This window comes from Variovorax sp. V116, from assembly GCF_041154435.1.
GTDB lineage: Bacteria > Pseudomonadota > Gammaproteobacteria > Burkholderiales > Burkholderiaceae_C > Variovorax > Variovorax paradoxus.
The window spans coordinates 669013-1114434 of sequence record NZ_AP028662.1; the positions used below are offsets into that span (position 1 = coordinate 669013).

Here is a 445422-nt window from a genome sequence, read left to right on the forward strand (position 1 = left end):
GCGGATGCGAGATCTGGTACTCCGATTTTTCGTAGTCGAAGGTGCCGACGGCGCTCGGATCGAAATCATCTGCCAGTTGGGGCAGCGGATGGTCGGAGCACTCGAGCAGCCGCATGTCGGAGCCGTCCGGATTCATGGTGATGAGCCGGTGCAGGAAGCAGGTTTCATCGGCCACGCGTTCAGTCCAGCGATGCAAGAACAGGATGCGGCTCGACGCCGGATTGATCTCGATATGGCTTACCCAATGCAGTGCTTTCTCCATTGACTGGCGCAACTGAAAGTCACGAAGTGCCTGATAGCTCACGACGAGCTCGGCGGCACCGGTGGCCAAATCCATGCGGTAGATGCCGTCATCAGCCGGATGCTTCGCCAGGTCGTCCCCTGTAGGGGTGTCATGCGCCGCGCTATAGCCGATGGTCTGGTGCGTGACCCAAAGGCGCCGGTAGTTGATGCACAGGGCCCACTTGCTGTTGGGTGCGGTGACATACACAGGCATGGGTAGGCTGCGTTTTTCACCGGTCTCGATGTCGCAGATTTCGCTGCCAAAACCGGGGTAGCGCAATCCCGTTGCGGCGGTGCGCACGTTGTAGATGATTCTCTGCCCCGGAGCGTTGTCGAGCCACTGGAGTTGCGCGCCCATCTGCCAGTTCCAAGCGCCTGTTTCGGCGACGCGCACGAAACGATCCCCGTCTTGCGTGTCGAAATAACCAACACCGGCCACCAGGTCGGGCGTGAGTTCGCGGTCGGCCCACGGCACTTGAAGCGCGAGCACCAGCCGGTTGGTGTGGTCCCAGTTGGACTTGTTGTAGTACCCGAAGAAGTAATGCCGATCATCGCGCCCGACACGTCTGCAGGAAGGCGGATTGAAGATGGTGGTCATGTGCGAAGGGAAATGGGAGTGTCTGTCCTAGTGAGTCTAGAAGCCGACTTCCGAGAGCGCCAATGGCGATTTCTGGCAGAGCTATACAGCGGTGGTATAGGTCAACGCGCAGTCGGGCTGGGTAATCATCCAAGCTCGACCGGCGATAGCTCTCTCTCGCGTCGCTGCGGGACGCGATGTGGCATTAGCCAGGGGAGTGCATAACAATCTCGCCAGGTTCTTGCGGTTGAAGTCGCGGGTGCGCAGCACCAGCTGACGCGACTAGTCCCCAGCGCCGTTGAGGAGCCGCGAACCCTGCGAACGGGAGCACGGCTGACCTCGTAGTTGCGCGGCCGACGTGATGCCGCGGCGCCAGCAGTTCTCGGTGTCGTGCATGACCCAGTGTTCTTCGTGCAAGGGACACTTCGGCAAGGCGCTAGCCCTGGCTTCCAACAACGTGGCACATTGACTATCTCCAGTGATTGTTTGGACCAAGCGATGCATTTGAGACATGCACAATTCAGCTATGCCAAACATCACAAACATCCTCAAAGCTGAAATCTCGCGCGTCGCCCGAAAAGAAGTCCGCGCAGAAATTGAAACGCTCAAGAAGGCAACTACTGGCACTGAAAGGATTTCGCGCAACTCCAACACGCCTGGATCACCGAACGCAGCGACCACTACAGCATCGTGATTGGCCCCGTCTTGCGCAGCAATCTCCGCCACGGCATAGGCACCCAGCATAGCTTCGAAGCGGGTTTCGATGTAGGCAACGCCGCTATGGGCGGTCCGCATAGTGAGCTGTGTGTCAGCGCGGCAGCATCGACGGGCTTCGGCCTCGATAAGGTCGGTGACGCTCGTTGAGATATTTGGATTTATGACAAGAAGACGAGGCGGCATTATTTGCACCTCCGAGGCAGCAGGGTCGGCAAGCCGCGTTTAAGAAACTGACCCGCACCTGGCTTGCCGGTGAAAGTCATTCCATCCCAGACCACTTCTCCCCGGGACAGTGTGAGACCAGGCCAGGCACTTAGGCGCATCCCCTCGTAGGGGGTGTAGTCGACGTTGTGATGCAGCATTGAATTGGTCAGTACAAACTCGCGTTCGTCCCAGATGACAAGGTCGGCGTCCGCGCCAATCGACAAGCTGCCCTTCCGAGGGTGCAGCCCGTAGGTCTTGGCTGGATTGGTCGCTGTCAGTTCGACGAACTTCTGCGGTGTGATCAGTCCGGCCATTACGCCTTCCGACCAGAGCAGCGCCATCCGGGTTTCAAGGCCGGGGATGCCATTGGGGATATGGCGGAACGGCTGCTCCTTATTGCCAGGTTTCTTGCCATCTTCGCCCTCAAAGCGAAAAGGAGCGTGGTCGGAGGAAAACACCGTGAAAAGCCCGTCGGCTAATCCTTGCCAGATCACCTGCTGGTTAGCCTTGCTCCGGGGTGGCGGACTGCATACGCAACGTGCGCCGCCATAGCTGTCGTCCAAGCCGAGATCCTCGGCGCTGAGAAACAGATACTGAGGGCAGGTTTCCGCGAATACGTTAAGGCCGTGAGCTCGCGCCCATCGGATCTGTTCCACCGCATCGCTGCCGGACACATGGACGATGAGGATCGGTACATCCACGAGTTCGCCGAGAGCGATGGCGCGGTGCGTCGCTTCGCGCTCCACCAGCATAGGGCGGGCATGTGCGTGGTACCGCGGGGCGGTCTTGCCGGAGGCTTCTAGGCGCTGAGTCAGCCACTCAATGCAATCTGCGTTTTCGGCGTGAATCATTACCATGGCGCCGTGCTCCCGAGCCACAGAAAGCACATCCAAGATCTGTCCGTCATTCAGCTTAAGGCTGTCATAGGTCATGTATATCTTGAAGGAGGTGTAGCCCTCGCGTATCAGCGCTGGCAGTTCTTCGCCTAGCACCGTCGGTGTCGGGTCGCTGACGATCAGGTGAAATGCGTAGTCGATATGGGCCTGGTTGCCAGCACGGCGGTGATAGTCCTCAACAGCGGCCCGCAAGGATTGACCCTTCTGTTGTGCGGCGAAAGGAATCACGGTGGTGCTGCCGCCACAAGCTGCCGACAGTGTGCCGGTGAAGAAGTCATCGGCCATCTTGATTGGCGGCGCTTCCGGTTGATCGAGGTGACAGTGCGCATCGACACCACCAGGAGTGACGTATCGCCCCGCCGCATCGATTTCCATTGCGGCGGATGGCAAGTCGCGCCCCAATTGCACGATCTGCCCATCCTTGACGGCGATGTCGCAATAAAAAATGTCACTTGCGGTGACGGCACGGGCGTTCCGGATCAAAAGGTCGAAGGCGGGCATGTTTTTGCAGGGAGGACGTCAGCGAGTAGCAATGGGGGAAGCTCAAAAGTAAGTGGCTGGCACCACAAAACTGTAAGCAATATGCATGCCGCGTTGTATCCAAAGTGAAGTCCTGTTTGCTTTTTTGGAACGCGAACTCATCGTTCGTCTGATCTGCGAGACCACTGGGATAACAAGAGGCTGCGAGGGACACGCGGTGCAGATGCCCGAGCGTGAGCTCGCGGGCGGGCGTAGGTGCGCCAACCCTTCGGTCCAGGCGAACAGCGCTAGAGAACAGTGGGACCGGGTTTAGCCCAACAGAACTTCGGCAAGATCGACCTGCTGCTCCTCTTCCTCGCGAAGATTGAGGGAGCGCTCTATGTGGTGTAAGTGTTCGACCGCCAGCGCAACAGCAGCAGCATCGTCGCCGCTTTCGATGGCATCGAGGAGAAGTACATGCTCATGGTCGAGGCAGGCGGCACCTGTCGGTACCTCGTAGGTGAGGATCGCGAGACAGGTGAGTGGGGTCAGCTCGCGCATCATGCGAGTAAGGATGCTGCTGCCTGAAAGCTGAGCGAGCATGACGTGAAATTCCCCGGACAAGCGCACGGCTGCACGTCGGTCGCCGGAAACGTGTGCTTGTTTCTCCCGCTTGACTATGCTGCGCAGTTCCTTCAGCGCTCCGGCCGCTTTGCCATCGCGGATTTTTTGGATCAGCCGGGTAACGATGGCCGGTTCGAGGGTTCGCCGGACTGCAAGCACGTCGCGCGCCTCCTCCACGGTCGGCCGAGTGACGAACGCTCCGCGATTGGGAACCAGGGTCACGAGCTGTTCTACCGCTAGGCGCTGCAGGACACCCCGTACCTGGGTGCGGCTCACGGAGAATAGTTCGGCAACGCGCTCTTCGGCAAGCTTGGTGCCGGGAGCCAGTCGATGTTCGACGATTGCGTCGTAGATGCGTTCGTAGATGTCCGCTTTCGATGCGCTTTGCTTGGTGACGGACTCAGTAAGGGTGCTGGAGGATGTTGTCGCCATGACGCTGGGTTGGAATTCGGGCACTAATATAAGCAAACTGCCTGCCCGACAATTGTTAGAGCTTGAAGAGGCTACCCCAGCCCTTGACACGGCGGGTATCCACGCCGGCGATACGTAGCGATTTCCAGACGGCGGTCGCCACAGTGTCGTAGACCGGCAGGCCGAGCGATTCCTCCAATGCCGGCACCAGAGCCGCGGCTCGCAGGTTGGTACAGAAGGTGGTGAGACATTCGGGCTCGCCCGAGGCGGCTGCTTGGCGGGCCATGCTTTCGATCTGATCCGCCGTGACCTCAGAGAACTCAAAGTTGACGCTGAGCCCGAGATGCCGTTCAGTAGTGCATGCGAACGCTGACCTCCGATAATTTTCCACGATGAACTGCTGCACTTCCGACGAGTAGGGTGAAAGCAGACCGAAGCGCGTGTGGCCCGCCAACCGCATGGCTTCGTTAAGCGCCAGCACGGAGGTGCAGGCCGGAATTCCGGTTTCGTGCGTGATGCGTACGCACAGGGCCTCGTCCCGTTCGAAGCCGAGCCACCCCGACGAGGTGCCGTTCCACGCAATCACGTCCACACGGGCATCCGCCAGCAGGCGGGCGGCCTCCAAAATAGGCGTCTCGTCAAACTGGTCCAGGGCCTGGTCGCGCAGCGAAATTTCCGTCACTCGGAACCGCGCGAAATGCGCCGACACCTCCGGCAGGCCTGCCAGCATGGTCGAAGTGATGGGCTCGAGTGCCGTGTTAGATGACGGCGTCAGCATTCCAAGTAGCACGCGCTTGGGTTCTGCCTGAATGCTCACACTTTCACCTCGCGGTTGAATCGCTCGATGTACTCGCCACGGCGTGGATTGAGCTTGGCCCAATCGACACGGCTCATCTTCTCGATTTCCTCTACGGTCTTAGCGTATGCCTGAAGGCCAGGGCTGAGTACGGCCTTCTTACTGACTGGAACGACGAAATACGGCTCTGCCGCCATCTTGGTCTGTACTTCCGGGCTGAGCGCGGCGTTGATATAAGCGGCGGCCAAGTCCGGGTTGCGGCTGTTCTTTACGATATGCATCGAGCTCTTGATGTGGATCCATCCCGTGTCGGGACGAGTCAGGGCAATCGGTACACCCTTGGCTTGCAGATCGCCGACGTTGTTGTTGTAGTGGACGGCGATGTCGATTTGCCCCTGCTGGAAAAGCGTCGCGAGCGCACCGGGGCTACTGGCGATGGCCCCTACGTTGGGCAGCAGCTTTTTCACAAATTGGAAAGCCGGCTCCATGTTCTCTTCGCTACCGCCGTTGAGTCGGGCGATCTCGACCATCCAGGCCGACACTAGGGTCGAGCCCATGCTGGCGAGGCCGACACGGCCTTTGAATTCCGGTTTCAACAGGTCACTCCAGGACTTGGGCGGTGTCTTGATCTTGTCCGTGTTATAGGCAATTCCGATAATTTGACCTGAGACGAACACGCCAAGGCCGCGCGGGTCGACAAGCCGTGAAGGCACTTCCGCCAGGTTCGGCACCTTGTCGACAGGTATCTTCTCGAAGATGTCCTGCGACAACGCGGCGAGGTAGGGGCCCTCGTCCAACATGATCACGTCAAAGGGAGGGTTCGCTTTGGAAGCAATTACCTTTGAAAGCGTATCAAGGGGCTGTGAGGCGACAAGGCTTACCGACCCGCCCGTCGCGCGCGAAAAAGCTGGCAGAAGGATGCTGCGATGGGCTGCCTCCCACGCTCCCGGGGGGGTGGTCGATGCAATGTTTTTGCCCTGGACCTGCGCAATGCACAACGGTGATGCGAGGTAGGCCGCACCGAGGCCCGCACTTCTCAGGAGGCTGCGGCGGGAGAGAAAAGAGGCATGCATTGAGAATCCTTTTTAACTAGAGTAGATCGGCATCGTGGGCCAAAGGCGCAAAGTTTGTGCCAGGCTCGTATCCAATCAATCTCGGGTCGTGCACCACCTCATCCGCCCTATTTTGGTACATCAATCCCCATTTGTGTGCGCACAATTCCATTGTGGTGTATCCAATTTGATTAAAAATTGTGTTCGATAACGAGAAAGCTTGTATTTTCTGGCATGAATCTTGAGTCACTACTTGACTGCCGCGACTCTGTGCGGTGTCTGGAGTTCTCTGCATGCTTTTCTCAACCGGTGGATCCGGCGTCTCGATCGAGCTCGACCACATACATCATCAGTACGGCGGCGCGGTCGCCGTTGAGTCGGTTTCCCTCGATATACAAGCCGGGGAACTGGTAGCACTGCTGGGGCCCAGCGGCTGCGGCAAAACAACTTTGCTGCGGGTTGTGGCGGGGCTGACGCGCCAAACAGGCGGATCCGTCTTGATTGGCGGTGAAAAGGTCGATGGTCTGCCGACCAATGAACGCGGCGCCGGCATCGTGTTCCAGAACTACGCCTTATTCCCGCACATGACTGTGGCGGCCAATGTCGCCTATGGACTGCGCGCCCGGCGCATCAACGCCGGAGCGGCACGCGAGACGGCCGCGCAGATGTTGGATCTCGTGCAAATGGCTCGCTACGCCAGTCGCTTCCCGCGCGAATTGTCCGGCGGACAGCAGCAGCGCGTTGCGCTTGCGCGAACGCTGGCGGTGAAGCCCAAGGTCTTGCTATTGGACGAGCCCTTCGCTGCACTCGACAAAAATCTCCGATTGGACATGCAGATCGAGATCAAGCGCATTCAGCGCGAGCTCGGCATCACAACTGTTCTGGTCACTCACGATCAGGAGGAAGCCATGTCAATGGCCGACCGTATTGCGGTGATGAATGCCGGACGGGTCGAACAGTTCGATACGCCGGAGGCGATCTACGATCGTCCTTCCTCCCTGTTCGTCGCTAATTTCGTTGGCACGGCGAACTTGGTGGCCGGCCAGCTGTTGCGGGACGGCTCCGGATACGCGGTCGATTCGCGGGACGGGGGGCGACTGTCGATTGGCTCAGCTGCACCGTGCTCTCGTGTAGGGGCAGTAATGCTGGCGACACGACCTGAACACCTGGCCATGGGCACACCGGGCGACGATGCGCTGTCGGCAAAAGTGGAAATGGTGCTTCCTCTTGGACCGTCGCTGGTCTACGAGCTGCGCCTAGCGTCCGGTGACGCGGTGAAGGTGACGCAACCCCGAACAGTGGGATCGACCCGCTATGTCGCAGGCGAGGTGGTCGGACTGCGCCTGCGTCCCGGCTCGCCGACCAGCGTCTTTGCCGCCTGAGCCCGTCATGAGTGCTGCATCCAATTCCCGTCTTGCTGCGCCTTTGGCGCTCGGCGCGCCACTGGCCCTATTTTTCGTGGCATTCGTCCTCGCGCCGCTCCTCCTGCTGGCGTTCGTCAGCTTCCACAACGATACCGATCTGCGAGATGCCGGTGTCGGCCAATACCTGAAGTTCCTCAGCGACGGCTTCAACCTGGCGGTGCTGGGCAACACCATGTGGCTGGGCTTGCGAGCCACGCTTCTGGCGCTGGTGCTGGGCTTTCCGCTGGCCCTGCTGTACAGCCAAACGCCGCGGCGCTGGCAGGGCGCGCTGCTGTTGGTGGTATTGCTGCCGCTGCTCACCAGCTCTGTTGTGCGTACCTTCGCTTGGGTGGTGATCCTCGGTCGCCAGGGGATCGTCAACAGTGCGCTCTTGGAGTTGGGCTGGATCGCCGAGCCACTGAAGCTGCTTTATACGCCGAGCGCCGTCGTCGTCGCCCTGGCCCAGATCGAGCTGCCGCTGATGGTGCTGCCGCTCGTCACCACGCTCGCCAACCTGGATGGGAACCTGACCCAGGCCTCCCGTGCGCTGGGTGCCGGCTACTGGCGCACCTTCTGGCAGATCACCTTGCCGCTTTCTGTGCCAGGGCTGCTTGCAGGTGGGCTGTTGGTCTTCGCCGCGAGCGTAAGCGCCTTCGTGACGCAGGCGCTGGTAGGCGGCGGCCAGCAGGTCTACATGCCCTCGTTCATGTATCAGCAGGCGATCGAGGCCGGCAACTACCCCTTCGCCGCGGCCATCGCGATGCTCCTGCTGGTCAGTGTGATGACGGTGGTTTGCCTCGTGAATACGTTTGGCCGCCGAAGCAAAGGATTCGTCCATGTCTGACCCCGCAAAGCTGAAATCCGCCGGCTCCGCGCCGGCCACCTCCGTGGCTCGGGCTAATCGGGGTCGCGCGCTGGAACGCCTGTCCTTCCAGACGCTGATCGGACTTCTCGGCGCTATCGCCGCGATCCTGTTGGTGGCACCGACGGCGATCGTCGTCGTGACCTCGTTCACCAGTGGTTATTCGCTCAAGTTCCCGCCGCCTGGCTATTCCTCGCGCTGGTACGAAGCGCTGTGGAATGACTCTCCCGAGCTGATAGAGGCCTTCCTGCTGTCTCTCAAGCTCGCCGGTACAGCCACCGTGCTTTCGATTGTGCTGGCGGTCGCGGCGGCGCTTGCACTGGCACGCCGTCGCGAGGCGTGGGCGCGCACGGTGGAGGCAGTGTTCCTGTCGCCGCTCATGCTGCCCACGCTGGCGATAGGGCTGTCCTTGCTGATGCTGTTCAACTTGGCGGGCAGCGGTCTGTCCTTCGGAACTCTAGTGATCGGCCATATGGCTATCACCGCGCCTTACATCCTGCGTACCACGTCGGCTAGCCTGAGTCAGCTCGATGCCGCCCTGCTCGAATGCGCCAGCGCGCTCGGGGCTTCACCGTTGCACGCCTTCCGTACCGTTACCCTGCCCCTAATCGCGCCGGGCATTGCAGCGGGGGCCTTCATCGGCTTCATGTATTCGTTCGATAACGTGACCGTGTCGCTCTTTCTCTCGGACGCCCGCAGCGAGGTGTTGCCCCTCCGTATGTGGCACATCATCGAAGGCAGCCTCGATGTGCGCGCTGCGGCCGTGTCGGGCGTGCTGGTGGCCGCCACGGTAGTGCTGATGGTGGTGATGGAGCGGCTGGCGGGGATTTCGCGCCACGTGAAGTAGGCGCCATGGCCTTACCCTTGTTTGTGTCAAGGCCCTCGGCGGACAGTCGAGCCTTCGACCGCTCCGCGTCAGGTCTTCGGTGCCACCTGGTCACCACCCCAACGCAGTCGCAGGGCGAGATAGTCAGATTCAAGGACACCATCGCGCAACTCGATGTCAAAGCCAGTCATGTCGCAGAAGTCCTCGATGCTGTAGCGGCCCAGGTCGGTCCGCCGCAGAGTGGCGTGACGAAGGGCCAAGACCACGGTACGGACGCCCGCCAACTTCAGCGCACCTGCGCACATTGGACAGGGCTCCATCGTGCAATAGAGCGTGGAGCCAATGGTCGCGCTTGGGCCGTGCGCGCGGTAGGCCGACTTCACGGCGTCGGTCTCCGCATGTGCCGTCACGTCCCCCTGGGTGTTCTGCCGGTTTTGGCCCGCCGACAGCCATTGGCCGTCCTTGACGATTACGGCGCCTGTGGGCCAATCGCCGCGGTCATAGGCTTCTGAGGCCTGCTCGATGGCCGCACGCATCCAGTGGATGTCGACCGTGCTCTGGTCCTGCGTTGCTGGCGAAGAGGGCGGGCAAACGTTCATGTCATTCACTTTCAACTTGGTCAAAACAACTTCATGAGCAAGAAACGCACCCTTCTGACAAATGCGCGAGTGCTTGTGGGATCGCGTCATGAACTCGATCCGCGTACGCTCGACATTCTCGTGGACAACGGCCTCATCGAAGCGATCGAACCGGCGGGAACTCTGGCCTGCGAGGCCACAGTCATTGACCTAAAGAAGCGCCTACTGGTGCCCGGACTGGTCAATGGGCATCAACACTCGCATGAGCACTTCCAGCGCGGCCGCGCGGAGAACCTTCCGCTGGAGCTGTGGATGCACCTGGTGCGCACGCGGCTGCCCGTGGCCCTGACGCCTCGGCAGGCCTATCTGCGAACGATGCTCGGCGCGATCGAGTCGCTTCGCACCGGTTGCACCACGCTTGTTGACGACATGGCGCTGGGCGGCGCCATCGACCGCGAGCGTATCGACGCCTGCATGCAGGCGTATGACGACAGCGGCATACGCGCACTTGTCGGTTTCGCCATGATGGACAAACCGGTCATCGACAACTTTCCCTATGTCGAGAGTCTTGTGCCGCCGAAATTGGCGCAGGAGTTACGCAACGCAGCCCGTCCGCGACCCGACGATTGCGTAGCGCTGGTCGAGGACATGGTGCGTCGCCGCCATCCCCATGAGGCGCGGGTCGGTGTGCTTGTGTCGGCTTCGGCGCCGCAACGTTGCACAGAAAGCTTCTTGTTGCGACTGAGGGCGCTAGCGGACCGGCTCGCACTGCCCGTCATTACTCATGTCCAGGAGACCCGGCTGCAGGTAGTGACAGGTCAGCATTTCTATGGCTGCACGATGATGGAGTACCTAGACCGCATCGGTTTCCTCAAGCCGACGACGAGCCTCATTCACGCGGTCTGGCTCAATCCTCGCGAGATCGAGATCCTGGCCAACACGGGAGCAACCGCCCAACACAATCCCTGGAGCAACCTGATGCTGGGTTCTGGCGTGCAGCCGGTGCGGCAGTTACTGAACGCCGGCGTGAACGTCAGCCTCGGCTCCGACGGATCTGCTCAACCGTGACTGTCAACATGCTCAACGTGCTCGGCTCGGCAGCGGCACTCTCGAAGATACGTGGCAACGATCATTCGCGCTGGCTGAGCGCGCATGAAGCCCTCCATGCGGGCACCGTTGCCGGCGCCCGCGCGCTGGGTTTCGGTGATCGGCTCGGCGCGCTGCATGTCGGCGCCTGCGCCGACATGGTGGCTTACCGCACCGACAGTGTGACGTTCACGCCTTTTATTGACCCGGTGCGCCAGTTGGTCTATGGGGAGCGGGGCGCCGGCCTTGACTTTTCGATGGTCGACGGCGAGGTGGTGATCTGCGACGGGCGACTGACGCGCATCGACGAAGCCTCGTTGCTCGCCGAAATCGAAAGCGAATTCAAGGACTTGCTTCCTCGCTATGCAGCCGCCGAGGCCGACATGGCGCCCATCCTGGCCGCGATGGAGCGCATCCATTTGCGGGCGCTTCAGGAGCCGATCGCCCCCGATACGCACGCTGCTCGCATAACCACGCCGTAGCTTCCCGTTTCCCCTTCACCTATCTACCTCAGATCCCCACCATGACCAATATTTCGCGTCGCCTCGTGCTTGCCGGCAGTGCCGCAAGCCTCATCCCCCGCCTCGCCTTCGCTGCCACAGGCACCACGCTTGCCCAGATTAAGGCATCTGGCGAATTGCGCATTGGCTGTGAAGCCGCCTACGTGCCGTTCACCTATCGACAGGAAGGCCGCATCGTCGGGTACGACGTCGAGCTGGCCGACATGTTGTGCGCACCGCTTGGCGTCAAGCCGAACTTCATTGATACCGCTTGGGCGGGCGTGATTCCCTCGCTCTATGCCAAGAAATTCGATGTCGTCATGAGCTCCATGAGCTACACCAAAGAGCGCCTCGAGCGAGTCGGGTTCTCGGTGCCGTACGCTGAAGCCTCTCAGGCCCTGCTGATCCGCGCAGAAGACTCCGGAAAGATCAAGGTCGTTGGCGACCTCAACAACCGCGTGTTGGCGGTCAAGCTGGGCTCGCCGGGCCAAATCCTGCAAGACAAGATAAATGCCGGACTCAAGACGGCCGGCGGCGCTGGCTTCAAGGAGGTGCGGACCTTCGACGATCATCCTGCCGCCTATGTTTCCTTAGCCCAACATCGAGTGGACGGCGTACTCAACACACTCGCCACCCTGGCCATGGTCATGAGAGACGTACCGGGCAAGTACGCACTGGTGCGCAACGTTGGCGCCGACAACTGGGCAGGTATCGCCGCGCGCAAGGAAGATTCGGAAATTCTGCAGTACCTCAACACCCAATTGGCCGCGCTCAAGGCGGACGGTCGCATCTACAAGTTGCAGGAAAAGTGGTTCGGTTTCCGTATGCAGCTGGGCGACAGCATCCCGACCTTCGGCTGATTCACGATGACGCTCGACTGGAACCTGATTGAGAGTTCCGTGCCCTTGCTGGCGGCCGGACTGCTCACCACCCTGAGAATTTCCTCGATCGCAATGCTGTTGGGCCTAGCGCTGGGTGCAGTGCTCGGCTTGTGCTCGCTTTCGCGGAGTGCCACGGTGCGCTTCTGTGTGCGCGCTTATGTGGACTTCATACGCGGAACGCCGCTGCTGATCCAAATATTCCTGGTCTATTTCGCCCTTCCTGAGATTGGAATCAACCTTCCCGAGTTCTGGGCTGGAGTCATCGCGCTGGGCCTCAATGCGGCCGGTTTTCTGTCCGAGATTTTTCGGGCTGGGCTGACTTCCATTGAGAAAGGCCAAGCCGAGGCCGCGCGTTCTGTCGGCATGCGGCACCACCAGATCCTGCTGCACGTGCTGCTGCCGCAGTCCCTGCGTACGGTCTTGCCGCCGGCGACAAACGAGCTGATCTCGCTCGTCAAAGGCTCGGCCTTGCTCTCGGTGATCTCGGTCTACGAACTCACCCGGGCCGGGCAGGCCGTTATCGCAGTGCATTTCGCACCCTTCGAGATCTTCATCCTCATCGCCCTCTACTACTACCTCACCGTATCTGCCCTCGCTTGGCTCTCCCGGTGGCTCGAAAGGAAATTGCCGGCATGGTGACCAACGTACTGCAAGCGCGCGACCTAAAGAAGCATTTCGGAGCACGACAGGTTTTGCACGGCGCATCGATGGATGTGGCCGAAGGCGAGACGGTCGTCATCATTGGCCCGTCCGGCTCGGGTAAGACAACGCTTTTGCGCTGCCTCAATTGGCTGGAAGCTCCCGACAGTGGAAGCATCCTGCTGCGCGGCGAACATCTCGGCCGCGATGCCGCAGGGCGGGCCCTCGGTGAGGCGGACCTGTGCCGCCAGCGCAGTCGAATTGGTTTCGTTTTCCAGCGATTCAATCTCTTCTCGCACTTGTCGGCGCTCGCCAACGTCGCGATGGGCCCGCACCGTGTGCTTGGAATTCCGCTCGCTGAGGCACAAGACAGAGCCCGCACAGAACTGGCGCGCGTCCACCTCTCCCAGCACATGGACAAGCGCCCCTCCCAACTCTCCGGCGGGCAGCAGCAACGCGTGGCGATTGCACGGGCGCTGGCCATGCGACCAGAGCTGATCCTGTTTGACGAGCCGACTTCCGCGCTTGATCCCGAACTGGTCACGGAGGTGGTGGATGTAATGCGTGAGTTGGCTGATGCCGGCATGACCATGGTCGCGGTCACCCACGAAATGCGTTTCGCCCGCCAGGCGGCTGACCGCGTGGTGTTCGTGGATGAGGGAACTGTCGTCGAACAGGGTCCTCCCGCACAGATTTTCGACGCGCCCACCGCAGAGCGCACCCGCCGATTTCTGGGCCACCTGCATGTCTGAACAACCTCCAACCATTCCCTCCCACTCGATGATCGCTTCCGGCACTTCTTCACTTCACTGCGATTTCCTGCTGACGGACGCGACCGTCGTCACCGTTGACCGGGAGCGACGTATCCTGACGGATGCCGCCGTGGCCGCGCGCGACGGATCCATCGCCTGGGTGGGCCGCATGTCCGACCTACCAGCCGACCTCCAGGCTAAGCAGCGCATCTCCCTGAAAGGTCGGGTGCTGACGCCGGGATTCATCAACGTGCACACCCATGCGATCCTGTCGATGGTGCGTGGCGTCGCGGAAGATCTCGGCTTCGCGCCGGCCTATACGCCCGGCATTCCCCACGGTCATGATGTGCTGCCGCACGAAGCCGTCGCGTTGGCGCGGCTAGGTGCCGTCGAAGCATTGCTGTTCGGTTCAACCCTCATCAACGACACCTACGTCCACGCCGACATCACTTTGCCGGCGATGGCCGGGCTCGGTGGCCGCGTCTACAGCTGCGGACGGATTCACGACGCGGACTTCTCGCTCATCGGCGACGGCCGGTGGGAGTACCACCGAGAGATCGGGGAGCGCACGTTGTCTGAAGCCATTGACCTGGCCGAGCGCTGGCACGGCAAGTTCGACGGCCGGGTCGGCGTTCAACTGTCTGCACACGCACCAGACACCTGCTCAGACGATTTGCTGCGCGACATCGCCGACATGTCACAACGATTGGGCCTGCGGGTGAACACCCATCTTGCACAGAGCCGCAAGGAAGTTGCTCAGGTGCTGCGCCGCTCCGGGCTTACGCCGGCTCAACTGCTGCACGAAACCGGCCTGCTCAACGATCGCCTGTTGGCCGCGCACTGCCTGTACCTTGACGAAGCTGACATCGCGCTGTGCGGGGCTGCGAGTATTCATGTAGCACATATTCCTAAAGGCAATGCCACGGGTGCTACGTTGGCTCCGACGGGGGCGTTGCGGCGCCAGGGAGCATCAATTACCTTGGGCACCGACAACATGCATGCCGATATGGTCGAAGTGCTTCGCTGGGCGCTCGCGGTCGGTCGCATCCAAGAGGGAAGCGTCAACGACTTTTGGCAACCCCACGACGTCCTTTGGATGGCAACGCAGGGAGGGGCAAACGCCATGGGCCTGGGCGACCGGCTCGGTTCCCTGGAGGTGGGCAAGCGCGCTGACATCGTCGCTTTCGATTTTCGTAGGCCGCATCTTGTGCCGTGCATTAGTGCTGTCGGGAATCTCGTGCACACCGCACAGGGGCGGGACGTCGAACATGTTTGGGTGGACGGTCGCCAGGTCGTTCAGTCCGGCCGGCCAACCGAGGTGGACGTCAACGCTTTACTCATCGAAGCGCAACAGGCTTCCGATGCCTTGTGGTTACGCGCCCGCAGCAGAGCCTCTGCGAAGTCCGACACTAATATTTGAACAATCAGTGAATGGGTTGGGTGCAATATGCACCATGAGCGAATACATAAATCGACCTGATGTTCGTATTTGGTGCTCTTTTTTCCTATGAGATCGCGCATCGCATTGCCCCCGTAGATAGGCGTTAAGGCAAGCCCCCGAATGATAATAAGTGCTCACAAAACCTAGGTTTTATGTGAACAAAGAGATTGGATTTTGTTGGCATGATTTTTGTGTGTTGTGTGCATGGACACCAGGAATCAGCCACGCCGTGAGAGTGAAGGCAAAACGTTTTGCGGAAGACGATGGTGGCGGGCCCTGCCGCATGACCGCCCCGCATCAATGGACTGCTCAGGAATGCGCCGTTAGGGTGGGGCAGCGTTCGACCCAGGCGACAGAGGTCGCGGTGCACTTCATCGAACGTGTCACCAGGATCAATCCGTCAATCAACGCGCTGGTGCAGTTCCGGCCGGACGACGTTCTTCGGCAAGCCCGGGAGGTCGATGCGCGTATCGACGCTGGGGAGCATCTGCCGATGGCCGGCGTCGCTGTGACCGTAAAAGACAACCTCTGGGTGGAGGCATACACCGTGACTCAGGGGTCGCGGTTGTTCAAGGACTTCGTCGCTCCGCGCGATGCCTGGGTTGTGCAACGCTTGAGGGCGCTAGGCGCCGTGGTTCTCGGAATCACCAACTGCTCGGAGTTCGCGTGCAAAGGCGCAACTGACAACCTCGTATACGGTACGACGCGCCATCCAGAGGACCTGAAAAGGACGCCCGGGGGGTCTTCTGGGGGAGCGGTCGCGGCGCTCGCGTCGGGGCTTGGGCTCCTCGCGCTTGGGACCGATGCCGGCGGTTCCGTACGCCGCCCGGCTGCCCATACGGCCCTGGTCGGTCACAAACCGTCCCAAGGGCTCGTGCCAAATCCTTGGGGCTTCGGTGAACCGAACTATGGTGTTTCGGTGGTGGGCTTGCTGGCAAAGAATGTGGCGGACTGCGCTTGGTTCTTTGACCAAGTAGGGGATTTTGATGGGTCGGATGCCAGCGCGCCGCCACTGCCCGTCGATTGGCAAGCGCTGCAGTGCTCGCTCCGCGCACCATCGAAGGATGTGCGCATCGCATGGAGCCCGAGGCTCGGCTGCGGCTTCGCTATCGACGCCGACATTCGCCTGGCGATCGAACAGGTGGTCGACCGGCTTGCAAGCGCTGGCTGGAATGTCGCGCAGGCGGATCCGCCCTGGGGCGAGTCGGTGTCGACGTATCCCATGGATGCGCTGCAGCATGCGGGGCTGCATGCGCTGCATGGCCGGGCTCTGCAGGCGGCCACGACCGAGATCGATCCGCACCTGAAGGCACAGATCGAAAGCGGAGCGCTGAAGAGCGCCTCAGACAGGGCCTCCGTACTCCGGGCGCGTGATCGCATCCAACGGGATCTCGGAACCTTCTTTTCCAACTTCGACTTGCTGCTGTGTCCGACCGTCCCCGTGATTCCCTGGGACAACACTTCCATAGCTCCCACCCATGTCGAAGGTCGAACCGCGGGCTTGCGAGACCACGCCGTCTTTACTCCGCTATTCAATCTCTGCGGGGTACCCGCCTGCTCGGTCCCTGTGGCCACGGTGCGCGGTTTCCCCGTGGGCCTGCAGATAGTGGCACCCCGTTTTCAAGACCCGCTCGTTTTCGCTTTCGCCGGTCTGACGGAGCGCCTGCTCGCCCGGTCCTCCACTGTCTAGCACTTCAACTGAGCGCCATCGCGACGCATTACCGATTTTTTCAACCCCGCCGCTTAGGCGCATTTACTGGAGAGAGTCTTATGTGTTTCCGTCACTGCAACCTCGATGAAGACAGCGGCAGGCCTTCGCGCCGCGACTTTGTAAAGGGCGCTACCGCCGCCGGCGCCTCGCTGGCGCTTTCATTGGGCGCAGCAGCTTCGCTCATGCCAAGCGTTGCCTCGGCAGCGACTACCACCCTGAAGGCAACACACGGCACAGGGCTTTGCAATCTCGCATTTTTCCTGGTTGAGCGCAGGGGACTAGCCAAGCCGGACGGAGTCGACTTGAAGTTCGTCGTTACGCCGACGCTAGCGGACATCTCGACGCTATTCGGATCCGGGCAGGTCGACATGTCAGTCATTCCTTATTCAAACTTTCTGACGTTGGTCGATGCCGGCGCGCCGGTGAAGATTGTCGCGGGTGCCGGCGCTGAAGGCCTGATGCTGATTGCTCGAGAAGGAATCAACAGCGCGGCGGACCTGCGTGGTAAGACGATCGGCACTTTCCAGGCGGATACGCAGGAACTGGTGCCCTACGACTACCTCAAGAAGAGCGGCATGTCGTTCAAAGACGTCAAGGTGCGCTATTTCAATACTTCGCCTGAAATGGCTCAGGCTTACATCGCGGGCGCTGTGGATGCGATTTGCCACGTTGAACCGTACGCCACCAAATGCATGCAAGAGCGCAAGGGCTCGACCATTCTTACCGATGGAAAAGACCTTTACGGCGATCTGTACTCCGATTGTGTCCTGGCAGTCCGCACTCCGTTGATTGAAAAAAATCCCAAGGCAGTGAAGGCCATCATCAAGGCGATGCTTATGGCCCAGCGCGAGGTCGAAACGGACATCGACTCCGCGCTTCGCCAGACCGTCGGCACCTTCTACAAGACCTCATTCGATGCCGCGAAGCTGGCCGCCAGCAAGCAACCGGTGATGATTGACCAGCGCCGCAACACCCAGTTCATCTTGGACCGGTCGCAGTCGATGCGTGAGTTGGGCTATATCCGCAAGCCGACGACTCGCGACGCCTTCGACTGGAGCCTGATGGAGCAGGTCATCGCAGAGAACAAGGCGCTGTTCGATAGCCTTAAATTCAAGTCGGCCTGACATGGTCACGGGTCCTCACACGCAGGCCCCAGGCGCGCTGCCGGTGGCCGCCGCGCACTGCGCCAAGCCGATTTCCGCTAACCAAACCTCCAAGGCTCTCCGCCGACGCCTCATGGCTGGCGTTCAGCGCAGCTTATGGTGGCTCGCGTCCGTGGGGTCCTTGATTGGCGCCTGGGAACTTTGTTGGTATGCGGGGCTGGCAGATCCCCTGCTGTTGCCACCGCCGCACATATTTCTTGCCAAGCTCACCGAACAGTTCCGCTTCTTCTCGCCGGCAGGTTCCAGTGAGGACGGTGAATCGGGCGGTATATGGCCGGTCCTCGCCGTGATGGCGTGGACATCAATGCGGGTTGTCGTCGGGTTGGCGCTGGGCTTCGTCGGCGCGGTGGCGTTCGGCATCGCCATTCGCTACTACAGGATTTTCGGGTTGTTGACGCTGCCGACCGTGACGCTGCTGACGCCGATATCACCTGTCGCGTGGCTGCCTATCGCCATCTTCGTGTTCGGCATCGGCGATGTGCCCGCGATCTTCCTTGTCTTCATCTCTGTTTTCTTCGTCATTGTGCTCTCGACGCTCTCACAGATCGATAACGTCCCGGCGTCATACATCCACGTGGCACGAATCATGGGCGCGACGAAACATCAGCTGTTCCGCCACGTCATCCTGCCGACGGTTCTTCCTGGCCTGTTCGTGACGCTTCGACTGAACCTGTTCGCCGCCTGGATGGTCGTGCTAATCGCTGAGGCAGTCGGCGTGGGGTCCGGCCTGGGGCAGATCGTGATGATGGCCCGCAACACGTTCAACTCAAGCCTCGTGTTCTTCACCATGACCTTGATCGGGCTGCTCGGCTATGCCTTCGACAGGGCATTGCTGACGGTCCAGAACAAAGTGCTTTGGTGGGTCGGGCCCGCCGCGACTGGAGGTAGATGACCATGAAGCCACGCATTACTGTCAACAAGGTCCGCAAGGTATGGAACGCGGACACGCCCAAGGCAACGACCGCCATCGACGGCCTGAGCTTCGATGTTGCGCCGGGCGAATTCGTCGTGCTCTTAGGTCCATCTGGATGTGGCAAGAGCAGCCTGCTCTTCATGGTCGCGGGCCTTGAGACCCAAACCGAAGGTGAATTGCTGTGCGATGGCATGCCCATCACAGGCCCCGATACGGAACGAGGCATGATTTTCCAGGAAGCATCACTTTTTCCATGGCTCACCATCGCAGAGAACGTCACCTTCGGACTCAAACTGCGAGGGGAGTTCCCCGAGAAGCGGGATCGGGTTGCCCAAGACCTTTTGATGAAGGTCGGGCTGGCTGATGCGGGCCATAAGCGGCCCGACGAGCTTTCGGGAGGCATGCGGCAGCGTGCGGCCCTCGCACGCGCCTTGGCTATGCAGCCCAAGGTGCTGATGATGGATGAGCCCTTCGCTGCACTGGACATCCAGACGCGCGCCAAGATGCAAGACCATCTGCTGCAAATCTGGCGTGTCAGCGGGGCCAGCGTCCTGATGGTGACGCACTCGATAGAAGAGGCTGTGGCACTGGCTGACCGCATCGTCGTGTGGACTTCGCGCCCCGGCCGCGTGAAGGAAATCGTGTCGGTCGACCTGCCACGCCCGCGGAAGCCGCGCGATCCGGAGTTCATCGAGCTGCAACTCAGGCTCGGCGATCTGCTCGCTGACGAAGTCGACCGGGCTTTCCGTGAGATGGAAGCGGCCGTCTAGGATCTGCTTGGCAAGTTTCCCCGGACATCTCTACCTGTCACTATTCAAAGGAGAACTCATGGGAGTAGCGTTAGTTCGTGCGAAATGGCTTGTTACCGGCATTCAGGATCGGGACACTCCGCAGGTCATCGGCGATGGTGCCGTGGCCCATCAGGATGGCAAGGTCGTGGCCTTAGGCGAGTATGAGGAAATCCGACAGCGGTATCTGGAGGCGCCAGTTACCCACCACGGCAGGCATGCCTTGTTGCCGGGCTTCGTCAACAGCCATCACCATGTCGGGCTGACGCCGTTGCAACTGGGCTCCCCGGACTATGCACTGGAGCTCTGGTTCGCTTCTCGACTTTCCGCGCGCGACGTCGACAGTTATCTCGACACGCTTTACTCTGCTTTCGAGATGATCGCCTCCGGCATCACCACGGTGCAGCACATCCACGGTTGGCTGAGGGGCTCCTACGAACAAGTGCATGGTGCCGCGAGCGCGGTGCTCAAGGCCTACCAGGGCATCGGCATGCGTGCGTCCTATTGTTATGCGGTGCGCGAGCAGAATCGTTTCGTCTACGAGGACGATGCCAGATTCTGCGCCGGCCTGCCGGCTGAGATCGGGGCGCCGCTGCTGGAGAACCTCCGGCAGGCCACGATGAGTTTCGATCAGCACGTTCAGCTCTATCGGCAGCTACGGGCCGAGAACCAGCACCCGCTGACGCGCGTGCAGCTCGCGCCCGCCAACCTGCACTGGATCACCGACGACGGGCTGATGAAACTCGTGGCGTTGGCCAAAGCCGATAACGTGCCCATGCACATGCATCTGCTGGAGACCGCTTACCAAAAGGAGTACGCCACGCGCCGCACCGGCACCACTGCGGTCCGACACCTTGAGGACCTGGGCGCACTCGGCCCGTGGCTGACCCTCGGCCACGCAGTCTGGTTGACCGCTGAGGACGTCGAGCGGGTCGCGCACAGCGGTACCTGTGTTTGCCACAACTGCAGCAGTAACTTCAGGCTTCGTAGCGGTGTCGCGCCCATCAATGACCTGTCGAGGCGGGGTGTCACCATTGGCCTGGGGCTTGACGAGGCCGGAATCAATGAAGACCGGGACATGCTGCAGGAGATGAAGCTGGCCCTGCGTGTCCACCGCGTGCCCGGCATGGACGAGGGCGAGGTCCCCAGCGTGCCGCAGATACTCCAGATGGCGACCGAGCACGGCGCCCGGACCACTGCTTTCCGAGGTGAGATTGGGCGCCTTGACGTCGGGTTGAATTTTGATGCAGTCGTCATCGACTACGAGAGCGCGACCTATCCATACCAGGACGAGGACGTGCCGATGCTGGACGTGCTGATCCAGCGCGCGCAGCAGAAGCATGTGGAGGCCGTCTACGTTGGCGGTGACCCAATCTATTCGAACGGCGTCTTCAAGTACATCGATCGAGACAAGGCCCTGGCAGACCTAGCGGCTCAGCTGGCACGACCGAAGACCGCCGAGGAACAGGCGCGGCGACGCCTGTCTAAGGCAGTGTTCCCGCACGTCAAAGCGTTCTATGACAACTATCTCGGCACGGAGCAGGTGCGCCAGCCCTTCTACCGCGCGTCTTCGCGTAGCTGATCGCTGGCCCTGGGCCTACCTGCGCGACGTGCTGCAGCGCCTGCCGACGCAGCGCAGCAGCCAAATCGAGGACTTGCTGCCCGCACGATGGCAGCCAGCGTCCGACGCGGCACCATGACCTTGTTCACGCAGGCCGTGATGGTCCGGGCGAACATCGACGTCGACCGCATGAGCGCGCAGCAGAAGGTTGAGCTGGCTGACGAAATCTACGTCCAGCAGCCGAACCTGCTGGCCTCCATCCTCGTGTTCCCTCGCTACGGGGTCGACATGCTGCAGCTTGAGGTGCCGATCCACGTTCTGCTGGTCGCTTTCAAGGCCACGAAGCACTGCGGGCACGCGTTGCCAACGATCTCTGAAGACGTCCAGGAAATCTGCGTGCAGCGGCTGACGGCGACGATGAAGTTCACCGAGGGCGTGCCGCCAGACCTCGTCGAGCAGATAATCACAAGGTTCTGCGTCGACCACCCCGAGCGCTACCTGCTGGCGTTTGTGTACGGCTACCTCGGCGAGCACGACCTGCTGCGCGTGCGAACTGGCGCCGAGAAGTTCTTGCTGCTGGCTGCCCTCAACCTTGTGGAGTGCGTTGCCTACGTCGGAGCACAGCTGCAGTCCAAGTGACGCATGCCCTAGTGGTGCCCTAAAACGTTGAGTTGCCGTCCGTCAAGGATACGTGTGATCCGCCCAGCGGCCCGATGCTCAAGAGGTTGACGCCGTTGCGGCCATCGTCTTCGCCCTGCGATCTTTGTATGAACCAGTTGGATTGAAGTACTCCAACTTCACGTATACAGATGCACTGCCCTCCGGTACCACCCTCCGAAGTCTTACGACGGGTGTATTTCCAATTGCTCAGAGCTGATTCCGATGAAAGAGGGGGCTGGATCATAGGCATTCGTTGTTGCATCGATAAGGATAAGGACGTCCACAACGGCTATCGCGCACCTGATGGGTCCCGCGCGCTGGAGTTCGCCTCGGTTACCGAAAGTCAGCCGACACCTGTGCGGCTGTGGTGGCGAACTTCATGAGAATCGCGTGAGCATCGGGCGTAGGCGCAAGGTTAAGGAGCAGCCGTTCGACGCCTGCGCCTTCTTGTTCGAGGATGGTTCTGCGTCGCTGGATGCACATCGACATGATCGCCGGCGTGAACTCCGGATGAAACTGAATGGAAAAGGCATTCGGGCCGTAGCGAAGAATCTGATTTTCGTCATGGTCCGAGGCACCTAGGACCACAGCGCCGGGTGGTTTGACCAGAACCGTCTGTGCGTGCGTCAGTAGCGCCGGAAACTCGCCGGGGATGTGTGCCAGGAGGGGGTCGTTGATGCTCTCCTGCAACAGTCGGATGGTCTGGAGGCCCAGTTCCCGACCTCGCGGGTGGTAGCCCACAAGCCCGCCAAGGGCATGGGCCATAAGCTGATGTCCGTAGCAGACGCCGAGCAGTGGCACATCCGCAGCGTGAGCGTCCAGTCCAACCATCTTGAAAGCCTGCTCGGAGCATAGGAGCCTAGTCCCCATCAACAACTCTTGGTGGACACGTGAGCACTATCCCCGATCAACAAGCCGGCACACGTCGGCGACGTCGCATTCACAGCGACGAATTCAAGGCAAACGCAGTGGCCAGCTGCATGCAGCCGGGCATGTCGATGGCGGCCGTGGCAATGGCCCAAGGCGTCAACGCGAATCTGCTGCGCCGATGGGTTCGAGACGCAGAGATGAACTCGGGAACCACCGTCGTCAGCGCGACCACCGCCGAGAGCCCCAAGGCGCAAGAAGCCAAGACAGTGTTCGTCCCCGTCAGCTTGCCGCCACCAGTCCAGCCGGCTCATGTCCCGGACGTTCGCATCGAGCTGCGGCGTGGGTCGATAGCGGTTACCGTGACTTGGCCGGCGAGTGCCGCCAGCGACTGCGCGGTCTGGATGCGCGAGCTGCTTCGATGATCCGCATCGACGCGATGTGGCTGGCCGCAGACCCTATCGACATGCGCGCCGGCGCCGAGCGCCTGTTGGCGCGCGTTGTGCAAGTCTTCGGCGCAGCGCAGGCGCACCATGGCTACCTGTTCGCGAACGCCCGCGGCACGCGCGTCAAGCTGCTGGTGCACGACGGCTTCGGCGTGTGGTGCGCGGCGCGCCGGCTCAACGCGGGGCGCTTCGTCTGGCCGGGCATGACCAACACGACGCCCTTGCTGTCGCTCACACCTGCGCAGTTCGACGCCTTGGTCCTGGGCCTGCCGTGGCAGCGGCTTCCCGAGCTGAGCGTCATCACGCGAGCCTGAGGAGCCGGCGCCAACGCCATCTGCCCATGCGTTGACAGTGGATGTGCCGAGGTTGGCATTGCCGTGCACTGGCATCATTCAACGCATGCTTGGTGCGCGTGATCTTCCTGCAGCGAATCCTTCGGGACTGTCCGCCGAGACAGCTGCGCTGGTTGGTCAGTTGCTCCAGCGGGTGCAAGACCAGGAGCAACAGCTGGCCGAGCGCGACGCGCTGCTGCAGCGCAAGGACCGCGAGATCGCATTGCGCGAGGCCAAGATCGAGAAGATCACCTTCGAGCTGGCCAGGCTCAAGCGCTGGAAGTTCGGCGCCAAGTCCGAGGCCATGAACGCCGAGCAGCGCCGCCTGTTCGAGGAGACGCTGGCCGAGGACGAGGCGGGCCTGCGCGAGCAGCTGGAGCGGCTTCGGCGTGAAGCCGCCGCGGCCGCAGCCGGCGCAGCCGCCTCGGACACAACGACCAAGGCGCCCCCGCGCCGGCCGCGCCGCAACCCGTTCCCCGATCACTTGCGCCGTGTCGAACACCACCACGAGCCCGAGCGCACCGACTGCCTGGAGCCCGGCTGCGGGCGCCCGATGACGCGCATCGGCCAGGAGGTCAGCGAGCGCCTGGACATCGTGCCGGCCGAGTTCTTCGTGCACCGCCACATCTATGGCAAGTGGGCTTGCCGCTGCTGCCAGGTGCTGCGCCAGGCGCCCAGCGTGGCAGAAGTCATCGAAGGCGGTATCGCTGCCAGCGGCTTCGTCGCGCACACGCTGATCAGCCGCTTCGTGGACCACATGCCGTACTACCGGCAAGCGACCATCAACGCCCGCAGCGGCGTGCACACACCGCGCTCGACGCTGGCGTCCATCACCGGCCAGGCCGGTGCGGCGCTGGAGCCGCTGCACGAGGCGCACAGGCGCTTCATCCTCAGCTGCGCGGTGCTGCACGCCGATGAGACCCCAGTGGCCCTGCTGGACCCGGGCGCGGGCAAGACGCGCCGAGCCTACGTCTGGGCCTACGCCAGAAGCTGGCACGACAAGGTGCCTGGTGTGATTTACGAGTTCTGCCCGGGACGCGGGGCGCAGTACCCGCTGGCATTCCTGGGAGGCCGGGATCGACACGGCAGGCGATGGTCGGGCACGTTGCTGACCGACCGCTACGGCGCCTACGAGACCGTGGTCGATCCGCGGCTGTATCCGGACCGCTTGGGCGCAGCCTGCGCCGCGCACGCGCGCCGCAACTTCGAAGAGCTGACGCACGACGGCACCAGCGTGGTGGGCCTGGAAGCGGTGCGTCGCTTCGCGCGCATCTACGGGGTCGAGGCGCAGCTCAAAGAGCTCAGCGATGGCGAGCGCCGGGCGCAACGCCAGCGGTTCGCCAAGCCACTGTGGGAAGAGCTGCGGCAGTGGCTTCAACTGGAGCGCCGGCTGGTAGCCGACGGCGGCCCGACGGCCAAGGCCATCGACTACACGCTGGGGCACTGGACTGCACTGACGCGGCACCTGGACGACGGCGCGGTCGCGCTGGACAACAACCACCTGGAGCGCCAAATCAAGCCGTGGGCCATGGGGCGCCGGGCATGGATGTTCGTGGGCAGTGAACTGGCCGGCCAGCGCGCCGCCATCGTGATGAGCCTGGTGCAGTCGGCGCGCCTGAACGGCCACGACCCCTGGGCCTACCTGCGCGACGTGCTGCAGCGCCTGCCGACGCAGCGCGCCAGCCAGATCGAGGACTTGCTGCCGCACCGATGGCAGCCAGCGTCCGACGCGGCACCATGACCTTGCTCACGCAGGCCGTGATGGTCCGGGCGAACATCGACGTCGACCGCATGAGCGCGCAGCAGAAGGTTGAGCTGGCTGACGAAATCTACGTCCAGCAGCCGAACCTGCTGGCCTCCATCCTTGTGTTGCCTCGCTACGGGGTCGACATGCTGCAGCTTGAGGTGCCGATCCACGTTCTGCTGGTCGCGTTCCAGGCCATGAAGCACTGCGGGCACGCCGTGCCGACGATCTCTGAAGACGTCCAGGAAACCTGCTTGCAGCGGCTGACGGCGACGATGCAGTTCACCGAGGGTGTGCCGCCAGATCTCGTCGAGCAGATGATCACAAAGTTCTGCGTTGACCACCCCGAGCGCTACCTGCTGGCGTTTGTGTATGGCCACCTTGGCCAGCACGACATGCTGCGCGTGCGGACTGACGCCGAGAAGTTCTTGCTGCTGGCTGCCCTCAACCTTGTGGAGTGCGTTGCCTACGTCGGAGCACAGCTGCAGTCCAAGTGACGCTCGTGCGGCCGGTCAAGATGGGATGACTGGACGCTCACTCCGCAGCAACCAGCTGGCGGATCCACTCGGCCGTGCGTTCACTCCAGTCATGGAGATCGGTCACCATGTGCCATGAGCCAGTAACGACCGCGCCAGCAAAGCTGCCCGGTTGCGGCAACGGCTCGCCCATGTGCGGGCGTACCACTAGCACGTCGAGGTTCGCGGGAGCGAGCGCGGCGAGAAACCAGTCCGGTTGTTCGCCCAGCACTTCACTTACGTCATGCGGCGGGCGTCCCATCTGGACGATCAACATCGGCAACTGTGCGCTCATTGCCGCAGGCTCAGTTGAATTCGACCGGGCGCTTCTGCCTCGTGTCCACGCTCAATGTGAAAATGTCCGGTCGTGCGTAGTGCCCCACCACGTCGAAGTCGTAGCGCGCGCGCACTAGTTCCTCAGTATCGATCTCGGCCACGACCAGCCCGACCTCGTTGAAGAGGGGACCAGCCAATACATCGCCGTACGGTCCGACGATCAGGCTGCCTCCGCGAATAAGGGGGCGGGATGGCTCCCAATTCGGCACCTCGATTCCAAGCTGGGACGGGGACTGCTGCACTTGGCACGCACTGATCACGAAGGAGCGTCCCTCGTGCGCGATGTGGCGCATGGAACATTGCCAGACATCGCGCTCGTCCACCGTCGGTGCACACCAGATCTGCACCCCCTTCGCATACATCGCTGTCCGCAGCAGCGGCATGTGGTTCTCCCAGCAGATGGCGGCACCTAGGCGACCTGCGGCTGAATCAACGATCGGAAGCGTCGAGCCGTCGCCTTGGCCCCAGATCAGGCGTTCGGTGCCGGTCGGCATCAGCTTGCGATGCTTGGCCATCAGCCCGCTCTCAGGCTCGAAGAACAGGGCGGAGCAATAGAGGGTGTTGCCGCCGCGCTCGATCACGCCGACCACCAGACTCGCCTTTGCCCGGCGCGAGAGATCCGCGAGCGCATCTGTTTCCGGCCCGGGAACGTCGATGGCATTGGCGTAGTAGCGACCATAGGCCTCACGCCCCTCCGGAAGCCGATAGCCCAGGCGCGTGCCGAAGATTTCGCCCTTCGGGTAGCCCCCCAGCAGTGCTTCCGGCATAACCACCACGGACGCGCCGGATTCAATGATCTTTTCCTCGAAGCCCAGCACGAGGTCCAGGGTAGCTTTTTTGCCATTGGGAAGAGCGCCGATTTGAAGCGCGGCTACTTTGGTTTTGGCCATGGGTGATCGAAGGTGTGAGGGAATACTGCGAGTATTGAATCCACGGCAAAATCAATCAACTCCGTTCTGCTTGTGATTGATATGACCATGATTGATATCAGCGCTGTTGATCTGAACATTCTGAAGGTCTTCGAAGCCTTGTACGAAGAGGGCGGTGCTACGCGAGCGGGGGTGAGGTTGGGGCTGACTCAATCGGCTGTGAGCGCGGCACTTGCGCGGCTGCGCAAGACCTATGGCGATCAACTCTTTACTCGCACCGGCCGCGGGCTGGTGCCGACGCTAAGGGCGCAAGAACTTAAACCTCTGATCAGCGAGGGGCTCAACAAGTGTCGCCAAAGCTTGTCCATGAGCGGCAGCGGTGGCAATGACTTCCACGGCCGCTCGATCGTTGTCGGCTTGTCAGACGACTTCGAGGTTGCGTTCGGACGACTGTTCATCGATGCGGTGGCGGCCCGGGCACCCGGATTGCGGTTGGCGTTCCGCCAGACGCACAGCCTGGTGGTAGGCAACATGCTGCAAGCGCGGCTCGCCGACGTCGCTGTGGTGTCGGGCGGCCTATCCTCGCGTCTGCTTGGCCACGAGGCGATTGGCCAAGGCCGCTACGCGTGCCTCATGGATCCTGCGTATGCACCGTCCACACGGGGACTGACCTTGCCGGAGTACGTCCGCAGAGGCCACTTGCTAGTTTCCTCCGGCGGCTTCATCGGCGTGGTGGACGAGGTGCTTGCGGCCATCGGGCGACCGCGCCGAGTCGTCGCCTCGACGACGCACTTCGCCGCGCTTCCTCACCTTCTGTTTGGCAGCGACGCCATCGCGACGATCCCCAAACATGCCGCCTCGGCGATCGCGGCGCGAACGGGACTGCAGATGTTTGCCTGTCCATTGACAATGCCGCGCTATGCGGTGGAAGTCGGGTGGCGAACCGATGCGCTGCGCGATGCAGCCATCGCAGAAGTGCGACGCGTACTGCTTGAGGTCCTCCAAGCCGCTCATTGGTCCTAGGCGCTGTGACATGGACTGTCGACAGTGAGGCAACTTCTACTCAATAAGGGGCGTAGCAGGGGTGACCGCGCATAACGCGTGAACATCGCGCTCAATACGTGGATTGCGCCCCGCTCGGCGGCCGACTTCGGAGCAGTAGGTAGAACACACTGCGCCAGCGGTGATTGACCTAGCCAATCTTCGACCCTCGCCGCAGCAACACCCTCGTGCCCGTGGTTGCGGCGTTGTGATCATGCCGCTACGCCTCAGTGTGGTTCCTGAGTGGGAGACGCAGCCGTGCGTGGCAGACCGCAATACCCCGTCGCCTAGTTGCCCTTGGTTGCGGCGTGCCGTCCAGGAAGAGAGCGCTTCTCTTTGTTCGCACAAAATTAGGTCATCTGTCAAGCCGCTGTTTTCCCCCTGCCGTTGAAAACGATAAACTTTATAGTAATGTGCGTGGCAAGACGAATACCTCCCGTTTGCCAGCGCATTTGCACTCCGCTTCCCGAGGGCAACCACCATCGAGAGATTCCGCATGAACACCCTTGTTGCTGCGAACCGTCGCGACTTCCTCGGGGCTGCAGCCTCGTTGGCTGCGCTGTCCTTCCCCATGTCATCGGCCTTTGCTGCCGGCCCGCAAAAACGCGGCGGTACGCTGCGCGTCAGCATCAATCAGGCAGTCAACAAGCTGAACCCCTTGGTGGCGCGCGTGACGCCGGAGTACTTGGTTGCCGAACTCTTGTACTCTGGGCTCACGCGGATTGGCCCGACCATGGCCCCCGAGGCCGATCTCGCCCAGTCCTGGACCAGTTCTCCCGATCTGACCCAATGGACCTTCAAGCTGCGCCCAGGACTAGTTTTCCATGACGGCTCGGCATGCACTTCTGCTGATGTTGTCGCGAGCTTCCAGGCCATCCTGGATGCAAAGACCGCCTCGCCGGGCCGCCAGAACATCGGCCCGATCGCGAGCGTCAGCGCTCCTGACAAGAGCACCGTGGTGTTCGTCCTGGCGTCCCCCTACGCGGATCTGCCTGTTGCCCTCGCATTCCCGAGCGCCAAGATCGTTCCGGCTTCCGTGCTGCAGAAGGGGCTGGACCGACTTAATCGCGAAGCCATTGGCACAGGGCCTTTCAAGCTCGTGACCTTTGAGCCAGAGCGTATCGTGGTTGTCGCACGCAACGAGGCTTACTACGACAAGGCGCGTCCCTACCTCGATCGCATTGAAGTCCGGGTATATCCAGACGCGACGGCCGAGGGCTCCGCGTTGATCGCCGGCGATACCGATCTGATGGCGCTGGTGCAGCCTGCTGAGTTTGCGCGTTTAAAGGCTGCGTCCGGTGTGAACGCCCTGAAGCTGCCGTCGGGCGTGTTCTGCAACATCAATCTCGGCTGCAACCAGAAGCCATTCAACGACGTGCGGGTCCGCAAGGCGCTCGCATTGACCGTCGACCGCCCCGCAATGGTGGACTTCGTTGCCGAAGGCTACGGCACCGTTGCGAACGACAACCCCGTCAGCGCGTCCTATCCCTTCTACAAGGAACTGCCGCAGCGCAAGCGGGACATTGCGCAGGCGAAGAAGCTGCTGGCAGAAGCGGGCCACGACAAGGGCCTCACCCTCACACTGATCGCTTCCGACAATCCGTCGATCCGCACGCAAATGGCCGTCGCCCTGCGCGAGATGGCCAAGCCCGCTGGATTCAACATCAATGTGCAGACGATGCCGCATGCCACTTATCTGGAGCAGGTCTGGAAGAAGGGCAACTTCTATGTCGGCTTCTACAACATGCAGCCGACGGTCGATTCGATCTTCTCCCTGCTGTACACCTCGAACGCTTCCTGGAACGAAACGCACTGGAACAATGCGACCTTTGACAAGCTGGTGGCCGACGCTCGCGCAACGGCTGACGTGAAGAAGCGCAACGAGCTGTACGCCGAAGCGCAAAGACTCATGACGGAGGAAGTGCCCTCCATCATCCCGGTGTACTTCGACCTGCTTCGCGCCAAGCGCAGCTATGTTGACGGCTACCAGGTCAATCCGCGCGGCCTGGTCTACCGTCTGGACTACGTTTCGCTGGGCGACGGCGCCCCGAAGCGCGCCTGAAGCGCGCCCTCGCTTGGAGCAACCATGTCGCTAAGCTACTTCCTCAAACGGATCGGACTGAGCGTTTACACGCTTCTCGTCGTGTCAATCCTTGTCTTCGTCATTACGCAGGTGTTGCCCGCCGATCCTGCGGTGATGATGCTGGGTGAGAATGCCACACCTGATGCGCTGCAGGCGTTGCGAGATCAGTTGGGCCTCGATGCCCCGCTCTGGCAGCAATACCTGCACTGGTTCACCGGAGCGATCCGCGGTGACTTCGGTGAGTCGATGCGCACCGGGCAATCCGTCGCGCCGGTGATGGTGGAGGCGTTGGGGCGTTCGCTGACCCTGGCCTTCCTGTCGATCAGCTTCATGCTGATGATCGCCGTCCCGCTGGGCATCATCGCGGCCGTGCGCCGCGGCAAGATTGCCGACGTACTTGTGAGCGTCGTGTCGTACGTCGGCGTGTCGCTTCCAGAGTTCGTGACGGCGACGCTGCTGGTGCTGCTCTTCGCCGACTTCTGGCAGATCCTTCCCGCGACCGGCTACATCCCGCTTTCGGAGAGCTTTTCCGGCGGACTTCGGCATCTGGCGCTGCCTGTGATCACGGTCTCGGTCATCTTGATTGCGCACGTGTCGCGGATGGTCCGCTCCGAGCTGGTTGATGTGCTGCACATGGACTACATCCGGTCGGCCCGTCTCAAGGGCCTGTCGAAACATGCGGTCCTCTTCAAGCACGGCTTGCGCAACTCGCTTCTACCCACGATCACGATCGTTGCCCTTGATGTGGGTTACCTCCTGGGTGGTGTCATCGTCGTTGAAGAAATATTTGCCCTCCCTGGCATCGGACGCCAACTGATCGTTGCCATCCAGAACCGTGATCTGCCCGCCATCCAGGCCGGCGCCCTCATCATGGCCGCGACCTATTGCGTCGTGAACTTCGTCGCTGATATGGCCTACGCGGCGCTCGACAAGAGGATTCAATATGAGTGATATCGCCACACCGCTCCAGAGCGAAAAGCGCAGCGCCGCGTCGGCTTCGGCGGGAAAGCTCGGATCCAACCATTTCTTCGCGCGCCTCATGCGCTCGCCGCAAGGCAAGCTGGGGATGCTGATCATCGGGATCGTCATGGTGATGGTGCTATTCGGCCCCTATCTGGCGCCTCACAGTCCCGACGACATGGCGCCGTTGTCGCGCTACAAGGGACCCAGCGCAGCAAACTGGCTAGGCACCGACCAGTATGGACGGGATCTGCTGAGCCGGATTCTCTACGGCGCTCGCTCCACGGTCGTTCTGGCGTTCATGGCTACTGCCATCGGCAGCTTGATCGGCGCCTTCATCGGAACCTTGTGCGCCTTCCTCGGCGGTCGATTCGACGAGATCGTGATGCGTACGATCGACGCTGTCATGGCCATCCCGAGCCTGCTGTTCGCGCTACTCATCGTCAACCTGATGGGCAAGGGCGAGATCAACGCAGTGCTGGCCATTGCCGTCGCGTTCGTGCCGAGCATGACCCGCGTCACGCGCTCCGTGGCGCTGGCGATCCGCAAGCAAGACTTCGTCAGTGCCGCGATTGCACGCGGCGAATCAAGCCTGTACGTCGTACTGTGCGAGATGCTGCCGAACGTCGTGGCGCCCGTCGTGGTCGAGATGACGATCCGCGTGGCCTTCGCGGTCATGCTTTTCGCGACGTTGAGCTTCCTCGGCTTAGGCGCACAACCTCCCGCGTCCGAGTGGGGCCTGATGGCCGCCGAGGCTCGCAAGTTCATGCACTTGAGCCCTTGGATGATCCTCTGGCCGAGCGCCGCCGTGGCGATGGTCGCCATCGGCTTCAACCTTCTGGGCGACGGTCTTCGTGATGCCCTCAACCCCAAAACCTGAGGCCTGTCATGGATCACGTCCTTGAAGTCAAAGGCTACTCGCTCGACTACGCGACGCCGAACGGTCGCTTCCATGCACTGACCAATCTCAACCTGACGATCGATCGCGGCGAAGTGCTCGGCCTGGTTGGCGAGTCCGGCTCCGGAAAGACCTCGCTCGCCTGGTCGATCATGCGCTACCTCGCGGGTAACGCCATCGAGACGAGCGGGAGCATCAAGCTGGTCGGCGAAGACCTGTTGAAGGTCGCTCCGAAGCAAATCGATTCCATTCGCGGGCGCCGCATCAGCATGGTGTTCCAGGATCCGAGTACCTCTCTGAATCCAACCCTGTCGCTCGGGGAGCAGCTGACGGAAGTGCTGGTCCGGCATCGCAACCTGACCCGCAAGCAGGCAGCCATGGAGGGCATTGCCATGCTCGACCGCGTCGGCCTCAAGGACCCAGCGGGGATGATGCGCCGTTACCCACACGAAGCGTCCGGTGGGGAAAAGCAGCGCGTCGTGATCGCCACAGCCTTCGCTTGCAGGCCGGAATGCATCATCTTCGACGAGCCGACCACCGCATTGGATGTCATCACTGGACGGCAGATCCTTGATCTTTTCGCCGAGCTCCAGGCCGAGACGCACGTGGCCTCGCTGTACATCTCGCACGACCTTGCACTGGTTTCCCAGGTGGCCGACCGGGTGGCAGTGATCCACAAGGGCGTCATCGTCGAACAAGGCGACGTGGAGCAGGTGTTCACCCATCCCGCCGATCCCTATACGAAGCGGCTGATCGGCGCCGTGCCCCGGCCCGATCACCGTCTCGTCGACGCCCCCGCGAAGACAAACGGCCAAGCGTTGGTCGAAGCCAAAACGCTGAGCGTGACCTACGGCGGCGTTTCGGCATTCGCCAGGTTGCTCGGCAAGCGCAAAGCCAGCATCGTCGGCAACCGTGCTATCAGCATTGCCATCAAGCCCGGTGAGATTCTCGGCGTGGTGGGTGAGTCCGGTTCTGGCAAGTCGACGCTGGCCAAGGCCCTGACCGGTCTCAATCCCTTCGAGGGCCAGCTCTTCTTTGCAGGCAAACAGATCGACGGCGCGAAGGACATGGGGAAGCACTACCGGCGGGATGTGCAGATGATCTTCCAGCACCCCGACGCCTCGCTCAATCCGCGCCAACGCGTCCGTGACATCCTGTCGCGCCCGTTGAAGCTGTACACCGACACGCCGTCAGGCCAATACACACAGATCATCGGCGACCTCCTGGAACAGGTACGCCTGCCGCGTGAGTACATGAACCGCTTCCCGCATCAGCTCTCGGGCGGTGAGAAGCAACGGGTCGCCATTGCCCGCGCATTTGCCTCCCGTCCCAAGCTGGTTATTTGCGACGAGATTACGTCGGCACTCGACGTTTCCGTTCAGGCGTCGGTTGTCGAGCTTCTCATCGAGTTGCAAAAGCAGTTCGGCACCGCCTACCTGTTCATCACGCATGACCTGAACCTCGTGCGCCAGATTGCCCATCGCATCGCCGTCATGTACCGGGGCGACCTGGTCGATCTCCTCGAAACCGCCGAGGTGGATTCTCCATCGCGGCATGCCTACACGCGCTCCTTGCTCGACGCTGTACCCACTCCGGTTGGCGACTACGCCAGCCTTGCTCTTGAATTGGAAGTTGCCCCATGAATGTTGATCAGTTGCTGGACCGCGTTGACGAGTCCGCTGCCCTCGAGTTTCTCTCCAAGATGGTGCAGCACAAGAGCTATCCCGAAACCGATGATGAGCGCGTGCTAGCGAGATACATGGTCGAGCAGATGCGTGCCATCGGCTTGGAGGCGGCGCTCACCCCTGTCAACGAGACCCGCGTGAACGCAATCGGAAGCTGGAAGGGCACCGGCGGCGGAAAGAGCCTGCTTTTCAACGGTCATCTCGACACGAACCCCGTCTCGGAGGGGTGGACGGTCGATCCATGGGCCGGCAAGGTGGACGACAAGTTCATCTATGGCATCGGTGTATCGAACATGAAGGCCGGCGATGCTGCGTACTTCTGCGCGGTGAAGACGCTGATCGATGCAGGCGTCAGGGTCAAGGGCGATGTCGTGCTCACCTTCGTGGTCGGCGAGCTCCAGGGCGGCGTCGGGACACTGGCGGCCATTCAGCAGGGCCTAAGTGCAGACTACTTCATCAACAGCGAGCCGACCGACCTGTCCGCGGTAACGATGCACGCAGCTTCGCTGTCGTACACGATCGAGTTGACGGGTGTGACTCGCCATCTGTCCAAGCGCGAGGAAGCAGTGGATGCCATTGCAGCAGCGTGCGTGCTGATCCCGCGAATCAATGCCATGACCTTCAGCAACGCAAAGAGCGAGGAGCATCGATCTATCAACCGCGGCCATGTCGGTATCGTCAATGGCGCACTGGGCAAGGACTTGCACGGATGGCGTCCGCCGCAGGTGTCGGACTTTGTTCGCTTGCGTGGCGTGTGTCGCTACGCACCGGGCCAAACCGAAGCCGATGCCTTGGGTGACCTGCGGCGATTGCTGGACACGCTCGAAAAAGAACACCCTGGCCTGAAAGCCACCGTCGTCGCCGAGAAGCACACGGGACGCCCGACCATGCCGCCCTTCGAGGTCGACAAGAACTCTCGCATCGTCAAGGTTATCAACGAAGCGTTCAGGAAAGTGCGCGGCATGGAGCAACCGACTGGCGCCATCAAGCCCGCTGGCTTCTTCGGGACTGACGCGGGTCATTTGTATGCGGCAGCCGGAATGGAAGGCGTGGTCTGCGGTCCCGGCGGCCGCTATAACACGATGCCTGACGAACGTGTCGACATCGCCGATTACCTGGACATGATCCGAATCTACATGATCGCAATCCTCGAGATCTGCGGAACCGAGTAATTCACGATTTCCGATCGATCCCGATGACTTCACCGGAAAAAAGCTCTCCAAGGCGGAATCGCGACCAAAAAATGGCAGTTCTGGATTGACCGCGGAAGCACCCAAACAGGCCCCACGCCCGAGTCGGCCCCCGAGGGGCTAGGCCATCGACCGGGCACAAACGTGCGACCTATTCCTGGCAAAATATAAACATTACAGTTGAGCCACCGGACGGGAACAGATGCTCGAAGTCGAAGAACGATCCGCGCAGGCGGCAGGCGACAACTCGCCTGTGCAGCGCATCACTGAACTGTCGAGTTCGCCGCTGCACGAAGTCGTCAAGCGCCAGATTTCCGAGGCCATCGACCTGGGGGCTTGGCCACCAGGTCATGTGTTGCCCAGCGAGATCTCGCTGGCCAACACCATGGGCGTCGCAGTCGGAACGGTGAGGCGCGCTCTGCTCGATCTCGCAGCAGAGGGTCTGTTGAGCCGTCGACGCAAGACGGGAACGGTCGTTACCGGGCGCACTGCACATCGAGGACTGAGGTACTTCTTCAAGTACTTCCGACTGCACAGACGAGACGGCTCGCTGGTCCATTCCGAAGCTCGGGTGCTTGCTGTAGTGCGTGAAAAGGCGAACTCCGTGGTGCAGGAAAAGCTTGGACTCGACGCCGGTGCGGACGTTATTCGACTCGAGCGTCTTCGCTTGGTGAACGCGCAACCGGTAATGCTCGACACTTTCATTCTGGCGGCTGAACGCGTGCCGGATTTTCCCCTTAAAAACGAAGACGTTCCTCAACTCGTCTATACCTTTCTTGTCGAGCGGTATGGGATCAAAATTTCGGCAGTGAGAGAAGAGCTCAGCGCCGAACTCGCCTCGGCTGACGATGCTCGGCTTCTTGGTATACAAACACCTGCTGCCATCATGATGATCGAGGAAGTTGCTTTCGATCAGTCCAACGTTCCCACTATCGTCGGCGTGCGGCGTGCGTTAACCAAGGACCACGTCTACATCAACGAAGTGCGTTAGGTACCATGCGCGACTTGCATCGTTGCACCTCTTCGCGCTTGGCGCCGGGCAGAGCGCTCTCTGTTGATCGCCGCCGAAAATTGACCCCCCTAGGGTCAGAGATCGGCGGAATCCAACAATCGCGAGGATCCTTGGCTGACATCTCAAGCGTACGCCCAACCACGCCTCAAGGTCTGTGATGGCGTCTCGCCAAATTGCCGTCGATACGCCCCGGCAAAGTCGCCGACATGGGCGAAGCCGTACTCGAGAGCGATGTCGGCCACGCGAATTCCGCCGCGACTCGGTTTTTGCAGCGCGCCCCGCACCGCTTCCATCCGCCTTTCCCGTAGCCAGGTCATCGGACCTGTGCCGTGGCAAGCCTGAAAGGCGGCGAACAGCGTGCGGCGAGACACGCCGCATTCGATGCAAAGGTCGTTCACCGAGACGTGGGCTCGCAGCCGCCGCAGCATGAACTCCTCGGCCTGCCTGACGATCCGCGGCGAGGCCATGCAGGTTGCACCTGCGTCGAGCGTGGACTGCTGGTTGTGGGCATGCTGGGTCAGCAGAAGCGATGCCAATGCGTCTGCCAGCGATGCTTGTGCGAATTGACGCGCCTTGCCGGCTGGCGCGAGCGCCGACGCCATACCGGCAAGGGCGACGATGCCGTGCCACGCCTGGGTCAGCTGCGGGCGCGCGGACAGGGAGGTTTCGAAGATTAAAGGTGCTATCAGCGGTCGGCCGGTCAGCCCCTGCCAAGCATCCGCAATCAATGAGCTATCAACGCGGATCAGCAGTTGGTCATATCCCTCATGCACTTCCATCGAGAAAGTGCGAACTGGACTGAAGACGCCTGGACTCTGTGCAACCAGTTGGTGCAATTCGTCGCCCTGGCGTACTTGCGCTGCTCCTCGAGTCGGCAGGCTGATCAGGTAGTAGCCCTGCAAGGCCTCTGAAACGGGTTGGAGCGAAACACGCGCGCCCCAGCGTGTGCGATTGAATGACACCGGCCCCATGGGAACGCAATCGAGCGTGCCATGGAACACGTCGTCACGCCGCAGCCGCTGAAGCCGGCATTCACCAAAGAAGGGCGCGGTTTGTTGGGGTGATTCATCAACATCATGGCTGTCCGCCACACGGAGGCCGCGTAGGCTTGTGCCCCCGTGATCGAACTCGATGGGAGGGAAGGGTGTTATGGAGTTCACTGGAAACGACGATGATCCGGCAGTAGTCGACTCACAAGAGGGAAAATCCCGGGTCGACGATTTGCACGCAAACCGCCGAATTGCACTGAGGCAGTAGGGCCAATGCCGCACACCACCGATGCTCCGGAACCAAATCCCACGGAGACATCGCGATGCTTCCTTCTCGACGCGCCATCATCTCTTCAGCCCTTGCGGTCTCGGGCGCGGCCCTGGCCGGGTGCGGGGGAACGCAGGCAGCACCGACGCCAGCACTCTTGCCCAAAAGCCCATACCTGCTGGTTCACGGGGCTTGGCATGGCACCTGGTGCTGGGGCAAGATCAGCCCAATGCTGGCCGCCGCCGGCCACCTCGTGCTGGCGATCGACTTGCCGGGGCATGGCCTGAATGCGGCATTCCCGGCGGCGTTCGACGTTCAGCCCCGAACGGCAGCCCTGGCGACCGAACTCTCACCGATCGCGGGTATCACGTTGGCCGACTATGCTCGGGCCGTGGCTGATGCCGTCGAATCCCTGCTCGCCGCCGGCTTCCCGGCGCCGATCGTCGTGGGCCACAGCATGGGAGGCGGTGCAATCCATGCTGCCGCTGAACTGCTGGGCCCCGGCAAGATTGCGCGCCTGGTCTACCTCGCGGCATTCATGCCCAAGGACGGCCAGCCGATGGTGGCATTCCCCCCTGATGAACAGGCACCCCCATCGCTTTTGACACCGCTGCTGCGCAGCGATCCTGGAGTTACTGGCGCCCTGCGACTCGACCCGGCATCCACGGACGCGAACTATCGCGCGGGGCTTATCAACCTGTTCTACGGGAAAGTGGACGCCGTAACCGCACGCGCTGCTCTCAATCTGCTATCGCCAGATATTCCAATCGGTGCAATGGTCACACCAATCGTGACATCGGTGCAGCGCTGGGGAGCCATCCCACGTACTTATATCCGGACCAGCGCAGACAACACCATTCCGCCGGCGGCCCAGGGCCTGATGGTGGCGCAGGCAGACACCGCGACACCTGCCAACAAGACGCAGGTGCTGCAACTGGACTCGGATCACAGCCCATTCCTATCCATGCCGCAGCAGTTGGTTCGAGCGCTGCTCTCGCTGGCTTGAAGCGGAGGCGCAAGCGATGCGCCAGGGCCGAATGCATCTCCGATCATCAATGCCTACAATGGGATGTCGACCGTCATCCAGACGGTCGGATTGCATAGGGGCATTTGCCTTGGGACATTCGCAGGCCGAGAAGGCGCAAAGTCGAGAGCGGATCCTGAAAGAGGCCGCCGACCAGATTCGAGACGGCGGACTCGAGTCGGTGAGTGTGGGCAAGCTCATGAAGAGCGTGAATCTCACGCATGGCGGTTTCTACGGCCATTTTGCATCTCGTGCGGACTTGCTCGCCCAGGCCCTCAGGCGAGCCCTAGTTGATGGTGTACGTCGGTCGGCGGCGAGGGAGAAATCAGTGCGCACTACCGGCTTCGCCGGCTTCGTTAGCGACTATCTGAGCTCCAGCCATCGGGACTCGCGCAGCACTGGGTGCGCGGTCTCAGCATTGATCTCCGATGTCGGACGCGCCGACGCCCAGTCCAAGTCGATCATGGCTGGCTCCATCGAAGACTATATTGCCGCCGCTCGGCGGCACCTTGGCGACGACGACGATTCCAGAGCGATGTTGGCCGTCAGCGCCATGGTGGGTGCTCTGGCCCTGTCGCGGGCAATGACAGACTCCGCCCGTTCGGACGACCTGCTCCGCAGCGTACGCGAGCAGCTGATAGCGCTCAACGAGCCCAATGAGCGGGCGCTCTCAGGCAACTAGGACGAAACCTGAGTTGCAGCCTTGGCCTTTCGCCGTGCCGCGTTCCCTTGGCGCGCTCAGCAACTGCGGAACATGTCATGTCCTCGCGCCCTACGGCGAGCGCTGGTGGGCTCTCGCCGCAGGTGACGCAATTCAAACTGCGTGAGTGCTGAGTGCTGAGTGCTGAGTGCTGAGTGCGAGGTGCTGAGTGCGCGGTGCTGACCGGCACGCCTGTCCAGCTTACATAGCGCTTCCCTGTACGGTCGACGCTCCAGCAACGCGCCCAGCTGGGACCGTGCGTTCGCATCCTGCTGGATGAATCCCGTCTCCGGGTAAACCAGTGCAGTTGAAACATCTTCTGGTGAACCAATGCGACAGTCAGGATGATGGTTGTCATGCAGAATGGGGCATGAAACAGTGGACGGTGTCGGCAGTCGCCGACCCCAGCCCGCTGGACGAACAACTGTGCCGCCTGCTTGACGGCGCACCATGGAGTCAGCGCAATGGCCGAGGTGCGGATCTTTTCCTACTTGCCCAATCCTCGCGTGTGGAAGGCAGTCATCGCCGCGCGCATCGGCGGCGTCGAGTTGGAGGTGCGGGGCGCTGCGGGCAGCGACCTCGTGGACTGGCTCTGGGATTTCGACGCCCGTCCGTTGAGCGAGGTGTCCGCCGAAGAACGCGCTGCCGCTGAGCGTATGGGCCGCATCGGGTTCAAGGGCCGCAAGCTCTACAAGACCGACGCCTTTCTTATTGCGCAGCCGTTCGGAACGGTCCCCACGGCTTTCAGCGGAGACGGGCAGGTCGGCATCTTTGAATCCAACAGCATCATGCGTGCGGTCGCACGCCAGGCGGAACGGAGCGGGCTATACGGCCACGATCCGTTCGAGGCTTCGCGGATCGACAGCTTTCTGGATGTCAGCCTGGTGTTCGGTCGCGACGCGCAGATTTACCTCCTCGCCCTGCAAGGTTCCGAACTCGCAGCGGACGTCCACGCTCGCGCCGACGAGGCGTTCACGACCTACATGGCCGGAATCGACGGGGCCTTGGAGCCGGCCCGCCATACGCTTGTCGGCGAGGGGGTGAGTTTGGCCGACATCTGCTTCGCCTGTGAACTCGCCCTTTTCCACAATGAACTGGGCCGTAGCGAAGCGCTGATTGCGCTCGGCAAGGCGCCGTTCCTGAACAACGCCCGTGAGCGGTTCCCACGGGCCATGGCGCACTTCGACCGCCTTGCGAACGATCCGGCCTTCGCGCCGGAGTTCGGCCCCTATCTCGCAAAGTTCACAACCGACCGCGGAGTCGGCCGCGAACGATCAACAACATCCACAACAACGGACTCTCAAAGGAACCCTCAATGAAAACGATCGACTTCTACTTCGACTATCGCAGCCCCTACAGCTTCCTGGCACTGTCTCAGGTCCGGAAGATGGATGTCGAGATCGCCTTCCGTCCATTCGAGATCGGGGCGCTGATGAAAGCGGTGGGGAACGTGCCGACGAGCATCACCTGCGCAGCCAAGGGCCGCTACGTGATGACCGACATGGGGCGATGGGCGGCCCACTATGGGGTTCCGCTCAACCGGCATCCCCAGGGATCGGAGATCGACGCCAGCCGCCTGTTGCGCGCCACGCTCGTGGCCGGGCAGATGGGTGCCATGCCCGCAGCCGTGGACGCGATCTTCAACGCGTTTTGGGCGACTCCGGCGCCGCTGGCGACAGCGGCCGAGGTCGCAGCCCTGCTGGGTGCCGCGGGATTCGACGCTGAGGCGCTTGAAACGCAGATGGACTTGCCGGCCGCGCAGGCCCTCTTGGACGAGGCAACCGCCGGGGCGGCATCGCGTGGCGTGTTTGGCGCGCCGACCCTGTTCGTCGGAGACGACATGTTCTTCGGCAATGACCGCCTGCACTTCGTGCAAGCTCGCCTGGAGCAGGCCGCATGAAGCCGCTTGTCATCATCACCGGCGTAGGCCCAGGCACCGGCTCGGCAATGGCCCGGCGGTTCCACGATGGCGGCTACCAAGTGGCCATGCTCGCGCGCACGGCCGAGCGCTTGACCGATCTCGAGCGCGAACTTCCAAACGCCTTTGCGGTCCCCTGCGATGTGGCCGACCCTGCGGCACTAACGGCCGCCCTCGATGCCATCGAGCAGCGTGCCGGCGTCCCCAAGGTGGTGATCCACAACGCCGTGGGTGGGGCCTTCGGCAACTTCCTCGACATCGACCCTCAAGTCCTTCAGCAGAATTTCCAGATCAACGTCATGGCCCTGCTGCACCTGGCCCGGTGGGCGGCGCCGCGGATGGAGGCAGCAGGGGGCGGCGCCTTGCTGGTCACAGGCAACACCTCGGCCGTCCGTGGCAAGGCCGCTTTTGCCGGCTTTGCGCCGAGCAAGGCTGCGCAGCGCATCCTGGCCGAGTCCATCGCTCGCGAGATGGGGCCCAGGGGCGTGCACGTGTCCTTCATGATGATCGATGCGGTCATCGACGTGCCTTGGGCCCGCGCGCGAATGGCCGACAAGCCGGATGACTTTTTCATCAAGCCATCCGACATCGCCGAAGAGGTCTGGCACGTCACCCACCAGCCGCGTTCGGCCTGGTCGTTCCTGACCGAAGTGCGGCCGTTCCGCGAGTCCTGGTGATCGGAGGCGTTCAGCTTCCATGAACCCGCTTTCGTCCAACTCACGAGACACCCCCATGCCACTGCAACTCCGCTCCATCGTCCGTACGGGCGGCGAGCTTGAACTCTCGCTCGCCGAGATGCCGATGCCCGAACCGAAAGCCGACGAGGTGCTCGTGCGCATCGACGCGGCCCCGATGAATCCGTCGGACCTGATGGTGCTATTCGGCATGGCCGACATGTCGACCGCGAACGCCGCCGGCACGGCCGACCGGCCGATCGTCACCGCCACCGTGCCGCCGCGCATGCTGCCGGCCGTGGCGGCCCGCCTGGACGAGTCGGTGCCGGTCGGCTACGAAGGCGCCGGCGTCGTGGTCGGCGCCGGGCGTTCACCGGCCGCGCAGGCCTTGCTCGGCAAGACTGTGGGCGTGATCGGCGGCGCGATGTATTCGCAGTACTGCGCGGTCAACGTCGCGCAGTGCCTGCCGCTGCCCGAGGGCACGACAGCCGCCGAGGGTGCCTCGTGGTTCGTCAATCCGGTCACCTCCCTCGGCATGATCGAGACGATGAAGCGGGAAGGCCACACCGCGCTGGTCCACACCGCGGCGGCGTCGAACCTGGGGCAGATGCTCAACAAGGTCTGCCTGAAAGACGGCATCGACCTCGTCAACATCGTGCGCAAGCCCGAGCACGAGACGCTGCTGCGCGAACTCGGCGCGAAGCATGTCTGCAACAGCACGTCGCCGACGTTCATGGCCGACCTGACGAATGCGCTGACCGAGACGGGAGCGACGTTGGCCTTCGACGCCATCGGCGGCGGCAAGCTGGCCGGCCAGATCCTCATGGCGATGGAAACCGCCGCGAACCGCGGCGCGAAGGAATACAACCGCTACGGCTCGACCGTGCACAAGCAGGTCTACATCTACGGCAGCCTGGATCGGGGGGCGACGGAATTCACCCGCGGCTTCGGCATGACGTGGGGCATGGGCGGCTGGTTGCTGTTCCCGTTCCTGCAGAAGGTCGGTGCGGACACGGTCGAGCGGCTGAAGCAACGCGTGGCATCCGAACTCAAGACAACCTTTGCAAGCCACTACACGCGCGAGGTGTCGATGGCTGAAGCGCTGCAGCTCGACGCCATCGCGGTTTACGGCAAGGCGGCAACAGGCGAGAAATACCTGGTCAACCCGAACAAGGATCTGGGCTGACCAAGACTGCAACCATCTGGTGCCAGCAGCCGGGGGCTTGGAGCGTGATTCCGAGCCACCGCAGGAACTGCAGGAACTGCAGGAACTGCAGGCTGTCCATGGCAGGGGGAAGAAGGGCAAAGAAGAGGCCGCAAGCGCGGGTCAACAACAGCCCCGAGCATGAATGGCGGCGAGCGGCGAGCGGCGAGGCAGCCGCTAAGTGATGCGGACGAGCGTGATAGGTTCTCAGCCGCCGAACTCGTCACCCAGTTCGGTGGCGCGCTGTTCCGCCGCTCGCATCGCCGCAATGAAATGAGCCGCCACACCGCTGGCGTGCATGCTTTCCAACGCCGCATGGGTGGTGCCGCCTTTGCTGGTGACGCGCTCGCGCAGCACGCCCGGCGGCTCGTTGGCATGCGCGGCAAGGTGCGATGCGCCGACGAAAGTCGCGACAGCCAACTGGTACGCCTGATCGGAAGCCAGGCCCATGTCCGCACCTGCTTGCGCCATGGCTTCCAGAAAGTAGAAGACATACGCCGGACCGGAGCCGGACAGTGCAGTGACCGCGTCCAGTTGCGCTTCACGCTGCACCCACAAGAACTGGCCAGTGGCGCCGATGACCTGCTCGACGAGCAGCTTCTGCGCATCGCTCACGCCAGCACGGGCAAAGAGCCCGGTCATGCCCGACCCGACCAAGGCAGGTGTGTTCGGCATCGCTCGCACGATGTGCTCCGTGCCCAGCCACTGCGCCATGCTGCCGGTTCGGATGCCTGCGGCCACGCTCAGGTGCAGGGCATGGGGGGTGAACGGCGCAACGGCAGCCGCGGCGTCATGGAACGCTTGCGGCTTGATGGCCCAGACCACCATGGCAACGCCGGCCAGCGCGCGGCTGGCCGATGCCAGCAGCCATACGTCGAACTACTCGCGCAATCGCTGGCGAGCTGCTTCGAAGGGCTCGACCACCGTGATCCGGTCGACCGGTATGCCCTGGCGGACCAATCCGCCGACGATGGCGCTGCTCATGTTGCCGCCGCCGATGAAGGCGATGGAAGGGAAAGCGCCTGGGCTGGGTTGTGAAGAGGGGGTCATCATGGGATGCAGGCTTCGTGACGGGTGGCTGGCGCTGCCCCAAGGCTTTCGACTCCGGGACTCGACCCAGCGCGCAGACAGCTTTTATCGTCCTCTGAAGACCGGTGCCCGCTTCTGCGCGAAGGCTTGCGCCGCCTCGCGGAAATCTTCACTGCGGTCGGCGCGCAGGACCATGGCGTCGAGGCGCTCGCGCTCCTGATCGACCCGGCCGGCCAGCACGGCATTGAGCTGCGCCTTGGAGCCCGCGATGGACAGCGGCGCGGCCCGGGCCATGCCCGCACCGAAGGTGAAAGCGGCCTGCGTTACGTCGCCTTCGGCGAGCGCGTCGAGGTAGCCGACACGGTGCGATTCGGCGGCGTCGTACAGCGCGGCCTCGTACACCCAGCGCCGCGCATTCGACGCGCCGATCAGCCACGACAGTCGCTGCAGCTGGATGGTGGGATACACCAGGCCGAGCTTGGCCACGGGCACGCCCACGCGCGCCGTGGCGTCGCCCACGCGGAAGTCGCAGCACATAGCCAGGCTGCAGCCTCCGCCCACGCACACGCCGGAGATCGCTGCGATGACCGGCTTGGGCGCCGACTGCACCGCGGCGTAGCACGCCTGAATGCGCGCGCGCCAGACGTCTTTCTCGGCCTCGTCAATGACGGCCGAGAAGGCCACCACATCGTCGCCCGCGCAGAAGTGCCCGCCCGCGCCGGTGAGCACGATGAGCTTGACCGCCGGATCGGCTCCCAACGTCTCGAAGGCGTCTTTCAGGTCGGTCCAGGCCGCGAAGTCGCAGGCGTTGCGTCGCAGCGGCCGGGAGATGGTGACGAGGGCGTGGCCCTCGCCGCGATGTTCGACATGGATGTCGGAGGAAGAAGAAAAGGAAGAGGAAAGGGAAGGCATGCTGTCAATCGACCTTGATGGAACTGTCCTTGATCGCCTTGCCCCACTTGGTCAGCTCCTGGCCGAGGCGCTGCGTGGCTTCTTCGGGCGTGGAGCCGGCGCGCTCGATGCCCAGAACCTGAAAGCGCGCCTGCACGTCAGGCATTTGCAGGATCTTGGCGATTTCCTGGTTCAGGCGCTGAACGACGGGCCGGGGTGTGGCTGCCGGGGCAAGGATGGCGTAGGTGGAACCGGCCTCGAAACCGGGGTAGCCGGCTTCGCGCGCCGTGGGCACGTCGCGCAGCGCGCCGATGCGCTCGGGCGTCGTCACGGCCAGGGCGCGCAGCTTGCCGCTCTTCAGGTTGGCCACGGCCGTGGGCACGGTGGCGAACATCAGGCTCAGTTGGCCAGCCATCAGGTCGGTGATGGCGAGCGCCGCGCCGCGGTAGGGAATATGGACCATGCTCACGCCCGCCTGTTGCTTGAACATCTCGCCCGCCACGTGCTCGATGGAGCCGTTGCCCGCCGAGCCGTAGTCCAGTCCGCCGGGTTTGGCCTTGGCCGCTTTCACCAGGTCGGCCACCGAACGGGCGGGCAGCGCATCGTTGACCACGAGCACCAGTGGCAGGTAGCCTACGACCGAGACGCCTGCGAAGTCCTTGTCGAGCTGGTAGCCCGCCGTGGCGGGGTAGAGCAGCGAGTTCATCGCATAGGTGGTGACGGGCGCCATCAGCAGCGTGTGGCCGTCCGGCTGGGCCTTGGCGACGAACTGTGCGCCGATGTTGCCCGAGGCTCCCGCCTTGTTGTCCACCACCACGGGCTTGCCCAGCGCCTCGCCGAGCTTCTGCGACAGCAGGCGCGCCACGGCGTCCACCGCGCCACCGGCCGAGTAGCCCACGACCATCGTCACCTGGCGGGCCGGGTAGTCCTGCGCGGATGCCGACACGCCGGTCAGGGCCACTGCGCAGGCGGCCACGCAGGGCTTGATGTACTTCTTCATCATCATCAGGGTTGTCATGGTCAGCTCCTGGGTTGCTCGGCGTCCCATGCGCCTGAGAGATTGCGGGGCAGCTCGTTCTTGCGGATGCGCTGCGTCGGGGTCTTGGGGAACTCTTCGATGAAAGCGATGAAGCGGGGCACCTGAAAAGCCGGCATGCGCGGCTTGCACCAGTCCACCAGCGTTTGCGGCGCAAGGTGCGCGCCCTCGGCCAGCCGCACGAAGACCTTGAGCTCTTCATCGCCCAACTCGCTTGGCACGCCGACCACCGCGCACTCGGCGATGGCGGCGTGCTCGCCAATCACACGCTCGACTTCCCAGGCCGAGATGTTGATGCCGCGTCGGCGCACCGTGTCCTTCTTGCGGCCGGCGAAGTAGTAGTAGCCGTCACTGTCGCGCCGTGCCAGGTCGCCACTGCAGAACCACTCGCCACGCTGCGCGGCCTGCGTGGCCTGCTCGTTGCGGAAGTAGCCGAGGAACTGAAGCCCCGGTACGCGCGAGCGCACGCAGATTTCGCCGGGCTGGCCGACGGGGACCTCGTTGCCGGCTTCATCGGTGAGCTGGAGCTCGAAGTACGACAGCGGCTGGCCAATCGAAAACTTCGGTCCCTGCGGGTTCACCGTCACGAAGGTGATCATTTCCGACAGGCCATAGCCCTCGCGAATCTCCACGCCGAAGCGCTCGGCGAACACGTCCCAGACTTCGGGCGGGCAACCGCCACCCCAGGCGATCTGCACCTGGTGATTGCGGTCGTCGTCCCTGGGCGGCTGTTTGAGCAGCATGGGCAGTACGCCGCCCAGGTAGTGAACGTGCGTGACGCCGTACAGGCGGCACTGGTCCCAGAACCGCGAGGCGCTGAACTTCTCGACCATCGCCAGCGTCAGCTTCTGCAGGATGGCGGCAATGCACACCGCCACGCCCGCGCCGTGGTGCAGCGACTCCCACAGCAGGAACACGTCGCCCGGCTGCGCGCCAGTGAGGCGCAGCGTGCCCATGGGGCCCGCGCGCAGCGTGCGGTCGGACTTGTTCACGCCCTTGGGAGCGCCGGTGGTGCCCGAACTGGGGGTGAGGGCGATGATGTCGTCCGGCCCCGGCTCCACCGAGGGCGGCGAGCTGTCGGCGTGCGTCAGCAGGGCGGCGAGATCGTCGGCCGCGCCGCCGCGCCACAGCGTCATCTCGACCGCGTCCGCGGGCAGTGCCTCGGCCAGCACTTCGGCGTGCGCGGCGTCGGCGATCAGCGCGCGCGGCGCGAAGGCTTCGAACGGATAGGCAAGCGACGCGCCCTTGAAGCCGGTGTTGACCGGCACCCGGACCAGCCCGACCTTGGCGAGCGCCAGAATCGCCACCAGATGGTCCGGATGGCTGGGCAGCATCAGCGCCACCCGGTCGCCGGGCACCAGGCCCCGGGCCAGCAGGGCGTTGGCCACGCGGTTGACCTGGGCGTCTATCTCGCCGAACGTGTAGTCGCGTTCCTGGAACTTCAGCAACACGTGGCCCGGATCTTCCAGGGCCCTGCGGTCCATGATGCGGCGCAGCGTCTCGTCGCCCACGGGCGGCATCTCGATCATCGCTGGGCTCCTTCCAGCGCGTGGCCGCGCGCAGCCATGAAGGCTTCCATCTTGCGCGCCGGTTCGCCGGATGCGTAGGACTCACGGTGCGCGCGAATCGCTGCGTTGATGGTCTCGCGGAAGCCCGCCTCGGTCATGTCTGCGAACCACGCGCGGTCGAGGCGCATGGCCAACGGCGCCTTGGCTGCAAGTTGCCCGGCAATCTCCAGCGCCTTCGCCAGCACCTGTTCGCGTGGTACGAGGTGATGGATCAAGCCGATCTCGCGACACTCCTGCGCGGGCATCATGCGGCCGCTCAGTGTGAGTTCGATGGTGCGTGACATGCCGAGGATCTCTTTCATGATCCACGGCCCCGTGATGCTGGCAATGCCCGAGTTGATCTCGGGCTGGCCCATCGTGACCTGATCGTGGCCCACGCGTATGTCGCACAGCAGCGCCACCTGGAAAGCCGACCCCGCGGCCACGCCATTGAGCGCGGCCACGATGGGCTTGGTCAGGCGCCGCAGCGTGCCGTAGAAGGTCTCCCACTCGCGGATCCATGCCTCCGCCCGGTCGGCATCGAAGTCGTGCGCCTCGGCGAAGTCCTGGCCCGCAGAGAAGGCGCGCTCGCCGGCGCCGGTCAACACCACGGCACCGATGGCTGCGTCGGTGTCGAACGCACGAAGCGCGGCCACGATGGCGTCGCGCATGGGTTGGTCCCAGGCATTGAGCTTGGACGGTTTGTTGAGCGTGATCAGCCCCACGGGGCCACGGTGCTCGATAAGGATGTCTGAAGATGTCATTGGATGGCTCGTCTGGATCGAAAGGTAGTTGCGCTTCATCGAAGAATAGGAGCCGCCCGACATATCGGCAAATGAGAGTTTCTGGCATGTGGATATCCATTTAGATATGCTCGCCCTCACAAGCAAGGAGCAACGGACATGCGCTGGAAACTGATCGAAACCTTCCGGGCGGTGATGCTGACGCGGTCAATGACGCTGGCTGCGCATGAACTGCACACCTCGCAATCCAATGTGAGCCGGGCCATCGCACAACTGGAAGCAGCGGTTGGTTTTCGGCTGTTCGTGCGGCTCAGCGGTCGTCTGGCGCCCACGCCCGAGGCCGAGGCGTTTTTCCAGTCGGTGCAACGCTGGTTCCTCGGCATGGAGGCACTGACCGACAGCGCCAAGCAGATTCGCGAAGTCGGGGCCGGCACGCTGCGCATCGGTGCTGTTGCTTCGCTGGCGATGACCGTCATGCCAGAGGTCATGCGCGCCTTTCGCCGCCGGTACCCGGACACGCCCGTCTCGATTCACACCGGCGACTCGCCTACCGTGGCGAAGTGGACGGCAAACCGCTACGTCGACCTCGGTTTGGTGACCAATTTGGACGATACGCCAGGCCTGCAGTCCACGCTGTGGGCAGAGGAAAACGGCGTGTGCATCGTTCCGTCAGGTCACCGGCTGGCGCGCAAGCGCGTGGTCTTGAGTTCGGATCTTGACGACGAGTCGTTCATCTCGCTCACCAGGGGTGACGGCACGCGCGTTCCGATCGACGCTGCGTTCAACCCAGATAGAAGACGTCAGACGATCGATGCCCCCTATTCAGCGGTCATCTGTCGCATGGTGAGCTTCGGACTGGGCGTGAGCGTGGTCAATCCACTGGTGGTGCGGCACCTGGACCTGGCTGGCGTCAAGGTTCTGCCTTTCAAGCCAGAAGTGAAATTTGCTCGCTACATCATCTCGGCGCAGCAGCAGGCGCAGTCCGCGTTGATGAGCGAATTCGTGGCGTGCTTGGACGGGATATAAGGCAACAATCGGGCCAGAAGGAGTCGCTGGAGTAGGCTCATGCTCGTTCAAGCGCATTGCGCAAGTGCCCAGCCCATCTGCGCAAGCGGCCGCGCACCGGCGCTCGCTTGCTTTGCCTGTGCGCTCGATGCCGTCCCCGTCTCCACACGTTTGGCAATTCCTTGCAGGATGCCGGCGAGGCGGAACATGTTGTAGGCGAGATAGAAGTTCCAATCGGCCATCACTGCGTCGGGGTCGGCGCGGCCGGTCCGCTCGCAGTAGCGGCGCACATAGCTCTTCTCGTCGGGTATGCCGAGAGCGGCGAGGTCCAGGCCCCGAATACCGAGGGTAGGGCCCGGCTGGACGTGCCACGACATGCAGTGGTAGCTCAGGTCGGCCAGCGGATGGCCGATGGTCGAGAGCTCCCAATCGAGCACCGCGATCGCGCGGGGCTCGGTGGCGTGGAACATCAGATTGTCGAGCCGGTAGTCGCCATGCACGATCGACACCTGACTCTCGTCGCGCGCGCTGGCCGGTATGTGCGCAGGGAGCCACTCCATCAACTTGTCCATCTCGGGAATCGGCTGCGTGATCGAAGCCTGGTACTGCTTCGTCCAGCGGCCAATCTGGCGCTCGAAATAGTTGCCCGGCTTGCCATAGTTCTGGAGACCCGCTGCCTTGACGTCGACGTTGTGCAGCGCGGCAATCACGCGGTTCATCTCGTCGTAGATTCGGCTGCGTCGCGTGCTGTCGGCATCGGGGATCGATTGGTCCCACATCACGCGGCCCGACATGTACTCCATCACGTAGAAGGCGCAGCCGATCACGGATTCATCTTCGCACAGCAGGTACATGTCCGGGACCGGCACGTCGGTTGCGCGCAGCGCCCGCATCACGGTGAATTCACGATCGATCGCATGCGCCGAGGCCAGCAGCTTCGCCGCCGGGCCGGGCTTGCAGCGCATCACGTAAGAGCGCTCCGGCGTGTTGAGCTTGTAGGTTGGGTTCGATTGCCCGCCCTTGAACTGCTCGACCGTGACCGGCCCCTGAAAGCCGTCGACCCGCGCCTCGAGATACGCCCGCAGGGCGGCCACGTCGAACGGATGAGACCCGGAGATGGGCCTGGTGCCGGTTTGAGCTTCTGTCATGACTATGGTTTCGTGTTGCCGTTCAATCGGGTAGGTGCCGGGCAGTGGCTTGCCGGAAAGCAGTTCAGCCTTAGGTCGTCTGAAGGTAGACGCCCGGCTCGGCCGACAAGCCTTGTTTGACCTGCCGGGTGATCTCGTCGGCCAGCACCTCCTCGGCCCCGGCTTGGAGGGCGTCGAGGCTGCGGCGCACCACCTCGTCCGGGCTGGACTTGGGCTGATCGTTGCCGCGTGCCATGTCAGTGTCGACGAACCCCATGTGCAGGCCCAGCACTTGGGTGCCCTGGGCGCGCAACTCGTGACGCAGACTGTTGGTCAGTGACCAGGCGGCCGATTTGGTGGCGGCATAGGTTGCGAGACGGGGCGCCGTTATCCAGCTCGCGAGCGACAGGACGTTCAGGATCGCACCGCCACCGTGTCCGGCGAGCACTGGCGCGAAGGCAAGCGCCATACGCAGCGGGCCAAAAAAATTGGTCTCGAACTGGGCGCGGGCGGCCTCGACGCTGCCCTCGGCGAGGAATCCCCCGAGCGTCGCGATACCGGCGTTGTTGATCAGCAGCGTGACGTCGCCGCAATCGCGTACCGCCGCGGCAATGTCTTCGGGCCGAGTGACGTCGAGTCGAATCGGTTCGACGCCGGCCAACTTGACATTGGCGGGGTCGCGCGCTCCAGCGTAGACCTTGCGCGCGCCGCGGGCCAGAGCAGCGCGGGCGAAAGCGAGACCGATGCCGCGGTTAGCACCGGTGATGAGGACGGTGGCGTTGTCGAGTTTCATGGTCGGGTCCTTCGAGGAAGTGGAAGAGGCTGGGGTGCAGCGGTGAAGCGCCGCGTGAATACGACGTTCGTAAGCTTCGTCGCTAGATCTGCGCAATGCCACCGTCGACGAATAGCTCGATGCCGGTGACGAAGCTCGAGGCGTCCGAAGCCAGGAAGACTGCGGCCTTGCCGATTTCATCGGGTTCTCCAACCCGGCCCATCGGGATCTGGCCTGCAAAACCGTCGAGCAGTCCCTGCTGGTGTTCGAGCGGCACCAGGCCCACCAGTCCAGGCGTCTTCGTCGGTCCGGGACTGAGGACATTGATCCGAATGTTGCGACCTTTGAGATCCAGAATCCAACTGCGAGCGAAGTTCCGAATTGCCGCCTTGGATGCGCTGTAGACACTGAATGCAGGTACGCCATGTATCGAACTGGTAGAACCAACCAAGATGACTGTCGCGCCATCCGTCAACAGGGGAAGTGCCTTTTGAACTGTGAAGAGCACCCCCTTCACGTTGGTGCTGAACGTCTGGTCAAACAACTCTTCCGTGATCGCGCCAAGCGGAGCCATGCTGCCGCCTCCCGCATTCGCGACCAAGACGTCGATGCGTCCATGGTGTTGCTTGACGGTCTGGAAGAGGGCGTCGAGATCCTGCAGACTGGAGACATCCGCGCGAATGGCGGAGGCTTGATCCCCGACGTCAGCGACCGCGACGTCAAGTTCTTTCTGGCGCCGGCCGGTGATTACGACGTTCGCGCCTTCGGCTGCAAACCGTTTGGCAATGGCCAAACCGATGCCGGTGCTTGCGCCGGTCACGACAGCGACTTTGCCTTGGAGGGAGAGGGTCATTGATGGGCCTTTGGAATGGTCAGACATGGGGATGCACGGCACGGGGCTTTACTCAACAGCCTTCCCCATGTCCTCAACGACCTTCTTGGCATCCCCAAAGACCATCATGGTCTTGTCCATGTAGAAGAGCTCGTTGTCCAGGCCCGCATAGCCCGCTGCCATGGAGCGCTTGTTCACGATCACCGTCTTGGCCTTGTAGGCTTCCAGGATCGGCATGCCGTAGATCGGGCTGCCCTTTTGCAGCGCCGCCGGGTTCACCACGTCGTTGGCGCCCAGGATGATCGCCACGTCGGCCTGGCCGAACTCGCCGTTGATGTCCTCCATCTCGAACACCTGGTCGTAGGGTACCTCGGCCTCGGCCAAGAGCACATTCATGTGGCCCGGCATGCGGCCAGCCACCGGGTGGATCGCGTACTTCACCGTGATGCCCTTGTGCGTGAGCTTCTCGGCGAGTTCCTTCACCGCATGCTGGGCGCGCGCCACCGCCAGGCCGTAGCCCGGCACGATCACCACCGTCTCGGCGTTGCCCAGCACGAAGGCCGCGTCGTCGGCGCTGCCGCTCTTGACCGGCCGCTGCTCCTTGGCCGCGCCGCCGGCCGTGACCGCCTCGCCGCCGAAGCCACCCAGGATCACGTTGAAGAACGAGCGGTTCATGGCCTTGCACATGATGTAGCTCAGGATCGCGCCCGACGAGCCCACCAGCGAGCCGGCCACGATCAGCATCGCGTTGTTCAGGCTGAAGCCGATGCCCGCGGCCGCCCAGCCCGAGTAGCTGTTGAGCATGGACACCACCACCGGCATGTCGGCCCCGCCGATCGGGATGATGATGAGCACGCCCATCACGAAGGCCAGCGCCAGCATCGCGAAGAACGCCGGCCAGCTTTCGGTGGCCATGAACACCAGCCCCAGGCCGATCATGGCCAGGCCGAGCACCAGGTTCAGCATGTGCTGGCCCTTGAACTGCACCGGCGCGCCCTGGAACAGGCGGAACTTGTAGGTGCCCGAGAGCTTGCCGAAGGCAATCACCGAGCCGCTGAAGGTGATGGCGCCGATGGCCGCGCCCAGGAACAGCTCGAGCCGGTTGCCGGCGGGAATGGGCGCGCCCTTGGCGATGCCTTCGAGCATGGCCGCGGGTTCGACCACGGCTGCCACCGCGATGAACACCGCCGCCAGGCCGATCATGCTGTGGAAGAAGGCCACCAGCTCGGGCATCTTGGTCATCTCGACCGTCTTGGCGCGGTAGGCGCCGTAGCCGCCGCCGGCCGCCAGCCCCAGCAGCACCCAGGCCAGGCCCGTGAGCTGGCCGCCGGCCAGCTTGTAGATCAGCGCGCCGGTGGTGACCACCGCGATGGCCATGCCGGCCATGCCGAAGAGGTTGCCGCGGATCGAGGTGGTGGGGTGCGACAGGCCCTTCAGGGCCTGGATGAAGCAGACGCTGGCAACCAGGTACAGCAGCGTGACGACGTTCATGCTCATTGCGAGGCTCCCGCTTCGGCCTTGGGTGCGGCCTTCTTCTCTTTCTTCTTGAACATCTCGAGCATGCGCCGCGTGACCAGGAAGCCGCCGAAGATGTTCACCGCCGCCAGCGCCACCGCGAGCACGCCCATGGTCTTGCCCAGCGGGGTTTCGGTGAGCGCGGCCGCCAGCATGGCGCCCACGACCACGATGGCCGAGATCGCGTTGGTCACGGCCATCAGCGGCGTGTGCAGCGCGGGCGTGACGGTCCACACCACGTGGTAGCCCACGTAGATGGCCAGCACGAAGATGATGAGATTGATGACGGTGTGGGAAACGGGATCCATGGATTCTTCTCCTCGCGGGGGTGCCGGGGTGGCTTATTTCTTCGTGACCTGGCCGTCGTGCGCGACGCGGCAGGCGGCGACGATGTCGTCTTCGAGGTCGATCTTCAGGCCGCCCTCCTTGGTGACGATCAGCTTGAGGAAGTCGAGCACGTTGCGCGCATAAAGCGCCGACGCATCGGCCGCCACCAGCGCCGGCAGGTTGGTCTCGCCGACGATGGTCACGCCGTGCTTGATCACCGTCTTGTCGGCTTCCGACAGCGGGCAGTTGCCGCCCACGCCACCCGGGCCCTTGCCGGCCGCGATGTCGACGATCACCGAGCCGGGCTTCATGGCCTTGACCATGTCCTCGGTGATGAGCGTGGGCGCCGCGCGTCCGGGAATGAGCGCGGTGCTGATGACGATGTCGGCCAGCGCCACGCGCTTGGCCACCTCGACCTGCTGGCGCGCGAGCCAACTGGGGGGCATGGGCTTGGCGTAGCCGCCGACGCCGACCGCGGCTTCCTTTTCTTCGTCGGTGTCGTAGGACACCTCGATGAACTTGCCGCCGAGCGACTCGATCTGCTCCTTGACGCTCGGTCGCACGTCGGAAGCCTCGATGACGGCCCCCAGGCGCTTGGCGGTGGCAATGGCCTGCAGGCCCGCTACGCCGACGCCCAGGATGACCACGCGCGCGGCCTTCACGGTGCCGGCGGCGGTCATGAGCATCGGGAAGAAGCGCTGGTACTTGTCGGCCGCGATGATCACGGCCTTGTAGCCCGCGATGTTGGCCTGCGAGGAGAGCACGTCCATGCTCTGGGCGCGGGTGGTGCGCGGTGCGGCTTCGAGCGCGAAGGCGGTGAGGCCGGCCGTGGCCAGGCGCTGCAGGCCGGCCGCATCGAAGGGGTTGAGCATGCCGATGACCACGGTGCCGGGCTTCATGAGCGCGGTTTCGGCATCGCTGGGGGTGCGCACCTTGAGCACCATGTCGGCCGCGAAGGCGGCGTTCATGTTGACGATCTCGGCACCGGCGGCCTCGTAGGCGGCATCGGTGACGCTGGCTGCAATGCCAGCCCCGGACTGCACGCGCACGGTGTGCCCGGAGGCGACAAGTTTCTTCACCGTCTCGGGTGTCACGGCCACACGGGTTTCGCCGGCCATCGTCTCGGCAGGCACGCCTATATTCAACGTCACAGCGCGGCACCCAGTGAGGCGCGCAGCAACTTCCCGACGGCTGACCGGGGGAGCTTTGTCCGAAACTCGATGATCTTCGGCCGCTTGTACGCAGTCAGGTTTGCCTTCATGTGTTGTCTTATCGACTCTTCAGTAAGCGCGTCACTTCGAGGGACCACAACCAATTTCACGGCTTCTCCCGTGAGCTCATCAGGAACGCCAACAGCCGCGCACTCAAGCACTTGGTCCATTTCAATGGCCACGGCTTCTATCTCGCTGGGATAGACGTTGAAACCGCTCACGAGCATCATTTCTTTCTCTCGACCGGAAATGCACAGATAGCCGTGTTCATCAATGCAGCCGAGATCGCCTGTCAGGAAAAAGCCGTCTTTCGTCATGAATCGAGCGGTTTCTGCTTCGCGCTGCCAATAACCCTTGAACAACTGCGGGCCTCGGACTGCAATTTGTCCAATTTCTCCCAGCGGCAGGGTCTCGAATCTTTCGTCAAGGATCAGCACTTCAGTTGAGGGGGCCGGCGGACCGACCGTTCCTTGGCGAATGTCGCCGTGAGGCGGGTTGCAGCTCACCGTCCCGGATGTCTCGGAAAGCCCGTATCCCTCGCTGATGGCGCAACCCGTTCTTTTGAGCCACCGGGCGGCGATGGGACGCTGCGTGGCCATTCCCCCAGCTGTTGTCACCTTGAGATGTTGCCAATCGACTGTGTCGAACTCGGGGTCATTCATCAAGTTGCTGAACAGCGTGTTGATGCCGGGCAGCATGTGAAAGGGGGCTTCACGCAGTTTCGCCAGCATCTTTGCCGAATCACGAGGATCGGTAATCAGGAGCATGGTTCCGCCCAGTTTGATGCTCGCCAGAAGTGTTATGAAGGAAACGATGTGATATAGCGGCAATGCGCATGCGAACACGGGGACTGGTATGTCCGCCAATGCGGGCTGGAACCAGGCGGAGTTCTGAGCTGTGTTGGCCAGTAGACCTTCATGCGAGAGCATGGCTCCCTTGGAAACCCCCGTGGTCCCGCCGGTATATTGCAGAACCACGGTGTCATTCTTGTCCAGCTTGGGCATTGAGTAGGTCGCGGACATCCCAAGCGAGAGCGCTTGAGGCATATCGATGACCGATTTGGCGCCGGCAGGGTCTGCGCGAAGGCTTTCTCGTGTGGGTTCCAAGGCAACGCGCAGATTGCACAGAATTGAGTGGGCAACCTGCGTCCGAGGGAGGCCGTCTCTCACTGCATCGAACTGACTCTCGAGCAGTATGGCCGCCTCGGCTTGAGCGTCCGAGACTTGCAGCAGGAACTCCCGAGCGGTGTAGACGGGATTGACGTTGACCAATACCATCCCCGCTCGAATCACACCGATTGCCGCTATCACGTACTGAGGCGAGTTGGGAAGAGCGACGGCTACTTTTGCGCCCGCCTCGAGTCCCAGCGTCTGCAGATACGCTGCGATTCCCAGGCTCAATGAATCCAGATTTGAATAGCTGAGCTCACTGCTTTCGTGACGAATGGCAATGCGATCGCCCCAGCGGTAAAACGAAGCATTGAAGAAATCGACAAGAGTCTGGTGCTCCTTCAAAGGTTCAATGGTGTGTGGGACTTGAGGCGGGTACCGTTTCAGCCACGGGCGATTGTTCATAAGCTACCTCACAACGCAGCAAGGCCAGTCGGTGCTGGGAGCTTGATGAGCATTTTTCCGGTGTTCCCACCCTCGAACATGCGCTGGAGGGCGGTGGGAAAAGTCTCGATTCCTTCGAGCACATCTTCGTAAGACTTGAGCCAGCCGGCGGCCAGCCAACTGCGCAACGCATGCAGTGCCTCGGGATAACGCTTTTCATAATCGAAAATGACGAATCCCTCCATCGTGGCTCTGTTCATGAGCAAAGACATGTAGTTCTTTGGCCCACTGCCACGGGCTACATTGTTGTACTGCGAGACGGCGCCGCAAACCACAATACGCGCACCGCGGCGAATGCGACCGAGAGCCAGATCAAGTACTTCGCCGCCGACGTTGTCGAAATAAACGTCGACACCTTCCGGGCATGCTTTTGACAACTGAGCACGTGCGTCAGACTGTTTGTAGTCGACGGCAGCATCAAACCCCAGGTTGTTGACAAGGTGAGCGCATTTCTCTGCCCCGCCCGCAATACCGACGACGCGACATCCCTTGATCTTGGCGATCTGGCCGACCACCGAACCCACGGCCCCTGCGGCGCCAGATACCAGGACCGTGTCGCCGAATTTGAGTTTTCCTATTTCGAGAAGACCGAAGTAGGCCGTGAAACCAGGCGTGCCAAGGGCGCCCATGTAAGCCGTTGCCGGCACATTCGAAATATCGATCTTCGTGAGATCGTTGGCATCCATGGTCGCGAACTCTTGAACACCGAAAGCCCCTAGCACAGCATCACCGACACTGAATCTCGCGTCCTCGGACTGCAGGACCAGACCTGCCCCTGCGGCCCGCATGACATCACCGATGGCGATGGCCTCCATGTAGGACTTGCCTTCATTCATCCACGACCGCATGGCGGGGTCCACAGAAATGAAGGTGACCGCCACAAGCACCTTTCCTTTCTCTGGCGCCTTGATTGCCGTTTTTACCTGCTGCCAGTCGCTTTCTTTGGGCAGCCCACTGGGACGCTGCCTGAGAACGAACTGCTTGTTGGAAAGTTGCGAAAGGTCGGTCATGGGATATCTCCAGGGTTCGAGTGTTTAAAGTTGCCGATGGGTCGAAAGATTTGCAAATTCAACAACCTGGCTTGCCATGAGTTGAATTTGCTGTACCACGGAAATCGATTGGCAGGTGCCCTCGGAATCGAGCGGAGCTTCAGCGATGTTGATGGCGACGCCCATCGGGGTGGGCCACCCTCTCAGGGCATGCACGATCTCCCTCAAGGAAGCCATCGTTCCGACGGCCGCCTGCCATCCGCCCGCTACGGCCATGCACCCGACCGCTCGCTCGCTGAAATAGGGGCGCTTGTCGCTTCTGGTCTCCTCGGCGTAATCCAGCGCGTTCTTCATGAACCCGGACACGGTGCCGTGATAGCCAGGCGATGCGATGATGATTCCGTCGGCTCTGCGCAATTCTTCAACCAGCTGCTGTGCCGCACCGTCTGCGGCGGCGCTGGGTTCATAAAGCGGTAGACGAAGCGAATGGGCACCGAGGAAGGTTGTGGTCGCTCCCGCCTTCTCAGCGGCGCTCAGTGCAAGCTGCAGATAGCGCTCGGCACTTGAACCGGGTCTGGTCCCGCCCCCAATGCCAAGGATGCGTGGCGAGGAATTGGTCATCATGCGGCCTCGAAATACTGCAGTTGAGACCCGCTTTCAACGGCGGACCAGTACTCGCGGATCAGCCTGTCCACCAAAGTGGCGGTCGGCTCAATCGCATTGAGCGATCCCACTCCATGGCCGGCTGACCACACCTTCGTCCAACGCTCGATGTCCGCGTTGTGCACCGGCTCAGCAGAGGCGAGTTCGTCCGCATTGATGCCGACCGCGGCGAGACTCTTGCGCAACCAATATGCCGGCACGCCAGAAACAGCTTTGGTCAGGATCAGGTCGTCAATGTCCGAATCCAGCAACATTCGACGGTATGCGTCGCTGGCCATGGATTCCGGGCAAGCGATGAATGCCGTACCCATGGACGCGAGGTCCGCGCCGAGCGTTTCCGCAGCCCGGATGCCCGACCCATTGATGATTCCCCCACCCAAGACGATCGTCCCACCGAAAAACTCTCGGATGGCGGGGACCATTGCAAAGGCGCTCATCATCCCGGTGTGTCCCCCCGCGCCAGCAGCGACCAGGACGAGCCCATCGACCCCGAGCGAGACGGCTTTCCGGGCATGCTGAACAGAGTTCACATCGGCAAACACCCGTCCGCCATATGAATGCACGCATTCGATGACCTCTTTCGGACTTCCGAGGGCCGTAATGATCAGTGGTGGCCGATAGCGCGCCACTACCTCAAGGTCTTGGTTGAGCCGCTGATAGCTTTTATGCACCAGCAGGTTCACGCCCCACGGCGCATCGGCCGGTCCGAGCTGGGTTGAAATTCGATCAAACCATTCGTCCAGGATTTCAACGGTCCTGGCATTCGCCGCGGGAACGGTCCCAATGGCACCTTTGCGGCTTGCAGCCACTACCAGCTCGACGGTAGATACCAGAAACATCGGCGCGATCAGGAGCGGCAGTTTCAACCGGCTGAGCCAGTCTTCAGGCATTGTCATTTGCGTCCTCAGAGCATTGCGGCGTTTGTCGGAAGGCCGAGATACAGCCGGCCCGTGAGCTCATACGTGGACTCGCTGACCATCATGTGCTGGGACGCAGTCAAGACATCGCGCAGGCAGCGCTGTAGTTGAGAGTCGTCAAAGATCGCGCTGCCGCCCGCGCAGGAATACACCCGGGTGACGACTTGGACCGCCTCTTCGCTTGCGTGGGTCGTCGCCAGTCGAAGGTCTCGGCGTAGCGCTACAGAAATCTCCCCCGAGTCGGCGGACGCCGACCATGCACGGTCCACTGCGTCAATCAAGAAAGCCCGTGCGGAGCGAAGCTGGGCTTCCGCCCTTGCGACATGCTGCTGAGTTGAGGCGCGCTCTGCCAGAAGACGAGCGCTGCCTTGGGGCGTCTTTTTTGTTGCGAGCTCAATCAGGCTGTCGATGGCCAGACGCGCAATGCCAAGCGCCACCGCCGCAATGCCGACGCCCAGAATGCAAAACACCGGAAACTTGAACAACGCACCTGGGATCGGCACGTCGGTCAGGATGGATGCCGACAGGCCGGCAGGGACGAATGCATCTTTGACGCTGTATTCATTGCTTCCTGTTCCGCGCAAACCGAGCGTGTGCCACGTGTCGGCTATCGATACTTGCTCCGCCCGAAAAACCATGGAACGATTTTCAAGTGTTCCGTCTGCCAATTTTTCTGGTTTTCCATCCTCGCCCAGAATCACGCATCCGCCAGTAATGAAATCGGCGTTGTACGATGCGGAGCCCCACATCCAACTGCCGTTCACCAGGAAGCCGGGTACCCCATCGACCACCGTGCGGACCGCAGTCCCTCGCGGCGCGAATACGCCTGCCATTTTGATGTTTGGATTCTCGAACAGTAATTTTGCTTCGGGACCGGGAAGATAGCCCCCGATGATGGTCGACGTGTTCGAGATAAACGTGCACCATGCCGCCGCAGCATTGGCTTGCGCCAGCTTTTCAACGACGGCGACGAATGTATGCACATCCGCTTCCAGACCGCCGAGTGTACGTGGAACGAACATTCGATAGAGGCCGGCCTGAGCCAGTCTTTCGGCAAGTTCGTTTGGCAGATGTCGCTCTTTTTCTACGGTGTCGTTTGCCGCTTGCAAGATGGGGGTCAACTCTTGGCATGCGTAAAGCAGTTCATCACGCTGCGTCAACTCGGATGGTTCGTAATCAAAGGTCATGGGTGATCTTTCGTTCATTGGCGAATAGAGATGTCTGCATTCACGCGCCGATCACCGAACTGGTGCCGCCATCGACGACAATGGCATGCCCGGTCATGTGTTTTCCGGCTGCAGAAGCCAGCAAAAGAGCAGCGCCTTTCAGGTCGTCTGGATCGCCCAGCCGGCCAAGAGGCGTGGTGCTGATGATTCTTTCCTCACCGAACGCCGCAATCACCCCATCGGCCATCTTGCTTGGGAACAGCCCGGGAGAGATCGCATTGACGTTGATTCCATGCTTGCCCCATTCGGCGGCAAGTGCACGGGTGAACGTGATGACGGCTCCTTTGCTGGTGTTGTAAGCGACGCATTCCATTGGCGCCGGATTTCCGCCGAGCCCGGCAATTGAGGCGATGTTGATGATGCGGCCCCGCTTGCGCGGAATCATGCTTCCCACGGCAGCCTGTTGGCTGAAAAGAAAAAGACTTCTGATATTCAGGTTCATGACGCGGTCCCATGCCTGAAGCGTGTGGGTCTCAGCCGAGGCACCCCAGGAAGTCCCCGCGTTGTTGACCAAGATGTCCAGATGACCGAGCGTGTCGAAAGTTTTGCTGCAAACGCGTTGAACTTCGGACGGGTCGCTGGAGTCGGCCGCAATCCAGGAAGCCTCGATGCCAAGCTTTCCCAGATGGGCGGCTGCAGCCTCGAGTTCGGCCTCTTTTCTCGCCGTCAGCATGAGCCGCGCACCGGCACTGCCGAGCGCTTCGGCAATTTGAAGTCCGATGCCTCGGGACCCACCGGTAATGAGAGCGGTGGAACCTTCAAGATCAAAAAGCGTGTTGGAATAGTGATTCATGCTTCGCGCTAGTGCTCCAAGTGGAGTAATTGAGGGTAAAATTTTTTGACTTGACGATGTCGAGCGTCGCTCAGGGGCGAGCCATTCGACAGGTTGAAGGTCGTGAAACCTCGTCAGCGGTGAACTCGCGAACGGGAGCGAATGTCTTGCCCGTGCCTTCGGCGCTGTAGGGAACTTGAGCGCTGACGCTCGTCCAGACGGTTACAAACAACGGCTGCTGGAGTTGGTGGTCCGATTTTCGCATTTCGACCACGCCATTGAAGCCCTTGAATTTGGCTCCTTCCATTTGCTCTGCAACGCGAATCACTTCCGCAGATTGGGCCTGCTGGATGGATTTGCTTAGCAGCTCGAAGACGAGCGCAACACCATGCGTGTAGAAATCCTCGTTGAACCGTTTCTGGAATTCTTTCATCCAGACGTTCATTTGTCCGCCCATGTTGTAGTGGCTGTAGGCCACCTGAAACACGCGATTGTCATCAACTTGGCGCAGTGCTGTTGGGGTGCCTGCGACGACGGCGTAGTAGGTGTAGAAAGTGCCTTTCCAGCCACTTTCTTCAGCGGCCTTGATAAGCAGTGAAAGGTCCGTACCCCAGCTCCCTGTAATGATCGTATCCGCTCCGGATGCGCGAACTTTTGTCATGTAAGGTGAGAAGTCACGTATCTGCGCAAGCGGATGGCGATCATCACCCACAATTTCGATATCAGGCCGCTTCTCCCGTAATCGGGTCTTCGCGGCCTCTGCAATTTGGATGCCGGAGGAGTAATTCTGGTTGATCAGGTAAACTTTTTTGGCCTTGGGCTGGTCTTTAATGAAGCTTGTCAACGCCTCCATTTTCATTGCGGTGTCGGCCTCAAAGCGGAAGTGCCAATAGCTGCAGTTGGCGCCAGTCAGTTCAGGATCGGTCGCGGCGTGATTCAGGTAAAGGACTTCTTTTCCTGGATTGCGTTGATTGTGCTTTTCGATTGCGTTGATAAGCGCCAGCGCCGGCGCAGAACCAGTGCCTTGCGCAATGAATCGAATACCCTGATCAATTGCACTCTTAAGCGCTCCGAGGGTTTCGGTGGGGCTCAATTTGTTATCGAAGCCGACGATTTCGAATTTCACGCCCGCTGGATTGGAGTCGCTGAATTGTTCCGCCAAGTATTGATAGGACTTGAGCAGGCTTGTGCCTACGGAACCCATCAGCCCCGACAAGGGTTCGATCACTGCGATCTTCACCACTTGGCCCTTCAGCACCGGCTTCTGGTTTTGCGCGAGTGCTTGTCCCAAAAGACCCAACCCAGCCACTGCCCAGGTCGCGATGCGGGCAAAGTGCCTCCGCGTGAAGGTTGTTGGTGTCATCTGGAAAGTACTCCAAGTGGATAAGTTTCGGTCTGGCTAATCTAGCTGCCGAGGAGGCGGGCGGAACTAGTACTTACCCGAGAACAGTCGCGCAGGTGATCAAGGCAGGGCTCCACGTGATCCACAACGCAGTGCCCTGATGCAGCCTTCGAACACAAAAGCTCTGGCCGAGGATGCGAATCCCGAAGTTTCAGTAGCCGGCATCGAGGTGACTCGAGGGCGACGCGACGGCCTAGTGCGCTGGGTGCGGAGGGCCGTGGCCTCAGCAGCGCGCAAGACTCGTGAGAGCCGTGCGCACTCTCCATCTCATCGTGCAGCGTTGAACTTTTGGGCTGTGTGGCTCGCGAGGCGGAACTGCACGCTGTCACCGCGACGGCGAGGGCTTCATCGCGCCTGACCTCACGGCATCCGAAGACGTGGGCGAGAAGCTCGAGTACATGCCAGATTGGTCCGCGGTTCTACCACTCGAGGCCCGATGATCGAACGTCCTCTTCTGCTAAGCTGAGGATCCAGACGACTTTTAAGAGCCTTCCGTGAGCGCCTTTGCTGAACCCGATTTGCCACTGAGCGCGCGTGGAAGTCAGCGTCACAAAGACTTGATCGCAGCGGCGCTTCGCGTACTGGTTCGCGACGGCCATCATGCTGTAACTTTGCGAGCGGTTTCAGTCGAAGCCAATGCAAGTCATGGGGCGATCAACTATTACTTCGGCTCCCGAAGCGCCCTGATGTGCGCACTCGCCGAAGATGTTTGCCGTCGAATTGCAAACAACATTACCCTCGTCACACCTAAACTTGCGAAGTGCGCGGACGACGCTGATAGGTTCGCCACCGTCCTTGCGGAGCACAACATCAAGTACATGGTCAATGATCATGCGATGGGCATGGCGATCACCGAACTTACGCTCGCGGGATCGCGCGACTTAGAGTTAGGTAGCGTGCTGGTGAAGTGGGGAAAGATACATGCCCGTCTGATGCGGGACAGCTTTCTGAAACTTGGGTCCAGTGATCCAGATCTGGACTATGCGTTTGTGTTGAATTGTGTTAACGGACTTATCATGGCGCAGCTCGCGATACCGCGCCGCGATTTCGAAGCACGTATCCTGCAGCCCTCATTGCTCCGGCTTGTTCGCGCCATCGCGAATGAAAAATCGGCTGATCGTTCCAGCGACATTTCTTAATTTGCGAGATCGTCAGCTGCCAACAAAGTAGTTACCTTGCAAAGGCATGCATGCTCTTGGGTGCGGCTCTTCGGTGCCGCTTTGTCGGATTCTCCTAACTTCCCCCCGCCACGGAAGAAAAAAACAGTCAAGTCTCCGATGGTGACCTGCTCCGGTTAATCGAGACCGTTTTCCTCAACGTCGTGGCCGGTGTGGCGGGTCAATTGACCTCAGCCACAGATAGTCGGCTTACTCAGGCCGGGTGCCCTCGAAGGCCCTTTGCAGGAGTTCCCTGATTCCGCGTCGCTGAGCTACGCCGACCTCTCGTGGGTTCCAGTAAGGGTTGTTCACTACGAGATCCGTAGCGCGGTCGAGGTCGGCCTCCTTCATGCCGAGGTCCCGCAGCGCCACCGGCGCTCCGTTGTTTCGTGCCAGGTCGAAAAGGCCCACCGCGGCGCTGCGTGGCTCTGCCGACCCGAGTGCGCGTTCGATGCGGGACATGGCCTCAGGCACTGCCGGCGCGTTGAAAGCGATGGCCTGAGGCAGCACCACCGTGTGCACCTCGGCATGCGGCAGGTTGAAGCTGCCGCCCAGGGTGTGGCACAGTTTGTGGTGCAGCGCCATGCCCACGCTGCCAAGGACCGTACCGCACAGCCATGCACCGTACAGCGCGTCTGCGCGGGCATCGATGTCGTCGCTGCGCTGACGAATGGCTGGCAGCGCCCTGGCCAAGGCGCGAATGCCTTCCTCGGCCATCAGGCTCATCACGGGATTGCCGTCGCGCGCGTACAGACCTTCGGCTGCGTGCGCAATTGCATTCATGCCGCTCGCGACGCTCATGGCCACGGGCAGCGTCAGCGTCAATTCCGGGTCGTAGATCACGGTGCGGGGCAGCACGCGCGCGTCCTTGCCGGTCTTCTTCAAGCCGCCTTCGGTGATGCCGTAGATCGGCGTCATCTCGCTACCCGCATAGGTCGTGGGGATGGCAAGGATCGGCAGGCCGGATTCCAGTGCGATGGCCTTGCCCAGGCCGGTGGTCGAGCCACCTCCGATGGCGATGGCGCAGTCTGCGCCCAGGCGCCGCGCTTCATCGCGGGCCTCACGTGCCGTCTCGATGGGCACATGCATGGCGGCGCGCGCAAAGACACCCGCGGCGCGACCGCCAAGTCGCTCGGCAACCATCTGCGCCTGACCCTGCTGCTCGGGCGTGCACAGCACCAGCGCGCGGCGTGCCCCGAGAATCTCGATCTCGCGTTCGAGATGCGCCAAGCTCCCGGCGCCGAACACCACCCGCGACGGCTGGCCGTTGTAGACGAAATCCCTCATGCGATCCCCGCTGTGCCGTGCTCAGCCCCGACCTTGCCGGCCCGGACTTCGTAGTCCACCTGATGTCGTGCAATGCGGATGCCAGCGAGTTCGTCGCGTACCCGCAGATGTTCCGGATGCACCGCATACGCGGCCAATGCCTCCCAGGATTCGAACTCGCTGTACAACACGACGTCGCAGGCATAGTCGATCTTGCTGACATCCACACCAACTTCCAGGTGGAGCAAGCCAGGAATGCGGCCGCGCAGACCATGGAAGCACTTTTGGAGGTTTTCGACGTTTCGCTGCTTCTCCTCGGCCGTGCCGCCATGCACGTCCCACATGACGATGTGCCGGATCATTGTGCGTCCTTTGCAGATTGCGGTTGAAGAAGGACGCTCAGGCATCCGCGGTGTCTTGCTTGGTGGGGTTCAGTACGAAGTCGTACTCGACAAGATAGGAGCCATCGGCCTGCGGCTTCCAATCGGCGATCAGCGACTGGCGCACACCGAACACGGCATCCGAATCCAGGTAGCGATCGTCGCTGCGGAAGACGTGCGTGATCAGCTTCTCGTAGCCATCGGCCTCGATCAGGAAGTGCAGGTGCGCGGGACGCCACGGATGCCGGCCAGTGGCCTTCAAGAGATCGCCCACCGGGCCATCGTGCGGAATGGCGTAGGGAACGGCGAGGATCGAGCGGAAGTGGTAGCGGCCCTCACTGTCGGCGCGCACGATGCCGCGTGCCTGCGCATGGTCGATCTCCGGATGCTGCACGTCATACAGGCCGTCTTCGTCCGATTGCCACACGTCCATGCGGGCGTTGGCGACCGGCTCGCCGCCGATGCCGCGCACCGTGCCGCGTACGAGGCACGGGATGCCGTGCGCACCGTTGGAGATGTCCGCACCGAGCTCGTAGTGAGGTGCCCCTTCCACATGGAACGGGCCGAAGACGGTCGCCTCGGTGCAGCCGGCGGGTTTGTCGTTGTTCTGCGCCACCGTCAGCATCGACAGGCCCAGCACGTCCGACAGCAGGATGAACTCCTGGCGCTTGTCGTCCGTGATGTGGCCGCAGCGGGTCAGGAACTCGATGCCCTTGAACCACTCCTCTTCGGTCAGCTCCACCTCGCGTGCAAAGGCATGCAGGTGCTGCACGAGACTGTCCATGATGCGCTTGAGCCGCGGGTCTGCCGTCTGCGCCTGCCGCGCGAGCACGGCGTCGGTGATGGTGTGATGGTTCAGATTGCGCATGATGGCTCTCCTTCAGTCCAGCTGCAGTTGGGTCCGCTGCGCGACCGTGCCCCACTTGGCAAAGTCCTCCTGGCTGCGCCGCTCTGCCTCCTGCGTGCTGTAGCCCTCGACACGCAGGTCCATCTCTGCCAGACGCGTCTTCACGGCCGGCGCCAGGAGCGCGGCACGCACGTCACGCTGGATTTTCTCGACCGTGGCAGCCGGCAGGCTGGACGGTGCCATCAGGGTCTCGAAGAAAGTGGCATCGAACCCCGGATGTCCGCTCTGCGCGATCGTCGGAACCTCGGGCAGCAGGCCCGATCGTTCCTTGCCGGACACGGCGATCGCGCGCAGCCGCCCGCTCTGGACATGCGGCAGGACGACGGAGGAGACGATGAAGCCGCAGTCCACATGGCCGCCCATCACGTCCTGCGCGGCCGGGCCGGGGCCTTTGTAGGGCACATGGGTGAGCCGGGTTCCGGTCGTGGCCAGCAGCATCTCCATGGCCATGTGGCTCGGTGTCCCGGCGCCGCCGGAGGCGTACAGCCGCGTCGAGGGCAACTGGACGAACTTCGCGAGGGACGGAACATCGGCCGCGGGATTGCAGACCAGCATCTGGTTGAAGCTCGCGAAATAGGTCACCGGCTTGAGTGAAGCCCTCGGATCGAAGCCCAGCTTCTTGTACAGATGGGGGTTGATGGTGAGGATCGTGTCGGGCCCGACGAGCAGCGTGTGGCCATCCCTGGCATGCGCGACTTCCCCGGCGGCCAGGTTGCCTCCCGCGCCTGTCTTGTTCTCGATAACAACTGGCTGATTCCAGGCCGCCTGGAGCGCGGGCTGTATCAGCCTGGCGATCACGTCGCCCGGCGTGCCCGGCGGAAATGCCGCCACCAGGCGGACCGGCTTGGTCGGCCAGGCCTGCGCGAAGGCCGAAGGCGGCACCGCCAGGGCCATCGCAAGGGCGGCGAGACGAAGAAGCGGGGTGCTGACTTTCATGCCGGGTCTCCTCTCGTCGCATCGACGGAGCTTGTTGAAGGGGTTGAAGTGACGCGAGACAGCACACGTGCCGCTTCGTCCGCGTCCGCGTCCGCGCCGCGCCATGCGACGATCTGGTCCGGGCGGATCAGCGCGAGCGGCGCTTCGTAGAGCTCGCGCAGGGCCGGCTGCGCCAGCCGGACGACGCGCAGGTCCATTGCCAGTTCGCGTGCCGCGGCTTCGAAGGCCTTGGTCGCGGGCGCATCGGGCCCCAGCGCGAGCAGGGTCCATTCGGTGTGGAAAAGGTCGAACAGCGAGCGCCCGTCGTCGAGCCATGCATGCGGCGGCCGGCCGCCCGGACTGGCGGTGGGTGTGTAGGCATTCGGCTCGTCCGGCGGCAGCACGGCGCCGTCGCCGACGATGATCGGCGAGGCGTCGTAGCGGCCGCCGAAGGTCACGCCCGGGATATTGAATTCGAGCCGGGCATGCGCGTCGAAGTGCAGGCCCGCGAGCTTGCGCTCGGCATCGCCCCGCGGGGAGGCTTCTTCCAGTTCGGGCTTTGCCGCGAAGAGCCCCACCGAGTCGGCGAACTTGCGCGCATAGCCGGTGTTGCGTTCGGCCAGCGGCCTGCGCTCGGCCTCGTAGCTGTCGAGCAGCGCCGGCGGTGCCTGGCCGCGGATCACGCTCGCGAGCTTCCAGCCCAGGTTCACCGCGTCTTCGACCGCCGTGTTGTAGCCCAGCCCGCCGGTGGGCGTGAACAGGTGGGCCGCATCCCCCGCGATGAAGACCCGGCCCTTCTGGAAGCGCTGCGCCACCAGCGCATGCCCGGCGAGCCAGGTGCCCATCGAGAGGATCTCGATCGGCACGTCGGCGCCTACCGCCTCGGAAAAGACACGGCGCGCATCGGCCTCGGTCCAGCCGTCGGCATCTTCGCCGGGGCGCAGCGCCGCATGGAAGGCGTATTCGGACACGCCGTCCACCGAGGCCATGAAGGCGCGCCTTTCGTGGTTGACGGCCACGTACATCCAGGCCTTGGGGTGGCGCAGCACGTCGACGAACTGCGGCGCGCGCAGGTAGATGGCGAACATCTTGCCGCCCATGAACTCGCGCTGGATGCCGCTCACGCCGCCCCATTCGATGCCCAGCTGTTGGCGGACCAGGCTGCGCGCGCCGTCGGCGCCGATCAGGAATTTCGCGGCCACCTCCTGCGCAGGTCCGTCTTCGCTCGGCCGCACCGTGGCGCTCACCGATCCACCGTCGTCACTGAAGCGCTCCAGCCGCCAGCCATAGCGCACGTCGGCCGAAGGCCAAGCCTGCGCATGGCGGCGCAGCGCCTGCTCGACGAATTTCTGCGACACGCGATGCGGCAGCTCGGCGGCGCTCCAGGACCCGGTCATCGTCCTGACCCTCACCGCGGCCTCCGCGGCCGTGGGCAGGCTGATGCGGGCCAGCTCATGCCCCGCCAGGCGCGTGAAGTAGGCGATGTCCGTCGGGTGGTCGGCTGGCAGCCCGAGCGCACGGATCTCGTGCGCGAAGCCGAGCCGGCGGAAGTGCTCCATCGTGCGGGCCTGCGTCGCGTTGGCCTGCGGATTGAAGGCCGTGCCCGGCTTGGCATCGATCAGCAGGCAGCGGATGCCGCGGCGGCCGAGTTCGTTGGCGAGCATCAGGCCGCAGGGGCCACCGCCGGCGATCAGCACGTCCGTGGCGATGAGGGGAGGGGGGCCGGCTGCAGGCCGGGGCGTGGCGGTCATCGGCTGTCTTTCTTCTTCATGCATCAATCGGCGCGGATGCCGCGCTCCCGGATCACGGCGCCCAAACGCTTGAAGTCGGCCGCGCCCTTGTCGCCAAAGGCTGCAGGCGTCAGCGACTCCGGCACGTTGCCGAGGGTTTCGATGGTTGTCCTGACAGCTGGCAGTGCGAGCGCGCGGTTGACCTCGGCATTGATCCGCTGGATCACGGCTGGCCTCGTGCCAGCCGGCGCGTAGAGGCCGAACACGGCATCGGCGTCGAATCCCTTAAGGCCGAGTTCGTCGAGCGTGGGCACCTCGGGCATCTGGGGCGCGCGCTTGAGGCTTGCGACCGCCAGCATGCGCAGCTTGCCTGTCTTGACGTGCTGGATGCTGATTCCCGGATCGAAGAGGAAGTCGATCTGGCCGCCCAGCAGGTCCGTCAGCGCGGGCGCCGCGCCGCGGTAGGGCACGTGGATGGCCGTTGTTCCTGTCTGGCCCGTCATCATCTCCGCCGCGAGGTGAGGCGAGCTCCCGTTGCCGGGCGATCCGAACGAGCGCTTGCCGGGGTGGGCCTTGAGGTCGGCGACCAGGCCCTTGAAGTCCTTGACCGGGCTGTCGGCGCGCACCACCAGGTAGAACGGCACGCGTGCAACGGACGCGACCGGCACGAGATCCTTCGCGGGGTCGAACGACATCTTCGCGTAGATGTGCGGATTGATCGACACCATGCCGCCGGAACTCATCAGGAAGGTATAGCCGTCGGCCGGCGACTTGGCGACGAAATCGCCGCCCAGGTTGCCGCCCGCGCCGCCCCTGTTCTCCACGAGCACCGGCTGCCCGAGTGCTTCGTGCAAGGGCGCGCTGATCACGCGGGCCAGCTGGTCGGCCGCGCCGCCGGGCGCGAAGTTGGCGACGATCTTGATGGGCTGCCGGGGCCAGTCCTGGGCGCGGGCGATGCCGCACGGTCCGAGGCCGAGCGCCAGCGCCGCGGTGGCGAGCAGGGATTTCATGGGCTGTCTCCTGCGCTTCATCAGAACGGATAGTGGCGGTCGGTGGTCTGCACCGTGAGCCACCGCAGCTCGGTGAAGGCGTCGATGCCGGCCTTGCCGCCGAAGCGGCCGTAGCCCGAGTCCTTCACGCCGCCGAAGGGCATCTGCGCCTCGTCGTGCACGGTCGGGCCGTTCACGTGGCAGATGCCGGAGTCGATGCGGTTGGCCACATCCCAGGCACGCGCGATGTCGCGCCCGAACACGGCGGAGGACAGCCCGTAGGGGTTGTCGTTGGCCACGCGCACCGCTTCGTCGACGCCGTCCACGCGCACCACCGGCTTCACGGGGCCGAAGCTCTCCTCATGGTAGATGCGCATCTGCGGCGTGACATGGTCGAGCAGCGTTGCGGGCATCAGCGTGCTCTCGGCCTTGCCGCCGCACACGAGTTTCGCGCCCTTGGCGAGCGCATCGTCGATCAGCGCATTGCAACGCTCGACGGTGCTTGCATCGACCACCGAACCCAGCACCACCGGCCCCTTGCGCGGGTCGCCCAGCGGCAGCTGCACGGCCTTGGCGGCGAGCTTCGCGACGAAGGCGTCCGCGATCTTGCGGTCCACGATGATGCGCTCGGTGCTCATGCAGATCTGGCCGCTGTTGGCGAAGGCGCCGAAGGCGGCGCCGCTGACGGCGGCGTCGAGGTCGGCATCGTCCAGCACGACCAGCGGAGCCTTGCCGCCCAACTCGAGCACCGCCGGCTTCAGGTACTTCGCGCAGGTCTGCGCGATCAGCCGGCCGACGCGGGTGGAGCCGGTGAAGTTCACACGGCGCAGCGCCGGGTGGGACACGATCGCTTCGACCACCTCAGACGCATCGGCCGGCGCATTGGTCACGAAGTTGACGACGCCCGGCGGGAAGCCCGCATCCTTGAAGGCCTCGACGATCAGGCCGTGCGTGGCCGGGCTGAGCTCCGAGCCCTTGAACACCACCGTGTTGCCGCAGGCCAGCGGCGTGGCGATCGCACGCACGCCGAGGATCACCGGTGCATTCCATGGCGCAATGCCCAGCACGACGCCAGCCGGTCGGCGCAGGCCCATGGCCAGGCTGCCGGGCACGTCGGAGGGGATGACCTCGCCGCTGATCTGGGTGGTCATGCCGGCCGCTTCCTGCAGCATGCCGGCGGCCAGGTGCACGTTGAATCCGGCCCACGGGGCGCCGGCGCCGGTCTCGGAGGCCATGGCCTCCGTCAGGGCCTGGGCCTTCGCCTCGATGGCCTGTGCCGCCTTCAGCAGCAGCGCCCTGCGTTCACCCGGGCCGGTGCGGGACCAGGCCGGAAAGGCGGCAGCGGCGGCTTCGACCGCCGCCACCGCGTCGGCCTTCGTGGCGGCTGGCGCAATGGTCGCTACCGCGCCATCGAGCGGATTGCGGCGCTCGAAGGTGGCCCCGTCCGAGGCCTGCCGGCTCTCGCCATTGATCAACATCGATATCGTGCCCATCGTCTTGTCTCCTTGTAGATATGGAAATGCGAAAAACCGTCAGGCCACTTCGATCTCGACCAGCATCGGTGCGGTCGATTGCAGGGCCTGGTGCAATGCGGGGCGCAGCTGCTCCGCGGCCTCGACGCGCAGCCCCTTCATGCCTTGCGCGCCGGCCAGCGCGACAAAATCGAGATCGGGCAGGTCGGTGCCCGGAACATGCGCGTCGGGCCGGTAGCCGAAGATGCGGGCGAACTCGTACAGCGCGGCATAGCGGCGGTTCTTCAGGATCAGCACCGTGACCGGCAGCGCCAGCTGGGCTGCGCTCCACAGCGCCTGGATGGCATACATCGCCGAACCATCGCCCACCAATGCAATGACCCGTGCGCCCGGCTTGCCCAGTGCCACCCCCACCGCGGCCGGTAGGCCGAAGCCCAGGCCGCCGCTGCACATGGTGTAGAAGGTTTCCGACTCGAAGACCGGCAGGTGGCCGTGCATCACGGGCCGTGCGCTCGGGGCTTCCTCGACCAGGATGCTGTCGCGCGCGCGAACGTCGGCCAGCGTCTGCAGGACCCAGGCGACCGGCAGGCGTTCGCCGGGCTCGGGCTCGGCGACGCGCGGCGGCCGCACGTGGGCAGGCGGTGGCGGGCGGTCCCGCGGCGTGCTGCACTCGAGCAGGTCGAGCAATCCCAGGCGGATGCTGCCGACCACGGAGGTTCCCGTCGGCGCCCAGGCTGCGACCTGCGGATCGTCCGTGAGCTGCACCAGCTCGCATCCTTCGGGCAGGTGCGGCCCTTCGCCCGGCACGTGGTAGGTGAACGCCGGCGCACCGAGCGCAAATACGAGGTCGTGGCCGGCGAGCCGCTCGACGATGCGCTCGCGCATCGGCGGCAGGAAGCCTGCCCACAGCGGATGGTCTTCCGGGAAGCTGCATCGGCCCGACATGGGCGCGACGTACACGCGGGCGTTGTGCCGCTCGGCCAATTGAACCGCTTCTTTCCAGGCCTCGTCGCGATCGACCGCGGCACCGACCACGAAGGCGGGGGACCGGGCGCCATCGAGGGCCGCGGCAATGCGCGCGAGAAGGTCGGGGTCTGCGCGCACATGGCGGCTGACCTCGCGTGCATCGACCGGCAGGGTCTGCACGTCCCAATCGTCCGACGGAATCGAGACCAGCACCGGGCCGCGCGGCGGCGTCATCGCTATGTAGTAGGCCCGCGCGATCGCCAGCGGAACGTCCTCGGCCCGCGCCGGCTCGACGCTCCACTTGACGTAGGGCCTCGGCAGCTCGGGCGCCTGCGTGGAGCCGAGGAAGGGCTCGAAGGGCAGGATCGATCGCGCCTGCTGACCGGCCGTGATCACCAGCGGCGTGCGGTTGCGAAAGGCCGTGAAGATGTTGCCCATCGCGTGGCCGACGCCGGCGGCGGAATGCAGGTTGATGAAGGCCGCGTTGTGCGTGGCCTGCGCGTAGCCGTCCGCCATGCCGACGACCACGGACTCCTGCAGACCGAGCACGTAGCGGAAGTCTTCGGGGAAGTCGATGAACATCGGCAGTTCCGTCGATCCCGGGTTGCCGAACACGCTGGTCATGCCGAACGCGCGCAGCAGCCTGAAAACCGCGTCCCGCACGGTCAGGGTGCTGCCTGCCGAGAGGGATGCTTGCGCGGGAAGTTCGACGCGTCTGTCCATGGATGCTCCTAGATGAAGTCCGCAGTTTTGCGGTTCATCCGGTATTCATCAATACAATGAAATGTCTATAGCAAAATAAGCGGTATGCATACTGAAAAGCTCGACATGAACCTGCTCCGCCTGTTCGAGGCGGTGTACCGGCTGGGCAGCGTCAGCCGCGCGGCCGATGCGCTGGGGCTGTCCCAGCCCGCGGCCAGCCAGGGGTTGACGCGGTTGCGGCTCGCGCTGGGCGATGCGCTCTTCGTGCGCGCCAACGGGCGCATGCGGCCGACCCTGCGCGCGGAGCGGCTCGCAAGCGTCGTTCAGCCGGCCGTGGCCGCTATCGAGGATGTACTGCGGGACGAAGACACCTTCGACCCTTCGCGCTCGCGAATGACTGTCCGGCTGCACATGAACGACATCGGCGAGGCCCGGCTGCTGCCGGAACTCATGGAAGCCCTGCACCGCCAGGCACCCGGCATTCGGGTGCACACGACGCCGCTGCCGCACGGCGAGATCACCGATGCGCTTGAAACCGGCGCCATCCATTTCGCGCTCGGGTTTCTGCCCTCGGTCAGCGGCACGGAGCGCGTCGACCTGCTGCGCGATCGCTACGCGGTGGTGGTGCGGGCGGGGCATCCGATGGCCAAGGCTTCGAAGGCGGCGGATGTGCGCATGACGATCCAGGACCTGCGGCGCCTGGAGTACGTGGCCGTGCGCTCGCACTCGGAGACCTTCCGCATCCTGCAGCAGCTCGGTCTCGATGAACGGCTGGTGCTCAATTCGGCGCACTTCCTTGCGCTGCCGGCGATCATCGCTCGCACCGATTTCGCCGTCGTGATGCCGCAGGCGATCGCGCGCAGGTTCATCGAGCCGAAGCGCTATGCGGTGCTTCCGGCGGAGCTTCCCCGCAGCGCCTTCACCGTGTCGCTGCATTGGAGCCGGCGCTTCGAATCGGATCCGGCGCACCACTGGATGCGGAATCTCTTCATCGGGCTTTTCACGGACGAGGCCGGCGTCGATCGGGTCAACGCAGTTGCCGCGGGGCGCTGAACCGCATTCGCCATGGACCTGGCCGAAGGTCCGCCGGTTCGACGCGTCGCACATGGCGACCCATGCACAATGCCCGCGTGCAAAACATCCTGGACCCCAAATGGCAACTGTTCGTGAAAGTTGCGGATGCCGGCAGCGTCTCCGGCGCGGCGCTTGCGCTCGACATGCAGCAGTCGGTGGTAAGCCGGCACATCACGCGCTTGGAGCAGGAGTCCGGGACGCGCCTGTTCCGCCGGACCGGCCGCGGCGTCGTTCTGACTGAATTCGGGCAGCAGGTCTACCCGCGGGTAATGATGTTGATCCGCGATGCGGAGCAACTGGCCGATGACATGCGCACGAACAGCGGAACGCCGGTGGGCGACGTGCGCTTCGGCCTGCTGCCGTCTACGGTGGCGGTGCTGGCCGGCCCCTTGTTCTCGGCCGTCCGCAAGTCCTGGCCTCAGGTCCGATTGCATCTCACCGAAGGATCGAGCGCGCAATTGGAAGAGTGGCTGGTCCAGGGCCGTCTCGACCTTGCCTTGCTGCTGCGGGAAGAAGACACCGCCGCGCCGGAGGAAACCGTGCTCACACGTCTGCCGCTGTATCTGGTGGTGCCGGCCAAGGACCCGCTGGCGGGGCGAAAGACGATCGATTTCGATGATGTCGCGGGTTTGCCGTTGGTGCTGCCGAGCGAGCCGCACCCGCTGCGCGCACGCCTCGCGATGCTCGCGCGGCAGAAGGGGCTGACGCTCACGCAGGTGCTGGAGGCCGATTCGATCCGGCTGCAGCATGAGATCACGGCCAGTGGCGGCGGATACGCGATCACGGCCGGCACGCTGACGGCCAACGAGGCGCGCCGGCTCGCGGCCGTCCGCATCGTCCGTCCAGCACTGTCGCGCGCAGTCGTGCTCGGGGTCACCCAACACCGTGCTCATACCAAGGCAACCTGGGAAGTCATGCGCCTGCTGAAGTCCATGGCACCAGTCATGCTCAAGTCGGCAAGGCAGAGCTAGCGAGCTATCCCGAATCGGGAAAGCTGCTTTGGCCTCCGATGGGTCGCCAGGGGGAGGGGCGCTGCCTACGATCGTGCCCATTACAGGAGACCTCGCCTTGGGCACCCTCAATTCCGCGGCGGCCATAGCGTTGCCGCCGACCCTTTTTCTCACAGACGCGGACGTGGCCCGGCTGACGGACTGGCAGGCCGCCTTCGACGCCCTGCACAGCGCCTACGTCAGCCCGATCGCCGCTGCCATGGTGCCGCCGCGCTCCATGGCCCGCGGCGAGGGCACCTGGCTGCGCGGGCTCACGGCCGTGTCGCCAAGCGGCAGGCACATGGGCTGCAAGCTGATCTCCGCCAGCATGAAGGCGCGCCGTGCCAGCTACCTCGTCTCACTTTTCGACCAGGAGACGATGGGCCTGGCTGCACTCATCGACGGCAACCGCATCACGGGCATCCGCACCGCAGCCACCGCCGCGGTCGCGGTAGACGCTGCAGCGCCGCACAAACCGTTGAGGGTGGCCGTGATCGGCTCCGGCTTCGAGGCGAAGGGGCTCCTCGCGGCCCTGGCCGCCGTACGGGACATCGCGCGCGTTCGCATCTTCAGCCCGACACAGGCGAACCGGGAGAAGTTTGCGTCGACGGTCCGCCAAGAGCACGGCCTCGACATCGAGGCCGCTGCATCGGCGTCCGGAGCGATCGAGGGCACGGATGTCGTGCTCTGCGCCGCGCGCAGCCGCGACGAGTCGCCCGTGATCCGCGGTGAATGGCTGGCCCCCGGCATGACCGTGGTGTCGATCGGCTCCACGCTGCCCGAACAGCGCGAGGTCGATGAAGAAACCATTGTCCGCGCGTCCCTGATCGTTGCCGACATGCCCGAAGAGGTCGCCCACGACACCGGCGACATGCTGGCAGCGACCCGAGCCGGCGTGGCCTTTGCCGGCAAGCTGGTGTCGCTCGCCGACTTCGTTGGAGGCGGGGTCGTACGCAAGCCAGAAGACATCGTTCTCTACAAGTCCGTCGGCTCCGCGCTGCAGGACGTCATCACCGCCGAGATGCTGCTGGCCCGCGCCCGGGCCATGGGGATCGGTACCGAGATGGCTCACAGCATCGTGCCGGTCGCCAAGTAAGCCAACCAATCAACTCAAGGAATACCATGCCTACCTATCAACGCAAGGACGCCCGCGCCTGGGCGCGCGAACACCTCGTCGGCTGCTCCGCCGTCACCATTCCCAGCTACTCCGCAGACCTGAGCAAGCTGAACGAAAAGGGCATCCGCCACGACATCGCGCTCGCCAAGGAATTGGGCTACAGCTACACGCTTCTTTGCGCCGAAGTGGCAATCACGCCCAACGAGAATGCGCAGCTCACGGCATGGGCGCGCGACACGGCAGGCAGCGACATGGGTCTCTTTTTCCATGCAGCTTTCGGCACACTCGCGGAAAACATCCAGGCTGTGAAACTGGCGGAGAAGGCCGGCGCGGACATCGTGCTGCTGTCCTATCCCCCGCAGTTCTGGCCCACGACCGAGCAGGAGATCTACGGCTACACCAAGCAGTTCTGCGATGCGACGCAGCTGGCCGTGATGCTGTTTCCGATTCCGTTGTGGGGCTTCGAGCGCGTTCATCCGGCGGGCATGTCGGTCGAGCTGGTGCGCCGCCTGCTGAAGGACTGTCCCAACATCGTGGCGATCAAGTCGGAGCAGGGATTCCCGCTGCCCGCGGGCCTGTGCGAGATGTACCACCACTTCCGCGACGAGGTGGTGATCAGCTGCCCCATCGAGGGCGATGCCATCCCGCTCATGAGCGTGATGAAGCTGCAGTTCTCCGGCACCAGCAACACGCAATGGATGAGCACCTACTACCCGCGCGCCTTCGATCTGGCGAGAAGCGGCGAGTGGGAGTCCGCGATGGAGCTGTATTGGAAGGTCAACCCGGCGCGCAGCGCCAACGGCGCCGCCGCACAGAGCTACGCCGGCGGCACCGGCGTGTTGAACCGGACGATGTGGAAGTACCAGGACTGGCTGGCAGGCTTTAACGGTGGCCCTCTGCGGGCGCCGGCGATGCGTGTGCCGGACCGCCACATGAAGATGCTGCGCCAGGGGTTGGTGGCATCCGGCCTGCCGGTCACCAAGGACCCGGACAGCGCCTACATGGTCGGACGCCACCCGTGCTGAAGGGCGGCACCATGCGCCATCTTCTGAAGGACCCGACGCTCTTTCGCGTGGCCGCTCACGTGGGCGGCGAGTGGATCGGCGCCACACCGCATGGCACGTACACGCTGCGCAATCCGGCCGACAACGCCGTCCTGGCCGAGCTTCCGCGCTTCAAGGAGGCGGAGACCGGCCACGCCATCGAAGTGGCCCACACGGCCTTCCTGTCCTGGCGCAGGACCACGGCCCGGCACCGATCGGAAGTGCTGCGCCGCTGGTATGAGCTGATGATCCGGCACCGCGACGACCTTGCAACGCTGATCACGCTGGAAGAAGGCAAGCCGCTCGCCGAAGCGAAGGTGGAGATCGACTACGCGGCCTCCTTCGTGCAGTGGTTTTCGGAAGAAGCCAAGCGCATCCGCGGCGATGTGATTCCCGCGCCGAAGGACACGCAGCGCCTTCTGGTGCTGAAGGAGCCGATCGGCGTGTGTGCGGCGATCACGCCGTGGAATTTCCCTGCGGCGATGATCACGCGCAAGGCCGGCCCGGCGCTGGCCGCCGGCTGCAGCATGGTCGTGAAGCCCGCCAGCCAGACGCCGCTCACGGCGCTGGCGCTCGCCGAACTGGCGCAGCGTGCCGGCGTGCCGCCCGGTGTGTTCAATGTGGTCACCGGCAATGACACGCGTGCCATCGGCCACTCGCTGACCGGCCATCCGCTCGTGCGCAAGATCACCTTCACGGGCTCGACGGAAGTCGGTCGCCTGCTGCTCGCGCAGGCCGCTGCGACGGTCAAGAAGTGCTCCATGGAGCTCGGCGGCAATGCGCCGTTCATCGTCTTCGACGACGCGGATCTCGATGCAGCCGCCGACGGCGTCGTCGCCGCGAAGTTCCGCAACACCGGCCAGGCCTGCATCAGCGCCAACCGGGTGCTGGTCCAGGCGGGCGTGTACGACGCCTTCGCTGCCAAGCTCGCGGAGCGCGTGGCCAGGCTCCGTGTGGGAAACGGCCTGGAAGCGGGCGTGCAGCTGGGCCCGCTGATCGATGACGCGGCCGTGGCCAAGGTCGAGGAGCACATCGCCGACGCGATTGCCGGCGGCGCCACCGTCCTGCACGGCGGCAAGCGCCACGCGCTGGGCGGCCGCTTCCATGAGCCCACGATCATCGTGGGAGCGACGTCAGGAATGGCCGTGGCTCGCGAGGAAACCTTCGGACCTGTTGCACCGCTGTTCCGCTTCGAGAAGGACGAGGAGGCTTTCGAACTCGCGAATGCCACCGAGTTCGGCTTGGCCGCCTATCTGTACAGCCGCGACGCGGCCCGCATCTGGCGTGCGTCCGCTGCGATCGAGTCGGGAATGATCGGCATCAACTGCGGCCTGATCTCGAACGAGGTGGCTCCGTTCGGCGGGGTAAAGCAGAGCGGCCTCGGCCGCGAGGGCTCGCACCACGGCATCGAGGAATTCCTTGAGATCAAGTACCTTTGCTGGGATGGCCTCGCGCCCGCCTTCGGTTGACGCCTTCCAGAAAAACCAGGAGACAGAAATGAAGCAACAGCGTCGCCCCGCGTGGCTTTCCTTGCTTTTGGCCGCGATCGCCATGATGACCACGACCGGGGCGGCCCACGCGCAGCCGAACGTGACCAAGATGGTCGTGCCCTTTCCGCCGGGCGGCGTCACGGACCAGGTGGCCCGCATCATGGCGGAGCACATGGGCCGGCAGCTCGGCCAGGTCATCATCATCGACAGCAGGCCCGGCGCAGGCAGCCGGCTGGGGGTCGAAGCTGTCATCAAGTCGCCCGGCGACGGCACGACGCTGCTGTTCACCAATTCGAGCTACAGCATTCTTCCGGTGGTCGATCCGAAGATTTCCTTCGACCCCGCAAAGGCGCTGGCGCCGGTCAGCATGACAGCCACCTACGGCCTGCAGATCGTCACGAAGAAGGACATCCCCGCGAACACACTGGCCGAGTTCATCGCGTATGCGAAAAAGAATCCCGGGAAGCTCAGCTACGGCAGTGCTGGCATGGGCAGCGGCGCGCATTTTGCCGGCGAGTACTTCAAGTCGCTGACCGGAACGTTTCTCGTGCACATTCCCTACCGGTCCACGGCAGGGGCGCTGAACGATGTTGCCGGTGGCCAGCTGGACATGGCGTTCGATGCGTCGGCCAAGCCGCTGGTCGACGCAGGGCACATCAAGCTCCTGGCGGTCACCAGCAGGCAGCGCGATCCGCGCTTTCCCGGCACGCCAACGGCAACCGAGGCTGGGGTCAAGTCCTTCGTGCTCGAATCCTGGGTGGGCTTGCTGGCTCCTGCAACCACCCCTCAGCCGGTACTCGAGAAGCTGAACAAGGCGGCCGCTGCGGCTTTGGCCGACCCTGCGGTGCAGAAGCGGTTCGCGGAACTCGGGCTGCGGCCCGAGGGCGGCAGCTCGGCCCGCTTTGCCGATGCGATACGCGACGACCTCGCGCTCTATCGCGGCATCGCCAAAGAGTCCAAGCTCCAATTCGAATGAGAGAAACATCATGAACTTTCCATCCATCCATCGCGTGGTCACCGGCCACGACGCGCAAGGCAATGCCGTGATCACCAGCAATGGACCGCTGCCGGTCGTGGCGGAGCTCAAGGCCATCCCGGGCACCGTCTTCCACGAGGTGTGGGCGACCACGGGCGCGCCGGTGCGTGTCGACAACGGCCCCGACCCGACCACCGGGCCGCTGACGCTGCCGCCACCGTCGCATGGCACGCGCTTCCGGTTCGTCGACATTCCGCCGGACAGCGACGAGTTGTTCAACCGCAGCGCCGAGCAGTTGCGCGCGGGTTTCAGCGAGATCGGGGACATGGCGGCTTCCACCGCGGACCGGGGCGCGCCGCACCCGCTGATGCACCGCACGGAGAGCGTCGACTACGGTGTCGTGATGGAGGGCGAGATCACGCTGGTGCTGGACCAAGGCGAGGTGCCACTGCGCGCCGGCAGCGTCGTCGTGCAGCGCGGCACCAACCATGCGTGGGCCAACCGCTCCGGTAAGCCATGTCGGATGCTCTTCGTCCTGGTTGACGGCACGTACGATCCCGCCATCGGCCAGGCGCTGGCCGGGCGGGGTTGAGGCGATGAAACTCGCGTCCTTGAAGGGTGGCAGGGACGGCCGCCTCGTCGTCGTGTCGCGCGACCTGAGGCAATCGGCGAGTGCGCAGGCGATTGCGCCGACCCTGCTCGACGCACTGGAACGCTGGGGCGAGTGCGAGCCGCGACTTGAGCAACTCTATGCCCGGCTCAATGCGGGGCAGGTGGAGGGCGCATCCGTGTTCGATCCGCGCCAGGCTGCCGCGCCGCTGCCAAGGGCGCCGCAATGGTGCGATGGCTCCGCCTTCCTGAATCACGGCCGCCTGATGGAGACGGCGTTCAACCTCGCGCCCATCCCCGACATGGAGACGATCCCGTTGATCTACCAGGGCGGTTCCGACGACTTCCTGGGACCCACCGACGACGTTCCGCTGCCGGACGAGGCGCATGGCATCGATTTCGAGGGCGAGTACGGCGCGATCGTGCGCGAGGTGCCGCTCGGCGCTTCGCCGCAACTGGCACGGGGGTGCATCGCGCTGCTGGTGCAGATCAACGACGTGAGCCTGCGTGCCTTCGGCCCGCGCGAGATGAGGACCGGCTTCGGATTCTTCCAGGCCAAGCCGTCCTCCAGTTTTGCGCCGGTGGCGGTGACCCCGGACGAGATCGGCGAGCATTGGCGAGATGCGCGCGTGCACCTGGACCTCCACGTCGAATGCAACGGCGCGTGGTTCGGCAACCCGAACGGCGGTGCGATGAACTTCGGCTTCGACGAGCTGATCGCGCATGCGGCCGCGACGCGCCGCCTGTCCGCGGGCACGATCATCGGCAGCGGCACGGTCTCCAACGCAGGCGGGCAGAAGGGCTCGGCCTGCATCGCGGAGCGCCGTGCCATCGAGGCCATCGAACACGGTGCACCGAAGACGCCATTCATGCGCTTCGGCGACCGCGTCCGCATGGAGGCGCGCCAGGACGGCGGACCGGTTTTCGGCGCCATCGACCAGCGCATCGTTCGCGCGCCCACGCCGCCGCAGGCGTGAGCGGAACCATGCGAGTCCTTATCACCGGCGGTGGCGGCTTCATCGGGGCCCACCTCGCCGACCTGCTGCGTGAGCGCGGCGAACTCGGCGGCCGGCGCATCGGAGCACTGGCGCTCGCCGACCAGGCCTTGCCGGAGATGGCAGGGGAGACTGCCATCCGCGGTGATCTCACGCAGCCTGCCGTGATGGCAAAGGTCGCAACGTTCCGGCCCGACGTGATCTTTCACCTCGCGGCAGTCCCTGGAGGTGCGTCCGAGGCCGACTACGCGCTCGGCCGACGGGTCAACCTCGACGCATCGCTTTCGTTGTTCGAGGTCCTGGCTGCGAGCGGCACCCGGCCCACGGTCGTGTATGCCAGCAGCATCGCGGTGTACGGCACCGACCTGCCGGACCTTGTCACGCCGAGGACGCCATTGCGAGCTCCGCTCACCTACGGCGCACACAAGCAGATGTGCGAGATCCTGCTGGCGGACTTCACGCGCCGCGGTCTTCTGGACGGCCGATCGGTCCGGCTCCCCGGCATCGTCGCCCGCGCGAAGAGCAGCGCGGGGCTCTCCTCCGCATTCATGAGCGACATCCTGCACGCGCTCAAGGCCGGTGAAACCTTCACCTGCCCCGTAGGCCCCGAGGCCACGGCGTGGTGGATGTCGGCGCGGCGCTGCGCCGAGAACCTGGTCCATGCGGCAGTCATGGATGCCTCGCGGGCCGACCCGGGGCGGGCTTGGCCGCTGCCCGTGCTGCGTCTCTCGATCGGGGACATCATCGATACGTGCTCGGCACGCTACGGCGAATCCCGTCGCGGTTTGGTGTCATTCCGGCCTCGCCCTGACGTGGAGACGGTGTTCGGGCGCTATCCGTGCCTCGACGATGCATCGGCCCGCGCACTAGGATTGCGAGACGATGGCTCGGCGGATGACTTGGTGCGCCGCGCACTTGGTGAGATCAACTGATCCGAAGCGCCGCTCCAACACGGGCCGAAAAGTCCGGCCCGGTTCGGATGACCTACGAGCCCAGCAGATTCCTCCGCACGTGCAATAGGTGATCCCGGACACATGCCGTCGCGCGCACCAGGTCTCGGTCTGTCAGGGCGCCCACGATTTGCCGGTGCTCGATTTGATAGGACAGGCGTCGCTCGGGGGAAAGGCTGTGGCGCTTCAGCGCCCCCCAATCGTCCTGTGCCCGTGCCTGATTGATCAACTGGAAGATGTTGGTGACGAGGGAGTTGTGTGCGGCGAGGGCGATCGTTGCGTGAAGCTGGCCATCCCAGATCTCGAATTCCTCCATGCTGGCGGCAGCCTCCGCCTTGTCGCAACACTGCGCCATCTTCGCGAAGTCGTTCTGCGAGGCATTGCGGATGATCATTTCGACAATGCTTGGTTCGATCGCGAGTCTGGCCTCCATGAGTTCCGCCGGGCTGACCGATCCCGAGATGCTTGCCAAGCCCGATGGCACTCCTTCCCCGAGGGTCGCAGGATCGAAGGCTTCGCTCACATAGGTTCCGCTTCCAACGGTCTGCGTGATGACACCTGCGACCTTGAGCTGCGCCAGGACGCGCCGAACCGTCGAGCGGCCGATCCCGAAGGACTCGCTGAGTTGGCGCTCGGTGGCGATCCTGTGGCCTTGGCGCCATTCCCCGCTCTTGAGCTTGCCGAGGATTGCGTCCCTCAATACCGCCGCGTGGTCCATCGTCGTTCCTTGAATGCCCGAAATCATAGCAAAGCGTTGTCCGAGTCGGCTCAAATTCAACCAATTTGACCCAATTCTGAATTCGCACAATAGCAACTTTTTTCTTGAAATTGACTGGAGCAAGAGAGAGTCTTCTCGCATCCAATTGGTTCTACAATGGGCTAATAGGGCCAAATTGGGTTGGCTCTGGAACCAATTGGAGCGATATGAAAATCGGACGTGTTTCTCATCAGGGTCGGGTGCGCATGGTCTTGGTCGACGAGGCGGGCAGCAAGGTCACATTCGTCGGCGGCGTTTTTTCGAATCATCTGAACCCGGTGCAGGCCGTGATCGAACGCCGGATCACAGCAGCGGAACTCGAGGCACTCAAAGATGGCGAGGCCAACTTCGTCGACGTCACCTTCCTCTCGCCGATTCCCGTGCCTGTGCGGAACATCTTCGCGGTAGGCAAGAACTACATCGAGCACGCCACCGAGTTCGACAAGAGCGGATTCAATGCCACCAGCGGCGCTGCCGCAGTCCCGGCCTTTCCGCAGATCTTCACCAAGGCCACGACCTCGCTCGCCGGTCCCACCGACGACATCCGTTTCGACCCGGCACACACCTCGTCGGTCGACTACGAAGGCGAAATCGGCGTGGTGATCGGAGCAGAGTGCCGCAACGTCGCCCCGGCCGATGCGCTCGGCAAGGTCTTTGGTTTCATCGCGCTCAACGACGTGACGGCACGTGACCTGCAGAAGAACCACGCGCAATGGTTCCTGGGCAAGTCGCTCGACACCTTTTGTCCCGTGGGGCCATGGATTGCGACATCGGACGAGTCGCCCGCCGCTTCGCTCAAGGTCCAGACATGGGTGAATGGCGAACTGCGCCAGAACGGCGTGCTGACGGACCTCATCTTCGACGTTCCGACCTTGATCGCCACGCTGTCGAAGGCAATGACATTGCTGCCAGGCGACATCATCGCGACCGGCACGCCCGTCGGTGTCGGTGTCGGCCATACGCCCCCCAAGTTCCTGCAGGACGGCGACCTCGTTCGCGTCGCGGTGACGGGACTCGGCGAACTGAACAACCGCGTTCGCACCAGGTGACTGCGGCGCAGCCCTGCGCGTCCGACAAATAGACCAACAACGGAGACAACTCGATGATCGATTCAAAGAACCCTTGGGGCTTGGCAGCCCTGGCCGCAGCTGCACTGCTTGCCGGTGCGCCGGCCGCAGCTCAGGAGGCCTATCCCTCGAAGCCGATCACCATGATCGTGCCCTTTCCGCCTGGCGGTGTGGCCGACATCGCTGCCCGGCCAGTGGCGGAAGCCATGGGGCGCTACCTGAAACAGCCCATCGTGATCGAGAACAAGGCCGGTGCGGGCGGCGGAGTGGGCATGTCGCAGGTCGCCAAGGCAAAGCCCGACGGGTACACGGTACTGATGGCGCTTGCCTCCATCGTGGTGCTGCCCGAGGCGGACACCGTTCTTCAGCGCAAGCCCATGTTCGAGCTCAAACAGCTGAAGCCCGTTGCACGCTTCACCGCGGATCCCGTTGTCCTCGTCGTCCAGGCCGACAGTCCCTGGAAGGACTTCAAGCAGTTCACGGCAGCGCTGCGGCAGAAGCCGGGTGGCTATACCTTCGGCTCCTCCGGGAACTATGGAACGATGCATGTGCCGCTCGAGCAGCTGAAAGCTGCCACGAAAACGTCCATGCTGCACATTCCCTATACCGGCGCAGGCCCGGCGGTGGTGGCACTTCTCGGCGGCCAGGTGGATGCCGTCGCGACGGGACCATCGACCGTTGCGGGGCAGATCCAGGCAGGCAAGTTGCGTGCACTCGCGCAATGGGGCGATGGCCGCATTCCAACGCTTCCCGACGTGCCGAGCCTGAAGGAGCTGGGCGTGCCCGTCACCTATTCGCAATGGACTGGCGTATTCGTCCCTGCATCGACGCCAGATGCCATCATCAACAAATTGCGCGAAGCCGCGAAGTTCGCTGCGAGCGACGCGCGCGCGGTCCAGTCGTTGCAATCCGCCGGAACCTACGTCCAGTATCTCGATGCGCCCGATTTCGAGAAATTCGTTGCGAAGGACGCTGAGTCGATGGCGAAGGTGGTCCAGCGGATCGGCAAGGTCGAGTAACTTCGCGCAGCCCGGTATTGCGCGTGGGAGTACCGCAGGAACGGCCTGTCAGGCTGCGGCTCCGGTGCTCGCCTGGAGCCGTAGAGGCTGCCAGCATCAGCGCACAGTTAGCTGCTCTGCTCCCGCGGAATTCCGGTTACTGTCACCGGCGAAGGTTCGCGTGCGGCTCGCTTGAAGATCGACGGCGAGACGCCGATGTGCTCTTTGAAGAAGCGCGAGAAGTTTTCCGGGGCGGAGAAGCCGAGGTCCAGCGCGACATCTGTCAATGCGCTGCCTTCGGCCACACGTCGCATGGCTTCTTCGACCCGCACGCCACTTCAGAAAACCTGCGGCGTCGTGTTGAGCTGCTCGCGAAAATAAGGCGAAGAAGTGGCCGCGAGACAGACCCACCTTCGCTGCTTGCCAGTCGGAGTTCAGATTTCTTGCCGTGGACTCTGTGGAGGTACGGCAAGGTATTGTTGTTGTCAGATCAACCAGCCCAAGGGCGAGCGGCCTACTCAGGCCGGATGCGGCGGACGAATTGGTGCGCCGGGCACTGGGCGAGATCCACTGATTCCAGCGAGCGGCGGCTTCAGCTCGCTCCGTTCACTGCAGGCAGCTCGACCGTGAACTCCGCGCCGCCTTCGGGGTGATTGCGGACGCGCAGGGTTCCGCCATGCTGCTCGATGATCCCGTAGCTGATCGAGAGGCCGAGCCCGGTGCCCTTGCCGACCGGCTTGGTGGTGAAGAACGGATCGAAGATCCGGGAGAGCAGCTCGGGTGCGATGCCGGGCCCGTTGTCGCGCACGGACAGCCGGTTGCGCGTGGCGCCGGCGCGGGCATGGATCCACAGATGCGGCGCGCGCGCAGGCTGGGCCGTGCTGGCCGCATCCACGGCGTTCTGGATCAGGTTCATCACGACCTGCTGCAATTGTCCGAGGCTGCCTTCGACGAGGCATGGCGAAGCCGGCTGCCAATCGACCTTCAGCGGCTGCGACGTGCCTTTGGACACCCAGAGAATGGCACGTTCGGCCACGTCGTTGAGGTCCACGCGTTTCCGTTCTTCCGGATCCATGGCCGAGAACCTCTTCAAGCCGTTCACGATGGCCGCGGTGCGCTGCGCGCCCTCCAGCGTGCCCTCGATGAGCGACGGCAGGTCATCCAGAAGATGCTCGATGCGAAGCCGGGTGCGCAGTTCGAGCAGGGCCTGCGGGTCCTTGTCCTCGTGAACGGCCGCCATGTAGGTGCGCAGCTTGTCGCTGTAGCGACTCAGCGCATGCACGTTGCCGAGCACGAAGCTGATCGGGTTGTTGAGTTCGTGCGCCACGCCCGCCACCAGCCGGCCCAGCGACGCCATCTTTTCCGAATGCAGTAGCTGCTGCTGGGTCTGCTTGAGCGCCTCGTGCGCCGAGCGCAGCTCCTGGTAGGCGCGGCGCAGTTCGGCCGTCGGCCGCGCGACGAACACCGTGCCGACACGGCGGCCCGAAGGCGTGGCGCGCGGGGTGCAGTTGGCGTCGACCGGCACGCTGCTTCCGTCGGCGGCGAACAGGTTCAGCTCGATCGTCTCGCCGCGCCGGGTGGGGCTGGCGTTCATGAGCACCGCATGCGCCCGCGCGATGCTGCCGGCGTCCGCCAGCAGGGCGAGGAGGGAGGTGCCGCGCAGGTCGGCGTCGCTGCGGCCGACCAGTTCGCACAAGGCCGCGTTCGTCTCCTCGATCTCGCCCTTTTCGGTGCAGACCAGCAGCACGTCCGACATGGCGGACAGGATGCTGAAGATGAACTGCTGCGATTGCTCGAGTTCCTCGTTCTTCTTCTCGAGCTCGACCTCGTCCTGAACCAGCTGCGAATAGACCTCGTCCATCTTCTGGATCACGTCCAGCCAGGTGGCGTCATCCACGCCATGCGGCGCTGCCCTCGGGCGTTCGGTGCGGCGCGGCGGCATCAGTGGACGGTGCAGACCATGCACGGATCGAAGGAACGCACGATGTGCTGCACCGAGACGGGCGTCGTCTCGCCCTCGTGCACCGGCGCGCCCTCGAGCGCGCTTTCGAGGGCGCCCGGCGTGCCGGCCGCGTCTCGCGGAGAGAAGTTCCAGGTGGTCGGCGCAACGATCTGGTAGTTCTCGATCTGGCCGCGCCGCACCGAGATCCAGTGCCCCAGGCTGCCGCGTGCCGCTTCGCTCAGGCCGACGCCGGTGCCCTCGTCGGGCAACGCGCCACTGGCGCAGTACGGCTCGCCGGGCTCCAGTGCGAGCATCCATTGCTCCATCAGCGGCACCACCTGCGCAAGCTCCAGCAGGCGTGCCAGCACGCGCGTGAAGACGGTGCCGCCATGGCGCCCCACCATGTTGCGCACGAGCGGATGGCCAGCGGCGAGCTGCCGCGCGATGGCACCGGTTTCGACCACCTCTCCGGCAAGGCGGGGCGCCTTGTTCCAGGTGTAAGCGCCCGGCTTGTCGCCGGCGGGCACCGTCAGGCCTTCGCGTGGATGCCGCGGACCGCCGTCGTCCGCAAGCCATGCGTGTGTCGCGTCTTCGAGGATGCCGCGCTCGTCGAGGGGGCCGAGGCTGTCGCCGTCGGCGCGCCAGACGCCGCGCGGGAACACGAACTCGGCGCCGGGCTGCGGGTAGGCGCCATAGCTCAGGTACCGGCCCGGCCCGTTGCCCAGGTCCATCAGGCCCGCGTCGCGTGCAATGGCCAGGAACATCCTGAAATCCCCTCGAAGAGGCGCGCTGGCATCCCAGTCCCACAGCTCGTCGGCGCTTGCGAGCGAGAGCACCTGCTCCAGCGGCGCGGCAAACAGCTGCTGCTCCAGAAAGCGCCGGAACTCGCGCATGCGTGCCAGCAGCCGCGTGCGCTCGGCGCCATCGACAGCCCGCGTCGAACCGCCAGGTTCGATGCTCTGCGTGTGCGGCCACTTGCCGGCCAGGAGGCCGAGCATCGTGAACCAGCGCTGCCGCGCCGCGATGGCCTGGCGCGCCTGCTCGCCGGTCGTCGGGTCGAAGCGGCGCAGGGCTTCGGCGTGCCAGGGCCGTCCGGCGTACACGGCCCGGGTGAAGTCGGGCATGAAGAACAGATAGAAATGCGTCAGGTGGTCGGCCATGTTCTCGGTGGCCAGGATCACGTTGGTCACATGCTGCCCGTTGGGCGGCATGCACAGGCCGCCCATGTCGGCGAGCGCGCGGGCCGAGGCGACCGACTGCGACACCGAGCAGATGCCGCAGATGCGCGGCACGTAGACCAGCGCGTCGTGCGGCCGCTTGCCCTGCAGGATCTGCTCGAAGCCGCGGTACATCGGCGAGTTCACGCGGGCGGACGACACGCGTCCATGCTCGATGTCGAGCGTGACCTCCAGGTCTCCCTCGACGCGGTTGAAAGGACCGACCAGCAGGCGTGTCATGGCGGCAGGCTAGCGCAGGCGGGTCTTGCGCACCGCAGGCGCCACCTGGAGGTGGTCCGCCGTGGCGTTGGCTTTCACGCGCTTGGGCGTGGCCGACTTCGACAGCGACGCCAGCGCGACGAACCAGGCCTTGGGCATGTCGGTCGGCAGGCCGATGGGAATGCCGGCGATCTTGGGCGTCTCGTGGAACGGGTGCCCCGGCTCCTGGAAGCCCGGCTCGGTGCAGGCGATGCAGGCGTAGCCGCCGCGGGTGCAGGAGCCTTCTCCGTTCCACAGCCGCGTGTTGCAGTCGGCATGCACCTGCGTGCCCTTGCAGCCCATGTGCTCCATCATGCAGCCCAGGTCCGAGGGCTTCTCGGCGCTGGCCTTGAACTCGTAATACTCGTTGCGGGTGCAGCCGTGGTGCACCAGCTGGTCGGCATAGAACCGCGGCCGGTTCAACGGGTCCAGGTCGGCGGCGGAGAACTGGCCGGCCGCCAGCGCCATGAGGCTGTCAATCACCCACCCGGGATGCGTTGGGCAGCCCGCCACGTTGATGACCGGCAGGCCGCTGCCGCAGCGGAATTCCGCGCCGAGCAGGCCGCCCGGGCGGTCGTCCTCGTACTGGAGGCCGCAGGCATCGGTCGGGTTGCTCCCTCCCGCGGTGATGCCGCCCCACGCCGCGCAGCTGCCGATCGCCACGACCTGCCGCGCCGTCGCGGCCAGCCGGCGGACCCAGTCGATCATCGGGATGCCTGTGCCGGCCAGGACATGGAAGCGGCCGGTGTTGTTCGGCCCGCGCAGCAGCGAGCCTTCGATGCACAGCGCATCGACGCGCAGGCGGCCATCGGCGGCGCGCTCGAGCAGTTCGATGAGCTCGCAGCCGCTTTCGAGCGACAGCGACGGATGCCACAGCAGGTTGATGCCGGCGTCGCGCAGCTGGCCGTGGAAGTCCGCCGTGTCGGCGCAAAGAAGCGACATGCTGCAGCCGCCGCAGCCGCCCGACTGCAGCCACAGGACGTTGAAGTTCGGCGTCGTGATGTCCATCGGTTCAGCCCTCCAGCCCGAAGCGGGCCATCTTGCCGCGCAGGCCGACCCGGGACAGCCCCAGCTCCTTGGCCACGCGGGTCTTGTTCCATCGGTTGCGCAGCAGCGTCTCGCGCAGCAGCATGGCCTCGATCGCATCGAGCCGCTCGGCCAGCGTGCCGCTGGCCGGCAGGGACGGCGATTGCGCGGTGGCGGTGCGTCCCGCCTGGCCCTGCAGGACCCGCGTGGAGAAGGCGGTGCCGTCGATCAGGTCGTCGGCGCTCAGCGCCACCGCGCGCGAGATCTCGTTGCGCAGCTCGCGTATGTTGCCGGGCCAGGGGTAGGTCATGAGGCAGGCCATCGCCTCGTCCGAGAGCGCCGCGCCGGGCCGCCCGAGCGCCTCGCCCACCTCGTTCACGAGCCGGCGCGCGATCGGCCCGATGTCTCCGCCGCGCTCGCGCAGCGGCGGCACCGTGAGCGTCACGCAGGCGATGCGGTAGAACAGATCCTCGCGGAAATGTCCCTCATGCACCCGCTGCTCGAGGTTGCGATGCGTGGCCGCGATGACGCGCACATCGACCGGCACGGTGCGCGGCGAGCCGACGGGCCGCACCTCGCCCTCCTGGAGCACCCGCAGCAGGCGCAGCTGGAACGCGGCCGAGGTTTCGCCGATCTCGTCGAGGAAGACGGTGCCGCCATTGGCGCGCTGGAACAATCCGACATGGTCTTCGAACGCACCGGTGAACGCGCCGCGCTTGTGGCCGAAAAGCTCCGACTCGAGCAGCGTGTCGGGAATGGCGGCGCAGTTCTCGACCACGAAGGGCCCGCTGGCGCGGGGGCTCGCGTAATGCACCGCGCGTGCCAGAAGCTCCTTGCCGGAGCCCGACTCTCCGAGTACCAGCAGGCTGAGGTCGTAGCGCGCGACGCGCGCCGCCAGCTCGCACACCGCGTCGAGCGGGCTGCCGTCGGCGCGCTCGATGCGATCGAAATCGAAGGCAGTGCGCGCCCGCTCCAGCTTGTTGGCGGCTCGGCGCCGCAGCACCGGCGTGCTGGTGCGCAGCTCGAGGTCGAGCCGGTTCATGTCGCGCTGGAGCATCTGGGCTTCGGCCGCATCGCGCACCGTGCGCAGCAGGTGGTCGGGGACCCACGGCTTGAGCAGGTACTGGTAGATGCCGGCGTCGTTGATGCCCGCGATGATGTCCTCGGAGTCGGTGTAGCCCGAGATCACGATGCGCACCGTGTCGGGCCAGCGCTCGCGCACCTCCTTCAGGAAGGTGACGCCGGTCTCGCCGGGCATGCGCTGGTCGCACAGGATCACGCTGACCGGTTGGCGCTCGAGCTGGCGGCGGGCCTCGTCCGCATCGCTGGCCGTCAGCACGGCGAACTCCTCGTCGAGCGTGCGGCGGATCGCGTCCTGCGAGCGCACCTCGTCGTCGACGACGAGGACAGTCGGTACCGGCGCGGCCGGCATCATCGGGCGCTCGCGGCGTTCATGCCGTCGCGGTGCCGGGCCAGGTGACGAGGCGTCCATGCCATGGGCAGCTTGTGGACGAAGTGATACCGCGCGACATGAAAGCTCGGGTCGAAGCCGTAGAAATTGCGATGCATGCGTGAAAGCTCATGAAGGCGGTAGTCGGCGAGAGGGCGCGCGGTCTCGTCGGCGCTGCGCCGCCGCGTCTTTGCGGCGATCCTTTGCTCGATATTGTGCGCCGCGGCCAGCGCCGTCGCATGGGTGATTGCCAGCGCCTCGAACGCCGTTGCCGCCACATCCATGCACCGGTCGATGAGTCCGATCGACAGGGCCTGCGGCGCGCCCAGCGGAAGGCGCCCCGCCATCAGCGCGGCCGCACCCTCGTCGCCGAGGCGGCGCGGCAGGAGGTAGGTCCAGTACTCCGAGCCGTACAGGTTCCCCATGTTCTTGTAGTGAGGGTTCAGCACCACGCCGCGGTGCGCCCAGACCTCGTCGGCGGCAAGCGCGAGAAAGGCCCCGCCGGCGCCGGCATTGCCGCGCAGCAGTGCGATGGTCAGCCGGTCGGTGGTGTGGATGACCGCCTCGGCCAGGTCGTCCATCGCCTCGATGTTGCGCATCGACTCGTCGGCGGCGCTGTCGTCCTCGCGGTACGAGGCCGCCTCGATGCAGTTCAGGTGGATGCCGTTGCTGAAGAAGTCGGCGCCGCCGGCGATGAGCAGCACGCGCGTGTCGCGGGCCGTGGCCTCGCGCCACGCGGCCAGAAGGCGTCGGCATTGCGCCGTCGACATCGCGCCGTTGTAGAACTCGAACGACAGGCAGCCGACGCGGGCGCCCGGGGCGCCGAACTCCTGGTAGCGGATCTCCCCCCACTCGCCGCTCGCGCGCTCCAGCGGCACGTTCATCGCGGGGAGCGCCTCGAAGGCCGCGCCGAAGGCAAGATCGCATGGCAGCTTGAAGGCCTTGCCGCCGCAGGGGCCGGCAAGGCTGGCGTGGCCGATCCAGACCGCGCCGTCGACCGTGCGGCGCAGCACGGCCCCGTCGCGGCGGCCGATCAGCGCGCCGGGTGGCGAGGCGTCGGGTGCATCCGGCGTGGCGGCGTGCGCGTCGAACACGCGGCATGGCTGGCCGAAGAGCTCGTCCTGCACGCCGGGATGGCCGTCGGCGCTGCGGATCTTCGCGAGCACGGTGGCCGTCTTGTCCTTCGACCAGTCGATGCAGCGCTCGGCTTGGGGCAGCGGGCCGCGCCAGGTGGAAGCCGCGGGCCGGGCCGGGCTCTCGCCGTCGGGGCCGCCGGCCTCGAAGTTCGCCACGGCACGCAGCACCGCATCGACGGCCGCCTCCGTCACTTCCCGCCGGTACAGGCTGCCTTTGGCGGCCGCCCGCATCGCGAAGCCGGCGTGCGCCCACACCGGGCCCGCATCGAAGGCCTCGTTGGCCTGCAGCACGGTCACGCCCCAGGCGGGCTCGCTTTCGCGCACGGCCCAGTCGAGCGCCGCAGGGCCGCGGTCACCGACCGGCCCGGGGTGCACGATGAGGCACGGCTGACGCTGCCACACAGAAGGCTGGATCAGCCGCTTCAGGAACGGTGCGATCACCAGGGCGGGGCGGAACAGCTCGACCGCCTCTTCGGTGACGCGGTCGGCGATGTCGAGCTCGACCGAGACCTCGTGGCCCCGCGCGCGCAGCTCGCAGAACAGGCGCTGGCTCAGACTGTTGAAGCTGTGACACAGCAGCAGGATGCGCAGCGGGGCGGGCGTCATCTCAGCCCCGCAGTCCGGCCAGCACCTGCGCGGCGCCGGCCTTGCCCAGGTACAGCGCCAGCCGCGCCTCGATCGTGCCGAGCGCGGCGTTGTAGGCCGCAGTTTGGGTGGCGGCCACGAGGGCTGCCGCGATGATCGGCGCATCGGGTCCGAAGTGCGGCCCCAGCCGGGCGATCGCCTCGCGCTTCAGTGGCTCGAGCCGATCGGACTCGTCCAACGGCGGGACGGGCGGCGCCTGTACCGGCCGGGGCGCCGGGGCCTGGATCGCCGGCCGCCGGAGCGCGACCAGGCCGCGCCGGTGCAGCTCCTGGATCAGGACGTCGGCGTCCGGCCCGAGCGTCGCGCGCAGCGCCTGCACGCTGTCCTGGCCGTTGACGAGGATCAGCGCCGTTCGCGCCCGCCCGGCCGAAGAACGTTCGGCCAGTGCCGCACGGCCGGCTTCTGTCTTGGCGAAGATGCGTTTGGAGGCCTGGTCGTCCATCTCGGTCCGCGCCAAGGCGGCCTTTCAGCAGATGCGCGGCAACTGCTCGCCGCTCAGCCAATCGACGACGCGCCGGCCGCCGAAGCTGGTCTCCATCTGCACGAAGCGGTGGGGGTCCTCGGTGACGCTGCCGATGCGCACGGCATTCGCGCCGAGCGGATGCGCGCGCATGGCCGCCAATACCGCTTCCGCGGCGTCGGGCGCGCAGATCGCGACCAGCTTGCCTTCGTTGGCGACATAGAGCGGATCGAGGCCGAGCAGCTCGCACGCCGCCTCGACCTGCGGCAGCACCGGAATGGCCGCCTCCTCGAGCAGCATGCCCACGTTCGACTGGCGCGCGATCTCGTTCAGCGTGGTCGCGAGGCCGCCGCGCGTCGGATCGCGCAGCACACGCACACCGTCCGAGGCCGCGAGCATCGCTGCCACCAGCCCATGCAGCGCCACACTGTCGGAGGCGACGGTGGTTTCGAAATCCAGCGATTCCCGTTTCGACAGCACCGCCACGCCATGCTCGCCGATCGTGCCCGAGAGCAGCACCGCGTCGCCCGGGCGCGCGTTGGCGCCCGAAATGTGGACCCCGGCGGCGACGACGCCGACGCCGGTGGTGCTGATGAACACGCCGTCGCCCTTGCCCTTCTCGACGACCTTCGTGTCGCCGGTGACCACCGGCACGCCGGCCGCGCGCGAGGCCGCGGCCATCGAGTCGACGATGCGTTTCAGGTCGGCGAGCGGAAAGCCTTCCTCGAGGATGAAGCTCGCCGCAAGGTAGAGCGGCACCGCGCCGCACATCGCAACGTCGTTGATCGTGCCGTGCACCGAGAGCGAGCCGACGTCGCCACCGGCAAAGAACAGGGGCGAGACGACGTGGCCGTCGGTGGCCATCACGAGCCTGGCACCCACCGGGATCGCCAGCGCCGCGCCGTCGTCGCCCTGGCGAAGGTACTCGTTGTCGAACGCGGCAAGGAACAGCTCCTCGATCAGCTGCGCCGCCGCCCGCCCGCCGGCCCCATGGCCCATGTCGACGCGTCCGTGGCGGATGTCGAGCGGGCGGATGTAGTCCTTCTTCATGCGGCCACCTCGACCCTGACCGCAATGTCCTTGAAGCGCCCGTACGAGTAGTGCGCGGCGCATGCGCCCTCCGACGACACCATGCAGGAGCCGACCGGGTTCTCCGGCGTGCAGACCGTACCGAAGATCTTGCAGTCGGTAGGCTTCTTGACCCCGCGCAGGATCGCGCCGCACTCGCAGGCCTTGTTGTCCGGCACCGGCTGGTAGCCCAGGCCGAAGCGGCGCTCGGCGTCGAATTCCGCGAACGCCGAGCGAATCTTCAGCGCGCTGTACGGCACTTCGCCCAGGCCGCGCCACTCGAAGCTGCTGCGCAGTTCGAACACCTGCGAGACCAGCGCCTGCGCATGCAGGTTGCCGTCGCGGTTCACCGCGCGGGTGAATTCGTTCTCGACCTCTGCGCGGCCTTCGTTGACCTGGCGCACCAACATCAGCACGGCCTGCATCACGTCGAGCGGCTCGAAGCCGGCAATCACGACCGGCTTGCGATATTCCTCGGCGAAATGTTCGTAAGGCGCCGAGCCGATCACGATGCTGACGTGGGCCGGCCCGACAAAGCCGTCGATCGGCACGGTGCCGAACTCGCGGACCTCAGGCGATTCGAGAATGTGCGTGATCGCGGAAGGGGTCAGCACATGGCAGCACAGCACGCTGAAGTTCTTCAATCCTTCCTGCTGTGCGGTGCGGATCGTCAGCGCCGTCGGCGGCGTGGTGGTCTCGAAGCCGATGGCGAAGAACACCACTTCGCGGCCGGGCTCGCGGCGCGCGATCTCGAGCGCATCGGCGCCGGAATACACCATGCGGATGTCGCCGCCGCGGGCCTTCGCGCGCACCAGCGAGAGCCCGCCGGAGGCCGGAACGCGCATCGTGTCGCCGTAGGTGCAGACGATGGCCCCGCGCTCGAGCGCGAGCTGGATCGCCAGGTCGATGCGCCCGATCGGCAGCACGCACACCGGGCATCCCGGACCATGGATCATGCGCACGTTGTGCGGCAGCAGCTCGCCGATGCCATAGCGCGAGATCGCGTGCGTGTGGCCGCCGCAGAACTCCATGAAGCTGTACAGCCGGCCGGGCTGCGCCTCCGCGTGCAGACGGGCCTGGATCTTCTTCGCGATGGCTCCGTCGCGGAATTCGTCGATGTACTTCATGGCAGGGCCGCCTCATGGGTTGCGGCGAGCTGCGCCAGCGTGCCGAACATGGCCAGCGTGCGCTGGGCCTCCTCGGGGTCGATCCGCCCGATGGCGTGGCCGACGTGCACGATCACATAGTCGCCGACCACGGCGTCAGGCACCAGTGCGACCGAGATTTCCTTGCGGATGCCGCCGAGTTCGACCAGCCCCAGCGCACCAGGGCGCAGTTCGATCAGTTGGGTGGGAATGGCTAGGCACATGGCATGGCTTCTCGTGAAATGGGGGAGGGTGCGTTGCGCAGGCCATGGGCGGCGACCCAGGCCTGGCCCAGCGCCAGGGCCGCGTCGCCGCAACCGATGGCCTCGGCCGACACGGCGCGAAGGCCATGCGCCTGGAGCGCCTGCGTCACGCGGCTGCGCAGGATCGCGTTGAAAAAGCAGCCGCCGCCGAGGCAGACGATGCGGCAGCCGGTCTGGCGCGCCGCGGCGGCGGCCCAGCCCGCCAGGCCTTGGGCCAGCAGGATGTGGAACCAGGCGGCGGCCTCGTCGCCGTTGCGCTGCGGCTCGGGCCAGGCGAACAGCTGCGCGAGCAGCGGGCGAAGATCGAGATGCCGCAGGTCGTGGGTGTCGGGCCAGATCGCCGTCTCGACGATGGCGTGCCTGGCCAGCCAGCGTGCGGCCGCCGCTTCGAGGGCCACCGCGGCCTCGGCCTCGTGGGCCTGCCGAATGCAGAGGCCCAGCGCACCGGCCGCCGCATCGAACCAGCGGCCGGCGCTGCTTGTGGTCGGGCAATTCAATCCGGTCGCGAGCATGCGCTGCACGCCGGCCGCCAGGCCAGACCCGACGTCCGGCGAAAAGCGCGCGGCAATCCGGTCGCCGGCACCGAGCGCGTGCAGGGCCGACGCGGCCATGCGCCAGGGCTCGCGTGCCGCGGCATCGCCGCCGGGCAGCGCCAGCGGCCACAGGCTTCCCAGGCGCTCCCAGCCGTCGCCGCTGACCCGCAGCAGTTCGCCGCCCCAGGCGGTGCCGTCGGTGCCGAGCCCGACACCGTCGAGCGCCAGGCCGATCACGGGTTCATCCAGGCCGTGTTCGGCCATCACCGCCGCGATGTGCGCATGGTGGTGCTGCACCGCGATGGCCGGCACGCCCCATTCCTCCGCCAGGGCAATGGCGATGCGCGTGCTGTAGAAGTCGGGATGCAGGTCATGCGCCACGGCCGCCACCGGCGCCCGCGCCCCGCCTGCGAGTGCGCGCAGCGAAGCCTCCAGCTGGCGGCAGGCCGCGGGGTCCTGCAGGTCCCCATGCAATGCAGACCAGCGCACCTGCCCATGGTCGAGCAGGCATGCGGTGTTCTTGAGCCAGGCCCCGCTGGCCAGCACGGCGGGAAGCGGCTGTTTCATCGGCCTCAGTGCGCGAGGTGGCGCGTGTCGCCATCCGCATCGGCGAGCCAGTCGAGCCAGGCGGCCATGCCTTCGCCGCTCGTGGCCGACAACTGGATGACCTCGATGGCCGGATTCACGCGGCGCGCGCCTTCGATGCAGCGGGCGACATCGAAGCGCAGGTGCGGCAGCAGGTCGGTCTTGGTGAGCACCATCAGCTGGGCGGCCGCGAACATGTCCGGATACTTGAGCGGCTTGTCCTCGCCCTCGGTCACCGAAAGCAGCACCACCTTGGCGGCCTCGCCGAGGTCCCAGAGGGCCGGACAGACGAGATTGCCGACGTTCTCGATGAACAGCAGGCTGCGCTCGTCCGCGTGCGACGGTCCGTGCGCATGGTGGTGCAACTGCGCGAAGGCCTGCTCGATCATCGGGGCGTCCAGATGGCAGCCCTTGCCGGTGTTCACCTGGATGGCCGGCACGCCGGTGGCGCGGATGCGCTCGGCATCGAAGCTCGTCTGCTGATCGCCTTCGATCACCGAGATGGCCAGGGCGGGGTGGCGCGCCCGCAGCGCATCGATGGTGGCGCACAGCAGGGTCGTCTTGCCCGATCCGGGGCTGGACAGCAGGTTGAGCGCATTCACGCGGTGCGCGGCGAAGTGGCTGCGGTTGCGCGCGGCGACACGATTGTTCTCGCCCAGGATGTCGGCTTCCAGCCGGATCGTGCGCTCCTGGCTCAGGCCCGGCACCGATACGCGCGCGGCGCCGGCACCGAAGTGCAGGTCGCCCCGGGGCGCATGAACGTGCCCGTGATCATGGCCATGATCGTGATCGTGATCGTGATCGTGATGATCGTGATCGGCCTCGGCGCATCCGCAAACGACACACATGGTGGAGTCTCCTTATGAATCTTCGACTTGCAGTTCGAGCACGCGCAGCTCGGTGCCGCCCGTGGCCTGAAGCTGATGGCTGCGGCAGCGCGGGCAGGCGTCGCCGCGCCGCGTGATCTCGACGCTGGCGCCGCAGGGCATGCACCACGCGGTGCCGGGGGGCTCGAGGATGTCGATCGACGCGCCCTCCAGGCAGGTTCGCGGTGCGATGGCCTCGAGCGCGAAGCGCAGGGCGCGCGTCTCCACGCCGGAGAGCTGTCCCGCCTCCAGCCGCAGGGCGGTCACGCGATGGAATCCCTCGCGGCGTGCCGCGTCTTCGACGAGCTTCAGGATTCCGCCGGCCAGGCTGGCTTCATGCATGGGGCAACTCCGCGGTGGCTGTGCGCGACTCGACCGCGAAGCGCACGCACGGATCGTACGCGGCCATCAGGATGCGCAGCAATGGCCCCGCTTCGCGGCCCTCGGCCGGCATGCGCTCGAGCGCATGCGCCACGGCGCCGAGGGGATGAAAGTTCCAGTCGGTCGGCGCCACGACGTCGTAGCCGGCCACGCGCGGGTCGGCGGGCCGCCCGTCGACCCGTGCGCGATGGATCAGCAGCCCGCGCGCCGTTTCGACCCAAGCCAGCCCTTCGCCGATGCCGGTCTGCAGCGCGCCCGCGGCGAGCCACCCGGCGCCGCCGCGTTCCGCTGCGTCCGGCAGCGAAAGGCGCGCCAGGTCGGCGATGCGGGCGCCCAGCCGTTCCCATGCGCTCGCCGGCGGATCGGCACGCAGGTCGTGCAGGCGGGTCCAGGTTCCGGTCTCGGCGCATCGGCCGCGCCAGGTGGGCGCGGCGGCATCGAAGGCGGTGCCCAGTCCGTCGGCGAGCGCGCGCAGGTCCGCCGGACTGCCGTGGGGGCGCAGCGGTGCCGCTGGCTGCAAGGGGCGACTCCCGAGTGCCGCAGAGGCGTGCAGCAGCGCAGGGAGCCAACCGCGCCCGCGCTCGCTCCATTGCGCGAGCCATTCCGCGGGCTCGCGTTCCCACAGCGCCAGCCAGTCGGCGGGCGAAGCGCCCAGCAGATCCGCGAGCCAGGCAATGCCTTCCGCGTCACCCTTCGATCGCGCGCCATCGGCCAGCCACGGACATCCCAGCAACGAGGTGCGGCTGCTGTCGGCCCATGCGGGCATGGCCCCGGGCACGTGCAACTCGACCGGCCAGTCCAGGCCGATGCGCAGCGCGTGGTCGCGCGCGGTCTCCCGGCGCAGTGCGCGCCGCTGCGCGGCCGATCCGAAGGCTTCCTGTCCTTGGGCCGCTGCCAGCGCCAACGTGGCGCACAGGAAATGGGCGTGGCCGCACAAGGTGAACAAGTTGGCCAGCAGGTGCGGCGCTTCGGCCGCGGACCGGCCCGCCAGCAGCAGGCCGGCGAGCGCACGGCGGTCGCTCGCCAGGTTGTGCGGGCGGCGCAGGCCCGGCCGCACCCGCAGCGTGCCGGCAAGGGTCTGGAGCGTGGTCACGGGGCCTGCCTCTGCGTGGCGCCGCGGCCGAGCAGGAAGCTGCGCCGCGCCGGCGCTGCGGCCACGGGCTCCCCGCTGGCGACGACGGGCTGGCGCAGCTGCGCCAGCAGCGCCGAGGCGGTGGCGATCGCATCGCCCTGCGTGCCGAACTCGAACACGGGCGAGAACAGCGAGCAGGCCTCGAACGACCCGAAGCTGTCTTCGTGCGCGCCGGTGAAGGTGAATTGCTCGTGTCCGACCTTGCGCACGCGCATCGTGCCGACCCGTGCCGGCATGTCGCGGCGCACGAGCGGGAACCGCACGAGGTTCATGAACCAGGGCGTCACCAGCACGCCGGCCGCATGGGCGGATTCCGGAGTGCCCTGCACCGGATCGGGCCCGCGCGAGGGTTCGAGCCTGAAGTCGACAGCCTCCACGCGCAGTGCATTGTTCATGAAGGGCAGGCCGGCCATGCGGGCGTGCGCGATGCCATCGAACAATGCTTCGAAAGCGCGCGTGCGCAGCGTCAGTTCGTCGTGTCCGGGGGCTTGGGTGTGGGTCATGGGCCGCCCACGTTGTCGAGCACCATGAACTGGTCGGCATCGCCGTCGCATTGGGGGCAGCGCCAGTAGGCCGGCAGCGCGGTGAAAGCCGTCCCGGGGGCGATCTGCCAGGTCTCGTCGCCCTCTGCCGGGTCGTACACCCACCAGCAGATCTTGCATTCGAGCCGCGCCGAAGCACCCAGCTTCGCGCGGTCGCCAAGATAGCTGCCCTCGAAGCGCACGGGGCCGGCGATGGTCACGTGCTCTCGATCCACTGGAGCACCTCGGCCAGCCGCTCATGGGAATCCTCCAGGTCTTCGCGCGCGGCCTGCGCGACTTCCGGCAGGTCGCCCACCTCGACCGTGTTCAGGATCACCACGTCCTGCGAGTTGTAGTAGACGACCCGCCAGCAGTTCGGCATGCGGGTGTTCGAGATGCGGCAGTTGCCATAGCCGCGCGACAGGATGAGCACGCGGCCGGTGCCCAGGTGGTGGTCGAGAAAGCCGATGTCCTCCACCGACATCGGCAGCAGCGTGAGGTTGATGACCTGCGCCGGGCAGCCCGGCACCCAGGCGCGCCAATGGTCCTCGATCTCGGCCAGCAGGGCGGGCGCGTTCTGCACGTTGGGCGGCAGCGGGCCAGACCACCTCGGCACCTCGGGCGCGACGTCCTCGCGCGCGACGGCCTTCAGTGCATCGGGGATGGCGCCAAGTTCGATGCTGTCGCTCGCGACGACGCCGTCGAGCGACCCGATGACGCGCCAGACGCCCGCGAAGACGGACTCCTGCACCCGCAGCTCGCGCGGCGGCGTGCCCTCGTGCCGCACCAGGGCGCTGACTTCGCCTTCGCCGAGCACCTGGTTGATGAGGGCGAGATCGCCCGGCGCGAGACCGTCCAGCGCGATGCGGCGGTTGCCGCCTTCACGGCAGACGATCACCAGCTGCGCGAGCGCATCGCGCAGCGCCGCGCGTGCCAGATGGTGGGCCGCGAGCTCCTCGGGCTCCGGCAGCGCGGGCGCGCGGAAGGTTTCCATGCCCTGCGGCATGGCCATGTAGGCAAGCTCCTCTTCCTCGGGCTGCGAGCCGGGGCCGATGGTGCGCACGGGAATGGGGAAGTCTTTCATCATGCGGTCCTCAGTGGCAGGCGCCGGCCGCGCCCGTGGCGCTCACCACCGGAATGCCGATGGTCGGCGCGCGGCCCACCGGGCTCGCCAGGGCGGCTTCGACCCGCTGCAGGAACACGTCCCAGTCGTGCATGCCCGGCACGGTGCCGACGTAGCCGCCGTCGCGCAGGAACAGCAGCGTGGGCCAGCGCTGCGAACCGAAGCGGCGCGCGACCTTGTCCTCCAGGTCGCGCGGCACCACGGCTACCGCAAAGCGGCCCGGAAAGCTGCGCATCAGTTCGGGCAGCACGGCGGCCACGTCCTGGCCTTCGGGAAAGCGCACCGGATCGCCCGCGAACAGCACCACGCGGTCGCCGCCTTGCGCGGACCAGGCGTCGATGCTCTGGTCGTCGACCCAGGTCGCGCCGAAGTCATCGACCAGGCGCGCGATGAGCGCGGAGCCCTCGCGGCGCGTTTCGGGCTGCTGGACCGGGAGGCGCACGAGCGTCTCGGTGCCGGTGGTTTCGAGTGTCATGAAGGGCTTTCGGTGGTTTCGTCGGCAAGGCGCAACGGCGGCTGGCCGCACAGCGCGAGAAGTTCCTGCGTGCTCGCGGCGGAGGGAAGCGCGAACGCAGCCGCGGTGCCTCCTGGGGCGCCGGCCTGCGCCGCCGCGAGCAGGTCGAGCGTGGCGTCGATCTCGGCAGCGCGCCGCGCATCGATGCGCTCGCGGACGCTGTCGAGGAAGACCAGCACCCAGTCGCCAACGGCGGGCTCGGCCACCAGCAAGGTCCGGACGCGGCGCTGCTCGCCCCGCCCGGTGCAGATGGCATGACCCGGCTCGATGGAGAGGATCTGCATGGGAATGCCGATGCACATGATTGGCTCAGGCCGGCTGCCGGGCAGGCGCCGGCAGGAAGCGTTCGTCGCCATGCCGGCAGGCTGCGTCCTCGGCGGGCCGTCCGGCCTCGTAGCGATCGAGATCGAGCTGTTGGAAGGTCACGGCGTCGGGCCCCGGCAGCGGGTGCCTGCGCGGACGCGGCATGGCGCCCCAGCGGCGCAGTGCGTCGATGCCAAGCGCGAGCGCGTCCTCCATCGCAAGCTTCACGGCCGGGCGCAGGCTGCCGCCGTAGTCGTCGAGTTCTTCCGGCTGGCAACCGACGAGCAGCACGCGCTGCGGATAGCGCTCGGTGAGCTGCGCCAGCATGAGGACCTCCTGGAAGCCGGTCTGGTGCAGGCTCATCTTCTTGGCTCCCATGAAGCGCGGCACCTCGTCGTCCTCGATCAGCTTGAGCGTGCCGGCAGGCAGGCCGTAGTCGATCGCGTCGAAGATCAGCAGCCGGGTGGCCTGCTGCACATGCTGGATCAGGTAAAGCCCCTGCGTGCCGCCATCGATCAGCCCCACATGCGGCGCGAACTCGTAGCGCCGCTGCAGTGCTTCGACGCAGCGCACGCCAAAGCCCTCGTCGGCCCACAGCACGTTGCCGATGCCGAGCACGCAGATTGATTCATCCGGCGGCATGTTCTCAGTCCTTGAACGTGCGGTGGCCGGAGATCATGGTGCTGACCACGCTGGAGCGGCCCATGATGTCTTCACGGATGGCGGCATACACATGCACGATCACGAAGACGATCAGCCCCCACATGCCGAGGTGGTGCCAGGTGTGCACGTCCTGCGACTGCCCGAACAGCGGGATGACCCAGCCGAACAGCCGGTCTTGCCATGAGCCGCGCTGGGCGCCTTCCGCATAAAGGGCGAAACCGGTGACGACCATGAAGATGCACAGCAGCAGGAACCCGAAGAACATCGCGAAGCGCGCCAGCGGGTTGTGGCCCACATAGCGTCCCGGCCGTGCACTGACGAATGCATACCACTTCGCCATGCCCCAGATCTCCTGCCAGTAGATGCGCTGGAAGATCGGTACCCAGAACAGCTCGCGCGCATGGTGGTTGCCAACGACGGCCCAGTAGATGCGCCCGAGCAGGCCGACCGCGAGCACGTAGCCGGCCGCAAAATGCGCGAAGCGGATGTAGCCCATCAGGAAGTTCGCGCTGGCCTCGCCGGGCTGGGTCGGCAGCGGCGAGCCGATGAAATAGCCGGTGACCGCCAGCACCGTGATCGCGAGCGCATTGATCCAGTGCCAGATCCTGACCGGTGCCTCGTACACATAGACCGATTTGATCGACTGGCCGTGCGCCACGCTGCTGTCGTCGACGCTGCGCGCCGGGACCGGGGGGGATGAAGTGGTGTTCATGGCGTGTTCCTGCGTTGGTGCGCACCGGCCTCAGACGCGCGCCGCGAGCATGAAAAGCCCGCTGCCGCCGATCAGCGCGGAGGCGGCGCGCCAGGCCCAGCCCGGCAGCCGCTGCAGCGACGCGCCGGCACACAGGCCCACGATGTGCAGCAGCGTCGAGGCGGCCATGAAGCCGGCCGCGTAGGCCATGAACGAGTGGCCCCCGGCCAGCTCGGCGCCATGGGCTTGCCCGTGGAGCACACCAGCCATCGCGACGAGGGCGAAGCCGGTGACCGGTGCGATGCGCCTGGCGTTCAGCATCAAGGCAGCGAGGGCGGTGACGCTGAGCGCGATGCCGGCCTCGACCCACGGCAGGCCGATGCCGCCCGCGGCCAATGCGGCGCCGGGCAGCAGCGCCGCAAGGAAAACCGCCGGGCCGGCGGTGCGCCACGCCTTGGGCAGAGCGACCACCGACCACATCCCTACGGCCACCATGGCAAGCAGGTGGTCGAGGCCGCCGAAGGGGTGGGCGAGGCCGGCCGCGAAGCTTTCGGCGCCGTGGCCCGGATGGGCCTGGGCCGACGAGGCCACCGCGAGCGCAGCCACGGCGGCCAGGCCCTTGGCGACCGACGTTCGAACGCGAGCGGTCGATGTGGTTTGGATCTGCATGTGCTTGTCTCCGTTGTTTTGGGGTCGATTCATCGCACCGTGACGCTGGTGAGTTCCTGGCCGTCCGGGCTCATCACGTGCGTCGAACACGCGAGGCACGGGTCGAACGAATGCAGCGTGCGCAGGATCTCGACGGGCTGCTCCGGATCGGCCATGGGCGTGTTCATCAGGCTGGCCTCGAACGCGCCGATCTGCCCCTTGGTGTCGCGCGGGCTGCCGTTCCAGGTCGTCGGCACCACGCACTGGTAGTTCTCGATGCGGCCATCCTTGATGCGGATCCAGTGGCCGAGCGCGCCGCGCGGCGCGGCGACCGTGCCGACGCCCTTGGCTTCCTTGGGCCAGGTGGCCGGGTCCCACTTCTCGACGTTGGCGGTGCTGGTGTCGCCGGCCTTGATGTTGGCAACCAGTTCCTGGAAGTCGTCCAGCATCATCTCGGCGCAGTACTGCGCTTCGAGGGCGCGCGCGAGCGTCCGGCCGATGGTCGTGGGCAGCAGCTGCTTCACCGTGTACTGGGTCTCGGGCATGCCCAGCGCCTTCGGGAACACCTTGTTGATGATCGCGGCGGACAGGTCAACCTGCTCCTTCACGCGCTGGCAGTGCGGATTGCCTTTTGCCGCGTGCGCGTAGCCGAGGATGTAGCGTGACAGCGGCCCCACCTCCATGGCATGGCCGCGCCAGCGCGGGGACTTGATCCACGAGTACTTGGCGCTTTCGTCCAGCCGCTCGATGTTGGTTCGCGTGCCCTTGGTCTTCGCGCCGAGTTCGTAGTTGGGCTCGGTCACGCCGTCCCAGGGATGCAGGCCCTTCGATTCGTCGGCGTACTTGTACCAGCTGTGGTTGACGAACTCCTGCACCTGCTCAGGGTCGCGCGGATCGACCGGCAGGATTTCGTTCCAGTTGCCGCCCAGGATCGCACCGCCGGGCAGCTGCTGGGTCTTGCGGTCGCCCATCACCTTTTCGTAGGTGCCGTAGTCCATCACGTTGGTGGCCGAGAGGCCGCCGCCGTAGAGCCATCCGGCTTGCTTGTAGATGGTGCCGATGGCGAGCACGTCGGGGATGTACACGTTGTTGTTGAACTCGATCATTTCGCGGATGCGCGCCTCGATGAAGTTCAGCCGCTCCATGTTGACCGGTGCGCCCGCCGCGCCGTCCTTGTCGATGTTGATGGCGCAGGGCACGCCGCCCACCAGGTAGTTCGGATGCGGGTTCTTTCCGCCGAAGATGGTGTGGACCTTGACCCACTCCTTCTGCAGGTCGAGTGCCTCGAGGTAGTGCGTCACCGCCATGAGGTTGGCCTCCGGCGGCAGCACGTAGGCCTTGTTGCCCCAGTAGCCGTTCATGAAGGGGCCGAGCTGCCCGCTCTCGACGAACTTCTTGAGCCGATTCTGGATGTCGCGGAAGTAGCCCGGCGACGACATCGGATGCGAAGGCGACACGGTCTGCTGCAGCTCCGACGTCTTCTTCGGGTCGGCCTTGAGCGCGGACACCACGTCGACCCAGTCGAGCGCATGCAGGTGATAGAAGTGCACGGCATGGTCATGCTCCTGCAGCGTCTTGGCCATGATTTCGCGGATCAGGTAGGCGTTCTTCGGGATGGTGATGCCGAGCGCATCCTCCACCGCGCGCACCGAGGCCAGCGCATGGCAGCCCGTGCAAACGCCGCAGATTCGCTCCACAAAGGCCCATGCGTCGCGCGGGTCGCGGCCCTTGAGGATCACTTCGAGGCCGCGCCACATCGTGCCGGTGGACACGGCGTTGCGGATCACGTTGTTGCTGTCGACGTTGACTTCGCAGCGCATGTGGCCCTCGATGCGCGTCACCGGGTCTACCACGATGCGGCGGCCCGTGTCGTCCATCCTGAAGCCTTGTGTCTCGTATGCACTCATTTGTTTTTTTCCTTGCCGTGGGAGCGTGGGGGAGTCAGCGCCCGGTGTCGGCCGGTGCCTGGGTGTCGTTCTTTTTCTGCGCGGCGCGCTTGATCGCGGATGCAGCGGCGTGCGCGACGGCGGCCGCTCCGACCACGCCGGCAGCGGTCGCGCCGACCTGGTCCGCGTTGGCCTCGACACCGAACTGGTGGATGTCGGTCAGGCGGTTGTAGAACGAGCCCTTGTCCCAGAAGCCGTCCTCCGAGCAGCCGATGCAGCCGTGGCCCGCCTTGATCGGAAAGCTGGTGCCTTCGTTCCACTGCACGGTCGAGCAGGCGTTGTAGGTGGTCGGGCCCTTGCAGCCGACCTTGTAGAGGCAGTAGCCCTTGCGCGCGGATTCGTCGTCCCAGGCCTCGACGAACTGCCCGGCGTCAAAATGCGGTCGGCGGTAGCACTTGTCGTGGATGCGCTGGCTGTAGAACATCTTCGGGCGGCCCTGGCGGTCGAGCTCGGGAATCCGGTCGAAGGTCAGCATGTAGGTGATGACGCCGGTCATGACCTCTGCGATGGGCGGACAGCCCGGCACCTTGATGATCGGCTTGTCGAAGATCACCTTGTGGATGGGGGTGGCCTGCGTCGGGTTCGGCTTGGCGGCCTGCACGCAGCCCCAGGAGGCGCACGAGCCCCACGAGATGATCGCCTTCGCGTCCTTGGCAACATGCTTGAGCTGGTCGATGAAGGGCTTGCCGCCGATGATGCAGCTCATTCCATCCTGGTTGAGCGGCGGGTTGCCCTCCACGGCCAGGATGTAGTTGCCCTTGTACTTCTTCATGATCTCTTCGAGGATCGCCTCGGCCTGGTGTCCGGCGGCGGCCATCAGCGTGTCGTCGTAGTCCAGCGAGATCATCGACAGCACCACGTCCTTGGCCAGCGGATGCGCCGAGCGGATGAACGACTCCGAGCAGCAGGTGCATTCGAGGCCGTGGAGCCAGAGCACCGGCGTGCGCGGCTTGGTTTCCATCGCGTGGGCGATCTGCGGCACGAAGGCCGGCCCGAGCCCCAGGGATGTGGCGGTCAGCGAGCAGTACTTGAGCAGGCTGCGGCGCGAGATGCCCTGGCGGCGCATCACTTCGTAGAACGTTTCCATCGTGTGCTGTCTCCTTGCCTTTGCGGCGATGTCGTGGACAGCGGACCTGCGAGGGGCCGGCGACCCCAGGCGATGCCTGCTGCCCCCTCTTCATCGCAACTTGCGGACCAGTGCGAAAGCCCCCAAGGGAATACCCTGCGGGGGCGCGGCAACTGCTTGATTTGATTGGGCAAATGCGAGCGACACGGCAAGCGCGAGTCAGCGTCCGGGCGGCATGCCGACGCAGCGCTTCCAGTCCGGCCGCCAAAGTGCAAGCACTGCTTCCACCAGCGTCCGCGGTCCGGGTGGCAGCCCGGACAGATGCGGTGTGGCCTAGCTGTCCGCCGACTGGTGCAGATGCCGGCGCAGCCGGCGCATGTTGAGCAGCACGAGCAGCGCGATCGCCGGCACGGCCACCAGCGTCACCGCGGTTTCGGGCCAGTCCATGGCCTTGGCCAAGGGCTTGAGCAGGTAGTTGGCGAGGCCGACGCCGTAGTAGGTCATGGCGATCACCGACAGGCCCTCGACCGTCTCCTGCAGCCGCAGCTGCAGGCCCTGGCGCCGGTCGAGCGAGCTGAGCAGCGCCTGGTTCTGGCGTTCGCGCTCGACCTCGGAGCGCGTCTGCAGCAGCTGCGCGGCCCGCGCGATCCGCTCGGACAATTGCGCCTGCCGCCCGGCCGTGGCCGCGCAGCTGTCCATGGCCGGACGAAACCGGCGCTCCATGAATTCGGACAGCGGCTGCAGGCCCGGCACCACCGCCTCGCGCAGATCGACCAGACGCTGGTTCACGATGCCGCTGTAGGCGCGGGTGGCAGCGAACCGCGCGCTGTTCTCGGCCATCGCGTGCTCGACCTGGGCCGCCAGCGTGACGAGCTCGTGCAGCAGGACCTCGTCGCGGTCCGCCGCATCGTGGAAGCGGGCCATCAGCGAGGCCAGCTGCGTTTCTTCGGCCGCGAGCTGGCCCATGCGGCGGGTGGCAAGCGGCAGGCTGAGCAGGGCCATCATGCGGTAGGTGTCGACTTCGATCAGCCGCTGGACGGTGCGGCCCGCGCGCCGCCGGTTCATGGCGTGGTCGAACACCAGGAAGCGCGTCACCCCGGCTTTGGAGCGAAGGTCCGACACCACGGTGGCCGCACCTTCGGCGACCCGGTTGCCTACCAGCAGATCGCTGCCGAAGAGCGGCGCCACCAGGCGCGCATGGGGCGGATCGCCGGGGCAGGGGAGCACGGCCAGCTGCGTCGCAGAGATCATGCGGCCGGGCAGCGTGGCCAGCCAACCGTGCGGCAAGGCAGCGAGCCAGCCGGTGTCAAAAGCCCCGTCCATCGCGAGCTCGCCAAGATCGGCGAACACGGTAAAGGTGTGGAACTCCGTGTGGCGCTCCCAGCGCACGCGCAGCGCGCCGCAACGCACCTGGCACTGCGTCGCGGTGCCTGCTCCGGAGGCGTCGCCGTCCAGCCGCGCCAGATGCGCAATGCAACGCGCATCGTCGTCCGGGCCCGCGCGCAGCGTCGCAATGGCCAATGCGGCGCCCGGCGTGGAAAGCGGCTCGAACGGGCGTGCGTGGATTTCGTCGGCCAGCTGCTGGCGTCCTTCGACTTCTGTCGGCAGTTTCATTTGGGGTTCCGGCAAGTGCACGTTTCTTGGATGCGTCCGAGCTCGCGCCCAGTTGCGCGTGGATCGGGATTGGGCCACATGGACCAGGAATTGCATGAAGGCGGCACCGCGCGCGGGGCTGCCAGCTCAGGAAATCGACGCGCTTGATCATGAATAGGACGAGAATTTCCATGGCCGATGACTCCAGCTCTTCCTTGCGAGCAAGGAGAGTACCTGCGGGCGCCGTCGCGCCATTGTGGCTTGCGAGGCCGACGCGATGACGTTCGAGGCGATCGCCTTCGACCTGGATGGGACGCTGGTCGACAGCGCCGGCGGCGTTGCGCTGGCACTCAACACGGCGCTGCACGAAGCCGATCTGCCTTGCTTCGATCTGCAGCGCGTGCGCGGTTGGATCGGCAACGGGCCTGACGTGCTCATCGAGCGCGCGTTGCGTGCGATCGACTTGCAGGACATCGACACAGCGTGGCTGTCGGCGCGCGTGCGCCGTAATTTCGACGCGATGGTGCTGGGCTTGCCATTTGCCGAATGCTCGATCTATGCAGGTGTCGAAGAGCTGCTGGAGCAACTCGGGCGCAAGAACGTGCCGCTGGCCGTGATCACCAACACGCCGACCGTGCTCGCCCGGGCGGTGCTGGAGGAAGCCGGGCTGCTCGGCTATTTCACCACGGTGCGCGGTGCCGACACGGCGGCGCTTCGCATGCCATCGCCGCTCTTGATCGAGCAGGCTGCAACGGTGCTCGGAACTCGTCCGGAGCACATGTTGATGATCGGGGGCTCGGCCAGTGCTCGCCAGGCGGCTTGTGCTGCCGGATGCCGTGCGGCCTGGGCCGGCTGGGGCTATGGCCTGCTCGGCAGCGAACAGGGCGACACCGTCTGGCGCCTCGACACGCCCGCGGACCTGCTGGTTCGCATGGCGCTGCCGCAGACTCGTCGCCGTGGGCGGCCGGCAGCCTGAACGCGTCGGTGACGAACGAACCGGTGCGGGAGCGACACGCCGCTGCCGCGCCAGCCAGTGGTGCGGTCACACGGCTGGCATCATGCCGCCAGAAGCGGAAGGACGCTGTCCATTCCGGTCCGCGGCAACGGGACTGGATCGCGCGCCGGCTCGTCGCCGGTGTGCGGGTCCGGCTTGCACCGCTTCATGAGAGGCCTGCGCCGAAGCCCCGAAGGGAAATTTGCAGGCATCTTCTCTCTTCAGGAAGTCGTATCCGGCGACTTCGCAGCCACGGGAGTGCCCGTGGCCTCGTTCCATCCGCCCCCCAACGTCTTGTAGAACGTCACCAGGTTGGTCAGGCGCGACAGCCGGGTGCCGATGAGGTTCTGCTGGGCGGTGTAGAGCGAGCGCTGCGAATCGAGCACGCTCAGGTAGCTGTCCACGCCGCGCTGGAAGCGCGCCTGCGACAAACGGTAGCTGTCCGCCGTTGCATTCACCAGCGACTCCTGCGCGTCGAGCTGGCGCCCGAGCGTACCGCGCTGCGCGAGAGCATCCGAGACTTCGCGGAATGCGGTCTGGATCGCTTTCTCGTACTGCGCCACCGAGATGTCGCGGCTTACCGTGGCGATCTTGAGGTTGGCGCGGTTGGCGCCGCCGTCGAAGATCGGCAGCGTGACCTGCGGCGCGAAGCTCCAGCTGCCCGAGCCGCCCTTGAACAGGCCCGAGAGCTCGCTGCTCGACGTGCCGGCCGATGCGGTGAGGCTGATGCGAGGATAGAAGGCCGCACGCGCGGCGCCGATGTAGGCATTGGCCGCCTTGAGGTCGCGCTCGGCCTGCAGGATGTCGGGGCGGCGCTGCAGCAGCTCCGAGGGCAGGCCCGGCGGAATGGTGGCCAGCGGGCTTGCGGCCAACGCCGCCGCGTCGGACAGGGCCTGTGGCAGCAGTGCGTCCGGCACCTCCGCGCCGACGAGCAGCGCCAACGCATTGCGGTCCTGCGCCACCTGCGCGGTGTAGCGCTCGACGTCCACGCGCGCGGCGTCGACGCTGGTCTGCGCCTGGCGGAGCGTGAGCGCCGAGGCTGCGCCCAGCTCGAAGCTGCGCTGGTTGAGGCGGTACGAATCGCCCTGGCTCTGGAGCGTGTCGCGCGCGAGCTTCAGCCGGTCCTGGTCGGCGGCCAGCGTGAGGTAGCTGGTCGCCACCTCGGCCACCAGGCTGATCTGCGTGCTGCGGCGCGCCTCGGCCGTGGAGAGGAACTGCTGCAGCGCCTGTGCGCTCAGGCTGCGCACGCGGCCGAACAGGTCGATCTCGTACGAACTGAATCCGAGCGATGCGCTGTACTGGCGCGCCGTGAGCGCCTCGCCCGTAGACGACAGGTCGGCCGGGGTGCGGCTGCCGCTGCCGCCGGCGCTGGCGTTCACGGTGGGGAAGAGCGCCGCATCCTGCACCCGGTACTGGGCCCGGGCCTTCTCGATGTTCAGCACCGCGACGCGCAGGTCGCGGTTGTTGGCCAGGCTCATCTCGATCACGCGCTGCAGCGAGGGATCGGTGAAGACATCGCGCCAGCCGAGCTCAGCGATTGGCGTGGCGGGCGCCGGGTCGGCGCCCGCGTCGCCGGCGAACCGACCGGGCACCGGTGCCACGGGCTGCTGGTAGGCGGGCATCAGGCTGCAGCCGGCCATCAGGGCGGCGAGCGCAAGCGGGGTGAAGCGAAGGAGTTTCATGGCGAAGACCTCAGGATGCGGCCGCAGCCGGGTGTGAATGTGAGGCCGGCTCGGCGAAATCGCCTTGGTCCTTGCCCTTGAACAGGCCGCGCACCAGCACGAAGAAAAGAGGCACGAAGAAGATCGCGAGGACAGTGCCCGACAGCATGCCGCCGATCACGGCCGTGCCCAGCGCATGCTGCGCGCCGGCCCCGGCGCCGCTTCCCAATACCAGCGGCAGCACGCCGAGGATGAAGGCCAGCGAGGTCATGAGGATGGGGCGCAGGCGAAGCCGCGCGGCTTCCAGCGCCGACTCGACCAGTCCCTTGCCCTGTGCGTGCAGGTCCTTCGCGAACTCGACAATCAGGATGGCGTTCTTCGATGCGAGGCCGATCGTGGTGAGCAGGCCCACCTGAAAGTACACGTCGTTCATCTTCCACGTGAGGATCGCACCGACCAGCGCGCCCAGCACGCCGAGCGGCACCACCATGATCACCGAGAACGGAATGGCCCAGCTCTCGTAGAGCGCCGCCAGGCAGAGGAACACGATCAGGATCGACAGCGCGTACAAGAGGCCGGTCTGGCCGCTCGAGGCCTTCTCCTGGCGCGACAGGCCGGTCCATTCGTAGCCGATGCCCGCGGGCAGCTTGGCCACCGCCTCCTCGACGATGGCCAGCGCCTCGCCGCTGGAAGCGCTGCCCGGCATGGCCATGCCCAGGATCTCGATGGAGGGAACCCCGTTGTAGCGCTCCAGGCGCGGCGAACCCGAGCTCCAACCCGCCTTGGCGAATGAAGTGAAAGGCACCATGGTTCCGGCGCTGTTGCGCACGTACCAGCGGTCGATGTCCTCGGGCAGCATGCGGTACTGCGCATCGGCCTGCAGCATCACCTTCTTCACGCGGCCCTTGTCGATGAAGTCGTTGACGTAGCTGCTGCCCCAGGCGGCCGAGAAGGTGTCGTTGATGTCGGCCATCGAAAGGCCCAGGGCCTGCGCCTTGTGCGGATCGATCTCGAGCCTGAACTCGGGCGTGTCCTCCATCCCGTTGGGACGCACGGCCACCAGGCGCTTGTCGTTGCCGAGCGTGGCGAGCAGCTGGTTGCGCGCCTGCATCAGGGCTTCGTGCCCGAGGTTGGCGCGGTCCTGCAGCATCAGGTCGAAGCCGGTCGCGTTGCCGAGCTCTGCCACGGCCGGTGGTGCGAAGGCAAACACCTTGGCGTCGCGGATGGTGTTGAAGAAAGCGCCGGCCTTCGCTGCCACGCCCGTCACGCTCAACGCTTCGCCCTTGCGCTCGTCCCAGGGCTTGAGCTTGATGAAGGCGAAACCGGTGTTCTGCCCGCTGCCCGCAAAACTGAAGCCCGCCACCGTGAAGATGCCGGAGACCGCATCCTTCTGGTCGACCAGGAAGTGCTGCTCCACCTGGCGGATCACTTCTTCCGTGCGTGCATTGGTCGCGCCCGGCGGCAACTGCACCAGCCCGAACATCGTGCCCTGGTCCTCGTCCGGCAGAAAACCCACCGGCAGCTTCATGAAGCCGAACACCACCGCCGCCAGCAGGACCGCGTACAGCACCATGTAGCGCCAACCCTTGCCCATCATGTGCCGCACGATGCCCTGGTAGCGGCCGTTGCCGCGGTCGAAGCTGCGGTTGAACCAGCCGAAGAAGCCGGTGCTCGCCATCGCATGGCCCTTGGGCACCGGCTTGAGCAGCGTGGCGCACAGCGCCGGCGTGAGCACCAGCGCCACCAGCACCGACAGCGTCATCGCCGAGACGATGGTGATCGAGAACTGCCGGTAGATCACGCCCGTGGAGCCGCCGAAGAAGGCCATCGGCACGAACACCGCCGCCAGCACCAGGGCCACGCCGACCAGCGCGCCGGTGATCTGGCCCATCGACTTGCGCGTGGCCTCCTTCGGCGAGAGGCCTTCCTCGGTCATCACGCGCTCGACGTTCTCCACCACCACGATGGCATCGTCCACCAGCAGGCCGATGGCCAGCACCATCGCGAACATGGTGAGCGTATTGATGGTGAAGCCGAAGGCCGCGAGCACGCCGAAGGTGCCGAGCAGCACCACGGGCACCGCGATGGTCGGGATCAGCGTGGCGCGGAAGTTCTGCAGGAAGAGATACATCACCAGGAACACGAGCACGATCGCCTCGACCAGCGTCTTGACGACTTCCTCGATCGAGATGCGCACGAACGGCGTGGTGTCGTAGGGCTTCTGCACCTTCATGCCCTGCGGAAAGAACTTCTCGAGCTCTGCGACGCGGGCGTCGACCGCCTTGACCGTGTCGAGCGCGTTCGCGCCAGCCGCCAGCTTGATGGCCAGGCCGGCGGCCGGCTTGCCGTTGTAGCGGCCGACCGTGTTGTACGACTCGCTGCCCAGCTCGATGCGCGCCACGTCGCGCAGACGCACCTGCGCGCCGTTGGTCTGCGTGCGCAGCAGGATGTCCTCGAACTCCTGCGCGGTCTTCAGGCGCGTCTGCGAGGTGATGGTCGCGTTGAGCTGCTGGCTGCCCGCGGCCGGCATGCCGCCGAGCTGGCCGGCCGACACCTGCGCGTTCTGCGCCTGGATCGCGCTCTTCACGTCCAGCGGCGTGAGGCTGAAGTTGGCGAGCTTGTTCGGGTCGAGCCATACGCGCATGGCGTACTGCGAACCGAAGAGGGTGGTGTCGCCCACGCCCTCGACGCGGCTGATGGCGTCCTGCACGTTGGCGGCCACGTAGTCCGACAGGTCGGAGCCGTTCATGCTGCCGTCTTCCGAGGTGAAGGCCAGCACGTTCAGGAAGTTGGTGGCCGACTTCGTGACGGTGACGCCTTGCTGCTGCACTTCCTGCGGCAGCAGCGGCGTGGCCAGCGAGAGCTTGTTCTGCACCTGCACCTGCGCGGTGTCGGGGTCGGTGCCGTTCTCGAAGGTGAGCGTGATGGTGACCGAGCCCGAGGACTCGCTGGTCGAGGCCATGTAGCTCAGCCGGTCCAGCCCCTTCATCTTCTGCTCGATGACCTGGGTGACGGTGTCTTCCAGCGTCTTGGCCGAAGCGCCGGGGTAGTTTGCCGTGATCGCGACGGCAGGCGGCGCGATGCTCGGGTACTGCGCGATCGGCAGCGTGGCGATGGACATGACGCCGCCCAGCATCACGATGATGGCGAGGACCCACGCGAAGATGGGGCGGTCGATGAAGAAACGTGCCATGGCGGTCTCTCGATCAGTTCGCCGCGCCAGCGGATGACGGCGGGGCGGCCTTGGCCGTTTGGGTGCCCGGCTTGGAGCTGGGGCTCCACTGCACCGTCTTCACCTCGACCCCCGGCGCCGCGCGCTGCTGGCCGTCCACCACCAGCTTGTCGCCGGCCGCGAGGCCGCTCTTCACCAGCCACTGGTCGCCGACGGCGCGCTCGGTCTCGAGCGCGCGCCGCTGCAGCTTGTGCTGGGCGTCCACCACGTAGGCCATCGGCTTGCCGGAGCCGTCGCGCGACACCGCCTGCTGCGGCACCATGAGCGCCTGCTCCTTCACGCCTTCCTGCAGCACCGCGCGCACGTACATGCCGGGCAGCAGGTCGGCATCAGGGTTGGGAAACACCGCGCGCAGCGTGATGGCGCCGGTGTTCTGGTCCACCGTGACATCCGAGAACTCGAGCTTGCCTTCGATGGAATACGCACTGCCGTCTTCCAGCAGCAGCCGCACCCGGGCGGCGTTGGCGCCGCTCTTTTGCAGGTCGCCGCGCGCCATTGCCTGCTTGAGTTGGAGCACTGCGGCGCTGGGCTGCGTCAGGTCCACGTAGATCGGATCGAGCTGCTGGATGGTCGCCAGCGCGGTCGACTGGCTGGCCGTGACCAGCGCGCCGGGCGTGACCGTTGACTTGCCGATGCGTCCCGAGATCGGAGCATCGATGCGCGCATAGGCGAGATTGATGCGGCTCGTCTCCGCGTTGGCCCTGGCCGCGGCAACGTCGGCCTCGCCTTGCTGCAGTGACGCGGCCGCGTCGTCGTAGTCCTGCTGGCTCACGGCCTTGATGGCGACCAGTTCCTTGTAGCGCTCGGCCTTGAGCCGCGTGGTCCTCAGGCTGGCCTCTGCCTTGGCAAGCGCGGCGACGTTGCTGTCGTAGCTCGCCTTGTACGTGGCGGGGTCGATCTGGTAGAGCGCCTCGCCGGCCTTCACGTCGCTGCCCTCGCGGAACTTGCGGGACTTCACGATGCCGCCGACCTGCGGGCGCACGTCGGCGATGAGGAAAGGCACGGTGCGCCCCGGCAGTTCGGTGGAGATGGCCACGCGCTGCGGCTGCACCGTGACGATGCCGACCTCGGGCGTGCCCGGCGCCGGCGGCGGACCGCCGGGCGGCTTGCCGCAGGCGACCAGCAGGAAGGTGGACACGATGGCCGCGGCAAAGGTCAGGCCATAGGTGAGAGGGGGACGCATCGCGATTCTCCTGGGGAAGGGGCCGGGCGGTGGGGCCGGCCATGGGTTAATTAGACAGTGCTGTACTGAAATGTATTTTGACTTCCAGCGAGTTGTCAATCAATAATGAGCACCTGTGTACAGAAATAAAGAGAAACGAGATGCGAGTCAAGACCGAAGCCAAGCGCGATGCCATCGTCCAGGTGGCGTCGGAAGTCTTCAGGGAACTGGGGTTCGAGGGCGCCTCGATGGTGGAAATTGCCGCACGCGTCGGCGGCTCGCGGGCAACGCTCTACGGCTACTTCAAATCCAAGGAGGAACTGTTCGTTGCCGTGATCCACGCCTCGGCGAAGATCCACTTCGAGCCGATCTTCACGGCGCTGGCAGAGGAGGGCGATGAAGATCTCGCGCGCGTGCTGCAGCGGTTCGGCGAGAAGGTCCTGGCCGTGGTGTGTTCGCAAGAGGTCATCCAGGCGCACAGGGCCGTGATCGCCGAATCGGGCCGCAGCGACATCGGGCGGCTTTTCTTCGAGGGAGGGCCCAAGAAGGGCCTCGCCGAGGTGGCGGGTTTCCTGGAGCGGCAGATGCGCAAGGGCCGCCTGCGAAGCGCCGATCCCACCACGGCGGCACACCACCTGATGGCGCTGCTGGACTCGGAAACCGTCAGGCCGAGTCTCCTGGGCATCCAGGGGCCGCTGACCCGCAGGGAACTGCGGGAGGCGACGCGCCGTGCCGTGCAGGTGTTCCTGGGTGGCTACGCCTCGGCCATCCAACCCGCGGGATGACGGCGGCCGGGACGCCTCCATGCACGCGGTCCGATCGGCAAGCCTCTCGCTCTCATGAAATTCGGCATCCGGGCAAAGCTCTTCCTGTTCGTTCTGCTGGCCTGCGCTGCCGTGGTCGTGGTGCAGGCCATTGCCATGCGGCTCGTGATGGAGCGCGGCTTCCTGGGCTATCTCAACCAGCAGAGCCGCACGCGGCTGGAAGAGATCGTTCCACGCCTCGCGCAAGCCTATGCCGTTCGTGGCAGCTGGGACTTCCTGCGCTCCGACTCCCGGGAGTGGGTGAATCTGGTGTTGCCTTTTCTCCAGGAAGCGAAGGGTGATCCTGCGCTCCAGGAGGCGGCTTCCAACCAGACCGGCGCACTTACGCGCGTGGGCCTGCTGGACGCGCAGATGCGCCGTGTGGTCGGCAATCCGGGCATCGACACCCATTCGATCCGCGTGCCCGTCGTGGTCGAGGGACGGACAGTAGGCTGGATCGCGACGGTGCCGTTCGAGGCGGTGCTTCCGAAGAACGACAAGCGCTTTCTCGAACACCAGTTCACCGCCTTGACGATGGTCGGACTCGGATCGCTTCTCGTGGCGGCCTTGCTCACTCTCATCCTTGCGCGCACGCTGCTGCGGCGGGTTCGGGATATGGCCCGGGCCACGCACCGCCTGGCCGCAGGAGACTTCGCGTCGCGCATTGCCGATGGCGCCCATGACGAACTCGGGGCGCTGGCACGTGACTTCAACCACATGGCCCGGACGCTGGAGCATGCCGATCGCGCGCGGCGGGGCTTCATGGCGGATATCTCCCATGAACTGCGAACGCCGCTCGCGGTGCTGCGCGCGCAACTCGAGGCAATCCAGGATGGCATCCGTTCATCCACGATCCAGTCGACCAACGCCATGCACATGGAGGTCGAGCGGCTCGGCAAGCTGGTCAACGATCTGCATGACTTGTCGCTGAGCGACGTCGGCGCCATGGCGTACCGGCGGGTTCCCGTCGATGTGGGCACGGTGCTCCAGGCGGCGGCCGAGAGCATGCGGCAGCGGCTCGACGCGGCGTCGCTGCAACTGGTACTGCAGATTGCAGAGGTGCCGCTGATCGTCAGTGGCGACGAGGTGCGCCTGCATCAGCTGTTCGGCAACCTGCTCGAGAATTCGCGCCGCTATACGGATGGCGCCGGCATGGTCCGCGTGGGCTGCGCCCGGCACGGCGCCGCCGCGCTCATCCTCATCGAGGACAGCGCGCCCGGCGTGCCCGACGACAAACTGGAGAAGCTGTTCGAGCGCTTCTACCGCGTCGAACAGTCGCGCAATCGCGCGACCGGCGGCAGCGGCCTCGGACTGGCCATCTGCCGCAACATCGTGCAGGCCCATGAAGGGCGCATCACGGCCTCGGCGTCGCAGTGGGGCGGACTTCGCATTGCGATCGAGCTGCCGCTGATCCGGTGATGCGTCTACGTTGCGGGGATCGGAGTTCCGATTCGCGTCAGCAATGCCAAAGAAGAAAGACGGATTTGCGTATGCGGATTCCGTGCTTCGCTTTTCGCACCAATGGCTGAAGAATCGCCTGTCTTGCCTTCGGGGTGAGTGTCTCCTCGTCGTACCCAAAGCGACGTTTCGCGGGCCCCCTGGGTCCGTTTTTTTTGCACGCACATGCGTGCTTCACGACGACAGGCACTGCAAATGAGTTCCTCTTCCTCCTCCAGCAATCCCGACCACGCCGCGCAGGAAGCGCTGCGCCTGCTCGGCCCCGCGCCCGCCAACTGGGTGCCCGCGCATGCCGGCATCGACCACAACGTGGTCGTCGTCGGCGGGGGCCAGACCGGCAGCGCCTTCGCTTTCGCGCTGCAGCGCGCGGGCGTCGGCGGCGTCAGCGTGATCGATGCGGCGGCCGATGCATCGCAGGCCGGCGTATGGCGCGCGCGGGCGCGCATGCACAAGCTGCGCACGCTCAAGAACCTGGTCGGCCCCGAAGGCCCGGTCACGGCGCTGGGCTTCCAGGCCTGGTACGAATCGCGGCACGGGCAGGCGGCCTATGGCGCCATCGACCGCATTGCGCGCACCGCCTGGGCCGAGTACCTGGACTGGTTCCGCAGCATCACCGGCACGGCGGTGCGCTACGGCACGCGCCTGATCCGCTTCGAGCCGGCGGAGGGTGGGGCGGTGCCGCACTTGCGGCTGCACCTCGAAGTGAACGGTGAGCCGCGCACCGAGACCGCACGCAAGCTGATCTTCGCGAACGGCGTGGCCGGCAGCGGCGCGCCTTTCATTCCCGACCTGCTGGCAACGGCGGTGAGCCACGGCCTTGCGGCCCACACCGGCCACGCGATCGACTTCGCGGCGCTCGCAGGCAAGACCGTGGCCGTGATCGGCGCCGCCGCATCGGCCTTCGACGCAGCGGCCGTGGCGCTCGAAAGCGGCGCCGCAGCGGTGCACCTGTTCGCACGCCGCAATCGGCTCGCGGCCACACCGGTCGCGCGCGTGCGCAGTTATCCGGGCTTCTACGACAACTATCTTGCGCTGCCCGATGCCACGCGCTGGCACCATGCGGCACGCTACCGCCGGCTTGGCACCACGCCGCCGCTGGATTCGGTGGAGCGCGTGCTGAAGTTTCCGAACTTCCATCTGCACCTGGCCGCGCCCTGGCAGGGCGCAGAGGTGCAGGGCGGCAAGATCGTCGCCTTGGTGCACGACGAGCGCTTCCACTTCGATTTTGCGATCGCCGCAACCGGCTACACCCACGAACTCTCGCAGCACCCCGAGCTGGCCGGCATTGCCGATCTGGTGCTGCGCTGGCGCGACCGCTTCGAGCCGCCCGCGCACGAGCGCGACGACGAACTCGGCGCCGCACCCTACCTGGGCGCAGGACTTGAGTACCTCGAGAAGACGCCCGGTACCGCGCCCTGGCTGCGCGACATCCACACCTACAACCCCGGCGGATTCGCCAGCACCGGACTGCCGCTGGGCGACGTGCCCAGCATCCGCGGCTACGTGCCCGCGGTGGTGCGCCGCATCAGCGAGGACCTGCTGTTGACCGACCTCGCGCTGCACGAGGAGCGCACGCGCGCCGAGGTGCCACCCGACTTCGACGAATCGCTCTATGCCGGTGCCATCTGGCAGGCCGATGCGCGGCGGCTCGCGGCCTGAACGGGGCCGAGTGGGCACCGGATCGGAAGGTCTGCGGAGCATCGCGGCGCCGCCATGGACCGGCGCACGCAGCACGGGCATCGGCTGGACCCTGGCCGCAACGAGCTTCGGGTTCGTCGTGGTTCAGCTCGACGTGACCATCGTGAACGTCGCGATGCCGCAGATCGGCAAGGACCTCGGCGCCGGCGCAACCGGCCTGCAATGGATCGTCGACGCCTACACGCTGGCCTTCGCCGCGCTCTTGCTCACGGCGGGCTCCTTTGCCGACCGCTTCGGAAGCCGGCGCGTCTTCAGCCTCGGGCTGGTGCTGTTCGGGCTGGCCTCGCTGTCCTGCGCGCTCGCGCCTTCCATCGGCGTGCTGATCGTGGCGCGCGCGGCACAAGGCATCGGCGCCGCGTTGATCCTGCCTACTTCGCTCTCGCTGCTCTCGCATGCCTGTGCCGGCGACGCGGCGGCCAGGACACACGCCATCGGATGGTGGAGCGCCATCGGCGGCGTGGTGAGTGCCGCGGGGCCGGTGGTCGGCGGCGCGCTCACGAGCGGCCTCGGGTGGCGCTCGATCTTCTTCGTGAACCTGCCGATCTGCGCCCTCGGTCTCTGGGCCACGCGCCGCTACGTTGCCGAAACCGTGCGCGTGGCCACGCAGCGGCTGGACATCACCGGGCAGGTGCTGGCCATCCTCGCGCTCTTCTTCCTCACGCATTCGGTGATCGAGGCCGGCGTGCATGGCTGGGCCGCGGCGTCCGTGCTGTCGGGTTTTGCCGTTGCGGCGGTGGTCATCGCGGCGTTCGTGTTCACCGAATCGCGTGTGGCGGAACCGATGATTCCGCTCGGGCTGTTCCGCAACAAGGCCTTCTCGGCCTCGATCATGCTGGGCGTTGTCATGAACCTCACCTTCTACGGGATGATCTTCGTGCTGAGCCTGTACTTCCAGAACGCCAAGGGCTACACGCCGACCCAGACCGGCTTCGCCTTGCTGCCGTTCGTGGTGATCATGCTGGCAAACCTCGCGAGCGGCCACCTGGCGCGGCGCTACTCGCCCCGGGTACCTGTGGTCGCGGGCTTGCTGCTCCTTGCGCTGAGCTCGGGGTTGCTGCACGGCATCGACGAGACCACGCCCTACCTGCGCATCCTGCCCAGCCTGCTGCTGATGGCCATCGGCGCCGGCATTGCCACGCCGGCGCTGATCTCGCGCACGCTCGCGAGCGTGGAGCCCACACGCTCGGCGACCGCCTCCGCCATCCTCGGTGCTGCGCGCCAGGTCGGCAGCGCCATCGGCATCGCGCTGTTCGGCGCACTGGTGTGGGGGCTGCCGGCGCAGCTGGCCGCGGGGGCCTCGGTTTCGTTCGACCTGTCGACGCTGTTCAGGCTCGCGGGCGTGCTGCTCGCTGTGGTGTGCCTGTGAGATCTTTTTTCGGCCAGAGCCTTCAGGCGGCCATGTAGCCAACGAAGCAAACCGCATATCCGTAGAAGAAAAACTTCCTTCGCGGCACGGGCCAGGCCCGCATACGCTGCAAGCCCATCGACCGCTTTTCACCAGGACTGCACCAACTCCCATGAACCTGCGCAGCGCAAGCCGCACGCTGGCACGCACGGCCTGGCAGGCCGTGCCGACCGTCGTCGGCGTGATCCTTCTCAATTTCGTGCTGATGCAGTGGATCCCGGGCGACGCCGCCGACGTGGTGGCCGCCGAATCCGGCTCCGCCACGGCCGAGAGCATGGCGCAGTTGCGCAGCCATTTCGGGCTCGACCTGCCCGTGCTGCACCAGCTTGGCGCCTACCTTGACAACCTCGCGCATTTCAGCCTCGGAACTTCGCCGCGCTACAACATGCCGGTGGCGTCGCTGATCGGCGCGCGGCTGGGCAACACGCTGCTGCTGATGGTCACGGCCCTGGCGTTCGCCCTGGCCATCGGCATTGCGCTGGGCACCATCATGGCCACCCGCGTGGGCCGCTGGCAGGACCGCACGCTCTCGGTGCTGGCGCTGCTGCTGTACTCCACGCCGGGCTTCTGGCTCGGCCTGATGGCCATCGTGCTGTTCTCGGTGCACCTGGGCTGGCTGCCCACCGGCGGCAGCGAGAGCATCGGCGCGGGCTACACCGGCTGGACGCACGTGTTCGACGTGGCGCGCCACCTGGTGCTGCCCGCGCTGGCCATGTCGGGTTTCTACATCGCGATCTTCTCGCGCCTCACGCGCGCCGCGATGCTCGAGGTGGCGCGGCAGGACTTCGTGCGCACCGCCGAAGCCAAGGGGCTGCACCCGTGGACCGTCAACCTGCGCCATGTGCTGCGCAACGCGCTGATTCCCGTCACCACCGTCGCAGGCATGCATTTCGGCACGCTGCTGGGCGGCGCGGTGGTGGTCGAGACGGTGTTCAGTTGGCCCGGCCTGGGGCGGCTGGCCTTCGATTCGGTAGCGGGCCGCGACTACACCGTGCTGTTGGGTGTGCTGTTGATGTCCTCGCTGCTGGTCATCCTGGCCAACATGCTGGTCGACCTGCTGCATGCCTGGCTCGATCCCCGTATTCAGGTGCGCTGAGTTCCCTCTCCAGATTTCTGACTGCGATTTCCAATGTCCACACCATTTACCCTTGATGCAGCCATTGGGCAACCGGCAGCGCCGACTCCGGTCGCCGCACGCCGTGCGCCGGCAGTGGCCGCGAAGTCCGCCGTCGACGCGAAGCCGCTGTCCAGCCGCCACGCTGCGCTGCGCGCCTTCCTGCGCAACCCGGCCGCCGTGGCGGGCATGGTGCTGCTGGCCTTCATGCTCGTGCTGGCGCTCGCCGCGCCACTGCTGTACCCCGGCGACCCCCTCGACATGGTGGCGCCGCCGCTGCTTTGGCCGGGGCAGGACGCCGCCTATCCGCTCGGCAGCGATTCGCTCGGCCGCGACGTGATTGCCGGCATCGCGCACGGCGCACGCATCTCGCTCGCGGTGGGGGTGGTGGCGGCCACGCTGAGCCTGTTGATCGGCGTGCTCGTGGGGGCCTCGGCCGGCTACTTCGGCGGCCGTGTCGACGACGTGCTGGTGCGCATCACCGAGCTGTTCCAGACCATGCCTTCGTTCCTGTTCGTGATCGTGGTGGTCGCGATCGGCCAGCCTTCGGTGCCGGTGATCGTGTTCGCCATCGGGCTCGCGTCGTGGCCGGTGATCGCCCGGCTGGTGCGCGCCGAGTTCCGCACGCTGCGCGAGACCGAGTTCGTGCTGGCCGCGCGCAGCCAGGGCTTCGGCCACGCGCGCATCATCTTCCAGGAGATATTGCCCAATGCGCTGCCCCCCGTGATCGTGACCACCTCGGTGCTGGTGGCGAGCGCCATCCTCATCGAGTCGGCGCTGTCCTTCCTTGGCATGGGCGACCCCAACGCCGTGTCGTGGGGCAGCATGATCGGGCAGGGGCGCGAACTGCTGCGCACCGCCTGGTATCTCACCGCATTGCCGGGCGCGGCCATCGTGCTCACGGTGCTGGCGCTCAACCTCGTGGGGGACGGGCTCAACGACGCGTTCAACCCACGGCTGAGGGGGCGTTGAGATGACGCTCGAACAAGTGCAGGCCACGCCGCCGCTGCTCGATGTGCGCGGCCTCGATGTCTTCTTCCACGGCTCGAACGGCCCGATCCAGGCTGTGCGCGGGCTGGACCTGGCCATGCAGCGCGGCGAAACGCTGGCGCTCGTGGGCGAATCGGGCTGCGGCAAGTCGACCACCGCGCTGGCACTGCTGCGGCTGCTGACGCCCGGCGCGGTGCTGCGCGGCAGCGTCCACTTCGATGGACGCGACATCCTCGCGCTGCCGCAGGCCCAATTGCGCGAAGTGCGCGGCCGCGAGATCGCGATGATCTTCCAGGAGCCGATGACTTCGCTGAACCCGGTGCATACCATCGGCGCGCAGATCGAGGAAACGCTTCGCCGCCACGAAAAGCTCTCCGCCGTCGCCGCGCGCAAGCGGGCCATCGAGCTGCTCGACTTCGTGCGCATTCCCGAGCCGCACCGGCGCATCGACGACCATCCGCACAACCTCTCGGGCGGCCAGCGCCAGCGCGTGATGATCGCAATGGCCGTGGCCTGCAAGCCGCGCCTGCTGGTGGCGGACGAGCCCACCACCGCGCTGGACGTCACCATCCAGGCCCAGATCCTCGCGCTGCTCGACGGCCTGCGCCGCGAACTCGACATGGCCTTGCTGCTGATCACGCACGACCTCGGCCTGGTTGCCCAGTGGGCCGATCGCGTTGCCGTGATGTATGGCGGACAGAAGGTCGAGGAGGCGCCCACCTCCAGACTCTTTGCCGCGCCATCGCACGCCTACACCCAGGGCTTGCTCGGCGCGTCGCTCCATGCCGGCAGTTCGCTGCACTACGCCGATGCGCGGCTGCCCGAAATACAGACCCGGCTGGACCCCGCGACCGGCGTGCGCGACTTCACGCTCCATGTGCCCCGACCCGCGTCGAAAGTGCGGGCCTTGCGTGTGCGCGGCCCGGCCGCCGAGCCGCTGCTGTCGGTGCAGGACCTGCGCACCGACTACCCCCAGCGCGGCGGTGGCGTGCTGCATGCGGTCGACGGCGTGTCGTTCGATATTCGCGCGGGCGAAACCATGGGCCTGGTGGGTGAGTCGGGCTGCGGCAAGTCGACGCTGTCGCGCACGCTGCTGCGGCTGGCGAACCCGGCTTCCGGCCGCATCGTGTTCGACGGCACCGACATCGCGCCGCTGCCGGAAAGAGCGCTGAAGCCCTGGCGGCGGCGCGTGCAGATGGTGTTCCAGGACCCGTACGCGTCGCTGAATCCGCGCCGCAGCGTGTTCGACATCATTGAATCGGTGCTCAAGGTGCATGGCGTGTCGGATCGCGCGGAACGGCGCAACCGGATCGCCGCCATCCTGGAGCGCGTGGGCCTGCCCGCCGATGCGGGGCGGCGCTTTCCCAACGAGTTCTCGGGCGGTCAGCGCCAGCGCATCGGCATTGCGCGCGCACTCGTGCTGCGGCCTTCGCTGGTGGTGCTCGACGAACCTGTGTCGGCGCTCGACGTCTCGGTGCAGGCGCAGATCCTGAACCTGCTGGTGGAACTGAAAGAGGATTTCGGGCTCTCGTACCTGTTCATCTCGCACGACCTTTCGGTGGTGCGCTACATCGCCGACCGCGTGATGGTGATGAACAAGGGAAAGATCGTCGAGACCGGCAGCCATCGGGACATCTGGGACCGGCCGCAGCATCCGTATACGCGCAGTTTGATTGCGGCTGTGCCAGGAATGGAGCGGCGCAAGGCGGCTTGAGGCCCCCGGTGCTCAGTGACCCGTTGGTGCGCGAAGCCAGTTGTCGAGCACGAGGCCGGGCACGCGTGCGAAGTGTCGCGTGTTGTCGGTGACGACCACGGCGCCGACTGCCAATGCGTGCGCCGCAATCATTTCGTCGAAATCGCCGATGGGCGTGCCGCTCGCCTTCAAGTGGGCGCGCAGATCGCCGTGCTTCGTTGCCGCTTGCGCGTCCCAGGGCAGGATGGGCGAGATGCGCAGGAACTCCTGCACGATCCGGTGCAGCCGCACAGCTTCGGGACGTCTCGCAATGCCGAATCGAAGTTCGGAGCAGGTCACTGCGGAAATGCACCATTGGCCCGGAGCCATGGCTTGCAAGCGGGCGTCGAAGGCCGGATTGCCACGGATCGCCTCGCTTGCCGCATTGGTGTCGAGCATGTACAGCGTCATTCCTTCCAGCCTTCGAACGGATCGCGCTGTTGTTCGCCTTGTTCGCGCGCGGGCATGAAGTCGGCAGGAATGGTGCCCAGTTGCTTGCGCAACTGCATGAACGCGTGCCAGTCCGCTGGCGCGCGGGTGGACAGGATGACGTCGCCTGTAGCCTCATCGCGTCGGATGTAGACCTCGGTGGTGTCGTCGAACCGAAATTCGGCAGGCAGGCGCACGGCTTGGCTGCCGCCGGTCGCAAAGAGCTTCGCGATGGATTGCGACATGAATGGACTCCCAGAGGGTGCAGTGTAGATATTATTGTATATACATTGACCAATGCAGTCAAGAAACACCAGCTGCGCCCGGGCGACTCCGAACCAGCGCTGCCAACGCGCGACCAGCAGTTCCGGGACCAACTTTGCGGGCGCGAAGAAAGGGCGATCAGGGCCTATTTCTTCGCCGCGTCCACCCAGACATCCGCCAGGTTCGACTCGACCCCATCGGCCGTCAGCGAGTGGTCGTGCACGCGCTGGTTGGCGATGGTGATGAACACCGGCTGGTAGAGGTTCAGGTCGGGCACGTCGCGCGCCACGGTGTCCTGGAAATCCTTGAAGAGCTTCAGGCGCCTGGACGGGTCGTTCTCGATGGCGGCGTCTTCGAGCAGCTTGTCCACCGCCGGGCTCTGGTAATGGGTGCCGTTGGAGAAGGGCACGCCCTTGATGAAGTTCTTCGACCAGTACAGGCGCTGCACGCCGACGGTCGGGTCGAACAGGTTGCTCGCGCCGTTCGTCGTGAGGGCGAAATCGCGGTCGGTGTAGATGCGCTTGATGAAGGCGCTCGGGTCCTGGGCGCGCACTGTCGCCGCGATGCCGATCCGGGCCAGTGCGGAGCGCAGGTAGTCCGCCAGGCGCGGACCGTCGGAGCCGATGGGATTGAAGTCCAGCGGCACGCTGAAGCGCACGCCGCCGGCCTTCTTCGGAAAGCCCGCCTCGTCGAGCAGCGCGTTCGCCTTCTTCAGGTCGAAGGCGTAGGGGGAGGGCGCGGGGTCGTGGAAGGCCTTCAGGCCCGGCGCGATCGGCGAGTAGCTCACCTGGCCGTAGCCGTAGTTCACCACCTTCACGATCACGCTGCGGTCGACCGCGCGGGCCACGGCCTGGCGCACCTTCTCGTTCCTGAAGTACTCGTTGTCGAGGTTGAACTCCAGCCGCGTCACGTTCGACGAGTAGCTGTTGCCCTTGGTCTCGAAGCGCAGCGCCGGCACTTTCTTCAGGCGCTCCAGGTCGGCCAGCGGGACCGGTGTGCGGTAGCCCAGGTCGACAGTGCCGGTCTCGAAAGCCACGGCGGCGGCGGCCGGGTCGGTCACGAAGCGCACGATCAGCTGGTCGACGAAAGGCTTGGGCTTGTCCCAGTACTCGGGATTGCGTTCGTACACGATGTGGCTGCCACGCACCCACTCCTTGAACCTGAACGGGCCGGTGCCGACCGGGGCGTTGTTGTTCGGATTGCTGGCGGGGTCGGTGCCTTCGTAGGCGTGTTTGGGCACGATCGGCGTCTCGGTGGCCACCAGCGCGCGGATCAGGTAGGGCGCGGGCTTCGACAGGCGCAGCACGGCCGTGTATTTGTCGGGGGTGTCGACGGCCGTGAGATTGGCGAAGGTGTTGCGCCCGCGCGGGTGGATCTTCTTGAGCAGTTCGATGGAATACGCCACGTCGGCCGAGGTGAAGTCCTTGCCGTCGTGCCACTTCACGCCCTGGCGCAGGGTGAAGGTGTAGGTCAGGCCATCGGGGCTGATCGCCCACTTGGTGGCCAGCTGCGGCTGCGGGTTGACGTCGTGGTCGTACTTGAGCAGGCCTTCGGTGACCTTGGCGCTCACGCTCAGGATGGGCGTGGCGACGTTGCCGATGGTGACGAGCGCCGTGGGCTCGCTGGTCAGGAGCAGGGTGAGCGTGCCGCTATGCGCGGGCGGAGCCGCATGAGCGGCAAGGTGTGCTGCAAGCAGGGTGGCGGCGACGGCGCTGCGAAGCCGCAGCGTCTGGATCAGGAGATGCATGGTGGGGAGAGACTGGCGACGTGAAAGAAAAAGAAGAAGGTCAGGCATCGGCCGGCTCGGCACTTTCGGCGGCCCCGTTCGCTTCGGCCGAGACCAGGCCTTCGCGCAGGTCGCGCGCCACCGCCGCCGGGTCCCGCCTGGACGGTGGGCCCAGGCCGCCGCCGCCGGGCGTCTCGACGATGAGCCGGTCGCCCGCAGGAATCAGCTGCCGCCCCTTGGCGCGCAGCCCGGCGCCCGAAGCCAGCCGCAGCCGGCCCGGTGCGCCGTCGAACCCGCCAAGCGCACCGCGCGCAGGATGGTCGACCCGGTCGAACGCGGCGGCGATCAGCATGGCCGCGTCTACGCGCGCATGCCGCACCTCGATGACCTGGCCCAGCCCGCCGCGCATGGTTCCGGCGCCGCCGGAGTCGGTGCGGAATTCCTTGCGCTCGAAGACGATCGGCGCCTGGGTTTCGAGAATCTCGAGCGACACGTTGCGCACGCCGCTCGGGTAGGCCGTCACCGACAGTCCGTCCTTGCCCGGGCGCGCGCCGGTGCCGCCGGTGGAGAAGCTGATCGCGTTGAAGCGCGGGCCGCGCCGGACCGCCTCGGCGTTGGCCGCGGAGGTGCCGGCCAGCACCTCGCCGCCGACGAGTTGCAGGTTCCACAGCGAGGAGGCCCCCTCGGCCGGCACGCGGTCCGGCCTCGCCTGGCGCAGCGCGCCGAACACCACATCGGGCAGCAGCTGGCCGACCACATGGCGCGCGGTCACCGCGGCCGGATGCAGCGCATTCAGGATGCAGCCGGCCGGCGCCTCGACGCGGATCGGTGCCAGCGAGCCGGCGTTGTTGGGCACGTCGGCACCCACCAGGCAGCGGATGCCGAAGGAGGTGTAGGCGTCGGTGTAGGCCTTGGGCACGTTGATGCCGCGCGCCACCGTGCCCGAGGTGCCGCCGAAGTCGACCACGATGCCGTCGTCGGCGATGGTGACCGACACCTGCAGCGTGATGGGCGCGTCGTAGCCGTCCGCCACCAGCGTGTTGTGCCAGGTGCCGCGCGGCCAGTCGCGCAGCGCCTCGCGCATGGCCTGGGCCGAGCGTGCGATGACGAATTCGCCCAGCGCCTGGAGATCGTCGAACCCGAACTCGCGCAGCAGCGTGCGCAGGCGCCGGCCGCCCACCTCGTTGCAGGCGACCAGCGCGTACAGGTCGCCCTCGACCTGCTCCGGGTCGCGCACGTTGGCGCGGATGATCGCGCGCACGGCCGGATCGACGGTGCCTTTGCGCACGAAGCGCAGGATCGGCAGGAACAGGCCTTCGTGGTAGATCTCCAGGCCGTCGGGGCTGGAACCGATGCCGCCGATGTCGACCACGTGCAGCGTGGAGGCAAACAGCGCCACCGCGCGCCGTGCATCGCCTTCGCCATGGAAGACAGGCTTGACCATCGTCATGTCGAACAGGTGGCCGGTGCCCTTCCACGGATCGTTGGTGAGGAACACGTCGCCGTCTTCCATCGTCTCGATGGGAAAGCGCTGCAGGAAGTGCTTGACCGACTCGGCCATCGAGTTGACGTGGCCGGGCGTGCCGGTTACGGCCTGCGCGATCATGCGGCCGTCGGGCAGAAACACGCCGGCCGAGAGGTCGCCGGCCTCGCGCGTGGAGGTGCCGAAGGCGGTGTGGATCAGCACCTGGGCCTGTTCCTCGACCACGGAGAGAAGGCGGTTCCAGGCGAGCTGGTTGCGGATGAGCTGGCGGCTGGCCAGCGCCTTGGGCGTGTTGCTCATGCGGCGGTCCCTGTGGATTCGACAAGAGGCGCGGGGGCGGCGGCTCCGACGAGCCCGGCCTTCAGGTCGCGCGCAGCCAGCGCGGGGTCGCGCCTTGCCGGGTCGCCCAGGCCCGCGCCACCGGGCGTCTCGACCACGAGCACCTCACCGGCGGGAATGACCTGGCGGCCCTTGCCGCGCAGCGCGGTGCCCGAATGCTTGAGCCGCGCGGCACCCGGCGCACCGTCGCCGCCACCGAGCGCGCCGCGCGCCGGAAAGCGCACGCGGTCCCAGGTGGCCGAGAGCACCATCGGGTCGCCGTCGGCGTTCTCGATCTCGATGACCTGGCCAAGTCCGCCGCGCGAAGCGCCGGCGCCACCCGAGCCGGGCCGGTATTCCTTGCGGCGGAACAGCAGCGGCGCCTGGGTCTCCAGGATCTCGAGCGACACGTTGCGCACGCCGCTCGGATAGGCGGTGGCCGAGAGCCCGTCCTTGCCCGGCCGCGCGCCGGTGCCACCGGTGCTGAAGCTCACGATGTTGAAGCGCCGCGCGCGCCGCAGCGCCTCGTTGGGCCCGCCCTCGATCGGCTGACCGCCGGACAGCCGGATGTTCCACAGCGACGAGGCGCCCTCGGCCGGCACGCGGTCCGGCCGTGCCTGGCGCAGCGCCCCGAACACGAGGTCGGGCAGCATCTGGCCGATGGCCGCGCGGGCTGCCACCGCGGCAGGCGGCAGCGCGTGGACGATGGAGCCTTCGGGTGCCACCACGCGGATCGGTGCCAGCGAGCCCGCGTTGTTGGGTACGTCGGCACCCACCAGGCAGCGGATGCCGAAGGAGGTGTAGGCGTCGGTGTAGGCCTTGGGCACGTTGATGCCGCGCGCGATGGCGCGCGAGGTGCCCTCGAAATCGACCAGGATGCCGTCGTCCGAGATGGTGACGGCCGCATGCAGTTCGACCGGCGTGTCGTAGCCGTCGACCGTCATCTGGTTGCGCCAGGTGCCCTTGGGCCATTCGCGCAGTGCCTCGCGCATCGCGAGCCGAGAGCGTTCGATGATGTAGTCGCCTTGCGCCTCGAGGTCGGCCAGGCCGAACTCGCGCAGCAGGCGCTGGAGTCTGGCGGCGCCGACGGCATTGCAGGCCACCAGTGCGTGGAAGTCGCCCTCGACCTGGCCGGGCTCGCGCACGTTGGCACGCACGATGTCCAGCACGGCCTCCTCGAAGACGCCTTCGCTCACGAAGCGCAGCGGCGGCAGGAACAGGCCTTCGTGGAAGATTTCCAGCGCATCGGGCCCGGCGTTGACGCCGCCGATGTCCACCACGTGCACAGTGGACGCGAACAGCGCCACGAGCTTGCCGCCGTGGAACACCGGCGTGACCATGACCACGTCGAACAGGTGGCCCGTGCCTTTCCATGGATCGTTGGTGACGAACACGTCGCCGTCGCGCATGGTGTCGGCCGGAAAGGCGCGCAAGAAATGCAGCACCGAATCGGCCATCGAGTTGACGTGGCCCGGCGTGCCGGTCACGGCCTGCGCGACCATCCGGCCGTCGGGCAGGAACACGCCGGCCGAGAGGTCGCCGGCCTCGCGCGTCGGTGTACCGAAGGCGGTGCGGATGAGCGCCTGCGCCTGTTCCTCGACCACCGCGAGCAGCCGGCTCCACACCAGTTGCTGGCGCAGCGCCTGACGGCCTGTAGCGCTCATGCAGGGACCGCTTCGGCGGCCTCGGCGTGGTCGAGCTGGACGGCGGTCGTGTCGTTGAGCACCAGCGCGCCCAGCTTGCTGATACGCGCCTCGAAGCCGGCGATGACGTGCGTGGTCGTCTCGTCTTCGACGATCAGCGCCGGGCCTTCGATCCACTCGCCCACGCCGAGCGCGGTGCGTTCATAGACCGGCACCTCGGCCCACCGGCCGGCGTCGGCGTCGTACAGGCGGCGCGTGCCCGAAGGTGCGGCGCGGCCCGTGTCGGCCGCCACCTCGTCAGGCTCCGGCGCCGCGCGGCCCCCGGCCTCCACCGCGACGGACCAGCTCACCGCCTCGGCCGCGATGTGCGGCAGGCTGCGGCCGTAGAGCGCGGCATAGCGTTCCTCGAAGCGTCGATGCAAAGCCTTGCTCGCGGTCGCATCGAACGGGCCTTCGGGCAACTCGACCGGAATCTCGTGGCCCTGGCCGGCGTAGCGCATGAAGGCCTGGCGATGGCGCACCAGCGCGGCCCCGGGCGCGGCGCGCAGCACCACGTCGTCGGCCGTGGCCGTGAGCTCGATCAACAGCTTGTCCACCGCGGCATGGTCGATGCGGTCGAGCCGCTGCGCGAGGCTGCGCACGGTCTGGTAGGCCACCGGCGCCCACAGAAAACCCAGCGCCGAGCCGACGCCGGCCGAGTTGGGAATCACGAGCCGTGCGATGCCCAGCTTGCGCGCCAGCAGGGCGGCATGCAGCGGCGCCGCACCGCCGAAGGCGATCAGCGTGCTTTCTTCCGCCGCCTTGCCGAGTTCGGAGGCATGCACGCGCGCGGCATTGGCCATGTTCTCGGTGACGATCTCGACCACGGCCTGCGCAGCAGTTTCCACATCGAGGCCGGTCTGCGCCGTGAGGCCCTGCAGCAGCGTGTCGCGTGCGCGCTGCGGGTCGAGCCGCACCTTGCCGACCGCGAAGCGCGCCGGGTCGATGGTACCGAGCGCGACGTGCGCGTCGGTCACGGTGGGTTGTTCGCCGCCCAGGCCGTAGGCGGCCGGACCGGGCGCGGAGCCTGCGCTGTCGGGACCGACCTGCACCACACCCAGGTGGTTGACGCGGGCGATGGAGCCGCCGCCCGCGCCGATCTCCACCATCTCGATCACCGGAATGCGGATCGGCAGGCCCGAGCCCTTCAGGTGCCGGTGCACCCGGCCGAACTCGAAGCTGCGGCTGATCTGCGGCTGGTAGTCGTCGATGAAGCAGATCTTGGCGGTGGTGCCGCCCATGTCGAACGAGAGTGCGCGCGTGGCGCCGATCTGCTCGGCCACCTGGCGCGCCAGCACCGCACCGCCCGCGGGGCCCGACTCGACCAGCCGCACGGGCTCGTCGATGCCGGCCTGCAGCGTGGTGATGGCGCCGCCCGATGTCATGAGGAAGGGCTCGGCACGCAGGCCGCGTGCGCTCGCGCCTTCCTGCAGGCGGCGCAGATAGCCCGCCACCTGCGGCTGCACATAGGCGTTGGCGCTGATGGTCGACAGGCGCTCGTACTCGCGGATCTCGGGGCACACGTCGGACGCCAGCGACACCCACAGGCCGGGCGCGTGCTGGCCCAACAGCTCGCGCACGCGGCGCTCGTGCGCGGGATTGGCATAGCCGTGCAGGAAGCACACGGCCACGCTCTCGATGCCGTCGGCCAGCAGTTGCTTCGCGAGCACGGCCACCTGCGCTTCGTCCAGTGGCGTGATCACGCGGCCGGCCGCATCCACGCGCTCGACCACCCCGTGGCGCCAGTGGCGCGGCACCAGCGGTGCAGGCTTGTCGAGGAACACGTCGTACTGCGCGAAGCGGTCTTCGAGACCGATCTCCACCAGGTCGCGAAAGCCGTGCGTGGTGAGCAGCGCCGTGGACGCGCCCTTGCGCTCGATCAGCGCGTTGGTGGCCAGCGTGGTGCCGAGGATCAGCAGGTCGACATCGGCCCAGCCGATGCCCGCCTGCTGCAGCACCTCTTGCACCCCGCCAAGCACGGCCTGCTCGGGGGCGGCCGGCGTGGTGAGCACCTTCAGTGTGTGCTTCTCGGCGCCGCGCAGCAGCACCACGTCGGTGAAGGTGCCGCCGACGTCGACGGCCACGCGGACGCGCGGATCGGGTGCCACGGAAAAGGAATTGGATTTCGAGGACATGGAGAAGAGATATTCGCTGGCTGGAGTCAGAGTGCCGGCACAGCGGGCGGCGGGGGCTTGCGCCAAGTGGGCGATCGGGTCCTGCGGATCCTCGAGTCCGACATGCAGCCGCAGCACGGGCGCATCGCCGGTCCATTGCCGGTGTGCCATGGCGGAATTCGAAGGAAACCCAGCAGGCGGCGATCTTGCGAGGCCGTGCTTGCCGCTGCAACGAACGCCTTCAACTATCGATATGCGGTTTTTGGTGCGCACTTTCGTGCGCAGCGGCTGGCAGGCGGAAGCTGGCCAGTTCATCGGGTGCGCATTGGGCGATCAGGCCCAGCTCCCAGTCGAGGTAGCGGCGCGCCGCGTCGAGGTTGCCGTCATGGCGGTCATGGACGAACAGCAGGTAGTCGATGGCCTCGGCGTCCGGCGGCGACGCGGGCGTGGCCTGCTGGGCCCAGCCCGCGGACTCGACCGCCTCGGCGCGGGCCCATGAGAGCTGCTGCCATCCGGCCTCGCGCAGGTCTTGTGCGGCCAGGCGAGCGATGGTTTCGTCGGCTGCGATCAGCAGCACCGGGTGCTGCAGGTTGCCGCCGGTCGCGGCCAGGGCATCGGCGGCCACGCGGGGACGGATCGACCAGGTGGCGCCGCGCGCATGGCGTGCCCTGTAGGTTCGCGAAGGGCGCAGATCCACCACGGCGGGTGGGTCGGCGCCGTCTTCGCGCAACGTGGCCAGTTCGGCGGCGTCCAGTTCCGCCACCGCCGGCGGAAGCCTCGCCGGCGCGCGAACCGGAACGCGCAGCTCGCCGGCCAGGCCGTCCTCGACCAGCGCCGCATCGAAGCCGAGCCGGCGCAGCCACAGCGCCACCACCGGGGCGCGCACGCCGTCGTCGTCGAGCACCAGGACGCGCGCGTGGCGCACGCCGATCTGCAGGTCGGTGGCCTGGAGCAACTGGCCGCCCGGCGCGTGGCGTGTGCCCTGCAGGCCGCCGGCGGCAAATTCTTCCGCCGTGCGGACGTCGAACACGAAGGTGGTGCGGGTGCCGTCGTCGAGCCATGCCTGCGCCTCGGCGGCGCTGAGCACGGGCACGCCCGCGCGCTGTGCCGCCGCAGCGGCATCGTCGCGTGCGGCCCGGCGCTGCGCGGCATTGGGTGCCGGCGGGAGCGTCCGGGCGCTGCCGCGCTCGAGTTCGAGGCCCGCGAGTGCCCAGCCCTGTGTGCCGTTCTCCAGCGCAAGCACGGGGTTCGGCACGCCAAGGTCGCGCAGGATCTGCGCGCCGACGATGCTGCGCGTGCGCCCCGCGCAGTGCACCACGATCGGCGTGGCCGGGTCCGGCACCAGCGTGCGCCAGCGCAACGCCAGTTCGCCGTTGGGCACGGGAATGGCGCCGGGCAGCGTCATCTTGCGATGCTCTTCCAGCGTGCGGCCGTCGAGCAGCACCAGCGGTTCGCCCGCGCGCTGCCGGGCAGCCAGGGTGTGCGCGTCGATGTGCGGCACTTCGAAGGCATGTTCGGCGAGTTCGCCGAAGGTCTTGGACGGCAGGTTCACGCCCTTGAACAGCGTGTGGCCGGCGCGCGACCAGGCCGGTGCGCCGCCTGCGAGCACCGACACGTCGTCATAGCCGAGTGCGACAAGGCGTCCTGCGGCCTTGCGGGCCAGGGCCGAGTCCGTGTCGCCGCCGTCGAACAGCACCGTGCGGGTGGCGCGGCAGGGCACGAGGCGGGCAACCTCGGTTTCGAGGCGGCTGTAGGCGGCATGCACCGCGAAGAAGGGATGGCCTTCGCCGTACTGGCCGTGCTCGCGAACGTCGAGCAGGGCGAGTTCGCGGCCGTCCAGCAGCCATTGGTGCAGGGTGGCCGCGGAGATGGCGGGTGCGAATGCCGATGGGGCCGCGCGGGCGGGAATGGGGATTTCGGCAGTGAGGGACATGGGTGCGCTGAAGAAGAAAGAGGTCGGCGGCACCATAGCTCCGCGGCGGATGCGCCGCTACGAAGACTTCCGCATAAGCAAACGCGGTGGATCAGGTGCCGATCCACGCACCGGCCAGGTTGCCGGCAATGCCGTCCGCGCTCACCGTGTGGCCGCGCACGCGGCGGTCGGCGATGGTGTAGCTGTCGATGGCCAGCAGCGTGATGTCGGGCAGGTCGCGCACGATGTGGTGCTGGAACTCGGTAAGAGCCTGGCGCCTGCGGCCCTCGTCCACCTCGACGGCCGCGGCTTCGAGCAGCCGGTCCACTTCGGGATTGCTGTAGCCCGATCCGTTGGAGAACGGCAGGCCCTTCTTGAAGTTCTTCGACCAGTACAGGCGCTGGATGCCGACGGTCGGGTCGAAGGTGTTGCTCATCACGCTCACGTGCAGGTCGAACGCGCGGTCGGCATAGATGCGGCGCACGTAGGTCGCGAAGTCCTGCGAGTTGATGGTGACCTCGACGCCGATGCGGGCGAGGCTCTGCTTCAGGTACTCGGCCGTGCGCTGGCCGCCTTCATTGGGGATCGGCACCAGGGCCAGTTTCAGCCGCAGGCTGGCGCCGGCCCTGCCGCGCGTGAGGCCTGCCGCGTCGAGCAGCGCCTCGGCCTGCTTCAGGTCGTAGGGCAGCACCGGAAGGTCGGGCACGTAGAACTTCTTGAGCGCCGGATGCACCGGCCCCGGAATGAGCGTGCCCTGGCCGTACCACACGGTCTTGCGCACCACCTGGCGGTTGATGGCGTGTGCGATGGCCTGGCGCACGCGCAGGTCCTGCAGGGCCGGGTTCTCGAGGTTGAACTCCACGCGCGAGACGCTGTTGATGTATTGGTAGCCGTTCGGCTCGAACACCAGGTTTGGCCTGGCGCGCAGCCGCTCGACGTCGCCCAGCGGCACCGGCGTGCCGGGGCTCAGGTGCACTTCGCCCTTCTCGATGGCGGCCGCGCGCGCCGCCGCATCGGGGATGAAGCGCACGATGAGCCGGTCGACGTAAGGGCGCGGCGCATCCCAGTAGTTCGGGTTGCGCTCGTAGGTCACGTGGCTGCCGCGCACCCATTCCTTGAAGATGAACGGGCCGGTGCCGATGGGGGCGTTGTTCGCCGGGTTGGCATCGGCCCTGCCGCTTTCGTACAGGTGCCGGGGCACGATCGGCGATTCGGAGGCCGAGAGCGCGGTGATCAGGTAGGGCACCGGCTTGGTCAGCACCAGCACGGCGGTGAATTCGTCCGGCGTGCGCACCTCGGCCACGCTGGAAAAAGTGGCGCGGCCGCGCGGGTGATATTGCTTGAGCAGCCCGATGGAATGCGCAACATCGGCCGAGGTGAAAGGCCGGCCATCGTGCCACTTCACGCCGCGGCGCAGCGTGAAGGTGTACTGCAGGCCGTCGTTGCTCACGGCCCAGGCGGTGGCCAGCTGCGGCTGTGGCGCCAAGTCGAAGTCATAGCTCAGCAGGCCTTCGGTGACCTTGGCCGAGACCAGCACCGACGAGCCCGCCGAATGCGCAATGGTGGTGAGCGTGGGCGGCTCGGGGTCGATCAGCACGGTGAGCGTGCCGCCGCGCACGGGGGCGGCCGCGGCCGCGGCGGCGGGCTGGCCCTGTGCCCACGCAGGTGCAAGGCCTGCGAGGCCGAGGCTCGCGCCGCCCTGCAGGAAGGCGCGGCGATCGATGGTGCTCCGGGTCATGGCCGCGATGCCCCGGTGGCCGGGCCTGCGCTGAATCCGGGCGGTGCGATGAAGCCCCCATAGACCTCTTCGAGCAGTTGCGCAAAGGCGATGGTCGTGCGGTCTTCGAGGTACGGGCCCACGGCTTGCGCGCTCACCGGCAGCCCGTTGTCGTCGAGCCCGACCGGAAAGCTCGTCGCCGGCAGGCCCGGCAGCACCGGCAGGCCCGCCCAATGGAAAAGATCGAAAAACGGCACCTCCCGCGTGCCATCCTCGAACTCGACGGGATAGGTGCGCGCATCCTTCGGCTCGCTGTGGTCGTGGCGGAAGGCCGGCAGCGGCGCGACCGGCGTCACCACCACGTCGAAGGTCTCGAAGAGGCGCTCCCATCGGTGGCGCAGCGCGACGCGCCGCTCGTTGTCCTGGAGCCAGTCGCTGTGGCGCAGCGTGGGCGCGCGCAGCCATGCGGCATCGGCGCTGTCGTCGTCGGCCGCCAGCGCTTCGAGCCGTTTCTGCGCCGCCTTGCTCAGCGCGGGCGGCGAGGCGAGCGACGAGCCGAGCAGGCTGCGGTAGACGCGGTGCGACGCCGTGAGATCGGGCAGCAGGCCGGACGGCAGTTCCGAAGGCCGGCTCACCTTCGCGCCCTGCGTGCGCAGCCGCTCCACCACGCGCTCGACCACCAGCGCCTCGTGCAGGCTGCGGGCGCTGCCGGGCCATTCGTCGATCACCAGCACGCGAAAGTCCTTGAGCTGCACGTGCCGCGCCGGCGGCAGCGTGGCCTTCCAGGCCTTGGCGGCCAGCGGCTCGAGGTTGACGAGCAGGTCCAGCGCGAGCTCGAGGTCGGACGCGGTGCGCGCCAGCGGACCCGCCACGCTCAGGTCGCGGTCGGCCAGCCGCCCCGAGGGCACGCCGGTGCCTCGCATGGCCACCAGCCCCGCCGTGGGCTTGTGGCCGTACACGCCGTTGAAGTGCGCAGGAATGCGGATGGAGCCGCCGATGTCGGTGCCCAGTTCGAGCGCCACATAGCCTGCCGCGAGTGCCGCGGCCGAGCCGCCCGAGGAGCCGCCCGGCGTGCGCGTGGCATCCCATGGGTTGTTGCTCACGCCGTAGATGGCGTTGTAGCTCTGCAGGTCGGCCAGCGCGAGCGGCACGTTGCTCTTGCCGACGATCACCGCGCCGGCCGCGCGCAGCGCGGCGACGGCCAGCGAGTCCTGTTCGGCCACGTTGTTCGCATGGTCGGGGTTGCCGCTCGTCGTGACGAAACCGGCGACGTCGAATGATTCCTTCACCGTGATCGGCACGCCGAGCAGCGGCCCGCGTTCGCCGCGCGCCAGGGCCGCGTCGGCTTCGCGGGCGGCCGCACGGGCGCCTTCGTCGTTGCGCACCACCACGGCGTTGAGGTCGTTGTCGAATTGGCTGATTCGCGCCAGCGCATGTTCCAGCAGGTCGACGGCCGAAACGCGGCCCGCGGCCAGCGCCTCGGCCTGCGTGCGGGCGCTCGCGAAGGTCAGCGAATCCAGAAGGGAGGAATGGAGGTCCTGGGTGGTCATGGTTGCTCTCGTGTGGTCACTTCCTGGGGTCGATCCATGCGTCGGACAGGTCGCCGGACATCAGGTCGATGCTGTTGTGGAAGTCGTGCAGGCGCGCGCTGTGCACCACGATCGAGGGCACGGTGACGATGGGCAGCACCGGCAACTCGCGCCCGACGATCTGCTGGATCTGTTTGAACTGCGCGGCGCGCCTGCCCTCGTCGACCTCCACGGCCGCCTGCCGAAACAGTTCGTCCACCTGCGGGTTGTCGTAGTGGGCCGCGTTGACCCAGATCAGCGGATTGCGCACGCCGTCGCCCCAGTAGATGCGCTGCACGCCCACCGTCGGGTCGAACAGGCGGCCGAGGCCGTTGATGTTGAGGTCGAAATCGCGCGTGCTGTAGACGCGCTTGAGGAAGGTGGGCAGGTCGCCGTCGACGATCTCTACCTTGATGCCTACCCGCGCGAGCGCGGAGCGCAGGTAGTCGGCCGTGCGCTTGAACTCCGCGCCGGGGATGTAGCTCAGCCGCAGCGAGAAGCGTTGGCCGCCGGCCCTCTTCGGCTGGCCCGCCTCGTCCAGCAGCTTGTTGGCTGCAGCCACGTCGAAGGTGTCGCGGAAGGTGCTGTCCTCGTAGTAGTCGGACAGCACGCGCGGGATCGGCGAGTTCACCACCTCCGCGCGCCTGTAGTAGATGGTGTTTCGGATGAAGTTGCGGTCGATGGCTTGCGCAATGGCATGGCGCACCTTCGCGTTCGCGAGGACCGGGTTTTCCACGTTGAACTCGAGGAAAGACGCGTTGTTGAGGAAGCCGTCGTAGCCGTCGTCCACCTTGAGCTTCGGGTTCGCCGACAGGCGTTCGAGGTCGGCCAGGCTCACGCCTTGCGCGACATCCACCTCGCCGGTCTCGACGGCGGTGGAGATCGCGGCCGGGTCGCGCACGAACTTCACGATCACGCGGTCGATGCGCGGATGGCCCTGGCGCCAGTAGCCGGGGTTCTTGCGCAGCACCAGGTGGCTGCCGCGCACCCATTGCTCGAAGACGAAGGGGCCGGTGCCCACCGGCGCGGCATTGTTCGCGCTGCCCAGCGGGTCGCCGTCGGCGTAGCGGTGCGCGGGCACGATCGGCAGCTCCGCCGACGACAGCGCCTTGATCAGGAACGGCGCCGGCTTGGCCAGCACGATCACGGCGGTGAGCGGATCGGGCGCGTCGACGCGCTCCACGTTCGCCAGCGTGATGCGCCCGCGCGGGCCTTGCTTCTTCTGGGTCAGCACCGAGTAGCGCACGTCCTCGGCGGTGAAATCGCGGCCGTCGTGGAACTTCACGCCCGCGCGCAGCTTGAAGGTGTACTTCAGGCCGTCGGCGCTCACCTGCCACGAGGTCGCCAGCAGCGGCTGGGGGTTGAACTTCGCGTCGTAGCGAAGCAGGCCCTCGGTGACCTTGGCGCTGATGTTGCGGTTGTCGGTCTTCGTGTCGAGGAAGGACACGAGCGAGGTGGGCTCCTGCGACACCGCATAGGTCAGCGTGCCGCCGTCCACCGGCACGGGCGCCTTGGCCTGCGCGAGCGCCGTGAAGGACAGCGAGGCCAGCGCCAGCTGAAGCAGCCGTTGGTCTGACCAGAGTTTCCGGAGGAGGGAAGAGAGAGCCATGGAGGAGGTCACCGTGTCCAAGATGGGTGCAAAAGGGCAGACGATGGTCCCGGAAAACGGCGCCGACACTTAGCATTTTTTCGATCTTGGAAATGCGCTGCCTGCCTGCGGGCAGTTGCGTTGCGCCACGCACGAAAACCGAGTTTTCTTATGCGAGAACCGATGAGGAAGGGCGCCTATATTCGCGGCTCTCCATCGCTTCCGGGAAACGCAATGAATGCCATCGATCGCGCCCTGTCGGGCGTGCCACTCCAGACGCTGATCGATCGATTGCCGGCCTTGTGCGCGGCCATCGCCGAAGGCGCCTCGCAGCGCGAACGCGAAGGTACGCTGCCTTTCGAGGCGTTCGCGCTGTTCCGCGCATCGGGCTTGGGCGCACTGCGCATTCCGGTCGAGCGCGGCGGCCCTGGCGGTTCGATCGAAGACCTCGTGCAGGTTGTCGCCACGCTTGCGGCGGCCGACTCCAACGTGGCGCACGCCTTGCGCACGCACTACAACGCCGTCGAGCTGTGGACCACGGCCCCGCCTCATCCGGATGCCGACCGGCAGCTCGCCCGCGTGCGCGAAGGCGCGCTGTTCGGCGGCGCCTTCACCGAGCTTGGCACGCCGCGTTCGGGCACGGTGACCACCACGCTCGAACGGCAGGGCGACCGTCGGGTGCTCAACGGCAGCAAGTACTACGCGACCGGCACCGCGTTCTCCGATTTCGCGAGCATCGCGGTGCGCGACGAGGAAGGCCGCGATGCAACGGTGATCGTGCCCACCGACCGCGCTGGCCTGCATGTGAAGGACGACTGGGACGGCATGGGCCAGCGCCTCACGGCCAGCGGCAGCCTGGAATTCGACGGACTGGAGGTGCAGCCCGACGAGATCGTTTTCACATCGCCGCGCAGCCTGCAGCGGCGTCATGCGGCGGCGCTGCGCCAGCTCTACCTGGTGGCGGTGGCCGCGGGCATCGTGCGCAATGTGTTCAGCGATGCCGTGCACTACGTGCGCCACCACGCACGGCCCGCGGCGCACAGCCCCGCATCGTCGGCGGTGGAGGACCACTTCACGCAATGGGTGGTGGGCGACCTGGCGACCGGCACCCACGCGGTGGACGCGCTCATCGCCCACAACGCGCGGCAGCTCGACCGCTCGGCCGCGGCCTTGAGGCGCGGCTCAGCGAACGGCGAGGTGGAGGAAGAGGGCTTGCAGCAGTTGGTGCTAGCCGGCGCACTCGCCACCGCGAAGACGCAGCTGGCCGTCAGCAAGATCGCGCTGCAGGCGGCCGAGCGCCTGTTCGAAGCGGGCGGCGCATCCGCCACTTCGCGGAAGCACAACTTCGACCGCCACTGGCGCAACCTGCGCACCATCTTCAACCACAACCCGCTGCTGCAGAAGGCGCGGGTGATCGGCGACTACCACCTCAACGGCACGACGAAGCATCTGGAGGAAGGCAAGGTTTTCTGAGTTTCGATATGCGAATTCCGGCCGTGCCAATTGCGCAGCTGCTGGTCAGAATTCGGGCTCTGGAAGGTAATCCAACAATGTCCCTGACCCACCAGCCCGGCGCCATCGCCGGTTTGGAGCGCTTCGCCGCACCGACCGAGTTCAGCGAGAGCCCGCTCTCCCAGGCCTTCAGGCAGCCCGTTCTGCTCGGGCTGTTCCTGCCGATCCAGGCGGGCGGCTGGAGCGCCTCGACCTTGCCGCGCAGCACCGACTGGCGCTTCGACTACAACAGGGATCTCGTGCTGCACGCCGAGCACCTCGCATTCGACCTCGTGTTCGCGCTCTCGCAGTGGCTGCCCAAGGGCGGCTACGGCGGCGTCTTCGACGGCAACGCGCTCGACTCGTTCATGACCACGGCCGCGCTCACCGCAGTCACCAGCCGGATCATGCTGATCTCGACCATCCACGTGCTCTACGGTCCGCTGCATCCGCTGCACCTGGCCAAGTACGCTGCCACGCTGGACCACATCTCGGGCGGGCGCTGGGGCATCAACGTGGTCACGGGCCATCGCGCGGTAGAGCACGAGATGTTCGGCTCGCAGCGCATCGAACACGACCGGCGCTACGAACTCGCAGCGGAGTTCCTGGAAGTGGTGCAGCGCCTGTGGGCCGATACCGAAAACTGGTCGTTCAAGGGCGAGTCGCCCTGGAAGCTCGACGGCGCGTTCGTTTCGCCGAAGCCGCGCTTCGGCCGTCCGGTGCTGGTGAACGCCACCGGCTCCGATGCGGGTATCGAGTTCGCGGCACGCTACTCCGACATCGTCTTCATCACCAGCCCGAGCGGCTCCAGCTTCGCAAGCGCCATCGAGGCGCTGCCCGCACACGCCGCGCGCGTGAAGCAGGCGGCCCGGCGCGTGGGGCGCGAGGTGCGCACGCTGCTCAACCCGATGGTCATCAGCCGAGAAACCGAACGCGAAACCTGGGACTACCACGACGCCATCGTCGACCACCTCGATGCCGACCCCCACGCCAGCTACAACCGCTTCGACAGCGACGCGCATGCCTGGCGCGGCCGCGTCGGCCACGACGCACCCAAGCGCCGCGCCATTGGCGGAAACATCGAGGTCATCGGCACGCCCGAGCAGGTGGTCGAGCAGTTCGTGCAGCTCAAGCGCGCGGGCATCGATGGCCTGCAACTGAGCTTCTTCGACTTCAAGCCCGACCTCAAATTCTTCGGCGACCGGATCCTGCCGCTGATGAAGCAGGCCGGGCTTCGTCTCTGACGCCTTTTCTTTCGCCAGACAGATACACAGGGAGCCTCTTTTCAATGAGCAGCATCGACTACCGTCCCCTCGGCCGCAGCGGCATCCTCGTGTCGCCGATCGCCCTCGGCACCATGATGTTCGGCGGCCAGGCCGACCGCGCCACCGCGCAGCGCATTGCCGAGCGCGCCTTCGAGCAGGGCATCAACTTCATCGACACCGCCAATGCCTACAACAAGGGCGAGTCCGAGAAGGTCGTGGGAGAGCTCGTGGCACCCAACCGCAACCGCTGGGTGCTCGCGACCAAGTTCGCCAACCCCGATCCGGACATCGCCGGTCCCAACAACAGGAGCACGGGGCGGCACGGCATCGTGCAATCGGTGGAGGCGAGCCTGAAGCGCCTGGGCACCGATCACATCGACCTCCTGTACCTGCACCGCGAGGACCGGGCCACGCCCGTGGCCGAGACCGTGCGCGCACTGGGCGACCTGATCCGCGCGGGCAAGCTGCGCAGCTACGGCCTGTCGAACCATCCTGCCTGGAAGATCGCGGAATTCGCCCGCACGGCCGATGCATTGAACGTGGACCGCCCCGCGGCCACGCAGCCGCTCTACAACCTGGCGAACCGGCAGATCGAGGCCGAGCACCTGCCCGCGGCCGAGTACTACGGCGTGGGCGTGGTGTCTTACAGCCCGCTCGCTCGCGGCGTGCTCACCGCCAAGTACCAACCCGGCAAGGCACCGCCTGCGGGCACGCGCGCGGGCCGCGACGACAAGCGCATCCTGCAGACCGAATGGCGTGCCGAATCGCTGGAGATCGCGCAGCGCGTGAAGGAGCACGTCGAGGGACGCGGCATCACGCCGGGCCAGTTCGCGCTGGCCTGGGTGCTGAACAACCGCCTCGTCACCTCGGCCATCGCCGGCCCGCGCACGCTGGAGCAGTGGGAAGACTACCTGCCCGCGCTGCAATACCGCTTCACCGATGAAGACGAAGCCCTGGTCGATGCGCTCGTGACCACCGGACATTCGTCGCTGCCGGGCTTCAACGATCCGAGCCATCCGTTCTTCGGGCGGTTGCCGCGGCATCACTCGGCGGCATGAATGCCGTGCCTGCGGGGCAATATCTGAAAGGAAAAGCCGTCCTGCGTAGCCAGCTCGGCGGGCGGAACACACTGCCGAAGTAGCTCGCGAGGCGATGGAACTGCGCATCGTCGTCGCATGCGCCCATTGCGCATGTGCTTATGCACAAATCTCGCTTGGATCTCGGTTGGCCGGCGCCACAGAATCCCGGTGCGTCTCTCCTTGTTCAATCTTTCCATAGGCCTCTTGTCATGACCATTGCCAATACAGACCGTCTGGTTCCGCCCGCTCTCTCGGTGCTGCGCATCGTCTCGGCCTATCTGCTGATCCAGCACGGCTCGGCGAAGCTGTTCGGTGTTCCGCACGTGGCGTTCTTCGACAACCTTCAACTGGTCTCGCTGCTCGGCGCGGCAGGCGTGCTGGAGTTCTTCGGCGGCATCCTGCTGCTGATCGGGTGGTTCACGCGGCCGGTGGCGTTCGTGCTGTCGGGTCTGCTGGCGTTCGCGTATTTCATCGGCCATGCGCCCAAGGGGTTCGTGCTTGCTCCTTCGCTCAACCAGGGAGAGGCGGCAGTGCTGTTCTCGTTCGTCTTCCTGTTCATCGCGGCAGCCGGTGCCGGCCCGTGGAGCATCGATGCCTGGCGGCACCGTGTACCCACGACAGGCGGCGGCGCTGCCGCGGCATAAGCTCAGGTCGAATCGATCGCCTCGGGCCCGCAACGGGTGCGCGACATCGCGGGCGAGCAGGCCGACGCGTTACTTGCTGGACGTGTCGCCATCATTGATGTGTGGCGTCCCGCTGCCCAACCCGCGCGCGACTGGCCGCTGGCCCTGGGCGATGCAAGCACCACCGACCTGACGACCTGATCGCCTCCGGCCTGATCTTCCCCATCGCGCGGGAAAGACCTACGGCGTGGCCTTCAACCCGGCGCGGCGCTGGCTCTACATTCCCGATCTGCAGCCCCGACGAAGCGCCGCTGATCAAGTGCTGGGATTCCGATGCGTCGGTGGCCCGATTTGCGCCGCACACCGGCTTCGAGGAAAGACGATGAAGTCGTCTTGACCGCCATGGAACCGACCACACGCTGCGCTACGAGCGCTCCTCGGCCGTCTGTTTGTACCAGTTCTTGCCGCCGCCATGGCGCGTAGCGAAACGGCTGCCCAGTGCGTTGACCAGCTTGCTGCGGCCGTACTGCGCCACGTAGTCCTCGAGCACGGGAGCGCAGTCGTTGACGTGAACATCTGTGTCGATCACGAGATGGTTGAGGCCGGCCTTCATGGCGGCGGAGCGCGATGCGTGCACGCGGTTCAAACGATTGCTCATCTGCGGGTTCCTTGGAGGGAAAAGGAACCGCAGGCTACGCGCGGCCCCTTCGCCCCAGCGCATGCAAAAAACAGATATGCAAGCGCCTATCCGTTGTTTGGGCCCGGGAATGTCGCGGCTAACCTGCGACACCCAAGCTTTCCCATCCTGAGGAAAGCATTCCGAAAAAATCACTTCTTGAGGGAGTCCCGAACATGTTGCTTTCATTCCGACGCGCCCATTTCATCGTGGCACTCGCCATCACCAGCCTCGGCGCCGCCGCGCAGGCGCAAGAGGCGCTGCGTGTGGCTGCGTCGCCCGTGCCGCACGCGGAGATCCTGGAGTTCGTCCGGCCGCAGCTGAAGGCGCAGGGTGTCGACCTGCAGGTGAAGGTGTTCAACGACTATGTGCAGCCGAACCTTGCCGTGAGCGACAAGCAGCTGGATGCCAACTTCTTCCAGAACCGCCCCTACCTCGAATCGTTCACCAAGGACCGGAAGTCGGACATCGTCGAGGTTCCGAACAGCGACGTGCACATCGAGCCCTTCGGTGCCTACTCGCAGAAGATCCGCAAGACCTCCGAGCTGCGCGAGGGCGCGGTCGTGGCGATCCCGAGCGACCCCTCCAACTCGGGCCGCGCGCTGGCGCTGCTGGCGAAGCAGGGACTGATCAAGCTGAAAGATCCGTCCAACATCAAGTCGACGGCGCGTGACATCGTTGCCAATCCGAAGAAGCTGGTGATCCGCGAACTCGAATCGGCCCAGCTGCCGCGCGCGCTGCCAGATGTCGATCTCGCGCTGATCAACACCAACTATGCGCTCGAGGCCAAGCTCGATCCGGCCAAGGATGCGCTCTTCATCGAGGACGGCCGCAAGTCGCCCTATGCCAATTTCATTGCGTCGCGCAGCGACAACGTGAGTTCGCCGGCCATCGCCAAGCTGGTGGCTGCGCTCCATACGGCCGAGGTCCGCAAGTTCATCCAGGACAAGTACAAGGGCGCCGTGATTCCGGCCTTCTGAGCGAAAAGACATGAAACGTTGGACCTACACGCGGGCCATGCCGCACTTTTTCGCGGCATGGGCCGTGGCTGCCGCTTTTGCCTTTGCCACATTGCCGGCGACTTCCCAGCCGCGCCCAGGTGGCACATTGACCTGGCTGATCAACCCCGTTCCTTCCTCGATCGTGCCGCTCACGACCACGGCCGGCGGAAACGCCGAGATCGGTCCGAAGATCGTCGAAGGCCTGCTGACCTATGACTACGACCTCAAGCCCAAGCCGCTGCTCGCCACCGCGTGGTCGCTGAGCAGGGACGGCCTGCAGTACACGTTCGAGCTGCGCAAAGGCGTGAAATGGCATGACGGTCGGGACTTCACCTCGGCAGACGTGGCCTTCTCGATCCTCACGCTCAAGCAGGTGCATCCGCGCGGGCGCGGCACCTTTGCCAATGTGGTGGACGTGAAGACGCCCGATGCGCACACCGCGATCATCGTGCTGAGCAAGCCGTCGCCGTTCCTGCTCACGGCGCTGGCCTCGACCGAGTCACCGATCGTGCCGAAGCACCTTTACGAAGGCACCGATATCGCGTCGAGCAAGTACAACAGCGCGCCGGTGGGCACCGGCCCCTTCGTGTTCAAGGAGTGGGTGCAGGGCAGCCACATCATCCTCGAGCGCAACCCGAACTACTGGGACAAGCCCAAGCCGTACCTCGACCGGGTGGTGGTGCGTTTTGTGCTCGATGCCGCGTCGCGTGCGGCGGCGCTGGAGTCGGGCACGGCCGACCTGGCGAACGGAACGGGCGGCATCCCGCTGTCGGACGTCGAGCGGTTCAAGAAGCTGGCGGGCATCGAGATCGACACGCGCATCTCGCCCTACCTCGGCAGCCATCAGCAGATCTACTTCAACCTGGACACGCCTGCGCTGCAAAAGCGCGAAGTGCGAAAGGCGATTGCTCAGGCCATCGATGTCAATGCGTTTGCCAAGACGGTGTGGTACGGCTACGGAACGCCCTCGGCATCGCCGATAGGGAAGGGCATCTCGCGCTATCACGACGCGAGCATCCAGCCGTATCCGTTCAACCCGAAGGAAGCCGAAGCGGCACTGGAGGCGGCCGGATTCAAGCGCGGCGCCGGCGGTACGCGCCTGAAGCTGCGGGTGCTCTACAACCCCTTCCAGGAGCGGCGCGCCGCGGACTTCGTGCGCCAGTCGCTGGGACGCATCGGCATCGATGCCGCGGTCGAGAGCTACGACTTTGCAACCTACGTCAATAAGACCTATACCGAACGGGCCTTCGACATCACGCTGGAAAGCCTCACGAACCTGTTCGATCCCACGGTGGGCGTGCAGCGCGTGTTCTGGTCGAAGAACTTCAAGGTCGGGCTGCCGTTCTCCAATGCGCCGCACTACGTGAATCCGGAGGTCGACCGCCTGCTGGAAGCCGCGGCAGTCGAGACCGACGAAGCCAAGCGCCGGCAGCTGTTCACCGAGTTCCAGCAGATCGTGCATCGCGACATTCCCTCCATCGAGTTGGGGGCCAATCCTGCGATCACCGTACTGGCGAAGAAGGTGCGCAACTATGCCCCTACCGGGGAGCACATCCGGGGAAGCTTCGCGGACCTGTACCTTCAGCCGTGATCGGCGGCCGTCAGCGCCTGGGCGAGGTTTTTTTCCAACAGCTCTCTCAGGAAGCGCCAGGGGAAGATGCCCCGGTCGTGGCCGTCGCCGAACACGAACTGCACGCCGTACGCGCCCACCGGCCGAATGTCCGTAAGCCGCAGGTCTGCAGCTGACGGCAACAATCTCGCTTGACCATCATGCTGGGCCGCGCGCTGGGCCTTGCAATCGGCGCAAGGGCAACTCGATCTCAGCAACTGGTATGGCGCCAGATGCTGTGTGCCATCCGCCCAACGGAACTCCAGCGCAGCGCGCGCGCGATGGTCGACGATGGATTCAGGTGCCATGTTCCGTCGCACCGATCTGCGCGATTGCCAGCCGGGCTGATTTGCGCACTTCCGGGTCCGCGTCGGCGGCGGCGATTTCGAGCGCGGGCAGCGCGGCCGCATTGCCGATCTCGCCCAGTGCAAGCGCCGCTTCCTTGCGCAGGTTGCTGATGCTGTGGCCCAGCGTCACGAGCAGCGCCGCGACGCTTCCGGTGCTGCGCAGCCGGCCCAGGCTGCGGGCCGCGCGCAGGCGTACCTGCCAATAGGCGTCGTCCAGGGCCACCAGCAGCGCTTCGGATGCGGCCGGCTGCTGCAGCTTGCCGAGCGATGTCGCGGCTTCTTCCCGCACCTGCCAGCTCGCGTCGCGCAGCGCGGTTTCCAGTGCGGCGCGCGCGTCGGCGTTGCCGATGGCAAACGCCAGCGCGCCCACCGCGGCCCGGCGCACTTCATCGACGGGGTCGGACATGGCGATGCCGGTCAGTGCAGGGAGGGCTGGGGCGTGCTTCAGGTACCCGAGCACGCCAATGGCTTCCCGGCGCAGCGCGATGGCCTCGACGCTGTCCTGCGCAGACCGCGGCTCCTGCAGGACCGCCAGGGCAGGGCCAGCGCTGGCCGGTACCCGCAGCTCGCGCAGCGCGCGCAGCACGGCGGCGCGCACCCGCGTTGCTGCAGCGCTTGCATACGGCAGCAGCCAGGCGGCTGACGCAGGCTCCTTCAGTTCGGCAAGGCTGTGGGCGGCGGCCTCGCGCACCTGGGCATCGGCGTCATCGAGCACTTGCGCAAGCCCTTCGACAGCCGCCTGGTTCTCCATGGTTTCGAGCGCCAGCGCCGCAGCGGCGCGCACGGCGGGCGCATCGTCGCGCAGCGCGGCGACCAAGAGCGGCGTGTGCGCCTCGTCGGCCAGGTCGCCAAGGTCCATCACGGCGATGCGGCGTACTTCGGCGTCGGGTGAGTCCAGCCGCGTGGCAATGGCCTGCAGTTCGGGATCGTCGAGGAGGGCGGGGTTCATTTTTCTTTCAGATGGCAAAGCGCAGCTGCGCCGCGGCGGGCGCGCCGAGCGGCGTGAGGCGATCCAGCGGTGCGCCTGCGCCCGCATGCGGATGCAGCAGTTGCAGGCAGCGGCGCTTGAGCGCGGTGAATTCGGACGACGTGACCAGCGAGGGATCGCGTGGCCGCTCGAAACCAAGCTCGAACTCGGCCACGATCCGGCCCGGCCGCGGACCCATCACGAGCACCCGGTCGCCCAGGAACAGCGCCTCGTCGATGTCGTGGGTGATGAAGACGATGGTGGTGCGCACGCGCGCCCAGGCGTCGAGCAGCTGGCGCTGCATCATGAGGCGGGTCTGGGCGTCGAGCGCACCGAAGGGTTCGTCCATCAGCATCACGCGTGGATGGTTGATGAGCACCCGCGCAATTTCCGCGCGCTGCTGCATGCCACCCGAGAGCTGCGACGGATAGAAACCGGCAAAGTCGTCCAGGCCGACGAGGCGCAGCATTTCACGCGCACGCGCGTGCCGTTCGCGGCGGCCCACGCCCTGCATCTTCAGTCCGAAAGCAACGTTGTCGAGCACCTTCTTCCACGGAAAGAGCGTGTGGTGCTGGAAGACCAGGCCTCGGTCCGGATGCGGCCCGCGCACAGGCTCGCCGTCCACGCTGATGGTGCCGCCTGCCGGTGCAAGATGGCCGGCAAGCGCACCCAGCAGCGTCGACTTGCCGCAGCCCGAAGGGCCGAGCAGGCAGACGAACTCGCCGGGCTTCACATGCAGGGTGATGTCCTGCACCGCATCGAAGGCCTGGGCACCATGGCCAAGGCGCACGCGCACGCCGTCGAGGGCGATCCGCCCAGTCTGCACGTCGGCCTTCATTTTCTTTTCTCCTGCACGGCGCGCCACGGCATCAGCGCCTGCCCGGCCCGCCGAACGAGCGCGCTGCTGCCCATGCCGAGCACGCCGATGAAGAGCATGCCCACGACGATGTCGGCGTAGTTCTGGATCGTGTACGACATCCAGGTGTAGTAGCCGATGCCGAACTGGCCCGAGATCATCTCGGCCGTGACGAGGCAGAACCATGCAGTGCCCATGCCGATGGCCAGCCCTGTGACCACGCTCGGCAGCGCGCCGGGCAGGATCACCTCGCGGAACACCGCGAGACGGCCCGCGCCCAGGCTGCGCGCCGAAGCGACGAGGCGTGCATCGACAGCCTCGACGCCGTGCACGGTGTTGAGCAGCACCGGAAACAGCGCACCGACGAAGGTGATGAACACCATCGACGCCTCCGAGGACGGAAACATCAGGATGGCCAGCGGTATCCACGCCACCGCCGGGATCGGGCGCAGCACTTCGAGCGGCGGCAGCAGCGTGTCTTCGGCCCAGCGGGCGCGGCCGATCGCAAGGCCGAGCGCCACGCCGGCAATGGCCGCCAGCCCGAAGCCGATGAACACGCGGCGCAGGCTCGCCCCCAGGTGCTGCAGCACCAGCGGCGATTGCAGGAGCGACCAGGCCGACTCAGCCACTTCACCCGGCGGAGGCACATTCTGGAAAGTGACGACGCCCAGGTTGATGCGTTCGCGCGTGGCGAGGTGCCACGCAACCACGCACAGCACCAGTGCCGCAATGCGCCAGGCCGTGCGTCGCAGGTTGCCGTTGAAGAAGCTGCCCATCGTGATGCTCGCGAACAAGAACGGCCTTAGCCGGCCAGCGCGGCACGCACGCCCGCAAAGTCGGCCACCTTGCCGCCGTGCTTTGCGGCCCAGCCTTCGGCCTGGTCCTTGAGCAGGAAGGCATCGACCTCGCCCTTGGCGCCGAGCACGAACCACGCGTCGGCCGCCAGCAGCTTGTTGCCGCTGTCGCGGTCCTGCGCATAGACCACGCGCGCCTTCTTGCCCGACTTCTCGAGCTTCTGCAGGTCGCCGAAGGCGTTCTCGGGCGAGGCGTAGTGCCGCACGAGCGGCTCGCCGGCCACCCAGACCTGGGCCACGCGGCTCACATCGGTGATCGGCTTGCCCGTGGCGGCGTCCTTGGCCACCAGCGGGGAACGGGCATAGTTTTTCAGCTGCCTGTCGTAGTCCAGGCCGGCCTCCTTGAAGGCGGCGCGAATGAAGCCGTCCTGCACGAAGGCATTGGCATCGATGTCGTTGTCGGTGCGTTTCAGCAGGCGCAGCGTGTCGAGCGATGTCTTCACGGCCTGGCGGTACTCGGGCTTCCAGCTCAGGTCGCGGGTCTGCAGGCCGAGCGGGCCATGGAACAGGTAGTTGACCTCCGCCTCGATGCCGGTGACCTTGGCGATCAGCTCGCTGTACTTTTCAGGCTCCGCAGCCACCAGGCGGTCGGCCTCCAGCGCGGCGCGCAGATAGGCGGCCACGACTTCGGGGTATTTCTTCGCATAGTCTTCGTCGACCAGGCTGCCATGGAAGGTGGGGACGTTGGCCTGCGAGCCGTCGTAGATCTTGCGCGCGAAGCCGCGGTAGGGAAACAGTTCGGCAAAGGGCACGAAGTCCGCGTGCGCCTCGACCTTGCCCGCCTGCAGCGCGGGGCCGGCCACCTCGGGCGCCTGCGTGGTGATGTTCACGTCTTTCAGCGGGTCCCAGCCCTGCGCCTGGATGGCGCGCAGCAGCATGCCGTGCGAAGTGGACGCGAAGGGCACCGAGATGGTCTTGCCCTTGAGTTCGGCGAGCGACTGCACCTTCGAATCCTTCGGCACGACGATACCGTTGCCGCTGCCGGTGGTGCTGCCCGAGAGCACGGTGATGAAGATGCTCTTGCGTCCCGCCTTCTGAAAGGCCGCGCCGTTGAAGCTGCCCGGAAGGTCGGCCATCGAGCCGAGGTCGAGCTTGCCCGCGACCATTTCGTTCGTCAGCGGCGCGCCGGAGGTGAAGTTCTTCCATTCGATCTGGTATTGCGCGTCCTTGTACTTGCCGGTGCGCGGCAGGTATTTTTCAAGCAGCTTCAACTCGCGGATCAGCAGGCCGCCTGTGGCGCAGTTGATGGTGGTGTCTTGCGTGCCGATGGCGACGCGAATGGTTTCAGCCTGGGCAGCGGGCAATGCCAGCAACAGGCCGAAGGTAGCGCCCCACAAAGACAGGGTGCGACTCAGGATTCTCTGGGTCTTCATCGTGATGCTCCGGTTTGAATGCAGTGGCTGCGGCTCAGCGCAGCAGATAAGGAATGTCGACGGTGACCGCGCCGGTGGGGCAGTCTTTCTCGCAAGGCATGCAGTACCAGCATTCGTCGAACTTCATGTAGGCCTTGCCCTTGCTGAGGTCGATGGCGAGCACGTCGAGAGGGCAGACGTCCACGCAGACGGTGCAGCCCTTGTGGGCAATGCACTTGTCCTCGTCCACGCGCACGGGCACGCTGGTGGGGTTGAAGGCGAGGGGCATGTGGGACTCTCTTCTTGTCGGGATTGGGGGTGTCACGCCGCGACCGGCTCGCGTGCCTCGGCGGGTACGCGCAGATGCTGGTAGGCCGACATCTCATGGGCTTCGAGCGGCACGATGTAGGGGTCCACCGGGCGCTTGAAGCTCACCATCGCGTCGCCCTGCTTTTGCAGCTGTGTGTGGCAGAACCAGTCGCGGTCATTGCGCTCGGGAAAATCCACACGGTGGTGGTACAGGCCCCAGCGGCTTTCGGTCCGGTAGAGCGACGCGCGTGCGGCCATCTCGGCGCAATCGCGAATGGCGTGCACTTCCATCGCGCGCATGAGTTCGTGCGGGCCGGGGGCGGCAAGCTGTTCGAGGTCTTCGTGGATCTGCTCGAAGCGCGAAAGGCCGATCTCCATCTTGCGCGTGACCTTGGGCGGCTGCAGGTAGTCGTTGACCATGCGGCGCAGCTTGTATTCGATCTGCGCCGGCGGCAGGCCGCCGGTGCGCAAGAGCGGCGCGCTGACGCGGGCATGCTCGCGCGACACCTGTTCTTCGTCGAGCGCAGGCAGCTCGACTTCCGCGCAATGCCGCGCCGCGCTTTCGCCCGCGAGCCGGCCATAGACGAAGGCGCCGAGCATGTAGTTGTGCGGCACGCAGGCCAGGTCGCCTGCGGCATGCAGGCCCGGCACCGTCGTGCGCGCGTGCTCGTCCACCCACACACCCGACGCCGAATGGCCGCTGCAAAGGCCGATCTCCGAGATGTGCATCTCCACCATCTGGTCGCGGTAATCGGTGCCGCGCCCGGCGTGGAAGCGGCCGCGGCTGGGGCGTTCGTTGGTGTGCAGGATCTGCTCGATGGTAGCGATGGTCTCCTCGGCCAGGTGGTTGAGCTTGAGGAAGACGGGGCCGTTGCCGCCCTGGAGCTCGTTGTAGAACTCCATCATCATCTGGCCGCTCCAGTAGTCGCACTCGATGAAGCGCTCGCCCTTGTTGTTGGTGGTGTGGCCACCGAAGGGGCCCGTCACGTAGGCGCAGGCGGGGCCGTTGTAATCCTTGATCAGTGGGTTGATCTGGAAGCACTCGATGCCTGAGAGCTCCGCGCCCGCGTGGTAGGCCATGCTGTAGCCATCGCCCGCATTGGTGGGATTTTCGTAGGTGCCGAAGAGATAGCCGGAGGAGGGTAGGCCCAGGCGCCCGGCCGCGCCGGTGGCCAGCACCACGGCCTTGGCACGGATCACGTGGAACTCGGCCGTGCGGCAGTCGAACGCCATGGCGCCCGCGATGCTGCCGTCGGCCGCGGTGAGAAGGCGCGTCACCACCAGGCGCTGCGACATCTCCACGCGCGTGCGCTTCAGGCGCCGGTACAGCACGTTCTTGATGTTGTGGCCCTCTGGCATCGGCAGCACGTAAGTGCCCATGTGGTGCACCTTGCGCATCGCGTACTCGCCGGTCTCGTCCTTCTCGAACTTGACACCCCACCGGTCGAGCTCCTCGATCATCGAATAGCTGTTGCGCGCATAGGCCATCACCGTCTTCTGGTTGACGATGCCGTCGTTGGCGGTGGTGATCTCCTTCACATACTGCTCGGGCGTGGCAAAGCCGGGCACCACTGCGTTGTTCAGGCCGTCCATCCCCATCGAGATGGCGCCGCTGCGCTTGACGTTGGCCTTCTCCAGCAACAGGACTTCGAGCTTCGGATTCGCTTCCTTCGCCTTGACGGCCGCCATCGGTCCGGCCGTGCCGCCGCCGATGACCAGCACGTCGACGGTGCGGGTAATGATGTTCATGGATGGGCCTTCGTCGTCGGGTTGGCGCGTGCGATGCGAAGCCGGTGCTGGAACGCATCGCCGCGGAAATAGAGGTCTTCGAAATCCAGGGGCGCGCCGTCTGCCGTGTGGGTGAGGCGCTCCACGCGCAGCACGGCCGTTCCCTCGGGCACGCTCAGCGCGCGCGAAAGCACCTCGTCCGCGAGCATTGCGTCGATCTGCAGATCGGCGTGGCCAAGGGCGATGCCGTAGTCGTTTTCCAGGATCAAGAAGATGTCGCGCCCGGCCAGGTCCGCCTGGCGAAGCCGCTCCCCGATGGCGTGGGGCAGGTAGGTCACTTCGTAGGACACCGGCGCGCGGTTCAGATGCCGCACGCGCTTGATCTGCGCCACCGGCGTGCCCTCCGCCAGACCCAGTTGCTGCGCAACGCGAGGGGAGGCGGGCACGGTCTTGTGGCTCGTCACCTGGTTGCGGATCTCGTAGCCCATGCGCACCATCGCTTCGGCAAACCCTTCGAGCTGCCCGAGGTGCTGGAACGCCTTGGGCTTTGCAACGAAGGTGCCCTTGCCTGGGATCTTGAAGATCAGGTTCTCGCGCTGCAGGTCGCTCAGCGCCTGGCGCACCGTGATGCGACTGACCTTGAACAGCGCAACCATTTCGCTTTCGGAAGGCAGTTGCGCATGCGGGGCATAGGTGCCGTCGAGGATGCGCTCGCGCAGCACCTCGCGCACCTGGGTGTAGAGCGGGACGGGAGAAAAGGCTATCGGCTCGAGAGCCCTGGCGACTTGCATGTGGCTGACCTGTTATGACCGGTTGGATGAGGTCGAATGCTAGCCAGCGAGGTCCCTGCCGTTAAATAACGAAAACGTGCTTCGATATTCGGAAAATGATTGAACTGCTGTTCGAGGGCAACCGAAGCTCGAAGCTGTTGGCCCGCGCCATCTTGTTGTGGGCCACTCTCGGTCTATTTGGTGGCCTTGCTAAACGCTGGCATCGCGTGAGCGGAGTCTGGCAGCAGGTTCGACTGGCGGTAATGGGGTGTTTGCGTGCCAATGGTTCTCGTGGGTTGATCTCCTGCCCGTGAGGGCGTGTTCCCATATTCGAATGGTGCGGTGGCGTAAGCGACCACCAGTACATCCTCGCAACGCAATTGGAAGATGGCTCCGTTGCCTTCGTGCAGCTTGGTCGGAAAGACTTTGGCGCCTTGCCGCACATCCGGCTCACCGCCTCGGGTGCCTCGCATCTTCCATTGAGATAACTCTTCTTATCACAATAGCAAGTTCATGCGGCTAAACTGGCCTACATGAAAGTACGCACCGCCAGCAGGGCAGAGGCCGGAAATGGCGATTTCCCCAGCGCTTCGCAACTGGCGGCGCTGCGCGCTTGGTACGCGGGCCTGCCGGCGCGCGCTGCCGTCGAGCAGTACCTCGGGGAGAGCAAGGCCACGGGACAGTCCTCTCGCGCCATGCTGGGCGATATCCGGCGCCAATTGGCAAGCTACGCACGGGCGCGGCACCGAGACGACCTGGCCTCGCTGATCGCGCACCCGGCGGCCGAGCGCGAGCAACGCGCCCGAGCGGTCAGGGATGCCATCGAGAAGCTGCCGCAGCTGCCCCTGCCTGCGCCGCTCGTGACGGACACCGTCGATGGGTGGCTGCCGACGCGCGCCGCGCGAGCCCTGCAAAACGCCGGCATCCAGACGCTGGCCGATCTGACGGTGCGGGTGCCACGCCGGCGCCGATGGTGGGCCGCCGTGTCCGGTCTCGGCGCACGCAGCGCGCGCCAGATCGAGGAATTCTTTGCCGCTCACCCGGCCCTGACAGAACGGGCGAGGGCGCTGGTGGTCGTTCCGAGGACCGAGACCGCGCCGTGGGAGCACCTGGTCGTGCCGCAGGCGGTCGATGGCTCGCGGGGCACCTTTCGGGCGCCGCAGGCTACCTGCACGCTGTCCGCCAGCAACGACTACGAGGCCGTCCAGGCCTGGTTGGGCCTGCAGGACGCGGCGGCGACCCAGCGCGCCTACCGCAAGGAAGCCGAACGGCTCATGCTGTGGGCGATCCTCGAGCGGGGCAAGGCCCTGTCGTCGCTGACGACCGAGGATGCCGTCGCCTACCGCGCCTTCTTGCGGCGCCCATCGCCGCGGGAGCGCTGGGTCGGCCCCGCGCGGCCGCGCACGTCCGCGGAATGGCGCCCCTTCCAGGGACCGCTGGCGCCGCGCTCCGTGGCGTATGCACTGTCCGTGATCGGTGCCCTGTATCGCTGGTTGATCGAGCAGCGCTATGTGCTGGCCAACCCCTTTGCCGGCGTGAAGGTCAAGGGAACGAGCCGTGGCGGCGCTCTGGATGCATCCCGGGTGTTCACGGAGCACGAATGGACGCTCATACGCTCCACCGCCGATGGCATCGAGTGGATCGGTGGCTGGAGCGAGGAGGGCGCCCAGCGCCTGCGCTTCGTGCTGGATTTCTGGTACGCGACGGGCCTGCGGCCCAGCGAGATGGTCGAGGCCCGGCTGGGCAGCATCGAGCACGATGCGCAAAGCGACGACTGGCTGAACGTGGTCGGCAAGGGCAGCAAGCACGGCAAGGTCGCCTTGCCATTGCTGGCGCGGGGCGCGCTCGACCAGTATCTGGCGCAACGGGGTCTGCCCGTGACGCGGTCGCGCTGGAATCCGAAGACCGCGCTGGTTCCGGGTCTGGCAGAAGACGGGACCGGGATCAGCGCGTCGCGCCTGTGGTCGGTCATGCGCCGTTTCTTCCTCCATGCCGCGCAGGCCTTGGAAAGCGTGAGTCCGTCCACCGCGGACAAGCTCAAGCGTGCCACGCCGCACTGGATGCGGCACACCCATGCCACCCATGCGCTCGCGCGCGGGGTGGAGCTGACGACCGTGCGGGACAACCTGCGGCATGCCTCCGTGGCGACCACCTCGGTCTATCTCCATACCGACGAGGTCAGGCGGGCCAGGCAGATCGGGGAGGCCTTTCCGGCGCGGTCGTCGACGAGAGCGACCTAATCTGAGGCGCTCGGCTGCGCGAGTACAGGGGAGGGGCGAAGGGCCTTTCGCAATGCAGACATCAACGACAGCCGCCGCGCGCAAGCAGGGCTCGGGTGAACCCATGGCGTCCCGTGTCATTGGCCCAACGTTCAACTTGCGCGGAAATCGCCCCTCCCTCACAATCCGCCCCACCATGAAATTCACTCAAGCTATCGAGGCGTTCATCGCCACCTGACATCGCCCTCGATCGCGTTCGGAAGGCGTTGCGCCTTCCGGTTTCAAGAACCCCGGCAGGCTCGTCCCTCCGGGGTTTTGTTTTTTCGTCGTTTCATTCCCTCTTCACACCATGCGTACCTACGACAAGCTGATCGCCACGATTCCCGCTCGCCGGAGCGTGGACACCGTGCGCCCGGGCTCCGGCCGCAGCACCCCTTTGCACGACACCGTTCGTCGCTAGCCCTCAGGCGGATCTTTGCCTGGGGCCAGCGGCAGCCCCAAGCATTCAAGAAGAAAGATTCGTCATGAACCCGAACCCCAGGAACATCCGCAACATCGGCATCATTGCCCACGTCGACGCGGGCAAGACCACCACCACCGAACGCATCCTGTTCTATGCCGGCGAGAGCCACCGCATGGGCGACGTCAGCGCGGGCACGACCCGCATGGACTTCGATCCGCAGGAACGCGCACGCGGCATCACCATCAGCAGCGCAGCCATCACGGTCCACTGGAACGGCACGCAGATCAACCTGATCGACACGCCCGGCCACATCGACTTCAATATCGAAGTGAACCGCTCCTTGCGCGTGCTCGACGGTGCCGTGGTCGTGTTCGACGGCGTGGCCGGCGTGGAACCGCAGACGGAAACCAATTGGCGCCTGGCGGACAAGTACCGCGTGCCGCGCATCGCCTTCGTCAACAAGCTCGATCGGCTGGGCGCCGACTTCCTGCGCGTGGCCGCGATGATGGAAGAGCGTCTCGGCGTGAAGGCCGTGGTGGTGCAATTGCCCATCGGTACGGAAGGCGGTTTCCGCGGCGTGGTCGACCTCGTCGGCATGCGCGCGCTCGTCTGGAACAAGGACGATGCGAGTGAGCCATACCGTGAGTGCGAAGTGCCGATTGGCATGCGCGAAGCCGCGCAGCAACATCGCGCGCGCCTCGTGGCGCTGGCGGTGGAGCACGATGAAGCCGCGACCGACGCCTATCTGGATGGCGAAGAGATCGGCGTCGACGTGCTGCACGCATGCATCCGCAAGGGCGTGCTGGCCAATGCTTTCGTGCCTGTGCTGGCCGGGTCAGCGTACAGGAATCGCGGCGTGGAGCCTCTGCTCGATGCCGTCGTGAACTGGCTGCCTAAACCGGGCGACGCGGTGAACTGCGATGCGCAGGCGCCGTTCGCAGCGCTCGCGTTCAAGGTGGCCAGCGACGATCACGGCGCGATGGTGTTCGTGCGTGTCTACAGCGGTCGGCTGCGACGCGGCGATGCCGTGCTGAACGCCACGACGGGGCGCATGGAGCGTGCGTCGCGGCTGTACGAAGTCCATGCGGACGATCGCATCGAGCGCGATGAACTCGTGGCGGGCGACATTGCCGCCATCGTCGGGCTGAAGGACACGCTGACCGGTCACACGCTGTGCGACCGTGAGCATCCGGTGCAGCTGGAGCAGATCAGCGTGCCCGAGCCTGTCATTCACGTGGCGATCGAGGCCAAGGCACGCAACGACCAGCAGGCGCTGGCGAAGGCGCTGCACGCGATGTTGCGCGAGGATCCGAGCTTGCAGCTTCGGCAGGATGCCGAGTCGGGCCAGACCATCCTTTCGGGCATGGGCGAGCTGCAGCTCGATGTCTCCATCGAGAAGTTGCGCGCGAAGTACGGCGTCGAAGTTTCGGTGGGGCGGCCGCAGGTCGCCTACCGAGAGACGATTTCAAGAGAAGTGGGGGTGAACCATGTTCACAAGAAGCAGACCGGCGGGCCCGGTCAGTTCGCAGCGCTGACGCTGCGACTCGCGCCGCTGGCGCGCGGGGAGGGCATCGTCTTCGAAAGCCAGGTGGTGGGCGGCGCGATTCCGCGGGAGTTCATTCCTGCAGTCGAAGCCGGCGTTCGCCGTGCGGCGCAAGCGGGCGTGGTGGCAGGCTATCCCTGTGTGGACTTCGTGGCCACGTTGCTGGATGGCAGCTATCACGAGAGCGATTCGTCGCCGATGGTCTTCGAACTGGCCGCAGCCGCGGCGTTTCGCGATGCAGTGGCCAAGGCTGCGCCGCAGGTGCTCGAGCCGGTGATGGCCGTGGAGGTCGTCACGCCGGCCGACTACCTCGGCGATTGCATCGGTGACCTGCACCGCCGGCGCGGCATGGTGCGCGGACAGACGATGCGCGGCAACGCGATCGCGGTCGAAGCGCATGTGCCGCTGAAGGAGATGTTTGGCTACATCGGCAGCCTGCGTGCGCTGTCGTCGGGCCGGGCACATTACGCGATGCAGTTCGACCACTACGAAGTGGCGTCCGCTCGTGAAATGGCGACGCTCTTGCAGAGCTAGTCTTGAAGGGCGCGGTCCGCGGGGATCGCGCCCTCATTTTTTTGGAGTCCGCTTTGCAGCGGTGGCTCTCGGCGGCGACCGGACGTTGAACTCACGCTCTTTGCCCCTTAATGATCATAGCGGTGCCGCGACGTCGGCGGCTCCCTTTGTACGGCGGCTTCCGCTGGCAAAGCAGGCGAGGACGAGCGAGAAAATCTCGGCACTGCTGAGATAAGTCCCTGGCATAGAGCCGTCAGTGGGCAGCAAGGGCGACTCCCTATGACAGCGCCCTGGCCGAGACGATCAACGGCCTCCGCAAGGCCGAGTTGATCCATCGCCGTGCGCCGTGGAAGACCAAGGAGGCGTGGAGTTCCAATTGCACATCTTCGATGCAGATACGGGCGAGATCCAATGGCGCCAGATCAAACGCGCGAGACTCACCGAATTCTTCGTCAAGTGCGTTCCAAGCCTGGTCGCAATGGAAGCGTGTGGCGCCTCCTGCTGGGGTAGAAAAATCGGCAACTGGGTCACAAGGTCACGAGGTCACGAGGTCACGAGGTCACGAGGTCACGAGGTCACGAGGTCACGAGGTCATCTGGGCAGCAGGATCACTGCAACATCAGCCAGAATGAAGGTCGCACGCCTTCCTGAATCTCGCAGTGCAAAAAGCCTGTTGCTCTTCTCGGGCGGACCACGTAGACGTTTCAGCTCGGCTTCCGGGTTAACTCCCTCATTCAGGGCTGCTTGTCCCTAAATGAAGTATGACTGCCCCTCGCAAAGGGATTAAAGTCCCTTAAAGCAGTAGTACACTCCTCGTTTAAGGGCCTTGGCGGGAACTTTATCCCTGAATGAGGGACATATCAGTATGAGTTCTGCCGACTTTTTATTCACTCCGACAGTTCAGCGCGTTCTGGCGGCCACCCTGGCCAACCCAGACCGGTCATTCCTGCTGAGTGAGCTCCTGGACCTGGCAGCAGGCGGCAGAGGCGGCGCTCAGCAGCAGATTGAGCGGCTTTTGCAAGCTGGAGTCCTCACTGAGGAGCCTCGGCGGGGGCGTCAGCGCAGCATCCGAGCTAACAAGGACTTCTTCCTGTTTGACGAGCTAAGAAGCATTGCGCGCAAGTCCTTCGGGGTCAAGGAGCCCCTGATGCGAGCTCTTGAACCGTTTGGCGATAGCATACGGGAGGCGTTCGTCTTTGGCTCTGTGGCCAAAGGCTCTGACAACGGCCGAAGCGACATCGACCTGGCCGTCATCGGGCGTGTGGCTTTACGTGAGGTGACCAATGCCCTTCTGGACCTCGAGCAGGAGCTCGGAAGGCCCATTCATCTGAGCTTGTATGACCCAGAGGAGTGGGAAGAACTGATTTCAAGTGACCAAGTCATGGCTCAGATTGCAAAAGGGCCAAAGTTGGAGCTGATTCGCAATGATGAGACCGTCTGAATACGACAACCTCATTAGGACTCGCGCGCTCGAAGAGGTCCCACAGACTCCTGGAGCCATCGAGGGCTTCCTGAAGGATGCGGCAGAGAGCCTCGAAGTGGCTCGGACCGTGGATGTGAAGCGGCCGAAACAGCGCTTCATCCTCGCTTACGAAGGCTTTTACTCGCTAGTCCAGGCAGTGCTCGAGTTCTATAGCGTCCGAACCAAGGAATCTGGCCGCAACCTGGCCATTCTTCGAGCCGCAGCGGACTTGAACCTCGACGCGGACGAAATTAAGCTGGTGAGCGTCGCTCATGGCCGGCGCAACGACACCACGTATCGTTCGCCTTTCCCGCCAATCTCGCGAGCGGAAGCGCAGGCGATGATTGACATCCTTGGCAAGACTCTCCCGGTTGCCCACACGCTCACCGGTGTTCCGGCTCCGGCGGCTGGCCAAGCCTGACTGCGAATGCGTCCGCGAAGGTGAGGGCTGGGCTCGAAGTCAACGGGCGCGTCGCTAACGTCTGGGAGGTGCTCTCGTATATGCCCCGATTTATTTAACATAACATACATTGCTTAAATTTGGCGTGTAGCGGTAGCGGCCGAGCGAATGGTTGTCGAAGAGTTCGCGGATGCCAGCATCGCTGGCACCCGCCCAAGTCTCATCGCGACATGAAAGGCAGCCGAAGCTTGAGCAATTCGACGAAGGCGCCAATCGCCTCCGAATCCTTCGTGCCCCGCTTCGTGATGCTGTAGAACGCGAGCTCGACCTTGGGTGAGCTCAGCAGGTCTGCGTTGACCTGATGGCGCTTGCATGCGGCCATGGCGAAGGTGGGCATCACGGCCGTGCCGAAGCCTGCTTCCACCATCGAAATCAAGGTGCCGAAGAAGCTCACCGACTGGCCTTCCGGGTTCACGATGTTCAGCTTGCCGAGCTGCGCATCGATGACCTTCTGGATGGGATTGCCGGCGGGCAAGCCGATCAGCTGCGCTGACTTCAAGGCCGACCACGGCACCCGTCCCACGGCCCTTCGCGTACCTTCGGCAGCGGTCACCCGCATGAGCTGGAAGCTGGCGACTTCGGTGCGCACCAGCCCCGGCGCGGCCTTGAAGAAGAAGCCGAGCCCCAGGTCCGCCTCGTCCGCCAGCACCGCCCTTTCCACGTCTTCCAGCGCGGCATCGAGCAAGTGCACCTGAACGTGGGGCTGCGCCTGCCTGAACATCGCCAGCAATTGCGGCAGCAGCTGGGATGAAACCAGCGGCGTGGCGGCAATGCGCAGGTTCTGGCGCGCCGCATCGCCCAGGATGCCGATCTCCTGGGTCACGCTGTCGAGCTCCGCGAGCACGCGCTCGACCACCGGGGCCAGCCGCCGCCCGGCCGCCGTCAGCTGGACCGCGCGCGTCGTGCGGTCGAACAGCCGGGCACCGAGCTGCCGCTCCACTTCGCGGATGAGGATGCTCAGCCCGGCCTGGGTCATGTGCGTCAGCTCCGCCGCCCGGGTGAAGCTGCCGGTGCGAGCCACCTGCCGGAATGCCCGCATCTGCCGCGTCGTCAGGTTCATACCAAGTTCTTATAAATGCATGTCAGATCTAAATTTCCAATATTTTTGCAGATTGCGCCTAATGACGGACTCGGCATCCGCGGGCGCCACGCCGCGGGCACTTCAAGAGAATCGAACATGAGCAGCACCCACCAAGACGTCATCATCCTGGGCGCCGGCATCGGCGGCCTCACCCTGGCCCTGAGCCTGCACCAGGCCGGGATTCCCTGCCGTGTGTACGAAGCGGTCCCCGAGCTCAAGCCGATGGGCGTAGGCATCAACCTGCTGCCGCACGCGGTGCGCGAGCTCAGCGAACTGGGCCTGCTGCCCGCGCTGGATGCGATGGCAGTGCGCACCAAGGAGGCCGTCTTCTTCACCGAGCACGGCCAGCTGGTCTTCACGGAGTCGGCCGGCACCGCGGCCGGCTACGACTGGCCCCAGTTCTCGATCCACCGTGGCGACCTGCAGGCCGTGCTGCTGGCCGCGGTGCGCGAGCGGCTGGGCGATGGCAGCGTGCTGTGCGGCCACCGGTGCGTCGATGTCGACCAGGACGAGGCGGGTGTCACCGCCCATTTCGCGGATGCCTCGGGCGAGGCCGTTGCCAGCGTACGCGGCGCGGTCGCGATCGGCTGCGATGGCATCCATTCGGTGCTGCGCAAGAAGTTCTATCCGGACGAAGGCGCTCCACGCTATTCGGGCGTCAACATGTGGCGCGGCACCACGCGCTGGAAGCCGATCCTGTCGGGCGCAAGCATGATCCGGGCAGGCTGGCTTGCCGTGGGCAAGATGGTGATCTACCCGATCCGCGACGCCATCGACGCCGATGGCAACCAGCTCGTGAACTGGGTCGCTGAGATCGAAGCCGAGCAGCCGGCCGTGCGCGACTGGAGCCGCGAAGGCCGCCTGGAGGATTTCCTCCCGGCGTTCGAGAACTGGCACTTCGACTGGCTGGACGTGCCGGCGCTGATCCGCGGCGCCGACTCGATCCTGGAATACCCGATGGTCGACCAGGATCCTTTGCCGCGCTGGACGCATGGACGCATCACGCTGCTTGGCGATGCCGCGCACCCGATGGTGCCGCGCGGCTCGAACGGTGCCGGCCAGGCCATCCTCGACGCGCGCTGCCTCGCCGGCCGCCTGAAGAAGGAAGGCGTGGGCCCCGCGGCCCTGGAAAGCTACGATCAGGAACGGGTGCCGGCCACGGCCAATGTCGTGCTCACGAACCGGCGCACGCCGCCCGACGCGATCCTGCGCGAGGTCTACGAACGCTCCGGCGGCAAGCCGTTCGCCCGGATCGACGACGTGGTGCCCCGGGCCGAACTCCAGGCGATTTCCGATGCCTACAAGCGCGTGGCGGGCTACGACCCCGCGCAGCTCAAGAATCGCCCTTCCTTCGTCTGAACCCGATCCAGAAGCAACCCTGAAAACTTGAAAACTATTGAAGGAGACCTCCCATGTTCGCCAGATGGATCAAGCCACTGCTGTCCGCAACAGCGCTGTGCATTGCCGCGTCGGCGGCGTCGGCCGCATGGCAGCCGACACAGCCGGTCACGCTCGTCGTGCCCTACACGCCCGGCACGGGCATCGACCTGATCGCGCGCCAGCTCTCCGCGCACCTGCCGGGCGCGCTCGGACAGCCTGTGATCGTGGAGAACGTCGCGGGCGCCAGCGGCAACATCGGAAGCGAACGGGTGGCACGGGCCAAGCCCGATGGCCACACGCTGCTGGTCCAGGTCAACACCCTCGTCATGAACAAGAGCCTGTACAAGACCTTGTCGTATGACCCCGTCGGCGACTTCACTCCCGTTGCCCAGACCTCCTGGGGAACCCTGCTCCTGGTGGCCAACCCGAACGTGCAGAAAACCGCGACCGTGAGCGAAGTCGTGAACGCCGCGAAGGCGAAGCCCGGGCAGCTGACCTACGCCACGCCAGGCGTCGGCACGCCCCATCACCTGTCGATGGCGCTGTTTCTCCAGCGCAGCGGTGCCGAGATGCTGCATGTCCCCTACAAAGGGACGGCAGGGGCCGTCACCGACCTGCTCGGCGGGCGGATCGACTACATGTTCCTGCCGGTGCACGTCGCGCTGCAGCACATCCAGGCCGGCAAGCTGAAGGCCATTGCAACCGGCAGCGCCAAGCGGTTGCCGCAGCTTCCCGATGTTCCGACGCTCGCGGAGGCCGGCGTCACCCCGGACAACATCGACATGTGGTACGGGGTGCTGGCGCCGAAGGGAACACCCGCGGACGTGGTGGAGCGCCTGAACCTGGAGATCGGCAAGGTCCTCAGGCAGCCTGAGGTCGCGAAGTCCTTCGAATCGCAGGGCATGGTGCCGGCGGTCTCCACGCCGGCTGCCTTCGGGGCGCTGGTTGCCAAGGACGCGCAGCGCTGGGCGGAGGTGGTGAAGAAAGGCAACATCACCGCGGATTGAGGCAGAGGACGCCGCGGGCGCTACGCAGCGCCGAACCAATCGCCCGCGGATCGACCCTGGTCCGGACCGAGCATCGAAAAGCCGCCGTCCACCGGAATGTCGGCGCCGGTGACGAAGCGCGCCGCGTCCGAGCACAGGAACAGCACCACCTGCGCCACGTCGTCGCCGTCGCCCACGCGGCCCAGCGGGTGCATCGGCGCGCCAACGCGGTCGGCCCTTGCACGGTCGCCGTCCGCCATGCGCGACAGCGCGTCCGACCAGGTCCAGCCCGGCGACACCGAGTTCACTCGTACGCCCCGGGCCGCCAGCGTGGCGGCCTGGTTGCGCGTGAGTTGCAGGATGGCCGCCTTGGCCGCCGGGTACAGCGCCCGCCCCGCCGCGCCGAACTTGCCGCCGACGCTGCCCATGTTCACGATGGCGCCGCCCTGCGCGGCCAGCGCGTCGGCGCTCTTCTGCACCAGCATCGCGCCCGAGACCAGGTTGACGTTCAGCGCGCTCAGCCAGTCGGCGCGCGCGGCGCCGAGCCCCGCGTCGCCGTAGACCACGGCGTTGTTGACGAGGCAGTCGATGCGGCCTTCGGTGCGCAGCACGCCGGCCACCAGCGCATCGAGCGCATTGTCCGAGGCGATGTCGCAGGCGACGAAGCGGCAACCCTCGCCCAACCCGGCCGCCAGCGCCTCGCCGCGCACCGCGTCGATGTCGACCGCCACCACGCGCGCGCCGGCCTGCACGAAGGCCCGCGCGATGGCGTTGCCCAGCAGCGCGGCGGCGCCGGTCACGACGGCGACCTTGCCTTGCAGCGGGGTCATGGCCGGCCTCCCCTCTCCATCTGTGCCACGGCATCGTCCACGCGGACCACGTCCGCGAGCATCGACAGGGTTTCGAGGCTGGCGGCCTGCAGGTGCGCCTGCGCGGTGCTGCAGGCGTCGGCGACCACCGCCACGTCGTAGCCCAGGTCGCTCGCGTGGCGCGCGCCGTGCTCCACCACATGGTTGGTGGCGATGCCGGCCAGGTACAAGCGGCTGGCACCGGTGGCGCGCACCACCTCCTCGAGCCCGCTGGCCCAGAAGGGGTTGTTGCGCTTGTGGGTGACGACGGCTTCGCCCGGCAGCGGCGCGAGTTCGCCGTAGAACCCGGCACCCCAGCTGCCTTCCTGCACCGCGCCGCTCTCGGCCACGCGCCGGAACAGCGCGCAGTTGCGCAGGCAATCCGAGTAGTCGGGCGCGAAGGCGATGCGCACGAAGATCACCGGCACGCCGTTCGCGCGCGCAGCGGCGATCAGCCGTGCGGCCGAGGCGATGAGGCGCGGGCGTGCGGGGTCGTCGGCGGCCACGCCCACGCGCACCTTGCCGTCGACGTGCAGCACGTCGTTCTGGTAGTGCATGGCCAGCAGCGCGGCCTTCACATGAACACCTGCAAGGCTTCGTGCGGCGCGTCGCAGTTGACAAGGTCGATGCGCTTGGTCTGGATGCGCCAGCCGTCCTCGGCGCGGCGCAGGGTGTGCAACACGCTGCCGCCGAAGCTGCGCTGTTCGGTCTTGCGCCACTCCAGCAGCAGGAAGGTCGAGCGCACGGTGCAGCCCGCGTCGTCGTCGCGCGACTCGAGCGCGATGTTGCCCAGCACGTGCACGGTGCGCGTGGGCGGCTGCTGCGAATAGGCGCGGGCCTGCTCGAGCCGCCGCGCGCGCATCGAGCGCAGCAAGGCATCCTCGCAGAACAGCGAGGCGTGGTTGAGGTGATCGGCCTGGCCGTGCACCAGCGGCACCCAGTACAGCCCGTCGGGCGTGAAGAGCTTCTGCCATTCGTCCCAGCGGTGCTCGTCGAGCAGGCGCGCCTCGTGGTGCAGGAACTGCGTGAGGTCCTGCTGCTCGTTCCAGTCGCGGAAGTTCATTCGGCGCTCCCGGCGTGTTCGTTCGCGTGTTCGTTCGTCTTGACGCCCATGTAGCCGGCCCAGGCCGCGAACATGTTGCGCGATGGCATCTCGCTGTTGCCGTTGGAGGCGCGCCCGCCCGGCAGCGGCTGGTCGCGCCCCGCCGCGCGGTGCATGCTGACCCAGTCGCCGCCATTGGAGCCCAGGCCTTCCTGCACGCGGTTGTAGGCCTCCAGGTCGTCGGGCATCACGTTCGACGAAGGCGAGTTGACGATGTTGGTGTACTTGAGCGTGCGCTGGAAGGTGGCCTCCGGCGCACCCTTCAGCCGGAAGCTGAAGATCTCGACCAGCGTGCGGTCCACCGACAGCGGCCGGATCACGCGGATCTGCTGGAACGAGGTGTGCGGCGAACAGCTCGGGTACACGATGGTGTTGTGCCGGTTCACGCGCAGGATCTCTCCGGCGCGCTCGGCACCCTTCGCCGCTTCGAGCGACGCCACATACGCCAGGCTCACCGGATCGGTCGGCGGCACGAAGATGCCTTCCATGAAGCCATGGCCGTGGTCGTAGCCCTTGAGTTCGAGCTTCTCCCAGAACTCCAGCGGCTCGCCGTTGCCGTCGACGATCACCACCTCGAAGGGCTTGGGCGTGCCGGCCGGCATGGCTTCGTACTCTTCCTTGGCCGCGCGCCACGACGATTCGTGCGTGGCCACGGCGTGGATGGTGTCGTGCAGGTTCTCGAAGAAGATCTTCCAGTTGTTGCGCTGGATCACGCGCTGCACGCCGCCCGCCACCTCCACTTCGCCCTCCGGGGCGCGGTCGCAGAAGTTGTCGAGCGACGTGGCCACGCCGCCCAGGAATTCCTTCAGTTCCGGCCCGTCCGCCGACAGGCTCGCGAACACGAAGCCGCGGTGCGTGGCCACGCGCGCCACCTTGCGCACGCCGTACTGCGGGTCTTTCAGGTCGAGCGCGGTGCATTCGTAGCCGCTGCGCAGCGGCACCGACAGCAGGCTGCCGTCGCATTTGAAGGTCCAGCCGTGGTACAGGCAGCGCAAAAACTTGCCGGCGCTGCCGCTGCCGTCGGGCACGATCCTGGCGCCCTTGTGCGGGCAGCGGTTGAACATCACGTGCACCTGGCCGTCGGTGTGCCGCACCATCACCACGGGCTCGCGGCCCAGGCGGGTGGTGAAGTAGTCGCCGGGCTTGGGCACCTGGCTTTCGTGGCCGACGTAGATCCAGGCCTGGCCGAACACGCGGTCCATCTCCAGCTCGAAGATGGCGGGGTCGGTGTAGACGCGCTTGTGCACGCGGTCGGGCTGCACGAGCCCTTGCAGGTCGATGGTCATGGGGTGGGTCTCCTGGTCAGATGTCGAGCACCAGGTGCGGCGTCTTCGCGCGCGACACGCAGGTGCACAGGGTCTTGCCGTCCGCCTTCTCGCGCGGACTGAGGTTGTGGTCGCGGTGGTCGGGCACGCCCTCGACCACGTCCACCACGCACACGCCGCAGTCGCCCTGGCGGCAGTCGTACAGCGGGTCCAGGCCCGCGGCGATGAGCACGTCGAGTAGGCTCTGGCCGGGCGGCACGCTCAGCGTCTTGCCCGAGCGCAGCGTGCGCACCTCGAAGGCCGCGTCGCCCGCCTGCGCGATGGCACCGGCGAAGAGCTCGAAGTGCACGTGGTCGCCAGGCCAGCCCAGCGCGCGGGCGGTGTCGACCACGGCCTGCACCATGCCGCGCGGGCCGCACACATGCAGGTGGCGGCCCGGCACGGGCGCGGCCAGCAGCGCGTGCAGGTCGAGGCCGCGTGCCGGGTCGCCGCCGTCGTGCACCACGGTGCCGCCCAGCGCGCGCACTTCGCCGAGGTAAGCCGTGGCTTCTGCGCTGCGCGTGGCATAGACGAATTCGAAGGGCTGCCCCTCGGCCGCGAGCGAGCGCGCCATGCACAGCAGCGGCGTGATGCCGATGCCGCCCGCAAGGAGCAGCGGCGGCGCGCTGCCGGCGTGCAGCGCGAAGTCATTGCGCGGCGGGTGCGCGGCCAGCGATGCGCCGGGTTGCAGCGCATGCATCCAGGCCGAGCCGCCCTCGCCTTGTGGCTCGCACAGCACCGCGATCTCGCAGCGGTCCGAGCCGTCGTGCGGCCGGGCGAGCGAGTAGGCGCGCTGCCCCGCGCGGCCGTTGGCCTGCACCACCCGCACGCCCAGGTGCGCGCCCGGCGCGAACGGCGGCAAGGGCTCGCCGTTCGCCGATCGCAGCACGAAGGCCTTGATGCCCGGCGTGAGCGGCGTGGCCGAGTCCACGACCAGCGCGAGCATGTCGGAGTCGCCGCTCATCCCAAGGGCAGCGCCGGATCGGCGATGGTGAGCGCGGCCGATTTTTCCCAGCGCGGCATCAGCGTGTTCGACGGCTGCGTTTCGTCGACCAGCTTGCGCGCCGTCCCGGCGCCGGCCACGGGCAGGCCCTTCGGATCGAGCAGGCCGATCTGCACCAGCACGCTGGCCTGGTCCCAGTAGATGTGCTCGTGGTAGAGCTTGTCGCCGCGGAACTTCACGATGGCCACGAGCGGAATCTCCACCGGCTTGCCGGTGGGCGCGATGCCCGGGAGCAGCCAATCGATCTCGACCGTGTGGGTGAAGCTGAACAGCATCTCGTCCACGATCTGCGTCGCACCCACCGTGCGCGAGATGGGCGTGAGCCGCGTGTCGGGCGGCGTCGTCGGAATGAAGTGGTGCTTGTAGAAGCGCGACAGCTCCCTGGCGCCGACGCCGCCGGTCATGGTCGGAATGTGGTTCACATAGGGCTCGCCCACCATCGTGGCCATGGTGGCGACCACGTCGCGCGTGGCGAACTCGTACTCGCAGTGCTTGTCCCACAGCGCCGAGAGGTCGTACACCGGGCCGATCGCTTCCTTGAACAGCGCCATCGAGCGCTGGTGCGCCATGAGCGTGGAGGGCTTGTCGAAATGCTCGCCGCCGGTGCGCGCGAACGCATGGTCGACGCCCGGGTAGACATACATGTGCGCAGCGGGCTTGCCGGCGAAGGCCGCGAGCACCTGGGCGCGGGCCTCGGGCGGGCAGAACTGGTCGAGCTCGGCAAAGTGCAGCGCAATGGGGCAATCGATCTTCGGCACCAGGTCGAGCGCGCCCTCGATGCCCACGCCGTAGTAGCCCACGGCCGCGTCCACGCCCGAGTGCGCGGCGGCCAGGTAGGCCAGCTTGCCGCCGAGGCAGAAGCCCAGCGCGCCGACCTTGCCGGTGCAGGCCGGGTGCGCACGCAGCGCCTTCACGCTCGCCGTGACGTCGGCCACGCCGGCCTCGATGTCGAACTTCTGGAAGAAGCCGAAGGCGCGCTGCCAGTCCTCGGGCGAGTAGCCCAGCTCGACGCCGGGCTCCATGCGCCAGAACAGGTCGGGCGCTAGCACCACGTAGCCCTCTTCGGCGTAGAGGTCGGCCACTTCGCGCACGTAGTCGTTGATGCCGAAGATCTCCTGGCACAGCACGATGCCGGGGCCGCGCCCCGAGGCCGGCAGGGCCAGGTAGCCGCGAAAGGTCTGGGTGCCGTCGCCGGCCGGGATGTCGATGGTGTCGCTCATCGGTTCGTCTCTCGAAGTGGTGGGGTCGGCGGCGATTCTGTGGAGCGTGCCGGGCCGTTGTCTGTCCATTTCGTGCAGCGGTTTGCGCCGCACGAAACGGATAGCGAGGCGGCGCCGCCGCACAGAGACTGCGGCCTGCATTTGCTGCCCCACCCACGTTCAATGAACCCACTCCCGAGGAGACTTTCCATGCCGCAGGCCACGCCCCGATCCGTCTTGTGCGCGCTCACCGTCCTGGTGGGCGCGCTGGCACTGCCGTCACAGGCGCAGACCGTGAAGGTCGGCCTGGCGATGGACCTGTCCGGCCCGTTTGCCGTCGGCGGTGCCGAGGCCAAGGCCGGCTTCGCCGTCGCGATGAAGCAGCTGGGCGGCAAGCTCGGCGGCGTACCGGTGGAATTTGTCGAGGCCGACACGGCAGGCAACCCCGAGATGGCGCGCCAGGTGGTCGAGCGCATGCTGCTGCGCGACAAGATCGACCTGTTCACCGGGCCCGTCGGCTCGTCGGTCGCGCTGGCGGTAGGCCCGCCGCTCTTTGCGGCCAAGGTGCCCTACCTGTCGAGCAACACCGGCCCGAGCGACTATTCGGGCGCGCGCTGCAATCCGTACTTCTTCGGCGCCTCCTACCCGAACGATGCGTACTATGAATCGGCCGGCAAGTTCGCCTCGGACAAGGGCTTCAAGAAGGTCGCGATGATCGCGCCCAGCTATCCCGGCGGCAAGGACGCCATCAACGGCTTCAAGCACACCTTCAAGGGCAGCGTGAGCGACGAGCTGTACACCAAGCTCGGGCAGCTCGACTACTCGGCGGAGCTGGCGCAGATCCGCGCGTCGAAGCCCGATGCGCTGTACTTCTTTTTGCCCGGCGCCATGGGCGTGAGCTTCATCAAGCAGTTCGTCGGCGCCGGGCTGTCGAAGGACGTGGCGCTGATCTCCACCGCGTTCTCGGCCGACGAGGACATGATCCCCGCCGTCGGCGAGCCGATGCTCGGCCTGTTCAATACCGCGCACTGGTCGTTCGACCTCGACAACGCCGCCAACCAGCGCTTCGTGGCGGCTTTCCGCCAGCAGAACAACGGGCGCAATCCGTCCTTCTATGCCGGCCAGGCCTACGACGTGCTGATGGCGATGGATGCGGCCGTGCGCGACGTCGGCGGCAAGCTGGCCGACAAGCCCGCGCTGCTCAAGGCGATCAAGGCGGCCAACTACAAGTCGGTGCGCGGCGATTTCCGCTATGGCCCGAACAACTTCCCGATCCAGAACTACTACCTGCGCGTGATCGCCAAGGACGCGAACGGGCGCATCGCCAACAAGGTGATCGGCACCGTGCTGGAGCGCTACCAGGACCGGACTGCCGCCCAGTGCGCGATGAAGTCCTGAGGATGCGTGCGCTTCAGTGCCGCGCGGCCGGCAGCGGTGCGGGATCGCGGGAGGTGTCGCGCGGCAGCTGGCCGAAGCGCTCGCGGTAGCAGGCGGCAAAGCGGCTCAGGTGCGAGAAGCCGCAGCTCAGCGCCACCTCGGTGACGCTGGCACCGTCGTGCCGCGCCAGCTGCGCGTGCGCGGCGTCCAGCCGCATGTTGCGCAGCACCTCGCCGGGCGAGAGGTCGCGATAGCGCTTGAAGAGCAAGGCGAGGCTGCGGCGCGTGACGCCCGCGGCCTGCGCCACGTCTTCGAGCGACAGCAGCGTGTCGAGCCGCTCGCGCATGAACTCCTCGGCTCGCCGCAGCTGCCGCAGGCCGGCTTCCTCGCAGCCGCGCCGCACGGCGGCATGCCGTTGCAGGGCTGAATTCGGCCGGTGGCACAGCAGGTAGAGCATCAGGTTGTCTTCGCAGTGCGCCATCCACCGCGGGTCGTAGGTTCCCAGGTCGCCCGAAGGCAGCAGCGAGGCCAGGCCGGCCACCATGCGGCACCACTGCGTGCCGGCGGCGTCGTCCAGGCAAAAGGGCATCGCGAAATCGATCTCGCCCACGTCGTCGGTGCCGCGCAAGGCGAAGGCATGGCGTGCCACCTCCTGCAGCCGGCTGAGCTCGATTTTCAATATCAGCTGTTCGCAGTCGGCATGCCAGTGCAGCCGCACCGGCTTGTGGGCGGAAATGACCGCGCCCTGCCCGGGATGGATCTGCAGGGTGTGCCCGCCGGTATGGACGTCGGCATGGCCGCGAAGCGGCATCTGCACCAGCACGAAGTTGCCGAGCGCGTCGGGCTCGATGTCGACATCGCAGCCGTAGCGCAGGATGCACAACGACAGTGCGCTCAGCTCCGCGCGGCAGAAGATGGCGTCGACGTCGCCGCGGCCCCACACGCTGCGGTGCGGCTTGAGCTCGCGGGAGACACGCGCATGCGTCTCCTCTGCATCATGCGAACGGAAGAGTTCTCTCTCGTACAAGGGGGAAAGCTGCTCGTTCGACCACGCGTCCATAGGCATTTCCTCACTCAGGTTCAACGTTGAGACAGTTTTGCTCTGCGCCGCGTTGTACCGCAATTTGTGGGCCCGTTCCAGGATTACGATCGGACATCATCCGCAGGCCCTCCATGCTCCTCCACGTCGACGAAGAGATCACCTTCCGCAAGCTCGAGATCCTGCTGGCCTTCATGGAGACCGGCAATCTTGCGCGCGCGGCCGAAAAGCTCGAGATCAGCACCGTGAGCGTGCACCGCGCGCTGCATTCGCTGGAAACCGGCCTGCGCTGCGCGCTGTTCCGGCACGAGGGCCGCAACCTGCATCCGACCGATGCGGCACAGGCGCTGGCAGACGTGGCGCGCGATGTGCTGCGCACCATGTCCGAGGGCATCCGCGCGACACGGGAAGTGGCCGGCTACTCGTCCGACCGGATCCGCATCGGATCGCTCTATTCGCTGACGAGCCGCACGGTGCCGCGGCTGATCATGGGGCTGAAGCTGCGCAGGCCCGAGCTGCACACCGAGCTCGTGCTCGGCTCCAACGCCGACCTCCTGCAGAAGCTGCGCGACGGCGCGATCGATGCCGCCCTCATGGCGGTGCCCGAGGGAACGGCGGACGTCGAGTCGGAGCCGCTGTTCGAGGACGACATCCGGTTCGCCGCCCCGGTGGGCTCCCCCTATTCGGGGCAGAAGGAGATCGACCTGGCCGCCTGCGCCGGCGAGCGCTTCGTGAGCCTGAGCGAAGGCTTCGTCACCTACAGCGGCTTCGTGGAGTCGTTTCGCGTGGCCGGCTTCACGCCCAACGTGGTGATGGAGACGGGCGACATCTTTTCGCTCATGAACCTGGTGAGCGGCGGCGTCGGCTACACGCTGCTGCCGGGCCGCGTGTGGGGGGTGATGCCGCAGAACGTGCAGCTGATTCCGCTGCAGCCCCGCTACCTGATGCGCCAGACCATCGCGCTCAACTTCCTGCGCACGCGCGAGCGCGATCCCAACCTGCTCGCGCTGCTGGCGCTGTGCCGCAGCTCGAAGGCCGAACTGGCCTAGGGTTTACCCGCGATCGTTTCACGCGCCGTAAGCGTCGCCGTCCCCCGTTAATTGATCGCGCGCAGGGGCGCCGATACCGTACGTCTCCAGAACACCGCGCATCTCGCGCGGCACACAACGGAGACGCCCATGATCATTTTCGGAACCGCCCTGCTGGCCGTATGCCATCTGCTGGGCATCTTCCTGGGCGACCTGCTCGGGCAGGCGCTGGGCGTGAAGACCAACGTCGGGGGCGTCGGCATCGCGATGCTGCTGCTGATCTTCGCGCGGCTCTACATGCAGAAGCGCGACTTCCTGCCCAAGCTCACGGAGCTCGGCGTCGAGTACTGGGGCGCGATGTACATCCCCGTGGTCGTGGCCATGGCGGCGCAGCAGGACATGGTCGCGGCGCTGCGCGGCGGACCGGTGGCGCTGCTCTCGGCCATTGCCGCCGTCGCGGTCTGCGCCTGCGTGATCGCGGTGATCAATCGCGCGGAGCGGCCGCAGGTGGAAGCGCAGGGCGCGCCCAAGCTGCACGACAACCCCCTGCTGGCCGAAGCGGAGTGAACGGCATGATCGAAATCCTCGAAAAAGCCGCGCTCCAGAACGGCCTCGTGACCGCCTTTGCGGTGGTCGGCCTGGTGATCCTGCTGTCGGGCCAGATCTCGCGCCGGCTGACCTTCGGCCGCGTGCACGGCTCGGCCATCGCGATCGTGATCGGCCTGGCGCTCGCCTACTGGGGCGGCACACAGACCGGCGGCCACAAGGGCCTGGCCGACATGTCGCTGTTCGGCGGCATCGGGCTGATGGGCGGCGCGATGCTGCGCGACTTCGCGATCGTGGCCACCGCCTTCGAAGTGCAGGCCACCGAGGCGCGCAAGGCCGGGCTGATCGGCGTGGTGTCGCTGCTGCTGGGCACGGTGCTGCCCTTCATCGTGGGCGCATGCATTGCACGCGCCTTCGGCTACTCCGACGCAGTGAGCATGACCACCATCGGCGCCGGCGCGGTCACCTACATCGTCGGCCCGGTGACGGGCGCGGCCATCGGCGCGAGCCCGGACGTGATGGCGCTGAGCATTGCGACGGGGCTGGTCAAGGCCATCATCGTGATGGTGGGCACGCCCATCGCCGCGCGCTTTCTCGCACTGAAGACGCCGCGCTCGGCAATGGTGTTCGGCGGCCTCGCAGGCACCGTGAGCGGTGTTTCCGCCGGCCTTGCCGCGACCGACCGCAAGCTGGTGCCCTACGGCGCGCTCGTCGCGACCTTTCACACCGGCCTGGGCTGCCTGATGGGGCCGTCGGTGCTGTTTTTTGCCACCAAGGCATTGGTGGGTTGAGGGATCTCCATGGACCGCATGAACTGGAACACCAAGGCCGAGAATCGCGCGGCACGCCTTGCGCGGGCGGCCAACGCGCTCGGCGCCGAACTGGCGGGCAAGCGCGTCGCCACCGAGGCCATCGGCCAGCTGCTGGAGGCCGTGCTGGAGCCGGGCGACCGGGTCTGCCTCGAAGGCAACAACCAGAAGCAGGCCGACTTTCTCGCGCGTGCGCTGGTCCAGGTCGATTCCACGAAAGTGCATGGGCTGCACATGGTGCAGTCGGTGCTGGCGTTGCCGGAGCATCTGGACCTCTTCGAGAACGGCGTGGCCGCCCGGCTGGACTTCAGCTTCTCGGGTCCGCAAGGCGCGCGGCTGGCCAAGCTGGTGTCGGCCGGACGCATCGAGATCGGCGCCATCCACACCTACCTGGAGCTGTTCGCGCGCTACTTCGTCGATCTCACGCCGCAGGTGGCGCTGGTGACGGCGCACGCGGCCGATGCCCAGGGCAACCTCTACACCGGCCCCAACACCGAGGACACGCCCGTCATCGTGGAGGCCACCGCCTTCTCGGGCGGCGTCGTGATTGCCCAGGTCAACGAGCTGGTCGACGGCCACACGACGACGCTGCCGCGCATCGACATACCGGCCGACTGGGTGAACTTCGTCGTGAAGGCGCCGCGCCCCAATTTCATCGAGCCGCTGTTCACGCGCGACCCGGCGCAGATCAGCGAGGTGCAGGTGCTGATGGCGATGATGGCCATCAAGGGCATCTATGCCGAGTACGGCGTGCAGCGGCTGAACCACGGCATCGGCTTCGACACCGCGGCCATCGAGCTGCTGCTGCCGACCTATGCCGAGTCGCTCGGTCTCAAGGGCAAGATCGGCAAGCACTGGGCGCTGAACCCGCACCCGGCATTGATACCGGCCATCGAGGCGGGCTGGGTGGAGTCGGTGCATTCCTTCGGCTCCGAGCTGGGCATGGAGGACTACATCCGCGCGCGCTCCGACGTCTTCTTCACCGGCCCCGACGGCAGCCTGCGCAGCAACCGCGCGCTGTGCCAGGCGGCCGGCCACTACGCCTGCGACATGTTCATCGGCTCGACCCTGCAGATCGACCTGGACGGCAACAGCTCCACCGCGACGCTGGGCCGCATCGCCGGCTTCGGCGGCGCCCCCAACATGGGCGCCGATGCGCGCGGCCGCCGCCATGCGAGCCCGGCCTGGCTGAAGGCCGGGCGCGAAGCGCGCGACGGCCGCAGCGGCGCGGCCGGCACGCCGCGCGGGCAGAAGCTGGTGGTGCAGATGGTCGAGACCTTCCGCGAGCACATGCAGCCGGCCTTCGTCGACCGGCTCGATGCCTGGACGCTGCAGGAGCAGGCCGGCATGGCGCTGCCGCCGATCATGATCTACGGCGACGACGTCACGCACATCCTCACCGAAGAGGGCATTGCCAACCTGCTGCTGTGCCGCAGCGACGCGGAGCGCGAGCAGGCCATCCGCGGCGTGGCGGGCTACACGGCAGTGGGCCTGGCGCGCGACCAGCGCGCGGTCGAGAACCTGCGCGACCGCGGCGTGATCCGCCGGCCGCAGGACCTGGGCATCGACCCGCGCCAGGCCACGCGCAACCTGCTGGCCGCACGCAGCATGCGCGACCTGGTGCGCGCCTCCGGCGGCTTGTACCAACCGCCCAGGCGCTTCAGAAACTGGTAGCAGGAGATCCGACGATGAGCGACGTTCCCGCAGGGCTCGAAACCCTGGACTTTTCTTTCTCCGGCGGCCGGCCGGCCGGCGCCTTTGCGCCGGTGCTGGTCGGCGTGGTCGGCTCGGGCAACCTCGAGGTCATGCTCGAGCCCGCCGGCGGCGATGGCTGCGCGGTGCGCGTCGAAACCTCGGCGCGCGGTTTCGGGCCGATCTGGCAGGCCGTGATGAACGACTTCCACGCGCGCCATCCGCTGGCCGGTGTGCGCATCTCGATCAACGACATGGGTGCCACGCCCGCCGTGGTGAGCCTGCGCCTGGATCAGGCGGTGGCCGAGATCGACGGAGGCCGGCCATGATCAGCTATGCCGAATGCTCGGCGCGCGAGCGGCTGGCGCTGCTGCTCGACGCCGGCAGTTTTCACGAATGGCTGCCGCCGAGCGAGCGGGTCATGAGCCCGCACCTCGCGCAGCTTGGCGTGCCCTCGGCCTTCGATGACGGCGTGGCGATCGGCCGCGCGATGCTGGGTGGCCGCGAGGTCTTCGCGGCTGCGCAGGAAGGCGCGTTCATGGGCGGCGGCGTGGGCGAGGTGCACGGCGCCAAGCTGGTCGGCCTGCTGCAGCGCGCGCTGCGCGACCGGCCGGCCGCGGTGCTGCTGCTGGCCGAATCGGGCGGCGTGCGGTTGCACGAGGCCAACGCCGGCCTCATCGCGGTGTCGGAAGTGATGCGCGCCGTGCTCGACGTGCGCGCCGCGGGCATACCGGTCATCGTGCTGATCGGCGGCGCCAACGGTTGCTTCGGCGGCATGGGCATCGTGGCGCGCTGCGCCGACCACATCGTGATGAGCGATGTCGGGCGGCTCGCGATGTCGGGCCCGGAAGTGATCGAGGCCTCCCACGGCGTGGATGAATTCGACTCGCGCGACCGGGCGCTGGTCTGGCGCACGACCGGTGGCAAGCACCGCTGGCTGACCGGCGATTGCGATGCGCTGGTCGAGGACGACGTCGCGGAATTCCGCGCAGCCGCCATCGCGGCGCTCGAACGGCAGCAGCCGCTGACCCAGGCGGCGCTGGAGCAGGAGCACAGCCTGCTCACGCAGCGCCTGCATGCGCTGCCGGACGGCGACGCCGGCGGCGACGAAGCGACGCTGCTCTGGCGCGCGCTCGGCATTGCCGGCGCGGAAAACGTCCCGGACCTTCCGGTGGAAGCGGTGCGCGCGCTGCGCACCCTGTGAGCAAGGAGCATCAGATGCAATGGAATTCCCTGGTCACCCAGCTCTTCGGCTCCTTCCACGGCCTGCGTGCGGATGGCGATTTTCTGCAGGGCGAAGTGATCTTCGAACGCGAGCCGCTCACGGTGATCGGCACCACGAACCACGCGCCGATCGGCGTGCGGCTCGCGCTGGCGCAGGCGCGCGCGGTGCTCGACACCGTCAGGCAGCATCCGGGCCGTCCGATCCTGCTGTTGATCGACACGCAGGGCCAGCAACTGCGCCGGCGCGACGAACTGCTCGGCATCAATCGCGCGATGGCGCACCTGGGCGCGAGCATCGACCTGGCGCGGCGCCGCGGCCATCGCGTGATCGGCCTGGTGTACGACCAGGCGCTGTCGGGCGGCTTCATCACCTCGGGGCTGATCGCCGACGCCTGCTACGCGCTGCCGGAGGCCGAGATCCGTGTGATGCGCATTCCCGCGATGGCGCGCGTGACCAAGCTGCCGGAGGACCGGCTCACCGAGCTGTCGAAATCCAACCCGGTGTTCGCGCCCGGCGTGCAGAACTATGTGGCGATGGGCGGCGTGCGTGCGCTGTGGACCGGCGACCTGCAAACCCGCCTGCGCGATGCGCTGGCCCACACGCCGACAGAAGACAGGCGCGCACGCGACGGCGCCGAACGCGGTGGACGCCGGCTCGCCGCCGCGGTCGTGCAGCGCGTGCTGGACGCTGCCTGAACGCGGGCTGAGTTCGGATGACCGCCATGGTTTCGCTGCATCGCCACCAACTCGCCTGGCTCACCCGGAGCGGGTGGGCCGCCGTGCTGGGCCGGCCCTGGGACGAACAGGCGCGCGGCTGCCTCGCGCATTGGGCCTTGCATCGATTGCCGCTGGTCGTGACGCGCCAGCCGGCCCATGCCGGCGCCGATGGATGGATCGCGCTGGGTTTGCCCGCGCCTGCGTGCTGGGGCCGGCGCCGGCTTGTGCTGCAGGTGCCGCGCGCCGCGGTGGATGGCCTCGGCGAGTTCCCGCGGCTCGCCGACGTGCAGGACCTGCTGCCGCCGCCAGCATGGGATGTGCTGCGCGAACTGCTCGGCAGGCTCAGCCAATGCCACGCGGCGGCACGCGTGTTCGGCAGCTACGGCTGGCAGGCGATCAGCGGTCTCGACCATGTGCGCGCGGGCTCCGATCTGGACCTGTCGATCGCGGTCGAAGGAGCGATCCATGCGGATGCCGTGGCGCGCGCGCTCGGCTTGTTCGAGGCACCGCAGCTCCGGCTGGACGGCGAGCTCATGTTCGGCGACGGCGCAGCGGTGGCCTGGCGTGAATGGGCCGAATGGCGCGGCGGGCGTGCGCGGGCCGTGATGGCCAAGCGGCTCGACGGCGTGCACCTGCATCGCGATGCCGCCTGGTGTGGCCACACGGAGCCGATGGAGATCGCCGCATGAGGAACTTCGCGCGCTTGCCGTCACCGGATTCGCGCCTGGCACCGGCGGCGATCGGACGCGCGGCCACGCTTGCGCTCTACGACGAACTGTCGCTGTCGCCCAAGCCCGGCCTGGTCACCTTGATCGACTGCGGCAGCCACGACGACATGGACGCACACACCTTCATGCGCAGCCTGTTCTCGCTGCGCCGCTACTTCGTCCGGATCGCCGAGGCCGGCGCCGCAGGCGCGGATTTCGCAGTGCTCGAGCGCCACGGCATTGCGGCGGAGGCGCGCATGCTGGCCGCCACCGGCGGCGTCAACACGCACCGGGGCGCGATCTTCATGCTCGGCCTGCTGTGCGCCGCGGCCGGTGCCGCGTTGCGGGCGCATGGCAGTGCATGGGATCCGGCGGCACTGCGCGATGCGCTGCGCCGGCACTGGGGCGAGGCACTGGCCGGGCGCAGCCAGCGCGCGCCCGTGCTGCCGGGCGGCATCGCGGCACGGCGCCATGGCCTGCGCAGCGCATCCGAAGAGGCGGCGCTGGCGTTTCCGGTGCTGTTCGAGACGGCGCTTCCTGCGCTGAGAAAGGCATTGGCCCGCGGCCTCGCGCCCCGCCTGGCGCGGCTCGATACCTTGTTCCACATCATTGCGGTGCTGGACGACAGCAATCTTGCGCACCGCGGCGGCCTGGCCGGCCTGCGCGGCGCCCAACGCGCGGCGCAGGGCTTTCTCGATCGGGGCGGGATCGCACGGCCCGAAGGGTTGCAAGAGGCGCAAGCCATTGCAGACGATTTCGTGCGGCGCCGCCTGTCGCCCGGCGGCGCGGCAGATACGCTGGCCGCCGCGTGCTGGCTCCAGCGCGTGTGCCCAGGCTCATGAGCTTCGCACTGCTTTTCTCCGGGCAGGGCAACCAGCATCCCGCGATGCTGCCATGGCTCGCGGACGACGCACTTGTGCATGACATGTGCGCGCAACTCGGCGTCGACGACTGGCGCCGTGCCCTCGCGGATCCGCACTGGGCCGAACGCAACGACAACGCGCAGACGCTGCTGACCGGCCTTGCCCTCGCGGCCTGGGCACAGCTTGCGCCCATGGTTTCGCCGCCCGCCGCGGTCGCCGGCTACAGCGTCGGCGAACTCGCTGCCTTCAGCGCGGCCGGCGTGATCGACGCGGGCGCGGCCGCAGCACTCGCGCCGCAGCGGGCCGCGGCGATGGACCGCTGCGCCGCACGCGCGCCCGGCGGCCTGCTGGCCGTGAGCGGTTTGCCCGAGCAGAAGTGGGAGCAGTTGCGCATCGATGCGGGGCTCGAACTCGCGATTCGCAACGGCAGCGCCAGCGTGGTCCTCGGCGGTCCGATCGCGGCATTGAACGATGCCGAGCGCATGGCAATCGCAGCCGGTGCGCAGTGCACACGCCTGCGGGTCAACGTCGCGTCCCATACGCGCTGGATGCGCGAAGCGGCGGAGAGCTTTTCACTGGTGCTGGCGCAGGTGCCGTTTCAGGCGCCCCGCGCCGTGCTGTTCAGCAATGCGGGGGACCGCATCCGCGATGCACGGTCTGCCCGCACGGCATTGGCTGCCCAGATCGCCCAGACGGTTCGCTGGGACGAATGCATTGAAAACATCATGGCGCGGCAGGTGCGCTGCGTGCTGGAAGTGGGGCCGGGCCAGGCGCTCGCGCGCATGTGGAACCAGCGCTACCCCGGCGTTCCCGCGCGCGCCTGCGACGACTTCCGCAGCGCTGCAGCGGTTGCAGCCTGGCTGAACAGCCATGCGGACCCGTGAAACAGCCACCAGATCCGCGACGCCTCGCATCAAACCATCAGGAGACCCATCGTGAGCAGCAACGAAGCAGCAAGCCCTCTCATTCCAGCCCCGGACATGAAGGACGCCCATGTGTACGGCATGGACGCCTATGAAAAACTGGTGGCCGAGGCAGAGGCCGACCACAGCGGCTACTGGTCGCGGCTCGCGCGCGAGTTCCTGGGCTGGAAAACGCCGTTCACCCGGGGGCTCGACGACAGCCAGGCGCCCTTCTTCAAGTGGTTCGAGGACGGCACGCTGAACGTGTCCTGGAACTGCCTCGATCGCCAGGTCGAGCGCGGCCTGGGCGACAAGACCGCGATCATCTTCGAGGCCGACGACGGACAGGTCACGCGGGCCAGCTACCGCGAGCTGCTCGCGCGCACCTGCCGCATGGCCAATGCGCTGAAGGCGCGCGGCGTGAAGAAGGGCGACCGCGTCGTCATCTACATGTCGATGAGCATCGAAGGCGTGGTCGCGATGCAGGCCTGCGCGCGCATCGGCGCCACGCATTCGGTGGTGTTCGGCGGCTTCTCGGCGCAGAGCCTGCGCGACCGCATCCAGGATGCCGGCGCCGTGATGGTCGTCACCGCCGACGAACAGGTGCGCGGCGGCAAGCCGCTGCCGCTCAAGGCCATCGTCGACGAAGCCATCGCGCTGGGCGGCTGCGAGAGCGTGAAGAACGTCGTCGTCTACCGCCGCACCGGCGGGCCGATCGGCTGGGTGCCCTCGCGCGACCGCTGGCTGCATGAAGAGACGCAAGGCCAGCCCGAGACCTGCGAGCCCGAATGGGTGGGCGCCGAGCATCCGCTCTTCGTGCTCTACACCTCCGGCTCGACCGGCAAGCCCAAGGGCGTGCAGCATTCCAGCGGCGGCTACCTGCTGCATGCCGCGCTGACGACGAAGTGGACCTTCGACCTGAAGCCCGCCGACGTGTTCTGGTGCACCGCCGACATCGGCTGGGTCACGGGCCATACCTACATCGCCTACGGTCCGCTCGCGCTGGGCGCCACCGAAGTGGTGTTCGAGGGCGTCCCCACCTATCCCGACGCGGGCCGCTTCTGGAAGATGATCCAGGACCACAAGGTGAGCGTGTTCTACACCGCGCCCACGGCCATCCGCTCGTTGATCAAGGCGGCCGAAGGTAACCCAGAAGTGCATCCCAGGCGCTACGACCTGTCGAGCCTGCGCATCCTGGGCTCGGTCGGCGAGCCGATCAATCCGGCGGCCTGGGAGTGGTTCCACCAGCACGTCGGCGGCGGCCGCTGTCCGATCGTCGACACTTTCTGGCAGACGGAGACCGGCGGCCACATGATCACGCCGCTGCCTGGCGCCACGCCGCTGGTGCCGGGTTCCTGCACCCTGCCCTTCCCCGGCATCGCGGCGGCCATCGTCGACGAGACCGGCGCCGACGTGCCGAACGGCCAAGGCGGCATCCTCGTGGTGAAGAAGCCCTGGCCGAGCATGATCCGCACCATCTGGGGCGACCCGGAGCGCTTCAAGGCCAGCTACTACCCGCCGGAACTCAAGGGCTTCTACCTCGCGGGCGACGGCGCCATCCGCGATGCGAAGACCGGCTATTTCACGATCACCGGCCGCATCGACGACGTGCTCAATGTCTCGGGCCACCGCATGGGCACGATGGAGATCGAATCGGCGCTGGTGTCGTGCACCGCGCTCGTGGCCGAGGCCGCGGTGGTCGGCCGCCCCGACGACACCACGGGCGAGGCGATCTGCGCCTTCGTCGTGCTCAAGCGCGCGCGCCCCACGGGAGACGAAGCGAAGAAGATCGCGAACGAGCTGCGCAACTGGGTCGCAAAAGAGATCGGTCCGATCGCCAAGCCCAAGGACATCCGCTTTGGCGACAACCTGCCCAAGACGCGCAGCGGCAAGATCATGCGCCGCCTGCTGCGCTCGGTGGCCAAGGATGAGCCGATCACGCAGGACACGTCGACGCTGGAGAACCCGGCCATCCTGGCGCAGCTGTCGGAGCGGAACTGAGGGGGCGATGCATTGGAGCATCACATCCGGTTTATGTTTTGGCGATGTAGATGCAGATATTGAGTCGAGCAGATCGCCGATGGCCATTCAGAACGACTCCCGCTCCTGGGGCGCGCTATCGGTGCGGCCACCGGCCATGAAGCCGGGAGGCATTCCGGCGAGCGCATCGAAGATCGCGGTTGCGCTCGCGGGCCGCTCACGCAAAACAATGTCGTTGCCTTGGCGAAAGATCTCCACCTGCTCGGAGGTCAATCGAAACTCCTTCGGCAAGCGCACTGCCTGGCTGTTGCCGGATTTGAAAACACGGGCGTAGATCACCGGAGCCTCCTGATGCTGCGTATGTACAAAATGTATATGCATCGACGATGGATCCGTCAACCGGCTGCCCTGCCCTCCTTGCCCGCAGGCTTGAGCCGCACCGCCAGAAAATCCAGGAACGCGCGCTGCACCGCCGTGCTGTGCCGGCGCTGCAGATAGACGGCCGAGAGCCACATGTCGCTGCGGACGAACTCCGACAGCACGGGCACCAGCCGCCCGCTCTCGATGTAGGGATCGAGCATCACCGACGGCAGGTAGACGACGCCTGCGCCCAGCAGTGCCGCCTGGATCAGCGGGCTGGCTTCCGTGGCGTCCAGCCGGCCGCGGACCGCCACCTCGATCGGCTGGCGGTCGGCCTCGAAGCGCCACTTCGGCAGCGGATTCAGTTGGGTGCTGATCAACGCGGCGTGGTGCGCAAGCTCGTCCGGGTGGGTGGGCACGCCGTGCTTGCGCCAGTACATGGGCGCGGCGCAGACGCTGAGCGCCATCGGCATCAGTTTCCGAACGATCAGGTTCTCGTTGGCCGAGGGGGCGAAGCGAAGTGCGATGTCGACGCCCTCTTCGGTGAGGTCGACCAGGCGGTTCGAGAGCACGAGGCTGATGCTGACCTCGGGGTAGTGGCCGAGGAAGTCGTTGATCAGCGCCGGCAGCTGCGTGAGGTCCATGCCGTGCGGTGCCGAGACGCGCAGGCGCCCGCTCGGGACGCGCGCGCGGTCCTGCAGCTCGGCGCGCGTCACATCGGCCAGTTCCAGTATCGGCCTGCTCCTGTCGAGCAGCAGGAGGCCTGCGTCCGTGAGGCTGACGGCGCGATTGGTCCGGTTCAGCAGCCGCACGCCGAAGCGGTGCTCGAGGGCCGCGATGTATTTGCTGACGGTTCCCCGCGACAGCGCCAGGTGCTTGGCGGTGCGGGAGAAGCTTCCGGAAGAGGCCACCTCGCTGAAGGTGCGCAGGAGATCCAGGCTGTCCATGATGTTCTCCTTCGTTGCCGGACGGGGCGAGCGTTCAGGAGGAACCGAGCCCGAGCTTTTTCCTGAGGCTCGCGTCCACCGGTCCCGCGGGCATGAAGCGGCGCAGCTTCGTCAGCAAGGACGCCTCCCCCGGCGGCGTGCAGCGCATGCGCCAGGGGCCGAGCGCCGCCTCGACGATGGTGCCCGCCACGCCGTGCGGCTCGGGCGCACTGCCCACGCTGTCGGCCACGGAGAGCGCCACCAGGTCGCGTTCGCGGTCATAGCCTGCGATCCGCGCCTTGGTGCGCGGGGCGTTGGCATCGAGGTTGGTCCGGGTGAAGGCCGGCTGCACCAAGGTCGCGCGAATGCCGAACTGGCGCACCTCGTGGTCCAGCGACTCCGACAGCCCTTCCACCGCATGCTTGGTGGCCGCATACAGGCCCATGTACGGGGCCGGGAGCACGCCGAGCACGGAGCTGACGTTGACGATCCGCCCGCGGCGTTTCTCACGCATGTACGGCAGCACCGCGCGCGTCACGCGCAGCAGGCCGAAGACGTTGGTGTCGAACAGCTCCGCGGCCTCGGCCGTCGCGGTTTCCTCGACCGCGCCGATCATCATCATTCCCGCGTTGTTGACCAGCACGTCGATGCGCATGGCCTGCTCGATGATGGAGTCGATGGCCGCCTGGACCGAGCCTTCCTCGCGGACGTCCATCTCGACGAACTCGACGCCGGGCAGCGCGGGTGCCCTGCGCAGGTCGCGCGCTGTGCCGAACACGCGGCAGCCGCGCGCCACGAACATTTCTGCAGCGGCGCGTCCGATGCCCGAGGATCCGCCCGTCACGACAACGACTGATGAACTCGACATGGCAATTCCTTCGATCTCTTGATGAATGGTGATGCGGCGCGTCAATGCGCGGGCTGGTCGGCGTTGCCGGGTTTGATCCTGAACCAGATCGAATACATCGCCGGCAGGAACACCAGCGTGAGGATCGTCCCCGCGAAAGTGCCGCCGATCAGCGTGTACGCCAGCGCGCCCCAGAACACCGAGTGCGTCAGCGGAATGAACGCGAGGATCGCCGCCAGCGCCGTCAGGATCACGGGCCGCGCACGCTGCACGGTCGCCTCGACCACCGCATGGAAGGGATCGAGCCCCTCCTGCTGGTTGTGGTGGATCTGCCCGAGCAGGATCAGCGTGTTGCGCATCAGGATGCCCGACAGCGCGATGAGCCCCACGAGCGCATTGATGCCGAAGGGCTGCTGGAACAGCAGCAAGGTCGGCACCACGCCGATCAGCCCGAGCGGGCTCGTGAGGAACACCATGACCATCGCCGAGATCGAGCGCACCTGGAAGATGATGATGAGCAGCGTGGCCGCCAGCATGATGGGGAAGAGCGGCAGCATCGCTGCGGTTGCCTTTTCCGATTCCTCGATCGAGCCGGCCTCGGCGATGCGGTAGCCGGCCGGCAGCTTCTGCACCAGGGGTTGCAGCTTCGCGGTGATCGCGTTCGATACGTCGGGCGGCTGCAGCCCCTCGGCGATGTCGCCCTGCACCGTGATCGTGGGCATGCGGTCGCGCCGCCGCATCACGGGTTCTTCCATGCGCACCTCGACCTCGCCGACCTGCGACAGCGGAATGCGCTGGCCGCCGGCACCGGCGAGCGTGAAGTCCGCGAGCTTGGCGGGATCGAGCCGGGTGCTGCCGGCCGAACGGGCCACCACCTGCACGGTGCGGATGTCCTCGCGCACGGTGGTCACCGGCGCGCCGCTCAGGAGGAACTGCAGTTGCTGCGCCACCGCGCTGGAGCTCAGCCCGACGGCCTGCAGGCGGTCCTGCTTCAGGGTGAAGTGCAGCGTGGGCGTGCGGGTGCCCCAGTCGGTGCTGACGGTGCGCATCATCGGGCTGGCATCCATCACCTGCCGCACCTCGGCCGCGATCCGGCGCAGCTCGTTCGCATCGGGTCCGCTGACGCGGTAGGCCACGGGGAACGGCGAGTACGGCCCGAACACCAGCTGCGTCACGCGCACCCGCGCCTCGGACGCGAGGCCATCGGCAATAGCCTGGCGCAGGCGGTGCTTCAGTGCCTCGCGCTCCTCCTGGCTGGCCGTGCGCACCACGATCTTGGCGAACGAGGGGTCGGGCAGTTCCGGCCCCATCGCGAAAAAGAAGCGGGGCGCGCCCTGCCCGATGTACGACGTGACGATCTGCGCCTCGGGCTGCGTGGACAGCCAGGTCTCGACCTTGGCCGTGGCATCGCTGGTCTGCGTGATCGAACTGCCGTAGGGCATCTGCACTTCGACCAGCACCTCGGGACGGTCGGAGATCGGGAAGAACTGCTTCTTGACCACGCCCATGCCGAGGATGGCCGCCACGAAGAGCCCGACGACCGCGCCCGCCACCAGCCACTTGCGCGCGATGACGCGCGCCAGCACGCCGCGCAGCCGGTTGTAGCGCGGCGTGCCGTAGATCGCGGCATGGCCGCCTTCGATCTTCTTGAAGTTCGGCAGCAGCTTGACGCCCAGGTAAGGCGTGAACACCACCGCGACCACCCAGGACGCGATCAGCGCAATGCCGACGATCCAGAACATGTTGCTCGTGTACTCGCCCGCGGTCGACGGCGCAAAGCCGTTGGGCATGAAGCCGACGGCAGTGACCAGCGTGCCCGAGAGCATCGGCGCCGCCGTGTGGCTCCAGGCGTAGGCGGACGCGGCCACATGGCTGTAGCCCTCCTCGATCTTCACCACCATCATCTCGATGGCGATGATGGCGTCGTCCACCAGGAGGCCGAGCGCGAGGATCAGCGAGCCGAGCGTGATGCGGTCGAAGTTCTTGCCGGTCGCGGCCATCACCACGAAGACCACGGCCAGCGTCAGCGGCACCGCGGCGGCCACCACGAGGCCCGCACGCCAGCCCATGCTGAGGAAGCTCACGAGCATCACGACCAGCAGCGCCGCAAAGAACTTGACCATGAACTCGTCGACCGACGCGCTGATGTTCACCGACTGGTCCGTGACCTTGGTGAGGCGGAGGCCCAGCGGCAGCTCGGCGTTGATGGCTTGAGCTTCCACCTCCAGCGCCTTGCCCAGGTCGAGCCCGTTCCAGCCCTCGCGCATCACGACGCCGATCAGCAAGGCAGGCTCGCCGCCGTTGCGGATCATGAAGGTGGCCGGGTCTTCGTAGCCGCGCCTGACCGTGGCCACGTCCGACAGCTTCAGGGTGCGGCCCTGCGCAACCAGGGGCGTGTCGCGGATCTTCTGCAGCGTGTCGAATGCGCCGTCCAGCCGGATGAACACCTGCGGGCCGCGGGTTTCCACAGAGCCGGCCGGGCTCAGCGCGTTCTGGCCGTTGAGCGCGGCGAACACGTCCTGCGGCCCGATGCCCAGGGTGGCCAGCCGGTCGTGCGCGAACTCGACGTAGATGCGCTCCGACTGCTCGCCCGCGATGTTGACCTTCTTCACGCCCGGCACATGCAAGAGGCGCTGGCGCAGCGCCTCGGCGTCGCGCACCAGCACGCGCTGCGCTTCTCCCTTGGCCTTGAGCGCGAACAGCGCGAAGGTGACGTCCGCATACTCGTCGTTGATCATCGGCCCGATCACGCCGGCCGGCAGGCTGCCCGCTTCGTCGCCGACCTTCTTGCGCGCCTGGTAGAACTCTTCCTGGACCTTGGAGGGCGGCGTGCTGTCCTGCAACGTCAGCGTGGTGAACGCGAGGCCGGGCCGCGTGTAGGTTTCGGCGCGGTCGTAGTAGCGCAGCTCCTGCAGGCGCTTCTCGAGCTTCTCGGCCACCTGGTCCTGCATCTCCTGCGCGGTGGCGCCCGGCCAGGCCGTGATGATGGTCATCACCTTGATCGTGAAGGCCGGGTCTTCCGCGCGGCCGAGCTTGAAGAACGCGACCAGCCCCGCGAGCGAGATCAGGCCGATGAGAAACAGCGTGATGGATCGCTCGCGTACCGCCAGCGCCGACAGGTTGAAGCGGCCTTCGCTCATGGGCGCGCTCCGCCCGCCGCGGCGGGCGCGGCCGAGGCCGCGACACGCACCTTCTCGCCTTCGCGCAGCAGGTGCGCGCCCAGCGCGACCACCTGGTCGCCCTGCTTGAGCTGCCCGGCCACCAGCGCGCGCTCGCCATCCAGGCGCTCGACGGCCACCGGCTGCCAGCGCACCGTCGACGGATCGCCGCCGATGACCCACACGCCCGTCGCCTTGCCTGTATCGAACAAGGCGCTGATGGGCACCTGCACGCCTCCTGCACGGGCCGGCTTGCCGTCCGAGATGTCGACGGTCACCGTGGCGCCCAGCGGCGCATTGGCGAGCGCGCCTTCGAGCACGTAGCGCGCCTCGAAGGTGCGCGTGAGCCTGTCGGCCGCATCGGAGAGCTGCCTGAGCTTGACGGGCACGGCAACGTCTTCCTTGCCGAACAGCGTGGCCTGCCCGCCGGAGCCGACGGCCGGACGCAGCGTTTCGGGCAACTGCACCACGGCCTCCCTGCGCCCGGCCTGCGCCACGCGGACCACCGGCTGCCCGGCGTTGACGACTTGGCCGGGCTCGGCCAGCGTCTCGAGCACCGTGCCATCTGCGTCGGCAACGAGTTCCGAATAGCGATTCGAATTGCGCGCGACTTCCGATTGCGCTTCTGCCGCAGCGAGCTGGGCCTGCGCGGCATCCGCCGCCGCCTTGGCCTGGTCGTACGCCGAGGCGGAAATCGCGCCGGTGCCGCGCAGGTCGCGAAAGCGTGCTTCCTCGTCGCCGGCCTGCTTCGCGCGCGCCCGTGCGGCGCTCACGGCCTCCTGCTGCGCACGCGCCGCCAGCCTCAGGTCGACCGGGTCGATGCGCATGAGCAGCTGCCCGCGCTTGACCGCCTGACCTGCGTCGACCAGGCGCTCCTGCACTTTTCCGGAGACGCGAAAGCCCAGGTCGCTCTGGACCCGCGCGGCGACGGTGCCGGTGAACGAGCGCGATGCCGGCCCGGCGGCCTGGACCGTGGCGGCGCGCACCAGCGGCGTCTGGGTGCGTGGATCGGGCGGGGCCTTGTCGTCGCAGGCGGCCAGCGCGAACGGCAAGGCGCAGACCAAGGCGGATGTGAGGAAGCGGCGCGTGTGCATGAGGGGCCCATTGACGAATCGATCAGAGCCCGATTCTGATAACAGTGACCAATTTAGTCAATAGTCACTGGGAACTTATTCGGCTAAGGCGACAAGCTGCGCAGCACCAGGCCCGACAGCTGGGCCGGCGCCTGCTCCGTGTAACTGGAGCTGAGCTGCAGGATCACGGGGTTGACGTAGGGGTGCATGACCAGGTAGATGGCCGCCGCCGTCTCGTCGATCGGCGTCTTGCGCTCGAAGTCGCCGGACTCGCGCCCCTGCTTCAGCAGCTCGAGCAGCATCTGCCGGATGCACTCTTCATGGGCGATGGCCGACGGCCAGCGCTCGCTGGCGGCCGAGATGGCGATCTCGTAGAGCTTGCGGTCCTGGAAGAACAGCCGAAGGCCCGAATCCACGATGGCCTTGAACATGCGGCGCAGCTTCTCGGGCGGGCTGCCGGCCCCGTCGACCGCGGCGCGGATCTCCAGCTGGATCTCGCGCAGGCAGTTCGCGCAGATCATTTCGCCGATCGCCTGCTTGGACTCGAAGAACTTGTAGATGTAGGCCTTGGAGAAGCCGATGGCCTTGGCCAGGTCGGAAACCGTGGTCTTCTCGTAGCCGTACTGGCTGAAGTGCTCGGTGGCCGCCACGACGATCTGCGCGCGCACGTCGTGGTCGGCCGGCCCCCGCGCGGCCGGCGGGGAAGAGGTTGCGTTGTTCATGCCGGGAGCTTAGCGCCTGGACAAACAAACAACAACAAGTGACCAAATTGAATTATAGTCACTCACTTCTTTTGCTTTTTTCGCCCGTCGCCCGGAGCACTCCCATGTCCCCACGCACGCTTGCCCTGCCCCTGCTGTTCAGCCTCCTCGCAGGCTGCGCCGTGGGGCCCGACTATGTCCGGCCGGCCCCGGCCCTGCCCGACCGCTTCATGGGCGAGGCGGCGCTCGGCCAGCGATCGGCCACCGCCAACGCCGAGCTCGCGGCATGGTGGACCGGCTTCGGCGATGCGCAGCTGGCCGGCTATGTCGAACAGGCGTTGAAGCAGAACCTCGATCTTGCGCAGGCCGCCGCGCGCGTGTCGCAGGCCCGGGCCGGGCTCGGTGCGGCGAATGCGGCGCTGCTGCCTTCGGGCAATCTGGGCGCGCAAGCGGCCAGGGCCTACCAGTCGGTGGAAACGCCGCTGGGCCAGGTGCTGAACGCGCAGCCGGGTTTCGACCGCTACGGTAGCGCCTACGAAGCGAACCTCGGCGCCAGCTGGGAGCTGGACATCTTCGGCGGGCTGCGCCGGGGACGCGAGGCCGCGCTGGCCGACTACCAGGCCTCGGAAGCCGGCGCGGCCGCCACGCGCCTGGCCGTGGCCGCGCAGACCGCCGACATCTACATCACGCTCCGCGGCCTGCAGGCCCGCCTGGACATTGCGCGCCGGCAGGTCGCCACGCAGCAGGACCTGCTCGCGAAGATCGGCCTGCTCCACGGCAAGGGGCTGGCCACCGAGCTCCAACTGCACCAGGCCGAGGGCGCACTGGCGCAGGTTCGGGCGTCGGTGCCGGCGCTCGAGGCCGGCGAGTCCGCGGCCATGAACGCGCTCGACGTGATGCTGGGCACAGCGCCGGGCGCGCACCGCGCCGAACTGGCGGCGGCCGCGGCCATTCCCGTTGCGCCCGGCATCGGCGCCACCGGCTCGCCCGCCGAGTTGCTGCGCCGCCGGCCCGACCTGATCGCCGCCGAGCGGCGCCTGGCGGCATCGAACGCACGCATCGGCGTGGCCGTGGCCGAGTACTACCCGAAGCTGTCGCTCGCGGGAACCATCGGCAGCGCCACGTCGGTGGCCAGCGGCAACCTGTTCACCGGCGGCGCGAGCCAGGCCGCGGCCCTGCTCGGGCTGCGCTGGCGGCTGTTCGACTTCGCGCGCATCGATGCGCAGATCGAGCTCGCCAAGGGGCAGGACGCGGAGCTGCTCGCGGCCTACCGGCTCGCCGCGCTGCGTGCCACCGAAGACGTGGAGAACGCCTTCTCGGCCCTGGTCAAGCGCGAAGAGCAGGCCGCGCTGCTCGCGCAGGGTGAGGCCTCATTGGGCCGTGCGCGGGGCGCGTCGTTCGCGGCCTACCAGCGCGGCGTGGTCAGCCTGATCGAAGTGCTGCAGGCCGACGAGAGCATGCTGCGCGTGGCCGATGCCAGGGCGCAGGCGCAGACGGAATCGGCACGCGCGGCGGTCGGTGCATTCAAGGCGCTGGGCGGCGGCTGGCAGGCCGAGCCCATCCGGGCGGCGGCCATCGAACCGCGTCGGGATTGACCACCGCGTTCATTCGGCCGCCGCCGACATGATCGTCAAGCATTGGCCGACGAGCGCATGCAAGGCACCGACCTGCCGGCTCCCGATCAACCGGTGCACCTTGGCCTGTGCCAGGCTCCAGCGAGGCCGGCCCTCGGCACACTTGCCGCGGCCCGCAGCGGTGATGCACACACTGCGGGTGCGTCCGTCCAACCCGGGCCCAAGATCGACCCATCCCGCCGCGATCAGCGGCTTGAGATTGCGCGTCAGCGTCGAGGGAGAGAGCGACATGCGCTCGGCCAGGTCGCAGGGGCGCACCGGCCCATGTGCGAGGATTTCCACCAGCAGCCGGTACTGCGTGGCCCTGAGACCGATGGCGCCCAGTTCCGCGTCGTAGTGCTGCCTGACGAGGCGGGCGAGCTGATGCGCCGTGGTGTAGGTGCAGGCCGGCCGCTCGGGGCCGGCGGCATCGGCCGCCTGCGCCTGCGGTGCGGGAAGCGTTGGCATCAGCGCAGGTGCTGCAGTGGCGCGCCGGGGCAGCATCGGCTGCGGCCGTCAGGAGGCCTTGGATGGCTTCGCGGGCGCCGCGTCCAGCGCGTGCGTCTGGTCGATGAAGCGCCGGCTCGAGGCCAGGATTTCCTTGCGCGTGCGCTCGGATTCGACCGCGCGGGACAGCACCAGCGCGCCCACGCACTGGGCAATCAGCGCCCATGCGGCGTCGGGGTCGCCGATGCGCGAGCTCCAGCTTTTCTGCAGGCGCTTCAGGCCTTCTTCGACCGAGGCACGCACCTCGGGCCCGGCCCTGGCGATCTCGGGTCCCAGTGCCGGCAGCACGCAGCCGGTTTCCGGATGCAGCGCGTGGTACGAGCTCAGGTAGCTGCGCAGCCGCTTGGCGACGTGGTCGGGCGGCGAGTCGCGGTCTCCGGCCAGCATGTCGGTGCTGTTGGAGATCTCGTGTTCGAGCAGTTCGGCGAACAGCGCCTCCTTGGACGGGAAGTGTCCATAGAAGGCGCCCCCGGTCAGGCCGATGCTCGCCATCAATTCATCGACGCCGGTGGTGCCGAAGCCGCCTTTCTTGGCGATGGCGCGGGCATTCGCGAGCAGCTTCTTGCGGGTTTCCTCTTTGTGGGTGGACGGATAGCGCATGAGTGGGCCTCTGCAGATCGTGGAGGTGTTCATCATAGCATGCCACTCGTTTGATAAACGGTCGTGATTCCATTGCGCTACCTGGACTCCGCATCAAGGGTTTCCCCCTGCTGCAAACCCGCTCCAGCGTGTTGACGCTGCCGTGGGCGCAAACCTATAGTTCACTATCGTTTAACAAACGATCGTTATTTAAAGGACTGCGGACGAGGCAATGGCGATGAGGAGCTCCCGCCCGCCCTGCACCTGAACCGCGCAACCGCGGCGAGCCGCTGCGCCAACAACTTGCCTAGCCAACCCCCTGGAGTCTGACCATGAGAGAAGCCGTCATCGTTTCCACCGCACGCACGGGCATCGGCCGCGCGTTTCGCGGCGCATTGAACAACATCAAGTCGCCCACGCTGATGGGCCACGCGGTCCAGCACGCCGTGCAGCGGGCGGGCATCGATCCCGGCGAGGTGGAGGACGTGGTGATCGGCAGCGCGATGGCCGCCGGCACCGCGGGCATGAACATCGGGCGCCTCGCGGCGCTCGCGGCGGGCCTGCCGCAGTCGGTGCCGGGCCAGACGATGGACCGGCAGTGCGCCTCGGGCCTGATGGCCATCGCGACGGCGGCCAAGCAGATCATCGTCGACGGCATGGATGTGACCATGGGCGGCGGGCAGGAGAACATCTCCGCCGTGCAGAACCCCTTCGTCAAGTGGGTGGGCGAAGAGGCCGATCCGCTGCTCATCGCGCGCGTGCAGCACGCCTACATCCCGATGCTCCACACGGCCGAGATCGTCGCGAAGAAGTACGGCATCTCGCGCGAGGCGCAGGACGCGTATTCGGCCGAAGCGCAGCGCCGCACCGCGCTGGCGCAGGAGCGCCATCTGTTCGACGACGAGATCGTGCCGATCACGGCGCGCATGGCCGTGGCCGACAAGCAGACGGGCGCGATCAGCTACCGCGAGGTCACGCTCGACCGCGACGAGGGCAACCGCCCCGACACCACGCTCGAAGGCCTTGCCAGTCTCAAGCCGGTCGTCGAAGGCGGTGTCATCACGGCCGGCAACTCGAGCCAGTTGTCCGATGGCGCATCGGCCTGCGTGCTGGTGGAGCGCGCGGTTGCCGAGCGCCGCGGGCTCAAGGCGCTGGGCACGTACCGCGGCATCGCGGTGGCCGGCCTCGCGCCCGAGGAGATGGGCATCGGCCCGGTGCTGGCCGTGCCCAAGCTGCTGAAGACCCACGGGCTCAAGGTGAGCGACATCGGCCTGTGGGAACTGAACGAGGCTTTCGCCTGCCAGGTGCTGTATTCGCGCGACCGGCTGGGCATCGACCCCGAGAAGCTGAACGTCAACGGCGGCGGCATCACGATCGGCCACCCCTACGGCATGACCGGCTCGCGGCTGGTGGGACATGCGCTCATCGAGGGCAAACGGCGCGGCGCGCGCTTCGTCGTCGTGACGATGTGCGTCGGCGGCGGCATGGGTGCCGCGGGCCTGTTCGAAGTGGCCTGAGGCAAGGAGCAGCACCATGACCTACCAGATCCCGATGCGCGACATCCAGTTCGTCTTGCACGAACTGCTCCAGGTGCCGGCCATGCTGCAGGACTGCGGCCAGCCCGACCTCGACGCCGAAACCATCGACCAGGTGCTCGCCGCGGCCGGCCAGTTCGCCGCCGAGGTGATTGCGCCGCTCAACGCAGCAGGGGACGAGCACGGTTGCAGCATGCCCTCGCCGGGCGTAGTGCAGACGCCGCCGGGCTTCAAGAAGGCCTACGACGAATTCACCAAGAACGGCTGGCCCGGGCTCGCCTGCAGCCCCGAGTTCGGCGGCCAGGGCTTTCCTTCGGTCGTGGCCAACGCGGTCTACGAAGTGTTCGGCGGCGCGAACATGGCGTGGTCGTCCTATCCGGGCATGTCGCATGCCACCTACGTGAACGTGTCGGCCAACGGATCGGAGGCGCAGAAGGCGCTCTACCTGCCGAAGATCGCCTCGGGCGAGTGGGCCGGCACCATGTGCCTGACCGAGCCCAATGCGGGCACCGACCTGGGCCTGATGCGCACCCGCGCCGTGGCGCAGCCCGACGGCAGCTACCGCATCACCGGCAGCAAGATCTTCATCTCGGGCGGCGAGCAGGACCTGACCGAGAACATCATGCACCTGGTGCTCGCGCGCATGCCGGATGCGCCGCCGGGCGTGAAGGGCATCTCTCTTTTCATCGTGCCGAAGTTCATCCCCGACGCGAGCGGCGCGGCCGGCGCGCGCAATGCGGTGGTCTGCGGCTCCATCGAGCACAAGCTGGGCATCCACGGCAACTCGACCTGCACCATCAACTTCGACGGTGCGACCGGCTGGCTGCTGGGCGCGCCCCACAAGGGACTCGCGGGCATGTTCGTGCAGATGAACCACATGCGTGTGCTGGTCGGCATGATCGCCATCGGCCTGATGGAAGCGGCCTACCAGAAGGCCCTGGCCTATGGGAAGGAGCGCCTGCAGGGCCGCGCGAGCGGTGCAAGACCCTCCGGCGAAGCGGCCGATCCGATCATCGGGCACGCCGACGTGCGCCGCATGCTGCTCACGCAGAAGGCGAACATCGAGGGCGCGCGCGCCCTGGCGCTGTGGACCGCGCAGCTGAGCGATCTGCAGCGCCTTCATCCCGACCCCGCCAGGCGCAACGAGACGGCCGAACTGCTGGGCCTGCTGACCCCACTCGTGAAGGCGTTGTCCAGCGACCTCGCAGTGGAATGCACGCTGCTCGCGATGCAGGTGTTCGGCGGGCACGGCTACATCCGCGAGAACGGCGTCGAGCAGCACCTGCGCGACGTGCGCATCGTGGGCCTTTATGAGGGAACGAACGGCGTGCAGGCCATGGACCTGCTCGGGCGCAAGGTGCTGGCCGACCAGGGCCGGCAGATGGGCGCCTTCCTCGACATGGCCGGCGCATTCGCCGAGACCTGCAGCCCGCGCGAGGCGATGCGCGAATTCACGCAGCCGCTCATCGAACTGGCCGCCGAGATCAGGCAGCTCACGGGCGAGCTGGTGGCCGCGTCGGCGCAGGACCCGCATGCGGCAGGCGCGGCCGCTGCGCCCTACCTGCGCCTGGTCGGGCACCTGGCGCTTGCGTGGACCTGGGCGCGCATGGCCGAGGTGGGGTTCAAGAACGCTGGATCGAGCGACCCGATCTATGCATCGAAGATTACAACGGCCCGCTTCTATTTCCAGCGGCTGCTACCGCAGGCGGCGGGGCTCTGCCAGGAGATCCGGGCCGGGTCATCCGCATTGATGGAGCCGGCCGTCGAGCTTTTCTAGGGCAGCGCCACCGCATCGCTGCCACGGAGCCTGGCTAGGCCAGCGCAGGCTCCAGGAAACCGGCGAGCCGCTGGACGATCAGCTGCTCGGCCTCTTCCATGATGCGGTCGATCAGTTCCTGCACCGTCGGAATGTCGTTGATCAGGCCGACCACCATGCCGCAGCTCCAGGCGCCGGCATCCATCTCGCCTTCGAGCATCACGCGCGGGTAGACGCCCGCGACCTGGTCGATGATGTCCTCGAACTTGAGATCGGCGCCCTTTTCCTTCTCGATCCGGATCAGCTGCTCGACCGATGCATTGGTCAGCACGCGCTCCGTGTTGCGCAGGCCGCGCATCACCAGCCGCGTGTCCAGCTCGGTGGCCGCCACGATGGCGTCCTTCACGTTCTGGTGGATCGGCGCTTCCTGCGTGGCCACGAAGCGCGTGCCCATGTTCATGCCTTCCGCGCCCAGTGCCAGCGCCGCCACCAGGCTGCGCGCATCGGCCATGCCGCCGGAGGCGACGAACGGGATCTTCAGCTCCTCGGCCGCGCGCGGCAGCAGGATCATGTTGGGCAGGTCGTCCTCGCCCGGGTGGCCGCCGCACTCGAAACCATCCACGCTCACGGCGTCGCATCCGATCGCTTCGGCCTTCAGCGCGTGCCGCACCGAGGTGCACTTGTGGATCACCTTGATGCCCGCCTTCTTGAGCGCGGGCATGTAGGCCTCGGGACTGCGCCCTGCCGTCTCGACGATGCGAACGCCGCCTTCGGCAATGGCCGCGATGTACTCGGGGTACGGCGGCGAGGACAAGGTCGGCAGGAACGTGAGGTTCACGCCGAAGGGCTGGTCCGTCATCTCTCGGCAGCGGGCGATCTCCTTGGCCAGCAGCTCGGGCGTGCGCTGCGTGAGGCCCGTGATGAGCCCGAGTCCGCCGGCGTTGGACACGGCCGCGGCGAGCTCGGCAAAGCCGACGTAGTGCATGCCCCCCTGGATGATCGGGTGGCGGATGCCGAAGAGTTCAGTGATGCGTGTTTTCATGTGTCTTCTTTCACCAGGTTTCCATGTAGGGGCGCAGGTCCATCTCGAAGGTCCAGGCGTCCCGGGGCTGGGTGTGCAGGTACCAGTAGTTCTCCGCAATGTGCTCGGGGTTCAGGATGCCGCCCTGCTCCTTCAGCGCATAGCGTTCGGGGAAGTTGCTGCGGATGAACTCCGTGTCGATCGCGCCGTCGACCACGATGTGGGCCACGTGGATGCCGCGCGGACCGAGCTCGCGCGCCATGCTCTGGGCCAGGGCGCGCAGCGCATGCTTGGCGCCGGCAAAGGCCGCGAACTTCGCCGAGCCGCGGATGCCGGCCGTCGCGCCGGTAAAAAGAATCGTGCCGCGCCCGCGCTCGACCATCCTGCGGGCGACCTCGCGCGCATTCAGGAAGGCGCTGAAGGCGGCCATCTCCCAGATCTTCATGTACTTGCGCCCGGTCTCTTCCAGGATGCTGCTGGACACGTTGGCACCGATGTTGAACACCATCACCTCGATCGGGCCGCGCTCCTTCTCGATCTGGTCGACGAGGGCCACGACCTCCTCCTCCTTGCGCGCATCGCTGCCGTAGCCGAAGGCCTGGCCGCCGGCCGCGCGGATGCGCTCGACGGCCGGCTCCAGCTTGTCGGCCGATCGCCGCGTGAGGCACGCGACATAGCCCTCGCGGGCGAAGCGCGCGCCGATCGCGCTGCCGGTGGCGTCGCCCGCGCCGACGACGAGAGCCACGCCGCGGTGGTTGGCTGATGGGTCCATACGGTCTCCTTTAAAAAACGTTCGTTAGGTCATTGCACGTTAATCAATGAACGTTCGTTTGTCAATTGAGGGCAAGGCCCAAGGAAACCCCGTTGACGAAGGCCGCTCAATCACATAGCTTCCGTTTACCAAACGTCCGTTAACTTAAAGGAGCTTGAATGAGCAAGTCAGTCGATTTCTTCTTCGATGTCGGAAGCCCGTCGTCGTACCTGGCATGGACGCAGCTGCCTGCCCTGTGCGCAAGCCACGGCGCCGAGCTCGTCTACCGGCCGATGCTGCTGGGCGGCGTCTACCAGGCCACCGGCAACGCCTCGCCGGCCACCATTCCCGTCAAGGGCCGCTATACGCAGATGGACTACGAGCGCCATGCGCGCCGCTATGGCGTGCCGTTCCAGGGCAATCCGCACTTCCCGGTCATCACGCTGTTCCTCATGCGTGCGGTCACCGGCATTCAACTGCGCCGGCCCGAACAGCTGCAGCAGCTGCTGGGCTGCGTGTTCAAGGCGCTGTGGATCGATGCGCTCAACCTGAACGATGCGCAGCTCACGGCCCGCACGCTGGCCGAAGGCGGGTTCGACCCCGCCGAGATCGAGCGCCTGGCGCAGGACGCCGAGACCAAGGCCGCATTGAAGGCAACCACGCAAGAGGCGGTCGAGCGCGGCGTGTTCGGCGCACCCACGCTCTTCGTCGGCGACCAGATGTTCTTCGGCCAGGACCGGATGGACTTCGTTCGCGAAGCGCTGTCCTGACCAGACCCCTCAAGAAAAAAGGAGACAACGTGGATCAAAGAATCTGGCATGCGTCCTACCCGGCAGGACTGCCCCGCGACCTCGTGTACGGCGAGCACGACACCCTCGCCACCCTGTTCGAAGGTGCCTTCGCTCGCAACGCCAGCCGGCCGGCCGTGACCTGCAACGGCGAATCGCTGAGCTTCGCCGAGCTCGAACAAGCATCGGCTCGCTTTGCGGCATTCCTGCAGTCGGCAGGCCTGCAGCCCGGCGACCGCGTGGCGCTGCTGCTGCCGAACCACCTTCTCTATCCGGTTGCCCTGGCCGCGATTGCACGCGCAGGCTTCGTGGGGGTGACGATGAACCCGCTCTACACAGCCCGCGAGGTGGCCTACCAGCTGGCGGATTCCGGCGCGGTGGCGCTGGTGGTTGCCGATCCGTTCGCGGGACTCGCGGCCGAAGCCATCGAGCGGACGGAAGTGCGGCACGTCGTCACCGTGCCGATGCAGGAGCTGAGGCGGTCGCTGCTCGCGCCCGCCGGCGATCGGCCGGTGCGGGCGCGCGGCTCCGACGTGCATCTCGTCCCGCTGCACGCCGCCATCGCATCGGTGCAGGCTGCCGGCTTCAGCGCCCCACAGGTGCGCCCTTCCGACCTCGCATTCCTGCAATACACGGGCGGCACGACCGGCGTGTCGAAGGGCGCCTGCCTCACGCATCGCAACGTCCTGGTGAGTGTGCTGCAGATGCAGTCCTGGCTGCGGCTGAACCTCGAGATCCAGAACTTCGAGCTGGTCACGCCGCTGCCGCTGTACCACATCTTCCCGCTCGGCATGGCGCTGATGGCGCTGGCGAGCGGCGGACACAACCGGCTCGTCATGAATCCGCGCGACATCCAGGCGCTGTGCGCCGAATTGCGGCGAGCGCCTTTCGACGTGCTGATCGGCGTCAACACCATGTTCAACGGCATGGTGAACCTGCCCGAACTGTCGTCGGTCGATTTCTCGCGTTGCGGCATGGTCATCGGCGCCGGCGCCTCGATCCAGGCGGCGGTCGCGCGCAGGTGGGAGGCGGCCGGCGGCCCGCCGATCACCGAGGCCTACGGGCTCACGGAAACGTCGCCCAGCGCCACCTTCAATGCGCCGGGCTGCAACGGCACCATCGGCGTTCCGGTGCCCTCCACCGACGTGATGATCGTCGACGACGCGGGCGGGCCGGTGGCGCAGGGCGCGCCCGGCGAGCTGCTCATCAAGGGGCCGCAGGTGTTTGCCGGCTACTGGAAGCGCGAGGAAGAAACGCGCCTGGCATTCACCAGCGATGGCTGGTTCCGCACGGGCGATGTCGTCACCATGGATGCACAGGGGCTGATGACCATCGTCGACCGCAAGAAGGACATGATCCTGGTGTCCGGATTCAACGTGTATCCGAACGAGATCGAGGGCGTGGTCGCGCTGCATCCGGACGTGCTGGAGTGCGCCTGCGTCGGCGTACCCGACGAGCGCTCCGGCGAAGTCCCCCACCTGTTCGTCGTGCGCCGCTCGCCGGGCCTGCAGGCGGACCAGGTCGAATCGCACTGCCGCGAGCTCCTGGCGCCCTACAAGGTGCCTCGGCGCATCACCTTTCTCGAGGCACTGCCCAAATCGACCGTGGGCAAGATCCTGCGCAAGGAACTGCGGGCCCCAGCGGCGGCCTGAGGGTGTGGATGGGGCTTCAGCCCGCGGCGCTGCGCAGGCGCTCCATCCCCATGTCGCGTATGCCGAGCGCCTCGAGCTTTCGAAGCGTGGCATCGAAATACTCGCGGCAGCTGCCGAGGCTGCCCGCTCCCGTGTTGATCATCCGGGCCATCTCATGCGGGGAGAGCGCCTTCGTGTAGCGGGGATGGGACCGGTCGACCGCAAAGGTGATCGCGCGCACCGGCCGGCCCTCCACATGGGCGGTCACCCACCGGGCCTGGTACACCTCGGTCAGCATCTCCCTTCGCCAGAGCACCCGCAGCTCATCGCGCACCTTGCGCGGCTCGATCTGCAGCAGCACGCCCTGGCACGCGCCGCCCCGGTCGAGGGCGAGCATCAACCCGGGGCGCTCCTGCGAGCCTCGCCCGACGACCGAGCGCAGGCAGAAGGCGCGGTGCCAACCGTGGACTTTCGCCGGATGCATGGCTGTGTGCTCCACCGCGGGGTTCCACATCAGCGATCCATATCCGAACACATGAACGGCCGCATGGCCATCGTGCCGCGACAGGATGCCTTCGATGGAGGCTTCCAGCTCCTCTGCGCTGCGCAGCCGCACGCCCGCCGGGAGCTGCGCGTAGACCTGCGCCATGAAGGCGTCGTCGAGCAGCCCTTCGCGGGTGACCCGCACGGGCTCGGCCGCTGCCTTCGATCCAGCTCGGTCGTTCTCGCGCGGGCCGGGATAACGCATGGGCGGGCCTCTCGGGATCCTGTGGGAAAGACCCGATGATAGCATTGAGATCGTTTAGTGAACGATCGTGAATTCACTGGAGAGCTTCAGCCGGGCGCACCTTCCCCGTGAAGCCGCACGATCAAGGCGCGCAGCCACGCCACGGCGGGGTCCCGGTGATAGCGGCCGTGCCAGAACAGGCTGATCGCAATCTCGGGCAGCCGGGCCGGATGGCGCACATAGGACAGGTCGAACGGCTCGGCCAGGGCCTGCGCGAGCCGTTCGGGCACCGTCGCCACCAGGTCGGAGCCATGCAGGATATGGCCGACCGCCACGTAGTGCGGCACGGTCAGCACGACCTTGCGCACGATCTTCTTGCGGCCGAGAAGCTCGTCCGCCTTGCCGTGGCCGGTTCCTTCCGACACCACGACCACATGATCGGCCTTCGAGAACTCGGCCAGCGAGATCTGCCGCTTGTCGAGCGCATGCCCGCGGCGGAACATGCAGACGTAGTGCTGCTTGAACAGCCGGCGCTGGAAGTAGCCGCTTTTCAGCTGCGGCAGCAGGCCGATGGCCAGCGCGACGTGGCCGGATTCCATCTCGTCCTGGAGATTGACCGCCGTGTTGCGGACGGTGCTGATCGACAGGCCCGGCGCCACGCGCGCCAGCTCCTGCATCAGCTTGGGCAGGAAATAGATCTCCCCGATGTCGGTCATGCCGATGGTGAAGGCGCGCGCCGAGGTGGCCGGATCGAACGAGCTGCGCTGGTTGATGGCGGCATGGATCGTCTGCAGCGCGCTCGCGGTCGGCGCGGCCAGCTGCTCGGCGAAAGGCGTGGGCTCCATGCCCTTGGGTGTTCTGAGAAACAGCGGGTCGTCGGTGAGCTTGCGAAGGCGCGCCAGCGCGTTGCTCACGCCCGGCTGCGAAAGGCCGAGATTCGCCGCCACCTTCGACACCCGCCGGTCGATCAGCAGCTGGTTGAACACCACCAGCAGGTTGAGGTCGATGTCCTTGAGCTCCACGGCATCCCCATTCGCGAAATCTATATGAACTATTCGGCACATTCTATTGAACGATAGCCTCGAACGGCCGATCATCGGGCACCACGAGACGAGCGGCCCGGGCGACGCGGCCGCACAGGAGACAAGAAATGGACGACACATCCGCCGTCTTTCCGCAGCAGATCCGCTGGGAAGACAAGGGCACGAGCCGCATCCCCTTCATGGCCTACACCGACGCCGACCAGCACCGGCGCGAGCTCGAGCGCCTCTTCTACCGGGGCCACTGGTGCTACGTGGGCCTGGAGGCCGAGATTCCGGAGGTCGGCGATTTCAAGCGCACGGTGATCGGCGAGCGCTCGGTGATCATGGTCCGCGATGCCGAGGATTCCATCAGCGTGGTGGAGAACGTGTGCGCGCACCGGGGCATGCAGTTCTGCCGCGAGCGGCACGGCAACCGCAAGGCCGGCGGCTTCACCTGCCCGTACCACCAGTGGAACTATTCGCTCGGCGGCGACCTGCAGGGCGTGCCTTTCCGCCGCGGCGTCAAGCAGGACGGCAAGGTCAACGGCGGGATGCCGGCCGACTTCAAGCCGGCCGAGCACGGCCTCAACAAGCTCAGGGTTGCGACACGCGGCGGCGTCGTGTTCGCGTCCTTCGATGCAGAGGTGGAACCGCTCGAGGACTTCATGGGCCCGGAGATCCTGGGCTACTTCGACCGGCTCTTCAACGGCCGCAAGCTCACGATCCTCGGCTACAACCGCCAGCGCATTCCCGGCAACTGGAAGCTGATGCAGGAGAACATCAAGGACCCCTACCACCCGGGCCTGCTGCACACGTGGTTCGTCACCTTCGGCCTCTGGCGCGCGGACAACAAGTCGGAGCTGAAGATGGACCGCCATCACCGCCACGCCGCCATGATCTCGACCCGCGGCGCGAGCGGCAAGGCGGACCAGGTCACCCAGGTGTCGAGCTTCAAGGAAAGCATGAAGCTCAACGACGACCGCTTCCTGGACATCGTGCCCGAGCCGTGGTGGCGCGGCCCGACGGCGGTGATGATGACGCTGTTCCCGAGCGTGATCTTCCAGCAGCAGGTCAACAGCGTCTCGACCCGGCACATCCAGCCGAGCGGCCCCGGCGCCTTCGATTTCGTCTGGACGCACTTCGGCTTCGAGGACGACGACGAGGCCATGACGCTTCGGCGGCTGCGCCAGGCCAACCTCTTCGGGCCGGCGGGCTTCGTCTCGGCCGACGATGGCGAGGTGATCGAGCTCTCGCAGAAAGGCTTCGAGCAGAAGCCTTTCCACCGCACGCTCGCCGAGCTCGGCGGCCGCGAGGTCGGCGACACGGACCATATGGTCACCGAGACCCTGATCCGCGGCATGTACGAATACTGGCGCAAGGTGATGGAGGTTTGAAATGAACTTCCAGGACTACTTCGAGCTGACCCAGCTCTACGCCCGCTACGCCCAGGCGGTGAGCTCCGGCCAATGGGAACTCTGGCCGGAATTCTTCACGGAAGACTGCAGCTACCGCCTGCAGCCGCGCGAGAACCACGAACGCGGCTTTCCGCTGGCCACGCTGTCGTTCGAGAGCAAGGGCATGCTGAAGGACCGCGTCTACGGCATCCACGAGACCCTGTTCCACGACCCCTACTACCAGCGCCACGTGGTCGGGACGCCGCTCGTGCTGAAGGCCGAGGCGGACCGCTTCGAGTGCGAGGCCAACTACGCGGTGTTCCGCACCAAGCTCTCGGAACTGTCGAGCGTGTTCAACGTGGGCCGCTACATCGACGTGGTCGTGCGCACCCCGGAGGGGCTGAAGTTCGCCTCGCGCCAGGTCATCTACGACAGCGAAATGATCCCCAACTCCGTCATCTATCCCCTCTGAGGCCAGCCATGAGCGATTCCCAATGGACCGAGGCCGCAGCGGTCGACGAAGTGCCCGCCGACGATGTCGTCGGCATGCAGGTCGGCGGGCGCGACATTGCGCTGTACAACGTGGACGGCCAGATCTACGCGACCGACAACGTGTGCACCCATGGCCATGCGCGCCTGTGCGAGGGCTTCCTCGAAGGGCACGAGATCGAATGCCCGCTGCACCAGGGCAAGTTCGACGTGCGCAACGGCAAGCCGATCTGCGCGCCGGTGACCGAGGCGATCCGCTCCTACCCCGTGAGGATCGAGGCGGGCCGCGTGTTCCTCTCGCTCGACTGAAGCCATGAGCAGCGGGACCATCGCCATCGTGGGCGCCGGCCAGGCCGGCGGCTGGGCCGCGCAAACGCTGCGCAGCGAGGGTTTCGCGGGCCGCGTGGTGCTGGTCGGCGACGAGCCCCATCGTCCCTACGAACGCCCGCCGCTGTCCAAGGCGGTGCTCGCCGGGGACGCGCCTGCGGACACCACGCATCTGCTGAAACCGGAGGCCTTCGATGCGCTCGACATCGACTGGCGGCCGAATGTCGGCGCGACCTTCATCGACCGGGCGGCGAAGCAGCTCCACCTGACGCAGGGAGAACATGTTCCGTACGACAAGCTGATCCTCTGCAGCGGCGGCCGGGCGCGCCGTCTGAATATTCCGGGTGCGGATCTGCCCGGCGTCTTCAGCCTGCGCAGCATCGAGGATGCGGCGGCGCTCGGTGCCGCGCTGTCGGCCGGCAGGCGGCTGCTCGTGGTCGGGGGCGGCTGGATCGGGCTCGAGGTGGCCGCGACGGCGCGGAAGAAGGGCCTGGGTGTGACCGTCGTCGAAGCGACGGGCCGGCTCTGCGAGCGCACCGTTCCGCCGGAAATTTCCGGCTACCTGCTGCAGCTCCACGCCGCGCATGGCGTCGATGTCCGGCTCGGCACCGGCATCGAGCGCCTGGCGCAGAGCGCGCAAGGTGGCCTCACGGCGTCATTCACCGATGGACGCGCGCTCGAATGCGACGCGGTCCTCGTCGGTGTCGGCCTGGTCCCCAACGACGAGCTCGCGCGCGAGGCGGGCCTGGCGTGCGATGGCGGCGTGCGGGTCGATTCGCAATGCCGCTCATCCGATCCCGACATCCTGGCCGCGGGCGACGTGGCCACGTGGCACTGCGAATGGGCGGGGCGGCGGATGCGGCTCGAATCGTGGCAGAACGCCCAGGAGCAAGGCATTGCCGCCGCGCGCGCCGCGCTCGGCATCGCGGTGAACCATCAGCCGCTGCCCTGGTTCTGGTCGGACCAGTACGAGGTCAACCTGCAGATCTTCGGCATGCCCACGCCGGCGCACGATGTGGTGGTGCGCGGCGACCGGAATTCCAGCAGCTTCGTGATGTTCTTCCTGGATGCCGGCAAGGTCGTTGCGGCGCTGGGCCCCAATGCCGCGCGCGACCTGCGCGTTGCGCGGCGGCTGATCGAGCGCCGCACCCGCGTCGATGCGGCGCAGCTCGCCGACCTGCAGGTGCCGCTCGCCAAGCTGTGAGTCAGCAGGTCACTGGGCCTTGAACTCCTCCGCCGCGATGCCGAGCTTGCGCAGCTTGTCGTGCAGCGTCTGCCGCGCGATGGCCAGCGCGGCGGCCGTGGCCGGCTGGTCGCCCTGGTGCTTGCGCAGCGCCTCGACGATCACCGCACGCTCGAAGGATTCGACCTGCTGCGGCAGCGCGCGCGGCAGCGCTGGCGAGCCCTCGCCGGTGCCGCGGGTCTGCGTCAGCCGCTCGCCGAGCAGGCCCAGCACGAAGCGGTCGGCCACGTTGCGCAGCTCGCGCACGTTGCCCGGCCACGCATAGGCCATCAGGTCGGCCAGCTGAGCGTTGGTGGGCAGCGGCGCCGCACGTTCGTAGCGGCTCGCGGCCAGCAGCGTGAAGTGCTCGAACAGCAGGGGAATGTCTTCGCGCCGTTCGCGCAGCGGCGGCAGCTCGATGAAGGCGACGCCGAGCCGGTAGTACAGGTCGGCCCTGAACTTCTGGCGGTCGCTCATTTCCTTCAGGTCGTCCTTGCTTGCGGCCACCACGCGGCAGTCGAAGGGAATGGCCTTGTTGGAGCCGATGCGCTCGATGCAGCGTTCCTGCAGCGCGCGCAGCAGCTTGATCTGCACCGCCACCGGCATGCTCTCGATCTCGTCGAGGAAGAGCGTGCCGCCGTTGGCATATTCGAACTTTCCCACGCGCACGCGGTTGGCGCTGGTGAAGGCGCCGGCCTCGTGGCCGAACAGCTCGCTCTCGGCCAGCGCCTCGGGCAGGCCGCCGCAATTGAGCGGAACGAAATGCTGGCGGCGGCGCTCGCTGTGGTCGTGCAGGCAGCGCGCGACCAGTTCCTTGCCGGTGCCGGTCTCGCCGTAGATCAGCACATCGGCCGAGGTTTCGGCCAGCGTCATCACGTTGCGGCGCACCAGCTGCATCTGGGCCGACCGGCCGATCAGCACCGACTGGATGCCGTTCCAGTTTTCCAATGCATCGCGCAGCGCGCGCACCTGCAGCGAGAGCTGCCGGCGCTCGACGGCATGGCGCACGATGGCCACCAGCCGCTCGGAACCGAAAGGCTTCTCGATGAAGTCGTAGGCGCCCTCGCGCATGGCCTGCACCGCCATCGCGATATGGCCGTGGCCGGTGACCAGGATCACGGGCAGCTCGGCATCGATGCCGTGCAGCTCGGGCAGCCATTCGGCGCCGCTCAGGCCCGGCAGGCGCACGTCGCAGACCACGATGGCCGGCACGCCGAAGCGGATGTGGCCGCGTGCGCGTTCGACGCTTGCAAAGGACTCGACCTCGAAACCGGCCAGGGTCAGCACCTGCGTCGTGCTGATGCGGACGTCTTCGTCGTCCTCGACCAGCATCACCCGGATGGCGGGGCTTTCGCTCACTTGTTGATCACTCCTGTAAGGGCGGGAATAGGGATGGCGTAAACGGCGGCGGGCAGGTCGGCGACAAAGCAGGCACCGCCTTCCGGCAGGTTGGCCGCACGCAGCGTGCCGTCCATGGCCCGCACCAATTGTGCCGAGATCGCGAGCCCGAGCCCGAGGCCCGCGCCCGCCGGCTTGCTGGAGACGAAGGGCTCGAACAGGCGCGGCAGGATGTCGGGTGGAATGCCCGGCCCGGTGTCGCTCACGCGCAGGATCACCCGGCCCTCCTGCGGCCGCGCCTCGAGCCGCAGCCTGCGCCGGGGCGAAGCCTGCATGGCGTCGATGGCGTTGCGCATCAGGTTGACGAGCACGCTGCCCAGCGCGGCCTCTTCGGCCATCACGCTCAGGCTCGCGGGCTGCACGTCGACCTCGATGGCGACGCCGTTCTTCTTCGTGGCCTCGGCCACGATGGCCTGCGCGTCGGCCACGGCTCGCGCCATCAGCACTGCCGCGAGCGGAAGCTCGTTCTTGTGCGCGAAGGTCTTGAGCTGCGAGGTCAGGCGCGCCAGGCGGTCGACCATGCCCCGGATGCGCTGCAGGTTGCCGCGCACGTCGTCCAGGCGGTTCTTGTCGAGCAGGATGGCGGCGCTCTCCGAGAGCGTGCGCATCGCGGTGAGCGGCTGGTTCAGCTCGTGCACCACGCCGGCCGACATCTGGCCCAGCGCCGCCATCTTGCCGGCATGCACCAGCTCGCCCTGGGCGGCGCGCAGCTGCGCGGTGCGCGCCACCACGGTCGATTCGAGCGTGTCGTGCGCCGCCTGCAGCGCAGCCTGGTTGGCCAGCTTCTGCCGCACGGCGCGGCGGCGCTGCCACAGCGTGACGGCCATCAGCAGCAGCACCGCCATTGCCAGGCTCGCGGTGATGGCCGCGTTGCGCGCGCCCACGCGCACCGGCGCCAGGTCGTCGAGCGCCATCAGCTGCCACGGCGCACCGCGCAGCGAACGCGTCGAGGCCAGCTGGTCGACGCCGTCGAGCGCGATCACCTTCACATCGCGCGCCAGCGTCTGCTTCAGCGTCCATTGCAGCGGCTGCAGGCCGGCCTCGCCGTAGGGGCGCGAGCGCTGCACCTCGGCCCGCTGCACGGCGTCGAGCGGCAGCAGCGGCCGGAACTTGAGCTCTTCGCGGGTGGCGAGGATCACCACGCCGCGCTGGTCGATCAGCGCCACGTCGCCCGGCAGCTTGCGCCAGGCGCGTTCGGTTTCTTCCAGGTTGACCTTCACGGCGACCACGCCGCGCGTGGGCTGGCCGCGGCGCAAGGCATACGAGAGGTAGTAGCCGGGCTTGCGGCTGGTGATGCCGACGCCGTAGAAGCGGCCCTTGCCCTGCCCCAGCGCATCGATCACGTAGGGCCGGAACGACAGGTCCTGGCCGACGGTGGTGCCGGGCCGGTTCCAGTCGGAAGCCGCCAGCGAGGTGCCGGCGGCATCCAGCACGTAGAGCATCTCCGCGCCGGCGGCGGCGTTGACGCCGTCGAGGTAGCGGTTGACCGCATCGCGCAGCGACGCGTCCGAGGGCGTGCCGAGCAGCCCGGGGACGATGGGCGTCATCTCCAGCAGCGCCGGCAGGTACTCGAAACGGGCCAGGTCGGCATCGAGCCCGGTGGCGAGCATGTCGAGCCGGTGGTCGGCTGCCTCGCGCAGCCGCGCGAGGCCGTTCTGCATGGCGAAGTGGTGCCCCGCAAAGGCGGCCGCGGCCACGAGCGCCAGTGCGCCGCACCAGCGCGGCAGGCCGCGCCACCGTCTCGGGCTGCGGGAAGGCAAGTCGAAGCGCCGGGCCGGCTCCCGTGGAATCATGAACCCGTTATTGCACAAGGCCGCCGCCGCCGCATCAGTGGCTGCCCGATGGCGTGCGTCCGGAAGCCGCCCCGCCCTGCTTCAGGGCTTCGGACATGCCGATCAGCACGCCGCTCGCGAGCGTGGCATAGCTGTCGAGCATTGCCTGCGTGGCGCGCAGGCTCAGCGCGCGGCCGTCGCGCAGGTTCTTGTGCGTGTCTTGCATGAGCTGCTCGAGCGCCGCGGTGGCGCGCGCGCCGGTGCCGGTGCCCTTGCCCTGCAGCGCCTGGAACACGCCGCTCCACGGGCCGTCCACCGGGGCCGCCTTTCTGACGCTGGCGAACAGCGTGTCTTCCATCTTCTCGATGTCGGCGAGCGCCTTCTTGAGCTGCGTCTCGCGCAGGCTCACGCCCTGGTCCACCAACTGCTGCAGCGCGCGCTGGTTGGCCAGCACCGCCTGCTCCAGCGCACCGTCCATGCCGGCGAAGGCCTTGGCCAGCAGCGCCTGCACGTCGGGCGCGGGCAGCTTGCTGCCTTCTGCGCCGGCCGAAGCCGCCTTGGTGACCGTGCCCAGCACCTGCCGGATGTTCGCCAGCGTGAGCTCGCGGCCCTGCAGCGCCTTGAGCGTGGCCTCGTGCACGGTCTTGCGGATGGTCTCGCCCTGCCTGGCGGAGGCGTCGGTGAACTTGGTGATCAGTGCGGCCTGATCGATGCCGTTCTTGAGGATCATGGTCGTGCGTTCATTGCATGTGCTGGCCGCCGTTGATGGCGATGTTGGCGCCCGTCACGAAGGCCGCCTCTTCCGAGGCCAGGTAGATGATCAGCCCCGCCACTTCCTCGGGCTTGCCCAGGCGCCCCACGGGAATGTGCGGCAGGATCTTGCTGTCGAGCACTTCCTTCGGAATGGCCGTGACCATCTTCGTGCCGATGTAGCCGGGCGAGATGGTGTTCACGGTCACGCCCTTCCTGGCCACCTCCAGCGCCAGCGCCTTGGTGAAGCCGTGCACCCCGGCCTTGGCGGCCGAGTAGTTGGTCTGCCCGAACGCACCCTTCGAGCCGTTCACCGACGACACGTTGATGATGCGGCCCCAGCCCCGCTCCACCATGCCGTCGGCCACCTGCTTGCTCATGTTGAACAGGCTGTCTAGGTTGGTGCGCAGCACGGCGTTCCAGTTGATCTGGTCCATTTTCTTGAAGGTCATGTCGCGCGTGATGCCGGCGTTGTTGACCAGCACGTCGACCGGGCCCAGGGCTTCCTGCACCTGGCCCACCGCCCGTGCGCAGGAGTCGTAGTCGGCCACGTCGCAGGGCACGGCCAGGATCTGGTAGCCGCGCCCGGCCATCTGCGCGACCCAGTCGGCGTGCGACTTGTTGCCGGGCGAATAGGTCACCGCGAGCTTGTAGCCCGCATCGACCATCTTGGTGGAGATCGTCTCGCCCAGGCCCCCCATGCCGCCGGTGACCAGGACCACTTGTTGCTGCTTGCTTTCGCTCATCTGCATTCTCCTTGGTGCGTTGTGTGACAAAAAATCCGTTCAAGCGCGTTCGACTGCAAGCGCCACGCCCATGCCGCCGCCGATGCACAGCGAGGCCAGGCCCTTGTTGGCGCCGCGGCGGCGCATCTCGTGCAGCAGCGTCACCAGCACGCGGCAGCCCGAGGCGCCGATGGGGTGGCCGATGGCAATGGCACCGCCGTTCACGTTGATGCGGCTGGTGTCCCAGTCCATCTCGCGGTTGACCGCGCAGGCCTGGGCCGCGAAGGCTTCGTTGATCTCCATCAGGTCGAGGTCCTGCGCCTTCCAGCCGGCCTTCTTGAGCGCGAGCTGCGAAGCGGGCACCGGGCCCATGCCCATGAGCGACGGGTCCAGGCCCGCGCTCGCATAGGCGCGGATCACCGCCAGCGGCTGCAGGCCTAGCGCGGCGGCGCGCGAGGCCGACATCACCAGCACCACAGCCGCGCCGTCGTTCAGGCCCGAAGCATTGCCGGCCGTCACCGAGCCCGTCTTGTCGAAGGCCGGGCGCAGGCCGGCGAGTGCGTCGGCGTTGGTCTTGCGGTTCACGAACTCGTCGGCCGCGAAGACGATGGGCTCGCCCTTTTTCTGCGCGATGCTGAACGGCAGGATCTCGTCGTCGAAGCGCCCGGCGTCCTGCGCAGCCGCGGCCTTCTGCTGCGAGGCGAGCGCGAGCGCGTCCTGCATCTCGCGCGTGATGCCGTACTTCTTGGCCACGTTCTCGGCCGTGGTGCCCATGTGGTACTGGTTGTAGACGTCCCACAGCCCGTCCACGATCATGGTGTCGACCAGCTTCCAGTCGCCCATGCGCTGGCCGTTGCGCGAGTTGGGCAGCACGTGCGGCGCGGCGCTCATGTTCTCCTGGCCGCCGGCCACCACGATCTCGGCATCGCCGCATTTCACGGCCTGCGCCGCCAGCATCACGGCCTTCAGGCCCGAGCCGCAGACCTTGTTGATGGTGAGGCCCGGCACGCCGATGGGCAGCCCCGCCTTGATGACCGTCTGGCGCGCCGGGTTCTGCCCCGCGCCGGCCGCGAGCACCTGGCCCATGATCACCTCGGACACCGCATCGCCCGGCACGCCGGCCTTCTCGAGCAGCCCCTTCACCACATGCGCGCCCAGTTCCGGCGCGGCCGTGCCGGCCAGCGCGCCGCCGAACTTACCGACCGCCGTGCGTTGCGCGGCCACGATCACGATATCGTCTGACATGAAAATCTCCTTGAGGTTGGTGCGAAAGAAGGATTGCGCTGGGCTGCTCAATGCAGCTTGACGTGGGGTTCGGTGCGCCGCGTGATGAGGCGGGCGAGCGTGTCGAGCGAGACCTTGACGACGCCGTGCAGCGCCAGCTCGTGCATCTTGTAGAGCGACATGTACATGAGCCGCGCGAACAGCCCCTCGACCATCAGGCTCCCGCCGATCAGGCCGCCCATCATGTTGCCCACGGTGCTGAATTCGCCGAGCGAGACCAGCGAGCCGAAGTCGCGGTAGCGGTAGGGCTCGAGCGCCTTTGCGTCCAGGCGCCGGCGGATCTGCGCCGCGACGTGCGAGGCCTGCTGGTGCGCCGCCTGCGCGCGCGGCGGCACCAGGCCGCCCTTGCCGCCGTTGGCCTCGGGCCAGTCGCAGGCCGCGCAGTCGCCGATGGCGAAGATGTGCTCATCGCGCGTGGTCTGCAGCGTGGGCAGCACCGCGAGCTGGTTGCTGCGGTTGGTCTCCAGGCCCGCGATGTCCTTCATGAAATCGGCCGCCTTCACGCCCGCGGCCCACACCACCAGCTCGGCCGGCAGCACGCGGCCGTCGGCCAGGCGCACGCCCTCGGGCAGCACCTCGGCCACCTTGGCGGAGGTATGCACATCCACGCCCAGCTTGCGAAGCAGTGCCTCGGTGGCGGCCGACATGCGCGCGGGTAATGCGGGGAGCACGCGGTCGGCCGCTTCGATCACGCTGACCTGGATGTCTTTCTCGGCATCCACGCGGTCCAGCCCGTAGGCCACCACTTCGCGCGTGGTGCGGTGCAGCTCGGCCGCCAGCTCCACGCCCGTGGCGCCTGCGCCGATGATCGCCACGTGCAGCTGCTCGGGCCGCAGCGGCGTGGCCTGCGCATGCGCGCGGATGCAGGCGTTGACCATGCGCTGGTGAAAGCGCTGCGCATCGGCCTTCGATTCGAGCCGCAGCGCGTGCTCGCGCACGCCGGGCGTGCCGAAATCGTTGCTGAGGCTGCCGACGGCGACCACCAGCGTGTCGTAGCCGAAGGCGCGCTCGGGCGTGACCAGCCGGCCTTCGTCGTCGAGGTACGGCGCCACCTGCACTTCGCGCCGCTCGCGGTCGATGCCGGTCAGCTCGCCGAGCCGGAAGCGAAAGTGGTGCCAGTGCGCCTGCGCGAGGTAGTCGACCTCGTGCGCGCTCATGTCCATGCTGCCCGAGGCGATCTCGTGCAGCTTGGGCTTCCACACGTGGGTGCGGTGCTTGTCGATCAGCGTGATCTCCGCCCGCCCCTTCTTTCCCAGCGAATCGCCCAGGCGCGTGGCCAGTTCCAGGCCGCCGGCGCCGCCGCCCACGATGACCACGCGGTGCTTCTGCACGGGGCTGTTCATGGTGGGCTGTTCCGTACAGGCATGTGGCCGCCTCAGCGCGGCTGGGCCACGGGCATGTGGGTCTCGACCTTGTCCAGCACCGCCTCGGGCGCGTCGGATTCGGCCGATGTCTCGTTGTCCAGGATGCGCTTCATGCGCACGGTGTCCAGGTCGTTGGTCCACTTGGCGACCACCACCGTGGCCACGCCGTTGCCGATCAGGTTGGTCAGCGCGCGGGCTTCCGACATGAAGCGGTCGATGCCCAGGATGAGCGCCAGGCCCGCGACCGGCACGTGGCCCACGGCCGACAGCGTGGCCGCCAGCACGATGAAGCCGCTGCCCGTGACACCCGCTGCGCCCTTCGAGGTGAGCAGCAGCACCGCCAGCAGCGTGAACTGCTGCGTGAGCGTCATGTCGGTGTTGGTGGCCTGCGCGATGAACACCGCCGCCATCGTCAGGTAGATGGAGGTGCCGTCCAGGTTGAAGGAGTAGCCCGTGGGCACCACCAGGCCGACCACCGACTTCTTGGCGCCCAGGTTCTCCAGCTTGGCCATCATGCGAGGCAGCACCGATTCGCTCGACGAGGTGCCCAGCACGATCAGCAGTTCTTCCTTGATGTACTTGATGAACTTCCAGATGCTGAAGCCGTGGAAGCGCGCGATGCTCCCCAGCACCACGAAGATGAACAGCAGGCAGGTCAGGTAGAAGGTGGCCATCAGCTGGCCCAACTGCAGCAGCGAACTCACGCCGTACTTGCCGATGGTGAAGGCCATGGCGCCGAAGGCGCCGATCGGCGCGACCTTCATGATGTAGCCCACGATCACGAAGAGCACGTGCGAGCCCTTCTCGATCACGTCGAACACCAGCGTGCCGCGGCCGCCGAACTTGTGCAGCGCAAAGCCGAACATCACCGCGACCAGCAGCACCTGCAGGATCTCGCCCTTGGCGAAGGCATCGACCACCGTGCTGGGGATCACGTTGAGCAGGAAGTCGGTGGTGCTCTGCATCTTGCCAGGGCCGGTGTAGGCCGCGATGCTCTTGGCGTCGAGCTGGCTCACGTCGACATTCATGCCGGCGCCGGGGCGCACGATGTTGATGATCACCAGGCCCACCACCAGCGCGATGGAGCTCACGATCTCGAAGTACAGGAGCGCCAGGCCGCCGGTCTTGCCGACCTTCTTCATGTCTTCCATGCCCGCGATGCCCACCACCACGGTGCAGAAGATGATCGGCGCGATGATCATCTTGATGAGCTTGATGAAGCCGTCGCCCAGCGGTTTCATCGATGCGCCGGTGTCGGGCCAGAAGTGCCCGAGCAGCACCCCGAGCACGATGGCGGTGATGACCTGGAAGTAGAGCGATCTGTAGAAGGGCTTGGGTGCGACGGATGGTTGGTCCACGGGAATCTCCTGGAAAATTTCAGACGCCGGCGGCGTCACGGTGTCGTTCATGGCCGCACCCTCCTCAGGCCGCATTGCGGTGCGAGTTGGCATCGACCACCGCCAGCGCAGTCATGTTGACGATGCGGCGCACGGTGGACGACGGCGTGAGGATGTGCACCGAGCGCGCCGCGCCCAGCAGGATGCCGCCCACCGTGATGCCGCTGCCGGCCGCCATGCGCAGCAGGTTGTACGAAATGTTGGCCGCGTCGACGTTGGGCATGACGAGCACGTTGGCCTCGGTCTCCAGCGCCGAATCCGGAAACTCGTGGTCGAGGATGGTCTTGGACAGCGCCGCGTCGCCGCGCATCTCGCCTTCCACCGCGAGCTGCGGATCGGCCGCCTTGATGAGCGCGAGCGCCTCGCGCATCTTCACGGCCGAGGCCGCGTCCGAGCCGCCGAAGTTCGAGTGCGACAGCAGCGCCACGCTCGGCGTCACGCCGAAGCGGCGCACCTCCTCGGCCGCGAGCAGCGCGATCTCGGCGATCTGCGCTGCATCGGGGTCGCGGTTCACGTGCGTGTCGCAGATGAAGAGCTGGCGCCCCGGCAGCATCAGCATCTGCATCGCGGCCATGGTGCTGGCGCCCGCGCGCAGGCCGATCGCGTCGCGCACATGGCGCAGGTGGTCGCCGTAGCTGCCGAGCGTGCCGCACAGCATGGCGTCGGCCCGGCCCTGGCGCACCAGCATGGCCGCCAGCAGCGTGCCGCGGCTGCGCATCTCGGTCTGCGCCACCAGGCGCGAGACGCCCTCGCGGCGCTTGAGCTGGTAGTAGGCCTCGGCCGCATCGCCATGCACGGCCGCATCGAGCGGATCGACGGCCTCGCAGTCGGCGCCCAGCGTGAGGCGCAGGCCGTACTGCGCGATGCGATCGGCGATCACCTCGGGGCGGCCCAGCAGCAGCGGGCGTGCCAGGCCTTCGTCGACCACCACCTGCGCGGCGCGCAGCACGCGCTCGTCTTCGCCCTCGGCGTAGACCACGCGCTTGGGCGACTGCTTGGCGGCAGCGAACAGCGGCTGCATGCTGCTGCCCGACTGGTAGACGAACTGCGACAGGCGCTGGCGGTAGGCCTTCATGTCGGCGATGGGCCGCGTTGCCACGCCGCTGTCGACCGCGGCCTGGGCCACCGCGGGCGCGACCGCCTCGATCAGCCGCGGGTCGAAGGGCTTGGGGATCAGGTAGTCGCGGCCGAAGCGCAGGCCGAGCGCGCCGTAGGCCTGCGCCACCACTTCGGGAATCTCGGCATGCGCGAGTTCGGCGATGGCCCGCACCGCGGCCAGCTTCATCTCTTCGTTGATGGCCGTCGCACCCACGTCGAGCGCGCCGCGGAAGATGAACGGAAAACACAGCACGTTGTTGACCTGGTTCGGATAGTCCGACCGGCCGGTGCCCAGGATCGCATCGGGCCGCACGGCCAGCGCGTCTTCCGGCAGGATCTCCGGCGCCGGGTTGGCCATGGCGAGGATGATCGGGTCGCGCGCCATCTCCTTGACCATCTCGGGCTTGAGCACGCCGCCGGCCGAGAGGCCGAGGAAGATGTCGGCGCCGTCGATCACGTCGGCGAGCTTGCGCGCCGAAGTCTCCTGCGCATAGCGGGCCTTGTTCGGGTCCATCTGTTCCTTGCGGGCGGTGTACACCACGCCCGCGCTGTCGGACACGTAGATGTTCTTCATCGGCAGGCCCAGGCTCACGATCAGGTCGAGGCAGGCCAGTGCCGCCGCACCGGCGCCCGAGGCCACCAGCTTCACTTCGCGGATGTCCTTCTTCACGTGCCGCAGCGCATTGAGGATGGCGGCGGCCGCGACGATGGCGGTGCCGTGCTGGTCGTCGTGGAAGACCGGGATCTTCATGCGCTCGCGCAGCTTCTTCTCGATGTAGAAGCACTCGGGCGCCTTGATGTCCTCCAGGTTGATACCGCCGAAGGTGGGCTCCATGCGCGCGATGGTGTCGATGAGCGCGTCGGGGTCGTTCTCGTCGAGCTCGATGTCGAACACGTCGATGCCGGCGAATTTCTTGAAGAGGCAGGCCTTGCCTTCCATCACCGGCTTGCCGGCCAGCGCCCCGATGTTGCCCAGCCCCAGCACCGCGGTGCCGTTGGTGATGACGGCCACGAGGTTGGCGCGCGAGGTGAGGTTCATGGCCTCGGCCGGGTCGCGGGCAATCTCCATGCAGGCCTCGGCCACGCCGGGCGAGTATGCGAGCGCAAGGTCGCGCTGCGTGGCCATCGGCTTGGTCGGGTTCACCGAGATCTTCCCTGGCGTGGGATAGCGGTGGTAGTCGAGGGCGGCTTCGCGCAGTTTGTCGTCGGACATGGTGTCTCCGTGGAATGTCATTGAGGGACGGCCGTGCCGCCGCCGGCCAGCCAATTGCGCAGCCCGCACAGCAGCGCCGCGGGCTGGTCGGCGTGTATCCAGTGGCCCGCATCGGCAATGCTCTCGGTTCCCGCACGCGGAAAAAGCGCGCGGATGCCCGCGAACGACGCGGGCCGCACGTAGTCGGACTCCGCCCCGTGGACGAAGAGCGCGGGCCCGGCATAACGCGCTTCGTGCAGCGTCTCGGGAAAGCCGCAGAGCTCGCGCATGCACAGGCCCGTGGCCAGCAGGTTCAGCCGCCAGTCGAAGCGGTCGTTCTGCCGGCGCAGGTTCTGCATCAGGAAGTCGACCGGGGCCTCCGCGTTGAGGCTGTCGGCCAGTGCCTGGTGGATTTCGCGGCGGCTGGCGGCACCCGCCACATCGAGGCTCCGCATGGCCGACACGTACGACGAGAACTGGTCGGTGTAGCTCTCCGGCGCGATGTCGATCACGGCGATGCCGCCGATGGCCTGCGGATGCGAGAGCGCGAGGGCCATTGCCGTCTTGCCGCCCATGCTGTGCCCGATCACGAAGGGCCGCTGCAATTGCTCTTGCTCGACCAGCGCGAGCACGTCGCCCGCCATCTCCACGTACGACATGGACTCGGCCCACGGCGAGGCGCCGTGGTTGCGGGCATCGGGCAGATAGACGCGGTGGTCTGCGGCCAGCGTCTCTGCAACCCGCATCCAGTTGCGCCCCGCGCCGAACAGGCCGTGCAGGATCACCACCGGAGGCCCCGATCCCAGCGCTTCGAAAGCCAGTGCGAGCGGCATCGTGGCGGCCTACTTCTTCTTCACCGGGGGCAGGTCGGTGCACACCCCTTCGAACAGCTCGGCGGCCATGCCGATGGATTCGCCGAGCGTCGGATGCGGGTGGATGGTCTTGCCGATGTCGGCGGGCTCGCAGCCCATCTCGATGGCCAGGCACAGCTCGCTGATCAGGTCGCCCGCATGCGTGCCGACGATGCCGCCGCCGACGATGCGGTGCGTGGCCTCGTCGAACAGCAGCTTGGTGAAGCCTTCGTCGCGCCCGTTGGCGATGGCGCGGCCCGATGCGGCCCAGGGGAACACCGCCTTGCCGAACTTCAGGCCTTCGGCCTTGCACTGCTCCTCGGTCTTGCCGGCCCAGGCCACCTCGGGGTCGGTGTAGGCCACCGAAGGAATCTGCCGCGCATCGAAGAACGAAGCCTCGCCGTGCGCCGCTTCCGCCGCCACATGCGCCTCGTGCACGGCCTTGTGGGCGAGCATGGGCTGGCCCACGATGTCGCCGATGGCGAAGATGTGCGGCACGTTGGTGCGCATCTGCCGGTCGACCTCGATGAAGCCGCGCTCGGTGACGGCCACGCCGGCCTTGTCGGCGGCGATCTTCTTGCCGTTGGGACTGCGGCCCACGGCGACCAGAACGAGGTCGTAGAGCTGCGGTGTGGCAGGTGCCTTCTCGCCTTCGAAGCTGACCTCGATGCCGGCCTTGGTCGCCTTGGCGCCGACGGTCTTGGTCTTGAGCATTACGTTGTCGAAGCGCGGCGCGTTGAACTTCTCCCACACCTTGACGAGGTCGCGGTCGGCGCCCTGCATGAGGCCGTCGAGCATCTCGACCACGTCGATGCGCGTGCCCAGTGTCGAGTACACCGTGGCCATCTCCAGGCCGATGATGCCGCCGCCGATCACCAGCATGCGCTTGGGAATGCCCTTGAGCAGCAGCGCGCCGGTCGAATCGACCACGCGCTCGTCCTCTGGCATGAAGGGCAGCTTCACGGCCTGCGAGCCCGCGGCGATGATGGCCTTGGCGAACTTCAGCACGCGCTTGCCGCCGCCCTCGCCCACCACCTCGACGTGATGCGCATCAAGGAAGCTGCCGACACCGGTGACCACCTCGACCTTGCGCGCCTTCGCCATGCCGGCCAGGCCGCCGGTGAGCTTCTTGATGACGCCATCCTTGAAGCCGCGCAGCGCGTCGATGTCGACTTCGGGCGCGGCGTACTTGATGCCGTGTTTGGCGAGCAGTTTCACTTCATCCATCACGCCGGCTGTGTGCAGCAGCGCCTTCGAGGGAATGCAGCCCACGTTGAGGCACACGCCGCCGAGTGTGGCGTAGCGCTCGACCAGCACGGTCTTCATGCCGAGGTCGGCGCTGCGGAATGCGGCCGAGTAGCCGCCGGGGCCGGCGCCGAGCACGAGGACCTCGCATTCGATGTCGGCCTGGCCGGTGTAGCTGCCTGCCGCAGGTGTCGGCACTGGTGCAGATGCGGGCGCGGCTTCGCTCCCTCTCCCGCTTGCGGGAGAGGGCTGGGGTGAGGGTGCCCCCGCTCCCGCCGCGGCGGTCTCGATGACCAGGATGACGGAGCCTTCACTCACCTTGTCCCCCAGCCCCACCTTCAGTTCCTTCACGGTCCCCGCATGGCTCGAAGGAATCTCCATCGAAGCCTTGTCCGACTCCACCATGATCAACCCGGTATCGACCGCGATGACTTCGCCCGGCTTGACCAGCAGTTCGATGACCGCGACATCCTTGAATTCGCCGATGTCCGGGACCTTGACTTCCACCGTGTGTGCCATTTGGGAGCTTCCTTCAGAACAGCACGCGCCGCAGGTCGGCGAGCACGTTGGCGAAATAGACGTTGAAGCGTGCGGCGGCGGCGCCGTCGATCACGCGGTGGTCCCACGACAGGGACAGCGGCAGCGTGAGGCGCGAGCTGTAGGTCTTGCCGTCCGAAGAGTGCTGCTTCCAGTAGCTCTTGCACACGCCCATGATGGCGACCTCGGGCGCGTTGATGATCGGCGTGAAGTAGATGCCGCCAATGCCGCCGAGCGAGCTGATGGTGAAGGTGCCGCCCGACATCTGGTCGGGCTTGAGCTTGCCGTCGCGCGCAAGCTTGGCGAGCTCGCCCATCTCCTTCGCGATCTCGGGCACAGTCTTTTTGTCGACGTCGCGGATCACCGGAACCATGAGCCCGTTGGGCGTATCGGCGGCGAAGCCGATGTGCCAGTAGTTCTTGAGCACCAAGGCGTCGCCGTCGAGGCTCGCGTTGAACTCCGGGAACTTCTTCAGCGCGGCGACGGCCGCCTTCATCATGAAGGGCAGCATGCTGATCTTCACGCCCGACTTTTCCAGCTCCTTGTTCATCTGCACGCGGAAGGGTTCGAGCTCGGTGATGTCGGCCTCGTCGTGCGTCGTCACATGCGGAATGACGACCCAGTTGCGGTGCAGGTTCGCGGCGCTGATCTTCTTGATGCGCGAGAGCTCCTTGCGCTCGGTCGGGCCGAACTTGGCGAAGTCGACCTTGGGCCAGGGCAGCAGGTCGATGCCACCGACGCCACCGCCTGCGGGGGCTGCTGCAGCCTTGCCGGCAGCGGGCGCGGCAGATGCACCGCCACCCTTCGCGAAGGCCTCGACGTCGGCGCGCACGATGCGGCCATGGTCGCCGGTGCCGTTGATCTTGCCCAGGTCGACGCCGAGTTCGCGTGCGAGCTTGCGCACCGCAGGGCCCGCATAGGCGAGCGCGAAGCCGGCTTCGACCTCCGCATTGCCGACAGGCGGCAACGCCGCCGCCGCTTCGCTCCCTCTCCCGCTCGCGGGAGAGGACTGGGGTGAGGGAGCGGCCGCCGCCACAGGCGCATCGCCCGTCGCCAGCGAAAGAATCACCGACCCCTCGCTGACCTTGTCCCCGATCTTGATGCCGATGGCCGTCACCACGCCCGAGAGCGGCGCCGGCACATCCATCGTCGCCTTGTCCGATTCGAGCGAGATGATCGGATCCTCGGCCTTCACCGTGTCGCCGACCTTCACGAAGATCTCGATGACGGGCACGTCCTTGAAGTCGCCGATGTCGGGCACACGCACCTCGGCCACGCCGGCCGGCGCGCTGGTGGCCGACGGCGCGGCGCTGACGCTGGGCTTGGCGGCTTCGGCCGGTGCCGGTGCGGCCGCAGCGGCACCGCTCTCTGCCTTGAACGTCATGACGACGCTGCCTTCGCTGACCTTGTCGCCGAGCTTCACGGTGATGGACTCCACCACGCCGCCGCGCGGCGCGGGCACATCCATCGTGGCCTTGTCGGATTCGAGCGAGACCAGCGGGTCCTCGGCCTTCACCGTGTCGCCCGGCTTCACGAAGATCTCGATGACGGGCACGTCGCTGAAGTCGCCGATGTCGGGCACCTTGATGTCGATTGCATTGCTCATGTCGTGCCTCAGACGGTCCAGGGGGCGGCGCGCTCGGCGTCGAGCCCGTACTTCTCGATGGCCTCGGCCACCACGGCGTGCTTGATCACCCCGTCGTCGGCCAGCGCCTTGAGCGCGGCCACGGCCACGTGCCAACGGTCGACCTCGAAGAAGCGGCGCAGCTTCTTGCGGTAGTCGCTGCGGCCGAAGCCATCGGTGCCGAGCACGGTGTAGCGCCGGCCCGCGGCCTGCACGTACTCGCGCACCTGGTCGGCGTAGTTGCGCATGTAGTCGGTGGCCGCGATGACCGGGCCTTCGTGTCCTTCGAGGCATTGCTCGACATGGCTCTTGCGCGCCGGCTCGGTCGGGTGCAACCGGCTCCAGCGCTCGGCGGCCATGCCGTCGCGGCGCAGCTCGTTGTAGCTGGTGGCGCTCCACACGTCGGCGGCAATGCCGAAGTCGTTCTTCAGCAGCTCGGCCGCGAACATCACCTCGCGCAGGATGGTGCCGCTGCCCATGAGCTGCACGCGGTGGCCCTTCTTGGGGGTCTTGCCGCCATCGCTGAGCTGGTAGAGGCCTTTGAGAATGCCTGCCTCGCTGCCCTCGGGCATGCCGGGGTGCGGGTAGTTCTCGTTCATGAGGGTGATGTAGTAATACACGTCCTCCTGCTCGGCGTACATGCGGCGCATGCCGTCGCGCACGATGGCCACCACCTCGTAGGCGAAGGTCGGGTCGTACGAGACGCAGTTGGGAATGGTGCCGGCCAGGATGTGGCTGTGGCCGTCCTCGTGCTGCAGGCCCTCGCCGTTGAGCGTGGTGCGCCCGGCAGTGCCGCCCAGCAGGAAACCGCGCGCACGCATGTCGCCGGCCAGCCAGGCCAGGTCGCCCACGCGCTGCAGGCCGAACATCGAGTAGTAGATGTAGAACGGAATCATCGGCACGTTGTTCGTGCTGTACGAGGTGGCCGCGACGATCCAGCTGGACATCGCGCCGCCCTCGTTGATGCCTTCCTGCAGCACCTGGCCGTCCTTCGACTCGCGGTAGTACATGAGCTGGTCGGCGTCCTGCGGCTTGTAGAGCTGGCCGAGCGACGACCAGATGCCGAGCTGGCGGAACATGCCTTCCATGCCGAAGGTGCGCGATTCGTCGGGCACGATGGGCACCACGTGCTTGCCGATCTGCTTGTCGCGCACCAAGGTGCCGAGCATCTGCACGAAGGCCATGGTGGTCGATATCTCGCGCTCGCCGGTGTCCTTGAGCAGGCGCTCGAAGGTGGAAAGCGGCGGAATCTCGAGCGCGGTCGACTTGCGGCGGCGCTGGGGCAGGTAGCCGCCGAGCGCGGCGCGGCGCTCGTGCAGGTACTTCATCTCGGGGCTGTCCTCGGCCAGCCGGATGAAGGGCACGTTGGGCAGCTCTTCGTCGGAAACCGGGATCTGGAAGCGGTCGCGGAAGCCGCGCAGCGCGTCCTGCGTCATCTTCTTGGCCTGGTGCGCGATCATCTGGCCCTCGCCCGATTCGCCCATGCCGTAGCCCTTCACCGTCTTGGGCAGGATCAGCGTGGGCTGGCCCTTGTGCCTGACGGCCGCGGCGTAGGCGGCGAACACCTTCTCGGGGTCGTGGCCGCCGCGCGTGAGGCCCCAGATCTCGTCGTCGCTCATCTCTGCGACCAGCGCGCGGGTCTCGTCGTACTTGCCGAAGAAGTGCTCGCGCACGTAGGCGCCGCTCTTGCTCTTGAAGTCCTGGTACTCGCCGTCCACGCACTCTTCCATGCGCTGCAAGAGCTTGCCGCTCTTGTCCTTGGCAAGCAGCGCGTCCCAGCCGCTGCCCCAGAGCACCTTGATGACGTTCCATCCGGCCCCGCGGAACACGCTCTCGAGTTCCTGCACGATCTTGCCGTTGCCGCGCACCGGGCCATCGAGGCGCTGCAGGTTGCAGTTGATGACGAACACGAGGTTGTCCAGGCTCTCGCGGCCTGCGAGCGAGATGGCGCCGAGCGACTCGGGCTCGTCCATCTCGCCGTCGCCCATGAAGGCCCAGACCTTGCGCGGCGCCGTGTCGGCGAGACCCCGGCCATGCAGGTACTTGAGGAAGCGTGCCTGGTAGATCGCCATCAATGGGCCCAGGCCCATCGACACGGTGGGAAACTGCCAGAAGTCGGGCATGAGCCAGGGGTGCGGGTACGACGGGATGCCGTTGCCTTCGGATTCCTGCCGGTAATTGAGCAGCTGCTGCTCGCTCAAGCGGCCTTCGAGAAAGGCACGCGCGTAGATGCCGGGCGAGCTGTGGCCCTGGATGAACAGCAGGTCGCCGCCGTGGGTGTCGGTGGCGGCATGCCAGAAGTGGCCGAAGCCGATGTCGTAGAGCGTGGCCGCCGACTGGAAGCTCGCGATGTGGCCGCCGAGTTCGGACGAATCCTTGTTGGCGCGCAGGATGATCGCCATCGCGTTCCAGCGGATGATCGAGCGCAGGCGGTGCTCGATCTCGCGGTTGCCGGGAGACTTTTCTTCCTTCTCGGGCGGGATGGTGTTCCTGTAGGCCGTGTTCAGCGAGCGCGGCACGTACACGCCTTCGCGGCGGCCCTCGTCGACGAGGCGGTTCAGCAGAAAGTTCGCGCGCTCGCTGCCGCGGTGCTGCTGGACCGCGCCGAGCGCGTCGACCCATTCGCCGGTTTCCGTGGGGTCAAGGTCACCCATGGTGCTCATCGGTTTGTCTCCTGTGTCATGGCCGGGACCTGCATCGGGCGATGCGGCCAGCCTTGGTACAGAGCAATCGATGTGCCACGCGATGCGTGGCGCGCAGGGCACGCTAAGTCGTTGATTTCATGGGGAACGAGGCAGGAATGAAATGGACGCCCCGCCGACGATCCGGATGCGCGGCGATGGGGCCGTCCGAATCGCCGGACCGGTGATTGGGGTGAACCCTGACGTCATGCCGGCTCTCATGCCGGGCGCGGCAAGGGCAGGAGTGCCATGCCTCCGCCGTTGCCGACCGCTGCTACTTCAAGGCGGCACCGCCGCGTGCGAGGTACAGCGCCGACAGGCGCGCGAACTGGCCGCCATCGGTGCTGATCGAGGTCTGGACGCTGCCTCCGGCACTGAAGACGATCGCGAAGGCGGAGGTGTCGCCGTACTCCTGGGCGTTGCGCAGCATGTAGTCGACATGGTTGTCGCGGTAGTGCAGGTCGGTGCCGCCCGGCGTGGCGGAGGGCACGCCCATCGGCGTTTGCCACCACAGGATCGGCAGCCCGTTGCCCAGCGCTGCGCGGTAGTCCGAGATCTGGCGCTGCGACTCGTGGAAGTTGGGGCTGGCGACGTTGCTTTCGTCCCAGTAGAACGGGCCGCTTCGCCCTGTGCATTCCGCGGGCGGCGACGCAACTTCCCGGCAACCCGCGTCGCGGTCGGTGGTCTGGGCGACGATGAAGTCCGCCTGATGCGCCCCCACCGCGCGCATTTGCGCGCCGATCTCGGCAGCGGTGCCGCTCCAGAATGCGGGCGGGAACCCGAGCAGTGCCTTGGGCGCAATCTGCCTGCCCATCTGCACCAGGCATTGGCCCAAGCCCGCGGCGGTGTTGGGCAATCCGCTGCATTCGGGCTGGCTGTTCACCAGGGCCGACAGCCGCGTTGCGTCACGGCCCGGCGCTTGCGCCGCAACGAAGCCCCAGAAGTCCGGCTCCAGGTTGACCAGGACGGGCGTCCCCAGAGCTGCGATGCGCTGGTACATCAGCCGCACCTGCGACCAGTAGCCGTTCATGAAGGCCGTGTCGTTGATGGTGCTCATGTTGCCCTCGCCGCTCGTTGCCATCTGGTAGAGCGTGAACATCGGGACGGCGCCGTAGGCTTGGGCGGCCTGCGCGGTGACGGTGACGTAGGCCCCGTCGGGGCTGTTCCAGGTGGGCCAGGCGCCTGCGCCCACGCCCACGAGGTAGGCGTCCATGATGTCCGGGTGGATGTCCTGGCTCTTCATCTGCGCGAGGGTGTTGCCCGCGCCGAGTCCGAGCAGCACGCGCGCGGGCTTGCCGAGCTTGGCCGCCAATGCGGCAGTCGCCGGGACGGTGGGCGAAGCGCCGCTGCCTGTGCCGCCGGCTCCGCCTGCATCGCCCGTGCCACCTGCAGCACCGGTGCCGCCGCCGCCTTGGCCGCCGGTAGGGCCCTGGCTGCCATTGCTGCCGGCCAGGCCCGCCAGGCCGGCGAAGCCGCCGCCACCCTGGCTACCGCCGCCTCCGCCGCCACCGCCACAGCCGAACAGGAGCACCGAAAGCATCAGCGCGAAAACGCATCGTCGAGAAAACATGGGAAATGAAAGAGAAAGGTTGATCGAGATTGAAAAGCGAATCGAATGCCGCGGCACAAGGTGCACGATCCGTACCCGCGCATGCAGGGAGGAAGGAACATGCAGATCGGACCGAAAGAGTGACACGGAGCGTCGCTTCCGGGACCGACCTGCGACAGCCCTGGCCGGCGTTCACGCTGCAGCCGACAAAAAGGGAATGTCGAAACTGCAGGCAGCTACAGCTTGAAGATCCGATCCATCTCCAACCACTTCTCCCCTTCGGGCGTCCAGGGCGTCGGCGCCTGGAACTTCCACATCAATTCTTCCCACGCGCGGATCTTCGGATCGCTGCGCGTCGCGGCCGCCATCGCCTCGGCGTCGTAGCGCGCGTCGTCGGTTTCCATCAGCATCACCATCCGCGTTCCGAGCCGGTAGATCTCCATGCCCGTCACGCCGTGCGCATGCAGATGTGCGCGCACCTCGGGCCAGATGTCGCGGTGATAGGCCTCGTACTCGGCGATCAGTGCGGGGTCGTCTTTCAGGTCGAGGGCAAGGCAGTGGCGCATGGTCGTCGGGTCTGGTGGCGGGTGAAGGGAAGCGCGAAGGATCAGGTCAGCGCCCGGTCCAGGTGCGTGTAGCCGCCGTCCACGAACACCCACTGCCCCGTCGTGTGCGAGGCCTGTTCGGAGAGCAGGAACACCACGGTGTTCGCAATCTCCTGCGGCGTGGTCATGCGGCGGCCGAGCGGGATCTTGTCGGTGATGGCCGCGAGCTTGCGGTCGGGCTCGTCGAAGGCCGAGATCCAGCGCTGGTAGAGCGGCGTCATCACCTCGGCCGGTATCACCGCGTTGACGCGCACGCCCTCCTCCAGCAAGGAGGCCGCCCACTCGCGCGTCAGCGACAGCTGCGCGCCCTTGGCCGCGGTGTAGCCGCTGGTATTGCCCTGCCCCGTGAGGGCGGTCTTCGAGGAGATGTTGACGATCGCGCCGCGGCTGGCCTTCAGGTGCGGCAGGCAGAAATGCGCCATCACATAGTAGTGGACGAGGTTCCGCTCCAGCGATGCGATGAATGCCTCGCGCCCCGCTTCGAGTCCCACGCTGTCGTTCACGCCCGCGTTGTTGACCAGCCCGTCGATGCGCCCGAACTCCGCGGCGCTGCTCTCGACGGCTTGGCCGCAGGCGGCCTCTTCCATCAGGTCGAACTGAAGGAACCGCGCCCGCGGCTGCAGCGCGTGCAGCTCCTGCTCGAACGGCGCGTCCAGCGGGTTCTTCCCGCAGATCACGGGCACCGCGCCTTCGCGCGCGAGCGTGAGCGAAATGGCCGCGCCAATGCCGCTGCCGCCGCCGGTGACCAGCACCACCTTGTCCTTCAGATTCAGGTCCATGAGCGCCCGATGCCTTTCTGTTGATCCAACTATCCGCGGAAGCGGTAGCGCTCGAGCGAGTCGGGCTTCATCGTGATCGAGAAGCCCACGGCCGTGGGCGGCATGTAGGCCGCGCCGCGGATCACGCAGGGCTCGGCGAAGTGTTCATGCAAGTGATCCACATATTCGATCACGCGCCCTTCGCGCGTTCCCGAGATGCACAGGTAATCGATCATCGACAGGTGCTGCACGTACTCGCACAGCCCCACGCCGCCGGCGTGCGGACACACGGGCAGCTGGTACTTCGCGGCCATCAGCATCACCGCGAGGATCTCGTTCACGCCGCCGAGGCGGCATGCATCGATCTGCACCACGTCGATCGCGCCGCGCATGATGAACTGCTTGAACATGATGCGGTTCTGGCACATCTCGCCCGTGGCCACCTTCACCGCCGGCGCAATGCCCTCGCGGATCTTGCGATGGCCCTCGACGTCGTCGGGGCTCGTCGGTTCCTCGATGAACCAGGGCTTGGCAAAGGCCAGCTGCCGCACCCATTCGATGGCCTGGCCGACCTCCCAGACCTGGTTGGCGTCGATCATCAGGTGGCGGTCGGGACCGAGCACTTCGCGCGCCACCGTCAACCGGCGGATGTCGTCCGCAAGGTCGCGCCCCACCTTGAGCTTGAGGTGGTTGAAGCCCGCATCCACCGCCTCCTGCGCGAGCCGCCGCAGCTTCTCGTCGGGGTAGCCGAGCCAGCCAGCCGAGGTGGTGTAGCAGGGGTAGCCATCGGCCTTCAGCGTGGCGATGCGCTCGGCCTTGCCGGCGGCCGCATCGCGCAGCAACACAAGCGCTTCCTCTGGCGTGATGCAGTCGGTGATGTAGCGAAAGTCGATGCAGCGCACCAGCGCCTCGGGGCTCATGTCCGCCACCAGCTGCCACACCGGCTTGCCTTCGGACTTGGCCCACAGGTCCCACATCGCATTGACCACCGCGCCGGTCGCGAGGTGGATGGCGCCCTTGTCGGGTCCGATCCAGCGCAGCTGGCTGTCCGAGGTGATGTGGCGCCAGAAGCGGCCCATGTCCTCGGCCACCCACTGCAGGTCGAGCCCGACCACCAAGTGGCGCATCGCCTCGATGGCCGCGCAGCAGATCTCGTTGCCGCGGCCGATGGTGAAGGTCAGGCCGTGGCCTTCGAGCCCCGGCTGGTCAGTCTCCAGCACGACGTAGGCCGCCGAATAGTCCGGGTCGGGGTTCATCGCGTCGGAGCCGTCGAGCTGCTGCGAAGTGGGAAAGCGCACGTCCAGCACGCGCATGGATCGGACGATGGTCATGAACGGGCTTTCTGCAAAAAATCAGTCGTACAGGACCGATGCGATCTTCGGGTCAGCGATGTTGGTCTTGTCGTACCAGAAGAAGCCGGTATCGACCACCTTGGGCAGCTTCTCGCCCTTGATCGCCTTCACCGCCATCTCCACCGTCTTGTAGCCCATGCCCACCGGGTTCTGCGTGATGGCGCCGGCCATGCTGCCGTCCATGATCGCGTTCTTCTGCTGCTTGCCGGAGTCGTAGCCGATGATCACGACCTTGCCGCTGCGCTTCATCTCCTTCACGCCGTTGACCACGCCGATGGCCGAGCCCTCGTTGGCGCCGAAGATGCCCTTCAGGTTGGGCGAGGCCTGCAGGATCGACTTGGTGATTTCGGTCGACTTCAGCTGGTCGCCACCGCCGTACTGCACGCTCACGATCTTGATGTTCGGGTAGGCCGACTTGATGCGGTTGACGAAGCCGTCGCGCCGGTCCACGCCGGTGCGGCTGGTCTGGTCGTGCACCACCAGCGCCACCTCGCCGGACTTGCCGATCATCTCGGCCATCTTGTCGGCAGCCAGCGCGGCGGCGGCCTTGTTGTCGGTGGTGGTGGTGGTCACGGGAATGTCGCTGTCCACGCCCGAGTCGAACGCCACCACCGGAATCTTCGCGGCCTGCGCCTTCTTCAGCAGCGGAATGGCGGCCTGGCTGTCGAGCGCGGCAAAGCCGATGGCCTGCGGCTTCTTGGCGAGCGCGGCGGCGAGCATGTCGATCTGCTTGTCGACCATCGCCTCGGTCTCGGGGCCTTCGAAGGTGACCTTCACCTTCAGGTCCTTGGCGGCCTGCTCGGCGCCGGACTTCACGGCCTGCCAGAACTGGTGCTGGAAGCCCTTGGACACGAGCGGAATGTAGATCTCCTGCTGCGGCGCCTGGGCGAAGGCCGGCAGGCCGACGAGGGCCGCGGCCAGCGCGGCGGTGGCTGCTCTTCTTTGGATCATGCGAAGTCTCCTTGGGTTGTGGAAAAGGATCAGTGCGCGCTGCTGCTGCGGCGGCGCAGGATGTCCGCGTACACGGCCAGGATGATGATCACGCCCGTGACCACCGTCTGCCATTCCTGCGCGACCGAGAGAATGCGCAGGCCGTTGGTCAGCACGCTCATGATGAAGGCGCCGATGATCGTGCCCACGATGGTGCCGGTGCCGCCGCTGAGCGAGGTGCCGCCGATGACCACCGCCGCAATCGCATCGAGTTCGTACCCCTGCCCCAGCGCCGGCTGCGCGGAGTTCAGGCGCGAGGCGATCAGGAGGCCCGCGATGCCGCAGATGCCGCCGCTCACCGTGTAGACCACGATCTTCCAGAAATCGGTGTTCACGCCCGACAGGCGCACGGCCTCCTCGTTGCTGCCGAGCGCGAAGGTGTAGCGCCCGAGGATGGTCTTGTTGAGCACGATGCTCGCGGCCACCGCCACCAGGAAGAGGATCAGCACCGCGTTGGGAATCGGCAGCGATGGAATGAAGTAGCCGATCAGCGAATCCTGCGAGATGGCCGGGAAGTCCGGCGTGTCGTTGAAGTAGATCGGCTTGGTGCCCGAGATCACGAGCGACAGGCCCTTGAGCAGCATCATCATGCCCAGCGTGGCAATGAAGGGCGGGATCTTGAGCTTGGCGATCAGCACGCCCGAGACAAACCCCGCCAGCGCACCGAAGAAGATCGCCGCCGTGATGCCCAGCGCGAGCGGCATGCCCATGTAGGTGAGCACCACGCCGGCCATGACCGCGCAGAAGGTCATCAGCGTGCCCACCGAAAGATCGATGCCCGCGGTGATGATGACGAAGGTGCAGGCAATGGCCAGCACGCCGTTCACCGCGGTCGACTGCAGGATGCTCACGAGGTTGTCGGTCTGCAGGAACTGCGGCGACGCGAAGCTGAAGAACACCAGCAGCGCGATCAGGCTGGCAAAGGCCAGGAGCTTTTGCCGCGTGGCGGGACGAAAGAGCCGCGCCTTCAGCGAGAAGCCCGGTGCGGCGGCGGCGGTGGTGGCGGTGGGGGTTGTCAAGGCGTTGTCTCCAGTCCTCAGGCGGTGGCGTCAGCAGCGGCAGCAACAGCGGTTTCACGCCGGGTGGCGAGCTGCATGATCTTTTCCTGCGAGGCTTCGCGCCCCGCGAGTTCGCCGGTGATGCGGCCTTCGCACATCACCAGCACGCGGTGGCTCACGCGCAGTATCTCGGGCAGCTCCGAAGAGATGATCACGATGGCCTTGCCCTCCGCTGCCAGCTGGTTGAGCAGGCGGTAGATCTCGGCCTTGGCGCCCACGTCGATGCCGCGCGTGGGCTCGTCGAAGAAGAGCACGCTGCAGTCGCGCAGCAGCCATTTGGCGATCACGATCTTCTGCTGGTTGCCGCCCGAGAGCAGCCGCACCTGCTGGCGCACCGAGGGCGTCTTGATGCTGAGTTGCTTCACGTAGCGCTCGCCCGCGGCCTCAATGGCCGCCTGGTCGATGAAGACGCCCATCGACAGGAACTTCTTCATGCTCGGCAGCGCGATGTTGGTTTCCACGTCCATGCCGGTGGCCAGGCCGAAGTGCTTGCGGTCTTCGGAGAGATAGCCGATGCCGTGCCGCACGGCATCTTCGGGCGACTTGATCGACACCTTCCTGCCGTGCACCAAGACCTCGCCCGCGTCGATGGCGTCGGCGCCGAACACCGCGCGCGCGAGCTCGGTGCGGCCCGCGCCCATGAGCCCCGCAAAGCCCAGGATCTCGCCCTTGCGCAGCACGAAGCTGGCGTTGCGCACCAGCGCGCCGCGCGTGATGCCGCGCGCGTCGAGCACGACCTCGTTGCCCGAGGTGTCGGGGAAGTCGTTCTCCACCTCGGTGAGCTGGCGGCCCACCATCATCGCGATCAGCGAGTCCATCGGCGTGCCGGCCATCGGCACGGTGGCGATGTACTGGCCGTCGCGCATCACGGTCACGCGGTCGGCGATGCGCTTGAGTTCGTCCATCTTGTGCGAGATGTAGACAATGGCCACGCCCTGCGACCGGAGCTGGCCGATGATGCGGAACAGGTCGGCCACCTCCTCGTTGTTGAGCGCGGCGGTGGGCTCGTCCATGATGAGCACGCGCGAATCGAACGACAGCGCCTTGGCGATCTCCACCATCTGCTGCCTGGCGACCGTGAGTTCGCCGACCGGCGTGTGCGGGTCGAGCCGCAGGTTCATGCGCGCGAAGATGCGCTCGGCCTGGGTGCGCATCGTGTCTTCGTCGATGAAGAGGCCGAAGCGCCCGCGCGGCTCGCGGCCGATGAAGATGTTCTGCGCGGCGCTCAGGTGGTTCATCAGGTTGAGTTCCTGGTGGATGATCCCGATGCCCAGCGCCTGCGCCGCGCGCGGGCTCGCGATGTCCACGGGCTGGCCGTCGATCAGCACTTCGCCGGAATCCTTGCTGTAGACGCCGGCCAGCACCTTCATGAGGGTGGACTTGCCCGCGCCGTTCTCGCCCATCAGCGCATGCACCTCGCCGGGCAGCAGGTCGAACTGCGCCTTGTCGAGCGCGCGCACGCCGGCAAAGGACTTGCAGAGGTCGCGGATGGTGACGATGGGTGCCATGCGTGTTCAGTCCGCCGAGAGGCCATAGAAGCGCTGCGCGGTGCCGCGCCAGATGTGCGACTGCTCGGCGTCCGAGAGGCGGCCGATGCAGGCTTCGCTGACGGCGATCCAGCCCGCGTAGTCGCCGGCCAGGGTGAGCACCGGCCAGTCGCTGCCCCACATGAGGCGCGCGGGGCCGAAGCTCTCGAGCAGCGGCTCCCACACCGGGCGCACGGCGTGCACCGCCACATCGACATCGTGGTGCGCCGCCTGCGGCGCCTCGCCCCAGAGCCCGGAGAACTTGCAGCACACCTGCGGCAGCGCGGCGAGCGCGGCCGTGTCCTTGCGCCAGGCCGCGAAGGCTTCGCTGCCGTGCGCGCCCACGGGCGGCTTGGCGGCGTGGTCGATCACCACGGGCAATTGCGGCCAGTCTTCCAGGAAGCGCAGCAGCGAAGGCAGGTGCCGCGGCTTCACCAGCGCATCGAAGCGCAGGCCCAGGCGGATCAGGGCCTCGATGGCATCGGCACGCGGCATGCGCGCGATCCAGTCGTCGTCGGGCAGGTCTTGCAGCATCGGCCGCACGCCCTTGAACTTGGGGTGCTGCGCCATGCGCTCGAGCGAGGCCACGGCGTCGGGGCTGCCCAGGTCGACCCAGCCAACCACGCCGCCCACCACCTCGTGCGCACTGGCCAGCTCGAGCATGAAGCCGGTCTCGGCCTGCGAATCGGCGGCCTGCACCAGCACGGTCCGCTCGACGCCATGCGCCCGCAGCAGGGGCGCGAGATGCTCGGGAAGGAAGTCGCGCACCAGCGGCGCAAGGGCGGGCACATCGGCGCGCAGCCATGTGTAGTCGCCGCGCGCGGGCCGCCAGAAATGCTGATGCGAGTCGATGCGCTGTCTCATGCTCCGTCTCTTTTGGCCTTACCAATTTGGCGAGGCCACTTTGCCATAGCGCCCAAAATGGCCCCACCGGAACAAACCCTTTGCGGGTTTTCCCGCGAAATACCGCTCATTAGTAGCAATCACTACATCGAGGGTGGCAAACTGGCATGACCAGATCGACGGCCTGCCCTTCTCATGCTTCCCCCCGCCACCACCAAACCCACCGACACCCGCCGGCTCTACCAGCAGGTTGCCGACCAGATCCGGGCTGTCATCCGCGACGGCAACCTGCCCGTCGGCGCGCGCCTGCCACCGGAGCGGGAGTTGGCCCTGCAGCTGGGTGTGTCGCGGCCTTCGCTGCGCGAAGCGCTGATTGCCCTGGAGATCGACGGGCGCATCGAGATACGGATGGGGTCGGGCGTGTATGTCTGCGCGTCGCCCGACACGCCGGAGCGCGCCACGCCGGCGGTGGGCGAGAGCCCGTCCGAAATGATCCAGGCGCGCGCGATGCTCGAAGGCTCGGTCGTCACGCTGGCCTCCGCCCGCGTGAACCCGCAGCACCTGGAGCGCGTGAAGGCCTCGCTGGAAAGCATGCGCGAGGACGGCCTGAACGGCCGCGCGCAGATCGAGAACGACCGGCGCTTCCACATCGCCATCGCCGAGATGACCGGCAACTCGGTGCTTGTGCGGCTGGTGGGGGAACTGTTCGATGGCCGGCACAGCCCGATCTCCTCGCGCATGAGCGAGCGCGCCGAGAATTCGCATGCGTGGAAGGCGGCCTTTGCCGAGCACGAGGCGATCTACCGCGCGCTCGAAGCGCGGGACCCGCAGGCCGCGGTGGCAGCCATGCTGCATCACCTGAGCGCCTCGCATGCGCGGTGGACGGAGGAATCGGCGCTGCCTGCGGCGGGCTGACAGCCCCGCAGCGCCGCATCATGGCCGACTTGCGCCAGCAGCACAGTGGAGGCGTCCTCATCGGTCGAGGTGCATTCCGGCCGGATGGCCTGCGCGCTGGCGGCGGCCTCGCTCAAGCAGGCGGGACGCGGCTGAACACCGCATCAGAATGCAGCGCATGAACAACCACAGCGACATGCAGGACACCGCCGAATACGTCCCTTTCGAGGAATTCCGCCAAGGCCTGCCGCAGGGGCGTTTTCGCGTGATCGTCAATCCCGCGCTGGCAGCGGCCTTCGTGTCTCACAGGACCTACGCCATGCCGCTGGCGATTGCCCTCATCGGCCCGGGCATCGCCCTGGCGCTGGCCGGCCTTCCATGGGCAGGCGGGCCGCTGGTGGCGGCCGGCATTCTGCTCCGATGGTCTGTCAAGAGCCACGCGCCGCGCATCCTGCTGCACCTGGCCACGCGCGTGCCATCGGTCTACGAGCAGGCCACTGTGCATGGCGTGATGGAAGTGCGCCGCGCCGATCCGGCCGCAGCATTGCGCTGAGCCGGAACTGCGCGGGCTTGTCGGGGGCGGGCCGCTAAGGCCCGTCCCTTCTTTTCAGAAGCATCCACCACCGCCCCTCTCGACGAAGGACGGTGGCCGGACCATCGATCAGCCCAGCACGCTGTCCAGGATGCCGGCCACCGGCGTTCCGCCGCCGCCAAGCCCTTGATCGACCTGGCTGGTGATCGGCGTGGTGGTCCCACCCAGGAGGTCACCGCCGAGCAGGTTGCCGACGAGGCCGTTTTCACCCAGCACACCGTCCAGCAGGTCGCCGCCGAGCAGATCACCGCCCGGGAGATCGCCGCCGAGCACGTTGCCGACGAGGCCGTCTTCGCCCAGCACGCCGTTGAGCAGGTCGCCGCCGAGCACGTCGCCACTCAGGAGGTCGCCGCCGAGCACGTTGCCGACCAAGCCGTCTTCACCCAGCACGCCATCCAGCAGATCACCGCCGAGCAGATCACCACCCAAGAGGTCGCCACCGAGCACATTGCCGACCAGGCCGTCTTCGCCGAGGACGCCATCGAGCAGATCGCCGCCGAGCAGATCACCGCCCAGGAGGTCGCCGCCGAGCAGGTTGCCGACCAGGCCGTCTTCACCCAGCACGCCGTCCAGCAAATCACCGCCGAGCAAGTCGCCACCCAAGAGATCGCCGCCAATCAGGTTGCCGACGAGGCCGTCTTCGCCCAGCACGCCACCCAGCAGATCACCGCCGAGAAGATCACCACCCAAGAGATCGCCGCCAAGCAGGTTGCCAACAAGGCCGTCCTCACCGAGTACGCCACCCAGCAGATCACCGCCGAGAAGATCACCACCCAGGAGATCGCCACCGAGCAGGTTGCCAACGAGGCCGTCCTCACCCAGCACGCCACCCAGCAGATCACCGCCGAGAAGATCACCACCCAAGAGATCGCCGCCAAGCAGGTTGCCAACAAGGCCGTCCTCACCGAGTACGCCACCCAGCAGATCACCGCCGAGAAGATCACCACCCAGGAGATCGCCACCGAGCAGGTTGCCAACGAGGCCGTCCTCACCCAGCACGCCACCCAGCAGATCACCGCCGAGCAAGTCACCACCCAGGAGATCGCCACCGAGCACGTTGCCCAGCACGCCGTCGGTCAGGCCGCCGAGCAGGCCGTCCTCGCCGCCCAGCAGGCCACCGAGCGGGCTGTCTCCGATCAGGCCGCCGGCGACGCCGTCCACGCCGAGCAGGTTGTCCACCACGCCGTCCTGGCCGAGCAGGCTGCCGGTCAGGCCTTCGCTGCCCAGCACGCCGGCCAGCGTACCGTCTCCGCCCAGCAGGCCGCCGAGTGCGCCGTCGCCGCCGAGCAGGCCGCCCAGCAGACCCTCTTGGCCCAGCGGTCCGCCGAGCAGGCCGCCCAGCACGCCGTCTTCACCCAGGAGGCCACCGACGACGCCTTCGTCGCTCAGCACGTTGCCCAGCAGGCCGCCGACGGCGCTGTCTTCACCCAGCAGGTTGCCGACCAGGCCGTCTTCGGCGAGCAGGCCCCCTACCAGGCCTTCTTCCTGGACCAGGCCGCTCAGCAGGCTGTTCTCGCCCAGCACGCCTTCGACCACGTTCTCGACGACGCCGCCGTCGCCCACGAGGTCTTCCACGACACCGTCGAGACCGAGGGCCGTGGTCGCGCCGCTCAGGATGCCGTTTTCGCCCACGAGGTTGTCCAGGCCGTTCTGAAGCGCATCGGTGACGTGGTCGACCTGGCCGACCAGCGCATCGGTAGCGCCTTCGCCCAGCAGGGGATCGATGATGGGCGCTGCCACGCCGTCCACGCTGTCGACCACGGTCTCGGTGAAATCGTCCACCGGATCGAACTGGTTCGGATCGTCCCGTGTGAACTCCTCGCCCAGGATCGGAGACACGATGTCATCGACCAGGTCGGTCGCGCCGTCGATGACGCCCGGCACCGGGGTGAGTGAACCACCCAGGCCCAGGTTGTCGTCGGTCGAGCCGATCAAGCCGCCGGTGAGGTCGTCGCCCGGATCGAGGAGGTGATCGCCGTCTGCGTCTGCATCTGCATCTGCATCTGCATCGGCATCGGCATCTGCATCTGCATCTGCATCGGCGTCGGCGTCGGCGTCGGCATCGGCGTCGGCGTCCGCATCAGCATCAGCATCAGCATCAGCATCCGCGTCAGTATCGGCATCGGCATCGGCATCGGCATCGGCATCCGCGTCAGCATCCGCGTCGGCGTCGGCGTCGGCATCGGCGTCCGCATCCGCATCCGCATCCGCATCCGCATCCGCATCCGCATCGGCGTCCGCATCCGCATCCGCATCGGCGTCCGCATCAGCATCAGCATCGGCATCAGCATCAGCATCAGCATCAGCATCAGCATCGGCATCGGCATCAGCATCAGCATCGGCATCGGCATCAGCATCAGCATCAGCATCGGCATCGGCATCGGCATCGGCATCGGCATCGGCATCGGCATCGGCATCAGCATCACTGTCGCTGTCACCATCGTCGAGGCCGCCCCCCGTACCGCCGCCGGTGCCGCTGCCAAGGAAGAACGGAACCGTTCCGCCGTCGCTGCCGCCACCGCCGCCCAAGGCCGCGCCGAGCGCGACTGCTCCGAGCGCGCCGAGGGCGAACTCGCCCAGGCCGATGCCGGCTGCACCGGTGTGCGCCTTGGTGACGGCAACTGCCGCCGCATCGGCATCGTTGTCGGGCGGCGTGATCTTGAGGTCGCCCGTGGCGACGTCGACGTTCACCTGCTCGAGGCCGCCCGGCAGCTTGGTCGATCCGAGCGTTGCGTCGGTGCCGCCGGTAAAGACGCCGGCCAGCGGCGCCTTGTTGGAAGGCGAGCCCGGAAACAACACCTCGGCCTGGCCACCTTCGGGGACCAGCACGCGGTCGCCGGTGAGAAGGGCGTGGCTGCCGTCCACGGGAATCCGGACGCCGTCGCGAATCAGCGCGGTGCCGGGTGTGGCATTGGAAAGCGATCCGATGCTGGACGGCCCGGGGGCGGCGACCGGCGGCACTGGAGACGATCCCATCGGAGCGATGGGGGTCACCGTGGCTTGGGCGATGACCACCGGTGCAACGTCGTTGTTGACGGCTCCGGAAGTGGATGGAATCGATGTCTGCGACGCGGTCATGTGAGAGGCCTCCTCGTTTATTGGATGGTCACAAGTGGCAACATGCGTGCCACTGCCCTTCCACTCCGGGGAAGCCTCGTGCGATTTATTGCAAACGGTTGATTAAAAAGGCTTTTTCTCCATTCATGCGTGCGGCGGAAGCAGCGCCGTTCGTCACAGGCACCCAAGCTTTTGGCTGTTGCTACGTTACGCGGGGGAGCGCGTACCGCGTAACACAGCCTGCAATCCGGCCGGGCCTTTGGCCTTTGGATATGCGGGACAACAAGATCCAAACCCTCGCTGCAAGCTCGGGACATCAGCCCACACCCAACGGCGGCGATTGGCACGGTGGGACCGAGCGCGATATCGAACCGCGATGGCAATGGCGCCCAGGCAGGCCGCGGCCACCGTGACAAATCTCACGCTCTTCGGCGGCAATGTCACCAGCTTTGGGGATTTTGGATTGAGATGTAATCCATTAGGCCTCTTTTTACGTTCTGGCGCCTCAACACCGAGACGGGAGCCCCGCATGACCACCACCGATCCACAAGCAGTCTTCGAGGCGAGCGGCCGCCTGGGCGCCATGGAGGTCCTGGGAACGCAGTTCAGTGCGGTGGTGTCGATGCTGCGCGCCATGTATGCGGCGCACCCAGAGCCGGCCAAGGTGCGGCACGGCTTCGACCGGCTCATCGGCCAGCTGCTGGTCAGCCCCTACATGGGCCATGACCCGGACCGCGCCGTCGTCCTGCTCGACACGGCGGCGGCATTGACGCGTCCGCTTGCGGAAGCCGATCCGCACGGATAGGTGCGGGACAGGTGCGGGCGGCCTGCGCTGCCCGGTCAGCTCCCGGCGGTTCCGGAGACGCCCGCCGCCACCTTGCCCAGCGCAGGCGCGGCCTCCGCCTTCAGCACCGAGGCCGAGCGGTCGTGCTGGATGAGCAGCACCGCGACCATGCCGATGACCGCCGGAATGGCAATCGCAATGAAGTTCTGGTGCAGCGGCAGGTTCATGCCGACCAGCATGCCGATGACGATCGGCGCCAGGATCGCGCCGCTGCGGCCCACGCCCAATGCCCAACCCAGGCCGGTGGCGCGCACGGCCATCGGGTAGTACTGGCCGGTGTAGGCGTTGGCCACGATCTGCGTGCCGATCGTCGATGCGCCGGCCAGCCCGATCAGGATGAACAGCACCGGTGTCGGCATCTTGTAGCCCAGCAGCGTGAGCGACACCGCGGCCAGCGCATACATCCCGGCGAGCACGTACTTGATGTGGAACCGGTCGGCGAGCCAGCCGCCCGCGATGGCGCCGACCATCGCACCCGCGTTCAGCACCAGCACGAAGGTCAGGGCCGAGCCCAGGCTGTAGCCCGCGCTTGCCATGAGCTTGGTGAGCCATGAGCTCAGCGCGAAGACCATGAACAGGCACATGAAGAACGCGATCCAGAACATCACGGTGCTGAAGCCGCGGCCATCGAAGAAGAGGTGCTTGATCGGCGCGCTGTCGGCCCGGTCCTTGGCCGGCACCGCGAAGCGGTCGGTCGCCTGCGGCGTGTAGCTGGGGTCGAGCCGTGAGGCGATCTTCTTCAGCTCTTCCGTACGGCCCTGGGCCAGCAGGAAGGGCATCGATTCCGGAACCGACTTGAGGATGAAGGGAATCAGCAAGACCGGCAGGCCGGCCGCGAAGAACACCGATTGCCAACCGTAGCTTTCGATGAGCCCCTTGCCGAGGATCGCCGCGATCATTCCCCCGACCGCATAGCCGCTGAACATCAGCGTGACGAGGGTCGCACGGATCTTCTTCGGCGAGTACTCGGTCATCTGCGCGACGACGTTCGGCATCACGCCGCCGATGCCGAGCCCGGCAAGAAAGCGCATGGCGCTGAACGCAATGGCGTCCTCCGCCAGCCCGGCGCAGGCCGTGAACACGCTGAAGAGGCCCACGCAGATGGCGATCGCCCAGCGGCGGCCGATCCGGTCGGCAATGGTCCCCATGAAGATGGCGCCGAACATCATTCCGAAAAGCGCGGAGCTGACCATGAAGCCCGCGTTGGTGGCGTCGACGCCCATCTTCTTCATGATCGAGGGCAATGCGATGCCCACGACCGACAGGTCGTAGCCGTCGAACACGATGATCAGCGCGCACCAGAACAGCACGAGGCCGTGGAAGCGGTTGAAGCGGGCATCGTCGGCCAGCTTGTGAAGATCGATTTGGCGCATGGCTCTTGTCTCCTTCGAATGGCAAAGATCGCGGCCAGGCATGGCTGGCAGTGGCAGCGATCATGGGCGTGCCGGTTTCGAGGGTCCAACGCATTTTCCGGATGTCCTCTATGCAGCCTGTGAATGTTGGGGCGGGTCTACCCATGGGTTGCGGCCACCCTGCCCCTGCATGCGATCTTCGAATGCGCGCTATCACCGATTTTTGTTGGACCGTGCCTGCCGCCGCCCATAGATTGGCCCATCCGCCCGCACACAGGAGATAGGCATGCAAGGAAAGATCGGTCTCGAAGAACATTTCGCAATTCCACAGACGCTGCAGGATTCAGCGGGCTTCGTGCCCGGCGTCTATTGGAAGGAGCTCAGCAGCCGCCTGCTCGACATCCATGACGGGCGCCTGCGCCAGATGGATGAGCACGGCATGGAGATGATGATCCTCTCGCTCAACGCGCCCGCGGTCCAGGCGGTGGCCGATCCGGTGAAGGCGTACGAGCTCGCGGTGCGCGCCAACGACTTTCTCGCGGAGCAGGTGGCGAAGAGGCCCGACCGCTTCCAGGCCTTTGCCGCCTTGCCGATGCAGGACCCCGAGAAGGCCACGCAGGAACTCGAGCGCTGCATGACCGTGCTCGGCTTTCGCGGCGCGCTGGTCAATGGCTTCTCGCAGGTGGGCACGCCCGACAACGTCGCCTACTACGATGCGCCGCAGTACGCGCCCTTCTGGGCCGCCGCGGAGCGGCTCGATGCGCCGTTCTACCTGCATCCGCGCAACCCCATCGCGAGCTGGGCGCAGATCTACGAAGGCCACCCCTGGCTGCTCGGCCCCACCTGGGCCTTTGCGCAGGAGACCGCGGTTCATGCGCTGCGGCTCATGGCAAGCGGCCTCTTCGATCGCCATCCGGGGCTCAAGATCATCCTCGGCCACCTGGGCGAGGGCCTGCCCTACAACATGTGGCGCGTCGATCACCGCAACGCCTGGGTCAAGGCGCCCAAGGGCTATCCGGCCAAGCGCAAGCTCTGCGAGTACTTCCAGGAAAACTTCTATCTCACGACCTCCGGCAACTTCCGCACCCAGACGCTGATCGATGCGATGCTGGAGGTTGGATCGGACCGCATCCTGTTCTCGACCGACTGGCCGTTCGAGAACATCGACCATGCCTCGAACTGGTTCAACGACACGAGCATCAGCGAGGCCGACCGCAAGAAGATCGGCCGGACGAACGCGATGTCGCTGTTCAAGCTGGCCTGATCCCAAGGCGCTCATCGACAAGGCACAGGCACCCATGATCGACATCGACGAATGGACCATCACCAGCGCGGCCCTGAAGGCGCAGGCCGCCACGCCCAGCCCGCGCCTGAAGGCCGTGATGGACAGCCTGGTGCGGCATCTGCACGACTTTGCGCGCGAGGTGCAGCTCACCGAGGCCGAGTGGGCCTGCGGCATCGACTTTCTCACGCGGGTCGGAAAGATCACGGACGACAAGCGCCAGGAGTTCATCCTGCTGTCCGACGTGCTGGGGCTTTCGACGCTGGTCACCGCGCAGTGCAACCGGCGCCCGACGGGATGCACCGAGGCGACGGTGTTCGGGCCCTTCTACGTGCCCGATGCGCCGCAGTACGAGAATGGCGACGACATCTCCAACGGCGCGAGCGGCGAGCCCTGCTTCGTCGCCGGCACCATCCGGGGCATCGGTGGCGAGCCGATCGGCGATGCGAGCATCGACGTGTGGCAGTCCGATGATGAAGGCTGGTACGACGTGCAGCGCCCCGGGCTGGACCATGCGCAGGGACGCGGCCACCTGAAGAGCCTCGAGGACGGGCGCTACCACTTCAAGTCCATCGTGGCCGTGCCCTACGCCATTCCGCACGACGGCCCGGTGGGCCAGCTGCTGGAGCAGCTCGGCCGCCACCCGTGGCGTCCCGCGCACCTGCACTTCATGATCAAGGCGCCGGGCTACGAGCCGCTCATCACCCACGTGTTCCGCTCGGGCGGCAGCTACCTGGGCTCGGACGCCGTGTTCGGCGTGCGCTCTTCCCTCATCGCCGACTGGAAGCGCCACGAGCCCGGCATCGCGCCCGACGGAACGCACATGAAGGTGCCGTTCCACACGCTCGACTACGACTTCGTCCTGAACAACGCATCCAGGGACTAGGGGCATGGAGCGCTTCGTCTACACCGCGAGCCCTTCGCGCATCGTCTTCGGTGCGGACAGCATCGACCAGCTGCCAGCGGAGATCGAGCGCCTGGGCGCGACGCGCGCCCTCGTCCTGTGCACGCCCAACCAGCGCGAGCAGGCGCAAGCCATTGCCGACCGGCTGCCGGGCCGCATCGCAGGGATCTTCGATGAAGCAGCCATGCACGTGCCGATCGAGACCGCGCGCAAGGCACGCGCACTGGCTTCGGAGCTGAAGGCGGATTGCGCGCTGGCGGTGGGTGGTGGCTCCACCATCGGGCTCGGCAAGGCGATTGCGCTGGAGTCCGGCCTGCCGATCATCGCGGTGCCGACGACCTATGCGGGCAGCGAAGCGACGCCCATCTACGGCATCACGGAAGCGGGGCTGAAGAAGACCGGACGCGATGCACGCGTGCTTCCGCGTGTCGTCATCTACGACCCCAGGCTCACGCTGTCGCTGCCCCTGGACCTGACGGTCACGAGCGCGATCAATGCGATGGCGCACGCGGCGGAAGGCCTGTATGCGCACGACGGCAACCCGGTGATCTCATTGATGGCAGAAGAAGGCATCCGCGCCTGCGCGGCGTCGCTGCAACCGCTGCGGGACAACCCGCGCGACCTGCCCGCACGCAGCCAGGCCCTCTACGGCGCCTGGCTGTGCGGCACGGTGCTCGGTGCCGTGTCGATGGGCCTGCACCACAAGCTGTGCCACACGCTGGGCGGCACCTTCGATTTGCCGCATGCGCAGGTGCACACCGTGGTTCTTCCGCATGCGCTTGCGTACAACGCGAGCGCGGCGCCAGAGGCCATGGCGCGCATTGCAAGAGCCCTGGGAACCGCGGAGGCGGCCATGGGGTTCTTCGAACTCGCAAGAACGCACGGCGCTGCCGTGTCGCTGAAGGCTATCGGCATGCCGGCCGCCGGTCTTGAGCATGCAGCCGATCTGGCAGTCTCCAACCAGTATCCGAATCCGCGGCCGCTCGAGAAGGCGGCGCTGCGCGCCCTGCTCGGCCGCGCATGGGAGGGCGCGCCGCCGCAAGCCTGATCAGGTGGCTCGCGCCTGCGGCGCAGGCTCGCGGCTCGACCGTTCATGGAAGAGCCCGAAGATCAGCTCGCGCAGCCAGCGGTTGCCGCTGTCCTGGTGAAAGCGCTCGTGCCACTGCTGGCGGATCTCGAAGGGCCTGACCTCGAACGGCGCGTCGACGCTGTGCAGGTCCGCGCGCGACGCCACCATGGCCTTGGCAAGGCGTGCCGGCGCGGTCAGCAGCAACCCCGACGTGGCGACGATCGACGTCAGGCCGAGCGAATGGGCGGCGGTAAGCACGACCCGCCGCCGGTCGAGCGCGCCGGCCCTCTCCAGGGTTTGCTGGAGCTGCAAGTCGGTGGTGCCCTGGGGCCGGTAGGCAATGTGCTCGGCCGCAAGGTAGTCGTCGAGCTCGATGCGCTCGCGCGCGCCCAGCGGCGACGCCTTCGACATCAGCACGACGAAGGTCTCGTCGAACAGCCGCTGCTGGTAGAACGATGGCCCCATCGCTTCCCAGCTGCCCAGGGCGACGTCGATCTGCCCGTGGAGCATGCGCTGCCGGGCCTCGGCCACGGAGACATCCACGGTTTCGAAACGAACCCCCGGCGCGATGCCGCGCGCGACCGAAAGCAGCTCGGGCACCATGACCAGTTGCCCGATGTCGTTGACGGCGATCCGGAACGTGCGGCTGGAGGTCTCGGGCTCGAAGGTCCGGCCCTGGTCGACCGCCTGCACCAGGCACGCGATGCCTTCCTCGATGGGCGCGATGAGCCGCTCGGCGACCGGCGTGGGCACCATGCCGTCGGCCGAGCGCACGAACAGCGCGTCGTTGAAGCGTTCGCGCATGCGCTTGAGGGCATTGCTCACCGCGGACTGCGTCATGCCGAGGCGGTCGCCCGCGAGCGTGACGCTGCGCGTGGCGTAGATCGCCTGGAACACCAGGAAAAGGTTCAGGTCGATGGAGTTGATGTTCATGGCGCCGCCTCCTTCACCGAACGGTCATTCGTTGTCCAGCACGGCCAGGTTGTCGTAGACCATCCGGAGCATGTCCCGAAGCGATTCGGCCTGCGTGGTAGTCAAGCCGGCCAGCGAGACACGCTCGTAGACCTGGGCCAGCGGAATGATCCGCAGCGTGAGGTCGCGGCCCGCCTCGGTCAGGCTCAGCGCGAGCGCGCGCGCATCCTCGTCCGACCGGTCGCGCACCAGCACGCCGCGCTGCAGGAGGCCATCGACCACCCGCGAGAGCGTGGAAGCGTCCGTCGACGTGTGCAGCGCCAGATCCGAGAGGCGCTGATGCGCCTTGTGGTGCAGCGCCACGCACACCCGCCACTCGGTCAGCGAGAGCTTGAACTGCTTGAGCTCCTTGCTGAACGACTGCCCCATGCGCATGCCTGCGCGGGCAAGCAGGTACGGAATGGCCCGCTCGAGGTCATGGTCCGTTAATTTATCTGCGTTTGCATTCAATTTTGGAGGTGCCTCGGTGCGCGCCTTGCGTGGCTGCGTCGACTTCGCTGCGGTCTGTTTTCTGGTGGCCATACCGAATGCTACAGGCGATTGCCGGCATCGATATAGCGTAAACCCCAAGCATTTATTATTTGCATTTGCAAATTTCATGCGCTTCAATCGAAGCCTTGCCACCGTCGAGTTCCCACCCACCATCCGGAGACCACCAATGACTGAAGCCGCCAACCCCTTTGCCCAACTGGACCGCGTAGACCTCCCCGCTCCGGGCCGAAAGTCGCCCGTGACGGACGCGCCTTCGATCGAAACAATAGCTGCATCTGCAAGCAATCTGGTGCCGATGCTGCGCGAGCGGGCGCAGCAAACCGAACAGGACCGCCGCGTTTCCGAGGCCACCACGCAGGCCTTCCACGACGCGGGCTTCTTCAGGCTGATGCAGCCCGCGCGCTACGGCGGCTACGAGTACGGGTTCACTGCGTTCATCGACGTGGTCAGCGAGTTGGCGCGGGGCTGCACCTCGTCATCGTGGGGCTGCTCGCTCGGCGCCATCCACCAGTGGCTGGTCGCGATCTTTCCGGAAGAGGCGCAGGACGACGTCTGGCGCAAGGACCCGCGCGCGATCGTCTGCGGCTCGTATGCGCCCGCGACCATGGCCGAGAAGGTCGACGGCGGCTATCGGGTGCAAGGCAAGTGGCTCTTTGCCTCGAACGTGGACAACTCGCAGTGGGCCTTGCTGGGCGTGCAGTTTCCGCCTGAAGAAAAAGGCGCCCCGCCGACAGCCGGCTTTTTGCTCGCGCCGCGCTCGGACTGGGCCATCGAGGACAACTGGCACGTGGCCGGCCAGGCAGGCACCGGGTCCAAGGCGATCGTCATCGACAAGCCGGTGTTCATTCCGGGGCACCGCAAGCTGACCTTCGCGGAGGCATCCTCCAACAATCCGCCGGGCGCCAAGGTCAACGCGAATCCGATCTACCGCATCCCCTTTCTGTCGGCGGTGCCGGTCTGCCTGGTGTCGCCGATCGTCGGCACCGCGCAAGGCGCGGTCGACGAACTGATCGCACTGGCCGGCACGCGCGTCACCCGGGGCGCCGTGGCCGGCGGCGGCAGCCGGCTCAGCGAATTCTTTCCCGTGCAGTCGCGCCTGGCCGAAGCCTCGGCCAGCGTCGATGCGGCGCGGCTGCTGCTCTATCGCGACACCGCGCAGGTGGAGCAGATGGCCGTGGACGGCCACGTCATCAGCATCGAGCAGCGGATCCGCAACCGGCGCGACCATGCCTTTGCCGCGCGGCTCTCGCGCGATGCCGTCGAGGCGGTGTTCGCGAGCGTCGGAGGCGCGGGCCTGTCGCTGAACCAGCCGATCCAGCGCATGTGGCGCGACACGAATGCGATCTCGCGCCACATCAGCCTCAACTGGGACGCGGTCTCCTCGATGGTGGGCCAGTACCTGCTCGGCCTGGAGCCGAAGGGCCAGTACTGACCGAGGCACCGGCCATGTACTCCTGGGCTCTCATCACGGGCGACGCGGCCGAGACGGTCGATGCGCGCCAGCTGCGGCAGGCGCTCGGCGCCTTTCCCACGGGGGTGTGCCTCGTGACCACCACCACGCCGGACGGCAAGCGCGAAGGCATGACGATCAACTCCTTCGCATCGGTGTCGCTCGACCCGCCGCTGATCCTGTGGAGCACACACGCGCAGCGCCGATGCATTCCTGGCGACGCGGCCGTTCAACCTCAGCGTGCTGACCGCCGGGCAGCGCGAGCTGGCCTGGCATTTCGCCAAGCCCGCGGCCGACAAGTTCGAGCGCTTCGCCGAAGCCTTCGAGATCGGGTCCAACGGATGCGCTCGGCTCGTCGAGAGCGTCGCGACCTTCGAGTGCTCGACCTACTCGCGCCACCAGGAAGGTGACCACACCATCATCCTCGGCCGCGTGGAGCGCTTCTCGCGGACCGATGTGCCACCCCTGCTTTTTCATTCAGGCCAGATGGGCTCGCTGTGGGAGCTTGCCGAGACCCTGGCGCGGCCGCAGGGCGGAGGCAGTTGATCGCGCCGGTGCCCTCGCCTATGCGGGGCTCAAGGTCCGCACCATCTGCTCGTACATCGCATCCACCGCGGGCGAGCGCAGCGACACCTTGCTGCGCAGCGCCGCCACATCCATCGACTTGAGCCTGGGCAGGTCGAAGCCGCTGGGCAGGTTCTGCAATATCTGCAGGTGGGCCGGAACGCTGCAGCGCGTGAACACGGCGACGGCCAGGCCGCTCTCCACGGCCGCGAGCTGGCCGGCGAGGCTGGAGCTGTGATAGACGATGCGATAGGCGCGCCGCCTGGCGGCCAGGCTTGAGAGCGCGGCAGTTCGGGCCATGCTGCCCGCCTCGTAGACGGCGATCGGCAACGGATTGCGGCGCCAGGCTTCATGCTGCGCCGTGCCCACCCACACCAGCGGTTCGTGGAACAGGAGCTGTCCGCGTTGCGGCTTGTCGCGAGAGACCAGCGCCAGGTCGAGCTCGCCCCGCGCGATCTTGGGAATGAGGGAGGTCGACTGCTCGCAGGTCAGCTCGATTTCCACGCCCTTGTAGCGGCCGGCAAAGCTGCGCAGCACCGGCGTCAGGTAGGTGGAGGCGTAGTCGTCCGGCACGCCGAGCCGCACGCGGCCCGCGAGCTCCGGTCCGAACATGGCGTTCTGCGTTTCCGACTGCAGTTCGAGCATGCGGCGCGCATAGCCCAGCAGCTGCGCGCCCGCCGGCGTCACTTCCAGGTGCCGCGGGCCTCGCAGCAGCACGGCCTGGCCGAGCGCGTTCTCCAGCTTCTTGATCTGCATGCTCACCGCCGACTGCGAGCGGTGGACCAGCGGTGCCGCGGCAGAGAGCGAGCCGGCATCCACCACCGCCACCAGGGCGCGCAGCCAGTCGATCTGGAGATCGGGATATTTCATCGTCGCGCTTCTCATTCGATGTTCGAATGATAGGCCTTCGAACTATGCGCTTTACGCCGCTGTCGCATGGGCGGACGATCGCCTTCATGCAAAAGAAGGCAGTCCAGGTGCACCCCGCGTTCGCGGCGACGCGCCGGCAATCGAAACGGGAGAGCACGGGGCAATGGCTGCTGATTGCCGGCGGCGTGCTGCTCGGCACGATCGGCGTCTTCGTGGAAGAGGCGCACCAGCATCCGCTGGTCACGGTGCTGTTTCGCTGCGCCTTCGGTGCATTGGCGCTGCTCGCATGGGGCTTGGCAACCGGCCGAACGAACGAGCTGCGGCTGCGCGGCAAGAGCGGATGGATCGCCTGCGCGACGGGCTGCCTGATGGTGCTGAACTGGGCGCTGTTCTTCGCGGCGATCCCGCGCATCTCGATTGCGGTGGCCACCATTGTTTTTCACATCCAGCCGGTGTGGATCATTCTCTTCGGCGCACTGGTCCTGCGCGAAGCCGTGTCGCCGCGCCAGTGGGCCGCCACACTGGCCGCACTGTGCGGCCTCGCGCTGACGACCGGGCTTTTCGGCAACATGGCATCGGTGGCCTCATGGGGCAGCGGCTACACGCTCGGCCTGCTCATGTGCCTGGGCGGATCGCTCTGCTATGCCGCGGTGACCATCCTCGCCAATACGGAAAAAGCCATCACGTCCTACGCGCTGGCCTGGTGGCAGTGCCTGATCGGCGTTGTTGTCCTGGCGTGGGTGCCTCTTGTGTTCGGCTGGCCGGATTCGGCGCCCGCCTGGGCGTGGCTCGCGGGCCTGGGCGTGTTGCACACCGGGCTGGCCTACGCCCTTCTCTTTGCGGGCATGGCCCGGCTTTCGCTCGGCAGGATCGCCGTGCTGCAGTTCGTGTACCCATTGACTGCGGTGCTGGTGGACTGGGGTGTGTACGGGCGCCGCTTGAACGGGGTCCAGCTTACGGGTGTCGCGCTGATGGCGGCAGCGCTGTGGACGATCAAGCAGCCGAAGCAGAATGCGGCGGGCGGCGGCTGATGGCTCACTCGCGTGCGCGGCCGCTGCATGGCGGCGCTTCGTTGGCATGCTTGAGGTAGGCGATCAGGTCCGCGCGCTCTGCGGCGTCGGGCACGCCGTCGTAGGTCATGGCGGTGCCGGGCACCATGGCCAGCGGCTTGGCCAGGAAGCGGTCGAGCGTCTTGTCGTTCCAGACGATCTTCGATTTCTTCATGGCCTCCGAGTAGGCGAAGCCGGGCACGCTGCCGGCCAGCCGGCCGAACAGCCCGCAGTGCCGGGGCCCGACGCGGTCGACCGCCAGCGCATGGCAGGCCAGGCAGCGCGCGTAGACCTGCTCGCCGCGCACCGCGTCGGGCACTGCCCACGCGTGCGCGGCCGCGGCCAGTGCGGCGGCCGCAAGGAGCCACCGGCCTGAGCTCATGACATGAAGGCCGAAGGCACGGGCGTTTCGCCGAGTGCCTGCCGCAGCACGGCCCAGTGCATCGCCTCGTCGCCAAGAATGCTCGCAGCCGCCTTCGACAGGTCGCGATTGCCGAACAGCGGCACGGCACCCAGGTACGCGCTCACGGCACCCTGCTCCAGCTTGGCCGCAAAGCGCAGCACGTCGGCCTGCGACTTCAGCTGCTCCAGCGGAAAGCCGTAGCTGGCCTTGGCCGCCACGGCATGGCCGCCGAGCTTGGCGACCGTCTTGGCGAGCAGGTCCGCATGCGCCTTGTGGTGGCCCTGGAAGCTCAGCGCCAGGTCGAGCACGGGCTTCTCGAGCAGCTTGCTCTCGGCCCCGGCCTGGTAGGCCGCAATGGCCTCGAGTTCGGCGGCAAGCGCGGTGTTGAGGATCTGCACGTCGTTGCCGGTGGCGCCGCCGGTCTTGGCGGCCAGGGCATCGCGGCCGGCCAGCAGCGCGACCGCGGCACCGGACAGCACCAGCCCCGACTGGCCGAGGAACATGCGCCGCGCGGCGACGGGAGAAGTCATTTGAAAGAAGGACATGGTTGTTTTCCTCGTAGTGATCGTGGGTAAGAGCTTCAGGGGCGGGGTGATTCCCGCCCGTCGGCCAGGCTCGCCAGCACACGCGCCACGATGCGATCGCAGCGCGCGCCGTCGAATGAAAATGCATCGCCCACCGCCACGTCGATGTCGCGGGACAGGCCTTCGCGCAAAAGGCTGCGCGCGCGGAAGAAGCGGGTGCGCACGGTGGCTTCGGGCAGCGCCAGGGCCGCGGCCGTTTCCTCGACGCTCATTTCCTCGACCGCCCGCAGCATGAAGACGGTGCGGTAGGCATCGGGCAGGCGATCGATGCGGCGCTCCATCAGCCGCCGAAGTTCTTCCCGCATGGCGTGGCGTTCCGGTTGTTTGTCGGGATCGTCGGCGGCGGCCGATTCGGGCTCGTCTTCATCGAAGCCGGGCGCGGCGGCGCCGTCGAGCGGAATCACCTGCGCACCGCGGCGCCGCAGGCGCCCGAGGGCCTCGTTGATCACGATGCGGACCAGCCAGGTCGAGAGCTGCGCATCGTCGCGGAAGCTGCCGATGGCGCGCCAGGCGCGCAGGTAGGCGTCCTGCAGCGCGTCCTCGGTTTCTTCGTCGCTCTTGAGGATGCTGCGCGCCGTGCGGAACAGCAGCTGGTTGTGGCGCCGCATGATGCACTCGAAGGCCGGCGCATCGCCTTGCGCGGCGCGCGCCGCGAGTTCGCGGTCGGAGCCCTGTGCGGGGCTCGCCGATGCGGCAACTGGGGAGGGGGCGGCGTGGGACATGTGTGCTTCTCTTTCCCATTGGATGAAGCAGCCCCGCGCCGCGTTTCAATTATTTTTGCTCGATGGCGCGAGTTCGTCGGCATAGCAGACCGGCGAGGACAGCATCACGCGTTCAGGAAAGCGCAGTGCCCGGCCCCGCAGCGAGGCCGCCGCGTCCGATGCGAGCTGGTGCAGGCGCCTGCTGGCGCTGGCGATCTTCTCCAGCGGTGCCGTGCCTTCGGCCTCACCTTCGCCCTCGCGCGCCTGCAGGGCCGCGGCACCCAGAACGGCGCCCTGCGCGCCCGCAGCCAGCGCGGCGGCAATGTCCGCCCCATCGGCAATACCGCCCGCGGCGAGCACCGGAACCGACGCCAGCACCAGCACATCCGCAAGAATGGCAGCCAGCGGCTGCGCACCGCGCACGGCGTCGCCGGCCTCCCGGCCCTGCACGATCAGGATCTGCGCCCCGGCGCCTTCTGCTTCGCACGCGCCGCTGACCGATGACACCTGGCAGGCCACCACCACCCCGGCTTCGCGAAGCTGCCGCACGGCGGTCCTGGACAGCGCGCCGAGCAGCCCGGCCACCGGCACGCGCAGTTCGATGCAGGCAGCAATCTGCGCGTCGAGCAGCGCCGGCTCCGTGGCGGCCGGATTCAATTCAGCGCCGAAGTGCCGGTCCGTGTGCGCCCGCACCGCCAGCACCTCTTCGCGGAGGCGCGCAGGCGGCGCCTCCGACGTGCCGAGAAAGCCGAAGCCGCCGGCCTGCGTCACGGCCGCGACCAGTTCGGGGTCGGCCGCGCCGGCCAGCACCAGCGGGAGGCTGCACTTGAGCAGCTCGCACACCGGCCGGTGCAGCGCCGCGGCGGATTCGGGCGCCGAAGCCTGGCGGGAACTGGACATGGGCGGCTCCTTGTCTTGCCTTGGCTAACCTGCTTCCTCGACAAACGCCTCTTCGCGCTTCGATCTGATCGAGGGCAGGAGCACGATCAGCAGCAGCGCGACCGCGCCCGCCAGCAGCCCCGCGGAAATCGGCCGCGAGACGAACACGCTCCAGTCGCCGCGCGAGAGCAGCAGCGCGCGCCGCAGGTTCTCTTCCATCATCGGCCCCAGGATGAGGCCGAGCAGCAGCGGCGCCGGCTCGCATCCGAGCTTGATGAAGGTGTAGCCCACGACACCGAAGATCGCCACCAGCCAGATGTCGAACACGTTGTTGTTGGTCGAGTACACGCCAATCGCGCAGAACAGCACGATCGCCGGGAACAGCCACCGGTAGGGAATGGTCAGCAGCTTGATCCACAGGCCGATGAGCGGCAGGTTCAGGATCACCAGCATCAGGTTGCCGATCCACATCGAGGCGATCAGCCCCCAGAACAGCTCCGGGTTGCTGGTCATCACCTGCGGGCCCGGCTGGATGTTGTGGATCGTCATGGCGCCGACCATCAGCGCCATGACCGGGTTGGGCGGAATGCCCAGCGTCAGCATTGGAATGAAGGAGGTCTGCGCACCCGCGTTGTTTGCGGCTTCGGGCCCGGCCACGCCGCGGATGTTGCCCTTGCCGAAGGGCACTTCGCCCGCCTTGAGCTTGATCTTCTTTTCGAGCGTGTAGGCCGCAAAGGCCGACAGCGTGGCGCCGCCGCCCGGCAGGATGCCCAGCGACGAGCCCAGCGCGGTGCCGCGCAGCACGGCCGGAAACATGCGCTTGAAGTCTTCCTTGGTGGGCATGAGGCCCGTGACGCTGGCCGTGAAGACCTCGCGCTCGTCCTCGGGCCGGGCCAGGTTGGCAATGATCTCGCCGTAGCCGAACACGCCCATGGCGATCGCGATGAAGCCCAGGCCGTCGGTCAGTTCCGGAATGTCGAAGCTGTAGCGCGCCACGCCCGAATTCACGTCGGTGCCGACCAGGCCCAGCAGCAGGCCCACCATGATCATGCAGATGGCCTTGAGCAGCGAGCCCGAGGCCATCACCACCGCGCCGATCAGGCCCAGCACCATGAGCGAGAAATACTCGGCCGGGCCGAACTTGAAGGCGATCTCGGTCAGCGGCGGCGCGAACGCGGCAAGGATCAGCGTGCCCACGCAGCCCGCGAAGAACGAGCCCAGGCCCGCGGCCGCGAGCGCCGGTCCGCCGCGCCCCCGCTTGGCCATCTGGTGGCCGTCGATCACCGTCACCACGGACGACGATTCGCCCGGCAGGTTGACCAGGATGGCGGTGGTCGAGCCGCCATATTGCGAGCCGTAGTAGATGCCCGCGAGCATGATGAGCGCGGCCACGGGCGGCAGCGCGTAGGTGGCCGGCAGCAGCATGGCAATGGTGGCCGTCGGGCCGATGCCCGGCAGCACGCCGATCAGCGTGCCCAGCAGGCAGCCGATGAACGCATAGACCAGGTTCTGCAGCGTCACCGCGGTGGAAAAGCCGAGCGACAGGTGGTTGATCAGATCCATCATGGGTGGTGCCTCGCGCTCAGCCGGTGATGAAGGTGGGCCACACCTGGAACTGCAGCTTGAGTCCCACGATGAAGGTCAGGTAGCTGCCGATGGCCAGCACGGTTGCCAGCACCAGCGACAGCTTCATCGAGAAGTTGGCACCGGCCATGCAGGCCACGATCACCAGCGCATAGATGGCGAGGATCAGGCCCATGGCCGGCAGGCCGATGCTGCGCAGGCCCGCCAGCAGGATGCCGAACAGCAGGTTGGCGCCGATGATGAAGCCGAGCGGCTTCCATGCGATCTTTCCGACCGGCTCGCCGTCGGACGTGGGGCCCGTGAACGCGGTGGCAATCACCACCAGGCCCAGCAGGGTCAGCAGCACGCCCACGATCAGCGGGAAGTAGCCCGGCCCCATGCGGGCCGCACTCCCGACGTTGTAGTTGGCGGCGCCCAGCGCGAACGCCGCGCCGACGCAGGTGAACATGATGCCCGAGAAGAAGGTCTTCTGGCTCTTGATCTGCATACGCAATCTTTCTCTCTCTCGAATGGAATGGATACGGCAACCCGCACTGATGCACGGGCAACGGCAGCGGACAACGGGGAAGTGCGCGCGGCATGCCGAGAAGGCAGCCGGCATCGCACAGGTCAGGTTCAAGTCAGATGCATCATGTTATGAGGTTTATTGCATCACATTGTGAGTAATTACCCTGCGTCGGAATCGGGCCGGCTGCTACATTGCTTTCCGTTCGCACAATCATTCTTGGAAAGTTCATGGCCAGCCAACGGGGATCCATCGAGAAGCAGCACTTCGAGGCACTGTCCGACTTCAGATTCAGGCTGCGCAGCTTCCTTCGCTTCAGCGAAGACGCGGCGCGGGAGGAAGGCATCACCGTCCTTCAATACCAGTTGATGCTCCACACCCAGGGCTTTCCCGGCCGCGAGTGGGCCACCATCAGCGAGATCGCCGAGCGACTGCAGGCCCAGCACCACGGCGTGGTCGCCCTGGTGTCGCGCTGCGAGGAGGCCGGCCTGGTCAAGCGCAAGCCCAGCCATGCGGACCGGCGCCAGGTCGAGGTCCATCTGCTGGCCGCGGGACGCAGGAAGCTGGAACGGCTCGCGGTGCTGCACGCGGACCAGGTGGCCGAACTGGCCAAGGTGGTGGCGCTCGCCAGCAAGGGCGGCGCCTAGCAGGCCGCTGCGGGTTTCTCAACGCAGGGGGCGAACCGAATATGTCATGAAATGATATATTCGAGGGCTGGCCTCGGATGAGGCAGATCGACTCTTCCCGAACAGCCATGACTCCAGTCCCCCACCCGCCCCGCGGCGACTTCGCCCTCAATGCGCGCCTGCTGCGCATCACCGTCATGGCCATCGTGGTCGGGGCGGTCAGCACCGTGGCCGCGCGCGTGCTGCTCGACCTGATCCGCTTCTTCACCAACCTGTTCTTCTTCCAGACCTTCTCGCTGGCGGACCGCTCGCCGGCCGGGCACACGCTGGGCGCCTGGGTCATTGCGGTGCCGGTGATCGGCGGGCTGATCGTGGGGCTGGTCGCACGCTACGGTTCCGACAAGATCCGCGGCCACGGCATTCCCGAGGCGATCGAGGCGATCCTGTTCGGCAAGAGCAAGATGTCGCCGAAGGTGGCGCTGCTCAAGCCGCTGTCCTCGGGCATCGTGATCGGCAGCGGCGGCCCGTTCGGCGCCGAAGGGCCGATCATCATGACCGGCGGCGCCATCGGCTCGCTGATCGCGCAGCACTTCCATCTCACGGCCGCCGAGCGCAAGGCGCTGCTGGTGGCCGGCGCCACCGCGGGCATGACGGCGGTGTTCGGCACGCCGGTGGCGGCCGTGCTGCTGGCGGTGGAACTGCTGCTGTTCGAGCTCCGGCCGCGCAGCCTGCTGCCGGTGGCCGTGGCCTGCGCGGTGGCGGGGTTCACACGTCCGCTGCTGATGGATGCCGGCCCGCTGTTTCCGCTGCAGACCGCGGTGCCCGGCCCGCTCGCGATGCTCTCGTGCGTGGCCGCGGGGCTTCTGTGCGGCGCATTGTCGGCCTCGCTCTCGATCTCGCTCTACAAGGTCGAAGACCTGTTCGGTAAGCTGCCGATCCACTGGATGTGGTGGCCGGCGATCGGCGGCCTGGCGGTGGGCATCGGCGGCTACTTCGAGCCGCGTGCATTGGGCGTGGGCTACGACGTGATCGGCGATCTGCTGCACAACCACCTGGCGCTCGGCGTGGTGGCCGCGCTGCTCGCGGTGAAGGCGGTGATCTGGGTCATCTCGCTGGGCTCGGGCACTTCGGGCGGCGTGCTTGCGCCGCTCCTGATGATGGGCGCGGGCCTGGGCGTGGTGCTCTCGCACGTGCTGCCCGGCAACGACCCGATGCTGTGGCCGCTGGTCTGCATGGCCGCCACGCTGGGCGGCGTGATGCGCGCACCGCTCACCGCCACCATCTTCGCCTTCGGGCTCACGCACGACAGCAATGCGCTGCTGCCGCTGCTGACCACCTCCGCCGTGGCCTATGGCTTCACGGTGCTGACCATGCGCCGCTCGATCCTCACCGAGAAGATCGCGCGCCGCGGCTATCACATCTACCGCGAATACGGCGTCGATCCGCTCGAGCGGCACTCGGTGGAAGAGGTCATGACGCGCGAGGTGCGCAGCATCGACGCGGCCCTGCCGGTGGCGCGGGCGCTGTTCGAGCATTTCGGCGACGGCCAGGCCCACCGTGCGTTCCCCGTGGTGCGCAACGGCGCGGTGATCGGCGTGGCGGACCGCGCGATGCTGGCCGCGTGCGGCACGCGCGATCCCATTGCCACCGTGGGCGACGCATGCGCCGACGTGCCGCTGTTCTTTGCGCTGCCGGGCGAGAACTGCCGCGCGGTGGCCACGCGGCTCGCGCGCCATCGGCTCGAGCGGCTGCCCGTGGTGAAGGACGCGCAGTCGCTGGTGCTGGTGGGCATCGTGGCGCGCAGCGACCTGATCAAGCCTTCGCTCGCGCACTTCGACGAGGAAGAAAAGCGCGAGCGGATGCGCGGGCTGCCGTGGCAGGCCTGATCCTGCAAGCCCTACATCAATCGCAATCCGCGCGCGAACTGCATCGAGGTCTTCACGAACTTGGGGGCGTCGCTCATCTGCGCGAGCTCGGCGAGGCCTTCCTCGGTGATGCGCCTCACCGTCGCAATGCGCGATGCGGCATCCCGGCCAGCGGGCCTCACGGGTGCGAACTCGGCCTCGATCAAGCCCGTGGCCACGAGCACCGAGACGATCCGCACTTCCTCCGGAAGCGCGACTCGGACAGGCAGCAGCGTGTGCTGGAGCCTCAGCAGGAACAAGAGCGGCATTCAGTCCTCCGATTGCCGGCGTTTGTTCGACCCAAAGAATGCCGGCTTTTCTTGGTCTGGAAAATGTAGCCTTAAGTACCCTTTCCTGCATCTGGCCACACGGCATAGCCCGTGCGCGCGAGGCGGCGGGGCGAAGCAAAGCTCAGCGCGGCGTCACGAGGTCCCGCCGCAGGCTCCAGATGCAGGCCCCGAGGCGAAGCAGTTCCTCGACCCGGCGGTCGTGGAACGGGCTTTGTGCATCCTCCTGGGCGATGAGAGCGGCGATGTGGTCGAGGGCGTCGGCAGGCGTAAAGCCGAGGCCGGCGCGCGCCATCTCGATCACGGTCACCAGGGCCTTTGTCTTCTCCATGCGGAAATGATGCCCAAGAAACGCGCAAAAACAATACGCAGTTTCGTTTTAATAATTAGTTCTTATAACTAGTTGGGTGCGCTGGCGGCAAGGTGGATGCTCTCAGGGCAGGAGTTCGAACTTGAGGTCGGCCAGCGGCGTGACCTTTTCTTCGCGCACCATCTTGTATTCGGTGTTCGGGCCGAGCCACTTGGCCCAGATCTTGTCGAGCTCGCCCGACTTCTCGAGCGCGTAGAGCGCGCCGTTCACCTTGGCCAACAGCACCGGCTCGTCCTTCTTCATGCCGATGCCGATGGGCTGCAGCACCATCGGCTCCTTGATCATCTTGAGCGCCACGCCCTCGGTCTTCGATTGATTGACCAGTTTGGTGATGGTCATGGTGTTCGCGACCATGCCGACCGACTTGTTCTGCTGCACCGCCATGAAGGCCGAACCGGTGTCCTGGAAGGTCACGGGCTCCGAGCCGTTCATCTTGATCGACAGCTCCGAGGTCGATCCCTTGGTCGAACTCAGGCGCTTGCCCTTGAAGTCGGCCTTGGCGGCACCCGGGTCGGAGGCTTTCACCGCGAGCATTTCCTTGGCCACGTAGTACGGGTCGCTGAACTGGATCTGCTCGCCGCGGCTCTTGGTGTAGGCCAGGTTGGCAATGGTCACGTCGACGCGCCCGAGCTTGACCTCGGGCACGCGCGCTTCCACCGAGAGCGGCGTGACCTTGGCCGTCAAGCCGAGTTCCTTGGCCAGCGCGTGGCACAGGTCGACGTCGTGGCCCACCATCTCGCGCGTCTTCGGATCCGGCGCGGCGAAGGGCGGAACGTCGGCGAAGGTGCCGCAGCGCAGCTCCTTGCGCGCGCTGATGTCGCTCCACTGGTCGGCATGCGCCAGCAGAGAGGCGGCGCAAAGACAGGTTCCGATCGTGGTGAGGCGGAAGACGTTTCTGTTCGACATGGTGAGCTCCTGAGGAGATGCTGGGGGAAGAAAAAAATCAGTGCGCGCGCAGGTCCGACAAGAAGCGCTGCGCACGCGGATGCTGCGGACTCTTGAAGAAGGCCTCGGGGTCGGCCTTCTCGAGGATGCGGCCCGCGTCCATGAACCAGACGCGGTCGGCCACCTCGCGGGCGAAGTTCATCTCGTGCGTGACGCACATCATGGTCATGCCGTCGTGGGCCAGGCCGCGCATCACCGACAGCACTTCGCCCACCATCTCGGGGTCGAGCGCGCTGGTGGGCTCGTCGAACAGCATCGCAGGCGGCTCCATGGCCAGCGCGCGCGCAATCGCCACGCGCTGCTGCTGTCCGCCCGACAGCTGCGCCGGGTAGGCGCCTGCCTTGTTCGACAGGCCCACGCGCTCGAGCAGCTGCGCCGCCCTCGCCTTTGCGTCGGACCGCTTCACGCCCAGCACCCGCATGGGCGACAGCATGATGTTCTCCAGCACCGAGAGATGCGGAAACAGGTTGAAGCTCTGGAACACGAAGCCGATGCGGCTGCGCAGCTTGTTGAGCGCCGCGCTGCTCATGGGCGCGTGGATGTCGTGGCCGTCGAACAGCAGTTGGCCCGACTTCACTTCCTCCAGCCGGTTGACGGTGCGGATCAGCGTGGACTTGCCGGAGCCCGAAGGGCCGCAGACCACCACCACCTCGCCCTTCTTGACCTCGGCGTTGACGTCGGCGAGCGCCTGGTAGTCGCCATACCACTTGTTGATGTTGGAGAACAGGATCATGGTGTCATCCCCTGCGGGGTGTGGAACGGGGTTCATGGCGCTGTCTCCTGGTCTTGTGGTCGATGGCCGTCGAGCGCGGCCTCACGGGTTTGCTGCCACCGGCGGCGGCAGCGAAACACCGTCTTCGGATGTCTTCACGGAAGCTGCACCGAGCCGCTTGTGGGCAATGCGCCGCTCCAGCCACTGCGCGAGCTGCGTCAGGCTGAAGCAGACGACGTAGTACGTCATCGCCAGGATGAAGAACACCTGGAACGGCTTGGTCAGCAGCTGGTTGTTGATCTGGTTGGCCGCGAAGGTCAGCTCCTGCACGTTGATGACGTAGCCCAGCGTGGTCTCCTTGATGGTGGAGATGAACTGGCTCAGCATGCTCGGCAGCATGTTGTAGAGCGCCTGCGGCAGGATCACGAACCACATCGTGCCCAGGTGGCTGTGGCCGAGCGCGCGCGCCGCTTCGGCCTGGCCCTTGGGCAGCGCCTGGATGCCGGCGCGCACCACCTCCGACAGGTAGGCGCCCTCGTAGATCACCAGCGTGCACAGCATGGTGGTGAAGCCCGACACATCGCGCCCGATCAGGATCGGCACCAGGAAGTAGACCCACAGGATCACCATGAGAAGCGGCACGCCGCGCACCACGTAGACCAGCACCGTGGCCGGCCAGCGCAGCAGGCGCCAGGGCGACAGCCGCGCGAGCGCCAGCAGCACAGACAGCGGAAACGCCAGCACGATGCCCAGCACCGACAGGATCAGCGTGGCGACGATGCCGCCGAGCGGCCCGCTGGGGTACTGGCCGACGAGCAGCAGCAGCCAGTTGTCGCGCAGGATTTCAAAGACGCTGAACATGGCCTCTTACCTCGCTTGGGCGATGCGGTAGCGCCGCGACAGCCAGCCGCCGACGGCCATGATGAGCAGCGAGCACACGAGGTACAGCACCGTCGCCATGCTGTAGGCCTCGAAGGTGCGGAAGCTCTGGCTCTCGATCTCCTTCACCGCGTGGGTCAGCTCGGCCACGCCGATGGCCATCGCCAGGCTGCTGTTCTTGAACAGCGACACGCTGTGGTTCACCAGTGCCGGCACCGCGTTGCGGATGGCCTGCGGCAGCATCACGTGGCGCATCGAACCGATGTAGCCGTGGCCGAGCGCGCGCGCGGCCTCGGCCTGGCCGGGCGGGATGGAGCGCAGGCCCGAGCGCATGTCCTCGCTGAAGTAGGCGGCCTGGCAGAGCCCGAGCGCGACGATCGAGAGAATCGTCTCCGCGTTGTGCACCGACAGCCAGCCCTGCAGCGCATCGGGCAGCAGGCTGAAGATGCCGAAGTACCAGAGCATGAGCTGCACCAGCGTGGGCACGTTGCGGTGGTACGAGACATAGCCCATCACCACACGCTCGGCCAGCCGGCTCGGCATGAGGCGCACGACCAGCAGCACGACCGCCATGGCCATGGCCAGCAGCCAGGAGCCGGCCGCGATCTTCAGCGTTTCCTGCAGGCCGTGCAGCAGCATCGCGCCGAACTCCGGCTTCAGCAGGATCGCGAGCAGGTCGAAGTCCTTCATGTGCTGCTCCTTGGCGTGGCCGTGCGGGGCGTTCAGGCCTGCGGCGCTTCCGGGCGCGCGGTCGAGAGTCCGCCGGGCACCTGCAGCGTGGGCGTGATTTCCATGTGGCCCACGTTGACCGCGATGGGCGCCGCAATCGCGAAGGCGATGGCATTGGCGATGTCCTCGGCCTGCGGCAGCTCGTAGCCTTCGACGAAGCGCTTGTGGGTTTCTTCGGAGTCGCCGTGCACGTGCGCGAAGATGTCGGTGGCCACGCGCCCCGGGCAGATCTCGGTCACGCGCACGCGCTTGCCGAAGACGTCGATGCGCAGCTGGCGCGACAGCATGCTTACGGCCGCCTTGGTCGCGTGGTAGGTGCTGTTGCCGCCGAAGTTGTAGGCCGCGGCAATGGAGCTGATGTTGATCACGTGGCCCCGGTCGCGCGCGGCCATGCCGGGCACCACGAGCCGGCACAGGTGCAGCACGGCGCGCAGGTTCACGTCGACCAGCAGGTCGATGCCCTCGGCATCGGCCTTGAGGATGGAGCCGGGGCGGTCGACGCCGGCGTTGTTGACCAGCACGTCGAATGCCACCTCCTGCGTGAGGCGGGTGATGCCGGCGAGGTCGCTCACGTCGATGGCATGCGGGATGCAGCCGGTGCGCGCGGCCAGTTCGGCCAGCTTGCCGGCGCTGCGCGCCAGCGCGTGGACCTGGAGGCCTTCCTTGCAGAGGCGCTCGACGACGGCGGCACCGATGCCCGAGGAGGCCCCCGTCACCAGCGCGGTCTTGTAGTCGGAGAAGGGCATCTTTGTTTCTTTCGTGGAACTGGAGATCGCTGCGTTGAATTCACTGTATCGAGCGCTTCTTCGCGGCGCCAAGACGGATTGGCTGTGGAGCGATAAGCCGCCCTTATGTTGCCCCGTGTTCGTGCATACGGCCTAGGGTAAGCACCATGTCCGGGCTGCAGACCTGCTAGTCCGGCTGCTTCGAGATCGGCACCACGCGCCCCGCCTGCTCGACCACGCTGCGCACCGCGCGCGCCAGCTCCACCGCACCGGGCGTGTCGCCGTGCAGCAGGATCGAATGCGCGCGCATCGGGATCTTCTTGCCGCTGTGGCTGGTGACCGTGCCCTCCTCCAGCAGCTGGCGCACGCGCGCCAGCACCGCGCCCTGGTCGTGGATCACCGAACCGGGCAGCTTGCGCGGCACCAGCAGGCCGTCGTCGCCGCAGGCGCGGTCGGCCAGGAAGGTGGTGCGCACGCGCAGGCCGCAGCGCGCGGCCGCGTCCTCGATGGCGCGGCTGGCGGAAGTGCTGACGATGAGCATCGGATCGAAATCCGCCACCGCGCGCACCAGCGGCTCGGCCAGCGCGGCGTCGGCCGCGGCCATGTTGCCGAGCGCGCCGTGAAAGCTCATGTGCGTCATGCGGTGGCCGGCGGTGCGCGCCATGCCGTCCAGCGCGCTCAGCTGGTAGAGCACGTAGGCGACGAGTTCCTTCGGCTCGATCTGCATCGGCCGGCGGCCGAACCCGAGCAGGTCGGGAAAGCCCACGTGCGCGCCCACGTCAACGCCCCGCGCCAGCGCCAGGCGCACGGTGCGGTCCATGATGACCGGATCGCCCGCATGGAAGCCGCAGGCCACGTTGGCGGAAGAAACGATGTCGAGCAGCGCCTCGTCCTCGCCCATGCGCCAGGGTCCGAAGCCTTCGCCGAGGTCTGCGTTCAGGTCGATGTCCATGGGAGTCCTTTTTCTCTCTCGTTCGTCAGAGGGGGAGCAGGTCGAGCAGCGGCGCGCCGAAGCCGACTGCAAGGCCGTCGGCCGCGCGGAGGCCGTCGACGATGCCGGCCTGCGGCGCGGTGACGGGCAGCAGCAGCGGGCCGATCTTCAGCAGGCCGAGGGTCTGGCCGGCTTCGACGCGCTGGCCGATGCGCACCAGCGGCGCCGCGGCCAGCGGATGGCTGTGCAGGAACACGCCGACGGAGGGGGCGTGGATCGGCGAGTGCTCTGGTTCGGCTTCTTCCGCCGGCAGTTCAACGATGTTGTCGCCCTGCCGTCCGAGGCGCAGCGTGCCTTCTGGCGTGCGCAGTTCGAGCAGGCCGATGTCGGTGCCGGCCAGCCAGGCGGCCAGCTGCGAGGTGCGCAGTGCGATGTCCTGCATGTCAGCTTTTCTTGGGGTGCTGTTGTTCGGGGCGCTTCTGTTCGGGACGCGTGCACAGGCCACCGGGTACTCCCCTCCGCGAATGTCCCCCGGCCTGCGGCCTCCTCCTTGATTTCGCTGCGGGGAGCACCCGATGCCCTGTGCACTTGGGCACGCTCGTGGTGTACCGCTGATCAACCGCCGCTGCGCATAACGTTCCTGTCGATGGGGTGCCTTGCGCAGCGAAATAAAGGAGGAGCCGAAGGCGGGGGACATTCGCGGAGCAAGGTACCCCGTCGGCAGGAGCGCGCCCTGAACAGCACGCTCCAAACACGACACGGCGAATAAAAAAACAAGGCGTCATCCCGGTTGCCTCGCTACGGAAACAGGCGCACCGCGATGCAGTTCCACCATGCGTGCCACCTTGTCGAGCCAGGCGCGCACTTCGTCGAGCGCGGCCAGCGCTTCGTCCCAGGTGGTTTCGATGAAGCGCACGCGGCTGCCGATCGGCGCCTGGCCGAGGCGCCACATGTCGGCCTCGATCACCGTGCCGAACTTCGGGTAGCCGCCCGAAGGCTGGGCGTCACGCATCTGGATGATCGGCTGCCCGCTGTGCGGCACCTGGATCACGCCGGGCACGATGCCGTGCGAGCGCAGCTCCATCGGTGCGATGGGGCGCAGTGCCTCGCCCTCCAATCGGTAGCCGTAGCGGTCGCTCTGCGCAGTGATCTTCCATTCGCCGGCCCAGAAGGCGTCGCGCGACGCGGGCTCGAACGCCATGTACTCGGCCGCGGGCAGTACGCGCACGGCTGCCACGCCGCCCTGCTGCAGCGGCAATGCGAGCGCGGGCGGCACGAGGCCGAAGCCGGTCTTGCACGCAGCGCCCGCTGCGGCGGCGCGCAGCACGTCGCCCCGGCGCAGCGCACGCCCTTCGTGGCCGCCAAAGGCGCCACGCAGCTGCGTGCTGCGCGAGCCCAGCACTTCGGGCACCTCGACCCCGCCGGCCAGGCACAGCATGGCGCGGCTGCCGCGCTGATGCGCGCCGCCTTGCGGCAGGCCCAGCGCCAGCACCTGCCCGGCCCGCGCCTGGTGAACCCACCAGGGCAGCAGCGGCTGCTCGTCCAGCCGGGCCGCGCAATCGGCGCCGGTCAGCGCGAAGGCGCAGTCCTCGCCGAAACGCACCTTGAAGGGAAACACCGGCACTTCGATGGCGGCTGCATCCAGCGCATTACCCAGCAGCAGGTTGCCGGCCGCGAGCGCCAGGTTGTCCATGGCGCCCGAGGTGCCCACGCCCCAGCGCAGGCTGCCGGTGCGCCCCTGGTCCTGCACGGTGGCGAGCGCGGCCGAGGAAAGCACTTCGATCATCGGACGATGCCCTCCACGCGAAAACGGATCATGTCGCCCGGCTGCAGCGCCGCGGGCGGGTCCTGCGCGGGATCGAAGAAGCACATCGAGGTGCTGCCGATGGTGTTCCAGCCGCTGGGCCCGGCCGAGGCCGAGACACCGGTCTGCGCCCCGCCGATCGACACCGCCCCGCCCGGGATGCTCAGCACCGGCACCTTGCGGCGCGGCGTGGCAATGCGCGCGTCCATGCCGCCCAGGTAGCAGTAGCCCGGATGGCTGCCGAGCGCATACACCGGGTAGAGCGGCGCGCTGTGCAGCTCGACGATGCGCTCGATGCTGAGGCCCGTGTGCGCCACCACGTCGGCCATGTGCGGGCCGCCCGCGCCGCCGTAGACCACGGGCAGCTCGACCACCCGGCCTTCGCGCGGTCGTGCGACGGCCGCGTCCCACGCATCGTGCAGGCGCGCCTCCAGGGCTTGGAGCGCGCCGGCGCCGCGCGGCGGGTGCAGGAAGGTCAGCATCAGGTTGTTCATGCCCGGCACGGCTTCGCGGATCTCCGGCCAGGCCTGGGTCTCGTGCGCCAGCGCCCAGATGCGCTGCTGCGAGTCGAGGTTCATCTCGCCGGGCGCCTCGAAGATCAGCGCGGTCGTGCCCAGCAGGCTGATCGATGGCCGCTGCACGGTCATGCCGCGCTCCTTTGCTGCAGCCAGCGCTCGAGGTGGTGGATGTCGACGCCGCCGGCGGCAAAGCCCTCGTCGCGCAGCAGCTCGCGGTGCAGCGGCACGTTGGTCGCGATGCCGTCGATGCGCATCTCGGCGAGCGCCAGGCGCATGCGGTCGAGCGCATCGGTGCGCGTGCTGCCGTGCACGATCAGCTTGGCAATCATCGAGTCGTAGTACGGCGGCACGCGGTAGCCGGCGTTGGCGTGCGAATCGACCCGCACGCCGAAGCCGCCCGGCACCTGCCAGCCGGTGATGCGCCCGGGCGAAGGCGCGAAGGTGTCCGGGTTCTCGGCGTTGATGCGGCACTCGATCGCATGGCCCTGGCAGCGCACCTCGTGCTGCACCAGCGCAAGGCGCTCGCCGCGCGCCATGCGCAACTGCTGCTGCACGATGTCGATGCCCGCGGTCATCTCAGTCACCGGGTGTTCGACCTGCAGGCGGGTGTTCATCTCGATGAAATAGAAGGCGCCCTTCTCGTAGAGGAACTCGAAGGTGCCCACGCCGCAGTAGCCGATCTGCCGGCAGGCGGCCGCGCAGCGCTCGCCCACCTCGGCCATCAGCGCCTCATCGATGCCGGGCGCGGGCGCTTCCTCGATCACCTTCTGGTGGCGGCGCTGCAGCGAGCAGTCGCGGCTGCCCAGCCAGATGGCGTTGCCGTGGCTGTCGGCCAGCACCTGGATCTCGACGTGGCGCGGGTGCAGCAGGAACTTCTCGATGTAGACCTCGGGGTTGCCGAAGGCCTGGCGCGCTTCCTCGCGCGTGAGCGCCATCGCATCGAGCAGCGCCGCTTCGCCCTGTACCACGCGCATGCCGCGCCCGCCGCCACCACCCGCCGCCTTGACGATCACCGGATAGCCGATCTCGCGCGCGATGGCCTGCACGGCGGCCGGGTCGTCCGGCAGCGGCTCGTCGGGCCCCGGCACACACGGCACACCAGCCTTGCGCATCGCGCGCTTGGCCGAGACCTTGTCGCCCATGGTGCGGATGCAGGCGGCGCTGGGGCCGATGAAGACGAGGCCGGCCTGCTCCACGCGCGCGGCAAAGCCCGCGTTCTCCGACAGGAAGCCGTAGCCCGGGTGGATGGCCTGCGCGCCGCTGAGTTCGGCGGCAAACAGAATGGCGGACTGGTTCAGGTAGCTCTGCCCCGGCGCGGAGGGCCCGATGCACAGCGCTTGGTCGGCCTGCGCGACGTAGCTGGCTTCGCTGTCGGCCTCGGAATGCGCGACCACGGTCTTGAGGCCCAGGCCGTGGCAGGCGCGCAGGATGCGCAGGGCGATCTCGCCGCGGTTGGCAATGAGGACGGTGTCGAACATCGCGCAGCTTTCCTCAACCGAAGCGGAACAGGGGCTCGCCTGCTTCCACTTCCTGGCCCGAACGCACCAGCACGGCCTGCACGGTGGCGGCAGCGTCGGCGCGGACTTCGTTGAACATCTTCATGGCCTCGATCACGCAGAGCATCTGGCCGGCCTCGACGGCCTGCCCCGGCTGCACGAAGGGCGGCTCGCCCGGCGCGGACTGCAGGTGCACCACGCCGTAGAGCGGCGCAAGGCATTCGGCCGCGGCGGCTGGCGGCGGTGCCTGCTGCGCAGACTCCGCGGTGGGCGCCTTGCGCGCAGCAGCAGCCGGGCGCCGCGCGGCTGCGGGCACGGCCGCCAGCGCCGATTGCTTCACCAGCCGCAATGTGCTGCCGTCTTCGCTGTACTCCAGCTCCGCGAGGTCCGAGGCCGCGAGTGCGTCGATGAGCGTCTTGATCTGTTCCTGCTTCATGCCGGGGCTGCCTGTGGCGACAGAACATCCTTGGTGGCCGACGCATTCCGCGAACGCGTGACGGCAGGCATGAACGGTAGCGGCCCGCGGGCACAAAGCCCAAGACGGAATGGCTGTGCCGGGATAAGGCCGGCTTATGACGGCACGCTACGACAGCGCAGCCAGTTCGGGTTCGGGCGTGGCCGCGAAGGTGCCGGCCAGGTCGACCACGAGTTCGAGCAGGATGCTCTTCACCGCCTGCGCCGGCTCCGAGAGCGGCAGGTGGTCGGACTGGCACAGCGCGAGCGGCGCCTCGATGACCGGATCGACGATCTGGAACTGCCAGGCCCCGCAGGCCGCCACCACTTCGCGCGCCATCGACGCCGGCAGGATGGTGGCGCCCAGCCCGTCGGCAATGGCGGCCGTCAGCGTGAAGGCCGACTCGATCTCGGCCACCACGCGCGGCACCATGCCCGCGCGCACGAAGGCCGCGTCGACCAGCTTGCGAACCACGTTGTAGGGGCGCGGCAGGAAGAGCTCGATGTCGCGCAGGTCGGCCAGCTTCACCGGCTGCGCCGGCGCCGGCATGGCGGCCGGCCCGACCAGGAACAGCGGCTCCTTGAGCAGCGGCAGGAACGAGAGGCCGTGGATCGCCTTGTCGCCATAGAGCACGGCCAGGTCCATGCGGCCGTTCATGATGAGCTCGCTCAGCGTGGTGCCGTAGTTTTCGTTCAGGTAGAGCAGGATGCCGGGGTGGCGCGCACGCACCGTGCGCAAGAGCGGCAGCGAGAGCGCCGAGGCCGCCGTGCCGGGCGCAAGCCCCACCGACACCTGGCCCGACAGCCCTTCGCCGGCCGCTTCCATGTCCACGCGGGCCTGCTCGCACTGGCGCAGGATGATCTGCGCATGCCGGTACAGCACCTTGCCGGCCTCGGTGGGCGTGACGCCGCGCTTGGTGCGCACCAGCAGCTGCTGGCGCACCTCGCCCTCGAGCGTGGCCAGTTGCTGGCTCAGCGCGGGCTGGGCGATGAAAAGAACCTCGGCCGCCTGCGTCAGGCTGCCGATGTCCACGATCTTCACGAAATATTTGAGGCGTCGCAGGTTCACGCCGTGTCCCCAAGCAAAAGCCGAGCCTAGCACCGCCCTCGCGCAGCGGCCATCGGGGCCCACCATAAGCTCTGCCTATACAACCAGTGCAATCTCGTCTTGGCCTCGCGCGATCGATGTGCGTACCGTTCGGTCCATGCCATCGCCAACCCAGGAAGACAAGTGACGCCCTCCCGCATTGCCGCCCGCGTGCGGCGCATCAAGCCCTCGCCCAGCACTTCGGCCGCCGACCGCGCCAACGAACTGCGCCGCCAGGGCAAGTCGATCGTGAACCTCGTGGTGGGCGAGCCCGACTTCGACACGCCGCCCCACATCCGGCAGGCCGCCGCCGCCGCCATCGAGAAAGGCGCGACGCGCTACACCCTGATGGCCGGCACGGTGGAGCTGCGCCAAGCCATCGCCGCCAAGCTGGAGCGCGAGAACGGCCTGCACTACGCGATGAACGAGATCATCGCCACCAGCGGCGCCAAGAGCGCGATCTACAACGCGCTCGCCGTCACGCTGGAGCCGGGCGACGAGGTGATCATTCCCGCGCCCTACTGGGTGTCGTATCCCGACATGGTGCTGGCCTGCGAAGGCACGCCGGTCACCGTGGCCTGCCCCGAGGCCAACGGCTTCAAGCTGACGCCAGCGCAGCTGGAGGCCGCGATCACGCCGCGCACGCGCTGGCTGCTGATCAACTCGCCGAGCAACCCGACCGGCGCCAGCTACACCGCCGACGAATATCGCGCGCTGGCCGAGGTGCTGCAGCGCCACCGCCAAGTGATGGTGATGACCGACGACATCTACGAGCACATCCGCTTCGACGGCCAGGCGACGCCGCACCTGCTTGCGGTTGCGCCTGCGCTGCGCGAGCGCACGCTGGTGATCAACGGCGTCTCCAAGACCTATGCGATGACCGGCTGGCGCATCGGCTACGCGGCCGGCCCGGCGGATCTGGTCCAGGCGATGAACACACTGCTGTCGCAGTCCACCGGCAACTGCTGCTCGGTGAGCCAGGCGGCCGCCGCGGCGGCGCTCGACGGCAACCAGGACTTCGTGGCCGAGAGCGTGGCCATCTACAAGCAGCGCCGCGACCGCACCCTGGCGCTGATCAACGACATCCCCGGCCTGCACTGCAGCCCGCCGCCGGGCGCCTTCTACCTGTACATCCACTGCGGCGGCCTGATCGGCAAGACCACGCCAGAGAGCAAGCGGCTGGACCAGGACGGCGACGTGGTGATGTACCTGCTCGAGAGCGAAGGCGTGGCCGTGGTCGCGGGCACCGCCTACGGCCTGTCGCCCTACTTCCGCCTTTCCATTGCCACGTCGATCGAGACGCTGGAGGAAGGCTGCGCGCGCATCGCACGGGCCGTGGCCGCCCTGCGCTGACGCGCGCCTGACTGAATTTCCGAGGACAACACCATGCCCTACAAAGCCATCCGCAAGAACCCGTCGGCCGCACCGGTGGCGCCCGAGATCCTCGCCGCACTGCGCGAGATGCCCGTCGCGGCGCTCAGTGACAACATGCACCGCAACATCGGCAGCATCGGCCTGCATCCCTACCACCGCCCAACGGCGCGGACCATGGCGGGCACGGCCGTCACGGCACGCTCGCGCGGAGGCGACAACCTCACGTACCTGCGCGCGCTCGAATTCTGCCGGCCCGGCGACGTGCTGGTGATCGATGCCGGCGGCGACCTCAACAACGCGGTGGTCGGCGGCATCCTCTCGTTCTACGCCGCGCACATCGGCATCCTGGGCGTGGTGGTCGATGGCGCGATCCGCGACGTGGCCGAGGTCCGTGCGCGCGAGTTCCCGGTGTATGCGCGCGGCGTCACCCACCGCGGTCCCTACAAGGACGGCCCCGGCGAGATCAACGTGCCGGTGTCCGTCGGCGGGATGGTCGTCAATCCCGGCGACATCGTGGTCGGCGACCAGGACGGGCTGATGGCCTTCGCGCCAGACGAGGCCGAGTTGCTGATCGAGAAGGCACGCGCGCACCTCGCAACGGAGGCGGAGACCATCCGGGCCATGAAGGAAGGCCGATGGGACCGCGCCTTCATCGACGCGCTCGAAGCGCGCTGCGCCAACTGAAGCCTGGATGAGCGGGAGAAGCGAGCGCCTGCACGGCGGAACCCGCGCTGGAGGTCGTCTTACGCGCTGATATCCATGCGATACCGGAAAACTCGCGCGTCGATGAGTTCTCCATACTTCTGCACTGGCGCTCCCAGTCGGGCGATGATTTTCCCGGCGGCGGCCTCGCTGGTGCACTCGATAAGCACATAACAGTCCTCGCTGCCCACGTAGCCCGAATCCGCCGTCACCGGCCTGGAAAGGCCAGCATCGGCCTCGACAAAGTGGATCGAAGCCGTGCCCGGTTGGTCGAGCACTTCCAGAACGCCCGCAAGCGCCGGCATCATGGCCGGATCACCGGACGGCCGAAGTCGCATAAGTGCGACTGCGACGCCTCGCGCGACCCCCGCGCTGTGCACCAGGCGTCCGACCACGCGCGTCGGCGCGATGAATCGTGAAATGTGGTGATTCGACCACTCGGTCTGGCTCGCCAGGGCTGCCCGGTAAGGCGCACTGTCCAGCACATCGAACCGCGTGGTGTTGTAGATCTGCAGGTAGCGCGTCGGCGCGCCGACGGATTCATACCGTCTCGCCTCGAGAAAACCGGGAATTGCCACTCTCTCGGCCAGGTGCTCACGGTCGAACCACTCGTTGAAGTCGGCCTCCTCCTCGGGGAGCACTTCCATCGATGAAATCAGGATGCCTTCGCCAGCAAAGACCATGTCGGTTCTCTCTTTCGGATGATGATGTGGGTCGGTGCGGATCAATCGATCCGGATGTTCGATTCGATGATCACCTTCTCCCACTTGAGGCGGTCCCGCTTGATCGTTTCGGCCAGCCGCTGCGGCGAGCCGCCTTCGAGCTCCATTCCCATCTCGAGAAGCTTGTTCTTCACCTCCGGGTCCTTCAGGATGTCGTTCACGTTCTTGTTCAGCAGCGCAATGACGGCGTCGGGCGTCCGGGCGGGTGCCAGCAGTGCAAACCAGTGCAGCAGCTCGAAGTTGGCAAAGCCCTTGGTCTCGGAGACTGCGGGCAGTCCGGGATAGGCGGGCGAGCGTTTCGCTGTCGTCACTGCAAGCGCCTTCATCCGGCCGGCCTTGGCCATCGGCATCGACTCCGGACCGATGGCCATCATCACGGACACCTGGCCGGACATCAGATCCTGGAGCGCGGGCGCGCCACCCTTGTAAGGCACATGCGTCATGTCGATGGACGCCGCGCGCTTGTACAGCTCCATGCCCAGGTGGCTGGGGTTGCCGGCGCCGCTGGAAGCGTAGTTGATCGGTGTCGCCGAAGACCGCGCGAACGCCGTGAGCTCGTCGAACGAATTGACCGGCATCGAAGGATGAACCATGACCACGCTGGGCAGGGTCACGGCCAGCACGATCGGCGCGAGGTCCTTTTCCGGGTCGTAGGCGAGGCGTCCCTTGTAGAGGGTCGGATTGACCGAAAGTCCCGCGGTGGAGGCCAGCAGGATCGTGTAGCCGTCCGGGTTCGCCTTGGCGACGAAGCTGGCCGCGATCTGTTCGGTGGCACCCGGCTTGTTCTCGACGACCACGGGCTGCTTGAGGCGTTGCGACAGCTGCTGCCCGATCAGGCGCGACACCGTGTCGGACGCGCCGCCCGGCGGATAGGGAACCACGATGCGGATGGGCTTGTCCGGGTAGTCCCCTGCGAACGCCGGCCCTGCCATTGCCAGTGAGAGGGCACACGCAACACGTATCAAGGCAATCTTCATGTCAGCATCCAATCAAGAGAGTGAAAAATTCGTCGTCCGGACCGCCCTGCAAGATCACTGGGGCGTGATCTTGGCGGCCTTCACGAGGCGCGCGTAGCTGTCCGCGTCCTTGCGCATGAACTCCCGGAAGGCTTCGGGCGAGTCCCCGACCGGAATGAGGGAGGTCTCCTCGAGCTGCCTACGCAACTCGCCGCGCAGCGCGGTCTTGATCGCGGCGTTGAGCCTGTCGATCACGGCCTGGGGTGTGCCGGCCGGCGCGGCAATGCCGGTCCAGGTGACGACCTCGAAGTCGGGCAGCCCCGCTTCCTTCATCGTGGGAACGTCCGGAAGCAGCGGCGAGCGCTGTCGGCTGGTGATGGCCAGCGCACGCAGCTTGCCGCTCCTGGCGTAAGGCAAGGCCGTCGGCGAGGTGTCGAACAGCATGTCGATCTGCCCGCCCATCAGATCCACGAGCGCCGGCGCGCCTCCCTTGTAGGGAACGTGCAGGAGCTCCACGCCGGCCTGCTGCATGAAGATCTCGGTAGAGAAGTGCTGGGCGGAACCGACGCTCGCGCTGCCGAAGCTCAGCTTTCCCGGGCGTGCCTTGGCCAGCGCGATCAACTCGTTGACGCTGCGCACGGGCGACTGCTGGCCCACGACCAGGATGTTGGGCTGATCGACGATCCGCATGATGGGCGCAAAGGCCTGCAGCGGATCGAATGGCGGATTGGCATACAGGAACTGGTTGGCGGCAAAGACACCGGCGCTGCCGACCAGCAGCGTGTAGCCATCCGGCGGCGCCTTGGCGACGTAGGCGGCACCGACGTTGCCGGAGGCACCCGGCTTGTTGTCGACCACGAAGGGCTGCTTCAGCGCGTCCTGCAGGCTCTTGCCGACCAGGCGCGCGACCAGATCCACGCTGCCGCCCGGAGGAAACGGGACGATCAGGCGCACCGGCTTGTGCGGGTAGTCCTGGGCGGCCGCGCACGGAACGACGAATGCCAGCAGGACGGCAGCCAGCTTGCTAAGCATTGCGCACCTCCTGCGACGGAATTCGAGACGGATGCAGTGCGGCGGCGACATCGGCAGCGACACCCAGCAGTGCGTGATCGCATCCCGCGCGCCCGACCAGTTGCAGCCCGATGGGCCGTGCGTCGTCGTCCTCACCCGCGGGAAGCGAGATACCGCACAGCGCGAGCAGGTTGACCGGGCGGGTGAAGTGGACCGGCGCCACGTTGTGGTCGACGTCCTCGAGGCGCGGCGCGGTCATCGCCGTGACGGGCATGGCGACGGCGGACAGCCCGAGCCTGTCCATCTCGCCGGCGAACTCCTGCTGCCAGCGCGACGCGGTGGTTTGGGCCTGCAGGTACTGCACGGCCGTGGTCGCCCGGGCGGCGACAAGCCGCGACCGCACCGACGGATCCATCGGTGCGTCCGGGTCGTCCAGGAACCGGTTGTTCACCCAGGCGCCTTCGGCGATCATGATGGCATTGGTGGGTTCCTTGAACGCCGCCAGCGGCGCCGGAAACCGGAATGGCACCAGGCTGAAACCCGCCTGCTCGAGCCTTTGCAGGCACTGTGCCTGGCATCGCGCGACGGCCGGCGCGAGCGGCGCGAGTTCATCCGCCTCCAGGACGCCGATCCGCTGGCGGGCGTCCGCGCCCGAACCGGGCGCGCCGGCGAGCGCCTCGAAGCACAGCCGGGCATCCTGCACCGACGACGCGAGCAGGCCCACGCTGTCCAGGCTCTCGCTGAGCGCATAGACGCCCTCGCGCGGCAGCGCATCGATGGTGGGCTTGAAGCCCACGATGCCGCAGAAGGCCGCGGGTACGCGAACCGAGCCGCCGGTGTCGGAGCCGATCGCCCACGGCACCAGGTGGGCTGCCACGGCCACGGCCGATCCGCTGCTGGAGCCGCCTGCCACCAGCGTGTCCATGGCGCGGCCGGCCGGATTGCGTGGCGTGCCCATGTGCGTATTGGTGCCCCAGGCGCCCAGCGCGAACTGCACCATGTGGGTCTTGCCGACGATGACGCCGCCGGCGTCGGCAATGCGCCGAACGATGGCTGCGTCCTGTTGCGCGATGTTGGCCGACAGCAGCGGTGAGCCCGCCGTCGTGGGCTTGCCCTGGATGTTCACCAGGTCCTTCAGCGCCAACGGAATGCCGTGCAGCAGGCCGCGGTCGTGGCCTGCGCGAAGTTCCTCGTCTGCGAGGGCCGCCGCCGCCAAGGCCTCTTCTTCGTAGACCGCCAGGAAGCTCTTGAAGACAGCGTCGTGCGCTGCGATGCGGCGAAGGCACTCCCGCGTGAGGATCACCGAACTCGTCTCTCCGGTTCGCAAGGCACGGGACAGTTCCGCCATCGGTGCGAAGGCGGGCGGCCTGGTCTGATGGGCGCTCGTCATGCCGCTGCCTCCTGGAAAACAAGGCGCGTGTCCAGCACGTCGGAATAGGACTCGCCGGCGCGCAGCCGTGACAGCGTCTGCTGCTCCGCCTGTTGCAGCAAGATCGCCTTCCGGGCCAAGGCCCACGCCTCGTCGGGCCGCATCACCAGAACGCCGTTTTCGTCAGCCAGCACGGCATCGCCGGGATGCACGCGCACGCCCCCGCAGTCCACTGGCCGGCAGAAGCTGCCCGCGTGCCCGCTGGCGCGGGTGGTGCGGGCGCTCAGGCCGCGGGCCCACACCGGCACGCCGAGCTCGCGCAGCTCCGCAATGTCCGTGACGCAGCCATCGACCACCACGCCTGCGACACCGCGAAGGCGCGCCGCGAGCATGCTGGCGCCTCCCATGCACGCGATCGTCTCGTCGCCCGCGCGGTCGACGAACAGGAAATCGCCGGCCCGCAGTTGTCCCAGCGCGTGATGCAGGATGGATCCGTCCGAGCCCTCGCAACGCACGGTGACGGCAGTGCCGACGCTGCGCGCCACCGCAGCCATGGCCTTGATCCGCCCATGCAGGAAGCCGCGATCATGAAAGTGGCCGATGGTGGCCGGCTCGGCCTCCTTCAGCAGGGCCAGCAGTTGCAGCGTGCATGGCGGCGGCAACTCTCCTCGTTCGATGGCAGTCATTTCGGATATCGTCGTTGTGAATGACGGCAATCGTAGGCAGCCGCTCCCGGCACCGATACTGATCAATTCTCACGATGGTTGATTCGAGTTCTTTATCAACGAGGTTCACCCTCCACCAGCTGGAAGCTTTCGTGTGGACCGCGCGTCTCGGCACGGTGCATGCAGCGGCGCGCCACCTGCATCTCACCCAGCCGGCGATCTCGCACCGCATCCGCGACCTGGAGGAGGAACTGGGTATCCAGCTGTTCGAACGCCAGAGCCAGCGCCTGCTGGTGACAGAGCTGGGACGCAACGTGCTGGTCTATGCGGAGCGCGTGCTGGCGTCGGCGCAGGACATGGCGCGGCTCGATCTGCGGCGCACCATCACCGGCCTGGTGCGCATGGGAGTGGACGAGTCCTGCGCGATCATCGGGATGCCGCAGATCCTCAAGGACATCAAGGACTGTTATCCGGCGCTTCGCGTGGACCTGACGGTGGGCGGAGGCGCCCAGCTGCTTCAGAAGATCAACAACCACGAACTGGACATGGCGCTGCACACGGGGCAAAGCAGCCAGCCCGACGTGACAAGCCAGTTCATCGGACTGACCGAACACCAGTGGGTGGCGGCCCACGACCTGATGATGCCCGACGAAGACTTTTTGCCGGCCCACGCCTTGAACCACCGCATCGTCTGCAATGCGCCGCCGTCGACCCTGCATGAATCGGCATCGCGCTGGCTGGCCTCGGACGGCTATTCGTTCGAGGAGTACAGCAGTTGCAACTCGCTCTCGCTCATGGTGGCGTTGGTCGCCTCCGGCCATGCGATTGCCATGCTGCCAGCATCGATCACGCGCCGGCAGGTCGCCGAAAAATCCCTGCAAATTTTGCGCGCCAAGCCGGCGGTGCCGAACGTGCCCTACTACTTTTCGTACCTGGCGCACCACCGCAGCGACACGACGGCGCGCATCCTGGACATCGTGCTGCGCAGCCTGCAGGACGCCGGGTTCTTCCAGGCCGACGGAGCGTCCCGGGACAGCGGCTGAGAAAGCCTTGAGAACGACTGTCGGGTTCTGATGTGTCGGCAGGTTGCTCGGCCGCGGTGGAGCATCGCCTCCTTCCATAGGCTCAACCTATGGATCAATCGGGATTTCGCATTTTTCAACGCGGGCTCGCATTCCCAGAATGGCGGAACGGTGGCAACACCATCCCTCTGTCTTCAGGAAAAGTACCCCGCTCATGTCGGACCGCGATAGCACGCCAGGCGCCTGGCACCTGCCGCCCAGCGCCTACCTCGCCGGGCGCAAGCCCGCCTTCGGCCTGCCCGGGCGGCCGGAGTCGCTCTACGTCACGATGCGCGACGGCTGCCGCATTGCGCTCGACTACTACCTGCCCCAGGCGAGCAACGGCGCGCAGCCGCCCGCCCGCCTGCCCACCATCGTCATCTTCACGCCCTACTACCGGCGCTTCGTGACCACCGACCCCACGGTGGAGGCCAGCCCCAACTGCGGCCGCTACCGCGACTTCTTCGTGCCGCATGGCTACGCGGTGGTGGTGGTGGACGTGCGGGGCACCGGCGCGAGTTTTGGCACGCGCGACGCATTGCGCTCGCCGAAGGAGCGCGACGACTACCACGAGATCGCCGAGTGGATCGTGCAGCAGCCCTGGAGCGACGGGCGCATCGGCTCGACCGGCATTTCGTACCTGGGCGCGGCGGCGGTGTTCCTCGCAAGCACGCGGCACCCCGCCGTCAAGGCCATCGCACCGCTGTTCGCCGTGACCGACATCTACACCGACCAGCTCTACGTGGGCGGCGTGCTCTCGACCATCTGGACCGGCCGCTACGACGAACTGATGGTCGCGCTCGACCAGGACGACCGCCCGGCCCTTGCCAAGTTCGCGTACTACGGCAACCCGCTGTTCGCGGGGCCGCAGCCGGTGGACGCCGATGCCGATGGCCGGCTGCTGGCCCAGGCGCTGCACCAGCACCGCAGCAACTGCCGGCTGAACGACATGGCGCGCGAGCTTCCGTTCCGGCACGACGCAACGCTGCACGACCCCGCATTGACGCTGGACGTGTGCAGCCCCGGCCACTACGCGCGCCAGATTCCCGAGGACGTGGCGATCTACTCCGTCTCGGGCTGGTACGACGGTGCCGGCTACAGCAACTCGGCGATCACGCGCTTCCTGACGCTGCCCAGGCACCAGCACCGCCTGCTGCTCGGCCCCTGGGACCATGGTGCGCGCAGCAACGTCTCGCCCTGGCGCGAGCAGACCGGCTCGGACTTTCCGCTGCTGGCCGAAGTGCTGCGCTTCTTCGACCATCACCTGCGCGGCATCGATACCGGGCTCGACAGGGAGCAGCCGGTGCACTACTTCACCATCCACGACGAGAAGTGGCAGGCCGCCGATGCATGGCCGCCAGTCGCGGGAACCTGCCGCGTCCATCCCGATGCGAACGGCGTGCTGGCGCTGCACGCACCCGCCCCGGGCCGCGACAGCTACCAGGTCGACTTCTCCGTCTCGACCGGCCGCCAGACGCGGCTGGAACGGCTGGGTGCCGTCGGCATCGAGCACTACTACCCCGACTGGACCGAGCGCCAGGCGCGATACCTGCACTACACCAGCGCACCGCTGGCTGCATCCGCCGAATTGACGGGCCATGTGAGCGCGAGCCTGCTGCTCGCATCGTCGGAGACCGACGCGGCCGTCTACGTCTATCTGAGCGAAGTGCTGGCCGACGGCAGCTGCCGCTACGTCACCGAAGGCCTGCTGCGGGCCTTGCACCGCGAAGGCCTGTCGCATTCGCCGGACTACGTGGCGAGCTGGCCCGTGAACACCTGCGACCGTGCCTCGGCCCGGCTGCTGGTGCCCCACGAGCCCGCGCGCCTGAACTTCGCGCTGCTGCCGGTCTCGTGGACTTTTGCGGCGGGCAGCCGCATACGGCTGTCGATCGGCGGCAGCGACGAAGGCCACGGCCCGCAGGTGCCGCACGGGCGGCCGCCGCGCCTGGAGATCCTTCGCGGCGCCGACGCCAGCTGGTTCGATCTTCCGCTGCGCGGCGCGCTGCGCTAAGCACTTCGCTCTCCCGTTCTTCCTTCAACATGCCAAGAGAGAGGCACGCCATGCCCCCCGTCACCCGTCGCTCGTTCGTTTCCATGCTGGCACTGGCCGGCACGCCGCTCCTATCCGTGCCTCTCGCGGCGCAGGCCCAATCGCCCTGGCCCGTACGGCCGGTCAAGCTCGTGGTGCCGCAGGGCGCGGGTTCGGGATCGGACGTGATCGCGCGCCTGCTCAGCGACCGGCTCGCCCAGCAGCTGGGCCAGGCGGTGGTGGTGGAGAACAATCCGGCGGCCAACGGCCTCGTGGCCCTGGGCGCCGTGGCCAAGGCGCCCGCCGACGGCTACACGCTGGTGCTCGCGGGCGTGTCGCAGATCGCCTTCAACCCAGCCCTGTACAAGAGCCTGCCCTACGATCCGCTGAAGGACTTCACCTTTCTTGCGCCCGTGGCCGATACGCCCTTCGTGCTGGTGACGAGCAACAAGAGCGGCATCAAGACCTTCGCGCAGTTTCTCGAGCAGGCGAAGGCGAAGAACGGCGAACTGACCTTCGGCAGCGCCGGCATCGGCAACTCCACCCACATCGCGATGGAACTGATCGCCGCGACCGCGGGCGTCAAGCTGATGCACGTGCCCTACAAGGGCTCGGCCGCGGCGCTCACGGGCGTGCTGGCGGGCGAGGTCGACGCCATGGTGAGCGTCGTCGGCCCGGCGCTGCCGCAGGTGCAGTCGGGCAAGGTGCAGGCGGTGGCGGTGCTCGGCGCCAGCCGCGTGCCGCAGTGGCCCCAGGTGCCGACGGTGAAGGAGGCGGGACTGAACGTGCCGCCGATGCCCGGCTGGTACGCGATTGCCGGCCCGGCGCGCCTGGATCCGAAGGTCGTTGCCACCTTCAACGCCGCGCTGCAGAAGGTGATGGCGGATCCGGCCGTCAAGGCCCGGCTGGCCGACCTCTCGCTGCCGGCCATGAGCGGCGGCGAAGCGGATATCCGCCGCCGCGCGATCGATGACCAGGCTTTCTGGAGTGCCTTCATCACCAGGAACAACATCCGCGTGGAATGAGCATGAGGTGCTCGCGAAGGAGCGCACCGCCCTAGCCTGCGTCGCTGAACCGCCGCACGCCCTTCCAGCGCTTGCTTGCGATCTCCTCGTCGATCACTTGCAGCAGCAGTTCGCGCACGCATTGCACGGCGGGACTGTGCGCCGCCGGGGCCGACAGGCTCAGCGACAGCTCGCGCAGCAGCGGCCGTCCCTTGATGGGAACGCCGCGCACGCGGCCATGCTGCTGCGCCAGCGCAAAGGCCGCGGTCGGCAGCACCGTGGCACCGAGCCCGCGCTCGACGGCCAGGATCAGGATTTCCACTGCGCTGGTTTCGGCCACCAGGCGGAATTTCAGTTGGCGATCGCGCAGCAGCCGCTCGGTGGCCACGCGCACCGAATTCGGATGCGTGGGCAGCAGCAGCGGCAGCTTGGCAAAGGCCTCGATGCCGAAGGCGCGCGGTGCTTTTTGCGACGAGGCCACCACCACGAACAGTTCTTCCTCCAGGATCGGCTCGATGCGCAGGCGCGAATCGGCCCGGGCATCCATCGTGACCGCCAGCGCCAGCCGGTCGGCCGCCACCTGCCCCGTCAAGTCCCCGCTGGAGGCCTCCACCATTTCCAGTTCGATCAGCGGATAGCGCTCCTGCAGCCGCGCCAGCAGCGGCGCGGCCAGGATGCGCGAGGTGCTGGTCGGGAACCCGATGGCCACCCGGCCCGAAGGCGATTCGCTCTCCTGCCGGATGGCCGAGCGGGTGTCTTCGAACTGCCGCAGGATCGTCTTCGCATGGCGATAGAGCAGCTCGCCGATGGCCGTGGCCCGCGTGCCGTGAACACTGCGTTCCAGCAAGGTGACGCCGAGCTCCGACTCCAGATTGGCCATGTGCTGGCTCAAGGAAGGCTGGGCGATGAAAAGCGCCTCCGCCGCGGTCGTGATGTTCTTGAGCTCGACGACCTTGACGAAATAGCGCAGCTGACGGATGTCCATGCTCATTCCTTCCTTGAAGACAGCGGGACACTCGCACTCGAAGCCACGGTGGCCAGCCGAGCGGTCAGCGTCTCGGCCTGTTCGGCAAACTTCTTCGGGTTTGTCTTTTGCAGCTGCGCCAGGTTGTGGAGCTTCCATCGCACGCCCGGGAGATCTTCCAGATGCCCGATGCCTGGCAGCGCGCACTCGGGTGCGCCGGCGACCAGCGATCGCAGGAAGCGCCGCTCATCGTCGTCGAGCCCCTGCTGGATCTCACGCGTGAGGCGCTCCCGGGCCGCGAGCAGTGCGTCGAGCGGCACCGGCTCGGCCGTCATGCCCTGGAAGTTGTGCTCGAAGTCGTGCCGGATGTCGCGCAGCGGCGGAAACAGCACTTCGTGCACCGGCCGGTTGCTGCTGGCCAGGTAGACCACGAAGGCGCGGCGGATGCCGGGTGTGATGCCTTCATGCGCAAAGAGCTGCATCACGTCGAACAGGTCGCGCGGATGCTGGCGGTCCAGCGTCGCCACCAGCTTGCCGCCGTACACGTCCTCCAGCGACACCACCGGAATCTCCAGGTCAGCCATCAAGATGTCACGCGCGGCCGGCGTGAGCGCGGCTCGGCGCACCGGCCGCACGGTGCCCCGCATCACGAAGTTGACTTCGATCTTCACCTGAACCGAGCCGCGGCGCACCAGCAGCTTGGTTTCGCCTGCCAGCGCTGCCGGGGCGTGCGTCTGGAAGCCTCGCCTCTTCAAGCGCTCAGACGCTTGGCGAATAGCTTCGTTGAAGCGCGCCAGCGCCGCGTCGCGCGGCAGCGTGTGATCGGGGAATACCAGATCCAGGTCCACCGACAGGCGCGGCATGTCGCGCACGAACAGATTGATCGCGGTGCCACCCTTCAGGGCGAAGGTGTCGTCCGCAAAGACGAGCGGCGCCACCTGTATCAACAGGCGCGCGGTCTCCAGATAGGCGGGGTTCATGGCTTGAGCACCAACAGGCCGTCGGCCGAACGGGACACCCAGGGCCGGCCGCTGCCCGTTGGCAGCGTGGCTGGATCGAGCTTGGCCGCCCAGGGCACAGAGGCCTCGCGGCCGAGCTGCAGGCACAACCGTACGGTCTTGACGCTCGTGCACCGCCGCAGCAGCTCGCCCAGCACATTGGCGCGCAGGCTGTAGGTGCTCTCCACAAGTTCGCGGGCTTCCTGCAGCGGCTGGCGTACGCCTACCTCGCTCAGCAACTCCAACAAGGCGCGCTCCGGTTCAGCCACCTGCGCCGCCCCGTCGCGCTTCTCGAAAGGGCCGGCGTGCAGCAAGGCGCCCGGTTGTTCGTCGAACAGCCGCTTGCGGTGGTACTCGGCCGGAAAGCGCCCAGTGAACCAGTCCGGCAGGTGCCCCGCCGCCCAACCATAAAGCTGAAGTACTGGCTGCTGCGCCACATACTGGCGCACGCCGTACCAGTCCAGCGCCGACTTGCCGCCCACGTGCAAGCCCGCCAGCTGTCGCTGCAGCAGAAGGAGGCTCGGATGCAGGGCCAGGGTGTCGTTGGGACGACAGAACACGCCGCGTGTCAGACGCGTGAGCCAGCCGGCGCGCACATAGTGCACGGCCAGGTCCGCGGAGATCCCCAGGGCCGCCAAGTCTTCTGAGGTCAGTGGAATTCCAGGGACCAGGCGGGTATAGAGCGCGTTTAGTTTGCTCTTTCCAATCGTAGCCATACTGCGATTCAAGCACTTTTTTCAAGTAATGGCAAACTTGAAATATCTGTCCAGATCGTAGTCTGCCTACGATATAGGTAACTTATATAAAATCAACCCATGGCGCGAGCGGCGTCTTCATGCCATAAAGCCGCACAGTGAGAACTTCAAGACACAGCACGCTGCGCGCCGGCCTTGCCGCGGTTGCGGCGCTCGCCGTGCTGGCGGCTCTGGCCGGCATTGCCTACGAGCAGATCGGTCGTTACCGCGCGGTACGAGACTTCCCGGCGCCCGGGAAGATGGTCGACGTCGGCGCCGGACGCCGCATCCAGCTCGACTGCCGCGGCACCGGCTCGCCCACCGTGGTGTTCGAAGCGGGCCTGAGCGTGGACGGATCGCTGAGCTGGTCGGCCGTGCAGCCGAAGGTCGCGGCGCACACGCGCACATGCGCCTACAGCCGTGCGGGGCTGATGTGGAGCGATCCTTCGAACACGCCGCCGGGCGCAGCGCAGGCGGTGCACGACCTGCATGCCGTGCTGGCCAAGTCGGGCGAACGCGGCCCCTTCGTGCTGGCCGGCCAATCGCTGGGCGGGCTCTACGCGCTGGGCTTCACGCATCGCTTCGGCGCCGAGGTCGCGGGGCTGGTGCTGGTCGATCCGTCGCATCCGGAGCAGGTCGAGCGCGTGGCGCATTTCATGACCGAATCGCGCTCGATGCGCTCGCGCATCGGCATTGCGCTGGCACCGTTCGGCGTGCTGCGCGCGGCCGCGCCGGTGCTGCTGCCGGAGAGCCCGCACCACAGCGCACAGGACATGCAGGCGGTCCGCGCCTTCGCGCCCAAGTCGCTGCGCACGCAGCTCGCCGAAAGCGATGCGGTCGACGCCTCGCTGGCCGAAGCCATGGACTTCCAGCACCTGGGCGATCGTCCGCTGGTGGTGCTGACCGCAATGGCGCCATACACCGCCGCGGAACTGCGCGGAATGAAGCTCACGCCCGAGCAGGGCCGGCAGGTCCAGGCCATCTGGCAGCACATGCACGGGGAAATGGCGGCGTGGTCCTCGCGCGGCAGGCAGCTGCTGGTGGCGGGCGCCGGGCACGACATCCAGTTCGACGAGCCGCAGGCGGTGGTGGACGCCGTGCTGTCGGTGGTCGACGCCGTGCGTGCGCAGCGCCGCTGACGGCATCGCGGCAACGGGCGCGTTCGCCTCACCACATCTTCGGCTGGCCGACCCGCGCCGGTTTCAGGGCCGCGGGTGCGTGGCCGTACGCTTTTGAAAAGGCTCTGGAGAAAGCCTCGGCGCTGCCGAACCCGGTGCGGCGGGCCGCGAGCTTGACCGGGTCGCCGGCCATCAGATAGCGGCGCGCCAGCGTCAGGCGCCATGCGCCAAGGTAGGCCATGGGCGTGGTGCCGACGATCGTGCGGAAGGTCGACATGAAGGTGCTCCTGGACATGGCCGACCGGCTCGCCAGGTCGTCGACGGTCCACTGCCGCGACGGCATGTCGTGGATCGACACCACGGCCCGGTGCAGCGAAGGATGCGCGAGCGCGGCGAACAGGCCCGGCTTCTGCGTGCCCGCATCGATCGCGCTCCGGAGCGCCATCAGCACCAGCACCTCGGCGAGCCGGTTCAGCGCCGCGCTGCGGCCGCAGCGGCTCCCCGCCGCTTCCGCCATGAAGGCTGCGGCGGTGGCCTGCAGCGACGGCGAGCCGTCCAGCGGCACCGAGACCTCCTCGGGCATCGCGCTCATCAGCGGATTGGCCTCGTTGTCGAAATCGACGCTGGCCGCGATGCGCGCATCGGGCGGCAGTTCGGAAAAGCCGCCGGGCCGGAAGACCACCCGGCCTGCGCTGCCGTCTTCCGGGCCCGCGAGCAGCAGGGCCGGCGTGCCGGGCTCGCCCGGTGCAAGCACCGCCACGCGCAGCTTGAACACCTCGACGAAGGCGGCGAGCCGGTCCATCTTGGGTGGATTCGGACTTTGAGTCATGAAAGTCGGACGTTTCATGGCGCCGAGCATGAGATCTTTGGGCCTTGTTTGCAACCCTCCGCTTTATTCAAGGAGCAACCCCCATGCTGATTCCACGCCAACAAGCCCCGGACCTGAGCGTCGACACCCTCGGCGCCGGCCGCTTCCGGCTGATCGACGAAAAGCCCGAGCGCATGACGCTGGTGTGCTTCTACCGTGGGCTGCATTGCCCGATCTGCGCCAGCTACCTGAAGGAACTCGAGCGGCTGACGCCGGCCTTCGCTGAGCGCGGCGTGGCCACCATCGCGATCAGTTCCGACGATGAGGCGCGTGCCCGCGCCATGGCCGACAAGATCGGCGCGGCCAAGCTGCGCATCGGCCATGGCCTGTCGCTCGCGGACGCCGGGAAGTGGGGCCTGTACATCTCGGCGAGCCGGGGCAAGACCTCCATCGGCATCGACGAGCCGGCGCTGTTTTCCGAGCCCGGCCTGTTCCTCATCAGGCCCGACAACACGGTCTACTACCTGTCCGTGCAATCGATGCCCTTCGTGCGGCCCAACTTCGCCGAGATGGTGCAGGCGCTGGACTTCGTCATCAAGAACGACTACCCGGCGCGCGGCGAGCAACTGCTGGAGCAGCCGGCGGCCTGAGGCGGCACGAAGGTTGCGTAAACTGGCCCGCACCCATGAACCGCGAGCCAGACTTCCTCGAACATCTGCGGGCCGAACTCTCGAGCGGCCGCACCTGGCTCGACCGCGCCATCGTGCTGGGCTATGCGATTGCGGCCGGGCTCTTCGTGGTGGGCTTCACGCTTGCGAGCGATTGGGTGTTCGGCGCGTTCCAGCGCTTCCACCGCGCGTGGCCCTGGGCCGTGCTGCTGACCACGCCGCTGCTCACCGCCGCCATCGCGTGGTTCACGCTGCGCTTCTTCCCGGGCGCTGGAGGCTCGGGCATTCCGCAGATCAAGGCGGCGCTGCACGCCACGCTGCCGGAGGAACGGCGCTTCAGCTTCGCATCGCTGCGCCTCACGGTCGCCAAGATCGGGCTCGGCGCGGCGGGCTTCGCGGCGGGGCTTTCGATCGGGCGCGAAGGGCCTTCGGTGCAGGTGGCGGCCGGGGTGATGCAGCATGCGCGGCGCTGGCTGTCGCCGCGCACCACCATCGACGGGCGCGCGCTGCTGGTGGCCGGCGGCGCGGCGGGCATCGCGGCCGCCTTCAATGCGCCGCTCGCGGGCGTGGTGTTCGCGATCGAGGAGCTCTCGGGCCGCCTGGAGGCGCGTTCCAGCGGCCTGATCATCACCGCCATCGTGCTGGCGGGCCTGGTGGCCGTCTCGGTGTTCGGCAACAGCAGCTATTTCGGCGTGATCCGCGTGCCGCGGCTCGGGTGGGATGCGCTCGGGCCGGGCCTCTTGGTCACCTTGCTCAGCGGCGCGGCGGGCGGCCTGTTCGCGCGCCTGCTGATCGCCTCGCTCACGGGCGCGCCGGGGCGCCTCAACCGCTGGCGCGCGCGCTTTCCGGTGCGCTTCGCGGCTGCCTGCGGCCTGGCCGTGGCCATCATCGGGCTCGTCACCGGCGGTGTCACCTTCGGCGCCGGGTCGGAGGCCGTGAAGCAGATGCTGCAGGGGCATGACGAACTCACGCCGCTCAACACCGTGCTCAAGTTCGTCGCCACCTGGCTCACGGCCTGGAGCGGCGTGCCGGGCGGCATCTTCGCGCCTTCGCTGTCCATCGGCGCGGGCATCGGCGACGCGGTGGCCGCGCTGGCCAGCCGCGATCTCGGCCCTGCGCTGATCGCGATGGGCATGGCCGGCTTCCTGGCTGCGGTCACGCAGGCGCCGCTCACCGCCTTCATCATCGTGATGGAAATGGTCGATGGCCATTCGATGGTGCTGAGCCTGATGGCGGCTGCCATGCTGTCCAGCCTGGTCTCGCGCATGATCAGCCGGCCGCTGTACGACACGCTGGCCGAGCACATGGTGTGGCGCGCCGTGGGCTCGATGCTGCCCACGGATGCCGCGGCAGTCACGCCCGCCGCCAGGACAACGCCGACGCCGTGACCAGGCAGAGCGCGAGGAACACGATGGCCGCGTTCACCGCATGCGAGTACTCCCAGTGGCGCCGCAGGATCTCCCAGTTGGCCGGGACGCTGGTCCAGTTGTGCGTGGCCTGGTTGCCCGGCAAGGTCCATGCCACGAAGATCGCGAACATTGCCGCGATGCAGGCCGCGGCACCGAGCGCGAGCCAGAACGGCAGGGGCTGCGAGCGGACGACGACCGCAAGGGCGATGTTCACCACCAGCGCCGCCACCCACAGCGAGCCGAGCACGGCCCAGCCGCGGTAGATGCCCTGCACCAGAAAATACTCCGGCTGGCCGAGGCCGATCTTGTTCGGGAGCGCCGCCAGGTGGGCGCCCGAGGGAATCAGCGCGAGAGCGCCGATCGCAATGGCCAGGAACTGAACGATCCTCGTGCCCATGGCAAGCCCGTCGAGCTAGGCGGCCGACTGCACGAACGGCCTGGCCTTCTCCAGGAAGACCTGGTGCCTCGCGTCGAGCTCTTCGATGTCTCGTTGCAGTTCGGCCTTGTCGTACGGCTCGCCGGCGGCAATGGCCGTCATCCAGCGGTCGAACTTGTCGCGCTCCGCGCGCCAGGCATCGTATGCAGTGCGGAGCTCGTCCCATTGAATGGTCATGCGAAGGCCTGCTCGATCTTCAGCACGCCGTCCTCCAGCCTGGCGACGGCGGTCTTGTCGTCCACCTCGCTGCCGAGCGTGAAGCCGCTATTCGTTCCATGCGGGTCAGGGCATTCATGATGATGATCTCCCGTCAAGTGTGGTGGCGAAACACGTCGCCTCCGCGCAGGCACGGCGACGCTCCAAGCCTATGTTCGGCCGTTGGCAAACCCCTGCCGCGTGCGAAGGAATTCGGGCGCGCCGCAACGACAGTTGCCGCGGCTGCCATCCATCGACGATGTCCGACAGACGGCCCTTGCGGCCCGCGCAAAGTAGTGAAAAGTCGTCCATCCACACACTAGGAACAGGAGCACCACCATGCGCGATTTCGTTTCCTTCGCAGCCGGCGTGGCTGCAGGCACTGTGGCCATGTACTACCTCGATCACCAGAGCGGCCCGCGGCGCCGGGCGCTCGCGCGCGACAAGGCCATTGCGGCCGGGCATGAGGCCGCGGACATGGCCGAATCCGCAGGCAAGAGAGCGGCGGACCACCTGAAGGGATACATGGCCACCGGCCGGCTCGATCGCACCGGAGGCGGCGAACCCGAGACCGACTCCCAACTGCACGAGCGCATCCGCGCACGGCTCGGACGGGTCGTGAGCCATCCGAGGTCGATCGAGGTGGAAGTCGACCGGGGCAGCGTCCACCTGCGGGGCCACATCCTGACCCGGGAGCTGGACGACCTGCTCTACGAGCTGAAGCAGATGCGGGGCGTGCAGGCGGTGACCAACGAACTCAGCTGCCACGACACGGCCGAGGGAATCTCCGAGTTGCAGGGCCGCACCGAGCCCGCCGGGCGCCCGCTGCATTGAGCCGTCTCAGGCGTGGGCCCGCGCATCCGCGAACAGCCGGACCATCTCGCGGTCGAAGGCCGGCAGGTCCTGCGGCTTGCGGCTGGTGATGAGGTTGCCGTCGACCACCACTTCGCGGTCCACCCACTTGGCGCCGGCATTCGTGAGGTCGCTGCGCAGCGAGGGCCACGAGGTCATCGTGCGGCCGCGCACCGCGTCGGCCTCGATCAGCGTCCACGGTCCGTGGCAGATCGCGGCCACCGGCTTGCCGGCCTTGAAGAAATCGCGCACGAAGGCGATGGCCTCCTCGTTGATGCGCAGCACATCGGGGTTCATGACTCCGCCGGGCAGCACGAGCGCATCGAACTCGTGCGCGGCGGCCTGCGGCAGCGGTATGTCGACGTTGAATTCATCGGCTGGCTTGTGGTGCTTCCAGCCGCGCACGGTGTTGTCCTTCGGCGAGACGATCTTGGTGGCGGCGCCGGCCGCATCGAGCGCCTTGCGCGGCTCCGTCATCTCGGCTTGCTCGAAGCCGTCGGCCACGAGAATGGCGACCTTGGCGCCATCGAGTTGGGTCTTGCTCATTGGGGAAATCCTTTCGGCCGTGTTTGCAAGAGAGAGAAAGAGAAAGAAAGGCAGCGGCCGGCCGCTGCGCTTCAAAGGGGGACGTGGTGCGCCTTTCATGCCATGCGCCTTGCCCACGAGCCACGCTCATTGGCGTTTGCGCCGGCCTGTCCGGCCCCGTTCTCGTCGTGCTCGCTCGATTCCACATGAGCACCGTCGGAGCCCCGGAGGGGCGCACCACATCCAACTCCAGACTGCGCCGCCGCATCGCCCACTTCTGTCAGAGGGATGCGGAAGCGCTGTAGGAAATCGCCAACCTCGGCGCGGGCGCCAGTGCTCAGGCGGGCTCCGAGATCTCGCACAGCGCTTCGGCCGCGGGTTCGGACTCGGTTTCCCTGACTGCAAGGTCGCCCAGCGCCACGATGCCCACCAGGCGCTTGTCGCGGCTGACGATCGGCAGCCGGCGGATCTGGTACTCGCCCATGATCGCGACAGCGCGTTCGACCGGTTCGTCCTCATAGGCCCAGCGGATCCGGTCGGACATCACCTCGCGCACCTTGGTGTCGGCGCCGCGGCCTTCGGCCACCGCGCGCACGGCAATGTCGCGGTCCGAGATGGAGCCGATCATCCGGTCGTTCGCGCCGACCGGCATCATGCCGAAGTCGCCGTCGCGCATCTGCCGCGCGGCCTCTGCAATGCTCGCATCGGGACTGATGACTTGCACGTCCCGGCTCATCACATCCTTGATCGTGTGCATGAGAAATCTCCTCTTCGGTTGAAAGGCCACGCGGCGGGTCCGGCCGAGGCGGCCGGCGCCGGGGCCTCGTGAACACTTTGCGAAAAATTGCCGCCTCCCCTCTGTAGGACTCGGCGCCCCACGCGCGTGATCGCCTGCATCGTCGAAGGCCTACATCGACGAGGTCGCGGCGCCCTACACCCGCGGCGCGCCAGCGGCCTAGAGTGAAATTTCAACTGCGGGAGATCCACCATGCCCGAGAAGAAAACCATCGAACGCGCCGAGCGCGACAAGCGCGAAGGCAAGGCGCCGACCACGCAGGCCGGCGAGTTCGTGCGCGAGGAAATCGAGCACATCCGCGAAGGCCGCCACGGGGCGCGTTCGCCCGAGCAGGCCATTGCAATCGGCTTGTCGAAGGCGCGCCGCGCGGGCGTCGACCTGCCCGTGCCCAAGAAGGGCACGGTCTCCGAGAAGACGCGGCGCAGCGCACAGCAGGCGCTGGAGGCCGGCGACAAGCCGGCTGCCAAGGTGTCGCGCAAGCGCTCGCGCGCGACCATCGGCGCCCTGCAGCACGAAAGCCAGGCCGCGGCGTCCAGGCCGGCGCTGGCCCGGCATGCCAAGGCGGCGTCCAAGGAGCGCACCGCGGCAGAGCGCTCGGCAGCGGCGCGCAAGGCGGCGCGTACCAAGAGTCCCGCCGAGCGTTCGCATGCCGCCCGCAAGGCAGCGCGCACGCGGGCCGCGCACAAGGCCGCCAAGTGAGGACAGGCAGCAAGATGACCATCGAATCCATCAACCCCGCGACCGGCGAGAAGCTCGAGGCCCATGCGGAAATGCCGCGTGCCGCGGTCGACGACATCATCGGCAAGACGCACGAGGCCTTCCTGGCCTGGCGCGGCACCTCGTTCGAGCAGCGCGCGCAGCACCTGCGCGAGGCGGCGAAGATCCTGCGCGCGAAGTCCGACACCTGGGGCCGGCTGATGGCGCACGAAATGGGCAAGCCGCTGCGCGACGGCATTGCCGAGGCGCAGAAGTGCGCGGCGTGCTGCGAATTCTTCGCCGACAACGCGGCGCGGCTGCTGGCGCGCGAGCCGGCCGATACCGAGGCGCGCACGAGTTTCGTCACCTTCAATCCACTGGGCGTGGTGCTGGCCGTGATGCCCTGGAACTTCCCGTTCTGGCAGGTGTTCCGGTTCGCCGCGCCTGCGCTGATGGCCGGCAATGCGGCGGTCCTCAAGCATGCGTCGAACGTGCCGGGCTGCGCGCTCGCGATCGAGCAGATCCTGCGCGAGGCCGGCATGCCCGAGCACCTGTTCCGCACGCTGCTGATCGGCAATGCGCAGGTCGATGCGGCCATCGGGCATCCGCTGGTGCGCGCGGTCACGCTGACCGGCAGCGGCCCGGCCGGAAGCGCGGTGGCGCGCAAGGCCGGCGAGATGCTGAAGAAGACGGTGCTCGAACTCGGCGGCAGCGATCCCTACCTGGTGCTGGAGGACGCCGACCTCGACCTGGCCGCCAGCGTGTGCACCAAGGGCCGGCTGGTCAACGGCGGCCAGAGCTGCATCGCCGCCAAGCGCTTCATCGTCGTCGAGCCGGTGCGGCGCGAATTCGAGCAGCGCTTCGTGCAGAAGATGAAGGCGGCGCGGCAAGGCGATCCGCTGGACATGGCGACGGAAATCGGCCCGCTCGCCCGGCACGACCTGCGCGACGCGCTGCACCGGCAGGTCGCGCAGAGCGTGCAGCGCGGCGCGCGCTGCCTGCTCGGCGGGCAGGTTCCCGAAGGCCCGGGCGCCTACTACCCGCCGACCGTGCTGACCGACGTCGCCAAGGGAATGCCCGCATACGACGAAGAGCTGTTCGGCCCCGTGGCCGCGGTCATTCCGGTGCGGGGCGAGGAAGAGGCCATCGCCGTCGCCAACGACTCGTCGTTCGGCCTGGGCGCCGCCGTCATCACGCGCGACCTGGCCCGCGCCGAGCGCATCGCGGCCGAGTCGATCGAGGCGGGCTGCGTGTTCGTCAACGAGGCCGTCCGCTCCGATCCGCGGCTGCCCTTCGGCGGCGTGAAGGACAGCGGCTACGGCCGCGAGCTGTCGGGCTACGGCATCAAGGAGTTCGTGAACATCAAGACGGTGTGGGTGGCTCAGGCCGGGCATCAGTGAACGCAGCGCTCAGCGGCCCAGCGGGGTCACGCGGGGCGCATGGCGCGGCAGCCATGCGATCCATGAGGGATACCACCGCAGCAGGTGAAAGACGACGAAGCTGCGCACCAGCCGCCAGCTGCTCCACTTGTCCAGGTCCGCGGCCCCGATCCGCTTGCAGTCGCGGTTCATGTGCTCGAGCCGCTCGGACAGCGCGCGATTGAACGCCGGGTCGTGCACGACCACGTTGGCCTCGAGATTGAGCGCCAGGCTCAGCGGGTCCAGGTTGCTCGAGCCCACGGTGCTCCAGCAGTCGTCGGTGAGCGCCACCTTGGCATGCATCGGCCGTTCGCAGTATTCGAAGATGCTCACGCCCGCCAGCAGCAGGTGGTGGTACAGCATGCGGGCCCCGATCCTGACGATCGGGATGTCCGGCTCGCCCTGCAGGATGAGGCGCACGTCGACGCCGCGCCGCGCCGCGTTGCGCATGTCCTGGATGAGGCGGTAGCCGGGAAAGAAGTAGGCATTGGCGATGACCACGCGCTGCCGTGCGCTGCGGATGGCCACGCGGTAGTGGCGCTCGATGTCGTTCGTGTGGCGCCAGTTGTCGCGGGTGACCAGGCACACTTCGGCTTCGCCGGCGCGCGCATGGCCGGTGGCGTGGCCGCTGCCTTCCTGCTGGCGCTCCGGCGGCGCGGGCCGATGGCTGCGCGCGCCTTGCTGCGCCTTCTTCTTGTCGGCGGCAACCGCACGCGCGGCGAAGCGATGGATCAGCTGCACGATCGGCCCGTTCAGTTCCACCGCATAGTCCTGCTTTGCCGTGGCGCCGAAGTCGAGCAGCTGATCGGCGGAGAAGTTGATGCCGCCCACGAAGGCGCAGGCATCGTCGACCACCACGATCTTGCGATGCATCCGGCGCAGCAGGTTCAGCCGCTGCCCCAGGATGCTGTGGCCCGGATCGAACACCCGGAGCCGGACGCCGGCCGCAGCCATCTCTTGGATGAAGGCCTCGGAGAGATCCGGTGAACCGAAGCCGTCGACCAGCAGGTCGATCCGGACGCCGCGCCTGGCCGCCTCGCACAGGCAGGCATGCAGTTGCGTGCCGACCTTGTCTTCATACAGGATGAAGGTCTCGATGAGCACCTCGCGCTGCGCGCGCCGCACCGCCTCGAACACGCGCGGAAAGAACTCCTCTCCGTTCTCCAGCAGCGAGACCCGGTTGCCCGGAACCCAGCGGGCACGGCCCAGGCCTCTGGCGGGAGAGTTCTTCATGGACGGCTGTCCGCACGCAGGCTCAGGGGGCCTGGTAGCCCAGGCAGTGCTCGAAAAAGGCGTCGAGCTCGGTGGACTTGTCGAACACCGCATCGGCGCCGAGCGCCAGGCAGCGGCGGCGCATCTCAGCGCTTGGATAGTTGGTGAGGACGATGACGTGCTGGTTGCTCGCGCGGCCCTGGCAGGAGCGGATGACCGTGAGGCCGGAACCTTCCTTGAGGAAGAGATCGATGACCGCGAGTTGCCAGGTGCCATGCTGCGCAAGCGCATCGATGGCGGCCTGGGCCGTCTCGGCGGTGGCCACCACACGGGCGCCGGCCAGCTCTTCGAGTGCGGGAATCAGGTTGTCCCGGATCGTCCGGCTGTCCTCGACAAGGATCGTAGTGAGCGGCATGCATACGCTTTCGGCGTCTGGAGGCTCTTGGGACATCGGAACGCAACCACCAATGCGGTCTTTGTACGGCCCGGCCCTGCTCGTCCTTGTAGGCAAGCTTCTCGACTTGGAGACGGTGCCCAGGAAGCGCGCCGCCGAAGCGCGCGCCGGGGCTTGCTCAGGACGCCTTGCGGTTGCTTTCGGTCTCCAGCGCTTCGGCGACCTTCTCGAGCAGATCGACCGATTTCGACAGCTTCTTCTCGATCTGGCCGGTCTGCTCGATCGCGCGGTCGAGGTCGTCGGTGCGCGTGTCCTCGGAGACGCCCTTGTCCAGCACCACGTGAACGACGGCGAGCTCGTCGGCGGCTTCTTCCACCGTTTTCTTCACCTGCTTGCTTTCGTCCAGCGCGCGTTCGACGGCGCGGCTGCTGCTGCTCTCGGGGGCGTTCAGGGCGGGCATTTGGGATCTCCTCGTGAGTGCACTTTCATCCTATACCCGTGAAGCCGAAGCGTCGACAAGATGGGGTAGCCCGCCTCATGCCTCCAGCGCCTCCAGCGGACCGAAGAATTCGTAGCGCAGCTGCTGCTTGGGCACGCCCAGCGCCAGGCCGCTCGCATACACCGCCTTCATGAAGGGCTTGGGGCCGAGGAAGTAGAGGTCGACGTCGCGGTCGGCCGGCAGTTGCTGCGCGAGCAGCTCGCGCGTGACGAAGCCGGTCGCATGCGGCCGGTCGGATTCGCGCGGCGCGTCGTAGACGTAGAGCGGCTTCACGTTGGCATGCCGGGCGGCCAGCGCATCGACGCGCGAGCGGAACGCATGGGCGCCGCCATGCCGCGCGGCGTGGATGAAGTGCACCGGCCGGCCGGTGTGCGCCATCGACTCGAGCATGCTCATGGCCGGCGTGATGCCCACGCCGCCTGTCACCAGCACCAGCGGCCGCACGCGCTCGCCGGCGGGCTGCAGCACGAAGTCGCCGCAAGGCGCCTGCACACGCAAGACGGTGCCGACCCCGGCCTTCTCGTGCAGCCAGTTGGAGGCGCGGCCGCCCTCTTCCTGCTTGACGCTGATGCGGTAGAAGGGCTTGCCCGGCGCATCGGACAGCGAATAGTTGCGCCGCAGCGGCTCGCCGTCGATGTTCAGCACCAGCGTGAGGTACTGGCCGGGCGAGAACGCGAGCAGCGGGCCGCCGTCGGTCGGCTCCAGGTAGAAGGAGGTGATGACGTCGCTCTCCTGCTCGCGGCGCGCCACGCGGAACTCGCGCTCGCCGCGCCAGCCGCCGGTCTGCGCGGCATTGGCGCGGTAGACCTCTTCCTCTGCGGCAATCAGCAGCGCCGCCAAAGATTGGTAGGCCTCGCCCCAGGCCGCGATGATCTCGTCGGTGGCGGCTTCGCCGAGCACGTCCTTGATGGCCTGCAGCAGGCAGCCGCCGACGATCGGGTAGTGCTCGGGCAGCACGCCCAGCGCGGCGTGCTTCTGGATGATGCGCGGCAGCGCGCCTGCAATCTCTTCGAGCCGGTCGATGTGCGTGGCATAGGCCAGCACCGCGCCCGCCAGTGCGCGGGCCTGGCTGCCGGCGGCCTGGTGCGCCTCGTTGAAGAAGGCCTTCACCTCCGGATGGCTCTCGAACATGATCCGGTAGAAGTGGCTGGTGATGGCCTCTCCGTGCGCCTGGAGCGCGGGAACGGTGGCTTTGACGATGGCGATGTTTTGCGGGGTCATCTGTGGCTTTCGGGGTCGGCAGTTGGGATGCTTTTCCTTCTCACGATCCGTGCCAGCTCCTGGCCCCCCGCAAGTGCCCGCCGCCGCTGGGGATTTGCGATACGTGGTCAAATTCGCAACAGGATCCATGTTGTATTTATGACCACAAACAGTGTCAATTCGACCACGGGCGAAGCGGCCGCGGCCACCGAGGCGCAGCGCTACCGCTCGCTCCTTGCCGCTGCGCGCGGCCTCGTGCGATGCGATGCCGCCGCGCTGCTGCGGCTCGACGGCGACGTGCTGCGGCCGCTGGCCGTGGACGGCCTGAGCGACGAAACCCTGGGGCGGCAGTTCCCCGTGGCCTCGCACCCGCGCTTTGCCCGCCTGCTCGAGAGCGGGCGGGGCCTGCGCTTCCCGCACGACTGCGGCCTGCCTGACCCGTACGACGGCCTCGTCGCGGGCCAGCCGGGCATCCTGCCCGTGCACGACTGCATGGGCGCGCCGCTGCGCCTGCGCGGTGCCACCTGGGGCTTGCTGACACTGGACGCGCTCGACGCCGGCACCTTCGAGGCCGTGGGCCCGGCACAGCTCGACGCGCTGGTGGCGCTGGTCGAAACCGGCATCGAGGCTGCCCACACGATCCAGGAAATGGAAGCGCGCGCCATGCGCGAGCAGGCCGTGGCCCAGGCCCTGCGCTCGGGCCGCGGCGCCACGCGCGAGCTCCTTGGCAGCAGCCCCGCGATGAAGCAGCTGTGCAGCGAGATCGACACGGTCGCGGTGTCCGACCTCACGGTGCTGCTGCTCGGCGAGACCGGCGTGGGCAAGGACCTGGTGGCGCAGCGCCTGCATGCGCGCTCGCGCCGCAGCGACCAGCCGCTGGTGCAGGTGAACTGCGCGGCGTTGCCCGAGACGCTGGCCGACAGCGAGCTCTTCGGCCACAAGCGCGGCGCCTTCACCGGCGCGGTGCAGGACCGCAACGGCAAGTTCGAGATCGCCGATGGCGGCACGCTCTTTCTCGACGAGGTCGGCGAACTGCCGCTGACGGTGCAGGCCAAGCTGCTGCGCGTGCTGCAGAGCGGCGAGCTGCAGCGGCCCGGCAGCGACCGCACGCTGAAGGTCGACGTGCGCGTGATCGCGGCCACCAACCGCGACCTGCCCGCGGCGATCGCGCAGGGCCGCTTCCGGGCCGACCTCTACCACCGGCTCTCGGTCTATCCGCTGGTCGTGCCGCCGCTGCGCGAGCGCGGGCGCGACGTGGTGGCGCTCGCGGGCGGCTTCCTTGAAGAGAACCAGCATCGCCTGGGCGCGCGCAACCTGCGGCTGTCGCCGGCCGCCAAGGCCGCCCTGCTCGCGCACGGCTGGCCCGGCAACGTGCGCGAGCTGGAGCATGTGATCAGCCGCGCGTCGCTGCGCGCCTTCAGGGAGCAGCGCCGCGGCGCGCGCTGGACGGCGATCGAGCCGCATCACCTGGCGCTGGAGGCTGCGGCGGCCGGCGGTCCGGCAGCGTCGCCTGCGCCACCTGCACCGGCGCCGGCAGGCCAGCACGCGGGCGTTGCCAGTGGCGGCGCCACGCTGCGCGAAGCCACCGAGGCCTTCCAGCGCGCCTGGCTCGCCGATGCGCTGGCGCGGCACCGCGGGCACGTGGCCAATGCGGCGCGCGAGGCCGGCATCGACCGCAGCAACTTCCACCGGACGCTGCGCAAGCTGGGCGTGCCGCGGCCGGAAAGCACGCCCTGAGCCCCGTGCATCCCATGCCGGAGGCATCGGCATACCCCAACGGTCCGCGCAGCCACTCACCACTTTGTGGGAGTGTTAACAGTTACCAATCTCAACACAATGGCGCGAAATTTAGACAAACAATTACGCAACGTAGCTGCCTGGAGCTGAGAGGTTCCAGCGACAGACAAGCTCGGTGCCGTGAACCCTTTGGAGCTTGTCTTGCACAACCTGTTTTCAAGTTGCACGTGCGGCTTTGCCCACATGAAACGGCTCCAGCGGCGGCTGTGGATGCGCCTGTTCCCTTCGCTGCGGCTTTATCGCTGCGCCCAGTGCGGCCGCATACAGCTTGCGCCGCGCCGGGCCGTCGAACAGGCGATCGCCACGCGGCTGGCCCAGGAAGCAACGCTTCGGCGGCCTGCGGAGCCGAGCCCGAATGCCGCTTTGGGTGGGCACATCGAGGAGGCCGAAGCTTCGCCGGCGCTGCGCCGTTAGGGCGCACACCGTTCCGTGCCCGCCCGGCTCAGTGCATGCGCGTCGGGGTGCGGCTCATGCCGGTTTTGTGTCAGCCAGGTCGAACGGCAGCTGCCGCAGCGGCTTGCCCGTCAGTTGCGCGATCGCGTTCGCAAAAGCCGGCGCCAGCGGCGGCAGGCCCGGCTCGCCGATGCCCTTGGGCGGTTCCGCGCTCGGCACGATGTGCACGGCGAACTCGGGCATGTCGGTGATGCGCGGCACGGTGAAGTCGCCGAAGTTGCCCTGCTGCACTTCGCCGTCCTTCAGCGTGATGGCGCCGCCCGGCAGGCACATCGACAGGCCCATGACCGCGGCGCCCTGCACCTGCGCTTCCACGCTGCGCGGATTGACGGCCAGGTTGCAGTGCACGCCGGCGGTGGCGCGGTGCAGCACCGGCTGGCCGTCCTTCACCGAAGCCTCCACCACATAGGCCACCACCGACTCGAAGGACTCGTGCACCGCCACGCCCCAGGCGCGGCCGGCGGGCAGCTGCTTCTTGCCATAGCCGCTGCGGTCGACGGCGAGCTGCAGCGCGGCGCGGTGGCGCGGGTGCTTGTCGCCGAAGAGCTGCATGCGGTAGGCCACCGGGTCCTGCTTTGTGCTGCGCGCGATCTCGTCGAGCAGGGTCTCCATCACGAAGGCGGTGTGGGTGGAGCCCACGCTGCGCCACCACAGCACCGGCACGTTGACCTTGGGGTGGTGCACGGTCAGGCGCATCGGCAGCGGGTAAGGATCGCGCATGCCCTCGGTGGCCGTGGCGTCGATGCCGTTCTTCACCTGGAAGGGCTCGAACACGGAGCCGGCGGTGATCGACTGGCCCACGATGACGTGGTCCCAGGCCAGCACCTTGCCGCGCTCGTCGAAGCCGATGCGCGCGCGGTGCAGGTGCATGGGGCGGTAGTAGCCGCCCTTGATGTCGTCCTCGCGGCTCCACAGCAGGCGCACCGGCGCGTTGAGCCCGGCGGCGCGCGCGGCCTTGGCGATCTCGCAGGCCTCCACGATCACGTCGCTGGTGCTCACGAAGCGCCGGCCGAAGCCGCCGCCCGCCATCTGCACGTTCACGCGCACCTGCTCGGGCTTGAGGCCGAGCGCGCGCGCCGCCGCGGCACCGTCGAGCCCCGCGCACTGGGTGCCGACCCACAGCTCGGCGCTGTCGCCCGACAGCTGGACAGTGCAGTTCAGCGGCTCCATCGGCGCATGGGCGAGGTAGGGGAACACGAACTCGGCTTCCAGCTGCCGCGGCGCCTTGGCCAGCGGCGCCATGTCGGCGTCGAACTTGCGCGCGCCGGGCTGTTTGGCCAGTTCGCGGTACTGGACCAGTTGCCTGCCGCTGTCGACCTTTTCGACGGCGGCCGTATCCCACTGCAGCTTGAGCGCGTCGCGGCCCAGCTTGGCCGGCCAGTAGCCGTCGGCCACCACGGCCACGCCCTCGGCGCCACGGTCCAGCGGCACGCGCAGCACGGCCTTCACGCCCTTGACGGCGCGCGCGGCGCTGTCGTCCACCGAAGCCAGGCGCGCGCCGAACACCGGCGGATGCGCCACCACGGCCGTGAGCTGGCCGGCATGCTTGACGTCGATGCCGTAGTCCTGCCGGCCGCTGCTCTTGGCGCGCGCATCCAGCCGCGTGGTCGGTCGGCCGATGAGCTTGAAGTCCTTGGGGTCCTTCAGCCTGACCTTCTCGGGCACCGGCAGCGCCATGGCGGCCTCGGCCAGTTCGCCGTAGCCCAGCTTGCGGCCGTTCGGGCCCAGCACGGTGCCGGCCTGCGTGCGCAGCGTGGATACGTCGACGTTCCAGCGCGCCGCCGCGGCCGACAGCAGCATGGCGCGGGCGCGCGCGCCGAGCTCGCGGTACTGCGTGAAGCTGTTCTTGATCGAGTTGGAGCCGCCGGTCAGGTGCATGCCGAAGACCGGGTCGTGGTAGGCGGCGTCATTGGTGCCGCTCTTGCTGCGCACCAGGCTCCAGTCGGCATCGAGCTCCTCGGCCAGGATCATCGGCAGGCCGGTCTGCACCCCCTGGCCGAATTCGAGGCGGTTGTGGGTCACGGTGACTTCGCCGTTGGGCGCGATCTGCACGAAAGCCGAAGGCTGCTGCGTCGGCTTGAGGGTGCTGGCCGCCGCTTGCTTGCCGGTGGCCTGCGCCATGGCCATGTGGGGAAAGGCGCCGAGCGCGAGGCCGCCGGCGCCAGCCAGCTTGAGGAAGCTGCGGCGCGGCAATGCGGTGGTGTCCTCGGGTTGTGATTGGCTTGCTTCGGCCATCAGGCGCTGAAGGATGCGCGGCAGTTCGGTGGAATCGATGTGAGTGGGCAACATGGCGGATGCTCCTTCAGGCCAGGGATTTGGCGGCATCGGCCACCGCGGCGCGGATGCGGGCGTAGGTGCCGCAGCGGCAGATGTTGCCGGCCATGGCGGCATCGATCTCGGCCGCCGTGGGCTGCTTGCCCCGGGGCTGCGACTTGAGGAACGCCGTGGCGCTCATGATCTGGCCGCTCTGGCAGTAGCCGCACTGCGCCACGTCGTGCTTGACCCACGCGGTATGCACCGCGGCACCGACCGGGTCGCTGCCGTCCGTTGCGGCCTCGATGGTGACGATCTTCTTGCCCTCTGCGGCCGAGATGGGCGTGATGCACGAGCGGATGGCTTGGCCGTCCAGGTGCACCGTGCAGGCGCCGCACAGCGCCGCGCCGCAGCCGAACTTGGTGCCCGTCATGCCCAGCGTGTCACGCAGGGCCCAGAGGATGGGGGTGCCGGGATCGGCGTCGACCGTGTGGTCGCGGCCGTTGACATTGAGCGCGCTCATGGTGGGGTCCGTTCTTCTTCGTGGGGTGGGGGCGCCGGTCGGCGCTGGAGGCGACTGTAGGAAGAAGCATCAGAAAGAAACAGTGGCGAATATTGCATGCCTTGTGAAGTCAGGCTTCATAAAGCAGGTTCATTGAGAGGAGACGGCCAGCCAATGGCCGTCAGAAACCACAGTGTCTTACCTTGAGATTTCTATCTAAACGGTTGACTTATATGGACTTTCACCATGTTCTTTGAAATCGTCTGTTTGCAGTGAAAGGAAGCGAGGCCTCGCCTCTCCACGGTCAGCAGATGTGGTCTCCACGACCGGTGAGATGGCGCTCATGAACACCATGCATCCCATGGATTTCGTGGACGTCAAGCTGACGTTGGAGAAATATCCGGACCGCGATCCCCTCAAGCGTTCGAAAGACCTGTTGCAGGCCGAGATCGGTGTTGGCGCCGGTGTAGCCTCGCCCCATGGATTCCCTGATTGCCGCCTCCGCCCGCGCCCTGGCCGCCGGCGACGCGCTTGGCGCGCTCAAGCGGGTCGCGCTGCGCGACGACCCGCCGGCGCTGGCCCTGCGCGGCATTGCGATGGCGCAGCTCGGCGAGCATCCGCGCGCGCGCGAACTGCTGCGGCGCGCCGCGCGCGGCTTTGGCGCCCACGAGGAACTGGCGCGCGCGCGCTGCGTGGTGGCCGAGGCCGAGGTGGCGATGGCCATGCGCGAGCTCGGCGGCTCGCCGCGCGCGCTGGCCGCGGCGGCGGCCACGCTCGAAGCGCACGCGGACCGTGCCAACGCGCTGCAGGCGCGGCTCATCGCGGCGCGCCAGCAGCTGCTGCTCGGCCGGCTCGAGGCGGCCCGGGCCGCGCTGGCGCCGCTCGATGCGCGCGACCTGCCGCCGGCGCTCGAGGCGGTGGCCGAGCTGACCGCCATGGAATTGGCGCTGCGCTCGCTGCACGTCGGCCCGGCGCGCGCGGCGCTGGCCCGTGCGCAGGCGGCGGCCGACCGCGCACGCGTGCCCGCGCTCTCGGCCGAGGTGGCGGAGGCGCGGGCCGCGCTCGACCGTCCCGCGGCACGGCGGCTCTTTGCCGGCGGGCAAGAGGAGTTGCGGCTCGACGAGGTGGCGGCGCTGCGGGCCTCGGACGCGCTGGTGGTCGACGCCTGCCGCCGCGGCGTGGGCGCCGGCGGCGCATGGCGGCCGCTGGCGCGCCGGCCGGTGCTGTTCGCGCTGGCGCGTGCGCTCGCCGAGGCCTGGCCCGGCGACGTCGACCGCGAGGCGCTGATCGCCTACGCGTTCAACACCCGCCATCCCGACGAGACGCTGCGCGCGCGCCTGCGGGTCGAGATCGGCCGCCTGCGCGCGCTGGTCGCGGCCGAGGCCGGCATCGAGGCCACGGCGCGCGGCTTTGCGCTCAGGCCGCGCGATGCGCGCGAGGTGGTCGTGCTTGCGCCGCCCATCGACGGCGAACAGGCTTCGCTGGTGGCGCTGCTGTCCGATGGCGCGGCATGGTCGACCTCGGCGCTGGCACTGGCGCTGGACGCGAGCCAGCGCACGGTGCAGCGCGCGCTGGCCGAGCTCGAGGCCGAGGGGCGGGTGCGCGCCATCGGCCGGGCGCGGGCGCAGCGCTGGCTGGCGCCGCCGCTGGCGGGATTCACGACGATCTTGTTACTCCCCGCCGCGCTGCCGATTGAATAGAGTTGTCTCCAAGGCGCCGAACCCGGAGCCCGCCAACAAGGAGCCAGCGATGAACAGCAGCAAAGCGAGCAAGAAAGACAAGACGGAAGCCGCGCCGCGCACGGCCGAGATCGTGCGCGAGTACGGCCCCTTCGCCGGCGCCGCCAGCGTGGCCGGCGTGACCCACGACGGCGAGCGCGTCTGGGCGGCCACCGGCGCGCAGCTGGTGGCCTTCGATCCCGCGAGCGGCGAGACCACGCGCACCCTCGACTGCGCCTGCGATGCCGGCACCGCCTTCGACGGCACCTACTTCTATCAAATTGCCGAGGCGCGCATCGACAAGATCGATCCGGCCAGCGGCAAGGTGCTGGCGTCGATCCCCACGCCCGGCCACGGCGGCGACTCGGGCCTGACATGGGCCGAGGGCAGCCTCTGGATCGGGCAGTACCGCGACCGCAAGATCCTCCAGATCGACCCGGTCAGCGGCGCGGTGCTGCGCACCATCGAGTCCAACCGCTTCGTGACCGGCGTGACCTGGGTCGACGGCGAGCTGTGGCACGCCACCTGGGAAGGCGACGAGAGCGAGCTGCGCCGCGTCGACCCCGACAGCGGCGCCGTGCTCGAGCGGCTGGAGATGCCGCGCGGCGCCAACGTGAGCGGGCTCGAGTCCGACGGCGCCGATCTCTTCTATTGCGGTGGCGGCGGCAGCGGCAAGGTCCGCGCCGTGCGGCGCCCGAAAGCCGCCCGGGCCTGAGCGGCCCACCGCGACAACCCCCTTTCGGCTTTGCTGCCGAAGACGAGCGCGCCGGCCACCAGGCGGGTGGAGCCGCGCATGGACCCAACCCACATCGGCTCACCGAGCCCAAGGAGAAACGCATGAACACCGCCATTGCCGAAAAGAGCACCGTGACAAACCACCCCGTCGTCTCGAAGGACCAGTGGCTCGCCCGGCGCAAGGCGCTGCTGGCGCGCGAAAAGGAACTCACGCACCTGCGCGACGAGATCGCCCGCGAGCGCCGCGCGATGCCGTGGACTCGCGTCGAGAAGAACTACGTCTTCGACACGCCCGAGGGCCCGCGCGCGTTGGCCGACCTGTTCGAAGGCCGCCGCCAATTGCTGGTGCAGCACTTCATGCTCGGCCCCGATTGGGAGCAGGGCTGCCCGAGCTGTTCCTACATGTCCGACCACCTCGGCGGAATGAAGGTGCACCTGGAGAACCGCCACGTCACGCTCTTGGTCGTCTCGCGTGCACCGCTGGACCAGATCGAGCGCTTCCGCCGGCGCATGGGCTGGGAGTTCAGGTGGGTCTCCGCGCACGGCAACGACTTCAACTACGACTTCAACGTGAGCTTCACGCCGCAGCAGTGGGCCGAGGGCCAGGGCGAGGTCTACTACAACTACGGCGTGCGGCCCTTCCCGGCGCAGGAGGCGCCCGGCATCAGCGTGTTCTACAAGGGCGATGCGGGCGAGGTGTTCCACACCTACTCGACCTACGAGCGCGGCGTCGAAGCAATGATGGGCACCTACAGCCTGCTCGACCTCACGCCCAAGGGCCGCGACGAGCCCAACCCCGTCTACGCGATGGACTGGGTGCGCCACCACGACCGCTACGAACCGGCACCGGCCGCAAAGCCGGCGGCCGCGGCGGGTTCGTGCTGCCACGCGCCCGACTGAACCGCGCTGAATCGGCAGGCACACCATCATGGCAAGCCTCTGGCCGTGGCTCGCAGTCGCGGGCGTCGGTGCCCTGCACGGGCTGAACCCTGCCAGCGGCTGGATGTGGGCGGCCGCCTGGGGCCTGCGTTCGCGCGACCGCAGGCAGGCCCTGCGGGCGCTGCTGCCGATCGCATTCGGCCATGCCGCCTCGGTGGCGCTGTTGGCCGGCGCGGTGGCCTTCGGCCTGTCGCTCGACCGCGCGCTGCTGCAGGTGCTGGCGGGCGTGCTGGTGATCGTCTTCGCGGGGCTTCACCTGTGGGGCCGCACGCCCAGCGCGGCGCGCGCACCGGCCGGGCATGCGGGGATGGCGCTCTGGTCCTTCATGGTGTCCACCGCCCACGGCGCCGGCCTGATGCTAGTGCCGGCGCTGATCCCGCTGTGCATGGGCGATGGGGCGGCGACGGCGTTCAGCGCGTCGGACTCGCTCTTGCTGGCGCTCGCGGCGGTCGGCGTTCATACCGCGGCCATGCTCGCGGTCACCGGTGCGATCGCCGTGGGCGCCTGCCGCGGCTTCGATGCCGGCGGCCGCTGGCTCCGAAAACTCAGACGGAAACCATCAGCTGCAGCCGCGCATCGGCCGTGACGTAGCGGATGTGGCGGTAGTCGCGGATCAGGCTGATGCGGCCGCCCTGCCACTCGAGCCACATGATGTAGCCCGGTTCCGGATCGCCGCGCCGGTCGAACACCGCGATCACCTCGCGGCCCTCGAGCCATGCCGGGGCAAGCCATACGCCATCGACCTTTGCGTAGAGCGTGAAGAACATGCCGACGTCGGCGCGGCCGGCGCGCACCGGATGCGCCGACTGGACCAGCCGCACGTCGTCGGCCAGCAGCGCGCGCAGGCCGTCCCAGTCGCGCTGGTTGAAGAGCGCGACATAGCGCACGAGCGCGGCGGACGGCGGCGGCGGTGGTGCGGGCGGGCCCGGCGGCTCTGCGTTGATCTCCCGCAGGCGCGCACGCCCGCGCGCGAGGTGGCCCTTCACGGCGTCGACCGTGAGGTCGAGCACCGCTGCGATCTCCGCCAGCGATTCGCCGAGCAGGTCCTTCAGGATCACCACGCTGCGCTGGTGGATGGGGAGTTCCGCGAAGCGCGACACCGCGGTCTTGACAGCTTCCTGGCGCATCAGCATCTCCATCGGGTCGGGATTGGCCGTGTCGGCCAGGTCGTTGGCCGCGTCGATCGGCTCGGCCATGCGGATCGTCCGGCCGCGCAGCAGATCGAGCGCGCGGTTGTGGGCGATGCGGAACAGCCAGGGCCGAAGCGGCGTCGCCTCGTCCATGGCGTGCACGGCCGCGAAGGCGCGCTCGAAGGTGTCCTGCACCACGTCCTCGCCTTCGATGACCGAGCCCATCAGGCGCGCGCAGTAGCGGTGCAGTTCGGGCCGCAGCGCCTCGGCGAGCGCCGCCAGCTGCGCCTGCTTGCCGCTGCGGTTCGGCGAAGGCGCCTGTGCTGCACTCACGAGGCCGCCTCCTCGAGCACCGTGATGCCCGAGTCGCCGCCGAAGCCGAAGGCGAAGCCCTTGGCATAGGCCGGGTCCTCCAGCATCGAAACCACCTTGTCGCCGAAGGCGCGCGGCGGCATCGGCGTACCGAAGCGCGCGAGGAACTCGCCGGGCGCCACGCCCATGGCGCGCGCATAGGCGGCGGCCCCCGCGTCGCCCACGCCGGTGCCGCCGATCATCTGCATCGGCACGATCGCCTGGAAGCGGATCCCGAGCTTCTGCTGCTCCGAAATGCCGTTGGCGTACTTGGCCATGAACCAGAGCATGCGCTTGGCGCCGGCATAGCCGCCCGAGAGTGGCGAGCCGTTGCGCGCCGCGCCGCTCGATCCCACCAGCACGCGGGCGCCGGGCGCGAGCGGCAGCCTGAGCGCCGCCTGCAGCCAGTAGAGCCCGGCCTTGACGTCGGTCTCCCAGGCCGCGCTGAAGTCGGCCCAGCTCAGCTGGTCCAGCCGGCCCATGCGCGGCGGCGTGCCGGCGTTCAGCACGAGGATGTCGGGGCGGACCTCGGCCAGGATGCGGTGGGCCGCGGCCTCGTCGGTCACGTCGGCAGCGACGGTGGCCACGCCCAGCCGCGCGCGCACGGCCTCGAGCGCGCCGGCGTCGCGCGCGACCAGCTTCACCCTGGCGCCTTGCGCGGCCAGCGCTTCGACCAGCCCCAGCCCCAGGCCGCGGCTTCCGCCGGTGACGACGATGTTCTTGTCCTTGATGATGCTCATGATGACCTGGCTCCGTTGTGTGCTGTGGATGGAACCAGGACGATCCAGGCCTGCAAAAGGAGTCATGCAGCGGGTCCGCGGAAACGTGAGCGCGATGGCCACGGCGCGGGCCAATGCGAACTGAATCGGCCGCTGTCAGGAATGCGCCGGCTCTATCTTCAGCTTGAAGCCCAGCGCGTTGATGACCTTGAACAGGGTATCGCTGCTGGGTGCCCTTTCTCCCGAGAGGCTCTTGTACAGGCTCTCGCGGGAGAGGCCCGTGTCCTTGGCGAGCTGGGCCATGCCTCGTGCGCGCGCAATGGCACCCAGCGCCCCGGCAAATTCGGCGGGGTCGTTGTCATCCATCACCTGGCGCAGGTACTCCACCATGTCTTCCTCGCTGGCAAGGTAGTTGGCGATATCAAATGGACGGGTCTTGATCTTGCTCATTTCGCAACTCCAGAGCCAACTTCTTGGCTCGTTCAATGTCGCGCTGCTGGGTCGGCTTGTCGGACCAGACGGATGCGCGTCATGCCGTCCTTCAGCCCCTCGAGCCAGGCGGAGAACTCATCGGTTTCAATGACCGTGACCATGAACGGATTGTAGCCTACAGGATACAACCCAGCAAGCACTGTAGCTGCGCCGCTTCTTGGAGGCGGCGGTGCCGCTGATCGACGCCCGAGAAATCAGCCCGCCGGCTGTAGCCGCGGCGCCTTGCCGGCAGCACCGGTCCGCGGGAAGGTGAGCGCGATGGCCACGGCGCCAAGCCCCACGGCCATCGAGCCGATGTACATCCAGGCATAGCTGCCGTAGCGGTCGAACAGCCAGCCGCCGAGCACCGGGCCGAGCGCCATGCCCAGGCTGGACAGCATCGACGCCGCACCCAGCACCGTGCCGAGGATGCGGGGACCGAAGTAGTCCCGCGCCAGCACCGCATAGAGCGGCATCACGCCGCCATAGGCGAGGCCGAAGACGATGGCCACGGCATAGAAGCCGCCGAGACGGTTCACCAGCAGGTAGCTCGCGGCGGCAAAGGCCTGGATCAGCAGGCCGCCCACGAGCACCCGCTTGGCGCCCAGCCGGTCCGCCAGCACGCCGAAGAGCAGCCGCCCGCCGAGGCCCGCCGCCCCTTCCATGCTGTAGATGGTGACGGCCGCGAAGGTCGGCAGGCCGCAGCCGATGGCATAGCTGACCGTGTGGAAGATCGGGCCCGAGTGGGCCGCGCAGCAGGCGAAGAACGTGATGCCGAGCACCAGGAAGGCGCGCGAGCGCAGCGCCTGTCCGATCTTCATTTCCGGCGCTGGCGCTGCGCCTCCGGGAGCGGCGTGGGCGGTGCGCGGCGCCGCGCGAATGAGCCAGACCGCGGGCAGCAGCACGACCCACGCGCCGATGCCGATGATCAGCTGGGCGGTGCGCCAGTCGTAATGCGTGACCAGCCATGCGGCCAGCGGCGAGATGGTCATGGGCGCCACGCCCATGCCAGCCGACACCAGCGAGACGGCCAGGCTGCGGTGCCTGTCGAACCACGACGCGGCAGTGGCGATCACCGGCGCGAAGAAGCTGCCGGCCGCAAGGCCCATCATCACGCCGTAGAAGAGCTGGAATTCGAGCAGGGTCGATGCGCGGCTGGCCAGCACCGTCGAAAGCCCGAGCAGCACCGTGCCCGCGAGCACCACCACGCGCGGGCCGTAGCGGTCGCTCAAGGCGCCCCAGCCGAAGCCGGCCACGCCCATGCTCAGGAAGGCCAGCGTCATGGCGCTGGAAATGCCCGCGCGCGACCAGCCGGTGGCCGCGCTCATGGGCTCCAAGAAAACGGCCAGCGAAAACAGCACGCCGATGGCCACGCAGGTCATCAGCGCGCCGGCGGCCACGAGGGACCAGTTGGAGTCGAGCGCGTCGGCCGGACGCGCTGAGGCAGCAGTGTTCATTGTCTTGTTCCAGTGGAAGATCGAAAATGGTGAACTGATTGGTTGACTATAAAGGAATTCACCTCTTCGGGCGCGCTTTTCAGCGCCGAGGTCTAACCAGGACGTTCAAGACTTCGCAAAGGAGCCAGACAGGCGCCGTGCCGCGCGGCAGGCGCGGCGCACTTCGATGCCGCTGCGGCGGCTACTGCGCCTCGATGCCGAACTCCCGCATGCGCCGGGTGATCACGTCGAAGTCGCGCCGGTAGTTCGCGGTGAACTGCTCGGGCGTGGTGTTGAGCATCTCCAGCCCGCGCTCCGCCATCCGCGCCTGGACCTCGGGCATGGCGGCGGCGTTGCGTAGCGCCACCGTCAGCCGCTTGACCACCGCGGGCGGCGTCCTGGCGGGCGCGACGAACGCGATCCATACCGCCGCCTCGAACAGCGGATCGTCGAAGCCCAGTTCGCGCATCGTGGGCACCTGCGGCAGCACGGCTGAGCGCTCGCGCCCCATGATCGCGAGCGGAACGACCTTGCCCGCCTGCACATGCTGGCGCGCCAGGCCCGCCGACGTGAGGCCGACGCTCACGGTGTTGCTCAGCAGGTCGGCCATGACGGGCGCCTCGCCGCGCTGCGGCACGTGCACCATGTGCGCATCGAGCTTGCGGTTGAGCGCCTCGCCCGCCAGGTGGCCAAGCCCGCCCGGTCCCCAGGTGCCATAGCTGAGTTGCTGGCCCGGCCGCGCCGCGAGCTTGCGGAAGCCTTCCATGTCCTTCACGCCGAGCTCGAGGTTGGCCGACAGGATGGCCGGGCTGCGCACGACCTGCGTCAGGAAGACGAAGTCGCGCTGCGGGTCGTAGGGCAGCGTCTTGTAGAGCGCGACGTTGTTGATGAGCGAATCGCCGAGCGTGACCGCGATCGTGTAGCCGTCGGGCGCGGCCCGCGCCACTTCGCCCAGGCCCACCGCGCCGTTGGCGCCGGCACGGTTGTCGACCACGAAGGGCTGGCCCAGCGCCTTCGCGGCATGCTCGCCGATCAGGCGCGCGACGAAGTCGTTGGCGCCGCCGGCCTGGGCCGTGACGACGATGCGGATCGGCTTGCCCGGGAAGCTCCCTTGGGCGAGCCCCGCGAGCGGCAGTGCGGCGAGCAGGGTGAGGCCAAGGGTGAGAAAGTGGCGGCGCATCGGGGTCTCCTGGAGTTGTTCTGGATGTGGGGCGGCGCATCAGCCGGCCTGCGAGGCGCGCTGCTCGCGCTCGACCTCTTCCTGCAGCAGCCGCCGGTACTGCACCAGCGCGGCGTCCATCGCGAGCGGCAGCATGCGCGCTTCGGGATCGATGTTCAGGTACTGCGCGGTGATCATTTCGCGGTCTTCCTCGAACGCGGTGACCAGGCCGCGGTAGATGGTCTCGGTGACCGCGGGGTCCGCGATGCTGCTTCGGTGCGACTGCTGGAAGAAGTAGTGCGTGGTCGTTGCGGTCTCGGGCGTGAGCGCCTGGCAACTGTGCAGCTGCACGCCGCCGCGCTGCTCGTCTTCGGCCTGCCCCACCGGCGCGCCGCCCGACTTCATCAGCAAGGTGCCGGGCAGGAGGAAGTCGTAGATGAAGTAGCGGTCGACGTTGCTCTCGAAACTCTGGAACGACTTCCAGAAGGGAGACGGGGGCACGTCGGGCACGTGCCGCGTCACGCGGATGCCGCGCGGCACCTTCTCGATCCTGGGCACGGCCTGGGCGATGGCCGTCGATCCGCCCAGCGTGCCTTCATGCACATAGCTCAGGTGCGAGAAGTCCAGCAGGTTGTCGCAGACCAGCAGGTAGGGCGTGTCGTAGTGGACATAGCCGGGCCTGTAGCGCCAGTCGGGGTGGTCGCACGAGAAGTTGTCCGGCAGCAGCGCGCGATCCGCGAGCGACGGATCACCCATCCACACGAAGATCCACTTGTTGTGCGAGACCACCGGGTAGGTCCGCACGCGCGCCTTCACGGGAATGCTGGCCAGCCCCGGTGCCTCCACGCAAACGCCGTCGGCGGCGAACTTGAGGCCGTGGTAGCCGCAGCGCACGCAGTCGCCTTCCCTGCGTCCGCGCGACAGCGGCGCATGCCGGTGGCAGCAGCGGTCCTGCATCGCCACGAGCTCGCCGCCCTCGGTTCTATAGACCAGGATCGGCTCCTCGAGCACCGTGCGCGTGAACAGCGCGTTGTCGGAAATCTCGTGATCCCACGCAATGACGTACCAGCAGTTTCGAACCCACATGCCTGTCTCCCAGAGTCCAGGCAATGTAGGAATTCGCGCGGCTTTCGTCTGTCCCTGCGGAAGGGTACAAAAGGCTCCGGGTCGGCCCTAGTGAATGAAGCGCAGGAGCTGCTGGCGTCCGTGGATCGCGAGCTTCAGGTAGGCGCGCTTGCGCAGCGTCGTCACGCTCGATGCGGCAATGCCCAGGTCGGCGGCGATGCCGTCGGCGCCGATCCCGCAGGCGATGCGCGCGCAGACCTCGCGCTCGCGCGGCGACAGTTGCGGTGCCGTGCGCTGCAGCGTGCGCTCGATGCCCGCCACGCGCAGCGGCGTATCGGGCGATGCGAGCTGCGCGAACAGCGCATTGCGATGCGCGCGCTTCAACAGGGGCGCAAGGCCGAGCAGTTGCGCAACATCCGCTTGCGCGAACTGGCCGTTCTGCCGGTTGCGGTACAGGTTGATCGCAAAGATCGTGCGCGGCACGGGCGAGTAGAGAAAGCTCAACCGCCCCGTCAATTGCCGGCCGACGAAGATCTGCTCGCGCCACGCCGGGTCGGGGATGTCCGCCGCGTCATACAGCAAGGCGGTCACGGGTGCGTGGGCCAGCGCCTCTCCACCCATGCGCGCGGCCAGGCGGGTCATGTCGTCCGCCAGCCGGAACCGCTTCTTGTAGAGGGAGAAGCACTCGGCCGTGATGTTGTCGCACCGGCCCATCGCATGCCCTTCGACCTGCGACGGAACGCCGTCGATGTACTCCACGAGCGAGATGTATTCGACCGGCACCACGTGGTTGATGAAGTCGAGCATGTGGAGCGCGGGCGCCTCCTCGCTGCCCGCGTCGAGCAGGTGCGCGACGGCGCCTGCGTCCAGCAGCTGGCCCGCAGGTGGCGTGTCGAGAAACCAGGTGGAAGGCATGGCAGCCCAATATAGGCAAGCCGCGCCCGATTCAACAGGGTGGAAGCCCGCGGGCCGCGCGCCGGCCGGTCAGCGAATGCGCAGCGCGTGGTCCAGCGAGAGGCGGCCCGCGCCGCGGCCCGCCAGGTACAGCAGCAGCGCAGCCCACGAGAGGTGCGTCGGCCATGCATCCGGATAGACGAACACCTGGATCACCAGCGTCATGCCCAGCAGGGCCAGCGCCGACAAGCGCGTGAAGAGGCCCAGCACCAGCAGCAGCGGGAACAGGTGCTCCGAGTAGGCCGCCAGGTGCGCGGCAATCTCGGGCGGCACGAAGGGCAATTTGTATTCGGTGCGGAACAGCTCGTAGGCGCTGTCGGTCAGCGTGAGAAAACCCTCGACCTTGGTGCGGCCCGAGTAGAAGAAGATGGCCGCCACGGCCACGCGCGTGGCCAGTGCCAGTGCGTCGTGGGCCACGATGCGCGTGAGGCGTTCGGCCACTGCGTTCCAGTGCGCGCGAAGACCGCGGCGATTGCTGTTTTCGATCGATGCGGGAGCCTGAAGGTGGGTGCTCATGGTGCTCTTTCGTTGGATGCAGGCGAAGCCGAAGTGCCGGCGAATGCACCGGCGCGCAACAGGGCCGCGAACATGGCCGAGATGTCTGCCGCCGGGTCGGCCGCCAGCGCGCGCTCCGCCGCTTCGGCAAGGCTTGCGCCGCTGGCGCAGGCGTCGAGGAAGGCGCAGCCGGCCTGGGTGATCCCTTGCCAATTCACCGTGTCGGCGGGCCGCGTCAGCAAAGCGCCCTCGCCTCGCCAGGCCAGTTCGTCGCCAACCGCGCTCGGCCGGCGATGGCGCTCCCAGATGCTGTAGACCGGTTGCTCGTCGAACCAGGCCCAGCGCGCTGCCGGATGCGGCGCAAGGACCAGGGCCGCCATCTGCTGCGGCGTGCGGCGGGCGATCCATGCGGCGTCGGCGGCTGGTGCGTTGTGCGCGGCATGGGCTTCGCGCCAGAGCGTGTCGAGCTGCGCGACGCCGGGCAGGTAGACGAGCTCGGCGGCCGGCTCGAAGCCGCGCAGGAAACCGGGGAAGCCAGTGCCGTAGTGCAGCAGGCGCCCGTCGCTCGGCGGATCGGCCGCTACATAGAGTGCGGCGGCGGCGCGAAACCATTCCTCGCCCACCAGCTGCGCAACGGTCGGGAAGTTGGCCTGCAGCGCATCGATGCAGGCCTTCATCACGGTGTTGCGGTACACCGCGAAGGCGGGCTGCATGGCGAGCGCCCGCACTGCAGGGTGCGCGGCTTCCGAAGGAGCGAACAGGGCCTGCGCAAAGGCCTGCTGGAACTGATCGCGCGGCGTGTTCATGCGATGGCCTCCTGCGCGGCACGCTGCAGCACGGCCGCGGCTTGTTGCTGCTCCGCCATGAGCTCCCCGAAGGCCGGCACGTTGCCGTCGCGCTCGATCAGCGTGGGCCGGGCGCCGGCGCGATCGACGAAGCGCCGGTACAGCTGCCAGACCTCCGGTGCGATGGGCGCATCGTGCGAATCGATCAGCAGTGCATCGCCGAGGGTGGGGTCGGCGCTGTGGCCCGCAAGGTGGATCTCGCCGACCGGCGCCTGCGGAAAGCGGTCGATCCAGTCCGCGGCCGAGAAGCCCAGGTTGCATGCGGAGACGTACACGTTGTTGATGTCGAGCAGCAGCCTGCAGCCGGTGCGGCGTGACAGCTCGGCAAGAAAATCGATCTCGTCCCATTCATGCCCGTCGATGTGCAGGTAGTGGGACGGGTTCTCGATGGCCATCGCCATGCCCAGCGCGTCCTGCGTGCGCGCGATGTTGCCGGCGATGCGATGCAGCGCGGCGGTGCTGCGCGGAAAAGGCAGCAGGTCCGGAAAGTACTGGCCGTTCCATGTGGACCACGCGAGGTGCTCGGAGATCAGCGCAGGCTGGATGCGCCGGGCGAGCGCCGCCAGCCGCTGGAGATGCGCCGCATCGGGCGCTGCCTCGCCTGCGAGCGAGAGCGAGACGCCATGCAGCGACACCGGATGGCGCGCGCGGATCGCATCGAGCCATCCGATGCGCGGGCCGCCCGCCACCATGTAGTTCTCGGGGTGCACCTCGAACCACAGGCCCTCGGCACGCGCGCCGAGCGCGGCCTCGTAGTGCTCCGGCTTGAGGCCGAGGCCGGCCGCGAGGGTGTCGGACATGGCAGCGTGCGCAGTGCAGCGGTCAGGACTTGATCGGGATCAGCGAACCCATGCCCTTGGGTGTCTTGATGGTGGTGCAGGTGCCGGCCGGAACGTTCTTCCACGAGTTGCCCTGGTAGTCGACCTTGGAGGTGCCCGCGCAGGTGGTGCCGGGGCCGGCGGCGCAGTCGTTCTTGCCGGCCATCGAGACGCCGTAGCACTTTTCCATGGCGGCCGTCTTGTCGGCCATCGGTTTGTCTTGCGCCATGGCAGAGCCCGCGGCAAGGGCACCCAGTGCAAGAGCGGTGATCGCGAAAGAACGATTGATCATGGATGAACTCCAGAAGATTGATTGAGAAATTGCAACCGCGCCCAATGCGCAGTCCCTTGCTAGTTCGCGGCGTGCGAAGCCCGGGTTACAGGCCCGGTGCGATTCGGCAATTTTTTTGCGGGGCGAACGAAGATCGAGAAGAACGCCACCTGCTACAGCATCGAGTCTGCCCGCGCCACGCGCACGATGCGCGCCTTGGCACCATCCGTGAGCAGGTAGAGGCTGCCATCGGGCCCTTGCCTCAAGTTGCGGATGCGCTCGCCCAGTTCGGAGAACAGGGCTTCGCGCCGAACCACGCGCGGTGCGCTGTCCTCGCCCGCGAGCTCGAATCGCCATACGGCCTTGCCGGCCAATGTGCCCACGAAGACGTTTCCCTTCCACGCGGGAAACTGGTCGCCGGTGTAGAGGATGAGGTTGCTCGGTGCGATCTTCGGCGTTGTCCAGAAGGCCAGCGGCGCTTCCATGCCGCGCTTCGATGTTCCCTCGCCGATCTTGGCGCAGGTGTCGTACTCGCAGCCGAAGGTCACCACCGGCCAGCCGTAGTTCAGGCCCTTGCGCACGATGTTGATCTCGTCGCCGCCCTGCGGCCCGTGCTCGGCAACCCAGAGCTGCCCGGTCCGGGGATGGACGAATGCGCCCTGCGGATTGCGATGCCCGCGGCTCCATATTTCCGGGCGCGCGCCCTGGCGTGCGACGAAGGGGTTGTCGTCGGGCACGGTGCCATCGGTGCGGATGCGCACGGTCTTGCCCTGGTAGTAGGCGAGCGCCTGGGCGCGCATGCGGTCCTGCGGCGCATGGCGGTCGCCGATGGTGACGAAGAGATGGCCGTCGGCGGAAAGCGCGAGCCGCCCGCCGAGGTTCTGCCCGTTCACCGCGCCCGGCGTCTGGCGAAACAGCACCTTGAATTCATCGATGCGCGATCCGTCGTCGCTCAGGCGGGCGCGTGCCACCGCCAAGCCGTTGCGGTCGGCGTGCAGCCCGCGGCCGGCTTTGGTGTAGCTCAGGTACACGAGGCGGTTCGAGGCAAAGGCCGGATCGATGGCGACGTCCAGCAGGCCCCCGTGATCGCGATGGTCCACGCGCGGAACGCCGTCGATGGAAGAGATCTCGCGCCCATCGGCGCTGATCATGCGCAGCCTGCCTGGTCGTTCGGTGACGAGCAGATGGCCATCGGGCATGAACTCCATGCCCCAGGGCGACTCCAGCCCGTCGGCAAAGGTGCTCGCCTGCGGCGCATCCGGCGCGGAGTCCGCAGGCATCGCCCGCGCACCGGCATGCCAGAGCATTGCGAGAAGCAGCGCGGCGCCAAAGCCGTGCCGCCGCCAGGACAGCGCTGCAAACCTCGAACGACGAATGGCTGCGGGCGCTGTGTTCATGTCGGTGCTTGCTGAAGGGCCGCGGCGACGTTGCCGTTCGAAAATCTTATCGGCGAGCGGCCAAGCCCGACAGTCCGTTCTTTCCATGACCCCTTTGATCGAGGGCCGCGGAACGTGCCGTGGCTGGCGATACACTGAGCGGCCATGCGCGGCTATCGCCTCCCCCGACATTGCACGACCGCGTTCCTCGTGGTCCTGTCGCTGCTGTTCTCGCAACTGGCGCTGGCAAGCTATGTCTGTCCCGGGGCAGCGGACACGGCATCGACGGCCGGGATGGCGATGGCGCCGGGCGAGCCTTGCGAGGGCATGGACACCGCCCAGCCCCTGCTGTGCCACCAGCATGCCGCCGACATGTCGCTGTCGTTCGAACCGGTGAAGGCCGCCACGCCTTCGCTGCCTGCCATCGTGCAGGTATTGGCCGTGCCGCTGGTGCTGGCAGCGCTGGCCGAGCCGCTCCCGCGCCAGGCACTGCCCGAGCGGCAGCATCCGCCGCCTGATCCTGTTTTTCTTGCGACGCTCAGACTTCGCGTCTGACCCCTCCGTCGACTGACCGGTGCTGGTGCGGCGCGTCCGCTTGCCAGCGATTGCCTCGTTCGTCCGCGGAGTTGTCATGTCCATTTTCTTTTCCCGCGCAACCGCCTTGGCGGTTGTGCTGCTGCCGTGCCTTGCGACGGCCGCGCCCCTGTCGCTCGACGCCGCGCTGGAGCTGGCCGCCCGGCGCTCCGAGACGGCACGCGCCGCCCGCGCCGGGGTGCGGAGCGCCACCGAAGCGGCGCAGGCCGCGGCCCAGCTTCCCGATCCCGTGCTGCGCGTGGACATCGACAACCTGCCCGCGACCGGGCCGGACCGCTTCCACACCGCGCGCGAACCGATGACGATGAAGCGCATCGGCATCAGCCAGGAATGGCTGTCCGCCGACAAGCGCGCGGCGCGCCAGGCCGCTGCCGATGCGGCGGTCGGACGCGAAAGAGTGCAGGCGCAGGTGGCCGCGGCCGAGACCCGCCTGCAGACCGCGCTCGCATACCTGGACGCCTTCTACGCCGGCGAAAGCCTGAAGCTCGCCGTGCTGGCGGAACACCACGCGCATGAAGAGCTGGAAGCTTCGCGTGCGCGCCTGTCGTCGGCCGCCGGCAGCAGCCAGGAGGCGCTGGCAATGGCAGGTGCAAGAGGCGTCTCGGAAGACGAGACGGCGGACATCCGGCAGCAGCAGAACGCCGCGCGCGTGGCGCTCGAACGCTGGGTGGGCGTGCAGCCCGACGAGCTGACGCCCGTCGGCGAGCTTCCCGTGCCCGCCGAAGAAGCCTATGTGACCGGGCACGCCACGGTGGCCGCGCTGCAGCGCGACGTCGACATGGCCCGGCAGGCGGCGGCGGTCACCGCCTCCAACCGCAAGCCCAACTGGACCTGGGAGCTCGCCTACGGCCAGCGCAGCGGCTATTCCGACATGGTGTCGGTCGGCGTGAGCATTCCGCTGCCGGTGGCACCTGGCGAACGGCAGGACCGCGACACCGCCGCGAGGCTCGCGCTCGTCGAGAAGGCCGAAGCCGATCTGGCCGAGGCCACCCGCGCGGCCGGCGCTGAATACCGCGCACTCGCGAGCGATGCCGAGCGTCTGCGGCAGCGCATCGAACGCTATCGCGCCGGCGTCGTCGTTCCCGCCGGCCAGAGGACGGCCGCCGCGATGGCGGCCTACCGTTCCAACCAGGCGAGCCTCGCTGCGCCGTTCGAGGCGCGGCATGCCGAGCTCGAAGCGCAGCGCAAGCTGCTGGCGCTGCAGCGCGATCTCACGCGGGCCCGCATCCAACTGGCCTTCCGGCCGCTCACTGCAGAGGTGGCGCAATGAACCGAAAACTCACCGCGGGCGTATCGCTGCTGGCCGCCCTGCTGCTCGCCGCCGGTGCCTTCTACCTGGGCCGCAAGACGGGCCAGACTGTAGATGCATCAATGGCCGCGACCACCACGCCCGATGGCCGCAAGGTCCTCTACTGGCATGACCCGATGGTGCCCGGCCCGCGCTTCGACAAGCCCGGCAAGTCGCCGTTCATGGACATGCAACTCGTGCCCGTGTATGCCGACAACGCCACCGGTGCGGCTGGCGACGAGGGCGTGAAGATCAGCCCCGCCGCGCAGCAGAACCTCGGCATCCGGTATGCGAAGGTGCGGCGCACCGACGCGTCGTCCTCGTTCGAAGCCATCGGTTCCGTGCAGTTCGACGAACGGCTCAATGCCGCGGTGCAGACCCGCGTGGCCGGCTACGTCGAGCGCCTGTCGGTTCGCGCACCGATGGAGCGCGTGCGCAAGGGCCAGGCCCTGGCCACCCTCTTCGCGCCCGATTGGCTCGGGCCGCAGAACGAGTGGCTTGCGCTCAGGCGCGCGGGCGTTTCGCCCGATCTCGTTGCGGCGGCCCGCGCCCGCATGCGGGCGCTGTCGATTCCCGCCGAACTCATCCGGCGCAGCGAGGAAAGCGGCACAGCGCAGGCGCGCTACGTGCTCACCGCGCCGGTCGATGGCGTGGTGGCCGAGCTGGGCGTGCGCGAAGGCGTCGCGGTCACGCCCGGCATGACGCTGTTCCGCATCGCGGGCCTGCAGAAGGTCTGGGCGGTGGCCGAGATTCCGGAGGCGCAGGCGCTTGGCCTCGCGCGCGGGCAGAAGGCCAAGGCCGTTCTGCAGGCCGACGCATCGCAGTCGTTCGACGGTGCGCTCGACGAGATCCTGCCCGAGATCAGCACCGCCACCCGCACCTTGAAGGCCCGCTTCGAGGTCGACAACACCAAGGGAAAACTCGCGCCCGGCATGCTGCTGCGGCTGCAGGTGGCGGGGCCCGCGAGCAACCGGCTGGTGGTGCCTTCGGAGACGGTGATCCGCACCGGCCGGCGCGCCGTCGTCATCGTGCGCAAGGCCGACGGTGCCTTCGAGCCGCGTGACGTGTCGCCGGGCGCGGACCTGGGCGACGACACCGAGGTCGTCTCGGGCTTGTCCGAGGGCGAAGAGGTGGTGGCCAGCGGCCAGTTCCTGATCGACTCGGAGGCGCGGCTGCGCTCGGTGCTCGGCAACATGGCGGCACCCGCGGCCGCACCGGGCGCAAGCGCCCCGGCACCGGCCGTGGTGACTCACCAGGCCGAAGGCAAGGTCGAGAGCGTGGCGCCCGACGGCATCACCATTTCGCATGGGCCGGTCGCGACGCTCCAGTGGCCCGCGATGACGATGGGCTTCGGCAAGGCCGCGCCCAGCGCATTCCCCGAGATCAAGCCGGGCGACCCGGTGCGCTTCGAGTTCAGGGAAGGCGGCGCCATGGGCTACGAGCTGGTCTCCATCCAGCGACTGCAATCGGGCGCCACGAAATGATCGCCGCCCTGATCCGCTGGTCGGTCGGCAACCGCTTCCTGGTGCTGATCGCGACCCTGTTCCTGGTGGCCGCGGGAGGTTGGTCGGTGGCGCATACGCCGCTCGATGCCCTGCCCGATCTCTCGGACACGCAGGTCATCATCCGCACGCCCTACCCCGGAAAGGCACCCCAGGTGGTCGAGGACCTGGTCACCTATCCGCTCACCACCACCATGCTCAGCGTGTCCGGCGCCAAAACCGTGCGCGGCTATTCCTTCTTCGGCGACTCGTTCGTCTATGTGCTGTTCGACGACAAGACCGATCCGTACTGGGCGCGCTCGCGCGTGGTGGAGTACCTCAACCAGGTGCAGGCCAGGCTTCCCGCGGGCGCGAGCGCATCGCTCGGCCCCGACGCGACGGGCGTGGGCTGGGTCTACGAGTACGCGCTGGTCGACCGCACGGGCACGCGCGACATCGGGCAGCTGCGCGCGCTCAACGACTGGTTCCTCAAGTTCGAGCTCAAGACCGTGCCCGACGTGGCCGAGGTGGCCAGCATCGGCGGCATGGTGCGGCAGTACCAGGTGGTGCTCGACCCCGACCGCATGCGCGCGCTCGGCATCACGCAGGCGGCAGTGGTGGAGGCCCTGCAGAAGGGCAACCAGGCCTCGGGCGGCTCGGTGGTGGAGCTTGCCGAGGCGGAGTACATGGTGCGCTCGCGCGGCTACCTGCGCTCGCTCGATGATTTCCGGACCATCCCGCTCGCAGTGACGGGCGCCACGCCGGTGCTGCTGCGCGACGTGGCCACCGTGCGGATCGGCCCCGAGATGCGCCGCGGCATCGCCGAGCTGGACGGCGAAGGCGAAGTGGCCGGCGGCGTGGTCGTCATGCGCTCGGGCAAGAACGCGCGCACGACCATCGAGGCCGTCAAGGCGAAGCTCGAGGCGCTCAAGCCGGGCCTGCCGCCGGGCGTGGAGATCGTGCCCACCTACGACCGGTCGCTGCTGATCGACCGCGCGGTGGAGAACCTTCGCTCCAAGCTCGTCGAGGAGTTCGTCGTGGTGGCGCTGGTCTGCGCGGTGTTCCTGTTCCACCTGCGCTCGGCGCTGGTCGCTGTGGTGGCGCTGCCCATCGGCGTGCTGGCCGCGTTCGTGGTCATGCACTGGCAAGGGGTCAACGCCAACATCATGTCGCTGGGCGGCATCGCGATTGCCATCGGCGCGATGGTGGACGGCGCGATCGTCATGGTGGAGAACGTGCACAAGCACATCGAGGCCTTCGAGGCCGCGCAGGGCCGGCCGCCCGCGGTGGCCGAGCGCTGGCGGCTGGTGGCCGATGCGTCCGTCGAGGTGGGGCCGGCGCTGTTCTTCTCGCTGCTGGTGATCACACTGTCCTTCGTGCCGGTGTTCTCGCTCGAGGCGCAGGAGGGGCGGCTGTTCTCGCCGCTGGCCTTCACCAAGACCTACGCCATGGCGGCCGCGGCGGGCCTGTCGGTCACGCTGATCCCGGTGCTCATGGGCTACCTGGTCCGCGGGCGGATTCCGCATGAAGCCGCCAACCCGGTGAACCGCTTGCTCATGGCGGCCTACCGGCCCGCGCTGGAGCTGGTGCTGCGCTTTCCCAAGGGAACGCTCTTCGTTGCCGCCGTGCTGCTGGCCCTCACCGCGGTGCCGATGATGCGGCTCGGCGGCGAGTTCATGCCGCCGCTGGACGAAGGCGACCTGCTCTACATGCCGTCGGCGCTGCCCGGGCTTTCGGTGTCGAAGGCGTCCCAGCTGCTGCAGCAGACCGACCGGCTGATCAAGACGGTGCCCGAGGTCGAGCGCGTGTTCGGCAAGGCGGGACGCGCGGACACGGCCACCGATCCAGCGCCGCTCGAGATGTTCGAGACCACCATCCAGTTCAAGCCTCGGGCGCAATGGCGCGCGGGCATGACGGCCGACAGGCTGGTCGAGGAACTGGACCGCGCCGTCAAGGTGCCGGGCCTCAGCAACGTGTGGGTGCCGCCGATCCGCAACCGCATCGACATGCTGGCCACGGGCATCAAGAGCCCCGTCGGCATCAAGGTGGCCGGGGCGGATCTGGCCACCATCGATGCGCTGACCACCCAGATCGAAGCCGCGGTCAAGGGCGTTCCCGGCGTGTCGTCGGCCCTGGCTGAGCGGCTCACCGGCGGGCGCTACATCGATGTCGATGTCGACCGGCTCGCGGCAGCGCGCCATGGCCTCTCGGTGGCGGACGTGCAGGCCGTGGTGTCCACGGCCATCGGCGGCGACAACGTGGGCGAAGTCATCCAGGGGCGCGAGCGCTATCCGATCAACCTGCGCTATCCGCGCGAGGTCCGCGACTCGCTCGAGCGCCTGCGGCAGCTGCCCTTCGTCACGGCCAGGGGCGCGCAACTGCTGCTGGGCGATGTCGCCAACATCCGCATCGAGGACGGTCCGCCGATGCTGCGCAGCGAGAACGCGCGGCTGTCGGGCTGGGTCTATGTGGACGTGCGCGGGCGCGACCTGCGCTCCGCCGTCACCGACATGCAGGCAGCTGTCGGCCGCGCCGTGAAGATGCCCGCGGGCTACGCGGTGTCATGGTCCGGGCAGTTCGAATACCTGGAGCGCGCAACCGAGCGGCTGAAGCTGGTCGTGCCGGCGACGCTGGCGGTCATCTTCGTGCTGCTCTACTTGCTGTTCAGGTCGTTCGGCGACGCGGCGCTGGTGATGGCGGCCGTGCCGTTCTCGCTGATCGGCGGTTTCTGGCTGGTCTGGGCCATGGGCCACTCGGTCTCCGTCGCCACGGCGGTGGGCTTCATTGCGCTGGCCGGCGTGGCGGCCGAGTTTGGCGTGGTGATGCTGGTCTACCTGAAGAACGCGCTGGCGCGGCGCCTGGCCGCCGGCGAGCCGATGGACGACCAGACCCTGCGCACCGCCATCCGCGAAGGCGCCGTGCTGCGCGTGCGGCCCAAGGCCATGACGGTGGCCGTCGTCATGGCGGGCCTGCTGCCCATCCTCCTTGGCAGCGGCACCGGCTCGGAAGTGATGACGCGCATTGCCGCGCCCATGGTGGGCGGCATGGTCACCGCGCCGCTCTTGAGCATGCTGGTGGTTCCGGCTGCGTGGTATTTGCTGCGTCGCCGAGGGAGTGCCGTGAGATCCGACAAGCAAATACACTAACGGCAATCCGTTCCTTCAATCAGAACTCCATTCCGTGCCCGGCCGTCCTTTCGCTCATCAAAGAAACACCTGCCGTTAGCGTATTTCCTATGCCGTCGCTTCCCCTCTTCTCCGAACCCTCCGGTGAATCGCATCAGGCGGCGTTTGCCAGCTGGCTGGCCGCGCAGCAAGAAAACGGCGCCTTGCGGCAGCCCTCTTCCATCGCGGTCTATCGCGACATGTGGGGCAGTTTCACGGCCTGGTGCCTCGGCCAGTCGCCCGCGGTGACGCTTGCGTCGCTGGACAAGGGCGACCTGTCGGCGTTCCAGCAGGCGCGCTTCGGCATGAAAAGCGACGACCTGTCGCTGTCGCCGCGCTATGCGCTGCGCCTGCTTCGGCTGATCGACCGGGTGCTGCGCCACCATGCACAGACGCACGACGTTCCCGTCAACACCGCCGCCGCGGACTGGATCGCAACGCAGCCGGAGATTCGCTATGCGGATTCGGTGCGGGCCGATCCGCTGCCGGAATTCCTCTCGGTCTCCGAGGCCCGGCATCTCATCGTCTTTCTCTCGAGCGCCCGGCCACGTCCCGGCGCGGCAGGCGACCGGCATGCCCAGGCCGCGCTGAGCTGGCAGGCGCTGCGCAACCGCACGGCCGTTGCCCTGCAGCTGGGCGCGGGGCTCACGCCCGGAGACGTCCGCCTGCTGCGGCTCGATGCGCCCACATCGCAGATGGCCGGCCGGCGCGATCGGCCCTGGAAGGTGGCGGTGCCGGGCAACGGCAATTCGCCGGCGCGCGAGGCACCGGTCGCTCCCTGGGCCGGCGAACTGCTGCAGCACTGGCTCAAGGTACGCGCCGAGCTGTTGATCGCGGGCGAGTTCCTGTTCCCGGCCACGCGCTCCGGCAAGCCCTGGAGCAAGGAGGCGCAGTACGTTGCCGCCAAGCAGGTGCTGCAGGATGCGGGCATCGAGGCCGCCGGCGGCGGCTCCTTCCTGCTGCGCCACACCTTTGCGCTGCGCCAGTTGCGCAGGGGCGCCACGCTCGATCAGGTGGCGCGCTGGCTCGGCGTGGAGCCCGAGGCGATGGGCAAGTACCAGCGCGTGCTCACCGGTCCGGCCGAGATCGTCTGACGATCAGTCTTCGGGCCGGCTCCACAGCCAGATCGCGACCGCCGCCATGAGCACCGGCGCGCCGATCTTCACGGCGATGGGTGCGGCGGCGGCCAGCAGCACGGCCGAGCTCAGCGCCATCATGGCCGTCGCGGTCCATTTCGCGCGGCGCGGCACCGCTCCGCGTTGGCGCCACTGGCGGATGTGCTTGCCATAGCGGGGGTGCCCGAGCAGCCAGTCTTCGAGCGCGGGCCAGCCGCGCCCGGCAGCCCAGGCGGCCGCGAGCAGGAACGGCACCGTCGGCAGAACGGGAAGAAAGGCGCCGATCAGGCCGAGGGCGACGAACACCAGCGCCAGCGCGCGCCAGAGCAGTCTTGCGACGGGGCCGGCCGGCCTCATGAAGAAAGGCACCCTTCGGGGCGATCCGCCGGAAGTTGCGAAAGAGGCATCGGCGCATCCTAAGCCAAGGCTGCTCGAGAGCCGCCGACGGCCATGCGTGATCTGAACCCCGTTCTCCGACAAAATCGGGGTATGAAGGAGATCGACAACCTGTTCGGCAAGGAGCCTCGCGCGCTGGAAGATTGGCGCGGCAGCGTGGCAGATGCCATGGCAAGGCGCGACGTGCAGGTCGACCAGGCCATCGACACGCTTCGCCGTGCAGCCGGCGGTGCCGCCGCCAGCGTCGCCGCCTTGATGCACGCCGTGAGCCCGGAGGCTTCGCACCGGCCGGCGAGCCCGGCCGCCGCCAGGACGGAGGACCCCGCCGGATTCACGACTCTTGCCGAGCAGCTGCACGGCATTGCGCTCCAGCTGCGCGAGCTCGAATCTTCGGTGCGCAGCCTGCTGACGCGCACGCGCAAGGACCCGGCGTTGGACGAGTGAAAAAAGAGGGCTACCCGATGTCCGCCCGCGGACCCGGCCTCGATTCGCCATCCCGCTCCCAGTAACCGCCGTTCATCAGGTTCTCGCGCACCATCGCGCGGGCGCGATGCAGCCGGCTCTTCACGGCCTGCACGCTCAGGCCCAGGCTTGCCGCGACTTCGGGGGCGGTCAGTTCCTCCACATCGCGCAGGATCAGCGCGACGCGATAGGCCTCCGGCAGCGCGGCAATCGCTTTCGCAAGGTCGAGGCGCAGGTCCGTGGGAATCGGTGGCGCGGCCAGTTCCTCTGCCAACGGCGCTGGAAGGGGCGCCTTGGCGGCACCGCGCTTGAAGATCCGGTAGCACTCGCGCTCGACGATGCGGAACAGCCAGCTGGCAAAGGCCGCCACGGTGCCGAGCGTGCCGATCTTGCGGTGCAGCTGCCACAGCGCCACCTGCACCGCATCCTCGGCGTCCTCGCTGTTCGAGCAGGTGCGGCGCGCGAATCGCCGGAGGTCGGGTTGGCAGGCGCGCAGCAATTGCGACAGCGCCCGCTCGTCCCCGGCGCAGGCGGCTTCGATCAGCGCGGCGGACGCGCCGATCATCGGGCCGGGTCCGCGGCCTTCCGGCCGAGCATTGCGCAGGCGGGACAGAACCCGACGATGGCCGTGGCCGCGAGCATTCCCGCGGTGCCGAACCCCAGCATGCGAAGCGTCCCGGCGGGCAGGAAGTAGAAAGCGCCGAGGGCGGCGATGACGCCGAGACACAGCCGAACTGCGCGCTCCCATGACGGGAGGTTGCGCTTGAGATGAAACATGGTGCGGGCTCCGGTGATTGTTGACCCTTGCATGGAGGCCACTCCAGGGCCAAAAGGATTCGGCGCCGAAAAGAATTCCGCAGGACTTTTTCTATGGCCCGGCCGTGTCCCCCGCCTGGTCCTTGCCGCCGAGGGCGCCGCGCGTCTCCAGCATGCGCCGCGTCTTCTCCAGTTCGCTCTGCAGCTGCTCGGCGTTCCAGCAGGTGCGTTAGTTCGCGGCCATGATCTTGCCGGAGAACGTAGGCGGACCAGGCAGCGTGCACATCGCGCAAGGTCTTCCAACGGTCGCGGTCCGGGAGCGCCGGCAGAATCGGCGCCGGCGAGCGACGGCCCATCAGACGCCAGCGCAGCATGTCCCGGCGGCAGTGCCGGAGATTCGCCAGACGGTGCCTGGCGAATCGGCCAGGTCAGGGAGGACGAGCGCGTCTGGCGCGGGTTGCGCTCGATCAGCTGCTCGCTGTAGCCCCGCCCGCTGGCGGCGAGTGCATCGACTTCGGATACCGACGACATCACGGCCAACTTACTAGCCATAGCGAATGTCGGCACGCCTGCCCCAAACCGCGGCAATGTCATGCCTTGGTCCACGTGCATTGCATCTGGGTCGGCCAGGTGCTGATCGATCCGGTACTCGGAAAGAACCTCATCGAGGGCTTCATCGGGCAATTCCACCTCCGCCGCCACGAGCCCGCTCAGAACGAAATGTTGCCAACCTGGTAGCGTCTCGCCCCAGGCAGACAGTGCATCGAAGATGCTGAACGTTGGTGAGTCATGGGGCCGCCTCCCTCAACCCGAGTGCGCGCAGCCAGGCGTCGACCTGACCGAAAGCATCCTGCTGCCACTGCTCCGGACTGCGATCTCCGAGGACATCCGTTTCTTCGACGAAGCGACGTACACATGTCGGCCCAAAGCCCTCGACGGTGTCGAACTTACCCGCAATGAAGCCGTACCCCTCCGCGCCGCTGGCATGACCGAGCAACGGGCGGCACTCCTCGGCGAGCGCCTCTGGGCCTCCCGGGTAGTTGCGGACGCAGTAATAGATGTCGTAGGCGTCCTTCTGTTTGTAGCGTCCTTCGATTGCATGACCCTTCATTGCCAGAAGCGCTGGGATCGAGCAGACGGCGATCTCGACGCGGTTCGTCCCGCCAGCCGGCATCGAACCGGTGATCGCCACCAACCGATAGAAGTGAAGGGCCAGATCGGCACCGTCCGCTCTTTGCACTGCAAAGTCGCTGATCAGAGGCGGCACGTTCTTGACGATCTCGGCGTTACGGGGCATCAGGAAGTCGACAATGACGTCAATCGGAGTACCGCCGTCCTGGGTAGGAACTTCGCGAACGAGCTGAAAGCGTCGGAGTTCGCGGCGCTGCTCATAGCCGTGGCCCTGTAACGCCTCAATGAGCATGGCATATTCGCCGTCGCCTAGTGCGCCTGCGTCCAGGCCGAGATCCACATCCAGCGTGCCGACGTGCGGCATGTCTTGGTTATCGAGCAGCAACCACGGTACAGCGCCGCCGACGATGGCGAACTTGCCCTTGAAGCTCCCAAGGATCTGACCAATCTCGACAAGCACCGTTTTGACGGCCGCTGTCGTGCGGTCGTCGTAGTCGGCGGCGGACTGTGGCTCGCCCTGCGTCATTTCGGCCATGTCAGCCATTCTTTTCGTAGATGCTCGGCTGCTTCCCGCCCTCGCTCCCCGGCCGCAGCGAGATCGAGGTACGTCTGGACCGGGCTGGTGCAGATGACGCCAGGTGCTGGCTCCACTGTATCGCGGAAGACACCGAGGTCCTTGAGCACAGTCACAGTCACGTTCTCGCCTTTCGAAGTCGACGACAGCTTCAGGCCCGCGAGCAAATGTTCAAGGCCCGCATCGTCCGCGTAGAAATACTGCATTCCCGTGCGGCCATATGGGGCGAGCCACTGCGCTGCAGAGAAAGACGCCAATATCGCCCGACCGGCTTCGCGATCCGCATGCAAAACCCGCCGCGCAGCCGCCTCCAACGGACCACCGTGCAAGGTCGTGTAGAAGTTCATTCGCGGGCCAGCCGGTGGTTCGTAGGCGTCGCGCCACTCGTCCAAAAGCGCGTCGGGCTCAGACAAGTGCATGCCTTCGTCGGATATTTGCGCCCACTCACGATCGAGCAGGCCGGTGCGCACATTGCTCACATGGCCCAAGCTGACATCGGCGACCTGAGCGAGCTCCGTGACGCGCCACGCTCGGTTGGGATCACGAAGCATTGCGCGCAGCACCTGTGCTGACTTCGGCTTGAACAGCGATTTGAGCTCCCGCCGCTCGGCAACTGGCTTGCTGGCAACTTGGCGCTCGATGAAGATGCCGTCAAAGACTAAGCGGGCATTGCCCTCGAAATCGAGAAACCCGACTTCCTGCTCGCGACAGAGTGCTTGGGCTTCCGGGGTCAGATACGGTGCGATAAAAACCGGCGTGGCGTCTGGTGCCTGATGAGCGATGTAATGGCGCAACTGAAGCAATGCCATTCGAACATGGCGCGGCTGCCCACTCGACTTCACTTCGCAAACCAGGACACGCCGCGCGCCCGACACGTCGATGTGCGCCACGATATTGATCCCGAAGTGGGGATCCCGGGTCCCGTGCTCAATGTCCAGCAGTTGGATCGCTGACACCTGTTCGAGCAGCGTTCGGAGGGCGTCCGCAGCTTGGCAAGCTACCTCTTTCATCGACTCGATCGCTTTCAACATTCGCTGAAAGTAGCCTTTTTGGTGAAAATGTCAAGAAATTTCATCGGCAAAGCTAATTTCAGCAAGCGCTGAAACACCCTATTGGTGAAAATTGCTTGTTCGAGGTTCGGACCTGCGTCCAAAGTGAGCGTGGCCTTTCGAGATGCCCCAGGGCTCATGGCGTCGTTAGTACGATCAGTGCTGAAGCAATCCGCTGTGGCAGGACCCGATTTCTGGCGCTCTCCATACCAGATGCGGACCTCGCCTGAATACCAACACGCACCCAGGCGTGTCCTCTCAAGCCATCCTTGACTCTCTTTGAATCGCCCCGGATTGTGGGGCTCAAAGCTCTCGGGAGAGGATTGAGCCATGAAGAAGTCGAAGAAGTTCTCACCCGAGGTGCGTGAGCGCGCGGTGACGCTAGTGCAGGAGCACCGTGGGAAAACCCATTGCGATCGGCCGCGATCATCACCAAGGCGACCACGAGTGCGCTGGAAGGCAGGAAGGCGATCGGCGTGCCGGACTGGCAGTTGAACCTGGGCGCGGAATGGGACATGCTGTTCCTTCCGGGCCTGACGCTCACGGGCCGCATGATCCACACGGGCAAGACCGCCGTCGATCCTGCCAACACCCTGCACATCCCCGGCTGGAATCGTTTCAATGCCGGCGCGCGCTATGCGACGCGGCTCGGCGGCAAGCCCGTCACCTTCCGCATGAACGTGGAGAACCTGTTCGACAAGGACTACTGGGGCACGTCGGCCGCGGGCTACCTGTTCGTCGGTTCGCCGCGCACGCTGAGCCTCTCGGCCAGCATCGACTTCTAAGACCCGGCCGACGCGGCGCATGGATGTGCGCCCACAGGGCGGCGTTCGCCCGGCGGGCAGATTGGCGCTCACGCATGCCAGAGCACCACCAGAAGCCACCGCCGAAGAAAGCGAAGCCGACGACGCGGGCCGCCGTCCGCAAGCAACGCACCCGCGCCGCCTCTGAAGCACCCGTTGACCGCGTGCTGCACGAGGTGTTCGGCCATCGGCGGCTGCGGCCCGGGCAGCGCCGCGTGATCGATCGCGTGGTCGGCGGCGAATCGACGCTCGCCGTCATGCCCACGGGCGCCGGAAAATCGCTGTGCTACCAGGTGCCCGCGGTGCTCGCGCCGGGGCAGACGGTGGTGGTCTCGCCGCTGATCGCGCTCATGAAGGACCAGTGCGAGAAGCTGAACGCGACGGGCGTGAGCGCCGTGCAGCTCAACAGCCAGTGCACCGCACAGGAGATCGACGACGCACAGGCCGCCATTGCCGACGGTTCGGCGCGCGTGATCTTCAGCACGCCGGAGCGCCTGGCCGACGCCGATTTCCTCGCGCTGCTCCAGCGGCACCCGACCTCCTTGCTCGTGGTCGACGAGGCGCATTGCATCTCGCAGTGGGGGCACGACTTCCGGCCCGCCTACCTCGAGCTGGGCGCGGCGGTGCGCGCGCTGAACCATCCGGTGGTGCTGGCGCTCACGGCCACGGCAAACGGCGAAGTGGCCGGGGAGATCATGGAGAAGCTCGGCATTCCGCGCGCCGGCCTCGTCGACACCGGCGCGTACCGGCCCAACCTGCACTACGCGGTCGAGCCGGCGATGCGCGAGGAAGACAAGCTGCGGCGCGCGCTCGCGCTGGTGGCGGGCCTCAAGGGCAGCGGCATCGTCTACACCGCCACGGTGAAGGCGGCCGAGGCGTTCTTCGCCGAACTGGCGGCCGCCGGCGAGTCCGCGGGCCTGTACCACGGCCGGCGGCGCGCCGGCGAACGGCGCGCCGCACAGGACGCGTTCATGGCGGGCAAGCTGCGCGTGATGGTGGCCACCAATGCCTTCGGCATGGGGGTCGACAAACCGGACATCCGCTTCGTGCTGCACTACCAGATGCCCTCCAGCCTCGATGCCTACTACCAGGAGTCGGGCCGCGCCGGCCGCGACGGCGAGCGCGCCGACTGCATTCTTCTGTACCTGCGGCGCGACCGCGCCGTGCAGCAGTTCTTCCTGGCCGGCTGGCTGCCCGAGTTGGCCGAACTGCGTGCGCTGCAGCAGCAGCTGCTGCCGATGCCGAACGCAGCCGCGGCACCGGGCTGGAGCGAGGCGCAGCTCCAGCAGCGCGCGCGCCTGCCGCGCGGCAAGCTTCGCGTGCTGCTGAGCCTGCTGCGGCAGCAAGACCGGGTGGCGCGCGACCGCGAGGGACGGCTGCACTGGCGCGGGAAGCCGCCCCTCGAAGACGCCGAACTCGATGCGCTTCTGGACGAACACCGCGAGAAGCGCGAGCAGGACCGCGAGGCGCTGGAACGCATGACCTTCTATGCGACGACCGGCCTGTGCCGCTGGCAGGTGCTTCTGTCGGGCCTTGGAAGCGATGCGCTCGCGCAGCGCTGCGGCGCCTGCGACAACTGCGTGCGGCTGGCCCGCCACGAGCGCGAGCGCCGCGCGGCTGCGCGAGACGCGGCAGCAAAGGAAGAAGCAGACCCGCCGCAGCACGCCGCCGCTTTTGCCCGGGGAGCGTCGGTGCGCGTGCCGCGCTATGGGGTCGGATGCGTCACGGCCGCCGATGCGGTCTCCGTGACGATCGAATTTCCCGACGGCAGCCAGCGCTGCTTCCGGCCCGAGTTCGTGCGCCCGGTGCCCGCGCTTCGCCGGGCCTGAGGCCGGCGCGCAGCGCGAAAGCCTACTTGCCCGCGATCACGTGCCGCTTGTGCAGCGAGCTCGAAGCGTTCATGCCGGCGTCTTCGTCGACACCGATGCCCAGCCGGTCCACCAGCTCTCCGCCGAGCCAGGCCGTGACCATGGCAAGGGCCGCGCCTGCGAAGGACCAGGCCATCTGGCCCAGTTGCGGCGCATAGTCGCGGTCGCGCAGCAGAAAGCTCGCAACGAACAGCAGCAGGACGAGCACGTTGCCCCCGCCGTGCATGGCGCCGATGCGCTTGGCCCTGGTGCCCGAAGGAATGGCCAGCCAGTCGAGGGTTCCGAAAGGCGCGGCGAGCACGCCGCCCACCAGGCCGGCCGCGATCAGCCAGTATGAAACGGCGGCCATGACCTGGCTGTGTCCCGCCAGGTAGATGATGTCGAACACCACCGCAGTGGCGAGCAGCCCGAGCGGAAACACCACCAGCATCTGGTGCACCGAGTGGCCAAGGAAACGGACTCTTGCATGCATGGGATCACCTCCATTGCCTGAACCCCGCCATCTGAGCGGCAGCCGCAACCGGTCCCGCGCAAGCAAGTGCCGCCAGTGCGGGTCGGTACTTTCCTACTCGCCGGCTGCCGTCTCACAAGCGCAAGGGAAAAATTCAAACTCTCTTTATCGGCGCTGGATGACGCTCTGCAGTTGGCAACGCATCAGGCTGCGCGACATGGACAAGTTCTTCGCATCCTTCGCCAATGCCACGGCGCGCGCGGCCGGCAGTCCGATTGCATTCCTGATCTGTGTCGCGCTGGTCGTTGCCTGGGCGGCGGCGGGGCCCTTCTTCCATTTTTCCGAGAACTGGCAGCTGACCATCAACACCGGCACCACCATCGTCACCTTCCTGATGGTGTTCCTGATCCAGAACACGCAGAACCGCGACGGGGCGGCACTTCAGACCAAGCTCGACGAGCTGATCCGGTCATCGAACGCCGGCGACGAGTTCATGGGCATCGAGAAGCTCACTGACAAGGAGCTGGCCGAGCTGCACGAGAAATGCGAAGCGGCCGCCAAGAGAAGCCATGCCGCGCTCGACCGCACCCGCAGCGAGCGCGCACGGCGCGGCCACGGGGGCGCCCCCCAGGAAGGCGCTCAACCAACAGAAAGCAAAGCATGAAGAAATCCATCTGGAAACTGTATGGCTATGGCTGGGTCACGCTCGGCTTCTTCCTGGTGTCGCTGGTGGGCCACTGGGTCTTCGGCTGGTTCGCCTATGTGGACGAGCAGAAGCACTTCGGCGTGCCGCCGGAGGTGTCGGGCTACCTGATCCAGATGTCGAGGGACACGCTGGAGAACTGGCAGTCGGAGTTCCTGCAGCTGCTGTGGCAGATCGGCGGCCTGGCCTTCCTGCTCTATGTCGGCTCGCCGCAGTCCAAGGAAGGCGACGACCGCATGGAAGCCAAGATCGATGCGATCCTGGCGGCGGTCGACCCGAAGAACGCCGATGTCCTGATCGACGAGATCGACCGCGAATACGCCGGCCGGCACACCGACCTGCGCTGGACCAGGATGGCGAAGAAAGACGCATCCTGACGTGACGGCGGCGCGCGCGGCGCCGCCGCCGCCATGCGTCAGGAGCCGATGACCTGCAGGTCGCCGCTCGCGCCGAGCAGCTGGCGCACCTGCTGCGCGAGCGAGCCGAAGATGCGCCCCGCAAGGCTGGGCTCGTCGCGCCCGAAGACGATGCGGTCGCAGCCGAAGTCGCGGGCCGCCGCAACGATGGTCTCGGCGCTGCGGCCGATCGCCACGGTGCTGCTGCAGGACACGCCCGACATCGCGAGCAGGTTCTGCGCGAACTGCAGTTCCTCGGCGCCCGCGCTCTGCTGCAGCTCGCGCAGCTCCTGCGGGTCGAAGAACATCGCGACGTGGCCGGAGACCACGGGTTGCACCCGCAAGAGCCGCACAGCCGCCGGCTCCTGCCGGCAGATGCGCACGACCTGCTCGATGGCCGCGCGCGTGCGGGCCGGCTCGGTCGGGTCGATGGGGACCAGAATGCGCCGTCTCACGCCGACACCTGCTTCAGGCCGACTGGTTGGCGGGTTCCGGCTGCTGTTGCCGGCTGGTCAGCCACTTGCCGATCGCCACGACGGAGATGGCGCCGATCGCGGGCACGATCGTGTGCAGCGCATGCTGGCTCGCGGCCCAGCCGGCGATCGACGGATCCGACATCGCCATTTCGCCGGCCACCCAGCCCAGCAGGGCGGCACCGAGCGTGATGATGATCGGGAAGCGGTCCATCAGCTTGAGGATCAGCGTGCTGCCGAAGATGATCAGCGGAATGCTGATCACGAGGCCGAACACCAGCAGCGGCACGTTGCCCTTGGCCGCGGCGGCAACGCCGACGACGTTGTCCAGGCTCATGACCAGGTCGGCGACCACGATGGTCTTGATGGCCGCAGCCAGGCTCGAATGGCCTTCCAGGTTCTCTTCGCCGTCATCGCCCTTGAGCAGGCCGATGCCGATCCAGAACAGCAGCGCGGCGCCCACCAGCTTGAGGTAGGGCAGCGTCAGCAGGTAGACCGCAAAGAAGGTCAGCACCACGCGCAGCACGATGGCGCCCATGCTGCCGAACAGGATCGCCTTCTTCTGCTGGGCAGGCGGCAGCGAGCGGGAAGCCATCGCGATGACGACGGCGTTGTCGCCGCTCAGGACGATGTTGATCAGGATGATCTGCGACAGGGCAATCCAGAAATCCGGACTGGTCAAAAACGACATGGGGGGTGTCTCCTCGAAGTGGACGCGGAACCACGGCGGTTCCGACGTGTTCGAGGCTACGGGCCGGCGCTGTCACCTTTCTGCCGGCTGGCTGTCAGCCACATGTCCCCCAGCTGTCAGCCAGCTTACAGGGCCGGCCTGGGCGGCACTGTTCAGGCTTGGCGCAGCGGGAAGAAGACGCTGAAGGTGTTGCCCACGCCGTCGATGTCTTCTTCCAGCGTGATGCGCGCGCCGTGCAGCGTGGCGATCTCGCTGACGATCGCCAGGCCCAGGCCGCTGCCGTCCTCCTGCGTGCCGAGCAGGCGGTGGAAGCGCTCGAAGATGCGCGCGCGCTCCTCCACCGGCACGCTGGGACCGTCATCGCTGATGGCCAGGCGGCACTGGTCGCTGTCGCTCTGGCCCACCTGCACGGTCACGCGGCCGCCCGCCTGGCTGTAGCGCACCGCGTTGTCGATCAGGTTGTTGATGAGCTCGCGCAGCCGGTCGCGGTCGGCGTTGATCACCAGCGGATGCTCGGCGCCTTCGAAACCCAGGTCGATGTCGCGCTTGAGCGCCTGCGGCACCCAGTCCATGCTGACCTCCAGCGCGTAGGCGTTCAGGTCCAGCGGCTGCAGCTGCATGGCGTCGAGCGCGCCGGGCTCGTTGCGCGCGAGCGAAAGCAGCTGGCGCACCAGCCGCGAGAGCCGGTCGGCGCTGATGTAGAGCTGCGCAAGCGAATGGCGCACGCGCTCGGGGTCGCTCTCGCGCAGCGCCAGTTCGATCTGCGCCTTCAGGCCGCTCACGGGCGTCTTCAGCTGGTGCGCGGCGTCGGCCACGAAGCGGTTCTGGAAATCGAAGGTGCGGCCGAGCCGCGCCATCAGCTCGTTGACCTCGTCCACCAGCGGCCGCACCTCGCCCGGCACGTCGTGGATGTCGATCGGGCTCAGGTCCAGGTGCGAGCGGTCCGACACCGCGCGGCGCAGCCGCTGCAGCGGCTCGAGCCCGCGCGAGATGCCGAACCAGACCACCGCCGTGGCCATCACGATCAGCAGCAGCTGCGGCACCACCACGTTGGCCAGCATCTCCCACGCAAGATGGGTGCGCTTGTGCAGCGTTTCGGCCACCTGCACCTGCACCATCGGCGCCTCGGGGTTGCCGCCGATGGGCATCGAGGCCACCAGCATCCGCACCGGCTCGCCCCGCACCGTGTCGCGGTAGAAGCGCGGCCTGGCGGGGTCGCCGGGGCGCGGCGGCGGCATTTCTTCATCGCCGCCCAGCGCCTTGCCGTCCTCGCTGGCCACGCGGTAGAAGAGCAGGTCGTCCTGGTCGAGCAGCAGGATGTTGCCCGCGGCCTCGGACAGGTCGAGCCGCGGCTGCAGGCCGTCGAGCTTCACGTGCAGCACGATCTCGCGCCCGATCTCGTACAGCGCGCGGTCGTAGGCGAGGTTGGAAAAACGCAGCGAGTTCCAGTAGGCGGCGCCGGTGTCCAGCACCAGCAGCACGGCCAGCGGACCGAGCAGCCAGGCCAGCAGCTTGCGCTGCAGCCTGGGCTCAGGTTTGCGCATCGCCGCGGTCCATCAGGTAGCCCATGCCGCGCACGGTGCGGATCTCGCATCCGAGCGGCTCGAGCTTCTTGCGCAGCCGGTAGACGTTGACCTCGATCGCGTTGTCGCCGACCTCGTCGCCCCATCCGTAGAGATGGTTGACCATCTGCTCCTTGCCCACTACGCGACCCTCGCGCATCATCAGCAGCTCCAGCACGGCGAGCTCGCGCGGCGACAGGTCCAGCGGCTTCTTGTCGTAGAACACGCGCCGGCCCACCGTGTCGAAGCGCAGCAGGCCGTGCTCGAGGTACGGCGTGGAATTGGTGCTTCGGCGCAGCAGCGCGCGCACGCGTGCTTCCAGCTCCGGCAGGTCGAAGGGCTTGGCCAGGTAGTCGTCGGCGCCCAGGTCGAGCCCGCGCACGCGGTCCTGCAGGGTGTCGAAGGCGGTCAGCATCAGCACCGGCATGGTGGACTTGCGGGCGCGCAGCCGCCGCAGCACGTCCAGCCCGCTGAGCTTGGGCAGGCCGATGTCGAGGATCGCCAGGTCGTAGATGCCGAGCGCGAGCGCATGGTCGGCCTCTTCGCCGGTGGAGACGATGTCCACCGCGTGGGCGGACTGCACCAGCGCGCGCGAGAGCGCGTCGGCCAGCACCTTGTCGTCTTCCACCAGCAGTATCCGCATTGATTCTCGCCCCGGCCGTATGCAGCCGAATATGCTAACCGCAATGCCCGGGGAGACGGGGCAACTCAGGAGCAGCTGTAGCTCGCGGCCAGGTTGGGGTCGCCCGAGGTGTGGTTCGCCTTGAGCGGATAGAGGCACAGCGGGCGCGACTTCACGGCCGGAAAGCTGGCGCTGGCCACCGTCGCCACTTCCACGCGCGCCGGCGGCTCGATGCCCTTTTCCACCCAGGCGGTCAGCAGTTCGTAGAGCTGCGCGTTGGTCGGCAGCGGAGGATTCGCATTGGCATTCGACGTGCCGTTGCTGAAGCCGTGGCCCATGCCGGGAACGAGGTAGAGCCGGTAGAAGCCCTGCGTGGCCGCCACGCCGCCCATCTGCGCGGCGACGCGGCTGTAGTAGTTGATCGTGCCTTGCGGCGGGATCAAGGTGTCGGCCAGGCCGTGATAGGAGATCAGCTTGCCCTTGCGGTCGCGGAACGCGCTCAGGTCGGCGCTGTCGGTGTTGATGTTGGCGAACGCGCCTTGCAGCGCCACGCCGCGGTCCCAGGCGTTGGCGAGCTGCGCGTACGTGAGCGATTTCCAGCGGTCGGCGCCATTGCCGGTGGCGTTGAGGAAGCTGGGCGTCGCGATCGTCGGATCCTGCAGTTCGAGCGCGACCATGTCGCTGGAGATGGGGAATGGCGTGGCGCCGGCCAGGCCCATGAGGCTGGCGCCGCGCGCCAGTCCGTACCACTTCTGCGCAGGCGCAGTGGCGGCCGCGAAGCCGTTGTCGGCCGCGGGGCTGGGCACCGAGCCGTCGGCCGTCTGGCCGTACCAGAACTTGTTGAACGCGAGCGCCTGGGCCGGGCTCACGCAGCCTGCGGTGGCGTTGCTGCCGCCATCGGCGGTGCAGATCACGGCCGCGTCGATGGTCGGGTCGTAGCGGCAGGCGGCAGGGTCCGGCACATAGCCCAGGTGAACGCCGCCGACCATGTCGCAGGCGTTGATCGCGGCATTCGAGACCGTGGTGTGCTGGTCCGCCGTGATCGCCACGCCGCCCAGGTCGCGCTGGACCACGATCTGCGGATAGAGCTCGGTCGTGATGAACCGGGTCCAGTTGTTGGCGGGCGCGCCGGCCAGGATGCCGTCGAAGTCGGCGGGGTTGGCCTGGGCCTCCTTGAGCCCCTGCCGCCCTCCTGTCGAGAAGCCGTTCCAGTAGGCGTACTTCGCGTCTTCGCCGTAGTAGGCCTTGGCCAGCGCCTTGGTCTTGACGGCCATCTCGTGGATGCCGCGCTCCGAGAAGTCCTTCCACAAAATCGTGTTGACGGTGCCGTCGGGGTTCATCGCGAAGGAGCCGTTGCTGATGGCATGGCCGGTGTCTGTGGTGGCGGAAACGGCACCCTCCACGCCCGCGGTGTCGCTGGCCGAACCGGCGCTGCCGGAGACCGGCGTGATGCCGGTGAGGATTCCATGGGTGCCGCCGGCCCAGCCGCCGCCGCCCTTCACATGGATGCGCCTGTTCCAGTTGGCCGCCGTGGGCAGCCAGATCTCGATGCCGATGCCTGGCGAGGTGGAGGGCGCGCCGGCCACGCCCGGGTTGCCCGGGCCGACATTGAGCTTGACGAAGCACAGGTCGTTCTGCGCGATGGGCGTGCTCGGCGATGCGGCGCCCGTCAGCAGCAGCGCCTCCCCTTTCTTGAAGGCCTTGACCAGCAGCACCGTGGTCGACGCATCGGGCGCGAAGCGGGTCTTCATGCTGTCGTCGCAGGCCAGCTTCTGCGCTGGCGGTGCGCCGGTGTCCGGCGGAACGCCCACGATGGGAAAGCCGCGAGGGCCACCGCTGCCTCCGCAGGCCGTGACGAGTGCTGCAATGCAGCAGAAAGTGGCGGCTTTGGAAGCGCCTGATCTTTTGACGGCCATCGTGGTCTCCAGACTGGAAATAAACTGCAGATGAAGATTCATCCGCCCGAGCCCCGGCGCGCCAGGGCTGCACGATGTTGCATCTTCAAAGCGATTTCCACGCTGGGGGAAACCACACGAAGTGAAAAGCGGAGATTCACGCTCGGCCGGGGCCGCCAAATGTCGAGCGATGGGGCGCACTTCAGTGCATGTGGATGCAGACAGTGGCCCTGCGGGGCCGGCTCAGGACGGCCCGGCGCCTTCCAGCAGTTGATCGGCGAGGCCTTCGATGTCGCCGCGCAGGGCCAATCGCTCGAGCCAGGCTGGCGGAATGGAAGACGCGCCGTAGTGCGCACCGGCCAGCTGCCCGCAGATCGCGGCCGTGGTGTCGGCATCGTCTCCCAGGTTGGCCGCGGCCAGCACGGCATCCTCGAACGACCCGGTGCCGAAGAAGCACCAAAGGGCCGCCTCGAGCGAATCGACACAGTATCCCGATCCCTTGATGGCCTCGCGCGGCTTGCCGACGTAGCCACCCGACGCGATGGCTGCGACCTTGTCGGACAGGGGTTCGGGGACTGCGGTTGCAAGAATGTGCTCCTTGCTTGCGCCCATCAACGCTGCCCGCAGTTGCAGCGCAAAGAGCTGCGAGCAATCGATGGCTTCGCGCGCGCCATGCGTGGTTCGCGTGCTTTCGCCGGCAAACCGGAAGGTGTGGTCCGCGCTGGCGCGAAAGTACATCGGGACCGGTGCGAGCCGCATCAGCGCGCCGTTGCCGGCCGTCCTGGGGTCGGGGTCGCCAGCGAACGGATCGCGGGTCACGAGGTAGCGGTCCAGCGCCGTGGCCACCGTGATGCCGATGTCGAAGCACTCGCCGTTGCTGCTCAGGTAGCCGACGCTGCGCCAGTTGCAGTAGCGGTTCATCTGGTCGACGGCATCGAAGCCGCGCCGCCAGACCAGGCTCGTTGCCAGGCACAGCGCCATCGAGGTGTCGTCGGTCCATTCGCCCGGCTCCAGCCTGAATGGGCCGCCGCCAGCCATGCCGGTGACGGGCTCGAAAGTTCCGCGCGGCATGAACTCGACGGTCGTGCCCACCGCATCGCCGCAGGCGAGCCCGAGGAGGCAGCCGCGGTATCGCTCCTGGTCTTTCATGCGGTACCGCCCTGCGCGTTGTCCGCGGTCAACCCGAAGAAGAAATCGAGGATGTGGAAGTGGTCGTCATGGAACTGGTCCTCCATGCCGGCCAGCTGGTCGATGGGCACCCACCGGGCGTCCGCGGCGTCGTCGCCGGCGGTCAGTTCGGGCGGGCGGCGCGGGCCCAGGTCGAACCAGTGCGCGTGGGTGATGACGCGGCCGCGCTGGCTGCGGTCGGGGTGGTCGAACACCTGCACCGCCTTGAAGGCGGCTTCGATGTCGCTGTCCAGAAGGCGCAGGCCGGTTTCCTCTTCCAGCTCGCGCAAGGCCGACTGCCACACGGTCTCGCGCGGCTCGAGAAAACCGCCCGGCACCGCGAACAAACCCTTGCCAGGCGAGCGGCCGCGCCGGATCAGCAGCACCTGGCGCCCGCACTGGACGACCGCATCGACCGTGACGAAGACCGGCGGGTACGGCGAGCCGGCCCACAGCGCCTTCTCGCGGCGCAGGCTCTCCCATTCCTGCGCCAGCACCGCATAAGGCGGCAGGCGGGCCCAGGCGCGCAGGAACTGCAGCGTGCTCTCCGGCGCCTGGCCGGCGAGGGATGCCAAGGCCGGCTCCAGCGAACCATCGTGGGCCGCCCCGAAATAGGCGTCGCGCAGCGCGCTCGCATGGATGTCGCCGCGGCGCCCGGCGTCGTCGAGCGCCCAGCCGGGAAAGTCGCGCAGGTAGCTGCTGGTCGCATCCTTCAGGTGCCCGACCAGCACGACCGACGGCTGGCCGGGATGCAGCCGGGCCAGGCCCTGCTTCACCGCCGCGACCCATCGCGCGGAGTCGTAGTGGTCGCGCACCGGCAGGAACTTCAGCCGCTGGCGCTCCGCTTCCGGCAGCGCGACGCGGATCATCTCGGCGCGCTCTTGCCAGGTGAAGGGATTGCGCGGCGTGCGCGCCTGGAAGGCCGAGCCGAGCACCACCACGCACTCGGGCGCGGCGGCGAGCGCGCGGTGCAGCAGCGCCAGCTGGGCGTTGTGGAAGATCTGGAAGCGTCCGATGTAGACGGCGACATCGGGCGCCTTGTTCGTGCTTGTCATCTTGTCATCCTCAGTTCCAGCGGGCCGCAATCGGCATCTGGCGGCCCGAGCCGAATGCCCGGGGCCTGACCCGAACGATGGGCGGCGACTGCCGCCGCTTGTACTCGTTGCGCGCGACCATGCCGCGGATGCGCTCGACCAGCGCCTCGCCCCCGGGCGTGGCGCGCAGCCGGTCGACGAAGCTGCGCGCCTGCGCGTACTCCTCCGCCCCGAGCCGCTCGCCTTCGATCAGCAGCTTGAGGACTTCGTCGAGCACGTCATACGGCGGCAGGCTGTCGGCGTCCTTCTGCCCCGGCGCCAGCTCGGCAGAGGGTTCCTTGTCGAGGATGGCCTGCGGGATGAGCTCGCGTCCGGCCTGTGCGTTCAAGTGTCGCGACAACGCGAAGACCTCGGTCTTGTAGAGGTCGCCGATCAGGCCCAGGCCACCGTTGGTGTCGCCATACAGCGTGCAGTAGCCGACCGAGATCTCGGACTTGTTGCCCGTGGTCAGCAGCAGGTGGCCGAAGCTGTTGGAGTAGCCCATGAGGACCGTGCCGCGCACGCGCGCCTGCAGATTTTCCAGCGCCACGCCTTGCAGCCCTTGGCCGAAGGCCGTCTCGAAGCCTTGCTCGAACTGCGAAACGACGCCCGCGATGGCATGCGCCTTGAGCGGCACGCCGAGGTTGCGGCACAGCCTTTCGGAATCGTCCACCGAGCCCGCCGAGGAAAAGCGCGACGGCATGGTGATGGCGACGACGTTCTGCGCGCCCAGCGCCTCGACCGCCAGCGCGAGCGTCAGCGCCGAATCAATGCCGCCGGACGAGCCGACCACCGCCTGCCGGAAGCCGCAGCGCCGCGCATAGTCGCGCAGGCCCAGCACGATCTGCTGGCGGTAGAACTCCAGCGTCGGCAGGCCTTGCGGCGGCACAGGCGGCGGTGCTTCGCCGGCCGGCGTGAGAAAGCGGCCGTCCTCGAAGCGCAGGGTGCGCAGGTCCTCCGCGAAGCGGTGCGCCTCGTACACCACGCCGGCCTGCGGCTCGACGGCGAACGAGGCCCCGTCATACACCAGCTGGTCGTGCCCGCCCACCTGGTTGACGTAGAGGATCGGCAGCCCGTTGCGGCGGCTGGCCGCGCCGAAGATGCGGTGCCGCTGCTCGCGCTTGCCGATGTTCGAGGGACTCGCGTTGATCGACACCACGAGGTCGGGCGCGGCATCGCGCATGCGGTCGAAGGGATTGACGAGGTAGTCCTCGCCCTCGTCGTTCCAGCCGTCCTCGCAGATCAGGAATCCCACGCGCGCGTCGCGGATGCGCAGCACGCGTGCCACGTCGGGGCCCGGCTCGAAGTGCCGGCGCTCGTCGAAGACGTTATAGGTCGGCAGCAGCTGCTTGGCATATTCGAGCCGCACTTCGCCCGCGCAAATGACGCGCAGCACGTTGCGAAGCTTCTTGCCCGCGCCCTCGCGCCGCGCCGGCAGGCCGACCGCCCAGTGCAGCGCCGGCATCTCGCGCGAGGCCGAGAGCAGCTGCCCGAACGCCTCCTCCACGCGGTCCATGAAGCCCTCTTCCTCCAGGAGGTCGGCCGGGTAGTAGGCGGTGAGCGACAGCTCGGAGAAGACCACCAGGTCGGCCTCGTCGGCCGCGGCCCGGCGCGCGGCCTCGATCATCCGCGCGGCGTTGCCGGCCAGGTCGCCGATCATGGGGTTGAGCTGGGCGACAGTGATGCGGAGCATGGCCTCACCCCTCGATCTGGAAGACCTGGCGCAGGTAGGCCAGGAAGGTCTGGTCTTCGCACAGCGTCTTGCCCGGGCTGTCCGACAGCTTGGCCACCGGCTGGCCGTTGCAGGCCGTGAGCTTCATCACGATGTTCAGCGGCGTGAGGCCGACGTCGTTGCTCAGGTGGGTGCCGATGCCGAAGCCGGTCTGCGTGCGGTCGGCGAAGGTGCGGTACAGCCGGATCGCCGTTGGCAGGTCGAGCCCGTCGGAGAACACCAGCCGCTTGGTATGCGCATCGATGCGCAGCCTGGCGTAGTGCGCCAGCGCCTTCTCGCCCCAGGCGACCGGATCGCCCGAGTCGTGGCGAAGGCCGTCGAACAGCTTGGCGAAATACAGGTCGAAATCAGCCAGGAAGGCATCCATGCCGACCACGTCGGTCAGCGCCACGCCCAGGTCGCCGCGGTACTCCTGCACCCAGCCTTCGAGCGCGGCGTTCTGGAAGTCGCGCAGCCGCACGCCGAGCGCCTGGTAGGTCTGCAGGTACTCGTGCGCCATGGTGCCGATGGGCACCAGCTCCAGCTCCTTGGCCAGCAGCACGTTGGAGGTGCCCTTGAAATACATCGGCACCTCGCGCTTGAGCGTGCCGACCATTTCGCGCTGCCAGTCGCGGGAGAAGCGGCGCCGCACGCCGAAGTCGAAGAACTCGAATGGATGCCGCGCCGCCGGCTCTTCCGCAAAACCGCGCAGCAGTTCGATCTTGGCGTGCAGGCGCCGGCGGCCCTCGGCCAGCGCCGCCTCGGCATCGAAGCGGCGGAAGTACAGCTCGTTGACGATCGCGAGCACGAAGATCTCGAACGCCATCGTGTGCACCTGCGGGCCGACCGCACGGACGCGCAGCGCATCGCCTTCGGCCGCGGCGGTGATGAATTCGCGCTGGAAGCTGAAGATGCGCAGGAAGTCGACGAAGTCGCTCTTGATGTAGCGCAGGCCGCGCAGGTAGGCGAGTTCGCCGGGCGCAAAGCGCAGCGTGCACAGGTGGTCGAGTTGCGCGTTGACGTCCGCCAGCAGCTCGGCCAGCGGATAGGCCGGCTGGTTGCGGCACACGAAGCTGTACTCCGCCTGCGTCTGCGGGTGGCTGTGCAGCATGGCCTGCCACATCGTGAACTTGTACAGGTCGGTGTCGAGCAGGCTCTGGATGATCGGTTGCATGGTGTGCTCCTTGGGCGGGTTGGCGTCAGGCGTTGGCCGCCAGCAGTGCGCGCACTTCGGCGCTGCTGCGCAGCTGCGCGCCGCGCGCGGCCATGTCGTCGAGGAAGGCCTGGTGCTGCGCCTCGAAGCCGGTCACCGGGCTCATGCAGTCGGTGACGAGCACCAGCTTGGCGGGCCTGCCCGACGGCAGGTGGGCGGCGATGTGCTCGGTGGTGGCCTTCACGCAATGGCTGCTGGCTTCGCCCGCAATCACGATCAGGTCGGCGCGGTCGAGCGACGCGACCAGCCGCATGTTGAGCGCGGTGCCGGGATCCTCCGCATCCGGCACTTCGGCCTGGATGGCGCTGTAGTGCTCGGTCCAGGGATTGCTGCCCTTGGCGACCTTCTCCACCAGGCCGGCCTGTGCGTCTTCCCAGGCGTTGTAGGCGGCCTTGACGGCGGCATGCACGTTGTGGCCCCAGCTGCCGATCTCGCAGTGCACCGGCCACACCATCAGCGTGTAGCGGCCCCTGCGCTCGAGTTCGTCAAGGTAGGCCAGCGCGCGCGGCAGGGCCGCGGCGTCGCGGGGCCGGTAGTCGCCGCCGCGAACCTGCGCCGCGGTGATCGCGGTGAAGGGCGCCACCGCGCCGCCGCCGCGCGCCTGCCAGAACGTGGGATGCGCGATGTCGAACCTGTGGTGCGAGTCCAGCGTGACCGTGATGCCGGCGATGCCGCCTCCCCCTTCGCGGATCAGGCCGGCCAGCCTCAACATGTCGGCGTGGGCACCGGCCACCGGCAGGGCCGGCTGCAGCGGCGCGCCCGTGGCGGCGTCGATGCCGAGCCAGTCGGCCGGCAGGTCGCAGAAGTCGTTCTGCGGATCGATCACGAGGAGATGGATGTTCTGCTTCATGGCGGGGTCCTCTTGTGTTAGTTGTACTGTACAACTCTCTTTGGTTGCACTGTACAACCATGACGGAGAAAGTCAAGCCTCGGCGTCGCGCGGGCTGAAGGTGCGGGGAAACAGCGCCGCCTGGGACCGGTCGCGCAGCCGGTAGCCCATGGCCGGCCGGCCGGAGGCGCCCTCCACCATCCCCGCCTCTTCCATGAAGCCGCCATCGAGCATCCGCTTGCGGAAGGCGCTCTTGTCGACGGCTCGGCCGAGCACGACCTCGTAGGTGTGCTGCAGCTGCGGCAGCGTGAAGGGCTCGTTCAGCAGGAAGGCCGGCAGCGAGGTGTATTCCACCTTGCTGCGCAGCCGGGCGATGGCGCTGGCCAGGATCTCCGCATGATCGAACGCCAGGCGCTTGCGACCCGCGGCAGCGGCGTCCATCCATTCGACCTGCGCGGCATTCACGCCTTGGTCGGGCACCAGGTCCCGGGCCGGCATCAGCGCGAAGAAGGCGTGCGTGGCCGACCAGCCGCGCGGATCGCGATGCGCGCCGCCCCAACTGCCCAGCTGCTCGAGATACGGTGCGGCAACCCCGGTCTTCTCGCGCAGCTTGCGCAGTGCGCAGTCGAGCAGGCTGGCGTCCCTGTCGACGTCGATGAACCCGCCGGGAAGCGCCCAGCGCCCCGGAAAGGGATCGTCAGGGTTGCTCGGGCGACGTACCAGCATGACCTTCAGCGCATCTTCCAGCACGGTGAAGATGACCACGTCGACGGTGACCAGCGGCCTGGGAAAGTTCAGGCCGGCCTGCTTCTTGGGGGATGGCTTCAAGGCGCGAGCTCCTCTTGATTTGGGTTGTACAGAACAACTCTGGAGGGAGGAATATAGCGAGCGCGTGCGCGTCCGGGTTTTCCCAGGCAACGGCATTCCGATTAACGTATACATTAATTCATACGTTATTTGACCATCCGACCCGGACTCGTCCATGCCCACCCCGCGCACCACGACCCCACCCCCGGCTGCCTCGCCTGCGCTCTCGCGCACGGACGCGGCCTATGAAAGCCTGCGCCGGCGCATCCTCGACAACATATGGCCGCCCGGCCATCAGGCGCTGGAGCAGGAGATCGCGCTGGAGCTCGGCCTGAGCCGCACACCGGTGCGCGAAGCGCTGATCCGGCTCGAGCGCGAAGGCCTGGTGCAGGTGATCCCGCGCCACGGTATGCGCGTGCTGCCGATGTCGGCCACTGACATGCGCGAGATCTACGAGATCCTCACCGCGCTCGAAAGCCTGGCCGTCGAGATCGTGGCAACACGCCGCCCGTCGGACTCCGAGCTGGCGCCGCTGGTGCGCGCGACGCAGGCGATGGAACACGCATTGGCCAAGGACGATCTCGACGCCTGGGCACGCGCCGACGAGAGCTTCCATGCGCAGCTGGTCACCATGGCCGGCAACCGCCTGCTGACCGAGGCCGTCTTCAGTCACTGGGACCGCGCGCACCGCGCCCGCATGTTCACGCTGCGGCTGCGGCCCAAGCCGGTGAATTCAACGCAGGAACACACAGCGCTGGTGGAGTGCCTGCGCGCCGGCGATTCGGCCGGCGCATCGGCAGTGAACCGAGCCCACCGCCAGCGCGCGAGCCGCGAGCTGCTGGCGCTGTTCGAGCGCTACCGCCTGCAGCAGATGTAGCCCGGCTGGATGTTTTTTTCTTCTTCCCTTCTCACGCCACACAAGCCCCTCTCTCCCATGGAAAAGAACTACCGCATCGCCGTCCTGCCGGGAGACGGCATCGGCACCGAAGTCATGCACGCGGCGCAGGCCGTACTGGAAGCCGTGCAGCCGCGCGTCGGCCGTGCGCTGGCACTCGAATGGCTGCCGGCCGGCGCACAGCACTATCTCGACAGCGGCGTCGCGCTGCCCGAGACCACGCTGCGCCGCTGTGAGAGCGCGGACGCCATCCTGTTCGGTGCGATGGGCCTGCCGCACGTGCGCGGCGCCGACGGCACCGAGATCATTCCGCAGCTCGACCTGCGCATGCACTTCGACCTCTATGCCGGCGTGCGGCCGATCCGCACCTTCCGCGGCCTGCCCACGCCGTTGTCGAACCCTAAGGCCGAGCACATCGACCTGGTGCTGGTGCGCGAGAGCACCGAAGGCCTGTTCTATGCCCGCGGCCGCGGCGACGTACGCGGTGACCAGGAAGTGTTCGACACCATGCGTATCACGCGCCACGGCACGACACGCATCTGCGAATTCGCCTTCCGCCTGGCCGCACGCCGGGCCGAGCGGCTGGGCCGCGCAGGCCGCGTGACCAACGTGGACAAGGCCAACGTCTTCGCCTCGATGGCCTTCTTCCGCAAGGTGTTCGAGGAAGTCGCGGCGCGCCATCCGGCGGTGGCGGCCGACAGCGGCTATGTCGATGCGATGGCACTCAACCTGGTGATGAAGCCGTGGACCTACGACGTGCTGGTCACCGAGAACATGTTCGGCGACATCCTGTCGGACCTCATTGCCGCGCTGGTCGGCGGCATGGGCATGGCGCCCTCGGGCGACATCGGCGACAGGCACGCACTGTTCCAGCCGGCGCACGGCACCGCGCCCGACATTGCGGGCCAGGGCAAGGCGAACCCGACCGCGATGCTGCTGTCGGCCGCCATGATGCTCGAGTGGCTGGCTGAGCGCAGCGGTGACACCGCACTGGCCGACGGCGCGGCGCTGATCGAACGCGCGGTCGAGCAGGTGTTCGCCACCGGCCAGGTGCGGCCGATGGAGTTCGGCGGCATGCACAGCACGGCCGACATCACGCGCGCGGCCACCAACGCCCTGCGCGCGGCCTAGCTGCGCGACGCGGCAGTGCTGCCGGCGGCCACGCCCGCCGTCCCGTTTTCCAAACAACGCGGAGACAAAACCATGAAGCGCTTCCTGAACGCCGCCCTGCTCGCGACCGCGGCCCTCGCCGCACCGCTCGCCGTCCATGCCCAGGCGTGGCCCGCCAAGCCGGTCAAGATCGTCGTGCCCTCGCCGCCCGGCGGCAGCACCGACCAGATCGCCCGCGCCATCGGCCAGAAGCTGTCGCAGGCGTGGGGCCAGCCGGTAGTGGTGGAAAACCGGCCCGGCGCCGGCCTCACGTTGGGCGCCGACTATGTGGCCAAGTCGCCGGCCGACGGCTACACGCTGCTGATGGGTGCGGTGCACCACTCGATCGCGCAGTCGGTCTACAAGAAGCTGCCCTACGATTTCGGCAAGGACCTGGCGCCGATCACCGTGCTGGCCATCGTGCCCAACGTGCTGATCGTATCGGCCGCCAACCCTGCGAAGAACGTGGCCGAGCTTATCGCGCAAGCCAAGGCGAACCCCGGCAAGCTCAGCTACGGCAGCACCGGTGCCGGCACCGCGCACCACCTCATCGGCGAGCAGTTCAACGACATGGCCGGCACCGACATCCTGCACGTCGCCTACAAGGGCAGCAGCCCGGCGCTGGTCGACCTCATGGGCGGACAGACGACGATGATGTTCGACACGGTGGCCTCCTGCTTGCCGCTCATCAAGGGCGGCAAGCTGCGCCCGCTGGCGGTGGCCACGGCCAGACGCTCGTCGGCACTGCCCGAGGTGCCGACGCTGTCGGAAGCGGGTCTCACCGGTTTCGACATCGCGACCTGGTTCGGTCTGATGGCGCCGGCCGGCACGCCCAAGGCCGTGGTCGACAAGATCCACGCCGATTCCACCCGAATCCTCGCGATGCCCGAGATGAAGAAGCAATGGCTGGAGATGGGCGCGGAGCCGATCGGCAACACGCCCGAGCAGATGGCCGCTCAGATACAGGCGGAGATCGCGAAATTCGCGGCGCTCGCCAGCAAGGCCAAGTTGAGCCTCGACTGACGCCGACGGAAAGATTGAAAATCATGACCCACGCACTGCTCGTCGACTTCCAGATCCACCCCGAGCGAGCCGAAGCCTTTGCCGAAGCCATCGCACACAATGCGCAGCGTTCGCTCGGCGACGAGCCGGGTTGCAGCCGCTTCGATGTATGCCGCGACCCGGCCGACCCTGGCGCCTTCTTCCTCTACGAGCTGTACGACGATCCAGCGGCCATCGAGGCCCACCTGGCTGCGCCGCACTTCCTTGCGTTCGACGCGATGACGCGCGACTGGGTCGTGCGCAAGTCGGTGCGAACCCGCGTGCTGGTGGGTGCGTAACCCTCGGGCATGGAGCGATCGCGGAACTGCTCGCGAAGCCTGCCTTTATTTCATCCTTGCCAAGGCCCCGTCGCATCCCGCCTTGAGATGGAACGGGGCGTGCGTCAAGCCAGCGACGGATGCTGAACCCGCAAGGCCCCACCGCCGCCTGGACGTCGACCTCGAAGCGCTTGATGAACTCAGGCGAGTCGTTGAGCGCGTGGCCGAAACCTTGCTGCGGATCGCTAAAGTGGAGGTGTTCAAGCCGCCCTTCACGCTGCCGGGGTTCGCCGTCAAGCAGCACTGGCACGAGCGGTATCAGCAGGACCCTTCCAACAGGTGGCTGAGGTCGGTGATTGCCGATCTCTTTCTGGAGCGTTAGCGCGGGAGCACCGGCTGTGACGCTCAGGCGCGTGCGGAAATCGCAAGTGAGTCGTCGGGATGATTGCTTTCGCCGTCACCTGCCGCCGGCCTTGCCCACCTTTTTGCCCACATCGCACACTCTCTCGCGCAAGCCATCGAAATGGGCCGCGTCTACCACTGCGACGGGCGCCGAGAGGCCTCCTTGGAGCAGCAGACTACGCAGCTGGAGCCGCTGCTGGTCCTTTCGGATGATCTCGTGCACATCCTCACTGCTTGTGCCGTGGCCGCATTCGAACATTTGCTCGTCCACGAACGACTTCATGGCTTCCGGCAGGGATACGTCATGGTGCTCATGGGAGAAGTTTATGCTGTTTGCAAGCAGGTCTCGTCCAGGTGGATTCATTTCTGCAGAGTCCATCTACCCCGCCGCAGCAAGACGGATCACATGCCCTGCAGCTCGAGCCACTCCCAGGGCTTGTAGGCCCACTCGTATTTTTCGCACGCATAGGACACCAGGATGCCGACGGCTTCCTCGGCGCTGACCGGCTCGGCCGCGCGGTAGTGCGCCCCGGGAGTGACCAGCTGATGCTCCAGATGAAAGCCCTCGGCGTCGGCGAACACCTGCATGTAGGTTCCGCCGCGCCGCTCAACGATTGCGAACGCCGACGGGCTGTCCTGCAGCAATGGAATCCAGTGGCGGATGTTGGCTTCGTTCGCCGGCTCGGCCACACCGAGCTCGGGGCACTCCAGCATGGGCTCCTGGTATTCCGCACCGATGTCGAAAAGAAGATGTTCCTGTGCGGTGGGCGCACCGTTCCTGAAGATGGCGATCAGGAAGCAATCGCGGATGTCGAGGGGCACATGGACCAGCAATGCATCCTGCGCCTGCGAGCGGCGGGCAAAGACCTGCGCCAATGGCGGAGCCGTCCATGCCTTCAATTGCAGGGGGCCGCGAAGGCTGTGCGCAAGCGCCATGGCGCCTTGCTTGACCGCATCGCTTCCGGCGTGATCCTCGGTGCCTCCGTGGAGCAGGTCGATGTATTCGTGGAGTTGCATGAGCCTCGAGGAAGGCGGCGCCGGTTTGCGAGAAAAGAACATCCGATGCAGTTCCTGTCACTGTTTGAGCGATGCCCGGCGGGCCAGCCATGGCTTGACGATGGCGTACCACGCGCAGAGCGGCCAGAGCACCACAGCCGAAGCCGCGGCGAGAAGCAGCATGTCGATCAGGAGCTCGGCGCCTGGCACGTAGCAATCCGGTGTGGCGGGGCACCCGATTGCGCGGCGGTAGCTTTCGTGGAAACGGTATTGCACAACCGGCAGGGCCGCTGCCACGGCCCACCACAGCACGCGCAGAACGCTGCGCAGCAGTTCCAACCATCTCATGGCAAGTGCTCTACTGCAGCCACCGCAGATTGGCCCAGAAGCTGTCGCCAAACCGAGTGGCGCAGAAACCGCAGGCGGCGACGGCGAGCGCCGCGTGGTTCGATCTTCATGCGCTGCCCTCCTGCGGCCGGACGACCGCTCCCGGCTCGTATTCTGCCTTCGGGACCGACGAGGATCGCCGGGCCGAAGCCGGCGCCCACGGCTAGGCCGCCTCCTCGCCCGCTTCCGCAACCAGGTTGTGATTGCCGTTGCGGTCCAGCCTGTCGCACAGATCGCTGGAGACGCCGCTGCCAACCTTGCGCACGAACCACATGCCCGACGCGACGATCTCCTCGTAGTCCGACGTGTGGAACCACCGCGACAGCGAGGGATCGATCAGGTGCAGGTTCGCCGCGTCCCAGACGCCGCTTCCGCTGACGGGCTCCACGGTGTGCTGCAGCGGGGAGTTTGCAAGCAGCGTATGAAAGTAGATTTCGTCGGGCGCCTTGGAGAACCGAAGGAATCGCTTCACGGACGTTTCATGCGGATACGACACGAGGTAGCTCACGGCTTCAGGGGTCAGCGCCCACCATTGGGAACCGAAGTGCCACTGCGCAAAGAGCGGGAACGACCGGCGCCCGAGCTTGCCGACGAATTGCAGAAGGCCGCGCGACAGCCGCACCAGGGTGAATTTCCGTCCATCCACGGGAAGGTCCTGGTAGAACCAGAAGTGGCGGACTCGCTCATGCAGTTTGCGCGTGCTTGCCAGCGGAATCATCTTGATGAAGTTCGTGTCGACATGCAGCTGCGAGAAGGTGCGGAATTCTTCCAGCGGGCGCAAGGGATAGCAGTTGCCCGAAAGCAGCATGAAATGGCTCACCTGCGACACCTCGCATTCCGCGAGCGCGGTGCGCATGAGCTTCAGGGTGGCATCGACCTGGGAGATGGCGCCCCAGCGCACATCGACACGGTCCTTCACGTAACTTACGCGCGGATCGTCGATCCGGAACGCGGAAAGCTCGGCCTTGGCATCGACATGGACAATGCAGCGGCCGACCGAAACCAGCCGCCGCAGCAAGCGCTTTGCCTGCTGTGGATCCGCATGAACAAGCAAAAGGAATACCGGGCTCATGTCACGATGGCAGTACGTCTGATCGGCTGCTGCCTGACCTGGCGAATGGCCCTGGAGAGTTCTCTCAAAGCCGCAGCGGCCAGCAGCTATCGTACGACAAGCGCCCGGTCGAGCGCATCGGATGGGTACCCAGGTGGCGGCCTGGCCATGTCGGCATCGGCAACAGCCAGCACGCGGCCCGCCACCGGCACCCACCTTTTCACGCAATGCCGTCCGCGGCGGCAATGGTCTTTGGCTCCAGGAAAGCCTCCATGCCGAAGACACCGAACTCCCTGCCGACGCCCGACTGCTTGACGCCGCCAAAGGGCGCGGCCAGCTCGGGCGCGATGCGATTGACCAGCACGGTGCCGGCCCGCAGCCGCGAGGCCACGCGCAGGGCACGCTGCGCGTCGGACGAGAAGACGTAGGCCTGCAAGCCGTACGGCGAGTCGTTCGCGATGCCGATGGCTTCGTCCTCATCGCCATAGCCGATCATCGAGAGCACCGGCCCGAAGATCTCCTCGCGCGCAATGTCCATGTCGTTGCGCACCTCTGCGAACACGGTAGGCCGCACGAACCAGCCCCGCTCGAAACCGTCCGGCCGGCCCTCGCCGCCGGCCACGAGGGTGGCGCCCTGCGCCAGGCCGCGGCGGATGAAGTGCTGCACGCGATCGAACTGCGCCTGGCTCGCGAGCGGTCCGACCGCGGTGGCAGGATCGCGCGGATCGCCCACGCGCAGGGCGGCCGCCGCCGCTCGCACCTGTTCAATGGCGGCTTTCATGTGCACGCGCGGGATCAGCAGGCGCGTGCCCGCCACGCAGGCCTGGCCGTTGTTCATGAAGGCGGCGTTCAGTGCCAGGGGCAGCGTGGCGGCCAGGTCGGCGTCGTCCAGCACCAGGGTGGCCGACTTGCCCGAGAGCGCGAGGCTCACGCGCTTCATGGTGTCGACGCCCGCGCGCGCAATGAGCTTTCCGGTCTGCGTGGAGCCGGTGAACGAGATCTTCGCGATGCCCGCACTGGTGGCGATCTCGTCGCCCACATCGCTGCCGCGCCCGAGCAGCACATTGAAGACGCCAGGCGGCAGGCCCGCGTCGTGCAGCGCCTCGGTCACGGCCTGCGCCTGCAGCGGGCCCAGCTCGCTCGGCTTGACGACCGAGGCGCAGCCCGCGGCAATGGCCGAAGCCAGCTTGCTGCAGATGCTTCCGGCGGCGGCGTTCCAGGGCGCAATGAGGCCGGCGACGCCGACCGGTTCCATCACCACGGTGGCCTCGCCCAGGCGGCGCTCGAAGGCGTAGTCCCGCAGCGCCTGCGCCGTGGTGGCGAAGCATTGCGAGGCGTAGTTGCTGACCCACTGCGAGCGGGCCAGCGGGCCGCCGTACTCCTCGATGGTGGCTTCGCGGATCCGGTCGGTGCGTGCCAGCACCGCGGCCTCGAGGCGCCGGAGCATGTCGATGCGCTGCGCCCTGGTGCTTCGCGCGAGCGCCGGCTGGGCGCGGTTCGCCGCGGCAATGGCGCGCTTCGCATCCTCGCGGTTCGCCAACGTCACCGTGCCGATGGCCCGCTCGGTCGCGGGGTTGCAGATCTCCAGCCGCTCGCTGCCCTGCACGGGCACGAAGGCGCCATCGATGTAGGCCTGGTCGATGTTCCACATGGGGTCCGCCGCCTCAGCCGCGCGCCACGTCGAGCACCGCCTTGGCAAAGGCCTCGGGCGCTTCCTGCGGCAGGTTGTGGCCGATGCCGCCGCTGACCAGCCGGTGCTCGTAGGTTCCCGAGAACTTCTTCGCGTAGGTGCCGGGCTCCGGATGCGGTGCGCCGTTGGCGTCGCCTTCGAGCGTGATGGTCGGCACGCCGATCACCGGCGCCTTGGCCAGCCGGTCCTCGAGCGCCTGGTACTTGGCCTCGCCGTCGGCCAGGCCCAGGCGCCAGCGGTAGTTGTGGACCGTAATGGCCACGTGGTCGGGGTTCTCGAAGGCCACGGCGCTGCGCTCGAAGGTGGCCGCATCGAAGTTCCACTTCGGCGAGGCCAGCTGCCAGATGAGCTTGGCGAAGTCGTGGCGGTTCTTCTCGTAGCCCAGGCGGCCGCGCTCGGTCGCAAAGTAGTACTGGTACCACCACTGCAGCTCGGCCGCGGGCGGCAGCGGGGCCTTGCCGGCCTGCTGGCTGCCGATGAGATAGCCGCTGACCGACACCAGCGCCTTCACGCGCTCCGGCCACAGCGCGGCCATGATGCAGGCCGTGCGCGCGCCCCAGTCGCAGCCGGCCACGGTGGCGGCCTTGATCTTCAGCGCGTCCATCAGCGCGATGATGTCCACGGCGACCACCGACTGCTGCCCGTTGCGCGGCGTGCGGGCCGACAGGAAGCGGGTGCTGCCGTAGCCGCGCAGGTACGGCACGATCACGCGAAAGCCCGCGGCCGCAAGCTGCGGGGCGACGTCGACGAACATGTGGATGTCGTAGGGCCAGCCGTGAAGAAGAATCACGGGGGCGCCGTCGGCCGGGCCGGCCTCGTAGTAGCCGATGTTGAGCGAGCCCGCGTCGATGCTCTTGAGCGGCTCGAGGCGCCGGAGGCTCGGCGTACCCGCGGACTGGGCGAAGGCGGGAACGATCGGGGCCAGCTGGGCGGCGGCCATGCCGAGCGCCGCCTTGGCAAGGAAGGAACGGCGGGGCAGCAGGGGAAAAGCGGTCATCGGGGGCTCCATGGTTGCGAAGTGATGGAGCCATTGTTCGGCGCACCGGCAGCCCTGCGACCGGCTTGCGTATCCCTCTGTATCTGGGCCGGGTGCGCCAACAATAAATTTCAATTGCGGGCGCGCGGCCGGGTGCCGATTCAGGCCCCGATCCGCGGCGTCCGTTCCAGGAAGGCTTCGCTCGCAGTTTCCCCTTGCCGATACACCGCCTCGACCAGCGCCAGCGTGCGCAGGTTGTCGGCCGGCTCGGTCTCGAAGGCGCGGCCATTGCGTACGCTGTCGACAAAATGCGCGATCGTTGCCGCGTAGGAGGCGAGATAGCACGCGGGCAGGTCGTAGCGCAGCTCAGCAGGCTGTGCACCCAGGCAGCGCAGCGTGTCGTCCTCGAGCTCGATGGTCCCCTTGGTGCCGACCAGGGTCAGCCGGTCGGCCTGGGCCGGCGCGCGGCCGTGCACCGACAGGTTGGCCAGCAGCGCCACCGGGGCCTGCAACGTGGTCTCGAAGGACAGGAAGGCCCGGTCCTCGCCGCGCATCACCGGGCTCGCGCGCCCGAGCCGCGCATGCACCAGCGTCAGTTCGCCCAGCAGAAAGCGCAACGTGTCGATGTGGTGGATCAGTATCTCCATCACCAGTGCGCGCTCCAGACCCGCGATGAAGGGCTGGCGCTCGAGCGCAGGCAGCCTGCCGGCCTCGTCGGGCAGCAGGCCGGAGGTCATCAAGGTCATGCTCGCCTGGACCACGTCTCCGATGCGGCCCTCCGCGAGCCATCCCGCGAGGTCGCGGTAACAGCGACGGAAGCGCCAGTTCTCGTGGACCATGAGCCGGCACCTGGGCGCCACTTCGTCGGCCAGTGCACGGGCTTCGGCGAGCGTGGGAGCCAGGGGCTTCTGGCACAGCACGGCCAGGCCACGCTCTGCCGCGGCGCGCACGATGGCCGCATGGAATTCGCGCGGCGCCGCCACGTCGACCGCATCAAGAGGCATCGCGTCAAGCATCTCCTGCGCGCTCGCAAAGACCCGGGCGATGCCGAACTCGCGTGCACGCGCCTCGGCGTTGGCGATGTTCGGGTCGGCGATGGCCACGACCACGGCCTGCCTTTCGAGCGCCCGCCAACCCGCAAGATGGTGCGAGCTGACCCAACCTGCGCCGACCAGGCCCACGCGCAAGGGCTTCGTCATGGCGCGCCCACGTCGGCGGCGGGGATCGCCTTCTCCGTGAAGGCATCGAACAGATAAAGCGCCTCGTCCGGAATGGTCAGGCCCACGCGATCGCCGATGCTGCTTTTCACATCGCGGTGCAGGCGGGCCATGACATCGCCGGCATCGCCCTCCAGCGAGACCATGAGGAGCGTCTCCGCACCCAGCGGCTCGATGGCCGAGACCACGCCCCGCAGCGTGCCGACGCCCTCGCGGGCCTCGTGCAATTGCAGTTCCTCGGGCCGCACGCCAACCAGCAGTTCACTCGCCGGAGGCAGCGCGGCGCGGGCCCAGCGGGCCAGTGGAAGTTCGCTCCCGCCCAGTGCCGCGACAGCAGAGGACGGGCCCTGCACGATGCGCGCCTTCAGGATGTTCATCGGCGGGTTGCCGAGAAAACGGGCGACGAAGGCATCGGCCGGCGCGCGGTAGACGTCCAGCGGCTTGCCGACCTGGGCCACCTTGCCCTTGTTCATGACGCAGATCCGCTGGCCCATGGTCATGGCCTCGACCTGGTCATGCGTCACATAGATCATGGTCGCGCCCAGCCGGCGGTGCAGCCGCACCAGCTCGTTGCGTGTGTTCACCCGCAGCGCCGCGTCGAGGTTCGACAGCGGCTCGTCGAACAGGAAGACCTTGGGCTCGCGCACGATCGCGCGGCCGAGCGCCACGCGCTGCCGCTGCCCACCCGACAGCGCCGCGGGCTTACGCGCCAGCAGCTCGTTCAGGCCCAGGATGCCGGCGGCCGACTTCACGCGTGCGGCAATCTGCTGGCTATCCACCTTGCGCCTTCGAAGTCCGAACGACAGGTTGTCGGCCACCGTCATGTGCGGATAGAGCGCATAGGACTGGAACACCATGGCAATGTCGCGGTCCTTGGCGGGCACCTCGTTGACCTTGCGCGTGTCGATGGCCAGCGAGCCTTCGCTGATCGCCTCCAGCCCCGCGATCATGCGCAGCGTGGTCGACTTCCCGCAGCCCGAGGGGCCGAGCAGGACCATGAATTCGCCGTCCTGCACGGACAGCGACACGTCGTCGACGGCGGGCTGCGCCGTGCCCTTGTAGCGCTTGAAGATGTTTTCGAGATGGACTGCTGCCACGGTTTGTGCCCCGGTCGTTGGAATTGGGAAGAGAAGAAGAAAGGCCCGGCGCTCACTTGACGGCGCCGGCCGTCATGCCCTGAATGAGCTTCTCGGAGAAGAAGGCGTACAGCACCACCACCGGAATGACCGCGATCATCATGCCGGTGGCGATCATCCCGATGTCCTGGAAGTAGTCCCCCATGTACGCACGGATGCCGATGGGGAGCGTGCGCGAGCCTTGGTCGCTCAGCAGCACCACCGCGAACAGGAACTCGTTCCAGAGCTGGATGAAGTTCAGGATGATGGTGGTCGCGATGGCCGGCATTCCCACCGGCAGCACGATGCGCCAGAAGATCTCGAAGTCGGAATACCCGTCCATCTTGGCGGCGTCGAAGAGGTCCTGCGGAATGCGGGCGAAGAAGCCTTCGAGCAGGTACACCGTCAACGGCAACTGCAGGCTCACGTACACGATCATCAGGCCGAGCCGCGAGTTGTAGAGCTCGTACTCCACCAGCACCTGGAACAGCGAGATCAGGATGATCTGCGGCGGGAAGACGATCGAGCTGAACAGGATGAAGTAGACCAGCCGGTTGCCGCGGAAGTTGTAGCGCGCCAGGCAATGCGCCGCCGCCGCGCCCAGCAGCGTGACGATGGCTACCGCGGAAACGACGATGAGCGAGCTGTTCCAGAAGTACTGCGCAAAGTTCGAATCCACCCATGCGATGCGGAACTTCTCCCAATGAAAGGTTTCGGGCCATGCGAAGTGGTTGGCGCTGATCTCGGAGGTCGTGCGCACCGACATCGTCCCGATCCACAGAAAAGGCAGCGCGGAGTAGAGCGTGTACAGCACCACGGCGGCCATGAGCCCGCCGTTGCGCAGCATGCGCGAAAGCGCGGCCGTCAGCGGTTCGCGATGATCCACCGCGGCGGGTGGTTTCAGGGTGGTGGAAGCCGAGGTCATGAAATCAGTACTCCATGCGCTCGCGGCGACGGAACAGCAGGTTGAAGAAGACGACGAAGCCGACCACCACGAAGAACCACACCACGGCAATCGCCGAGGGATAGCCGAGGTCGAAGGTGTTCCAGTTGAAGGCCCGCTTGTACACATAGGTCGACACCGTTTCGGTTGACCACACCGGGCCGCCCTCGGTCATGATCCAGACCAGGTCGAAGACTTTCATCTTGCCGATGAAGGCAAGGATGTAGAGGTTGAGCAAGGTCGGCCAGAGCATGGGCACGATGATGTCGGTGAGCTTGTGCCACCAGCCGCAGTTGTCGAGCTCGGCGGCCTCGAGCACCTCCGACGGCAGCGAATGCAGCGCGGCCAGGCAAACGACCATGTTGAAGCCTGCCCACTTCCAGGCATGGGTCACGATCAGCGAGCCTAGCGCGAACCGCGGGTCGCCCAGCCAGGCCTGCGCCCAGCTCTCGAGCCCCATGGCGCGCAGCATGCCGTTCACGACGCCCCAGTCGTAGTTGTAGATCCAGACCCACATGATCCCCACCACCACATAGGACAGCAGCACGGGCGTGAACCACGCCACGCGCAGGAAGCGCGAGAACGGCACGCCGGCGTACAGGCACAGCGCAAGCAGCAGCCCGACCACCACGTCGAGGATGGGTCCGATGACCGACCAGGCGGCGGTGTTGCGCACCGCCGCCCAGAAAGTCCTGTCCTTGAAGACCTCGGCATAGTGGGCCCAGCCGACGAACTCCGACGAGGCCAGGTCGGCCACGTTGAAGAAGCTGTTGTAGAAGGTGCGCAGCACCGGATAGGCCGTCAAGGCCGCATACACGAGCAATGCCGGCGCGAGGAACAGCATCACGGTGGGCAGCGAAGCGCGCCGGGAGTCGGCCTCCGGCGCCGAAAGCCAGGAGGCGAGCGTGCGGCGCATCGCCGCTGCGACGCCGGAAGAAGGATCTGTCATGTCGAATCGCTCCGAGCCTGCCGGATCAGCCCGAGGCCTTGCATGCCGCATCCATCTGCGCGGCGGCGTCGTTCACGCTCACCAGGCCACCGGGGAAGGCCCGGTTGAGCACCTGCGCGAAGGTGTCGCCGCACTTGCCGCTCATGTAGTGCAGCGGCGTCCCGATGAAGTACCTGGCGCCGGCCCCGCGCTCCTGCAGTTCCTTGAAGTACGGTGCATAGATGCTGGTGATGCGGGACGGGTCGGTCCTGACGCCCGTCTGCAGCAGCACGCTCTCCATCCACTTGTTGCCGTTCTCCACGGTGGCGAGCGACGAGAGCATCTTGCCCGCGCATTCCTTGTTCTTGCTCCGCGAATACATCACGTAGCTGCCGCCGACCGCCAGCGTCTTGCATTCGGGGCACTTGCTGCCGTCCATCGCCGGGTACTTCATCAGGCCGAGCGCAAAGTCCTTGGGCTGCCCGCCCTGCTCCGGTGCCACGAAGGCGCGCCCGGTGTACCAGCTTGCGATCGGGAACATCAGCGCGCCCGGGTTGGTGTGGAAGTAGTAGTGCGACTCGCCCAGCTTCATCGTGGCCATGCTCCTGGGGAACATGCCGGCATCGACCAGCTGCTTGACCCAGGTCATGGCCTCGATCACGCGCGGGTCCTGGAACGGCAGCTTGCCGGTCAGGAGCTTCTCGTAGTCTTCGGTGCCCAGCTTGCGCAACAGGATCTCCTGCAGGAAGTAGGCACCCGGGTAGGGCCGGTCGCCCACGCCCGTGGCTGTCGGCGTGATGCCGGCGGCGACCGAGCGCTTGACCATGTCGGCGAACTGGGCCTGCGTCATCTGCATGCCGGCCGGCGGCGTCACGCCGATCTTCTTCATCAGGTCGCGGTTGTAGTAAAGCTCGACCGAGTAGGCCTCCTGCGGCATGGCGTAGACCTTGCCGTTCCAGGTCCATGCGCGCTTGGCCCAGTCCTCGAGGTTGGCCAGGTCGATGTACTTGTCGAGCGGCTCGAGGTAGCCGCTCTTGGCGAATGCGATCTCGTCGGGCTCCAGCCAGAAGATGTCCGGTGCCTGGCCGGTGCGCACGGAGGTTTTCACGGACGTGTAGAGGTCCGCCTTCTGAACGAACTGCAGATTGACCTTGCACTGCGGCGTAGCCGCCTCGAACTGCTTCACCCGCTCTTCGATGAAGCTGCGCTTCGAAACCTCGTCGGGCCAGTGGCTCCACATCGTGAGCGTCTGCTGCTGCTGCGCCATGGCAGGCGCGCCGATCAATGCGAGCACGGTGCCGGCCAGGGCCAGCGCTGCCGCGCTTCGTCGGGCGCTGCAAAGGCCTGGCCAGGCCGCGGGAAGAGAAAAATGCGTCATGTGTGTCTCCTTTTTTGTATGAATCCGAATCGGGCATCGAGGCGGTCTTCGCCGCCGCAGTGGACTCAGGCGCGCGGATAGCCCGGCATGCTGAAGTCGATGGCCTGAAGCTGCGCGTCGATTGCATCGCGCGTCGAGCTGTCCAGGGGCGCGAGCGGCGGGCGCACCATGCGCCATGGCGCATCGTTGGCGTACGTGGCCAGCGCATGCTTCATGGCGGGGATCATGTAGCCGCCCTGGAACACCTTGCGGACCGCATCGGCCCTGGCCTGCAGTTCGGGAGCGTCTGCACCCTGCCATCCCGCATAGACCCGGTGGATTCCCGCGGGATTCATGTTCACCGTTGCGCTGATGCAGCCGGCGCCACCGAGCGGCATCGCCATTGAGAGCAGCGACTCGCTGGCGGGAAACACGTCGAAGCCATCGGCGGCGAAGTTGTCGATCATGGCCTTGGTGTTCGCCCAGTCCCCCGAGGAGTCCTTCGCGCCGGCGATCACCGTCGGATAGCGCTTGCGAAGCCGCTCGATCAGGCCCAGGGTGATCGGAACGTGGCTGAACTGCGGGATGTGATACAGGTAGATCGGCGCACAGCCGGGCCCCACTCGTTCGATGATCTCGGCGTAGTAGGCGAACACGCCGTCGTCGGACACGCCCTTGAAGAAGAACGGCGGCAGCGTCAGCAGGCCGGCTGCGCCGAGTTCGGACGCATGCCGCGAAAGCTCGACCGCGTCGGGGAGCGCGCAGGCGCCGGTCCCCGGCATCAGCTTCGCCGCGGGAATGCCCGCTTCCACCAGTGCTTCGGTCAACGACTTGCGCTCGGCCACGCTGATCGAGGCGGCCTCGGAGTTGGTGCCGAAGATGGCCAGGCCCGCGTTGTTGCCGACGAGCCATTCGCAGTGCGCGATGAAGCGTTCGACATCGGGCGCCAGGCTGCCGGTGAAGGGTGTCAGGACGGGCGCAATCACGCCGCGTAGTCTGGTGGTCATGCTGTGATGTCTTCCGAAGGTGGCACCGATCGACGGATTCGAAGCGGGCCCTTATTGCTTGTGCGGGCCGAGTTTGAAAGCGCGGGCCCTTCGGAAGAAGCGATGGCGGCACCGTCAGAGCAAAATAATTTTTTGTTCCGGTTCATCCGCAAAGTTACATTCCTTCGCATGGACACCCGCTACCTGCAGAGCTTTGTTGCCGTCGTCGAGCTGGGATCGATGGCCGAAGCGGCACGCCATCTGGACCTGACGCCTGCGGCCATTGCGGCGCGCGTCAAGGCGCTGGAGGAAGAGATGGGGCTCTCCCTGGTGCAGCGGGCGGGGCGCTCCGTTCGCCCCACCGCAGCCGGCCTGAAGATGCTCGACCGGGCGCGCACCGTGCTGAGGGAAATCCGCGACCTGCGGGCCGCCGCCGGCGACGGCTTCGCGCTCGGCGAATTGAAGCTCGGCGTGTTCGGCTCGGCGCTGACGGGCGTGCTGCCGCCCCTGCTCAAGCGCCTCTACGATCGGTACCCGGACCTGTCGGTGTTCGTCGCTCCCGGGAATTCCGTCGAGCTCTGCCGCCAGGTGACCCTCGGCGCGCTGGATGCCGCCATCGTCGTCGAGCCCCAGTTCGCCGTGGGGAAAGGCTGCGCATGGCACGCGCTGCTGGAGGAAGGGCTCGTGGTGGTGGCGCCCGCAGGCCTGGCGGACCGCACTGCCCACCAGTTGCTGGAGACCGAACCCTTCATTCGCTACGACCGCTCCGTGCTGGGTGGCCAGCTTGCCGATCGCTATCTTCGCGACAACGGCCTGGTCGTGAAGCAGCGGCTCGAGATCGACAACCTGATGGCGATCGCCGCCCTCGTCGGGCAGGGCCTGGGCGTGGCGCTGCTGCCGGACTGGTCGCCCATGTGGCACGTCGGCTACGGCATCGTGCCGGTCCCGCTGCCCTCGCGCGCGCCCGTGCGGCGCGTGGGCCTGGTGTGGGCCACGCACGGCCCACGCGCTGCCTTGTCGCAGGCGCTGCTGCACGAAGCGCAGGCCATGTACGCTCAGGAAAACTGATACAGCCTGGCCGGGTTGTCGACCAGGATCGACTTGCGCGCGGCCTCGCTCGGCACCGCATCGGCAAAAGCATCGAGCAAGGCCGCATCGTTCGGGATCTTGTGCGGCTGCTCCGTCGGATGCGGCCAATCGCTTCCCCAGAGCACATGCTCCGGCGCTTCGCGCGCGTAGGCGGCGGCCACCGCCACGGCATCCGCATAGCCCGGCGCGCCCACCGCCGATTCGTTGTAGAACCCGGACAGCTTGACACAGGCCCTGCCCTGCTGGAGCAGGCCGCGAACCATCAGGAAGGCCGGGTGCTGTGTCGCGTTCGGTTGAGGCACGCGCGCCAGGTGGTCGAACACCACGGGGACCGGCAGGTCCGCCCAGATCGCACGCGCCTCCAGCAGAAAGGCCGCGGGCGCGTTGACCTGGACATGCCAGCCCATCGGCGCGATCCGCGCGGCCAGCGGCTTCACCATGGCCAACGTGGTCGCACCCGGCGGTGCGAGATTGAACCGGATGCCGCAAACGCCCGCGCTGTGCAGTTCGCGCAGCTGGGCATCCGTCACGTCGGTGTCCACCACGGCCACGCCGCGCGCTTTTTCGCCGAACTGCGCGATCGACTCGAGCAGCAGGCGGTTGTCGGTCCCGTAGCTCGACGGCTGGACGATCACATTGCGCGTCGTGCCGATGCGCTTCTGCAAGGCCTGGTAGTCGGCGATCGATGCATCGCCAGGCCGCAGTGCCGCGCCCCGCGCGAACGGGTAGCGTGCATCGTAGATGTGGTGATGGCAGTCGCAGGCATCGGCTGGAACGCGCGTGTTCGGCGGCTCCGCGCCTTCGGACCACCTCACCGCATCGGCAGGCCGGCGGTCCATGCTAGCGCGGCACCTTGCCGACCATCCGGGCCGCTCGCAGAAAATCGAAGTCCACGCCCAGGTCGGCCTGCGTCACCGTCTGCAGGAACAGCTTGCGGTAGCCGCGCTCGGCGGTCGGTACGGCGACCGGGGACTCCTGCGCGCGCCGGGCGAGTTCTTCCGCGGAGACCAGCAATGCGATCTCGCGGCGCTCGACGCTCAAGCGGATGCGGTCGCCATTGCGGACATGGGCCAGTGGACCGCCGGCCGCGGATTCGGGCGTGACATGAAGCACGATGGTGCCGAACGCCGTACCGCTCATGCGGCCGTCGGAGATCCGCACGATGTCCTTGACGCCGGCGCGGGCCAGCTTGCGCGGGATCGGAATGTAGCCGGCCTCGGGCATGCCCGGCGCGCCCTTGGGGCCGATGTTCTTGAGCACGAGCACGTCCTGCGCCGTGACATCGAGCTCCTCGCTGTCGATGCGGTGGACCAGGTCCTCGATGTTCTCGAACACCACGACCCGTCCTTCGTGTTCCATGAGCTTCGGGTCCGCGGCGGACTGCTTGATGATGGCGCCGCCCGGGGCGAGATTGCCTCGCAGCACGGCAATGCCGCCTTGGGGATAGATCGGGTTGCCGATCGACCGCACCACCGTCTGCTGAAAGCCCGGGCCCGCCCGCTCCATCTCCTCGCCGAGCGTGCGGCCGCTGACGGTCATGGCGCCAAGGTGCAGCAGCGGCTTCAGTTCGCGCAGCAGGGTCGCCATCCCGCCCGCATGATGGAAATCCTCCATGTACCACTGGCCCGATGGCTTCAGGTCGAGCAGCACCGGCGTTTCCCGCCCCATGCGATCGAGCGCGGCCAGATCGATCTCCAGCCCCATGCGCCCGGCGATCGCCGCGAGGTGCACGATGCCGTTGGTCGAGCCCCCGATCGCCAACAGCACCCGCATCGCGTTCTCGAAGGCCTCGGGCGTCAACACCTTGTCGATCGTCAGGCCGGTGCGCGCCATCTGTACCGCCTGGGCGCCGGTCTGCTCGGCGATGCGGATGCGGTCCGCCGTCACGGCGGGCGGCGATGCACCGCCCGGCACGGTCATGCCCAGCGCCTCGGCAATGCACGCCATGGTGCTGGCCGTTCCCATCACCGAGCAGGTGCCCACGCTCGCGACCAGCTGGTTGTTCACGTCGGCGATTTCCTCCGCATCGATCTCGCCGGCGCGGTACTTGCCCCAATAGCGCCGGCAGTCGGTGCAGGCGCCCACCCGTTCGCCGCGATGGCCGCCCGTGAGCATCGAGCCCGTGATCAGCTGGATCGAGGCAATGCCGGCCGAAGCCGCGCCCATCAGCTGGGCCGGCACGGTCTTGTCGCAGCCGCCGATCAGCACCACGGCGTCCATGGGCTGGGCGCGCACCATCTCCTCGGTGTCCATCGACATGAGGTTGCGCAGGTACATGCTGGTCGGCGCGGCAAAGCTCTCGTGGATCGAGATCGTCGGGAAGTCCATCGGCAGCCCCCCTGCCAGCATCACGCCGCGCTTGACGGCCTCGACCAGCTGCGGTGCGTTGCCATGGCAGGGGTTGTAGGCGCTCCCCGTGTTGGAGATGCCGATCACCGGACGGTCGAGCGCCGCGTCGGTGAAGCCCGCGCCCTTGATGAAGGCCTTGCGCAGGAAGAGCGAGAAGCCCTGGTCGCCGTAGCTGGTGAGGCCCTTGCGCATGCCGGATCCGTCGGCTGCATCGTCGGGCTCGAAAGGAGATTTCTCGTCGGTCATGCTTGCGTTACCTTTGTTCTGTGCATCGGGACTGCTGGCCTCATTCGTCCGCCTTGATGTGGGCCGTGGTGATCAGTTTCTCCCAGCGGGCCACCTCGAGCTCGATGCGCTTTGCCGTTTGCGCCGGCGTCGTCGGCTCTGCCACATAGACGCCCTGCTTGAGCAGCATGTCCTTGACCTCGGGCGATCGAACCAGCCCGGCCAATGCTTCGTTCAGCCGCGCAACGATGGCCTCGGGCGTGCCGGCGGGAGCGAGCACGCCGAAAGTCGATGCGATGTCCAGCGCCGGCATCCCGGCTTCGACCGCGGACGGCACCTCCGGGAGCATCGAGATGCGCTCGGGCATCGTTACCGCCAGCGCACGCAGCTTGCCCGAGACGATGAACGGCAGCGCCGCGGGCACCGTCTCGACCATCATGTTCACCTGCCCGCCCACCAGATCCGTCATCGCGGGACCGCTGCCCTTGTAGGCGATGTGCGTCATGCTGATCTTCGCATCGCTGCGGATGATCTCGGCGGCCAGGCGCTGCGGCGCGCCCGCGCCCGACGACGCGTAGTTCAGCTTTTCGGGGTTGGCCTTGCCATAGGCGACCAGTTCCTTGAGGTCTTTCACCGCAAGCCTGGGGTTCACGACCACCACCAGCGGCACCGACCCCACCACCATGACGGGCGCGAAGTCCTTGGTGATGCTGTAGCGGATCTTTCCCTTCTCCAGCGTGGCCATGGTTGCATGGGAGGTGAGCGCACCCATCAACAAGGTGTAGCCGTCCGGCGCAGACCTGGCAGCGGCTTCGGCGCCCACGTTGCCGCCGGCGCCGCCCCGGTTGTCGACGACCACCTGCTGTCCCAGCTGCTCGCCCAGTTTGAGCGCGATGATCCGGCCGATCACGTCGGTCGCGCCGCCCGGCGGATACGGCACGATCAGCTTGATGGGCTTGTCGGGGTAGGCCGCGAAGGCACTCGCGGCGCTGATGGACAGGACGGCCGAGGCACCGGCCTTGAAGATCAGGCGGCGCAGCCGCGAAGTCGTGGGGGGCATGGTCTGTCTCCGGGCAAGGGGCGAGCGGATCGCCGGTGCGAGCGGGCGATGTCCGGACGCGTTTTTGTTGCCGCTAGTGTTGCCAACGCCCTCGCCGCGTTGAAGCGCCGCCCGCATGGACAGACCATAAAAAGATTTTTGTCTGCTCTCGAGCGGGGCCAATTGCCCGCGCCGATCGCAGACGCCTGCTGGGCCCGCGCTATCCCGCCGCCACGATCACATGCGCCTGGATCTTGCCTTCCACCGGCCCTTCGCCATGGCGGCTGGCGATCGCCTCCGTCGCGCGGTCCGTCGCGCGCTGAAGCAGGCTGGCGTCGCGCGCCTCGATCTCGTTGCGCAGCGGCGTTCCCTGGCAGTAGGCCGTGGCCACTTCGCGCGCCGAGGGCGAGCGGCTGCGCTTCTCACGCGTCTGGATTGCGATGTCGGCGAATCCTGCGCGGCTCAGATCCTCGCGGATCAGCGCCACATCGTGATAGCCGTGCGGCGTGCGGGCAAGGAACCGCGGCGGATCGTGCGGAAACACCGCGGCGACGGCCTGGGTGACCTCGTCGGCAAAGGCGTTCTCCTCGATGCGGTCCCAGACATTGAAGACGAATCGCCCGCCCGGCTTCAGCACGCGGCGCGCCTCGGCGTAGCCGGCACTGCGGTCGGGAAAGAACATGGCGCCGAACTGGCAGCAAACGACGTCGAACGAGGCATCGTCGAACGGCAGGTGAAGCGCATCCGCCTGCCGCCACTCGATGCGGCTGTCGGCACCCTGCCGGCTGGCGGCGTAGTCGAGCATGGGCTGGTTGAGATCGGTCACCACGTAGCGTGCACCGGCCCCCAGCTTTGGCGCCAGCGCCCGCGTGACCACGCCGCTGCCGGCCGCCGTCTCGAGCACCGCGCCGGGCGAGAAGGTCGCGACACGCTCCGCCATGTCGGCGGCATAGGCCTCGAAGATCAGCGGGACCATCAGCGTGTCGTAGAACTTCGGGATCGAACCCGAGAACACCTTGTCGCTCTCAGCCATGAGATCTCCTTGAAGTTCCGGATGGTGGCCTGGCCATGGTGGACCTGCACGCCAGCCCCGTCAACGCCGTCCTACAGGCTTCTCGCCATCATCTGGCGAATGGCCTACGCCAGACTGCCGCCGCGCGCGATGAATTCGCGGGTGATCTGCTCGCCGAGCGCCAGCAGCGGCGCACCCAGTTCGAGCGCCACCTCGTTCGCCGGATCGCTGGTGGACAGGCTCGCATTGAGCACGTGCACGGGCTCGTTCGGAAGCGCCAGCGGCATGGCCAGCGCAACGATCTCGGGCTGCCACGAGGCCACGCACCAGCCGCGGCGGCGCACGCTCTCGATGGCCCTGTCGATCTCCCTGCGAAGCCGCGGCCAATTGCTGCGGCGCGCCTCGAACTCCTTCGCCAGTTCGGCGCGCCGCGCCGGCGGCGCCGTTGCCAGCCAGGCACGGCCGAGCGAGGTGAGCTCGATCGGCACGCGCTGTCCGCTCACCACGCTGCGCAGCGACGCCTTCTTGTTGTAGCGGATCGATTCGAGGTACAGCATCTCGGAACGGTCGGCGACCGCGAGCCCGACGTTGATGCGCAGTTTCTCGGCCAGCGCCCGCATCCGCGGGGCAGCCACCTGCAGCACGGTGGAGCCGGTGCGCATGGCATGCGCGAAGCTCAGCACCGGCGCCGCGAGCCGGTAGGCGCGCGCGCGCCGGTCGTGCTCGAGCAGTCCCGCGCCGACCAGCGTCTGCGTCAGGCGGCTCACGGTGGCTGGCGCCAGGCCGGTGCGCTCCGCGAGCTCACCGTTGCCCAGCAGCGTGGAGCCGGGCCGGAAGGCACGCAGGATCTCGATTCCGCGTTCGAGCGAACGGTTGGATGGGGTGGGCATTCGGTGTCTCCTTGCGGCAGCCCTCCAATTCCACGCAGTGGAAGAAGGCAGGTGCGCTGGCGGAGTATGCGTCCTAAGCTCGGACACACCGGCAAGCGGGAAAGAGAGACATACATCCGTGCGCAGCGCCGACGGCATGGCCGTGCTCGCCCCTTGATCCGGTGCATGACAAAAAATGGAGACACCATGAACCTCAATCGCATGTCGCGCCGAGGCTTCCACGCCGCTGCGGGCGCCGGCCTTGCGCTCGCGGCCCTGAGCCCGCTCGCAAGCGCGCAGTCCGCCTTTCCGTCGAAGCCGATCCGCATCGTCGTGCCCTTTGCGGCCGGCGGCCCGACCGACCTGATGGCGCGCGCCATCGCCAAGAACATGGCCCCCGGCCTCGGCCAGCCCGTGATCGTCGACAACAAGCCCGGCGGTGGCGGCGTGATCGGCATGAGCGAGATCGCGCGCGGCCCGGCCGACGGCTACACGATGGTCTTTCCCTCGATCCTCGCGGTCACCAATCCGGCGCTGATGCCGAACTATCCTTTCGATACGCTGCGCGACTTTGCGCCGCTCACGGTGGTGGGCTTCATTCCGCATGCGGTGGTGGTGAAGCCGGACTTCCCCGCCAGGAACCTGCAGGAGCTGGTCGAGATGGCCAAGGCCAAGCCCGGCAGCCTTTCGTACGGCTCCTCCGGCAACGGCACCTCTGCGCACCTGGGCGCCGCATTGTTCGTGCAGCGCGCCGGCATCCGCGCGGTGCATGTGCCCTACCGGGGCGCCGGCCCGGCGGTGCAGGACCTGCTGGGCGGCCAGATCCAGTTCATGTTCCTCGACATGAGTTCGGCGCTCGCGCAGATCAAGGCGGGCAAGCTGCGCGCGCTCGCGGTCGCGCCCAAGTCGCGCTTCGCCGGCCTGCCCGATGTGCCGACCGTCGCCGAGCAGGGCTATCCCGGCTTCGACGTGCATGGCTGGTACGGGCTGCTGCTGAAGGCCGGCACGCCCGCGCCGCTCATGCAGCGGCTCTATGCCGAGGTCAAGCGCTCGCTCGATGCGCAGGAAGTGCGCGAGATCTTCCAGGCCCAGGGCATCGAGCCGGGCGGCATGCCGCCGGCCGACTTCACGGCGCTGATACGCGACGACCTCGCGCTGTGGAAGCGCACGGTCGAGCAGTTGAACATCACCTTGCAATGAAGGAGCGCCGCCCGATGCGCATCGTCATCCCCGACGACTACCAGGACTGCGTCCGCACGCTCGACTGCTTCGGCAAGCTCGCTGGACACGATGTCCGCATCTTCAACGACACGGTGAAGGGCACCGATGAACTCGCGGCGCGTTTCGCGGATGCCGAGGCCATCGTGCTCACCCGCGAGCGCACGCGCATCGATGCGGCGCTGCTCGAGCGGCTGCCCCGGTTGCGTCTCATCAGCCAGACCGGCAAGCTGGCGGGCCACGTCGATCTCGCGGCCTGCACCGCCCGCGGCGTGGCGGTGGCCGAAGGCAGCGGCGCGGGTTCGGCCACTGCTGAACTGACCTGGGCACTGACGCTGGCAAGCCGCCGGCATCTGGTCGAGGAAGCCACGCGCCTGCGCCAGGGTCGGTGGCAGGGCCACCTGGGCCAGCAGCTCGGCGGCCAGCGTCTGGGCGTGTGGAGCTACGGGCGCATCGGCCGCCAGGTGGCCGCCTACGGGCGCACGTTCGGCATGAAGGTCTGGGTGTGGGGGCGCGAGGGCTCGACTGCGGCGGCACGCGCAGACGGCTTCGAAGTCGCGCCCTCGCGCGAGGCCTTCTTCGCACAGAGCGACGTGGTCAGCCTGCATGTGAGGCTCGACGAGCACACCCGGGGCATGGTCTCGGACGAAGACCTGGCCCGCATGAAGGCCAGCGCCCTGCTGGTGAACACCAGCCGCGCCGAACTGGTCGCGCCCGGTGCGCTGGAACGCGCGCTGGCGGCGGGCCGGCCGGGCTTCGCGGCCGTGGACGTGTTCGAGGAAGAGCCCGTACGCGCCGGCGAACATCCGCTCCTGCATCTGCCCAATGCGCTGTGCACGCCGCACATCGGCTATGTCGAGCGCGACAACTACGAGCGCTACTTCGGCATCGCCTTCGACCACGTCAACGCGTTTGCCGCGGGGCGCCTGAAGGACGCGCTCAACCCCTCGGTCCTGCGCCCGGGCTAGGACCTGTCTGCGAGGCGGCGGTGGCGGACACGGCCGATCGACTTATTCTGACTCGGGTGGCGGCTTTGAATGTGACAAATTCACATTCAACCAATTCCAAACGGACGGCATTCGAGGCACCCCTCGAGCCGGCCATCGGAGAACCAAATGCCGCTCTTTCTGCTGTTGAGGCTGCACCGTGTGCAGTTGCCTGTCCGCGTCACCGATCCGGAGGAAGTCCGGCAGGTCTCGCTGCTCGTGGCCACAGGCCTGATCGAGGCCGAGTTCGCAGCCATCAGATCGCGCGCGCGGCAAGCCGTATGGCAGGTGGCCACCGTGACCCGCATCACGGAAGAGGGCTTCGCGGAGATCGCCAGGGCGGGCAAGATGCCCGAACCGGCGCAGGCCTTCATTCGATTTCCCCGGGGATTGCGATTGCTGTGACCTGCGGCCGGCACCCGGCAATCATCGATCGACCGCCGCCCACAACCGCAAGGCCGCAGCCACGATCGCCTCGGGCGCATCTTCCTGCATCAGGTGCTTGGCACCGGGCACCGGCGTGAAGGACGCAGTGCCCATGCGCCGGGCCAACTCGCGCCCGTCGGCCATCGGAATCCACTCGTCTTCCTCTCCCCACAGAATGGCGACGGGGCAGCGCATCTCGCCATAGCGCCACTCGACTTCCTCGGTGTATTTGTCGTCCATCTGCGCGACCTGCCGCCAGAATGCCTTCTGCCCCTCATCGCCGAGCCAGGGCGCGAGGTAGCGCTGCATCTCGTCCTCGTGCAGCGCGCTCCCCACGGCCGTGCCGATGTACGCCCGCAGCATGGCCTCGTGGATGTAGGTTGGCAGGCTCGCGAACACCTCTTCATGCTTCCTCGCCGCCTGCACCAGCGGCGAGCCTTGCGGGCTGATCGCCACCGGATCGATCAGGACCAGCGAGCGATAGTCCAGGCCGTTCAGCAGGTGGCCGCGCAGCGCGTTCGATCCGCCGAAGTCATGCGCCACCACGTCGGGACTGCCGAGCCCCCAGTGCCGATACAGCGCGGCGAAGAGTTCGCTCTGCACGCCGCGCGAGACATCTGCATCCGGCTTGTCGGAGAGGCCATAGCCCAGCATGTCGAAGTAGAAGACGCGCCGCTCGCGGGCAAGGCATGGCGCAATCCGCCGCCACTCGGCCGAGGAAAACGGCGTGCCGTGAAGAAGCACGGCCGGAGGTCCCTCGCCGATGGATCCCCACGCAACCGCGTGTCCCTTGAAATCGAAGCGTTCAGGCAGATTCAGTTCATTGCTGGACATCAGGTGCTCTTTCTTCCTCGGCAGATCCCGACCGGTCGAATCATCTGGCGAACGAGATTGTCATGAGATGAATCGCAGCGGAAGGCAACGGCTGGATGGCCCTGGCAAAGAGAGGGGTTCGGGCGCCGATCTACGTCATCACTCAAATGAGTGATATCCAGTCGGGGCCGTTTCCACGACATTCCCAGGTGCGGGTTGCCTCGGGCGGCGCGGGCGCGCAGATCGAGGCAATCTTTCCTTCAGGAGGAAAGCCCATGCAGCCTGACGCCGTATTGCGCAGCGCGCTCGAGGCGGTTCACCACCTCTCGGACCCCGATCCTCCGTGGTCCGCCATTCTTTCGACGGCCAGCCGGCTGGTGGGAAGCGATGCGGCCGTGCTGATCGTCTTCGAGGGCACCGGCGTGGTCGACGTCCAGCAGTCGGGTGCCGATGCGGCCGCGGTGCGCGACTACGCGGAGCACTTCCATACGGAAGACGTCATGACCCAGCCGAACGTGGCGAAGCCCGAGGGCTCATGGCTGGATACGCAGGCCCTGCTTCCGAAGCCGCTGCGCGAGCGCAATGCCTACTACGTCGACTTCATGTGCAAGCACCGCATGAGGCAGCTCTACTCCTTCATCATCGAGAACGGTCCGGACCGGAGAACGAGCTTTGGATTCCAGCGCGCGTCGGCATGGGACGGGCTGTCTTCCTTCCTCGCGAGCGATCGGATCCGCGCCTACAGCCAGGCGGTGCAGCTGGCGGCGGAACGGCGCCGGGCGCAGGCGGCTTCGTGGCTCGCAGCCACCGACAGCGCCTTCGACGCATTGGGCGAGGCCAGCTGCCTGGTCCACGGCACGGGCCATGTGGTGCACGCTTCTCCGGCCGCGAAAGCCATCTTCGACACGCGGGGAACCGTCGTCGTTCAGGGTGCGCGGCTCTCGCATCCGAATGCCGGGGAGCGCGAACGATTGCTGGCGGCGGTGCTGCGCGCCGCAGGGGCTGGCCGGGTCGAGCGGCTCGCTTTCAGGGACAGCCGCTGCGGCGGCCCGCTGCACGTCGAGCTGACGTGTGCCAACCCCGCGCTGCGCTTCGGCAGGGAACCGATGGTCTTCATCCGGCTGCGGCGCGCGGCCGCGGGCCCGCTGGCAAGCCCCGACCTGCTGTCGCAGGCGCTCGACATCACGCTGGCCGAGGCGCGCGTGCTGCATGCGTTGGCCACCGGCGTTTCGTTGAACGACTTTGCGCTGCGCCGCGGCGTGTCCATCCACACCGTGCGCAAACAGGTGGCAATGATGATGGTGAAGATGGACTGCACGAGGCAGGTGGACCTGGTGCGGGCCGCCCTGCGCGTGGGACCATGACCGGCAGGCCGCCGTTGCGCTAGGAGCTTGCCCGGGTCAAGGTCGCGACCGCCGTGAACCCCCTGGACTGCGACTGCGCCTCGAGGGTGCCGTCGGGCTGCAGCTGGTAGGTGAACGTGATCGGCGAGCGCTGGTCGAAAGTGAAGCTCAGCTTGCCGTCCGCGATGCGCGCGGTGGTCCGCCGATGGAAGGACCGAAAGCGGCTGTGGTCGCCCTGCGCGTAGACGACCGTTGCGCCGTCGGCCGTCACGCTTTCCACCACGAGCACCGTTTCCTGCTGCTGCCCGCCCGCCAGGCCTCGCCACTTGCCGGACCATTTGCCGGAGAACGCGCGATGCTGTGGCGCCAGTGTGGCGTCGGGAGGCGTGATGGCGACGTCGGGCGGCAGTGGCACCGATGAAGACGACGTGGAGGAAGTGGCGGCGCATCCCGACAGGAGCGCAAGCACCAGCGCGAACGTGAAAAGGTGTTGCACGGCCGATCCTTTCTTTTGCCAGAGAAATTCTCGGCGTCCGCGGATGCGGCCGCATCACCAGTTCGCGTGATGCCTGCCGATGCACCGGACGGCAGGGATCGGCGCGCGAGGCGGCTTCGGCTCAGTTCTTCTGCGCGAGCTGCTCCAGGATCGCCGGATTTTCCAGCGTCGAGATGTCCTGCGTGATGGCCTCGCCCTTGGCGATGCTGCGCAACAGGCGCCGCATGATCTTGCCGCTGCGCGTCTTGGGCAGGTTCTCGCCGAAGCGGATGTCCTTGGGCTTGGCGATCGGGCCGATCTCCTTGGCCACCCAGGCGCGCAGTTCGTTGGCGATCTGCTTGGCCTCCTCGCCGCTCGGGCGCCCGCGCTTGAGCACCACGAAGGCGCACACCGCCTCGCCCGTCACGTCGTCGGGCCGCCCCACCACCGCCGCCTCGGCCACCAGGTCGGTCTTGGACACCAGCGCCGATTCGATCTCCATCGTGCCCAGGCGATGCCCCGAGACGTTCAGCACGTCGTCGATGCGCCCGGTGATGCGGAAGTAGCCGCGGTCTTCGCTGCGCACCGCGCCGTCCCCGGCCAGGTAGATGGTGCCGCCCATCTCCTCGGGGAAGTAGCTCTTCCTGAAGCGCTCGGGGTCGTTCCAGATGGTGCGGATCATCGAGGGCCAGGGCCGCTTGATGACCAGCATGCCGCCCGCGCCGTTGGGCAGGTCCTTGCCGGTCTCGTCCACGATGGCGGCCATGATGCCCGGCAGCGGCAGGGTGCACGAGCCCGGCACCAGCGGCGTGGCGCCCGGCAAGGGCGTGATGACGTGGCCGCCGGTCTCGGTCTGCCAGAAGGTGTCGACGATCGGACATTTCTCATGGCCGATGTTCCGGTGGTACCACATCCAGGCTTCGGGGTTGATGGGCTCGCCGACCGAGCCGAGGATGCGCAGGCTGTCCAGGTTCCAGTTCTTCGGGTGCACCTTCTCGTCCGATTCGGCGGCCTTGATGAGCGAGCGGATGGCGGTGGGGGCGGTGTAGAAGACGCTGACCTGGTGCCGCTCGATCATCTGCCAGAAGCGCCCGGCGTGCGGGAAGGTGGGGATGCCCTCGAACACGACCTGGGTGGCGCCGGCGGCCAGGGGGCCGTAGGCGACGTAGGTGTGGCCGGTGATCCAGCCGATGTCGGCGGTGCACCAGAAGACGTCCTCGGGCCGGATGTCGAAGGTCCAGTCCATGGTGAGCCGGGCCCACAGCAGGTAGCCGCCGGTGGCGTGCTGCACGCCCTTGGGCTTGCCGGTGGAGCCGGAGGTGTAGAGGATGAAGAGGGGGTGCTCGGCATTCACCGGCACGGGCGGGCAGTCGGTGATCTGGCCCTGGAGCGCCTCGGCGAAGGTCTTGTCGCGGCCTTCGACACGCGCCCAGGCGCTGGGGGTGCGTTCGTAGACGAAGACGGTGCGGATGGATTCGCAGCCGCCCAGGGCGATGCCGTCGTCGACGATGGCCTTGAGGGGCAGCTCCTTGCCGCCGCGCAGCTGGTAGTTGGCGGTGATGACGGCCACGGCGCCGGCGTCGATGATGCGCTCCTGCAGGGCCTTGGCGGAGAAGCCGCCGAACACGACGCTGTGGGTGGCGCCGATGCGCGCGCACGCCTGCATGGCGACCACGCCCTCGATGGTCATGGGCATGTAGATGATGACGCGGTCGCCCTTGCCGATGCCGGCGGCCTTCAGGGCGTTGGCGAACTGGCTCACGCGGGCGAGCAGTTCCTTGTAGCTGACGCGGGTGACGGCGCCGTCGTCGGCTTCGAAGACGATGGCGGTCTTGTGTTCGACGGGGGTGCCGATGTGGCGGTCCAGGCAGTTGGCGCTGGCGTTGAGTTCGCCGTCGCCGAACCATTGGTAGAAGGGGGCGTTGGATTCGTCCAGGGTGCGGCTGAAGGGCTGGGTCCAGCTCAGGTTCTCGCGCGCCAGGCGGCTCCAGAAGCCTTCGAAGTCCTGTTCGGCTTCCTGGCACAGGGCCTCGTAGGCGGCCATGCCGGCAATGCGCGCGCCGGCGCTGGCGCGGGCGTCGGGAGGGAACACGCGGTTCTCGACCAGGACGGATTCGATGGGGTTGGGCAGGCTCATGGGTGGTTCGGACGCGTCGTCCGTCGTTGGGGGTGGTGGTTGTGGGTATCCGCTGCTGGAATGCGCAAGGTCGAGTGCCATGGCTCGCCGGTTCACGGCGCCTGCCAGGCGACGTTTCCTCCTTCGAACAGCGTGCGCAGCCGCCCGCTCTGGACCAGCGCGTTGACGCCGGCCTGCAGCGCCTGCGCCAGGTCGGTGGCGTCCTTCTTGACCGCCATGCCCACCGCCCAGCCGTTGCGCTGGAGGCGCGGCGAGGGCAGCGGCGCAATCGCAAAGCGCGCGTCGCCGCGCAGCACCGACTCGATCTCGGACGCGAGCCCCGCGGCCGCGGCCACTTCGCCGCGCTGCAGGGCGCGCGCGGCCTCGGCGCCGTCCTTGGGCTGGGTGTCGAGCTGGTCGCGGTAGGCGCCGTTGTCGGCGCCGATCATGAGCCAGCCCGCGAGCGTCTTGCCGGACACGGCCACCTTCGCATCGCCGAGCGCCGAGAGCGTATCCAGCTGCGGCAGGCGGTCAAGCCGCCGCGCGAGCACCACGCGCTCGCGGTAGTACGGCGCAAAGATGAGCGCCTGCGGCGTCTCGTCCATCAGCGGGCGGTCCACCGGCACGTGCAGCAGCACGTCGGCCGGGCCGAAGCCCAGGTAGTGGCCGCGCCACACCATGTTGCGCAGGTCGTCGCCCATGTTCTCGTCGGCCAGGAAGGGCAGCAGCGAGAGCTTCACGTCGAGCGCGCCGGCCAGCGCGCGCGCCAGCTCGATGTCGATGCCCTCGCCGGCCACGTGGAACGGCGGCATGTCCTGGTAGATCGCCACGCTCAGCGTGCCGCGTGCGCGGATCCGTTCGAGCGCGCCCGCGCGCGCCGTGCCCGCGAGTGCGGCCACGCCGGCGGCCGCGGCCCACTGCAGGCAGGCGCGGCGCGAGAGCCGCGAAAAAGAAGAAGGAGGTGTGTGCATGGCCGCGGGCTCACATCGGCTTGTCGCGCCGCGTCTCCAGGTAGGACTTGATCGACCAGATCGCCTCCTGGTTCATCGTTCCCTCGAACGGCGGCATGTAGACGGCGCCGTTGCGCGTGCGGCCGCGCCGCACGGTGGTGAGGAAGTAGTCGTCGATCTCCTTCACGCAGGCCGCCTTGCGCACGGCGTCCTTGAGCGAGGCGCAGTCGTTGTCGATCTTGCGCAGGTCGGGCGCGATGCCGCCGGAGATGGCGTCGATGCCGTGGCAGCGCGCGCAGTTCTGGTTGTAGGCGGAGGTGCCGACCGTGACGGCCCCGCTGTTGCCGCGGAACGGGTTCTCGGCGCGCCACTGCTCGCCCAGCTTTGGCAGCGAGGAGGTGTCGACGGCCTGCGGCGTGACGTCGCCGTGGGCCCGGGCAGCGCCGGAAAGGGCCATGCCCAGCATCGCCGCGGCCAGCACGGCGCGGGCCAGGGGCCGCAGGGTTCGTGGATCGGGATTCATCATGTCGGGTCTCCGTTGTGGTGATGGGGAACCCGCACAAATTCGCAATCGCTGTGCCAAGGGGCCATTGCTTCAAGCGGGAACACAACTTGCCTTCCCTGTAGCGTCCCGGTCGCGGGACAGCGCCCACAAGGGCCGGTTGCTGTGGCATCCTTGCTGTGGCAGCGTCGGCACGGAACACCTGGCCCACGAGAGGTGTTCCAGAATGAAGCGACCAGTGAACAGCATTCGAAACTGGCCAGAGACAAGCCGCCCGCAAAAAAAGCGGGCCAGGAGACAGCAGATGGTTGATGCCTTTCATGCCCCAGCCAGCCCTCCCCATGGCTGGACCGCGCCGTCGGCGCTGGCCGTCGCGCCCCCCCGGGCCGGCCGCAGCGAGCTGATCCAGCAGTGGCACGAGCGCTGCGCCGCGCTGGGCCTGTCGCGCGTGGAGCGGCCGGACTTCGATCCGCTGCAGCACAGCGACCTCGCGGTGGCGCGCGAGCGCAACCAGCGGCTGTTCACGCATGCGGCGCCGGTGATGGAGATGCTGCTCGAGCAGATCGTCGACACCGACAGCATGATCGTGCTGGCCGACACCACCGGCACCATCCTGCACTCCGTGGGCGACGACAGGTTCCTGCAGCGCGCCAACAAGGTGGCGCTCACGCCGGGCGTGAGCTGGGCCGAGCATTCCAAGGGCACCAACGCCATCGGCACCACGCTGGTCGAGGAAACGCCGACCGTCGTGCATGGCGGCGAGCACTTCATCCACGCCAACAACTTCCTCACCTGCTCGGCCGCGCCGATCTTCGACCCGCGCGGCGAGATGCTGGGCGTGCTCGACGTCACCGGGGACCAGCGCTCCTACCATCAGCACACGATGGGCCTGGTGCGCATGTCGGCGCGCATGATCGAAAACCAGTGGTTGTCGGACGACTACGGCAACCGCCTGCGGCTGCACTTCCATGGCCGCGCGGAGTTCATCGGCACGCTGCTCGAGGGGATCATCGTGGTGGGCGTGGACGGCAAGATCCTGGGCGCCAACCGCAGCGCGCTGGACCAGCTCGACATGAGCATTGCCGCGCTGCGCATGCAGAGCCTGCCGAGCCTGTTCGGCATCACGGCCTCGGCCGTGTTCGACCATTTCCGCACGCCGCTGCCCACGCCGATGATGCTGCATGCGGCCAACGGGCAGCAGTTCCACGTCAGCGCGCGCTTCAACGGGCCGCAGCGCGCGGTGGTGCTGGACATGCCCGTGACCTCGGTGGAAGCGCGCATGCCCACTCCCGCCCGCGACGCGGCCGCCGCCGCGGCCGCGCGGCCGCCCTGCCCTTTGGCGCAGGCCCCCTTCTCCGGCCTGCGCTACCTGGACACCGGCGACGCGCAGATCGCCGCCACGCTGCAGAAGGTGCGGCGCGTCATCAACCGCGACATCCCGCTGCTCATCCTCGGCGAGACCGGCACCGGCAAGGAGCTGCTCGCGCGCGCCGTGCACCAGGACTCGAACCGCGCCCGGCAGCCCTTCGTGGCGGTCAATTGCGCCTCCATCCCCGAATCGCTGATCGAGGCCGAGCTGTTCGGCTACGAGGACGGCGCCTTCACCGGCGCGCGCCGCAAGGGCGCGGTCGGGCGCATCGTGCAGGCCAACGGCGGCACGCTGTTCCTGGACGAGATCGGCGACATGCCGCTGCCCTTGCAGGCGCGGCTGCTGCGGGTGCTGCAGGAACGCAACGTCACACCGCTGGGCAGCCTCAAGTCGATCCCGGTGGACATTGCCGTCATCGGCGCCACGCACCGCAACCTGCGCGAGATGATCGATGCGGGCACCTTCCGCGAAGACCTCTACTACCGCCTCAACGGCCTGGTGGTGCGGCTGCCGGCGCTGCGCGAGCGCAGCGACCTGGACGTGGTGGCGCGGCGCATCCTGCTGGCCGAATGCCCGCAGGACACGCCCGCGATCGACGCCTCGGTGCTCGCGCTCTTCAAGGCCTATGCCTGGCCCGGTAACCTGCGCCAGCTGGCCAACGTGCTGCGCACCGCCGCTGTGATGGGCGCGGGCGAAAGCCACATCTGCGAGCACCACTTGTCGGACGACTTCCTGGAGGATGTGCGGCGCGTGCGGCCCCAGGCGGCGGCCATTGCGCCGGCATTCGCACCCGCACCCGCGCCCTCTCCCGCGCCGGACTTCGCTGCAACGCAGGCGGCCTACGCCGCCGCCGCGCCCGAGCCCCTGCCCCCACCCTCGCAAGACGCCGAGCCATCGTCCGCCGCCGCCCCGAGCGCGCCACGCACGCTCGGGGAAGCCGAGATCGAGATGATCCGCAGCGCCCTTGCGGCGGCCGACGGCAACATCTCGGTCGCCTCCAAGCGCCTGGGCATCAGCCGCAACACCATCTACCGCAAGCTGCGCTGGAACAAGGCCGGCTGACACAGGCCCTGTGGCGGCCAGGGGAAACCCTGTGCCAGGGCTGCACGGTGCTGTACCAGCCTGGAGCAGTTCGCGCAGGCATGCGACTTGCGCCATGCCACTCGTGCAGCCCACACGAGGAGACTTCATGCAACGGCCGGCCACCGCGTTCGAGGATTCATGAAAGTCCTGGTCCTCGGCTCCGGCGCGGGCGGCGGTTTTCCGCAATGGAACTGCAACTGCCGGCTGTGCGCGGGCCAGCGCCAGGGCGTGCTCGATGCCTGCGCGCGCACGCAAAGCTCGGTCGCCGTTTCCGCGGACGGCGAATCGTGGGTGCTGCTCAACGCCTCGCCCGACATCGGCCAGCAGATCCGCAGCCACCCCCAGCTGCATCCGCGCCACGGCCTGCGCGACACGCCGATCAAGGCGGTGGTGCTGATGGATGCGCAGATCGACCACGTCGCCGGGCTGCTCGGGCTGCGCGAAGGGCCCCGCATCGACCTCTATGCCACGCCCTGCGTGTTCGAGGACCTGACCACCTCCTTTCCCGTGCTGGGCGTGCTGGAGCACTACTGCGGCACGCGCTGGCACATGCTGGCGGTGGCCGGCACGCAGACGCGCATCGACTTCGGCGTGGCCGGCTTTCCTTCGCTGCGCTTCACCGCGGTGGCCATTCCCGGCAAGGCGCCGCCCTATTCGCCGCACCGCCGCGAGCAGACCGTGGGCGACAACATCGCGCTGCTGATCGAGGACCTGCAGGGCGGCCAGCGCCTCTTCTACGCGCCGGGCCTGGCCGAGGTCGGCCCCGAGGAGCTGCGCTGGATGCACGACGCCGACTGCCTGCTGCTGGACGGCACCTTCTGGACCGAGGACGAGATGCGCCATGCCGGCCTGGGCACCCGCAGCGCCAGCGACATGGGCCACCTGCCGCAGACCGGCACCGGCCCGCGCGCCGGCATGGTGGACGCGCTGCTGGCCACGCCGGCGCGGCGCAAGGTGCTGACCCACATCAACAACAGCAACCCGATCCTCGATGCCGCGAGCGCGCAGCGCCAGCTGCTCGAAGGCCATGGCATCGAGGTGGCCTACGACGGCATGGAGATCACGCTGTGACCGGTCGGCGATTGCTGGCGGCACTGCTGCTGACGGGCCTGGCGCTGGCGGCGCAGGCAGGCGTGATGACGCGCGCCGCGCTGCAGCGGCATTTCCCGCCGCCGTGGAGCGTGGGCGAGAAGGACGCGCAGCTGCCGGTCTGGCCGATCTTCAAGCAGGACATGACCAGCCCGGTGCTCGCGGGCTACGTCTTCGAGTCGGTCGACCTGGCGCCGATCCCCGGCTTCTCGGGCACGCCGATCAACCTGCTGGTGGCGCTGGATGCGAAGGGCGCGTTCCTCGACGTGCGCGTGCTCTCGCACCACGAGCCGGTGTTCCTCGAGGGGCTGGGCGAAGGGCCGCTCTTGCGCTTCGCCGAGCAATACAAGGGGCTGTCGCTGCGGCAGAACATCAAGATCGGCTCCAACGCCAACCGCGGCGAGCAGCAGGGCAGCGCCAACGTCTACATCGACGGGGTCGCCAAGGCCACCGCGTCGGTGCGCATCCTCCACCAGAGCCTGCTCGCTTCGGCACTGCAAGTGGCGCGCGCCCGGCTCGGCTTTGGCGCCGGCAGCGACCCGGCCCTGCTGGCGCGCGTGCGGCGCGACGGCTTCCGGCCGATGGACTGGGACGCGCTGCTGCAGGCCGGGCTGGTGCAGCGCGTGCGGCTTTCGCGCGGCCAGGTGGAACGCGCCTTTGCGGGCACGGGCGTCGAGGAGGCGGAGGGCACCGGCGCGGCCTCCGGCGAAACCTTCAGCGAGCTGTACCTGGCCTACCTGAACGTTCCGGCGGTGGGCCGCAACCTGCTGTCCGAAGCAGGCTGGCAGCACCTGCTCGGCCGCATCGACGAAGGCGACCATGCGCTGTTGGCGATCGCCACCGGCCGCTACAGCTTCGTGGGCGAGAGCTTCGTGCGCGGCGCCGTGCCGGACCGCCTGACGCTCCGGCAGGGCGAGCTGCCGCTGGAGCTGCGCGACCTCGACCTGGACGATCCGCTGCGGCTGCCGGCCGCGCTGCGCCATGCCGATGCCAAGGTCTTCCGCGTCATCGGGCCGGCCGGCCTGGACCCGGCCCGGCCACTGGACTTTGCGCTGCGCGTGACGCGCGAGAAGGGCATGCTCTACGGCGAGCGGGTGAGCCGCGACTTCGCCCTGCCCTACCGGCTGCCGGCCGACCAGGTGATTGCGCCGCAGGACGACACCAAGGGCTGGCAGGCCGTGTGGCATGCGCGCGCCTGGGAGCTGGCGGTGCTCGCGGGTGCGCTGGCGCTGCTGGCGCTGGTGCTGGCGCGGCCGCGCTGGATCGTCGCCACGCCCGCGCGGCTGGCGCGTTTTCGCACCGGCTACCTGGTCTTCACGCTGGTCTTCATCGGCTGGTTCGCGCAGGGCCAGCTCTCGATCGTCCACGTCACCGCCGCGATCCAGGCGCTGGCGGCCGGGCGCTCGCTGGGCTTCCTGCTGTACGACCCGATGAGCGTGGCGCTGTGGGCCTTCGTCGCGCTCACGCTGGTGGCGTGGGGACGCGGCACCTTCTGCGGCTGGCTCTGCCCCTTCGGCGCGCTGCAGGAACTGGCGGCGCAGATCGCGCGGCGCGCGGGCCTGGGCAAGAAGCACCTGCGGCTGCACCGCGATGTCGATGCGCGGCTCAAGCGGCTCAAGTACGTGGTGCTGGCGGCCATCCTCGTGCTGGCGGCCGTCTCGCCCGCGTGGACCGACCGGGCGGTGGAAGTCGAGCCCTTCAAGACCGCGATCACGCTGAACTTCGTGCGCGCCTGGCCCTTCGTGGCCTGGGCGGGCGGCCTGGTGCTGCTGAACCTGGTGCTCTACAAGGGCTTCTGCCGCTACCTGTGCCCACTGGGCGCGGGGCTCAAGCTGCTCGGGCATGCGCGGCTGCTGAAGTGGATTCCGCGCCGCGCCGAATGCGGCACGCCCTGCCAGACCTGCCGGCACCGCTGCGAGTACCAGGCGATCAAGCCCGACGGCGCGATCGTCTACGGCGAGTGCTTCCAGTGCCTGGATTGCGTGGCCATCCACGACAGTCCCGAGCGCTGCGCGCCGCTGATCGCGCGCGGGCGCCAGCGGGTGATTGCGGTGCAGGCGGCGGCCGCCGTCCGGAGTGCGGCATGAAGCGGCGCCAGCTGCTGCGCCTGTCGCTCGGCCTGGGCGCGCTGGCCGGTGGCGCGGCCCTGGCGCCGGCCGTCACCGCGCTGCACTGGAGCCGGCGCGACCTGCTGGGCTTTGGCACCGCGCTGAGCCTGCAGGCCGGGCACGAGCACGAGGCGGTCGTGGAACGCGCGCTGGACGAAGGCGTGGCGCTGCTGCGCCGCATCGAGGCGCAGATGAGCCTGTTCGATCCCGCCAGCGCGCTCTCGCGGCTGAACCGCGAGGGCCGGCTGGACTCGCCGCCCGAGGAGCTGCTGGCGGTGCTGCGCATTGCGCACGAGGTGTCGCGCGAGAGCCGCGGCGCCTTCGACGTGACGGTGCAGCCGCTGTGGGAGGCCTTCGCGGCCGCGCAGCGCGAAGGCCGCCTGCCGGACGCGCGGGAAGTGGCGGCGGCGCGCGCGCGGGTCGACTGGCGCGCGCTCGATGCGCAGCATCGGCTGGTGCGCTTCGACGCGCCGGGCATGGCCGTGACGCTCAACGGCATCGCGCAAGGCTATGCGGCGGACCGCGTGCGGCAGGCGCTGGCGGCGTGCGGCATCCGGCATGCGCTGGTCGATGCCGGCGAGTTCGCGCCGCTCGGGCTGCGCGGCGGCACGCAGGCCTGGTCGCTCGGCATCGCCGACCCGCAGGCCGAATCCGCGCTGATCGCGCGGCTGCTGGCCGACGGGCGCTGCGTGGCCACCTCGGCCGACAGCCAGACCTTCTTCAGCGCCGACCGCCGGCACCACCACATCGTCGATCCGCACACCGGCTATTCGCCGCCGGCCCTGTCGGCCGTGACGGTGGCGGCGCCCAGCGGCGCGCTGGCCGATGCGCTCACCAAGGTGTTCTTCGTTGCCGGGCCCGGGCAGGCGCGGCAGGTCGCGCGCCAGTGGCAGGTCGATGCGCTGTGGGTCGACAAGGCCGGGCGCTGGGAGGCCACGCCCGGCCTGCAGATCGAGCCGGCCGCGCGGCGGCCGATGCCGTAGCAGCAGCGCCCGCGCCGCTCAGGCAGGCTTGGGCGCCCAAGCCTGGCACCAGCCCTTGGCCGCGATCTGCTTGCGGCCGAACATCGCGCAGCCCGCCCAGGCATCGGCGGGCGTGCCCTGCCACATCGCGCAGTTCACGCACTCCTGCGTGGCCGCATGGCGCGGGTACTTCTTCTTGTCGACGCTCTTCGTGTCGTGCCTGTAGCCCAACTGCACGGCCGTCTCGTCGCTTTCCTCGGCGCGCGGCGGCGCGGCCAGCACGCGCACCGGCAGCACTGCCAGCAGGCAGGCGCCGCCGGCCGCGCGGCCGACGAACTCCCGGCGGGAGGCGCCGCGGCGCCCTTCGCTGTTGCGATCCGTCATGCCGCCTCCTTCAGTTGGACGCCACGCGGGCCTCGCCCGCGCGGGCGGTGCGCGCGCTGCCGGCGGAAGGGATCTTGAAGACCCACACCATGCCGCCCTGCTCCAGCAGGTTGACCTTCTTGGCCACCTCGCCACCCCACAGCGGCACCGCGCCGCCCCAGCCCGAGACCACGGCCACGTACTGCTCGCCGCCCTGCTGCCAGGTGACCGGCGGCGCGACCACGCCCGAGCCGGTCTGGAACTCCCACAGCACCTTGCCGGTCTTGGCGTCGGCCGCCTTCAGGTAGCCCTCGGGCGTGCCCCAGAACACCAGGTTGCCGCCAGTGGTGAGCACGCCGCCCCACAGCGGCGCACCGTTCTTGATCTCCCATGCGATCTTGCCGCTCTTGGGATCGATCGCGCGCAGCGCGCCGATGTAGTCCTCGTTGAGCGGCTTGATGGTGAAGCCCGAGCCGAGATAGGCCGCGCCCTTCTTGTAGGCCACCGGTTCGTTCCAGATGTCCATGCCCCATTCGTTGGCGGGCACGTAGAACATCTTGGTGTCGGGGCTGTAGGCCATCGGCATCTGGTTCTTGCCGCCCAGGAAGCCAGGCGCCGCGAAGACCGAGCTGCCCTTCTTGCCGTCGCCGCCCGCAACGGGATCGCCCGGGCGGTTCTCGGCCACGTAGTTCGGGCGGCCGGTCTTCAGGTCGATGCCGTTGGCCCAGGTCGTCTTCCTCACGAAGGGGAAGGCGTTGAGCAGCTGGCCGGTGGTGGCGTCGTTCACGTAGAAGTAGCCGTTGCGGTCGGCCTTGCCGCCCACGCGCCGGCCGTCCATGTCGAAGGTGACGAACTCGTTCACGCCGTCGAAGTCCCAGCTGTCGCTGGGCGTGTTCTGGTAGTGCCACTTGATCTGGCCGGTCTTCACGTCGATGGCCACCGTCGAGCACGAGAACAGGTTGTCGCCCTTGCGCAGGTGGCTGTTCCACGGCGCCGGGTTTCCGGTGCCGAAGTAGGCCAGGCCGGTCTTGGGATCGAAGGTGCCGCCCAGCCAGGTGGCGGCGCCACCGGTCTTCCAGAGGTCGCCCGGCCAGCTCTTGTTGACCGTGCCCGAGACGCCCGCCTCCTTCTTGTTGCCGTCGTTGTCGTAGGTGTAGCCCATGTGGCCTTCCACCGTGGGGCGCGACCACACCATGCTGCCCGTCCTGGCGTCGCGCGCCTCGACGCGGCCGACGATGCCGAACTCGCCGCCCGACACCCCCGTGAGGATCAGGCCGTTGGCGATGATCGGCGCCGCGGTGGCCGAGTAGCCGGCCGCGTAGTCGTCGATCTTCTCCTTCCAGACCACGTCGCCGGTGTTCTGGTCGAGCGCCACCAGCTGCGCGTCGAGCGTGGCGAAGATCACCAGGTTGTCGTACAGCGCCGCGCCGCGGTTGACCACGTCGCAGCAGGGCATGATGCCCTCGGGCAGGCGGTGCTCGTACTTCCACAATTTCTTGCCGGTGGTGGCGTCGAGCGCGTAGATGCGCGAGTACGAGGCCGTCACGAACATCTTGCCCTTGTGGATCACGGGCTGCGCCTCCTGGCCGCGCTGCTTCTCCCCGCCGAAGGAGAAGGCCCATGCCGGCGCGAGCCGGGACACGGTGCCGGTGTTGACCTGCTTCAGCGGCGAGTAGCGCTGGCCCTGGGTATTGACCCCCCAGGTCAGGACGTTGCCGTTCGCCGTGGCTTCGGACTGGATCATCTTGTCCGTGACTTGCGCGCCGGCGCTGCCGGCCGCGGCCAGGCCGATGGCCATGAGCGCGTTCAAGAGCTTCAATTGCATGGATGTCTCCTCGTGGGTGTGGATAGCGGCTCGGGCGTGCCATGCGGGCATGCCTTCACGGGAGTCAAGGGCAATCTCCATGCCACGCGCGATGCGGGCTTCCAGGGGCTCTTGCGCGCATCGCGCGGGCCGTGGGGCGCGGGTTTTCCCGCTGCATTGCTACAAGGTCGAACAGCGCGCGGGGCGCAACCGTTGCATCACGGCGCAGTGAATCGCCGGAAGGCGCCGGCCGCGCAATGGCCGCCGATTGAGCGCCAAGGCCGCCCGGCTACCTACCAGACATAGGGAATGAGGCGATGACGCACACGGCTTGCGTATTCGTTGTAGCCGGGAAGATCACGGCGCAAGATCTTTTCCTCATCAAGAAGTCGCCAGATCAGCACCGGCAGGACGAGCGGGAGGAGGCAGATCGTGAGCCACGAGCCGAGTGCGAGCGGCATGCCGATGAAAAGCCAGAGCGCGCCAGCGTACATAGGATGACGCACATGGGCGTAGGGGCCGCTGTCGATCACCTTCTGGTCGCCCGCGACGCTGATGTTGGCTGCTGCATAACTATTGACCTTCAGCACCCAGAAAATAAAGAGGAAGGACACCACGATCACGATGTTCCCTGCAAGGGACATATAAGCGGGAACCGGCGAGACGCCAAATCGGTAATCGAGTGCGGGCAGGATGATGAAGATGAAAAACGCGAGGATGATGAGCGACACAATGATCTTCTGCGGCCACTCTTTCTCATGCTGCGGTCCGGCATTCATGCGGCGCTCGAGCAGCGGCCTGTCGTGGAGGGCAAGATGGACAGTGAAGCCGATGGTCGAGAGAGAAAAGACGGCGACAAAGAGCCAGCCTTGCCAGTATTGCCACGTGCCCGTGGGCAAGAAGACGAAGGCAACGAGAACGGCCATTCCCGCAACTCCTTGCGTGATGGCTTTCTTGTGGAGCGGATCCATAGACAGTGAATGGTATGTCCGGCGTTCCATCGCGCAACAGGCGGCTCAAGTACGATGGCACGCTGATGCATCTACGAAATCGGAAAGATATGGTCAGGAGCCTCTCACTGTCAGCCCGGGGTCGACCGTCCGGACTTTCGCGACCACCACCGGAAATTGATGACGTGACCTCAAGTCCCTCCTCGTCAACTCACGTTGTACATGTCAGCGCCGCGGCGCGGCGCCCTGCGTACTGGAAACTCGCGGCGTATCTGTGGGGACCCGACTGCAACATCGACTCTGACGGAAACAGCCGAACTCCAGACGATGAGGAGTGGACCGAACTGACGCTGTCTCTTCGCGGCGAGCCCGGGCAATTCGTTACTGTTGACCCAATCGCTGACCAACCCGCAACCTTGGCGATACGGTCTTCCGACCCTGCATTGGCCGAGAAAGTTGCGGCGTTCCTCGATGGCAGCCGCAGGGGACCAGCGGCTACAGTCGGCCGAGGTTGTGTGGAAACGCTCTCGGCGCTCCAGTATGCCGAGCATCCGCGTCACGAGGGCAACCGCCAGCCTCGCAGGCCATCCAGTCGTCGTAGACGGGCACGAATGGATTTGAAGCCCAGCGGCCCTCTGCACCCGTTGAAGCGCCGTAAAGAGGCTCATGGCCCCACCAGCCGCACCGCCTTCATCATTCTTCTCATTCCCAGGATGGCGATCACTCGCTTGAGGTTGTAAGCCAGCACATGCAGGCTCATCTCGGTGCCCACATGCGCCAGCGTCTTCGTCAGGAAGTGCGTCGAGCCCATCCAGTGCTTCAACGTCCCGAAGACATGCTCCACGGTGCGCCGTCGCAAGGTCATGGCCTTGGGCTTCTTGTCCAGGCGCTGCTGCACACGCTCGAGTACTTCTTCATGTTCCCATCGGCGGATGCGTCGGAAGTCGCCTGTCGTGCATTGGTCTTTGATCGCGCATGTGGGGCAGGCGCTGGTCCAGTAGACATGCGCGTTGAGCCCGTTCTTCTCCAGCGTGCTGAACCGGTAAATGGCCTGCTCGCCCGCAGGGCACTGGTACTCATCGTCCTTCGCGATGTAGATGAAGTCGCTCTTGTCGAAGCGACCCGCAGCCTTGGCGCCCGAGGTCATGGGCTTGGGCACGAAGGCCGTGATGCCCGCGTCCTCGCAGGCCTTGAGCTCGGTGCCGTTGAAGTAGCCACGGTCGGCGAAGGCCTGCAGCTTCTTCGTGTCCATCGCCTCACGTGCCGCCTTGGCCATCTTGCTCAACTGGGCCCGGTCGTTGCCGATGTTCGTCACCTCGTGTGCCACGATGAGATGGTGCTTGGCATCGACCGCCGTCTGCACGTTGTAGCCCACCAGGCCCGAGCCCTTGGCCTGCGAGTTCATCGAACGGGCATCGGGGTCGGTGGTGGAGATCTGCCCGTCGGGCAGCTTCTTCAATTGCTCCTGGGTCTCGTCGAGCTGGCGCATCTGCGCGCGCAGGGTTCGGATCTTGTCCTGCAGGCGTTCGGTCTTCGCTTCCACTTCAGCAGGCTGTGTGCGATCCGCCGTCTCCAGCACGTCGAGGTAGCGCTGGATGCTCTGTTCGATCTGGCGCTGGCGCGCATCGATCTTGGCGGGGGTGACATTGCGGTCGCGGCTGTTGACGGCCTTGAACTTGCTGCCATCGATGGCCACGATGGCCTGCGTGAACAGCTTGAGCTCCCGGCACATGCCCACGAAGCGCTTGCAGACGTTGCGGATGCCCGCGCCGTTGTCGTGACGGAAGTCGGCAATGGTCTTGAAGTCCGGGGCAAGGCGGCCAGTGAGCCACATCAGTTCGACGTTGCGCTGGGCCTCGCGCTCCAGACGCCGGCTGGACTGGATGCGGTTCAGGTAGCCGTAGATGTAGAGCTTGAGAAGCACCGCCGGGTGGTACGCAGGCCGACCGGTAGCAGCTGGGTCCGCGCCTTTGAAGCCGAGTGCCTGAAGATCAAGTTCCTCGACGAAGGCGTCGACGACTCGCACCGGGTTGTCTTCGCCGATATAGTCATCAAGACATTCCGGCAACAGCGCGACCTGCTGTCGGTCTTCGCCTTCGATGAATCGCTTCATGGGCACCTCGCTTGGAACGGTGCATCGATTTTATTTTTTGATGGGCGGGACTGGAAGTCTTTTCACACAGCCTCGGCCAATTCCGGACCTTCGCCAGCATGCGCACTTGTAAGCGGACGACGTGCTCCGTTCCCTGACATCCGCGCTCAACATGAACGATTGCCGAACCTCCGGAAACTCGATGCACCGTCTGATGGCCGCGGCGGCCATACCGGGCGTGGCCTTGGCCACGATCGAAGATGGGAAGGTAAAGGTCACGCCAATGGGCGTGGCAGAACTTGACGTCGAACGGCCAGTTGTCGAAACGACGGTTTTCGATGTCGCCTCGTTGAGCAAGCCTGTCGCCGCATACGTTGCGCTTCAACTCGTGGACTACGGTACTCTCGACCTCGACGAACCTTTGTCCAGAATGGTCCAGAAAGGCGTTCCTCCACAACTCGCCTCGTCATCCATCACAGCCCGCCATGTCTTGACGCACACCTCAGGCCTGCCAAACCTTCGGGGCGACGAGCCGCTGCGGAGCCACTTTCCGCCAGGGAGTTGGTTCAGCTATTCCAGCGTCGGCTTTACCTTCCTTCAAATGGCACTCGAGGCCGTCTCAACCGAGCCGTTAGAGGCGCTTGCACAACGCCTGGTGTTCGATCCGCTGGGGATGCAATCGTCCAGCTTCCGATGGCATGACCGCTTTAACGAGGACTTTGCGATGCCTCATGAGGGTGACAAGCGGCTTGAAAAGCATCGCCCAGCTGCCGCTCATGCCTCCTATTCCCTTCAGACGACAGCTGGCGACTACGCAAAGTTCATGGTCGCTGTTCTCAATGGCTCGTCGTTGAGAGAGATGACACGCCAAAGATGGTTGACGCCTGCTGTGATGGTGCCGCGAGGGGACGCTATCCATCTAATGGACAGTCCCCCCGAGACTGAACGAGACATCGGTTGGGGCCTCGGGTGGGGAATTGAAGCAACTGACGGCATATTTTTCCAGTGGGGAAAGATGGACGGCATCAGGGCCTTCGCAATGGGTAATCCAATAACTCAGTCAGCCGTCGTCCTGCTGACCAACAGCAACCGCGGCCTTCGCTTGATGGATGCGGCGGCAGAAGCTACCCTGCCGGGCGAACATCCTGCCTTCAGGTGGCTGCGAGCGTGTGTCACAGAATGAACCCGCTCAACTGCCGCCTACGGCCAGAAGCAGCCCTTCAACTGACCAACTCAAATCGCAACAATGCTTGAACTGAGACCTTCGGAGTTCCATCGCGTCGCTCCCTTATTCGACGGTCTTCCGTATGGTCTCAGCATCCCCAATTCCGTCATCTCCGGCATCGGGCGTGGCCGCGTATTCGCGAACGATCCGGCGCGGCCAACTGCGTCCCTCGTCTACAACAACGGCGCCTGCACGCTCGCCGGTACCGCCGATGACCCTGTCTTCGCCGAGAAGGTGTGCCAATGGCTGCTCGAGTATCAGGGCTCGGATTACTTCATCCTCTATGCCTTCCCTGAGGCATGGGAAGTTGTGCTGGACAGCAAGCTCGGAAGCGCTGTTAAGAAGCGACGACGTCTTGACTTCGGTTTCAATCGTTCAAGGTTTGCGCGTATGGAGGGCTGGGAGAAATCCCTTCCGGGGGGCTACGAACTCCGTCGCATCGACGAAAACCTGATGCGGCGAATACGCGAAGTCGCCAATCCCTACAGTCGCAGCTACTGGGAATCAGCCGCCCACTTCGAGCAGCACGGCATCGGCTTCTGCGCGATGTATCAAGATTCCATCGTCAGCATGTGCTACACGGCCTTTGCTTGGCAGGGCCATCACGACATCGACATCCTGACCGCGGATGACCATCAACGCAGTGGGCTTGGCACGTTGGTGGCGTGTGCCTTCGTGGATCATTGTTTGAAACACGACTTGGTTCCAAACTGGGACTGTTGGGCCAATAACCGGCCCTCGGTGGTTCTAGCTGAGAAGCTAGGCTTTGAACCGCGGGTGGAGGTTTCAACCTACCATGGGGTGCGGCCCTGACGGCAGTCGGCCAAAAGGCCTAACAATGATTTATCCAAGAACACTTGAGGACGCAGTCTCCAGAGCCCGAGCGATTCTGTCCGTTGAGGATAGGGACGTGCTTCGGAACTGTACGCTGGAAGAGGCGGGTTGGCGGTTGCATATGACGCTCGGCCACCAGTTGAGGAACGAATTCGGACTGTGGGCAGAAGAGGCGGGAGCGCTCTTCGATGACATCAACGCAAAGATGCCGCACCGTCTCGCCGTCGAAGGAGACTCCGCTTCGGCCGCCCTGATTGACGCGCTTTGGCATGATGCGCGGTCCGGGACTTGACGTCCGCTGATACGCCGCACACGGCCATGAGCCGTCATTCAGCCAGTCCGCGAAGTAAGAAGTGCTCGATTGAAGGTGCTAGTGTCCTGTCGCAGAAATACGTTGCATAGATCTTGCGTGGTTCCCGGTACATTGATGACCGGAGGTGACCATGCATGTACGAGCAGATGCAGCCATCGATTTGACGCAGGAACAGCGCACCGAGCTTGAGAGGATTGCGCGCTCGAGACGCACGCCGCAAGCGCTCGCACAGCGCGTTCGGATTGTTCTGATGACGGCCGCCGGAATGGGCCCCGGCGACGTGGGCGGGCAACTTGGTGTATCGCAACCGACGGTGCGCAAGTGGCGTGCTCGTTATGTCGAGGAAGGACTGTCAGGCTTGCGCAGCGAACCACGTCCTGGCCGTCCGAGATCGCTGGACGATCAGCGGGTCGCGGATCTGCTGAACCAGGCGCTGCAGACGCGCCCGAGCAAGCAGACTCACTGGAGCGTACGTAGCTTCGCGGCCGAGGCCAACATCAGCAAGGACATGGCGCATCGCCTGTTCCGAGCGGCGAGCATTGCACCGCATCGCTCCCGCAGCTTCAAGCTCTCCAACGATCCGGCCTTCGTCGAGAAGGTGCGCGACATCACAGGGCTCTACCTGAACCCGCCCGATCATGCGCTGGTGCTGTGCGTGGACGAGAAGAGCCAGATCCAGGCGCTGGAGCGTACGCAGCCGGTGCTGCCCATGGGGATGGGCTACGTCGAAGGCATCACTCACGACTACGTTCGCCATGGCACCACGACGTTGTTCGCCGCGCTCGATGTGGCCAATGGGCAAGTGATCTCGCGCATTCGCGCAAAGCATCGGCACCAAGAGTTCCTGGACTTCCTGCGTCAGATCGACGAGCAGACACCGCCTGAGCTGGATCTGCATCTGATCGTGGACAACTACGTGACGCACAAGCACGCCAGGGTCAAGGCATGGCTGGCGCGCAACCCGCGAGTGCACCTGCACTTCACGCCCACCTACAGCTCATGGTTGAACCAGGTTGAACGTTGGTTCGCGCTGATCACCGAGCGCGCCATTCGTCGCAACTCGTTCAGCAGTGTGCGCCAGCTCAAGCAGCAAATCGAGCTGTTCGTGCAGCGCTACAACGCAGATGCCTCTCCGTTCCAGTGGGTTGCAACCGCCGATTCAATCCTGCAGAAGATCGAACGGATTGCGAAACGTATTTCTGCGACAGGACACTAGCTGCCGCATCTCTCCGTCAGCTTCAACGACGACCGCGTGAGTCAGTGGGTCAAGCCCGAAAGGCTGACCCCCTCCGTCCCATCCGATGACAAACATGTTCGAACGCCGGTAGCCGGTGCCGCGCTCCTGCTCATACTTCCTGTGCGAAGAGGCAAGCCGCTCGATGTCGTTAACCCATTCGCTTCCGACAACGCCACCACCGCACTCCGTGAGGAACCAACGAAAGTCCTCAGGGATAGTGCCGAACTCCGCCTCGAACTCAAGCAGCTTCGCTTCGTTGGCTGGCGAGGAGCGGATGTCTTCTGGTCGCTTTTCCCACAGTGCTCGAATTAGACGGCGATTGGTGTGCTCCATGATGTCGAACCTACCATGGTAAAGGCGCGGCCAGCGAGGGAAACCGGGGTGTACAGCGACCGCTTCCGAGAAGTCTGAAGGACTGCTCAGGGCCCGAACGAGACATTCCCGGCGCTCCAAAGCAGCCGCACGGCGAGCCGCAACTACCGCTCGCTCGACAGTCCACGGCTACCCAAGGGAGATGCCCTTGTCCACCATGCATTTGTTGAACGCGTAAAGAGCGAGCATCTCGCCTTGATAGCGCACGTTGTTTTGCACGCGGCCGGAAATGGGGTTGTAGTGGGCATCGAAGCCTTTGGTCATCAAGCCATCTGAATATTGTGGGGGATGGCACGGCTCGGCCGACCTGCACACAAGCTTCGATGGCAGCTTCCAGGGTGGCGATTTCCTGTGGCCCCAACGCTGTTGGTGACGGCGACACGCTCGGCGCCTTTGTCGCTCGCGTTGCCTGCACTGTTTCAAGGGCAGCAACGAGTCGTACATGCCCGTTTCTGCCGCCGCTCCCGCAAAACCTGGTCATTAGGAAGAGACAAGGACGGCGTGAGCATGACACGCGCTGCCGTCTGATAAGCTGCCGGCGCTCCTCTCCCCGACCGTTCCTTCCACCCGTCCTTGCGAACGCATTGCGCATGTCGTCCGAAGAAACCCTGCGCCGCTGGCGCCTGATCCTCGGCCGCTATGCGGCGCAACCTCTGTCGCAAACGCAGTTCTCGGCGGGCGACTGGAAGCTCGACCAGGCGCTCGAATATCTCTACGGCCGCGAATACGAAGGCCGCGGCCTGGCCCGGCCGAGCGGCGGGCCGGGTTCGCTCGACCCAAGCCAGTTGCGCGCGGTCGACTGGCTCAACCGATCGCGGAGTCTCTTTCCGCAAGAGGTCTTCGAGCGCATGCAGACGCAGGCGATCGATCGCTACCAGCTGACCGACCTGCTCTCCGACCCGGCGGTGCTGCGCTCGCTCGACGCCACGCCCGGCCTCGCCAAGGCACTGCTGGGCATGCGCGGGCGGCTGTCGGGCCAGATGCGCGACGCGGTGCGCGAGGTGATCCAGAAAACCGTCGACGAGATCACGCGCAAGCTCAGGAACGACTTTGTCAACGCGCTCGTCGGCCGGCGCAACCGCATGCGGCGCTCGCACATCAAGAGCGCGCAGAACTTCGATGCGCGCGCCACCATCGCGGCCAACCTCAAGCATTACGACGTGGAGCGCAAGCAAATCGTCATCGAGCATCCGCGCTTCAATGCGCGCGTGAAGCGCAACCTGCCCTGGGACGTGGTACTTTGCGTCGACCAGAGCGGCTCGATGATGGATTCGGTGATCTACAGCGCCGTCATTGCCGGCATCATGAGCTCGCTGCCCGCGGTGCGAGTGAAGCTCGTGGTGTTCGACACCAGCGTGGTCGACCTCACGCACCTGGCGCACGATCCGGTCGAGGTGCTGCTCACGGTGCAACTCGGCGGCGGTACCGACATCGGCCGTGCGGTGGCGTATTGTGAGTCGCTGGTGGGCAACCCGCAACGCACGGTGTTTGCGCTCATCAGCGACTTCATGGAAGGCGCCGCGCCCGGGCCGCTCCTGGCCGCGGTGCAGCGCATGGCACAGTCGCGCGTCAAGCTGCTCGGCCTGGCCGCGCTGGACGAATCGGCCAATCCCGTGTACGACCGGCAAATGGCGCAGCGCCTGGCCGACAAGGGCATGCACGTTGCGGCCCTCACGCCCACGCATTTCGCGCAGTGGCTCGCGGAAGTGATGAACTGATGGCCTGGTACGACGGCTATCGCGCCTACGACGACGACACGCTGGCCACGCTCGCCAACCCTGGCTTGCTTCGGCGTGCCGCAAAGGACGTCGAGGCGGGCAAGATCGCATGGGCAGAGCAAGGCACCGAAGCTGGGGTGGTGACGGCCGACGGCCAGCGCGTGCAGCTCGATGCACGCGGCCCGCAGCAGGCGCGCTGCGACTGCCCGGCACCGGGCATCTGCAAGCACATACTTGGCGCGGCGCTGTGGCTGCGTGCATTGGAGCCGGCCGCGCCAGGCAGCGCAGGCGGCGCGCCTTCAGACGAGCAGCAAGACAGACAGGCACCGCCCGGTGCCGACCCGCTCGCGGAAATCCTCGCGCTCGATGCCGCGGCGCTTTTCAAGGCCGCGGGCGTGGCGGCCGTGCGCCGCGCCGCAGCCGCCGCCAGCAGCGTCGTCGAATGGCGGGTGCAAGGCGGCGCGCTCGTCATGGACTTGCCCGAGCTCGGCGCCTCCTGCCGCTGGGTGGCGGGCGCGGGCTATGCGGGCATGGTGTCCGAGGTGCCTGCCGCGGAACGCAAGGCGGTGCACCTGATCGCCATTGCCGCGCTGCGCAGCGCGCACGGGCAGCCCTTCGCATGGCCCGAGAGCGCGCGGCCCGCGCCGGTCGAAGACACCGTGCGCCTCGGCGAGCGAGAGCGCGCGTTCCTGCTGCAGGTGGAGTCGATGCTGGAAGAACTGCTCACTGGCGGCCTCTCGCACGTGAGCGAGTTGACGTCGGCGCGCCTCCTGGCACTCAACATGTCCGCGCGCGGCGAGGGCTTGCCGCGCCTGGCCGCCTTGCTGCGCAACCTTGGCGGCACGGTCGATCTGCTGGTGCGGCGCGACCACCGCGCCGAGGAGTGCGACGCCTTCGCGCTCATGGCGCGCATCCATGCGCTGTGCGCTGCGCTCGCGCGGGCCGAGGGTGAACTCGCCGTCGCACTGCGCGGCCGGCTCCAGCGCGACTTCGACGAATCGGCCGCACTCGACCTGCTGCCGCTCGGTGCGCACTGGTGGCAGACGCGCGGCGGCGCGCGCGGGCTCACCGTGGCGTTCTGGGACCTGGCGGGTGCGCGCGTGCTGCAGGCCTCGCTCGCACGGCCCGACGGAAGCGACACCGCCTTCACGCGCAGCAGCGCATGGTCCGCAAACGCGCTGTGGTCCGGCGCGGGCGCCGCGCAGAGCGTGTGCGAAGCGGCCCTGCGCCTCGAACACCCCCGCCTTGCCCAAGACGGCCGCCTGGCGCTCGGCGGCGCCACGCGTGTCCAGCCCCTGCCTGCGTGGACGGCCGACGACCCGCGCCTGAAGTCGATCGGCTGCGGCAACTGGTCCGAACTGGGCGTGCGCCTGCGCGCCGCCACCGGCCTTTCGGCCGAGCCTTTCGATGCCGTGCTGCTGCGGCCATCGGACACGCGCCCGCCGGTGCTCGACGAAGCACAGCAGCGCCTCGACTGGCTGGTGCAGGACGACGCGGGCCGGTGGCTGCGGCTTGGCATCCCCGTTGGCCCGGAGCACCGGCAGCGCGTCGACAACCTCGACCGCCTCGCCGCGCGCCGTGCCCCGGTGCATGCGGTGCTGGTGCGCATCGAGCGCTCTGCCGCGAGCACCGAACTCATGCCCCTCGCCGTGCTGAGCAGCAACGCGAAGAAGGCGCTGCAAACGGTGTCGCTCGACTTTGCCGACGAGGCCGCGCGCACGACGTCGCTCGCCAACCGCATCCTGCGCATGCTCGAGGCGCGGCAGCAGCAGCGGCAGGCGGCGCCCGTGGGTGCGCCCACGCTGGCGGCGCGCCTGCTCGCTCCAGTGACAGAAGTGGCCGAGACGCAGGCCGCCACCGGGCGCATGGCATTGACCGCGGCGCAGCGGCAGCGCCTGCACGATGCACTCGACCGCGCGAACTCTGTCGGCCTGGAGGTGCTGTCGAGTGCGCTGCGTGCGTACCTCGCTGCGCCGGCCGCGGTACCGTTGCTGAAGCTGGGCTTTCTGTGCCAATTGCTTGGCGAACTCGACGGCTTGCCGGAGCAAAGGAAAACGCAGCCGGCTTAGAACCTTTGACTTCAGTTGTTCCTGCAGGCCGCGAACTGGCCGAAGCGTCACGTCCAACTGCCAAAATCAGCGCCCAGGAGAACGAGGAGAACGCATGGGATTTCTGGACAAGATCTTGGGCGCCGTCACGGGCAGCGCCGGCACCGCAGCCGCCAACGGCTTGACGCGCGAGCAGGCGCAGCTGTTGAAGCAGGCCTTCGAGCCGCTCGAAAAAGCAGGCAAGGAGCTGCCCCAAAAGGGCGCCGCGTTCCTGGTCGACGGCACGCAGGAAACCGTGCTGCTCGACCTGCAGGCTGCCAAGTCCTTCGAGCCAGGTCAGTTGCTCGGAGCCCCCGGCCGCCTGCGTTGGGGTTACAGCAACCACCAGAACAAGGCGCTGGAGAAGATCGGCAACCAGAGCCTCGAGCAGCGTGGCCGCTTCTACGCCAGCGTGGATGCCAGTGCTCCTGCGCTCGACGTGCTGGTGCGACTGGGCAAGCTGCTTGCGGCGGCCGACGGCGGACAGTCGCTCGAGCATCCCGGCGCGCCGGTGCCCGACTGGCTTCAGTACCTCATCAACGACGCGGTGTTCGCGAGCTTCAACAAGAGCAGCTCCAGCAACGCTGCCGAGCGCGATCTCGCCAAGCACCGGCCCGCGTGGAACGTGCATCTCATTGCAGCCTTGCTCGCGCACGAAGGACTCGATCCGCATATTGCCCTGCAAGAGGTCTTCGAGCGCAAGGGACTGGACAGCTGGTACCACGACCGGCTCGACGGGCTGGTCGAGGCCCCTGCCGTTGCCGACTACATGCGCAGCCAGCGCGACGCCACCGAGGCGTTGCCCGCAAAGCTGTCGGCCGCGGGCCGCGTTCTGCTGGCCAGGCGCATCGGCAAGGACAAGGCGCTTTTGAACGACTTTGCGCCGCTGTTCCTGCGCCTGGCCATCGACGGCAGCAAGACGGTGCGCGCCGAGGCGACGCCGCACCTCGAGGGCATTGCCGAGGCGCAGCGGCTCGAACTCCTGGGGCAATTGCTCAAAGACGGCGACACCACCCAGCGCACGCAGGCCGCCGAACTGCTTGCGCGCCTGCCGGGCGACGCCGCGCGCGCGCTGCTCGACGTGGCGGCCGGCACCGAGACCAGCAAGGCCGTGCAGCAGGCCATCCGCTCGGCCATGTCGCGGCTCGACGCCGCGGGCGACGCGGGCGAGCTCGAATTGCCCGAGCCGCCGGCCTGGCAACCCTTCGAGGACATTCCGCTGGGTGAAGAGGCGGTGCAGTTGCTCATTGCCAACCGCATCGAGCTGCTCGAGAAGAACCGCGTCGCGGCCGAGGCCGAGATCGAGGAGAACAAGGCCTCCAAGCAGACCTACAGGTACAAGTGGCGCCAGGACAACTACGCCGCCCACAAGAAGCTCACCGACGAGGACATGCGCGTGGCCGTGCGCGTGCTCAACGGGCAGGGCAGCAAGAACGACCAGAACCGCGCGAAGAACGGCCAGCTGCAACAGGTCGTGGGTTTCGGCAATCGCCTGCAGTCGATGCCGGGGTTCGGCATGCCGCACCTGATCCGCTGGCTGGCCGTGTCGCGCCACTGGACCAGCTTCTGGTTCGACGACGGCTTTCACAAGTGGCTCGGCCGCCAGCCTGTGGGCTCGGTCGACCTGCGCGCGCTGGCCGAGCTGCTCAAGCGCTCCGGCATGCCGATCGACGATGTGGCGCACACCGCGCTCTTTCCATACTGGAACCAGGCCTCGGCGGTGGACGTGCTGCCGGCCGACCGCGTGTGGCCCTTCTTCGCGGAGCACCCGGAGTACATCGACGAAGGCCTGGGCCTTGTCGCGCCGCCAAAGCGCGAAGGCCGCCAGACCCAGCTCGACCTGAACGCCACGCTGCGCACGCTGGCGGTCTTTCCGACCGTGCAGGCACGTTGGCTGCCGCGGGTGATGGAATTGGCCCTCGGCGAAGGCAAGACGCACCGCGCTGCCGCGCAGAAGGCACTGTCGATGCTGCCCGATATCGGCCGGCGCGTGGTCGAGTCGCTCGGCGCCACCAAGAGCGAGGTGCGCATCGAGGCCGCCAACTGGCTGGCCGAGCTCAAGTACGCCGAGGCCGTGCCCGCCATCACCAAGGCGCTCGAGAAGGAAACCCGCGAGACCGTGCGCGCGGCCTACCTCACGGCGCTCGAGGCGCTGGGCGACGACATCTCCGCGCGCCTTGCACCGGCGATTCTTCTGGCCGAGGCGAAGAAGGGCCTGAAGGCCAAGCCCCCGGCGGGCCTTGCGTGGTTCTCCCTCGACGCGCTGCCCGCCTGCAAATGGCTGGACGGCAGCCCGGTAGAACCCGAGATCGTGCGCTGGTGGGTGGTGCTCGCCTGCAAGCTCAAGGAACCGGGCGGCAATGCGCTGCTCACGCGCTACCTCGGCCTGCTCGATGCCGCCAGCCGCCAGGCCGTCGGCAGCCTGGTGCTGCGCCAGTTCATTGCACACGACACGCGCCATCCCACGCTCGACGAAGGCATTGCGCATGCCAACGCCCATGCACCGCAGCGCTACCAGGGCAACCAGCAGCGCTACCAGAACGCGAAGGCCGAGCACAAGCAGTACTACGAAGCCGACTTCCAGAAGACGCAGGAGCAGGTCTTCGAGGAGTGCAAGCGCGAGAAGATGAGCGAATACCTCGGCAGCGCGATCGGCGAAAAAGGCACGCTTGCCCTGACCGCCCATGCGCCGGGGCACGAGGTCGTCACGCTGCTGCAGCAGTACATGCGCGACCATTACCAGCGCCGCTCGCAGATCGAAGCCATGCTCGAAGGCGTGGCACCGGGCAACGACCCGGTGGTGATCCAGTTGCTGCTGGGCATATCGCGCCGCTATCGCACTGCCTCGGTCCAGGAGAAGGCCCGCGCGCTGGTGCAGCAGATTGCCGACCGCAACGGCTGGACGCAGGACCAGCTCGCCGACCGCACCATTCCCACCGCGGGCCTGGACGACACCGGCAAGCTCGAGCTCGCGTACGGCGACCGCATCTTCACCGTGGTGCTCGACGCCGCGATGAAGCCCGAGCTGCGCAACCCCGAAGGCAAGATCGTCAAGGCCCTGCCCGAGCCGCGCCAGAACGACGACCCCGTGCTCATCAAGGATGCGAAGGCCCAGTTCTCGACCAGCAGGAAAGAGCTCAAGCAGGTCATCGACCTGCAGACCGCGCGCCTGTTCGAAGCCATGTGCACCGGCCGCATCTGGCCGCAGGCCGAGTGGCGCGAATACCTGCACCGGCACCCGATTGCCGGGCGGCTGATACAGCGGCTCGTGTGGCTCGAACTGGATGCGGAAGGCGCGGTGCGCGGCAGCTTCCGGCCCACCGAGGACGGCAGCCTGATCGACACGCAGGACGACGAGGTCGAGCTTGCGGCCGACAGCCAGCTGCGCCTGGGCCACGCTTCGCTGGTCGACGAAGGCACAGCGGCCGCGTGGAACAGGCACTTCAAGGACTACAAGCTGGTGCCGCTCTTCGCGCAGATGACGCGCAAGCCGCCGGCGGTCGCGTTCATCGACGACAAGGGCCAGCCGGTGAGCGAAATCAACGACCGGCTGGGCTGGATCAGCGACACCTTCACGCTGCGCGGCAGCTTTGCCAAGCTCGGCTACCAGCGCGCGCAGGCCGAGGACGGCGGCTTCTTCTACCAGTACACCAAGGAGTTCTCGTCGGCCGGCGTGCGCGTGGCCATCGAGTTCTCGGGCAACACCCTGCCGGAGGAGAACGTGCCCGCGGCGCTCAAGACGCTGGGCTTCGAGGACATGAAGACCCGCGGCTACAGCGACCGGGCGCTGCCGCTGTCGAGCGTGCCGCCGGTGCTGCTGGCCGAGGCCTATGCCGACTACTTGGCCATTGCCCAGGCCTGCGCCGGGTTCGACGCGGGCTGGGAAAAGAAGATGCCGTGGTAAGCCCGCCGCGCCGACCCGCAGAAAAACCAGCAGCAACATCATCATGAGCACCGGCACATCACCGTCTTCTTCCCCCGCGACCCAGGCCGTGCGCCTTGCCCCCGAGGCGCGCTATGCGGACGAGCTTGCGCGGCTGCATGCGGCCGACACCGATGCGCGGCCCACCGGATGGAAGCTCTCGCCGCGCGCGGTGCGGCGCTTCATCCTCGGCGACGAGAAGCTGCAGGTGAGCCGCAAGTTCTACGGCGACGATCCGCTGGTCGACCGCGCCATCGTGACGCTCATGGGCCACCAGGGCCTCATGCTGGTGGGCGAGCCGGGCACCGCGAAGTCGCTGCTCTCGGAGCTGCTTGCAGCCGCCGTCAGCGGTGATTCGGGCCTCACGGTGCAGGGCACCGCCGGCACCACCGAAGACCACATCAAGTACAGCTGGAACTACGCACTGCTGCTGGCCGAGGGGCCGAGCCAGCGCGCGCTGGTGCCTTCTGCGCTCTACCAGGCCATGCGTGCGGGCAAGCTGGTGCGCTTCGAGGAAATCACGCGCTGCCCGCCCGAGATCCAGGACGTGCTGATTTCGTTGATGAGCGACAAGCAACTCATGATTCCAGAACTGGGCGACGATGCCCGGCTCTATGCCCAGCGCGGCTTCAACATCATTGCCACGGCCAACCTGCGCGACCGCGGTGTGCACGAGATGTCGTCCGCTTTGAAGCGTCGGTTCAACTTCGAAACGGTCAAGCCCATCCGGGACCATTCGTTCGAAGTCGAACTGGTGATGGCCCAGTTGAAGCGCGAACTCGACGGTGGCGGCGAGTCGCCGGTCGATGTGCCGCGCGACGTGGTGGCGCTGCTGGTTACCACCTTCCAGGAGTTGCGCGCGGGCCAGACGCAGGATGGCACCGCCATCAAGGGCCTCGATGCCGTGATGTCCACGGCCGAGGCCGTGAACGTGGCTTATGCGGCGGCCCTGCAGGCGCGCCATTTCAACGGCGGCCGGCTCACCGTGCGCGAGATCGCGGGCCAGCTGCAAGGCGTGGTGTTGAAGGACAGCACCGACGATGTGAAGCGCGTGCGCCACTACTTCGACACCGTCGTGCGCGAACGCGGCAAGCGCGACGCGCAATGGAAGACCTTTCACGACGCGGCGCGCGCGCTGTGGCAGTAGTTGCAGAAGCCGGCAGCGTTCTGCCTGCCGGGCTGGAGGCCGCGCGCAGCCGGCTGTTCGGCGAGGACGGCGAGGGCGTGTTCTTCGTGCCCGTGAGGCACCACAGCCCGGCCTGTGCATTCGCATTGAGGGCGCTGCTGCGCGAGGTCAGGCCGGCGGCTGTGCTGATTGAAGGACCGGACGACCTGAACGCACTGCTGCCGCTGCTGCAGCACCCGCAAACCACCGCCCCCGTTGCATGGCTGTGCCAAAGCACCCGGCAGGCTCCGGTGGATGACCCCGACTCGGAAGAGAAGACGCGCACGGAATCGCGCACGTCGTTCTTTCCGTTTTGCGACTACAGCCCCGAGTGGATTGCGGTGCGCGAAGGCGCAGCGCTGGGCGCACGCCTGGGGCTGATCGATCTTCCCTGGAGCGACAAGGCCTGGCATCGCGACGAAGGCGACGAGGGCGAGGGCGACGAAGGCGATGCACGCGACGCCGCGCGCAGCCTGATGGAAGAGCGCCATTTCGCGCACAGCCGCTACCTCAACGCCATGGCCGCCCGGCTCGGCTGCGTCGACCACCAGGAGCTGTGGGACCGACTGTTCGAACTGCGCACGTCGGCCGCTCTCGGCCACTGGCGCGCCTTCTTTTCCGACGTGTTCAGCTGGTGCGCCATGGCGCGGCTCGACTACGAGCCCGAGGTGCTCGAGGCCGAGCTGAGCCTGCCGCGGGAGCGCCACATGGCGGCGCACATCCGTCGCTGGCGCAACGAGGTCGAGGGGCCGATCGTGGTCGTCACCGGCGGCTTCCACACGCTCGAGCTGGTCAACCAGTGGCAAGAGGCCAAGCCCTCGAAGGCGCCCGCCGGCCAGGACGCACCCGACAACGCATGGCTGATCCGCTACAGCTTCGAGCGGCTCGACGCGCTCAACGGCTATGCCTCGGGCATGCCGTCGCCCGGCTATTACCAGCAGGTGTGGGAACGCCTCGAGGCCGGCGAGGCCGCCCCCTTCACCGCAGTGGCGCTCGACAGCCTGACCCGCTTTGCGCGCCAGACCCGCGCGCAGGACGATGCCGATGCGGTGTCTACAGCACTGGTGCAGGCCGCCGCCGCGCAGGCCATGCGGCTCGCGGCGCTGCGCGGCAATGCCGGTCCGGGCCGGCAAGACCTGCTCGATGCCATCCGCTCCTGCTTCATCAAAGGCGCCATCGACGAAGGAACGCGCGGCTTTACCGCCGACCTGCGTAACTTCTTGAGCGGCACGCGCATCGGCGACGTGCCGCCTTCGGCAGGCTCGCCGCCGCTGATCGAGGACGCGCGCAGGCTCGCCCGCCAGGCCGGCGTGCGGCTGGACGACAGTACCGCGCGCATCGCGCGGCTGGATCTCTATCGCAAGCCTTCGCACCGCGAGCGCAGCCGCTTCTTCCATGCCATGACATACCTCGACACGGGGCTCGGCACCTGGCTCGCGGGGCCGGATTTTCTTGGCAACAGCCGTTTGCATTTGCTGTTCGAAGAGTGGCGCGCCGCCTGGTCGCCGCTGGTGGAGGCGCGGCTGATCGAGCTGGCGGCCGATGGCGCCAGCGTGGAGGCCGTCTGCATGGCCAAGCTGCGCAAGGAAGAGATCGCGCTGTCCGACGAGGGCCGCGGACGCAGCGCGAGCGCGGCCGTGGCGCTGTTGCTGCGCGCCTGCATGGTCGGGCTGCAATCGCGCCTGCCCCAGCTGCTCTCGATGCTTTCCACCCACCTCGACGAAGATGCCTCGCTCGGCTCGGTGGTCGAGTGCGGGCATCGGCTCGTCACGCTCTGGCGTGCGCGGGAGCCGCTGGGCGTGCAGCAGCATCCGCAGCTGCGCAGCCTGCTGGAGCGTGTGTGGCCCGCGGCGCTGTTCCTGCTGCCCGATGTGGGCGGGTGCCCGGAAGAAGGTGAGGCGGGCGCGGTGAAGCAACTGCTTTCACTGCGCGAGCTTGGGCGCCTGCTGGCCTCGCTCCAAGGCGAACCGGGAGAAGCCGGTGACGGCGCCATCGACCTCGACCTGCTGCGTACGCAGCTCGAACGATTCGCGACCGGTGCGTCGGCCGCGCCCGCGGTGGCCGGCGCTGCTTCGGCCCTGATGTACCTCGATGGACACTGGGACGAGAACGCACTCGACACCGTGGTGCGGCAACGCTTCGGCGCGGGCGCAGAGCCGCGCGAGGCGGTACGTTTTCTCAACGGGGTGATGGCCGCGGCGCCTGAACTGCTGCTGCGCCTGCCCGCGCTGCTCGAAGGCCTCGACGGCCTGGTGCAGGGCTGGGATGCCGAGGCTTTCGTGGCGCATCTGCCCGATCTGCGGCAGGCCTTCACGCGCCTCAAGCCGCAAGAAACGTCCGACCTGGCCGGCCGTATTGCCGCGCTGCATGGCATGGGCGAAACAGAGGGCCTGGCGCTCAACCAGATGCACTACGAAACCACCGAACAAGACCTGCACGAAGGCGCGCGACTGCAGCTCGCGCTGGCCGAGTGCATGCGCCGAGACGGGCTTGCCGCGTGGCTGGCCCCAGAGCACAAGAAGAACAACATCGAAAGCGCGATATGACCATCGATCTCCAGACGCTCAGGCGAGCCTTGCGCCCCAACTGATCTCGGCGCTCGCGGAACTGGAATTCAGCCGCAGGGATTGTCAACAGGAGTGGGAACGTCGTTTATGCGAGAAAGTTCACTGTTATTCATAGTGGGATGGATGCTTGTCCTTGGACTGACGGCTTGCGGTGGAGGCGGGGGCGGAGGCGGCAGTGGTGCGGTTGCTCCGCTGCTTCCATCGGCCACGCAACCCGCGGCAGCGCCGTCAGCGGCCGGTCGCCCGATCTCCGATTCGATCAAATCGGCTGAGACTGGTGCGACTTACCAGCTAACCATCTATTTCCCCGCGTCCTATAGCGGGAGCACCAAGGCCTATCCCGTCATCTATGCCCTGGACGGAGACGCCGTCAATGCGCCCAGCGGGCGATTCGAAAACTTGAGGGGCATCCTTGAACGCAAAGGCATCGATGCGGTTCTGGTCGGCATCGGGGGCACATCGCGCCGAAGCACGGACTACACTTTTCCGGGCGCCGTGCCGTACCACGACTTTCTGACGAAGGAACTCGTCCCATTCATCGAATCGAAGTATCGGGCGGACAGTACGAAGCGAATCCTGACAGGACATTCACTCAGCGGAAGCATGACTGGCTACGCCCTCTTTCTGGAAGGCGCCGGCACCACCCTCACCTTTTCGCATTTCCTCTCCTTCGACGGTTCGTACGGATATCAGCAAGCGGAGACTGATACGTATGAGCAGAAGATGTACGAGGTGCGGAAAGACAAGGCACTTCCCGCAACATTGATCCTTGCACGCTGCGGCGATACCACCCAGTGCAACTATCAGCCGGTCGATGCGGTCTATCAAAAGCTCTTGCAACGCGGTTACTCCGGTTTCCAGATCGTGGAGAAAACCTATTCGACCTCCCATGTGGCCGTCGATCTTCCGGCCTTCGAAGATGCACTCGCCGTGGTTTTCAAGTGAGCTGACCTCGGAACAACATGCGACTGCCGGCCCATGCATAAGTCCAGACTTCAGCTTCGACCCTGCGCCACTTTTGAGCTACGTACAACCTCAAGCGGGTGATGCGAATCCCGCGGATCGCGAAGACGATGCATCCGGTCTCGACACCCCGCCTCTAGCTTCGCCCGAGACCCCACGCATTGAAGGCGCGCGACTCAGCGCGCCGGGGGCTTCCACTGACGCGCCCAGTCGCTCAAAGGCGTCAGCGCTGCATTCAACTTTCGCCCCTCATCGGTGAGTCCGTAGCCTCCCTCGTCGTGCGTAACCAAACCAAGCGCTCGTAGCTCTGCGAGCCTCGTGTTCAACAGGCTGGAGTTTGTCTCGCAGGCCTCCTGAAGAGCGCGAAACGTCAGCTGCTCCGCGCGGAGCTCCCAAAGAATCCGAAGCGTGGACCTTCGACCCAGTAGGTCCAGAGCCACCATGATGGGGCGGCCGGTCCTTGAACCGCGCACAGGGGCGCCAACCTTTAGAACAGCCATGCTTTACTTTTCAAAGCAACGTGGATAAAGTGCAATGCTTTAGAAAATGTAGCAGATGCTCGAGGTCAACCCATGACTGTTCGTATCGCTCCTGCGGAGCCACCTTTCCCCGCCGGCATCCAATCTTCGCTTGAAGGCCTCATGCGTGGAAAACCGCCTCTGGTGCTGTTTACCACGCTCGCGAGGGACCCTCGCCTTTTCCAGAAGTTTTTCGCGGGCGGGCTGCTTGACCGTGGAAACCTAACCTTGCGACAGCGCGAACTCGTCATCACGCGCACCACGGCGCTGTGTAAATCGGAGTACGAATGGGGCGTCCACATCGCACTGTTCGCATCGCACGCCGGATTTGATGAAGCCCAAGTCCTTTCGCTCGCCTCCGGACAACCGCGAGATACCTGCTGGCAAGATGAGGACAGGCTGCTGTTAGAGCTTTGCGACATGCTTCATTCCAACTGCACTGTCGACGACGCCCTATGGCAGTCGCTTAAGACGGCGTTCAGCGACGAGGGCATTCTCGAGCTGCTCATGCTGGCAGGCTTCTATCGCACCGTCAGCTATCTGGCAAACGCTCTGCGCTTGCCTGCCGAGCCAGGCTCGGCAACCTTTCCCTCGTCTTACCGCAGCTAAGCCCCTTCGATCGTCCTGTCGCTTGAAACCGGTGGGATGTCTGATGACAAGGAGAACCGAATGATCAAAGTCACAGTGATGTACCCGTACACCGAAGGCGCCCGCTTCGATCACGCTTACTACCGCGACCGGCACATGCCGATGGTGAAGGCCAGGCTGGGCAGTGCCTGCGCCTACTACACCGTCGAAAAAGGCCTGGCCGGCCGAGCACCCGGTTCACCGCCCGCCTTCGTGGCGATGTGCGCGTTCATCTGTGATTCGGCCGAAAGCTACCTTGCCGCCAGCCAGGAGCACGGCGCCGAGATCAGGGGCGACATCGCCAACTACACCGACATCGTGCCGGTGGTCCAGTTAAGCGAGGTCGTCGTCGAGCGGTCCGATCGTTAAACGGACCAGGTCGAGATTTGTCGCGAGGTGCCTCCTTGGCATCTGATAACTGGAGGAACTCGCTCGTCGGCTCGCGCTCATACGGGAAAATACCGCCTGGAACCGCGCCGGTGGCGATCGACTGTCGGGGCGGCACGAGTGTTTGCACCTCAAGGGGCCCCGGCCCCACAACATCAACGGGAACCCCCATGACGATCATCGTGTCTGCTGACAGGCACCGCGACGGTATATCTGCCGTGGCGGCCCGGCTGGCGCCCTATCTGGGCATTGCCTTCGCGGTTGTTCTGCTTGACCAAGTGTCGAAGTCGCTCGCCACGCGATTCCTGCGCGGAGGCGAAATCCTTCCCATCACGCCCTTTGCCGATCTCGTCTTGGCGCACAACCGGGGCGTTGCCTTCTCCTTCTTGGCTGACGCCTCGGGCTGGCAGCGATGGCTGTTTACGGCACTTGCCATCGCGGCGGCGGCGTTCATCTTCAAACTGCTGGTGCAGCCCGGCGGGACGCCGCTGTTCAGGGCGGCCTTGGCACTTGTGCTCGGCGGCGCGCTGGGAAATGCGATTGACCGCTCGTGGCAGGGGCACGTGGTCGACTTCATCCATCTTCATTGGCGCGAGGTCTACGACTTCGCCATCTTCAACGTGGCCGATTGCGCCATCACTGCAGGCGCGGCGCTTCTGGTCCTGGCTGAGATCAGGCGGTCGCGAGCCGCTTGAAACAGGCGCCTGCCACTCGAAGGTCGTCGGCTTCGACAAACAGTACTTCGATGCTGAGCCAGTAGAGAAACACAACGCTTCGCAGCCCGCGGCGCAACCCGCTCTGGGTTGCCGTCAGGACAGAAGGTCGACCACCGCGCTTTCGCCGAGGCGGTCCACTCGCCAGTGGCCTGAACCGGCCTGCCGGTACACTTTTTCGAACGAACGCCTGAAAGCTCCCCGGCTTCCACCCGTATGACCGTGCAAACTCCGTCCACTTCGGCCCCGGCAGCAACTCGCCGAACGGCGGCTATGGCTATCAATGGTGGACATTTCCGCAAACCGGCGCGTACTATGCCCTGGGTCTGCCGGTTCAGTTCACGTACGTCGACCCGGCCACTCGCACGGTGGTCGTGAAGCTCAGCTACATGCCACCGGGCCGCACCGAGCCTATGCGCGGAAACGCGTGCCTTCCTTCAGGCCGTTTCGAACTGGAAGCCCCGCCGCTAGTGTTCCATCCCGTTGTTTGAGAGTTCGCATGAAATCAGCAGGGCTGAAAGGCACCGTTTCCATTGAACTCGTGCACGAGGCGCTTCGCGCCGCCGCGCTAAGGAACATGGACATCAGCGGCGTGCTCGAGATCGCCAGGCTGGACCGCGATCTGCTGAACGCGCCGCGCGCGCGCATTTCGGCGGCTGCGTATTCGCGCATGTGGGTGGCCCTGGCCGACCTGATGGATGACGAGTTCTTCGGGCTGGACAGCCACGGGCTGCGCCGCGGAAGCTATGCGCTCATGACGCGCGCGGCGGTCAGCTCGGAGAACCTGGAGCACGCGCTGCGCCGGATCCTCCGCTTTCTTCACGCCACCCTGGACGACTTTCGCGGAGAGCTGGTGCGATCGGCCGATGAGGCGCGCGTGATCCTGCACGACGGTGGCGTGCTGCGCCGGCTGTTCGGCTACGGCACCTGGTTCATCCTCGTCCATGGGCTGGCATGCTGGCTCGTGCACCGGCGGATCCCCTTGCGCGAGATGCGGTTCCGCTGCCCGCCTCCGGCCGATGACAGCCACTACCGCACGCGCTTCTGCGAGGACGTGAAGTTCAACGCACAGACCACGCACATCACCTTCGCCAGCGAGCTGCTCGATCTGAAGATCGCGGAATCTCCGCAGACCGTCGACAACTTCCTGCGGGCAGCGCCCGCCAACCTGCTGGTCAAGTACCGCAATGACTCGAGCACCAGCGCACAGGTGCGGCACCGGTTGCGCAGCCAGATGCCCGATGCGTGGCCCGAACTGGAGAAGCTCGCGCAGGAGCTCTGCGTCTCCGGCACCACGCTCCAGCGCCGATTGCAGCAGGAAGGGCTGAGCTATCAGCGCGTGAAGGACGATCTGCGGCGGGACATCGCGATCGACCTGCTGTCGAGCGCCTCGCTGACGGTGGCCGAGGTCGCCGCCCGCACCGGCTTCCAGGAGCCCAGCGCCTTTCATCGCGCCTTCAAGAAATGGACGGGCGTGAGCCCCGGAAGCTACCGCTCCTCCGCGCACGCGCGGGAATGAGCCGCTGGCGCCCGGCGCCCGCCAAAGCGGCAACCGCATGCCCGAAAGCCCCGGCCAGATCGAGGCCTGCGGACATGGGCATCGAATGCTTGCGGAACTAAGCTCCTCGGCAATCCGGCAACGAGGAAACCCGCAATGAACCGAATGATGGCGCCGCCGCTGGACGCGCACGCGCTGCAAGGCGCCGTCGACTGGGCGATTGCCACGCGGCGCAGCATCAGGGCCTACTTGCCCAGGCCGGTGCCGCAGCAAGAGATCGAAGCGATTCTCTCGACCGCGCGCTACAGCGCTTCCGGCATGAACATGCAGCCCTGGCATGTGCATGTGCTGACCGGGCCCGCGAAGGCCGGCCTGTCCGCTGCGATCGCGGCGTTCGACGACGATCCCGCCAGATCGGGGGAACTGCTCGAGCCCTACGACTACTACCCGCGCGAATGGCTCTCCCCCTACCTGGAGCGGCGCCGCAAGGTGGGCTGGGACCTCTATGGTCTGCTTGGAATCGCCAAGGGCGACAAGCAGCGCATGCACCTGCAGCATGGGCGCAACTACCGCTTCTTCGATGCGCCCGTGGGCTTGTTCTTCACGATCGACCGCACGCTGCAGGAAGGAAGCCTGCTGGACTGCGGCATGTTCCTGCAGAGCGTGATGATCGCCGCACGCGGCCGCGGCCTTCACACCTGTCCGCAGGCCGCGTTCCTGAAGTTCCATCGCCAGATCGCCGAGTTCCTGGACATCCCCGCGCGCCAGATGCTCGTCTGCGGCATGAGCCTGGGCTATGCCGACGAGTCCTCGATCGAGAACTCGCTGGTCACCGAGCGGGAGCCGGTTTCCGCATTCACGGCGTTCCACGACACCACGAAGGAGACAAGGACATGAGCGCGCAATCCTATGCAAAGGGGCTCGACCGCTGCGAGGCCAACCATGTGCCGCTGACGCCGCTCGGCTTTCTCGACCGCGCCGCGCTGGCGCATCCGGACCGCGTGGCGGTGGTGCACGGCGACTTGACGCGAACCTGGGCGCAGACGCGCGAGCGCTGTCATCGCCTGGCGTCGGCGCTGGTGGCCAGGGGCGTCCAGCCGGGCGACACCGTGTCGGTGCTGGCGCCCAACACGCCGGCCATGCTGGAGTCGCACTTCGGCGTGCCGCTGGCAGGTGCCGTGCTCAACGCGATCAACCACCGGCTGGACCCTGAAGGGATCGCGTTCATCCTGCACCACGGCGAGTGCAAATTGCTGATGGTCGACCGGGAGTTCGCCGCGACGGTGGCCGCCGCCCTGAAGCTTCTCGCCAGCCCTCCCGCGGTCATCGACATCGAAGACCACCTCGCACCGCCCGGCGAACGCATCGGCGAGACCGACTATGAATCGCTGCTGGCAAGCGGCGATCCGGCGTTCCCCGGCCGCTGGCCGAGCGATGAGTGGCAGCCCATTGCACTGAACTACACCTCGGGTACGACGGGAGACCCGAAGGGTGTGGTCGCCAGCCACCGTGGCACCTACCTGATGAGCCTGCTGCAGATCACGAACTGGGCGATGCCGCGGGCGCCGAAGTACCTGTGGACACTGCCCATGTTCCACGCGAACGGATGGTGCTTCACCTGGGCCGTGACGGCGGCTGCCGGGACCCACGTCTGCCTGCGCCGGGTGTCCGCCGAAGCGGTGCTGGAGGCCATCGACACGCACCAGGTCGATCATCTCTGCGCAGCGCCGGTCGTGATGGCCATGCTCTCGGATTCGGCGCAGAACATCAGGCTGTCCCGCAGCGTGCGGGTACTGACCGCGGGATCTCCTCCGCCGCTGGCCGTGCTGAACGCGGTGCTCGCGATGGGCTTCGACGTGGAGCATGTGTTCGGCATCACGGAGGTTTGCGGCACACCGGTGAGTTGCGCGTGGCAGGACGGCTGGGACGATCTTGCACCCGCCGAGCAAGGCAAGCTGCGGGTGCGCCAGGGCGTGCGTGCCGCCATGTTCGAGGGCCTCATGGTCGGCGATGCGGACACGCTGGCGCCGGTTCCCCGCGACGGCAAGACCGCGGGGGAGCTCATGCTGCGCGGCAACACCGTGATGATGGGCTACTTCAAGAACGAGGCGGCCACGCGCAAGGCGCTCGCCAACGGCTGGTTCCGCACCGGCGACGTGGCGGTCCTGCATGGCAACGGCTATGCGCAGATCACCGACCGTTCGAAGGACGTGATCATTTCGGGCGGCGAGAACATCTCTTCGGTGGAGGTCGAGGATGTCGTTCATGGGCACCCGGCCGTCCTGCATGCGGCCGTGGTTGCCCAGCCCGACGAGAAATGGGGCGAGGTGCCGTGCGTGTTCATCGAGCTCAGGGCAGGCGTTGCGGCGCCTTCCGAACAGGAGATCATTTCGTTCTGCCGGGAGCGGCTGGCCCACTTCAAGTGTCCGCGCCGGGTGATCTTCACCCCCTTGCCGAAGACCGCCACGGGAAAGATCCAGAAGTTCCGCCTGCGCGAGCAGGCCGGAAGCCGGGAGGCCATCACCGGCCTCGCGCGCCATGGTTGAGTTCGAGCCGGCTGCCGGTGCACCTGTCGAACCCGGCTACCGCTTCTCGCGAACCCACACTTTCGACGAAGAGCAGGTCAGGGCATTCGCCCTGGCCGCGGGAGACGAGAACCCGCTGCACCACGATGCGGCGTTCGCAAGAAGCACGCGCTTCGGCGGAATGATCGCGAGCGGCACGCACACCACCTCGCTGCTGATGGGGTTGACCGCCACGCATTTCGCGAAGAAGGGAAATGTCCTGGGCATCAACTTCTCCGTCGATCTGCTGCGGCCGGTGCTGGCGAGCGAGACGGTGCTGATCGAGTGGAGCGTTTCATCGATCGCGGCCCGTCCGAGGGGCGGCAGCATCATCGAGCTGCAGGGATGCATGAAAGGATCGGACGACCGGACCCGCGTGCTCGCGCACGGCACCGTCCTGCTGACCGAGTGAGGTCTCAAGGACGCAGCGATTCCTTCAGGATGCGCCGCGCCAGCGTCGAGCGGTGCACCTCCGACGCGCCGTCGTAGACGCGAAAGGGCCGCATCTCGCGCAGGATCATCGACACGGGCGAGTCTTCCGACATGCCGAGCGCGCCCATGATCTGCGCGGCGCGGTCCGCCACGCGCCCCACGGCTTCCGACACGAACACCTTGACCATGGCCGACTCGTGCTTGATGCTTTCTTTTGCATCGAGCTTGGCGGCCGCGTGCCAGGTCATCAGGCGTGCGGCATGCAGGTCGATGTGCGAATCGGCCACCATCGCCTGCACCTGCTGCAGCTGCGCGAGCGGCTGGCCGAACGAGTGGCGCCGGTTGGCGTAATCCTGCGCCAGCGCCATGGCGCGCGAGGCGCGGCCGATGAAGCGCATGCAGTGCGACAGGCGCGCCGGTTCGAGCCGCATCTGCGCGTAGGCGAAGCCCCGGCCCACCTCGCCCAGCACCGCGCCGTCATCCACGAAGCAATCCTGCAGTTCGATCTCGCCATGCCCGCCGATCTGGAAGCCATCGATGCTCGCGATGTTGCGCACCACGCGGTAGCCGGGGTTGCCGGCATCGACAATGAAGATCGTCGCGCCCTCGCCTGTCTTCGCCAGCACCAGCGCGAACGCGGCGCCGACCGCGCCGCTGATGAACCACTTGCGGCCGTTGATGACCCAGCCGCCGGGGCGGCGCTCGGCCACGGTCTGCAGCATCGACGGGTCGGACCCGGCGCCGGGCTCGGGTTCGGTCATCGCAAAGCACGAGCGGGCCTCGCCGCGCGCGAGCGGCACCAGGTAGCGCTGCTGCTGCGCCGGCGTCCCGTCGGCGAGCAGGTTGATCATGTTGGGCTGGTCCGGCGGCGCGCAGTTCATGGCCAATGGCGCAAGGAAGCTCCGGCCGGCCTCTTCGAGCACCACCGAGCGATCGCGCCACGACAGGCCCAGGCCGCCCCACGCCACCGGCAGCTGCGGTGCGTAGATGCCGGCCTCCATGGCCTTGGCGCGCAGCGAGCGCACCGCAGCTTCGAGCGCATCCAGGTCGTGGGCCAGCGCCGGGCACTCGCGCGGAATGGCCTCTTCGTCGACGAAGCGCCGGACCGCCTCGCGCAGCGCCGGAAGGCGGTCGCTGTAGCCGAACATCAGGAGGCGCCTTCGCCGCCGTAGCCGGCCTTGGCCAGCGTGCGCCTGGCGATGTTGAGCTGGTGGATCTGGCTCGTGCCTTCGTACAGCCGGAACAGCCGCACGTCGCGGTAGAAGCGCTCCATGCCGTGGTCGGCAATGTAGCCGTAGCCGCCCAGCATCTGCACGCTGCGGTCGGCCACGCGGCCGCACATCTCGGACGCGAAGTACTTGCAGATCGACGCCTCCATCGTCACGTCGATGCCTTCGTCGCGCTTGCGCGCGGTGTCCAGCACCAGCGCGCGGGCCGCATGGATCTCGGTCTGGCTGTCGGCGATCAGCGCCTGGATCAGCTGGAAGCCCGAGAGCGCCTGGCCGAACTGCTTGCGCGTGGAGACGAACGCCACGGCGTCCTGCAGCATGCGGATCGCCGGCCCGATGCACAGGGCCGCCAGGTGGATGCGCTGCTTGTTCAGCACCTTCATCGCCGTCTTGAAGCCCTGCCCTTCGCGCCCGCCGATGACGTTCTCCGCCGGCACGATGCAGTCGTTCATGTGCACCTCGGACACGGGCGAGCCCGCCTGCCCCATCTTCTTGTAGGCCGGCCCGGTGCTGAGTCCGGGCATGCCGCGCTCGACCAGGAAGGCCGTGACGCCGCGCGCCGACAGGTCGTCGGGGTCGGTGCGCGCCATCACCGTGAAAAGGCCGGCGATCGGCGCGTTGGTGATGAAGCACTTGGTGCCGTTGAGCACGTAGTGGTCGCCCTCGCGCCGCGCCGAGGTGCGCAGCGACGCGGCGTCCGAGCCGGCCTCGGGTTCTGTCAGCGCGAACGCGCCGGTCAGCTCGCCGCTGGCCAGCCGCGGAAGGTAGCGCCGCTTCTGCGCCTCGGTGCCATCGGCCACCAGCGCTTCGGAGCCGATGCCGGTGTTGGTGCCGACACGGGCCCGAAAGGCCACCGAGCACTGCGACAGCTCCATTGCCGCCAGCACCAGCTCCTCGGTCGTCATGCCCGCACCGCCATAGGCCTCGGGGATCGAATAGCCGAACAGGCCCTGCGCCGCCATGTCGGCCACCAGGTCGGCGGGCACTTCGTCGGCATCGGCCACGCGCGCCTCGTTCGGCACCAGCCGCTCGCGCACGTAGCTGCGCAGGCTGCCCAGGAATTGGTCGAAGGCTTGGGGGTCACGCTGCATGATGTGTTGCTCCTTGCTTCAGGGGGTGGATGCGCGCGGACCTCAGTCCAGCTTGGTTCCGGTGGACTTGACCAGCGCCGCCCACGAGGCCGTGTCGGCCTTGATGAGCTCGGCAAACTGCGCCGGGGTATTGCCGACCGGCTCGGCGCCCAGCGCCAGCAGCCGTTGGCGGAGCTCGGGCTTTTCCAGCGCCTTGGTGGTGGCGGCGTGCAGGCGCTCGACGATGGCCGTGGGCGTTGCTGCGGGCACCATCAGGCCCTTCCATGCACCGAAGCTGAAGCCCTTGACCGACTCAGCGACGGTCGGCACCTCGGGTGCGGCCGTGGCCCGCTTGTCGGTGGACACCGCCAGCGCCCTGAGCCTGCCCGACTGCACATGCGGCCACAGCGCGGGCATGTTGTCGATCATCATCGCGATCTGCCCGGCCAGCAGATCGTTCATCGCCGGGCCCGTGCCCTTGTACGGGACGTGGACCATCGTGGTGCCGGTGAGCTGGTTGAACCATTCGCCGGCCAGGTGGGACGGGCTGCCGTTGCCCGCCGAGCCGAAGCTGACCTCCTTCGGCCTGGACTTGGCATAGGCGATGAACTCGGGCACCGTCTTCGCCGGAATCTTCGGGTTGATCGCCATCAGGTTGGGCTCCTGGATCAGCAGCGTCACCGGCCGCAGGTCCTTGGCCGGGTCGTAGGGCATCTTTGTGTAGAGGCTCGGGTTGATCACCGTGGGACCGGCCGCCGCGATCAGCAGCGTGTAGCCGTCGGGCGCCGATTTGGCGACATAGTCGCCGCCGATGTTGCCGCCGGCGCCGGCCTTGTTCTCGACGATGACGGGCTGCCCCAGCTCGGGAGCGAGGGCCGCGGCCAGCAGCCGCGCCAGCACGTCGGTGGAGCCGCCCGGTGCAAAGGGCACGATGAGGCGAACCGGCTTGGCCGGATAGGCGGCCGGGTCGGCGTGCACCGCGGAAGCCGCGGCCAGCAGGCAGGCGGCAGCGAGCATGAACATCTTGCGCATGGGAGTCTCCGGTTGATTCTTTGCCAGGGCCCGGAGACTACGCAGCGGCATCACATATGGAAAATGATGTTTCTCTATCTTGAATGCCGTCGCTCGCCAGCACGCCCTGCCGGACGTAGCATTCACCGCGCCACACGAGCCCCCATGCCTGCCGCACGCCACCCCGACCCCGACTTCGCAACCACGCTGCAGCACGGCCTGCAGGTACTGCACTGCTTCACTGTCGGCGAGCCCGCGCTCGGCAACAAGGAACTGTCGGAGCGCACCGGGCTGTCGAAGGCGACGATCTCGCGGCTGACCTACACGCTGGCGGCGCGCGGCCTGGTGGTCTTCGATGCGCACCTGCGGCGCTATCGCCTGGGCTCCACGGCGCTCACGATCGGCTATCCGCTGATGGCGAGCCTGCGCATCCGGCAAGTCGCGCGCGGCCGCATGAAACAGCTGGCCGACGAGGTGGGCGGCTCGGTCTCGCTGGGCATGCGCGACCGCACGCGGATGGTCTACGTCGAAACCTGCCGCGGCCACGACCTGAGCGCATGGCGGCCCGACATCGGCGCGGCCGTGCCGATGCTGCCGACAGCCATGGGGCGCGGCTGGCTCGCGCACGCGCCGCAGCAGTTGCGCGACGCGGTGCTGGCGCAGATCGAGGCATCGGAACCGGGCCAGGTGCGGCTGTACGAAGCCGACCTGGCGCGGGCGCAGGCCGACCTCAAGCGCAAGGGCTTCTGCGTGTCGCGCGGCGCCTGGCGCAGCGACGTGCAGGCGGTCGGCGTGCCGATCCGCATTCCCCAGGACGGCGAGACGCTGGTGCTCAATTGCGGCGTGCTCACCTCGCGGCTCGGCCCGCGTCAGCTCGAGCAAGGCGTGGGCCCACGCCTCGTCGCGCTCGCGCGCAGCGTGGAAGCCGACCTGGATGCCGCGCCATGAAAGATGCGGACACCAAGGACCGCCAGTTCGCCACCACGCTCGCGAGCGGCATCGACCTGCTGCTGTGCTTTCATCCCGGCGAATCGAGCCTCGCGAACAAGGACTTTGCGCAGCGCACCGGCCTTTCGAAACCCACGGTCGCGCGCCTGACGCACACGCTCGCGCTGCTCGGCTACCTGCGGCGCGACCCGGCCAGCGCCAGGTACCGGCTGGGCGCGGCTGTGCTCGGCCTCGGCCATCCGCTGCTGGCCAGCATGCGCATCCGTCCGGTCGCGCGGCCGATGATGGAAACGCTGGCGCGCGAGATCGAAGGCGCCGTCTCGCTCGGGCTGCGCCACCGCATCCACATGGTGTACGTGGAGACTGCGCGCAGCAGCGAAGACTTCGTGCTGACGCCCGACATCGGCGCGCCGCTTCCCATGCTGGCCACGGCCATCGGACGCGCCTGGCTCGCGCGCGCCGCGCCCGAAGAGCGGCTGTCGGTGCTGAACCAGATCCGCGTCGCCGCGCCGGCCGAGTTCGAGCGCCATGCCGCGGCGGCCGAGCTGGCGCGTGAAGAACTGGCGCGCGACGGCTTCTGCAGCGCCCGTGCCGACTGGCAGCCGAACCGGCATGGCTTTGCCGTGCCGCTGCACGGCCTGGTGGACGGCATGCAGTTCGTGCTGAACTGCGCCGTGGCAACCCGGCGCGGCAGCTTCGCGCAGATGCGCCGGGAGGCCGCGCCGCGGCTGCTCACGCTGGCGCACAGCATCGAGCTTTCGCTGGGCCTGCGATAGCGCGCGCCGGCACCGCGTTCAGGATGTCGAAACATGGGTTGCGGCAAATGGAGCGCGCCAACAGACTCCGATGCATGCCATCCGACGCTTTCAAACACACCGCCGCCGCCGCCGAGCCCACGCCACCGCCCGCCACGCCGCAGGGGCCGCTCGCCGGCATCCGGATCCTCGACATGGCCACCGTGATCGCGGCGCCCTTCTCGGCCTCGCTGTGCGCCGACATGGGCGCCGAGGTCGTCAAGCTGGAGCTGCCCGAAGGCAACGACCCGCTGCGCTCGCTCTCGCCCACCACGCCGGACCATGCGCTGTTCTGGAAGGTCTCGAACCGCGGCAAGAAGGGCGTGTCGCTCGACGTGCGCAAGCCGGAGGGCCGTGCGCTGTTCCTGCGGCTGATCGCGTCCTTCGATGTGCTGGTCGAGAACTTCCGCACCGGCACGCTCGACAAGTGGGGGCTCGACGCGCCCACGCTGTGGTCGGTCAACCCCAGGCTCGTCATCCTGCGCGTCACCGGCTTCGGCCAGACCGGCCCGTATGCGCAGCGTCCGGGCTTCGCGCGCATCTTCGAGGCGATGAGCGGCTTCGCCCACCTGACCGGCGAAAGCGGCCGCAGCCCGCAGCACATGAACTATCCGCTCGGCGACGTCATCGCGGGCCTGTTCGGCGCCTTCGCCATCTCCACCGCCATCGCGGAACGCCATCGCCACCCAGACGCACCGGGCCGGGAGATCGATCTCGCGGCGACCGAGGCCATGTTCCGGTTGCTCGAAGCCCTGCCGGTCGAGCACGAGGTGCTGGGGCAGGCGCGCAGCCGCTCGGGCAGCCGGGCCACCTACACGGCCCCGTCCAACATGTACCGCACGGCCGACGGCCACTGGGTCACGATCGTGGGATCGTCCGACCCCATCTTCAAGCGCATCTGCCAGGCCATGGGCCAGCCGACGCTGGCGCTCGATCCGCGCTTTGCCACCACGCCGGACCGGGTGCGGAACATCGACGAGATCGATGCGATCGTCGCCGGCTGGTGCGAATGCCAGACGCTGGCGCAACTGTCCGAGGCCTTGATCCGCGGCGGCGTTCCCCACAGCAAGGTCTATGCGGTGGACGACGTGATGGCCGATGCGCACTTCATCGCGCGCGAAGCCATCATCCGCCTGCCCGATCCGGACCTCGGGTCGCTGCCCGCCCCCGCGATCGTGCCGCGCTTCTCGGGCTTCAAGCCCGCGCCGCCGCGCACCGGGCCGGCGGCCGGCGAACACAACGCGGAGGTCTACGGGGCGCTGGGCCTTGGCGGCGATGCGCTGGACAGGCTGCGGCGCGAAGGCGTGATCTGAGCGGGCGCTGCGGCTGCCTGAATATTCGCACTGCCTACTTGAGCGCCGCCACCACGGCATCGAAGAACGGCACCACCGGCAAGGTGCCGTTTCCCGCGGGGTCGGTCTGCGCGCCCCAGACGACGATGACCACTTTTTCCTTGCGGTTGATGTAGATCTGCTGGCCCATGATGCCGTTCGCGTAGAAGGCGCCGTCTGCGGCCGAGGGGCCGCTCGGCGGTATCCACCACAGGTAGCCGTAGTTGATCGCGCTGCCGCCGGTCAGCATCTTGGGCGTGCCCGCTTCCGTGACCCATCCGGCCGGCACCACCTGCTGGCCGGCAGCCACACCATCGTTCATCACGAACAGGCCGAAGCGGCCGTAGTCGCGCAAGGTGGCGCTGATGCCGCTGCCGCCGATCTCCACGCCGTTGGGCGAGTCGAGCCACCAGTTGGCCTGCGCCTCCATCCCGGCCTTCGACCAGATCTTCTCGGAGAGATATTGCGCCAGGGGTTTCTTGACCGCGTTGTAGACGATCTCGCCGGCCACCTGTGTTTCGCCGGTGCTGTAGTTGTAGACGGAGCCCGGTGCCGCCGCGCGCGGCAGCTTGCTCATGAGATCCATGGCCGAGCCCGGCTTCTGGCTGATCTGTGCCTCGAGCAATTGGCGCCGGTCGGAGTTCGGATTGGTGTAGGTCTCATTCCACTGCGCGCCCGAAGCCATCATCATCACATTGCGGACCGTCGCACCATCGTAGGCGCTGCCCACCAGGCGCGGCACGTACTTGGTGACCGGGTCATCGATGCTGGCAATGTAGCCGTCCTTCACGGCCGCACCGATCAGCGTCGAGGTGATCGACTTGGCCACCGACATCGACATCCAGCGCGTGCGTTGCGTGTTGCCGTACTGATAGGTCTCATTGGCGATCTTGCCGTCCTTCAGGATGAGCAGACCGGCAACGCGATTCACCGACATGAAGTCGGCGAGGCTGTATCTCGCAGCACCCACCGCGAAGCTCACCTGTGCGAGCCGCGTGGCCGCAGCGGGCAACGCAGACGGCGTGCCGCCGGGCTCGACAGTGCGCGTGGGAAACAAGCGGTCGATGTTGCGGTAGGTATTGACCGCCAGTTCAGGGGAGAGTGCGCCGTCGTAGATCTGGCGCACTGTGCCGATGGACTCCAACGCATGCGGATAGCCGTCGGAATTGCCGTTGTCCGGTGGGGTCACGCCGCCATTTGCGGGTGGAATGCCGGCGATGGGAAGAACCGCGCCGCCACTCCCACCGCCGCCGCCACCACCACAAGCGGCAACCAGCATCGCCGCCGCCATCAAGAGAACCGAAGGAGCCGCGTGCAATCCGCGCGATAGTACGAATGCCTTCTTTTGAACACCTTGATCCACGCGGCCCCCTTGTTGGTGTGATGCCCGACGAGTGATGGCGATGCGCTTTGTCGCCTCGCCGCACGGCGGCGCGATGGTTGCATATGTCTGGCTCTGCCACAAGCGCAACCTGCCGCGAGGCACCGCCTACGTCGCGGCAACCGCCTCCTTGACGAAGTCCGCGTACCTGCGCAAAGGGTGGCCGATGATGGCCTGCAAGCGATCCGCTGCACCGTCCGCACCGTGCATGCCGAACTTCTGGATCCCGGCCATCATCAGGCGCATGTCGTAAGCCAGCCAGGACGGGCCCAGCGCGGCCATCTGAGCTTCGAAGGCCACCACGTCATCCCCGCCGTAAGCCACTTCGCGGCCGAGCGCGGCACTCCAGGCCTTGGCCACCGAGGCGCCGGTCAGCAGCTCGGGCCCGACCAGTTCCAGCGTCACGCGCGGTTGCGGTGCGGGCGCGCGGTCGCGGCGCAGCAGTTCGGCGACCGCGGCGTCCGCGATGTCCCGCGCATCGATCATCGCGACGCCCATGGAGCCGATCGGCATCGGGTAGACGCCGTGGCCCTGGATCACCTGCTGGACCATGCGCTCGTTCTGCATGAAGTAGGCCGGCCGGAGGATGGTCGCCGGAATGTCGAGGCTCTCGATCATTCGCTCGACCGTGTGCTTGCCGGTGAAGTGCGGCACATCGGTGAACTTGTCCGCATGGATGACCGACAGGTAGACGATGCGCTCGACGCCGGCCTCGCGCGCCAGGTTCAGCGCGACCAGGGCCTGCGTCACTTCGTCGGGCGTGACGGCGTTCAGCAGGAACAGCGTGCGCACCGAAGACAGTGCCGCGCGCAGCGAGGGCACGTCGGTCAGGTCGCCGACGACTTCCTTGACGCCCGCCGGGAAGGCTTGCTTTCCGGACGTGCGAACGAACGCGCTGACGTTGGCGCCGGCAGCGGCCAGGCCTTGGACGACGAGGGAACCGATGGTGCCGGTGGCACCCGTGACGAGAATGCTCATGGGAATCTCCTAGGAAGTTGAAGAAGGATAAAAAAAGATCGATCAGCGCGAGAAGTCCGCGACCACCTTGCCGATGCGCGGGTCGGTGCGATTGCGTTCGATGGCCGCGGGGATGTCGCCGAAGCCCACGGTTTCGCCGAGCTTCGAAACCAGCGTGCCTTCGGCGATCTCCGCCACCAGCCGTTCCAGCAGGGCGGTGTCCGGCTTGTTCATGAACCACAGTCCGCGGTGGCCGGGCGGCGTGCGTGCCAGGATGTCGGGCGAGGACGTGCCGACGATCGCGCCGTCCTTCGACAGCACCTGCCACGAGCGATCGAGCACTTCGCCGCCGACGTAGTCGAGCACCAGGTCGATGTTCTGTGCGACCGACTCGAAACGTTCGGTGCGGTAGTCGATGACGTGGTCCGCGCCCAGGCTGCGCACGTAGTCGAGGTGCGCGGTCGACGCCGTGGCGAAGACTTCGGCCCCCGCCCGCTTGGCGTACTGCACGGCATAGCCGCCCAGCCCTCCTGCGGCGCCGTGGATCAGGATCCGCTGGCCTGCGGTGATCGGCCCCGCGTGGTGCAGGCTTTGCCAGGCGGCCACGGCCGCCACCGGAACGCCGGCCGCATGAACGTCGTCCAGGCCTTGCGGCGTGCGCACCAAGTTCGCCTCGTCGACGCTCACGACATCGGCATAGGCGCCGAGCCCGCCCAGCGGCCCCATGACGCGATCGCCCACGCGAAAGCGCGAAGCGCCGGGACCGAGCGCCTCGACGGTGCCCGCCAGCTCGATGCCCAGCACGGCGGGCAGCTGCAGCGGGAAGGCGTCGCGGACGAAGCCCTCGCGAACCTTCCAGTCGATGCCGTTCACGCCGGCGGCCCGAACGCGGACCAGGACCTGGCCCGGCCCGGCTGCGGGCTTCGCGATCTCGGCGACCTCGGCAGCGGCAGCACCGCCATAGGCCCGGATCAGCACAGCGCGTTGCGTAGTGGTGGTGGTCATTTCAATTTCCTCATCTCGAAGTTGCGATGAGGAGAAGATAGGCCGTTGCATTCGTAAAACGAAGACCCGAAAATGAAGACACCTCGTCTCAAATCCGGAACACATGGACCTGAACGCATTGACCGACTTCGCGCTCGTCGCAGCGAATGGCGGCCTCGGAAAGGCAAGCCGCGCAAGCGGCAGATCGAAGGCCACGCTGTCCCGCCGCATCGCGGACCTGGAAGAGCAGCTCGGCGTGCGGCTCATCGAGCGCAGCGCCCGCGGGCTCAAGCTCACGGAGGCCGGCCAGATGCTGATGGATCGCACCGAAGGGCCGATGCACGAGGTGGCCGACGCCATGACCTCCGCGCGCGAGGGCTTGTCGGTGCCGCGCGGGCGCTTGCGCATCGCCTCGCCGGTGCTGTTCTCGCAGCTGGCGATGGGCCGCATCGGCGCCGAGTTCTGCGCGGCTTATCCCGAGGTCAGCTGCGAGGTGGTGGCGGACGATCGCCTGGTCGACCTCGTCGAGGAGCAGTTCGACGCCGCGATCCGGATCAATCCCAGCCCCGACAGCAGCCTCGTGGGCCGGTGCTTCGCCAAGGACCGGCTGGTGGTCGTGGCCGCGCCCTCGGTGCCCATGCCCAAGCGAGGCAAGGGCAAGGTCAGCGCTGTTCCCGGCGTTGTTGCAACAACCTTTCAGGGCGGCAACTGGACGCTCGATGACGGACGCCTTGTCGTGGAGCCGGTCCCGAGGCTCAGGCTTTCATCGTTCCTGATGATCCGCGACGCCGCGGTGGCCGGCGCCGGCGCCGCGCTGATCCCGCAGTCCATCGCGTGGAACCAGCTCACGCGCGGAGAGCTGGTTCAGTGGGGCATGGTCTCGGGCGTGGAGGTCGCGCTGTGGGTTCTGCACACATCGAGGCGGCTTCCCGCGCCGAAGGTCCGGGCGTTTGTCGACTTCATGTGCGAGCAATATCCGCAGGGGTCTCTGGTGCTGAACGGATAGAAGTCAGCAGCCTTGCCCGATGCAGCGCCGCTGAACCGCCGGGCTAGCCTTTGAGATAGCCGGTCACGAGGCGTGCGCCCTCGTCGATGAGCGCATCCATTCGATCACCGGTCAGCACCTTGCCATGGTGCAGCACCGCGTTGTGCGTCAATGCCTCGATCGTGGTGACGCAGACGAATGATGCGAGCTCCAGGTCGTCGACGCCAAGCTCGTCCCGCGCCGTCTCGAGGTAGGCCCTGAACAGGCTGAAGTTTTCGCGGCTGAAAGTCTCCAGCTTCTCGAGCCTTCCCACGCGCGGGATCTGCTCTGCAAGCACGCGGTGCAGCTGGGGATCGAGCCGATGCGCTGCAACCGCGACCGCGACGAACCGGCGTATCGCCTGGTCCAGCGGCTGGTCCCTGACCTGCGCCAGTTCGCTGCGGACCATTTGCATGATCTGCTGCTGGTGGCGCTCGATCACGGCGGCGACGAGTGCCTCCTTGCTGGGGAAGTATTGATAGAGCGAGCCGATGCTCACCCCCGCGACTTCCGCGACGCGGTTGGTGCTCGCCTTGTCGAAGCCTTCCTTGACCAGAATGCGAGCAGTTGCCTCGATCAGGCTGCCGACCGTCGCGCGCGATCGCTCCTGGACCGCGATTTTCCTGGGCTTGGTGACCGGTTTTTTCGCCATGTTCCGCAGCCGTCAATGCGAGTGGAAAAAGCGAATGATCGCTCATATTCTTGGCAGACGCGCAAACATCCCAGGAGACCCATGACATGCACGACACATTGCACCGCCTCTTCAGATTCAAGGCTTGGGCCGACGACCAGCTGCTGACGGCGCTCGCCGGGCTCGGCGACCACTCACCGGTCACCGCACTGGCCATCAAGGCGTTGAGCCACACGTACGTGGTGGACCGCATATTCGCCGCCCACCTGCGGCGAGAAGCCCACGCATACCCGTCGGCCAACCTGAGCGAGATGCCGACGCTCGCAGCCCTGGCCGCCGATCTCCGGAGAAGCGACCTGGAATACATCCACCATGTCTCGACGCTCGACCCCGCCCAGCTGGCCGAAAGTATCGACTTCGCGTTCACCGACGGCGCACCGGGGCGCATGTCCCGCGAGGAGATGCTCATGCATGTCGTGACGCACGGCGCGGGCCATCGCGGACAGGTCAGCGCAGTGATGCTGCTCCATTCCGTGCCGCCGGCCAAGGATGGCTTCACGGCGTACCTGCACGAGGCCGAAGCGCCGGCGAGAAGGCGGAATTGCCTCGTCGCTTCTCAGGCCTCTCTTCGGGCCGGCAGCGCGAGCCGCGGCTTGCCGAGCACCTGAGTGGCCACCCGCGATGCGAACCGCCGCGTCACGAATCGCACGCTGAGGCACGACAGCTTGTTGAACAGGCCGGGCACCACGGTGCGCTTGCCGCGCAGCATCGCGCGGATGGCGGCGTGCGCCACGAACTCAGCGCTTTTCGTCGAGGCGTTCGCGATCCACGAGTAGTCGCCCCCGCCCGACGCGGCGTGGAAGGCCGTTTCGGTGCCGCCAGGGCAGACGCAGGTCACCGTCAGCGGCGTGCCGCGGTGCTCGTCATGCAGGCCCTCGCTGAAGTTGCGCACGAACGCCTTCGACGCGGCGTACAGCGCCATGTTCGGCACCGACTGGTACGCGCCCGTCGACGCGATGTTCACCATGTGCGCAGGTCCGGTGCTTGCCTTGCGCGCGTCGACGAAGCAGCGCGCGAGCGCGACGAGCGAGGTCATGTTGAGCTGCACGAGCTCCGCGTCGCGCGCCCAGTCGACCTCGTCGAAGCGGCGGAAGTAGCCGAACCCGGCGTTGTTGATCAGGATGTCGATCGGGCCGCCGGCGATCGCCTCGTCCCACAGCGCACGCGCGGCATCGGGCTTGCCGAGGTCCCCGGTGATGATCTCGACCTTGACGCCCTTGCAGGTCGCGGCGACCGCCTCGAGTGCGTCGCGGCGCCGCGCCGTCAGCACGAGATCGACGCCCAGCGCCGCGAGCTCACGCGCGATGGCCGCGCCGATGCCGCTGGATGCGCCGGTCACCAACGCGCGCCTGCCGGCGTGAGCAGCTTTGTGAGTATTCAGATCGCTCATGTTTTTCCTTGATCCAGCGCACTCATGCGTTGACGTCGACAACCGTACGGCCCTGGACTTTTCCTGCGAACAATCGCTCGACGGCTGCAGGCACCTCGGCAAGGCCGACCACATGCGTCGCTTGCGCGAGCTTGTCCAGATCCAGGTCCCGCGCCAGCCGCGACCAAGCCTCGATGCGCACCTGTTGGGGCGCATTGACCGAATCGATGCCGGCCAGCGTCACATTGCGCAGGATGAATGGCAGCACCGAGGCCGGAAGATCGGTGCCCTGGGCCAGGCCGCAAGCGGTGACCACGCCTCGATACTTTGTCTGCGCCAGCACGTTGGCCAGTGTGTGGCTGCCGACCGAGTCGACGGCACCGGCCCATCTTTCGCGGGCGATCGGCGCCCCCGGCTCCGACAGCGTCCGGCGATCGATGATCTCGGCGGCCCCCAGCTTGCGCAGATAGCCGCCTTCCTCCAGTCGCCCTGTGGAGGCAACGACCTGGTAGCCGAGACCGGACAAGAGGGCAATGGCGATGGAACCGACGCCGCCATTGGCGCCCGTCACGAGAACGTCGCCATGCTGGGGCGTGAGCCCGCCGTGCTCGAGCGCCAGCACGGAGAGCATCGCCGTGTACCCCGCCGTTCCGATGGCCATCGCGTCCTTGGTGGACAAGGCTGCCGGAAGCTTGACCAGCCATTCGCCCTTCACGCGCGCCTGCTGCGCATAGCCACCGTGGTGGGTTTGGCTCAAGCCCCAGCCATTGGCGACGACGCGGTCGCCAGCAGCGATGCCAGGGTAGGAAGAAGTCCTGACCGTGCCGGCAAAGTCGATGCCGGGAATCAACGGGAACTGGCGGATGACCTCCGCGCGGCCGGTGATGGCCATTGCGTCCTTGTAGTTGACGTTGGAGTAGTCGACGTCGACCACGACGTCCCCGGGCATGAGGTCTTGTTCGCTCAACGAGACCACGCGGGTGGTGATCTTGTCGCCTGTCTTGCTGGCGAGCAGTGCTTGGAAGGTCATCGTGTTCTTTCAAAAGGAGTGTTGTTTGGAACGGAGTGCGAAACGGCTAGCGGGCTATCGCGTCGAGCCGAAGATCCTTGCGCACCCCGGCGTCCAGCAGGCTGGCCGGCGCGAACCTGCGCAGCAGGCGCAGGCGGCCGGCCATGCCGGGGGCGTAGTGGGTCTTGGGCTGCGTGGCCGTGGCCGCCTTCAACACGATGTCGGCCACCACCTCGGGGCCTTCTGCGCCCGCGATTCCATCCTTGAGCCGCTGCTCCATGCCCGCGCGAATCTCGCGGTACATGTCCAGCGGTGTGTCGGGCTGCATCGAGTTCGCTTCGAACGGCGTGTTGATGTAGGGAGGCTCCACCACCGAGACGCGAATGCCCTGCGTGCGCAGTTCATGGTCCAGCGATTCCGAATAGCCGGCGACCGCGTACTTGGTGGCGGAGTACAGCGCCATGTAAGGCGAAGGCAGGAAGCCCACCACGGAGCCAATGTTGATGATGCGGCCACTCCCCTGGCGACGCATATGCGGTACGACGGACCGGATCATCCGCACCATGCCGAAGAAGTTGGTGTCGAAGATGGCCTGGGCCTGGGCAATCGAGCTCTCTTCCGCACCGGCGGGAGCGACCCCGAAGCCGGCGTTGTTGACCAGCAGATCGATGCGGCCCTCCAGTTGGATCAGTTGCCGGACCACAGCATCGACCGACGCGTCCTGGGTCACATCGAGTGGCAGCATCTTGAACGTTCGCTGGCCCACCTCGCCGCCGCCGCGCCGGCTGGTGCCGTAGACCTTGTAGCCCGCCGTTGACAGCTTCTGCGCAATGGCTTCGCCTATGCCGGACGAGGCCCCTGTCACGAGGGCCACCTTGTTCTTCGTGCTCATGTTTTTCCTTCAGTTTAATAGTCGCATGATGCTCATCATATTTTCTGGCGAGCGAAAGGTCGATGGGTGCCAGTGTTCTCAGGCGATGGGCAGGTGCTTCAAGGCAGCCTCGCGCAGGCTGTCGGACAGCGCAGGCTCGTCGACGACGCGGGCCAGCAGCAGGGTGCCGACCATGGTGGCGACGGTCACGAGCGCGCGTTCGTGGGCACCGGCCTGCCCCCAATCCGGCGACTGGCGGGCCACAAGATCGACCATTTCCTTGATGTAGCGGGTGTTCGCTCGCCGGACTTCGGGGGTTTGGCGCGCGGTTTCCGAACCCAGCGCGGCCAGGGGGCACCCCCGCTCGACCTGCTCCAGGTTTTCTCGCGAAAGATAAGCGTGGAGCATGTAGGTCAGGGCCTGTTCCCGGGGCACGCTGGCAGCCGCCTCCGCCGCTATGGCGGCCGACTCCGTACAGGCCCGCTCCGCTGCTTCCGCCAGCATGGCCTCGCGCGAGGCGAAGTGGGCATAGAAGGCGCCATGGGTCAGGCCGGCCTCCTTCATGATGTCGGCGACTCCGGTTCCGTCATAGCCGCTGCGGCGGATCGCCCGCGCCGCAGCCGAGACGATGCGCTCGTGCGAGGCTTCCTTGGCCGCCGTTCGGACGGGATGTTTCGAATTTCGCATGATGTTCATCATATACGATTTCAAAAAGGTGCGCTGATGATGTTTTGGGCGATAGCCGCTCAGTGGCCGAGGCATGGTCGAGCAGTGCCGGGCGCCTGTCACAAGGCAATGCGCCCGCTCGTCTAGGAGGTGTTGTTCCCTCAACCCTCAAGCTACAAGGAGCTCACCATGTCCTCAGCCCGACTCGACTATCACGCCCTCGCGCCTGCGGCAGCGCGTGCCGGTACCCAGTTTTCCCACGTCGCCGGCAGTACGCTGGACAAGCGCCTGCGTGAATTGGTGAACTTGCGCATCAGCCAGATCAACGGCTGCGCCTTCTGCATCGACATGCACTGGGCCGACCTGCTCAAGCAGGGCATGGACCCGCGCCATGTCAACGCCGTGGCCGGCTGGCGCGAGGCCGAGCGCTTCTTCAGCGAAGCCGAGCGCGCCGCGTTCAACTGGGCCGAGGCCGTCAACGCGGTGCCGCATCGCACGCCCAGCGACGCGGACTTCGAGGCAGTGAAGCGGCACTTCAGCGACGCACAGATCGCGGACCTCTCGTTCGCGGTCTGCGCGATCCGCTCGTGGAACATGCTCAATGCCAGCTTCCACACGCAGGTGCCCGAAACGCCGTACACCGTCGGCTGAATCCGCCCGGCCGGCCGGCCGGCCGCCGCGATCAAGCAACATCGGTGGTGGCCCGGCCCTGCGAGTCCTTCGGTGTGCGCGGCGCGGAGCGGGTGATGCGCCGTCGCCGGCGCTTCGTTCAATCCGCAGCGAGGCGCTTGAACACCGCCTGAAGCAAGCCGAGATTCGACGCATCCGCGGCCACGGCATCTCGGCGGAACGAACTGCTGTCGTAGGGCGAATAGCTGTTGATGGGGTTGTCGATGGCCGGGCGCACCGGTACGACGTAGGTGCGGAGCTTTCCATCGAAGCTGTAGCGCTCGTTGTTGCGCGGTAGCGGCCCCAGCACCGAATCCCCTGCCAAGGTGTTGGCAAGATGGCGCCTCACGCTTTCCGCGTCGACGCCGTAGGGCCCTGCGCTCTCCACGACAACGCTCTCCGGTCCGGTACGGGCAGCCAATTTTTGGACGGCGAGGCTCCCGCTTGGCGCCTGGCTGGCGACCTCGCCGGCCATCGCGGAAGTCACGGTGAAGAGCGAAGCGGCGCAGAGGGCGAGTGCCATGCGGCCGAAAGTAAAATCCAAACTCATCGAGAACTCCTTCGCCTGGGCGGCACTGCGGAATCGAGGTTATAGCCGAACGGGTCGAAGTGCCCGGTGAGGGCGTCGCCGGGACACGCTGTAGCGGCCTGCGCTGACAAGAGGCGAATTTCTTGAAACCAGAATTCATGCATGGGAACCAGGAAGCCACCCGCCTCGAAGCGAAAGCCCCTGCCGAGCAGCACGGTCGATGACATGAAGACGGAACGGCTCCGCCTGTCCGGCGGCACCGAACTGTCGTTCACCACCGCGGGCGAGGCGTCCAGACCCGCCTTGCTGCTGCTGCACGGAACCCCGAACTCGGCCCGGCTGTTCCGGGCAGTCGTGCCCGCGCTGTCGCAAGCCGCTTTCGTGATCGCGCCGGATCTGCCCGGCCACGGCGAATCCGAGCCGCTGCCGGCCCCGTCGTTTGCCGCCATCGGCCAGGCGATCGCCGAACTGCTGGACTCGCTCGAGATCGGGCCGCGGTTCATCTACCTGCATGACTGGGGCGCGCCCGTGGGCCTGCAGATCGCGATGCAGGCGCCAGGGAAAGTCCTGGGCCTCATCGTGCAGAACGCCAACGCACATCGAACGGGGTGGGGACCGGGATGGGCCGCAACGCAGGCCTACTGGTCGCAGCCCAACGCGGAAAACCAGGCGGCGGCGACCGCGCACCTGACGCTCGCGGGCACACGCGACACCTACATCGCGGGCGTTCCGCCGGAGGTGGCCGAGCGCATCCCCGCTGAGCACTGGGAAGAGGATTGGCGGGTGATGAACCTGCCGGGCCATATGGACACCCAGCGGGCGCTGATCGCGGACTACGGAAACTACGCCGCCCGCTTCGGCGCCATCGCCCAGTACCTCGAGCGTTGGCAGCCCCCTGCCCTCATGGCGTGGGGAAGGCACGATATCTATTTCGACCTTGCCGAGGTCCTGTCCTGGATGCGTGCGCTGCCCAGGATGGAAGCCCATGTCCTGGACGCGGGCCACCTGCTGCTCGAAACCCATGCGGCCGAGGCCGTTGCGCTGATGCTTGATTTCATCAGGCGTACCCCTCTCCTCCCGATACCCATCACACGGCGCGATCCCTCGCGCTGCTCCTGAGCAAACTCGCCGCGCTCCCCGCCAACGCAACCAGAGCAGCGATCGCCAGGCCCCAGTGCACCACGCTGTGGGACGGCAGCAGCTCGAACATCAGGCTCATCAACAGGCTGCCGAGCGTCAAGCCCGTGAGCCGGGCGGTGCCTTGCGCGCCACCGGCGGCGCCGCTGCGTTCCTTGGGTGCCGAGAGCAGCATGTTCTGGTTGTTCGGTGTCTGGAAGAAGCCGAAGCCCAGGCCTGCGAGGCTCGTGAACGCGGCGATCGGCACGGCCGGGCTGCCGTGCAGCGGCCACAGGGCGCACAGGGCCAGACCGCTCGCGAAGCACGCACTGCCGGCCGCGCACAGCCAGGCGCTGGGCACGCGCTGGGCCAGGCGCGCCGACAGTGGCGCGGCCAGCATCACCGCCAAGGGCCAGGGGGTCATCAAGAGGCCGGCCATCACGGCGCTCTGGCCGAGTTCGTGCTGGATGTAGAACGGCAGTGCCACGAGGCCGGCCATCTGGCCGGTGAAGCAGCACACGGAGGCAATGACCGAGATCCGAAAGGAATGCACGCGCAGCAGGTCGAGCGGGATCAACGGTGCCGCCTTCGGCATCTCGCGCCTCACCAGCAGGACCATGCAAGCGGCCGACAGCGCAAGCAACGCGCCGCCGTGCAGCGGCTGCGCCACCAGCCGGTCGCTCCCCAGCACGAAAGAGGCGAACATGACCGCGTTGAGCGCGATGCTCCAGCCGTCGATGCGGCGCACCGAGCGCGCCGGGCTCGGCAAGCCCGCGCAGGCGGCGAGCACGAGAAGGCCGATCGGCAGGTTCACCGCAAAGAGCCACGGCCAACTTGCCGCGGAGAGTATGAAGGCGCCAAGGGTGGGGCCTGCCGCTGAAGCAGCCGCGACGGCGAGCGCATTCCACGCGATCGAGCGTGCCAGCAGCCGGCGTGGATAAGTGAAGCGCAGCAACGCCAGCCCGAGCGGCATGACGGCCGCACTGCCCAGGCCCTGAAGGCACCTTGCGGCCACGAGCCATGGCAGCGATGGGGCCAACGCGCACAGCACCGACGCCGCGGTGAACAGCGCAACGCCGCCCGCGAAGACCCGCCGATACCCGAAGCTCTCCCCGACCGCAGAAGCCGGCAGCAGGAACATGACCACGGCCAGCTGGTAGGCGGTGATGACCCAGACGGCGTCGGCGGGTCTCGCCTGCAACTGCTGGGCAATGTTGGGCAGCGCGATATTGGCGATGGCGCCATCGAGCACCACCAGCACGCCCGCGCCAAGGATCGCGGCGACGGCCAGGCAGCGCCGCGGCAGCGGCAGGCCGTCGACATCGTGCACCGCCTTTGCGTCGTCGTTCACCTCCCGGGCTTCGGCGGTGCGTGAAGCAGTGGAAGAAGAGTCGGGTCGAAGTGTGGATGTCAACATGGGTCCAGCGTAGGACTGCGCACACGGCTTGCACAGCGCGTGGCGCGCAGCTTGTTCCTGCATGCGGCGCCTGTCGAAATCCTCGCGGCCGTGCTAGCTTCGGGCATGCCGACAGAAGCCGACCTGAACCTGCTGTTTGCGTTGAACGCACTTCTCTCCGAAGGCAGCGTCGCCAAAGCTGCCGAGCGCCTGGACCTGAGCGAGTCGGCGATGAGCCGGGCGCTCGCGCGGCTGCGGGAATCCACCGGGGACCAGCTCCTCGTGCGCGCGGGCCGCGCCATGGTGCTCACGCCGCATGCGCTGGCATTGCGCGACCGCGTCAGGGAACTGGTGCAGGAGTCGCGCGCGGTGCTTCAGCCCGCCGGCGCGAGCATGGACCCCCGCACGCTCCGGCACCTGTTCACGATACGGGCCAACGACGGCTTCATCGAGGGCTTCGCGCCCCAGCTGGTGGCCCGCGCCGCGCGCGAGGCGCCGGGCGTTCGCCTGCGCTTTGCGCCCAAGCCCGACAAGGATGTCCGGCCTCTGCGCGAGGGATTGCTCGATCTGGACATCGGCGTTCTGGGCGAGTCGGGCCCGGAGGTCCGCGTCCAGGCGCTCTTTCGCGACCGCTTCATTGCGGTGGTGCGCGATGGCCATCCCCTGCTCGCCGGACCCGAGATCACGGCCGAGCGCTACGCTGCCTGCGACCACGTGGTCACTTCACGCCACGGCCGGACCGTGGGGCCGGCGGACGACGCACTCGCGGCAATGGGCCTGGTGCGCAACACCGCGGTCGTGGTGCCCAGCTTCGGCACTGCCTTGTCGATAGCGGCCGCGACCGACCTGGTTGCATTGATACCGTCTTCCTACTTCGAACACCTGAGGGCGCGCGGCACGCTGCGCTCGTTCCCGCTGCCGATGCCGACCGAGCAGATCACCGTGTCGCAGATGTGGCACCCGCGCCTGGATCGGGACCCTGCGCACCAGTGGCTGCGCGGGTTGGTGCTGGAGGTTTGCCGGCCACTGAACGAGCGGACAAGCGCGTCGTGAATGCATTCACGTCACAGCGACAGCGGCAGTCCCAGGTGCCGCTCGTACACCATGTCCCGGTGCCGCAGCAGTACATCGTCCAGCGCTGCATCGGTCACCGGCTCGCGGAATTCGAAAGCCCGGCGCGTGGCGGGGTCCATCTCGCAGATGGCGTGCGGCAACGGACGCATCAGCGCCAGCGCGGTCGCGCTGTAGATGTCCACCGCGCCAAGGCTTGCGCCGATGTAGTAATCGCTGCCGGCCGCCTGCTGCGCCTTCAGGCGCGCCGCCAGCATCTTCAGCACAGCCACCACGCGCGCGGGTGCACTCGCGCCCGCCTGTGGACTGAAGCCGTACTTCTTGCCGATGTATGCGGCGGCCGGCGCAGCGAAGCCGCCCTCTCCTGCCAGGCCGGCCTGCACCAGCTGCAGGCGGCGCGACCAGGCCAGCCCCTGCTCGCCGCAGATCTCGTGGGCCAGGCCGAACATCAGCGCCCGCTCGGCTGCATCGGCCGGCAGCAGCGAGGGCTGCGGCGCGAGCCGCTCGCACAGCAGCAGGATGTCCGCCCAGCCCGAGCGCGGCGCCTCGTTGTTGTAGACGGCCACGGGCGCGTTGCGCTGGCCGGCCCACTCCTTGAGTTGCGGACTGTCATAAGCGAGGCGCACCGCTTTCCACGGAATGCGTTTCACATGCAGGATGCCCTTGGCCGCCTCGGACCAGGGGCTGGGAATGTGGCCTACCACCACCATGCGCAGGCCGGTGCCGGCAATGGCTTCTTCAACGCCGAAGTATTCGATGCTCATGCGCGCATTCTGCGCGACGCCCATGGCCTCGAACGAGGGTTCGTCGGGACGCCGCCAGCGCTAAACTGAAGCTCCCTTCTTCCTGCAGGAGACGACACCATGGCCCGATTGCTCGTGCGCAGCTTCGGCGTTTCGCTCGACGGCTTCGCCGCCGGCCCGGACCAGAGCCTGGAGCACCCGCTGGGTGTTCGCGGTCCCGAACTCATGGACTGGTTCTTTCCCACGCGCGTCTGGCAGCAGATGCAAAAGACGGGCGAGGCCAATGGCGAGACCGGCATCGACAACGAGATGGCCGAACAAGGCTTTGCCGAGATGGGTGCCTGGATCCTCGGGCGCAACATGTTCGGGCCGGTGCGCGGTCCCTGGCCCGACGAAAGCTGGAAAGGCTGGTGGGGCGACGAGCCTCCCTACCACGTGCCGGTCTTCGTGCTCACCCACCATGCGCGCGCACCGCTGACGATGCGCGGCGGCACCACCTTCCACTTCGTCACGGGCGGCATCCACGAAGCGCTCGCGCTGGCACAAGCGGCCGCAGGCGCACGCGACGTGCGCGTGGGCGGCGGCGTGGCGACGGTGCGCGAATACCTGAGGGCCGGGCTGATCGACGAACTGCACCTGGCCGTGCGTCCGGTGTTGCTGGGCAAGGGCGAGGCGCTGTTCGCAGGCCTGGACCTGCCGGTGCTGGGCTACCGCTGCGAACGGCAGGTGGCAGGCGAGAGGGCCACGCATGTGTTCCTGCGACGTAGCGCGCTTTGACAGGCATGCTCACGGCGCCGATGCGACACCGAGTGCCCGGTCCAGTTCCTCGTCAGACACGAACTGGCCTGCCAAGGCCTGCCGCAGGCCGGTGATGGCGTCCTCGGCCAGCACAAGGCTGGCGTGCTCCGACTCGAGGGCATGGTAGTAGTCCAGCCGGCGTGCATCGACCAAGGCAACGTAGCTCGCGCCGTTCTTGGTCAGCACCTTCTCCGCGCCGCTGCGGACCACGTCTTCGGCCAGTTCGGTGAGCCGGGTGCGCGCTTCGCTGATGGGAACAATGTCCGATGCTCTCAATGGCATATTGCACTATCCATTAAGGTTCGTTTAGCGCCAGTCTAGCGTCCAAGCCTTCAACCGCAACCGCCCGATCACCCAAGCGCCATCGCCTCCACCTCGACCTTGAACCCGAAATGCAGCGGCCCAGTCGGCACGACGGCCCGGGCCGGGCGCGAGGGTCCGGCCCACTGCGCATAGATCCTGTCGAAGGCCGGCCAGTTGGCGATGTCGTCGAGGTAGACCCTTACCTGCAGCAGCTTGCCGATGCCCGAACCCGCGGCGAGCAAGGCCGCCTCCACGTTCGCCAGCGTCTGCGCCGCCTGCACCTCGAAAGCCGCATCGGCCAGGCGCTCGCCGGCCGGCGTGATCGGCAATTGCCCGGCGATGAAGACCAGGCCGCCGCCAACGGCGGCATGGCTGTAGTGACCGCCCGGCCTGGCCAGCGCGGGCACTGCGACATGGACCGGGCCCGACATGTCGTTGGACTCGGCAACGTTCTCACCAGCCATGGAAGCGCTCCCAGGTTTGCACCGTGCCGTCCTCGGCCAGCGCCTGGTAGGCGGGAAACTGCGCGCCGGTGGCGCAGGCATGGTTGGGCAATATGCGCAGCCGGGTTCCGGCCGGAAAGCGCGCCACGATGTCCGGGTCCGCAGCGCCCTCGCGCGAGAGGATGCCGTGCTCCTGGTTGGCGGCCGACAGCAGGTAGCCCTCGATCGGCACTCCGTCCACGGTGCACACCTGGCCATAGCCGTAGTCGCGCTGCTGCTTGCCCGTGCCCCGGTCGCGGCTCATGGCCATCCAGCCGGCATCGACGATGGCCCAGCCCTTGTCGGCCTGGTGCCCGATCACGGTGGTGAGCACGCTCAGCGCAATGTCTTCGGTGCGGCAGACGCCCACGTTGCGCATCACCAGGTCGAAGAAGACATAGACCCCGGCGCGCAGTTCGGTGACGCCATCCAGCGACGCGGCTTCCAGCGCCGTGGGGGTGGAGCCCACCGACACGATGGGGCACGGCAGGCCCGCGGCGCGCAGGCGCTGCGCGGCCTGCACGCAGCCGGCGCGTTCCTGCTCGGCCAGCGCGGCCAGGGCCTGGGGCGTGTGCAGTTCGTAGCTGGAGCCCGCATGCGTCAGCACGCCGGCCAGGCGCATGCCGCCCTCGTGCAGCATGCGGCCGACCTCGAGCAGCAGGTCCTCGCCCGGCTTGATGCCGGAGCGGTGGCCATCGGTGTCGATCTCGATGAGCACCTCGAAGGCGTGGCCGTGCGCACGGCCGTAGTCGGCGATGGCCCGCGCGCCTTCGACGCTGTCGGTCAGTATCTGCAGTGCGCAGCCGCGCTGGCGCAGGTCCAGCGCATGCGCGAGCCGGTGCGGCGCCATGCCGACGGCATAGAGGATGTCGGTCACGCCGCGGGCGAAGAACTGGTCGGCCTCCTTCAGCGTCGACACCGTGATGCCCGCCGCGCCAGCGGCAAGCTGGGCCGCGACCACATCGGCGCATTTGCTGGTCTTCACGTGCGGGCGAAAGCGCACGCCCAGCGCATCGGCCTGCTGCTGCATGCGCGCGATGTTCCGCTGCATGCGCGGAAGCGACACGATGGCGGCGGGGGTGTCGATGTCGGCGAGGTTTGGAGGGGAGTTCTGCATGTTGTCCATTTCGAATCAGTCCAGGTATTGGCCCTTGGCCTTGAGGGCCGGCACGTCGTCGCGGATGCCGCGCGCAATGAGCGCGGCGACGGTCGCGGGCGTTGCATCGGCAGGTGCGGGCAGGTCGACGCCCAGCCCTTCCATCTGCTTGCGCAGCGCCGGATCGGCCACCGCCTGCTGCAGTGCGCCGGTCAGCCTGGCAAGCACGGGCGGCGGCGTGCCGCGCGGGGCGAAGAAGGCATTCCAGGAACGCACGTCCAGCGCATGGCCGCCTTCCGCCGCGGTGGCTGCACGCGGCAACTGCACGAGGCGCGTGCCCGACAGCACGGCGATGGCCTTGATGCGCCCGCCGGCGATCTGCGGCAATGCGGTGGTGGTCTGGTCGCACATGAAATCGGTCTGCCCGCCCATCAGGTCGTTGACCGCCGGCGCAACGCCCTTGTAGGGCACATGCGTGGCGTTCTGGCCGAGGGAAGACAGCAACAGCACGCAGCCGTAGTGCGAGATCGACCCCACGCCCGCGCTGCCGTAGGAGGCCTTGTCCTTGTGCTTCGCCAGCCAGGCGCTGAACTCGCGCAGATCGTTGGCCGGCAGGTCGGCGCGGGCCAGCAGCAGCATCGGTGCCGCGCCCGCGGGGCCGATGGGCGCGAAATCGGCGACGGGGTCATAGGCCAGCTTCTTGTACAGCGCGAGGTTGGCCACGTGCGTGCCGATGCCTCCGAACGAGATGGTGTAGCCGTCGGCGGCGGCCTTGGTCGCCTTCGCCAGGCCGATGACGCCGTTGGCGCCGCCGAGGTTCTCGATGACGATGGGCTGGCCCAGCGGCGCAGCCATCTTCTGTGCGACGGCGCGGGCCAGTGCATCGCTGGGACCGCCGGCGGGGAAAGGAACGATCAGCGTGACGGGGCGGCTCGGAAACGGCTGGGCGAAAGCACCAGGCGCGGCCAGCAAGCCGGCACAGAAGGCGGCAAGGCTGCCGGCCAGGCGAAGGGAGCGGATCATGGGCAGGTCCTGGAGTGGTGGTTGGATCAGGAAGCGGCCGGTCGAAAGCCGCGCAGCCATGGCAGCGCACCATCGAGCGTGGGCGACTCGACCTCCGCCGGCGGCGCGCCCTCGGGCCGGGCGAGCCCGACGCGGTTGTGCCAGTAGGTGCGCAGGCCGACGCTGGCGGTGCCGAACATGTCGTAGCCTGATCCGGCAACGAAGGCCGCCTCGGCCGGCTGCACGTCCAGCCGCTCCAGGGCCAGCCTGTAGGGCCTGGGATCGGGCTTGTAGAAGCCCGCCTCCTCGGAGGTCACGACCACGTCCCAGTCGATTCCCAGGCGTTCGGCCGCGCGTTGGCCCAGGCGCCGCGAGCAGTTGGTCACCACGGCCAGCTTGCAGTGGGGCCGGAGCGCCCGCAGCAGTTCGGTGGCGCCGCTCCATGCGGGCAGCTCGTCCCAATGGTCGTCCAGCGACTGCGGGGCGCTCGCGGGCAACCCCACGGTGGCCGCGGCCTGCCGCACCAGGTCTTCGTAGGGCAGGTAGGCGCCGCAGCCATAGGTGAGCCGCAGGTATTCGGCGCGCCAGGCGCGGCCCATCTGCTCGGAGCCGGCAGCCGCGTTCCAGACGGTCCACGAATCGAGCAGCGCAGTGAGCAGGTCGAACAGCACGGCCCGGGGATAGCGCCCGGCCGCGGCAATGGGAGTCGAAGTGTTTTGCATGGCGCTCACTTTAGGTGCGCCAAGGTGTCTTCGAGCTTCACTCTTGCGTCATCAATAGTTAAGCTCTGCTGAATGATGCAGATCGAAGACCTTCGCCTGGCTGCCGCGCTGCTGCGCGAGAGCTCGCTCAGCGCGGCCGCGCGCTCGCTCGGCGTCACGCCGCCCGCGCTGTCGATGCGCCTGCGCAAGCTCGAGGCCTCGCTGGGCCTGGTGCTGGCCAACCGCACGTCGCGCAAGCTGCACCTGACCTCGGAAGGCGAACGGTTCGGACGCGAGGCCTATGAACTCCTGCTGAAGTTCGACGGCCTGCGCGAATCCCTGCAGCGCGACGACCGGCGCCTGAGCGGAACGCTGCGCGTGGCCGCGTCCTTCGGCTATGGCCGCACGCACGTCGCGCCATGGCTGTCCCGTTTCTCCCGCCTGCATCCGGCCCTGCGGCTGCAGCTGGACCTGCGCGAAACGCCGTGGCCCGACAAGCACGATTCCGACGCGGTGGTGCACGTGGGCGCGGTGCGCGACTCGTCATGGGTGGCGCACACGCTCGCCTCCAACGAACGCTGGCTGTGCGCGAGCCCCGGCTACCTGCGCGAGCACGGCACGCCCCGCAACCCGGCGGACCTGGCCTACCACGCCTGCATCTGCATCCGCGAGAACGATGAAGACGTGACGCTGTGGCACATGCGGCCCGCGGGCAGCGGCGCCCGCAAGGGCGAGACGCTGCGCATCAACCCGGCCTTCGTCAGCAACGACGGCAGCGTGGCGCGCCAGTGGGCCGAGGATGGCCTGGGCATCGTGCTGCGCTCCCAATGGGATGCCGCCGAAGCGCTGGCCGCCGGCCGCCTCGAACGCGTGATGGCGGACTGGGAATTTGGCGCCGCCCCGGTGGTGGTGCTCGTGCCCACGCGCAAGGGGCGCAGCGCGCGGGTGCAGGCGCTGGTCAGCTTCCTGGTGGAAGCGGCGGGGGCAGCGGATGGGCGCGGCGGCGGGTGATGGCACCCTGACCGCGCCCAACCGGCTCCTCAGGCACGCGGGCAGCTACTTTCTCTGCGAGTCCGGTTGCTCGCTGTTCTTCACGACTTCCTGCGCCTTCGTGTAGCTCTCGATCAGCAACTGGTACGGCGGGAACACGGCGCTGTAGGCCTCGGCCCATTGCAGCGCGTCTTCGCGGTTCCAGGTTTTCTGGATCTCCGAACACACGCCGGCCGTGTCGATCGGCACCACGCCGGCCTGCACCACGCGCGCCAGCGTGATCTCCTGCGCCATCTTCGAGTAGGTGCCCGAGGCGTCGATCACCGCGAACACGCGGTAGCCCTCGTGCACCGCCGCGATGCTCGGGAAGGCCATGCACACGCTGGTGATGGTGCCGGCAATGATCAGCGTGCCGCGCCCGGTGGCCTTCACGGCGGCGACGAACTCGGGGTTGTCCCAGGCGTTGATCTCGCCCTTGCGCGCCACGTACTGCGCATGCGGCGCGTACTTGTGCACTTCGGGAATCAGCGGCCCGTTCGGCCCCTGCGGCACAGAGGCGGTGGTGATGACCGGGATCTTCGCCAGCGCCGCGACCTTGGCCAGCGTGGTGACGTTGGAACGCAGCTCGGTCATCGGCATGTCCTTCACGGTCTGGAACAGGCCGCTCTGGTGATCGATCAGCAGCATCACGGCGTCGTCCGGGTCGATCACGGGCTTGGCGCCGTTGAAGTTGGCGATGGTGTTCGGCGTGGTCATGGGGTGCTCACTTTCCTTGGGCCAGCCGGGTGTAGCTGGTGATCAGGTTGCGGTAGTCGGGGATGTGGTTGGAGAACAGCGTGCCCAGGCCCTCGATGTCGTTGCGCCAGTCGCGGTGCAGCTCGCAGGCCACGCCGAACCAGGACATCAGCTGCGCCCCGGCGGCCGACATGCGGTCCCAGGCGGCCTGGCGCGTCACGTCGTTGAAGGTGCCCGAGGCGTCGGTGACAACGAAGACTTCGAAGCCCTCGGCCAGCGCCGACAGCGCAGGAAAGGCCACGCAGACTTCGGTCACCACGCCCGCGATCAGCAACTGCTTCTTGCCCGTGGCCTTCACCGCCTTGACGAAGTCCTCGTTGTCCCAGGCGTTGATCTGGCCAGGGCGCGGAATGTACGGCGCGTCGGGGAACTGGGCCTTCAGCTCGGGCACGAGCGGACCGTTGGGGCCGTTCTCGAAGCTGGTGGTCAGCACCGTCGGCAGCTTGAAGTAGCTGGCGATGTCGGCCAGGGCCAGCACGTTGTTCTTGAACTTGTCGGGATCGATGTCGCGCACCAGCGAGAGCAGGCCGGTCTGGTGGTCGACCAGCAGCACGGCGACGTCGTTCTTGTCGAGGCGGGTGTAGGGCTTGTGGGCCATGGGAAGTCTCCTTGGGGTTGCAGTGAATGCCCGCGAGGGCGTGGGTTGACCGCGCGACCGGCCTTGCCCTGGCGGGCGCGCCGGCCTCGGCGTCAGGGATGCATCTGGCCGAAACGGCCGCTGCGGAAGTCGTCGAAGGCCTGGCGGATCTCTTCTTCGCTGTTCATCACGAAGGGGCCTTGGCCCACGACGGGCTCGTCGATGGGTTCGCCGCTGAGCACCAGCACCGTGGCGTCGGTGTTGGCTTCGAGCTCGACGCTGTCGCCGTCCTGGTCGAACTGGACAAGCTGCGCCTCGCGCACCACGTCGCGGCCGTTCACCAGGACCACGCCGCGCAACACCACCAGCACGGTCGTGCGCCCTGCCGAAAGATCGAGGCGCGCGGATCCGCCCTGGTTCAGGCGGACGTCCCAGACGTCCATGGGCGTGAAGGTGCGCGCCGGTCCGGCCTGGCCGCCGTACTCGCCCGCAATGACGCGGACGCGGCCCGCCTTGCCGGGGAGCGCAACGGCGGGGATGTCGCGCTCCAGCAGGGTCTGGTAGCCCGGTTCGGCCAATTTCGCGCGCGCCGGAAGGTTGACCCAGAGCTGCACCATCTCGAGCGTGCCGCCCTGCCGGGTGAACGCTTCGGAGTGGAACTCCTCGTGCAGGATGCCGGAAGCCGCCGTCATCCACTGCACGTCGCCGGGGCCGATATGGCCTCCTGCGCCTGTCGAATCGCGGTGGTCGACCTCGCCCTGGTAGACGATGGTCACGGTCTCGAAACCGCGGTGCGGGTGGACGCCGACGCCGCGAGGTGCTTCAGCCGGGGCAAACTGCGCCGGCCCTGCGTAGTCGAGCAGCAGGAACGGGCTCAGGTGCACGCCGTGGCTCTGGTACGAGAACATCGAGCGGACGGGAAATCCATCGCCCACCCAGTGCGGCCGGGGGGCGCTGTAGACGCCGCGGACTTTCTTCATGCTCATCTTGTTTCTCCAAGGGGCGATGGCCCCAATGCATGAGCAGAAGCGTAAAACTCGCACCAAAGATCCGGTAGTCGGCTAAATTTCGCCGGAGCGTTCTATTTGATGAACGATGCGCGATCTCAACGACCTTTACTACTTCACCCAGGTGGTGGACCACGGTGGTTTTGCGCCGGCGGGCCGCGCGCTGGGCATGCCCAAGTCCAAGCTGAGCCGCCGCATCGCGCTGCTGGAGGAGCGCCTGGGCACGCGCCTGGTGCTTCGTTCCACGCGCCGCTTTTCCGTGACCGAGCTGGGCCAGACCTACTACGCGCATTGCCGTGCGATGCTGGTCGAGGCGGACGCGGCCGACGAAGCCATTGCCCTCACCCACTCGGAACCTCGCGGCATCGTTCGCATGACCTGCCCCGTGGCCTTGCTGGATGCACGCATCGGCGACATGCTCGCAGCGTTCATGCTGAAGTACCCGCGCGTCGAAGTGCACCTGGAGGAAACCAACAGGCGCGTCGACGTGGTCGCGGAGGGCATCGATATTGCGATCCGCGTACGCCCGCCGCCGCTGCAGGACAGCGACCTGGTGCTGCGCGTGCTGGCTGATCGAGGCCAGTGCCTGGTGGCCAACCCCAGGCTGCTGGAAAGCATCGCGACGCCGCAGGTGCCGGCGGACCTTGCGCTGCTGCCCAGCCTCGGCCTGGGCGTGCCGCAGGGGGAGCATGTCTGGAACCTGTTCGGTCCCGATGGCAGCCAGGTGGCGATTCACCATCAGCCCCGCCTGATCACTCGCGGCATGCTGGCCCTCCGCGCGGCGGCCACGGCGGGGCTGGGTGTCGTGCAGCTACCGACGATGATGGTGCGCGAACAGTTCGCCCGCGGCGAGCTCGTCCAGGTGCTGGCGGGTTGGGCACCGCGTCGCGAGATCATTCATGCGGTGTTCTCTTCGCGCCGCGGCCAGCTGCCATCCGTGAGGGCGCTGATCGATTTCCTGGTCGCGCGCTTTGCGGAACTCGACGAGGATTGAATTGCAGGGCCGATTCACGCGCGATCGCGTTTTCGGGCACCCGCGAATTCGCGGGCGGTGATGCATTGGCAGCTCACCGGATTGCGCACTTCAAGCGCAAAGCCGCCCGCAAGGAAAAGCAGCGCGAACCAGAGCTTCCTCATCTCAGCTTCCCGCCGCGGGCGCCGGTTCGGCCAGCAGCGACTGGATCTTTTTCTCGGTGGTGGCGTAGCTGCCTTCGCCAAAGTGCGAGTAGACGATCTTTCCCTGCTTGTCGATCAGGTAGACCGCCGGCCAGTACTGATTGTTGAAGGCCTTCCAGGTGGCGTAGTGGTTGTCTTGCGCAACGGCGTGCTTGATCTGCAGCCGGCTGATCGCGTCCTGCACGTTCCGGGTGGACTTCTCGTACGCGAACTCCGGCGTGTGCACGCCCACGACGACGAGGCCCTTGTCCTTGTACTTCTCGTTCCACGCCTGGACGTAGGGCAAGTGGTTGAGGCAGTTGATGCAGGTGTAGGTCCAGAAGTCGACGAGCACGACCTTGCCGCGCAGGTCCTGCAGCTTCAGCGGCGGGGAGTTGAGCCACTGGTCGATGTTCTGGAACTCGGGCGCGGTCTGCGCGGCGCTGGCGGGTATGTCGCCTCCGGACGGCGCTGCCGCCGCGGTGAATATGCCGACCGAGGCTGCAACGGCCGCGATGCCGATCAGCACGTTGGATCTCGTGGTCATGCTGGGGCTCCGGCGTTCAGCGCAAGGTCACGCCATCGGCGATGCCCGCCTGGCGCGTCGGGAGTACCCCGTGGATGCCGTATTGGGCAGGCACCCGGCTGTTGACGAAGGCCTCGACATAGAGGTTCTGGGCCGGCGCGTGAGCGAGGGCGCGGGCTTCGGCCTGCACTGCGGAACGGTCGAGCGTGGAGGGCAGCGCCGCAACCACACCCGAAGAGGCGCCATCGGCATAGGGATCTGCGGCGTGCGCAGCCGCGACAGCCTGGGCGCGAACGTCGCTGCGGGCGAGCGTCGAGTGCGTCTGCAACACGCCTTGATATTCCTCGGCATGGGCCTGCACTCCAACGAGAGCGGCAAGGATGGAGAACGAGGCAGCACTGGCGATTCGAGAGAGCTTCATGGTGATTTCCTTGGTAGTGAAGTGAGCTTGGGTAGAGAGAGCGAATGAATTGTTTGTCGCGCCCTCCCCTTCCGGCACAGATCGCGTATGCCTATGTGTCAGCGCTGGAATTGCACACACTACGTTTCCAAGTCGTCGGCCTTGCGGCGCGACGTGAAGCACCCTGAAGGCCAGGCCTAACAACGCCTAACACACGCCAACGCTCCCGACTGCCTCCACGCGGGCATTTGCGCTCCAATAGATACGCAGCGAAAGGACACCCGTCTCAAGACCATGCCGAGCAGCAGCGGACCGGGGCGTCCGGATCGCACAGAGGCATGTCCAGAACCGAACCTCCTTCGGAAGCTACCCCCATGCGACAAGAAGAACTCAGCGAGCGCCGCCAGGCAGAGATCCCGGACAGCACCCTTTACGTCGATCGCGCGGAAACCGAGCCCGCACACGGCCGTCTGCATATTTTTGCTGCGGTACAGGAGACCGTCGAACAGCAGTTCTCCAGTGCAGGCCTGCTTTCGCGGGATTTTTACGACCTGGGCACAGGCACGCCGCGCCTGGAACGCGCCAGCGCCGCCGGCTGCGCATCCTGGCTTGTTGCAGGGCGCGGCCAGGTCGCCCCGGCCACACTGGCCACGCTCCAGCGCGAGTATGCGTTCCGCAGCGCCTTGCACGAGAACTGGGCCGCGGTGCCGATGGCGCTGGTGCCGCACGGCGAAGGGGCGCTGCTGGTTCTCAAAGACCCGGGCGGCGAACTGCTGCGCCGGACCGCCCGGCCGGTCCGCAGCATGGAAGCATTCATTGCGCTGGCACTCCAGCTCACCGCCGCCGATAAGAGAGGTGCGGCGCAGAGCCCTGGGCTGCTGAAGCCGGCGACAGCGGCAGCGGCCGGGTTTGCTTTTGGCAAGACCGCCGCGCAACCCTCGCGAACACTGGCCGGCTTCTCCTGATGTACTGGTACGAGCGGCGGCCCCGCCGCATGGCCCACGAGCGTGAGGTTCTCGAATCTCTGCGACGGGAGGGATGGGTCAAGTCCATCGAGTGGGACATCGCGGCGAAGACCGGCACCGTGCACGCCGACATCGACTTCGAAGCCGGAGGGGAGCTGCGGCAGGCGCGCCTGGAATACCCGTTCATCTACCCTTCTGCACCGCCGCGGCTGCTGCCCAGAATCGGCGAACAGCGTTGGTCAAGGCATCAGTGGGGCACTGGCGAGCTCTGCTTGCAGATCCGCGCGGATACTTGGTTGAAGTCGTTTGACGGCGCCGGCGTACTCCGGAGCGCCCGACACCTGCTTGACACCGAAGCCACAATCGATGAGGTCGGGCGCCGTGGAGAGGTCCCGTCCGAGCACCGCTTCACCGAAGGCCAGTTGCTGCGCTGGGAGTACGCGCGGCTGGTCTTGACCGATGAACTGTTGGCCGAACTGCAGCGACGGGGGCCGGGTGTCTGGGTGCTGGATCTCCGGACAAGCTCTTTTGACCAGTCGTGCGTCAGCCTAGGGGTTGGTATTTCCGGATCGCCTGAGCATGCCCGATGGACGGATCCGGCCATTCCAAGCTCAGTGGGGATTCAGAAAGATGGGGTCGGCCGCATTGCAATGGTCGAGACTGGCGACCCGCGCTTTCGGGCGTTGACCTCGCGGGACATGCCGTGTGACGAACGGTGGGCGGCCTTTTCCTCGATCCCATTCAACGGCTACGGCGTCGTGGTCGGCGTTCTCGATGGAAGCGTCCTTGCCAAGTTCCTTGGCAAGGACAACCATACCCACAACATCATCAAGGTACTCATGGACAAGCAGCAGCGATCGCCGGCACGCAATGCAGTCTTGGCAGGAAAGCGATGTGCAATCCTGGGTTGTGGGTCGATGGGCAGCAAGGTTGCGACGTCCCTCGCTCGCATGGGTATCGCAGATTTTTTCCTCGTCGATTCTGATGTCCTGAAGCCTGGCAATCTGGTCCGAAACGAGTTGGACTGGGCGGAGGTCGGCGCTCACAAGGCGGAGGGGCTCGCAGAGCGGCTGAAGCGTATCAATGCACAGGTCAAGGTCGACGGTTGGGTCAATCATTTGGGAGGGCAGACCTCCGTCGAAACTTTGATGGCGTGCCTGACCGCCCTGAAAGAATGTGACCTGATCATCGAGACGACCGGCAGCGGGCAGGGTTTTGTCTACGCGAGCTCGGTATCAGAAGACAAAGGCATTCCCATGGTCTGGGGAAGAGTCTTCGGAGGCGGCTTTGGCGGGTATATCGCCCGGAGCCGTCCCGGCATCGAGGCCTCGGCCCTGGATGTGCGCGAGAACATACACCAATGGTTCCATACCCCCGGGTTCCCCGATCCGCCTCCTGACGCAGGCATCGACTATGCGGCCGGCCCGGATGACCAACCTCCCATGATCGCGGACGACGCGGATGTCTCCGTCATCTCGGCACACCTCACCCAATTCGCCGCCGATGCTTTGCGTGGAGCAACCGGCTCGGAGTACCCGGATTCCGTGTACGTCATCGGTTTGCGGAAGGAATGGTTGTTCGAGCAGCCTTTCGATGTGCGTCCGATCGATGTGTCTGGCATCCGGACCTCCAGCATCGCTGAGGAAGACGAGGAAGCGACGGCGGACATGCGGCATGCGGGCGAGTCCGGCGCGTGATTGATGTTCTCCTCCATCCTCGGTGCGTTCGCAAACTGAAACGTTCGCTCCTCGCCGCGGGCTTGAACGAAATTGGTGGCGTCTTGGCGGCCGAGCAGATCGGGGACGGACGCTTCCTGGTGATCGACTTGTCCGTGCAAAGCAACGGCACGAATTCGAACTTCGAGCGCGATCCGACTCAGCACAGGGAATTCATTCGACGTTTCCATGACCGGGTAGGACATAAGCCAGAGCGATACAACTATCTGGGCGAGTGGCACTCGCATCCGAGTTATCCGGCAACGCCGAGCGACGCAGACGTCCACCAGATGCAGCAGTTGGTAGAGGACGACGAGCAACAGTCGACGTTCCTGGTGCTGATGATCGTCAAGCTGGACTCGGACGGCGAGCTTCGAGGATCGGCACACGGGTTTCGGCGAAACGTCGCGCCTGTGCGAGGACGGCTGCACGGCTCCGAGGAAGAGGCTATCCACGAAGAGTGGAGGTCCATGATCATGATTTTAGGAGAGAGAACATGGCTCTGATTGAGCGTTTTCAGAACAACGCCGTCCTCATCGAGGCCTTGCTGGCACAAGCCGTTATCCAAGGCGACAGAGAGGTGGCAACCGCCCTCGCGGAGTCGGGCGAGGTGATCGAATTCGCGGCCGGACAAGTACTCATCGAAGAGAACGGTATCGATCGCGACATGTACTTCTTGCTCTTTGGAAAGGTAGGTCTGTCGGTCAAAGGCAAGTACCTCTACCCAAGGGAGAAAAATGTGACTGTGGGCGAAGCGTCCGCAGTGAATCCGCTCATCACTCGCTCCGCAACCGTTACCGCGATGGAGCCGACTGTCGCGCTGAAGGTCTCGCCGGAGACCTTGGACAAGGTCGCGATGGTGCAACCTCGCGTTTACCGTCTGATTGCAGCGGAGCTTGCCTCACGGCTGCAGCAGCGGAACACGTTCATCCGATCGCCTAATGCGCGACCGCGCGTTTTTTTCATCAGCTCAAAGGAAAGTCTTGCTGTAGCGAAAGCGATCCGACACGGCCTTAAGTACACGGAAGCGGATTCACTCATCTGGTCGGATGAGGACATGTTTCCGCCAGGCTCGTATCCGCTGGAAGTGTTGGAACGCGAGGTGGATCAAGCTGACTTCGGGGTGGCTATTGCACACCCCGATGACATTGTTCGGTCAAGGCGAACCCAATCAGCCGCCCCTCGCGACAACGTCATCTTCGAACTGGGCTTTTTCATGTCAAGGCTTGGCCGCAAGCGCACGTTCTTGTTGATCCCCCAGATGGAAGAAGACCTGAAGCTCCCGTCGGACTTTAAAGGACTTGCCCCCATCACGTACACCTCGCTTACCGGAAAGGCCGGCGAGATTCCCGGTCGAGTATTGGCAGATCCGATCTACGAGCTTGAGCAAAAGATCCTGCAGTTGGGCTGCCGAGAGCTGTAACTCGTTCATTTCAACGCCGTAGTTCATTCCCTTCATCGGGACAACGCGCCTCGAAATTCGCCTCCTCGAACCGCGGGCACCAGTGACTACATTACTCTCGTGGAAGCCGGAAATGCCTCCCCGATCTGCCGTGCCCGCTTGACCTCGTCGGTATGGAGATAGACCGAGGTGGTCGCCACGGAGGCATGCCGCAGATTGTCCCGCACGGTCGTCAGCTCGACGCCGCGCGCGAGCGCATGAGTCGCATGGGTGTGCCGCATCCAGTGCGGCGTGGCACGCTGGAGCTTATCCGCCGTGGACGGGCTCACACCCTCCAAGGCCTGCGCGGCGTGGAGGAAGAAGCGGCGCATGACCGACCACAAGCGTGACGCGCTGATCCCGGTCCCGTCTTCTGCCAGGCCGGGCACCAGCGCGGTCTTGGGATTCCAGCGCGACCGGGTTACAGGGAGGCCTCGTTGCGCCAAATACTGATCGAGCGCACCTCGTGCCAGCAGCGGTAAGGCCACCTTGCCGTGCTTGCTGCCCTTGCCGACCACATGCAGCCAGTCGTCGCCTTGCGCATCGTGCTCGATGCTGCCCAGTCGGGCATCGACCATCTCGCTGGGCCGCAGGCCCGTCGCGTACCAGAAATCCAGCACGAAGCGCAGGCGCTGGGCGCCCTCCTCGCTCCATCCGCCGATCCACTCGATGCCGTCGGCGGTGGAGCGAATCAGTGTCCATTCGTGCTCTGTGAACACCCGGGACGCATCAAGGGCGCCGCCACGGTTTGCTCCCTTGACCTTCACGCCGGCAAACGGATTGGCCAGCACATAGCGCTGCTCGATCAACCAGCGATACAGCGCGCCGATCACGGACAATGCATAGGCGACGGAGCGCGGCGCCAGCGGTCCCTGGAAGGGGCGCCATTCTGGTGATGCGCGCGGCCGCGCGGGTCCGACCCAGCGCTCCCTCGGCGCTGGGCGCCGCAGGAAGGCGCGGTACGCCACGGCATCCTCGGTCGTCAGCGACGACAGCGCCTTGCCGCGCTCGAGGATCGCCCACAGCATGAGCCGCTCGGCTTCCTTGCGGTAGGCGCGCTGGGTCGCCGCGGCGTCCTGCAGACCCAGCCAGGCCTGGACGGCCTCGTAGTCATTGCTCGCCGACAGGGTGCAGGTGGCCTGCGGCGCCCGGAAGGTGCCCCGTGAGCCATCGACCTCCTGCGGCACAACCAGATGCTCCCACGGCGCGGTCTCGGTCCTCGGCACGATCACCAGCGCCCTCGCCCGCTCGGTCAACGCCGGATGGGCGGCGAAGAATTCCTCGATCTGGCGCGCGCTGCGTGCCCCCAGGCCGGGCACGGCGGCCCACCATCGGCGTCGGCGCGGCACCCGCACCGTCAGATCGGCCAGCGTCCGGATGCCGGCGTTTTGCAGGGCCCGCGCGGCGCGCGTCGGCAGCCACCGATCGACGGTGTCCGTCACCATCGGCACAGGCAGGGGCAAGCCCAGCAGCTTCTCGATGGCATCCCTGACCGCTCGGGCGCGTTGCTGGCGCTCGGCTACCGGGTGCGCGATCAGCGAGGCCAGGTCGTCGCGGTGCCGCAGCCGCGCGTAGCTCGCCAACTGGCGCCGGATATCGCCCAGCATGGCGCGGGAGGACTGTCCCGTGGCCCTGCTCTCGCCGAGATACTGCACCACCGCGGCGCGCGCCGGCAGGCCCGCGTACCAGGCGCGCAACGCGGCCAGCTGCGAAGCGCTGGGGAAATCGCCATCTCCGGCCCCTGCCCCACCGACGGTGCGTACTTTCATGCCCGCCAGTTTAGCCGGATGAACTTGCTATTGTGATAAGAAGACTTATCGCGACTGACGGATGATATGGATGCCTTACTTCGTCACTTCTTTACAGCAACGCCTTCCGGTCATCCCTGGGGGCGAGAGATTTCCCCACCCATCAATGCAAAGCGGCCCGAGCACCACTTGCACTTCGAACGACCACTTCAGTCAGCACTCTTTTCCACTTTCGCGATAGTCCCCGAACTTTCCGTCGCGAATGGAGAGCGCGTGACGCACGCCCTTGGCGAACTCCTCGCGATATGCGATGCTGGAAGGCGTGAAGAAGGCCAGTGCCTGCATTTCGGTCCCCGCACGGATGGCCGCACGCACACCCATGATCTCCATGGCCCTGTGGGTCGCTCGCTTGTTGAATTGCTGAATATCCGAGGGCACCTTTGCGACTCGTTCTGCCATCTCGAGCACGCGCTTCCCGAGCTCTTCCGCCGGAAAGGCTCGGTTCGCGAATCCTTTCTCGACGGCTTCCGTTCCGCTGATCGAATCTCCCGTAAGCATCATCTCCATCGCATTGCGCAAACCCATCAGCCAAGGGTGAAATTGCATGTCGGGTGGGCTCATGCTGCGTACTGGCGGATAACCGATCTGCGCGTCCTCTGCAACATAGACCAGGTCGCAGGCCGTCGCGAGCTCGCTGCCGCCAGCAAGGCAGTAGCCATGAACCTGAGCAATCACCGGCTTCGCGAGATCCCAGATCCGAAAGGACCCCTCGACCACGTGCCGCGGCCATTGGCCGATGCCGTCCGGTGTGTAGTACGGTTGATCCGCATCGTTTCCACCGCCGAGTTGGTAGCCTGAGGAGAAGCACGTCCCCGCACCGCGGATGATGCTCACGCGGACTGACTCGTCCCTGTCGGCAGCCTCGAGCGCCGAAAACAGCTCGGTGCGAAGGGAGTTGGAAAGCGCGTTCCGCTTTTCGGGCCGGTTGAGGGTGAACCTTCGGACCTGGGGACGGGGATTGTCAATGAGTAGAAGAGCTTCGGACATAGGGATCAGGGAAGGAGTCGGAAGTTCGGAACCACTTGCGTCCAGCTCAGCCTTCAAGCTTGACGCCGCTGCGTCTCACGACTTCGCCCCATTTTGCGTACTCCGCGCGCAGGTAGCTGTCCGCGGTGCCGGGGTCGACGCTGTACCGCGGCAGGCAGTTCGACGCGATCAATCTCAGTTCCACGCTCGGTGTTCGCAACGATGTCCGCATCGCTTCAAAAGTGCCATGGACGAGTTCCTTCCGCACGCCTCGCGGATACAGCACCATGAGCCAGGTGGCGGCATCGAAATCACCCAGGCCCTGTTCCTGCATCGTGGGAACATTCGGCATCCCTTCGAGGCGCCGGCTTGTTCCGACGGCCAGGGGCCGCAACTTGCCGCTCTGGATGAGAGGCGCCACGCCGGCCGCCGTCTCAAGCGCAATAGACACGTTGCCAGCCGCTACGTCCGTCAGTCCAGGCACGCTACCTTTGTACGGCACATGAACGATCGAGATTCCGGCTCGACGCTTGAATTCCTCCATCGCCAGATGCGAGACGGTTCCGTTCCCGGAGGAGGCATTGGACAATTTGTCGGGATTCGCCTTTGCGTAGGCGATCAGATCCTGAACGTTCTGGATTGGAAGGGCCGCGTGGCAAACCAGCACGAAGGGAAGGTCGCCCACCAGGCCGACCGCTTCGAAGTCCTTCAGGGAATCGTAGCTGACACGCTTGTAGAGATGCGGATTGGTGCAAACCGCCGACATGTGCGCCAGCATCATGACACTGCCGTCCGCCGGCGCACGCGCCAACTCCGACAAGGCGATACTGCCGCCCTGCCCCGGCCGGTTCTCCACGATGTAGCTTTGGGCCGTCGTGCCTCGAAGACTCTCCGCCATCAAACGGGCTACAGCGTCCGTCGCCTGCCCCGCCGGGAATCCAACCAGAATCTTGACCGTCTTCGCGGTGGCCTGGCCCAGCGCCCACGGACTTGCCGTGAGGGCCGCACCTGCCAACAGGAACTGGCGGCGTCGGACTTGCGTACGGGCCATGTTTTGTCTCCTCCTCGCCGTACGCTCAGTGCGCCGTTTTCATCGCTGCCGAGGTGTTCACCATCGAGTGCAGTGCACGTGCGTAGTCGATCGCCGCTTGTTCATCCATGCGCGGGGCGACTCGCAGGTACTCCTTGAGTCCCAGGATCGCCGGGCGCGGGCGGGAAAGGAGAACGTCCAGGAAGCCGGCGGCGGTCGCGTCGAGCTTGTCTTGTGCCACCACTTGGCTCACGATGCCCCAGTCCTTGGCCTGCTTTGCGTCGATGAACTCAGCCGAATACGCCATCCACAGAATGGCATTGCGATTCGCGCGGTCATACAGCGCCGACATCACCATGGTCGGCATCACATTGTGGGTGATCTCGGGAATATTGAAAGTCGCCGTATCGGCTGCGAAGCTGACATCGCAGAGTGCCGCCAGCGCAGTGCCGTAGCCCATTACACGGCCCCGCAAGATCCCCACCACGGGCACCTGGGCGGAGCGCACCGACTTGTAGCTATTGAAGATGGCGTCGTACTCCGGTCGACGGGCATAGGCCTCTGCCGCAGGCGGCCCGCCCGCATCGCGGATACGGCCGGTACAGAAGTCGGGTCCAACGCTGCTCACTACCACCACGTCCGAGGTTTCGTGGGCCGTGGCCAGCGCGGCAGACAGCGCGGCGGCCATGCTGTCCGACACGCCGTTGTCCTCGGGCCGGTTGAAGGTGACGCGCAGCACGCGGCCGTCTTGTTCGATGCGGATCTGTTCGCTCATGACTATCTCCGGTAAAGAAGGCAGTTTGTCTGCGGACAAGGCCGCGCGGCAAACGAGGATTTCTCACGAAGCGCGAGCCTGGCTCACGGGTCGATCGATCGCGTTTCGCATCAGCGTTGCATGACGGAACTTCCGAGTGCTTCGCCTCAGCAGACTCCCTCGGCCTGGAGCCTTTCGATCTCCATGTCGCTGAGCCCGAGGTCGGAAAGAATGGCCCGTGTGTCCTCACCTGGCGCGGCGATGCGTCCAGCCTTCCCGGGTGTCATGCTCATCCTCGGTGCTGGAGCCGGCTGCGTGACACCGTCAATCTCCACGAAGGTGCCCCGTGCCACGTTGTGCGCGAACGCCGGTGCCTCGTGCATGTCCAGCACCGGTGCCACGCAGGCATCGACGCCAACCAGCAGCTCGCACCAATCGTCCCGCGCCCGCGTGAGAAAGGTCTCTTCGAAGAGCCGCCGGGTCTGCGGCCAACTCGGTTCATCCCATTGACTGTCAAGCAGAGCTTCGGGGAGGCCGCAGCGGCGCAACAGCTCGCGATAGAAGTTCGCCTCGACCGCGCCGACCGCCAGCCACTTGCCGTCGGCGCACAGATAGCAGCGATAGAACGGCGAGCTGCCGTCGAGGAAGTTCGCACCGCGCTCCGCTTTCCAGCGCCCCATGGCCAGGTATCCGTACAGCATGCTCATGAGCAGTGCCGACCCGTCGCTCATCGCCGCATCCACGACCTGCCCGCGGCCGCTGCGCTGAGCTTCGATCAGCGCGCACGCCATGCCAAAGGCGAGGAGCATGCCGCCGCCACCGAAGTCTCCTACTAGGTTCAACGGTGGCATCGGCGGCCGATCTGCATCCCCCATGCCATACAGCGCACCGGAAATGGCCATGAAATCGATGTCGTGACCGGCGCGTTGAGCCAACGGCCCTTGCTGGCCCCAGCCCGTCACTCTCCCGTAGACGAGCGCAGGATTTCGCGCCAGGCAAGTGTCCGGCCCCAAGCCAAGGCGCTCCATCACGCCGGGCCGGAAGCCCTCGATCACCATGTGGGACTGCTCAACAAGTTTGAGAACCACCGAGGCGGCGCCCGGCTGCTTCAGGTCAAGCGCGATCGACCTGCGACCCCGTTGCAGGACATCCGCCGTTCCGGATCCTGCACGCGGCCGCTCGCCCTTGCGCTCGATGCGGATCACGTCCGCGCCCATGTCGGCCAGCAGCATCGCGCTGAAAGGCGCCGGCCCGATGGCGGCAATCTCGACAACGCGGGTGCCTTTGAGCGGACCTTGCATGGCTATTCGGGAAGAATGCCGGCTCGGTGGATCACCGACGTCCACTTCTTCGTTTCGGCGGCTTGGAACACGGCCAGTTCCGCCGGCGTAGTCAAGGCCACTTCAGCGCCCTGCGAAGCCAGGCGTGCTTTCAGCTCGGGCTGATTCAGCACCTTTGCAGTCTCGGCGTGCAGCTTCTGCACAATGTCGGCCGGCGTGCCGGCAGGTGCATACAGCGCGAACCAGGTATATGCATCGAAGCCTTTGACACCGCTCTCGTTCAATGTCGGCACTTCAGGCATCGCCTCGGTTCGTACCGCGGTACTTGCAGCCAGTACCTTCAACCGTCCCGCTTTGACGTGCGGGATCACGACCGGACCGAGCTCCATCATCATCTGCACCTGGCCGCCAAGGAGATCCGTCACCGCCGGACCGCTGCCGCGATAAGTGATCGGCACGACAAACAGGTTGGCCATGTTCTTCAGCAACTCCATGTTGGTGTGCTGCGAGAACCCGTTTCCCGCCGACGCGTACGAGAACTTGCCGGGATCAGCCCGAACCTTGGCGAGGA

The 445422-nt window shown here is 66.9% G+C and carries 427 protein-coding genes and 8 pseudogenes (2 of these 435 cut by a window edge); 175 read left to right on the plus strand and 260 right to left on the minus strand.

Annotated features, from left to right (window positions below; all coding sequences use genetic code 11):
• Positions 1-880: the 5' portion of a hypothetical protein gene (locus ACAM58_RS29125; protein ID WP_369665067.1), read on the minus strand. 398 nt of this gene lie to the left of the window's left edge; 880 of the gene's 1278 nt are visible here — the first part of the coding sequence; it begins with the start codon at positions 878-880; the stop codon falls past the left edge of the window.
• A 505-nt stretch (positions 881-1385) separates the two neighbouring features.
• Here ACAM58_RS29125 and ACAM58_RS29130 point away from each other — a divergent pair.
• Positions 1386-1553: a hypothetical protein gene (locus tag ACAM58_RS29130; RefSeq protein WP_369665110.1), complete on the plus strand. Its 168-nt coding sequence runs from the start codon at positions 1386-1388 to the stop codon at positions 1551-1553.
• On the opposite strand, the pseudogene ACAM58_RS29135 reads toward ACAM58_RS29130, so the two are convergent.
• From ACAM58_RS29135 to ACAM58_RS29155, 5 genes and pseudogenes are all read right to left on the minus strand, one after another.
• Positions 1475-1759: pseudogene (locus tag ACAM58_RS29135) on the minus strand (aspartate/glutamate racemase family protein); the annotation flags it as partial. The gene ACAM58_RS29130 and the pseudogene ACAM58_RS29135 overlap by 79 nt on opposite strands.
• Positions 1759-3177 (minus strand): dihydropyrimidinase, encoded by a 1419-nt coding sequence (gene hydA, locus ACAM58_RS29140; protein WP_369665068.1) that lies wholly within the window; start codon positions 3175-3177, stop codon positions 1759-1761. The gene hydA and the pseudogene ACAM58_RS29135, both read right to left, overlap by 1 nt.
• Before the next feature lie 288 nt (positions 3178-3465).
• Positions 3466-4191, minus strand: coding sequence for a GntR family transcriptional regulator (locus ACAM58_RS29145; RefSeq protein WP_093012486.1), 726 nt, complete (start codon positions 4189-4191; stop codon positions 3466-3468).
• Between the two features lie 55 nt (positions 4192-4246).
• A complete protein-coding gene (locus ACAM58_RS29150) occupies positions 4247-4948 on the minus strand; it encodes an aspartate/glutamate racemase family protein (RefSeq protein ID WP_369665082.1) in 702 nt (233 codons plus the stop codon).
• 35 nt (positions 4949-4983) lie between these two features.
• Positions 4984-6039: an ABC transporter substrate-binding protein gene (locus tag ACAM58_RS29155; RefSeq protein ID WP_369665069.1), complete on the minus strand. Its 1056-nt coding sequence runs from the start codon at positions 6037-6039 to the stop codon at positions 4984-4986.
• Positions 6040-6311: 272 nt separating this feature from the next.
• Here ACAM58_RS29155 and ACAM58_RS29160 point away from each other — a divergent pair, with 272 nt between their 5' ends.
• Genes ACAM58_RS29160 through ACAM58_RS29170 form a run of 3 tightly spaced genes read left to right on the plus strand, consistent with a single transcriptional unit; the run spans position 6312 to position 9130 of the window.
• Positions 6312-7400, plus strand: a complete 1089-nt coding sequence (locus ACAM58_RS29160) for an ABC transporter ATP-binding protein (RefSeq protein ID WP_369665070.1) — start codon at positions 6312-6314, stop codon at positions 7398-7400.
• Between the two features lie 7 nt (positions 7401-7407).
• Entirely contained in the window at positions 7408-8265 is an 858-nt protein-coding gene (locus tag ACAM58_RS29165) for an ABC transporter permease (protein ID WP_369665071.1), read from the plus strand.
• Positions 8258-9130 (plus strand): ABC transporter permease, encoded by an 873-nt coding sequence (locus tag ACAM58_RS29170; RefSeq protein ID WP_369665072.1) that lies wholly within the window; start codon positions 8258-8260, stop codon positions 9128-9130. The genes ACAM58_RS29165 and ACAM58_RS29170 overlap by 8 nt, the downstream gene beginning before the upstream one ends.
• A gap of 68 nt (positions 9131-9198) precedes the next feature.
• On the opposite strand, the gene ACAM58_RS29175 is transcribed toward ACAM58_RS29170, so the two are convergent.
• A complete protein-coding gene (locus ACAM58_RS29175) occupies positions 9199-9732 on the minus strand; it encodes a nucleoside deaminase (protein WP_369665073.1) in 534 nt (177 codons plus the stop codon).
• 9 nt (positions 9733-9741) lie between these two features.
• On the opposite strand from ACAM58_RS29175, the gene ACAM58_RS29180 reads away from it, so the two are divergent.
• From ACAM58_RS29180 to ACAM58_RS29240, 13 genes are all read left to right on the plus strand, one after another.
• Positions 9742-10755, plus strand: a complete 1014-nt coding sequence (locus tag ACAM58_RS29180) for an amidohydrolase family protein (RefSeq protein ID WP_369665074.1) — start codon at positions 9742-9744, stop codon at positions 10753-10755.
• Positions 10756-10763: 8 nt separating this feature from the next.
• Positions 10764-11255 (plus strand): amidohydrolase family protein, encoded by a 492-nt coding sequence (locus ACAM58_RS29185; protein WP_369665075.1) that lies wholly within the window; start codon positions 10764-10766, stop codon positions 11253-11255.
• A 41-nt stretch (positions 11256-11296) separates the two neighbouring features.
• Positions 11297-12133, plus strand: a complete 837-nt coding sequence (locus ACAM58_RS29190) for a transporter substrate-binding domain-containing protein (RefSeq protein ID WP_369665076.1) — start codon at positions 11297-11299, stop codon at positions 12131-12133.
• Between the two features lie 6 nt (positions 12134-12139).
• Positions 12140-12793, plus strand: coding sequence for an amino acid ABC transporter permease (locus tag ACAM58_RS29195; RefSeq protein WP_369665077.1), 654 nt, complete (start codon positions 12140-12142; stop codon positions 12791-12793).
• The gene (locus ACAM58_RS29200) at positions 12787-13545 is read left to right on the plus strand and encodes an amino acid ABC transporter ATP-binding protein (protein ID WP_369665078.1); all 759 of its coding nucleotides are present in this window, start codon (positions 12787-12789) and stop codon (positions 13543-13545) included. The genes ACAM58_RS29195 and ACAM58_RS29200 overlap by 7 nt, the downstream gene beginning before the upstream one ends.
• A complete protein-coding gene (locus ACAM58_RS29205) occupies positions 13538-14965 on the plus strand; it encodes an amidohydrolase family protein (protein ID WP_369665079.1) in 1428 nt (475 codons plus the stop codon). The genes ACAM58_RS29200 and ACAM58_RS29205 overlap by 8 nt, the downstream gene beginning before the upstream one ends.
• Positions 14966-15215: 250 nt before the next feature.
• Positions 15216-16676, plus strand: coding sequence for an amidase (locus tag ACAM58_RS29210; RefSeq protein ID WP_369665080.1), 1461 nt, complete (start codon positions 15216-15218; stop codon positions 16674-16676).
• An 80-nt stretch (positions 16677-16756) separates the two neighbouring features.
• On the plus strand, positions 16757-17821 hold the full coding sequence (locus tag ACAM58_RS29215; RefSeq protein WP_369665081.1) for an ABC transporter substrate-binding protein: 1065 nt from the start codon (positions 16757-16759) through the stop codon (positions 17819-17821).
• 1 nt (position 17822) lies between these two features.
• Entirely contained in the window at positions 17823-18752 is a 930-nt protein-coding gene (locus ACAM58_RS29220; RefSeq protein WP_369664517.1) for an ABC transporter permease, read from the plus strand.
• Positions 18749-19543, plus strand: coding sequence for an ABC transporter ATP-binding protein (locus tag ACAM58_RS29225; RefSeq protein ID WP_369664518.1), 795 nt, complete (start codon positions 18749-18751; stop codon positions 19541-19543). The genes ACAM58_RS29220 and ACAM58_RS29225 overlap by 4 nt, the downstream gene beginning before the upstream one ends.
• 58 nt (positions 19544-19601) lie before the next feature.
• Positions 19602-21143 (plus strand): amidohydrolase family protein, encoded by a 1542-nt coding sequence (locus ACAM58_RS29230; protein ID WP_369664519.1) that lies wholly within the window; start codon positions 19602-19604, stop codon positions 21141-21143.
• Positions 21079-21261, plus strand: a complete 183-nt coding sequence (locus ACAM58_RS29235; RefSeq protein WP_369664520.1) for a transposase domain-containing protein — start codon at positions 21079-21081, stop codon at positions 21259-21261. Before ACAM58_RS29230 ends, ACAM58_RS29235 begins: the two co-directional genes overlap by 65 nt.
• Positions 21258-21761, plus strand: a complete 504-nt coding sequence (locus ACAM58_RS29240; RefSeq protein WP_369664521.1) for a hypothetical protein — start codon at positions 21258-21260, stop codon at positions 21759-21761. The genes ACAM58_RS29235 and ACAM58_RS29240 overlap by 4 nt, the downstream gene beginning before the upstream one ends.
• Before the next feature lie 111 nt (positions 21762-21872).
• On the opposite strand, the pseudogene ACAM58_RS29245 reads toward ACAM58_RS29240, so the two are convergent.
• The 3 genes and pseudogenes from ACAM58_RS29245 to ACAM58_RS29255 all read right to left on the minus strand — a co-directional run.
• A pseudogene (locus tag ACAM58_RS29245) lies at positions 21873-21986 on the minus strand (pyridoxal-phosphate dependent enzyme); the annotation flags it as partial.
• A 129-nt stretch (positions 21987-22115) separates the two neighbouring features.
• Complete coding sequence (locus tag ACAM58_RS29250) at positions 22116-22547, minus strand: hypothetical protein (protein ID WP_369665083.1); 432 nt, start codon at positions 22545-22547, stop codon at positions 22116-22118.
• A gap of 9 nt (positions 22548-22556) precedes the next feature.
• A pseudogene (locus ACAM58_RS29255) lies at positions 22557-22652 on the minus strand (hypothetical protein); the annotation flags it as partial.
• Positions 22653-22672: 20 nt separating this feature from the next.
• Between ACAM58_RS29255 and ACAM58_RS29260 the strand changes: the two are divergent.
• The 4 genes from ACAM58_RS29260 (at position 22673) to ACAM58_RS29275 (ending at position 25668) form a co-directional block, all read left to right on the plus strand.
• Positions 22673-23074: a transposase gene (locus ACAM58_RS29260; RefSeq protein ID WP_369664522.1), complete on the plus strand. Its 402-nt coding sequence runs from the start codon at positions 22673-22675 to the stop codon at positions 23072-23074.
• Positions 23071-23409, plus strand: a complete 339-nt coding sequence (gene tnpB, locus ACAM58_RS29265; protein ID WP_369664523.1) for an IS66 family insertion sequence element accessory protein TnpB — start codon at positions 23071-23073, stop codon at positions 23407-23409. The genes ACAM58_RS29260 and tnpB overlap by 4 nt, the downstream gene beginning before the upstream one ends.
• A 172-nt stretch (positions 23410-23581) precedes the next feature.
• Entirely contained in the window at positions 23582-25168 is a 1587-nt protein-coding gene (locus ACAM58_RS29270; protein WP_369664524.1) for an IS66 family transposase, read from the plus strand.
• A complete protein-coding gene (locus tag ACAM58_RS29275; RefSeq protein ID WP_369664525.1) occupies positions 25165-25668 on the plus strand; it encodes a hypothetical protein in 504 nt (167 codons plus the stop codon). Before ACAM58_RS29270 ends, ACAM58_RS29275 begins: the two co-directional genes overlap by 4 nt.
• Positions 25669-25705: 37 nt before the next feature.
• Here ACAM58_RS29275 and ACAM58_RS29280 read toward each other — a convergent pair whose 3' ends face one another.
• The gene (locus tag ACAM58_RS29280; protein ID WP_369664526.1) at positions 25706-25981 is read right to left on the minus strand and encodes a hypothetical protein; all 276 of its coding nucleotides are present in this window, start codon (positions 25979-25981) and stop codon (positions 25706-25708) included.
• Between the two features lie 10 nt (positions 25982-25991).
• Positions 25992-26912: a carbon-nitrogen hydrolase family protein gene (locus tag ACAM58_RS29285; RefSeq protein WP_093082575.1), complete on the minus strand. Its 921-nt coding sequence runs from the start codon at positions 26910-26912 to the stop codon at positions 25992-25994.
• Positions 26913-26993: 81 nt separating this feature from the next.
• Between ACAM58_RS29285 and ACAM58_RS29290 the strand changes: the two genes are divergently transcribed.
• From ACAM58_RS29290 to ACAM58_RS29320, 7 genes are all read left to right on the plus strand, one after another.
• On the plus strand, positions 26994-27914 hold the full coding sequence (locus ACAM58_RS29290; RefSeq protein ID WP_093082639.1) for a LysR family transcriptional regulator: 921 nt from the start codon (positions 26994-26996) through the stop codon (positions 27912-27914).
• Between the two features lie 514 nt (positions 27915-28428).
• A complete protein-coding gene (locus ACAM58_RS29295; RefSeq protein WP_369664527.1) occupies positions 28429-29994 on the plus strand; it encodes an ABC transporter substrate-binding protein in 1566 nt (521 codons plus the stop codon).
• Between the two features lie 24 nt (positions 29995-30018).
• Positions 30019-30966, plus strand: coding sequence for an ABC transporter permease (locus ACAM58_RS29300; protein ID WP_093082579.1), 948 nt, complete (start codon positions 30019-30021; stop codon positions 30964-30966).
• 88 nt (positions 30967-31054) lie between these two features.
• Positions 31055-31855, plus strand: coding sequence for an ABC transporter permease (locus ACAM58_RS29305; protein ID WP_369665084.1), 801 nt, complete (start codon positions 31055-31057; stop codon positions 31853-31855).
• 8 nt (positions 31856-31863) lie between these two features.
• Positions 31864-33516: an ABC transporter ATP-binding protein gene (locus ACAM58_RS29310; protein WP_093082584.1), complete on the plus strand. Its 1653-nt coding sequence runs from the start codon at positions 31864-31866 to the stop codon at positions 33514-33516.
• Positions 33513-34730, plus strand: coding sequence for a M20 family metallopeptidase (locus ACAM58_RS29315; protein ID WP_369664528.1), 1218 nt, complete (start codon positions 33513-33515; stop codon positions 34728-34730). The genes ACAM58_RS29310 and ACAM58_RS29315 overlap by 4 nt, the downstream gene beginning before the upstream one ends.
• A 220-nt stretch (positions 34731-34950) precedes the next feature.
• Positions 34951-35739 carry a GntR family transcriptional regulator gene (locus ACAM58_RS29320; RefSeq protein ID WP_093082589.1) on the plus strand — a complete coding sequence of 263 codons (789 nt, stop codon included), beginning with the start codon at positions 34951-34953 and terminating at the stop codon, positions 35737-35739.
• A gap of 143 nt (positions 35740-35882) precedes the next feature.
• Here the strand turns inward: ACAM58_RS29320 and ACAM58_RS29325 are convergent, their stop codons facing one another.
• A complete protein-coding gene (locus ACAM58_RS29325) occupies positions 35883-36851 on the minus strand; it encodes a helix-turn-helix domain-containing protein (protein ID WP_369664529.1) in 969 nt (322 codons plus the stop codon).
• Between the two features lie 395 nt (positions 36852-37246).
• Between ACAM58_RS29325 and ACAM58_RS29330 the strand changes: the two genes are divergently transcribed.
• The 6 genes from ACAM58_RS29330 to ACAM58_RS29355 all read left to right on the plus strand — a co-directional run bounded on the left by ACAM58_RS29330 (position 37247) and on the right by ACAM58_RS29355 (position 42519).
• Positions 37247-38023, plus strand: a complete 777-nt coding sequence (locus ACAM58_RS29330) for an alpha/beta fold hydrolase (RefSeq protein ID WP_369664530.1) — start codon at positions 37247-37249, stop codon at positions 38021-38023.
• Between the two features lie 109 nt (positions 38024-38132).
• Complete coding sequence (locus ACAM58_RS29335) at positions 38133-38723, plus strand: TetR/AcrR family transcriptional regulator (protein ID WP_369664531.1); 591 nt, start codon at positions 38133-38135, stop codon at positions 38721-38723.
• 482 nt (positions 38724-39205) lie between these two features.
• On the plus strand, positions 39206-40060 hold the full coding sequence (locus tag ACAM58_RS29340; protein WP_369664532.1) for a glutathione S-transferase family protein: 855 nt from the start codon (positions 39206-39208) through the stop codon (positions 40058-40060).
• Positions 40057-40641: a 2-hydroxychromene-2-carboxylate isomerase gene (locus tag ACAM58_RS29345; protein ID WP_369664533.1), complete on the plus strand. Its 585-nt coding sequence runs from the start codon at positions 40057-40059 to the stop codon at positions 40639-40641. The genes ACAM58_RS29340 and ACAM58_RS29345 overlap by 4 nt, the downstream gene beginning before the upstream one ends.
• Positions 40638-41336, plus strand: a complete 699-nt coding sequence (locus ACAM58_RS29350) for an SDR family NAD(P)-dependent oxidoreductase (RefSeq protein WP_369664534.1) — start codon at positions 40638-40640, stop codon at positions 41334-41336. The genes ACAM58_RS29345 and ACAM58_RS29350 overlap by 4 nt, the downstream gene beginning before the upstream one ends.
• A 55-nt stretch (positions 41337-41391) precedes the next feature.
• Positions 41392-42519: a zinc-binding dehydrogenase gene (locus ACAM58_RS29355; protein ID WP_369664535.1), complete on the plus strand. Its 1128-nt coding sequence runs from the start codon at positions 41392-41394 to the stop codon at positions 42517-42519.
• Positions 42520-42744: 225 nt separating this feature from the next.
• Here ACAM58_RS29355 and proC read toward each other — a convergent pair.
• The 5 genes and pseudogenes from proC to ACAM58_RS29380 all read right to left on the minus strand — a co-directional run bounded on the left by proC (position 42745) and on the right by ACAM58_RS29380 (position 47804).
• Positions 42745-43587, minus strand: a pseudogene (gene proC, locus ACAM58_RS29360) (pyrroline-5-carboxylate reductase).
• Positions 43588-43671: 84 nt separating this feature from the next.
• Complete coding sequence (locus ACAM58_RS29365) at positions 43672-44478, minus strand: enoyl-CoA hydratase/isomerase family protein (protein WP_369664536.1); 807 nt, start codon at positions 44476-44478, stop codon at positions 43672-43674.
• A gap of 4 nt (positions 44479-44482) precedes the next feature.
• Positions 44483-45475 (minus strand): Bug family tripartite tricarboxylate transporter substrate binding protein, encoded by a 993-nt coding sequence (locus ACAM58_RS29370; protein WP_369664537.1) that lies wholly within the window; start codon positions 45473-45475, stop codon positions 44483-44485.
• Positions 45476-45477: 2 nt separating this feature from the next.
• Positions 45478-47022 carry an AMP-binding protein gene (locus tag ACAM58_RS29375; protein ID WP_369664538.1) on the minus strand — a complete coding sequence of 515 codons (1545 nt, stop codon included), beginning with the start codon at positions 47020-47022 and terminating at the stop codon, positions 45478-45480.
• Positions 47019-47804 carry an enoyl-CoA hydratase/isomerase family protein gene (locus tag ACAM58_RS29380; protein ID WP_093082616.1) on the minus strand — a complete coding sequence of 262 codons (786 nt, stop codon included), beginning with the start codon at positions 47802-47804 and terminating at the stop codon, positions 47019-47021. The genes ACAM58_RS29375 and ACAM58_RS29380 overlap by 4 nt, the downstream gene beginning before the upstream one ends.
• Positions 47805-47942: 138 nt before the next feature.
• Here ACAM58_RS29380 and ACAM58_RS29385 point away from each other — a divergent pair, with 138 nt between their 5' ends.
• Complete coding sequence (locus ACAM58_RS29385) at positions 47943-48809, plus strand: LysR family transcriptional regulator (protein ID WP_369664539.1); 867 nt, start codon at positions 47943-47945, stop codon at positions 48807-48809.
• 47 nt (positions 48810-48856) lie between these two features.
• Here the strand turns inward: ACAM58_RS29385 and ACAM58_RS29390 are convergent, their stop codons facing one another.
• The 13 genes from ACAM58_RS29390 to ACAM58_RS29450 form a co-directional block, all read right to left on the minus strand.
• Positions 48857-49936 (minus strand): phosphotransferase, encoded by a 1080-nt coding sequence (locus tag ACAM58_RS29390; RefSeq protein WP_369664540.1) that lies wholly within the window; start codon positions 49934-49936, stop codon positions 48857-48859.
• Between the two features lie 70 nt (positions 49937-50006).
• Positions 50007-50708 carry an SDR family oxidoreductase gene (locus ACAM58_RS29395; RefSeq protein ID WP_369664541.1) on the minus strand — a complete coding sequence of 234 codons (702 nt, stop codon included), beginning with the start codon at positions 50706-50708 and terminating at the stop codon, positions 50007-50009.
• An 82-nt stretch (positions 50709-50790) separates the two neighbouring features.
• Positions 50791-51540, minus strand: coding sequence for an SDR family NAD(P)-dependent oxidoreductase (locus tag ACAM58_RS29400; RefSeq protein ID WP_369664542.1), 750 nt, complete (start codon positions 51538-51540; stop codon positions 50791-50793).
• A gap of 48 nt (positions 51541-51588) precedes the next feature.
• On the minus strand, positions 51589-53016 hold the full coding sequence (locus tag ACAM58_RS29405; protein WP_369664543.1) for an NAD(P)(+) transhydrogenase (Re/Si-specific) subunit beta: 1428 nt from the start codon (positions 53014-53016) through the stop codon (positions 51589-51591).
• Positions 53013-53342 (minus strand): NAD(P) transhydrogenase subunit alpha, encoded by a 330-nt coding sequence (locus tag ACAM58_RS29410; RefSeq protein WP_012745555.1) that lies wholly within the window; start codon positions 53340-53342, stop codon positions 53013-53015. Before ACAM58_RS29410 ends, ACAM58_RS29405 begins: the two co-directional genes overlap by 4 nt.
• Positions 53343-53375: 33 nt before the next feature.
• On the minus strand, positions 53376-54506 hold the full coding sequence (locus ACAM58_RS29415) for a Re/Si-specific NAD(P)(+) transhydrogenase subunit alpha (RefSeq protein ID WP_369665085.1): 1131 nt from the start codon (positions 54504-54506) through the stop codon (positions 53376-53378).
• A gap of 2 nt (positions 54507-54508) precedes the next feature.
• On the minus strand, positions 54509-56146 hold the full coding sequence (locus tag ACAM58_RS29420) for an AMP-binding protein (RefSeq protein ID WP_369664544.1): 1638 nt from the start codon (positions 56144-56146) through the stop codon (positions 54509-54511).
• 8 nt (positions 56147-56154) lie between these two features.
• Positions 56155-57195 (minus strand): NADP-dependent oxidoreductase, encoded by a 1041-nt coding sequence (locus tag ACAM58_RS29425; RefSeq protein ID WP_369664545.1) that lies wholly within the window; start codon positions 57193-57195, stop codon positions 56155-56157.
• 24 nt (positions 57196-57219) lie between these two features.
• Entirely contained in the window at positions 57220-57798 is a 579-nt protein-coding gene (locus tag ACAM58_RS29430) for an NADPH-dependent FMN reductase (protein WP_369664546.1), read from the minus strand.
• Entirely contained in the window at positions 57795-58733 is a 939-nt protein-coding gene (locus ACAM58_RS29435) for an NAD(P)H-dependent flavin oxidoreductase (protein ID WP_369664547.1), read from the minus strand. Before ACAM58_RS29435 ends, ACAM58_RS29430 begins: the two co-directional genes overlap by 4 nt.
• Positions 58734-58741: 8 nt before the next feature.
• The gene (locus ACAM58_RS29440; protein ID WP_369664548.1) at positions 58742-59941 is read right to left on the minus strand and encodes an acyl-CoA dehydrogenase family protein; all 1200 of its coding nucleotides are present in this window, start codon (positions 59939-59941) and stop codon (positions 58742-58744) included.
• Between the two features lie 40 nt (positions 59942-59981).
• Positions 59982-60773: an SDR family oxidoreductase gene (locus tag ACAM58_RS29445; protein WP_369664549.1), complete on the minus strand. Its 792-nt coding sequence runs from the start codon at positions 60771-60773 to the stop codon at positions 59982-59984.
• Positions 60774-60843: 70 nt separating this feature from the next.
• Entirely contained in the window at positions 60844-62115 is a 1272-nt protein-coding gene (locus tag ACAM58_RS29450; protein WP_369664550.1) for a branched-chain amino acid ABC transporter substrate-binding protein, read from the minus strand.
• Between the two features lie 533 nt (positions 62116-62648).
• Here ACAM58_RS29450 and ACAM58_RS29455 point away from each other — a divergent pair.
• Positions 62649-63293 (plus strand): TetR/AcrR family transcriptional regulator, encoded by a 645-nt coding sequence (locus ACAM58_RS29455; protein ID WP_369664551.1) that lies wholly within the window; start codon positions 62649-62651, stop codon positions 63291-63293.
• Between the two features lie 228 nt (positions 63294-63521).
• Here ACAM58_RS29455 and ACAM58_RS29460 read toward each other — a convergent pair whose 3' ends face one another.
• Genes ACAM58_RS29460 through mdlC form a run of 8 tightly spaced genes read right to left on the minus strand, consistent with a single transcriptional unit; the run spans position 63522 to position 72659 of the window.
• Positions 63522-64598: a maleylacetate reductase gene (locus ACAM58_RS29460; RefSeq protein ID WP_369664552.1), complete on the minus strand. Its 1077-nt coding sequence runs from the start codon at positions 64596-64598 to the stop codon at positions 63522-63524.
• Positions 64595-64939 carry a Dabb family protein gene (locus ACAM58_RS29465; RefSeq protein ID WP_369664553.1) on the minus strand — a complete coding sequence of 115 codons (345 nt, stop codon included), beginning with the start codon at positions 64937-64939 and terminating at the stop codon, positions 64595-64597. Before ACAM58_RS29465 ends, ACAM58_RS29460 begins: the two co-directional genes overlap by 4 nt.
• 37 nt (positions 64940-64976) lie before the next feature.
• The gene (locus ACAM58_RS29470) at positions 64977-65825 is read right to left on the minus strand and encodes an intradiol ring-cleavage dioxygenase (protein WP_369664554.1); all 849 of its coding nucleotides are present in this window, start codon (positions 65823-65825) and stop codon (positions 64977-64979) included.
• Positions 65826-65837: 12 nt separating this feature from the next.
• Complete coding sequence (locus ACAM58_RS29475; RefSeq protein ID WP_369664555.1) at positions 65838-66800, minus strand: Bug family tripartite tricarboxylate transporter substrate binding protein; 963 nt, start codon at positions 66798-66800, stop codon at positions 65838-65840.
• A complete protein-coding gene (locus tag ACAM58_RS29480) occupies positions 66797-68530 on the minus strand; it encodes an FAD-dependent oxidoreductase (RefSeq protein ID WP_369664556.1) in 1734 nt (577 codons plus the stop codon). The genes ACAM58_RS29475 and ACAM58_RS29480 overlap by 4 nt, the downstream gene beginning before the upstream one ends.
• 23 nt (positions 68531-68553) lie before the next feature.
• Positions 68554-69519, minus strand: a complete 966-nt coding sequence (locus ACAM58_RS29485; protein WP_369664557.1) for a Bug family tripartite tricarboxylate transporter substrate binding protein — start codon at positions 69517-69519, stop codon at positions 68554-68556.
• 20 nt (positions 69520-69539) lie between these two features.
• Positions 69540-70991, minus strand: a complete 1452-nt coding sequence (locus ACAM58_RS29490) for an aldehyde dehydrogenase (RefSeq protein ID WP_369664558.1) — start codon at positions 70989-70991, stop codon at positions 69540-69542.
• A gap of 39 nt (positions 70992-71030) precedes the next feature.
• Positions 71031-72659 carry a benzoylformate decarboxylase gene (mdlC, locus tag ACAM58_RS29495; protein WP_369664559.1) on the minus strand — a complete coding sequence of 543 codons (1629 nt, stop codon included), beginning with the start codon at positions 72657-72659 and terminating at the stop codon, positions 71031-71033.
• 84 nt (positions 72660-72743) lie between these two features.
• Between mdlC and ACAM58_RS29500 the strand changes: the two genes are divergently transcribed.
• From ACAM58_RS29500 to ACAM58_RS29540, 9 genes are all read left to right on the plus strand, one after another.
• Positions 72744-73691, plus strand: coding sequence for a LysR substrate-binding domain-containing protein (locus tag ACAM58_RS29500; RefSeq protein WP_027730451.1), 948 nt, complete (start codon positions 72744-72746; stop codon positions 73689-73691).
• A 62-nt stretch (positions 73692-73753) separates the two neighbouring features.
• A complete protein-coding gene (locus ACAM58_RS29505; protein ID WP_049809740.1) occupies positions 73754-74683 on the plus strand; it encodes a LysR substrate-binding domain-containing protein in 930 nt (309 codons plus the stop codon).
• 97 nt (positions 74684-74780) lie between these two features.
• On the plus strand, positions 74781-75797 hold the full coding sequence (locus ACAM58_RS29510) for an ornithine cyclodeaminase family protein (RefSeq protein WP_369664560.1): 1017 nt from the start codon (positions 74781-74783) through the stop codon (positions 75795-75797).
• A gap of 26 nt (positions 75798-75823) precedes the next feature.
• On the plus strand, positions 75824-76843 hold the full coding sequence (locus ACAM58_RS29515) for a dihydrodipicolinate synthase family protein (RefSeq protein ID WP_369664561.1): 1020 nt from the start codon (positions 75824-75826) through the stop codon (positions 76841-76843).
• Between the two features lie 11 nt (positions 76844-76854).
• Positions 76855-78330, plus strand: coding sequence for an NAD-dependent succinate-semialdehyde dehydrogenase (locus ACAM58_RS29520; protein ID WP_369664562.1), 1476 nt, complete (start codon positions 76855-76857; stop codon positions 78328-78330).
• 28 nt (positions 78331-78358) lie between these two features.
• Complete coding sequence (locus ACAM58_RS29525) at positions 78359-79327, plus strand: Bug family tripartite tricarboxylate transporter substrate binding protein (protein ID WP_369664563.1); 969 nt, start codon at positions 78359-78361, stop codon at positions 79325-79327.
• Between the two features lie 10 nt (positions 79328-79337).
• The gene (locus tag ACAM58_RS29530; RefSeq protein ID WP_018904293.1) at positions 79338-79919 is read left to right on the plus strand and encodes a cupin domain-containing protein; all 582 of its coding nucleotides are present in this window, start codon (positions 79338-79340) and stop codon (positions 79917-79919) included.
• A 4-nt stretch (positions 79920-79923) separates the two neighbouring features.
• Positions 79924-80913 (plus strand): fumarylacetoacetate hydrolase family protein, encoded by a 990-nt coding sequence (locus ACAM58_RS29535; RefSeq protein WP_369664564.1) that lies wholly within the window; start codon positions 79924-79926, stop codon positions 80911-80913.
• 8 nt (positions 80914-80921) lie between these two features.
• A complete protein-coding gene (locus ACAM58_RS29540; protein ID WP_369664565.1) occupies positions 80922-81863 on the plus strand; it encodes an NAD-dependent epimerase/dehydratase family protein in 942 nt (313 codons plus the stop codon).
• Between the two features lie 52 nt (positions 81864-81915).
• Here ACAM58_RS29540 and ACAM58_RS29545 read toward each other — a convergent pair whose 3' ends face one another.
• Complete coding sequence (locus tag ACAM58_RS29545) at positions 81916-82599, minus strand: FadR/GntR family transcriptional regulator (RefSeq protein WP_369664566.1); 684 nt, start codon at positions 82597-82599, stop codon at positions 81916-81918.
• A gap of 245 nt (positions 82600-82844) precedes the next feature.
• Here ACAM58_RS29545 and ACAM58_RS29550 point away from each other — a divergent pair, with 245 nt between their 5' ends.
• Both ACAM58_RS29550 and ACAM58_RS29555 read left to right on the plus strand, forming a co-directional pair.
• Positions 82845-83687 carry a fumarylacetoacetate hydrolase family protein gene (locus tag ACAM58_RS29550; RefSeq protein WP_369664567.1) on the plus strand — a complete coding sequence of 281 codons (843 nt, stop codon included), beginning with the start codon at positions 82845-82847 and terminating at the stop codon, positions 83685-83687.
• A gap of 53 nt (positions 83688-83740) precedes the next feature.
• Positions 83741-84724: a tripartite tricarboxylate transporter substrate binding protein gene (locus ACAM58_RS29555; RefSeq protein WP_369664568.1), complete on the plus strand. Its 984-nt coding sequence runs from the start codon at positions 83741-83743 to the stop codon at positions 84722-84724.
• Positions 84725-84831: 107 nt separating this feature from the next.
• Here the strand turns inward: ACAM58_RS29555 and ACAM58_RS29560 are convergent, their stop codons facing one another.
• The 25 genes from ACAM58_RS29560 to ACAM58_RS29680 form a co-directional block, all read right to left on the minus strand.
• Positions 84832-85017: a helix-turn-helix domain-containing protein gene (locus tag ACAM58_RS29560; protein WP_369664569.1), complete on the minus strand. Its 186-nt coding sequence runs from the start codon at positions 85015-85017 to the stop codon at positions 84832-84834.
• A 278-nt stretch (positions 85018-85295) separates the two neighbouring features.
• On the minus strand, positions 85296-86645 hold the full coding sequence (locus tag ACAM58_RS29565; protein ID WP_369664570.1) for an ATP-binding protein: 1350 nt from the start codon (positions 86643-86645) through the stop codon (positions 85296-85298).
• Positions 86645-88102, minus strand: coding sequence for a nickel-dependent hydrogenase large subunit (locus ACAM58_RS29570; protein WP_369664571.1), 1458 nt, complete (start codon positions 88100-88102; stop codon positions 86645-86647). The genes ACAM58_RS29565 and ACAM58_RS29570 overlap by 1 nt, the downstream gene beginning before the upstream one ends.
• A gap of 9 nt (positions 88103-88111) precedes the next feature.
• Positions 88112-89128 carry a HupU protein gene (locus ACAM58_RS29575; protein WP_369664572.1) on the minus strand — a complete coding sequence of 339 codons (1017 nt, stop codon included), beginning with the start codon at positions 89126-89128 and terminating at the stop codon, positions 88112-88114.
• A gap of 4 nt (positions 89129-89132) precedes the next feature.
• Entirely contained in the window at positions 89133-90581 is a 1449-nt protein-coding gene (locus ACAM58_RS29580) for a sigma-54-dependent transcriptional regulator (protein ID WP_369664573.1), read from the minus strand.
• Positions 90578-92338: an enoyl-CoA hydratase-related protein gene (locus ACAM58_RS29585; protein WP_369664574.1), complete on the minus strand. Its 1761-nt coding sequence runs from the start codon at positions 92336-92338 to the stop codon at positions 90578-90580. The genes ACAM58_RS29580 and ACAM58_RS29585 overlap by 4 nt, the downstream gene beginning before the upstream one ends.
• Position 92339: 1 nt before the next feature.
• On the minus strand, positions 92340-92819 hold the full coding sequence (locus ACAM58_RS29590) for a hypothetical protein (protein WP_062364635.1): 480 nt from the start codon (positions 92817-92819) through the stop codon (positions 92340-92342).
• Positions 92820-92843: 24 nt separating this feature from the next.
• The gene (hypE, locus tag ACAM58_RS29595; RefSeq protein WP_081247539.1) at positions 92844-93887 is read right to left on the minus strand and encodes a hydrogenase expression/formation protein HypE; all 1044 of its coding nucleotides are present in this window, start codon (positions 93885-93887) and stop codon (positions 92844-92846) included.
• Positions 93884-95032: a hydrogenase formation protein HypD gene (gene hypD, locus ACAM58_RS29600; protein ID WP_062364631.1), complete on the minus strand. Its 1149-nt coding sequence runs from the start codon at positions 95030-95032 to the stop codon at positions 93884-93886. Before hypD ends, hypE begins: the two co-directional genes overlap by 4 nt.
• The gene (locus ACAM58_RS29605; RefSeq protein ID WP_062364629.1) at positions 95029-95274 is read right to left on the minus strand and encodes a HypC/HybG/HupF family hydrogenase formation chaperone; all 246 of its coding nucleotides are present in this window, start codon (positions 95272-95274) and stop codon (positions 95029-95031) included. Before ACAM58_RS29605 ends, hypD begins: the two co-directional genes overlap by 4 nt.
• Positions 95265-96413, minus strand: coding sequence for a carbamoyltransferase HypF (locus ACAM58_RS29610; RefSeq protein ID WP_369664575.1), 1149 nt, complete (start codon positions 96411-96413; stop codon positions 95265-95267). Before ACAM58_RS29610 ends, ACAM58_RS29605 begins: the two co-directional genes overlap by 10 nt.
• A 5-nt stretch (positions 96414-96418) precedes the next feature.
• On the minus strand, positions 96419-97279 hold the full coding sequence (gene hypB / locus ACAM58_RS29615) for a hydrogenase nickel incorporation protein HypB (protein WP_369664576.1): 861 nt from the start codon (positions 97277-97279) through the stop codon (positions 96419-96421).
• A gap of 12 nt (positions 97280-97291) precedes the next feature.
• Positions 97292-97639, minus strand: coding sequence for a hydrogenase maturation nickel metallochaperone HypA (hypA, locus tag ACAM58_RS29620; protein ID WP_307594740.1), 348 nt, complete (start codon positions 97637-97639; stop codon positions 97292-97294).
• Positions 97632-98771, minus strand: coding sequence for a hypothetical protein (locus tag ACAM58_RS29625; protein WP_369664577.1), 1140 nt, complete (start codon positions 98769-98771; stop codon positions 97632-97634). Before ACAM58_RS29625 ends, hypA begins: the two co-directional genes overlap by 8 nt.
• Entirely contained in the window at positions 98768-99313 is a 546-nt protein-coding gene (gene hybE, locus ACAM58_RS29630; RefSeq protein ID WP_369664578.1) for a [NiFe]-hydrogenase assembly chaperone HybE, read from the minus strand. The genes ACAM58_RS29625 and hybE overlap by 4 nt, the downstream gene beginning before the upstream one ends.
• Positions 99310-99546, minus strand: a complete 237-nt coding sequence (locus ACAM58_RS29635) for a rubredoxin (protein WP_369665086.1) — start codon at positions 99544-99546, stop codon at positions 99310-99312. Before ACAM58_RS29635 ends, hybE begins: the two co-directional genes overlap by 4 nt.
• Positions 99547-99548: 2 nt before the next feature.
• A complete protein-coding gene (locus ACAM58_RS29640; RefSeq protein WP_369665087.1) occupies positions 99549-100415 on the minus strand; it encodes a hydrogenase expression/formation protein in 867 nt (288 codons plus the stop codon).
• Positions 100416-100425: 10 nt separating this feature from the next.
• A complete protein-coding gene (locus ACAM58_RS29645) occupies positions 100426-100929 on the minus strand; it encodes a hydrogenase (protein ID WP_369664579.1) in 504 nt (167 codons plus the stop codon).
• Positions 100926-101270 carry a HypC/HybG/HupF family hydrogenase formation chaperone gene (locus tag ACAM58_RS29650; protein WP_062364615.1) on the minus strand — a complete coding sequence of 115 codons (345 nt, stop codon included), beginning with the start codon at positions 101268-101270 and terminating at the stop codon, positions 100926-100928. Before ACAM58_RS29650 ends, ACAM58_RS29645 begins: the two co-directional genes overlap by 4 nt.
• A 7-nt stretch (positions 101271-101277) precedes the next feature.
• Complete coding sequence (locus ACAM58_RS29655) at positions 101278-101913, minus strand: HyaD/HybD family hydrogenase maturation endopeptidase (RefSeq protein ID WP_307594733.1); 636 nt, start codon at positions 101911-101913, stop codon at positions 101278-101280.
• Positions 101914-101917: 4 nt separating this feature from the next.
• Positions 101918-102646 carry a Ni/Fe-hydrogenase, b-type cytochrome subunit gene (cybH, locus tag ACAM58_RS29660; protein WP_307594731.1) on the minus strand — a complete coding sequence of 243 codons (729 nt, stop codon included), beginning with the start codon at positions 102644-102646 and terminating at the stop codon, positions 101918-101920.
• A 30-nt stretch (positions 102647-102676) separates the two neighbouring features.
• On the minus strand, positions 102677-103294 hold the full coding sequence (locus tag ACAM58_RS29665) for a HupE/UreJ family protein (RefSeq protein ID WP_062364608.1): 618 nt from the start codon (positions 103292-103294) through the stop codon (positions 102677-102679).
• A 29-nt stretch (positions 103295-103323) separates the two neighbouring features.
• Entirely contained in the window at positions 103324-105180 is a 1857-nt protein-coding gene (locus tag ACAM58_RS29670) for a nickel-dependent hydrogenase large subunit (RefSeq protein ID WP_062364606.1), read from the minus strand.
• Positions 105181-105214: 34 nt separating this feature from the next.
• Positions 105215-106306, minus strand: coding sequence for a hydrogenase small subunit (locus ACAM58_RS29675; protein WP_062364605.1), 1092 nt, complete (start codon positions 106304-106306; stop codon positions 105215-105217).
• Positions 106307-106618: 312 nt separating this feature from the next.
• Entirely contained in the window at positions 106619-107899 is a 1281-nt protein-coding gene (locus ACAM58_RS29680) for a DUF3422 family protein (RefSeq protein ID WP_369664580.1), read from the minus strand.
• Positions 107900-108155: 256 nt separating this feature from the next.
• Here ACAM58_RS29680 and ACAM58_RS29685 point away from each other — a divergent pair, with 256 nt between their 5' ends.
• Positions 108156-108854 carry an HAD hydrolase-like protein gene (locus ACAM58_RS29685; RefSeq protein ID WP_369664581.1) on the plus strand — a complete coding sequence of 233 codons (699 nt, stop codon included), beginning with the start codon at positions 108156-108158 and terminating at the stop codon, positions 108852-108854.
• A gap of 239 nt (positions 108855-109093) precedes the next feature.
• On the opposite strand, the gene adeC is transcribed toward ACAM58_RS29685, so the two are convergent.
• From adeC to ACAM58_RS29700, 3 genes are read right to left on the minus strand one after another with little or no spacing between them, the layout of a single operon-like run.
• Positions 109094-110554 carry an AdeC/AdeK/OprM family multidrug efflux complex outer membrane factor gene (adeC, locus tag ACAM58_RS29690; RefSeq protein WP_018904260.1) on the minus strand — a complete coding sequence of 487 codons (1461 nt, stop codon included), beginning with the start codon at positions 110552-110554 and terminating at the stop codon, positions 109094-109096.
• Positions 110555-110564: 10 nt separating this feature from the next.
• Positions 110565-113726: an efflux RND transporter permease subunit gene (locus ACAM58_RS29695; protein ID WP_307594726.1), complete on the minus strand. Its 3162-nt coding sequence runs from the start codon at positions 113724-113726 to the stop codon at positions 110565-110567.
• A 13-nt stretch (positions 113727-113739) separates the two neighbouring features.
• The gene (locus tag ACAM58_RS29700; protein ID WP_369664582.1) at positions 113740-114948 is read right to left on the minus strand and encodes an efflux RND transporter periplasmic adaptor subunit; all 1209 of its coding nucleotides are present in this window, start codon (positions 114946-114948) and stop codon (positions 113740-113742) included.
• A 140-nt stretch (positions 114949-115088) separates the two neighbouring features.
• Between ACAM58_RS29700 and ACAM58_RS29705 the strand changes: the two genes are divergently transcribed.
• From ACAM58_RS29705 to ACAM58_RS29735, 7 genes are all read left to right on the plus strand, one after another.
• The gene (locus ACAM58_RS29705; protein ID WP_018904257.1) at positions 115089-115712 is read left to right on the plus strand and encodes a TetR/AcrR family transcriptional regulator; all 624 of its coding nucleotides are present in this window, start codon (positions 115089-115091) and stop codon (positions 115710-115712) included.
• A 54-nt stretch (positions 115713-115766) separates the two neighbouring features.
• Entirely contained in the window at positions 115767-117149 is a 1383-nt protein-coding gene (gene baeS, locus ACAM58_RS29710; RefSeq protein WP_018904256.1) for a sensor histidine kinase efflux regulator BaeS, read from the plus strand.
• Between the two features lie 234 nt (positions 117150-117383).
• Positions 117384-118847: a SidA/IucD/PvdA family monooxygenase gene (locus ACAM58_RS29715; protein ID WP_369664583.1), complete on the plus strand. Its 1464-nt coding sequence runs from the start codon at positions 117384-117386 to the stop codon at positions 118845-118847.
• 10 nt (positions 118848-118857) lie between these two features.
• A complete protein-coding gene (locus ACAM58_RS29720) occupies positions 118858-120252 on the plus strand; it encodes an MFS transporter (protein ID WP_018904254.1) in 1395 nt (464 codons plus the stop codon).
• A gap of 151 nt (positions 120253-120403) precedes the next feature.
• Complete coding sequence (locus ACAM58_RS29725; RefSeq protein WP_018904253.1) at positions 120404-121387, plus strand: ABC transporter permease; 984 nt, start codon at positions 120404-120406, stop codon at positions 121385-121387.
• 207 nt (positions 121388-121594) lie between these two features.
• Positions 121595-122377 (plus strand): ABC transporter permease, encoded by a 783-nt coding sequence (locus ACAM58_RS29730; protein WP_230537784.1) that lies wholly within the window; start codon positions 121595-121597, stop codon positions 122375-122377.
• Position 122378: 1 nt separating this feature from the next.
• Positions 122379-124109 (plus strand): ABC transporter ATP-binding protein, encoded by a 1731-nt coding sequence (locus tag ACAM58_RS29735; protein WP_018904251.1) that lies wholly within the window; start codon positions 122379-122381, stop codon positions 124107-124109.
• A 12-nt stretch (positions 124110-124121) separates the two neighbouring features.
• Here the strand turns inward: ACAM58_RS29735 and ACAM58_RS29740 are convergent, their stop codons facing one another.
• The 10 genes from ACAM58_RS29740 to ACAM58_RS29785 all read right to left on the minus strand — a co-directional run bounded on the left by ACAM58_RS29740 (position 124122) and on the right by ACAM58_RS29785 (position 138949).
• A complete protein-coding gene (locus ACAM58_RS29740) occupies positions 124122-124538 on the minus strand; it encodes a PIN domain-containing protein (protein ID WP_018904250.1) in 417 nt (138 codons plus the stop codon).
• Positions 124535-124801 carry an antitoxin gene (locus ACAM58_RS29745; protein WP_018904249.1) on the minus strand — a complete coding sequence of 89 codons (267 nt, stop codon included), beginning with the start codon at positions 124799-124801 and terminating at the stop codon, positions 124535-124537. The genes ACAM58_RS29740 and ACAM58_RS29745 overlap by 4 nt, the downstream gene beginning before the upstream one ends.
• A gap of 164 nt (positions 124802-124965) precedes the next feature.
• Positions 124966-126567, minus strand: a complete 1602-nt coding sequence (locus ACAM58_RS29750; RefSeq protein WP_018904248.1) for an ABC transporter substrate-binding protein — start codon at positions 126565-126567, stop codon at positions 124966-124968.
• 40 nt (positions 126568-126607) lie between these two features.
• Complete coding sequence (locus ACAM58_RS29755; protein ID WP_369664584.1) at positions 126608-128329, minus strand: hydantoinase B/oxoprolinase family protein; 1722 nt, start codon at positions 128327-128329, stop codon at positions 126608-126610.
• Positions 128326-130011 (minus strand): hydantoinase B/oxoprolinase family protein, encoded by a 1686-nt coding sequence (locus tag ACAM58_RS29760; RefSeq protein WP_369664585.1) that lies wholly within the window; start codon positions 130009-130011, stop codon positions 128326-128328. The genes ACAM58_RS29755 and ACAM58_RS29760 overlap by 4 nt, the downstream gene beginning before the upstream one ends.
• Complete coding sequence (locus tag ACAM58_RS29765; RefSeq protein ID WP_051128007.1) at positions 130008-132164, minus strand: hydantoinase/oxoprolinase family protein; 2157 nt, start codon at positions 132162-132164, stop codon at positions 130008-130010. Before ACAM58_RS29765 ends, ACAM58_RS29760 begins: the two co-directional genes overlap by 4 nt.
• Before the next feature lie 220 nt (positions 132165-132384).
• Entirely contained in the window at positions 132385-134076 is a 1692-nt protein-coding gene (locus tag ACAM58_RS29770) for a rhodanese-like domain-containing protein (RefSeq protein ID WP_369664586.1), read from the minus strand.
• 91 nt (positions 134077-134167) lie between these two features.
• On the minus strand, positions 134168-135793 hold the full coding sequence (locus ACAM58_RS29775; RefSeq protein WP_018904243.1) for an ABC transporter substrate-binding protein: 1626 nt from the start codon (positions 135791-135793) through the stop codon (positions 134168-134170).
• Positions 135790-137322: an amidase gene (locus ACAM58_RS29780; RefSeq protein WP_018904242.1), complete on the minus strand. Its 1533-nt coding sequence runs from the start codon at positions 137320-137322 to the stop codon at positions 135790-135792. Before ACAM58_RS29780 ends, ACAM58_RS29775 begins: the two co-directional genes overlap by 4 nt.
• Before the next feature lie 16 nt (positions 137323-137338).
• Entirely contained in the window at positions 137339-138949 is a 1611-nt protein-coding gene (locus ACAM58_RS29785) for an ABC transporter substrate-binding protein (protein WP_062365365.1), read from the minus strand.
• 213 nt (positions 138950-139162) lie between these two features.
• On the opposite strand from ACAM58_RS29785, the gene ACAM58_RS29790 reads away from it, so the two are divergent.
• The 4 genes from ACAM58_RS29790 (at position 139163) to ACAM58_RS29805 (ending at position 143407) form a co-directional block, all read left to right on the plus strand.
• On the plus strand, positions 139163-140401 hold the full coding sequence (locus ACAM58_RS29790) for an acyl-CoA dehydrogenase family protein (protein ID WP_018904240.1): 1239 nt from the start codon (positions 139163-139165) through the stop codon (positions 140399-140401).
• Positions 140402-140478: 77 nt separating this feature from the next.
• Positions 140479-141663, plus strand: a complete 1185-nt coding sequence (locus tag ACAM58_RS29795; RefSeq protein ID WP_018904239.1) for an LLM class flavin-dependent oxidoreductase — start codon at positions 140479-140481, stop codon at positions 141661-141663.
• A gap of 44 nt (positions 141664-141707) precedes the next feature.
• On the plus strand, positions 141708-142742 hold the full coding sequence (locus ACAM58_RS29800) for an aldo/keto reductase (RefSeq protein ID WP_174545080.1): 1035 nt from the start codon (positions 141708-141710) through the stop codon (positions 142740-142742).
• A 230-nt stretch (positions 142743-142972) separates the two neighbouring features.
• The gene (locus ACAM58_RS29805) at positions 142973-143407 is read left to right on the plus strand and encodes a DoxX family protein (protein ID WP_049809866.1); all 435 of its coding nucleotides are present in this window, start codon (positions 142973-142975) and stop codon (positions 143405-143407) included.
• A 409-nt stretch (positions 143408-143816) separates the two neighbouring features.
• Here the strand turns inward: ACAM58_RS29805 and ACAM58_RS29810 are convergent.
• Positions 143817-144044: pseudogene (locus ACAM58_RS29810) on the minus strand (amidohydrolase); the annotation flags it as partial.
• 194 nt (positions 144045-144238) lie between these two features.
• On the opposite strand from ACAM58_RS29810, the gene ACAM58_RS29815 reads away from it, so the two are divergent.
• Entirely contained in the window at positions 144239-145042 is an 804-nt protein-coding gene (locus tag ACAM58_RS29815) for a MetQ/NlpA family ABC transporter substrate-binding protein (protein WP_018904235.1), read from the plus strand.
• Between the two features lie 10 nt (positions 145043-145052).
• Positions 145053-146654, plus strand: coding sequence for an ABC transporter substrate-binding protein (locus tag ACAM58_RS29820; protein ID WP_310649288.1), 1602 nt, complete (start codon positions 145053-145055; stop codon positions 146652-146654).
• Here the strand turns inward: ACAM58_RS29820 and ACAM58_RS29825 are convergent.
• From ACAM58_RS29825 to ACAM58_RS29860, 8 genes are read right to left on the minus strand one after another with little or no spacing between them, the layout of a single operon-like run.
• Complete coding sequence (locus ACAM58_RS29825) at positions 146645-146980, minus strand: gamma-butyrobetaine hydroxylase-like domain-containing protein (RefSeq protein WP_018904233.1); 336 nt, start codon at positions 146978-146980, stop codon at positions 146645-146647. The two genes, ACAM58_RS29820 and ACAM58_RS29825, sit on opposite strands and share 10 nt — an antisense overlap.
• Positions 146970-147968: a HEAT repeat domain-containing protein gene (locus tag ACAM58_RS29830; RefSeq protein WP_018904232.1), complete on the minus strand. Its 999-nt coding sequence runs from the start codon at positions 147966-147968 to the stop codon at positions 146970-146972. Before ACAM58_RS29830 ends, ACAM58_RS29825 begins: the two co-directional genes overlap by 11 nt.
• A 7-nt stretch (positions 147969-147975) precedes the next feature.
• On the minus strand, positions 147976-148824 hold the full coding sequence (locus ACAM58_RS29835) for an ABC transporter ATP-binding protein (RefSeq protein WP_018904231.1): 849 nt from the start codon (positions 148822-148824) through the stop codon (positions 147976-147978).
• Positions 148821-149618: an ABC transporter permease gene (locus tag ACAM58_RS29840; protein WP_062365363.1), complete on the minus strand. Its 798-nt coding sequence runs from the start codon at positions 149616-149618 to the stop codon at positions 148821-148823. The genes ACAM58_RS29835 and ACAM58_RS29840 overlap by 4 nt, the downstream gene beginning before the upstream one ends.
• 26 nt (positions 149619-149644) lie before the next feature.
• The gene (locus ACAM58_RS29845; protein ID WP_369664587.1) at positions 149645-151069 is read right to left on the minus strand and encodes an ABC transporter substrate-binding protein; all 1425 of its coding nucleotides are present in this window, start codon (positions 151067-151069) and stop codon (positions 149645-149647) included.
• A gap of 34 nt (positions 151070-151103) precedes the next feature.
• Positions 151104-151337 (minus strand): ferredoxin family protein, encoded by a 234-nt coding sequence (locus tag ACAM58_RS29850; protein WP_018904228.1) that lies wholly within the window; start codon positions 151335-151337, stop codon positions 151104-151106.
• 32 nt (positions 151338-151369) lie between these two features.
• Positions 151370-153106, minus strand: a complete 1737-nt coding sequence (locus ACAM58_RS29855; protein WP_278873988.1) for a fumarate reductase/succinate dehydrogenase flavoprotein subunit — start codon at positions 153104-153106, stop codon at positions 151370-151372.
• A complete protein-coding gene (locus tag ACAM58_RS29860; protein ID WP_062364592.1) occupies positions 153103-153876 on the minus strand; it encodes a GntR family transcriptional regulator in 774 nt (257 codons plus the stop codon). Before ACAM58_RS29860 ends, ACAM58_RS29855 begins: the two co-directional genes overlap by 4 nt.
• Before the next feature lie 95 nt (positions 153877-153971).
• Here ACAM58_RS29860 and ACAM58_RS29865 point away from each other — a divergent pair, with 95 nt between their 5' ends.
• From ACAM58_RS29865 to ACAM58_RS29890, 6 genes and pseudogenes are all read left to right on the plus strand, one after another.
• Positions 153972-154169, plus strand: coding sequence for a hypothetical protein (locus ACAM58_RS29865; protein WP_155247818.1), 198 nt, complete (start codon positions 153972-153974; stop codon positions 154167-154169).
• Positions 154170-154388: 219 nt separating this feature from the next.
• Entirely contained in the window at positions 154389-156095 is a 1707-nt protein-coding gene (locus ACAM58_RS29870; protein ID WP_018904225.1) for a phage integrase family protein, read from the plus strand.
• Between the two features lie 503 nt (positions 156096-156598).
• Positions 156599-158614, plus strand: coding sequence for an elongation factor G (fusA, locus tag ACAM58_RS29875; protein WP_018904224.1), 2016 nt, complete (start codon positions 156599-156601; stop codon positions 158612-158614).
• Between the two features lie 220 nt (positions 158615-158834).
• Positions 158835-158958 (plus strand): annotated as a pseudogene (locus ACAM58_RS29880) (IS3 family transposase); the annotation flags it as partial.
• Between the two features lie 500 nt (positions 158959-159458).
• Positions 159459-160034 (plus strand): nucleotidyltransferase domain-containing protein, encoded by a 576-nt coding sequence (locus tag ACAM58_RS29885; protein ID WP_018904223.1) that lies wholly within the window; start codon positions 159459-159461, stop codon positions 160032-160034.
• Positions 160018-160476 carry a hypothetical protein gene (locus tag ACAM58_RS29890; RefSeq protein ID WP_018904222.1) on the plus strand — a complete coding sequence of 153 codons (459 nt, stop codon included), beginning with the start codon at positions 160018-160020 and terminating at the stop codon, positions 160474-160476. Before ACAM58_RS29885 ends, ACAM58_RS29890 begins: the two co-directional genes overlap by 17 nt.
• Positions 160477-160675: 199 nt before the next feature.
• Here the strand turns inward: ACAM58_RS29890 and ACAM58_RS29895 are convergent, their stop codons facing one another.
• Positions 160676-161575, minus strand: a complete 900-nt coding sequence (locus ACAM58_RS29895) for a LysR family transcriptional regulator (RefSeq protein ID WP_062364590.1) — start codon at positions 161573-161575, stop codon at positions 160676-160678.
• Between the two features lie 117 nt (positions 161576-161692).
• Here ACAM58_RS29895 and ACAM58_RS29900 point away from each other — a divergent pair, with 117 nt between their 5' ends.
• On the plus strand, positions 161693-162955 hold the full coding sequence (locus ACAM58_RS29900) for a flavin-dependent oxidoreductase (protein WP_307595987.1): 1263 nt from the start codon (positions 161693-161695) through the stop codon (positions 162953-162955).
• Between the two features lie 53 nt (positions 162956-163008).
• A complete protein-coding gene (locus tag ACAM58_RS29905) occupies positions 163009-163983 on the plus strand; it encodes a tripartite tricarboxylate transporter substrate binding protein (RefSeq protein ID WP_278876692.1) in 975 nt (324 codons plus the stop codon).
• Positions 163984-164003: 20 nt separating this feature from the next.
• Here ACAM58_RS29905 and ACAM58_RS29910 read toward each other — a convergent pair whose 3' ends face one another.
• From ACAM58_RS29910 to ACAM58_RS29935, 6 genes are read right to left on the minus strand one after another with little or no spacing between them, the layout of a single operon-like run.
• Complete coding sequence (locus tag ACAM58_RS29910; protein ID WP_307595989.1) at positions 164004-164792, minus strand: SDR family oxidoreductase; 789 nt, start codon at positions 164790-164792, stop codon at positions 164004-164006.
• Positions 164789-165388, minus strand: a complete 600-nt coding sequence (locus tag ACAM58_RS29915; RefSeq protein WP_307595991.1) for a cysteine hydrolase family protein — start codon at positions 165386-165388, stop codon at positions 164789-164791. Before ACAM58_RS29915 ends, ACAM58_RS29910 begins: the two co-directional genes overlap by 4 nt.
• Entirely contained in the window at positions 165385-165873 is a 489-nt protein-coding gene (locus ACAM58_RS29920) for an aromatic-ring-hydroxylating dioxygenase subunit beta (protein WP_015865446.1), read from the minus strand. Before ACAM58_RS29920 ends, ACAM58_RS29915 begins: the two co-directional genes overlap by 4 nt.
• Positions 165870-167198 (minus strand): aromatic ring-hydroxylating dioxygenase subunit alpha, encoded by a 1329-nt coding sequence (locus ACAM58_RS29925; RefSeq protein WP_369664588.1) that lies wholly within the window; start codon positions 167196-167198, stop codon positions 165870-165872. Before ACAM58_RS29925 ends, ACAM58_RS29920 begins: the two co-directional genes overlap by 4 nt.
• Before the next feature lie 16 nt (positions 167199-167214).
• On the minus strand, positions 167215-168180 hold the full coding sequence (locus ACAM58_RS29930) for a 2Fe-2S iron-sulfur cluster-binding protein (RefSeq protein ID WP_369664589.1): 966 nt from the start codon (positions 168178-168180) through the stop codon (positions 167215-167217).
• A complete protein-coding gene (locus ACAM58_RS29935; protein WP_278876686.1) occupies positions 168177-169439 on the minus strand; it encodes a dienelactone hydrolase family protein in 1263 nt (420 codons plus the stop codon). Before ACAM58_RS29935 ends, ACAM58_RS29930 begins: the two co-directional genes overlap by 4 nt.
• A 189-nt stretch (positions 169440-169628) precedes the next feature.
• Here ACAM58_RS29935 and ACAM58_RS29940 point away from each other — a divergent pair, with 189 nt between their 5' ends.
• Positions 169629-170816 (plus strand): ABC transporter substrate-binding protein, encoded by a 1188-nt coding sequence (locus ACAM58_RS29940; protein ID WP_018904211.1) that lies wholly within the window; start codon positions 169629-169631, stop codon positions 170814-170816.
• 13 nt (positions 170817-170829) lie between these two features.
• Here ACAM58_RS29940 and ACAM58_RS29945 read toward each other — a convergent pair whose 3' ends face one another.
• Positions 170830-171855, minus strand: coding sequence for an AraC family transcriptional regulator (locus ACAM58_RS29945; RefSeq protein ID WP_062364572.1), 1026 nt, complete (start codon positions 171853-171855; stop codon positions 170830-170832).
• A 113-nt stretch (positions 171856-171968) separates the two neighbouring features.
• On the opposite strand from ACAM58_RS29945, the gene ACAM58_RS29950 reads away from it, so the two are divergent.
• The 11 genes from ACAM58_RS29950 to acs (ACAM58_RS30000) all read left to right on the plus strand — a co-directional run bounded on the left by ACAM58_RS29950 (position 171969) and on the right by acs (ACAM58_RS30000) (position 182323).
• A complete protein-coding gene (locus ACAM58_RS29950; RefSeq protein ID WP_278876681.1) occupies positions 171969-172883 on the plus strand; it encodes a LysR family transcriptional regulator in 915 nt (304 codons plus the stop codon).
• 129 nt (positions 172884-173012) lie between these two features.
• Complete coding sequence (gene madL / locus ACAM58_RS29955) at positions 173013-173429, plus strand: malonate transporter subunit MadL (protein ID WP_015865439.1); 417 nt, start codon at positions 173013-173015, stop codon at positions 173427-173429.
• A gap of 5 nt (positions 173430-173434) precedes the next feature.
• Entirely contained in the window at positions 173435-174199 is a 765-nt protein-coding gene (gene madM / locus ACAM58_RS29960; RefSeq protein WP_015865438.1) for a malonate transporter subunit MadM, read from the plus strand.
• A gap of 9 nt (positions 174200-174208) precedes the next feature.
• Positions 174209-175891 carry a malonate decarboxylase subunit alpha gene (gene mdcA, locus ACAM58_RS29965; RefSeq protein WP_278876680.1) on the plus strand — a complete coding sequence of 561 codons (1683 nt, stop codon included), beginning with the start codon at positions 174209-174211 and terminating at the stop codon, positions 175889-175891.
• Between the two features lie 14 nt (positions 175892-175905).
• On the plus strand, positions 175906-176238 hold the full coding sequence (mdcC, locus tag ACAM58_RS29970) for a malonate decarboxylase acyl carrier protein (protein WP_018904208.1): 333 nt from the start codon (positions 175906-175908) through the stop codon (positions 176236-176238).
• Positions 176235-177113, plus strand: a complete 879-nt coding sequence (locus ACAM58_RS29975) for a biotin-independent malonate decarboxylase subunit beta (protein ID WP_018904207.1) — start codon at positions 176235-176237, stop codon at positions 177111-177113. The genes mdcC and ACAM58_RS29975 overlap by 4 nt, the downstream gene beginning before the upstream one ends.
• Positions 177114-177127: 14 nt before the next feature.
• A complete protein-coding gene (gene mdcE / locus ACAM58_RS29980; RefSeq protein WP_015865434.1) occupies positions 177128-177829 on the plus strand; it encodes a biotin-independent malonate decarboxylase subunit gamma in 702 nt (233 codons plus the stop codon).
• 17 nt (positions 177830-177846) lie between these two features.
• Positions 177847-178539, plus strand: a complete 693-nt coding sequence (mdcG, locus tag ACAM58_RS29985) for a malonate decarboxylase holo-[acyl-carrier-protein] synthase (protein WP_369664590.1) — start codon at positions 177847-177849, stop codon at positions 178537-178539.
• On the plus strand, positions 178536-179399 hold the full coding sequence (gene mdcB / locus ACAM58_RS29990; RefSeq protein ID WP_018904205.1) for a triphosphoribosyl-dephospho-CoA synthase MdcB: 864 nt from the start codon (positions 178536-178538) through the stop codon (positions 179397-179399). The genes mdcG and mdcB overlap by 4 nt, the downstream gene beginning before the upstream one ends.
• Positions 179396-180304, plus strand: a complete 909-nt coding sequence (locus tag ACAM58_RS29995; RefSeq protein WP_018904204.1) for an acyltransferase domain-containing protein — start codon at positions 179396-179398, stop codon at positions 180302-180304. Before mdcB ends, ACAM58_RS29995 begins: the two co-directional genes overlap by 4 nt.
• 96 nt (positions 180305-180400) lie before the next feature.
• The gene (gene acs, locus ACAM58_RS30000) at positions 180401-182323 is read left to right on the plus strand and encodes an acetate--CoA ligase (RefSeq protein WP_278876693.1); all 1923 of its coding nucleotides are present in this window, start codon (positions 180401-180403) and stop codon (positions 182321-182323) included.
• Between the two features lie 87 nt (positions 182324-182410).
• Here the strand turns inward: acs (ACAM58_RS30000) and ACAM58_RS30005 are convergent, their stop codons facing one another.
• From ACAM58_RS30005 to ACAM58_RS30030, 6 genes are all read right to left on the minus strand, one after another.
• Positions 182411-182641 carry an antitoxin gene (locus tag ACAM58_RS30005; RefSeq protein WP_015865429.1) on the minus strand — a complete coding sequence of 77 codons (231 nt, stop codon included), beginning with the start codon at positions 182639-182641 and terminating at the stop codon, positions 182411-182413.
• A gap of 56 nt (positions 182642-182697) precedes the next feature.
• On the minus strand, positions 182698-183609 hold the full coding sequence (locus tag ACAM58_RS30010; protein ID WP_018904201.1) for a LysR family transcriptional regulator: 912 nt from the start codon (positions 183607-183609) through the stop codon (positions 182698-182700).
• A 34-nt stretch (positions 183610-183643) separates the two neighbouring features.
• Complete coding sequence (locus ACAM58_RS30015; RefSeq protein ID WP_026283942.1) at positions 183644-184456, minus strand: oxidoreductase; 813 nt, start codon at positions 184454-184456, stop codon at positions 183644-183646.
• Positions 184457-184497: 41 nt separating this feature from the next.
• Positions 184498-187575, minus strand: a complete 3078-nt coding sequence (locus tag ACAM58_RS30020) for an efflux RND transporter permease subunit (protein WP_018904199.1) — start codon at positions 187573-187575, stop codon at positions 184498-184500.
• A complete protein-coding gene (locus tag ACAM58_RS30025) occupies positions 187572-188687 on the minus strand; it encodes an efflux RND transporter periplasmic adaptor subunit (RefSeq protein ID WP_018904198.1) in 1116 nt (371 codons plus the stop codon). The genes ACAM58_RS30020 and ACAM58_RS30025 overlap by 4 nt, the downstream gene beginning before the upstream one ends.
• Before the next feature lie 83 nt (positions 188688-188770).
• Positions 188771-189388 (minus strand): TetR/AcrR family transcriptional regulator, encoded by a 618-nt coding sequence (locus ACAM58_RS30030; protein WP_018904197.1) that lies wholly within the window; start codon positions 189386-189388, stop codon positions 188771-188773.
• A 104-nt stretch (positions 189389-189492) separates the two neighbouring features.
• On the opposite strand from ACAM58_RS30030, the gene ACAM58_RS30035 reads away from it, so the two are divergent.
• Positions 189493-190962: an efflux transporter outer membrane subunit gene (locus tag ACAM58_RS30035; RefSeq protein WP_018904196.1), complete on the plus strand. Its 1470-nt coding sequence runs from the start codon at positions 189493-189495 to the stop codon at positions 190960-190962.
• 9 nt (positions 190963-190971) lie between these two features.
• On the opposite strand, the gene ACAM58_RS30040 is transcribed toward ACAM58_RS30035, so the two are convergent.
• Both ACAM58_RS30040 and ACAM58_RS30045 read right to left on the minus strand, forming a co-directional pair.
• Entirely contained in the window at positions 190972-191448 is a 477-nt protein-coding gene (locus tag ACAM58_RS30040) for a MarR family winged helix-turn-helix transcriptional regulator (RefSeq protein WP_018904195.1), read from the minus strand.
• Between the two features lie 48 nt (positions 191449-191496).
• Positions 191497-192087 carry a TetR/AcrR family transcriptional regulator gene (locus ACAM58_RS30045; RefSeq protein WP_012748773.1) on the minus strand — a complete coding sequence of 197 codons (591 nt, stop codon included), beginning with the start codon at positions 192085-192087 and terminating at the stop codon, positions 191497-191499.
• A 311-nt stretch (positions 192088-192398) separates the two neighbouring features.
• Here ACAM58_RS30045 and ACAM58_RS30050 point away from each other — a divergent pair, with 311 nt between their 5' ends.
• Together ACAM58_RS30050 and ACAM58_RS30055 are read left to right on the plus strand one after the other, a co-directional pair.
• Positions 192399-193583, plus strand: coding sequence for an acetyl-CoA C-acyltransferase (locus tag ACAM58_RS30050; protein ID WP_018904194.1), 1185 nt, complete (start codon positions 192399-192401; stop codon positions 193581-193583).
• Between the two features lie 16 nt (positions 193584-193599).
• Complete coding sequence (locus ACAM58_RS30055) at positions 193600-195378, plus strand: acyl-CoA dehydrogenase C-terminal domain-containing protein (RefSeq protein ID WP_018904193.1); 1779 nt, start codon at positions 193600-193602, stop codon at positions 195376-195378.
• A gap of 34 nt (positions 195379-195412) precedes the next feature.
• Here ACAM58_RS30055 and ACAM58_RS30060 read toward each other — a convergent pair whose 3' ends face one another.
• Both ACAM58_RS30060 and ACAM58_RS30065 read right to left on the minus strand, forming a co-directional pair.
• Entirely contained in the window at positions 195413-196399 is a 987-nt protein-coding gene (locus ACAM58_RS30060) for a nitronate monooxygenase family protein (RefSeq protein ID WP_018904192.1), read from the minus strand.
• Positions 196400-196409: 10 nt separating this feature from the next.
• Entirely contained in the window at positions 196410-197150 is a 741-nt protein-coding gene (locus ACAM58_RS30065) for an SDR family oxidoreductase (RefSeq protein WP_018904191.1), read from the minus strand.
• 158 nt (positions 197151-197308) lie between these two features.
• Between ACAM58_RS30065 and ACAM58_RS30070 the strand changes: the two genes are divergently transcribed.
• Both ACAM58_RS30070 and ACAM58_RS30075 read left to right on the plus strand, forming a co-directional pair.
• Positions 197309-197899 carry a 2-hydroxychromene-2-carboxylate isomerase gene (locus ACAM58_RS30070; RefSeq protein ID WP_018904190.1) on the plus strand — a complete coding sequence of 197 codons (591 nt, stop codon included), beginning with the start codon at positions 197309-197311 and terminating at the stop codon, positions 197897-197899.
• Positions 197900-197928: 29 nt separating this feature from the next.
• Positions 197929-199569 carry an AMP-binding protein gene (locus tag ACAM58_RS30075; protein WP_018904189.1) on the plus strand — a complete coding sequence of 547 codons (1641 nt, stop codon included), beginning with the start codon at positions 197929-197931 and terminating at the stop codon, positions 199567-199569.
• Between the two features lie 16 nt (positions 199570-199585).
• Here the strand turns inward: ACAM58_RS30075 and ACAM58_RS30080 are convergent, their stop codons facing one another.
• Both ACAM58_RS30080 and ACAM58_RS30085 read right to left on the minus strand, forming a co-directional pair.
• A complete protein-coding gene (locus tag ACAM58_RS30080; RefSeq protein WP_307596024.1) occupies positions 199586-200296 on the minus strand; it encodes a gamma-glutamylcyclotransferase in 711 nt (236 codons plus the stop codon).
• A gap of 86 nt (positions 200297-200382) precedes the next feature.
• Positions 200383-201297, minus strand: a complete 915-nt coding sequence (locus tag ACAM58_RS30085; protein ID WP_369664591.1) for a LysR family transcriptional regulator — start codon at positions 201295-201297, stop codon at positions 200383-200385.
• A gap of 128 nt (positions 201298-201425) precedes the next feature.
• Here ACAM58_RS30085 and ACAM58_RS30090 point away from each other — a divergent pair, with 128 nt between their 5' ends.
• The 4 genes from ACAM58_RS30090 to ACAM58_RS30105 are packed head-to-tail and all read left to right on the plus strand — an operon-like array spanning position 201426 to position 204711.
• Complete coding sequence (locus ACAM58_RS30090; RefSeq protein ID WP_369664592.1) at positions 201426-202691, plus strand: aromatic ring-hydroxylating dioxygenase subunit alpha; 1266 nt, start codon at positions 201426-201428, stop codon at positions 202689-202691.
• Position 202692: 1 nt separating this feature from the next.
• On the plus strand, positions 202693-203163 hold the full coding sequence (locus ACAM58_RS30095; protein WP_369664593.1) for a nuclear transport factor 2 family protein: 471 nt from the start codon (positions 202693-202695) through the stop codon (positions 203161-203163).
• 8 nt (positions 203164-203171) lie between these two features.
• Complete coding sequence (locus tag ACAM58_RS30100) at positions 203172-203489, plus strand: non-heme iron oxygenase ferredoxin subunit (protein WP_278877494.1); 318 nt, start codon at positions 203172-203174, stop codon at positions 203487-203489.
• A gap of 4 nt (positions 203490-203493) precedes the next feature.
• The gene (locus ACAM58_RS30105) at positions 203494-204711 is read left to right on the plus strand and encodes an NAD(P)/FAD-dependent oxidoreductase (RefSeq protein WP_278877497.1); all 1218 of its coding nucleotides are present in this window, start codon (positions 203494-203496) and stop codon (positions 204709-204711) included.
• Between the two features lie 9 nt (positions 204712-204720).
• Here the strand turns inward: ACAM58_RS30105 and ACAM58_RS30110 are convergent, their stop codons facing one another.
• The 20 genes from ACAM58_RS30110 to ACAM58_RS30205 all read right to left on the minus strand — a co-directional run bounded on the left by ACAM58_RS30110 (position 204721) and on the right by ACAM58_RS30205 (position 231349).
• On the minus strand, positions 204721-206088 hold the full coding sequence (locus tag ACAM58_RS30110; RefSeq protein WP_012748760.1) for a sigma-54 dependent transcriptional regulator: 1368 nt from the start codon (positions 206086-206088) through the stop codon (positions 204721-204723).
• Positions 206085-207920, minus strand: a complete 1836-nt coding sequence (locus ACAM58_RS30115) for an ATP-binding protein (protein ID WP_018904181.1) — start codon at positions 207918-207920, stop codon at positions 206085-206087. Before ACAM58_RS30115 ends, ACAM58_RS30110 begins: the two co-directional genes overlap by 4 nt.
• Before the next feature lie 34 nt (positions 207921-207954).
• Positions 207955-208629, minus strand: coding sequence for a DUF6781 family protein (locus tag ACAM58_RS30120; protein WP_018904180.1), 675 nt, complete (start codon positions 208627-208629; stop codon positions 207955-207957).
• 10 nt (positions 208630-208639) lie between these two features.
• Positions 208640-209395 carry an acetoacetyl-CoA reductase gene (gene phbB / locus ACAM58_RS30125; RefSeq protein WP_012748757.1) on the minus strand — a complete coding sequence of 252 codons (756 nt, stop codon included), beginning with the start codon at positions 209393-209395 and terminating at the stop codon, positions 208640-208642.
• A gap of 39 nt (positions 209396-209434) precedes the next feature.
• The gene (locus ACAM58_RS30130) at positions 209435-210619 is read right to left on the minus strand and encodes an acetyl-CoA C-acetyltransferase (RefSeq protein WP_026283941.1); all 1185 of its coding nucleotides are present in this window, start codon (positions 210617-210619) and stop codon (positions 209435-209437) included.
• A 47-nt stretch (positions 210620-210666) separates the two neighbouring features.
• Positions 210667-212001, minus strand: a complete 1335-nt coding sequence (locus ACAM58_RS30135; protein WP_018904178.1) for an NAD(P)/FAD-dependent oxidoreductase — start codon at positions 211999-212001, stop codon at positions 210667-210669.
• Between the two features lie 32 nt (positions 212002-212033).
• Positions 212034-213431, minus strand: a complete 1398-nt coding sequence (locus tag ACAM58_RS30140) for a dicarboxylate/amino acid:cation symporter (RefSeq protein WP_018904177.1) — start codon at positions 213429-213431, stop codon at positions 212034-212036.
• Between the two features lie 13 nt (positions 213432-213444).
• The gene (locus tag ACAM58_RS30145) at positions 213445-215730 is read right to left on the minus strand and encodes an NADP-dependent malic enzyme (RefSeq protein ID WP_018904176.1); all 2286 of its coding nucleotides are present in this window, start codon (positions 215728-215730) and stop codon (positions 213445-213447) included.
• 17 nt (positions 215731-215747) lie between these two features.
• Positions 215748-216542: an alpha/beta fold hydrolase gene (locus tag ACAM58_RS30150; RefSeq protein WP_018904175.1), complete on the minus strand. Its 795-nt coding sequence runs from the start codon at positions 216540-216542 to the stop codon at positions 215748-215750.
• A 9-nt stretch (positions 216543-216551) separates the two neighbouring features.
• A complete protein-coding gene (lpdA, locus tag ACAM58_RS30155; protein ID WP_018904174.1) occupies positions 216552-218324 on the minus strand; it encodes a dihydrolipoyl dehydrogenase in 1773 nt (590 codons plus the stop codon).
• A gap of 13 nt (positions 218325-218337) precedes the next feature.
• Positions 218338-219948, minus strand: a complete 1611-nt coding sequence (gene aceF, locus ACAM58_RS30160) for a dihydrolipoyllysine-residue acetyltransferase (protein WP_018904173.1) — start codon at positions 219946-219948, stop codon at positions 218338-218340.
• Between the two features lie 8 nt (positions 219949-219956).
• Positions 219957-222629: a pyruvate dehydrogenase (acetyl-transferring), homodimeric type gene (gene aceE / locus ACAM58_RS30165; RefSeq protein WP_018904172.1), complete on the minus strand. Its 2673-nt coding sequence runs from the start codon at positions 222627-222629 to the stop codon at positions 219957-219959.
• A 292-nt stretch (positions 222630-222921) separates the two neighbouring features.
• Positions 222922-224217 carry a hypothetical protein gene (locus tag ACAM58_RS30170; protein WP_369664594.1) on the minus strand — a complete coding sequence of 432 codons (1296 nt, stop codon included), beginning with the start codon at positions 224215-224217 and terminating at the stop codon, positions 222922-222924.
• A gap of 215 nt (positions 224218-224432) precedes the next feature.
• Positions 224433-224762 carry an L-rhamnose mutarotase gene (locus ACAM58_RS30175; protein WP_018904170.1) on the minus strand — a complete coding sequence of 110 codons (330 nt, stop codon included), beginning with the start codon at positions 224760-224762 and terminating at the stop codon, positions 224433-224435.
• Positions 224763-224803: 41 nt separating this feature from the next.
• A complete protein-coding gene (locus ACAM58_RS30180; RefSeq protein WP_369664595.1) occupies positions 224804-225580 on the minus strand; it encodes an SDR family oxidoreductase in 777 nt (258 codons plus the stop codon).
• Between the two features lie 29 nt (positions 225581-225609).
• Positions 225610-226890: an L-fuconate dehydratase gene (locus tag ACAM58_RS30185; RefSeq protein WP_018904168.1), complete on the minus strand. Its 1281-nt coding sequence runs from the start codon at positions 226888-226890 to the stop codon at positions 225610-225612.
• Between the two features lie 21 nt (positions 226891-226911).
• Positions 226912-227862 (minus strand): ABC transporter substrate-binding protein, encoded by a 951-nt coding sequence (locus ACAM58_RS30190; protein WP_278878593.1) that lies wholly within the window; start codon positions 227860-227862, stop codon positions 226912-226914.
• 29 nt (positions 227863-227891) lie between these two features.
• Positions 227892-228920, minus strand: coding sequence for an ABC transporter permease (locus tag ACAM58_RS30195; RefSeq protein ID WP_018904166.1), 1029 nt, complete (start codon positions 228918-228920; stop codon positions 227892-227894).
• 17 nt (positions 228921-228937) lie between these two features.
• Positions 228938-230467, minus strand: a complete 1530-nt coding sequence (locus ACAM58_RS30200; RefSeq protein WP_369664596.1) for a sugar ABC transporter ATP-binding protein — start codon at positions 230465-230467, stop codon at positions 228938-228940.
• A gap of 6 nt (positions 230468-230473) precedes the next feature.
• Positions 230474-231349: an amidohydrolase gene (locus tag ACAM58_RS30205; RefSeq protein ID WP_369664597.1), complete on the minus strand. Its 876-nt coding sequence runs from the start codon at positions 231347-231349 to the stop codon at positions 230474-230476.
• Positions 231350-231523: 174 nt separating this feature from the next.
• Between ACAM58_RS30205 and ACAM58_RS30210 the strand changes: the two genes are divergently transcribed.
• Positions 231524-232243: a FadR/GntR family transcriptional regulator gene (locus ACAM58_RS30210; RefSeq protein WP_369664598.1), complete on the plus strand. Its 720-nt coding sequence runs from the start codon at positions 231524-231526 to the stop codon at positions 232241-232243.
• A gap of 157 nt (positions 232244-232400) precedes the next feature.
• Positions 232401-232775 (plus strand): hypothetical protein, encoded by a 375-nt coding sequence (locus ACAM58_RS30215; RefSeq protein ID WP_278878587.1) that lies wholly within the window; start codon positions 232401-232403, stop codon positions 232773-232775.
• A 108-nt stretch (positions 232776-232883) separates the two neighbouring features.
• Here the strand turns inward: ACAM58_RS30215 and ACAM58_RS30220 are convergent, their stop codons facing one another.
• Positions 232884-235892, minus strand: coding sequence for a hypothetical protein (locus ACAM58_RS30220; RefSeq protein ID WP_369664599.1), 3009 nt, complete (start codon positions 235890-235892; stop codon positions 232884-232886).
• 508 nt (positions 235893-236400) lie between these two features.
• On the opposite strand from ACAM58_RS30220, the gene ACAM58_RS30225 reads away from it, so the two are divergent.
• Positions 236401-236676, plus strand: a complete 276-nt coding sequence (locus ACAM58_RS30225) for a hypothetical protein (protein ID WP_278878822.1) — start codon at positions 236401-236403, stop codon at positions 236674-236676.
• 35 nt (positions 236677-236711) lie between these two features.
• Here ACAM58_RS30225 and ACAM58_RS30230 read toward each other — a convergent pair whose 3' ends face one another.
• Positions 236712-238088, minus strand: a complete 1377-nt coding sequence (locus ACAM58_RS30230; protein ID WP_012748727.1) for an MFS transporter — start codon at positions 238086-238088, stop codon at positions 236712-236714.
• Positions 238089-238353: 265 nt separating this feature from the next.
• Between ACAM58_RS30230 and ACAM58_RS30235 the strand changes: the two genes are divergently transcribed.
• From ACAM58_RS30235 to ACAM58_RS30245, 3 genes are read left to right on the plus strand one after another with little or no spacing between them, the layout of a single operon-like run.
• On the plus strand, positions 238354-239331 hold the full coding sequence (locus tag ACAM58_RS30235) for an amidohydrolase family protein (protein ID WP_062365361.1): 978 nt from the start codon (positions 238354-238356) through the stop codon (positions 239329-239331).
• A 34-nt stretch (positions 239332-239365) separates the two neighbouring features.
• Entirely contained in the window at positions 239366-240235 is an 870-nt protein-coding gene (locus ACAM58_RS30240) for an intradiol ring-cleavage dioxygenase (protein WP_278878825.1), read from the plus strand.
• A gap of 4 nt (positions 240236-240239) precedes the next feature.
• Positions 240240-241301: a maleylacetate reductase gene (locus tag ACAM58_RS30245; RefSeq protein WP_278878827.1), complete on the plus strand. Its 1062-nt coding sequence runs from the start codon at positions 240240-240242 to the stop codon at positions 241299-241301.
• Here ACAM58_RS30245 and ACAM58_RS30250 read toward each other — a convergent pair whose 3' ends face one another.
• Together ACAM58_RS30250 and ACAM58_RS30255 are read right to left on the minus strand one after the other, a co-directional pair.
• Positions 241302-242255, minus strand: a complete 954-nt coding sequence (locus ACAM58_RS30250) for a LysR family transcriptional regulator (protein ID WP_278878829.1) — start codon at positions 242253-242255, stop codon at positions 241302-241304.
• A 24-nt stretch (positions 242256-242279) separates the two neighbouring features.
• Complete coding sequence (locus ACAM58_RS30255) at positions 242280-242816, minus strand: MarR family winged helix-turn-helix transcriptional regulator (RefSeq protein ID WP_278878831.1); 537 nt, start codon at positions 242814-242816, stop codon at positions 242280-242282.
• 136 nt (positions 242817-242952) lie between these two features.
• On the opposite strand from ACAM58_RS30255, the gene ACAM58_RS30260 reads away from it, so the two are divergent.
• Positions 242953-244218: an acyl-CoA dehydrogenase family protein gene (locus ACAM58_RS30260; RefSeq protein WP_278878833.1), complete on the plus strand. Its 1266-nt coding sequence runs from the start codon at positions 242953-242955 to the stop codon at positions 244216-244218.
• A 14-nt stretch (positions 244219-244232) separates the two neighbouring features.
• Positions 244233-244782, plus strand: a pseudogene (locus tag ACAM58_RS30265) (flavin reductase family protein).
• A gap of 18 nt (positions 244783-244800) precedes the next feature.
• On the opposite strand, the gene ACAM58_RS30270 reads toward ACAM58_RS30265, so the two are convergent.
• Positions 244801-245670, minus strand: coding sequence for a LysR family transcriptional regulator (locus tag ACAM58_RS30270; protein ID WP_369664600.1), 870 nt, complete (start codon positions 245668-245670; stop codon positions 244801-244803).
• 44 nt (positions 245671-245714) lie between these two features.
• On the opposite strand from ACAM58_RS30270, the gene ACAM58_RS30275 reads away from it, so the two are divergent.
• A complete protein-coding gene (locus tag ACAM58_RS30275; protein WP_369664601.1) occupies positions 245715-246701 on the plus strand; it encodes a DMT family transporter in 987 nt (328 codons plus the stop codon).
• A gap of 4 nt (positions 246702-246705) precedes the next feature.
• Here the strand turns inward: ACAM58_RS30275 and ACAM58_RS30280 are convergent, their stop codons facing one another.
• Genes ACAM58_RS30280 through ACAM58_RS30305 form a run of 6 tightly spaced genes read right to left on the minus strand, consistent with a single transcriptional unit; the run spans position 246706 to position 251357 of the window.
• The gene (locus tag ACAM58_RS30280; protein ID WP_369664602.1) at positions 246706-247101 is read right to left on the minus strand and encodes a cytochrome c family protein; all 396 of its coding nucleotides are present in this window, start codon (positions 247099-247101) and stop codon (positions 246706-246708) included.
• Positions 247098-247667 (minus strand): ferritin-like domain-containing protein, encoded by a 570-nt coding sequence (locus ACAM58_RS30285; protein WP_062365352.1) that lies wholly within the window; start codon positions 247665-247667, stop codon positions 247098-247100. Before ACAM58_RS30285 ends, ACAM58_RS30280 begins: the two co-directional genes overlap by 4 nt.
• A 35-nt stretch (positions 247668-247702) precedes the next feature.
• The gene (locus ACAM58_RS30290; RefSeq protein ID WP_278878840.1) at positions 247703-248428 is read right to left on the minus strand and encodes an RNA polymerase sigma factor; all 726 of its coding nucleotides are present in this window, start codon (positions 248426-248428) and stop codon (positions 247703-247705) included.
• 45 nt (positions 248429-248473) lie between these two features.
• Entirely contained in the window at positions 248474-249307 is an 834-nt protein-coding gene (locus ACAM58_RS30295) for a nitronate monooxygenase (RefSeq protein WP_369664603.1), read from the minus strand.
• A gap of 24 nt (positions 249308-249331) precedes the next feature.
• Positions 249332-250849 carry a tripartite tricarboxylate transporter permease gene (locus tag ACAM58_RS30300; RefSeq protein WP_026283938.1) on the minus strand — a complete coding sequence of 506 codons (1518 nt, stop codon included), beginning with the start codon at positions 250847-250849 and terminating at the stop codon, positions 249332-249334.
• A 19-nt stretch (positions 250850-250868) separates the two neighbouring features.
• Positions 250869-251357, minus strand: coding sequence for a tripartite tricarboxylate transporter TctB family protein (locus tag ACAM58_RS30305; protein WP_015866396.1), 489 nt, complete (start codon positions 251355-251357; stop codon positions 250869-250871).
• Between the two features lie 248 nt (positions 251358-251605).
• On the opposite strand from ACAM58_RS30305, the gene ACAM58_RS30310 reads away from it, so the two are divergent.
• The gene (locus ACAM58_RS30310; protein ID WP_018904145.1) at positions 251606-252022 is read left to right on the plus strand and encodes a MarR family winged helix-turn-helix transcriptional regulator; all 417 of its coding nucleotides are present in this window, start codon (positions 251606-251608) and stop codon (positions 252020-252022) included.
• A 107-nt stretch (positions 252023-252129) separates the two neighbouring features.
• Complete coding sequence (locus ACAM58_RS30315; protein WP_307596047.1) at positions 252130-253887, plus strand: chloride channel protein; 1758 nt, start codon at positions 252130-252132, stop codon at positions 253885-253887.
• Between the two features lie 11 nt (positions 253888-253898).
• Here the strand turns inward: ACAM58_RS30315 and ACAM58_RS30320 are convergent, their stop codons facing one another.
• The 14 genes from ACAM58_RS30320 to nac all read right to left on the minus strand — a co-directional run bounded on the left by ACAM58_RS30320 (position 253899) and on the right by nac (position 264823).
• Entirely contained in the window at positions 253899-254174 is a 276-nt protein-coding gene (locus tag ACAM58_RS30320) for a hypothetical protein (RefSeq protein WP_015866393.1), read from the minus strand.
• 142 nt (positions 254175-254316) lie between these two features.
• Positions 254317-254523, minus strand: coding sequence for a hypothetical protein (locus ACAM58_RS30325; protein WP_018904142.1), 207 nt, complete (start codon positions 254521-254523; stop codon positions 254317-254319).
• A 102-nt stretch (positions 254524-254625) separates the two neighbouring features.
• Complete coding sequence (locus tag ACAM58_RS30330) at positions 254626-255468, minus strand: ABC transporter substrate-binding protein (protein WP_018904141.1); 843 nt, start codon at positions 255466-255468, stop codon at positions 254626-254628.
• A gap of 37 nt (positions 255469-255505) precedes the next feature.
• On the minus strand, positions 255506-256240 hold the full coding sequence (locus tag ACAM58_RS30335) for an amino acid ABC transporter ATP-binding protein (protein ID WP_018904140.1): 735 nt from the start codon (positions 256238-256240) through the stop codon (positions 255506-255508).
• 81 nt (positions 256241-256321) lie between these two features.
• Positions 256322-257080 (minus strand): amino acid ABC transporter permease, encoded by a 759-nt coding sequence (locus ACAM58_RS30340; RefSeq protein WP_015866389.1) that lies wholly within the window; start codon positions 257078-257080, stop codon positions 256322-256324.
• Between the two features lie 6 nt (positions 257081-257086).
• Positions 257087-257788 carry an amino acid ABC transporter permease gene (locus tag ACAM58_RS30345; protein ID WP_018904139.1) on the minus strand — a complete coding sequence of 234 codons (702 nt, stop codon included), beginning with the start codon at positions 257786-257788 and terminating at the stop codon, positions 257087-257089.
• A 32-nt stretch (positions 257789-257820) separates the two neighbouring features.
• Positions 257821-258573 (minus strand): SDR family oxidoreductase, encoded by a 753-nt coding sequence (locus tag ACAM58_RS30350; protein ID WP_018904138.1) that lies wholly within the window; start codon positions 258571-258573, stop codon positions 257821-257823.
• Between the two features lie 166 nt (positions 258574-258739).
• Positions 258740-259504: a LamB/YcsF family protein gene (locus ACAM58_RS30355; RefSeq protein WP_015866386.1), complete on the minus strand. Its 765-nt coding sequence runs from the start codon at positions 259502-259504 to the stop codon at positions 258740-258742.
• A 25-nt stretch (positions 259505-259529) separates the two neighbouring features.
• A complete protein-coding gene (locus ACAM58_RS30360; protein ID WP_018904137.1) occupies positions 259530-259925 on the minus strand; it encodes an acetyl-CoA carboxylase biotin carboxyl carrier protein subunit in 396 nt (131 codons plus the stop codon).
• 339 nt (positions 259926-260264) lie between these two features.
• Positions 260265-261269, minus strand: a complete 1005-nt coding sequence (locus tag ACAM58_RS30365; RefSeq protein WP_018904136.1) for a biotin-dependent carboxyltransferase family protein — start codon at positions 261267-261269, stop codon at positions 260265-260267.
• Positions 261266-261934, minus strand: a complete 669-nt coding sequence (gene pxpB / locus ACAM58_RS30370) for a 5-oxoprolinase subunit PxpB (protein WP_018904135.1) — start codon at positions 261932-261934, stop codon at positions 261266-261268. The genes ACAM58_RS30365 and pxpB overlap by 4 nt, the downstream gene beginning before the upstream one ends.
• The gene (gene accC / locus ACAM58_RS30375) at positions 261931-263283 is read right to left on the minus strand and encodes an acetyl-CoA carboxylase biotin carboxylase subunit (protein ID WP_018904134.1); all 1353 of its coding nucleotides are present in this window, start codon (positions 263281-263283) and stop codon (positions 261931-261933) included. The genes pxpB and accC overlap by 4 nt, the downstream gene beginning before the upstream one ends.
• A 13-nt stretch (positions 263284-263296) precedes the next feature.
• Complete coding sequence (locus ACAM58_RS30380) at positions 263297-263737, minus strand: acetyl-CoA carboxylase biotin carboxyl carrier protein subunit (protein ID WP_018904133.1); 441 nt, start codon at positions 263735-263737, stop codon at positions 263297-263299.
• Positions 263738-263884: 147 nt separating this feature from the next.
• On the minus strand, positions 263885-264823 hold the full coding sequence (gene nac, locus ACAM58_RS30385) for a nitrogen assimilation transcriptional regulator NAC (protein ID WP_049826248.1): 939 nt from the start codon (positions 264821-264823) through the stop codon (positions 263885-263887).
• A gap of 162 nt (positions 264824-264985) precedes the next feature.
• Here nac and ACAM58_RS30390 point away from each other — a divergent pair, with 162 nt between their 5' ends.
• Together ACAM58_RS30390 and ACAM58_RS30395 are read left to right on the plus strand one after the other, a co-directional pair.
• Positions 264986-266194 carry an aspartate transaminase gene (locus ACAM58_RS30390; protein WP_369664604.1) on the plus strand — a complete coding sequence of 403 codons (1209 nt, stop codon included), beginning with the start codon at positions 264986-264988 and terminating at the stop codon, positions 266192-266194.
• Between the two features lie 33 nt (positions 266195-266227).
• Complete coding sequence (locus ACAM58_RS30395) at positions 266228-266899, plus strand: RraA family protein (protein WP_018904130.1); 672 nt, start codon at positions 266228-266230, stop codon at positions 266897-266899.
• 59 nt (positions 266900-266958) lie between these two features.
• On the opposite strand, the gene ACAM58_RS30400 is transcribed toward ACAM58_RS30395, so the two are convergent.
• From ACAM58_RS30400 to ACAM58_RS30420, 5 genes are read right to left on the minus strand one after another with little or no spacing between them, the layout of a single operon-like run.
• A complete protein-coding gene (locus ACAM58_RS30400; protein ID WP_278881020.1) occupies positions 266959-267645 on the minus strand; it encodes a DUF4286 family protein in 687 nt (228 codons plus the stop codon).
• Positions 267642-268616: a tripartite tricarboxylate transporter substrate binding protein gene (locus tag ACAM58_RS30405; RefSeq protein ID WP_038106949.1), complete on the minus strand. Its 975-nt coding sequence runs from the start codon at positions 268614-268616 to the stop codon at positions 267642-267644. Before ACAM58_RS30405 ends, ACAM58_RS30400 begins: the two co-directional genes overlap by 4 nt.
• Positions 268617-268670: 54 nt before the next feature.
• A complete protein-coding gene (locus ACAM58_RS30410; protein WP_015866094.1) occupies positions 268671-269627 on the minus strand; it encodes a tripartite tricarboxylate transporter substrate binding protein in 957 nt (318 codons plus the stop codon).
• Entirely contained in the window at positions 269620-270996 is a 1377-nt protein-coding gene (locus tag ACAM58_RS30415) for an amidase (RefSeq protein WP_278881017.1), read from the minus strand. The genes ACAM58_RS30410 and ACAM58_RS30415 overlap by 8 nt, the downstream gene beginning before the upstream one ends.
• Positions 270993-271661, minus strand: coding sequence for an RraA family protein (locus ACAM58_RS30420; RefSeq protein ID WP_026283934.1), 669 nt, complete (start codon positions 271659-271661; stop codon positions 270993-270995). Before ACAM58_RS30420 ends, ACAM58_RS30415 begins: the two co-directional genes overlap by 4 nt.
• Positions 271662-271792: 131 nt before the next feature.
• Between ACAM58_RS30420 and ACAM58_RS30425 the strand changes: the two genes are divergently transcribed.
• From ACAM58_RS30425 to ACAM58_RS30435, 3 genes are all read left to right on the plus strand, one after another.
• A complete protein-coding gene (locus ACAM58_RS30425; RefSeq protein WP_018904125.1) occupies positions 271793-272683 on the plus strand; it encodes a LysR family transcriptional regulator in 891 nt (296 codons plus the stop codon).
• Between the two features lie 193 nt (positions 272684-272876).
• Entirely contained in the window at positions 272877-274712 is a 1836-nt protein-coding gene (locus tag ACAM58_RS30430) for a CocE/NonD family hydrolase (RefSeq protein WP_018904124.1), read from the plus strand.
• A 50-nt stretch (positions 274713-274762) separates the two neighbouring features.
• Positions 274763-275755: a tripartite tricarboxylate transporter substrate binding protein gene (locus tag ACAM58_RS30435; protein WP_018904123.1), complete on the plus strand. Its 993-nt coding sequence runs from the start codon at positions 274763-274765 to the stop codon at positions 275753-275755.
• Between the two features lie 31 nt (positions 275756-275786).
• Here the strand turns inward: ACAM58_RS30435 and ACAM58_RS30440 are convergent, their stop codons facing one another.
• The 3 genes from ACAM58_RS30440 to ACAM58_RS30450 are packed head-to-tail and all read right to left on the minus strand — an operon-like array spanning position 275787 to position 278412.
• Complete coding sequence (locus ACAM58_RS30440; RefSeq protein WP_038106943.1) at positions 275787-276719, minus strand: LysR family transcriptional regulator; 933 nt, start codon at positions 276717-276719, stop codon at positions 275787-275789.
• Positions 276720-276721: 2 nt separating this feature from the next.
• Positions 276722-277678, minus strand: coding sequence for a nucleotidyl transferase AbiEii/AbiGii toxin family protein (locus ACAM58_RS30445; RefSeq protein WP_018904121.1), 957 nt, complete (start codon positions 277676-277678; stop codon positions 276722-276724).
• Positions 277675-278412: a type IV toxin-antitoxin system AbiEi family antitoxin domain-containing protein gene (locus tag ACAM58_RS30450; protein ID WP_018904120.1), complete on the minus strand. Its 738-nt coding sequence runs from the start codon at positions 278410-278412 to the stop codon at positions 277675-277677. Before ACAM58_RS30450 ends, ACAM58_RS30445 begins: the two co-directional genes overlap by 4 nt.
• Positions 278413-278549: 137 nt before the next feature.
• On the opposite strand from ACAM58_RS30450, the gene ACAM58_RS30455 reads away from it, so the two are divergent.
• Positions 278550-279569: an alpha/beta fold hydrolase gene (locus ACAM58_RS30455; protein ID WP_369664605.1), complete on the plus strand. Its 1020-nt coding sequence runs from the start codon at positions 278550-278552 to the stop codon at positions 279567-279569.
• A gap of 28 nt (positions 279570-279597) precedes the next feature.
• On the opposite strand, the gene ACAM58_RS30460 is transcribed toward ACAM58_RS30455, so the two are convergent.
• Entirely contained in the window at positions 279598-280377 is a 780-nt protein-coding gene (locus tag ACAM58_RS30460; RefSeq protein WP_369664606.1) for an AraC family transcriptional regulator, read from the minus strand.
• 83 nt (positions 280378-280460) lie between these two features.
• On the opposite strand from ACAM58_RS30460, the gene ACAM58_RS30465 reads away from it, so the two are divergent.
• On the plus strand, positions 280461-281006 hold the full coding sequence (locus ACAM58_RS30465; protein ID WP_015866358.1) for a peroxiredoxin-like family protein: 546 nt from the start codon (positions 280461-280463) through the stop codon (positions 281004-281006).
• A gap of 35 nt (positions 281007-281041) precedes the next feature.
• Positions 281042-282412, plus strand: a complete 1371-nt coding sequence (locus ACAM58_RS30470) for a chloride channel protein (protein WP_369664607.1) — start codon at positions 281042-281044, stop codon at positions 282410-282412.
• On the opposite strand, the gene ACAM58_RS30475 is transcribed toward ACAM58_RS30470, so the two are convergent.
• Genes ACAM58_RS30475 through ACAM58_RS30485 form a run of 3 tightly spaced genes read right to left on the minus strand, consistent with a single transcriptional unit; the run spans position 282378 to position 283183 of the window.
• Complete coding sequence (locus ACAM58_RS30475; protein WP_369664608.1) at positions 282378-282830, minus strand: DUF1772 domain-containing protein; 453 nt, start codon at positions 282828-282830, stop codon at positions 282378-282380. The two genes, ACAM58_RS30470 and ACAM58_RS30475, sit on opposite strands and share 35 nt — an antisense overlap.
• A 15-nt stretch (positions 282831-282845) precedes the next feature.
• Positions 282846-283046 (minus strand): hypothetical protein, encoded by a 201-nt coding sequence (locus tag ACAM58_RS30480; protein ID WP_018904115.1) that lies wholly within the window; start codon positions 283044-283046, stop codon positions 282846-282848.
• The gene (locus ACAM58_RS30485) at positions 283043-283183 is read right to left on the minus strand and encodes an Hsp20/alpha crystallin family protein (protein WP_018904114.1); all 141 of its coding nucleotides are present in this window, start codon (positions 283181-283183) and stop codon (positions 283043-283045) included. The genes ACAM58_RS30480 and ACAM58_RS30485 overlap by 4 nt, the downstream gene beginning before the upstream one ends.
• A 220-nt stretch (positions 283184-283403) precedes the next feature.
• Between ACAM58_RS30485 and ACAM58_RS30490 the strand changes: the two genes are divergently transcribed.
• Positions 283404-283898 carry a BON domain-containing protein gene (locus ACAM58_RS30490; protein WP_018906991.1) on the plus strand — a complete coding sequence of 165 codons (495 nt, stop codon included), beginning with the start codon at positions 283404-283406 and terminating at the stop codon, positions 283896-283898.
• A gap of 6 nt (positions 283899-283904) precedes the next feature.
• Here the strand turns inward: ACAM58_RS30490 and ACAM58_RS30495 are convergent, their stop codons facing one another.
• Positions 283905-284462 (minus strand): type 1 glutamine amidotransferase domain-containing protein, encoded by a 558-nt coding sequence (locus tag ACAM58_RS30495; RefSeq protein WP_018906990.1) that lies wholly within the window; start codon positions 284460-284462, stop codon positions 283905-283907.
• A 316-nt stretch (positions 284463-284778) separates the two neighbouring features.
• Complete coding sequence (locus ACAM58_RS30500) at positions 284779-285198, minus strand: CBS domain-containing protein (protein ID WP_015866352.1); 420 nt, start codon at positions 285196-285198, stop codon at positions 284779-284781.
• Positions 285199-285429: 231 nt separating this feature from the next.
• Here ACAM58_RS30500 and ACAM58_RS30505 point away from each other — a divergent pair, with 231 nt between their 5' ends.
• Both ACAM58_RS30505 and ACAM58_RS30510 read left to right on the plus strand, forming a co-directional pair.
• Positions 285430-285936: a transcription elongation factor gene (locus ACAM58_RS30505; RefSeq protein WP_369664609.1), complete on the plus strand. Its 507-nt coding sequence runs from the start codon at positions 285430-285432 to the stop codon at positions 285934-285936.
• Between the two features lie 14 nt (positions 285937-285950).
• Positions 285951-287333 (plus strand): NAD-dependent succinate-semialdehyde dehydrogenase, encoded by a 1383-nt coding sequence (locus tag ACAM58_RS30510; RefSeq protein WP_369664610.1) that lies wholly within the window; start codon positions 285951-285953, stop codon positions 287331-287333.
• Between the two features lie 9 nt (positions 287334-287342).
• Here the strand turns inward: ACAM58_RS30510 and clsB are convergent, their stop codons facing one another.
• The 4 genes from clsB to hmpA all read right to left on the minus strand — a co-directional run bounded on the left by clsB (position 287343) and on the right by hmpA (position 290677).
• Positions 287343-288584 carry a cardiolipin synthase ClsB gene (gene clsB / locus ACAM58_RS30515; RefSeq protein ID WP_369664611.1) on the minus strand — a complete coding sequence of 414 codons (1242 nt, stop codon included), beginning with the start codon at positions 288582-288584 and terminating at the stop codon, positions 287343-287345.
• Between the two features lie 22 nt (positions 288585-288606).
• Complete coding sequence (locus ACAM58_RS30520) at positions 288607-288978, minus strand: response regulator (protein WP_369664612.1); 372 nt, start codon at positions 288976-288978, stop codon at positions 288607-288609.
• 157 nt (positions 288979-289135) lie between these two features.
• Positions 289136-289417 carry a hypothetical protein gene (locus ACAM58_RS30525; RefSeq protein WP_018906986.1) on the minus strand — a complete coding sequence of 94 codons (282 nt, stop codon included), beginning with the start codon at positions 289415-289417 and terminating at the stop codon, positions 289136-289138.
• A 75-nt stretch (positions 289418-289492) separates the two neighbouring features.
• Entirely contained in the window at positions 289493-290677 is a 1185-nt protein-coding gene (gene hmpA / locus ACAM58_RS30530; protein ID WP_369664613.1) for an NO-inducible flavohemoprotein, read from the minus strand.
• Between the two features lie 138 nt (positions 290678-290815).
• Between hmpA and norR the strand changes: the two genes are divergently transcribed.
• Complete coding sequence (gene norR / locus ACAM58_RS30535; RefSeq protein ID WP_369664614.1) at positions 290816-292393, plus strand: nitric oxide reductase transcriptional regulator NorR; 1578 nt, start codon at positions 290816-290818, stop codon at positions 292391-292393.
• Between the two features lie 201 nt (positions 292394-292594).
• Positions 292595-292867, plus strand: a complete 273-nt coding sequence (locus ACAM58_RS30540) for a hypothetical protein (protein ID WP_278879842.1) — start codon at positions 292595-292597, stop codon at positions 292865-292867.
• A 54-nt stretch (positions 292868-292921) separates the two neighbouring features.
• Here ACAM58_RS30540 and ACAM58_RS30545 read toward each other — a convergent pair whose 3' ends face one another.
• Entirely contained in the window at positions 292922-295195 is a 2274-nt protein-coding gene (locus ACAM58_RS30545) for a molybdopterin cofactor-binding domain-containing protein (protein ID WP_369664615.1), read from the minus strand.
• 13 nt (positions 295196-295208) lie between these two features.
• Positions 295209-295682 carry a (2Fe-2S)-binding protein gene (locus ACAM58_RS30550; protein ID WP_062365312.1) on the minus strand — a complete coding sequence of 158 codons (474 nt, stop codon included), beginning with the start codon at positions 295680-295682 and terminating at the stop codon, positions 295209-295211.
• Between the two features lie 322 nt (positions 295683-296004).
• Here ACAM58_RS30550 and ACAM58_RS30555 point away from each other — a divergent pair.
• The 5 genes and pseudogenes from ACAM58_RS30555 to ACAM58_RS30575 form a co-directional block, all read left to right on the plus strand.
• Positions 296005-296049 (plus strand): annotated as a pseudogene (locus ACAM58_RS30555) (hypothetical protein); the annotation flags it as partial.
• A 91-nt stretch (positions 296050-296140) separates the two neighbouring features.
• Positions 296141-297361 carry a helix-turn-helix domain-containing protein gene (locus tag ACAM58_RS30560; protein ID WP_369664616.1) on the plus strand — a complete coding sequence of 407 codons (1221 nt, stop codon included), beginning with the start codon at positions 296141-296143 and terminating at the stop codon, positions 297359-297361.
• Between the two features lie 49 nt (positions 297362-297410).
• Positions 297411-298094, plus strand: coding sequence for a hypothetical protein (locus ACAM58_RS30565; RefSeq protein WP_015866341.1), 684 nt, complete (start codon positions 297411-297413; stop codon positions 298092-298094).
• Between the two features lie 122 nt (positions 298095-298216).
• Positions 298217-299014, plus strand: a complete 798-nt coding sequence (locus ACAM58_RS30570; protein ID WP_369664617.1) for a DUF899 domain-containing protein — start codon at positions 298217-298219, stop codon at positions 299012-299014.
• A 28-nt stretch (positions 299015-299042) separates the two neighbouring features.
• Complete coding sequence (locus ACAM58_RS30575) at positions 299043-299639, plus strand: hypothetical protein (protein WP_369664618.1); 597 nt, start codon at positions 299043-299045, stop codon at positions 299637-299639.
• On the opposite strand, the gene ACAM58_RS30580 is transcribed toward ACAM58_RS30575, so the two are convergent.
• From ACAM58_RS30580 to ACAM58_RS30635, 12 genes are all read right to left on the minus strand, one after another.
• Complete coding sequence (locus ACAM58_RS30580) at positions 299599-300516, minus strand: sigma-70 family RNA polymerase sigma factor (protein WP_369664619.1); 918 nt, start codon at positions 300514-300516, stop codon at positions 299599-299601. The two genes, ACAM58_RS30575 and ACAM58_RS30580, sit on opposite strands and share 41 nt — an antisense overlap.
• On the minus strand, positions 300513-301274 hold the full coding sequence (locus ACAM58_RS30585; RefSeq protein WP_278880857.1) for an SDR family NAD(P)-dependent oxidoreductase: 762 nt from the start codon (positions 301272-301274) through the stop codon (positions 300513-300515). The genes ACAM58_RS30580 and ACAM58_RS30585 overlap by 4 nt, the downstream gene beginning before the upstream one ends.
• Positions 301275-301409: 135 nt before the next feature.
• Positions 301410-301703, minus strand: coding sequence for an addiction module antidote protein (locus ACAM58_RS30590; RefSeq protein WP_015866336.1), 294 nt, complete (start codon positions 301701-301703; stop codon positions 301410-301412).
• 236 nt (positions 301704-301939) lie between these two features.
• Positions 301940-303181: an MFS transporter gene (locus ACAM58_RS30595; protein ID WP_015866334.1), complete on the minus strand. Its 1242-nt coding sequence runs from the start codon at positions 303179-303181 to the stop codon at positions 301940-301942.
• Positions 303182-303362: 181 nt separating this feature from the next.
• Positions 303363-304340 (minus strand): Bug family tripartite tricarboxylate transporter substrate binding protein, encoded by a 978-nt coding sequence (locus ACAM58_RS30600; protein ID WP_369664620.1) that lies wholly within the window; start codon positions 304338-304340, stop codon positions 303363-303365.
• Between the two features lie 39 nt (positions 304341-304379).
• Complete coding sequence (locus ACAM58_RS30605; protein WP_369664621.1) at positions 304380-305405, minus strand: Rieske 2Fe-2S domain-containing protein; 1026 nt, start codon at positions 305403-305405, stop codon at positions 304380-304382.
• Positions 305406-305492: 87 nt separating this feature from the next.
• Positions 305493-306299 (minus strand): helix-turn-helix transcriptional regulator, encoded by an 807-nt coding sequence (locus ACAM58_RS30610; RefSeq protein ID WP_278879724.1) that lies wholly within the window; start codon positions 306297-306299, stop codon positions 305493-305495.
• 69 nt (positions 306300-306368) lie between these two features.
• Positions 306369-306854: a DoxX family protein gene (locus tag ACAM58_RS30615; protein ID WP_278879722.1), complete on the minus strand. Its 486-nt coding sequence runs from the start codon at positions 306852-306854 to the stop codon at positions 306369-306371.
• A complete protein-coding gene (locus ACAM58_RS30620; RefSeq protein ID WP_369664622.1) occupies positions 306851-307639 on the minus strand; it encodes a DNA-binding domain-containing protein in 789 nt (262 codons plus the stop codon). The genes ACAM58_RS30615 and ACAM58_RS30620 overlap by 4 nt, the downstream gene beginning before the upstream one ends.
• Positions 307636-308478, minus strand: a complete 843-nt coding sequence (locus ACAM58_RS30625) for a DUF692 domain-containing protein (RefSeq protein WP_369664623.1) — start codon at positions 308476-308478, stop codon at positions 307636-307638. The genes ACAM58_RS30620 and ACAM58_RS30625 overlap by 4 nt, the downstream gene beginning before the upstream one ends.
• Positions 308479-308500: 22 nt before the next feature.
• A complete protein-coding gene (locus ACAM58_RS30630) occupies positions 308501-308788 on the minus strand; it encodes a DUF2282 domain-containing protein (RefSeq protein WP_369664624.1) in 288 nt (95 codons plus the stop codon).
• A gap of 152 nt (positions 308789-308940) precedes the next feature.
• Entirely contained in the window at positions 308941-310164 is a 1224-nt protein-coding gene (locus tag ACAM58_RS30635; RefSeq protein WP_369664625.1) for a PQQ-dependent sugar dehydrogenase, read from the minus strand.
• A gap of 144 nt (positions 310165-310308) precedes the next feature.
• Between ACAM58_RS30635 and ACAM58_RS30640 the strand changes: the two genes are divergently transcribed.
• From ACAM58_RS30640 to ACAM58_RS30660, 5 genes are all read left to right on the plus strand, one after another.
• Positions 310309-310698 (plus strand): hypothetical protein, encoded by a 390-nt coding sequence (locus ACAM58_RS30640; protein ID WP_369664626.1) that lies wholly within the window; start codon positions 310309-310311, stop codon positions 310696-310698.
• Positions 310699-310774: 76 nt separating this feature from the next.
• A complete protein-coding gene (locus ACAM58_RS30645) occupies positions 310775-312007 on the plus strand; it encodes a TolC family protein (protein WP_369664627.1) in 1233 nt (410 codons plus the stop codon).
• Positions 312004-313509, plus strand: coding sequence for an efflux RND transporter periplasmic adaptor subunit (locus ACAM58_RS30650; protein ID WP_369664628.1), 1506 nt, complete (start codon positions 312004-312006; stop codon positions 313507-313509). Before ACAM58_RS30645 ends, ACAM58_RS30650 begins: the two co-directional genes overlap by 4 nt.
• On the plus strand, positions 313506-316652 hold the full coding sequence (locus ACAM58_RS30655) for an efflux RND transporter permease subunit (RefSeq protein WP_369664629.1): 3147 nt from the start codon (positions 313506-313508) through the stop codon (positions 316650-316652). The genes ACAM58_RS30650 and ACAM58_RS30655 overlap by 4 nt, the downstream gene beginning before the upstream one ends.
• Positions 316653-316741: 89 nt before the next feature.
• A complete protein-coding gene (locus ACAM58_RS30660; protein ID WP_018906962.1) occupies positions 316742-317764 on the plus strand; it encodes a site-specific integrase in 1023 nt (340 codons plus the stop codon).
• A 3-nt stretch (positions 317765-317767) separates the two neighbouring features.
• Here the strand turns inward: ACAM58_RS30660 and ACAM58_RS30665 are convergent, their stop codons facing one another.
• On the minus strand, positions 317768-318142 hold the full coding sequence (locus tag ACAM58_RS30665; protein ID WP_369664630.1) for a YbaN family protein: 375 nt from the start codon (positions 318140-318142) through the stop codon (positions 317768-317770).
• Between the two features lie 132 nt (positions 318143-318274).
• Here ACAM58_RS30665 and ACAM58_RS30670 point away from each other — a divergent pair, with 132 nt between their 5' ends.
• Positions 318275-318625 (plus strand): hypothetical protein, encoded by a 351-nt coding sequence (locus ACAM58_RS30670; protein ID WP_062365292.1) that lies wholly within the window; start codon positions 318275-318277, stop codon positions 318623-318625.
• 10 nt (positions 318626-318635) lie between these two features.
• On the opposite strand, the gene ACAM58_RS30675 is transcribed toward ACAM58_RS30670, so the two are convergent.
• The 4 genes from ACAM58_RS30675 to ACAM58_RS30690 form a co-directional block, all read right to left on the minus strand.
• Complete coding sequence (locus tag ACAM58_RS30675; RefSeq protein WP_062365291.1) at positions 318636-319208, minus strand: RNA polymerase sigma factor; 573 nt, start codon at positions 319206-319208, stop codon at positions 318636-318638.
• Complete coding sequence (locus ACAM58_RS30680; RefSeq protein WP_018906958.1) at positions 319205-319420, minus strand: DUF2892 domain-containing protein; 216 nt, start codon at positions 319418-319420, stop codon at positions 319205-319207. Before ACAM58_RS30680 ends, ACAM58_RS30675 begins: the two co-directional genes overlap by 4 nt.
• 766 nt (positions 319421-320186) lie before the next feature.
• A complete protein-coding gene (locus ACAM58_RS30685) occupies positions 320187-321065 on the minus strand; it encodes a hypothetical protein (RefSeq protein WP_062365290.1) in 879 nt (292 codons plus the stop codon).
• Entirely contained in the window at positions 321053-322135 is a 1083-nt protein-coding gene (locus ACAM58_RS30690; RefSeq protein ID WP_062365289.1) for a type IV toxin-antitoxin system AbiEi family antitoxin, read from the minus strand. Before ACAM58_RS30690 ends, ACAM58_RS30685 begins: the two co-directional genes overlap by 13 nt.
• A gap of 428 nt (positions 322136-322563) precedes the next feature.
• On the opposite strand from ACAM58_RS30690, the gene ACAM58_RS30695 reads away from it, so the two are divergent.
• Positions 322564-322938 carry a TonB-dependent receptor gene (locus ACAM58_RS30695; protein WP_018906954.1) on the plus strand — a complete coding sequence of 125 codons (375 nt, stop codon included), beginning with the start codon at positions 322564-322566 and terminating at the stop codon, positions 322936-322938.
• Between the two features lie 74 nt (positions 322939-323012).
• On the plus strand, positions 323013-324785 hold the full coding sequence (locus tag ACAM58_RS30700; protein WP_062365288.1) for an ATP-dependent DNA helicase RecQ: 1773 nt from the start codon (positions 323013-323015) through the stop codon (positions 324783-324785).
• 22 nt (positions 324786-324807) lie between these two features.
• Here the strand turns inward: ACAM58_RS30700 and ACAM58_RS30705 are convergent, their stop codons facing one another.
• Complete coding sequence (locus ACAM58_RS30705) at positions 324808-325296, minus strand: DUF2231 domain-containing protein (protein ID WP_018906952.1); 489 nt, start codon at positions 325294-325296, stop codon at positions 324808-324810.
• A gap of 196 nt (positions 325297-325492) precedes the next feature.
• On the opposite strand from ACAM58_RS30705, the gene ACAM58_RS30710 reads away from it, so the two are divergent.
• Both ACAM58_RS30710 and ACAM58_RS30715 read left to right on the plus strand, forming a co-directional pair.
• Positions 325493-325939, plus strand: coding sequence for a low affinity iron permease family protein (locus ACAM58_RS30710; protein WP_062365423.1), 447 nt, complete (start codon positions 325493-325495; stop codon positions 325937-325939).
• Positions 325936-326355 carry a DUF6766 family protein gene (locus ACAM58_RS30715; RefSeq protein ID WP_015866315.1) on the plus strand — a complete coding sequence of 140 codons (420 nt, stop codon included), beginning with the start codon at positions 325936-325938 and terminating at the stop codon, positions 326353-326355. The genes ACAM58_RS30710 and ACAM58_RS30715 overlap by 4 nt, the downstream gene beginning before the upstream one ends.
• Before the next feature lie 38 nt (positions 326356-326393).
• Here ACAM58_RS30715 and ACAM58_RS30720 read toward each other — a convergent pair whose 3' ends face one another.
• The 11 genes from ACAM58_RS30720 to ACAM58_RS30770 all read right to left on the minus strand — a co-directional run bounded on the left by ACAM58_RS30720 (position 326394) and on the right by ACAM58_RS30770 (position 338437).
• Complete coding sequence (locus ACAM58_RS30720) at positions 326394-326828, minus strand: universal stress protein (protein ID WP_369664631.1); 435 nt, start codon at positions 326826-326828, stop codon at positions 326394-326396.
• A 13-nt stretch (positions 326829-326841) separates the two neighbouring features.
• Positions 326842-327537: a TerC family protein gene (locus tag ACAM58_RS30725; protein WP_015866313.1), complete on the minus strand. Its 696-nt coding sequence runs from the start codon at positions 327535-327537 to the stop codon at positions 326842-326844.
• A gap of 152 nt (positions 327538-327689) precedes the next feature.
• A complete protein-coding gene (locus ACAM58_RS30730) occupies positions 327690-329081 on the minus strand; it encodes a sensor histidine kinase (protein WP_062365286.1) in 1392 nt (463 codons plus the stop codon).
• Complete coding sequence (locus ACAM58_RS30735) at positions 329068-329742, minus strand: response regulator transcription factor (protein ID WP_015866311.1); 675 nt, start codon at positions 329740-329742, stop codon at positions 329068-329070. The genes ACAM58_RS30730 and ACAM58_RS30735 overlap by 14 nt, the downstream gene beginning before the upstream one ends.
• Before the next feature lie 65 nt (positions 329743-329807).
• On the minus strand, positions 329808-331637 hold the full coding sequence (locus ACAM58_RS30740; RefSeq protein WP_062365285.1) for a tannase/feruloyl esterase family alpha/beta hydrolase: 1830 nt from the start codon (positions 331635-331637) through the stop codon (positions 329808-329810).
• 222 nt (positions 331638-331859) lie between these two features.
• On the minus strand, positions 331860-332765 hold the full coding sequence (locus ACAM58_RS30745; RefSeq protein WP_015866309.1) for an ADP-ribosylglycohydrolase family protein: 906 nt from the start codon (positions 332763-332765) through the stop codon (positions 331860-331862).
• Positions 332762-333838: an NUDIX domain-containing protein gene (locus ACAM58_RS30750; RefSeq protein ID WP_369664632.1), complete on the minus strand. Its 1077-nt coding sequence runs from the start codon at positions 333836-333838 to the stop codon at positions 332762-332764. Before ACAM58_RS30750 ends, ACAM58_RS30745 begins: the two co-directional genes overlap by 4 nt.
• A 10-nt stretch (positions 333839-333848) precedes the next feature.
• The gene (locus tag ACAM58_RS30755) at positions 333849-335549 is read right to left on the minus strand and encodes an NAD+ synthase (RefSeq protein WP_062365282.1); all 1701 of its coding nucleotides are present in this window, start codon (positions 335547-335549) and stop codon (positions 333849-333851) included.
• Between the two features lie 4 nt (positions 335550-335553).
• Positions 335554-336741, minus strand: coding sequence for a nicotinate phosphoribosyltransferase (gene pncB / locus ACAM58_RS30760; protein ID WP_062365281.1), 1188 nt, complete (start codon positions 336739-336741; stop codon positions 335554-335556).
• Between the two features lie 25 nt (positions 336742-336766).
• Positions 336767-337630: a hypothetical protein gene (locus ACAM58_RS30765; protein ID WP_062365280.1), complete on the minus strand. Its 864-nt coding sequence runs from the start codon at positions 337628-337630 to the stop codon at positions 336767-336769.
• Positions 337631-337702: 72 nt separating this feature from the next.
• The gene (locus ACAM58_RS30770) at positions 337703-338437 is read right to left on the minus strand and encodes an NUDIX domain-containing protein (RefSeq protein WP_018906944.1); all 735 of its coding nucleotides are present in this window, start codon (positions 338435-338437) and stop codon (positions 337703-337705) included.
• Positions 338438-338591: 154 nt separating this feature from the next.
• On the opposite strand from ACAM58_RS30770, the gene ACAM58_RS30775 reads away from it, so the two are divergent.
• From ACAM58_RS30775 to ACAM58_RS30795, 5 genes are all read left to right on the plus strand, one after another.
• Positions 338592-339293 (plus strand): GntR family transcriptional regulator, encoded by a 702-nt coding sequence (locus tag ACAM58_RS30775; protein WP_015866303.1) that lies wholly within the window; start codon positions 338592-338594, stop codon positions 339291-339293.
• A gap of 57 nt (positions 339294-339350) precedes the next feature.
• Positions 339351-340442, plus strand: a complete 1092-nt coding sequence (locus ACAM58_RS30780; protein ID WP_062365279.1) for an isocitrate/isopropylmalate dehydrogenase family protein — start codon at positions 339351-339353, stop codon at positions 340440-340442.
• A 72-nt stretch (positions 340443-340514) separates the two neighbouring features.
• A complete protein-coding gene (locus ACAM58_RS30785) occupies positions 340515-341483 on the plus strand; it encodes a tripartite tricarboxylate transporter substrate binding protein (RefSeq protein ID WP_062365278.1) in 969 nt (322 codons plus the stop codon).
• A gap of 23 nt (positions 341484-341506) precedes the next feature.
• Positions 341507-341800: a putative quinol monooxygenase gene (locus ACAM58_RS30790; protein ID WP_062365277.1), complete on the plus strand. Its 294-nt coding sequence runs from the start codon at positions 341507-341509 to the stop codon at positions 341798-341800.
• A 199-nt stretch (positions 341801-341999) separates the two neighbouring features.
• Positions 342000-342161: a hypothetical protein gene (locus ACAM58_RS30795; protein ID WP_155736607.1), complete on the plus strand. Its 162-nt coding sequence runs from the start codon at positions 342000-342002 to the stop codon at positions 342159-342161.
• A 75-nt stretch (positions 342162-342236) separates the two neighbouring features.
• On the opposite strand, the gene ACAM58_RS30800 is transcribed toward ACAM58_RS30795, so the two are convergent.
• The 12 genes from ACAM58_RS30800 to ACAM58_RS30855 form a co-directional block, all read right to left on the minus strand.
• Positions 342237-342464, minus strand: a complete 228-nt coding sequence (locus tag ACAM58_RS30800) for a hypothetical protein (protein WP_244883678.1) — start codon at positions 342462-342464, stop codon at positions 342237-342239.
• 119 nt (positions 342465-342583) lie between these two features.
• Positions 342584-343198 carry a hypothetical protein gene (locus ACAM58_RS30805; protein ID WP_155736606.1) on the minus strand — a complete coding sequence of 205 codons (615 nt, stop codon included), beginning with the start codon at positions 343196-343198 and terminating at the stop codon, positions 342584-342586.
• A 57-nt stretch (positions 343199-343255) separates the two neighbouring features.
• Positions 343256-343525, minus strand: a complete 270-nt coding sequence (locus ACAM58_RS30810) for a hypothetical protein (RefSeq protein ID WP_062365274.1) — start codon at positions 343523-343525, stop codon at positions 343256-343258.
• Positions 343526-343727: 202 nt separating this feature from the next.
• Positions 343728-344636 (minus strand): beta-1,6-N-acetylglucosaminyltransferase, encoded by a 909-nt coding sequence (locus ACAM58_RS30815; RefSeq protein ID WP_062365273.1) that lies wholly within the window; start codon positions 344634-344636, stop codon positions 343728-343730.
• A 199-nt stretch (positions 344637-344835) separates the two neighbouring features.
• Positions 344836-346266: an aldehyde dehydrogenase family protein gene (locus ACAM58_RS30820; RefSeq protein WP_062365272.1), complete on the minus strand. Its 1431-nt coding sequence runs from the start codon at positions 346264-346266 to the stop codon at positions 344836-344838.
• Between the two features lie 13 nt (positions 346267-346279).
• Positions 346280-347302, minus strand: a complete 1023-nt coding sequence (locus ACAM58_RS30825; RefSeq protein ID WP_018906938.1) for an alpha/beta fold hydrolase — start codon at positions 347300-347302, stop codon at positions 346280-346282.
• Between the two features lie 140 nt (positions 347303-347442).
• Positions 347443-348480 carry a Gfo/Idh/MocA family protein gene (locus tag ACAM58_RS30830; RefSeq protein WP_062365271.1) on the minus strand — a complete coding sequence of 346 codons (1038 nt, stop codon included), beginning with the start codon at positions 348478-348480 and terminating at the stop codon, positions 347443-347445.
• Complete coding sequence (locus ACAM58_RS30835) at positions 348477-349595, minus strand: ABC transporter ATP-binding protein (protein ID WP_062365270.1); 1119 nt, start codon at positions 349593-349595, stop codon at positions 348477-348479. The genes ACAM58_RS30830 and ACAM58_RS30835 overlap by 4 nt, the downstream gene beginning before the upstream one ends.
• A gap of 52 nt (positions 349596-349647) precedes the next feature.
• A complete protein-coding gene (locus tag ACAM58_RS30840) occupies positions 349648-350538 on the minus strand; it encodes a carbohydrate ABC transporter permease (protein ID WP_015866290.1) in 891 nt (296 codons plus the stop codon).
• A 4-nt stretch (positions 350539-350542) separates the two neighbouring features.
• Positions 350543-351505 (minus strand): carbohydrate ABC transporter permease, encoded by a 963-nt coding sequence (locus tag ACAM58_RS30845; protein WP_015866289.1) that lies wholly within the window; start codon positions 351503-351505, stop codon positions 350543-350545.
• Positions 351506-351530: 25 nt separating this feature from the next.
• Positions 351531-352862, minus strand: a complete 1332-nt coding sequence (locus ACAM58_RS30850) for an ABC transporter substrate-binding protein (RefSeq protein WP_369664633.1) — start codon at positions 352860-352862, stop codon at positions 351531-351533.
• A gap of 65 nt (positions 352863-352927) precedes the next feature.
• Positions 352928-353848, minus strand: a complete 921-nt coding sequence (locus ACAM58_RS30855; RefSeq protein WP_015866287.1) for a dihydrodipicolinate synthase family protein — start codon at positions 353846-353848, stop codon at positions 352928-352930.
• 168 nt (positions 353849-354016) lie between these two features.
• Here ACAM58_RS30855 and ACAM58_RS30860 point away from each other — a divergent pair, with 168 nt between their 5' ends.
• Positions 354017-354895: a LysR family transcriptional regulator gene (locus tag ACAM58_RS30860; protein ID WP_041945825.1), complete on the plus strand. Its 879-nt coding sequence runs from the start codon at positions 354017-354019 to the stop codon at positions 354893-354895.
• On the opposite strand, the gene ACAM58_RS30865 is transcribed toward ACAM58_RS30860, so the two are convergent.
• From ACAM58_RS30865 to ACAM58_RS30885, 5 genes are all read right to left on the minus strand, one after another.
• Positions 354883-355755: an amidohydrolase gene (locus tag ACAM58_RS30865; RefSeq protein WP_015866285.1), complete on the minus strand. Its 873-nt coding sequence runs from the start codon at positions 355753-355755 to the stop codon at positions 354883-354885. The genes ACAM58_RS30860 and ACAM58_RS30865 overlap by 13 nt on opposite strands.
• Before the next feature lies 1 nt (position 355756).
• On the minus strand, positions 355757-357511 hold the full coding sequence (locus tag ACAM58_RS30870; protein ID WP_015866284.1) for an IlvD/Edd family dehydratase: 1755 nt from the start codon (positions 357509-357511) through the stop codon (positions 355757-355759).
• A gap of 40 nt (positions 357512-357551) precedes the next feature.
• The gene (locus tag ACAM58_RS30875; RefSeq protein WP_062365269.1) at positions 357552-358550 is read right to left on the minus strand and encodes a tripartite tricarboxylate transporter substrate binding protein; all 999 of its coding nucleotides are present in this window, start codon (positions 358548-358550) and stop codon (positions 357552-357554) included.
• 199 nt (positions 358551-358749) lie between these two features.
• Entirely contained in the window at positions 358750-359562 is an 813-nt protein-coding gene (locus ACAM58_RS30880) for a class I SAM-dependent methyltransferase (RefSeq protein ID WP_369664634.1), read from the minus strand.
• Between the two features lie 104 nt (positions 359563-359666).
• Positions 359667-360431, minus strand: a complete 765-nt coding sequence (locus ACAM58_RS30885) for an IclR family transcriptional regulator (protein WP_015866281.1) — start codon at positions 360429-360431, stop codon at positions 359667-359669.
• A 186-nt stretch (positions 360432-360617) separates the two neighbouring features.
• Here ACAM58_RS30885 and ACAM58_RS30890 point away from each other — a divergent pair, with 186 nt between their 5' ends.
• The 3 genes from ACAM58_RS30890 to ACAM58_RS30900 all read left to right on the plus strand — a co-directional run bounded on the left by ACAM58_RS30890 (position 360618) and on the right by ACAM58_RS30900 (position 363019).
• Complete coding sequence (locus tag ACAM58_RS30890) at positions 360618-361610, plus strand: tripartite tricarboxylate transporter substrate binding protein (RefSeq protein WP_015866280.1); 993 nt, start codon at positions 360618-360620, stop codon at positions 361608-361610.
• 14 nt (positions 361611-361624) lie between these two features.
• Positions 361625-362596, plus strand: a complete 972-nt coding sequence (locus ACAM58_RS30895) for a D-2-hydroxyacid dehydrogenase family protein (protein ID WP_015866279.1) — start codon at positions 361625-361627, stop codon at positions 362594-362596.
• Positions 362597-362743: 147 nt separating this feature from the next.
• Positions 362744-363019 carry a hypothetical protein gene (locus ACAM58_RS30900; protein WP_015866278.1) on the plus strand — a complete coding sequence of 92 codons (276 nt, stop codon included), beginning with the start codon at positions 362744-362746 and terminating at the stop codon, positions 363017-363019.
• Between the two features lie 21 nt (positions 363020-363040).
• On the opposite strand, the gene ACAM58_RS30905 is transcribed toward ACAM58_RS30900, so the two are convergent.
• Positions 363041-363874, minus strand: a complete 834-nt coding sequence (locus tag ACAM58_RS30905; protein WP_015866277.1) for an alpha/beta fold hydrolase — start codon at positions 363872-363874, stop codon at positions 363041-363043.
• Positions 363875-364128: 254 nt separating this feature from the next.
• Between ACAM58_RS30905 and ACAM58_RS30910 the strand changes: the two genes are divergently transcribed.
• On the plus strand, positions 364129-365217 hold the full coding sequence (locus ACAM58_RS30910) for a LuxR C-terminal-related transcriptional regulator (RefSeq protein ID WP_015866276.1): 1089 nt from the start codon (positions 364129-364131) through the stop codon (positions 365215-365217).
• A gap of 19 nt (positions 365218-365236) precedes the next feature.
• Here the strand turns inward: ACAM58_RS30910 and ACAM58_RS30915 are convergent, their stop codons facing one another.
• From ACAM58_RS30915 to pedF, 4 genes are all read right to left on the minus strand, one after another.
• On the minus strand, positions 365237-365692 hold the full coding sequence (locus ACAM58_RS30915; RefSeq protein ID WP_015866275.1) for a hypothetical protein: 456 nt from the start codon (positions 365690-365692) through the stop codon (positions 365237-365239).
• 121 nt (positions 365693-365813) lie between these two features.
• Positions 365814-367808 (minus strand): acetate--CoA ligase, encoded by a 1995-nt coding sequence (acs, locus tag ACAM58_RS30920; RefSeq protein WP_369664635.1) that lies wholly within the window; start codon positions 367806-367808, stop codon positions 365814-365816.
• A gap of 92 nt (positions 367809-367900) precedes the next feature.
• Positions 367901-368758 (minus strand): ABC transporter substrate-binding protein, encoded by an 858-nt coding sequence (locus ACAM58_RS30925; RefSeq protein ID WP_015866273.1) that lies wholly within the window; start codon positions 368756-368758, stop codon positions 367901-367903.
• A gap of 10 nt (positions 368759-368768) precedes the next feature.
• On the minus strand, positions 368769-369263 hold the full coding sequence (gene pedF / locus ACAM58_RS30930) for a cytochrome c-550 PedF (protein WP_015866272.1): 495 nt from the start codon (positions 369261-369263) through the stop codon (positions 368769-368771).
• Positions 369264-369543: 280 nt separating this feature from the next.
• Here pedF and ACAM58_RS30935 point away from each other — a divergent pair, with 280 nt between their 5' ends.
• From ACAM58_RS30935 to ACAM58_RS30950, 4 genes are all read left to right on the plus strand, one after another.
• Positions 369544-371670, plus strand: coding sequence for a sigma-54-dependent Fis family transcriptional regulator (locus tag ACAM58_RS30935; RefSeq protein WP_062365260.1), 2127 nt, complete (start codon positions 369544-369546; stop codon positions 371668-371670).
• Positions 371671-371829: 159 nt separating this feature from the next.
• The gene (pqqB, locus tag ACAM58_RS30940; protein ID WP_369664636.1) at positions 371830-372762 is read left to right on the plus strand and encodes a pyrroloquinoline quinone biosynthesis protein PqqB; all 933 of its coding nucleotides are present in this window, start codon (positions 371830-371832) and stop codon (positions 372760-372762) included.
• Positions 372759-374867 (plus strand): 4Fe-4S binding protein, encoded by a 2109-nt coding sequence (locus tag ACAM58_RS30945; protein WP_369664637.1) that lies wholly within the window; start codon positions 372759-372761, stop codon positions 374865-374867. The genes pqqB and ACAM58_RS30945 overlap by 4 nt, the downstream gene beginning before the upstream one ends.
• A complete protein-coding gene (locus ACAM58_RS30950; RefSeq protein ID WP_369664638.1) occupies positions 374864-375871 on the plus strand; it encodes an FAD:protein FMN transferase in 1008 nt (335 codons plus the stop codon). Before ACAM58_RS30945 ends, ACAM58_RS30950 begins: the two co-directional genes overlap by 4 nt.
• 18 nt (positions 375872-375889) lie before the next feature.
• Here ACAM58_RS30950 and ACAM58_RS30955 read toward each other — a convergent pair whose 3' ends face one another.
• The 4 genes from ACAM58_RS30955 to ACAM58_RS30970 form a co-directional block, all read right to left on the minus strand.
• Entirely contained in the window at positions 375890-376234 is a 345-nt protein-coding gene (locus tag ACAM58_RS30955) for a high-potential iron-sulfur protein (RefSeq protein ID WP_369664639.1), read from the minus strand.
• Positions 376235-376244: 10 nt separating this feature from the next.
• Positions 376245-378038 carry a PQQ-dependent methanol/ethanol family dehydrogenase gene (locus ACAM58_RS30960; protein ID WP_369664640.1) on the minus strand — a complete coding sequence of 598 codons (1794 nt, stop codon included), beginning with the start codon at positions 378036-378038 and terminating at the stop codon, positions 376245-376247.
• A gap of 272 nt (positions 378039-378310) precedes the next feature.
• Complete coding sequence (locus ACAM58_RS30965; RefSeq protein ID WP_369664641.1) at positions 378311-378943, minus strand: isoprenylcysteine carboxylmethyltransferase family protein; 633 nt, start codon at positions 378941-378943, stop codon at positions 378311-378313.
• A gap of 688 nt (positions 378944-379631) precedes the next feature.
• Positions 379632-381080 (minus strand): IS1182 family transposase, encoded by a 1449-nt coding sequence (locus ACAM58_RS30970; RefSeq protein ID WP_015867268.1) that lies wholly within the window; start codon positions 381078-381080, stop codon positions 379632-379634.
• A 181-nt stretch (positions 381081-381261) separates the two neighbouring features.
• Here ACAM58_RS30970 and ACAM58_RS30975 point away from each other — a divergent pair, with 181 nt between their 5' ends.
• The 4 genes from ACAM58_RS30975 (at position 381262) to ACAM58_RS30990 (ending at position 384647) form a co-directional block, all read left to right on the plus strand.
• Positions 381262-382242: a serine hydrolase domain-containing protein gene (locus ACAM58_RS30975; RefSeq protein WP_369664642.1), complete on the plus strand. Its 981-nt coding sequence runs from the start codon at positions 381262-381264 to the stop codon at positions 382240-382242.
• A gap of 63 nt (positions 382243-382305) precedes the next feature.
• Positions 382306-383097, plus strand: a complete 792-nt coding sequence (locus tag ACAM58_RS30980) for a GNAT family N-acetyltransferase (RefSeq protein WP_369664643.1) — start codon at positions 382306-382308, stop codon at positions 383095-383097.
• A gap of 25 nt (positions 383098-383122) precedes the next feature.
• Positions 383123-383410, plus strand: a complete 288-nt coding sequence (locus tag ACAM58_RS30985; protein ID WP_369664644.1) for a DUF6794 domain-containing protein — start codon at positions 383123-383125, stop codon at positions 383408-383410.
• 151 nt (positions 383411-383561) lie between these two features.
• Entirely contained in the window at positions 383562-384647 is a 1086-nt protein-coding gene (locus tag ACAM58_RS30990) for an IS630 family transposase (RefSeq protein WP_369664645.1), read from the plus strand.
• Here the strand turns inward: ACAM58_RS30990 and ACAM58_RS30995 are convergent.
• Positions 384591-385001, minus strand: a complete 411-nt coding sequence (locus ACAM58_RS30995; RefSeq protein WP_369664646.1) for an SMI1/KNR4 family protein — start codon at positions 384999-385001, stop codon at positions 384591-384593. The genes ACAM58_RS30990 and ACAM58_RS30995 overlap by 57 nt on opposite strands.
• A 168-nt stretch (positions 385002-385169) precedes the next feature.
• Positions 385170-385304 (minus strand): hypothetical protein, encoded by a 135-nt coding sequence (locus ACAM58_RS31000; protein WP_015866257.1) that lies wholly within the window; start codon positions 385302-385304, stop codon positions 385170-385172.
• Positions 385305-385630: 326 nt separating this feature from the next.
• On the opposite strand from ACAM58_RS31000, the gene ACAM58_RS31005 reads away from it, so the two are divergent.
• From ACAM58_RS31005 to ACAM58_RS31030, 6 genes are all read left to right on the plus strand, one after another.
• The gene (locus ACAM58_RS31005) at positions 385631-386758 is read left to right on the plus strand and encodes a VWA domain-containing protein (protein WP_015866256.1); all 1128 of its coding nucleotides are present in this window, start codon (positions 385631-385633) and stop codon (positions 386756-386758) included.
• Positions 386758-388827 carry an SWIM zinc finger family protein gene (locus ACAM58_RS31010; RefSeq protein ID WP_369664647.1) on the plus strand — a complete coding sequence of 690 codons (2070 nt, stop codon included), beginning with the start codon at positions 386758-386760 and terminating at the stop codon, positions 388825-388827. The genes ACAM58_RS31005 and ACAM58_RS31010 overlap by 1 nt, the downstream gene beginning before the upstream one ends.
• 94 nt (positions 388828-388921) lie before the next feature.
• Entirely contained in the window at positions 388922-392749 is a 3828-nt protein-coding gene (locus ACAM58_RS31015; protein WP_369664648.1) for a DUF4132 domain-containing protein, read from the plus strand.
• 43 nt (positions 392750-392792) lie between these two features.
• Positions 392793-393914 (plus strand): AAA family ATPase, encoded by a 1122-nt coding sequence (locus ACAM58_RS31020; RefSeq protein ID WP_278877921.1) that lies wholly within the window; start codon positions 392793-392795, stop codon positions 393912-393914.
• Positions 393905-396478: a DUF5682 family protein gene (locus tag ACAM58_RS31025; protein WP_369664649.1), complete on the plus strand. Its 2574-nt coding sequence runs from the start codon at positions 393905-393907 to the stop codon at positions 396476-396478. The genes ACAM58_RS31020 and ACAM58_RS31025 overlap by 10 nt, the downstream gene beginning before the upstream one ends.
• A gap of 144 nt (positions 396479-396622) precedes the next feature.
• Positions 396623-397444: an alpha/beta hydrolase gene (locus ACAM58_RS31030; RefSeq protein ID WP_369664650.1), complete on the plus strand. Its 822-nt coding sequence runs from the start codon at positions 396623-396625 to the stop codon at positions 397442-397444.
• Positions 397445-397638: 194 nt separating this feature from the next.
• Here ACAM58_RS31030 and ACAM58_RS31035 read toward each other — a convergent pair whose 3' ends face one another.
• Positions 397639-397962 (minus strand): helix-turn-helix domain-containing protein, encoded by a 324-nt coding sequence (locus ACAM58_RS31035; RefSeq protein ID WP_015866250.1) that lies wholly within the window; start codon positions 397960-397962, stop codon positions 397639-397641.
• Positions 397963-398034: 72 nt separating this feature from the next.
• On the opposite strand from ACAM58_RS31035, the gene ACAM58_RS31040 reads away from it, so the two are divergent.
• The 7 genes from ACAM58_RS31040 (at position 398035) to ACAM58_RS31070 (ending at position 404181) form a co-directional block, all read left to right on the plus strand.
• Positions 398035-398589, plus strand: a complete 555-nt coding sequence (locus ACAM58_RS31040) for a carboxymuconolactone decarboxylase family protein (RefSeq protein ID WP_015866249.1) — start codon at positions 398035-398037, stop codon at positions 398587-398589.
• Between the two features lie 60 nt (positions 398590-398649).
• On the plus strand, positions 398650-398976 hold the full coding sequence (locus tag ACAM58_RS31045; RefSeq protein WP_015866248.1) for an EthD family reductase: 327 nt from the start codon (positions 398650-398652) through the stop codon (positions 398974-398976).
• Positions 398977-399164: 188 nt separating this feature from the next.
• Positions 399165-399689 carry a signal peptidase II gene (gene lspA / locus ACAM58_RS31050; protein WP_015866247.1) on the plus strand — a complete coding sequence of 175 codons (525 nt, stop codon included), beginning with the start codon at positions 399165-399167 and terminating at the stop codon, positions 399687-399689.
• Positions 399690-400206: 517 nt separating this feature from the next.
• Positions 400207-401226 carry an AraC family transcriptional regulator gene (locus tag ACAM58_RS31055; RefSeq protein WP_062365252.1) on the plus strand — a complete coding sequence of 340 codons (1020 nt, stop codon included), beginning with the start codon at positions 400207-400209 and terminating at the stop codon, positions 401224-401226.
• 135 nt (positions 401227-401361) lie between these two features.
• Positions 401362-402102, plus strand: a complete 741-nt coding sequence (locus tag ACAM58_RS31060; RefSeq protein WP_062365251.1) for a nitroreductase — start codon at positions 401362-401364, stop codon at positions 402100-402102.
• Positions 402099-403751 (plus strand): AMP-binding protein, encoded by a 1653-nt coding sequence (locus ACAM58_RS31065; RefSeq protein ID WP_369664651.1) that lies wholly within the window; start codon positions 402099-402101, stop codon positions 403749-403751. The genes ACAM58_RS31060 and ACAM58_RS31065 overlap by 4 nt, the downstream gene beginning before the upstream one ends.
• A complete protein-coding gene (locus ACAM58_RS31070) occupies positions 403744-404181 on the plus strand; it encodes a MaoC family dehydratase (protein ID WP_062365249.1) in 438 nt (145 codons plus the stop codon). The genes ACAM58_RS31065 and ACAM58_RS31070 overlap by 8 nt, the downstream gene beginning before the upstream one ends.
• Before the next feature lie 4 nt (positions 404182-404185).
• Here ACAM58_RS31070 and ACAM58_RS31075 read toward each other — a convergent pair whose 3' ends face one another.
• The 3 genes from ACAM58_RS31075 to ACAM58_RS31085 are packed head-to-tail and all read right to left on the minus strand — an operon-like array spanning position 404186 to position 407532.
• Positions 404186-405349: an acyl-CoA dehydrogenase family protein gene (locus ACAM58_RS31075; protein WP_062365248.1), complete on the minus strand. Its 1164-nt coding sequence runs from the start codon at positions 405347-405349 to the stop codon at positions 404186-404188.
• Entirely contained in the window at positions 405349-406521 is a 1173-nt protein-coding gene (locus tag ACAM58_RS31080; protein WP_062365247.1) for an acyl-CoA dehydrogenase family protein, read from the minus strand. The genes ACAM58_RS31075 and ACAM58_RS31080 overlap by 1 nt, the downstream gene beginning before the upstream one ends.
• Positions 406522-406563: 42 nt before the next feature.
• Positions 406564-407532, minus strand: a complete 969-nt coding sequence (locus ACAM58_RS31085; protein ID WP_015866240.1) for a tripartite tricarboxylate transporter substrate binding protein — start codon at positions 407530-407532, stop codon at positions 406564-406566.
• A 144-nt stretch (positions 407533-407676) separates the two neighbouring features.
• Here ACAM58_RS31085 and ACAM58_RS31090 point away from each other — a divergent pair, with 144 nt between their 5' ends.
• The 3 genes from ACAM58_RS31090 to ACAM58_RS31100 all read left to right on the plus strand — a co-directional run bounded on the left by ACAM58_RS31090 (position 407677) and on the right by ACAM58_RS31100 (position 410566).
• A complete protein-coding gene (locus tag ACAM58_RS31090) occupies positions 407677-408459 on the plus strand; it encodes an IclR family transcriptional regulator (RefSeq protein ID WP_062365246.1) in 783 nt (260 codons plus the stop codon).
• Positions 408456-409235, plus strand: a complete 780-nt coding sequence (locus ACAM58_RS31095) for an IclR family transcriptional regulator (RefSeq protein WP_015866238.1) — start codon at positions 408456-408458, stop codon at positions 409233-409235. The genes ACAM58_RS31090 and ACAM58_RS31095 overlap by 4 nt, the downstream gene beginning before the upstream one ends.
• 74 nt (positions 409236-409309) lie before the next feature.
• On the plus strand, positions 409310-410566 hold the full coding sequence (locus ACAM58_RS31100) for a CaiB/BaiF CoA transferase family protein (protein ID WP_369664652.1): 1257 nt from the start codon (positions 409310-409312) through the stop codon (positions 410564-410566).
• Positions 410567-410600: 34 nt separating this feature from the next.
• Here the strand turns inward: ACAM58_RS31100 and ACAM58_RS31105 are convergent, their stop codons facing one another.
• The 3 genes from ACAM58_RS31105 to ACAM58_RS31115 all read right to left on the minus strand — a co-directional run bounded on the left by ACAM58_RS31105 (position 410601) and on the right by ACAM58_RS31115 (position 413927).
• Positions 410601-411773, minus strand: coding sequence for a serine hydrolase domain-containing protein (locus tag ACAM58_RS31105; protein WP_369664653.1), 1173 nt, complete (start codon positions 411771-411773; stop codon positions 410601-410603).
• A 300-nt stretch (positions 411774-412073) separates the two neighbouring features.
• Entirely contained in the window at positions 412074-412943 is an 870-nt protein-coding gene (locus ACAM58_RS31110) for an NmrA/HSCARG family protein (protein ID WP_369664654.1), read from the minus strand.
• A 42-nt stretch (positions 412944-412985) separates the two neighbouring features.
• Positions 412986-413927, minus strand: coding sequence for an NADP-dependent oxidoreductase (locus ACAM58_RS31115; RefSeq protein ID WP_369664655.1), 942 nt, complete (start codon positions 413925-413927; stop codon positions 412986-412988).
• 103 nt (positions 413928-414030) lie between these two features.
• On the opposite strand from ACAM58_RS31115, the gene ACAM58_RS31120 reads away from it, so the two are divergent.
• A complete protein-coding gene (locus ACAM58_RS31120; RefSeq protein WP_015866233.1) occupies positions 414031-414912 on the plus strand; it encodes a LysR family transcriptional regulator in 882 nt (293 codons plus the stop codon).
• 43 nt (positions 414913-414955) lie between these two features.
• On the opposite strand, the gene ACAM58_RS31125 is transcribed toward ACAM58_RS31120, so the two are convergent.
• Positions 414956-415582, minus strand: a complete 627-nt coding sequence (locus ACAM58_RS31125; protein WP_369664656.1) for a TetR/AcrR family transcriptional regulator — start codon at positions 415580-415582, stop codon at positions 414956-414958.
• A gap of 86 nt (positions 415583-415668) precedes the next feature.
• On the opposite strand from ACAM58_RS31125, the gene ACAM58_RS31130 reads away from it, so the two are divergent.
• Positions 415669-416229 carry a DinB family protein gene (locus ACAM58_RS31130; protein WP_369664657.1) on the plus strand — a complete coding sequence of 187 codons (561 nt, stop codon included), beginning with the start codon at positions 415669-415671 and terminating at the stop codon, positions 416227-416229.
• Here ACAM58_RS31130 and ACAM58_RS31135 read toward each other — a convergent pair.
• The 4 genes from ACAM58_RS31135 to ACAM58_RS31150 all read right to left on the minus strand — a co-directional run bounded on the left by ACAM58_RS31135 (position 416178) and on the right by ACAM58_RS31150 (position 419569).
• Positions 416178-417011: an SDR family NAD(P)-dependent oxidoreductase gene (locus ACAM58_RS31135; protein WP_369664658.1), complete on the minus strand. Its 834-nt coding sequence runs from the start codon at positions 417009-417011 to the stop codon at positions 416178-416180. The two genes, ACAM58_RS31130 and ACAM58_RS31135, sit on opposite strands and share 52 nt — an antisense overlap.
• A 22-nt stretch (positions 417012-417033) precedes the next feature.
• Entirely contained in the window at positions 417034-418020 is a 987-nt protein-coding gene (locus tag ACAM58_RS31140) for an MDR family oxidoreductase (RefSeq protein WP_015866229.1), read from the minus strand.
• Positions 418021-418066: 46 nt separating this feature from the next.
• Positions 418067-418891 carry an oxidoreductase gene (locus ACAM58_RS31145; protein WP_015866228.1) on the minus strand — a complete coding sequence of 275 codons (825 nt, stop codon included), beginning with the start codon at positions 418889-418891 and terminating at the stop codon, positions 418067-418069.
• 78 nt (positions 418892-418969) lie between these two features.
• Entirely contained in the window at positions 418970-419569 is a 600-nt protein-coding gene (locus ACAM58_RS31150) for a TetR/AcrR family transcriptional regulator (protein WP_015866227.1), read from the minus strand.
• A 156-nt stretch (positions 419570-419725) separates the two neighbouring features.
• Between ACAM58_RS31150 and ACAM58_RS31155 the strand changes: the two genes are divergently transcribed.
• Entirely contained in the window at positions 419726-420187 is a 462-nt protein-coding gene (locus tag ACAM58_RS31155) for a carboxymuconolactone decarboxylase family protein (protein ID WP_062365245.1), read from the plus strand.
• 118 nt (positions 420188-420305) lie between these two features.
• Here the strand turns inward: ACAM58_RS31155 and ACAM58_RS31160 are convergent, their stop codons facing one another.
• Positions 420306-420755, minus strand: a complete 450-nt coding sequence (locus tag ACAM58_RS31160; RefSeq protein WP_015866225.1) for a hypothetical protein — start codon at positions 420753-420755, stop codon at positions 420306-420308.
• A 204-nt stretch (positions 420756-420959) separates the two neighbouring features.
• Between ACAM58_RS31160 and ACAM58_RS31165 the strand changes: the two genes are divergently transcribed.
• A complete protein-coding gene (locus ACAM58_RS31165; protein WP_015866224.1) occupies positions 420960-421853 on the plus strand; it encodes an alpha/beta hydrolase in 894 nt (297 codons plus the stop codon).
• Here the strand turns inward: ACAM58_RS31165 and ACAM58_RS31170 are convergent.
• The gene (locus tag ACAM58_RS31170; protein ID WP_369664659.1) at positions 421822-423201 is read right to left on the minus strand and encodes an MFS transporter; all 1380 of its coding nucleotides are present in this window, start codon (positions 423199-423201) and stop codon (positions 421822-421824) included. The genes ACAM58_RS31165 and ACAM58_RS31170 overlap by 32 nt on opposite strands.
• 171 nt (positions 423202-423372) lie before the next feature.
• Between ACAM58_RS31170 and ACAM58_RS31175 the strand changes: the two genes are divergently transcribed.
• The gene (locus ACAM58_RS31175) at positions 423373-424299 is read left to right on the plus strand and encodes a LysR family transcriptional regulator (protein ID WP_015866222.1); all 927 of its coding nucleotides are present in this window, start codon (positions 423373-423375) and stop codon (positions 424297-424299) included.
• Positions 424300-424310: 11 nt separating this feature from the next.
• Here the strand turns inward: ACAM58_RS31175 and ACAM58_RS31180 are convergent, their stop codons facing one another.
• On the minus strand, positions 424311-425081 hold the full coding sequence (locus ACAM58_RS31180) for a hypothetical protein (protein WP_369664660.1): 771 nt from the start codon (positions 425079-425081) through the stop codon (positions 424311-424313).
• Between the two features lie 99 nt (positions 425082-425180).
• On the opposite strand from ACAM58_RS31180, the gene ACAM58_RS31185 reads away from it, so the two are divergent.
• Positions 425181-425837 carry a dihydrofolate reductase family protein gene (locus tag ACAM58_RS31185; protein WP_015866220.1) on the plus strand — a complete coding sequence of 219 codons (657 nt, stop codon included), beginning with the start codon at positions 425181-425183 and terminating at the stop codon, positions 425835-425837.
• A 9-nt stretch (positions 425838-425846) separates the two neighbouring features.
• Here the strand turns inward: ACAM58_RS31185 and ACAM58_RS31190 are convergent, their stop codons facing one another.
• The 5 genes from ACAM58_RS31190 to ACAM58_RS31210 all read right to left on the minus strand — a co-directional run bounded on the left by ACAM58_RS31190 (position 425847) and on the right by ACAM58_RS31210 (position 429463).
• Entirely contained in the window at positions 425847-426140 is a 294-nt protein-coding gene (locus ACAM58_RS31190) for a type II toxin-antitoxin system Phd/YefM family antitoxin (protein ID WP_015866219.1), read from the minus strand.
• Between the two features lie 68 nt (positions 426141-426208).
• Positions 426209-426592 carry a RidA family protein gene (locus ACAM58_RS31195; RefSeq protein ID WP_150106933.1) on the minus strand — a complete coding sequence of 128 codons (384 nt, stop codon included), beginning with the start codon at positions 426590-426592 and terminating at the stop codon, positions 426209-426211.
• Between the two features lie 22 nt (positions 426593-426614).
• Positions 426615-427760 carry a DSD1 family PLP-dependent enzyme gene (locus tag ACAM58_RS31200; protein WP_041945901.1) on the minus strand — a complete coding sequence of 382 codons (1146 nt, stop codon included), beginning with the start codon at positions 427758-427760 and terminating at the stop codon, positions 426615-426617.
• Between the two features lie 15 nt (positions 427761-427775).
• A complete protein-coding gene (locus tag ACAM58_RS31205) occupies positions 427776-428762 on the minus strand; it encodes a tripartite tricarboxylate transporter substrate-binding protein (protein ID WP_369664661.1) in 987 nt (328 codons plus the stop codon).
• A 26-nt stretch (positions 428763-428788) separates the two neighbouring features.
• The gene (locus tag ACAM58_RS31210; protein WP_369664662.1) at positions 428789-429463 is read right to left on the minus strand and encodes an HAD family hydrolase; all 675 of its coding nucleotides are present in this window, start codon (positions 429461-429463) and stop codon (positions 428789-428791) included.
• A gap of 72 nt (positions 429464-429535) precedes the next feature.
• On the opposite strand from ACAM58_RS31210, the gene ACAM58_RS31215 reads away from it, so the two are divergent.
• Complete coding sequence (locus tag ACAM58_RS31215; protein ID WP_369664663.1) at positions 429536-430453, plus strand: LysR family transcriptional regulator; 918 nt, start codon at positions 429536-429538, stop codon at positions 430451-430453.
• Positions 430454-430498: 45 nt separating this feature from the next.
• On the opposite strand, the gene ACAM58_RS31220 is transcribed toward ACAM58_RS31215, so the two are convergent.
• From ACAM58_RS31220 to ACAM58_RS31230, 3 genes are all read right to left on the minus strand, one after another.
• Positions 430499-431188, minus strand: a complete 690-nt coding sequence (locus tag ACAM58_RS31220) for an isochorismatase family protein (RefSeq protein WP_369664664.1) — start codon at positions 431186-431188, stop codon at positions 430499-430501.
• A gap of 7 nt (positions 431189-431195) precedes the next feature.
• Positions 431196-431825: an isochorismate family cysteine hydrolase YcaC gene (gene ycaC, locus ACAM58_RS31225; protein ID WP_369664665.1), complete on the minus strand. Its 630-nt coding sequence runs from the start codon at positions 431823-431825 to the stop codon at positions 431196-431198.
• Between the two features lie 92 nt (positions 431826-431917).
• Positions 431918-432784 carry a pirin family protein gene (locus ACAM58_RS31230; RefSeq protein ID WP_307596806.1) on the minus strand — a complete coding sequence of 289 codons (867 nt, stop codon included), beginning with the start codon at positions 432782-432784 and terminating at the stop codon, positions 431918-431920.
• Positions 432785-432899: 115 nt separating this feature from the next.
• Between ACAM58_RS31230 and ACAM58_RS31235 the strand changes: the two genes are divergently transcribed.
• Positions 432900-433805: a LysR family transcriptional regulator gene (locus ACAM58_RS31235; protein ID WP_369664666.1), complete on the plus strand. Its 906-nt coding sequence runs from the start codon at positions 432900-432902 to the stop codon at positions 433803-433805.
• A 144-nt stretch (positions 433806-433949) separates the two neighbouring features.
• Here ACAM58_RS31235 and ACAM58_RS31240 read toward each other — a convergent pair whose 3' ends face one another.
• Together ACAM58_RS31240 and ACAM58_RS31245 are read right to left on the minus strand one after the other, a co-directional pair.
• Positions 433950-434513, minus strand: coding sequence for a thioredoxin family protein (locus tag ACAM58_RS31240; RefSeq protein WP_369664667.1), 564 nt, complete (start codon positions 434511-434513; stop codon positions 433950-433952).
• Between the two features lie 16 nt (positions 434514-434529).
• Positions 434530-434913 (minus strand): hypothetical protein, encoded by a 384-nt coding sequence (locus ACAM58_RS31245; RefSeq protein ID WP_015866194.1) that lies wholly within the window; start codon positions 434911-434913, stop codon positions 434530-434532.
• A 353-nt stretch (positions 434914-435266) separates the two neighbouring features.
• Here ACAM58_RS31245 and ACAM58_RS31250 point away from each other — a divergent pair, with 353 nt between their 5' ends.
• From ACAM58_RS31250 to ACAM58_RS31265, 4 genes are read left to right on the plus strand one after another with little or no spacing between them, the layout of a single operon-like run.
• The gene (locus tag ACAM58_RS31250; RefSeq protein ID WP_369664668.1) at positions 435267-435857 is read left to right on the plus strand and encodes a hypothetical protein; all 591 of its coding nucleotides are present in this window, start codon (positions 435267-435269) and stop codon (positions 435855-435857) included.
• The gene (locus ACAM58_RS31255) at positions 435857-437554 is read left to right on the plus strand and encodes a ThiF family adenylyltransferase (RefSeq protein WP_369664669.1); all 1698 of its coding nucleotides are present in this window, start codon (positions 435857-435859) and stop codon (positions 437552-437554) included. Before ACAM58_RS31250 ends, ACAM58_RS31255 begins: the two co-directional genes overlap by 1 nt.
• Entirely contained in the window at positions 437551-438078 is a 528-nt protein-coding gene (locus tag ACAM58_RS31260) for a Mov34/MPN/PAD-1 family protein (protein WP_369664670.1), read from the plus strand. Before ACAM58_RS31255 ends, ACAM58_RS31260 begins: the two co-directional genes overlap by 4 nt.
• Entirely contained in the window at positions 438069-438995 is a 927-nt protein-coding gene (locus ACAM58_RS31265; protein WP_369664671.1) for a TIR domain-containing protein, read from the plus strand. The genes ACAM58_RS31260 and ACAM58_RS31265 overlap by 10 nt, the downstream gene beginning before the upstream one ends.
• A gap of 86 nt (positions 438996-439081) precedes the next feature.
• On the opposite strand, the gene ACAM58_RS31270 is transcribed toward ACAM58_RS31265, so the two are convergent.
• From ACAM58_RS31270 to ACAM58_RS31295, 6 genes are all read right to left on the minus strand, one after another.
• Positions 439082-440782: a phage integrase family protein gene (locus ACAM58_RS31270; RefSeq protein ID WP_369664672.1), complete on the minus strand. Its 1701-nt coding sequence runs from the start codon at positions 440780-440782 to the stop codon at positions 439082-439084.
• A gap of 192 nt (positions 440783-440974) precedes the next feature.
• On the minus strand, positions 440975-441808 hold the full coding sequence (locus tag ACAM58_RS31275; protein ID WP_307596829.1) for an enoyl-CoA hydratase-related protein: 834 nt from the start codon (positions 441806-441808) through the stop codon (positions 440975-440977).
• A gap of 46 nt (positions 441809-441854) precedes the next feature.
• Positions 441855-442838: a tripartite tricarboxylate transporter substrate binding protein gene (locus ACAM58_RS31280; RefSeq protein WP_307596831.1), complete on the minus strand. Its 984-nt coding sequence runs from the start codon at positions 442836-442838 to the stop codon at positions 441855-441857.
• Positions 442839-442863: 25 nt separating this feature from the next.
• A complete protein-coding gene (locus ACAM58_RS31285) occupies positions 442864-443592 on the minus strand; it encodes an enoyl-CoA hydratase/isomerase family protein (RefSeq protein WP_369664673.1) in 729 nt (242 codons plus the stop codon).
• A 146-nt stretch (positions 443593-443738) separates the two neighbouring features.
• A complete protein-coding gene (locus ACAM58_RS31290; protein ID WP_369664674.1) occupies positions 443739-444872 on the minus strand; it encodes a CaiB/BaiF CoA transferase family protein in 1134 nt (377 codons plus the stop codon).
• A 2-nt stretch (positions 444873-444874) separates the two neighbouring features.
• Positions 444875-445422, minus strand: the 3' portion of a protein-coding gene (locus ACAM58_RS31295) for a tripartite tricarboxylate transporter substrate binding protein (RefSeq protein ID WP_307596834.1). It continues 418 nt past the right edge of the window; only the last 548 of its 966 coding nucleotides appear in the window; its start codon lies beyond the right edge, outside the window — the gene reads right to left on this strand; the stop codon is at positions 444875-444877.

Excerpts from the sequence above, each read along its gene's own strand:
- ACAM58_RS30660 (WP_018906962.1), top strand. The coding sequence starts at position 316,742 with ATGCCGTCGCTTCCCCTCTTCTCCGAACCCTCCGGTGAATCGCATCAG.
- ACAM58_RS29480 (WP_369664556.1), bottom strand. The coding sequence starts at position 68,530 with ATGACCGCCACGCCCCGGCCTGCAGCCGGCCCCCCTCCCCTCATCGCC.
- ACAM58_RS30215 (WP_278878587.1), top strand. The coding sequence starts at position 232,401 with ATGAACAACCACAGCGACATGCAGGACACCGCCGAATACGTCCCTTTC.
- ACAM58_RS31240 (WP_369664667.1), bottom strand. The coding sequence starts at position 434,513 with ATGACCACGAGATCCAACGTGCTGATCGGCATCGCGGCCGTTGCAGCC.
- ACAM58_RS29530 (WP_018904293.1), top strand. The coding sequence starts at position 79,338 with ATGAACTTTCCATCCATCCATCGCGTGGTCACCGGCCACGACGCGCAA.
- ACAM58_RS29575 (WP_369664572.1), bottom strand. The coding sequence starts at position 89,128 with ATGGACATCACGACGCCGAACTTCAACGTCCTGTGGCTGCAGTCGGGC.
- adeC (WP_018904260.1), bottom strand. The coding sequence starts at position 110,554 with ATGAAACTCCTTCGCTTCACCCCGCTTGCGCTCGCCGCCCTGATGGCC.
- ACAM58_RS29345 (WP_369664533.1), top strand. The coding sequence starts at position 40,057 with ATGAAAACGATCGACTTCTACTTCGACTATCGCAGCCCCTACAGCTTC.
- ACAM58_RS29490 (WP_369664558.1), bottom strand. The coding sequence starts at position 70,991 with ATGGGCACGATATCGATGTTGATCAATGGCGAGAGCCGGCAGGCCTCG.
- ACAM58_RS30910 (WP_015866276.1), top strand. The coding sequence starts at position 364,129 with ATGCAGCCTGACGCCGTATTGCGCAGCGCGCTCGAGGCGGTTCACCAC.
- ACAM58_RS29390 (WP_369664540.1), bottom strand. The coding sequence starts at position 49,936 with ATGACAGAAGCTCAAACCGGCACCAGGCCCATCTCCGGGTCTCATCCG.
- ACAM58_RS30340 (WP_015866389.1), bottom strand. The coding sequence starts at position 257,080 with ATGTTCAGCGTCTTTGAAATCCTGCGCGACAACTGGCTGCTGCTGCTC.
- ACAM58_RS29700 (WP_369664582.1), bottom strand. The coding sequence starts at position 114,948 with ATGCGTCCCCCTCTCACCTATGGCCTGACCTTTGCCGCGGCCATCGTG.
- ACAM58_RS29180 (WP_369665074.1), top strand. The coding sequence starts at position 9,742 with ATGAGCAAGAAACGCACCCTTCTGACAAATGCGCGAGTGCTTGTGGGA.
- ACAM58_RS31255 (WP_369664669.1), top strand. The coding sequence starts at position 435,857 with ATGTACTGGTACGAGCGGCGGCCCCGCCGCATGGCCCACGAGCGTGAG.
- ACAM58_RS30740 (WP_062365285.1), bottom strand. The coding sequence starts at position 331,637 with ATGGCCGTCAAAAGATCAGGCGCTTCCAAAGCCGCCACTTTCTGCTGC.
- ACAM58_RS29435 (WP_369664547.1), bottom strand. The coding sequence starts at position 58,733 with ATGACAATGCCTGAAGACTGGCTCAGCCGGTTGAAACTGCCGCTCCTG.
- ACAM58_RS29280 (WP_369664526.1), bottom strand. The coding sequence starts at position 25,981 with ATGAGCGCACAGTTGCCGATGTTGATCGTCCAGATGGGACGCCCGCCG.
- ACAM58_RS30055 (WP_018904193.1), top strand. The coding sequence starts at position 193,600 with ATGACCTACCAGATCCCGATGCGCGACATCCAGTTCGTCTTGCACGAA.
- ACAM58_RS31135 (WP_369664658.1), bottom strand. The coding sequence starts at position 417,011 with ATGAGCGATCTGAATACTCACAAAGCTGCTCACGCCGGCAGGCGCGCG.
- ACAM58_RS29945 (WP_062364572.1), bottom strand. The coding sequence starts at position 171,855 with ATGGACGCGTGGTCGAACGAGCAGCTTTCCCCCTTGTACGAGAGAGAA.
- ACAM58_RS29200 (WP_369665078.1), top strand. The coding sequence starts at position 12,787 with ATGGTGACCAACGTACTGCAAGCGCGCGACCTAAAGAAGCATTTCGGA.
- ACAM58_RS29405 (WP_369664543.1), bottom strand. The coding sequence starts at position 53,016 with ATGAGCATGAACGTCGTCACGCTGCTGTACCTGGTTGCCAGCGTCTGC.
- ACAM58_RS30475 (WP_369664608.1), bottom strand. The coding sequence starts at position 282,830 with ATGGGCACGAGGATCGTTCAGTTCCTGGCCATTGCGATCGGCGCTCTC.
- ACAM58_RS31000 (WP_015866257.1), bottom strand. The coding sequence starts at position 385,304 with ATGACCAAAGGCTTCGATGCCCACTACAACCCCATTTCCGGCCGCGTG.
- ACAM58_RS31280 (WP_307596831.1), bottom strand. The coding sequence starts at position 442,838 with ATGGCCCGTACGCAAGTCCGACGCCGCCAGTTCCTGTTGGCAGGTGCG.
- ACAM58_RS30790 (WP_062365277.1), top strand. The coding sequence starts at position 341,507 with ATGACCCACGCACTGCTCGTCGACTTCCAGATCCACCCCGAGCGAGCC.
- ACAM58_RS29545 (WP_369664566.1), bottom strand. The coding sequence starts at position 82,599 with ATGGACCACGCGGCGGTATTGAGGGACGCAATCCTCGGCAAGCTCAAG.
- ACAM58_RS29150 (WP_369665082.1), bottom strand. The coding sequence starts at position 4,948 with ATGCTGACGCCGTCATCTAACACGGCACTCGAGCCCATCACTTCGACC.
- ACAM58_RS30290 (WP_278878840.1), bottom strand. The coding sequence starts at position 248,428 with ATGTCCCACGCCGCCCCCTCCCCAGTTGCCGCATCGGCGAGCCCCGCA.
- madL (WP_015865439.1), top strand. The coding sequence starts at position 173,013 with ATGATCATTTTCGGAACCGCCCTGCTGGCCGTATGCCATCTGCTGGGC.
- ACAM58_RS30035 (WP_018904196.1), top strand. The coding sequence starts at position 189,493 with ATGTCCCCACGCACGCTTGCCCTGCCCCTGCTGTTCAGCCTCCTCGCA.
- ACAM58_RS29445 (WP_369664549.1), bottom strand. The coding sequence starts at position 60,773 with ATGAATCACTATTCCAACACGCTTTTTGATCTTGAAGGTTCCACCGCT.
- hmpA (WP_369664613.1), bottom strand. The coding sequence starts at position 290,677 with ATGACCCCGCAAAACATCGCCATCGTCAAAGCCACCGTTCCCGCGCTC.
- ACAM58_RS29290 (WP_093082639.1), top strand. The coding sequence starts at position 26,994 with ATGACCATGATTGATATCAGCGCTGTTGATCTGAACATTCTGAAGGTC.
- ACAM58_RS30330 (WP_018904141.1), bottom strand. The coding sequence starts at position 255,468 with ATGTCGAACAGAAACGTCTTCCGCCTCACCACGATCGGAACCTGTCTT.
- ACAM58_RS29500 (WP_027730451.1), top strand. The coding sequence starts at position 72,744 with ATGCATACTGAAAAGCTCGACATGAACCTGCTCCGCCTGTTCGAGGCG.
- ACAM58_RS30820 (WP_062365272.1), bottom strand. The coding sequence starts at position 346,266 with ATGTGGAACATCGACCAGGCCTACATCGATGGCGCCTTCGTGCCCGTG.
- ACAM58_RS30830 (WP_062365271.1), bottom strand. The coding sequence starts at position 348,480 with ATGACGAAGCCCTTGCGCGTGGGCCTGGTCGGCGCAGGTTGGGTCAGC.
- ACAM58_RS29565 (WP_369664570.1), bottom strand. The coding sequence starts at position 86,645 with ATGCCGCCGCGCCGCACCGAACGCCCGAGGGCAGCGCCGCATGGCGTG.
- ACAM58_RS31220 (WP_369664664.1), bottom strand. The coding sequence starts at position 431,188 with ATGACCACGCCGAACACCATCGCCAACTTCAACGGCGCCAAGCCCGTG.
- ACAM58_RS29185 (WP_369665075.1), top strand. The coding sequence starts at position 10,764 with ATGCTCAACGTGCTCGGCTCGGCAGCGGCACTCTCGAAGATACGTGGC.
- ACAM58_RS30715 (WP_015866315.1), top strand. The coding sequence starts at position 325,936 with ATGAAGAAATCCATCTGGAAACTGTATGGCTATGGCTGGGTCACGCTC.
- ACAM58_RS30410 (WP_015866094.1), bottom strand. The coding sequence starts at position 269,627 with ATGCTTAGCAAGCTGGCTGCCGTCCTGCTGGCATTCGTCGTTCCGTGC.
- ACAM58_RS30185 (WP_018904168.1), bottom strand. The coding sequence starts at position 226,890 with ATGACCATCGTCCGATCCATGCGCGTGCTGGACGTGCGCTTTCCCACT.
- ACAM58_RS29420 (WP_369664544.1), bottom strand. The coding sequence starts at position 56,146 with ATGAACAATCGCCCGTGGCTGAAACGGTACCCGCCTCAAGTCCCACAC.
- ACAM58_RS30065 (WP_018904191.1), bottom strand. The coding sequence starts at position 197,150 with ATGGACCCATCAGCCAACCACCGCGGCGTGGCTCTCGTCGTCGGCGCG.
- ACAM58_RS29775 (WP_018904243.1), bottom strand. The coding sequence starts at position 135,793 with ATGACCCGGAGCACCATCGATCGCCGCGCCTTCCTGCAGGGCGGCGCG.
- mdcE (WP_015865434.1), top strand. The coding sequence starts at position 177,128 with ATGCAATGGAATTCCCTGGTCACCCAGCTCTTCGGCTCCTTCCACGGC.
- hypB (WP_369664576.1), bottom strand. The coding sequence starts at position 97,279 with ATGTGTGTCGTTTGCGGATGCGCCGAGGCCGATCACGATCATCACGAT.
- ACAM58_RS29800 (WP_174545080.1), top strand. The coding sequence starts at position 141,708 with ATGAGCAGCATCGACTACCGTCCCCTCGGCCGCAGCGGCATCCTCGTG.
- ACAM58_RS30495 (WP_018906990.1), bottom strand. The coding sequence starts at position 284,462 with ATGAGCAAGACCCAACTCGATGGCGCCAAGGTCGCCATTCTCGTGGCC.
- hydA (WP_369665068.1), bottom strand. The coding sequence starts at position 3,177 with ATGCCCGCCTTCGACCTTTTGATCCGGAACGCCCGTGCCGTCACCGCA.
- ACAM58_RS29740 (WP_018904250.1), bottom strand. The coding sequence starts at position 124,538 with ATGACGCTGTACATGCTCGACACCAATGCGGCAAGCGAGGCGATCCGT.
- ACAM58_RS29375 (WP_369664538.1), bottom strand. The coding sequence starts at position 47,022 with ATGATCGAGATGCCGCCCGTGGGCGACGAGACGCTGCGCCGCATCATG.
- ACAM58_RS30190 (WP_278878593.1), bottom strand. The coding sequence starts at position 227,862 with ATGATCCAAAGAAGAGCAGCCACCGCCGCGCTGGCCGCGGCCCTCGTC.
- fusA (WP_018904224.1), top strand. The coding sequence starts at position 156,599 with ATGAACCCGAACCCCAGGAACATCCGCAACATCGGCATCATTGCCCAC.
- hypD (WP_062364631.1), bottom strand. The coding sequence starts at position 95,032 with ATGAAGTACATCGACGAATTCCGCGACGGAGCCATCGCGAAGAAGATC.
- ACAM58_RS30900 (WP_015866278.1), top strand. The coding sequence starts at position 362,744 with ATGCCGCTCTTTCTGCTGTTGAGGCTGCACCGTGTGCAGTTGCCTGTC.
- ACAM58_RS30685 (WP_062365290.1), bottom strand. The coding sequence starts at position 321,065 with ATGGCCGAAATGACGCAGGGCGAGCCACAGTCCGCCGCCGACTACGAC.
- ACAM58_RS30010 (WP_018904201.1), bottom strand. The coding sequence starts at position 183,609 with ATGGACAGCCTGGATCTCCTGCGCACCTTCAGCGAGGTGGCCTCTTCC.
- ACAM58_RS29130 (WP_369665110.1), top strand. The coding sequence starts at position 1,386 with ATGCCAAACATCACAAACATCCTCAAAGCTGAAATCTCGCGCGTCGCC.
- ACAM58_RS31200 (WP_041945901.1), bottom strand. The coding sequence starts at position 427,760 with ATGCAGAACTCCCCTCCAAACCTCGCCGACATCGACACCCCCGCCGCC.
- ACAM58_RS29315 (WP_369664528.1), top strand. The coding sequence starts at position 33,513 with ATGAATGTTGATCAGTTGCTGGACCGCGTTGACGAGTCCGCTGCCCTC.
- ACAM58_RS31230 (WP_307596806.1), bottom strand. The coding sequence starts at position 432,784 with ATGAAGAAAGTCCGCGGCGTCTACAGCGCCCCCCGGCCGCACTGGGTG.
- ACAM58_RS30890 (WP_015866280.1), top strand. The coding sequence starts at position 360,618 with ATGAACCTCAATCGCATGTCGCGCCGAGGCTTCCACGCCGCTGCGGGC.
- ACAM58_RS30605 (WP_369664621.1), bottom strand. The coding sequence starts at position 305,405 with ATGTGGGTTCGAAACTGCTGGTACGTCATTGCGTGGGATCACGAGATT.
- ACAM58_RS31215 (WP_369664663.1), top strand. The coding sequence starts at position 429,536 with ATGATGCAGATCGAAGACCTTCGCCTGGCTGCCGCGCTGCTGCGCGAG.
- ACAM58_RS31160 (WP_015866225.1), bottom strand. The coding sequence starts at position 420,755 with ATGAGTTTGGATTTTACTTTCGGCCGCATGGCACTCGCCCTCTGCGCC.
- acs (WP_278876693.1), top strand. The coding sequence starts at position 180,401 with ATGAAGGACGCCCATGTGTACGGCATGGACGCCTATGAAAAACTGGTG.
- ACAM58_RS30280 (WP_369664602.1), bottom strand. The coding sequence starts at position 247,101 with ATGAGCTCAGGCCGGTGGCTCCTTGCGGCCGCCGCACTGGCCGCGGCC.
- ACAM58_RS29580 (WP_369664573.1), bottom strand. The coding sequence starts at position 90,581 with ATGATGCCGGCCGCGCCGGTACCGACTGTCCTCGTCGTCGACGACGAG.
- ACAM58_RS30030 (WP_018904197.1), bottom strand. The coding sequence starts at position 189,388 with ATGAACAACGCAACCTCTTCCCCGCCGGCCGCGCGGGGGCCGGCCGAC.
- ACAM58_RS31115 (WP_369664655.1), bottom strand. The coding sequence starts at position 413,927 with ATGACCACCACCACTACGCAACGCGCTGTGCTGATCCGGGCCTATGGC.
- ACAM58_RS29515 (WP_369664561.1), top strand. The coding sequence starts at position 75,824 with ATGCCTACCTATCAACGCAAGGACGCCCGCGCCTGGGCGCGCGAACAC.
- ACAM58_RS29765 (WP_051128007.1), bottom strand. The coding sequence starts at position 132,164 with ATGTCCTCGAAATCCAATTCCTTTTCCGTGGCACCCGATCCGCGCGTC.
- ACAM58_RS29815 (WP_018904235.1), top strand. The coding sequence starts at position 144,239 with ATGTTGCTTTCATTCCGACGCGCCCATTTCATCGTGGCACTCGCCATC.
- ACAM58_RS30405 (WP_038106949.1), bottom strand. The coding sequence starts at position 268,616 with ATGAAGATTGCCTTGATACGTGTTGCGTGTGCCCTCTCACTGGCAATG.
- ACAM58_RS30630 (WP_369664624.1), bottom strand. The coding sequence starts at position 308,788 with ATGATCAATCGTTCTTTCGCGATCACCGCTCTTGCACTGGGTGCCCTT.
- ACAM58_RS30325 (WP_018904142.1), bottom strand. The coding sequence starts at position 254,523 with ATGGAGAAGACAAAGGCCCTGGTGACCGTGATCGAGATGGCGCGCGCC.
- ACAM58_RS29760 (WP_369664585.1), bottom strand. The coding sequence starts at position 130,011 with ATGAGCGCTACAGGCCGTCAGGCGCTGCGCCAGCAACTGGTGTGGAGC.
- ACAM58_RS31125 (WP_369664656.1), bottom strand. The coding sequence starts at position 415,582 with ATGGCGAAAAAACCGGTCACCAAGCCCAGGAAAATCGCGGTCCAGGAG.
- ACAM58_RS29910 (WP_307595989.1), bottom strand. The coding sequence starts at position 164,792 with ATGACCCCGCTGCAAGGCAAGGTCGCCGTCGTGACCGGCGCCGCCGCG.
- ACAM58_RS29675 (WP_062364605.1), bottom strand. The coding sequence starts at position 106,306 with ATGGAAACGTTCTACGAAGTGATGCGCCGCCAGGGCATCTCGCGCCGC.
- ACAM58_RS30345 (WP_018904139.1), bottom strand. The coding sequence starts at position 257,788 with ATGAAGGACTTCGACCTGCTCGCGATCCTGCTGAAGCCGGAGTTCGGC.
- ACAM58_RS30115 (WP_018904181.1), bottom strand. The coding sequence starts at position 207,920 with ATGATTCCACGGGAGCCGGCCCGGCGCTTCGACTTGCCTTCCCGCAGC.
- ACAM58_RS29525 (WP_369664563.1), top strand. The coding sequence starts at position 78,359 with ATGAAGCAACAGCGTCGCCCCGCGTGGCTTTCCTTGCTTTTGGCCGCG.
- ACAM58_RS29470 (WP_369664554.1), bottom strand. The coding sequence starts at position 65,825 with ATGCGCAATCTGAACCATCACACCATCACCGACGCCGTGCTCGCGCGG.
- ACAM58_RS31180 (WP_369664660.1), bottom strand. The coding sequence starts at position 425,081 with ATGAGCATCGAATACTTCGGCGTTGAAGAAGCCATTGCCGGCACCGGC.
- ACAM58_RS29505 (WP_049809740.1), top strand. The coding sequence starts at position 73,754 with ATGCACAATGCCCGCGTGCAAAACATCCTGGACCCCAAATGGCAACTG.
- ACAM58_RS30615 (WP_278879722.1), bottom strand. The coding sequence starts at position 306,854 with ATGAGCACCCACCTTCAGGCTCCCGCATCGATCGAAAACAGCAATCGC.
- ACAM58_RS30585 (WP_278880857.1), bottom strand. The coding sequence starts at position 301,274 with ATGAGCATCATCAAGGACAAGAACATCGTCGTCACCGGCGGAAGCCGC.
- ACAM58_RS30640 (WP_369664626.1), top strand. The coding sequence starts at position 310,309 with ATGCGCGGCTATCGCCTCCCCCGACATTGCACGACCGCGTTCCTCGTG.
- ACAM58_RS30295 (WP_369664603.1), bottom strand. The coding sequence starts at position 249,307 with ATGTCCAGTTCCCGCCAGGCTTCGGCGCCCGAATCCGCCGCGGCGCTG.
- ACAM58_RS30305 (WP_015866396.1), bottom strand. The coding sequence starts at position 251,357 with ATGCAGATCAAGAGCCAGAAGACCTTCTTCTCGGGCATCATGTTCACC.
- ACAM58_RS30205 (WP_369664597.1), bottom strand. The coding sequence starts at position 231,349 with ATGAGACAGCGCATCGACTCGCATCAGCATTTCTGGCGGCCCGCGCGC.
- ACAM58_RS30765 (WP_062365280.1), bottom strand. The coding sequence starts at position 337,630 with ATGAAGCAGAACATCCATCTCCTCGTGATCGATCCGCAGAACGACTTC.
- ACAM58_RS30875 (WP_062365269.1), bottom strand. The coding sequence starts at position 358,550 with ATGCCCCCCACGACTTCGCGGCTGCGCCGCCTGATCTTCAAGGCCGGT.
- ACAM58_RS29795 (WP_018904239.1), top strand. The coding sequence starts at position 140,479 with ATGTCCCTGACCCACCAGCCCGGCGCCATCGCCGGTTTGGAGCGCTTC.
- ACAM58_RS30050 (WP_018904194.1), top strand. The coding sequence starts at position 192,399 with ATGAGAGAAGCCGTCATCGTTTCCACCGCACGCACGGGCATCGGCCGC.
- ACAM58_RS31060 (WP_062365251.1), top strand. The coding sequence starts at position 401,362 with ATGAACCGAATGATGGCGCCGCCGCTGGACGCGCACGCGCTGCAAGGC.
- ACAM58_RS30360 (WP_018904137.1), bottom strand. The coding sequence starts at position 259,925 with ATGCAGGACATCGCACTGCGCACCTCGCAGCTGGCCGCCTGGCTGGCC.
- ACAM58_RS31185 (WP_015866220.1), top strand. The coding sequence starts at position 425,181 with ATGGCCCGATTGCTCGTGCGCAGCTTCGGCGTTTCGCTCGACGGCTTC.
- ACAM58_RS29780 (WP_018904242.1), bottom strand. The coding sequence starts at position 137,322 with ATGACCACCCAGGACCTCCATTCCTCCCTTCTGGATTCGCTGACCTTC.
- ACAM58_RS30320 (WP_015866393.1), bottom strand. The coding sequence starts at position 254,174 with ATGCCGCTCTTGTTCCTGCTGAGGCTCCAGCACACGCTGCTGCCTGTC.
- ACAM58_RS30465 (WP_015866358.1), top strand. The coding sequence starts at position 280,461 with ATGCTGATTCCACGCCAACAAGCCCCGGACCTGAGCGTCGACACCCTC.
- ACAM58_RS29425 (WP_369664545.1), bottom strand. The coding sequence starts at position 57,195 with ATGACCGACCTTTCGCAACTTTCCAACAAGCAGTTCGTTCTCAGGCAG.
- ACAM58_RS29190 (WP_369665076.1), top strand. The coding sequence starts at position 11,297 with ATGACCAATATTTCGCGTCGCCTCGTGCTTGCCGGCAGTGCCGCAAGC.
- accC (WP_018904134.1), bottom strand. The coding sequence starts at position 263,283 with ATGTTCGACACCGTCCTCATTGCCAACCGCGGCGAGATCGCCCTGCGC.
- ACAM58_RS30865 (WP_015866285.1), bottom strand. The coding sequence starts at position 355,755 with ATGGACCGCCGGCCTGCCGATGCGGTGAGGTGGTCCGAAGGCGCGGAG.
- ACAM58_RS31030 (WP_369664650.1), top strand. The coding sequence starts at position 396,623 with ATGCTTGTCCTTGGACTGACGGCTTGCGGTGGAGGCGGGGGCGGAGGC.
- ACAM58_RS30700 (WP_062365288.1), top strand. The coding sequence starts at position 323,013 with ATGCCAGAGCACCACCAGAAGCCACCGCCGAAGAAAGCGAAGCCGACG.
- ACAM58_RS31150 (WP_015866227.1), bottom strand. The coding sequence starts at position 419,569 with ATGATGAACATCATGCGAAATTCGAAACATCCCGTCCGAACGGCGGCC.
- ACAM58_RS30595 (WP_015866334.1), bottom strand. The coding sequence starts at position 303,181 with ATGAACACTGCTGCCTCAGCGCGTCCGGCCGACGCGCTCGACTCCAAC.
- ACAM58_RS30845 (WP_015866289.1), bottom strand. The coding sequence starts at position 351,505 with ATGACAGATCCTTCTTCCGGCGTCGCAGCGGCGATGCGCCGCACGCTC.
- ACAM58_RS30060 (WP_018904192.1), bottom strand. The coding sequence starts at position 196,399 with ATGAAAACACGCATCACTGAACTCTTCGGCATCCGCCACCCGATCATC.
- ACAM58_RS29940 (WP_018904211.1), top strand. The coding sequence starts at position 169,629 with ATGCCGCAGGCCACGCCCCGATCCGTCTTGTGCGCGCTCACCGTCCTG.
- pncB (WP_062365281.1), bottom strand. The coding sequence starts at position 336,741 with ATGCAACCGATCATCCAGAGCCTGCTCGACACCGACCTGTACAAGTTC.
- ACAM58_RS29590 (WP_062364635.1), bottom strand. The coding sequence starts at position 92,819 with ATGGACGACCAGGCCTCCAAACGCATCTTCGCCAAGACAGAAGCCGGC.
- ACAM58_RS31130 (WP_369664657.1), top strand. The coding sequence starts at position 415,669 with ATGCACGACACATTGCACCGCCTCTTCAGATTCAAGGCTTGGGCCGAC.
- ACAM58_RS29285 (WP_093082575.1), bottom strand. The coding sequence starts at position 26,912 with ATGGCCAAAACCAAAGTAGCCGCGCTTCAAATCGGCGCTCTTCCCAAT.
- ACAM58_RS30245 (WP_278878827.1), top strand. The coding sequence starts at position 240,240 with ATGGAGCGCTTCGTCTACACCGCGAGCCCTTCGCGCATCGTCTTCGGT.
- ACAM58_RS31110 (WP_369664654.1), bottom strand. The coding sequence starts at position 412,943 with ATGAGCATTCTCGTCACGGGTGCCACCGGCACCATCGGTTCCCTCGTC.
- ACAM58_RS29305 (WP_369665084.1), top strand. The coding sequence starts at position 31,055 with ATGCGCTCGCCGCAAGGCAAGCTGGGGATGCTGATCATCGGGATCGTC.
- ACAM58_RS30440 (WP_038106943.1), bottom strand. The coding sequence starts at position 276,719 with ATGGACATCCGTCAGCTGCGCTATTTCGTCAAGGTCGTCGAGCTCAAG.
- ACAM58_RS30570 (WP_369664617.1), top strand. The coding sequence starts at position 298,217 with ATGAACACCGCCATTGCCGAAAAGAGCACCGTGACAAACCACCCCGTC.
- ACAM58_RS30445 (WP_018904121.1), bottom strand. The coding sequence starts at position 277,678 with ATGAACCCCGCCTATCTGGAGACCGCGCGCCTGTTGATACAGGTGGCG.
- ACAM58_RS30170 (WP_369664594.1), bottom strand. The coding sequence starts at position 224,217 with ATGTTTTCTCGACGATGCGTTTTCGCGCTGATGCTTTCGGTGCTCCTG.
- ACAM58_RS29785 (WP_062365365.1), bottom strand. The coding sequence starts at position 138,949 with ATGGCTCTCTCTTCCCTCCTCCGGAAACTCTGGTCAGACCAACGGCTG.
- ACAM58_RS30575 (WP_369664618.1), top strand. The coding sequence starts at position 299,043 with ATGGCAAGCCTCTGGCCGTGGCTCGCAGTCGCGGGCGTCGGTGCCCTG.
- ACAM58_RS31205 (WP_369664661.1), bottom strand. The coding sequence starts at position 428,762 with ATGATCCGCTCCCTTCGCCTGGCCGGCAGCCTTGCCGCCTTCTGTGCC.
- acs (WP_369664635.1), bottom strand. The coding sequence starts at position 367,808 with ATGAGCCTGCCCAACCCCATCGAATCCGTCCTGGTCGAGAACCGCGTG.
- ACAM58_RS29670 (WP_062364606.1), bottom strand. The coding sequence starts at position 105,180 with ATGAGTGCATACGAGACACAAGGCTTCAGGATGGACGACACGGGCCGC.
- ACAM58_RS30850 (WP_369664633.1), bottom strand. The coding sequence starts at position 352,862 with ATGACGCATTTTTCTCTTCCCGCGGCCTGGCCAGGCCTTTGCAGCGCC.
- ACAM58_RS29650 (WP_062364615.1), bottom strand. The coding sequence starts at position 101,270 with ATGTGCATCGGCATTCCCATGCAGATCCTCTCCATCGAGCCGGGTCAT.
- ACAM58_RS30755 (WP_062365282.1), bottom strand. The coding sequence starts at position 335,549 with ATGCTCCGCATCACTGTCGCCCAGCTCAACCCCATGATCGGCGACCTG.
- ACAM58_RS30220 (WP_369664599.1), bottom strand. The coding sequence starts at position 235,892 with ATGACCGCGTCGCAGACATCGATTCCATCCACTTCCGGAGCCGTCAAC.
- norR (WP_369664614.1), top strand. The coding sequence starts at position 290,816 with ATGACCACAAACAGTGTCAATTCGACCACGGGCGAAGCGGCCGCGGCC.
- ACAM58_RS30420 (WP_026283934.1), bottom strand. The coding sequence starts at position 271,661 with ATGACTGCCATCGAACGAGGAGAGTTGCCGCCGCCATGCACGCTGCAA.
- ACAM58_RS29570 (WP_369664571.1), bottom strand. The coding sequence starts at position 88,102 with ATGACACGCCTGCTGGTCGGTCCTTTCAACCGCGTCGAGGGAGACCTG.
- ACAM58_RS29485 (WP_369664557.1), bottom strand. The coding sequence starts at position 69,519 with ATGAAATCCCTGCTCGCCACCGCGGCGCTGGCGCTCGGCCTCGGACCG.
- ACAM58_RS30180 (WP_369664595.1), bottom strand. The coding sequence starts at position 225,580 with ATGGACCTGAATCTGAAGGACAAGGTGGTGCTGGTCACCGGCGGCGGC.
- ACAM58_RS30840 (WP_015866290.1), bottom strand. The coding sequence starts at position 350,538 with ATGACCTCGGCTTCCACCACCCTGAAACCACCCGCCGCGGTGGATCAT.
- ACAM58_RS30675 (WP_062365291.1), bottom strand. The coding sequence starts at position 319,208 with ATGATCGGCGCGTCCGCCGCGCTGATCGAAGCCGCCTGCGCCGGGGAC.
- ACAM58_RS30560 (WP_369664616.1), top strand. The coding sequence starts at position 296,141 with ATGGATTCCCTGATTGCCGCCTCCGCCCGCGCCCTGGCCGCCGGCGAC.
- ACAM58_RS31095 (WP_015866238.1), top strand. The coding sequence starts at position 408,456 with ATGAAAGATGCGGACACCAAGGACCGCCAGTTCGCCACCACGCTCGCG.
- ACAM58_RS31075 (WP_062365248.1), bottom strand. The coding sequence starts at position 405,349 with ATGTTCGGCTACAGCGACCGCCTTCCGGCGCTGCGCGAGGCGGTCCGG.
- ACAM58_RS30805 (WP_155736606.1), bottom strand. The coding sequence starts at position 343,198 with ATGCAACTCCACGAATACATCGACCTGCTCCACGGAGGCACCGAGGAT.
- ACAM58_RS29430 (WP_369664546.1), bottom strand. The coding sequence starts at position 57,798 with ATGATGACCAATTCCTCGCCACGCATCCTTGGCATTGGGGGCGGGACC.
- ACAM58_RS29550 (WP_369664567.1), top strand. The coding sequence starts at position 82,845 with ATGGTCTTGGTCGACGAGGCGGGCAGCAAGGTCACATTCGTCGGCGGC.
- ACAM58_RS30710 (WP_062365423.1), top strand. The coding sequence starts at position 325,493 with ATGGACAAGTTCTTCGCATCCTTCGCCAATGCCACGGCGCGCGCGGCC.
- ACAM58_RS30985 (WP_369664644.1), top strand. The coding sequence starts at position 383,123 with ATGATTTATCCAAGAACACTTGAGGACGCAGTCTCCAGAGCCCGAGCG.
- ACAM58_RS29605 (WP_062364629.1), bottom strand. The coding sequence starts at position 95,274 with ATGTGCCTAGCCATTCCCACCCAACTGATCGAACTGCGCCCTGGTGCG.
- ACAM58_RS30230 (WP_012748727.1), bottom strand. The coding sequence starts at position 238,088 with ATGCGCCAAATCGATCTTCACAAGCTGGCCGACGATGCCCGCTTCAAC.
- ACAM58_RS30020 (WP_018904199.1), bottom strand. The coding sequence starts at position 187,575 with ATGAGCGAAGGCCGCTTCAACCTGTCGGCGCTGGCGGTACGCGAGCGA.
- ACAM58_RS29895 (WP_062364590.1), bottom strand. The coding sequence starts at position 161,575 with ATGAACCTGACGACGCGGCAGATGCGGGCATTCCGGCAGGTGGCTCGC.
- ACAM58_RS29215 (WP_369665081.1), top strand. The coding sequence starts at position 16,757 with ATGTGTTTCCGTCACTGCAACCTCGATGAAGACAGCGGCAGGCCTTCG.
- mdcC (WP_018904208.1), top strand. The coding sequence starts at position 175,906 with ATGAGCGACGTTCCCGCAGGGCTCGAAACCCTGGACTTTTCTTTCTCC.
- ACAM58_RS30855 (WP_015866287.1), bottom strand. The coding sequence starts at position 353,848 with ATGACCACCAGACTACGCGGCGTGATTGCGCCCGTCCTGACACCCTTC.
- ACAM58_RS29975 (WP_018904207.1), top strand. The coding sequence starts at position 176,235 with ATGATCAGCTATGCCGAATGCTCGGCGCGCGAGCGGCTGGCGCTGCTG.
- ACAM58_RS31235 (WP_369664666.1), top strand. The coding sequence starts at position 432,900 with ATGCGCGATCTCAACGACCTTTACTACTTCACCCAGGTGGTGGACCAC.
- ACAM58_RS30335 (WP_018904140.1), bottom strand. The coding sequence starts at position 256,240 with ATGATCCTGTTCTCCAACATCAACAAGTGGTATGGCGACTACCAGGCG.
- ACAM58_RS31195 (WP_150106933.1), bottom strand. The coding sequence starts at position 426,592 with ATGTCGGGCCCGGTCCATGTCGCAGTGCCCGCGCTGGCCAGGCCGGGC.
- ACAM58_RS30040 (WP_018904195.1), bottom strand. The coding sequence starts at position 191,448 with ATGCCAACGCTTCCCGCACCGCAGGCGCAGGCGGCCGATGCCGCCGGC.
- ACAM58_RS30690 (WP_062365289.1), bottom strand. The coding sequence starts at position 322,135 with ATGTTGAAAGCGATCGAGTCGATGAAAGAGGTAGCTTGCCAAGCTGCG.
- ACAM58_RS30500 (WP_015866352.1), bottom strand. The coding sequence starts at position 285,198 with ATGCACACGATCAAGGATGTGATGAGCCGGGACGTGCAAGTCATCAGT.
- ACAM58_RS29860 (WP_062364592.1), bottom strand. The coding sequence starts at position 153,876 with ATGCAAGTCGCCAGGGCTCTCGAGCCGATAGCCTTTTCTCCCGTCCCG.
- mdcA (WP_278876680.1), top strand. The coding sequence starts at position 174,209 with ATGGACCGCATGAACTGGAACACCAAGGCCGAGAATCGCGCGGCACGC.
- tnpB (WP_369664523.1), top strand. The coding sequence starts at position 23,071 with ATGATCCGCATCGACGCGATGTGGCTGGCCGCAGACCCTATCGACATG.
- ACAM58_RS30730 (WP_062365286.1), bottom strand. The coding sequence starts at position 329,081 with ATGCGCAAACCTGAGCCCAGGCTGCAGCGCAAGCTGCTGGCCTGGCTG.
- ACAM58_RS30355 (WP_015866386.1), bottom strand. The coding sequence starts at position 259,504 with ATGGACATCGACCTGAACGCAGACCTCGGCGAAGGCTTCGGACCCTGG.
- ACAM58_RS29920 (WP_015865446.1), bottom strand. The coding sequence starts at position 165,873 with ATGAACTTCCGCGACTGGAACGAGCAGCAGGACCTCACGCAGTTCCTG.
- ACAM58_RS29370 (WP_369664537.1), bottom strand. The coding sequence starts at position 45,475 with ATGACAACCCTGATGATGATGAAGAAGTACATCAAGCCCTGCGTGGCC.
- ACAM58_RS30045 (WP_012748773.1), bottom strand. The coding sequence starts at position 192,087 with ATGCGCTATCCGTCCACCCACAAAGAGGAAACCCGCAAGAAGCTGCTC.
- ACAM58_RS29540 (WP_369664565.1), top strand. The coding sequence starts at position 80,922 with ATGCGAGTCCTTATCACCGGCGGTGGCGGCTTCATCGGGGCCCACCTC.
- ACAM58_RS30225 (WP_278878822.1), top strand. The coding sequence starts at position 236,401 with ATGACCACCACCGATCCACAAGCAGTCTTCGAGGCGAGCGGCCGCCTG.
- hypE (WP_081247539.1), bottom strand. The coding sequence starts at position 93,887 with ATGAAGAAGGACTACATCCGCCCGCTCGACATCCGCCACGGACGCGTC.
- ACAM58_RS29885 (WP_018904223.1), top strand. The coding sequence starts at position 159,459 with ATGAGTTCTGCCGACTTTTTATTCACTCCGACAGTTCAGCGCGTTCTG.
- ACAM58_RS30825 (WP_018906938.1), bottom strand. The coding sequence starts at position 347,302 with ATGACCGCTTTTCCCCTGCTGCCCCGCCGTTCCTTCCTTGCCAAGGCG.
- ACAM58_RS30635 (WP_369664625.1), bottom strand. The coding sequence starts at position 310,164 with ATGAACACAGCGCCCGCAGCCATTCGTCGTTCGAGGTTTGCAGCGCTG.
- ACAM58_RS29680 (WP_369664580.1), bottom strand. The coding sequence starts at position 107,899 with ATGAAACTGCCGACAGAAGTCGAAGGACGCCAGCAGCTGGCCGACGAA.
- ACAM58_RS30430 (WP_018904124.1), top strand. The coding sequence starts at position 272,877 with ATGTCGGACCGCGATAGCACGCCAGGCGCCTGGCACCTGCCGCCCAGC.
- ACAM58_RS31275 (WP_307596829.1), bottom strand. The coding sequence starts at position 441,808 with ATGTCCGAAGCTCTTCTACTCATTGACAATCCCCGTCCCCAGGTCCGA.
- ACAM58_RS29385 (WP_369664539.1), top strand. The coding sequence starts at position 47,943 with ATGCGCTGGAAACTGATCGAAACCTTCCGGGCGGTGATGCTGACGCGG.
- ACAM58_RS29355 (WP_369664535.1), top strand. The coding sequence starts at position 41,392 with ATGCCACTGCAACTCCGCTCCATCGTCCGTACGGGCGGCGAGCTTGAA.
- ACAM58_RS31145 (WP_015866228.1), bottom strand. The coding sequence starts at position 418,891 with ATGAGCACGAAGAACAAGGTGGCCCTCGTGACAGGGGCCTCGTCCGGC.
- ACAM58_RS30775 (WP_015866303.1), top strand. The coding sequence starts at position 338,592 with ATGCCCACCCCGCGCACCACGACCCCACCCCCGGCTGCCTCGCCTGCG.
- ACAM58_RS30970 (WP_015867268.1), bottom strand. The coding sequence starts at position 381,080 with ATGAAGCGATTCATCGAAGGCGAAGACCGACAGCAGGTCGCGCTGTTG.
- ACAM58_RS30995 (WP_369664646.1), bottom strand. The coding sequence starts at position 385,001 with ATGGAGCACACCAATCGCCGTCTAATTCGAGCACTGTGGGAAAAGCGA.
- ACAM58_RS31210 (WP_369664662.1), bottom strand. The coding sequence starts at position 429,463 with ATGCAAAACACTTCGACTCCCATTGCCGCGGCCGGGCGCTATCCCCGG.
- ACAM58_RS29520 (WP_369664562.1), top strand. The coding sequence starts at position 76,855 with ATGCGCCATCTTCTGAAGGACCCGACGCTCTTTCGCGTGGCCGCTCAC.
- ACAM58_RS30980 (WP_369664643.1), top strand. The coding sequence starts at position 382,306 with ATGCTTGAACTGAGACCTTCGGAGTTCCATCGCGTCGCTCCCTTATTC.
- ACAM58_RS29845 (WP_369664587.1), bottom strand. The coding sequence starts at position 151,069 with ATGAAGACCCAGAGAATCCTGAGTCGCACCCTGTCTTTGTGGGGCGCT.
- ACAM58_RS30490 (WP_018906991.1), top strand. The coding sequence starts at position 283,404 with ATGCGCGATTTCGTTTCCTTCGCAGCCGGCGTGGCTGCAGGCACTGTG.
- ACAM58_RS30565 (WP_015866341.1), top strand. The coding sequence starts at position 297,411 with ATGAACAGCAGCAAAGCGAGCAAGAAAGACAAGACGGAAGCCGCGCCG.
- lpdA (WP_018904174.1), bottom strand. The coding sequence starts at position 218,324 with ATGGCACACACGGTGGAAGTCAAGGTCCCGGACATCGGCGAATTCAAG.
- ACAM58_RS30895 (WP_015866279.1), top strand. The coding sequence starts at position 361,625 with ATGCGCATCGTCATCCCCGACGACTACCAGGACTGCGTCCGCACGCTC.
- ACAM58_RS31100 (WP_369664652.1), top strand. The coding sequence starts at position 409,310 with ATGCCATCCGACGCTTTCAAACACACCGCCGCCGCCGCCGAGCCCACG.
- ACAM58_RS29655 (WP_307594733.1), bottom strand. The coding sequence starts at position 101,913 with ATGCCGCCGGATGAATCAATCTGCGTGCTCGGCATCGGCAACGTGCTG.
- mdcB (WP_018904205.1), top strand. The coding sequence starts at position 178,536 with ATGAGGAACTTCGCGCGCTTGCCGTCACCGGATTCGCGCCTGGCACCG.
- pedF (WP_015866272.1), bottom strand. The coding sequence starts at position 369,263 with ATGATGAATCCCGATCCACGAACCCTGCGGCCCCTGGCCCGCGCCGTG.
- ACAM58_RS30380 (WP_018904133.1), bottom strand. The coding sequence starts at position 263,737 with ATGAAGCAGGAACAGATCAAGACGCTCATCGACGCACTCGCGGCCTCG.
- ACAM58_RS30310 (WP_018904145.1), top strand. The coding sequence starts at position 251,606 with ATGGCCAGCCAACGGGGATCCATCGAGAAGCAGCACTTCGAGGCACTG.
- ACAM58_RS29950 (WP_278876681.1), top strand. The coding sequence starts at position 171,969 with ATGCTCCTCCACGTCGACGAAGAGATCACCTTCCGCAAGCTCGAGATC.
- lspA (WP_015866247.1), top strand. The coding sequence starts at position 399,165 with ATGACGATCATCGTGTCTGCTGACAGGCACCGCGACGGTATATCTGCC.
- ACAM58_RS30350 (WP_018904138.1), bottom strand. The coding sequence starts at position 258,573 with ATGCCCTTCTCCGACTACAAGACCGCGCTGGTGACGGGGGCCTCCTCG.
- ACAM58_RS29840 (WP_062365363.1), bottom strand. The coding sequence starts at position 149,618 with ATGGGCAGCTTCTTCAACGGCAACCTGCGACGCACGGCCTGGCGCATT.
- ACAM58_RS30395 (WP_018904130.1), top strand. The coding sequence starts at position 266,228 with ATGCCCTACAAAGCCATCCGCAAGAACCCGTCGGCCGCACCGGTGGCG.
- ACAM58_RS30680 (WP_018906958.1), bottom strand. The coding sequence starts at position 319,420 with ATGTTTCATCTCAAGCGCAACCTCCCGTCATGGGAGCGCGCAGTTCGG.
- ACAM58_RS29300 (WP_093082579.1), top strand. The coding sequence starts at position 30,019 with ATGTCGCTAAGCTACTTCCTCAAACGGATCGGACTGAGCGTTTACACG.
- ACAM58_RS30415 (WP_278881017.1), bottom strand. The coding sequence starts at position 270,996 with ATGACGAGCGCCCATCAGACCAGGCCGCCCGCCTTCGCACCGATGGCG.
- ACAM58_RS29755 (WP_369664584.1), bottom strand. The coding sequence starts at position 128,329 with ATGAGCAACACGCCCAAGGCGCTGGCCAGCCGCCAGCTCATCCGCAAC.
- ACAM58_RS30905 (WP_015866277.1), bottom strand. The coding sequence starts at position 363,874 with ATGTCCAGCAATGAACTGAATCTGCCTGAACGCTTCGATTTCAAGGGA.
- ACAM58_RS31080 (WP_062365247.1), bottom strand. The coding sequence starts at position 406,521 with ATGCAGCGTGACCCCCAAGCCTTCGACCAATTCCTGGGCAGCCTGCGC.
- ACAM58_RS31250 (WP_369664668.1), top strand. The coding sequence starts at position 435,267 with ATGCGACAAGAAGAACTCAGCGAGCGCCGCCAGGCAGAGATCCCGGAC.
- ACAM58_RS29330 (WP_369664530.1), top strand. The coding sequence starts at position 37,247 with ATGCTGGCCGCCGCCGGCCACCTCGTGCTGGCGATCGACTTGCCGGGG.
- ACAM58_RS29645 (WP_369664579.1), bottom strand. The coding sequence starts at position 100,929 with ATGACACTCGAAACCACCGGCACCGAGACGCTCGTGCGCCTCCCGGTC.
- ACAM58_RS30870 (WP_015866284.1), bottom strand. The coding sequence starts at position 357,511 with ATGACCGACGAGAAATCTCCTTTCGAGCCCGACGATGCAGCCGACGGA.
- ACAM58_RS30210 (WP_369664598.1), top strand. The coding sequence starts at position 231,524 with ATGCTTCCCCCCGCCACCACCAAACCCACCGACACCCGCCGGCTCTAC.
- ACAM58_RS30955 (WP_369664639.1), bottom strand. The coding sequence starts at position 376,234 with ATGACGGATCGCAACAGCGAAGGGCGCCGCGGCGCCTCCCGCCGGGAG.
- ACAM58_RS30450 (WP_018904120.1), bottom strand. The coding sequence starts at position 278,412 with ATGGCTACGATTGGAAAGAGCAAACTAAACGCGCTCTATACCCGCCTG.
- ACAM58_RS31065 (WP_369664651.1), top strand. The coding sequence starts at position 402,099 with ATGAGCGCGCAATCCTATGCAAAGGGGCTCGACCGCTGCGAGGCCAAC.
- ACAM58_RS30235 (WP_062365361.1), top strand. The coding sequence starts at position 238,354 with ATGCAAGGAAAGATCGGTCTCGAAGAACATTTCGCAATTCCACAGACG.
- aceE (WP_018904172.1), bottom strand. The coding sequence starts at position 222,629 with ATGAGCACCATGGGTGACCTTGACCCCACGGAAACCGGCGAATGGGTC.
- ACAM58_RS30885 (WP_015866281.1), bottom strand. The coding sequence starts at position 360,431 with ATGCCCACCCCATCCAACCGTTCGCTCGAACGCGGAATCGAGATCCTG.
- ACAM58_RS29585 (WP_369664574.1), bottom strand. The coding sequence starts at position 92,338 with ATGACGCCCGCCCCGCTGCGCATCCTGCTGCTGTGTCACAGCTTCAAC.
- ACAM58_RS30950 (WP_369664638.1), top strand. The coding sequence starts at position 374,864 with ATGAAGCGGCGCCAGCTGCTGCGCCTGTCGCTCGGCCTGGGCGCGCTG.
- ACAM58_RS30175 (WP_018904170.1), bottom strand. The coding sequence starts at position 224,762 with ATGCGCCACTGCCTTGCCCTCGACCTGAAAGACGACCCCGCACTGATC.
- ACAM58_RS31015 (WP_369664648.1), top strand. The coding sequence starts at position 388,922 with ATGGGATTTCTGGACAAGATCTTGGGCGCCGTCACGGGCAGCGCCGGC.
- ACAM58_RS31285 (WP_369664673.1), bottom strand. The coding sequence starts at position 443,592 with ATGAGCGAACAGATCCGCATCGAACAAGACGGCCGCGTGCTGCGCGTC.
- phbB (WP_012748757.1), bottom strand. The coding sequence starts at position 209,395 with ATGAGCGAAAGCAAGCAGCAACAAGTGGTCCTGGTCACCGGCGGCATG.
- ACAM58_RS29320 (WP_093082589.1), top strand. The coding sequence starts at position 34,951 with ATGCTCGAAGTCGAAGAACGATCCGCGCAGGCGGCAGGCGACAACTCG.
- hypA (WP_307594740.1), bottom strand. The coding sequence starts at position 97,639 with ATGCATGAAGCCAGCCTGGCCGGCGGAATCCTGAAGCTCGTCGAAGAC.
- ACAM58_RS30275 (WP_369664601.1), top strand. The coding sequence starts at position 245,715 with ATGCGCTTTACGCCGCTGTCGCATGGGCGGACGATCGCCTTCATGCAA.
- ACAM58_RS29855 (WP_278873988.1), bottom strand. The coding sequence starts at position 153,106 with ATGAACATCATTACCCGCACCGTCGACGTGCTGGTCATCGGCGGCGGC.
- ACAM58_RS29995 (WP_018904204.1), top strand. The coding sequence starts at position 179,396 with ATGAGCTTCGCACTGCTTTTCTCCGGGCAGGGCAACCAGCATCCCGCG.
- ACAM58_RS30150 (WP_018904175.1), bottom strand. The coding sequence starts at position 216,542 with ATGCCGCTCGCACTGGCTTTCGAAGCGCTGGGATCGGGGCCTCCGGTG.
- ACAM58_RS30880 (WP_369664634.1), bottom strand. The coding sequence starts at position 359,562 with ATGGCTGAGAGCGACAAGGTGTTCTCGGGTTCGATCCCGAAGTTCTAC.
- ACAM58_RS29535 (WP_369664564.1), top strand. The coding sequence starts at position 79,924 with ATGAAACTCGCGTCCTTGAAGGGTGGCAGGGACGGCCGCCTCGTCGTC.
- ACAM58_RS29935 (WP_278876686.1), bottom strand. The coding sequence starts at position 169,439 with ATGAGCGACACCATCGACATCCCGGCCGGCGACGGCACCCAGACCTTT.
- ACAM58_RS29350 (WP_369664534.1), top strand. The coding sequence starts at position 40,638 with ATGAAGCCGCTTGTCATCATCACCGGCGTAGGCCCAGGCACCGGCTCG.
- ACAM58_RS29230 (WP_369664519.1), top strand. The coding sequence starts at position 19,602 with ATGGGAGTAGCGTTAGTTCGTGCGAAATGGCTTGTTACCGGCATTCAG.
- ACAM58_RS31045 (WP_015866248.1), top strand. The coding sequence starts at position 398,650 with ATGATCAAAGTCACAGTGATGTACCCGTACACCGAAGGCGCCCGCTTC.
- ACAM58_RS31070 (WP_062365249.1), top strand. The coding sequence starts at position 403,744 with ATGGTTGAGTTCGAGCCGGCTGCCGGTGCACCTGTCGAACCCGGCTAC.
- ACAM58_RS30470 (WP_369664607.1), top strand. The coding sequence starts at position 281,042 with ATGAACCGCGAGCCAGACTTCCTCGAACATCTGCGGGCCGAACTCTCG.
- ACAM58_RS29805 (WP_049809866.1), top strand. The coding sequence starts at position 142,973 with ATGACCATTGCCAATACAGACCGTCTGGTTCCGCCCGCTCTCTCGGTG.
- ACAM58_RS29225 (WP_369664518.1), top strand. The coding sequence starts at position 18,749 with ATGACCATGAAGCCACGCATTACTGTCAACAAGGTCCGCAAGGTATGG.
- ACAM58_RS30130 (WP_026283941.1), bottom strand. The coding sequence starts at position 210,619 with ATGTCAGACGATATCGTGATCGTGGCCGCGCAACGCACGGCGGTCGGT.
- ACAM58_RS30925 (WP_015866273.1), bottom strand. The coding sequence starts at position 368,758 with ATGCACACACCTCCTTCTTCTTTTTCGCGGCTCTCGCGCCGCGCCTGC.
- ACAM58_RS30670 (WP_062365292.1), top strand. The coding sequence starts at position 318,275 with ATGAAGGAGATCGACAACCTGTTCGGCAAGGAGCCTCGCGCGCTGGAA.
- ACAM58_RS30200 (WP_369664596.1), bottom strand. The coding sequence starts at position 230,467 with ATGGCACCCATCGTCACCATCCGCGACCTCTGCAAGTCCTTTGCCGGC.
- cybH (WP_307594731.1), bottom strand. The coding sequence starts at position 102,646 with ATGAACACCACTTCATCCCCCCCGGTCCCGGCGCGCAGCGTCGACGAC.
- ACAM58_RS30645 (WP_369664627.1), top strand. The coding sequence starts at position 310,775 with ATGTCCATTTTCTTTTCCCGCGCAACCGCCTTGGCGGTTGTGCTGCTG.
- pqqB (WP_369664636.1), top strand. The coding sequence starts at position 371,830 with ATGAAAGTCCTGGTCCTCGGCTCCGGCGCGGGCGGCGGTTTTCCGCAA.
- mdlC (WP_369664559.1), bottom strand. The coding sequence starts at position 72,659 with ATGGACAGACGCGTCGAACTTCCCGCGCAAGCATCCCTCTCGGCAGGC.
- ACAM58_RS29220 (WP_369664517.1), top strand. The coding sequence starts at position 17,823 with ATGGTCACGGGTCCTCACACGCAGGCCCCAGGCGCGCTGCCGGTGGCC.
- ACAM58_RS29295 (WP_369664527.1), top strand. The coding sequence starts at position 28,429 with ATGAACACCCTTGTTGCTGCGAACCGTCGCGACTTCCTCGGGGCTGCA.
- ACAM58_RS30260 (WP_278878833.1), top strand. The coding sequence starts at position 242,953 with ATGACTGAAGCCGCCAACCCCTTTGCCCAACTGGACCGCGTAGACCTC.
- ACAM58_RS30990 (WP_369664645.1), top strand. The coding sequence starts at position 383,562 with ATGCATGTACGAGCAGATGCAGCCATCGATTTGACGCAGGAACAGCGC.
- ACAM58_RS29165 (WP_369665071.1), top strand. The coding sequence starts at position 7,408 with ATGAGTGCTGCATCCAATTCCCGTCTTGCTGCGCCTTTGGCGCTCGGC.
- ACAM58_RS29400 (WP_369664542.1), bottom strand. The coding sequence starts at position 51,540 with ATGACCCTCTCCCTCCAAGGCAAAGTCGCTGTCGTGACCGGCGCAAGC.
- ACAM58_RS30785 (WP_062365278.1), top strand. The coding sequence starts at position 340,515 with ATGAAGCGCTTCCTGAACGCCGCCCTGCTCGCGACCGCGGCCCTCGCC.
- ACAM58_RS29145 (WP_093012486.1), bottom strand. The coding sequence starts at position 4,191 with ATGGCGACAACATCCTCCAGCACCCTTACTGAGTCCGTCACCAAGCAA.
- ACAM58_RS30655 (WP_369664629.1), top strand. The coding sequence starts at position 313,506 with ATGATCGCCGCCCTGATCCGCTGGTCGGTCGGCAACCGCTTCCTGGTG.
- ACAM58_RS30255 (WP_278878831.1), bottom strand. The coding sequence starts at position 242,816 with ATGGCCACCAGAAAACAGACCGCAGCGAAGTCGACGCAGCCACGCAAG.
- ACAM58_RS29850 (WP_018904228.1), bottom strand. The coding sequence starts at position 151,337 with ATGCCCCTCGCCTTCAACCCCACCAGCGTGCCCGTGCGCGTGGACGAG.
- ACAM58_RS31035 (WP_015866250.1), bottom strand. The coding sequence starts at position 397,962 with ATGGCTGTTCTAAAGGTTGGCGCCCCTGTGCGCGGTTCAAGGACCGGC.
- ACAM58_RS31290 (WP_369664674.1), bottom strand. The coding sequence starts at position 444,872 with ATGCAAGGTCCGCTCAAAGGCACCCGCGTTGTCGAGATTGCCGCCATC.
- ACAM58_RS30505 (WP_369664609.1), top strand. The coding sequence starts at position 285,430 with ATGCCCGAGAAGAAAACCATCGAACGCGCCGAGCGCGACAAGCGCGAA.
- ACAM58_RS29250 (WP_369665083.1), bottom strand. The coding sequence starts at position 22,547 with ATGGCCCATGCCCTTGGCGGGCTTGTGGGCTACCACCCGCGAGGTCGG.
- ycaC (WP_369664665.1), bottom strand. The coding sequence starts at position 431,825 with ATGGCCCACAAGCCCTACACCCGCCTCGACAAGAACGACGTCGCCGTG.
- ACAM58_RS30300 (WP_026283938.1), bottom strand. The coding sequence starts at position 250,849 with ATGGATCTGATCAACCACCTGTCGCTCGGCTTTTCCACCGCGGTGACG.
- ACAM58_RS29340 (WP_369664532.1), top strand. The coding sequence starts at position 39,206 with ATGGCCGAGGTGCGGATCTTTTCCTACTTGCCCAATCCTCGCGTGTGG.
- ACAM58_RS30135 (WP_018904178.1), bottom strand. The coding sequence starts at position 212,001 with ATGAACAGCCCCGTGCAGAAGCACCGCGTGGTCATCGTGGGCGGCGGC.
- ACAM58_RS30815 (WP_062365273.1), bottom strand. The coding sequence starts at position 344,636 with ATGAGCCCGGTATTCCTTTTGCTTGTTCATGCGGATCCACAGCAGGCA.
- ACAM58_RS30975 (WP_369664642.1), top strand. The coding sequence starts at position 381,262 with ATGCACCGTCTGATGGCCGCGGCGGCCATACCGGGCGTGGCCTTGGCC.
- ACAM58_RS30935 (WP_062365260.1), top strand. The coding sequence starts at position 369,544 with ATGGTTGATGCCTTTCATGCCCCAGCCAGCCCTCCCCATGGCTGGACC.
- ACAM58_RS31140 (WP_015866229.1), bottom strand. The coding sequence starts at position 418,020 with ATGACCTTCCAAGCACTGCTCGCCAGCAAGACAGGCGACAAGATCACC.
- ACAM58_RS29715 (WP_369664583.1), top strand. The coding sequence starts at position 117,384 with ATGAGTTCCTCTTCCTCCTCCAGCAATCCCGACCACGCCGCGCAGGAA.
- ACAM58_RS29770 (WP_369664586.1), bottom strand. The coding sequence starts at position 134,076 with ATGTCCCTCACTGCCGAAATCCCCATTCCCGCCCGCGCGGCCCCATCG.
- ACAM58_RS30960 (WP_369664640.1), bottom strand. The coding sequence starts at position 378,038 with ATGCAATTGAAGCTCTTGAACGCGCTCATGGCCATCGGCCTGGCCGCG.
- ACAM58_RS30240 (WP_278878825.1), top strand. The coding sequence starts at position 239,366 with ATGATCGACATCGACGAATGGACCATCACCAGCGCGGCCCTGAAGGCG.
- ACAM58_RS31005 (WP_015866256.1), top strand. The coding sequence starts at position 385,631 with ATGTCGTCCGAAGAAACCCTGCGCCGCTGGCGCCTGATCCTCGGCCGC.
- ACAM58_RS29750 (WP_018904248.1), bottom strand. The coding sequence starts at position 126,567 with ATGCATCTCCTGATCCAGACGCTGCGGCTTCGCAGCGCCGTCGCCGCC.
- ACAM58_RS29155 (WP_369665069.1), bottom strand. The coding sequence starts at position 6,039 with ATGCATGCCTCTTTTCTCTCCCGCCGCAGCCTCCTGAGAAGTGCGGGC.
- ACAM58_RS29310 (WP_093082584.1), top strand. The coding sequence starts at position 31,864 with ATGGATCACGTCCTTGAAGTCAAAGGCTACTCGCTCGACTACGCGACG.
- ACAM58_RS29905 (WP_278876692.1), top strand. The coding sequence starts at position 163,009 with ATGTTCGCCAGATGGATCAAGCCACTGCTGTCCGCAACAGCGCTGTGC.
- ACAM58_RS31090 (WP_062365246.1), top strand. The coding sequence starts at position 407,677 with ATGCCTGCCGCACGCCACCCCGACCCCGACTTCGCAACCACGCTGCAG.
- ACAM58_RS29160 (WP_369665070.1), top strand. The coding sequence starts at position 6,312 with ATGCTTTTCTCAACCGGTGGATCCGGCGTCTCGATCGAGCTCGACCAC.
- ACAM58_RS29410 (WP_012745555.1), bottom strand. The coding sequence starts at position 53,342 with ATGGATCCCGTTTCCCACACCGTCATCAATCTCATCATCTTCGTGCTG.
- ACAM58_RS30625 (WP_369664623.1), bottom strand. The coding sequence starts at position 308,478 with ATGTCCGACACCCTCGCGGCCGGCCTCGGCCTCAAGCCGGAGCACTAC.
- pxpB (WP_018904135.1), bottom strand. The coding sequence starts at position 261,934 with ATGACCGTGCAGCGGCCATCGATCAGCCTGCTGGGCACGACCGCGCTG.
- ACAM58_RS29665 (WP_062364608.1), bottom strand. The coding sequence starts at position 103,294 with ATGCAGATCCAAACCACATCGACCGCTCGCGTTCGAACGTCGGTCGCC.
- ACAM58_RS29460 (WP_369664552.1), bottom strand. The coding sequence starts at position 64,598 with ATGAGGGATTTCGTCTACAACGGCCAGCCGTCGCGGGTGGTGTTCGGC.
- madM (WP_015865438.1), top strand. The coding sequence starts at position 173,435 with ATGATCGAAATCCTCGAAAAAGCCGCGCTCCAGAACGGCCTCGTGACC.
- ACAM58_RS29900 (WP_307595987.1), top strand. The coding sequence starts at position 161,693 with ATGAGCAGCACCCACCAAGACGTCATCATCCTGGGCGCCGGCATCGGC.
- ACAM58_RS30460 (WP_369664606.1), bottom strand. The coding sequence starts at position 280,377 with ATGACTCAAAGTCCGAATCCACCCAAGATGGACCGGCTCGCCGCCTTC.
- ACAM58_RS29870 (WP_018904225.1), top strand. The coding sequence starts at position 154,389 with ATGAAAGTACGCACCGCCAGCAGGGCAGAGGCCGGAAATGGCGATTTC.
- ACAM58_RS30705 (WP_018906952.1), bottom strand. The coding sequence starts at position 325,296 with ATGCATGCAAGAGTCCGTTTCCTTGGCCACTCGGTGCACCAGATGCTG.
- ACAM58_RS30090 (WP_369664592.1), top strand. The coding sequence starts at position 201,426 with ATGGACGACACATCCGCCGTCTTTCCGCAGCAGATCCGCTGGGAAGAC.
- ACAM58_RS30270 (WP_369664600.1), bottom strand. The coding sequence starts at position 245,670 with ATGAAATATCCCGATCTCCAGATCGACTGGCTGCGCGCCCTGGTGGCG.
- ACAM58_RS30780 (WP_062365279.1), top strand. The coding sequence starts at position 339,351 with ATGGAAAAGAACTACCGCATCGCCGTCCTGCCGGGAGACGGCATCGGC.
- aceF (WP_018904173.1), bottom strand. The coding sequence starts at position 219,948 with ATGAGCAATGCAATCGACATCAAGGTGCCCGACATCGGCGACTTCAGC.
- ACAM58_RS30590 (WP_015866336.1), bottom strand. The coding sequence starts at position 301,703 with ATGAGCAAGATCAAGACCCGTCCATTTGATATCGCCAACTACCTTGCC.
- ACAM58_RS30620 (WP_369664622.1), bottom strand. The coding sequence starts at position 307,639 with ATGAACACGCCGCGCGATCAGTTCCAGCAGGCCTTTGCGCAGGCCCTG.
- ACAM58_RS29560 (WP_369664569.1), bottom strand. The coding sequence starts at position 85,017 with ATGCGACGTGTGGCCGAAGGCAGCGCATTGACAGATGTCGCGCTGGAC.
- ACAM58_RS29930 (WP_369664589.1), bottom strand. The coding sequence starts at position 168,180 with ATGAGCGGCGACTCCGACATGCTCGCGCTGGTCGTGGACTCGGCCACG.
- ACAM58_RS29705 (WP_018904257.1), top strand. The coding sequence starts at position 115,089 with ATGCGAGTCAAGACCGAAGCCAAGCGCGATGCCATCGTCCAGGTGGCG.
- ACAM58_RS29725 (WP_018904253.1), top strand. The coding sequence starts at position 120,404 with ATGAACCTGCGCAGCGCAAGCCGCACGCTGGCACGCACGGCCTGGCAG.
- ACAM58_RS31155 (WP_062365245.1), top strand. The coding sequence starts at position 419,726 with ATGTCCTCAGCCCGACTCGACTATCACGCCCTCGCGCCTGCGGCAGCG.
- ACAM58_RS30100 (WP_278877494.1), top strand. The coding sequence starts at position 203,172 with ATGAGCGATTCCCAATGGACCGAGGCCGCAGCGGTCGACGAAGTGCCC.
- ACAM58_RS29380 (WP_093082616.1), bottom strand. The coding sequence starts at position 47,804 with ATGACATCTTCAGACATCCTTATCGAGCACCGTGGCCCCGTGGGGCTG.
- ACAM58_RS29440 (WP_369664548.1), bottom strand. The coding sequence starts at position 59,941 with ATGACCTTTGATTACGAACCATCCGAGTTGACGCAGCGTGATGAACTG.
- ACAM58_RS29240 (WP_369664521.1), top strand. The coding sequence starts at position 21,258 with ATGACCTTGTTCACGCAGGCCGTGATGGTCCGGGCGAACATCGACGTC.
- ACAM58_RS30965 (WP_369664641.1), bottom strand. The coding sequence starts at position 378,943 with ATGGCCGTTCTCGTTGCCTTCGTCTTCTTGCCCACGGGCACGTGGCAA.
- ACAM58_RS29205 (WP_369665079.1), top strand. The coding sequence starts at position 13,538 with ATGTCTGAACAACCTCCAACCATTCCCTCCCACTCGATGATCGCTTCC.
- ACAM58_RS29275 (WP_369664525.1), top strand. The coding sequence starts at position 25,165 with ATGACCTTGCTCACGCAGGCCGTGATGGTCCGGGCGAACATCGACGTC.
- ACAM58_RS29695 (WP_307594726.1), bottom strand. The coding sequence starts at position 113,726 with ATGGCACGTTTCTTCATCGACCGCCCCATCTTCGCGTGGGTCCTCGCC.
- ACAM58_RS31175 (WP_015866222.1), top strand. The coding sequence starts at position 423,373 with ATGCCGACAGAAGCCGACCTGAACCTGCTGTTTGCGTTGAACGCACTT.
- ACAM58_RS31055 (WP_062365252.1), top strand. The coding sequence starts at position 400,207 with ATGAAATCAGCAGGGCTGAAAGGCACCGTTTCCATTGAACTCGTGCAC.
- mdcG (WP_369664590.1), top strand. The coding sequence starts at position 177,847 with ATGACCGCCATGGTTTCGCTGCATCGCCACCAACTCGCCTGGCTCACC.
- ACAM58_RS29835 (WP_018904231.1), bottom strand. The coding sequence starts at position 148,824 with ATGAAGGCCGACGTGCAGACTGGGCGGATCGCCCTCGACGGCGTGCGC.
- ACAM58_RS29555 (WP_369664568.1), top strand. The coding sequence starts at position 83,741 with ATGATCGATTCAAAGAACCCTTGGGGCTTGGCAGCCCTGGCCGCAGCT.
- ACAM58_RS30080 (WP_307596024.1), bottom strand. The coding sequence starts at position 200,296 with ATGCGTTATCCCGGCCCGCGCGAGAACGACCGAGCTGGATCGAAGGCA.
- ACAM58_RS30800 (WP_244883678.1), bottom strand. The coding sequence starts at position 342,464 with ATGAAGTCGTTCGTGGACGAGCAAATGTTCGAATGCGGCCACGGCACA.
- ACAM58_RS29395 (WP_369664541.1), bottom strand. The coding sequence starts at position 50,708 with ATGAAACTCGACAACGCCACCGTCCTCATCACCGGTGCTAACCGCGGC.
- ACAM58_RS29170 (WP_369665072.1), top strand. The coding sequence starts at position 8,258 with ATGTCTGACCCCGCAAAGCTGAAATCCGCCGGCTCCGCGCCGGCCACC.
- ACAM58_RS30750 (WP_369664632.1), bottom strand. The coding sequence starts at position 333,838 with ATGACAAGCACGAACAAGGCGCCCGATGTCGCCGTCTACATCGGACGC.
- ACAM58_RS29745 (WP_018904249.1), bottom strand. The coding sequence starts at position 124,801 with ATGTCGCAATCCATCGCGAAGCTCTTTGCGACCGGCGGCAGCCAAGCC.
- ACAM58_RS29365 (WP_369664536.1), bottom strand. The coding sequence starts at position 44,478 with ATGCCTTCCCTTTCCTCTTCCTTTTCTTCTTCCTCCGACATCCATGTC.
- ACAM58_RS30860 (WP_041945825.1), top strand. The coding sequence starts at position 354,017 with ATGGACACCCGCTACCTGCAGAGCTTTGTTGCCGTCGTCGAGCTGGGA.
- ACAM58_RS30525 (WP_018906986.1), bottom strand. The coding sequence starts at position 289,417 with ATGCCCGCCCTGAACGCCCCCGAGAGCAGCAGCAGCCGCGCCGTCGAA.
- ACAM58_RS31085 (WP_015866240.1), bottom strand. The coding sequence starts at position 407,532 with ATGCGCAAGATGTTCATGCTCGCTGCCGCCTGCCTGCTGGCCGCGGCT.
- ACAM58_RS29195 (WP_369665077.1), top strand. The coding sequence starts at position 12,140 with ATGACGCTCGACTGGAACCTGATTGAGAGTTCCGTGCCCTTGCTGGCG.
- ACAM58_RS30810 (WP_062365274.1), bottom strand. The coding sequence starts at position 343,525 with ATGAGATGGTTGGAACTGCTGCGCAGCGTTCTGCGCGTGCTGTGGTGG.
- ACAM58_RS29735 (WP_018904251.1), top strand. The coding sequence starts at position 122,379 with ATGACGCTCGAACAAGTGCAGGCCACGCCGCCGCTGCTCGATGTGCGC.
- ACAM58_RS29820 (WP_310649288.1), top strand. The coding sequence starts at position 145,053 with ATGAAACGTTGGACCTACACGCGGGCCATGCCGCACTTTTTCGCGGCA.
- ACAM58_RS30745 (WP_015866309.1), bottom strand. The coding sequence starts at position 332,765 with ATGAAAGACCAGGAGCGATACCGCGGCTGCCTCCTCGGGCTCGCCTGC.
- ACAM58_RS30120 (WP_018904180.1), bottom strand. The coding sequence starts at position 208,629 with ATGATCCTCAAGAACGGCATCGATCAGGCCGCACTGATCACCAAGTTC.
- ACAM58_RS31190 (WP_015866219.1), bottom strand. The coding sequence starts at position 426,140 with ATGCCATTGAGAGCATCGGACATTGTTCCCATCAGCGAAGCGCGCACC.
- ACAM58_RS29235 (WP_369664520.1), top strand. The coding sequence starts at position 21,079 with ATGACAACTATCTCGGCACGGAGCAGGTGCGCCAGCCCTTCTACCGCG.
- ACAM58_RS30600 (WP_369664620.1), bottom strand. The coding sequence starts at position 304,340 with ATGCGCCGCCACTTTCTCACCCTTGGCCTCACCCTGCTCGCCGCACTG.
- ACAM58_RS30140 (WP_018904177.1), bottom strand. The coding sequence starts at position 213,431 with ATGAACGACACCGTGACGCCGCCGGCGTCTGAAATTTTCCAGGAGATT.
- clsB (WP_369664611.1), bottom strand. The coding sequence starts at position 288,584 with ATGAAGAACTCTCCCGCCAGAGGCCTGGGCCGTGCCCGCTGGGTTCCG.
- ACAM58_RS29475 (WP_369664555.1), bottom strand. The coding sequence starts at position 66,800 with ATGAAAGTCAGCACCCCGCTTCTTCGTCTCGCCGCCCTTGCGATGGCC.
- ACAM58_RS31165 (WP_015866224.1), top strand. The coding sequence starts at position 420,960 with ATGAAGACGGAACGGCTCCGCCTGTCCGGCGGCACCGAACTGTCGTTC.
- ACAM58_RS29610 (WP_369664575.1), bottom strand. The coding sequence starts at position 96,413 with ATGAAACAGCCGCTTCCCGCCGTGCTGGCCAGCGGGGCCTGGCTCAAG.
- ACAM58_RS29450 (WP_369664550.1), bottom strand. The coding sequence starts at position 62,115 with ATGACACCAACAACCTTCACGCGGAGGCACTTTGCCCGCATCGCGACC.
- ACAM58_RS29730 (WP_230537784.1), top strand. The coding sequence starts at position 121,595 with ATGGTGCTGCTGGCCTTCATGCTCGTGCTGGCGCTCGCCGCGCCACTG.
- ACAM58_RS30725 (WP_015866313.1), bottom strand. The coding sequence starts at position 327,537 with ATGTCGTTTTTGACCAGTCCGGATTTCTGGATTGCCCTGTCGCAGATC.
- ACAM58_RS30735 (WP_015866311.1), bottom strand. The coding sequence starts at position 329,742 with ATGCGGATACTGCTGGTGGAAGACGACAAGGTGCTGGCCGACGCGCTC.
- ACAM58_RS30545 (WP_369664615.1), bottom strand. The coding sequence starts at position 295,195 with ATGTTGCCCACTCACATCGATTCCACCGAACTGCCGCGCATCCTTCAG.
- ACAM58_RS30435 (WP_018904123.1), top strand. The coding sequence starts at position 274,763 with ATGCCCCCCGTCACCCGTCGCTCGTTCGTTTCCATGCTGGCACTGGCC.
- ACAM58_RS30365 (WP_018904136.1), bottom strand. The coding sequence starts at position 261,269 with ATGATCGAAGTGCTTTCCTCGGCCGCGCTCGCCACCGTGCAGGACCAG.
- ACAM58_RS30095 (WP_369664593.1), top strand. The coding sequence starts at position 202,693 with ATGAACTTCCAGGACTACTTCGAGCTGACCCAGCTCTACGCCCGCTAC.
- ACAM58_RS30250 (WP_278878829.1), bottom strand. The coding sequence starts at position 242,255 with ATGAACATCAACTCCATCGACCTGAACCTTTTCCTGGTGTTCCAGGCG.
- ACAM58_RS30510 (WP_369664610.1), top strand. The coding sequence starts at position 285,951 with ATGACCATCGAATCCATCAACCCCGCGACCGGCGAGAAGCTCGAGGCC.
- ACAM58_RS30025 (WP_018904198.1), bottom strand. The coding sequence starts at position 188,687 with ATGCACACGCGCCGCTTCCTCACATCCGCCTTGGTCTGCGCCTTGCCG.
- ACAM58_RS29640 (WP_369665087.1), bottom strand. The coding sequence starts at position 100,415 with ATGAAAGACTTCCCCATTCCCGTGCGCACCATCGGCCCCGGCTCGCAG.
- ACAM58_RS31245 (WP_015866194.1), bottom strand. The coding sequence starts at position 434,913 with ATGAAGCTCTCTCGAATCGCCAGTGCTGCCTCGTTCTCCATCCTTGCC.
- ACAM58_RS29790 (WP_018904240.1), top strand. The coding sequence starts at position 139,163 with ATGAATGCCATCGATCGCGCCCTGTCGGGCGTGCCACTCCAGACGCTG.
- ACAM58_RS30315 (WP_307596047.1), top strand. The coding sequence starts at position 252,130 with ATGACTCCAGTCCCCCACCCGCCCCGCGGCGACTTCGCCCTCAATGCG.
- ACAM58_RS30610 (WP_278879724.1), bottom strand. The coding sequence starts at position 306,299 with ATGCCTTCCACCTGGTTTCTCGACACGCCACCTGCGGGCCAGCTGCTG.
- ACAM58_RS30015 (WP_026283942.1), bottom strand. The coding sequence starts at position 184,456 with ATGTCGAGTTCATCAGTCGTTGTCGTGACGGGCGGATCCTCGGGCATC.
- ACAM58_RS30650 (WP_369664628.1), top strand. The coding sequence starts at position 312,004 with ATGAACCGAAAACTCACCGCGGGCGTATCGCTGCTGGCCGCCCTGCTG.
- ACAM58_RS29925 (WP_369664588.1), bottom strand. The coding sequence starts at position 167,198 with ATGACCATCGACCTGCAAGGGCTCGTGCAGCCCGACCGCGTGCACAAG.
- ACAM58_RS30105 (WP_278877497.1), top strand. The coding sequence starts at position 203,494 with ATGAGCAGCGGGACCATCGCCATCGTGGGCGCCGGCCAGGCCGGCGGC.
- ACAM58_RS29865 (WP_155247818.1), top strand. The coding sequence starts at position 153,972 with ATGATTGAACTGCTGTTCGAGGGCAACCGAAGCTCGAAGCTGTTGGCC.
- ACAM58_RS31270 (WP_369664672.1), bottom strand. The coding sequence starts at position 440,782 with ATGAAAGTACGCACCGTCGGTGGGGCAGGGGCCGGAGATGGCGATTTC.
- ACAM58_RS31020 (WP_278877921.1), top strand. The coding sequence starts at position 392,793 with ATGAGCACCGGCACATCACCGTCTTCTTCCCCCGCGACCCAGGCCGTG.
- ACAM58_RS31120 (WP_015866233.1), top strand. The coding sequence starts at position 414,031 with ATGGACCTGAACGCATTGACCGACTTCGCGCTCGTCGCAGCGAATGGC.
- hybE (WP_369664578.1), bottom strand. The coding sequence starts at position 99,313 with ATGACCCACACCCAAGCCCCCGGACACGACGAACTGACGCTGCGCACG.
- ACAM58_RS29890 (WP_018904222.1), top strand. The coding sequence starts at position 160,018 with ATGATGAGACCGTCTGAATACGACAACCTCATTAGGACTCGCGCGCTC.
- ACAM58_RS31265 (WP_369664671.1), top strand. The coding sequence starts at position 438,069 with ATGGCTCTGATTGAGCGTTTTCAGAACAACGCCGTCCTCATCGAGGCC.
- ACAM58_RS30550 (WP_062365312.1), bottom strand. The coding sequence starts at position 295,682 with ATGAGCGCGCTCAATGTCAACGGCCGCGACCACACGGTCGACGCCGAT.
- ACAM58_RS30070 (WP_018904190.1), top strand. The coding sequence starts at position 197,309 with ATGAGCAAGTCAGTCGATTTCTTCTTCGATGTCGGAAGCCCGTCGTCG.
- ACAM58_RS29465 (WP_369664553.1), bottom strand. The coding sequence starts at position 64,939 with ATGATCCGGCACATCGTCATGTGGGACGTGCATGGCGGCACGGCCGAG.
- ACAM58_RS30480 (WP_018904115.1), bottom strand. The coding sequence starts at position 283,046 with ATGACCATTCAATGGGACGAGCTCCGCACTGCATACGATGCCTGGCGC.
- ACAM58_RS30145 (WP_018904176.1), bottom strand. The coding sequence starts at position 215,730 with ATGTCCGACGACAAACTGCGCGAAGCCGCCCTCGACTACCACCGCTAT.
- ACAM58_RS29685 (WP_369664581.1), top strand. The coding sequence starts at position 108,156 with ATGACGTTCGAGGCGATCGCCTTCGACCTGGATGGGACGCTGGTCGAC.
- ACAM58_RS30285 (WP_062365352.1), bottom strand. The coding sequence starts at position 247,667 with ATGTCCTTCTTTCAAATGACTTCTCCCGTCGCCGCGCGGCGCATGTTC.
- ACAM58_RS29830 (WP_018904232.1), bottom strand. The coding sequence starts at position 147,968 with ATGAACCCCGCCCTCCTCGACGATCCCGAACTGCAGGCCATTGCCACG.
- ACAM58_RS29825 (WP_018904233.1), bottom strand. The coding sequence starts at position 146,980 with ATGGCACCTGAATCCATCGTCGACCATCGCGCGCGCGCTGCGCTGGAG.
- ACAM58_RS30665 (WP_369664630.1), bottom strand. The coding sequence starts at position 318,142 with ATGAGGCCGGCCGGCCCCGTCGCAAGACTGCTCTGGCGCGCGCTGGCG.
- ACAM58_RS31010 (WP_369664647.1), top strand. The coding sequence starts at position 386,758 with ATGGCCTGGTACGACGGCTATCGCGCCTACGACGACGACACGCTGGCC.
- baeS (WP_018904256.1), top strand. The coding sequence starts at position 115,767 with ATGAAATTCGGCATCCGGGCAAAGCTCTTCCTGTTCGTTCTGCTGGCC.
- ACAM58_RS30520 (WP_369664612.1), bottom strand. The coding sequence starts at position 288,978 with ATGCCGCTCACTACGATCCTTGTCGAGGACAGCCGGACGATCCGGGAC.
- ACAM58_RS31040 (WP_015866249.1), top strand. The coding sequence starts at position 398,035 with ATGACTGTTCGTATCGCTCCTGCGGAGCCACCTTTCCCCGCCGGCATC.